Here is a 461,373-nt window from a genome sequence, read left to right as displayed (position 1 = left end):
GAAGTTGTGCGCCAACTGGATGTAACTGGCCACTTCGAAGGTGAAGTTCTCGTTGGCGGTCACTTCGCGGGTGGAGGTGTTGAAGTTGGCGTCAATTTTGGCATCGAGCGTAACCTCGTGGCTCAGTTCCTTCTCGAGACCGAGGGAAACGGTATGGGTGTCCTGCGCGTCGTGGTTCCTGATGGTAGCGCGGTAGACGGCGTAGGGGATGTTGTGGTGCCCCAGGTTGGCGCTCGCCGCGATGAAGGGGCTCACGTCGGTGGTGCCGGACCCTGCGTTGTTGCCGCCGGCGGTGTCGAACTTGACGCCGAGACCGGTCACCACGGTGCACGGCTTCTCTTCGCCACCCAAAAGGCGATATTTGGCTTCAACAGCGAAGTCGCCGAAACCGTCACGTTTTTCGTATTCCGGCTCGAACCCGTCGAACTGTGCCTTAGCCCGCTCGCTGAATACGTAGGGGATCGATGCGGAGACTTCCAGGCCGCTGCCGAGACCGACGCCGAGCGAGTAAACGGACTCGGTTGCGTTCGAGGTTGCCTTACCGGACTCGGCAGGAGTGCTGAGCTTGCCGCTGGTGTGGGAATATTCGAACAGGGCCTGCGCCTCGACCTGCTTCTTGTCGAGGACGTCCGTGATCAGCAACTTGTGTTCCGCGCGCGCTGCGGTCGAGGTCAAAAGTACTCCGCCAACTACTGCCAGAATCATCTTCTTCATGAAACAACTCCTCCTGAAATAAAATTTTCCTCGTCTCTAACACGCGAGGCGGCACTGTCAGTGAAATTCTTCAACAGAGAATAAACACAGAGTCCGCACTCGACGAATTAGGACCAGGAACGCTTCATTAATACAACAAATTGACTTCTGTGACAACCATAAACACGTTTATGCCAAGGAAACTTGCATGAATAGGTAATCGGAATCTGCCCACAGTATCAGGATTCCCGCCTGCCCGGAGCAACAGCAAAAGCCGGGAAGCCGGGAAGCCGGGAAGGCGGGCTTGATGCGAGGCATGTGACGGTAATATTTATGGTATAGTTCGGCTAAAGGTTGAAAAGCAAGCGGTGAGTCCAGTTCAAAATGAGAGAGCCTTTTCTTGTGGTGGAGGTGCCCAGTGGGAAGCCTGACTGCTTTAGAAGAAAGAATCACCGAGAAGCTGGCACAGCACAAAAAACAGCTCGCGGTGAAGCAACAGCAGCTTGACCAGACCATGAAGGAGTTGTTGGAACAGAGGGAGCGATTGTCTGCCGTGGCGGAGTCCCGGGTCGAGGCCATCATCATGCCGCGCCTGGAACGTCTGGCTCGCCAGTTCCAGAATGCCGAGATCGAGGTCGTGCACACCGATGAAGGTTTTATCTCCACCTGCAGGTTTGCGCACACCCCTCAGTTTCCTGCAACGGTGAGGCTCAGTATCGAGCTGTTGCCGGCCTCTTCCGATCAGTTGACCGCGCGATATGACCTCAGCATTCTTCCTGCCTTGATGGAATATTCCCAAAATGCCGAGAAGAACATTCAGTTGGGAGACGAGGAGTCCCTCGCCGCATGGGTGGAAGACAGGGTCCTTGCCTTTCTCGACGATTACCTCAGGCTGGAAACTCACCCGCTTTACCAGAAGGACAACCTGGTTGTCGACGTCGTTTGCGGCATGCATATTTCATTCGTTTCAGCAGCGACGACCCTGGAGCGTAACGGCTACACCTATTATTTTTGTTCCGAGCACTGCAGGGACCTTTTTCTGGAGAAATTTGAAGACCTAATCCCCCACCAAGAGGCAGAGAAGAAGGTGTGATTGTTAACGGCCGAAGACATCTCGAATGGTGTCCCGGTGCTCTTTCTCCCCGTTTTTCCTTCTCGTAAAGCTTCCATATCAATTCGCTTAAAAGATGACCACGGCATTTCGCAATTGCATCGGCGTCTTGACCAATTAACCTAAAAACGGTGTGTGCGCCATAAGTTGTACAGTGCACACACCGTTGCCTTCCCTTCACAACCCGATCATGACATCTTCATCATAACCATTCCTGTATTTCCGACCTGGATCATTACCATGGTGGACTTAGTCGGGTCCGCGATGCTTGTTGCCTTGACCATGAAAATCCCCGCCGAACTTGGGGCCGTGTAAAGCCCTGTGGAAGAGATGCTGCCGCCGTTGGCGGTGATGACCGACCAAGTAACTGGAACACTTGCTGTGAACTGTTGCGCACCACCCACCTGCAGTCTGATCGTTGACGGTGATACAGCTATCGCGCTTGATGTGGGCGCGGTACCAGGCATAACTATATTTCCAGACATCATGGTGCCGGCTGCCATATTACCCATGGGGCCAGTGAATACTGCGGTGCCATTGGCGTACATCATGCTGACGTTTCCATTATTATCTATGGTCATTTTCACGTCATCGAACATCTTGTCTAAACCTTGCCCGATGGTGAAAGATCCCGTCATGGGATCCATGTTCGTCGCACCGTACTGGTTCAGGAGCGGTACCATTTTCTGCTGGAATTGCTGATACGATGCAGGCTCACTAGCCATCATCGAAACCATGGTCGTTGAATTGGGCGATCTGTAGAAGCTGTTTAGGGACGACATATTAGTGAAGCTTCCCATATTGGCGACCATGAGCGTTGTCGCGGGGTTTATGTTGGCAGTCCCAGCCCCTGCACTCATAGAGTACAATGCACCAGCCCGCAGCATGAACGGAGGGGTTTTGCCGCTGACGTTGAACGAAAAGCTGCCGGTTTGCGGATTTATTGTCGTGTTCGTCTCACTGTTGGCGGAATCCTTTAGGAATACAGTCCCGCTCATAGGCATGCCTGTGGCCGCAACTCCCGATACTGTCGGTGTACTGGAGCCACCACCACCGCCACATCCAGCCAGTGTTAGAGTGAGAATAGCGGCAGAGACAAAGGTTGCTTTAATTCTTCTCATGATGTGATCTCCTTTGTGAAATTTTCGGAAGTTTTTAGCAAAGGTTAGTATATCCAGTTGAGTGGGTGGATCAAGGCCCTCCAGGATTAATATGCCGGAATATCGAAACTTTGTATTCAGCACATGATTTGCGGTCTTTAATAAACATTAGGAATCGAAACGGAGGGTGACAATCCAGACTTGGCATTCTTGAATTGGCTGTCTGGAGAAAAGGGGAACCAGTTTCGGAAATGTGGAACTGTTTTCCACAAAACTGTACCAGATTAGAAAAAAGCTGAACCGGTTCTGGAAAAAGTGGACCGGTTTTATTCAAAACTGTACCAGATTAGAAAAAAGCTGAACGGGTTTTGGGAAAAGTGGAACCGTTTTCCTCAAAACTGTTACCAGATTAGAAAAAAGCTGTACCAGATTAGAAAAAAGCTGGACCGGTTTCCGGGAAAGTGGAACTGCTTTTATGGAAACTGTTCCTGTTTGGCGAAAAGCGTAACTGGTCTACTGAAAAGTGGAACTCTTTTCAATTAAACTGATCACGTTTTTAAAAAGTTGTACCACTTGGGAACATCCATCTGTTTGTCAAAGTTGGGAGTGAAGAATTTCGTTACATTTCGTCTACATGACTGGCCTTCGGCGGTGTGGGATGGATGGGAGGGAGGCTTTTGGCCCTTCCCTGGAACTTACTTTTTACGTCCCATAAGATATACTCTAATAAGTTCAATTACTTACAAAGACATAGAGTCCCTGACCCGCAAAGTGTCCCCCTATAAGGTCGGACTTTTTACGCCTTTGTCGCACCATTTGTCAAGCATTCGATTAAAGCTAACTAAGCGTTTTCCTATAGGATAATTCGCACAGAGGCTATCCGTGCTAACCGGCCCCATCCTGGCCAACCCCCAAGGAGCTAGCCGGGCCTCGCTTGGTCTTGGGGAATACCGACTCGACCCGTCTAATCTCACCTCCTTGGGGATTGCTCGGGCAACTGCGCATTCCTTGGACTTCCTCGTCGCTCCGGGCGCAGCCTCCGCTCTTCGTCAGTCCCTTGAACGCCTCAGCTTCCTGAAGCGTCCTGAGCTTCTCAGGATACCCACGATAGTCTCGTAGGTGGCCCAAGGGCAATTTTCGGCCTTAAGGGCCTCGTTCGTTCGGCTGATCGCCTGTTTTGACTCCATCCCCTGACCCCTAAAAGCATCGAACACGGAACAGACCTTTTCCTTAAACGCCTCGTGCCGCTCCTCGGCCTCCATGATCGCGAAGGGATCGGCAGCTTTCCTGACTGCGACAGCGGCTCGGGCCTTGATGTCCATGCAACGGAAAAAGCCGTGCATCGACTCCAGCAGTTGGACAAAGAAGCGGGTCATTTCTTCGGGCAAAGCGATGGACAGGTAAACATAGCCGTTTTTGGCGCCCTGGACGTGAAAGTCTAAGGCAAAGTCTTGGTGCAACGGGTTGAACGCTGTGTTCAACTGCGAAAGCGCCCGATCAATGTCAACGGTCATTGATTGAGGCGCAAGGGGAGGGCGACCAAGTCCAGCTTTCTTGATCGTAGATAGATTAGAAGCCATCCTTCACCCCTTGCTGTATCGTCGGTGCAAATCGCTGTTGACTCTCAAGGAACCGGCAAACCAAATGCCGGAGCAAGGTTGATACAGTGACTCCTTCTTTCCTCGCATATTCCTGCAACGCTTCTAGGCGTTCGCCGTCGATCTTGGCGCTGATTTTCCTGTCGTAAATGACCATCTGAAACCCTCCATTCGATCCCTTCGAAAAGGGGCAAAAGTCTACCGTAGTGGACTAGAGTGCGGTATTACTTACCGCACGCTGCGCGGCTTCGGATGACCTTCGAGGCTTCGATGGTCCCATCGACAGGTCCTTCATGGCGCGGGGTTTCCTTGGTCCGGTCGGAACGTGACGAGAGGGGTAATCAAAGCCGGCATCACGCAGACGCCGCCTGTAATTGCGTATGGTCGGCAGAGAATAAACACGCTTGACGCCCTCAGAACCAAAGAGCGAATGCAGAAGATGGAAAAGCCGTAGCGGCGGTTCAGAGATTCCTTCCAGCTCTTTGTCGAAAGCCGTAGGGGTTCCTGCCGTAAGATTGACGAAGGCATGATGTGCAGCGAACTGCTCAGGTGTCCAGGTGGAAACGTCGAAGGACTCATCGCGGCCGTTGCCGTTGCATCCGGTCCAGTCGACAATTTGCAGCTCAACCCGCTTGTAGTCGCAGGAGGGCAGCTCGCAGGAGCCGCCTCTGGATAGGTGGAAACACTCTTTCTTGGCCATAATACTCTCCTCTTGGACGCATTATTTACGTCCCATAAGATATAGACTGTCTAGTGATATCGGGCAGTTACGTTGCACAGCTTCCCCTTACCCGCGATTGTCCGGACGATTTGTCTGGCATCTTGCGGCGTTTGTCGGACCGGTGTCAAGTTCCGCCTTATGAAACAAGCTTCTGCTTCCGGTATCGGCCTGCTTTTCTCAGTACTCCCTGGATGACCTCATACGTTGCCCAAGGGTGGTTCTTGGCCTTGAGAGCCTTATTCGTGAGCTTTGTGGCCACAACCCAATCATGACCCTGCCTCTTGAAGGAGTCATAGGTTGAGCAGACCTCTGACATGAACTCAGCTTGCAGTTGCTCGGTCCTGCTTTTCAGGTGCCCAGGTGCTTCTTGACGATGGGGGGAGAGGGCGGGTCTCTCTCCAACCTGGGAGCCATCAAGCAGCCTGACAACGAGGTGACGAAGCAGACAGGACACTGGCACTCGTTCCCGATCTGCGCGCATCTGTAAGCGATCAGCGAGGTCCGCATCGAGGCGCAGGCTGATCTTCCTGTGCATCTGCATTAGAGCTGACCCTCCCCAAGAAATTCTGTCGGAGATTGCGAACAGGTAATAAACCCAAAAGGCCTGACGCGCTTCGCTTGTCGCGAGCCCACAGCCACCCGGCAGAGCCGGGCCGCCGAGTGCTCGGTCAGTAGAGACCAGTTACGTCCCATAAGATATATTATGTCAAGTTGAACTTGACAATTTGCCCGAAGTTTACAAGATCGATTCAGTTCAATACAAAGACGGTGTTGCGATACTTACACTTTCTATTCCTGAAGCCCTGTTTCGTCCCTTTCAAGATTTCCTCCGTTCTACACTCCATATTTCTCAATATGCACAGACGCGTGCACGTGTAGCAAAGGCTACAGAAAAAAGCCAATCTGCTATCGAGCAACAAAGGAGACGTGCTGAGTTTGATCGTTTCAGTTCTCTTGTTGTCTCTGTCTTTGATATTTACCTTTGCCCTGATTTGACTGTTTATCACATCATACGTAAGACAAGGGACCATTTGAGAGAGTCAGGACACTGTATTGATTGTTACTCAGTGGAATTAATTGTTCGCAAAGCTGGCCGTTTATCTAGGCCGTATCTTAGATCAAAGGGGGTCAAGGTATGAGTTTACGAGGGGTGGGTGCTACTTCCCATGAAATGGAAATTTATGTCCTCTGGTGGTTGCAGAAGAATCCTTGTGATCGTAAGCGCAAAAAGGCTCTTCGTATTGTGTATGATCGCATGGTTGGGAAATCTCGCCTTTTACACCCGTCCTGTCGCCGTGTCCTTAAAATTCGCTCTTGGTATCTCTGACAGGTTATTCCCTATTGGGGGCGCGTGTGCCCGGCTCTGCCGGGTATTCGTGCCCCCAGGACAAGCGGTAGCGCGTCAGGCAAGCTGGCTATGCTGACGGCTCGTAGGCGTAAGCCGGAGAGAGGATGCTGAGACAGCTGACACCCCCGTTCTGTAACACGGGGGTAATTTTCGTTATTGAAACGCTAGGAAACATTTAGAAACGGTTTGACACAATCCACAGTTAATGCTATGGGTCATAATCACTACTGATTGAAACATTCTGAAACATGGAGGTTGTGTGGCTCAGCGAAAGAAAAAGAACACTGGCAAGAGGGTTAACCGCTCTCCTTATGATCTGCTGCAGTCTGAGTATGAGAAGTCGCAACGTCGAGCCATTGATGATGATGGGTATATGTCTGCGGTTGTCTCTCAAGGTCCCTCTGCTATGCCATGTAGCGTCGACCAGGGCGACAGCCCTAGTCTTAGCGTCTCCCCTTCCCCTGCTCCCTTATCGGCATCTACGCCGCTGGTTCCGTTGCTACTTACCATGGTTCAGGTGTGCGAGCTGCTTAACGTTTCTCGGACCACGTTTTACAGGATGCGTAAATCTGGGGAGATTCCCGGAGAGATTGAAATTGGTGGAAAAATTCTTTACCACCGTGAAACTCTGGAACAGTGGCTCTCTCGGTTGGCGCTTCCTAGTGATGCAAACATGCAACACGGGCTGGAACAAATTCTTTAATTTCGCTAATTCGTAATTTGTTTATTCTCAATTACATAGGAATTACCGCATGTCACATAATCCTTCGCAAGATATATTATGTCAAGTTGAGTGTATGGGTTCGCAGGGTTTGCACGGAGGTGAGCGACTTGCTCGTTTTCGAAGGGATTGGTGGCAGGATTATACCGCTGAAGGTTCTCTGCTCTCTTCGTGTTTCGCCTATCTAGGAGACAGGCTCAATTATATACCCCGCCGTGCACATCGCACGCTTGGCTTTAAAAAACTTTCGCCCCCCTGGCCTAGTCGTCGTGTTCGCGCCTTGCCGCTTAAGACCCGCCGCACGCCCCGACCCTCTGGAATGGCTTCACTTGAAATCCCTTCTCGTACTTTCGACGTTTCAGTTTCGACTCTTACGGTCAAACTCCTTGCGTCGACGCCTCCGACCAGGTAAAACCGCTTCTATCTCTGTTGTACGAAAAATGGGTGCAGGCCTACCCCTGCACCCATGCAAAAAGTCCCTTTAAACGGCAAATTTGGAAGCCTCTTTTTTGGGCACTTTTACCAGCGCCGGCTCTCCAACGCCTTTACCAGTTCGACCACCTTGTCCGCGACCAGGGATTCCAGCATGCGCCCTTTTTTCGCGGTCGCCTTGCCGGGATCGCCCCAGACACCGCCGGGCCAGAAACTCCGTTTGTCCCGAACCAGGATCCCGGTCGGAAACGACGGGTACTCGGCCTCGGCAAGCCCTTTGACCAGATGCGGATGCGAGTGCATGATCCTCGAGGTCTCGATCTCGCCGGCGTGCGCATCGCCACGAGTCTCGATGATACCGGCGCCGGCTTCCTTGGCCAAATCGTATTCGGTGACGACGGCCATGTTTATCTCCGGCAACTCGCGTATCAGTTCCTCGCCGGCGTCCTGCAACGCCATCTTGTGCGAACCGCCCGCATGACCGGTCAATGCTATGAAATTGGTGAGCCCATGCGCGTGCAGGGATCGCACAATATCTTTGAGCAGCGACTTCAGGGTCGCAGTGCTGATCGATACGGTCCCGGGATGGCACGACGTCGATCGGCAGGATCCATAATGGATCGGCGGCGCCACGAATAGCGGAATTCTTTCAGCCGCGCGTTTGCCGACCTCATATGCCTCGATGGTGTCGGTGGATAACGGCAAGTGGCTGCCATGCTCCTCGACCGACCCGAACGGAATGTACACGGTCTTACTGACCGTCAGTCCCCGGGAAAACTCCTCCATGGTCATACCTTCTATCAACATGGCGAATCTCCTTCATAAATAATTGAATTCAAAAGGATTTTACAAGGAATCCCCTCCCCTGCTTTTGCAATTGGAGGAGGGGAGGGTCGTGGCGCGCTAGGGGGATGCGAAGCTTCCCCTCCCCTATTTTGCCATCCTGCAGGAGGAATGGAAACCGCCGCTCTACTGCGCGTCCAGCATCTCGCGGACTTTTCTTGCCAATTCCATCGGCTTCGCGGGCTTGCGGATGAGGTCGATACCATCCATAGCGATACCCTTGTCCTGGATCAGGTCTGCGGTGTAGCCGCTCAAGAAGAGCACCTTTAGCTGCGGCGAGCGCTCCCTGAGCTTTTCGCAGAGCTCTTTTCCGTTCATCTTGGGCATGATAACGTCCAACAGCGCCAGGCTGATGTCGTGAGACCTCGACTGGTAGATCTCGAGCGCCTCTTCACCGCTTCCGGCCAGGATGACGTTGTACCCGTATCTCTTCAATACCGACTCAACGAGTCGACCTACCGAGGCATCGTCTTCGACGACGAATATCGTCTCGCTCCCTCCCTGCGGAACGAAGGTGGCGGCCTGCTCCACCGTCTGCGGCTTTTCGACGTTAAGGGGGAGATAAATGCTGAAGGTGGTCCCGAACCCGCGTTGGCTGAAGATGGTGACGTACCCCCCGTGCTGCTTGATGATGCCATACACGATGGAGAGACCAAGGCCTGTCCCGCGCCCCGGAAGCTTGGTGGTGAAAAACGGCTCGAAGATCTTTTGCTGCGTTTCGGGATCCATTCCGGTTCCGGTATCCGTCACCGTGATCAGGGCGTAGCGGCCAGGCATGCCGTACCCGTGCATCCGGTGGAATTCCTCGTCCAGTTGCACCGCCTCGGTCTTGATGGTCAGCTCGCCGCCGCCGGGCATGGCGTCCCGCGCATTGGTGGCAAGGTTCATCAATACCTGCTCGATCTGTCCGCTGTCGGCCATCACCATCAGCTTTTCTTCGCAGAAATAGGTCTTTAGCGTCACATCTTCGCCGATGATGCGGACCAGGAATTTCGCGTGCTTTCGCGCCAGGTCGCTCAATTCGACCTGGTGCAGCAGCATAACCTGTTTGCGGCTGAAGGCAAGAAGGCTTCTGGTCAGATGGGTGGCGCGGTCGGCGGCGTCGAGGATCTGTTCCATGCTCTCGAGCATCGGGTCACCCGCCGGCAGCGAGTGCTGCAGCAGTTGCCCGAACCCCATGATGACGGTCAGTATGTTGTTGAAGTCGTGGGCGACTCCCCCTGCAAGCTGGCCGATGGCTTCCATCTTCTGAGCTTGGCGCAGCTGCTCCTCGAGCTTCTTGCGCTCCGAGATGCTCTCCATGAACGCCATGAAATGGCTTATGGCGCCGGCGCTGTTTCTGATCGGGGAGATGGTGGCATGCTCCCAGTGGGTTGCTCCACTCTTGTACCGGTTGTTGAGCTCCCCGGTCCAGACCCGCCCCGAGGTAATAGTATTCCAGAGCCCCTGGTACAGTTCGGGCGATGTCTTGCCGCTTTGCAAAAGCCTCGGGTTGCGGCCGATGACTTCATCCGCCTCGTAGCCGGTGACGTGGGTAAAGCGGGGATTCACGAACTCGATGTTGCCGAGAGTGTCGGTTATGATGATCGAAACGGGACTTTGCATAACCGCTTGGGAGAGCTTCAGCAATTGCTCTTCCGCGAGCCTGCGCTCGGTCATGTCCTTATAGATGATGACGGCGCCCACCAGTTCCCCGTCCTCTCTTAGCGGGCTGCAGTTGCACTCCACGTAGAAGCTGGTGCCGTCCTTGCGCCAGAAGAGTTCTTCGCTCTTGTAGGGGCGCCCTTCGTGGCACGCCGCGGCGACCGCGCACTCCTGCACCGGAAAGGGCGAGCCGTCCTCCCTGCTGTGATGCATCAGCGCGTGCTGGTTTTGTCCCAGCAGTTCCTCCTGTGTCCACCCCACCATATCGGCGGCCGCAGGATTTACGAAGGTGATCCTACCCTGCGTGTCTACGCCGTTGATACCTTCGCCCGCGGCATCGAGAATCAGCTGCAGTTGCCGCCTGGTCTTTTCGTGTGCGTCCTGGGCCAGCTTGCGTTCGGTGATGTCCTCCATCACCTGCAAGGCGCCTACCAACACCCCGTTTCTGTCCCTGATGGGAGCGGCGCTGATGGTGATGTAGTGACCCGCCCCCGACGGGTCGCGGTACCACCCCTCGGCCTGAATGCCGCCGCTGATCAAAGGGGAATGCCGGTAGTGGCCGTAATGCTCGGACAAGCCATCGAGCGCCTCGTCGAGGATCAAGTCGGCCAGAAGCGGCCTCTCCGTTTCATAGAATATCTTCCAGAGGTTCTCCAAGCCGAGCACGTCATCGGCCTTTATGCCTGTGAGTGCCTCCAATGCGGAGTTCCAGATGATGACGCGATGCCTGTGGTCCAGCACGAACGTCGGCACCGTCGACTTCATCACCAGGCTCTCTGCGAACTCTTTCTGCGTCTGCAGCGCTTCCTCGGCCTGCTTGTGTTCGGTTATGTCCAGCATGGCGCCAAGGATGCCGCCATGACTTCCGTCGCTGGCCGGGAAGGTGGTCTTGAAGAACGTGATGTCGCGCTGTGCGAGTTGGCCGTTAACTGCCTTGGCCTCGAAGACCTGCACTCCGCCTACACCAAACAGTTCCTTGTCGGAGCGGTAGTACTTGTCGGCCAGATCCGGCGGGACTACGTCGTGGACGGTCTTGCCCATGAGTTCTTCCCTGCCAAGGCCGTTGAAGTCCAAAAAGGCCTGGTTGCAGCCAAGGTAATGCCCCTGAGCATCCTTGTAATACACCGGGATGGGGATGATGTCGATGAGTATCCTGGAGAAGTCCAACTGTCTCTTCAACTCGCTTTTCTGGGCTTCCAATTCGGCCAGGAGCTGGTCGAAGGCGTCGCGAAGCACCTCGATCTCGTCGCCGGTGTTGACGCCGACCGGTTGAGCCGCCTCTTTGTGCTGGGTCATGCCGCGGATCTGTTCGGTAAAGGCAAGTAGCGGCGCCGTCAGGAACTTCATCGAGAGCCAGACGATCAGTATCGAGATGAGCAGCACCACCGCTAAAGCGAAAATAACGTAGGTACGCGCCTTGTAGATCGGGGAGTAGGCTTCCTGCTGCGGGAAATTGGAGGCGAGTATCCAGCCGGTGGATTTCAGCCTCTTGAAGGAGCTGATCACCTGCACCTTGCGGGAGTTCACCGTCTCGCCGGTCCCCTCGAACCCGGCAAGGGCCCGGTCGTAGAGGACGTTGGCGCCGACCGGTACATCTTTGCGGAAGATTCGCCTGTGGTCGGAATGAACGACCATGGTCCGGTCTTTGTTGTACAGGTACAGGTACCCTTCCTTCCCGAGCACCACGCTCCCGATCCTGGTCAGGAAGTTGTTCTTGGTGAGGTCGATGCTCCCGCCCAGGACGGCGGAGACCTTCCCGTCGTTGCCGAAGACTGGCGCGGTGAACATGATGATCGGATGATGATGCGGCTGCGCAGAGATGAAGGGTTCGGATATCTGCGCTTTCCCTGTGGCAAGTGTGTTTTTCAGGTAGTCGCGGTGCAGGAAGTTCTTGTCGAGGAGCGTCGTTTCCGCCGGGTTGGCGGAGATGAGCACCCCCTCGCGCGAAAAAAGGAACAGTCCGTTGTCGAACATGGCGAGCGTATCGGGCCGGTCATCGAAGAACGATTTGAGGGCGACCGGGTCCGTGACGGCCCCCTTGCTCAGGGTTCCGGCGGCAGCAACCAGCTCGGTCTGGGACGAGAATATCTTGTCGTCGATCTGATCCGCGACGGCGGAGACCATGTTGAACTGCTGGGTGTACAGCAACTGCTTGAGCTGGTTCACGAAGTACATCTGGGTGGAAATAGCGAGTACGGACAACAACCCCGCTATCAGCAGGGATATGGTAACCGTCATCTTGGTTTTCAGACTGAAAGGTAGCAAGCAGCCTCCGTGCTATCAACCAAAGTTATGCGATGGTGGCCGCCTGTTTTATACAAAAGCGGCCGTTGCGTGTGGCGACAATACCGTAAACACGTCACCTTAATATGGATTCCTGCTCCCTGTCCAGACCAAAAAGAGACGGCTGCGCCGTCCGGATGAGCCGCTAACTAGCTATTTTTAACGGTAGTGCCCGCTCACTGGGCAGATTAAAATAACTGTCGGGCTTTGATGCAGTATCTGCTATAGTAATCGGAATAACTGCTAAAAAATAAAATAGATTTTGAATGTTACGCTGTGCCGCAACATGAAATGGAGCGCCAACCGATGCTGGAAGTAGGAAAATACAACAGGCTCGAAGTAAAGAAGATCAGCGCCATCGGCGCATTCCTCGTCTCGGAACTAGGTGACATCCTGATGCCGACCAAATACGTCCCCGAGGGGCTGCACCCGGGCGAGCACGTAAAGGTCTTCGTCTACCTCGATTCGGAAGACCGTCTCCTGGCGACCACCTTGACCCCCAAGGCCCAGGTGGGGGACTTCGCCGTACTGGAAGTGAAAGATGTAGGCAACGTGGGCGCTTTTTTGGACTGGGGGCTGGAAAAGGACCTGCTGGTACCTTTCAGCGAACAGCCAAAGCCGATGAACAAGGGAGAAAAGCACCTGGTGCGGGTCTACCTGGACCGTTCGGAGCGCATCGCCGCCTCGGCCAAGCTGGGGAAGTTCCTTGAGAAGTCGCGCATCGAACTGAAGGAGGGAGATGAGGTAAGACTGACCTTCTACCAGTTCGGCGACCTGGGGGCCAAGGTCATCATCAACGACCGTTACGACGGGCTCTTGTTCAAGAGCGAGCTCTTCGGCAGATATGAGGTGGGCACTTCGGCCAAGGGGTTCGTCAAGAAGATCCGCCCCGACGGAAAGATCGACGTGACGCTCAGGAAAGGCGGCGGGAAGGACCTCCACGGCAGCCGCGAGAGCGTGCTTCGGGTGCTGAGCGAGAGGGGGGGCTTTCTTCCGGTAGGCGACAAGTCCTCGCCGGAGCTGATTTCGGAGATGTTCAGCATGAGCAAGAAGAGCTTCAAGACCGTGATCGGGAACCTCTACAAGGAAGGGGTGATCCAGATCACGCCTGAGGGTATCCGGCTGCGCTGACCGCCCCTCCCCTCCCAGCAAATCAAAAGAGCCCGGTCGCTGCTGCGATCCGGGCTCTTTACGTTATGGCAACTGGCTAAGGGGGACAGGCTAAGGGGGACAGGCACCTGCGGAGCCAGTCCCCCTGGGTCTAGCGGCGGTCGCCGAAGAGCCTCAGCATGGAGAGGAACATGTTGATGAAGTCGAGGTAAAGGGTAAGGGCGCCGAGAACGGCTCCCTTGCGGCCGGCGTTCCCCATCTGCTTGATTTTCTGCGTGTCGTAAGCCGTGAGCCCGGTGAAGACGATCACGCCGCAGACGCTCAGTACCCAGGAGAGCATGGAGCTATGCAGGAACATGTTCACCAGGGAGGCGATCACCACCCCGACGAGCCCCATGAACAGGAAGCTTCCCCAGGAGGTGAGGTCGCTGCGGGTCAGGTAGCCGTACAGGCTCATGGCGCAGAACATACCCGAGGTGACCAGGAAGGTCGAGGCGATGGAGGTCGAGGTATAGGCGACGAAGATGCTCGACATGGTGAGTCCGTTCACCGCGGCGTAAAGAAGGAAAAGGGCGCTCGCCGTGGTGGCGCTGATCCTGTTGATGGCGCCGCTGATGGCGATAACGAGCCCCAGTTCGCCGAACACCAGCGCGTAAAAGAGGATGCGGTTGCCGAGGATAGCCTGTAAGAGCGCCGGCGAGGAGGCGGTCATCAGCGAGACCAGGGCGGTGAGAGCCAAGCCGCCCCCCATCCATCCGTAGACTCCCCTCATTACGCCCCCCTGGGCGATGCTGATCGTTCTTGCTTGTGTCTGATATCTTTCCATGCTCTCTCCGTTAGTTATTCGCGTTTTGATACGGGCGCTTATACTTTCGGTCAAGGTTGTCTTCACCTAATACGCTTGAATAAAAGCCCACCGTGTTTGAAATATATTGGCAACGCCGGTGATTATACAGACAAATCTGCCAGAATGTACAGCCTGTTCGACCATGGACAAGCATTTGTCACTCAATGAAGGTGCCAGTGTGACGTCACGCTGGTTGCGGCCAACGACACACAGCTTCATTTAGCCCTTTCGTACTGGCTGGGCCAGGCGGGGTCGACCTGCAGCGCATTGGCCGCGTGCAGCGGCCAGTACGGGTCCCTCAGCATCTCGCGCGCCAGGAACACCGCATCGGCAAGCCCCGTCGCCACGATATGCTCGGCTTGCGCCGGGGCGGTGATGAAACCGACGGCACCGGTGGCGATGCCTGCCTGTTTCCTGATCTCGGTGGCGAAGGGGGTCTGGAAGCCGGGGCCGAAAGGGGGCGCAGCCTCGGGGACCAGTCCGCCGCTGGAGCAGTCGATCAGGTCGACTCCGATCGCCTTGAGCCTCCGTACCAGTTCCACCGTCTGCTCCAGATCCCACCCCCCCTCCATCCAGTCCGATGCCGAGACCCTCACGAACACCGGAAGATGCTCGGGCCAGATCTCGCGCACAGCCTTCGCCACCCGCAACGGGAAGCGGCAACGGTTCTCCAGCGACCCTCCGAAATCATCCGCGCGCAGGTTCGCCAGCGGTGAGAGGAACTCGTGCAGCAGGTAGCCGTGCGCCATGTGAATCTCCACCACCTCGAATCCGGCTTCGGCACTGCGGCGCGCGGCGGAGGCGAACTGCCCCAGGATGATCTCCAGGTCCTGGACGGTTGCCTCCCTGGGAGAGGGGAAGTTTCCGGCAAACGGAACCGGGCTGGGGGCGATGGTCTGCCAGCCGCGGTGGTTCGCATCCACCGGGCCGCTCCCTTTCCAGGGAAGGTCGGTGGAAGCCTTGCGCCCGGCATGGGCCAGCTGGATTCCCGGCACCGCACCCTGTTCCTTGATGAAGCGGGCGATGGGGGCAAAGGCCCGGGCGTGGTCCGCGCTCCAGATGCCGGAGTCGTCCGGCGAGATGCGCCCCTGCTGGGAAACCGCCGTCGCTTCGACCATGACGAGCCCGGCGCCGCCGACCGCCCGGCTTCCCAGATGTACCAGGTGCCAATCCGTCGGCATCCCGTCTTTACTCGAATACTGGCACATGGGGGAGACGAAGATGCGGTTTTTGAAGGTCAGCTCCCGCAGCTGCAGCGGGGTAAAGAGCATGCTCATTGGTTACCCTCCCTATAAAAGAATCGCGGGGCAAGCCCCAACCCCTGCGGCAGCTTATCAACCGGCAGGGGAAGGTCAATGCAAAGGCGCAGTTAAAGCTAGCTCTGGCAGCGGGGGCAGTAGAAGGTGGAGCGGTTGCCGAGCCTTCCCCGCTCTATGGCGCTGCCGCATTGCCGGCAGGCGAGCCCTTCCCTGCCGTAGACGAAGAGCTGTTGCGGGAAATAGACGAGCTTCTCCTCGCGGACGCTGAAATCCATGACGCGGCCGGCCTCGATGGAGGCGGCGAGGGTTTTCTTGATGCAGTCGCAAAGCCTGTCGCAGTCGGCCTCGGAGAGGGAGCCCGCGGGTGTGGGCGGAAGCATGCCGCAGCGGAACAGGGTCTCGGCCGCGTAGATGTTGCCAAGCCCGGCGACCACGGAGCTATCCATCAGGAAGCGCTGCAGGGGCGCCTTCTTGCCGCGGCTTTTGCGGTAGAGGTAGGGCCCGGTGAGCTCATCGGTCAAAGGTTCCGGCCCGATTCCCTGCAAAAGCTTGTGCTTTAGCGGGTCGCCGGAGGTGAAGTGAATCGAGCCGAAGCGGCGCACGTCGTTGAGCCGCAATATAAGGCTGGACTCAAGCTCCAGGTCGAAGTGGTCGTGCACGCCTGCGCCGGCTCCGGCGGGAACCAGGCGCAGGTGCCCGGTCATGCCCAGGTGCAGCAGCAAGGAGCCTTGCCGGCAGGTAATGATCAGGTACTTGCCGCGACGGGTCAGCGAAAGGATGCTCTGGCCGACAAGAAGACGCGGGAGTTCCTGCGGCACCATGGTGCGCAGTTTGGCGCTGCGAATGGCGACAGCGGCGATCCTGGCTCCGACCAGTTGTGCGGCGATCCCAAGCCGCGTCACTTCGACTTCAGGTAATTCGGGCATCGGTGCTCCGTGTGGACCGGCGTGCCGCTTGCTACCCCATGGGCATCGGGTTGCAGACGTTGTCGGCGGAGTTGGCCTCTGCCCCGCAGGTGAAGCAGGTGACTGTCGGATGGTCGCTTATGTGCGCGATTTCCTCGCTGCGCCCGGCGCTCTTCAACATGCAGATGTGGCCCGTATGTTTGGCACCGCACTGGCAGGTCTTGTTGGATTCCATGTCTTAAGCCTCCTCGATGGATATGAATTATCGAACTACAACTACCCCAAACATGTGGTGGCAGTCAATACATCTGTCAGTCGACTATCAGCGTGTGCGCCATGACTCACAGGCGCGGCGGCAAGTGAGTATGAAAAGTTATCTGCCAGTACGACAAATTTGCAAGAAAACATTATCAATATATAATTTGCACTTGCTAGTTTAAAAATTCGCAGATATATTAGAGAACGCTCAAATATCCAAGCACTGCCAGTCTTTCCGGCAGCTATGACAATATCTCGAATGCGTGCGGGCAACATCGGCAACGGGGGAAAAATGAACAATCTGTCGGAAGTTGCGACCCCTGTCAACAGCAGGACGAAAAGAACTCCTATTCCTTTTGCGGACCCCGCATCCGCCCCACTCATGCAGCGGGAGCCTATCCGCATCGATTATGAGCAGGTGCTGCGCACCATCTTCACAACGGCGCCCCTTGGCTTGTACCAGACCGACATCGACGGCCGGAGAATCGCAGGTGTTGCAGAGGATGGCGAGAACGAAGCGCTGATCGGCTTCATCCACCCCCAGGAGCGCAAGGAGCTCACGGCCAGCTGGCAGCAGAGCATGGAGAGCGGAGCCCAATGGTCGCAACGCTTCAAGTACCGTTCAGCCGACGGCAGGGTTTTCTGGCTGCATGCGGTGATCGCCCAGGTGCGAAACAGCCGGGGCGAAGTAACCGGCTACCAGGGTTGCAACCTCGACATCACAGCTGAAGTGCGCGTCAACGAACAACTGGCACTCAGCGAGGAGCGCCACCGTAAGGCGGTGGAGGCGGTGAGTGCGGGAATCTGGGATTTGGACGTCGCCACCAGCACCTGCTTCTTCAGCCCCTTTTGCTACGAGATGCTCGGCTACCGCCCCGGGCAGTCGCCGGTGAAACTGGAGGACTGGAGCTGCATCCTGCACCCGGCACAGTTGGAAGCCGCGCGCGCCCTCAAGGAAAGATGCGTAGAGGGGGCCGTGGAGAATTTCGAATTCGAATTCCGCCTGAAGACCAACGAGGGAAAATGGCGCTGGTTTCGCTGTGAGGGGAAAGCGGCCGGCCGAGACGCATCAGGTAGGGCAATCCGGCTGGCAGGGATATTGTGCGACATCAACCAGGGCAAGATGATGGAACACCTGCTGCGCATGGAGCACGACCTGCTGAACCTGATCACCGCCACGAGCCCCGTCGGTATCATGTTCATCGAACCCGGCGGCAAGGTGGCCTTTGCCAATCCCCGCGCCGAACTTATCCTCGGGCAGTCCAAGCAGGAGATGGCGGCCAGAAACGACGGCTCCCCGGTCTGGGGCATCACCCGCGAACAAAGCCAAGGCAGCGTCGCGCCCGACCTGTCGCTTGGGGAACTGCTGCGCGCAGGCGATACCCTGTCGAACGCCTGCTTCCGGTTCCTGCGCCCGGACGGCGTAGCCGCGCTCCTCTCCATCAGCACCGCCCCTTTCCTGGATCAGGCCAGCAAGGTGAGCGGGACCGTGGTGACGCTCGAGGACGTTTCGGAACAAAAGCAGCGCGAGCAGGTCATGGCCGACAACGACCGGTTGCTGCGCGAAACCCAGAGAATCGCCCAGTTGGGAAGCTACGTCCTCGATCTGGCCGGGGACCGCTGGAACTGCTCCAGCAAACTGGAGGAGATCCTGGGAATGGATCGAACCTTTCCCAGGACCCTGCAGGGGCACTTCGAGATGGTCCACGACGAGTACCGGCAGCTTTTCAAGGAAAGGTACCTGGCCGCCATCGGCGACGGGCGCCCCTTCGAGATGGAATACCCGATTCGCAGGCAAAGCGACGGCGTGGAACGCTGGGTCACCGAGTGCTGCGAGCTTTCCGGGGTGGCCGCAGGGAAGCAGCAGCGGATGATCGGCACCATCAAGGACATCACCGAGAGAAAGGAGGCCGAAGAGGCGATCAGGAAACTGAACGACGAATTGGACCGGCGGGTGATTGAAAGAACCTCACAGCTGGCGGTGGCAAAGCAGGAAATCGAGTCCTTCAGCTATTCCGTTTCCCATGACCTCCGAGCTCCGCTACGACATATCAACAGCTACAGTTCCATCCTGATCGAGGAGCACGGCCACGCGCTCCCTGAGGAGGCTCACTACTACCTGGAGCGGATCAGCACCGCCAGTTCCAGGATGGGAAAGCAGATAGACGACCTCTTGACCCTCACCAGGGTGGGTAGAACTTTGATGAAGCGCCAAACCTTCGACATCAGCCTTCTTGCGGCGGAGGTAGCCGACATGCTGGCCGGGGAGGAGGGCTCGCAACCAGTCGAGTTCCTGATACAGAGAGGGCTGACTGCTTTCGGCGACAGCGTGCTGGTGCGCCTTGTTTTGCAGAACCTGCTGGGCAATTCGATGAAGTACGCCTCCCGGGTCCCCCGTCCGGTGATCGAGTTCGGCCAGATTCAGGGTCGCGGGCGCCAGACCTTCTTCGTAAAGGACAACGGGGTCGGCTTCGACATGGCCTACGTGGACAAGCTCTTCCAACCGTTCCAACGCCTGCACGGTTCCGAATTCGAGGGAACCGGCATCGGGCTTGCCACGGTGCGCCGCATCATCGATCGCCACGGAGGGAGCATCTGGGCCGAGGGGATGGAGAACCGCGGCGCCACCTTCTATTTCACCCTTTCCCAGCCGCGCAAAAATGCTGCGCAACACGAGCCGGATTTAAGCTAAGATAAAACCCTGTTCAATAAATATCAAACCTCGCCCCCCTACCCCGTTTTTCTTTCCTCACGACCTCGACCGCCAGGGCCGCTGCTTGCCGGAGTGCGGCTTCGGCTGACGCAGGGCATCTGCCCCGGCATTGCCGCCAGCGATTAATTGCCCCCAGGCAAAATATTGCTACCATTTTACCAAACCTTGTTCTATGATATCGCAATAGTTGCAGTAAGCCCCGGTCCGCACAATACAGACAACTGCCTTCAGTGATCGATAGAGGGAATTTTATGAGGAAGACCTACCAGATGGTGGAGAAGGCATTGGTGGCGAGGTTGCTCAAGGGGGATCCGAAACCGGGCTGCACCCTGGAGAGCGAGCGGGATCTCGCGCAAAGCTTTTCGGTGAGCCGGGCCACGGTGAGGGAGGCCCTGCAGAAACTGCAGAATTCGGGATGGATCTCGGTGCAGCAGCGACATTGTACGGTGGTGAACGATTTCTGGTCCCAGGGGGACCTGGAGCTCATCTCCTCCATCACCCGTAACAGCGAGGATTTTCCGCCCGACCTGGCGTCCCACCTCCTGGAGTTGCGGGTCCAGTTCGCGCCCGACTACGCGAGAAGGGCCGTCGAGAACAACGCTGCGGGGCTTGCCGAGATCCTGGCGCGGGCCGATAAGGTCCGCAACTGCGCCGGCTCCCTGGTGAAATACGACTGGGAACTGCACATGGCCATGGCGGTGATGTCGGGGAACAGGATCTACCCGCTGATCCTGAACAGCTTTTCCAGCGTCTACTCCAAGCTGCGCACCGCCCTCTTCACCAAGGAGGAATACCGGCTCCAGGCGCGGAAGTACTACCGGGAGATGCTGCAGGCAGCGAGCACCGGCAATGCGATCCTCGCGGAAAGCATCACGAGGGGCGCGATGAAGCTGAGGCTCGACTCCTTCCAGATCCAGTTCGGCGGGATGCAGGGGCTGCCGGCGCCGGCCTGACTCAGGGGCAGAGGGTGAAGCAGATAGTCGCGCCGTTGCCGACCTCGGCCTCGGCCCAGATCCTCCCGCCATGGCGGTGCACGATGCGCTGCGCCGTGGCGAGCCCTATCCCGAGGCCGGGGAACTCTTCCTCGCGGTGCATGCGCTGAAACGGAGCGAAGAGCCGCTGGGCGAAGCGCAGGTCGAACCCCGCCCCGTCGTCGCGGATGTAGTAGACGGTACTGTCCCCTTCCTTCTTTTCTCCGAACTCGACTGTCGCCCTTTCCTTTTTGGCCGTGAATTTCCAGGCGTTCCCCAGCAACTGCTCGATAACCGTCCTCATCAGCTGGGGGTCTGCCTTGACCGGCAGTTCCTCCGCTATCCTGAACTCTACCTGCCTCGCGGGGGCGGCCTGCTGCAAAGACCCCGCGTATTGGCGCGCCAGCGCGGCCAGGTCCACTTCGACGAGAGTCAGATCCTGTTTGGTCACCCGGGAGAGAAAGAGAAGCGCTTCGAGAAGGTCCTCCATCTTGCGCGCAGACCTGGTGATGCAGTCCAGGTAGCTCTGCGCGGTCGGCTCCAGTTGTTCGTTGTAGTCCTCGACGAGGGCGCTGCTGAAACCGACGAGGTGCCTAAGCGGCGCGCGCAGGTCGTGGGAGACGGAATAGCTGAAGCTTTCCAGCTCCTGGGCAAGAAGGGCGACCTCCCGCTCCGCCTTGCAGCGCCCCTGCTGTTCTTGTTTCAAAAGGGCTTCGGTTTCGGCAAGCTTTGCCTGGCAGAGGGCGAGGCGGCTTTCCTGATCGCTCGCCAGGGCCGATTGTTGTCCCTGCACGCACGCCAATTCCTGAATTTCTCCTTCCTGCTTCTTCAAACCGTCCCCCCTTCAGCGACAATGCGTCATTCATGTTGTCAAAACGTTCAACACTTCGGCATTGACCTCTCCGGACTTACTTTAGCCAGAGACATCTAATGCATTAATGGATATTGTGCCATACATTGCAGCCCGGCACCAGCTGAGCAATCATTTTTCTCTTTGGCTATGGCATAAGAACAGACTTGATACAGTGCATCCGCTTTGCTGTGACAGTCATAGGCTTTTCAATGACTGCAAGCCGTCTCTCGCCTGCAAGTTAAGGAGGCGGAACTCGATCTCGTTCCCAAGGTGAGCCTTGGGAACGAGGGTATTGTCGCACGGGGGACTATGAAGGAGAGATTGCGGCAGCAGGGAAATAACGCCTAGAAAAGGTACCGCTCAGCTTCCAGCGCGGCATCGGCAAGCTTGCGCTTTTGCTGCAGCAGACCTGTGGCGTCGTATTTGGTGAAGCGCCGGATGCCGCTCAGCATCAGGGCCAGCGCGTCGCCTTCTTCGATGTAATAGGCAGCCTTGCGGGCCGCAGCGGCGCAGTTCTCGCCGGCGTTGAAGGTGAAGGTCTTAACAGCCGCCTGCACCGCGTCCCTGCGGGCGGGGCTAAGCGACGGGAGCATCTTCTCGCCCCGCAGCACGGCACTTTCGATGGCGAAGATGTTGATCACCACGTCCGCCACGGCTAACAGCACCTCCTGCTCTTCCTTGACGGCGGCCTGGAACTTTTGCGCCGCGCTTCCCGCCAGGACCAGAAACGCCTGTTTCAGCCCGGCCAAGAGCGCCTTCTCGGCGGCGAATGGGACGCTGTCGTCCAACTCCTCGAAGGAGGGGGTCATCAGCGACTCGAAGGCCTTGAGCGCTTCCTGCTGCAGCGGGATCTCGCCCTTCATGGCGCGGGCCAAAAGCGTCCCCGGGACGAGCAGACGGTTGATCTCGTTGGTCCCTTCGAAGATCCGGTTGATGCGCTCGTCGCGGTAGTAGCGCTCGGCGGGGTACTCCTGCACGAAGCCGTAGCCGCCGTGGATCTGCACCACTTCGTCCGCCACGAAAGCGAGCACCTCGCTGCAGAAGACCTTGGCGACGGCGCACTCCATGGCGTACTCCTCGATGGCGCGCTGGTAGACGTCGTAGTAGTTGGGGGTGTCGCGGGGGATGGTGGCAAGACGCTGGTCTATGAGCCCGGCCAGTCGGTAGACCATCGATTCGGCAGCGAAGACCGCGGACGTCATGTCGGCGATCTTCTCCTTGATGGCGCCGAAGGAGCCTATGGTGCGCCCGAACTGCTTTCTCAGGTTCGCGTACTTGATGCCGTCGGCAAGCGCTCCCTTGGCTGCCCCGGTGACCGCGGCCCCGAGCTTGAAGCGCCCTACGTTGAGCACGTTGAAAGCGATCTTGTGCCCCTTGCCGATCTCGCCCAGGACGTTTTGCACCGGCACCTTGGCGTTGTCGAGGATCACCTGGGTCGTGGAGGAGCCCTTGATCCCCATCTTCTTCTCCTCGGGCCCGACGCTCACCCCTTCGAAGCCGCGCTCGACCAGGAAGGCGGTGAAATGCTCCTTGTCCACCTTGGCGAAAATGGTGTAGAGGCTCGCGATGGAGCCGTTGGTGGTGAACTGCTTGGTGCCGTTCAAAAGGTAGTGGCTGCCGTCGGCGGAGAGGGTCGCCGTCGCCTTGGCTCCCAGGGCGTCGCTACCGGAATCGGGCTCGGTAAGGCAGTAGGCCGCGATCCATTCGCCGGTAACCAGTTTTTCGAGGTACTTCTTTTTTTGCTCCTCGGTGCCGTAGTAGACCAGCGGGAGCGTACCGATGCCGGTGTGGGCCGAGTAGGCGACGGAAAAGGAGCCCGAACCGGAGATGTTCTCCGCCGCGAGCATGCTGGTCGCCTTGTCCAGTTCCAGCCCACCGTACTCCTCGGGGACGTCGATCATCAAAAGCCCGAGTTCGCCGCATCTCTTCATCAGGTGCACCACATGCTCGAACTGCTGGTGCTCGATCTCTTCCCGCACCGGAAGCACCTCGTTCGCCACGAACTGCTCGGTGGTCTGCCCTATCTGCTTCTGCTCGTCGGTGAAATCCTCCGGGGTGAACAGCTCGTCCTTTCCGGTTTCAGCGATCAGAAACTCCCCGCCTTTGAATACCCTCGCAGTCATAAAGCACCTCTGTCTTGTAATGTCATTTCAGTCGGAGCGGGAAACCCTCACCCCCGCACACCCCTTCCCTCACCCCCGCCCCCCCCAGAGGGCGAGGGGAGCACAACCCTCACTCCCACTCAACTGGCAGGTAGCACCATCGCACTAGACCATCTCGAAGATCCCTGCCGCGCCCATGCCGCCGCCGATGCACATGGAGACGCAGCCGTAGCGCTCCTTCCGGCGCCGCAATTCGTGCAACAGCGTCGCGGTCAGCTTGGTCCCGGTGCACCCCAGCGGATGCCCCATGGCGATGGCGCCGCCGTTCACGTTCACCCTTTCCGGGTCGAGCTTCAGCTCGTCGATGCAGACCAGGGACTGGACGGCGAAGGCTTCGTTCAGCTCGAAGAGGGAGACCTGATCCAGAGAGAGCCCGGCAAGCTTTAACGCCGCTGGAATCGCCTCGATGGGGCCGGTCCCCATGATCTCGGGCGGGACCCCCTTGACGGCGAAGCAGACAAAGCGCGCCATCGGCTGCAAGCCGGTTCGCTTCAGGAAATCCTCGGAGACGACCAGCGCCGCCGCGGCCCCGTCGGTCATCTGGGAGGAGTTGCCTGCGGTAACGCTGCCGTTGGCCTTGAAGGCGGGCTTGAGCTTCGCGAGTGCCGCAACCGTCGTGTCGGCGCGGACGCCGTCGTCGACGCTCACCTGTTCCACGCTGCACTTCATCTTCAGGCCGTCCAGGCCGCAGATTTGAGCTTTGACCGGGACGATCTCGTCGGCAAACCTCCCCTCCCTTATCGCCTGTGCCGCCTTTTGGTGGCTCGCCGCGGCGAAGGCGTCCTGGTCCTCGCGGGACACCCCGTACTTCTCGACCATGAGCTCCGCGGTGATTCCCATCGAGGCGTAGGTCTCGGGCCAGGCATGGACGAGCCCCGGGTTGGCGCTGAATTTGTTCCCCCCCATGGGAATGAGCGACATGCTCTCGGTCCCCCCCGCGACGATGCAGTCGGCGAAGCCGGCCATGATGCGCTCGGCGGCGGTGGCGATGGTCTGCAGCCCGGAGGAGCAGAAGCGGTTCACCGTCTGGCAGGGAACCTGGTACGGGACGCCCGCCTTGAAAGCGGCGATGCGCGCCACGTTCATCCCCTGTTCGGCCTCGGGGAAGGCGCAGCCGATGATAATGTCGTCGAGTTCTGCCGGGTCGATGCCGGTGGCGTCGATGACCCCTTTGATGGCCGCGGCGGCCAGGTCGTCGGGGCGCACCTGCCTCAGTTTCCCTTTGTAGGCCTTGGTCGCCGGAGTGCGCAGGGCGATAACTATGTATGCGGTTCTCATGGTGTTTCTCCTATGGTAGCGCCCCCCTAGTTCCTGAGAGGCCTCCCTTTTTTCAGCATGTGCTGGATGCGCTCCAGGGTCTTCTTCTGGCCGCAGAACTTGAGGAACATCTCGCGCTCCAGCTCCAACAGGTACTCTTCGGTGATGAGGGTGCCGCCGGGGACGTCGCCGCCGGTGATGACGTCGGCTATGCCTGAGGCGAGGTAGCTGTCGTAGCTGGAAATGAAGCCGCCGCGCTCAAGGTTCCAAAGCTGCACCTTGATGCTGGAGGCGACACTTTTACCGGGCGCCTTGATGCCGGTTGACGGGCGCCCCGGCCGGTAGTTCGCGGCGAGCGCTATCGCCTTCAGCTTGGCGTCGTGGATGCGCCGGTCCAGGTCGAGCGTGATGCCGTCCCCCTGCCGCATAAGCCCCAGCGTCAGCAGTTCGGCAGCGGAACTGCTCACCTTGCCCATGGCGATGTTCTGGTAGTTGCGGAACAAAAAGGGCTGGACGTCGGCCCCGTTCTCCTCGGCAAGCCTGACCGCCCTGATGGCCATCTCCTTGGTGCCGCCGCCGGCCGGGATCAGCCCTACGCCGATCTCCACCAGCCCCATGTAGGTCTCGGCATGGGCGTTGATGGCGTCGGCGTGCAGGCAGGTCTCGCACGCCCCTCCCATGGCTAGGCCGTGGGGAGCGGCGACCACCGGAACCTTCGAGTACTTGATGGACATCATCGCCTTTTGGAAGGCCTTTACGGTGAGGGCTAAGTCGTCCCAGGCCCCTTCCGCTATCGCCATGGCGACGAGCATCAGGTTGGCGCCGGCGGAGAACGCCCCCCCCTCGTTGGCGATGACCATCCCGACCCCGTCGGCCTCGGCGCGCCGGATCCCCTTCTGGATCATGGCGAGCGTCTCCCCCCCCATGGTGTTCAGCTTGGAATGGAATTCGAGGCAGAATACGCCGTCCCCTATGTCGATGAGCGAAGCGGCTGAGTTTCGCTCCACCTCGCCGCCGGCGCTATTCAAAAGGGTGAGCGAGACGCTTCCCTCGGGCCTCGGTATTTCCGCAAAATCGTGCTTTTCCGGGAGGTACTGGAACTTTTTGCCCCCCTCGACCCGGTAGAAGCTCTGCACCTCTTTGAGCCAGTCCGGCAGGGCAACGCCGTCGCGCTCGCAGCGGGAGACGAACTCGGCGACCCCGAGGGCGTCCAGCAATTCGAAGGGGCCGAGCTCCCAGTTGTAACCCCATTTCATGGCGTTATCGACGTTGACCACGTCGTCGGCGATTTCGGCAAGCCTCTTCACTACGTAGATCAAGGTGTCCCGCAGGGTGAGCCAGGCGAATTGAGCCGCGCGATCCCCACCGGATAGAAGAGTCCTCACGCGCTGCGCCGGGTCGTCGATCTGTTTGGCGGCGGCCACCGAGGCGAACTTGGGACGGACGCAGGGGTTGTAGCTGCCGCTATGGTAGTCGTAGCAAACCTTCACGCTTTCCCCTTCTACGGTCTCGCGACGATAGAAGCCCCCCTTTCCTTTCTTGCCGGTAAGGCCGTCGGCGACCATGCGCCGGATCTCTTCCGGCACCCGGAGCAGTTCGCGCTCGTCGTCGCCGGAAAGAAGGGCATAGCTGTTGTCGAGCACCCGGACCACCGTATCGATCCCCACCAGGTCCCAAAGGGCGAAGGTGCCGGTCTTGGGTCGGGCGAGCGCCGGGCCGGTGACGGCGTCGACCTCCTCGACGGTAAGCCCCATGCTCGTCATATGGCGCCAGGCGGCGGAGCCGGCATAGGTGCCGATGCGGTTGGCGATGAAGTTCGGGGTGTCCTTCCCGTAGACCACCCCCTTACCGAGCCTCTTCCCCAGGAATTGCGCCATCGCGGCCAGCACTTTCGGGTCGGTTTCGGCACAGGGGACCATCTCCATCAGGCGCATGTAGCGGGGGGGATTGAAGAAATGGGTGACCATGAAGCGCCGCCTCACCTCTTCCGGCAGCGCCCGGGCCAGTTCGTTCACCGAGAGCCCGGAGGTGTTGGTGGAAAGAACGGCGTCGGGCTTCAGGTTCGGAACCACCAGCTCTGCGAAGAGCTTCAGCTTCACCTCCAGGTTCTCCAGCACCACCTCGATCACCCAGTCGCATTCCTTGAGCCTTGCCGCGTCGTCCTCGAAATTGCCGGGGTGGATGTATTCGGCATAGGCCGGCGCGTACAGCGGCGCGGGCTTCGCGGAGGCTAAGGCGGAAAGCGCGTTCGTGGCAATCCGGCTTCGCTCCCGGTCCGCTCCCTCTCCCCGGGGCGGGGCGTCGGGGGGAACCAGGTCCAGCAGCAGTACCTCGATGCCGGCGTTGGCCAGATGCGCAGCTATGGCCGCTCCCATGACCCCTGCCCCCAGTACCGCGACCTTGTTTATCTGTCTCATCACGTCCTCCGATTGCGCAGGCAGGCCCTTACGATTCGCTGCCGTTGTAGAGATGGTCTATCTGGTCCCGGTACCTCTCCGAGATTACCTGCCGTTTCACCTTGAGGGTCGGGGTCAGCTCGCCGCTGTCCATGGTGAAGTCGCGCGGCAAGAGCGCGAACTTCTTGATGGTCTGGAAGGGGGCAAGCTCGTTGTTGACAGCCTCGACGCGGCTTTTGTACAGCTCGATCACCGGCTGGTGCACGACCAGGTCTTCCAGGTCGTGGTAGGCGATTCTGCGTTCCTGGGCGAATTCCAAAAGCCTTTCCAGGGTCGGGACCAGAAGTGCCGTCAGGTATGGCTTCCTGTCGCCGTATACGTAGGCCTGGGAGATGTACTTGTCCCGCTTCAGGAGGTTCTCGATCGGCTGGGGGGCGATGTTCTTCCCTCCGGCGGTGACGATCAGATCCTTTTTGCGGTCGGTGATATAGAGGAAGCCTTCCTCCAAGCGGCCGATGTCGCCGGTCCTGAACCAGCCGTCGACCAGCGCCTCCTTCGTCGCGGCCTCGTCGTTATAGTAGCCGGCCATGACCTGCGGGCCGCGCGCCAGCACCTCGCCGTCGCCTGCTATGGCGATCTCGGTGAAGGCAAGAGGGGTCCCCACCGACCCGAAGCGCAGGCCGTTATAGCTGTTGCTGCAAAGGACCGGGCTCGTCTCGGTGAGGCCGTACCCCTCGAAGACCGGGACGCCGATGATCCAGAAGAACTCGTTGATTTCCCGGTCCAGGGGGGCTCCGCCGCTGGCGCAGAACTTGAGGCGGTCGCCGAAGCGGCTGCGCAGCTTGCTGAATACCAGCCGGTCCGCGATCGCGTGCTGGAAGGAAAGCCAAAACGGCACGTACTTGTCTATGTAGCGCGCGTAGACGTAGCTGCGCCCGACGGCAAGGGCGCGCCGAAACATCTTCCTCTTGAAAAGGGAGAGCTGATGCACCGCTTCGTAGATGCGGGAATAGATCTTCTCGAAGAACCTCGGCACGCAGACCATGATGGTCGGGTGCAGCTCCATCATGTTCTCCGAGATCTTCTCCATGCTGTCGGCGAAGGCGATGGCGGCGCCGCAGGAAAGGGGGAGATAGTACCCGACGCTGCGCTCGAATACGTGGCTTAGGGGGAGAAAACTCAGGAAGAGGTCCTCCTGCCCCACCCCCCCGACCTTGTCGAGAGTGGCCCAGACGTCGAAAACGAGGTTGCCGTGCGTGAGCACGGCCCCCTTGGGGGTGCCGGTCGTACCCGAGGTGTAGATGATGGTGGCCGGCATTTCCGGGGTAAGAGAGTCGATCACCGAATCGATCTCGGCCCTTTCGGTGTCGAGGATGGGGTCGTCCACCTCGCTCAGCTGGTAGAAGGTCGTAACCGGCAGCGCCGCTTCGCCTAGGAAGCGCTCGAAGGAGATGACGTGTTCCAGATGGGGCAGCGCGTCCCGCACCTGGAGCAGCTTCCGGTATTGCACCTTGCCGGAGACGAAGACGATGCGCGCCTCGCAACTGGAAAGCGCATAGGCTATCTGGTCCGGAGTGCCGGTGGCATAGACCGGGACGGTGACGCCGCCGCCGCAAAGGATGCCCATGTCGGCGATGATCCACCCGGCGCGGTTCTCGGACAAGATGGCGATCCTGTCCCCGGGTTTCATCCGCAGCTTGCGCAGCCCCCGCGACACCATGAGCGCCCGATTGTAGAACTGGGCGTAGCTCAGGGTGACCCACTGTCCGTTCTTTCTGAACTCGACGGCGTTAAGCGTCTGGTATTGAGCGGCGCTATGTCTGAGCATGTCCGGTATCGACCGGTAAGGAACCTTTTCCATGACTGACTCCAACGGAGAAACTGGAAAACAAAAACTCCATTGCTCAAAGCATAGTACATGGAGCAGACATATATCAAGCTACGAAAATGTCTTGTGGAAGTATTCTGCTGCCGCAGCTATGAATAAGGAGCTTGCAATGCGGCAAGGAATGGTTTGACTTCGGCGGCGATGATCAATATTATCCCGCAGTCCGAGTTGTACAACCTGGACAGGATAAAAATATCCCACTGACAGTCAGCCTTGCTCTTTGCCGCTATCCGGCGAGACCGCAGTGCTGACTCAGGAACTGTTACAGCTAAAGTATTTGAATAGGGGACAGAGAGTTATGCATGAAGATCAGAAAGTCGTAGAAGCTATAACCGGGGAGATGGGTACTTTATTCTGTAAAGGGGTTTTCACCGACAGGACGGTCTTCCGCTTTACCTTGGGAGAAGCTTCCATCACCATCGCAATATCGGCCGACAGTTACACGCTGGAAGGCGACGCCGGGAAGGCGGACTGCTCCTGCCGCACCAGCGCGGAGATGTTCAGTAAGATCTGGCACGACGGGTACCGCCCCGGCATCATGGATTTCCTCGGGGGAGCCATCAACTCGGACGCCCCCTTGCTGCTGCCGCAGTTCCTGCGGGCCTTCGGCAAGCTCTAAGCCGTCAGGGGCGCGCCGTGCCGCGCTCGGCCGCCTTCAGCAATTCGGACTCGGCGTACTCGGCCCAGGCCGGGCACTCCGCCCCGCGGCGCTGGCGCGCTTCCCGGATCAGCCGCAGGTCGCGTGCCGTCGTCTCCGGCTCCCACGCCTCGCGCACCATGGCGAGGCTGCGCCCCAGGGCATCCCTCCCCTTCGCTTCGTCGCAGGACAAAGCGGCCAGCTCTAACAGCGTTGCGTAGTCCCAGTAATCGGCGGCGCCAGAGCGGATGCGCTGCTCCACAGCGTAGTGCACCACCGGGAGGATTTCGCGGCGGCGCGGGTCCGCCGGCTCCTTCAGCTCCATGAGTGTTACCGCATTTACTCCGGGATAGGTGCTGCGCCAGTCCGCCTCGAACCCTTTCAGATATGCCGAGGCGGCTTTTTGCAGCAATTCCCTGGCAAGCTCCATCTCGCCCCGCGTAAGCGCCTGTTCCCAGCGGTCCTTCATTATCCGCCCCAGGATGCCGTAGCTGTCGCTGCTAGGCCCGCGCCGTGCGATGAGCTGACGCAGCACCTGTTCCGCATGCTCCCCCTCTCCGGCCCAGTTCAAGGCAAGCCCCAACTGCTGCTGCACCAGGACGCTGTCCGCCAGGGCGGGGGGCATCTGCCTTGCCAGCTCGATGATCTCGCTCCAGCCGTTCAGCGCGCGATAGCTGAGCAGGAGTTCGACCAGGTCCGCCGGGTCGGCCTCGGAGTGAACGGAGAGCTCCGACTGCAATTCGCGCAGCGCGGCAAGCCCCCCGGCCCGCCCCTTTTTAAGCAGGTTGGCAAAGACGGTGGCGTGAAGCTCCCGCCCGGCTATCCTCTCCTTTTTTGCCGCCTGCTCTCCGCTTCCCCCACGCAGGGCGCGGTACACCTCGCTTTCCGCAGCGCCTTCCATCGCCTCCGCCAGACGCTCCGTCAAGAGAGCGCGGTATTTCGCCTCGTGCATCGGCTGGCCGTGCGGCGACACGCGGTAGGGGACCGCCGGGAGCCCCTCTGCCTCCAGCGGGAGCTGGGCGCAACCTGCCGCGTAGACCAGAAGCGTCCGGACCGGATGCACAGCCTGCCTGATCCCCAGCTGGTACAAGACCCTGGGGTCGCCGGTGGAGAGGTCGGCCAGGGCGCAGTCGCAATACCTCAGCCGCTCCAGCGGCTGCCTGAGGTTGAGGCATCCGGTCCTCTGCTCGTCGGCGCGCACAGGCAAGAGCCCGGCTGCCTCCACGGCAGGCACGATCAGCCTGCGGAACACCGTCTCGTAATCGACCACCTTGCCGGCGGCGTCCTTTTTCTTTTCGTAGGGGATGATGACCAGGCAAAGCGGCTCAGAATTCGGCATGAACCCCTCCCTCCACCAACAGGCGTTCGAACTCGTGCGGGGGAAGCGGCCTGCTGATCAGATCTCCCTGCACCTCGTCGCAGCCGAAACTGCCGACCAGGGCGAGTTGCTCGGCAGACTCGACCCCGACCGCGTTGACCCTCATCTTGAGGCTGTGCGACATGCAGATGACGGCGGAGACCACGTCCAGGTCATTGGGCTCGGTGAGGATGTCCCTGATGAAGCTGCGGTCGATCTTGACCTTGGCGATGGGGAGTTCCTTGATCCGGGAAAGGGAGGAGGCGCCGACGCCGAAGTCGTCCACCGAGAAGGCGACGCCGATGTCGGTCAGCCGGCGCATGTTGCGTAGCGAGAACGCGGGGTTGTCCATGATCGCTTTCTCGGTGACGTCCAGCTCCAGGGAGGCGGGGTCGAGGCCGCTTTGGGAAAGGGCGCGCATGGCCAGGTCGATGAAGTTCGGCTGGTGGAACTCGCGGTTGGAGAGGTTCACCGCCACGCTCAAGTCGAACCCCTGGCTCTGCCACAGGCGCATCTGGCGGCAGGCGTTGAAGAGGACCCACTCGCCGATGGGGACGATGGCGCCGGTCTCCTCGGCGACCGGGAGAAACTGCGAAGGGAGCAATTGCCCATGCTCGGGGTGGTGCCAGCGCAAAAGGGCCTCCGCCCCGACGATCTCCCCCGACTTAAGGCTCAACAACGGCTGGTAGACCAGATCCAGCTCGTTTTTGGACACCGCCTCGCGCAGGCGGCGCTCCATGTTCTGCCGGGCCACGGTGCGGGCGTTGATCTCGCCGTTGTAGAACTGGTAGCTGTTGCCGGGGGTCTGTTTCGCGACGTACATGGCGCCGTCGGCCTTTTGCAAAAGCTCCTGGGCCGAGTCGCCGTCGTCCGGGAACATGCTCACGCCGACGCTTGTGGTCACCTTCAACTCGGCCCCCTCCAGGACGAACGGGGTCCGGAATACCCCCATGATCTTGCCGACCACGATGCCGACGTCGTCGGTCTGGGCCAAGTCCGGCATGAGGACGTTGAATTCGTCGCCGCTTATGCGCGCCACTGTGTCCGACTCGCGCACGCAGCGCTTCAACCTTTGCGCCACAGCCTGCAGCAGACGGTCCCCCGCCGCGTGCCCCAAGGTGTCGTTTACCTGCTTGAAACGGTCCAGGTCCATGAAGAGCACGGCGAGGCTCTTTCTGTTGCGCCGCGCCTGGGCCAGCTCCAGGTTGAGGAAATCGCCGAAGAGTTTGCGGTTGGGGAGGTCGGTCAGGGTGTCGTGCTGGGCCTGGTGCTTGATGATCTCTTCCATGCGGGTGCGCTCGGTTACGTCGCGCGCGATGCAGGAGGTCCCGACGACGCCGCCGTCGGCGCTTTTGATGGGGGACATGGTGAGGGAGACGTAGATCTGCCTCCCCCCGCGGGTCACGTGCACCACCTCGCAGTGGGTGACCGCGCCGTCGCTGCGGATACCGTCGTTGAGGCAAGTGACCTGCTCCTTTTTCTCCGGGGAGACCAGGAAGGAAAGGTGCACCCCCTTCATGTCCTGGGCGGGATAGCCGAACATCTTTTCGGCCCCGGCGTTCCAACTGGTGATGGCCCCCTCGCGGTCCACGGCCATGATGGCGTCGTCGGAGGATTCCACGATGGCGGCCAGCCGCGCCCGGTCCTCCTCAAGCCTTTTTCTCTCGCTGATGTCCTTGAAGAGCGTGAGCAGGTAGGGGTTGCCGTTGATCTCAATGAGCTCAGCTGACACCAGCCCTTCAAGCTCCCGGCCGTTTCTCCCCTTAAGCCGCACCTCGATGTCCCTCACCTCGCCCCGCACCTCAAGCTGCTGCAAAAGGGCCGCCGGCTGATCCGAGTCGGCCCAAAGCCCAAGCTCCCCGGCGTAGGTGCCGATCACCTCCTGGCGCTGGTAACCCAGGGCGCGCAGGAAAGCCTCGTTCACCTCCAGTATGGTCCCGTCCGTCAGGCTCGTGATGCTCAGGAGGTCCGGGGTCGCCTGGAATATCTTGGAGAAGCGCCGCTCGGAGGCGCGCAGGGCTGCCTCTGCCCATTTGAGTTCGGTGACGTCGTGGCAGGCGCCGATCACCGTCTGCCGACCGCTGCCGTCTCTGACCGACTCGAGCTGGCCGCGAACGATGCGGGTCTCGCCGTCGGCGCGCAGCAGCCGGTAGTAATGGATTCCCATGGCGCTGCCGGTCTCGCGCAGCTGCTGAACCGCCTTTTCCAGGGCCTCCCGGTCGGCCGGGTGCACCATCTGCAAAAGCGCTTCGAAGGTCGCCGGGGCGCTCTCCGGCACCAGCCCGAGGATCCGATACAGTTCGTCGGACCAGACCGCTTGGCCTGTCTCCAGGTTCCACTCCCAGCTCCCCAGGTGCGTGATTCTCTCCGCCTGGGAGAGCTGCTGCTCCCTGCGCCGGATACGCTCCACCTGCTCGGAAACCAGTCGCTTCAGCATGATCTTGTCGGCGATGCGGTCCAGCACGTGGAACAGTTCCGGGTAGTTCACCGGCTTCAGCACGTAATGGTCCATGCCAATCTCGATGGCGCTCATCAGGTACGAGGTTTCGCTGTGGGCGGTCACGGCGACGATGGTGGCCTCGGGGTCGAGCTCCTTGATCTCGCGCGCCATGGCGATGCCATTCATCTGCGGCATGTTGATGTCGGTGACCACGATCTCGGGCCGGAACTGGCGGAAGGCCTCTAGGCCGCTCATCCCGTTGTCGGCGGTGTATATCCTCACGCCCTGGTAGTTGAGGCCGAGCATCCGTCCCAGCATGTCCCGCGCCTCGATTTCGTCCTCGACCAGCAAGAGCGAGATGTCCTTCAACGGCCGGTTCAAAGGTTCCATGATCAGACCTCGATGCGGAATTGGGCCCCTTCCGGCTGGTTTGTCACCGTAAGCGAGCCCTTCATGTTTTTCTCGATGATGGTCTTGGACATGAACAGGCCGATGCCGGTCCCTTTGTCCGGTCCCTTGGTGGTGAAGTACGGGTCGAAAATCTTGTCCATGATCTCCGTGGGTATCCCCCCTGCGTTGTCCGTGATGGTGACCACCGATTTCCCCCCCTCCCTGAAGAGCCTGACCTCGACCTTTGGATGCTCGACCTTGCGCTCCAGGAGCGCGTCTTTCGCGTTCATCAGGATGTTGAGAAGCACCTGCGAGTACTCGTTCGGTATGCCGTGCACCACCGCCTCGCGGTCCACCCACACCACAAGTTCCAGGTTCAGCTCGGCGAACGCCGCGTCGAGGATGGAGACCGTCTTCTCCAGCACCTCGCTCGCCAGGAAGGTCTGGTATTCCTTGTCCGGGCCGAAGAAGTTGCGGAACCCGTCGATGGTCTGGGACATGTAGTTGATCACCTGCATGGCACGGGAGACGCTCCCCTCCAGGTACTCGACGGTGAGAAGGTTCCGCTCGTGGTAAGTGGGAAGTTCCTGGATGATGAGCCCCAGCGTGTTCAGGGGCTGGCGCCACTGGTGCGCTATGTTGGCGATCATCTCTCCCATGGCCGCAAGCCGCCCCTGCCTGATCAGCAACTGCTCCTGGCGGCGCAGTTCTTCGACCGCACGCAGCCTTTCGCTCATCTCTTCGTTGAGCGTCTCCTGGGCCTGCACCACGTCGGTTACGTTGAGGCAGGCGCCGACCAGGCGCAACGGAGTCCCCTCGTCGTCGTAGAAGACCCGGCCGCGCATGCTGAGCCAGCGGACCTTGCCGTCCATGGCGCCTACGGTACGGTATTCGGCGCTGTAAATGCCGGCGCCTCCGGGGCTCGCGGCGTCCCTGGCGATCCGCTCTACCTTCTCCTTGTCTTCCGGGTGCACCCCTGTAATCACCGTGGAGAGGTCCACTTCCGCATCGGCAGGGAGGCCGTAGTGACTCTTGGCGATAGGGGACCACTCCCCCTTGCCGGTTTTCAGCTCGAGGTCGAAGATGCCGAGCCCGGTGGTCTCGACGGCGAGTTTCAGCGTGGATTCGCTGTGCTTCAGCGCATGCTCCGCGCGCTTCAGCTCGGTCAGGTCCACGGCGAAGCCGATCCCCTCGTCGGAGCCGGCCGAGATGGCGATGGCGGTCAGTACCGGCACCTTCACGCCGGTAGCATGGTTTATAAAGAGCTTCTCGTAGGACCTGCAGATGCCGTGAATCTGGCTCTCCGCCACGGCGGCTACGTCTTTTTCCAGGTACTCGGGTGCCGTCACGTCCAACCAGTTGAGCCCTCCCGACCGGCATTCCTCGGCGGTGTACCCCGCCAGGTCGCAGTAGGCCTGGTTCGCATCGGTGATGGCGCCGTCGCGGTTCCAGTAGAAGATGGCGATCAGGTTCGATTCGTAAAGCCAACGGAACCTGGTCTCGCTGGCCGCGAGCTTTTCCTGCGTCTCCCTCAGCTCGTCGATGTCGGTCGCGGTCCCGTACCACTTGACCGCCCTTCCCTGCTCGTCGAGCTCGGCCCGGGCACGGCTCAGATGCCAGCGATAGACCCCGTCTTTGCGGCGCACCCGGCTTTCGTACTGGAACGGCTCGCAGCTCTCCATGGACCGGAACCAGGCGCTCTCCAGCCCGTCACGGTCATCGGGATGGACCACACCGGAGAGGAGGGTCTCAGCGGTGACGTGCCCCTCCTCCACGCCGCTTCTGTCGATGCCGGCGTACTCCTCGAAGTAGGCGTTGATGTAGTCCACGCTGCCGTCTGGCCTCGCGGTCCAGAATATTTGGGGCATCGTATCCGCCATGCGCCTAAAGCGCCGGACGTTGCGCAAAAGCGCCTCCTCAGCAGCCTTGCGTTCGCTGACGTCGAAGATGACGCCGATGAAGCGGCACCTTCCTTCCGTCTGCTCGCAGATGAAGCGCCCCATCACGTTGACCCAGACGGTTTCGCCGCTGCCGGCCCGGAGGATGCGGTGCTCCGAGCGGAACAGGGTGTCGTCCCTGCGGGCCTGTTCCAGCAGCCTCTTTACCTCTTCCAGGTCGTCCCGATGCACCAGATCGAGCCACATGGAGGTTGCGGCCGGGGCCGATTCGCCTTCGGGCGCGGGGTAGCCCAGGAGCGTGAAGTGATACAGGGACCAGATCCCCGCGCCTGTATTCACGTCAATATCGCAGGATCCCATCTCGGCCGCATCGAGCGCCAGCTTCAGGCGTTCCTCGCTCTCAAAGAGCGCCTGGGCCGCGAGCTTGCTTTCGGTGATGTCGGTGAAGGCCGCCACGGCGGAGACGATCTCCCCAGAGGCATCCCGCAGCGGGGTCGAGTTGACGCAGATGTAACCGTAGGAGCCATCGCCCCGCCTGATCTTGTACTCGTCCCCGGAGATGATCTCCCCTTGCAGCAGAGAGAGGGCGACGGGGCACTGTTCGGCGGGAAGGGGGGCGCCATCCAGGCGAAACATCTCCCATTGCCGGTAATCTTCGATTCCTGAGACGGGGGCGATATCGCGCCCGAATATCTGCCGGGAGCGCTCGTTTTGGTAAAGGGTCTTGCCCGATGGAGCCTCGGCGATGACCACCCCTATCGGCAACTGCCTGACCATGATCTCGAAACGGCTCTGCTGAAAGGCGAGATCCTTGAGCATCTGCTCACGCTCGCGCTCCTGCTGCTTCCGTAGCGTTACGTCGCGGGCGATGACCTGTATGGAAGGAATTCCCTGGTAGTCGATGAGGCTGGAGGATGTTTCCAGGACCAGCTCTTTGCCCTGCGGACAGCACATCCGGTATTCCTGCTGCGCTATCCCCTGGTCCGCCTTTAGTTCGTCGATGCGCTGACGCAGTTTTCCCCGGTCCTCGGGATGCACCAGGTCAAAGAGGGTGCGCCTTTGCAGCTCTTCCCTGCTCCGCACCCCGCAGATGCCTAAGGCCGCGCAGTTGGCATAGACAAAACGCCCGTCCTGGTGCACGAAGACGGCGTCGGGGGCCATCTCTACAAGGACCCGGTAGCGCATCTCGCTCTCCCGCAAAAGCCGCACCATCCTCAGGCGCTCCGTATTGTCGCGGGCTATGATGGAAATCCCTGTGATGGTGCCGGTCTCGCAGTAGATGGGGGAGAGGGTGAGGGAGACGGGGATTTCACCCCCGTTTTTGGGGAGACGGATGGTGTCCAGGTTCTTGACGCGTTCCCCTTGCAGTATCTTCTCGGTAAGCTGCCTCTGCTCGTCGAGGCGCTCCGGAGGCACCAGGAACGAGATATGGCGCCCGATGGCCTCGGCGGCGCTGTAGCCATAGAGTCTTTCGGCACCCTGGTTCCAACTGGTGACGATCCCTTCCCGGGACTTACTGACGATGGCGTCGTCGGAGGAATCGACGATGGCGGCCAAGTGCGCCCTCAGTTCCTCGATCCCTTCTGCAGGCAGCCTGGATGCGGATTGGTCGTAGGCCATGCCCTAGCCCCTTTGTTCCTGGGAGGAAAGCCCCTCCGTCAGATAGCTCCCCGTTTCGGGGTTGGGTTCCAGGGTAAAGCTGAAGGTCGCCCCGTAGCCGACCTCTCCCTCAGCCCAGACCCGGCCGCCGTGGCGCAGGATGATGCTGTGCACCTTGGCGAGACCGATCCCGGTGCCGCTCCAATCGAACTCGCCGGGGGTGTGGATGGTCTGGAAAGGTTTGAAGAGCTTGTCGACGTACTTCATGTTGAAACCGGCCCCGTTGTCCTTTACGTAGTAGATCGATGCCCCTTCCTGCACGCGCCTGCCGAACTCGATGCGGGCGTACTCCGTCGTGGAGGTGAACTTCCAGGCGTTTTTCAAAAGCTCGCTCAAGGCTGTCCGCAGCAGTTCCGCGTCCCCCCTCACCCTGATACCGGGCGCCACCAGAACCTCGACCCGGCGCTGCGGCTCGCCCTGCTGAAGCTCTTGAGCCACCTCCCTTACCATCGAGCTCAGGTCGGTCTCGCCTAGGGCAAGGGCGCAACGCGCGTAGTGGGTCAGGCTGTTGAAAGCGTCGATGATCTGCTTGATCTGCTGCGCCACGTGCTCGGCGCGTTCGGCGTACTGCTGGCAGTTGCCGTGCCCCTCGGCCCCGCAGTCCTCCAAAAGCGCCTTGCAGTAACCTTCCAGCCGGGCCACCGGCGCGCGTAGATCGTGAGAGACGAAGTAGCTGAAACTCTCTAGTTCGCTCACCGTCGCCTGCAAAAGCGAGGTGCGCTGGATCACGCGCCGCTCTAGGTCCTCCGTCAACAGCCGAACCTGTTCCTCCGCTTCCTTCAGCTCGGTCACGTCGTGGCAGGTGCCGATCACCGTCGCCTTCTGGCCGCGGTCCTCCGTCAAGAGGTCCGCTTCCACCCGGACGATTCTTCTGGAATCGTCGGGTCGGAGCACGCGGCAGAAACGGTGATCCTCCTCCGCCTCTCCCTTCAGGGCGTCATGCATGAGCCCCTCGATGACCGGGCGGTCTTCTACGGAGAAAAGCTCCAGGAAACGCTGGTAGTCAGGGGTGAGAGAGCCGGGATCGAGGCCGCAGATGCGGTAGAGCTCGTCCGACCATTTCATGGTGCCGCAGTCAACGTGCCACTCCCAGCTTCCCAGGTGGGCGATACGCTGGGAGCCGGCCAACTGCTTCTCGCTCTCGAGGATGCGCTGGTTTTGCTCCCCCACCAGGCGCTTCAGTGTCACCTGTTCCAGCACCTTGTCGATCACGCCGAACAGTTCCTGGTAGTTGAGCGGCTTCAGCACGTAGTTGTGCACGCCGATTTCGATGGCGTTCAAGAGGTAGGAGGTGTCGCTGTGGGCTGTTACTGCGATGATGTGTACTTCGGGGTTTAGGGATTTGATTTCCCGGGACATCCTGATCCCGTCCATGACGGGCATGTTGATGTCGGTCATCACGATGTCGGGGCGCCGCTGCCGGTAAAGCTCAAGCCCGGAGGCACCGTTGTCGGCGTGGTAGATGGTGAGGTGCGGGTAGTTCATGCTGAGCATCTTCGCCACCATGACTCTCGCGTCCGCCTCGTCCTCTACGTACAAAAGGGCTATGCCGCCGACCTCGCGCGGCAGGGGGATCCCTTCGCTCCCCCGGGCAGGCTCATCTGGCATTCACCCCTCCTCCCTGCGCCGCAGCAGGCCCTGCAGCATGTCGGCAGTCATCGGTTTGTAGAGGTAGTCGAGCACCTCCAGCTCGAAGCAGCGTTCCTGATCCATTTCGTTGTCCGAGGAGGTGAGAATGGCAACGTCGAGTTTTTGGAGCTGGTCGTTCTTGCGGATCCAGAGCAGGAGGTCGAGGCCGTTTATCTTCGGGAGCTTGAGGTCGAGGAGCATGAGCCTGATGCGGTGATAACTCCCGTCTCGGGCCATGCGTTGCAGCAGTTCGGTTGCTTCTTCGCCGTCCCTTGCCACGAGGATCTCGTCGGGGCACACCTTCCTGATGATGCGGGTGGCAAGGAAGGCATCGTCGGGATTGTCTTCAACTAGCAGTATGTACGACTCTGCCATCGGCTTCTCCGTGGGAAAACCAAGTTTGCAGGCAGGCAGCAAAAACATGGCCGAGCATGCCTTCGAATATCCGTGCCGGCCCGGCCAGTGGAAAAGCGTTATTAATAGGTACTAACGCTTAAAATTAATCCGCACTTATTCTAACCGCATGGGAAACCATGTCAATGCTGGCGGGACGCAACTTTGCCCACCTCGATCCTGAATTCCGCCCCCTTTTCCGTGTTGCGCACCGACAGTTTCCCGGGGATGTTTTTCTCGATGATCATCTTGGTCATATAGAGGCCGATCCCGGTCCCCTGCTCCGGTCCGCGGGTGGTGAAATAGGGATCGAATATTTTGTCCATGATCTCCTCGGGGATGCCGCCGGCATTGTCGCCTATGGTAACTACGGCGGTTTCGTCTTCCAGGAAGATGCGGATCTCGATCTGCCGGCAAGAGATGCTACGCTCTTTGAAGGCGTCGCGGGCGTTGAAGAGGATGTTGAGGATCGCCTGGGAGAACTCGTTTGGGTGCCCCATGATAGCCGGGTCGTCGACGGAATGGACCGTCACCTTTATCTCCAGGTGCTTCAGACTCTCCGCGACCAGGGAGAGCGCTTTATCCACCACCTCGGTGACCCGGAAGGGGACCATCTCCCGGTCCGGCTTGAAGAAGGTCCTGAAGTCGTCGATGGTCTTCGAGGTGTGGCTCAAAACCTTCATGAATTTGGCGACGCTTTCGCGCAGGTACTCCTTGTTGAAGTCCCCCCGGTCGTACATGATGGGAAGTTCCTGGACGATCAGCCCCAGTTCGTTCAGGGGCTGGCGCCACTGGTGCGCGATGTTGTTGATCATCTCGCCGAGAGCCGCCAGCCGGTTTTGCTGCAAAAGCATCCGTTCCTTGCGCGCCAGCTCCTCCAGCGCGTTCAACCGCTGCGCGGTCTCCTCCTCCAGGTCGAAATAGGTCCGCACCAGTTCCTCGTGCTGCTCTTGCATCTTCTGGCGGCTTTTCTCCAGGTCCTGCGTTCTCTTGGCCACCCTCAGTTCCAACTCTTCGTTCGCCGTTTCCAGCGCCCCGATCAACTCGCAGTTGCGGATGCTGATCCCTAGCACCGAGGCGGTACCCATGATCAGGCTGATGTCCCTTTCCACCAGCGGCCTTTTCACCTGCACGTTTTCCACGGTCAGAACCCCGAGGGAAGCGCCGTCGGCAACGATGGGGCAGCAGATGAAGGCGCGCGTGCCGCTCATGTGGGCGCAGGCGAGGGTGTTTTCGCCCACGCTGCCGCTGGACAGCTCGTTCACCAGAAACGGCCGCTGCCCCCGGAAGCATTCGAGGTAAACGTCCCCCAGCTCCCGGTTTTCCAGCAGGAACGGGAGCGAGTTGAGGCATGCCAGTTCCTCGTCCTTGTAGCCGTAGCTTGCGCGCAGCTCCAGGCGCTTTCTGCCGCCGTCCGCCAAAAAGATCATGCCGCGGTCGTATTCCAGCCGGTACCTCATGATCTGGGCCACGTCGAAGAGCATCTCCTCGATCCGGGTGTAGTTGCCGAGCCTTTGCCCGATCTCATGGGTGAGCATGGCGTTGTTGTAGTTGAGGTTGATCTGGTCCAGGAGGTTTTCGATGGAGTCACGGGTGCTCCAAAGGCTCTCCTTGATCGCCTTTTTCTCGCTGCTCTCCGTCGCCAGGGCAACGAGGAGCAAAACGCAGAGGCTCGACGGAAAGACCCAGGTCAAAACACCCGTATCCCCCATAGCCAAAAGCGCCAGGTTCAACGCAGCAAGGGGGAGTGCCAGGAGGTTCCTCATCTTTTTCAGGAAGGTGAAAAGGGTCTTCTCCCAGGTGACGATGTAGCGGCAGACCGGATCCCCTCTGAACATGCATTCGGGATGCTCGATGGTGGGGAGGTTGCGTATCTCGGGGAAGTACTGCAGGTCGGTCATCTTGTGGTTGAAGACGAGCACGATCGCCTCGAAGAACCCGATCCTGTTCTCGCACTGGTACGGCTTCTCCAGCCCAGGCTCGTAGGGGGTGACGGTTATCTCGACCTGGTTCGAGGCAATGGAACGCGACTGGTAGCTGGAGGACCTGGTGAACTTGGCGGTGGTCTTGCTGATGATGTCGAAGGTGCTGGAGGCATCCACTAGCCCCAGGATGTACTGCCTCATCGCCCCCAAGACGTCCGGGGATGCGGCGTAGCGCCCGGCCTCCCGCGAGATCCTCGCGTTGCCGGTCATCTGCTGCAGCTTCTCGTGGAACCTGTCGATCTGCTCCTGGCTGAACCAGTGCGCCTGGTCGGCAACCTCGTATTCCTTCATACCTGCGTACAGGAGCAGCTCGGAGATGTCCACGTGGCTGTACTTGTGCTTTATCAGCAGGATGTAGGAGTTGATGATCCTGCTGTTATAAAGCGGCATGTCCCGTAGTCGTGAAGGTTGCATCGAAGCTCCGGCCAGTCGTCAGGCACCCTTTTTCCCGGTCCTGAACAGCCCCTCGCAGTATTCAAGGTAGTCGTCGCTGTACTGCAGGTCCAGCACCCAGAGCAGGTAGACCTTGTCGTAGGGAATCGAGTTCTGCTCAACGTAGGAAAACGGGTAGGTAAGTACCGGCATCTCGTTCCCATCGTAATGCCGGGCGATCTCCTCCAGACAGCTCTCTATAAAGCCGACAGGAACCTTCTCGTCCAGCACCATGACGGTGACGCAGTTGGTCAGTTCCGCCATGTTGAAACCGGCGTCGGTGCAGTTCACCAGGAAAAACGCCTTGAGGCTCCCCTGTTTGCGCAGCGAATACAGGTACAGCTCCTTCCTGAAACCGAGCGCGCGGTACTCCCGGGCCAGATCCTCCGGGTCGGCCCCGCCGGGATAGAGCTCGAAGGCCTGCATCATCACCCCGCCCGAAACGTGACGGTAAAAGCGCGCAAGCTCCGCCACGTCGAAGCGGCTGCTCTCCCCGAACTCCCACGGCACGGGGAGCCCCGCCCGCTCGCCGGTCCCGTGGTGAAAGGCATAGGAGAAGAGGTCGAGCGAGCAGCTTGACTGGTCCTGGTGCTTCTTGGCGAAGCCGCCGAAGACCCGGCTGGGGAACTTGTTGTCGGGGCGGTAGTAGCAGTAGACGTAGCGCAGATGGGCGAAGGCGAAGCTTTCCAGCTCGTTCAGGTAACGGCTCACCTGGTCCAGCACGGCGAGCCCCGCCTTGATGGAGACCGACTTGCGGGCAGCATGATGGTGGATGAGCCAGGAATTCGGGTAAAAGCGGACCACGGCGAGATGGCCTAGGATGACGCCGCGGTCGAGATAGATGAAATGGCGGGCGATCTGGGGGGTGTGCGTGTAGAGCTTCGCGTAGGTCTCCTTGATGCTCTCCTTGTTGGCCTGGAAGTGTGCGTATTTTCCGGGATAGATGAACCCAGTCTCGAAGAAGAAATCCCAAAGCTCGTCCAGGTCAACCTCGGCGGAAACGTACGATTTCCGGTTCGCCACCTGGTGCAGGATCGACAGGAGCTTCACGTGGTCGTGGATCTCCATGTCCAGGATGGCGAGGCCGCAGCGGACACTCCCTTCCTCTTCCCCCCCGGCCGCGTTGCGGGAAACCACCTGGGCCAGGCACTTGAGGCTGAAGCCGTGCGCGAAGCTGATCTTAAGCTCCGGGAGCATCATCCCCGCCATCAGCACGCTGTCACCCTCCCCTTCTTCGACCGCGAAGCCGGTGCCCGAGATATCGGCCATCTTCAGGTTGACCCGCTTGTCGATGAGCGGGTGCTCGAAGACGATGTTGGGGGACGGCACCAGCTGCTGCCTGGCATTCCGGTACTTCTTGGTGCGGTATCTCTGGATGTTGCTGTTTAACTGCCTCAGCACGAAGGAGCAGCTCTTGCCGGACAACTGCCGCGAGTGGATGGCGAAGTTGCCGGAGTAGATAACCTCGCCGTCCCGCACAAGGCGCAGGTGCACCGGGCTCTCCGTGTTGACCCACATGAGCGTCTCGGCGCTCCTAAGGCTCCCCGCGGCCCGCACCGAGACCGGCGTGAAGTCGACGAGCTGGCAGTCGAAGGTGACGCCGTTCTGGATCAACTGCACCGAAATCTCCCGCGCCGGGTGCCTCTTTATCTTCCTCGCTTGGAACTCGCGGCAGGCGGCCGGGAGCAAAAGCGAGAGCCCCTCTTCGTTGATGGTGAGCAGCTCGGAGTTCACCACCAGGTACTTCCGGCCGTCGGCGATGAGCAGGTACTCGAACCGGTAGGTCTTCAGCAGCTGCTTGAGGCTCGGGATCTCGGCCCAGACCAGGTCCAGCCGTTCCCCGGCGCAGGGCTGCGGACGGGCGCGCAGGGATATCGCGTCGTCGTACGCCTCGTGCCGCAGGCTGACCAGCACGGTCTGATCCTGGAAGTTGAGGTAGTTGAGCCGGTTCACCAGGTGGCTTTTGCTGACGCTACGGCCGCGGTCCGCCTGGCTCTCCTGCTCCTCGGCGCTCTCCGTGCCTGGCGCAGGCTCCGGTTCCGGTTTGTTCACCGCATTTGCCATGTAAGCCTCGCTCCCTGGCCGGTCACGCGCCGGGTTCCGCCGTGCCCGCGCCGGCCTCGACTGCTCCCTTTGGCGGAGAAGCGTAGTTGGGCGAGGCCAGTTGCGGGGGGAGGTTCAAGCCCAGCCAGTACTGCACCAGAGTCTGCATCATCACCAAAAGCGTGTTGAAAGAAGGGGGTTTCACCAGGAAGGAGTTGCAACCAAGCTCGTAGGCGCGCTCGATTTCGCCCTCTGGCCCGGGCTGTGTCAGCACGATGACCGGCGCCCTGTTCAGGACCGGTTCCTGCCGCAGCCAGCTCAGGAACTCCAATCCGGACATCTCGGGAAGCTTCAGGTCGAGGAGCAGCAGAACCGGCAGCGGGAAGTCCTCCCGCTCCTGGTATTTGCCGCTCCCCTTCAGGTAGTCGATGGCCTCCTCTGCAGTGCCTAACAGCTGCACCGGCGTGATGACACCGACCCGCTGCAGCGCGAGCATGGCGAAGTGGGCCATATCCTGGTCGCTGTCCACCAACAGTATGGTATGGTGCACGTAGCTCATACAGCCTTCCTGGCGAGTTCGGCCCTCATGACGCGGGCCCGGCTTTTTTAAGCTCGATCCAGAACCTGCTCCCTTCCCCTTCCCGGGACTCCACCCCTATCCTTCCCCCAAGCCTGGTCACCGCCTTGCGCGCGATGGCTAGCCCGATTCCTGTGCCGGCGTAGCTTTCTATGCCGTGCAGCCGCTCGAAGATCTTGAAGATCCGCTCCTGGTGCTCAGGCGCAATGCCGATGCCGTTGTCGGCGATGTTAAGGCGGCACTCCCCGTCTATATCTTCGGCCCACACCTCCAGCGCCGGGACCACCCCTTTGGGAACGAACTTTATGGCGTTCCCCATGATGTTCAAAACCACCTGGACCAGCACCGTATGGTGCCCGACCACATCGGGGAGATGGTCCCGCACGTCCAAGCGGTAGCTCTTGCCCCCGCTGGTAAGCTCCAATTGCTTGGCCGCGTCGGCAAGCACCTCATCGAGGCTTACGCGCTGCAGCACCAATTCCTGGCGGCCGACCCGGCTGTAGGCGAGGAGATCCTGGATCAGGCGCTCCATACCCTCCGCCGCCCCCTGGATCCGTTTCAGGTACGCTATCCGCTCGTCCTCGCTTTGCTCCTCCTCCAGCAGTATTCCGGCGAAGGCCCGCATGGCGCGCAGCGGCGCGCGCAAGTCATGGGAAACCGAGTAGGCGAAGCTGTCGAGTTCCTCGTTGATTTCCTGCAACTGCGCGGTCCTCTCCGCCACGCGCTTTTCCAGCCCCGCCGTCTGCTGCTCGATCCGGGCCGAAAGCGTTGCTATCTCCGCCTCCCCCCTCTTCTGGCGCGTTACGTCGTCGACGACGAGCCCCAAGTGTTCCTCCGACAACCCGAAGATACGGGCGCGGTAACTGGACCCTCCCCAGGAGACCTCGCCCAGTTCCACCATGCCGCCGAACGCCACCAGGCGTTTGCAGGTTTCCTGAAGCCGGTCCTCGTCGAACCAGCCGGGGAAACAGTCGACGACCTTGCAGTTGAACGGGCGGCAACGGCAGAGTTTCACAGCGGCGGGGTTCATCTCGATCACCTCCGGGGATCCATCGCCATCGTCGGGGTCGATGCGCAGGATGGCCAGCCCTTCCCGCATGTTGGTGAACATCAGTCGGTAAAGCCGCTCGGCGAGTTCCATCTCCATGACAGAGGTCCTTTTCCGCGAAATGCAGAAGAGTATAGCGAAGGAATATTAATTTGCACTAATATTAAATCTGGGTTCCAGAGGCATAAAATTGGGAGGTCAGTCAGCCGTTTTTCTATCGAACTGAACCGATGCAGCATGAGGTGCGACAGACTCAGCAAGGTAAGGGAAAGCGGCGACCCTTACATCTTCAGGTAAGAAGGTAATGACATGAACATCTGCGGGGATTGTCTCTGAAAGGAACGCTGACAGTAATTCGAGGAAGGAAATTCAAGGATAGCTTCACGGAAGGTCTGAGATCATCTGGCATAGTCCGTCCAGTTATGGTTTTGAGACAAAGGAATTTCCGGCTATGTAGAAACGGAGCAGCTTTCCGGCCCAGATACCAGAGTAATCGACCCCGATCCTCGGCCTGGAGACTACCTGCATCGTTTCCCGCTCGGAGCTCTCCGCCACGAAGAAATCGTCGCTTAAAAGGTCGCGACCGTTTTGCCGGCGGTCGATCCCCATGGCGCGGCAGAGCAGACCCGGCCCGGAGCTGCGCCCCTCGACGTTTCTCACCGGTTCCAGCGCACGCAAAAGCACCGCGCAAGCGCTTCCTTCACGTTCGGTGACAATGTTCATGCAGCAGTAAATGCCGTAGATCAGGTAGACGTAGGCGAATCCGGGAGGGCCGAAGAGAATGGCGGTGCGGGGAGTACGCCCCTTGGAGGAATGCGCAGCCAGATCCTGCTCGCCAAGGTACGCTTCCACCTCCACGATGCGCCCCACCCGCTCCACCCCGCCCGCCACATGCACGAGCCTTGCGCCGAGAAGCTCGCGCGCCACGGTCACCGTGTCGCGGTCGTAGAAGGAGCGGGGGAGTTTCCTCATGAGGTCCATGGCGCACCGCCTCAGATCAGTCCTTCCTTGGCAAGTTTCTTTACCACCTTGCGGGCCAGGTCCTGCCCAACTGTGGTGACCTTCTGGGGATCGGTGCTCTGCATGGTGGCGGCCCAGATGAGCTTGTCGGTGCCCGCGTCGAAGAGGTTTACCTGCATGGTGGCGACGTCGTAGGTGGTGACATAGGTGGGGCCGTAAAGCGCCATGGAGCGGTAGTATCCGGGGAAGTCCCAAGTAGGGAAGCCCTGCGGGTACCAGTAGCCGGGATAGGCGCTGTCCGGCTGCACGGTGGTCTGCTTCTCGACCTTGGTGGTCTGCACCGTGAGTATCGCCTGGGCCTGGGCCCGCCGCACCGCCCGGTCCAGCACCCCCCAGTCGGCAAAGGCCGCACCGGGGATCACGGTGTACCCAGGGATAGCCTCCACACCCTTGCGCGAGAGTTCGCTCGCCAGCATATCCTCGTAAACGTGGCGGGTCGCATCCTTGTTGTTGATGCTCACCACCAGTATCTTGTGCAGCCGCTGAGGACGAAGCTCCGGATTGCGCCAGGTGTCGACGACAGAGACCGAAGCACATGAGCAAAGAAGCGATGCCAGCCACAACACGATCGAGACCTCTAAGACCTTACGCATGTTACACCTCCCGTAACTGGTTGATGTTTTAAGGTTCCCGAACCGTTTTCCCTGGCCGGGCTAAAGATTAGAATATTTATACCAAGTTGCCTGGACTTAGCAATCGTATATACTGGGGTGGGCCAATCATTAACGCCCTCCTTTCTGGGAATTATTAACGACGTTCAACGGCAAAAGCGACGCGCAGATCGCGAGACGCCGGGCCAGCCGAACCAACAGCCGAGTTACTCAGGAGGCAAGACCATGGAAAATTTCAAGCGCGTTCTCGTGGTCAACAGGATGAGCGAGTATTCCCGTGAAGCGATCGAAGTGGGCATTTCTATCGCGAGAAAATACGGGGCGGACTTGTCGGTGCTGCATATCTTGTCGGGGGTGGCGGGCACGGTAAGCATGGGCGGCGCCTCCATCAACGCCCCGAGCCCCTACCCCGAAGAGAGCAAAAGCTACGCAAGCGAGAAGGACCAGGCCCGGGAAGAGCTGGAGCAGATCATCCGCAAGGAGATCACCGCGGGACTCCCCATCAAGCTCATCATCAAGGAAGGAAAGCCGCTCGACGAGGTGATGCAGGTGGTAAAGGAGGAGCGGATCGATCTCATGGTGCTGCTCTCCCACGAAGAGGGGCGCCTGGAGCATATGGTCTTCGGGCGCGACAACGACGCCATCCTGCGCCGGATGCCCTGCAGCATTCTGTTGATCAAGAGGGAGCCGGAGGCTGTGAACTGGTAAGGAGCCCGTCACATGCAAAAATGGATCTGTACCGTATGCCGCCACATCTACGACCCCAGCGAAGGGGACCCGGTAAACGACGTACCCCCCGATACCTCCTTCGAAGACCTCTTGCTTGAGTGGCATTGCCCGGTCTGCGAAGCGGGAAAAAACCTCTTCGAGCCCTACCCCGACCCGGACCAGCGCCTGGAGGAAGGGTGAAAAGGCACAGACGGCTGCGGATAACGAAAGAGATCCACCTGCAGGAGCAGGTCATACGACCTGCTCCTTTTTTATTTTCTGTCACCAGGGACGCTGCAGAGTACTCGCGGCTTGCTTAAAATAGGGAGGAGTGAGTCAGCATTCTTCCGCCTTGGCAAAGGCGTAGTTGCTTTTGTGTCTGCATAGGTAGTCGTATCCTACTTGCAATGCGTACCTGCAGTCGGCGTAATCGATGCCGCAGTAGAACATCTCAATCCCGCTTCCGGGCATGACAGCACCGACACTGCTGGTCCTGCACCGGGCAAAGTCCGGATCCTTTTTTTCCTGTCGACATCTGGAGTTTTGCATGGCACCATCCTTGATCGCGTGATCGGGAGAGTATAATAAAAAACTTTTAACTGTAAACCGCATACGCTAAAAAGGATCCGGGCCAGATGACAATCCTGCAAACCCAAGAGGTCAGCAAAAGCTACCGTATCGGAAACCGCTTGATCAAGGTGCTCGACTCCGTCTCGCTCTCGGTCGAGACCGGCGAGTTCCTGGTGGTGAAGGGGGAAAGCGGCAGCGGCAAATCGACGCTGCTCACCATCCTTTCCGGGCTGGACCGCCCGGACCGGGGACGGGTCCTCATCGGCGGGGAAGACATCACCGACCTAGGCGAAGACGCCCTGGCCCCCTTGAGAAACAGCGCCTTCGGCTTCGTGTTCCAGTCCTTCCACTTGGTCCCCTCCTTAAACGCCCTGGAGAACGTGATGTTTCCGGCCGAGCTCAAAGGCGATGCCGAAGCCCGCGCCAAGGCCGAAGCCCTTCTGGAAAGAGTCGGACTATCCGGGAGACTCACAAGTTTCCCGCACCAGCTCTCCGGCGGCGAAAAACAGCGCTGCGCCATCTGCCGCGCCCTCATCAACGACCCGCGCATCATCTTCGCCGACGAGCCGACCGGCAACCTCGATTCCATAAATGGCGCCGCCATCATGGAGCTGCTCCTGGAACTGCAGCGCGAACGCGGCACCACCCTGATCCTTGTGACCCACAGCCCCGAGATCGCCCAGCGGGCGCATCGCGTGGTCACGCTCAAAGACGGCAGGATCGTCACGGGGCGGGAGCATGGTTAACGCCAGGTTCCTGCTGCGCCAGGTGACCGGCGCCAAGAGGCAGTGCACGGTCTTCGTCCTCTGCGTCGCCCTCTCCATGATCACCCTGGTCTCCTTGGGTAGCTTCCGCGAAAGCGTGGAAAGCTCGCTTCTGCGCGACGCCCAGTCCCTCCACTCAGCGGACATCATCATCAAGTCCCACTCTCCGGTCCCGCCTAACCTGGAGCGCGAACGGGCGGTTCTTAAGGACCGGCGCGAGATCAGGAGCGCCCGTTACTGGGAGTTCTATTCCGTGGTGCAAAAGCCCAGCGCCGACGCGTCGCTTTTGTGCAACATCAAGGTCGTGGAGCCGGGATATCCCTTTTACGGCACGGTGCGCCTTGCCTCCGGCCGCCCCTTCGAAAAGGTGCTCTCGCCCGGGAGCCTGGTGGTGGAGCAGGCGCTCCTGGACCGCCTTCAACTTAAAATCGGGGACCCGCTGAGGATCGGGAACGCGGTCCTGACCGTTAAGGACGTCGTGGTGCAGGAGCCGGACCGGCCGGTGAATTTCTTTGCCTTAGGCCCACGCGTCTTCGTCGCCGCGGCGGACCGCGACGCACTCGCCCTCATCGGCAAGGGAAGCCGCATCGAGCACGTCACGCTGGTCAAGGTGACGGATCCCCCGAGGTTGGAACAGGTCGCCTCGGAGCTTCGCGCCGCAACCGACAACGACGGCCGGGTCAGGGTCGAGACCTACAAAAACGCCGGCTCGCGCGTGAAGCGCTTCTTCGACAACCTTCTCTTCTTCCTGAACCTAAGCGGCATCTTCACCCTGCTTCTTTCCGGCTTCGGCATCCAGAGCACGCTCTTCGCCCTTTTGAAGGAGCAGGAGCGGACCATAGCGGTGATGAAGGCCTTGGGCGCCAGGAGCCGCTTCATCATCGGGCATTTTCTGGGGCTCACCCTGATCCTCGGCCTCTTCGGCACCGTCGCGGGGCTCGCCGGTAGTTTCGCGCTGCAGCGCTATCTCCCCGCTCTTTTCAGCGGGCTGATACCGGCCCAGGTGACTCTCCAGGTCTCGACCTCGGCGATCTTCCAGGGTATGGCGATAGGCCTTTTGGTGGTGCTACTTTTCACCGCCCTCCCCCTCTACCGACTGAAGGAGGTGAAGCCCAAGGCCATCTTCGGCAAAGAGGAAACGGCCGCCCTTTGGAACCGATCCACCTGGATCATCGCAAGTCTGGGCGCTTTGTTCTTTCTCTCCATGGTGCTCATCCGCCTGCGCGACCTGAAGACTGGGCTTTATTTCATGCTTTCCCTGGTGTCGCTGATCCTCATCTCCTATCTCCTCGCCTGGGTCACCCTCCATTTCCTGAAGCGGAAACAGCCCAAGAACCTCGCCTTGCGCCAGGCACTCAAGGGGCTTTTCCGGCCGCACAACGCCTCGCTTTCCATCATGGTCACCCTTTCGGCGGCCTTCGCCGTGATCTTCGCCATCAACCTCGTGGAGAAGAACCTCGACGCCACCTTCATCGAATCCTTCCCTCCCGGCGCCCCCAACGTCTTTTTCATCGACATCCAGCCCGGCCAGCGCGAAGCCTTTGGCCGCATGATCGGCCCCGGCGCGTCTTTTTACCCCATCATAAAGGGGAACGTGACTGCGGTGAACGAGATCCCCCTAGATCAGGCACAGGAGCGAAAGTCCAGGGGCGACAATCTGGCGCGAGAGATGAACCTCACCTACCGGGAGTACCTGCTCCCAGACGAGCGGATCGAGTCTGGAGAGACCCTGTTCCGGAAGGATTGGACCGAGCCGCAGGTCTCTGTGCTGGACACCGTGGTGAAGATGCACGACATGAAGGTAGGGGACCGGGTGAGCTTCCGCGTCCAGGGGCTCCCCATCACCGCACGCGTCTCCAGCGTGCGGACCCGCACCAGCAGCGGCTTCTCGCCCTTCTTCTACTTCGTCTTTCAGGAATCCGTGCTCTCGCAAGCGCCGCAGACCTTCTTTGCCGCCGTCAGGGTCGACAAAGCCGGCATCAGCGCCCTGCAAAACCGGGTGGTTTCCGCCTTTCCCAACGTGAGCGTCATCGACCTGACCGAGACCGTCACCGTCTTCGGCAGGATCATGCAGCGGCTCTCCAGCATCGTCAGTTTCTTCACCTCGTTCAGCGTCATTGCCGGGGTCCTGATCATAATCAGTTCGGTCTTCGCCACGCGCTACGCGAGGATCCAGGAAGCGGTCTATTTCACCATACTGGGCGCGCGCAGGGCGTTCGTGCTCAAGGTCTTCGCTGCGGAGAACCTGGTCCTCGGGTTGGTGAGCGGCGTCATCGCGCTGCTTATTTCCCAGTTGGGGAGCCTCATCATCTGCCGCAAGGGGCTCGACATGACCTATGTGCCGTATCTCGGCGAGAGCCTTTTGTTGCTTTTGGCCACCACTTTGCTGGTGATGTTCGTAGGGCTCGCCGTGGCGCTCCCGATCCTCTACCAGAAGCCGGTGGCGTTTCTGCGGGAACAGTCGGAGGAATAGAAAATCTGGGGCTGGGGGCTAGGGGCTGGGGGCTGGCAAAACCTCTCGGTCTTCAACTAGCCCCAGTCCCTAGCCCCTAGTCTCTGCCGTTAACCGCAGGCTTGACGGCAAAAAGAAAGCACGGAGGTTTCATGTGCAACTTGAGATTCATTGCCCTAACCATCATATTCGCCGTCCTCCTGGTCTCATGCCATAAGGAAAAGGAGCCTGCCGCCGTGAACGCCACGGAAAAACCAGCATCACGCGGAACCATCGTCGCGGTCGGCGACAGCCTTACCGCCGGGTACGGCGTTCCCGAGACCGACGCCTACCCGGCCCAGTTGGAGCGGAAGCTCAACGAGGCAGGGTATAAGTGGCGCGTGGTGAACGCCGGCATCAGCGGCGAGACCAGCACCGGCACCCTGGCCCGCATCGATTGGATACTGAAGCTTCGGCCGGACATCGTGATCCTCGAAACCGGCGCCAACGACGGGTTGCGCGGGCAGGCCCCGGAACTCACCCGCAAGAACACCGACAGCATAGTTACCGCCTTGCAGGCTAAAAACGTGGTCGTGGTCCTGGCGGGGATGCAGATGCTCACCAACATGGGCTCGCCCTATCGGGACAAGTTCGTGGCGATCTATCCGCGGGTCGCCAAAGAACGAAAGCTTATTCTGGTCCCGTTTTTCCTGGATAAAGTCGCTGGAGAAGAGAACCTCAATCTCTCGGACGGCATCCATCCGAATCCACAGGGTTACGCCATTGTCACCGAGACGATCTTTCCCTACGTGCTTCAGGCCATAAAGCTCAAAACCGGAAGCTGAGGGTTGGTCCGCTCCAATCAGGTTCAGCTAAAAGTTGGCTGAAGCCGCGTCTTGTCTTGCCTTTTTGCTCGATTTAATGTACACATACTCTGCTAAAGTGGGCGACCGGTCCGTTCTGCTAAACCCGCTTGCGACAAGTACAATCGATGATGCGTGGACCTGCCTCCTCCATGCCCAAGCTTGTCCTTCTGCCGAATCACACTCGTTTAGGCCATCGCAATTCCGCTGCTAATTTGCTGGCAGCAGGAGAAGCCCGTTTGGATCCATTTTCACTACAGGGTGACCATACCGCTCGCTCTGCAAACCTGGAAAACCTGGGTTCGTGGCACCCCGCCTCGAACGCCCCCCCTCAAAAGGCCGCCAACCTGAGAGACGCCCTCCGCTACGTACGCCAGCCGCTGTATCTCGTGGAAAAGGAAAGGACCATGGTCCCGAGGCTGGGAGGGATCGGCCGGCTCGGCGCCGTCAACCCGGGCGCGCTGCCTATCGCCGCTTACGCCCCTCCCTGCTTTCCGGAAAACCTGGGGGATCCTTCTTTTTGCCGCGAACTTGGCATCCGCTACCCCTACGTCGGCGGTTCCATGGCCAAGGGGATCAGTTCCGCGGCCATGGCCGAGGAGTTGGGCCGCGCCGGGATGCTCGGCTTCTTCGGCGCCGCCGGCCTTCCGCTTGCCACCGTCTCCGAGACCGCCGACCGCCTCAAGGCCTCCCTCGGCGATATCCCCTACGGTTTCAACCTGATCCACTCCCCGCACGAGCCCGAGTTGGAGCGCGAGCTCGCCGAGCTGTACATAAAGAAGGGGATCCGCACAATCGAGGCCTCGGCCTTCCTGGCCCTGACGCTACCCTTGGTCAGGTACCGGCTGCACGGCATCAAGCGCGCCGCCGACGGGTCCATCGTCACCCCCAACCGCATCATCGCCAAGGTCTCCCGCGAGGAACTGGCGGCGAAGTTCTTCGCACCGGCTCCCGAGAAGCTCCTGCGCGCGCTGGTCGCCAACGGCTCCATCACCGCCGAGCAGGCCGAACTGGCCGCGCTGGTACCGCTGGCGCAGGACGTGACGGCCGAGGCTGATTCCGGCGGCCATACCGACAACCGCCCCGCCCTCGCCCTCTTCCCGACCATCAACGCGCTGGCGGCGAAGCTGCAGCGGCAGTACGGCTACAGCTGCCGCCTGCGGGTGGGGCTTGGCGGCGGAGTCTCGACGCCGGCCTCAGCGGCAGCCGCCTTCTCCATGGGCGCCGCCTACCTCGTGACCGGGTCGGTGAATCAGGCCTGCGTCGAGTCCGGCACCTCCGACACCGTGCGCGGCATGCTCGCCGGCACCCGCCAGGCTGACGTGACCATGGCCCCCGCCGCCGACATGTTCGAGATGGGGGTCACCGTGCAGGTCCTAAAGCGCGGCACCATGTTCCCCATGCGCGCACAGAAGCTCTACGAGATCTACCGCGCCTGCAGCAGCCTCGACGACATCCCCGCCGCCGAGCGCGAGAAGCTGGAGAAGACCATGTTCCAGGCGTCGCTCGCCGACATCTGGCACGACACCCGCGCCTTCTTCGCCAAGCGCGACCCCTCCCAGGTCGAGCGTGCCGAGCGCGACCCGAAGCACCTGATGGCGTTGGTCTTCCGCTGGTATCTCGGCATGGCCGCGCACTGGGCCAAAGACGGAGCGGAAGAGCGGCGCATGGACTACCAGGTCTGGTGCGGCCCCGCCATGGGAGCCTTCAACGAATGGGCCTCAGGTTCCTTCCTCGACGCCCCGGGCAATCGCACGGTCGAAGCCGTGGCCCTAAACATCCTGCACGGAGCGGCCGCACTTAACCGCGCCAACTTCCTGAGCAGCCAGGGCATCGAACTCAGGATGGATGAAATCGCACCGCAACCTCTCGAAATCGCACAAATCAAGGAGTACCTTTGTTGAAAACTGACGATCTGAAGCCGGCCGCCTCTAGTAACGGAACTCAGCTTGCCATCATCGGCATCGGTTGCCTTTTTCCCAAGGCCGAGGACCGTGACGCCTACTGGGCCAACATCGCCGATGGGATCGACGCCATCACTGAGGTCCCCGAGACCCACTGGCCGGTGGACGCCTACTACGATGAGAACCAGAAGAGCCCGGACCGCACCTACGGCCGGCGGGGCGGTTTTCTCTCCCCCGTCGACTTCAATCCGATGGAGTTCAACATCCCTCCCAACGTCCTGGAGGCGATCGACACCTCGCAGCTTTTGGGGCTCGTCGCTGCCGGCCAGGCGCTGAAGGACGCGGGGTACGGCCCCGACCGCAGCTTCGACAAAAGCCGCGCTTCAGTCATCATCGGCGTAACCGGCACGCTGGAGCTGGTGATACCCCTCGGTGCACGGCTCGGCCACCCGATCTGGCGCTCGGCCTTGAAGGACGCAGGCGTAGACGAGGCGACCGCCAACGACGTCGTGGAGCGGATCTCCGACTCCTACGTCCCCTGGCAGGAAAACTCGTTCCCGGGTCTTTTAGGCAACGTGGTTGCCGGCCGCATCAGCAAGCAGTACGACCTGGGCGGGACCAACTGCGTCGTCGACGCGGCCTGCGCCAGCTCCTTCAGCGCGTTGCACCTCGCCTCCATGGAACTTGCCTCCGGCAAGTCCGACATCGTGGTGACCGGCGGCATCGACACCTTCAACGACATCTTCATGTACATGTGCTTCAGCAAGACCCCCGCCCTCTCCCCTAGCGGCAATGCGAAGCCATTCGACGTTTCCGCCGACGGGACCATTCTCGGCGAGGGGCTCGGGCTCGTGGTCATTAAGCGGTTGGCGGATGCCGAGCGCGACGGCGACAGGATCTATGCTGTGGTGCGCGGCGTCGGTTCCTCCAGCGACGGCAAGGGTGACGCGATCTACGCCCCTAGCGCCACCGGACAAAAGAACGCGCTCCTGAACGCCTACAAGAACGCGGACGTCACCCCGCAGAGCATCGGCCTGATCGAGGCCCACGGCACCGGCACCAAGGTAGGGGACGCTGTCGAAGTGAGTGCGCTGCGCGACGTATACGGCGAGTCGAAGCTTCCCTGGTGCTGCCTCGGCTCGGTCAAGTCCCAGATCGGCCACACCAAGGCCGCCGCGGGTTCCGCCGGCCTCATCAAGGCGGCGCTCGCGCTGCACCACAAGGTGATCCCCCCGACCATCAAGGTGCAGACCCCGCAAAAAGAGGTGGTCGGGGAGAAATCGCCCTTCTATCTCGCCAAGGAAAAACGCCCCTGGTTCCCGCGTGCCGACGTGCCGCGCCGCGCCGCCGTCAGCGCCTTCGGTTTCGGCGGCTCCAACTTCCACGTGGTCCTTGAGGAGTACCAGGCCGACAAGAAGGCGGCCGACTGGGACGGCAACACCCAGATCCTCGCCTTCTCCGGCGCCGACGCAGCATCGCTTGCCGCCGGGCTCGACCGGGTGCCGGCGGCTGCAGCCTGGAGCGCCGTCAGGGAGCTGGCATTCCAGACCCGCGCGAGCTTCGACGCCATGGGAACCCTTCGCCTTGCCCTGGTGATCGAGCGCGGAAAAACCAACGTCGCCTCGCTGGTGAAGAACGCCAAGTCCATGCTGGAGAAGAACTCGAAATCCGCCTGGCAGACCCCCGACGGTGCCTTCTTCGGCTGCGGCGCAGCCGGCAAGCTCGGCGTGCTCTTCCCGGGGCAGGGCTCCCAGTACACCGGGATGCTGAACGATCTCGCCTGCCGCTTCCCGCAGCTACTGGACGCGGTCACCGCTGCTAACGACGGTTTCACTTCCGCCGGTGGCAGGAGGCTTTCCGACCTCATCTACCCCCCCTCCGCTTTCGACGATACGACCCGTAACAGCCAGGAAGAGGCCCTGCGGGCGACCCAGGCGGCGCAACCTGCCATCGGTGCCGTGAGCCTCGGCGCGCTGCGCCTTTTGCAGTCATTCGGCCTTGATCCTGAAGGTGTCGCCGGCCACAGCTACGGCGAGCTGACCGCCCTTTGCGCCGCAGGCCGGCTGGACGAGAGCGCACTGCACGCCCTGTCGCGCCTGCGCGGCGAGCTGATGGGCGCCGGCAAAGGGGACAAGGGGAGCATGCTGGCCGTCTCAGCACCGCTGGCGAAGATTGCCGAGGTGGTAGCTGCAGAGAAACTGGACCTGGTGATCGCCAACAAGAACGCCCCCTCACAGGCGGTCCTCTCCGGCGCCAGCGCCGAGATAAAGCGCGCCGTCGAGATCTTCAAGGGGCGCGGACTCACCTGCAAGGAGCTTCCGGTCGCAGCCGCTTTCCATAGCGCGCTTGTGTCCGACGCCGCCACGCCGTTTTTGGCCGCGCTCGCCAAGATCGAGATGCCGAAGGCGAAGATCCCGGTCTACGCCAACACCACGGCCGCGGTCTACCCTGCCGACCCCGCAGCCGCCAAGGCACAACTCGCTTCCCAGCTCGCCATGCCTGTCGATTTCGTGGCGGAGATCGAGGCTATGTACGCGGCTGGCATCACCAGCTTCGTCGAAGTCGGCCCCGGCAACAGGCTGACCGGGCTCGTGCAGGCCATCCTCGCCGACCGGCCGCACGCAGCCGTCGCCCTCGACTCGTCATCGGGCAAGCGCGCGGGCATTGCCGACCTGGGCCGCACCCTGGCGCAACTGGCAGTGCTCGGCTTCGGCGTGAAGCTCGCCACCTGGGACGAGGGATATCGTCCGGCTCCCGCAGGTAAGAAGCCGCTCTTGAGCATTCCCATCTGCGGCGCCAACTACAGCAAGCCGAAGCCGAAGAAGCCGCCGGTACAGCCGAAACCGGCAGCGGTGGCAGCACCAGCTGCTCCGCAGGCGGCACCAGTAGCCATGAACGCGCCGGCTGCACAGCAACCGGCCTACCAGGCAGCACCGGCTTCTCCCCGAGAAGCTTCCTTCCAGGCCGCTCCGGCCGCAGCGGCGCCGCAGGCGGCGCTTGGCGAATCTTTGCGCCTGGCGCGCGAAGGGATGGCGGTCCTCCAGCGGATGCAGGAGGATACCGCGCAGTTGCACCGCCGCTTCCTCGAAGGGCAGGAGACCGCAACCAGAACCTTCCAGACCCTGCTCCAGCAGCAGCAACAGTTGATCCTGGGCACCAACCTTTCCCCCGCCGCAGTGGCTCCGGCGACCGTACCGGTCCAGGCGCAGGCCCCCTCGTACGTCGCTCCGGCAACGATGGCTGCACCCGCCGCCCCGGCTGTCTCTGCACCAGTGGCTAAGGCCGCGCCCGTCGCCGCCGCACCGGCAGTCGCCCCTGCGCCTGTGCCGGCGGCAGCCGCTGCTCCCGCTTCCGCTGCCGCCGACTCGGCGCGCATCACGCAAGTGCTCCTGGCGGTGATCGCCGAGAAGACCGGGTACCCGGTCGAGATGCTGGAACTCGACATGGGGATGGATTCGGATCTCGGGATAGATTCGATCAAGCGCGTCGAGATCCTCTCCACGCTGCAGGAGCGCCTCCCGGGGACTCCGGTCATCGGCCCCGAGCACCTCGGCACGTTGCGCACCCTCGGCGACATCGCAGGCCACCTCTGCGCTTCGACAGGTTCCGCGGCCCCGGCGGCGGCAGCCGTACCCGCAGCAACAGCTGCGCCCGCCGCCGCTACTTCCGAGCTCGCAGCCGAGCAGATCACCAGCACCCTCTTGGCCGTAGTCGCCGAGAAGACAGGCTATCCCGTCGAGATGCTTGAATTCGACATGGGTATGGACTCGGACCTCGGGATCGATTCGATAAAACGGGTCGAGATACTCTCCACCCTTCAGGAGCGCCTCCCCGGCTCCCCCGCGATAGGCCCCGAGCACCTGGGGACCCTGCGCACCCTGGGGGACATCGCCGGGTTCCTCTCCGCCTGTTCGGCTTCGGCCGCACCCGCTAGCGCAGGGGGACAGGCACCTGACGGAGCCAGTCCCCTTGCCGCACCGGCTCAGCTCGCAACACCCCAGACCGCAGCAATCGCCGCCGGCGAGGTCACCAGCACCCTTCTGGCCGTAGTCGCCGAAAAGACCGGCTACCCGGTGGAGATGCTGGAACTCGACATGGGAATGGACAGCGACCTCGGCATCGACTCCATCAAACGGGTCGAGATCCTCTCCACGCTGCAGGAGCGTCTCCCCGGCACCCCGGCCATTGGCCCGGAGCACCTGGGGACCCTGCGCACCCTGGGGGACATCGCAAGCTTCCTCGCTGCCGGATCGGCTTCGGCCGCACTCGCCGGCGAAGGGGGACAGGCACCTGACGGAGCCAGTCCCCTTGCCGCAGCAGTCCCGGCTGAAGAGATCACCGCCACCCTGCTCTCCGTCGTCGCCGAAAAAACCGGCTATCCGGTGGAAATGCTAGAGCTTGAGATGGGGATGGACAGCGACCTCGGCATCGACTCCATCAAGCGCGTCGAGATCCTCTCCACGCTGCAGGAGCGCCTCCCCGGCACCCCGGCCATAGGCCCCGAACACCTGGGAACCCTGCGTACGCTCGGCGACATCGCAAGCTTCCTCGCTGCCGGTTCGGCCTCGGCCGCACCCGCCAGCGAAGGGGGACACGGCGAAGGGGGACAGGCACCTGACGGAGCCAGTCCCCTTGCCGCCGCATCCAGCGACCCCGCTCGTATCATGCAGACCCTGCTTGAGGTAGTCGCCGACAAGACCGGCTACCCCGTGGAGATGCTGGAGCCGGGAATGGGTATGGACAGCGACCTCGGCATCGACTCCATCAAGCGCGTCGAAATCCTCTCCACGCTGCAGGAGCGCCTGCCCGAGACTCCGTCCATTGGCCCCGAGCATCTGGGAACCCTGCGCACCTTGGGCGACATAGCAAGCTTCCTCTCTGCCGGTTCGGCTTCGGCCGCGCCCGCCAGCGAAGGGGGACAGGCACCTGGCGGAGCCAGTCCCCTTGCCGCTCCGGCATCCGCATCGGCTCAGCCCGTCGCAGCCCCTGCCTACGAGGCAAGCCAGGCGGTCGCCGCGGAACCGGTACCTGCACCGGCCCAGGCGATCCAGAGAAGCTCCGTCACTGCTGTAGAGCTTGCCGCTGACGACGAGGGCGAGGCCATCGTCCTTGCCAACGACGGCGAGATCTGGGTCACCGACGACGGCTCGGCGTTTGCCTCCGAGCTTTGCAGCATTCTCCTGGAGCACGGCTGCACGGTGCGCAAGGTCAACGCGGCCCAGGCCCAGCAGACAGCGCCAGCCGGGAAACTCTCAGGCCTGGTGATCTGCGCGCCCACCGCAGGCACCGACGACCTATTCCTGGAAAACGCCTTCCAGCTGGTCAAGAACGCCGCCGGCGCCCTGAACGAGTCGGCTAACGCCGAAGGGGCCGTCTGCGTCACCGTCTCCCGACTGGACGGGGCCTTTGGTTTCGGCTCCGGCAAGAGCATCAAGGATGCGCTCTCCGGCGGACTGGCGGGGCTCGCCAAGACGGCGGCGCTGGAATGGCCGGAAGTCTCCTGCAAAGCGATCGACCTGGGCGAGTTCCCTCACGCGGCTGCCGCCGCCAGCGCCGTCGCCATCGAGATGCTGCGCCGCGGCCCGGTTGAGGTAGGTCTCTCCAGCAAAGGGCGCTTCGCGCTGCAAACCGTTGTGCTTCCCTCCGCACCGGCTCCGGCAGAACCCGCTATCAAGGCCGGCGACGTAGTGGTAATCACCGGGGGCGGGCGCGGCGTGACCGCGGTCTCCGCCCTTGCGCTCGCCAAGGAGTACAAGCCGTTCCTGGTGCTCCTGGGGCGCAGCTCCGAACCCGAGGATGAGCCCGCCTGGCTTGCCGGCGTCTCCGAAGAAGCCGAGATCAAGCGCGCCATCATGCAGAACGCGGTGGGCAAACTCCACCCGCGCGAGATCGAGGAGCGCTACCGGGCCGTCATGGCCGGGCGCGAACTTAGCGACACCCTGCAGAAGATCTCCGCCACCGGCGCCGAGGCGATCTATCGCTCGGTCGACATCCGAGACCGCAGCGCCATGGAACTCCTCCTGGGCGAAATCCGCCGCGCCCATGGCCCGATCCGCGGCGTGGTCCACGGCGCCGGCGTCCTCGCCGACCGCCTTATCGTCGACAAGACGCCCGAGCAGTTCGAGCAGGTCTACAGCACCAAGGTCGAAGGGCTGCGCGCGCTCCTGCACGCGACCCGCAACGACGAGCTTCGCTTCATCGCCCTCTTCTCCTCCTCCACCGGCCGCTTCGGCCGCGTGGGCCAGGTTGATTACGCGGTCGCCAACGAGATCCTCAACAAGGTGGCCCAGGCCGAGGCGCGCCGCCGCGGCGGCTGCCGCAGCGTCAGCATCAACTGGGGTCCCTGGGACGGCGGCATGGTCACCCCGGCACTCAAGAAGGTCTTTGCAGCCGAGGGGATCGGCGTGATCGACCTCACCGAAGGCGGCGACTTCCTCGCCAGAGAAATCTCCGCTGCCGGCGCGCCGGTCGAGATCGTAGCCATCGCCCAGCTCCCCGAGCAGAAGGGAGCAGCCGCCCCGGCCTCCTCCGCGGCGAAGCCCGAGAACCTCTCCGAGGCGTTCGCGCTGACCCTGACCGTCCCGGAATTCCCGTTCCTGCGCTCGCACGTTTTGGACGGGAAAGCGGTGGTCCCCATGGCGGTCATCGTGGAATGGCTCGCCCACGGCGCGCTCCACGGCAACCCCGGTTTCCGTTTCCACGGCTTCAACGATCTTCGCATCTGCAAAGGGGTGGTCTTCGAGGACAACACCTCGTTCCCCTTGAGCGTGCTGGCCGGGCGCGCCGTGAAGAAGGAATCGTTCTGGCTGGTGCCGGTCGAGCTCTCCAGCCCCGGCGTCAACGGCAGGACCATACTCCACGCCCGCGCCCAGATCGTCCTCGCCACCAAACACGTGGAGGGTATCCGCTCCATCACCGAGATACCGGCCACCGCCTACGCGCCGCACGACGGGGTCATCTACAACAACGAGCGCCTCTTCCACGGCCCCGACCTGCACGGCATCGAGCACGTCGACGGCTGCTCCGCCAAGGGAATCGCTGCCTCGGTTAAGGGCGCGCCCGCGCCGGGCAAATGGATCCGCCGCCCCTTGAGGAGCGCCTGGCTCACCGATCCGCTGGTCGTGGACAGCGCCTTCCAGATGATGATCCTCTGGAGCTTCGAGCGCTTCGGCGCCGGATCGCTCCCCTGCTTCGCCGGGCGCTACCGCCAGTTCCAGGAATCCTTCCCGAAGGAAGGGGCCCAGGTGGTGATCCGCGTCACCTCCGAGAACCCGCGCGGCGCCAGCGCCGACATGGAGTTCCTGGACCGCAACACCGGCAAGCTCGTAGCGCGCCTGGAGGGATACGAGTGCGTCATCGACCCGTCCCTCAAGCAGGCCTTCCAGCGTAACAAGCTGCGGACCGTTTCCGTTGCATTGGGGGCGGCATAGGCATGAAGCAGCAGTCGCCTTCCGTGGCAATCGTCGGCATCGGCGGGATCTTTCCCGACGCGCCGGAACTGACAACTTTCTGGAATAACATCCGCAACGCTAAAAGCGCCGCCCGCGAGGTCCCGGCCGGGCGCTGGCAGCTCCCGGCCGATACCGCCTTCCACCCGGAGGCGGGAAAGCCGGACCACGTCTACTCCAAGCGCGGCTGCTTCATCGACTCCATACCTCCCCTGGCGAGCCTTTCGGGGCTCAACATCGACCCGGAGCTTGCCTCGGGGCTCGATCCCCTGTTCCACCTGCTGCTGCACGCCGGCAAAAGGGCCTTCGACTCCGCCGTCACCACCGGGGTCGACCGCTCCCGTATCGGCGTCATCATCGGCAACCTGGCGCTTCCCAGCGAGAAATCCGCCGAGCTCTCCCGCGCCCTTTTGGGACGGAACTTCGAGGAGAAACTCCTCGGGCACGCGGGGGACGCACCGATCCCGCAGGGGCTGAACCGCTACGTGGCCGGTCTCCCTGCGGGCCTTCTTTCCGCGGCTCTCGGCCTGGGTGGCGGCTGCTGCACCCTCGACGCAGCCTGCGCCTCCTCCATCTACGCCATCAAGCTTGCCTGCGACGAGCTTCTCTCCGGTCGCGCCGACGCCATGCTCACCGGCGGGCTCTCCCGTCCCGACCCGCTCTACACCCAGATGGGCTTCTCCCAACTGCGCGCGCTGTCGCGCCGCGGCATATGCTCCCCGTTTGATGCGAGCGGCGACGGCCTGGTCGTGGGCGAAGGCGCGGGTATCTTCGTGCTGAAAAGGCTCGAGGACGCCGTGGCGCAGGGAGACAAGATCTACGGCGTAATCAAGGGAATAGGTCTTTCCAACGACGTGGGTGGGAGCCTCCTGGCCCCCCTTTCCGACGGGCAGCTGCGCGCCATGCGCGCCGCCTACGCCAAAGCGGGATGGGAACCGCAGGACGTCGACCTGATCGAGTGCCACGCAACAGGCACCCCGGTAGGTGACGCCACCGAAGTCGCGAGCCTCAGGGAGCTTTGGGGCGAGACGCCAGAAGCGCGTAAAGGGTGCGTCATCGGGTCGGTCAAGTCGAACATCGGCCACCTTCTGACCGCGGCTGGTTCGGCAGCACTCACCAAAGTGCTCCTGTCCATGGCGGAGGAGACGCTTCCCCCCACCGCCAACTTCAACGCCGCGCCGGCCAACTTCCAGCTGGAACAAAGCCCCTTCCGGGTGCTGCAGAGCGCCGCTCCCTGGAAAAGGCGCGGAGACTCCGTCCCGCGCCGCGCCGCCGTCTCCGCCTTCGGCTTCGGCGGCATCAACGGCCACCTGCTGGTCGAGGAGTGGCTCCCTGAGAGCGAGGCTACCGCCTCCCCCGCCCCGGCAAAAGGTTGCCCCATAGCCGTCGTGGGCCTGGACGCCCGTTTCGGAGAGTGGCAGGACCTCACCTCCTTCCAGGCACGCGTCTTGGGCGGAGGTACACCGGCCCGCCCGACCCAGCCCAAGGACTGGTGGGGAGCCGAGAAGAGCGCCTGGTTCGCCAAGGAGAAACTGAAGGAGACCCCCTTCGCCGGCTTCTATCTGGACCAGTTCGACCAGAGCCCTGGGCAGTTCCGCATTCCGCCCAAGGAGCTGGAAGAGATGCTCCCACAGCAGCTCCTCATGCTGCAGTCGGCCGCCGCGGCCATCGCCGACGCGGGTATGGACAAGAAGGAGAACCTGCGCGCCGGCGTCTTCATCGGCATCGCCCTCGACCTGAACAGCACCAACTTCGCCTTCCGCTGGTCCATAGCCGAAAAGGCGCGGCAGTGGGAGAAGGAGCTGGGCCTCAACCTGAGCGAACAGGAATTCGAGCAGTGGGTCGCGCAGCTGCGTGAAGCGGCCGGCCCGGCACTGAGCGCCAACCGGACCATGGGTGCTTTGGGAAGCGTCGTGGCGAGCCGCGTCGCCCGCGAGTTCCGCTGCGGCGGCCCCAGCTTCACCCTCTCCAGCGAGGAAAGCTCCGGCCTGCGCGCCCTGGAGACCGCGGTGCGCCAACTCCAAAGCGAGGAGATCGACCGCGCTGTAGTAGGCGCCGTCGACCTTGCCGGCGACCTGAGGGCGGCAATCGGCCAGCACCTGGGACGCCCCTACTCCCGCTTCGGCAGCGCAACCCCATTCGACCAGTCCGCAGACGGCGCCATCGTCGGGGAAGGCGCGGCCAGCGTGATCCTCAAACGTCTGGAAGACGCGGAGCGCGACGGGGACAGGATCTACGCCGTGATCGGCGGCCTGGGTACCGCCAGCGGCGATCTGATGCTACCAGGCACAGCCGCTTACCGGCACGCTCTGGAGCGCGCCTATGGCGAGGCCGGCATCACACCGGACAAGGTCGGCTACCTCGAAGCCCATGGCAGCGGGCACGCCGCCGAGGACCGCATGGAAGCGGCAGCCCTTGCCGAGTTCTTCGACGACCCCGCACACGCCGCAGCCTCACAAAGGCGCTTGGCCGTCGCCAGCGTCAAGGCGGACATAGGGCACACCGGCGCCGCCAGCGGCCTAGCCTCGCTGGTCCGCGGCTGCCTTGCGCTTTACCAGGAGATCATCCCCGGGGCCCGCTCCGGCGAGCGGCCGCTCGGAAAGGTCTCCGGAAGCGGTTCGCTCTTCCTGCCGGAGGCCTCGCGCTTCTGGCTCAGGAACCGCTGCGAGGGGCCGCGCCACGCCGGCGTCAGCGTCTTCGGTGTGGACGGCAGTTGCAGCCACGTGGTGCTTCTGGGGTACGACAAGGAGCAGCCGAAAGCTGCGGCCGAGAAGGTCGCGCCGTTGGGCGGGTGGGAGGAGTATCTCTTCTGCGTCGCCGGCGCCGACCGAGAGCAGTTGGCCGAGCGCCTGCAGCAGTTGAAGCAGCAGGCGGAGAAAAAGCCGGCGCCGTCCCTCTCCGCGCTATCGCACGACCTGCTCAGCCAGAGGAGCCTGGCCGGCGAGCCGCTGGCGATAGCCCTGGTAGCGCGCAGCCTCGAAGAGCTTTCATCCCTTTGCCTGCAGGGGGAGCGGATGGTGCAGTCCGACCCGGCCTACGCCGATGCGGTGCTTCACCCGTCGCTTCGCGACCGCATCTTCTTCAGCGCCGAGCCCATAGGGAAATCGGGCAAGATCGGCTTCGTCTATCCAGGTTCCGGCAACCACTTCGCCGGGATGGGGATGGAGTTGTCCGCCCGCTGGCCGCAGGTCTACCGCCGCCAGGACGGCGAGAACCTCTACCTGCGCGACCAGTTCCAGCCGGAGCAGTTCTGGAACGGCGCCCCCATGGAGAGCGTCAACGAGAACCACCTGGCGGTCATCTTCGGCCAGGTCGCTACCGGCTGCGCCGTGACCGACGTGGTGCGGCAATTCGGCATCGACCCCAGCGCCGTGATCGGCTACAGCCTGGGAGAATCCGCGGGCCTCTTCGGCAGCCGCACCTGGATCGAGCGCGACCTCATGCTGTCGCGCATGAAGGCCTCCACCCTCTTCACCCGCGACCTGGCCGGCGAATGCCGCGCCGCCCGGGAGGCTTGGGGGGAAACCGAGGGGAAGGAAATCCACTGGAGCATCGGCGTGGTCGACGCCCCGGCCCGCGAGGTGCGGCGCGCGCTGAAGAAAACCTCGCGCGTCTACCTCCTCATTGTCAACACCCCCGATGAATGCGTCATCGGCGGCGACGTGAAGTGGGTGAAGCATCTGGTCGCCATGCTGGACTGCCGCTTCTTCCCGCTGCAGGGTGTCACCACGGTGCACTGCGAGGTGGCGCGCCAGGTGGCCAACCCTTACCGTGACCTGCACAACTTCAACACCACCCCTCCTGCTGGGGTTACCTTCTACAGCGGCGCCGCCGGCGCGGCGTACCAGGTTCACCGGCGCTCCGCAGCCGACTCGATCCTCTCCCAGGCCATCGAGGGGATCGATTACCCCAAGGTGATCGAGGCGGCCTACGCCGAAGGGGTAAGGTACTTCATCGAGATGGGACCGGGCGGCTCCTGCAGCCGCATGATCGGCCGCATCCTCGCCGGACGCCCCCACATGGCGCGTTCCGTCTGCCTCCCCGGGGTGGACGCCAATTCGGCCCTGCTGCGGCTTTTGGCCCAGCTCACCTCCGAGCGCGTTCCCGTCGACTTCGAACCGTTGTTCGCCCTCGCACCGGCGCGTGTCAGCGCCACGGCCTTAGTCGGCGAGGGGAAATCCCTTCGCTTCACTACCGGCGGCGACCCCTTTGCACCGTCGCGCCCGGGAATGGAAGCTTCCGCACCGGCACAGGCGGCACCGCCTGTCAGGCCGCAGGCGCCCGTTTCCGCCGCACCTGCCGCAACCAAGGTAGCCGTACCGCAGCCCCCCCAGATAAGGCGGTCCACAGATGCGCCGGTAAGTACGTTGTCGATTCCGGCTGCAGATCAAGTGGTTGCACCGACAGCACCATCGACACACAATGCCGCAACTCAGGCGCAGCCTCAGGCGGCTCAGCCCCAGATGGGGCAGCCGCAAGTGAACCCCGCGCCACTACAGGCCGTTTCGCCGCTCCCCATCCAGGGTGCGATCCAGGAACCGCTGCTGCGCGAATTCGCCGCCGCCCAGGAAGCATCCCAGCAGGCCCATGAGGCTTACCTGCGCGTCGCCACCGACCTGAGCCGTTCCATCGCCGAGACGCTGGCGCTGCAGATATCCCTGCAGCAGCAGATGCTGGCCGCGGGGATGCCACTGGATGCGGCATCTGCTTTCCCGGCAACGGGTAATTATCCGGGATGGTCTCCGGAACCGGCTGCGGCAGTACCCGCAGCCCCCCCGGTGACAGTGCGGCCTGCCCCCTACCCCGGCGCCCTTCCCGCGCTCTACGACGAGCAGATGTGCTTCGAGTTCGCCGTGGGCTCCGTCGCCAAGATGCTCGGGCCCGAGTTCGCCGAGGCGGACAGCTTCCCGACCCGCGTCCGGCTCCCCGACACGCCGCTGCAACTGGTGCACCGCATCGTGGCGCTGGAGGGTGAGCCCAAATCCATGACCAGCGGCCGCGTGGTGACCCAGCACGACGTGCATCCGGGCGCCTGGTACCTGGATGGTGGCCGCATCCCGACCTGCATCGCAGTCGAGGCCGGTCAGGCGGACCTCTTTCTTTCCGGCTACCTGGGGATCGACTTCATCACCAAGGGACTGGCGGTATATCGCCTGCTGGACGCCGTGGTCACCTTCCACCGCGAGCTCCCGGGGCCGGGCGAAACCATCAACTACGACATCCGCATCGAGCGCTTCTTCCGCCAGGGCGAGACCTACCTGTTCCGTTTCCACTTCGAGGCGACGGTGAACGGGGAGCCGCTTCTATCCATGCGCAACGGCTGCGCCGGGTTCTTCACCCAGGGCGAACTGGACGCCGGCAAGGGGATCGTGCGGGGCGCCATCGACCTCCGCCCCAAGACAGGCAAGCTCCCGCCGGACTGGAAGTACCTGGTGCCGATGCAGCCAGCAGCCTACAGCGCGGATCAGTTGAACGCGCTACGCAGGGGGGATCTCGCGGCCTGCTTCGGCCCCCTCTTCGCAGGACTTCGCGTAGGCAGACCACTAACCATACCGGGCGGCAGGATGGAACTCGTGCACCGCGTCATGGAACTGGTGCCCGACGGCGGTCGCTGCGGCCTGGGCTTCATCCGCGCCGAGGCCGACATCCACCCGGACGACTGGTTCATCACCTGCCACTTCGTCGACGACCGCGTCATGCCCGGCACCCTCATGTACGAGTGCTGCATGCACACGCTGCGCATCTTCCTGCTGCGCCTGGGATGGGTCGCCGAGTCTGACGGCGCCGCGTGGCAACCCGTTCCCGGCGTCGCCAGCCAGCTTTGCTGCCGCGGTCAGGTGCTGGAGACAACCAAGGTGGTCACCTACGAGGTCACGGTGCGCGAGCTCGGTTACCGCCCCGAGCCCTACGCCATCGTGGACGCTCTGATGTACGCCGACGGCAAGCCGATCGTCGAGATCACCAACATGTCCGCCCAGCTGACCGGAACCAACCATCAAGCGCTGCTTGAACTTTGGGGTGCCAAGGGCCAGGAACTGCTTAGCATAATAGCTGCTGTGCCGGCCCAGTCAGCCGCCGGCTACGACGTGAAACCTGCCGTCTACACCAAGGCGCAGATCCTCGCTTACAGTAACGGCAAGCCGTCCGAAGGGTTCGGCGACAGGTACCGGATCTTCGACAGCGGGAGAAAGATCGCCCGGCTCCCCGGACCTCCCTTCCAGTTCATGGACCGGGTCACCGCGGTGCGTGGCGAGCCCTGGCAGATGGTCCCCGGAGCGATGGCCGAAGCGCAGTACGACATCCCGGTGGACGAGTGGTATTTCGCCGCCGACCGCCAGGCGCGCATGCCCTTCTCCGTGCTGCTTGAAGCGGCACTGCAGCCCTGCGGCTGGCTCGCAGCCTACGTGGGCTCCGCGCTCACCACCCCCAACGACATCTCCTTCAGGAACCTGGGAGGAACGGCGGTGCAGCACCGGGCCGTGACGCCTGAGACCGGCACGCTCACCGCGACCGCCACCCTCACCAAGGCGGCGACCAGCGGCGGGATGATCATCCAGGAGTTCAGCTTCAGCGTAGCCGACCGCCAGGGCGTCCTCTATGAGGGGGACACCATGTTCGGCTTCTTCGCCAAAGAGGCGCTGGCGAACCAAGTCGGCATCAGGGAAGCGGCCCCGCACCAGCCGACGGCGGAAGAGGTCGCGCGAGGAAAGAAGCTCCTCTATCCCGAGAGCCGCCCATACCCAGAGAAGAAGCTGAGGATGATCGACCAGATCGAACTCTACGTCGCCGACGGCGGCCCGGCCGGTCTCGGTTACCTGAAAGGGACCAAACTGGTTGACCCGAACGACTGGTACTTCAAAGCGCACTTCTACGAAGACCCGGTGACGCCGGGGTCGCTGGGGCTTGAGTCGTTCCTGCAACTGGTAAAGTTTGCGGCGGTCGAGCGTTGGGGCTGGCAGGAGGGTGACACTCTTGCGGCTGTGGCGCTGGAGCGGGAGCACCGCTGGCTCTACCGCGGCCAAGTGGTGCCGACCAATAAGGAAGTCACCGTAGTTGCCTGGATCACCGCCGTCGATGACGCCAACAAGGTACTTACTGCCGCCGGGTTCCTGTATGTGGACGGGCGTGCCATTTACCAGATGAACGACTTCACGCTGCAGTTGGAGCGGGGGTAGGCGGTATTTGATGGAGGCGGCCATGTTCGCAGTGGTCGGCGCAAGAACATACTCTTCCCCTCCCTTGACGGGAGGGGATCGAGGGGTGGGTGAAGCTGCCAACGAAGTCGTCAATGGCGCCGTCCCCCCCACCCCAACCCTCCCCCGCAAGGGGGGAGGGAGCTATGAACTGCTCTCCTCTGTGATCCTGTGTAGCGAGGCTTGTAATTGAGGTCTCGGGTGCTGGTTCAACAATAAATAGAATTTGGTTTTCCTCCGTGACCCCCGTGAACCTCCGAGTCCTCTGTGGTCATGCTTTTTTGATTTTAAGCTTCCGTTTTTAAGGTGATGAATGAAGTATTCCAAGGTATTTATCGAATCTTTCGGCTACGAGCTGGCTCCGGTGGTCGTCACTTCCGACGAGCTGGAGGCGCGGCTCGAACCGCTTTACAAAACCCTGCACTTCACCCCCGGACAACTCCAGGCGCTGACCGGCATTCGCGAACGGCGCTGGTGGGAGCCTGGTTTCCAGCTTTCCAAGGGGGCCGTGGCCGCCGGCAAAAAGGCGCTTTCGGCTGCCGGCGTCCCTGCCAGCGAGATCGGGGCGCTCCTTTACACCGGCGTCTGCCGCGAGCGGTTCGAACCTGCCACCGCCTGCCGCGTGGCCGCCGGGCTCGGCATCTCGGGAAACGTCGCGGTGCTGGACCTCTCCAACGCCTGCCTCGGCGTCTTGAACGGCATCCTCGAGGTCGCGAACCGCATCGAGCTGGGGCAGATCCGCGCGGGTCTGGTGGTCTCCTGCGAGAGCGCCAGGGAAATCAACGACATCATGATCGCCCGCATGCTCGAGGACAGGAGCATGGAGAACTTCGCCAGTTCGCTCGCCACCCTCACCGGCGGCTCCGGCGCGGTGGCCGTGCTCTTGACCGACGGCTCCTTCTCCAAATCCGGCAGGCGGCGCCTGCGCGGCGGCCTGACCCAGGCGGCCCCGGAGCACCACGCCCTTTGCCTCTGGGGCATCACCCCCGACGGCAAGGGAGGCTTCGCGCAGTCCATGAGCACCGATGCGGTCAGCGTGATGAACTATGGGGTCGAGCTCGGCCGCCGTACCTGGGAGCAGTTTCTTCCCGAGGTGGGCTGGGGCGAGCACGACGTAGACCGGGTTGTCTGCCACCAGGTGGGCAGCGCGCACCAAAGCGCAATCTTGAAGACGTTGGGAATTCCGCTGCAGAAGGACTTCACCAGCTACGAATTCCTGGGGAACATGGGGACCGTCTCTCTGCCCCTCACGGCGGCGCTTGCCGATGAGAGGGACGTCCTCTCCGAGGGAGACCGGGTGGCGCTTCTTGGGATAGGGAGCGGACTCAACTGCCTGATGCTTGGGGTGGATTGGTAAAAGATTTCCCTCACCCCCCCCGCCCCTCAACCACGCAATCTCGCAGAGATGCAGGGCAGATTGTTTCACCCGCTACTCACAGACTTCCGCAAGCTCCCCCTCGCCCTTTGGGAGAGGGTCGGGGTGAGGGAAGGTTGTCTCAATCGCTACTAACACGACTCCCGCTCGGGCGACTCCCGCTCAGGGGGACAGGCACCTTGCGGAGCCAGTCCCCTTCAGCGTCCGACGAACACACAGACACAGGTGAGTATCTAATGACTCTTGATATAAAAGCGCACTACCCCTTCACCGGACGCACGCTGGACCTGGGCGGCCTCTCCTACCACTACCTCGACGAGGGCGCGGGCGAGCCTGTGGTCATGGTGCACGGGAACCCTTCCTGGTCCTTCTACTACCGAAACCTGGTGCTGGCGCTGCGCGACAATTTCCGCTGCATCGTTCCGGACCACATCGGCTGCGGCTTCTCGGACAAGCCCGGCGACGACCGCTACGACTACACGCTCGCGCGCCGCATCGACGACCTGGAGCGCCTGATCGACCACCTGCACCCGGAAGGGAAGATCACCCTGGTGCTGCACGACTGGGGCGGGATGATCGGCATGGGGTACGCCAACCGGCACCCGGAGCGGATCGGGCGCATCGTGCTCTTGAACACGGCCGCCTTCCATCTCCCCAAGGAGAAGCCCTTCCCGCTCGGGCTGAAGATCTGCCGCGATACGGCCCTGGGGACGCTTCTGGTGCGCGGCTTCAACGCCTTCAGCGTGGGGGCCTCCATCGTCGGCTGCAAGAAAAACCCGATGCCCTGCGAACTGCAGCAGGCGTACCGCTCCCCCTACGACTCCTGGGCGAACCGCATCGCCACGCTGCGCTTCGTGCAGGACATCCCGCTCGCCCCCGGCGACCGCAACTACGACCTGGTGAGCGAGATAGCGGCGGGTCTTGAGCGCTTCGCCGATCTCCCCATCGCCATCTTCTGGGGGGAGCTCGACTTCGTGTTCGACCGGACCTTCCTCGCCGAGTGGAGGCGCCGCTTCCCCAAGGCGAAGGTGAAGAACTACCCCGACGCCGGACACTACATCCTGGAAGACATGAAGCAAGAAGTCGTGCCGATGATTGCCGAATTCCTGCGAGAGACTAAACCCGGGGAGATCCGTTAAGGCCATGCTAGAGAGCGAACTGGTCAACATTGCAGCGCACCTGCCGGAGATGGCGAAGCGCCAGCCCGACACGAGGGCCATCATCTTCCCCAAGCAGAACCGGAGCTTGAGCTTCTCCGAGCTCAACACGCTGAGCGACCGGATCGCACGGGGGCTGATCGCCAACGGCATCTGCCGCGGCGTGCGCACTGTGCTTATGGTGACGCCTAGCCCGGAGTTCTTCGCTCTTACCTTCGCGCTCTTCAAGGTGGGCGCGGTGCCGGTATTGATCGACCCGGGGCTGGGGATCAAGAACCTGAAGCAGTGCTTTGCCGAGGCGCAGCCGCACGCCTTCATCGGCATCCCCAAGGCGCACCTAGCGCGGCTGATCTTCGGCTGGGGCAAGGAGACCATCCGGACCTGGATCACCGTCGGTCCGCGCCTTTTCTGGGAAGGAACCACCCTCAACAGGATCATCGACGAGCACACCGACGCTTCCCCCTTCGTCCCCGCCCCGACCAGCTCCGATGACGTCGCCGCCATCCTCTTCACCAGCGGCAGCACTGGGGTTCCCAAGGGGGCGGTCTACAGCCACGGCAATTTCGCGGCGCAGGTGCAGGCGCTGAAGCAGGTCTACGGCATCGAGCCGGGCGAGATCGACCTCCCTACCTTCCCGCTCTTCGCCCTTTTCGCCCCCGCCCTCGGCATGACCGCCGTTATCCCGGAGATGGACTTTACCCGCCCGGGGTCGGTGGACCCGAAGAAGATCATCGGCGCCATCCATACCTACGGCGTCACCACCATGTTCGGCTCACCCGCACTGATTAACCGGGTCGGGCGCTACGGGGTGCAGCACCAGGTGAAGCTTCCCACCTTGAGACGCGCCATCTCGGCCGGCGCCCCGGTGTCGGCTGCGGTACTGGAGCGCTTCACTTCGCTCCTGAACCCCGGCGTGCAGGTCTTCACCCCTTACGGCGCCACCGAGGCGCTCCCCGTCTGCTCCATCGGCAGCACCGAGATCCTGGAAACCACCCGGAAGATCACCGATGCCGGCGGCGGCGTCTGCGTCGGCAGGCCGGTCGAGGGGATCCGACTGGAGATCGTCCAGATCAGCGACGACCCTATCTGCAGCTGGCACGAATCGCTGCGGGTACCGACCGGGAAGATCGGCGAGATCGTGGTGCAGGGGGAGCAGGTCACCAGGGGGTACTACAACCGCCCGGAATCGGACCATCTCTCCAAGATCGCCGATCCCGAGACAGGTTCCTTCTTCCACCGCATGGGGGATCTGGGCGGGCGCGACGAGGAAGGTAGGATCTGGTTCTGCGGACGCAAGTCGCACCGCGTGGAGACCGAGTCCGGGCCGCTTTACACTATCCCGTGCGAGGCAGTGTTCAACGCCCACCCGGCGGTGTTCCGCACCGCGCTGGTGGGGGTGGGAGCACCCGGCGAGCTGAAGCCCGTGCTCTGCGTGGAGCTGGAAAAGGACGTCAAGGTGGATCCTGAACTGGTCCGGGCCGAGCTTCTCTCATACGCACAGGACCACATCCACACCAAGTCGATTGAAACCATACTATTCCACCCGGCCTTCCCGGTGGACATCCGTCACAACGCCAAGATCTTTCGGGAAAAACTGGCGGTCTGGGCGGCTGCGAGGCTCAAATGAAGGCTCTCGTGACCGGCGGCGGGGGCTTCTTAGGCTCGGCCATTGTGCGCCAGTTGCTGGCCCGGGGGGACCAGGCGGTCAGCTTCTCGCGCGGCGAGTACCCGGAACTGGCCCTGCTGGGCGTGGAACAGCGCCGGGGCGACCTGTCGGATCCGGAAGCGGTGGCGGACGCGGCCCGGGGGTGCGACGTCGTTTTCCATGTCGCCGCGAAGGCGGGGATCTGGGGGGAGTTCGAGGAGTACTACCGCGCCAACGTCACCGGCACCGAAAACGTCATCGAGGCCTGCCGCAGGCTCGGCATCGAAAGGCTCGTCTATACCAGCTCCCCAAGCGTCGTCTTCGACGGATCCGACGTGGAGGGAGGGGACGAGTCGCTCCCCTACCCTGCGCATTTCGAGGCGCATTACCCACACACGAAGGCACTGGCCGAACAGGCGGTGCTCGCGGCCAATGCACCTGAGCTGGCGACCGTGTCGCTGCGCCCCCACCTGATCTGGGGCCCCGGCGACAACCACCTGGTGCCGCGCATCGTGGCGAAGGCGCGATCGGGCGCGTTGAAGCGGATCGGCAACCGCCCCTGCCTGGTGGACACGGTGTACGTCGAGAACGCCGCCGAGGCGCACCTGAACGCGGCTGACCGGCTGAAAGCCGGAAGCGCGCCGGCGGGAAAGGCGTATTTCATCTCCAACGGCGAACCCATCCCGCTCTGGGAGATGGTGAACCGGATCCTCGCGGCGGCAGGGCTTCCCCCGATAACGCGCCAGGTCTCCCCGGGCCTTGCCTACGGCGCCGGCGTGGTCTGCGAGACCCTCTGGAAGATGCTGCGCCTCTCCGGCGAGCCCCCCATGACCCGCTTCGTAGCCAAGGAACTGGCCACGGCGCACTGGTTCGACCTCTCCGCTGCGCGCGCCGATCTCGGTTACCACCCCCGCATATCCATCGACGAAGGGCTTAGGCTGCTGCAAGACGCCCTGAGGCAAGGTCGTTGATACCGGTTCCGGGCGAGGAAGGAGTCTTCTTCGAGCTGGCTTCCCTGGACCGCTCCGAAGCGGAAAGAAAGCGTCTGTTCGCCCACCTCTCGCCGGATGAACTGCTGCGGGGTGATCGTCTTTTGGACCCGGTAAAAAGAGAGCGATTCCTAGTGGGGCGAGGGATACTGCGCGAACTGCTGGGGGGGGTGACCGGGGAAGAAGCGCGGGAAATCGGATTTGCTTCTGGGGAACACGGCAAACCGTCGCTGCAGCGTGATGCCGCAAACGGTCCCATAGGTTTCAACGCGTCACATTCCGGTTCATGCCTTCTGGTCGGCGTCGTCTTCAGCGGCGAGGTGGGGGTGGACCTGGAAGAGCTGCGGCCGGATCTCGACTTCGCGCCCATAGCCCGGCGCTACTTCTCTCCCCGCGAGCAGCAAGAGCTGTTCAGCCTGCCCTGGAAAGAGCAACTGACCGCTTTCTACCGCTGCTGGACCCGCAAGGAAGCCTACCTGAAGGGAATCGGCACCGGCTTTTCGCAACCTTCCACCTGCTTCGACATGTCGCTCTTGCCCGGAGAAAAGCCGGCGCTCCTGGCGCACCGGATCACGCCGGAGGACGTCGGCAGGTGGCGCCTGCACGATCTACCCGTCCAAACCGGCTACTGCGCCGCTATCGCCGTTCTGAACCACTGATCACGAACAGCACCCGCCCCCACTTTCGCCGTTACCCTCGCTCGGTCCATCGTTATGACTCCCCCCTCCCGTCTAGGGAGGGGGAGAGGTCGAAGCGGACCCGTGCCCCTTCACTTCTTAACCCGAAAGGCCCGGTAGGCGTCCATGTGGCTGCGGTACTTGGTGAGGCTGACCTCGCTGTTCATCCAGGCATAGATGATCGCGTTGCTCTCCCGATCCCATTTGAAGAAAAGGCGATGTTGCTCGTCCGGCTTAGCCCGCCTCCACTGCCGGTAGACGTGCCCCGGCGTCTCCCCCTGATAAAAGCTCGGGTGCTGCGGGTCCGCAGGGACCTCGTCCTTGATGGTCTTGTAGACACGCGCCAACAGCTTCGCCTGGGGCGATTTCTTGTAGTTCTGGGGATCCCTTTCCCTCTCCTTCGCCACGGCGGTTACCAGTTCGTCCAGAACCTGCTGGAACGCCGCGTGAAAGCGGATGCGCGATTCGTTGCTCACCATCGATCAGACCTCCACGCCTGCCACCAGCTCCTCGATCAGCTTTATCTGCTCCGGGTCCGGGACCTTGATGGTGTCGGCGCTTTCCCCCAACTCCCGATCCATGTAGTCGTACAGCTCGTACATCGTTTCGTTTTCGACTGAGAAGGAGAAAACGTCGAAGATGCGCGGGTGGCAGGCGGCAGCGTCGAGTTTCGCCGCTATCAGATCCTCGTAATAGGAGGCGACCAGGTTGTCCGGGAGCAGGAAACGGTAGTGGATGAAAAAGGTGCCGTCTTTCAGGGGCACCAGCTCGTAGCGGTGCTTGAGGAGAATGGCGTCGCTCTCGCAGAAAGCGTCCCCCACGGCGGTTATCACCTGCTTCAGGTCCTTTTCCAGGAGCCCGTGCTTGGCGAGGCTGCCGTTGAGCGCGTCGAAATGCCCCTGGTCCGGGTGCCGCACCCCTTCGTGGCTTTCCTGCCACTGCTGCAGCAGCCTTTTTTGAAGCGAAAACCTCCCCGTCAGGGGGGCGATGCGCAGGGCGGCGTTCAGGAGCTTCGGATCCTGGGGGGCGAGGTCGAGGGCGAGCAGCGTGTACTTCGCGCACTCGTTCCAGAGGCAGCTTTTTTCGAGGGAGAGGGCGTAGTACATCAACGGCAGGCAGGATTGGGAGAGTTCGATCGCCTTCAGGTGCTGGGCGTGCATGGAGGAGAGGTCGTGCTCCAGACAGGCGACCAGCCCCATAAGCGCGTGCCCGGAGACGGGGTCGCTTTTCAGCAGGGAACCGGCCGCCTTCTTGTACTTGGCAAGCTTGATTCCCTGGGTCACATCCCTGCGGGTGAAAAGGGAGAGTTCGCTCCAAAGTTGCGTGAAATCTGTTTGCTTCTTCCAGAACATGGCCAACTCAAACGAGCTCGGTCTGGCAGTACTTGCACACAGTTTCACGCCACTTGATGAACTCCTTGCATTTCGGGCACTGCCGGTAATGGCCGGAGACAGGGCGCAAGGGCTTCTGGAACAGGGTCACCATCAAGGTGGGGGGAAACACGAAGTTAAGCAGGAACCAGGTGAAAGGGTTGCGCCCCTTGGACCAGGCGGTCCAGGCGCCGATCAGCCCCGGGAGCAGGAAGAAGACAGCTATAAAAATCCACCCGCGAATGTCGTCCGTCATGCATCCTCCCTTAGTGCCGCTACGTCCTCGGCTCTGTCCTGGTTATAGTGCTGCGCAGGTTCAGCCCGAGTAGGTCGGACGCCTCGCGCGTGGCGTTGCGGTAACGCTCACTGAAATGTGCGATAGCTTCTTCCCTGTTTTCCTCGGCATCGAACGGCAATTGGGTGCGCACCAGCACAATCAGGATTTCTTCCAGTGCGTCGCTTTTCTTTCTCAGCTCCGTAATTTCTCTCAGCGCTTCTGCCAGTAGATCACGGTCGGCGGCACCTGCTTCTATCGATGACTTCAGTCTCTGTGTTATATCGGGCATACCACGCTCCTCCTTGAGGGGGGAATGGTAACAGCGGCAAGTATTTGAGTCAATATCCATTGTCCTGTGACATGGATAATTGAATTGACCTCACTTCTTGTTTGCCAAATAGAAGCAAAGGCACTATGCTCTCTCCCCTGCAGTCATCACTAAAAAGCTAAGAGGACCCATACATGAACAGGTTCGCCGCATTGCTAATCGGTTCCGCCCTCACCTCCCTCATCGCCAGTCACGGTTTTGCCGCGGATGCTCAACCGTCAGCCGCAGCACCAGCGAAACAGGCGCCAGCAGAAACAGCGGCGACTACAGCTCCCGCAACTCCGGCGGCGCCCGCAGCGCAACCCCCTGCGGCTAAAGACGAGAAAATAGCCCAGGCTCCCACTGCTGGAAAAGAGGTGAAGGTCGGCTTCATAACCCTGAACAAAGTTGCCTCCGAAACCGCAGAGGGGAAGGCCGCCACTGGCAAGCTGAGCGTACGGTCTGCCAAGCTGCGCGAAAAAATCGACGCAAAGCAGAAGCAGCTTGAGAAGCAAAAGGCCGCAATAGAGTCGAAGCTTCCCACCATGACCCCGAAAGAGCGCCAGACCAAGGGGACGGAATTCCAGAAAAAGGTCGAGGACTTCCAGAAGATGGTGCGCGCGAGCGAGTCGGAAATGGCGGAAATGCAGGAAAAACTGACCAGCCAGGTCTATGCGCAGATTAAAGAAGCCGCGACCGCTTACGGCAAGGCCAACGGTTTCGCCATTGTGGTTGAAGAAAAGGCGGTGCTCTACCTGGCGGAAGAGCTGAAACCCAAGGACCTGACGGCCGAGATCATCCAGTACATGGACAAGAAACCGGCGAAGTAATATCTCACCACAGCATGCTTTACGCGAACAGGGGCCTTACGGCCCCTGTTCTTGTTTCTCCCCTTGTTTTTTCGCCTTCATTCCGCAGCTGTTTCCCCCATTTCCTGCCGCTCCTCTGGCCCTCTGCCCTGCGCCCCCCGATTTACACAGAGGCAGAGCTTATCTCATCGAGTTCCCGCCCCCGGAGGGGGAGTGAGAAACGCAGATCCAAGAAAGAAGGGGGGACAGGCACCTTGCGGAGCCAGTCCCCCTCCCCCCCGACCGCGCCCTTCCCGAGCGAAAAATAAACAACAACGTAAAGGAAAATTAATCTTGCGTGATACAATGGAAAAGTTTTTTTTTGTGGGAGCCAAATTTCACTCAGGATTCGGGGGCGGACATGGAAGTTAGACGCGGCATCACACCTTTTTGCATGGCTCTGGCGTTGCTTTGGGTAGCCCCACAGGCGCAGGCAACGCTCGGAGAGAGGGGCGATTCCATCGCGAAAGACAGCAAAGCCTTATCCACGGTCACCCGCAGCACAATCCATCGCACAAAATACGCAATGCAGGAGATGACCTCGGAAACGACAGCCGTCCGTGAGTACCAGACGCCATCGGGCATCGTCTTCGCCGTTGCCTGGAACGGGCTGGTCCATCCGGATCTCACTCAACTGCTCGGCTCCTACGACCAGGAGTACCGTACGGCCCTATCCAAGCAGCAACGCAAGCGCGGACACAGGCAGACCCAGGTGAAGTCGAACCGGGTCGTGGTCGAGACATGGGGTCATATGCGAAACCTACAGGGGAGGGCCTACCTGCCTGGACTGGTCCCTCAAGGAGTGAACCTCAATGAGATCCGTTAACCTACTGGCGATCTGGACCTTCCTGCTGTCGTTCATCATCATGCCCGGCTGCGGCGGGGGAGGCGGAGGGGGCAACAACCCCGCTCCGGCTCCGACTCTGAGCTCCCTAACCGTCACGCCGGCCAACTCCTCGCAAGACATCGGCGCGTCGACGCAGTTCGCCGCGACGGCAACCTTTTCCAACGGGAGCACCAAGGACGTGACAGCTCTCGCCACCTGGACCTCCACGGCCCCCGCCGTCGCCACCGTAAGCGACGCCACCGGGGCGAAGGGGACCGTGACCGCCGTCGCCGCGGGGAGCTCGTTGATTAACGCGTCTTTCGGCGGCCTTACCGGCTCCACGACGGTAACCGCCTCGCCGGCTGGGGTCCCGGCGAACGTGATGGCGGTATCGGTGAACGGCGGACTCTGCTCTGCCGGGAGCTACCTGAATAAGCCGTGCGTGAGCGTGACCGTGTGCAATCCCGACCTCTCCGCCTGCCAGACGGTCAACGACGTCCTGCTCGATACCGGGAGCTACGGGCTGCGGGTATTCCGGCAGGCAATCAGCAACCTTTCGCTTACTCCAGTGGCAAGCGGCAGCGGCTCCCTCACCGGTTGCGTCGAGTTTGCCGACGGAAGCTCCTTGTGGGGACCGATCATGACGGCTGCGGTGAAACTCGGCAATGAACCCGCGGTGCAGATCCCCATTCAAGTCATCGATTCAAGTTTCGGCTCCCTTCCCCTCCCCTGCGCCAACGCCGATCCCACGCCGGTCTCCTCTGGATTTTCGGGCATCCTCGGCGTCGGCGTTCTAACGGAGGACTGCGGCCCGGGGTGCGTCGTGACCGCGAACAACGGGGTTTATTACCGCTGCACCGGCACCAGCTGTGTCGGAACCACGGTTCCCCTGGCAGACCAGGTGCAAAACCCGGTGGCCCGCCTGCCGGTGGACAATAACGGGCTGATAGTGCAGCTGCCGGCAGTCCCGGTAGGGGTGGGTGCGCCGTCGGTCAGCGGCTCGGTGATCTTCGGCATCGGCACGCGCACCAACAACACGCCGGCCTCGCCCATCGCCTTCCCGACGGACCAATTCGGCGACATCAGGACCATATTCAACGGCGTCAACACGATCAGTTTCTTCGACACCGGCTCGAACGGTTTGTTCTTCCCGAACGCAGACCCCTCTGTGCTGCCTGTCTGCGCCTCCCCGAACTCCGACTGGTTCTGCCCGCCCGCCACGCGCGCTCTGTTCGCCACCAACGTCGGCATCGGGGGGACCCCCACCAACACTGTAGGGTTCAACATCTCCAATTTCGTCACCCTGGCCAATTCCCCTAACAACGTCTTCAACGACGTCGGCGGTCCCTCGACCTTCGGGTTCGACTGGGGCCTCCCCTTCTTCCTGGGACGAAGTGTTTATTTCGGCCTTGAGCAAAAGAGCTCCACCCTCGGCAACGGTCCCTACGTCGCCTACTGACCGAACCCTCCCACCATCGTCCCAACAGCACCTTGCCGCCTGCAGCGGGGCAAGGTGCTTCTTTTTCTACCCTATGCCGCGCTTTCGTTAGAAGGTTTACTGTGATAGATTCATGGGAGCGAAAAGCTGTAATAATGTCGATGCGATGGCAGCGGACTCTCGTTTCGGGCCCGCTGCGGTTGGGAGGGATACCTTGATCAAACCTTTACTGATGCTCCTCGCTTTATCGATGGGAACCCTGCTACCGGCAACAACGCTTTGCGCCGAAACGGCTGCCTCGAAAACGGCGGAAGGCGCCGCCAAGTCGGAATCCTTACCAGGGTCGGCAACGCCTGGGCGGACGGTCACAACCGCCCACAGCACGCGCATTGCCGGCAAGGAGATCAGATACCTTGCCACCGCCGGAGAGTTCCCCCTGTTAAACGATGCCGGAGAGACCGAAGCGCAGATCTTCTACGTCTCCTACAACGCAGAAAAACGCGATGCCAATCGGCCGTTAATCTTCGTCTTCAACGGCGGACCGGGAGCGGCCGCGGTATGGCTGCACTTGGGGGCCATGGGGCCCAGGCGGGTACAGATGCTCCCGGACGGCAACATGCCTTCGCCCCCCTTCCAACTGGTAGACAACGAACAGGGATGGCTCGATCTTGCCGACCTCGTCTTCGTCGACCCTGTCGGCACCGGCTACAGCCGGGCGGCGAAACCGGAATTGGCCAAGAAGTTCAGCGCCGTTCAAGCCGACATCGACTCCCTGACGCGGTTCATCAGGCTTTACCTCAGCAAGACCCAGCGTTGGAGAAGCCCGCTCTTTCTGGCTGGCGAGAGCTACGGGAGCTTCCGGTCGGCAGCGCTTTCTGAATCCCTTCTGGAGCATGGCATCGCCTTGAACGGGGTGTTGCTGATATCGTCCATCCTCAACCTGCAGACCGTCTCTTTCGACTTCGGCAACGATCTCCCCTACTCCCTCTTCCTTCCCAGCTACACGGCAACCGCCTGGTATCACAAGAAGCTTGCGCCCGAGTTGCAGGGAGACCTGGAACGGACCCTGGCAGACGCGGAAAAATGGGCCGCAAGCGACTACCTGACGGCGCTGAACCAGGGGGACCGCCTCGATCCGGCGGCACGCCGTGCCGTGTCCGAAAAGCTTGCCCACTTCACCGGCCTTAGCGCCAGCTTCGTGGAGAACCGCAACCTGCGCATCGACAGCCGGGATTTCGCAGCCGAACTGTTGCGGGGCGACGGCAGGATCACCGGCATCATGGATACCCGCTTCAGCGCCCCGAACACAGCCCCCAGCAAATCGTTCCCCTTCGATCCCACCGTGAGCACCATACGCTCGCCCTTCACCTCCGCCGTCAACCTCTACTTGCGGGATGAACTCAACTACCACAGCGACCTGGAATACTTCGTCCTTGGGGGTGGCATCGGGCGCTGGGATTGGGAGGCGAAGAACAGCTACGCCGACACAAGCGAGAATCTCCGTGACGCCATGGCGAAGAACCGTTACCTCGGCGTGTTCATCGCCTCCGGGCTCTTCGACCTGGCAACCCCGCATTTCGCGACCGACTACACCGTGGCGCATCTCGGGGTCGCACCGGAGTTGAAGAAGAACATCACCGTGCGACGTTACCGCTCGGGGCACATGATGTATCTGGAAAAAGAGTCACTGGCTCAGTTGAAAAAGGATGCGGCCGAGTTCATCGGCGCCGCGGTGAAGAGAAGATAAAGGGGGACAGGCTACTTTTCCTTTTTTTTATTGCCACAGGGCCTCAGGCTTGGGAACCTCGATCAGGTCCTGCTCCTCCTGGGGAAGTGTGGAGAAGAACTCAAGGCCGGTCAGTTTTTCCACCTCGCGGACCGGAACCAGGTACTTCGGCATGTCGCGGGTGTCGAGCGGACGATTGGGCATGACCACCGCGATTGCTTCGTGCCTTACCGGATCGAGGACCACTTTGAAAAGAGCATCCGGTACTGCCACCTTGTTGCGGCCGATGGTTTTCACTTCACCTTCGCCGTAGATCGGCCCGCTGTAGATGTAAAGTCCCCCCCGCTTCTCCACCCACTGGCGCACCTTCTTTTCCAACTCGGCCCAGATACCACGATTCATCCCCTCCCCCGCCTGGGGAACCATGTTGGATAGATAGAAACTCTCCGACATGGCGGCTGCATCCCATGCCATGTCCGCCGCTGGGGCCATGTGCCCCCGGTCGTATCCCGATCCTTTGTAGTCCGACAGTTCCGCCCGCTGCCCTTTGGGCAGTTCCGCATCAGGCACGAAACGGTCGGAGCGCTTCAGGACCGCCTTTAGCCGCTCCCGTGTCATGCGCTCGACGACCCAGACCGGGGTCTTGCGCTTGGCGTCGTGCGAGAGCAGGTATCCCTTGCGGCAAAGGAGATCGCCAGAGGTGCCAGGGACGCCAAACTGCGTGTACTCGCGGCAGTCGTCGAGGGGGCCGGCAAAGACGGAAACAGCGGTAAACAGTACCAGCAACAAGGAATGAAGACAGAGTCGACGCATGAATACCACTAAGAGGAAAGGATGCCGGTCAGAGCCGGGTGCTGACAGGTGCGCAGTGTAGCAGGAGTACTTTGAGCGGTCCAACATTATCTGGGATCTCTAAAGCAGGTCTGCATCAGCAGGCAAAAAATCCGTGGGGAGGTTTACATAGGAGAAATATGTATTATCATAAGAATCTGAATTAGACAGTTCTAACAAAAATACGAGAGGTGGTACTGACAATGTACCAAGGACTTGAAACGGGTGTCGAAGGGAGGCAGGAGGTAGAGACTGCCGACGAAATAACGGTCAAAGAGCAGGTTGCCGAGGTAATGGCAAAGTTCGCACACACAGTCAGAAGCAACTCCAAAAAGCACGGCTCTTTGACTCCGGGAGAGATGCTGACACTTCTGGCCAAGGACCTGCCTGAGAGTATTCACAAAGCGGTGCGGACCAGGATGCCAAACGATGCGGCCTACCGGGACATCAAGACGATCATGACCTCTTCGCGTCAGACCTTTTTCTACTCCCTGGCGCACATGTCGGCCACCGACGCCGAGGCCAAGGGTCGCATCGAAGAGATGAAGCACATCATCGCCGAGAAAATCCGGCGAGACTCGCGAGTCACCATTTCCCTCACCCCCTTGAACGCAATCTACGCGCTGTGGCCGGAGATGCGGACGGTCAAGATCTGCTCCATCATGAACGAGATGCAAGCCCAGGAATGCTACCGCGACGTGCAAACGGTTTCCGCCTGCAGCGGCGCGCTCTACCTCTACAGCGACCGGCACATCACCGACAAATACGCCGTGCTTCTGGCACGGACCGCCGTCAACGACACCTGCACCACCATCGCGCATACGGTCAGAGAAGAGTCAAGGATCTACCCCAGGCCCATCAATATCACGGCCTTCACAAGCCAGGTTTTCGGCATTCCACACGCTTCACTAGAGCCCTGCATAGTACGGGTCCTGAACCATCCCGAATTCACGGACATAAGGAAATTGATCCACCCCGAAACCCAGGCGGTGTATCTCTACTCCAACCAGTACATGAAAGAGGACCATGCCTTCTCCGTCATGAAGTGGCTGGAGGAAACACCTTCCAAGCGCAACGCTTCTTTATTTTGATGTCTTGGGGAGGGCCTGGGCCACCAACTCGGCCAAGTCTCTTACCTGAACCCCGGTGCCAGGCACCTCCTTCACCCCGTCTTCGAACATAGTCATGCAGAAAGGGCAGCTGACGCAGATGGTATCCGGTTTCAACGCCAGCGCCTCCGCGACGCGCGCCCGGTTGATCGGTGTTCCCTCGTGCTCCTCAAGCCACATCCGCCCACCGCCGGCGCCGCAGCAAAAGGCTTTATCGCGGCTGCGCTCCATTTCGCCTGCTGCCTTACCGGTTACCGCCTGTACCACCGAGCGCGGGGGCTGGTAAACGTCGTTATGGCGCCCCAGGTAGCAGGAGTCGTGCAGGACCAGGTTTCCCAACTCCTCCATCCTTCCCTCCAGTTGCAGCTCACCCGAAGCAAGAAGCCCGGCGATCAACTCGCTGTGATGCAGCACCTCCAGCTCCAGCCCGAACTGCCGGAAATCGTTCTTGAGCGTGTTGTAGCAATGAGGGCACTGAGCGATGACCTTGGTTACCCCCTTCTCCCGGAACTGCGCCACGCTTTCCCGCGCCATCAGGTCGAAGAGGTATTCGTTGCCCAACCTGCGCACGCTCTCGCCGCAACATTTCTCATCCCTGCCCAGGACGCCATAGGAAACGCCCGCAGCGTCCAACACCCGGGTCAGGGCGACGCTCACCTGCTTGTTCCTGGCATCGAAGGCGCCCGAGCAGCCGACGAAGAGGAGGTACTCAGTCTCTCCCGCCACGAAAGGGCGTAGCTCCAGCTGAGAGCTCCACTTGCTCCTTTCCGACGGGGCCATCCCCCAGGGGTTAGAGCGCTGCTCCATATTCTCGAATAAGTTCAAAAGCTCGTCGGGGAACTTCGCCTCCATCTGCACCAAGTGCCGCCGCATCTTCACGATCTTCGGCAGATGCTCGATGAAGACCGGGCACGCCTCCATGCAGGCGCCGCAGGAAGTGCAGCTCCAAAGGGCGGATTCCGGGGTCGCTCCCTTCTTCCCCTCCCCTATCAGCGAGACGGCTCGTTCCGCCTGAGCGTCTCCAGCAAGCTTCTCCAGCACGGTCCCGTTTTGCAGCAGGTTCTCTTTCATGGCATGAATCACCTCCCGCGGGTTGAGCGTCTTTCCTGTGGTTGCTGCCGGACAGGAGTCCTGGCAGCGGCCGCATTCGGTACAGGAGAAGGAATCGAGCAGGTCCTTCCAGGTGAGCTGGTCAACGGTTGCCGCTCCGAAGCTGTTCCCCTCGCAGAATTCCTCGCGGGGCTGCGTGTTGCTCTTGCCCATGTTCCGCAAGAAGACATTAGGTATGGCGGTAAGTATGTGCATGTGCTTGCTGTAGGGAAGATAGTTCATGAACCCCAGCAACACCACGGCATGAATCCACCAGAACACCCTGGCGGCGAGATTCAGCTGGGCGTCGGCTAGGGTCCAGGAGAGCAGGCTGGCGCAGAGGTTTGACACCGGGGTAAGGTAGGTGGACTCGCGCGCACCGGAAGCGATAAGGGCGCCATTCATCCCGAAGTAGGCCAACATAAGGATGGCGATCATGGAGAGGATGAAGTAGGCCTCGAAGGTACGCGCCCCCGGGAACGGCGGGTTTATGCTGCGGCGCACGGCGGCGACAGCCACCGCGACCAGTACCACCAGCGAGCAGATTTCGAACACAAACGCGAGCGTGCCGTGCAAAGGTTCAGGCAAAAGCGCAAAAGAGAGGCCCGGCAGTATGCCTGACACAAGGAATTCAACGTTTGCCACCGCGAGTACCAGGAAGGCCCAGAAGATGACCCCGTGGTTGAGGCCGAAGGGGCGGCTCATCACCCTTTTCTGCCCGAAGGCGTAGACGAGCATCTCCTTGAAACGGGCCTGCGGCTGGTCGAAGCGGTATTCCTCCTTCCCGATGGCCACCAGCGCCAGCCGGCGGTAACAACTGAAGGCAAAAGCAGCCATGGAAAGCGACAGCAGGACAGCGAAAAAAGTATGTTCCATAGGTATGACTCCCGGCAGGATCGAAGGTTTACTTGCGCTTCAGCTTCTCAGCTGTTTCATTTCCCGCACCCGGGCAGTCAGGGCCGGCACCACCTCGAAAAGGTCCCCGACGATGCCGAAGGTCGCCACCTCGAAGATAGGCGCTTCGGGGTCGCGGTTGATGGCGACGATGACGTCGGAATCCTGCATGCCGACCAAGTGCTGAATGGCGCCGGAGATGCCGCAGGCGATGTAGATCTTGGGCCGGACCGTCTTGCCCGTTTGCCCCACCTGCCGGTCCTGCGGCAGCCACCCCGCGTCGACCGCGCTGCGCGAGCCCCCCACCACCCCGCCCAACTCCTCGGCGAGTTCCTCCAGCAGGGCGAAGTTTTCCTTCGCCATCAGTCCACGGCCGCCGGAGACGATGAACTCGGCTCCCGCCACGTCGACCTTGTCCTTCCCCCCCTTGTCCGTGATCACTTCCAATACCCGGGTGAAGATCGAGGATTCCGGGATGGGACAGCTCTCCGGGATGATAGTGCCCTTCGCACCTGCGCGCTGCTGCGGCATGGGCATGACATGCGGGCGTACCGTGGCCATCTGGGGGCGGAAGCGGTCGCACATGATGGTCGCCATGATGTTGCCGCCGAATGCCGGACGCGTCTGCATCAGGTTTCCCTTGGCGTCGATGCCTAGTCCGGTGCAGTCGGCGGTGAGGCCTGTCTTGACGCGGGTTGCCACCGCGCCGGCCAGGTCGCGCCCCATACCGGTCGCCCCCATGAGGACCACCTCGGGCTTGTGCTTTTCGATCAGGTGGCACATCGCCGCGAGGAACGGCTCGGTCCGGTACTGGCGGAACACCGGGTCGTCGATGAGGTAGGCCTGGTCGGCGCCGTAGCTGAAGGCGGTGTCGGCTAGATGATCCACGCCGCTCCCTATGATGACCGCGGAGAGCGGTACCCCCAGCGTATCGGCAAGCTCGCGCCCCACGCCGGTCAACTCCCAGGAGACCTTCGCCGCCTCCCCGTCGTTTTGCTCGACGAAGACCCAGACCCCCTTGTAGGCCGCCACATTCCTGCGACGCTCAAGCTCCTCTTCGTCGACCTCCTCGCCGCCGTGCTTCTCGAAGCTCGCGATGATAGCCAACTCTTCCGGGGTGTAGAACATCTCCAGCGCGCCGGCGGGGCAGGCCTTCACGCACTTGACGCAGCCGATGCATTTTTCCGTTTCGATGACCGGTTCGCCCTGTTCGCTCATCTCCACGCCGTTTATGGGGCAAACGCTCTGGCAGCGCGCGCCGCAGGCGATGCATTTCCCCGCTATCACCCGCGCCTTGCCGCGAGGCTTCTTCACTTTTGCTGGTTCGCTCATTGGGTCACCTTCTGTGATCGCTGATCTTATAATGTGGCCGACGTGGCACGTTGCCTTCCCCCACCCCAACCCTCCCCCGCTGGGGGATGGAGCGCTTTCGCTTCGTAAAGGGGACAGGCTACTTTTATTTTTCGAAAAAGTAGCCTGTCCCCTTTTGTTTTCAGTCAGGGGACCTATACGGAGAGCATGTCCCCCTGGACCAGGCGATCGAGCAGCAGACGGGCCGCGGCTACGGGATCGTTCATGCCGTCGCCGATGATCTCTCCTTCCTGCCGCTCAGGCGAGAAGATGCGGCTTACCCAGGTAGGGGACCCCTTGAGCCCGACGCTGTTCACGTCCAACTGCAACTGCTCGTTGCTCCAAGACTCCACCTCGGCCTTGGCGGATGCCAGCCGCATCGGCACCGTTGGGTAACGCGGGCGGTTCAGTTCCCGGACCACCGTGATCATCGCAGGCAACCGCGCCTCGACGATCTCGTATCGTCCCTCCAGCTTGCGACGCACCGTTATCGTTTTGGCGTCGAGGTCGAGTTTCTCGATACGATCCACCAGGGTCAACTGGGAGAATCCCAACCGGACCGCTATCCCCGGGCCTACCTGCGCCGTGTCGCCGTCGATAGTCTGCTTGCCGCAGAACACGAGGCCTACTTCCTCGCTCTCGCCCAGTTTCCGTATTGCCGCAGCAAGTACGTTGCTGGTCGACAGAGTGTCCGCGCCGCCGTAGGCTCGATCCGAAAGGAGGATGCTCCGATCAACGCCCAGAGCCAGCGCCTTTCTCAGCGTCGCCTCGGCGTTGGGGGGGCCCATGGAAAGCGCCACGCTCTTCAACCCGTGGCTGTACTTGAGACGCAGGGTCTCCTCCAGCGCATGGGTGTCGTAAGGGTTGACGATGAACGGGATCCCGTCCCTCACCAGGGTGTTGGTGACGGGATCGATCTGCACCTGCGTCGTATCCGGGACCTGCTTCAGGCAGGCAATTACCAGCATGTCTGGCCTCCTTGTCTCTTATAAACTCACCGCCGACCTCAGGCGGGCACCGTCTTTTGACTGCCCTTGAGCTACGTTCCCACTCCTCACCCAAGCCTTCCCCCTCCCTGGCTCTTCTCCTTACCCCATGCTACCCATGCTAGCCAGCGCGAAGATCTTCTTGTTGTCATAGCTTGGTTGCGCTCCCAGGTACATGAGCGTGTTGCTGCCGGCTATGGAGAATTTTCTCTTGGTGAGCAACGAGGCAGCGGCGAGATTCCCGGCGGGAACATCGAGAAAGACGGGTCCCAATAATCCTCCAAGGGCCCGGTCCAGCAGAAGCTCCGCCTGAGTTTCCATCAGCGCCCCCCACGCCCCGATCTGCGTCCCTTCTTCCCAAGGCTGGCAGCAAAGGAAGGAGTGCTCTCCGCAATAGCTCCATCCGCGGCCGACGGTGACATCCAAAAGCCCATCCCGCCGGTCACCCCACCCTGCCCGATCCACTTCCCGCATGGTTTGCAGATCCTGATGTGGCAATCTCTCCGCGCGGGGGTCGCTTGTCCCTTTCCCTTTCCAGCGATTGATACTGTCGATGGGCAGAAAACCGAGCTTCCTGTAAAGCCCTACTCCTTTGGCTGAGGCGGTGAGCCACACGGTCGCCTCCTGGCTGGAGAGCAGGGCATCGAGGGCACCTTCCATCAGTTTCGCGCCGATACCGCGCCTGCGCGCCTCGCTCGTTACCAGGAGGTTGCCGATCCAACCGCTGTTCTCGTGCCGCAGCGACGTGATGTAGCCAAGCGTCTTCCCCTCCTCGCGCCAAGCCAGGCAGCCCTGAGGGAAATTCTGCAGCAGGAACTGAAACTCCCAGGCCCCGCAGACCCACCCTTCCTCCCTGGCTAGAGCTATGAAGGAAGGTATGTCGGACTCGACGAACGGTTCGATCATCTGCTACGCCGCCGGGGCGATGGCGAGCTGCAGGTTTTCGCAGATCAGCCCCACCGCGTCGGCACGGCACTGTTTGCAGTGTTTGAACTGTCCAATGGTCTTCTCGTTATCCTGGCGTAGCGCATCCAGCCGGTCTGCTGAAGGAGGCTCGATATGGGCGAAATCGGCCTGCGGAATGAGCGGCATGATGTTCATCACGAAGGCCCCAAGTTCCTTAACCTTCTTCGAGATGAGCGGGATCTGCTCGTCGTTCACACCGGGTATCAGCACCGTGTTTATCTTGATGGTCAGCCCCAGTTCCGCCGCCTGGCGGATCCCTTCCAACTGGTTACGAACCAGGATCTCCGCCCCCTCCTCGCCTGTGTATTTGGTCCCCTTATAGAAGACGTGGGAGTAGATCTTGCCGCCGACCTTCGGGTCCAACGCGTTGAGAGTGACGGTGAGGCTGTGCAGTCCGATCTCCTTAAGCACTGGCATCTTGTCGGGTAGCAGCAGCCCGTTGGTGCTCAGACACTTGATCAACTGCGGAAACTCCCGGTCCACGTAACGAAAGGTGTCGAAGGTCTCTTCGTTGAAGAGCGGATCCCCCGGCCCGGCAATGCCGATGACCTTGATGATGGGGCCGGTGATGGGGCTTGCCATCACCTCCCTCACCCTGACGATCGCCTCGTCCGGCGAGAGCAGGCGGCTCGTGACGCCCGGGCGCGATTCGTTGGCGCAGTCGTGACGCCGGGTGCAATAGCCGCATTTGATGTTGCACTTGGGCGCCACCGCGAGGTGCATCCGCCCGTTTTTATGGTGGTTGCCGCCAAAGCAGGGATGCCCCTGGATCTTCTTCATCTTCTCGCACGATGTCGCCATGTCATCCTCCTTGATCCTTGCTTCAGGCCGTGCCTGAAAACGAAAAATGCCCGGCGGGATATGTTCTATCCGCGCCGGGCATCGTTGCCGTTTATGTTAGATACGTCGTTGTACCTGTTGGAGCCTAATGAGCATTTAGCATGCCAGCTTCCGGTGTGGATGACGTTTACAGGTGGGACCAGGGGGGTTCGGGAGGTGATGAAAGCCGCTTTTATCTCTCCATATTTGCCTTGCAACACTGCACATTAGCAGGGCTTCGCCCATTGACGGCAGGCATTCATCTTTACCGCAGAATGTTCCCGCTCGATTGAGCACCCCGGATGATTTACCACACCGCGCCTAGTGCTTCATTAGCTGCAGAGTTGCCTCGCACTTGCAGCATCAGACTATTTTTTGTGCATTGCCCACAGCGGCGGCGTAAAGCATCAGCGGAAAGTCCCCCTTTGGGAAAAAGGGATTTCATATCGCCACATACCCCCTTCCAAGGTTCAACTGGAAAGTCAGGGAAAGGTCGCTCTTCGTCCCCCCTCCCCTTGCGGGAGGGGGTTAGGGGGTGGGGGAAAGTGCCATAATCTCCAAACATTGCGGCTTTACCCACCCCCCATCCCCCTCCCGTCAAGGGAGGGGGGGCTGTCACCAGGAAGAGCCTTTTCAACAGGGGGTGAGCGAAATATACCCCGCGGTGCCGGATGATGCTTGCTAGAGGGTTTAATCAAAAAACTGGCAGGCAGGATTGCTTATTGCAGCAGTCGGCGCATGTCCAGCCACTCCTACCATAGCGATCTGCTCTCCCGCGCCAGGGGAGCCTTTATCGGCCTTGCGGTCGGTGACGCGCTGGGGGCTCCCGTGGAGTTCATGACGCGGGGGGAAATCAAGGAGAAGTACGGCGTCTTAAAGGAGATGGTGGGAGGGGGATGGCTGAGGCTGAACCCCGGAGAGGTCACCGACGACACCGAGATGTCGCTCTGCCTTGCGCGCGCCATCGTCAAGGCGCGAGGTTGGAACCGTAAACAGGCAGCCGACAACCTGGCGGGATGGCTCAAGTCGAAGCCGATAGACGTGGGCGACACCTGCCGGCGCGGCATCAGGAACTACATGCTGCACGGCACGCTGGAAACCCCGCCCAACGAATGGGACGGCGGCAACGGCGCCGTGATGAGGACCCTCCCCATCGGCCTCTATACCGCTGGCGACGCCGCGCTTTTGGAAGCCTGCAGCCTGGAGCAAGCCCACCTTACCCACAACCATCCCCTGTCCGACGCCGCCACCATCTACCTGGGGCGCCTGCTGCACCTGGCGCTGGCAGGAAGTTCCATGCACCGCCTACGACGCGAGGCCGGGCACCTGATCGAGAAGTACCCGAAGTTCAGCTTCGATCCATACAAGGGGCTCGCCACCGGTTACGTGGTCGACACCATGCAGACCGTCTTGTACTGCTTTTTCAGGTCGCGATCTTTCGAGGGGTGTGTGGTGGACACGGTGAACCAGGGAGGTGACGCCGATACCACCGGCGCCATAGCCGGAGCCTTGGCAGGTGCCTATTACGGCGAGGACGCGATACCAGCCAGGTGGCGCAAAAAACTTTCCAAGGACGTGCTGACCGAGATAATCGAACTTTCGGAGGCGCTGGTGAAGCTCTCGCCTCAGTTCCGGCGAAATTAACCCTGCGGCCCGGTTTTTTTTTGCGTCTTTACGTCTTGGCGCGAGCCGCAGTTTCAGATGGTGCAGAGCAGTCGTTTCACCCGGAATTCTCCCCCGATCACCAGGCACTCCCCCTCCCCTTTGAGAATAGAGTTAGGCAGCAGTTCGCTGAAGAAGAAGATCTTCTCCAGAGGGACCTGCGCCTCCCAGACGATGAAGCCGAATTCCCAGGCGCGTTCCTCGTCGGTGGTGAAGGAATTCAGGTTGTTGAGGCGGACGATCTCCTCGCGCTTCGAGATGGTCTCCAGTTTGTCGTGCTCCGAACGCTCGAAGGTGCCGCGATACAGGGTGAGGTGGCGGCGGTCTGGGTACCTCTTGGCGAGTTCGTACTGGCTGTACTCGTAGAGAAGATCGAACTGGGAGTTGATGGCCGAGGTGCGCGCGCTTCCCTTGGTCCGGTCCACCGCATACTGCAGGTAGTTCTCGTCGTGGATCCCCGCGATGCGCACGTTATGGAAGGTGGGCGGAAGGCCCATCCTGCTTTCCACCCACCCTTTGAGCACCGCCCCCTCCACCGAGTTGGAGTCCATCATCCACCCCCTGAGAAAGCGCAGGTAGCTGTTTTTCAGGCTCTTGCGCGCCGTTGCGCTCTCCTGCTGCCACTGGTGCAGTTGAAACTTCACCGACATGTAGTCGTTGAAGACGGCGGCACGTTCTTCAGGCGTGGCGATGACGTCCAGCTTGTTGAATAGGAAGCGGTTGACGGCCCGCACCCCCTGGATTTCCAACGACTGCGGGTTGTCGTTGAAGTGCCGGGAAGCGATGACCCAGGGGGGAAGGTTGCAGTGGTTGAATGACACCATGTAAAAATCAGATTGAGATTAAGATTGAGATTAAGAAGAGGCAAAACCCGGGGTTTCCTTAATTTTAATCTTTATCTTTATCTGCCTCTCTTGGTTTTCTCAGTCTCAATCTCAATCTTAATCTGTATCTGGTTTTACAAAGCCTTGGCCAGGTCGCGCAGGATCGGCTCGATTTCGCCTTCCACCACGTACGGCTCAACGCCCAGACGCTCCAGTTCTGCCTTCGGGGCCTCCCCTATCATGGAGCAGACCACGGCACGGCACCCCTTGAGGGCGTCGGCGGTGTCCCTCAGCGTGTGGGCACGCAGCGGGTGGTCAGGGTCGAAGCGGCAGTACTTCTCCACAGGCCGCTCCTCCAGCAAGGCGACCGAATCGCCCTCCACATGGTAGATGAGGAACCGCTCGACGTGTCCGAAGTGCTGGTTTATTTCCTTGCCATCCTTTGAGGCAACGGCGAAAAGCATAAAACCCCCTAAAACCAGATAGAGATAGAGATTGAGTAGAACCTATAAACCAGATTGAGATTAAGATTGAGATTAAGTGAAAACCTGGAATGGTCTGAAGAAGTTGGTTTGCTTAATCTCAATCTTTATCTTTATCTGCGCTTCTAAGCTACGACCGGCGCGAAGGTGAAGCACTTCTTGGAGCAGGTCCTGCCGCAGGCCTGGCAGCCGATACAGTTGCCGGGGTTGTCGACTTTCATGAACATCTTGGCCGAATCGTCCTCGTCCACCTCCTCAAAGGTCAGCACGTCATGGGCGCAGACCTTGAAACAGCGACCGCACCCGATGCAGGTTTCTTCGTCGATGGATGTGATGAACTGCGGGGTCCACTCTTTCTTTTCCTTGGTCAAACCGGTGATGTAAGCCATGATACTTCTCCTTTTATCTTGATGGTTTATCCACGTTTTATTGATCATTCACCTGAACGTCCACCCGAACCGGAAAACTAATCCTCGTCCCAAAATGACCCTGCCAGATCCTTGTTCATTGCCTTGCGCAGCCAGGGGGGCGGGTTGCCGCGCAGCACCTCCTGCATCCGTTCGATCGATTCCTTCAGCCCGACCTCCACGTTGGTCTTCATGGGATGGATGCGTTTGGCTACCAGCTTGGCGGCGGCAGGCCCGCCGATCTGCATGGTATAGACGATGGCGCAGTCGGCAAGGAGGCTCGCCCGGGCAGCTATGCGGTCCTCTTCGTCGCTGCCGTGCTCGCCGACGGTGAGGGTCTGGACGTAATGCGCCTCCTCGGGCCCGACCTCCCAGATGTGGAAGGAATCCGCCTGCCCGAAGTGCATGTCGATGGTTTCGCCGGTCTTTGTAGTAAAAGCGATCTTCATACTCTCTCCTTGAAAAGCGAGATAAAGATAAAGATAGAGATAAAGAAGATTCTGTAGCCAAGGTTTTAGCCTTTATCTAAATCTTAATCTCAATCTGCCTCTTCTCTGCCTCTCAGTTGTGCGCCAGTTTCTGCGCTTCCTTGGCATTGGCTTGGAATATATTTGCGACCTCGAAGACCAGGTTCAGCGTCCCCTGGTAGCCGACCCACATCTTTTGGTGCGCCCCGAGCCGGTCGAAAACGGGCATCCCGGTTCTCAGGTGTGCATTGATCCCTAGTTTCTTCGCCGCTTGGCGCCCGTTGGAGTTGGCCACTAACAGGTCGGCTCCCGCCGCGGTCTGTTCCAGGTCCTCCAGGTCCCCGACGAATACGTTCTCCGTCGGCAAGCGGTCCAAGCCCCGCGTCCTCGTTGCAGCAATGGCGACCTGTATTTCGCAGCCGAGGCTGGCAAGGAAATGTGTCATCCCCTTCAGGTGGTCCGCCTCCAGCGCCAGCGCCACTTTTTTCTGTCCGAACTGGTAGTGGCTGTCCACCATGGCGTCCATGAGGCGGCTTCTCCAGCGCCGGAATTTCACAGGTATCGGCCGTCCGGAAAGAGCCGAGAGCGTGGCCATCAATAGGTCCGTCTCCTTGAGCCCGGTGATGGAGGTGAACCCGTAACTCGGGATGCCGAACTTGTCCTGGAGCACCCCGGCTGCTTCGGCCAGCGAATCGCCGAAATATAGCGTCGCTTCGCTCCGCCCCGCCGCCTTGATGCGCTCGATGGTGGCTCCCCCTACGGAGAGCGCCGAGACGGTGGCGTCGATGTGCCCATCCAGCGCGTTGGAGATGTCCGGCACAACCACCGGATCCAGCCCGAACGCCTCGCAGATTCCCGCGATTTCCTCGACCTCGGCAGGAGTTAGCTGGCAACCCGGCAGAATACTTACCTGTCCAGGTATTCCGATGCCCCCTTCCGGCACCGTCGCCACGATGGCCTCGACCGCCGCGGCGTACCCTTCCTGCATCGAGCCGCAGTAATCCGGGGTCGAGGCGTGGATCACGGGAATGGCATCGTGCTCCGGATGCGCCTCCCGGAACTTGACGATGGCGCTCCTGACGTCGTCCCCCATGGTCTCGGTCAAACCGGTGGTCATCACGCCCACCACCTCTGGCTTGAACTTTTCCATGACCCGGTTCAGGCCGACCCTCAGGTTGTCCCAGCCGCCGAAGATGGCCGTCTCCTCGCTCATGCTGGTCGAGTTGAGCGCGATGGATTCCTTGAAATGCCGGGAGAGCTGCAGCCTGATGAAGGTGGAGCATCCCTGGGCGCCGTGCAAAAGCCCCAGCATCCGGTCGATCCCGAGATAGGCGAGCGTCGCCCCCAGCGCGGGGGAGTTCTTCTGCGGGTTTACCGTGGCGTTCTTGGTCGGCACCTTGACCCGCGAGGCCTTGATCTCTTCGGCGGCGAAGCGCGCGGCATGCCCGGCGGCGTAGGCCAGATCCGCTTTCTGCGCCTCGGCGTCCTTCTCCCAGGGGGCCTTGTCGTTCAGGGTCGGCCAGATCGGGTTATTCACCGTGAGATCAAGCTGTTTGGCGAAGGTGACCATTCCGGCGTAACCCGCGTAAGGATGGGAGCGCCCGTGGTTTATGTCCAGAAACGGGGTCTTCGTCTTCAGCGCCAGGAACTTGGTCTTCCCCCCCGCGACGATCAGGTCGGGGAGCTTTTCGTACATGACCGAAAGAAGCCCCGCCGTACTGGTGTCCGCGATGATGGAGGCATCCTCGTGCATCAGCGCCTTCATGCGGTAGAAATCCTCCAGCGTCGAATTCTGCGTTCCCGCTGCGAGAATCTCCACCCCCAGCTCCGCCAGCGCGTTCACCATGGACCAGGTCTTCACCCCCCCGGTGAAGAGCACCGCCTTCTTCCCGGCCAGCCTCTCCCGATAAGGAGCAAGCTCGGCGCGGCAGCTCTCCTCGCACTCGGCGACCAGCTTTTCCACCCGGTCCTGCATCACCCGCTTCTCCAGGCCGTTCACCAGGTCGTCCAGCTCCCGCGCTATGTCCCGCAGCGCCTTCGCCACATCCGTCATGCCGTAGAAGGATTCCTCCAGGTACGGGATGCCGTACACCTTCTGCATCTTCTTGGCGAGGTTGGTGAGGCTCTTGGAGCAGACGATGATGTTCAGCTTGGCGCGGTGCGCGTAGCGCAGCTCCTCGAACTTGGCGTCGCCGCTGATGCAGGAGAGGACGCGGATCCCGAGCCGGTCGAAGAGCGGCAGCATCCCCCAGAGGTCGCCGGCGATGTTGTACTCGCCGATCAGGTTTATGTCGTAATCCGTGGTGAATTCCGGTTCCGCGGTGCCAATTACGTACTTGAAGAGGGTCTCGCCGGCCAGGCGGTTGCCGATGTTCTTGTCGCCGATGAAGCCAGGCGTATTCACCGGGATCACCGGGACGCTCACCTTCTCCTGGGCCGCTTTGCAGACCGCCTCGATGTCGTCGCCGGTCATGGAGGTAACGCAGGTGGCGTAGACGAAGATCGCCTTTGCCTCCGGGTAGCGCGCCGCCAGTTCCTGGATGGCGCGGTAGAGCTTCTTTTCGCCGCCGAAGATCACGTCGTTTTGCAGCATCTCCGTGGTGAAGCCGCGGCGGTAGATCTGGGAATCCGAGGAGCGTGCCCCGCGGTTGTCCCAGGAGTTTCCGGCGCAGGCGATGGGGCCGTGCACCAGGTGGATGACGTCGGTGATGGGCATGAGAACCACGCGGGCGCCGTCGTAGGCGCAGCTTCGTTCCGTCCCCTCGCCCGGTTCCGACTTCTTGCAGAACTTAGGAGCCCCGGCATCGTGAGTGTCGCAATCAGTTGTGTCGTACCAGTCTGGCTTCGCCATTGGAGCCTCCTTTTTAAAACCATTAGCAAGGAGAACATCTGAGGACTTCTGTGAAAAGACAAAGACTTAAGTTTTAAACCTTCTTGTGCTTCTCTCCTTGCCTTTGCTTTCTCAGATTTCCTCCCAATCTCCTTGCTAATGGTTTTGGGTTTTTATCTCATCATCTCGAAGTGCCGGTCCTCGCAGGTCTCGTCACGGATTTCGATGAACTTGTTGCAGATGGCGGTCAGCATGTTGATGGCGCCCTGGTAGCCGATGAGGGGCGAGCGATGCAGGTTGACGCGGTCGAAGACCGGGAAGCCGAACCTGAAGAGCGGGATCCCTGCGTCGCGCGCGGCGAACTTCCCGTGCGTGTCGCCGATCATCGCGTCGACCGGGTCGGTCATCAGCAGACTCCTCATGTGCCAGAGGTCCTTGCCCATGTAGATCTTGCACCCTTTGCCGTCCGGGGACGCGTCCAGAAGCGCCTGGAGCTCTTTCTCGACCTTCTTGTTCCCCTTGCTGCAAAGAATGTGGTACGGCTTGGCACCCATCTCCAACAGGAAGGAGACATACCCGATCAGGTAATCCGGATCCCCGTAGAGGGCGAACTTCTTGCCGTGAATGTACTGGTGCGCGTCGGTCATGGCGTCGACGGCGTAGCCGCGCTCGGCCTTGAGAGACTCGGGCACCGGCTTGCCGAAGAGCTCGGAGAGCTTCAGAAGCAGGGCGTCGGTCTTAGCAACCCCGAACGGGGTCGGCAGCGAGACGTGGGTCCCGGAGTAGTTGTCCTTGATCCAGGTAAAGGTCTTGGCGCTGGAAAAAGGCGCCACGGTCAAAGTTGCCTTGCCGTTGATGGAATCCGCCGCGTCCTCCAGCTTGGTGCCGCCCGGGTAGGGACGGTAGGTGCCGTCCAGGGGCGAATCGAAGGTGTCGGAGATGTCGGCCAAAAGCGTGTAGGGGATGCCGAATTCCTTCAGGATCCTCTTGTACTCCCGGTAGTTCCCGGTGTTGCAGTCAAAGCCGGGGATCAGGTTCAGCTTCCCGGTGCAGCGCCCTTCGACTTTCTTCCCCTCGGTCAGCGTCTGCAGGATGGAGAGGAGCATCGCGTCGTAGCCGTGAACGTGCGAGCCGTTGAAGCTCGGGGTGTTGGCGTAGGGGAGCGGGTAGTCCTGCGGCACGATCCCCTTGTTCCTCGCGTTCTTGATGAACGCAGTCAGGTCGTCGCCGATGACCTCCGGCATGCAGGAGGTGAAGACCGCCATCATCTTGGGCTGATAGATGGTGTAGGCGTTCTCCAGTGCCTCGTGCAGGTTGTTCTGCCCCCCGAACACCGCGCCGTCCTCGGTCATGGAGTCGGACACGGCCGGAGCCGGCTCGCGGAAATGGCGGTTGAAGGTGGAGCGGTAGTACGAGGCGCACCCTTGCGATCCGTGCACGAAGGGGAGCGTCCCCTCGAAGCCGTGCGCGGCAAGCTCCGCGCCCAGCGGCTGGCAGGCGTGCGGCGGGTTGATTACCAGCGCCTGGCGGGCGAAGTTCTTCTCCTTGTACTCCTCGGTATTGATCCACGCAGAGACCCGTTTCACTTCCTCTTCGGGAATCTCAGTGACGTATTTCACGGCAGCTTCTGCAGTCATAGTAGTGCTCCTTTCGTCGGCGACTAATCCGTCGCACGGCTCAAATCAAGATTGAGATTAAGATTGAGATTGAGAAAAAAACAAAAACAGGTACTGCCTACTGCCTTTACTTAATCTTTATCTCAAGCTTTATCTGCTGTTCCTACTGCCTTTACTTAACCTTTATCTGGTTCATCTCTTAATCTGCGCCCTAAAAGGGCGCCTTCACCAGCTTCCAGGTCGGGCTGTTGACGGCCATGTCGACGTCGCGGGCGAAGATCGGGAAGCCGTTGTAGGCGTGGTACGGGCCGGAGTAGTCCCAGCTGTGCATCTGGCGGAACGGGATGCCCATCTTCTGGAACAGGTACTTCTCTTTGATGCCGGAGCCGACCAGGTCGGGACGAAGCTCATCCACGAACTGCTCCAGCTCGTGCTCGGAGGCGTCGTCGTAGATGACGGTCGCTTCCGGCATCTCGGGGGAGGTCCTCTCGTAGTCGTCGCCGTGGGCGAACTCGTAACCGGAACCGACCACGGTCATGCCGAGGTCCGCGTAGGCGTTAACGGTGTGACGGGGGCGAAGGCCGCCGACGTAGAGCATCACCTTCTTCCCTTCCAAGCGCGGACGGTACTCGTCGATCACCGCCTGCATGATGGGGTCGTACTTAGCGATCGCCTTTTCCACCTTCTCCTTGATGTTGTCGTCGAAGTACTCGGCGATCTTCCTCAGGCTCTCGCGGATCTTGGTCGGGCCAAAGAAGTTGAACTCGAGCCAGGGGATGCCGTACTTCTCTTCCATGACGCGGCACATATAGTTCATGGAACGGTAGCAGTGGATCAGGTTCAGCTTCACCTTGTGCGTGGCGGCGATCTTTTCCAATTCGCCGTCGCCGGTCCATACCGCCTTGACGTTCAACCCTATTTCTTCAAGCAGAGGTTTAACGCTCCAGACGTCGCCGCCGATGTTGTAGTCGCCGATGAGGGCGATGTCGTACGGGGTCTCGGGCTCGGCGAATTCCCGGGTGCCGATGATGTGGTCGCGGATGGTGTCGTTGGAGATGTGATGGCCCAGCGACTGGGACACGCCGCGGAACCCCTCGCAGTTGCAGGGGATGACCGGGATGTCCAGTTCCTTCGAGGCGACCTTCGCTACCGAGTTTATGTCGTCGCCGATGAGGCCGACCGGGCACTCGGAGAGGACCGAGATCCCCTTCGCCAGTGGGAACAGGTCGTGCGCCTCGGCCAGAAGTGTCTTCAGCTTCTTGTCGCCGCCGTAGACGATGTCCTTCTCCTGGAAATCGGAGGTGAACTGCATGGCGAACTGGCTGACGCCGTTCACGCCGGTGACCAGGTTGCGGCGGGTACCCCAGGAGTACCAGCCGCAGCCGACCGGGCCGTGGGAGACGTGCACCATGTCACGGATCGGTCCCCAGACCACCCCTTTGGCACCTGCGTAGGCACAGCCGCGGGCGCTCATGATGCCGGGGACGGTCTTGCGGTTACTCTTGACGCAGGCCCCTTCCCCCTCGTTGGGGGCGAGATGCGGCGCCCTCTTCTTCTTGGCCTTCTCCGGATAGATCTCCAGGGCGTGGTCGATCATCGCCTGGGTAGATTCCTTTGTAATTCCTTCTACCTTCTTTATTGGTGCCTCAGACATGTAAGTCTCCTTATTCAGCATGTCCCCCCTCCCTCGAAGGGCCTGCGCGCCGAAGCGCTACGGCTCGCGTAGGCGGGAGGGGGTCAGGGGGTGGGTGATTTAAACCGCTGCAGCCTCGGCCACGCCCACGATCGACTCGTCCTCGGCCTCCATGATGCCGAACTCCATCAAGAGGTCTTCCAGCTCTTCCATCTCAAGCGGGGTCGGGACCACCAGCATCTTGTTGTCGGCGATCTTCTGGGCCAGGGAGCGGTACTCGTTGGCCTGCGGATGGTCGGGGGAGTACTCAATGACGGTCATCCTGCGCAGTTCGGCGCGCTGCACCTGGTTGTCGCGGGGAACGAAGTGGATCATCTGGGTGCCGAGCTTCTTGGCCAGCGCGTCGATCAACTCGTATTCCTTGTCCGTCTTCCTCGCGTTGCAGATGAGGCCGGCCAGCCTGACTTTGCCGGAGGAAGCGTACTTCAGGATCCCCTTGGCGATGTTGTTGGCGGCGTACATGGCCATCATCTCGCCGGAGCAGACGATGTAGATCTCCTCGGCCTTCCCTTCGCGGATCGGCATGGCGAAACCGCCGCAGACGACGTCGCCCAGAACATCGTAGAAGACGAAGTCGAGGTCGGGGGTGTAGGCGCCGTTTTCTTCCAGGAAGTTGATGGCGGTGATGACGCCGCGGCCGGCACAGCCGACGCCCGGCTCCGGTCCGCCGGACTCGACGCATTTCACATCGCCGTAACCTACCTTCATGACGTCCTCAAGCTCCAGGTCCTCTACCGTGCCCAGCTCGCGGACCAGGTCCATAACGGTCGACTGTGCCTTGGCGTGCAGGATGAGACGGGTGGAGTCGGCCTTAGGGTCGCAGCCAACGATCATGACCTTCTTGCCGATGGAGGCGAGGCCTGCCACGGTGTTCTGGGTAGTGGTGGATTTGCCGATGCCGCCCTTGCCGTAAATCGCGATCTGTCTCATTGTTCCTCTCCTTTTTGCCCCACTGACCGCTTCCGCCCTCAGGCAGAACCGCTTGGTCGCCGTTGCCGGCCTGTCCGGCAATCCTGGCACCTGGCATGATCCCTCAGGGGTCGGCTGCGGTGCGGGGCCCGTTTGTTTTGCGGGGCCCAAATAAAAAAGGCGCTCCGTTACTGCTAACGTGGGCGCCTTTGCCATACTGCCGGGTGATGGGGGTACATCGATGTACCCCTGTATTCGGTTTTGTCTTTCTCTTTGCAGCTTACGTGCCAAGTCGTATCACGCTTATTTTACTACGCTTTACCTTTTTAAAATTGTCTTCCCGGCTTGCCGTCCAACCACCTGCCTGATTTTCTGCCTAACTTTTACGCATCGATTCGAAGCTCGGGCTCCGGTGCCTTCAGCGCTAGGCCGCCAGCGAAACCCCTCTCCGCTTGTGCAGCTTGACCAGGTCCATGGGCGCCAGGGGCCCCTTGATGCGCTGCGCGGTGCTCCTCACCTTGTCCATCAGTTCCTGCGCCTCTTCCCTGGAGATGGGAATGCCGATCTGACGGTAGCTTTCCACGATCCCGTTGGTCCCGGAATGCTTTCCCGCCACGATGTGCCTTTTCAGCCCCACTTCCTCAGGCGTGAAGCCCTCGTAGTTCTTCGGGTCCTTCAGCACGCCATCGGCATGCAACCCCGACTCGTGGGAGAAGACCCGCTCGCCCACAACAGCCTTCCAGGGTGGGACCTCGCGGTTGGAGGCGCGCCCCACCAGCCGGGACACCGACTGAAAGCGCCTGGTGTCGATGCCGACGTCAATGCCGCAGGCGACCTTCAGCGCCATGACCACCTCTTCCAATGCGGCGTTGCCTGCCCGCTCGCCGAGGCCGTTGACCGTGGTGCTGATGTAGGACGCCCCTCCCCTCACCCCGGCCAGGGCGTTCGCCGTGGCGAGCCCCAGGTCGTTGTGGGTGTGCACCTCGATGTCGAGTCCGGGGACCGCGGCTCTCAGGCGACCCACTTTTTCGAACATGGCGAAGGGGTCGAGGATGCCGAGCGTGTCGCAGAACCGGAAACGATCGGCGCCGTTTGTTTGGGCGATCTGCATCAACTCGATCAGGAAATCGCTGTCGGCGCGGCTGGCGTCCTCGCCCCCGACGCAGACGTAGAGTCCGTTCTGCTTGGCGAAGCATAGGGCCCGCTTCAGCTGTTCCTTCACAAAATCCCTGCTCTTGTTGATCTTGTGTTCGATCATGATGTCCGAGACGCTGAGCGAGATGTCCACGGCTTCGACGCCGCAGGCGATGCTCGCCTCGATGTCCGGCACCACCGCGCGGTTCCAGGTGATGAGCCGGGCCGAAAGGCCCAACGCCACCAGCGCCCGGATCGAGTCGCGCTCCTCCTCGCCCATGGCGGGTATGCCGCATTCCAGTTCGTGGACGCCCATGGCGTCCAACTGCCTCGCGATGGAGATCTTTTCCTTTACGGTAAAGACCACCCCTGCCGTCTGTTCGCCGTCTCGCAGCGTGGTGTCGCCGATGAAAACCTGGGATTTGGTAACTCCAGCCATCTCGCCCTCCTCCGGAGCTTTCGCCCCGTTAAGCGTGCCGGGCGCCGTTGCCCTGATGCAGTCTGGTTAGCAGAAGCTGTGCCACGAGCGGCCCAAGTTCAGGTATACACACCTGGACCGGGAGCTAACTCTGCGAAGCTGCGCAGGCTTTTTTTCGGGAAAGCTTGAGAGGATGGCAAAGAGGATTGCTGCGCCGACCTGGCTACAGGCTCAGCAGCAGCTTAATTAAACGGCAGAAGATGACAGTAGTGGCAGGCAGGCAGAGCTTGGCCAGGTCGTTTCCCTGAAGTGAAAAGGGGACAGGCTACTTTTTGATTTCAAAAAGTAGCCTGTCCCCCTTTTTTTATGAAGATGGCACTTATTTGGGCGGCGCCCAAGGAGCAGGCCCTGATATGCATTGATTGCCGCGAGAAAGGCAGGATCAACCTGGAAGGAGCTGGCCCACCACAAGGATCTAAGGCTCGGCAGGCACTAACCCAACGGAATTACACAGGTAAACAGGGGACAGAGTGAAAAGGGGACAGGCTACTTTTTGATTTCAAAAAGTAGCCTGTCCCCCTTTTTTATGCACGGTAGCGAACTACGGTTTCACGCTTTCGGGGACCACCTTCGACAGGTAGGCACGGATCCTTTTCGCATTGGTGCCGACGTCGCTTATGCCTTCTCTTGAGACGGAGCGTACGTCCAGCAGGGAACGATTCCCCGCAGGCTGGATCCGGATTACGATGTCATCCTTGAAGCCGAACCACTTGGTGGTGTCGGTCGCCTCTATCTTCCCCTCGGCAGGAAGTTCCGCCACGATGTCCCAACCCATGTCGCGCGCCGCCAGCAGCGCAACCTTGTACGCTTCCACCTGCGGAAAAGGAAGCACCACGGTCTTCAGATCGGGGTACGCCTTTTGCTGCATGGCCGCCACAGCCGCGCCAGGGTAGCGGACCCCAGCGTGGCGCGCCGAACTGATCGCGACGAAGGCGGGAGGATGCTGGAGGTCGGTGGAGATGTCATGAATGCGGGGATAAGCCTGCGCCTGCGTCTTCCAGTAGAGCGGGATGCCGAAGGCAGCCAGCGCCAGCAGCAAGGCGAGCAGTGAAAGGAGTATCCCCTTGGCATGCCGCTTCCGGATCGAGATGAGCCCGGATACCAGCGCCAGTAGTGCGCAGCCAAGACCGATGTAGCCGGCTGTCTTGATCAAGGCGAAGCCGGTTCGGAAGTGCCAGAGATGGACCCGGGAGCCGAGCCCGGAGCTCAAGAGCAGGATAACGGTGACAACGGCGCAAGCTGCGGCGAAAAGCGGCAACACCAGCCAGGTGCTGCGGTCGGAATGATTTGGAGAATGCATCTGGTCCTTCGAGTGCCCCTGGTATTCCATAGAACCTCCCCCGTTGCAAACAGCCCCGGTTTTCTCCCCGCTTTGCCAAGGGGGGGCGGGGGGGATTTGCATCTACCGGCACCAGCTGAAAATCCCCCTAAATCCCCCTTCGCAAAGGGGGACTTGCCCCAGCCCCTAGCCCCTGCTTTTTGTCCCTGCCACAATCCCGGCTCCGTTGGGAAGCTGGATCGGCAGGCGATGCACGTCTTTCGCACCGGCACTCTGCAGCATACGGACGATCTCAGCCTCGCTGTAAGACTGCCCATCGGGGGTGCCAAGCAGCATGTTCAAGGAGAAGAGCGCGGGGAAGACGGGAGCGTCCCTCGTGTCGTCCAAGATGAACTCCTGGACCAGGACCAGCCCGCCCGGCTCCAAAGCGGTCACGGCCTTCTTCAGCAGGCGCTCGCAGGCGGCGGGGCCTATGCCGTGCAGCACGTGCGACAGCCACGCCACGTCGAACCCCTCGGGAAGCTCTTCCTTTTCGAAATCTACGTCGATGAAACCGATCCGGTCCGAAAGATCGAAGTGCGCCACCGTCTTTTCGGCGAAGCTGCGGGTGGTCGGCAGATCGCAGATGACGGCATCGAGATCGGGGTTTTGCTTACAGAAATAGATGGCGTAGGTCCCCGGCCCGCCTCCGATGTCGAGGAGGCGGCGGCGCCCGGAAAGATCGATCTGCGGCACCACCCGCGGCGCGAGCTGCATGGCCAGGTTGAACATCCCCATCAGGAAGCTTTCACGCGACGACTCAACGTCCTCATGCGAAACCCTCTCGCGGACCGGCTCGCCCGTGCGAACGGCCTGGTCCAGGTTGGCCCAGCTCGCCATCAGGTGATGGTGGTGCATGATGATGTGCCCCAGGTACTCGTGGGAATTGCGGGAGAGATAGGAGGCGGCGAAGGGGGTGGCAGCGAAATTCTCCCCCTGCTTTTCCAGCAGCCCCAACGCCACCAGCGCGTGCAACAGCATTGAGATGCCTCGTTCGTCACTCTTTACTCTGGCAGCTACTGTTTCAGCAGGGAGCGGACCTTTGTCGAGCTGGCTGAAGACGTCGAGTTTGACGCCGGCATGCAGAGCGCAGGTGCTCCAGTAACCTCCAGACAACTCTAGAAGCTCGGGAATGGTCCAGTTCTTTTTTTCCACGTAGCCCTCCATGAAGATCGTTGATTTGCCGCTCGCAAGTCTATCGGGCTGCAGCTACTCAGTCAAGGCGGTTGAGTAAGGAACGCTTAAGAATAGCGGTCGAAATAGCAAGATATAGATCAGAGTTACAAGTCACAGCGCATGCTCCATTAAACTCAGTCGAGTATCTGTCGATGCCATTGACAGAGTCGGGCCCCCAACACTTGAAGAATCAACCTGAATGTCTCCCTCCAAGATACTTGCGGTCGGCGACGAATCCTTCTCCCGCTTCCTGTTTCGTCCGTAGCTGGGGGGACATGGCTAGGGGGATAGGCACCTTCGGAGCCAGTCCCCCGCCAATTCCGAGGGGGGGGGACGCCTGAAACGAAAGATGCCTTCGCGGGAGCGTTCCGCGAAGGCATCTTAATGCTTGGGAGCCCCTATTTCACGATGGGCGCCTTGATCTCATGTTCCGGTCGGAACGGCAGATGCTTCGTACCGCGGTTGCCGGTGTACTTGGGAAGCTCAAGATCGACCTGGTCCGGGACCCGCTCGCCCGCCTTTGCCAGCATCTGGCGCAGGTGCATGTCGGCGGTGGCCGCGTGGCGCGCGGCGTCGTCCAAGATCCGCAGCCCCTCTTTGGGGTTGTGGAAACCGGTGGAGTTCTCGGCGCCGACGAAGATGAGGCGGTAGAAGGCCTGCTCGTAATTCTCCCTGGCTATGCCGTAGACCTCGTTGTCGATCTGCTTGCCTGCCGCTTTCGCCTTGTTGGCCATCTCGAAAAGCTTGGCGTCGGCTGCGACAGCATACCCGGTTTTCAGGTAGCTGCCGATAAAGCGGTCCTGCATCGCAATCACCTTGGCGCGCAACTCCGGCGCTTTCTCCTCGTGGCAACCGGCGCACTGCGTCATCTCACCCTTTAGCGGGCTCATGATCCTGTGGTCGGTCAGGCTCTCGTGGCTGACGGTCATCATCGGCATATGGCAGTCGGCGCAGGTAACGCCAGCGGACCAGTGGGGGCTGTTGTTGGAGTAAAACTCGTATTCGGGGTGCCGTAAAAAGGCGAGCTTGAAGCCGGTTACCGCCTGGGTCCACTCAAGGTGCGAAGGGGAACTCTTGATGTCCTTGATGATGTTCTCGATCGGTATCCCCCCTTCCCTGCTACCCGCCCAGGGAAACACCACGTCCGTCGAATGCATATCCTTGTCCTTGGGGATCATGTAGGTAACGTGGCACTGGGCGCAGACAAGCGTCCTCTTCTGCTCCCTAGTGAGTTTGGCCGGGTCCACCCCGATCTTCCTGAGCGCCTTGCCCAGCGTGAACTCGCGTGAAATTCTCAGCTCCATGCCGCGGTTGTCGTGGCAGTCGATGCAGGCCACCCCGAGCGTCTGGTTCTGCTTGGGAAGCCTTGCCAGCACTTCCTTGTAGGGGGTCGCGAAGTAGGCTCTCCCCATCTCCTTTTGCAGCTTCGGCGCGTAAGGGGTTTTGCAGGTGAGGCAGGCGCCCCCGGCCTTGAGCCTGCCCGGATCCACCTCAAGCTGGTCCTGCACCATGTGGTAATGCCCGCGCGGTTCGTTGTATTCCGCGCCGAACCCCCATCCGCTGTACAAAAGCGCGAGGAATGGGTACTCGTCCAGCTTGTCGCGGCGCTCTTCGCCCACGTCGTACCCGCGTTTGTACTTGCTCAAGCCGGCCGGAGTCGGTTCGCTGGTGAGCTTCCACTGCTGATAGTGCACCGGGTAAAGCCTTCCCCAATGAGCCGGGTCGATGGCGGCATCGGCCGGATCCATCGGCTCCTCTGCCATCTCCGCCGGCGGCCTCGATTCCGCTTTGTTATGGGTACATCCGGTCCAAAGTGCCGTTGCTGCCAAAAGGACCAAAACCGCGCTACCACATCGCTTCGCATAGGTGAGACGCATGTCGATACCCCCCTTTTCCGTTGGCGTTTGGTTCCGCAGACCTTGCAGGCCTCCGGCGAGACTTTCCGAGTCTACCATCTGTTTAATCCAAGGGAATTCCCTGCGGCATTTTTGAGGGAAGGACAGCTAACTGAGAGGGCGCTTGCTACTGGCCGTTTTGCGTGCCCTTGGGAGAGCTGGAACCCTTCTTCGACAGCGCCTGACTCATCACTGCTCGCAGCGCGGCGAGCGTATAAGGCTTCTGAACGAATCCCTCAAGCCCTTTGCCCAGGAATTTGCGGGTTACCTCCTGTTCGCTGAAACCGCTGGAGAGGATTACTCGCACCTCCGCGTCCATCTTGCGCAGTTCGTGGAAGGCCTCTTCGCCGCTCAGGTTGGGCATGTTCAGATCCATCAGGACAACGGTTATCCCCTCCCCGTGGCGGCGGTACAGCTCCAGCGCTTGCCTTCCGTCCGCTGCAGAGATGACCTCAAAGCCCAGTTCGTGCAGCATCGCGCTCGCCACGTCGCGCACGCTCTCCTCGTCGTCGACCAGGAGCACGCTGCCCGACCCCCTCCATCCATCCGCCATGTTGACTGCGGCGGTGGGGAGCACTGCGGCCTCGGTGGCGGGAAGCAGGATCTTGAAGCTGCTTCCCGTATCCGGCTCGCTGTAGACCTTGATGACTCCTTTGTGCCCGCGCACGATGCCGAGTATGGCCGCCATGCCGAGCCCGCGCCCGGTGAACTTGGTGGTGAAAAACGGTTCGAAGATCCTGTCCAACGTTTCCTTGGTCATGCCGCAGCCGTTGTCGGTCACCTCCAGATAGACGTAACGCCCCTCGTGGAGGGGCACGTCCAGCCAGTTTTCGGCAAGGTAGTGGCTGTCGCATATCAGGGAACCGGTCGCTATGGTGATTTCCCCGCTCTTCTCCCCTATTGCCTCCGAGGCGTTGATGGCGAGGTTCATGATGATCTGCCGGATCTGGGTCGGGTCCGCGATGATCCCCGGCAACTCCTCGGCCAGGTGGAAACGGAGCACAGCCTTCTTGCTGAGCGACACCTCCAGCATGGAGGTCATCTCGCGAACCAGCCGGTTCAGGTCCAGCGCCTCCAGGACGAAGCGCCCCTTACCGGAGTAGGCCAGCATCTGGCGCGCCAGATCGGCGGCCTTCTCGGAAGCCTTCTCGATCTGCAGCAGGTGCTGCTCCAGGGGCGAGCCCCGATCCACGCGCTGCAGGGCGAGGCTCGTGTTCCCCATGATGGCTAGAAGGATGTTGTTGAAGTCGTGTGCTATGCCGCCGGCCAAAACGCCGAGGCTCTCCAGTTTTTGAACGTGGAGCATCTGCTGCTCGCTTCTGTGGCGCTTCTCTTCGGCGGACTTGAGATCGGTCATGTCGGTGATGGTGGCGACCAGTTCGGCCGGCTTGCCGTCGGAAGCGACCAGCCTGCGCCCGGTCAGATACCCCCAGAACAAGGTGCCGTCCTTGCGCCGGTAATGTCTCTCGTAGTGAGCCGACTCCAGCTCGCCGCTCAAAAGCATGGCAAATGATGACCCGGCCAACTGACGCTGCTCCGGTGAGACGTGACTGCAGTAATCGGAGCCGATCAGTTCCTCCATAGGCATCCCGAACATCTCTGCCATGCGCTGGTTTGCGTAAATCACGCTCCCTGTAGAGTCGGCCTGGATCACGCCTGCCTGGATCACGTCGAAGATGATCTGCAGCTTGCTCTCGTTCTCGCGCAACGCGGCTACCGCCTGCTGCTGGTCGAGCCTCGCATTCAGCACCGGCGCGATCTGCGCCCCTATCCCCTGCAGCATCTGCAGGTCCTCATCGGTGTAATCGCCGGGGCGGTTGGCGACCATCAAAAGCGCGCTCGGCTTGCCTTGGTAGACCAAGGGGGCCATGAGGAGGCGCTCTACATGGAAGTGCCAGGCGGGCGGGTTCTGCGGCTGGTTGGAGTAGCGCGCTTCGCCGCTGCGCAACGTGAGCCCCCAGAGCGTCTCCCCCCAACGAGCCTCCGGAATCACAATGTGGGCGGCCTTCGGGCCGCCCCTGTCCACCGAGACTGCAGCCAAAACCAGGTCTCCGGCGTCGTCCAGATATCCCACCACGCCGTACGGGCTGTCCATAACCTCGAGCAGCGCCACCAGGAGTTCCTGGTACATCTGCTGCTCTTCGCTGCTGGTCAAGAAAGCCTGGGAGATCCGGTTCAGCGACACGTTGAAGCGCTCGGACCGTCGCAATATCTGCACGGTCTCCTTGCGTTCGGTGACGTCGCGCACGCTGCTCAGTACGGCGCTCTCCCCGCGGTACTCGATGATGCGGCTGTCGATCTCCACCGAGATCACCCGGCCGTCCTTCAAACGATGCTCCGATTCCAGGAAACCTTCGCTGTGCTGCGCGACCAGGCGCAGATGCTCCGGGAAGAGCTTGGCATACCGCTGGCTCACCAGGTCGCAGATGTTCATCGCCAGCATTTCCTCCCGGCTGAAACCACGGGTACGCCAGGCGGCGTCGTTGACCTCCAGGATCGTCCCCCCAAGGCTCACCACGAAGACGGAATCGCTGACGCAGTTCAGGAGTTCGGCGCGGATGGCAAGTTCCTGTTCCACGATCTTGCGGTCGGTTACGTCCCGGTTGGAGACGCGGCGCCCCAGGAAATTCCCGTTGGAAAAGACGGGGCGGCAGTCATGGTGGATCCAGCGGACAGCGCCGCTTTTGGTGGCGATGCGGAACTCGATGGAGTCCGGAGGCGACCCCGCCGCGCCCTGTTCAAGGTGATTTGCGAAAGCTTCCCTGTCTTCGGGATAAACCAGGCGCTGCGCCAGTTCCGGGTCCTCCATGAACTCTTGCGGGGCATAACCGGTGATGTCGAAGCAAGAGGGAGAGACGTAGCGCATCCTCCTTTCCTGGTCGATCCAGTACTCCCAATCCTGGGTCCAGTCGCAAACGGTGCGGAATTTTTCCTCCCCGGCGCGCAGTTCCTCCTCGTAATCGTGCCGGCGCCGCGCCGATACCAGGATCCCTCCGCCCCCCACAGCCCAAAGCAAAAAGTAAGCGGCCGAAAAGGCCTTCCTGGTCTGGATGTCGGACTTGAAATATCCCTCCAGAGGTATGGAGATGACGATGCCGCCCAGCAGGTCCCTTTTTTTGTAACCTTGGCCGCTATGGCATTTGAGGCAGGACTCGTCGGCAATGAAGGCGGAGATGAAACGCAGGTAGGGTTTGCCCTTGATGTCGGTGGCCTGGGATCGCTCCAGTGCGCTCCCCTCTTCGAACCGCATCAAGGATTCCCGCTCCCAGGCGTCAGGCGTGTTTTTGGGGTTAAGCGGCTTCAGGCTCACTATCCGGTTGATGACGGGAGTGGGGGTTGCCTTCGCGATGCCGTCGAAGACCAGGCGGGTCATGTAAGCGGGGTTGACCAGGGTGAGGTGGATGCCGTCTGTGGTGGCGACATCGCGCTTCGGCACCTTGAGGTAGGGGTTAGGGAGAACCTTGTCCTTTAATATGTAGACTCCTCCCACCGACGATCCCCAGGCTCGGTAGGCCATGTTGAGGCGGAAGTAATCGCGCGCCTCGTTCTCCGCCTCCTTCAGCGAGTCCTGATGGTGCAAGAAGATGCTGGTGCCGGCAAGGAGTGCGATAAAAACGGTCCAGGCCGCCAGCGGCAGCACCGCCCTCCTAAAATACGCCTGCCAGTGCCCAGCACATTTCATAGCGCAAGCCTCGGATGCTAAGGAAAAGATCGAAGCAGCCGCCCCGGGAGCCGGCTCTTTGTCTGCGACGCTAGCCCGGTCGGGATGTCAGCCGATAGTCAGACGGTTTTTGCCGGCGCTCTTGCTCTGGTACATGAGCAGGTCGGCGCGCTGCAGCAAAGACTGAAGCGTGTCTTCCGGAAGCGCCATGGTAGCGCCGATGGAGATGGTTACCCTGAGCCTCTCCTCCCCTACCAGCAGGAAGGACTTCTCCACCAGCTTGCGCAGGCGCTGTCCCATGTGCTTCAGGTTGGCGGCGGTGACGTTGCGCACGATCCCTACGAATTCCTCCCCTCCCCAGCGACCGTAGAGGTCGAAGGGACGGGAGTTGGCGCTCAATGTTCCAGCCACGAAGCTGAGCACGCGGTCTCCGGTTTCGTGGCCGTAGTCGTCGTTCACTTTCTTGAAATCGTCGAGATCCATGAACAGGACCCCGAAAGGGATGTCGTAGCGGCTCATCTCTTCGAGGCGCGCTTCGAGTTCCCGCTCCAGGTAGCGGCGGTTGGCGAGTTGGGTCAGTTCGTCCAGCAGCGCGAGCTTCTCCAGTTCCTGCAGTCGCAGTTCGTTCGCTGCCTTGTTGCTGCCGTCCGAGAACATCTCCACGGCGCCGATGACCTCTCCCTTGTCGTCGGTCAAGGGGACCACCTGCACCGTAACCGGGACCCGGTGCCCGTTCTTGTGGTGCAGGAAGAGCTCGGCCTCCTGGGCCATGCCGCAATCGATGGTCGCGGCAAGCGGACAGGAACTGTTGCAGAGGTTTTGCCCGATGTCGTCGACATGGCAAAGGATGTTGTCGGCGCAGCGTTTGGAAATCACCTCTTCGGCGCTAAACCCGGAGATGCGCTCAGCTGCGCGGTTCCAAAAGACTACCTTCCGGTCGCGATCCACGATGTAGAGCCCGTCGCGCAGGTCGTCGATGATCTTTTTGTAGGACTGCTTGCTCAGATACACGGACGGAACTCCCTGGCTGATGACATGATGCCTGTCTAGTGAAATTAAAGTAGATACGTCGACTGGCTAATGAGTATAGTGCTACTGCTGTAAGTTGTCAAAATTTTAACCGGATTCCCCCTTTTCTATCGTTTCCAAGCTCCAGCTTGGGAACGCAAGGCAAAGGGAAGCTCCGCTTCCCTCATGAATGCAGCGCGTGAAAGGTGGTACTGCAGAGAGGTTCCCAAGCTGGAGCCTGGGAACAAGGGGAGAGGCGAGGAGAAGGGGGACAGGCTACTTTTTTCCAAAAAAAGTAGCCTGTCCCCTTTGGCGAAGGATCTATTTTTTGCCGACTTTGCTCATGGCGGCTAGGTAATTGGCGGTGAAGATGTAATCGTCGCGGTAATCGAGGCGCCCGTCCCCGTTCAGGTCGCGCCTCTTTATCGCCGCCTCCCCTTTGACCGGTTTCAGGTAGGCCTCGAAGTCGGCCTCGGTGACCTTCCCTGAGCCGTCGAGGTCCACGTCCGCGGCTGGCGCCAACGCGAGAGGGCATTGCCGAATACCGTCAAAGAGCATTACCACCAGTGCGCTCTCGGCACCGACATCAGGTTTCACCTCCAGGACCCAGCCATCCTCCCCGGCCCGGAAAGAGACCGCCTGGCACCCCTGGAAGGCGAAGTTGGGCGCCTTGTCGCCGCTGCGGGGGATGGTCAGGGCAAGGATGGAACCCGGGGTGCTGATCCCGACCGCCGGTTCCTGGCGAAAGCACTGGTTCATCCCCGGGGCGAAGAGCGAGATGAAGCCGGCGGCGCTCCTTTGCCCCGTGTAGGTGCGGAAGCGCTCCAGCACGCTCGCCGCCTCTATGGGCGCAGCGGGAGCAGGATCTGCCGCCGGCGCGTTGTCCGGCTGGGCGGGATCCGCCGTAGCTTTTTCAACCGGGGGCCGGCCGACAGTCGGCGTCTGCTGGATCTCGGCCGGCGCGAGCGGCGCATCCCTATCCTGGATCGCGCCGCTGGGGTTTACTCCTCCTCCCGATAAGGCAGGTGCTTCGGCTGCGGGAAGCGAGACGCTCCCGCCGAGAATCCTTGCGCCGGTTCGCGCCGGAGTCGTGCCGGGATCGGCAACTCCGTCGTTTTCGCCGACCCCGGGCTGATCGTGATTGGAAGCAGGGGACGCCGGAGCGCTCGGGGCGGGTGTAGCGGGTGGCTGCACCGTGTCTGTGCTGCTTCCGGCAAAAATCAGAACCGCCTGTTTCGACCCAAGCGTGTCGATGATGCTCCCCCTGGCGCTGATTTGCCCGGTGCCCCCCCCCTGCTGATCGAAGAGTACCGTGGCGACCGGGCCGTTGCCGTTGATGGCAGGGGCGCCGATGATCGAAACCAACAGGGTGCCGGCGTCGTTGCGGTTGAGCGCTGTGACTGCACCCCTGGCTAGCGGCCCCTGGGTCAGGCGCGGGTTCGAAAGCCTGGAGCTGTCGTAGGTGATGGTGAGGTCGATGCCTGCGACGTTGCTGAAGCCGGTCCCCTGAAGTACGAATGAGCCGCTTCCGGCTGGGATCAACGAGAGTAGCGGCGCGGCCAGAGACTGCTGCGGTTGGAATAGCAAAAGGCAAAGCATGAGGGAGCCGAGGAGAGCTCCCCGTAGCGAAAGACGCTGGCACATGAGGACCTCGCAGGAAAGAAATTGCCGTGCTGCCGCGAGATGAGCCCGGCGGCAGCAGTCCGGGGAGGGGCTTCCCCCTCCCCGGCTGGGGTTGCTTTGTTTTACTGTGCTATGCCCACAAGCTTGACGCTCTGGGTGCTGTTGTTGTTGTTAGCGTTGTCGATGAAGTCCACCGTTGCCTGCTGGCTGCCGGTGCCCCTGTTGGGGGCAAAGGCGACGCTCACCGTGCAGCTTGCCCCGGAGGCTAGGCCGGGGGTGCCAATCGGGCAATCGTTGTTGACCAGCGTGTACGAGCTAGGGGAGTCGCCGCCCAGTGAGATGCTGCTTATCCTGAGAGGCACCCCTCCGGTGGAGGTGAGGGTGATGGTCTGCGCCGCGCTGACCGAGCCGCGGATCACGTTGCCGAAGTTGATCGAGGTCGGAGCCAAGGTAGCCGCAGGTCCCAGGAGCCCGGTGCCGCTGATGGGGATGCTCTGGGGGCTTCCTGCCGCGCTGTCGAAGATCGACAGCAGGGCGGAGCGTGCTCCCGTGGCGGTCGGCCTGAACCTGATGTTGATGGTGCAGGAGCGGCCGCCGCTGAGAGACGGCGGGCAGTTGTTGGTTTGGGTAAAGTCGCCGGGGTTGGTTCCACCGAGCGCGATATTGCTAATCGTCATCGGCAGATCGCTGGTGTTGAGAATGGAGACGACCTGCGAAGAGCTGTTGTTGTTCACCACCTGGGCTCCGAAGTAAAGCGCCTGGGAGCTGAGCGTGATGGTGGTCCCGAGCCCGGTCAAGGGCACGGAGAAGGTGCCGGCAGGCGTCCCGTTGAAGGGGTCGTTGCTGACGACGGTGAGTGCGGCACTCTTCGCCCCCTCGGCAAGCGGGGTGAAGCTGACCGCGACGCTGCAGGATGCACCAGGTGCTACGGAGGCGCCGCAGCTGCTGGTCAGGGAGAAGTGGGTCGGGTCGGTGCCGGTAAGCGTGATGGCGCTTATCTGGAGCGCGGTGGTGGCACTCGCGTTGGAGACGGTCACCGTCTGCGGCAGGCTGACGGTGTTGACCAGCACGTTGCCGTAGGAGAGCGAGACAGGTGCCACGCTTCCTACCGGCGCCACGCCGGTTCCCGCCAATGCCACGTTGAGAAGCGGCGTCACCGGGTCGCTCGTGGCTACAGCCATGGTGGCGGCGCGACTACCCATGGCCTGCGGGGTGAAGACGACGTCGACGGTGCAGGAAGCGCCGACCGCGATGGGAGCGCTGCCGCAGTTGCTGGTCTGGGAGAAGTCCGCTGCGTTGCTCCCGGCGAACCCGATGCCGCTTACGACGAGCGGCGCGGTGCCGGCGTTGGAGACGACTACCTGCTTGGCTGCGCTGGCGCTCTTGGCGAACTGGCTGCCGAAGTTGAGCGACGCCGGGTTGGCGACCGCGATGGGGGCCATGCCGATGACGCTCAGAGGTACGATGGCGGTGGCTGCGGCCGGGCTCGTAGTATCGATGGCGAGGTCGGCCAACACCGTCCCGGCGAGGCTCGGGGTGGCGCTTACGCTGATGGTGCAGCTAGCCGCGGGAGCGAGCGTCATCGGGCAGTCGTGGGTGACGCTGAAATCGGCGACGGTGCCGCCGGTAAGCCGTATCGCCGAGACGCCCAGAGCCTGGTTCCCCGTGTTGGCGAGAACGACCGTTTTGGCCGCGCTCGTCGTTGCCACGAGCTGCGGAGCGAAGGTGAGCTGCAGCGGGTTGAGCGTCGGGAGCGCAGAGGCGATGCCGGTGCCGGTGACGGGGACGGTGAGCGCCGGACGGGCCGGGTCGTTGCTGTTCACGGTGACCGAGGCGCTAGCTGCGGCCGCAACGGTCGGGTTAAAGCTGACGCTGATGCTGCAGTTTGAGGCAGGCGCAAGCGTAGTGACGCAGTTGTTGGCGGTGACGGCGAATTCGCCGGGGTTCGCGCCGGCAAGGGCGACGGAGGTCACGGTCAGATCGGAGCTGCCCCCGTTGTTAAGCGTGACGGTCTTCACCGCGCTCGCCGTTCCGAACGGCTGGTTCCCGAAAGAAAGCGATGCGGGGGAAGTTAAGGCGATCGGAATCGCGGCCGCCGTGGCGATGTTGGACCATGCGGAGCGGCTGGTGGCCGCCTGCCAGTCGGGCCGGTAGCTCGCGGGGGTGGTCGGGGTGTAGTCGTCTAGCGCCTGCACCCGGTAATAGGTCCCGAGCGCCGGGTCGACCGAGAGCTGCACGGTCTCGCCGAACTTGGAGGCGGGGACGCTGGCGGCGACGACCCGGGTGGTGACACCCGCCTGGAAGGTCGGGTCGTTGCTGATCTGCACCTCGAAGCTCGACTCGCTGGCCGAGTTGTCCTTGAAGGAGAGATCGACGTTGGGGCCGTTACTAACCGCGGTAAGCGCCGCGGGCGCCGCCGGCGGCACCAGGTACGACATGGAACGCATCATGTCGTTTTCCTCGTGGCTCAGGATGTGGCAATGCCAGACGTACTCATGTCCGAAGTTGTACATCTGGTTGACCATGGCGCCCGCGAGGTTGCCCCCGTCCTTCGGATTGGACTGCGAGAAGCCCATGTCGGAGCCGATGGGGACGGTCGGGTTCAGCGGGCGGACGCTGTCCGGCAGCGGGAACGGCACCTGCGGAGTGATGGGGCGCAGCGCGACGATGGTGTCCTCGAGCGGACTCAACCTGATGGTGTCCTTCCATCCGAGCTCGTTCGCGTCGGGGAGCCTGATGATGCCGTCCCAGGCCACGCGGTTAAGGATCTGCACGTCGAACAGGTGGAAGTGGATCGGGTGCGTGTCAACCCCGTTATGAGAGATCTTCCAGATCTGGATGCCACCCGGAGTGACCTGTTCGGTGACAGGATCGGCGTAGTTCTGCAGCACGAAGTTGGCGTTGCCCGCGTTGGTGAAGGGGAGCTCCAGGCCGAGCTTCGCCGCCATGCGGCCGAACTCGTCAAAGGAGGCGCCCATCTCGTCGTGGACCGCCTTGGGCTTCATGGGGAAATTTTCCATCAAAGTGCCGTCGGGCTGCTTGAAGCTGATCGAGGTGTCGGTGATCCTCGAAACGCCCCAGATGGGCCAGTTGGCCGGGAAGAGCTTGTTGTAGGTCTGGTTGTAGGCGCTCTGCCCCACGATGACCGGCTCCTGGGAGAGCGAGAAGGCCCCCGCCTCGGTCGGCGTGGTCTTGAACGCGCTCTGCAGCTCGGTCAGCAGCGCCGGGTTGTAGTCGTCGGGAGGGGCGCTTCCGCCCGAGCCGGTGACGGTGATCTGCATCACGGTGCGGATGTTGGGGCCGAAGCCGACCGGGGTGCCGGCGATGCCGCCGATGTCGGTGCGGTCGGGGGCACCGGTGTAGTAGTTGTACTGCGGCACCAGCGCCGGGAAGGCGGTGGGCGCGTCGTTGTAGAGGATCAGGGTCTTGCCTGCGTACTTGGAGAAGTCGACGATGACGTCGGCACGCTCGGCCGGTCCCATGATGAGGGTTCCGCCGTTCACGTTGCCGAAGTTGAAGGTGGTCGGGTCGAGGTTCCAGGAAACAGGCTGGTTCGGGAGCACCGCCGGCGCGGGGAGAAGCCCCCCTTCGCTACCCACCTGGATGAAGGCGGGGCCGCGCAGGGCCGGGTCGGGTACCCCCCCTTCCCTCGCGTCGGCAGGCCAGTTCGGATAGGCCGGCATCTCCAGCGCCGGGACCATCTTCACCTCGGTATTGTCGGCGCAGGTGGGGCATCCCTTCGGGACGCTCGCGTCCGCCTGGTAGAGCTGCAGGTTGAGAAAGCGGTCGTGCGCCGCGTTAAGGATGCGCAACCGGTACGGCTTCGGGTCCACAGTCATCTTGGGATAAGCGGTGCCGTTGACCACCATGGTGTCCATGAACGCCTCGGCGCCCCAGGAGGTATCGGGGGTGCCGGGGATAAGCGGCGGCTGGCAGAAGCCGGCCACGGCAGGGTCGCAGGTCGGATCGTAATAGGGGTTCGCGACCGGCCCTTTAGCCACGCACAAGGGAAGCTGCGCGCCGTTCTCGCCGCAGACTGGCGTCGCGGGGTAGAACCAGGGGCCGTAGAACCAGCGCCCGTAGCTGCTCATGCCGGAGAGGTCCGGGTTGAAGGGGTTCTCGGCCGGCATGTAGACGTGGGGCCACCAGAGGTCGCCGGTGTTCGCCGCGCGCTCGACCACACCCTTGGCGTTGGGGGCGGAGGCCAGGGGGCCGGTCCCCCAATTCCAGAGGGGGTCGGTCTTCTTCACGTAGGTCGGGCTCGCGGGATCGCCGTCCACGAAGGTCTTGTCCTGGATGATGAGCGGGATCTGATCGGCGGGAATGGTTCCCGCCTTGAAGGTGCGGCCGTTAACCGTGCCACCGTTCACCAGCGCCTTTTCGACGTCGTCCTGCAACAGGTACCCCGCCGCCTCGCCGACGTAGACGTTGAGGCGGGTGATCCCCATCGAGTGATCGTGGTAGAACATCAGCCTGGAGCTCTGCTGGTTGGTCCAGTAGTAGGTCTGAGACCCCTCGCCGGGATTGTTGGTCGCTCCCGCCTCGGCGCAGGTGGTAGAACCGGCGCAGGCGGAGCCGGGGAAGCTCGCCTCGGTGATCATGGTGCCGTCGGCCTTGAACCACATATCCGGGACGTTAACCACGCTCACCCCTTTCTTATAGGAGGTTGCCTCACCCGCGGGGGTGATCCACTGGTGCGGCGTGCCGTCGCTGATCCAGGGGGTGCGCCCCCCGTGGAGGTGCAGATCGCCCCGGTTCTGGGTGTACATCTCGCAGTTCTGCGGTCCCATCGGGTTCGCCGGATCCACCGGAGTGCAGGCAGGCCCCTCGCCGGAGCCCATCACCGTGGTGTCGACCGGAACGAATAGGTTGCCTGCGCTGCCGTTGGGGAGCCGGTTGATGAACTTGACCCGGACCGGCCGGTCCTTGGTCGCCATGATCAGCGGCCCAAGGTAATGGAAGGCGCTGACGTTGGGATCGGTGGTATTGACCTGGCGGTAGCCGCGCAGCGTGGTCGGGGGAAGGTCGGAGTGCATCTTCTCCGTGTACTCCCCAAGCTCCAGCTCGTAGTAATCGGACCCGGGATAGCTCGTGGTGTCTGGTATAGCCACCGGCAGGTACTGCCCCAGGTTGTTCTTAGCCCCAGCGTTCAAGCCGGGGAGCGTGTCCACGAACTTGCGCAGGGGGGGCGAATTGGCCCAGTTCGGTGTCTCGTAGTAATCCGGCGTGTACCCTGGCGCCGTGTAGGGCGCAGCCTGCGCGGTGGCGGCCGCTGTGGAGAGGACAGCGACGGCAAACGCGAGGCAGATGTGCTGCAAGAATCGGCTGCTCATAGATTTCTCCTCCTGGATACATTTCATTGCCTGTCCCGGACCTGAGGTGTACCGCTTTCTTCCATGAGCTTCTTCCTCATTTCCGCGCCGCGGGCCTTGATCTCGCTTCTGAGCGCCCTCTCCTTGAGCGGAGCCGCGCTTTTTGCCGCGGCCGGCACCGCAGGCTTCGCCTCCGCCTCTTTCGCGCCTTGTTGCGACGCCGGTTCCGGGGCCGCCTGCGCCGCCGCAAGCGACATGGTCACGGCCAGGGCCGCTATGGCTGACATCATTTTTTTCATTGCATCCTCCTGCGGGTAATTTCAGATGGTCGCTTCCCGCTATCAGTTGACCGCGAGAAGCTCTATTTCAAAGACGATGGTTTCGTTGGGGCCGACCTTGCCGTTTCCCTTGTTGCCGTAGGCTAACTGCGGCGGCAGGAAGAGCTGCCACTTGGACCCGGCCGGCATCAGCTTGAGCGCCTCCGACAACCCCGGTAGCACCCCGTCCCCTACCCGGCGCCTGGCTGGCTCCCCTATGCGATAGGAGCTTTCGTACTCGGTGCCGGTGATCGAAGCGGTGCGGTAATGGAAAGTCACGCTGTCGGCGTCGGCTGGGCGCTTGCCGGTCCCTTCCTTGAGCACCCGGTACTGCAGGCCGCTCGGGAGGGCGACGACCCCCTTTTCCTTCTTGTTGGCGGAAAGGAACTCCACTCCTGCCTTCTTGTTTTCCTGTGCCGCTTCCCCCCTGCTCTTCGCCGTTTTCCGGCGCACGTCGTGCTGGTAGAAGCTTATGTACTTACGCAGTTCCTCGTCGGACATGAGGAGCTTTCCGCCGGCAAGGGCGTCGCGCATCCCCTTCACCACCAGTTCCAGGTCGACATCGACCTCCTGCTGCTTCAGGTTGCCGATGAGGTTCACGCCTATGGCGTAGCTGGTCCGCTCCTTCGGGGTGGAGAGAGCTTCGGCCGCGTGGGCCGTAGCCGACGCGAGCAATACCGCAACTAAAATGAGGAAGCATCGCATCAGTGCACCCTGATCACGGTGTTGTCGTGCGCATCGGCGACGTAGAGCGTGACGCCGTCGGTGGTGATGCCGTTGGGGTTCCTGAGCCCGGTGACGACGGCTCCGGCGACGCCGGTGGCAATGGCGATCCTGCTGACCGAACCGTTGGCCGCGTCGGTGACGAAGAGGCTGATGCCGTCGGTGGTGATGCCGCTGGGAAGGTTGAAGGCAGCGCCGGTAACCGTCAAGGAGGAGAAGGCGGAGCCTGCCAATGTGAACTTGCAGATCCTGTGGTTGCCGCTGTCGGTGATGAATAGGGTGGTGCCGTCGGTGGTGACGCCGTAGGGCGAACTTAAGCCCGCGGAGGATGCCACCGCGGTCGAGACCGCGCCGGTGGCGATAACGATCTTCCTGATGGCGTTGTTCCCGCTGTCGGCAACGTAGAGGTTGGTCCCGTCGGTGGTGAGGCCGTTGGGGGAATGGAACCTCGCCGCGCTCCCGGCACCGTCGGCCGAACCGGTGGCCCCGGCCGTACCGGCCAGCGTGGAAACGGCTCCGGTGGCGATGACGATCTTCCTGACCGTGTTGTTGCCGGTGTCGGAGACGAAGAGGTTGGTGCCGTCGGTGGTGAGGCCGCTTGGGAATCTGAAGGAGGCGGCGGCGCCGGTGCCGTCGCCGGAGCCTGCGCGGTCGGGGGTTCCGGCCAGCGTGGTCACTGCACCCGTGGCGATGGAGATCTGCCTCACCGTGTGGTTGTTGGTATCGGCTACATAGACGTTTCTGCCGTCGGTGGTCAGGTCGTAGGGAGAGGTGAAGGCAGCCGCGACCCCTACGCCGTCGGCGGACCCCACTGTCCCGGCGAGGGTGGAGCTGGCCCCGGTGGCAACGGCTACCTTGCGCAGCAGATCGTTTCCTGTGTCGGCTACGTAGAGTACGCCTGCGTTCAAAACCAAGCCGGCAGGGGCGCTGAAGCGGGCCGCGCCCCCCACCGCGTCGGTGCTTCCCGGGCTCCCACCACCGTCGCCTGCCAGGGTAGATACTGCCTGGGTGGCGATGTCCACCTTGCGCAGGTTGTTCCTCTCGAGGTCGGTGACGAAAACGCTGGTCCCGTCGGTCGCGATGCCGGCCGGCGACTCTATGCCGGAGGCAGGCTGCACCAAGGTAGAGACCACACCGGTCGCGATGATGATCCTCCTGACCGCGGAATTGCCCTGATCCGCGAGATAGAGCGAGACACCGTCGGTGGCGATGCCGCGCGGCGAATTGAAGCTGGCAGCTATGCCGGTGCCGTCGGCGAAATCCTGCAGACCGCTGCCGGCAAGGGTTGTGACCGCAGCCGAGGCGAGGACGATCTTGCGGACGCGATGGTTGAGGCTGTCGGCGACGTAAAGGTTGGCCCCGTCGGTGGCGACGCCTGAGGGGGAGCTGAACCTGGCCGCCCCCCCGGTGCCGTTAGTGGAACCTACGACCCCCGCAGTACCGGCCAGGGTGGTCACGGCGCCGGTAGCGACGTTTATGCTGCGGATGGTGTTGTTGCCGGTGTCGCTGACGTACAGCGTGGAGTTGTCGCTGCTCAAGGCAATGCCGGAGGGGTAGTTGAACCTCGCGACAGCACCGGTGCCGTCGCCCGAGCCGGTGATCCCCGCAAGCCCTGCGACCGTCGACGTGGCCCCGGTGGCAAGGACGACCTTGCGGATGACGCTGTTGCCGGTGTCGACGACGTAGAGACTGGTTCCGTCGCTGGCGACGTCGCCGGGAATGCTGAATCGCGCCTGCGACGCAGCGCCGTCGGTGGAACCGGCGCTACCGGCGAAAGAGGTCACGCTATTGGTCAGGGCCAGGGATCTCCCCTGCAACGCTCCCCCCATGCTGGTCAGCTGCGGCTCGCCCCCCCCGCCGCCTCCGCCGCCACCGCACGAGGCCAATGCCATCGTCATAACAGCCGCGAAAGCTACCTTTAGCAAATGTTTCAAACTCATTCTTACCTCCACTTCCTGTTAATGGTTCATCTGCCGGCAACAAAAGGTTCGTTGCGTAACTATCAGCAACCTGATTTTCGCTCGACAGCCAGTCGCTAAATCAGGCAAAGCAGCCCACTGCCAGTCCTTTTATGGCTGAAAAGTTTTAGAAATTGTGCAGATGTTGTGCCTACATTTGAAAATAAAAAGATATGACAGTAAGTCAGGTAGTTGTGAGGCAGGAATGTGGGGGAAAATGAAACTAAGGTTGCGCTTTACCCTAAAGAGGCAGGGGCTGGCGAAGAAAGCGAGGAAAGTAAATTGTTGATTTACTGAGATTTTGCGAAAGGGTGCAAAAAATCGTACAGCTGTCGCTTTTTTTGCACCCTTTCGCGCGCAGCGCAACGGCAGGAAAGGGGGTCATCAGCGGCAGACGCAACGTGAACCGGGGGCAAAGAAGCATCCGGCCTGACCCGGGCTCAAACCCCTAGTATCAGCCCTTCGAGCAGCCCCGAGTCGCTCACCTTGAAGGTCTCGAAGCCGAAGATGCGCATGGTGGTGAGAACCACCAGTACCCCGGCTATGATGAGGTCCTCGCGCCCTGGTTCCAGCCCTTTCACTTCGAGCCTCTGTTGCGGCGTCAGCGGCAGTAGCTGCCGGTATATCTTTTCCACGGCGGCAAGCGGCATGGTGTGGTTGTTCACCCGCTTGTAATCGTAATCTTCCATCCCCATGTCTATGGCGGCAAGTGTCGTGGCGGTCCCTGCGGTCCCTACCAGCGTCGCCTTCCTGAAGCGCTCCTCGAGCCCCTGCGCCGCCAGTTCCTTTTGCAGCGCGGTCAGCTCGCGACTGATCTTGTCCTCCATCTCTACGACCCCGGCCTTCCCTTCGGTGAGCCTGACCACGCCGATAGGGAGGCTGCGGGAGAATACCGGCTGCAGGTCAGAGGCGAGGGTGTACTCGGTGCTCCCGCCTCCCACGTCGAAGACTGCCAGGTCGCATTCCTTGCGATCCAGGATCGAGCCCACCCCTCTCAGCGTCAGCACCGCCTCCTCCGTGCCGTCGATCACCTCCAAAGCGATGCCGGTCTCGGCAAGCACCCTTTGCACGAACTCTTCACCGTTTTTCGCGTCCCTAACGGCGCTGGTGGTAACCGCCCGCAGCCGGACCACGCCGTGGTGCGACATGTCGAGCGCGAACTCCTTCAAGGCGGCGATGGAACGAAGCTGCGCCTCCTCGGAGAGTCCGCGCTCACGGGTAAAGCCCCCCCCGAGCCTGGTGATGATCCGTTTCAAAAGTATCTGGCGGTAGGGGTCACGGCCGGCGATGAGCAGCCTCGCGGTATTGGTGCCAAGGTCGATGGCGGCTACGGTGTGGTTCATGCGGCGATTCCTTTTTTCTGGGAGATGATGGAGAAGCATAGTTCGGAGATCTTGCAGAAGGCGATGATCATGTCGCCGTAGAGAAGCCCCGCCACGATGCTGCACTTGCCGACTTTAAGCCGGCGCAGATGGCTCGCCTGCAGCTCCTCTTGAAGCAGGGCCACCTCAGCGCGCAGGGGGGCCGGGTCCTCGTCCTCCTCCCCTTTAAGGACTCGCTCGCAAAGGGAAACGACTTCCCCCACCTTGGTGGCGAAGCGCTTCAACTCCTCCATGGCCGAGCTGGAAAAGCGGAGCCGTTCCTCTTTCTTGCGCACCAGGTAGTTCAGCACCGCCTCGGTCTGGTCCCCCACCTGCTCAATCTCGTTCACCATCTGCAGCATGGCAGGTATCTCCACTGCCCGCTCCAGCGAGAGCGTCTCCCTGGAAAGCGCCACCAGGAAATGGGACATGTCGCGGTGCAGCACGTCGAGCACCAGTTCCTTGTCCCTGATCGCGGCGACGACCTTCGGGTTGTAGGAGTCGAACTGCGACACCAGTTCGCGATACATGGCGGCTGAAAGCCCCCCCATGCGGGAGAGTTCGCTCCAGGCCTGCACCAGCGCGATGGTAGGCGTCTTGATCACCCGCGTGTCGATGAACCTCGGGCGCGGCTCGCTCTCGGAGCGCCGGGCGGGGAGAAGCGTTTCGGCGGAACGGGTGAAAAAGCCGAGCAGGGGAAGAAAGATCAAGAGCGACGCGACGGTAAATATGGTGTGGGCGTTGGCCAGGTGCCTGGCGACGTACGGCCGCAGCGCCTGGGCCACCGCATGCGGGGCGGCGCCGGGTTGCTGCAAAAGCGACAGATCGCCTGGGGAGACGGCATTGATCGCGCGCAGGAAAAGCGGGAAGAAGAGGAGCCCGAGCGCGATGGCGCCCCAGCTGATACCGAGGTAGATGACGACCGCCCTTTTGGCGGTTTGGCTCCCCCCGACGGAGGCGATGAGCGGGATCAGCGCCGCTCCAGCCACCTCGCCGATGACCATGGCGATGGCGGCGTCATAGGAGAGGACTCCCGCGGAGGCAAGCGCGATGACGATTCCCAAGGTCGCGCTTCCCGACTGCACCAGGAAGGTCAAGAGCGCCCCCAGGAGCACCGCAGCCAGCCGGATCGAGGGAAGCCCCTCGCGCATCCCGGAGATGATGGCGCTTTCGCTCAAGGGAAGCGATGCCCCCTCGATGATGGAGAGGCCGAAAAAGACGAGCCCCACCCCCAAAAGCAACCCGCCCAGTTGCGACAAGCGCCTGCTTTTGGAGAAGAAGCTCAAAAGGACCCCGACGGTGATGGCGGGAAGCGCCAGCGCCGTGACCCGGAAGGCGATGATTTGAATGGCGAGGGTTGTGCCGATGCCGGTGCCCAGAAGCACACCGAGGGCCTGGTACAGCGAGAGGAGCCCGGCGTTGACGAAGCCGACCACCAGTACCGATGCGGCACTGCCGGACTGCAACAACGAGGCGAGGCAGCTTCCGACCAAAGGCGCGGTGAGCCGGTTGCCGGTTGCCTTCTCCAAAAGCCTGCGGAGACGTTCCCCGCTCACCTTTTGCAGCCCCTCCGACATGGTGCGCATGCCGAGGATGAAAAGCGCCAGCCCGCCCAGCCCCTCGATGATGTAGGACCAATAAGTGGGGACCATATGAAAGTCGTGGCTCCGAGGTTTGGGTCAACTTTGAAGTTGAGCCGTTGACAAGTGAAAGGCGCCTTGCGGGCGTGCGCTACCCGGAAGGCGCCTAATGGGCCAAAAAAGGTGAGACCGATCTGCTCCTAGCTTTAAGCCTAGCTGGAGACTTTCTCTTTCAGTTCTTTACCGACCTTGAAGAAGGGAAGCTTCTTCGCCTTGACGGAAATGGATTCGCCTGTCTTTGGATTTCTACCGGTGTAGGCGTCGTACTCTTTCACCACGAAGCTTCCGACCCCCCTGATCTCGATCCTGTCGCCGGATAAAAGGGCGTCGGTCATCGAGGCGAAGACTGCGTTGACCACCTCCTCGGCCTTCTTGAAGGAGAGGGTTTTCTTTGCGGCGAGAGATTCAATGAGTTCCGATTTGTTCATTGTGCACCTCCGGAGAACCGTATTTACGTTAGCAGCATCCTTTTAAGTACTTTTTGGCTAGGTATTTGACTTCCTCGGTACGTCCCTGGCTTCCCAGGATCGGGACCAGCTTCTCGGCGGCTGCGCGCGCCACGGTCGGCATCTCCAGCGCCTTCGACCACATCTCGATCGCCTTCGCCTCGTCCCCCGTCGTCTCGTAGAGCTCGCCCAGTATGAACTGCGCCTGGTCCGCCATCACGTCTTCTGCCTGCATCCGTTCAACCAGGGCGATCGCCTCGGCATACCTGCCGCCGCCGGCCAAAAGTTGCACCAGCGCCAGGTAAACCATGCCGTTTTGCGAGTTGACCAACAGAGCACGATTCAGAAGTCCCTCGCTCTCATGAATGCGCCCGGCCCTAAACATTATAAGTGCCACTTCGTATAATACAATGTCATTTTCACCAGATAACAGCATTTCTTGCAAAACGGGAAGTGCATTAGCGTCCTTTCCGTCGTGTATCATGAGATAGGCCTGGGCGAATTTGCTCCCCATGGCGCCGTAACGGGCGGGGAGGTCGCCGGGAAGCGGCGCCACCATGAGGTGGAACTGGTCTTCTTCCGCGAGATCGAATCCGGCGGGCTCAGCCTCCAGAGGCTTGTGGTGTGCATGGGTGCCGCAGGAGGTGCAGGAGCCTCCGCCGTGCGGTTTGTAGGGGCCGGCAACTTCCTTCGCGGGAGCGGCGGCAGCCGTGGGAGCAGCGGCTGCGGCAACGGGCGCGGACTGGGGCGCGTCCCCCTGCTGCACCCTGGCAAGCCCCGCCGTTGCCTTGGCCTTGATCCCCTGGTCCGCTGCCAGTTCGCCAGCAAGGGTGAAGTGGTCGAACGCCTTTTGCAGCTCACCCTGGTTCAGGGAATGCTCCCCCTCCTCCAGGTTGAGCTCGCCCAGGCGGTTTCCCGAGTGGTCGAGCCCCTGGCGGATCTCGCCCTGGTCGTTGGCGGCGTCAGCCGGGCAAAGCCTCAGCGCTTCGAGAAAGTCGACCCGGGCGTCGGCATAGCGCTCCGCCGCCAGGAACTTTGCGCCCTGGGTCTGGTAGTAACGATGATCCTTCTTCTTGAAAAGTCCGAATAACATGAGGCCCTCCGCCTTTACTTAAATTTGTATTTATTTTGTATTTCAATCCCGAATCAGTTCGGTCACGCTCTCCAGGTGGTAGGTCTGCGGGAACATGTCCACCGGCTTGGAGCGGGCGACCCGGTACCCGGCCCCGCAAAGCTGGCCCAGGTCGCGCGCCAGGGTGGCGGGGTCGCAGGATACATAGAGGATTCTTTCCGGCGCCAAAATAGCCAGCTCCCCGGCAGCTTCGGCGCCGGCGCGCGGCGGGTCGAGGACGACCAGGTCGAACTTTTCCTTGCGCTTTGCCAGCCGCCGCACCGAAAGCGCCGCGTCACCCACGAGGTATCTTGCGTTGAGGGCGCCGTTTGCCTCGGCGTTGGCCGCGGCGTCGACGATCGAGGGAGCGTACCCTTCCACCCCGACCACTTCGCCGACCAAAGGCGCGATGGGAACCGAGATGTTGCCGTTGCCGCAGTAAAGGTCGAGCACCCGGGCTCCTTCCCGCAGCGCGCCCCACTCCCCCACCGTCTTGATCAGCTCCAGGTTCTGACGATAGTTGACCTGGGAGAACCCACCGCGGCTGAAGCGAAGCCGCACCTCGCGCGACCCGGGGAAGAGCCCGGCGGGAACCCCGTAGCTCAGGGAGTCGACGCCGAAGACGGCGCTCATTTCCCCCTTCTCCCCGGTCTTCACGTAAGCACCAGTTACAGAAGGAAGCTCAGGTCGGGCGGCAAGAAGGCAATCCAAAAGAGAGGCGGCGTCTTTCCCGCGGTAGTGGAAGACCGCGATGGACTCCCCGTCGTCGCCCATGGCGAGATCCACCTGGGTTATCCCCTCAAGCTGCGGCAGCCTCGGCAAAATCCCCCTGACCTCGGCCAGCGCCTGGTTCAAAAGTGGCGCAGCCAGGGCGCACCCCGCGGCGAGATCGACCACGTCGTGCGAGCCGCGCTTGAAAAACCCCAGCGTCGGGATGCCGCCTTTACGGGCGACTTTGAGCTGGATGCGCGAGCGGTAACCGAAGCACTCAGGCGAGGGGGAAACCGGCAAAACCAGCTCGCGCGGCACCTTCCCGATGCGCGCCAGCGTGTCGGCGAAGATCTCCCCTTTTTGCTTCAACTGCTCGGCATAGGGAAGATGCTGCCAATCGCATCCGCCGCAGACCCCGAAATAGGGACAGGCGGGGTCGGTGCGCAGCGGCGAAGGCTCCAAGAGCTCGACCACCTCGGCCTCGGCGAAGGAGCGCTTCTCCTTGACCACCCGGACCCGGGCCTTGTCGCCCGGCGCGGTGAGCGGAACGAAGCAGGCCTTGCCGTCGATGCGGCCAAAGCCCGCGCCGCCGTAGCATAGCCTCTCGATTTCGACAACCGCCTCAGCCACGGTAGCCGCCGACCACAAATGCCTTTCTCTTGCCCAGTATCCGCTTCAATTCGGACTGCACCAGCTTGCGGGGAAACTCCGAGCCGGAGAGGTAGGAAAGCGAATGGTCGACGAAGTGCTGGATCACCTTTTCGACGGTCCCCGGGATGTCGTCGGTGGCAACTCCCTGGTGCTCGATGTCCTTGGAATAGCTGACGCTGCCGCCCAAAAGCTTGGCGGCGTCGTGGTGCGCGGCAGCGTCCTCGAAAAGGTCGGCGTTAAGCGGCACCTCGCAGCAGATGCTGATGCGAACCTGATGATAATCGCCGAAATAGCGGCGCGTGGCATCGAAGAATCGAACGGTGAGCCCGTTGGCAAGCGGGATCTCCCTGATAAGTTTTTTCATGTAAAGCGGGGCTCCTTGGAAAATCTCGCCCTATTTCTAGCATGTTATGAAAATCCTGTAAATAGCGTATGCTGCGGGGGGCGAAATCCTCCAGAGAGTGAAAACCAGCTTGCAATTTGCGATAAATATTTGTAGACTCACAGATTGTTAAAGAAGCCACCCAACGGCCAGGAGAAAAAATGAGCAAGGAAGAAGCAATAGAAGTAGAAGGAACGGTAATCGAGCCGCTTCCGAACGCGATGTTCAAGGTCAAGCTGGAAAACGACCACATGGTGCTGGCACACATCTCTGGCAAAATGCGGAAGTTTTTCATCAAGATTCTGCCCGGCGACAAGGTGACCGTCGAACTCTCGCCTTACGATCTTAGCCGCGGCCGCATCACCTACCGCGCCAAGTAGTCCTCCCACAAGTCTTCGGCGTCTGTCCCAGCCATCTTCCGATCAGCTGCAAGGCATAACGGATATAAAGGACCAACGGGTTTAGCCCGCCGCCTCTCGCTGCGCGCTGGATCTTTATTTAATTTCACCAGATAGAGAAGGAAGAGCACATGTATACTGCAGCCGATCTGAAAAAAGGGCTGAAGATCGCCATCAACGACGAACCGTACATCATCACCCACTTCGATTTCGCGAAACCGGGCAAAGGTCAGGCGCTTTACCGGACCAAGATGAAGAACATGATCACCGGTTCCACCATGGACCGCACCTACCGTTCCGGCGAAACCTTCGAGCCGGCCCGCCTGGAAGACCGTGTGATGCAGTACCTGTACAAGGAAGACGATCACTACTGCTTCATGGACAACGACACCTTCGAGCAGATCCACATCAGCGAAGAGGCCATGGGCGACGCCAAAAACTACCTGATCGACAACCTCCAGGTGGACGTTCTCATCTTCAGGGAGAAGGCCATCGGCGTCGACGTCCCCAACTTCGTCAATCTCAGAGTGGTGCAGACCGACCCCTGGGTCAAGGGTGACACCTCCGGCAGCGACTCCAAGCCCGCTACCGTCGAGACCGGCTACGTGCTCCGCGTTCCCCCCTTCATCGAAGAGGGAGAACTGATCACCATCGACACCCGCACCGGCGAATACTCCACCAGGGTAAAGGGGTAACGCATGGGAAGCTGGCCCCTGGCCAGGCGCCGCCAGGCGCTGGTCGAGCGGGGGGCGATCTTCAGCAGGATAAGAGAGTTTTTTCAAGAAAAGGGGTATCTCGAAGTCGAGACCCCTTTTCGCATACCTGCCCCCGCCCCTGAAGCCCAGATCGACGCTATCCCCGCCTCGGGATGGTTCCTGCAGACCTCCCCGGAACTCTGCATGAAGCGGATGCTTGCGGCAGGCTACCAGCGCATCTTCCAGATCTGCCGCTGCTGGCGTGACGGCGAGCGCGGCGCGAGGCACCTGAGCGAGTTCACCATGCTGGAGTGGTACCGTTCCGAAGCCGACTACCTGGTGCTGATGGAGGAAACGGAAGCGCTCGTCCAGCACGCCGCCGCAACCGGCAGCATAAGCTACCGCGGACAGCAGATAGAACTTAGCGGCAAGTGGGAGAGGATCACCGTCGCCAACGCCTTCCTGCGTTACGCCGGGACCTCCATGTGGCCGGCGCTTGCCGAGGGCACCTTCGACGAAATCATGGTCGAGCTCATCGAGCCCAATCTCGGCCTTGCCCGCCCCACCTTCATCTACGATTATCCGGCCAGTTGTTCCGCCCTCGCCCGACTCAAGCCTTCCGACCCAACAGTTGCCGAACGTTTCGAGCTCTACATCGGCGGACTCGAAATCGCCAACGCATTTTCCGAACTGATCGACCCGGTCGAACAGCGGGCGAGATTCGTTGCCGAAGCCGCCGAACGTGCGGCGCAGGGAAAGACCGGTTACCCCATGCCGGAGAAGTTCCTGTCCGCCCTAGACGAGATGCCGGAAGCCGCAGGAATAGCCTTGGGACTCGACCGTCTGGTCATGGTGCTGCTCGATGCCGAAATTATCGACGAGGTAGTCGCCTTCACGACGGAAGAGCTTTAACCCCCTCTACTAACCCTCATCCCCACCCCCCACTCCCCGGTCATGAGATGGGCGCGTTTCAATTTGTCATGACCGCGTGCCAATTTGTCATGGACGCGTTGCAATTTGTCATGGACGCGTTGCAATTTGTCATGACCGCGTGCTAATTTGTCCTGACCGCGTGCTAATTTGTCCTGACCGCGTGCTAATTTGTCGTGACCGCGTGCAAGTTTGTCATGACCGCGTTGCAATTTGTCATGGGCGCGTTGCAATTTGTCATGGGCGCGTGCTAATTCATCATGAGCTCGTGCTAATTTGTCATGAGCACATGACAAATTGACCTGAGCGCGTGACAAGTTGTCATGGGGGTGTGTCAATTCATCATGAGCGCGTGCCAAGTTGTCATGAGCTCGTGACAAAATTACCTGAGCACATGACAAGTTAACCTGGGCACCTTTCAGATTGTCGGGGCGTGTAAAGGATTTGGTGTAAATGCCCGTTCGGCTATCGGGCTGACTTGAAATTTACACGCCAGCCTTACTATTGCCGGTGGGGGGTGAAGGGCCACCGAATCATACTTCCAACCTGCGCCTCGTCAACCTGCTACGCTGATTTGGTTGACAACCTCGTCACCACATGTTAAATCAGCGCCTGGAGGATTTACATGGAAAAGATGATCAATGACATAGCCCATAGGATCATAGCAGGTGGTTCGATCACCGAAGCAGAGGCCATCCAACTCACGCAAGTGCAGGGAACCGAGGTCTACGACCTCTTCCGCGCCGCCACTCGCGTGAAGGAGCATTTCGTCGGCAACGAGGTGCATCTCTGTTCCATAATCAACGCCAAGTCCGGCCGCTGCGCCGAGAACTGCGCCTTCTGCGCCCAGTCGGCGCACCACAAAACGGACGCACCGGTGTACCCGCTGGTCCAAGAGGAAGAGATGCTGGCTTCGGCACGCATGGCCGAGACCAACGGCTCTGCCTGCTTCGGCATCATCACCAGCGGCACCACCGTCAACGGCCCCGAACTGGAGCAGATCCTCACGGCGCTGCGCCGCATCAGGAAGGAAACCACCATCCTCCCCTCCTGCTCCCTCGGCATCATCGACGAGGAGACTGCGAGAAAGCTCAAGGAAGCCGGGATGGACACCTACCACCACAACCTTGAGACCGCTGCGAGCTTCTTCCCGCAGATCTGCACCACGCACGACTACCAGGACGACGTGAACACGGTGCGCGCGGTAAAGAAGGCCGGGGTCAAGGTCTGCTGCGGCGGCATCTTCGGGCTTGGCGAAAGCGCAGCCCAGCGTGTGGAGATGGCGCTCACCCTCAAGGATCTCGACGTCGACTCCGTGCCGATGAACTTCCTGAACCCAATCGAGGGGACGAGGCTTGAGGGGGCCGCGAACATCACCGCCCAGGAGTGCCTGAAGACCATCGCCATCTACCGGCTGATCCTCCCCGGCAAGCGCATCACCGTCTGCGGTGGCAGGGAAAAGAACCTGCGCGACCTGCAGTCCTGGATCTTCTTCGCCGGCGCGAACGGCACCATGATCGGCAACTACCTGACCACGCTGGGGAGAAACGTCGACACCGACCTCACCATGTTCAGCGACCTGGGGCTTAAGACCGTCATGTGCGCCCACTGAGCCGCCCTCAAATACCGCCACGTAAGGAAAGATAACCATGGCTGCAAAAAGCATTTTCATAACCGGCACCGACACCGGGGTCGGCAAGACCATCGCATCGGCCACCATCGCCATGCTGCTCAGAAGAATGGGTCATAAGGTCGCAGTGATGAAGCCCGTGACCAGCGGCTGTATCGAGCGCGACGGGCGTCTGGTCTCGGAGGACGCAGAGCTTCTGTGCTACGCCGCGGGCGTCCCCGTTACTCCGGACTCCGCCCCCTATCTCTTGAGGGCTCCGGTTGCTCCCTCCATCGCCGCCTCGCAGGACGGGGTCCGGATCAGCTTCGACACCATCAAGGAGGCGTACCAAAGGCTCGCCGAAAGCAACGACTTCGTCATCGTCGAGGGTGCCGGGGGACTGATGGTCCCTCTTGCCGGCGGGCTACTGGTAGCCGACCTGGCCCAGCACCTGGGACTTCCCATCGCCGTGGTGGCAAGGCCGGACCTGGGAACCGTCAACCATACGCTTCTCACCGTCTTCTGCGCCCGCACCATGGGGCTCAAGGTCAAAGGGGTCATCGTCAATCGCTACCCCGATTCCCCGGGGGAAGCCGAGTCCTATGCGCCGCACATGATAGATTCCCTCTCCGGCGCGCAGCTGCTCGGGCTTTTCCCCGATACCGACGGGAAAGACGACCGCGAAGTGACGGAGAGGCTCGTCGAGCGCTTGCTGCAACAACCGGCGACGGGGATCATGCTGCGGGAGCTGTTCGATTAACAGCAATTGACAATTGACGATTGATAATTGACAACGAAAAACCCTGAACACAGCAGGGACTGACGTTGAGGAGATTTGAACGTGGTTGAACTGGATACGGAAACGCTGAGACGCTACGACAGCGAATACCTCTGGCACCCCTTTACCCAGATGAGCGAGTGGGAAGGCGCCGAGAACATCATCATCACCAGGGGCGAAGGCTCGTACATCATAGATACGGACGGCAACCGCTACCTTGACGGGGTGGGCGCGATCTGGACCAACGTGCACGGACACTGCCGCGCCGAGATTAACGAGGCGGTGAAACAGCAGGTGGACCGGCTGGAGCACTCGACGCTCCTCGGGCTCTCTAACGACCGCGCTGCACACCTGGCCAAACGCCTGATCGATATCGCCCCGCCGGGACTGGCCAAGGTCTTCTACTCTGACAACGGCTCGACCGCGGTCGAGATCGGCGTCAAGATGGCGTTCCAGTACCAGCAGCAGACCGGGAACAAGCAAAAAACCAAGTTCATCCGCTTCGACAACGCCTACCACGGCGACACGGTGGGCTCGATGAGCGTGGGCGGCATCGCCATCTACCACGAGGTTTACGCGCCGCTTCTCTTCCCTACCATCATGGCACCCTCCCCTTACTGCTACCGCTGCACTCTTTCCCCGGAAGGCGACTGCAACAGTTGCGGCCTGCTCTGCCTGAAGGAACTGGAGCGGCTCATGGAACAGCACGCCCACGAACTGGCGGGGCTCGTCATCGAGCCGTCGGTGCAGGGCGCGGGCGGGATGATCGTGCAGCCCCCCGGTTTCGTCAAGGGGGTGAGGGAGCTCTGCGACCGCTTCGACGTGCTGATGATCGCGGACGAAGTGGCGGTCGGTTTCGGCAGGACCGGCGCCATGTTCGCCTGCGGCAAGGAAGGGGTCACCCCCGACATCATGGCCCTTTCCAAGGGGATCTCCGCCGGCTACCTCCCCCTTGCCGCGACGCTCACCACGAAGAAGATCTACGACGCCTTCTGGGGTGACTACGCGGAACTGAAGACCTTCTTCCACGGGCACACCTTCACCGGCAACCCCATCGCCTGCGCCGCGGCTCTGGCGAGCCTCGATCTTTTCGAAAAGGAGCGCCTGCTCGAGTCGCTCCCCCCCAAGATCGCCTACCTGAACCAGCGGCTGCATGGGCTTCTCGAACTCCCGCACGTTGGAGACGTGAGGCAGGAGGGGATGATCGGCGGCATCGAGCTCGTGGTCGACAAGGATACGAGAAAGCCCTATCACTGGGAGGAGCGTGTCGGCGTCAGGGTATGCCTGGAGGCGAGAAAGCGCGGCCTGTTCCTGCGGCCGCTGGGAAACATCATCGTTATCTTCCCGCCTCTTTCCATCTCCATGGACGAGCTTGCCCTCCTGATGGACGGCATCGAGGCGTCCATCACCGCAGTCACCGGCTGATAGCAGCTTCATCCGGGCAGTGCCTCTACGGGTCAGAAAGCTCTAGCTTCCTGGCCCGTATTGCATTAGAATGACTGACTTTGCGGCGAGAAGCTCCCCTTTGCCCCCCTTCGCAAAGGATACTACTCCCCCCCTCCCTTGACGGGAGGGGGACGGGGGGTGGGTGAAGCCGCAAGGTACAGAAATGGTGGCATCTTACCCCACCCCCTAACCCCCTCCCGCAAGGGGAGGTGGGACCAATAGCGACTTCCCCGGAAATTTCTTCGAACCTTGCTAAAGGCGGACTTTTAGCACAAAGGAGCAACCGACATGGAACTGATCGACAGCCACGCGCACATATATGGCAAGGAGTACGCGGCCGATTTCGAGGAGATGATGGAGAGGGCCGCGGAGGCTGGAGTCGGCACCATCGTGGCGGTGGGAGCCGACCTGGAATCTAGCCAGGAAGCGCTCGCCCTTGCCGGGGCGCGCGAAAACGTCTACTGCTCGGTCGGCATTCATCCGCACGACGCGGACCGGGTGACCGAGCGCTGCTACGAACTGGTCCGCGAGATGGCGCTCTCAAGCCCCAAGGTGGTCGCCATCGGCGAAATCGGCCTCGACTTCTTCAGGGACCGCTCCTCGCGCGAAAACCAGGAGGAGGTCTTCCGGCGCTTCATCAGGATGGGGCGCGAATTGTCTCTGCCGCTGATCATCCACGACCGTGACGCCCACGACAGGATCATGGCGATCCTCAGGGAGGAGAAAGCCGGCGAGGTAGGAGGCGTGCTGCACTGCTTTTCCGGCGACCTCGCCATGGCGCAGGAGTGCATCGAGCTCGGATTCAAGATCTCCATCCCGGGGACGGTCACCTACCCCTCCAACGAGGCGCTCAGGGAAGTGGTGCGCGGGGTAAAGATCGAGCAGCTCATGGTGGAGACGGACGCCCCCTACCTGACGCCGGTGCCGCACCGCGGCAAGAGGAACGAGCCGGCCTTCGTGCGGCTTACGGCCGAGAGGGTGGCGCAGGTCAAGGGGCTTTCCCCCGAGGACGTCGGCAGGATCACCTCGTTCAACACCAGGAAGCTCTTCGGGATCCCGCAACCGGCCGAGCAGGACACCATTGCCTACATGATCCGCAACTCACTCTACCTGAATATCACCAACCGCTGCTCGAACCGCTGCACCTTCTGCCCCAAGTTCGACGATTTCGCGGTGAAGGGTCATGAGCTGAAGCTCTCCCACGAACCGAACTTCGCCGAGGTGATGGCTGCGGTAGACAGGGCCTCCGGTTTCGAAGAGGTGGTTTTCTGCGGCTACGGCGAACCGCTGGTCCGGCTCGACCTGGTGAAGGAGGTGGCTGCCGAATTAAAGCGTCGCGGCATCAAGGTCCGGATCAACACGGACGGGCAGGCGAACCTCGTGCACGGCAGGAACATCCTCCCCGAACTGGCAGGCCTTGTGGACGTCCTCTCGGTGAGCCTCAACGCCGCCAACGCCGAAGATTACCAGCGGTTGTGCAATACCCCCTTCGGAGCGGCAGGCTTCCAGGGTGTCTGCGATTTCCTCAGGGAAGCGCCCAAGCACGTGCCTCAGGTGACGGCAAGCGCAGTAACGGTGCCGGGACTGGATGTCGGAAAGGTGCGGGAACTGGCGCTGTCGCTGGGAGTGGATTACCGCGAGAGGGAGTACGCGGAGGTAGGTTGAAAGGGGCGGTGAGGCATCAATCGACGGCGAACTCGCCGGCATCGGCGGGAGCCTGCGAAGGTAAAACCATGGCCTTGGCGGCACCAGGGAGGGTGAAGTAGAAGGTCGCGCCTTCGCCGGGCTTCCCCTCCCCCCACACCTGCCCCCCCATGCGCTCGATCATCTTGCGCACGATGGAAAGCCCGAAGCCATGACCGGAGATATCGCTGTCGCCATGCAGCCTCTGGAAGGGCAGGAACAGCCGTTCGGCCTGCGACATGTCGAAGCCTTCCCCGTTGTCCGCAACGTAGCAGACCCCATCCCGCACGCCGAAGGAGATGGCACTTTCAACCTTGCCGGCCGTATATTTCCAGGCGTTCCCCAAAAGGTTCTCCATGACGCGGGTCAAAAGCTTCTCGTCGCCGGTCACCACCACGCCCTCCTGGATCTCCACCGTCAAGTCCCGTTTATAATCGACTATCCTCAGGTCCGCCATGATCCCGTGGGCGATCCGGCTCAGATCCACCGGCTTCAGGTCGAGTTGGGCCTGGCGTATCTCGGAGAGATCCAGCATCCGGTCCAGGGTCGCCTCCATCCGTTCCCCGCCGCTTATTATGCAGTTCAGGTACTCTTTGGCGTTGTCGTCCAACTGCGGACCGTAACTTTCCAGCAGCAGCTCTCCGTAGCCGTAGATCACCCTTATCGGCGTGCGCAGGTCGTGCGACACCGAATCGTAGAGAAACTCCAGTTCCTGGTTCGCGTGGGAGAGCTCCGAGGTTCGCTCGTCAACCCTGCGCTCCAGCAGCTCTGACGCCTTCCTCAGCTGCTCTGAAAGACGCCTTTCGTTGGCCAGGTGCATCGCGTTCCTGATGGCGATGCCGATCACCGGCGCCACCCCCTGGATCAGGTTCAGGTCGCTTTGCAAAAGCTCGCCTCCCCGTTTCATGTCGTCTACCGCGAAGACCCCCAGCGACTCCCCCTCGCAGACAATGGGGGCGCAGATGAAGGATTTCACCCCAAGCCCCACGAAGAAGGCGTAGTTTTCGGCACTTGCCCGCGCCTTCACCTCGGAAAGGTCGTTCACCAACAGCGGCTCCTGCCGGAGGAAGCAGCGGACCAGGACGCCGTGGGGCTCGCTGCTGGCAACCGGGAGCACCATCTGGGCAAGCTTTAGCTGGTGCTCCTCGCTGAACCCGAAACACCCCTTCAGCACCAGGGCTTCCCGGTCCCGGTCGAGTAGGAAGATGATGCCCCGGCCGTAATCGAGCCTTTTCAGCAGCACCTGGTTCACGCTCTTCAGGATGTCGTCGAGATCGGTCCTCGTGGAGAGCACCTCTCCGATCTCGTTGATCATCTGGGCGTTGTCGCAGTTGTCCTGCGTCTGGGTCAGCAGCTTTTCGGTGGAGTTGCGCATGCTGGTCAGCGACGAGAGAAGCGCCTTGCGCTCCTGGCCGTGCAGCAGCAGGGTGAAAAGGAGATAAACGAAGAGCGCCAGGGTAAGCGCAGGGGTGAAGAAGTGGCCGGCACCAAAGAAAAGGGAGAGCGAGCTTAGCGGCAGAAGCAGCAACGAAATACGGCGGGCGACGATCAGGCGCGAGACGAGCGACGGGTTCCACGAGATGTTGTAGCGGCAGACCTCTCCCCCCTTGAAGATGCACTCGGTATGGCGTATGCGGGGAAAATCGTAACCAAAGAGCAGGAAGGCGGCCTCGAAGTAGCCGATGCGGTTGTCGCACTGAGAGGGATTCTCGACCACCCCCGGCTCGAAAGCGACAGTAACCTCGATCTCACGCGGGCCGATCCTGCGGGAGGAACTGCGCGAGGAACGGGTGAACTTGCGCGCCAGCTTATGCATGACGAAGAAGAGGTATTCCGGGCCTACCAGCCCAAGAACGAAGGCGTGCAAAGAGCCCAGCCCCTCAGGCGAGGCGGCATACCTCCCGGCTTCCCGGGCAATGCGGGGGTCGCCGGTCATGAGGATCAGCTTGTCGGTGAAGAGGTCGATCTGCCGCTGACTGAACCAGTGCCCGGGATCCGCCACCTCCCACCTTTTCATGCGGGCATGGTTCAAAAGCTCGCCGATATCTACCTGGGGATACTTTTCCCTCAGCAGCTTCACGAACAAGCCTATGATGCGGCTGTTATACAGTGGCGTGTCGGGCCCAAAAGCCATTTCAATCCCTTCAACCGAAATGGCGAAAGTTTACCCATGAATAAGAGGATAATCAATTTAATAATCCATCGTTGAAACACTCTCATAGAACTTCGCAGTTACAATATCACTCAGATATATCTAGGAGACAAACTATAAAAAACTTTCTTTGTGTGATTCTGAATACAGAAAATTATCTTGATAGTCATAGTATAACTATTACAATGCTGCATCCAGAACTTCTGTGAGAAGCGACAAATATCACAAAGAGATATCTACTATAAAACGCACCAGTACGTTGCGGCACCCTCTCTTGATACAGCGCTGGGCGCTCCAAAAAACAAGGAACCCACCGGTGGCACGCAGCTTGCTGGATGAACTCCGCGCACGAGGCCTGTTGGCCGCTATTTGACGTATCATTTTCAAAGTGGGAGCCATGGCTGTGGGAAAAGGACCGGACAAAAAAATGTTCGAGGATCTGCTGGCGGGGCTTAAGAGCCTTCCCGCGCTGGCGCCCTACAGCCTTACCCTTTATTGCCGCACGCCATCTCGCGGAGAATTCGAGAACTGTTATTCCCTTGTAGAAGACGCGCTTTGCAGGGACGTGGCGCGGCAGTTTTTCGAACCCAACATGGAGGTGTACTTCCAGGAGGGAACCACCTCGGTCTGTCGCTACGGCGGCGGCTTCTTCGGCTTTGCCATCCCATTCCGGATCTGGAGCGACGAATTCTGCCTGGTGGGAGACGGGGTGAGGGACGATTCCATCGACCTCTGGCAGCTTGCCGCCTTGGCCCGCTCCGGCGGCGGCGAAGTCTTTTCGCTGTTTCCTTACGTGGAATCGCTTTGCACCGCTTCTCTTGCCGATGTCGAGCAGGTAGCCCACGAGGTCGCCGAGGAAGTCGCAAAGCTGGTGGAAAAACTCTCCCTGGCGCCGCAGACTCCCGCCCTACCCCCCTCCTCCCCCTCAGCCGCCGGCGAACCGGGCGAGGAACATTGCGACCCAAGGCTTGACGTCGTGGCCCGCTCGCTGGAGGAGCTCGACCTTGCCAAAACGGTAACCGAGACGATCGGGCTTTGCTGCGAAACCCTGGTCACCCATTTCAACTCACCCAAAACCGCCATAGCGCTCAGGGACGCCTCCGGCACCTCCTTCCAGGTCAGCGGAATCTGGGGACTCCCCGAAGATCTCGGCAGCATCCCCGCCGACGCCATGCACCTCTTCATGGCGAAAGACCGCCGGGCGAAGACGGTGCTCTTCGACGCGCAGATGCGCGGAGTGCTCCCCGCTCTGCAGGCGACCGTCTGCACCTGTTTCCCGCTGCGCTGCCAGGACGAGCGGCTGGGGTTTCTGGCCCTGTTCGACGTCGCCCCCGCGAAAAGCGATGCCCTGCTCATCTCCATGCTCGCCGGCGCGACGGCCGCAAAGCTTTCACGCATCATCAAGGATGCGGAGCAATCCAAGGAGAACGCCCTGTCCCAGCGGCTCATGTCGCTGACCAACACGCTGCTGCAGGTGGACAGCAAGGACGAGCTTTACCAAGCCATCCTCGAGATCGCCGCAGAACTGATCGACGCAATGCAAGGGTCCGTCATGCTGATCGACAAGGACGGGCAGAACATGCACATCGTCTTCACGCTCGGCATGACCCTCAACATCGCGCGCTGCCTCCCGGTCAAGGTAGGCAAGGGCATAGCGGGAATGGTGGCGCAGTCGGGCCAGCCCCTGCTGGTCAACGACGTGGAGAAGGACAGCCGGGTCGCCATGGCCAACAGGCTCCGCTTCAAGTCGAAATCGCTCATCTGCATGCCGCTCAAGCTCAAAGACAAGATCATCGGCGTCTTGAACCTCTCCGACAAGAAGAACCTCGCCCCCTTCACCGACGCAGACCTGCAGGTGCTCACCTCCTTCGCCAACCTGGCCTCGCTGATGATCGAGCGGACCGAGGTGCTGGAGGAATCCGAGCGTTTCGAGCAGCTTTCGGTCACCGATGCGCTCACCGGCCTTTACAACCGCCGCTTCCTGAAGAACCGGCTCGAGGAGGAACTGAACCGAAGCATACGCCAGGGACTGAACCTCACCGTCATCTTCATCGACCTCGACTTCTTCAAAAACTACAACGACCTCTGCGGGCACCTGGCCGGAGACGACGCCCTGAGGACCACGGCGGAAATAATCAAGGCCTCGCTACGCGACATGGACATCGTGGCCCGCTACGGCGGCGAGGAGTTCTGCGCGGTGCTCCCGGGAACCTCGAAGGTGGAGGCGATGATCGTCGCCGAGCGGATCAGGTCGGAGATAGAGAGGGAAATTTTTCCCGGCGAAAGCGAGATCCCGCAGGTCCGCCTCACCGCGAGCCTCGGGGTCGCCTCGTTCCCCGAAGACGGCCGCACCTTCACCGCCCTGGTGCACGCCTCCGACGTCGCCTTGTACGAGGCGAAGGCCGGCGGCCGCAACCGCATTGTCGCCGCCCGCACCTCCCCCGGGCAAAAAGAGACGCCGATCCCCGCCACTCCCCCCAAAACGTCTAAGACCCTCGACTTCAACGCCTATCTGGAAGCCTCGGTGGGTGCTAAAGGATAGCGCCCTGCAGCACCTGCATTTCCCTGCTTTTTTCTCAACAAACCCATGCTAAAACAGAAAGATACTGCATGATGCCGGTCTTTTTCTTTTGTAGTGAAAAAAAGTTACGTTCGTGGTATTTATGCGCAAGAACGAATATCTGTACCGTTGAAGCGACTACAGTACGTAAACAGGCATAGATGGCAGGGCAAGTTTTTCGGTCTGTCTCTGTTATGTTATAAGTTGTTAAGGAGCTTGAATGGAGAGCGCACGAAAAATTCTGCAGTTTGCCAGGCCGGGAACTATTATAGAATTCTCACTTGGAAGCCAGAAGGAGATCAGCCTAACAAAACTCATCAACAGACTGAACTTCATCAACTTCAAAGAAGACTCCATACTCGTCAACTTCAGGCACTCTAAGTATCCCCGCACCGTAAGCCTGGAGGCTCGCCCGCAGCCATGCTTGAACAACAAGCTGGAGTGCAGCTGGACCCTCACCAGCGAAGCGCAGCCCAATATCTCCTCCTGCACCTTCGAAAACATCTTCATCATCGACGGCACGAAGCTCGTGGTCGCGACCCCGGAACTGATCTCGGTGAGCGACACCGGCGCGACTTTCCTCCTTCCCGAGAAATGCATCGAGGTAAACTACCGCAAAACCAGGAGACACAGCTGCGAAGGGATCAAGGTCGAGCTGCTGCAGAATTCGGCGCGCTTCCAAGGGACCCTGCTCGACTTCAGCGCAGTCTCCTTCCGGGTCGAAACCGACGGAACGCCCAACCAGGCCTTCCACTGGGTCAACACGGAAGTCCCGGTGCAGGTGGTCTTCAGCAGCGAAGACGCCACAATCTACTCGGGTTCCTGCCGCATCATCTCTCAGACGCTTGGTCCCAGGTCGCGGATCTACGTGCTGGAGCCGTTGCAAAGCCAGATGCAGCGCTTCAAGGCGAAAGAGATACGCAGCGTGCGGCATGAGCTTTTGCCGCTGCCCAACGTCTTCTTCAAGCACCCGCTGAGCGGCAAGAACATCGACCTGAAGGTTGTGGATATTTCCGGGTCCGGTTTTTCGGTCAACGAGCAACAGGAGCGCTCTGTGCTGCTTCCGGGGATGATCATCCCCGAACTGGAACTGCGCATCGCCAACGGTTTCACCACCAAATGCATGGCTCAGGTGATCTACCGCCAGGTGCTCCAGGGCGAGGACGGCAGCGGGAGGGTCAAGTGCGGACTTAGCTTCCTGGACATGGACATCAGGGAGCACGTGAATCTCCTTGGCCTGCTCTACCTCGCCAAGGACAAGAACGCCTACATCAGCAACCGCGCCAACACCGAGGAACTTTGGCAGTTTTTCTTCGAGACCGGCTTCATCTATCCCGAAAAGTACGCCTTCGTCCAGGCCAACAAGGCGCAGCTAAAGGAGATGTACGACAAGCTCTACACCCAAAACCCCAGCATCGCGCGGCACTTCATCTACCACGAGAAGGGCGCCATCCTGGGGCACATGGCGATGCTGCGCTTCTACGAGAACAGCTGGCTCATCCACCACCACGCCGCGAACAAATCGGAATCCTCCACTGCCGGACTCGTGGTGCTGAACCAGTTGGCCCACTCGATCAACGACTGCTATAACCTGCACTCGGCGCACATGAACTTCGTCATCTGCTATTACCGCCCCGAGAACAAGTTCCCCAACCGCGTCTTCGGCACGGCCACGAAGCTGATCTCGGACCAGAAAGGGTGCTCCATAGACGCCTTCGCCTACCTGCACTACAAAAGAAGTTTTTCCGAGAACTGGAACTTCTCCGGCCCATGGGAACTGTCGCGCTCGAGCGCCGAGGACCTCTTCGAGCTGGAAAGCTTCTACGAGCAGGAATCGGGCGGGCTCATGCTGCACGCGCTCAACCTTGAGCCTGAGATGATCCATTACGAGGAGCTTTCCAAGGAGTACCAGCGTCTGGGCTTCAGCTTGAAAAGGCGCTGCTACACGCTGAAGAAACACGGGAACATAAAGGCCGTCTTCACCGTCAACCTCTCCGACGCGGGGCTCAACCTCTCCGATCTCACCAACTGCATCCAGGTGCTGATCATGGACCCGGAGATGCTCCCGAAAGACATCATCTACCTGGCGCTCTCCATCCTCACGCACAAGTACCGGCAAGACGACATTCCGGTCCTGGTCTATCCGGTCAGCTACGTGGAGGCGGCGGGCATTCCCTACGACAAGAAATATGCCCTTTGGTGCCTCAACGTCCAAAGCAGCGGCACCAAGTTCCTGAAGTACCTGACCACGCTCGTCACCAGGAACAAGAGCAAAAAACATACAGCTGAAGCATTGGCCCAGTGAGGCAAGGATCGCGAAAATGATGGATGCGCCGCTGTACAACAGCAGGATCACGGATACGTACATAAAGCTGATCAAGAACAAGTACAGCTTTGTCAACATCACGGAACTGCTCGACTACGCAGGCATGAGCCCGTACGAGGTGGCCGACCAGGGGCACTGGTTCACCCAGGAGCAGGTGAACCGCTTCCACGAACGGCTCCTGAAGCTTACCGGCAACGAGAACCTCGCCCGCGAGGCCGGGCGCTACGCCGCCTCCCCCGATGCGATCGGAATGATGAGGCAGTATTTCCTGGGACTGGTCGGCCCCGCTAAGGCCTACGAGATGATCGGCAAGGCGACCAACAACAACTTCGTCCGCTCCTCCGTCTACACCTCCAGGAAACTAGCCGCCAACAAGGTGGAGATCACCGTCACCCCGCGCCCCGGCACTAAGGAGCAGCCCTTCCAGTGCCAGAACCGGATCGGCTTCTTCGAGGCCGTGGCCGCAGCCTTCGACGTGAAGCTTCCCCGCATCGAACACCCCGAGTGCATATTCCAGGGGGGGCAGGAATGCCGCTATATCGTCTCCTGGGAGAAATCGAGCCATACTTTCTGGGAATCCACGCGGAATTACGCAGTACTCGCCCTCTCCCTGCTGTCGGCCATCTCCATCGCCATCAGTCCGCATCAGGGGTTGGAGAGGGTGCTGCCGGCGTCTGCCATAACGGTGCTGCTTTTGAGCGTCATCGCGCTCAACGGCGAGAAAAAGGCGCTCCTCGCCGGCCAGTTGAACCTGAAGGACCTCTCCGACAACCTGTTCAAGCAGCTCGAGCTCAACTACAACAACGCCCTCGTCACCAACGAGATCGGCCAGGTGATCAGCAAGCAGACCCGCCTCCACGACATCCTCGCCAACGTCGTCCTCGTGCTGGAGAAGCGCCTCGACTACAGCCGCGGCCTGATCCTTCTGACCAACCAGGAGAAGACCAAACTGGTCTTTCACGCCGGCTTCGGCTATTTCGACGAACAGTTGAGCTTCCTCAGCAAGACCACCTTCCAGCTGGACCGCCCGGAGGCTAAGGGCGTGTTCGTGGTCTCCTACCGCGAGCAGCGCCCGTTTCTCGTGGGGGACATCAACGAGATCGGCGGCAACCTGTCGGGGAAGAGCCAGAACTTCGCCAAGCAGCTCCTGTCGCAGACCTTCATCTGCTGCCCCATCATCTGCGAGGGCGAATCGCTCGGCATCATCGCCGTCGACAACCTGAAGTCGAAGCGCCCCCTGGTGCAAAGCGACATGACGCTCCTGATGAGCATCGCCCCGGTCATCGGCATCGCGATTCACAACGCGAACCTGCACGAGGCGAAGTCGACCCAGTTCAGCTCCTTTTTGAAGGTCATGGCAGCCTCCATCGACGCCAGGGATCCTCTCACCGCCGGGCACTCCGAGAAAGTCACCGAGTACTGCGAGGAGATCTGCCATGAACTGGGACTCCCCGAGGACGAGGTGGAGATGATCAGGGTCGCGGCCCTTTTGCACGACTACGGCAAGATCGGCGTTCCCGACGCCATCCTCAAGAAAAACGGCAGGCTCTCCGACCTGGAGTACGAGATCGTCAAGACGCATTGCCACAAGACCAGGGACATTTTGGAGCAGGTCAACTTCGAGGGGATTTACCGGCAGGTTCCCGAGATAGCCGGCGCGCACCACGAAAAGATCGATGGCACCGGCTATCCGAAAGGGTTGAAGGGAAAAGACATACCGTTGGGAGCGAAGATCATCGCCGTCGCCGATTTTTACGAGGCCGTGACCTCGCAGCGTCACTACCGGGACCCCATGCCGATGGAAGAAGCCTTCCGGCTGTTAAGGGAAGGGAGCGGGTCGCACTTCGAAAGGCATATCGTGGAAGCCTTCATCAACTGCCGCAAGCGCGGGGCAGACGAGGAAGGCGAGGTCCGCGCGATTCAACCCTTTCCGGCATGACCCCACCTGCTGGGGGCTGGGGGCTAGAACATGGGGTTAGGGGTTAGGGCTTCCGTCCCCTCACCGCGATGATGGGAGTATAGGTGAACCTGCGCGGATGCGCGAAGAAGGTCCTGAACTCGGCCAGGAACTCCTCGAACCCGTTTTCATATTCGGCAAAGTCGTAGCCGGAAAATCTCGCACCAACCTCCACCTTCTTGGTCCAATTGAAGTCGTCCGCATGCCTTAGCTCACCGAAGATCTGATGGTGGGCGCCAACATCCACGCTGATATCCTTGTAGCCCAAGTCGTAGAGGTAGGAATAAAGCTTCCTCCCCACGTAGGGGTCGAAATTCGCCTTTACCTCCAGGCTCTTCATGATGGCCGCCAGCGCCTTATCCATCCGGTCCGAGTGGCCGAAATGGGTCAGGCAGTTGTAGTCGAGGTCGATCAGAACCAGCGTCCCTCCCGGCTCCACGATATCCGAGATGTTCTTCACCAGGTCGTAGCTGTTCGCCCTATGGTACTCAAGCAGAAAACGAACCCAGACAAAGTCGAAGAGGCCCAGATCCTTCATGGGGGGGCGGGCGTCGCGGTGCAGGAAACTGACGGAATCGTTCTGGTAGTTCTCCCGGCCGAAAGCGACCCTCTGCTCTGCGATGTCGATGCCGAGTGCGCTCCCGCCCGGTTGCACCAACTCCCCCAGCTTGGAAGTGGTCTTTCCCGAACCGCACCCTATATCCGCCACGCGCATGCCCGGGGCTATGCCGGCCCAGGTAGCCTGCCTGGCGGTCACTTCGTTGTCCGTCTTGATATCGAGCCTGAGAGACTCGTCGCCGTGTTCCATGAGGTAGCGTTGTGCCTGCATAATTGAAATTACTCCGTTTTTGCATTTTAGAAAGCCTGACTATTAGCACAAAAGCCGCAGTTAGGCAACCACGGCAGGAGCCATGTTACTAGTTCGCCGCCTCAACCGTCAAGCAACCGAAGTGTCTATTTTAACGGAGGAAGCTTTACAGCCAGCAGAGAATATGGTATTTAATGAGGGCCTTGGCAGCAGGCTACAGCCGTGAAGGCCCGAAAGACAGACATGCGGCCATGAAATCCACGACCGCACATTAAAATCCGAAACACATGCCCCTTCGATGGGCTTGCCTTCCAGTTGATGCTCGATGCTCCAAACAATATTTCAGGAGGAGGGGTTATGAAACAAAAGAAAGGCCTGCTGGTCGCGTTGCTGACACCTATGCTTGCTTTCGGCGGCGCAGCGGCGGTCCATGCTTCCGGTTACGCAGTATTCACGCACGGCGCCTCTGCAATGGGCCAGGGTAACGCAGTAACGGCTCATGCCAGCGATCCCAGCACCGTCTTCTATAACCCCGCCCTTATGAACAAGCTGGAGGGGACCCAGGTCGAGGCGGGAACCACTGCCGTTCTCTCTTCACGCCAATACGAGCCCGCAGGGGCCGGCAACGGAGCCTCCAACGACACAGCCTTCTTTCCGAGCCACTTCTATGCGACCCACAAGCTGAACAACCAGGTGAGCGTCGGCCTGGGCATCTTCAACCCCTTCGGTCTTGGAACCGAGTGGAACCAAAACTGGGACGGCCGCTATATCGCCACTAAATCGGTAATGAAGACCTTCAACATCAACCCTGCAGTTTCCATCCAGGTCACACCCAAGCTGGCCCTGGCAGCCGGCCTCGACGTGATACTGCTCGACGCGAGCCTGGAGAAGAAAGTACCCTCCGCCGCGCTCGGCCTGCCTGCCGGTTTCGATGTGAATCAGAAGTTCAAGGGGGACGGCAAGGGAGTAGGTTTCAACGTAGGGGTTGCCTATGATGTCTGCGATCACTTCTCACTGGGCGCCTCCTACCGCAGCGAGGTAAAGATCGACGTATCTGGCAATGCCACCCTCAGCAATGCAACGCTTACCGCCGGGGGCGCGCCGCTGCCCATTACCATCGGTGGCGACACGGATGTAACCCTGCCGCCGCAGTTCACCGCCGGCGCTGCCTTCAAGGGAATCGACAAGCTCGTGCTCGAAGCGGGAGTACGCTGGGAGGGGTGGTCCAAGTTCAAGGAACTGGCGATCCATCTCGACAACGGCCAGACTACCGCCACTCCGAGAAACTGGAAGGACGCTTGGGGGGGCAACGTAGGCGGCAGGTACCAGATGAACGACACCGTCGCTCTTTTGGCCGGCTACGTCTACGGCGACACCCCCGTCCCCGACAGCACCTTCGATCCCGGCATTCCCGATGCCAAGACCCATGTTTTCTGCGCCGGCACCGATTTGAACTTCAAGCCGGTTACCGTTGCGTTTTCCTACGGCTACCAGTTGCTGGAAAACAGGCACAAGGATAACGGGATACCTGCAGGATTCCCCACTGCAGCGGAAGCAAACGGCAAATACAAGACCGACGCCCACCTGATAGCGCTCTCAGTCGGATACAAGTTCTAAAGACTTTCACCACAGAGGGACACAGAGGGTCACAGAGGAAAAACAGAAACAGAAACAGGAAAAGCCTAAAGCTTTTTGGTTTAACCCAAAGGCTTTAGGCTTTTGCTTTTCCTCTGTGGTTCCTCTGTGTACCTCTGTGGTGAGTGACTTTGCCCTTCCCCGAAAAAACCTCGGTGACCTCCGTGTACCTCCGAGACCTCTGTGTTCCGCCTTTCCGGTTTAAGTTTTCGCCTTAGTTTTCTGTGAAAGCAGATACTGCCCCACCCAATTATTGGCGAACTGGCTGGCTATGCGGCCGCTTCGGTCCCCTTTCTTTTGCGACCAGAGGATCGCCGCCTCCTGGCACGCCTCATCCCACGGGACAGTGGCAGTCAGCTCCTGCGCCAGCCGCTCCACCCACTGCCGCACCACCTCCAGGTACTGGTCCTGGCTAAAGGGATGGAACGCCACCCAGATGCCGAACCTGCCGGAAAGCGAGATCTTCTCCTCCACCGCCTCGCCGTGATGGATCTCCCCTTCCACCATCATGGCCCCCTTGTTGTCGCTCTCGTATTCGGGTATCAGGTGACGGCGGTTGGAGGTTACGTAGATCAGGACGTTTTTAGGCGGGGCATAGACGGAGCCGTCGAGGGCGCTCTTGAGCATCTTGTAGCTCGACTCTCCTATCTCGAAGGAGACGTCGTCGGAGAAGATGATGAAGCGATACGGCTCGCCCTTGAGGCGGTCCACGATATCCGGCAGATGTATCAGGTCGTCCTTGTCCACCTGGATCACCCGGAGCCCCTGCGGCGCGTAGCGCCCTAAAAGAGCCCGAACCAGCGACGACTTCCCCGTCCCCCTAGTCCCCCACAAAAGAGCGTTGTTGGCGGGAAGCCCCGCCAGGAACTGCAGCGTGTTTTCCTCGATCACCTGCTTCTGCTTGTCGATCCCCAGCAGGTCCTCAAGCGTTATCCCCTCGATGCTGTCGATCGGCTCCAGAAATCCAGCAAAAGAATGCCTCTTCCAGTTGGCCGCATGGCAAACGCTCCAGTCGATGCGGGGAAACGGTTTCGGAAGCAGGCACTCCGCCGCTGCCAGCACCCTCTTCAACTGACCGACAAGTTCTGCATCAAGTACCATGCGCCCTCCCTATCGTCACCTCAATTTGGCGAACCTCGGATCCATGGAACGGATCAAGTCGTCGTAGGCAACCAGCGATTTTATCTGCGGCGCAGCCTTCTTAACGGTCGCGTCGAAAAGGATGAACTTTGCGTTGAAAGCCTGCGCCTTGTTACGCAAAGCGGTAGTGCTTTCCGAGAGGAAACTCTTTTCCGCCTTGTCGTCGGATTTCAGCAGCGACTTGGTCTTCGCCCAATACTCGTCGGTTGAGCCGACGTAGTGGTTGAGGCTCTCCAGAAAGGAAAGGGATGAGGTGGTGAGCTGCGAAGTAGTCACCAGACGGTCCTGCACCTCCAGCATCCCCTTCAAGAGGTCCTGGTCGGCGAACCGGGTGAGGTCGGAGACCTCCTGGGTGTGGGTAGGACGCGCAGGGTCGAGGGCATCGACCCGGGTGACGAACTGCTGAGAGGTGGCCAGATACTTGTTGATGGAAACCGAAGAAGCCCCAAGAGAAACGGCGGCGTCGGAAACGAACTTGGTGAACATCGAGGCCTGACCGGCGTAGGGGATGGGAAGCACCTTGGCAAAGCGCGCGGCGACCGAGCCCGCGGCCAGATACTTGGAGTACCCGGCAACGTGCCCCGACATCCACTTTACGTATCCCTCGAAGTCGGCCAGCCCCTGCCGCTGGGCGCGGACGTCGCCGGCCATTTCCTTGAGGCGCTTGCTGTTTCTCGCCGCCAACTCGGCCGAGGTAATGCTGCAGCTCTCCAAGGCCTTCAGCCTTTCCTGCAGGAGCGCGTTCTCCTTGGTGAGCGACGCTATCACCTGCTCCGCCGGGACGGCAGCTGCAGTTCCAGCGGCAGCCGGCAGGGCCGTAGCGGCAGCCGCAATAGGAGCCGCAGCAGGTGCAGCCGTGGTTGCGGCATCCTGAGCATAAGAGAATGGGGATGTGATGGTTAAGGCAAGAAGGGACGCAACGATGATGGTTTTGGCTTGCAAAGACGCTCTCCAAAGACATTAATGGGCGCAAACAGGCCAAAAGATACAACAATCAGAGCCGGCAGACAAGCAAAACGTGCTTGTGAACATTCCCCTCACCCCGACCCTCTCCCAAAGGGAGAGGGAGGATGGACGGTATTTCCTGGTTCCCAAGCTCCAGCTTGGGAACCCAATGCGGCGCAAAGCTCAAGCTTTGCATCCCTCACCCACTCTCCCTCTCCCAGGGGGGAGAGGGAGAGTGGACAGTCGCGAGTGTCGACGGGAGGAGTTCCCCCTACTGCTCCTTATAGGTGATCCGGTAGCTGAAGCTCTTGGGATCGTAGAAGTCAAGCGCAGTACCGCCTACCTCTGCATAAGGGTAGCCGAAGGTGTTGAGCGGAGCGCCTGCCTGCGGCGGGTTCAGGACGATATCGCGGCCGGTAGCGACCTGGAAGCGGTACGGGTCGATCCCGCCCCAGAAGTAGTCCCGATACTCGCGGGTCTTCGCATCCTTCGGATCGAGCTTCTCGACCAGCATCGCCTTTCTCACGTCGGCCGGGTCGACCGGGACCCAGCCGGTGCCGGGGAGGTAGAATTCGACCCAGCAGTGCTGCCAGGAGGTGATGTCCTCCGTCGCTTTTTTGCCCAGCCTCACCCCGAAGACCTCGCGGGAGGGAACGCCGGCAGCGCGCGCCAGGGCGACGTAGACCGACGAGATGTCGGTGCACTTGCCGCCGGGCTTTTTCAGCAGTTCGCAGACATTCCCCTTGCCGCAGCCGACGGTGGCCGGATCGCGGTACATGTTCTCGCAGGTCCAGTCATAGATCGCCTTCGCCTTCTCCAGCACCGTGTGCTTACCCTTGGTGATGGAATCGGAGAGCTTTTTCACCTCGCCGTCGACCGGGCCCATGGAGGTCGACTGCAGGTAGGGGGCGAACTCCTCCTTGCTCCAGGATGTCTCCTTGGCGGAAAGGTCTCGCACCAATAACTCCTCGCGTTCCACGGAGAAGGAGTAGGTGAGCTTGCGGCTGGCCGCATCCTTGCCCCACTGGGCGAAGAGGATGGGGGTGCCGTTGGCCTTGTCGGTGTAGACCGCCGAGGTGGCGAAATCGCCGCTCACCTTGACGTCCGTGACTGCCTGGTGTTTCCCGGAAACCGCGTACGGAATCCAGAGTTTCGTCTCCTTGCCCTGCTCTTGTTTGGAAAGATCCACTTCCACCGTGACGACACCGCTGCGGCTTTTAGCCCAGGCAGCCGGAGTAACGCAGAGTGAGAGTGCAAGCATCGACAGCAACAACCTTTTCATTTCTTCTCCTTTGATACGAAACTAGTCTTGGTACTTCTAAACCTTGGCCTTGGCATTTCCAAGCTTTGCACGGCGCCTGCCGATCATCTCCAGGAACGCCTCTATTCTTACCTTGAGCTGCTGGGTGTCGGACTCGGAGTAATCGGTCTCTATCTGCAGAAACGGGAGCTGGCTTCCCTGCTGCAGATGCCTTTTCACCGCATACGACTCTATGTTGTAGGTGTGGCATCCCTGCCAGGTAAGGTCGATGATCCCGTCAACCTGGAACTCGTCCGCCAGTCGATCCAGAAGCTCCAGCCGCCTATGGTTGGGTGACATGCAGGAGCAGGGAATCCTCAGGTATTTTTCGGCGATGGCACGCAAGGGGTCGTCCGTCGCCTCAACCCGGTCCACCTTCTTGTACCCGCCACAACTCTCGAAGCAGACCACGCAGCCGCCGGACTCTTCGATCAGCCGCACCACCTTGTCCGAACCAAGCCCTACCGGGACGCCGGTCAGAAGTATCCGAGGCGTCCGTTCATCATAAGGAGAAATCCCTTTTCCCGACCTTTCCGCCAGCTCTGCGGTCAAGCGGTCCAGCAGTTCGATGGCCTGCTCTTTGTCGACGCAGAAACCGCGGTTGTGCAAGACGGTAAGGAGGTCGCTCCCGCTGATGGGGGTGGGCTTCAGCTTGCTGACATCCTGCAGCGCCTGAAGGGAGCGGCGCTCCTCGTTCACCAGCTCGATGGCCGAGGCAAGACGCTCGCGCGTGATCTCCACCCCGAACTCCCCTTCCAGGCGAGCGATCAGCCGCTTCAGCTCGACCATCCAGTAGTCGAGCGCAGCCTCGTCCTGGATCTGCGGCAGCTGCATAAGATGGAGCGGCTTCATCTCCCCGAGCAGCTCATACATCTTCTTTTTCCCGTCGCAGGTCGTCTCTGCGACCAGCATGTCCGAGAAATGGAAGAAAGGACAGGTATCGGTGATCGCAAATCCGTAGCTGGACTTGATCAGCGGGCAAAGAGAGCGCGGCAGCACCTTTTCCGCAGCAGCGATCGGGGTCTGGCTGGTGCCGCACAAGGAGACGGGAATGGCTCCTGCAGCGACTATGAGCTCGGTGGGCGAGTAGAGACAGTAGGTCCCCACCACCTTGAGGCCGGACTCCTTCGCTTCCTTGAGGGCAAGCGCATTTCTCTCGCGCAGGGTGGCTATCTCTTCGAATGCCGCAGTCTTCGTGCCGCCGGCAGTTTGCGGTTCTATCATGCAGTTCCTCCTTCAAAGCCCAAAAGTGCAGCTCCCAGTGCGCCGACGAACTGGGGGGCGGCGGGGACGCGCATCTCGACACCTAGCCCCGCGCCGATGGCCCGGCAGATCTGCGGGTTGAGCGCCACACCGCCGCTGAAAGTCACGTTTCCCGAGATGCGGACCTTGCCGGCCAGCCCCTGTATGCGCCGGGAAATGGCGTCGAAGATGCCGGCGGCGATGCTTCCCTTGGCAACTCCTTGAGCGAGAAGCCCGATGATCTCGGACTCGGCGAAGACCGTGCACATGCTGGAGATGGCGGCAGGCTCCGCGCCGACCGCTATCAAACCCATTTCTTCCAGCGTCACTCCAAGCACGCCCGCCATAACCTGCAGAAAACGGCCGGTTCCTGCGGCGCACTTGTCGTTCATGACGAACTCGACTACTCCACCCTGCGCGTCGAGGGAAATCACTTTGCTGTCTTGACCGCCAATGTCGACGACGGTGCCGGTGTCGGGAAACAGATGGTATGCGCCCCTCGCGTGGCAGGTGATTTCCGTCACCTTCCGATCGAAAATCGACAACGAAATGCGACCGTAACCGGTGCCGACGATGGTATCTACCGCGCTCTCCAGGACGCCGGCGGAGAGAAGTGCCTGCCGCAATGCAGCCAGCCCGGCGGTCCCTGGGTCCCATCCGGTGGGCACGGCAGCCGCGCCTCTTACTTCGCCGTCGTAGATTACGGCCTTGGTACCGGTTGAACCTATGTCAATGCCTGCTGCGAGCATGGCCCTACCAACTTGTATGAGATATTGAAAAAAGCATGTAATCAATAATCGATTGACCCTCTAGAGTCAAATTGATAAATTCGATAAAATTAATACCTGAGATCGCATTTCCTAATGGAGGGAAGGATGAACCTGAAACAGCTGGAGGTATTCATCAAGGTAGCCGAGAGCGGCAGCTTCTCGAAGGGGGCCGAGGCAACCTTCATCACCCAATCCACCGTCAGCCAGCACATCTCCGCACTGGAAAGCGAATTCGGCATGAAACTCCTGGACCGTACCGGCAAGGGAGCACTCCCCACCGAGGGCGGGAAGATCCTGCTGGAGCGGGCACGCAAACTGGTAGAGTACGCAAAGGAAATACCGGTGGCGCTGGCGCGCTTCAAGGGAATCGAGGAGGCAGAACTCAATATCGCGGGAAGCAGCATCCCCGGCGAATACATGATTCCTGCCGCGCTGCCGCTTCTGATCAGCCGCTTTCCCGGCGTGACCATCGTGCTCCTGCAGGGAGACAGCCGTGACGTGTTGAGGAAGCTTATGACGGAAGAAGTCGAGTTCGGCGTGGTCGGAGGGCGTTTCGAGGAGGAAAGTCTCGATTTCACCCCTTTGGCCAAGGACGAGTTGGTATTGATCGCGCCTGCCGGGCACCGCTGGGCGAAGAAGAGCCGGATCACCAAGGAGGAACTCCTGGCAGAGCCGTTCGTGCTGCGCGAGACTGGATCGGGCACAGGGAGAGCGACCGCGAAGGCGCTGCGGGAAGCGGGGTTAGACCCGGCGAAGCTCAAGGTCGCAGTGCACCTGGGTAGCAACGAGGCGGTGAAGCGTGCGGTGATGGCGGGAATCGGGGTTTCCTACGTGTCCGCCGTTTCGGTGCAGCGCGAACTGGAACAGGGGGCGCTGGTCCAGGTGCGTGTGACTGAGGTGGAGATCAAGCGGGATTTCTTCCTGGCTACCAGGAAAGGGAGGGAGTTGTCACCTGCGGCGATCGCCTTCAAGGAGATCATGATGCAAATGTACGCCAAAGCCTCAATCGAGGGTGGAGCGTAGCTTCTTTTTATCGGAATGCGCCTTTTTCTGGTTCAGGCGCTTCTCCTTGGCGCGGCGCGGCACCTTGGTCGCGACCCGTTTCTTCGCTTTTTGCTCCCGCCGGCGCAGCAACTCGGCCAAACGCTCCATCGCCTTCTCCCGGTTTTCGAACTGCGACCGGCTCTCGCTCGCCTGCGCCACCACCCCGGTCGGCAGGTGCCGGATCCTCACCGCCGAATCGGTCGTATTGCGGTGCTGCCCGCCCGGTCCCGAAGCACGGTAAAATTCCACTTTTATATCGACGTCCCTTATCTCCACCGAACACCTGCCCCATTTAGAGTCAAGGGGGACAGGCACCTTGCGGAGCCAGTCCCCTGGAAACCGCCGGCGAGTATAGCACAGCTTTTCCGGCAGCCCTCCTGTAATCTTCCCACAAAGTCTTTAGCTTCTCTCTGTGACCTCCGTGAACCTCCGCGACCTCTGTGTTCCGCCTTTCGGTCCGACGGTTGAAGTGCTCGTGATTTTTTGCTAGAGTGGCCCCCCACCCCGCCTTTATCGCATTGACGGTACGCGGGACCACATAAGGAGGAGCAGCATGCCGGTAATCACCGTAGAACTGGGCGCAATGTAAGGAAAAGAGAAGAAGGCCGAACTGACCAAGGCCCTCACCGACGCGGCGGCATCGGTCACACGGATTCCCGCGGAGAAATTCATCGTATTGATACACGAACTGGAGCGGGACAACATCGGGGTCGGCGGCAAGCTTCTCTCCGACATCATGAAATAAGATCGATTCACAGGGGGGAATATGAAGAAGAGTTTAGGTAAAGGGACACACGCCATGCCCACGCCGGTGTGGCTCGTCGGTAGCTACGACAAGGACGGCAAAGCGAACCTCGCCACCGTAGCCTGGGGCGGCGTATGCAGCTCGGATCCGGCAGCGGTCACCGTGTCGCTGAGAAAATCGCGTCACAGCTACGACGCCATCATGCAGCGCAAGGCCTTCACGGTGAACATCCCTTCGCAGGCCTTCGTCGCCGCAGCCGACTACGCAGGCATCGCCTCGGGACGCAACGCCGACAAATTCGCCGCCGCCGGCCTTACGCCGGTGAAAAGCGACCTGGTGGACGCCCCTTACGTCGCCGAGTTCCCGCTGGTGATCGAGTGCCGCCTGCTGCAGGTGGTCGAGATCGGGGTACATACCCAGTTCATCGGCGAGATCGTGGACGTGAAGGCCGACGAGGAGGTGCTGGACGAAAAAGGAAACGTCGATCCCGCCAAGGTGCTTCCCCTGGTCTACAGCCCGACCAACAGGGCCTATTACGGCCTGGGCGCCGTCGTCGGCCAAGGGTTCGAGATCGGCAAGCAGTTCATGAAATAAGAGAGCCGCAGACCGGCCGCCGCTGGATGAGCCGGGGTGATGCGATATACTCGCTTCCGGAAATCTTCGAAGCTTGCAACTAAACGGGGACGAGGACATGGACGACGAGACCTTCAAGAAGGAATTGCTGAACCGGTTGGACCAGATCATCGAACTCCTTACCGCGACCCTGCCGGAGGCGTGCCTGGACGAGAGCGCCGACGGCCTGCCGGAAAGCGGCAGCGAAGCAGCGTCGATCGAGGCCATGCCGACTTATCTGATAGTGGACGAGATGCAGGACGACTACAAGACGGCCATGCAGAAATGGGAGCGGGAAAAAGCCGGAGCGTAGAGCCGTTCGGGACACTGAGAGGAAAAGGGGACAGGCTACTTTTTGAAATCAAAAAGTAGCCTGTCCCCTTTTTTTTGATCGGTCCTGCCGGAAACGAACCGTGCCTCGAACTCCAGGGTCACCTTCCGCAGCGGCTCGTCGAGAAAGCGCAGGGTCTCTGCGGCAATGGCAGCGGGAACCCCGCCGTAATACGCCTGGGCGATGCCGCCGGTGATGGCCGCCAAGGTGTCGGAGTCGCCGCCGAGAGAGATGGCGAGCCGGATCGCGCTCTCGAAATCGGTAGATTCCAGGAAGGCGGTCAGGGCCTGGGGTACCGTCCCCTGGCAGGTGACGTCGAAACTGTACCCGGGGCGGATCTCGTCGCAGCTGCGCGACAGGTCGTAGCCGAAACGCCCGGCGACGAAGGTCTCTATCTCCTTTTTCGCGGCGCCGCTGCGCGCTAAATAAATAGAGGCCGCGGTCGCCTGCGCCCCTTTGACCCCTTCCGGATGGTCGTGGGTGACCGCGCTGTATTCCTTTGCCTTTTGCAGCACCTGGTCCAGGTTGTCGAAGGCCCACCCGGCGGGGCTGATGCGCATGGCGGAGCCGTTGCCGTAGCTTTGGTAGGCCGGGGCGTCGTCGCTTTGCGCCCAGCTAAGGAATTTTCCGCCGTACCCCGCGTCGGGATACCGGCGGCAATAGCGCCTCATCAGGGCCGCGTAAGGCTCGCCGGTTAGAATCGACTCGGCGAGCGCCACCGTCAGCACGGAGTCGTCGGTGAAACGGCACTCCTTCTGGAATAGCGGGAACACAGTGGTCTTGATGTTGTTCCATTCGTAGATGGAGCCGACTATGTCCCCCGTTAGCGCTCCCAGCATCTTTTAGCCCCCTTGCCGCTTTTGTTTCTGTTATCATGCACAGCCATGAACTACCTGTTCCATCTCTACCTTTCCGGGGACGACCCCGGCATCCTCACCGGAAACTTCATGGGCGACTTCGTCAAAGGGCCGCTCGACGGGCGTTTCCCCCCTTCCCTCACCCGCGGCATCCAACTGCACCGGCGCATCGACTCCTTCGCACAGAACGATCCGCATTTCACCCGCAGCAGACAGACGCTCTCACCCCACTTCGGACTCTACCGCGGCATCCTGGTGGACCTTTACTACGACCATTTCCTCGCCACGAACTGGGAGAGCCTGACTGAGGAGCCGCTGCCGCGTTTCCTTAAGCGCGCGCGCCATGCGGTGGAGGGAAACCGCCGCCACCTTCCCGAACGGCTGCAGGACCTTGTACCGGTCATCTTCGAGAACATGATCCCCTCGTATTTGAGCGTCGAAGGGGTGGGGAAAGCTCTTGCCCGCATGTCCAGGAGGATCGCCAGGCAGAACCCGCTGGCGGAAGGCGGAGAGGAGCTTACCCGCCACTACTTTTCATTGCAAGAGGATTTCCGCTCCTTTCTCCCGACGGTGCGCGCCTATGCCGAGGAGATCAGAAGTGCGGTCCCGCCCGCCTAGATGATCCTGGTGAACTTCTCTTTGGGATAGATCGACCTCGCGAAGAAATCGAGGAAGTCGTCGACCACCTGCTCCACCAGTGAGAGCTCCAGGCTCTCGGCGACCACCTCCTGGGCAGGGCCGGCGAACTGCATGGTGAATTTCCTGTTTTTCAGCTCCGCGCTCAAGACCCCTCCACGGAGCCCGTCGGGGGGAGGCTCCCTCTCCCAGAGAACCTTCGCTTCGGGGAGGGCTTCCTTCAGTCTCTTGGTGATCATGGCACCGATCTCATGCATGGGGATTCCTCCTTCGACGCATTATCTTCTATTCCCTTGCCCAAACGACCCAGGTGCCGCGCCCTTAGCACTCACCCGCCCCCCCAACCAATAATTAAATCGCTCAAATACTATCCGGCGCATTTTCTATTTGCAAGCCGGCGCCCGATTCCGTCTGCAGGGATGGTTTTCGTGCTCTCTTATAGCCGGCGGCATCGAGCACGCTCTCCCCAGCGCGCCCGAACGCGTCCCGCAAGCAAAAAAAACCGTGAATATAGGCCAGTGGCGCATTTATCAGCTTGAACAGGGCGCATTGTCGAGGTAAATTAATGGGCGGCGTCACGTTGCGGTTTTAATGGAGGGAGCGATCGTTTCAACTCACCTACTTATCTTTGCCTTAGAAGGGCAACGCTACGCACTGCCAGTGTCCGCTGTGGTCAGGGTAGTACGCGCTGCGGCCCTCACTCCCCTGCCCAAGGCCCCGGAAATCGTACTGGGGATATTGGACCTCCAGGGGGAGATCATTCCCGTCATCAACCTCAGGAAACGCTTTCGCCTGCCGGAGCGCCCCATCGGCTGCGACGATCAGTTCCTTGTCGTCCGCACTTCGAACTTCCCGGTGGCGCTGGCCGTGGACAACACCCAGGAGGTAGTGCAACTCGACCCGGATGCCGTGGTGGAGCCTGAAGACATCGTGCGAGGGACCGACTACCTCTCCGGAGTGACGAGGAACGAGGGTGGGCTGGTGCTGATCCACGACCTCGACACCCTGCTCTTCCCCGACGAGGAGCAGCAGATCGCAAAGGCCCTGACGTGAGCGCGCACAGCAACGAGGCAATGCATAAGTTCGCCCACATGGTGACGACAAAGCTGGGGCTCCACTTTCCGCCCGAGCGTCTGGCTGAGTTGGCCCGGAAGATGGCGCCGCTGGCGAAGGATGCGGGCTGGGAGGAACTGGACGGCTACCTGCACTGGCTCATGTCGCAGCCGCTCTCCCTGGAGCAGACCAAGGCGCTGGCCCTGGCGCTCACCATCGGCGAGACCTATTTTCTGCGCGACCCCAAGAGCTACCGGGCCTTCCAGCAGCATCTGCTCCCTAAGCTCTTGGCGGCCAAAGGTTCGGACAAAAGCCTCAAGATCTGGAGCGCCGGCTGTTCCTCCGGAGAGGAGCCGTACTCGATCGCCATACTGCTTACCCGTGCCCTGGCCGACCTGGCCGACTGGAAGGTGACCCTGCTCGGAACCGACATCAACCCCCAGGCGTTGGAGCGGGCCCGATGCGGAACCTACAGCAAATGGTCCTTCCGGAACGCGCCGGGGTGGCTCATGAATTACTTCACCCAGCTCCCTGACGGGAACTACCAGATCGAGCCGCATATCCGCAAGATGGTGCGCTTCGCGCATCTGAACTTGGTCGATCCCGGGGAAAAGACATGGTCGCAGGCCCAAGGGATGGACTTCATCTTCTGCCGCAACGTGATGCTTTACTTTCATCCGGAGCAGATACGGGAGACGGTCGCGAGACTGCACGCAGCTCTCAACGACGGCGGCTGGCTCTTCCTGGGGCCGACGGAGGTGGACCACCAGGCGCTTGAGGGTTTTACCTGCCTGCACTGCGACGGCACCCTGGTGCTGCAAAAGCGCCCTCTCCCGGCCAAAGCGCAACTCTCGGCGCTGTCCGGACCTGCCGTGGCCGCCCCCTCCCCTTTTTCCGCGCAGCTTTGGTCCGAAGGCGCGGAGCCGGGAAGCGCGCGGAAAGACGAGGCAGCCGCCGAAGCAGAGTCGCCCCTGGAGCGGGCCTTTGCGCTTTACAGCGCCGGGAATTACGAGGAAGCGGCGCGGATGGCGATGAGCACCCCGGCAAGCGCAGACAAGGCCGAAGCGCTGGCGCTCGCGGCGCGCTCCTATGCCAACATCGGCCGTTTCGACCCCGCTCGCGACTGCTGCGAAGCCGCCGTGGCGCTGGACCGGCTCAGCGCACCCAACCATTACCTCCTGTCCATCATCCTGGAGCAGCAGGGGGACGGCGAGGGAGCGGTGAGATCGCTCAGAAACGCGCTCTACGTCGATCACGACTTCCTGCTGGGTTGGTTTGCCCTGGGAAACCTCTGCCGGCAGCGCGGGGAACTAAGGGAAGCGGAACAGAGCTTCGCCAACGCGCTGCGCCTTTTGCAGCGGCGCGACCCCCACGAGGTGCTGCCGGAGGCAGAGGGGATGACTGCGGGAAGGCTGATGCAGCTGATCAGCGACATCGCCTAACGAAGGTGCGGCAAAACAGGGCCGAGAGCTTCAAGTAGTCAAGGAGAAACACCCATGGCAGCGGGCAAGATAGACTGGGACGACCTGATCAAACGCCAGGAGAAAGCCTTCGCCGCGGCGGGGGGAGGCGCCATCACCCCCGAAAAGGAGCAAGCCGTCCTCCGCGAGCGTGCGCGCCTTCTAGCACAAAGACCTGAAAAGGACCGGGAGTCCGCCGAAAGCATTGACGCCCTTGTCTTCGTTCTGTCCGGCGAAAGCTACGCGGTCGAATCGGCCTACGTCCTGGAGACGCTGCCGCTTGGCGACTTCACCCCGCTTTTCAGCACGCCTCCTTTCGTGCTCGGGGTCACCAACCTGCGCGGCCGCATCGTCTCCATCATCGACCTGCGGCGCTTCTTCGACCTGCCCGCCATCGGCCTCTCCGACTTGAACCGGGTCGTCCTGGTGAGTAACGGCAGCATGGAGTTCGGAATCCTGGCCGACGCCATCGTGGGGATGCGCTCGCTCGACAAGGCATCCTTGAAGCCCACCCCGGAGACCTTCACCGGCATCAGGGAGGAGTTCGTGGCGGGTGTCTCGGCGGAACGGCTCGCCCTGCTGGACCTGGGGAAGATCATGACCGATGCGAGGATAGTGGTGCACGAAGAGGTGGCTTAAAGAGCCGGATCGGAATAAGTCCCCCTCCCCTAGCGGGGGTTAGGGGGTGGGGGTAGGTGCAACCTTTGTGCTGCGGGCTAGTTCACCCACCCCCCGGCCCCCTCCCGTCAAGGGAGGGGGGGAGCTAGCCTACTGCCGACAGGAAAATGATCAAAGCAGGAAACTTTATGAAAGCAACCAACGGGGGTTCCATGCTGAACAATCTGAAAATCCGCTCCAGGCTCATCGCCGGCTTTGGCGCGCTCGTCTTCTTCCTGGTGCTGATCGGGGCGCTCTCCCTGAAGAACCTGAAGGCTCAGGGAGATCTGATGACCGAGTTCCACGAACACCCCTTCACCGTCACCAACGCCATACGCTCGGTCGACGCCAACGTGGTGAGGATGCACAGGTCCATGAAGGACGTGGTGCTCTACGCCCGGGACGCCGAGGATCTGGAAGCGTCGCTCGCTGATATCGAAGCCAGCGAAAGGATCGTCTACCGCGACCTCGCCCTGGTCAGGGAGCGCTTCCTCGGCGACAAGGGGAAGATCGACCAGATCAAGGAGTCGATGGACAAGTGGAAACAGGTGCGCGCGCATACCATTGAACTGGTACGCCAGGGGAAGATCGCCGAGTCGGTCGCCTTCCACAAGAACTACGCGAGGCGCATGGTCGCGGGGATCGACGCCCAGGTGAACGAGGTGCTTAAGTTCGCCACCAGCAAGGCAGATAGCTTCGTTGAGGAATCGCAGAAAAACCAGCGCACCATCTTCGCCGTCACCGCGATCCTGGTGCTTTTGGCCGGAGCTCTTGCCGTCTGGACCGCGTTCGCCATCACATCCTCCATCACCGCTCCGCTGGACCAGGCGGTGCAGGCCGCGGAAAGACTCTCCCAGGGGGACGTGTCGGTGGAGATCCACAGCGACGCCGGCGACGAACTCGGGCAGCTGCTGCGCGCCATGGAGAAGATGGTGCTGTCGCTGCGCCGGATGGGAGAGACAGCGAACCAGATCGCTCTGGGAGACCTGGACACCGAGGTTATCCCGGCCTCGGAGCGGGACGTCTTCGGCCTGGCCATGTCGAACATGGTGGCGTCGCTGAAAAGGCTTGCCGCCAGCGCCGACCGCATCGCCTCGGGGGACCTCACCATCGACGTAGTCCCCGCCTCCCCCAAGGACCGGCTCGGCAACTCCTTCAGCCAGATGACCCGGAACCTTCGGGAGTTGAGCCTGGAGATCCGAGCGGTGGTGAACGTCCTGGCCGGGTCGGCCGCCGAGATCATGACCACGGTGAGCCAGCTCGCCTCCAGTTCCGCCCAGACCGCGACCTCCATCTCCGAGACCAACGCCACGGTGCAGGAGATCCGCCAGACCACCGACCTCACCTCGCAAAAGTCGAGGCAGGTCTACGAGAGCGCCAACCGCGCGGTGCAGGTCGCCAAGGAGGGGCGCGAGTCGGTATCCAGCGCCATCGACGGCATGCAGGGGATCGACGAGCGCATGGGCTTCATCGCTGAGCGCATCGTCAATTTGAGCGAGCAGAGCCAGGCCATCGGCGAGATCATCGCCACCGTGGCCGACCTCGCCGAACAATCGAACCTCCTTGCGGTGAACGCCGCCATCGAGGCGGCCAAAGCCGGCGAGCACGGCAAGGGATTCGCCGTCGTGGCCCAGGAGGTGAAGAACCTGGCCACCCAGTCGAAACAGGCGACCTCGCAGGTCAGGAGCATCATCGGACAGATCCAGAAGGCGACCACCGCTGCGGTCCTCGCCACCGAACAGGGGAGCAAGGCCGTCGAGGCAGGCGTGAAGCAGTCCGGCGAAGCGGGCGAGTCGATCCGCGTGCTCGCCTCCAGCATCGAGGAATCCTCCAACGCCACGCTGCAGATCGTCACCTCCACCCAGGAGCAGGCGATCGGCATGGACCAGATCGCCATCGCCATCCACAGCATCAATCAGGCGAGCGACCAGAACGTCGAGGGTTCGCGCCAGATCGAGGCGGCGGCCCGTAACCTCTACGAACTGAACCAGAAGCTCCAAGAGCTGGTAAGCGGGTATAAGGTGGCATAAGCTCCGCCCCCCTTCCCCGCGGTACTACGAAAGATTCCGGGGATCCCCCCCTCCCTTGACGGGAGGGGGACGGGGGGTGGGTGAAGCCGCAGGGAATGCCAGGAAACCAAAGGAAAGAAACGGCATGGGTGACACAGAAGCCCTGATGAGGGAATTGCTGGAGACCTTCGAGCTGGAGGCGCAGGAGCACATAGGCGCCCTCGCCACGCTCCTGGTCGCCCTCGAGCGCGAAAACGACAAGGCTGAGCAGGCGCGCCTGGTCGAGAGCGTCTTGCGGCGCGCGCATACCCTCAAGGGGGCGGCTCACGCGGTGAACCTCGTCACCGTGGCCCATGGGTGCCAGGAGCTGGAAAGCCTCCTGGCGTCGTTGAAGCGCGGGGAGATCTCCCTCGACCTCGACCTTTTCGACCGCCTGCACCGGGACATCGACGCCGTCGCCGGCGAGATCACCAGCGCCAGGGAAAGCTTGACTCCCCCGGACGCCGCCTCCGCTGTTACCGTTGGCGGCTTGGAACCGATCGCGGCGGCGGACCAGGCAGAGCCCCATGACACATCCGCGGGAGCAGAGCCTACCCAGGCGCCCTTCCCCGAGCCGCTAAAGGAGCGTGCGCCGAAGGTTCCTCCCCTGGCGTCCCCCAGCGCCGAGCCTGCCGCGCATGCCCCAGAGGCTGCAACTGCCGCGCCCTCAGCACGCCCCGCGCCGCGCGGCCCCTCCGACGAGACGGTCAAGGTTTCGGCGCGCCTTTTGGAGTCGCTGCTGCTGCAGTCCGAGGAGCTCGTTTCGGCGAAGCTCTCCGCCGCCTTGCTGCACGAGGAAGCGGCAGCCCTTGCCGCCGAGCTTTCCGCGCGCGGCGGCGAGCGTTTGCGGGCCATGGAGTCGGCGAGAAAGGCGCTCAAGCAGGCGCCGATGCCGCAGGAGAAAACGCTGGCCCTGCTGGTCGAGCATGGTTGGCAGAACGAGAAGGCGCTGGAAGGACGGCTGCGCCATCTGGAAAAAGGGGCCGAGAAGAACCTCAGGACGCTGAGCGGCATGGTGGATCCGCTTCTTGGCGAGCTGAAGAAACTGCACCTGCTCCCCTTCTCCTCCCTGGCGGAGCCCTTTTTCAAGATGGTACGCGACCTGGCCCGGCAGCTGGACAAGGAAGCAGAGCTTAACTGCGAAGGGACGGAGCTCGAACTCGACCGCCGCATCCTCGCGGAGCTGAAGGAGCCGCTCTTGCACCTGGTGCGCAACATGCTCGACCACGGCATCGAGACGCCGGCCGAGCGCAGGCTCGCAGGTAAGCCGGAAAAAGGGAAGCTGGGCATAGAGCTGAAGCTCAAAGACGCGAACCGCGCCGAACTCACGGTGAGCGACGACGGCTGCGGCATCGATCTCTCCCAGGTAAGGGAAGCGGCTTCACGGCTGGAGCTCGCCTCGCGGGAGGCCCTGGAACTGACGCCGGACCACGAACTGCTCCAGCTCATCTTCGAATCGGGCGTCTCCACCAGCAAGATCGTCAGCAGCATTTCCGGGCGCGGGGTGGGGCTCGCCATCGTGCGCGAGGCGCTGGAAAGGCTGGGGGGGCACGTAACCGTGGAGAGCGCACGGGGGACGGGAACCCGCTTCCACCTCCACTTCCCCCTCTCCTTCGCCATGATGCGTGCCCTCCAGGTGCAGGTCGCCGGCCGGGACTGCTTCCTGCCGGCCGCCAACGTCGAGACCAGCGGCCGCGTGGCGCCGGACCAGGTGAAAAGGGTGGAGAACCGCGACACGGTCCTTTTGGGTGGCGAGGTGCTGGCCCTGATCCCGCTTTCGCGCCTTTTGGGGTTGTCAGCGCCTGCCGACCCTGAGCGCGTAGTGAGCTTCGTGGTGCTGCGCGCCGCCGACAGACGGATCGCCTTCTCCGTGGACCAGGTGGTCGGGGTGCAGGAGATCCTGTTAAAGCCGCTGGGAAGCCAGCTCTCCCGGGTGAGAAACGTCGCCGGCGGCACCGTGTCCGGCGACGGCCGAGTGGTCCCGGTCTTGAACGTGGCCGACCTGTTCCGTTCCGCCTTCGCCGACCAGGCGCCTTCACAGCCCATGGGTGAGCCGGCTCCCCGGGCGCAGGCGGCGCGGCTTTCGGTGCTGGTAGCCGAGGATTCCATCACCTCGCGCACGCTTTTGAAGAACATCCTGGAGGCATCGGGGTTCCGGGTGCGCACCGCCATCGACGGCTTGGATGCGCTGACCCAGCTTAAAACCGAGCAGTTCGACGTGGTGGTATCCGACGTGGAGATGCCGCGCATGGACGGCTTCCAGCTCACCGCAGCCGTCAGAAGCGACAGCCGGTTCGCCGCCCTGCCGGTGATCCTGGTGACTGGGCTCGAATCCCGCGTCGACCGGGAACGCGGCATCGACGTGGGCGCAAGCGCCTACCTGGTGAAAAGCAGCTTCGACCAAAGCGGCTTGATTGACGTGATACGAAAACTGACCTGACTGAGGACCAGATGATCAGACTACTGGTGGTGGAAGACTCGAAAACGGTGCAGAAGGCTTTGGTGGCGGCCTTTCAGGCGGACCCAGAACTGCAGGTGATAGGCGTCGCGGAAAGCGGCGAGGAGGCGGTAGAGGCCGCCGCGCGCCTGAAGCCCGACCTGATCACCATGGACCTGCACCTCTCCGGAATGAACGGCCTGGACGCGACCCGCGCCATCATGTCCACCTCTCCGGTCCCCATCGTCGTAGTCTCGGGGAAGATCGACACGCGCGATTCGGACCTCCTCTTCCGCTTCATGGAGGCCGGCGTCCTGATGGTGCTCCCAAAGCCCGCCCCGGTGGGAACCCCCGGCTACGCTGAGTCGGTGGCGAGCCTGATCCATCACATAAAGCTCATGTCGGAGATCAAGGTGGTGCGGCGCGTCTTCGCCCCCGGCGCCCTTGGCCAGTGGCCCAAGTCGCCGCTAAAGGAGCCCTTAGCCCCCGTCAAGGTGGTCGCCATCGGGGCCTCGACCGGCGGTCCCCCGCTGCTGCACCGGATCCTCGCCGCGCTTCCTGAAGATTTCGGGGCCGCCGTCCTGGTAGTGCAGCACATGTCAGTAGGCTTCACCGAGAACTTCGTGCACTGGCTGAACCTCCACTCGCGGATGCCGGTGCGGCTTGCCGCCGAAGGGACGGTCATCGCGGCGGGAGAGGTTTACGTGGCGCCGGACGGCTGCCACATGGAAGCTACCCCGGCCGGAAGGATCGCCCTCTCCGGCGCCCCCCCCGAAAACGGGGTCCGCCCCTCCATCGACGTCCTCTTCCGCTCGGTCGCCAAAAGCTACGGCGCCAATGCGGCCGGCATCATCCTCTCCGGGATGGGCAAGGACGGCGCCGTCGAATTGAAGACGCTAAAGGGGCGCGGAGGCCTCTGCATCGCGCAGAACCGCGAAAGCTCCATGGTCTTCGGTATGCCCGGAGAAGCGATAAAGATCGACGCCGTGCAGCACGTGCTCTCCCCCGAGGGGATCATCAACCTGCTTTTGGCGGTTACCAAGAAAGGCGCACAGGGTGCGTCCAAGTAAGGAAGGAGCTTCATGCAGAAGAGCAACAACGGCCAGACGGCACCATACCTGATCCTGATCGTCGACGACAGCCCGACCCAGGCGAAACTCCTTGAACAGCTCCTCGCCGGCGAGGGGTACCGCGTCGCGATCGCCAGAAACGGAAGCGACGCGCTGGAGCAGATCCGCGAGCGGCAACCGGACCTGGTGATCAGCGACATACTGATGCCCGAGATGGACGGCTTCGAACTCTGCCGCCGAGTCAGGGGAATGGAATCCATAAAGGACACCCCCATCGTCCTGCTCACCCACCTGAACGACCCCTCCGACGTCTTGCACAGCCTTGAGGCCGGGGCCAACTACTTCGTGTCCAAGCCCTACAGCGACAAGCTGCTGCTCAACAGGATCCGAGACGTACTGCAGGGAGAGCGGGCCTGTCGCATGGGGGAGAAAGAGGGAGAGGTCGCCATCAGCTACCACGGCAAGAACTACCGGGTACAGGCCGACAGCGCCCACACCATCGAACTTTTGCTCTCGACCTACGAGCTCGCCGCCGAAAAGAACCAGGAGCTTCTGGGGGCCAAGGCGTCCCTGTCCAACCTGAACCGCGAGCTGGAGCAGCGGGTGAAGGAGCGGACCGCGGCGCTCACCCAGGAGACGGCGGAGAGGCTGCAGGCGATGGAAGAGCTGCGCAAAAAGGACGAGGTGCTGATGCAGCAAAGCCGCCAGGCCGCCATGGGGGAGATGATCGGCAACATAGCCCACCAGTGGCGCCAGCCGCTGAACGCCGTTGGGCTGCTGGTGCAGGACCTGACGCTGAGCTACGAGTACGGCAACTTCAACAAGGAGTACCTCGACTCCAGCACCAACAAGATCATGCAGATGGTGCGGCACATGTCGCAGACCATCGACGACTTCAGGAACTTCTTCATGCCCGACAAGGAGAAGACCAGCTTCGACCCCTGCCTGGTCGTGGAAAAAACCCTCAGCCTCATCGAGGGGAGCCTCGCCGACAAGGGGATAAGGTCCGAGGTCCACTGCGGCCACGCGCCGAACATAACCGGGCACCCCAACGAGTTCTCCCAGGTGCTCCTGAACATCCTGACCAACGCCATCGACGCCTTCGGGGAGAGGAAACCGGCCCAGCCTAAGCTGCTGGTGAGCATAGATTACGAAGACGGCAAGATCGTGGTCACCATCGTCGACAACGCCGGAGGCATGCCGGAGCACGTCCTGGGGCGGATCTTCGAGCCCTACTTCACCACCAAGGAGCAGGAGAAAGGAACCGGCATCGGCCTTTTCATGGCCAAGAACATCGTGGAAAAAAGCATGAACGGCTCGCTCACCGCAAGAAACATCGAGGGCGGGGCCGAATTCAGGATCGAGGTGTAGCATGGGCGGATTAGCCATCGAGGACCCGGGCTTCACCCTTTTGTACGTGGAGGACGAGCAGGTCACCAGGGAGACGGTGCTTTCCCTTTTGCAGCGGCGCTTTCCCAAGCTCGCCCTTTTAAGCGCGGCAAACGGCGCCGAAGGCATGGCGCTTTTCCGGGAGCACGCACCCGACCTCGTGGTGACCGACATCAAGATGCCGGCCATGAGTGGCATCGACATGGCGCGGGAAATGATGGAGCAAAAACCTTCCCTCCCGGTGATCGTCACCAGCGCTCATTCCGACATGGAGTACCTGATCGAGTCGATCGAGCTGGGGATCAGCCGCTACGTCCTGAAGCCGATAGACAGCTCGAAGCTCTTCGCGGCGGTGGAAAGCGCGCTTACAACCCTCACCCAGGAAAGGGAGCTATTGGCCCACCAGGTGTTCGTGCGCAGGCTCTCGCGGGCGGTGGAGCAGAGCGCCAGCAGCATCGTCATCGCCAACCCTGAAGGGGTGATCGACTACGTGAACCCCAGGTTCACCACGCTGACCGGCTACGAGCCCGGCGAGGTGCTGGGAAAAAACCTGAAGTCGCTGAAAGGAAAAGCCGAACTATGGGACCGGGTCGCAGCCGGAGAGGAGTGGCACGGCGAGTTCGAGGGGGTGAAGAAGAACGGCGAGGTTTTCTACGAGTCCACCTCCCTCTCCCCCGTCTACGACGAGACCGGCGCTCTCAGCGACCTGGTCGCGGTGCAGGAGGAGATCACCGAAAGGGTGCTGTCCGAGCGACGGATCGAGGCGTTGAACCGGAACCTCGCGGCGCGAGCCGAGGAACTGGAACTCGCGAACCGCGACCTGGAGGGGTTCAGCTACACGGTCTCGCACGATCTGCGCACGCCGCTGACCAACATCAACGGCTACTGCCAGGTGATACTGGAGCTTTACGGCGCGACGCTGGACGAGCAGTGCAAGGATTTCATCAAGATCATCTTCGACGAAACCGTCAACATGAACCAGTTGATCAAGACGCTGCTTGAATTCTCCCGGGTGAGCCGCAGCGAGATGACCCGGTCCGAGGTTGATTTGAGCCAGCTTACCTCCCTGGTCTGCGCCTCCCAGCAATTGAGCGAACCGCAGCGGCGGGTGACCTTCAGCATAGCCCCCGGGATGACGGCCCTTGGGGACCCCGACCTTTTGAAGGTGGTGCTGCAAAACCTGATCTCCAACGCCTGCAAATACTCGGCGAACCGGGAAGACGCCGCGGTCGAAGTAGCCTCCCTGGACGAGAGCGGGGAGCTCGTTTACTTCGTGCGCGACAACGGCGCCGGCTTCGACATGACGCTGGCCGACAAACTGTTCAGCCCCTTCCAGCGGCTCCACTCGGAGCGGGAGTTCAAGGGGTTCGGCATAGGACTCGCCACCGTGCAGCGCATCATCCAGCGCCACGGCGGCAGGATCTGGGCCGAGGGAGAGGTAGGGCTCGGGGCCTGCTTCTACTTCACCCTCCCCGATGAAAACACGAGGCACGGAGCAGACCACTGTTCGGCAAGGCAGGAGGAGCGCAAAAAGTGAACAAAGAAATGAAGTACACGCAACGGATTCTGCTCATCGACGACGAGGCGCAGATACTGGAAACCTGCCGGAGCTGCCTCAACAACGCCGGGCACGCCGATGTAGTCATCGAAAACGACAGCAGCAAGGTGATGTCGCTTCTTTCCAGAGAAGAATTCGCCGTCATCGTCCTGGACCTGCGCATGCCGAACCTCTCCGGGTTCGAACTCCTGCCGCAGATAATCTCGCAACACCCTCAGATCAAGGTGATAGTCGCCACCGCCAACAACGACGTCGAAACCGTGGTGAATTGCATCAAGGAGGGGGCCTTCGACTACCTGGTGAAGCCCATTGACGTAAAGCGGCTGATCACCTCGGTCAGGAAAGCCCTGGAGATGCGCTCCCTCGCCAACGAGCTCACCGCCTTGAAGCAGTACATGTTCACCGACCGGTTGGACCATCCCGAGGCCTTCCGGAGCATCGTCACCGGCAACAAGGCGATGCGGGCCATCTTCCAGTACCTCGAGGTGATTTCCGGCACTAGGCAGGCGGTAACGATTACCGGCGAGACCGGCACCGGCAAGGAGCTGATAGCCCGGGCGATCCACAACCTGAGTGGCTGCAGCGGCGAGTACGTGGCGCTCAACGTGGCAGGGCTCGACGACAACATGTTTTCCGACACCCTTTTCGGTCACAGGAAAGGCGCCTTCACCGGCGCCGACCAGGCCCGGGACGGCCTGATCACCCGCGCCTCCGGAGGGACGCTCTTTTTAGACGAGATAGGCGACCTCAACGAGATGTCGCAGATCAAGCTCTTGAGGCTTTTGCAGGAGCAGGAGTACTACCCCGTCGGCTCCGACTTCATCAAGAAGAGCGACGCGCGTCTGGTGCTCGCCACCAACCGCGACCTTCAGGAGCTGATCAAGCAGGGGAAATTTCGCAACGACCTCTACTACCGGCTCTGCGGGCACCGGGTGCATCTCCCCCCGCTGCGGGACAGGCTGGACGACATTCCGCTCCTTTTGGAACACTTCCTGGGAAGCGCCGCCGACTGCCTGGGCAAGAAGAAGCCGACCCCTCCCCCCGAGCTTGCCGTCATGCTCGCGCTTTACCACTTCCCTGGCAACATCCGGGAGTTGGAGGCGCTCGTGTTCGACGCCGTCTTGCGGCACAACTCCGGCATTCTCTCCATGGAGACCTTCCGCGGCGTCATCGGCCACGAGCGCCCCTTGCCGACTCTCGACTGTTCCACACCGGCCGCCGCAGGCGAGAATCCGCTCTGCGGCATCTTCGGGCACTTCCCGACTTTGGACGAAGTGGAGCAGTACATGATCGCCGAGGCGATGAAGCTGGCCAAAGGGAACCAGGGGTTAGCCGGAAAGATCCTGGGCATGGGGCGCCAGACCCTGAACAAGCGGCTGAAGCTGCAGGCGTCGTAAAAGGGGAAGTAAGGGTAAGTCCCCCCTCCCCTTGCGGGAGGGGGAGAGAAGGCGAACGAGCGGCTTCAGGAAGAGAAATGCTCCGCCACCATCCCCTGCGCCAGATCCATCGACGAGGTGAAAGCGGGGGAAATCGGGTTCAGCACGTGGAGCGAAGAGCCGTCAGCCACCACCAGGAAATCCATCACCAGCTCCTTCTTCTCCCAGTCCACCAGCTGCGGACGTATCCCCACCTTGGAAGCATGCACCACGTCGGAGGGGGCCAGCTCCTTCACCAGCCTTGCGGCGTCGCGGAAGAAGTAAGAGGGGAAATACTTGAGCGGCTCCGAGAGCGCGACGTTACGGAAAGGCCTGTTGAGGAGGAAAAGGACCAGGTCCTGCCAGGCGATGCTGAAGGCCTCGGCGTCGATGCCAGACAGGATGCCGTAGTTCTCACGCCCGAAAGCGGGAATGGCCGTCGGTCCCAGATAGACGTCGCCGTGGACGCTGCGGGTGAAGTGGATCCCCAGAAAGGGGTTCCGGATGTCGGGCACCGGATAGATGTTGGAGTTGACGGTAAAGGGAGCATCCTTTTTCAGCAGCCGGTACACCCCCTTGAAGGGGATCAACCGGTATTTGGAACCCACCCCGAAGAAGCCCGCCACCTTGTTGCAGTAGGCGCCGGCTGCGTTGATGAACCTCTCGAAGCTTATATCCCCCTTGTTGGTCACCACCGTGGAGCTTCCCTTAAGGCCTAGCATTTTGCAGCCGAGGTGAAGCCTCACCCTTCCGGTCCGTTCCAGGTCCTTTTTCAGGCTCTTCAGCACCGCTTTCGGGTCCACCACCGCCGTGTAATGCGAGAAGAGCGCGCGCTCCACCGTCCGGGCGTTCGGCTCGATTGCGGCCAGTTGCTTCTCGTCGATCATCTCCACCTTGGCGCCGTTGGCAGTCGCGCGCCGGTGCAGTTCGTCCAGCACCGGGAGTTCGGCCGCGGTGCGGGTGACGATGACCTTGCCGCTTTCCAGCAGCGGCAGCCCCTTTTCCTTGCAGTATTCCCGCATCAGGAAATTGCCGTTCAAGCAGGATTTGGCCTTGAGGCTGTCCGGTGAATAGTAGATGCCGGCATGGAGCACGCCGCTGTTGCGGCCCGAGGCGTGGACGCCCAGTTCCGGTTCCTTCTCGATGATGACAATGTCGCCGTGGCCCTGCTTCACCAGTTCGCGGGCGATGGTAAGGCCGATAATGCCGCCACCGACGATCAGTATTCCGGCGTTGTCGAAGCTCATGAAGTAACCTCCTAGAAAAACCTTAAGATCTTCGCCACAGAGGACACGGAGGACACAGAGGCAGCACAGAGAAAAAACAGAAGCAGGAAAAACGAAAAGCTTTCACCACCGAGGATCACAGAGGAAAAACAAAAATAGGAAAATGAAAACCTTTTTGGGGGTGAACCAAAGGCTTTAGCTTTTTGCTTTCCTCTGTGCTTCCTCTGTGTACCTCTGTGGTGAGTGCCTTTTGCCTTTTCCAGAAAAACCTCAGTGCCCCCCGTGGACCTCCGAGACCTCTGTGTTCCGCCTTAGGTTTTACTCCCGCGCGGAGAACCTCGCATACGCGTCGCACCTCATTATCTGCACGGCGCTCGTGTTCCCCCTGGGATAGATCTCGTTCGCCAGATAGGCGAGCTCCTCCGGCTCGGCCTCGGCAGGCACATCGCGCCACCATGCCTTGCTCCCCCCCTGTGACCCGTCGCTCCAGCGATAGCCGCGGTCCTTGAGAAGATCCTTCTTGTCGAAGGGTGCGGAGACGGCATAAAGCCGCGAGGTGACCTCGTGCGCTCTCTTCAATAAAGTCTGGAAGATGGGCGCGCCGGTAACCGGAAGCCGCTCCAGCAAAAGCCCCAACACCCCCTCGGCGTCGTCGAGCGCACGGTGTGCGTTGATGGTGAGAGAAGCGGTCTTGAAAAGGAGATATTCCAGCGTACGCGAAGACACCCGCTCCGCCCCCCAGTCGATCTGCGACACGGTGCAGGCCCAGGGGAGCTTGGTGAAGGCCGGGAACCGCGCCTCGACGAACTTCCTGTCGAAGGCGGCGTTATGGGCGATCACCATGTGGGACTTCTCGGCCAGGAGGTTGATGAAGGCGTCGTCGAACGCCTGCCCGCGCACCATGTCGTCCGAGATGCCGGTAATCTCCTTCACCTCTTCCGGGATGGGGAACCCCGGATCTTCAAAGCCGGAGTAGCGCTCGGAGATCCTGAAGATCTCGCCGGTCTCGGGGTCGTACTCGAAAGCGACGATCCCCAGTTCGATGACCTTGTCCCGCTTATAGTCGAGTCCGGTGGTCTCGGTGTCCAGGCAAAGGGCGACCTGGCAGCACTCCGGGGCCTTGCGGGCGAGGCGAGCGTCGCGCGCGAGGTTCAGGCGCCGCAGTACCAGGTAGTCCCCTGTGGAATGAAGCGCGGCGATGGCCACCTCAATCTCCAGCGCGTTCATGCTGAACTCCTTCTTTTTAGCTCCCTTCATTTTCCACCCTGTCTCACTCTCAGAGATATTTCTCCCGCAGTGCCACCTTGTTGATCTTTCCAACGCTAGTCTTGTCGATGGATGGAACGAGCTTCACCTTGACCAGGACGACCTGCTTGCTCACCACACCCTTGTCGGCGTACTCCCTCACGTGGTGGGCGATCTCCTTATCGGTCACCTTCGTCCCCTCGGTCGGCTTGAGAACGACCAGCGCCAGGGGGCGCTCGCCCCACTTCTCGTCAGGCTTCCCTATCACCGCCACCTCGGCTACTGCCGGGTGATGCGCGACAATGTCCTCCAGCTCCAGCGAGGAAACCCATTCGCCGGCGACCTTGATCACGTCCTTGCTCCGGTCGGTGATCTTGAGATAGCCCAGCTCGTCCCGCACCGCCACGTCGCCGGTATGGAGATACCCCCCCTCCCAGAGACGCTCGGAGGCCTTGTGATCCTTCAGGTATCCCTGCGAAAGCCAGGGGGAGCGCACCACCACGTTGCCGGCGCTGACGCCGTCGCGGGGGAGCTCGTTGAAGTTGCTGTCGACCACGCGCAGATCGACTAAGGCCAGGGCAAGACCCGTTTTGCAGCGGATTTCCGCCTGCTCGGCGTGGGATAGTTCCAGCATCTCCGGTGTGAGCTTGGAAATGGTGAGGATCGGGCAGGTCTCGGACATCCCGTACCCGGTGAAGACGTCGATGCCAAGCCTCAGCGACTCGACGCAGAGGTTGCGCGACAAAGCCGCGCCGCCGATGATGAGTTTCCACCCCCGCAGGTCGATCTTTTCCGCAAGGGGGTGCTTCAAGAGCATGTGCAGGATGGTCGGAACGCAATGGGAGAAACTGACCCCTTCCTTCTCCTTGAGCTCCAGCAGGGTTTCCGGCAGGTAGCGCCCGGGATAGACCTGCTTCACCCCCAGCATGGTGGCGATATAGGGGACCCCCCAGGCATGAACGTGGAACATCGGGGTAATCGGCATGTAGACGTCGTCGCGGTGCAGACAGGCGTGCGAGGTGGAGGAACCGAGCGTCGCCAAAAGTCCCAGCGAATGAAGCACCAGTTGCCGGTGGCTGAAATAGACCCCCTTCGGCATCCCCGTGGTTCCGGTGGTGTAGAAAGTCGTGGCCCTGGTGTTCTCGTCCAGGTCGGGGAACTCGAACTCCGGCGAAGCCTGGGCCAGGAGCTGTTCGTACTCGCCGCAGGCGGGGATGGTGCTGCATTCCGTCATGCCGTCATCGGAGATGAGGATATAGGTGCGGACGTTGTCGATCCTGCCGCGGATCTGCTCCATGATGGGGAGAAACTCGCTGTTGACCAGCAGCACGTCGTCCTCGGCATGGTCGATGGTGTAAAGGATCTGCTCCGCGGACAGGCGCACGTTTATGGTGTGGAGCACCGCGCCGATCATCGGCACCGCGAAGAAAAGTTCCAGGTAGCGATGGCTGTCCCAGTCCATCACGGCCACCGTTTGCCCCGGCTTCACGCCGAGCCCGGTGAGCATGTTGGCCAGCCGCTTCACCCGCTCCCTCAGTTGGCGGTAATTGCCCCGGTACAGGTCACGGTATACGATCTCCTGGTCGGGGTTGTCGACCACCGGGTAGAGCAACAGGTTCTTTATCAGCAAAGGGTAATTGTAGGCGGACGCGGTACGGGGGATCAGCAAATCGCTCATCAATGGGTCTCCTGTTTCAAATAAAACCGGCTATGCCGCCGGAAAAGTGCAGGTCTGCTCCCCCCCTCCCGCCTGGGAGGGGGGACCTGTTTCGTCCAATCTCAAATGCTTCCTACCCCACCACCTGGCAGTCGTCCAGAAAGCGCTGCAGAACGGCTTCCTCAACCCCTGCCAGGGCGGCGATGCGGGAGAGGCGCGGGAAGGCCCAGAAGGTGCGTCCTTCGGCGAGACGCTGTCCGGCCGCGTCGAAGATGGCCATGGAGACCTCCGCCTGCGTAGCGGCGAAAGAAACGATCTGCCCCACTACCCGGAGCTCCGTTTCGGTGGGGACCGGCTTCAAGAATCGGGTCTGCATCTCCCGCGTCACGCCGAGCTTGCCGTGGCGGGCGAAGAGCGAATAGGCCGCCGCCTCGTCCATGAGGGCCGAGATGATGCCGCCGTGAACCATGCCGTCGAAGCCACAGTAGCCGGCGGGGATGCGGCAGACGCAGGCGACGCCGACGTCGGTGTGGTGGAAGCGAAGGCGCAGGCCATGGGGATGCCCCTGGGAACAGACGAAACAGGTGCCGGGCCATTGGGCGCGGACCTGCGGCAGGTCAAGGATGGATTCGGGAAGCTGAACAACGGGAAAATCTTGCATCGGTCGCTCCTCAGGAGAAGTAGTAAAGCGCACGGCACCCTAATGAGGGAGCGTCGGCGATAATACCCTTTTTTCCACCGGAGCGCCAGCGGGATGTTAATGGGAGTAAAGCAGGAAGCGACAGTTTTTCAGACGAGACAAAGCGATAGGCGTATCGAGAGGTTGGACCGGTGCCGATGAACCGGGATGAACCGGTGCCTGGTCTTGAAAAATCAGATTTTCATCGAGATTCAGCACTTCATGCAGCTGACGTTACCCTTCTCGCCCCAGCGCTTGAGCGCGTCGTTCAGGGAATTCATGCCGTCGGTCACCGGCTTCTTCATGGCGAAGGTGAAGAGCGGCGCAAGGAGCCCCTGGAACGAAGAGCGCTGGGTTATCCTCAAACGTTCCGGGGACAGGCTTTGCAGCTCGTAACAGAAGGTCCAACTAAGCACCACGCTGGAGATCATGCTGCTTTTCCAGCACAGCCGCAACTTCGGCTCCGCCTCCTGCAGTACCGGCTTGATGGGGAATGGATCCATACCGGGAAGTTTCACCACGAGGTCGAACCGTTCTCCAGGATTGATTGGTCCCGTCGCCTTGATAAAGAGAGGGTTCCATTCGGGATAGAGTCCAAAGTCCGTCAACAGTTGCCAGATTCTCTCTACCGGCGCCTCAAGAGTTATCTCAGTAGTTAGTTCCGCCATGTTGCCACCTCGGAAAGCTGTTGTTGGCACTACCGGCTAGAGCCGACAGTACCGAATACTCCATTTTCCCCCTGATTGAAAGTCCTTTTCCGCAAGGCCGCTGCTTCAGAGAAAGCCGGGCTCAGCCAAGTCCCCGCCCCCGGAGGGGGAGGGTCAGGGAGGGGGCGCGCCCTGTCCCCCACCCTTCCCAGCCGGCGGCATATCGGTGGACGGCTCCCCCCTGAAAGTCCAGTACAGGTAAACCAGCGAAGGAACCAGGATCAAAGCCCCAATCGGCAGAACGGCTAGAAATGCGACCAGGGTCGTATGCGGCGCCGCGGCGGCACGCAGGGTCAATTGCCCGATCAGGATATCGGGATTGAGCGCCGCAATGAAGCCAGCCATGGTGAAGACGATGGTCGCGCCGGCCATAAGCTGCGCCCAGAAGTAGCGCCGCAGCCAGAGCAAAGACTCGGTGATCACGCCGGTAAGTATCGCCAACATCACGAACAGCATGGGCCACGAGTTGAACAGCCTTTCGGCGAAAAGCGGCGCCTGGTAGTGCGCCAGCGGTATCATCAGCGAGGTGAGAATGCCCAGGGCCAACCCGGCAATCAGTGACTCCTTCCTGAAGTCCTCCTGCAGGCTCCCCGTGACGCGCACCGTCATGTAAACCGGCGCCAAGTAGGCGCAGATCGCCATGCCGACCACCCCGCCCAATAGGGTGAAGGGGTTGAGCCAGGCGGAAACGTGTTCGGTCGGCATGTGCCCGGCGATGACGATCCTCCCGGCAGCGGTGGCGGATACCGCGAGCCCCAGCGTGAAGGGCGTGAGCACGCTGGCGATCTCGAAGACGCGGGCGCTGACTGGGGTCTCTTTCTTCGACTCCCTGCCGAAGTGGCGGAAGGCAAAGGCAGCGCCCCTGAAGTTGATCCCAACCAGGGCCAACACCAAAGGGGTCATCAGCACGACGAAGAGGTTGCCGAAACCGGCGGGAAAGGCTGTGAAGAGGGTGACAATCACGAAGATGAGCCATACGTGGTTCGTTTCCCACACCGGGCCGATGGCGTTGAAGAGCGCTTCCCTCTGCTCCCGCGCGCGCGGCCCGAAAGCGAGAGCGGTCCAGATGCCTCCGCCGAAGTCGGCACCGGCGAAGAGCGCGTACATGAGAAGGCCGGCAACGAGGACTATGGCAGCGAGAATTACCGGATCAGCCATGGAGCACCTCCTCTCCTTCTTCCCCCTCCTCCCCCCTACCCTGCGGACGGAGCAAAAGCCTCAGTATCCCCACCGAAAGCGCCAGGTAGACCATGAGGAAAGTGGCGAAGATCAGCAGCAGACCGCCGTTGGGCGTCACGGCCTCTGAGGTACGGAGATAGCCTTGGATGATCCACGGTTGCCTGCCGAACTCGGTAACCATCCAACCGCTCTCCAAAGCGATCATGCCGAACGGGGCCGCGATGAGGACCAGGATCAATGCGCCCCGTTTCAGCGTCACTTCCTTTTCGCGCCAGCGAAGCCACCAGAACCAGGCGGCAGCTGCGGCCATGACGAAGGAAGAGCCCACCATGAGATCGAAGAAGGGGTGCACGATGCGCGGGTCGGGAGTGCTTCCTAGAGGGAAAGCGTCCAGCCCCTGCACCACCGAATTGGCGTCGCCGTTGGCAAGGTAGCTGAGAAGCTTGGGGATCTTTATCGCGTAGCGGACGGTACCGGTCTCTGGGTCCGGCCAGCCGCCAATGACAAGAGGCGCCGCCGCCATTGTCTTGAAATGCGCCTCGGCCGCCGCGAGTTTCGCCTTCTGATGCTCAGCGAGCGCTTCCGCCGCCCAGTCCCCGCTCATAAGCATCAGCGGCAAGGCCAAGGTGCCGACCGCGAGGGATAGGGTCAGCGCCTTCTTCACCTGCGTCGTCTTCCTGCCGCGCAAAAGATCCGCTGCGTAAAACCCCGCCATCGCGAAACCTGTGGCTACGTATGCGGCGAAGGTTCCATGTACTGCCTGGTGCGGCCAGGCCTGATTGGCAAAGGCAACCAGCGGGTGGATGTCGGAAGCAACGCCATTGACCATTCGGAAGCCCGAAGGTGTGTTCATCCAGCCGTTGGCGCTGATGACGAAGACCGCCGAAATAGCGGAGGCTACGACCATGGGAACGGTACAGAAGAACTGGGCGCGGCGGGACAAGCGCTGCTCGCCGTAGCTGTAAAGGGCGAGGAAAATGGCCTCGGTGAAAAAGGCGAATCCTTCCATCGAGAAGGCAAGGCCTATCATAGGCCCGGCAAAGACCATGAACTTAGGCCAAAGGAGTCCGAGCTCGAATGAGAGGATCGTTCCAGAGACGGCGCCGATGGCGAAGAGTACCGCAGCCGGCCTGATCCAGCGCCGTGCGACCTCGTGCCACTCTTCATCTCCGGTTTTGAGCGCCAACCCTTCCGCAAGCATCAACAACAGCGGAAGACCGATGCCTATAGTCGCGTAGACTATGTGAAAGGCAAGCGAAACACCCATAAGGGCACGCGCGGCAAGCAAATCGTCCATGAATAGGCCTCGCTGTGACAGGAACGGACAAGTTAAAAAACTTTAAAAGTTTCCTGATACAGCGCGGTTTGTCAAGGCGAAGCCGATAGTTATTCAGTGAGGATGCTGGTGGTGAATATCTGGCCAGTGGACATGCGAGTGGTTCATAGGGCGATGGACGTGATGATGGTCGTGAGAGAGAGCGCCCTCCCCTTCCGGATGCTCGTGATCGTGGTGCTCGTCGTGGATATGAGGATGAGTATGAGCCATTTCCTCATGCGCGTGGCTGTGACGGTGCACTTCCAGGTAGAGCAGCGCAATGCCAGCCAGCATCAGCACCGTGGCTATCCAGTAAGCAGCAGGTGGGCGCTCTCCCAGAAGCGCCACCGATAGGAGCGTGCCGAAGAAAGGACCGACTGCGAAAAAGGTAGCGGTTCTTGCCGCTCCAATCTTCCGCAGGGCCTCGACGAACAAGACCAGGCTCAACCCGTAGCTGAGAGCGCCGACAGCCAAGGCCCCGTAGATTTGCGAGGGCGTGGCCGATCCGGTGGTAAAGACGAGCGCCAGGAAGATGGAAAAGAGACCCGCGGCGAATCCTTTCACAGAGGCGAGCACCGTGGAGGAAAGTTCCTCCACGTCCCGGGTCAGGTTGTTGTCGATGCCCCAGAAGATGCAGGCGCAGATAACCAGGAGCCCGGAGGTAGAGAAGGACATTCCCCCTTCCGCTTTCAGCACTACCAAGCCGGCGCCTATGAGGATCAGCACCTTGCCGGTCCAGACGTAGGGGCCGATGTACTCCTTGAAGATGAGCCAGGCTATCAGAGTGGTTGCCACCGTCTCCAGGTTGAGGAGCAGCGAAACCTCCGAAGCGGTGCCGTACTTGATGCCGAAGGCGAGGCAGAGAGGGGCTATGATGCCGCCAGAGATAACCGCGCCGATCAGCTTGAGCCGGTGTCGCGGCGAGAGGTGCGACAGTTCATGGAGGGAGTTTTTGCGTTGGAAAAAAAGGACGAGTTGCAGGCCGAGGCCCGAGCCGAGGTAGAGAAGCCCCGCGAGCAGAGCCGGCGACATGTCCCCGATGAGCATCTTGCAGAAGACCGGCGACACGCCAAAAAGCGCGGCGGAAAGAATAGCGAAGATCTGTCCGGAAAAAGCAGGCAGCTTGCGGCCCCTCCTGGTTGGATTAGATGAGTTAGCGGCGACAAAGCTAGCACGCCTGAGAGAAAAAAGCCATATCTAGACCAGAATCTGATTGGCCACTCCTTATTCCCCCTCCCCTGCCATAATTTCCCGAGTTCCCAAAGTCGACCTTGGGAACGTAAGGCGTCCGAAGCTCCAGCTTCCCTATATGCCCCCTTTTGTTCTCTCGACGTTTAACAACTTACGCAACTTACCAATGTCCCCTCTGACTCAAATGACCAAGATACAAGATCTGATCCGCGAGTGAGTAAAAGTCCCGCTAGCGATGCGTCATTTTCCTATTATGCCATCGCGCCATTGGTCCAGTCTTTCGGATCGCCCTGCTGAATAAGCCTTTTGCCCTCTCACTTACTATCGACACAGATTACATCCCTCGCCGGTTTCGTGCCCTCACATCGGCTTACCAAACAGGCTCTTCCCACCTTTCAACCTTGTCAGTTACCCCAACTGCCATGTCTCTGGACGCATTTGAAGTAGGCTCAAAGGGTGGTATACATGCGGGGTCGAATTAAAGCCTACAAATTCGGAGGTTAACATGAACGAGGGGACACTTGCCATCATCGGTGTGGTCATTGTCGTCGTGATTGTCGTGCTCGCGCTCTATCTACTGCTCCGGAAACACAAGACCGAAGAACTGAGGGGTCGGTTCGGTTCCGAATATGACCACACCCTGAAGGAGACCGGGGACCGGACACGCGCGGAGACCGAGCTTAAAGAACGGGAAAAACGTGTGGAGCGCCTGCACATCCGTCCCCTCACTTCGGAGGATGCTGCACGGTTCAAGGAGTCTTGGGGGAACATCCAGAAACGCTTCGTCGACGAGCCAAGAGGTGCGGTGATGGAAGCGGATCAACTTCTAGGGAAGGTGATGGCCAAACGTGGATACCCGATCAGTGATTTCGAACAGCGTGCGGCGGACATCTCCGTTGAGCATCCAAGGGTCGTGGAGCATTACCGGACGGGGCACGACATCGCGCTACGCCATGCAAAGGGGCAGGCGAGCACGGAAGACCTGCGGCAGGCGATGATACATTACCGCACCCTCTTTACCGACCTCGTCGGCGAACCGGAGACGCCAAGTGCGGGAGTGCTGAAAAAGTAGCGTATCGACAAAGGGAGGATTAAATGGACGAAAAACCTATTGGAAAGGACGAGAGAAAAGAGACGTTTTCCACTGCGGATTTAGCTGGACGCTGCGAGCCAACAGCACCGGTAAATGTCCCAGTCACCGAGGGGGGCGAGAGGCAGCCGACAGAAGAGTCGGCGGCCCCGCTTCTTTCGGTCGGGGAAGCGAACGATCTCCGCACCCGCTGGGATGGCATACAGACGGGATTCGTTGACGAGCCGCGAAAAGCCGTTGAACAGGCGGACAGCCTGGTGGCGGAGGCGATGAAGCGCCTGGCTGAAACCTTCGCCGACGAACGAGCAAAGCTCGAGGCCCAGTGGGATGGAGGCAGGGATGTCTCCACTGAAGATCTAAGGCTGGCGCTGCGTCGGTACCGTTCCTTTTTCCACCGTCTACTGTCCATCTGAACCTCAGATGAGCAAAAAACAAGACCTGCCCCCAGGCCTCCATAAAGGGACTAAGACGCTGATCACTTAGACTTCTGCCCACTTTTAAGTTTGTCTCGACCCGCGTGGGATCTTCTCCTGCACCTCATGTGTTTAGAATTCTCGGTATTGTCTCCCCTGAAATTCCCAAGCTCTGACCCCGTCCGCTCCTATGGCATAGGGTCTCTCCTTTTCAGTTATCGTGCGTCTGTGGGGTCGCGTCTGTAAATTTTACTTTTCAATCATCTACCGGCTTGGTGTACCGGCACTTCGGGAATCCTGAGCAACCGTAGAATTGACTACCTGCATTTTCCCCAGATTTTACAGTGCGCAATTTTAGTTCTTTACTGCACTTCGGGCATATTGTTGTGCTATTGAATCGTTCCTTCAGGCCAGCTACATGCTCTTTTCTGGTCGACCATGTTTTTGGCTTCATTCCCGTTTTTATTGAGGAAATGATCTCCTGAACCTGAGCAGGCGTAAAGTGCACATCCGTCTTGCTTTTGATATATGGAATATAGCCATGATTCATGACGTTTGGCGGGAGTTCCGTCTTAAAAGTGCAGTCGGACGTAAAGAACACCAGGGAATGAAATTTCCCTTCGTCAATTCCCAAAAAGTCAGATAGCGTCTTGATATGCTTATAATTCTGATGCAATGGATTCTGAAATTTTGATTTCTTACCGAACAGGTTTTGAGTCCATGACGGACCCTTTGCATCCCCGAAAATCCAGCCTTCCACGTTCTTGGTTTCGACAATGAAAATGCCGTAAAGAGACACTATGATGTGGTCTATCTGAGTGGTACCGTTGGCTGCTGGGATGGTCACGTTATTAAGGTCAAAATAGATTTCTGAGTCTAGGAATAGCTTCTTCGCAAGCGTCACTTGCGCCTCGCCAAACCAGCCCTTTATAGCTGCCTTTATTGTCATTTCAGTCCTTTAATTCAAGTCCAGCCTTAGGTTAGGAAACCTGGGGTGGCAGGGCTTTATTCTTGCTAATGTCCCTTTCGACGTGAGTGTCAAACGGTAGTCCTGGTTCCAGATGGTCAATTTGCGGAAAGGGACAAGCCATAGCAATTGTGGCGACATTAACCGCCGCTTGGGGGTATCACGTCATAAATGAGCAAGAAACAAGACCTGACCCCCAGGCCCCCCCAGGCCCCGTGATTAATTATGTTTCTGTAAATGTACCGCGCATCAACAAAATGAGCCTTCCATAACCCCTTCAGCGGTTCGTGCTTAAATTGTTCAGGTGCTTTCGTGGCTGATCGCCAAGGATTACGCCCCTCTAGCCGCTGAATCACATCTGTAACTGCAAAAGTGTTCAGTGTCCGGAATTTTTTGGCGCACGCAAGCTGAGCGGAAAGGAGCCAACCCACCTGAGCAATAGAAATCCCATTTAGCCCGAAACTATGCTCTCTGAAGTCGATAACGTCTTCTTCAGTAATACAGTACAGCTCGAGAATTTTATCTTTCAGTTTTTTTGGCATAACGGCTCGGCAGACTACCAGCACGGCAAGATCGACCTACCCTTCAGACACGATTAAGGATGCCTCTCACTATTTAGCTTTTAGCTTTTGGGGACCTACAAATTATCGTCTATTGTGTCCTCGGAAATTTCCGCTCACCGGCTTGTTTCAAGTTCATCGAGTAGGTTCAATACCGCTTCCACGAAAAGTTCAATAGACAGATCTAACGTCCAAGACCTCTTATGATGTACACCCTTAAATTGTATGGTGGACTTGCTGCTGCCAACAACCTCTTGAGGGATCACTTCTTTGCTCACCGTGTTGGCATGAATTATTTTGTCGCAAATATCTTTTAGTGAGAACTCTTGGCCAATTAGTTCGTGGTCGCAATAGTAAAAGCCACAATGAGTGAGCTTGCTTGTATCTAGGTTAATGCGTCCATCTTGGTATAGATTGATTCTCATTGATACTGCGAGATTTAGAAGTGCGCCAGATGCTAAATTTTTATATACACGCTCAGTACAATTGGTTTTATTATTGTAGGTTGAGTCAGTGAATAATATATCACCTGTCCGCTCAAGACCGTGACAAATCAAGCACAAACGTCGAACTTCATCAAAATCCTGCACGTGCTTGCCAAATATCTCTTTCATAGTCCCTTTCGCCAAAAACCAGAAGTGAAGTACGCCTTCATCCAGCAACACACCGGCATCTTTAGGATAATCACCATGTGCCGTGTCCTGGATGCTTCACGTGCCGGTTATTATTGCTGGGTGGGAAGCTTGGGGGTCAGGTCGGAAGCTTGGGGGTCAGGTCTGGACTTGGACAAGTCAGGGGTTATCACCTCCATAGGAGGGGTCCTGTTAATGTCCAGACCTGACCCTACCTGACCCTACCTGACCCTACCTGCCCCTACATCCTTATTGATCCACCTGCAAATACCATTTTCCGCCCTTATCCAGTATTTGATATGTGTAATTATATTTGTTGCATTTGAGTGTATATCCCTTTGATAACATGTTATCTGATGCGGCGCTCACGCTATCACACCTGTTTCCATGCGCCTTAACGAATTTGACTAACGTATCGACAATGTCCATACGACCTGCCACGTTCCCATATATTTGAGCATTTGGTTCTACAGTGTAGTTTTTTTTCTTTACTGCACAATTCGCTGTCTGGGCTAAAAATATCGTCATAAACGCTGTGGCTACTGACAAAAGGTTTTTTTTCACTTCACACCTCCTTTATTATTCATTTTTGAAACTGGGCAACGCTGATTTATAGCTGCGTTGGCTGGTCATCGTGGTGACAGGTGCAGGACGGGCTGTAGGAGCCGTCGCAACAGACAACGCTGCCACCGGAACAGCCGCAGACACCGCCGTGCCAGGAGCAACAGCCACGGCGGCCAATCTCGTCCTTTTCTGCTGACGTGGCGTTGCAGATCTCTGTCTTGTCAGGGGTGACGGCGGTGATGACTGCGGATATTTGGGGAGCAGTGAGTACAGGGGGCAATTCGGCGGCGAAGGCGGTTCCGGCGGATAAGACGACTGCGGAGACAAACAAAGCTACTTTACCCATGATTCCCTCCTCAGCAAATGTCTCGCACTGTCATAGGCTACGGGCCGTAATGAATTAGTGTAATATAACCCAATCATTTCCATAAGAGAAGGAATTTGTATACATATTAATTATCGAGGACTATCGACCACCTACAGTCAAACGTAAGGCTCGCCCCAGAAGGAAAGGAAAACTCGGCGTCTTCTGAGAGAGTGGCGAGAGCGCAAGTGACAAAAAAGCCCCGGTTCATCGCCGGGGCTTTTCCTCTCTGCAATTGTTGTGATGCTTCGGCGTAAACCGCGTTAACGGCATCGCACACGGATTTAGCGGATGACGCGGACAACGACGGATTAAACTGGAGTTCAAACCTAGTCCTCAGTCCCTACCACCTGGCAGGTCTTTCACAACTAGGTACAAAGGGCGAATGCCAGCCAGGTAGCCGATAGGGTTAGAGCCACTACCAGCCCGATTTCCGAACCAAACTGCTTTTGGCCAAAACCAAACTGAATTGGGGTCAAATCAAACTGATTTAGGGTCAAATCAAACTGATTCGGGGTCAAATCAAACTGATTCGGGGTCAAATCAAACTGATTCGGGGTCAAATCAAACTGATTCGGGGTCAAATCAAACTGATTCGGGGTCAAATCAAACTGATTCGGGGTCAAATCAAACTGATCCGGGGTCGAATCAAACTGATTTGGGTGAGAAAGGATCTCTGGTGAGGGGAACTGCGAAGATATCCCCTGGAGGCTTGGAACCTGCCAGGGGATCGGTAACATCTTTAAGCTTAAATTGCCATCAATGACGCGTACGGTGACCACGGACCGGGGCCGTTTGCTCCGATCCCTCTTACCCGGAACCAGTAGACCCTCCCAGGTGTCAGGCCCGTCACCTTCATTTTCGATGCGTGGGCCACCACGCTGTGATGCTTCCAACTCTCTTCAAGAGACGGATCCCCTTCGCAATAGTCGATGTCATAGCTCCTCGCGTATTTGATGGGGACACCTTTCAGGAATATCTCACCTGAGATGTCCCCGTGGACAGCTTTCAACTTTTCGGATCTGCTCACGGTCGCGGGGGAAGCTGATTTTTTCGCCTTGGGTTGGCTGAGGCCGAAGGTGGCAAGCAGGCTCGGGTCGTCTGTGGCGGCCAGCTTTACCGCCGAGTGGAATGCACCAAACTTCCGGTTGAGCAACTGCCGCTTCGCTTGGTGTTCCATCACCTTCTCGGGCTCTCCGCTGCTCGGGTCGTTGAGGGTGGCGATGTGGTTCTCGTGCAGATACTTGAGTTCCTCCAAGGTCGGGTAGACCCCCATCACCCTACCATACAAAGAAGGGTTCTTGGTGAGCACAGTCATCAGCTGCGTCGTTAATGGGACAACTTGGGCATCGGATAAATTGGAGATAGAGTCCATGCGCTCCTCCTTTAGAGATTTCCAATGATCTTAGCAGCAACTGTTGCCGGTGCAAGAAGGAATCGAAAAAAACATGAAAGGCAATACAGGCATAGCACACGGATTAAACGGATGACGCGGATAACTACGGATTAAGCTAAAGCTAAACGCGTCTTAATCACTAACCGAGGATATGGAGGGGCAGTGGTAAAAGGGTGCAGGAGATCGATGACCTTCTGGTAAAGAAAGACCCTCATCCGGTGGGGCCGGCGAGAGATTAATCCGTCATATCCTGTCATCCGCAAAATCCGCGTGCGATGCAGTTGCTTTGCCGTCGGAGCCTTCTACCGACCACTTCCGAATGGCGAGTGTCTCTTCTTCTGATATCCCAAGGGACAGCAGAAATTGGTGATGGGCTTCGGGCGCCCGGCGCTCGAATTCGGTGTGCCACCTGTTCATGGCGGCTTCATCCATTCCGGCAGCGCGAAGCATCTCGACCCATGCCTCCTTGTCGATGGTAACGGGAAGTTCTGCCTGCGACTGAACCTGCAGCATCTTCCCCAGTAAATGCTGCTGGACCTGCAGGGTGCGGATCTCCTCGCTGAGTTCACGCATGCGCCGGTTCAGGATGGCGGCGTTGCTATCCTCTTCCTTTGCTAAGACGCGCTGGATGTCTTCTATGCTCAACCCGGCCTGGCGGAAGCTGCAGATGGTCGACAACCGGTCCCGGTTGCTTTGCGAATAAAGACGATAACCGGCCTCGCTGCGTCCGGACGGCGTCAACAGCCCGATCCGGTCATAATAAAGCAAGGTGCTGCGCGAGAGGCCGAAGATGCGTGCCAGCTCAGTAACGCGAAACATTGTCACCTCGATTAGATAAGAAGGAACGCCTCCTGTAAAGCTGGAGGCGTTCCGGTTGGAACCTACTGCTGACGTATCTCCCTTATCCTCTCGGCCGGCAGGCCAAGCCACTCCAGGAAACTTTGGTGCCCTTCCGGGTTCTCGTTCTCGAACAGCTCGTGCCACTTATGCATGACCGCGTCATCCAGGCCGATGGCCCGGAACCTCTTCACCCATTCCTCTACCGTTACCTTGTTTTTCATATCTCACTCCTTTCGCCGTTGATTTTGTCATGGCCGTGACAAAAACAAGACTAAAGTGTGAAGCGGTAGACGGGTCAAGGGAAAAAGGCAAAGAGGCTACAAAGCTTTCAGCATCTTCTGCGCCATTTCCAGGTTGTGGTAGGCGATCACCCTGATCTTTCGCAGCTCATCGCCACCCTTCCGCTTGCCAAGCTCGGCCAGGAACTTGTCAAGCTCTCCCCTCTCCTTCCCTGTCTTCTTCTCGTCGAAGGGGATGGAGAGGTCTATACCTTTCACATCCCAGGCGTCTTTGGGCAGCACGGCAAATGGCGCTATGTCCTCCACTTTGCGATTGGCTGCCATGATCGGGGTCTCCCATACGGTGTCGCTGAACCTGATGCCGTTCTTGTCGGCGGTTACCGTGTAGCTCCCTTTAAACCGTTTGGCTACGTCCTTTGATTCGAAATAGCTCCACTCGGACTTTCCGACCTGCACGTGGGAGTCGTGACAGGTGGCGCATCCTCTCGGCTGGCCCAGGGCGTGGCTTAGCTTGTCCATCTGCACCCAGAGGATCGCCTTGTTGCCGGAGGGGAGATCGTTGCGGGTGCCGACGATGATAAAGGCGTCATTGACATCGGTGGCGGCGCGGGAGACTTCGAATACGGGAGGCTCACCTATCCTGACGTTGCCGGGAACGCTTCTTTTTGGGATGGAGCGGAACAAAAGCCCGGTGGGCCCCAGTTCCATCGTCTGGTTCAGCACCGCCATAGGATACGGCTTGACGGGAATCCAGCGGCCAGATGCGTTCTTGATCAGGGTCGGGAGGTCGCGCGTGCCGTAGTACTCCTTATGTTTTCCGTAGGGCGTTTCCACGCCGGCAAAGTTTCCCTTACCCCAGAAGGTGTACTGGTAGGCGCCGGAGACGGTTATGTGGCAGGCGGCGCAATCGACCTTGCTATGCGACGAAGTCTGCACGGCCTTGACGATGTCGGCATGGCACTTGGCGCAGGCCCCTCTTGCGTCGTCAGAGGCTAAGTGGCCGAATTGATGGTTCACCGGCTTGTGGCAATCCAGGCATTGTACGCCGGCCTTTATGTGGGCCCCTCGCGGCAGGTTGCTCGGAAAGGCGTACTCGCCGCGGACGTATCCGGCGCCGCGCCGACGGTCCATAGGTCCTGCATGACAGATGCTCGCTCTCCCCCCGCCGTAGCAGCTGTCGGTGTCGGGTTTGCCATAGGAATGCCGCCCCTTGCCAGTGAAGGGCTTGTAGTGACAGTCGTTGCAACCGGGATGGCAGGTGTTGCAGCTGCGATCTGTGGCTGCATTCTGTGCGGCTGTGAAAGGTACCGAAGTCTGGCTCTTCATATTCTCGTAGTTCTGCCCGAACCACATGCCGCAGTTCTGCGGCCCGGGAAGGGGCTCGGCCCATTTCCGGAAGGCGCGCTGGTGTTTCAACAGCCCCTTGGCGGAACTGTTGTAATCCTTCACCTCTTTTGCATGACACCTGCCGCAGGTCTGCTCCGCAACCTTGGGAGAATAGGCGAGGGTTTCAGGGTCGCGGTCGTGCCACTCGATTCCCGTCAGCATCTTTACCCCGAGCCCCTCCAGCTTTTTGGGATCGCCTTCCGGCAGCATCCGATCCATGCCGTCTCCGAGAGGAGCTATGGGCTTCAAAACCCCTGCATCGGCGCGGGAAACCGCCTGCCCCTTGACTTTTGGCCCCACCCCGACCACGAAAGGACGCAACATGTCCTTGTGCGATGCTTCCTTCGAGGGCTGCGCAGAATCCCCCAGGTGGCAATCCGCACAAGTGGCGCCGTCCATCCCCACTTCACGATCGACCTGGGCCGGGTCCAGGTACATCGACGCGGCGCCAAGAGACTCCATCTTGCCCTTGTCTCCATGGCAGATTACGCACTGCGATTTAGCATCGAAGGCCCAAGCCTGAGTGGCCAGCAGCAGCATCAACATCGTGAGCAGCGTATTCATCATGCCTCCTTTTCATCACTCTTTCACGACTCTGATTATGTTCGGAAGCATCACGGAACTTCAGGAAGTCAGAAGAGGCTGCAAAGATAGAAGCAATTGTACACGCTAGTCAAGAAATGTGAATAATTGGATATGCCATGACTCATACAGCCATGCCTGCGACTGTCTGAAGGATAGTGGAAAGGTCGAAATACACAGATGCGATCATTATTCAGTGAGATTTGGGAGGAGCCAAACGTAGCGATGCCGCGACCTGGTTCAACTTCGTTTTAGTTGCCGAAAAGCTTCCCATGTTTCCCCTAAAGCCAACGGGAGGGAGGCGAAGGTCGCTCCGCTGGCTACGAGGCACCAGAAGCAGAATGCGCGGTGCCGGGTCCACTGATGCGTGCTAAGTCTCGCAGCTTGAGACGCATCTAACAAAAGCTTTGCGGCAAGCGCCAGCGGTATCCAGGGATGGACGGCGGCGCGGTCTTTTCCCTCCATAGCGGCCAAGGCTGCCGTAGCCCCGAAGCTCGTCAGTCCGAGCAACGCATCCGGCGTATGGAGCATTGCATAGGCCTCCTCCGAGGCAACTACCTTGTCGGCATCGAAGCGGGGAAGCGGCGGCTCCGGGATGTGACGGATGATGCCAGTCTGGTAAAGGGCGATGAGCCCCATGGAGCCTGCGGCGACAAGGGAAAGGCCGACTATGCCGCGGCGGCGGGAGAGAGATCTGGACTTGCAGTTGCGCAGTTCGTTCCTTATTTTTCGGGGTTCCATAGTTTTGCCTCCGCGTGCAAGAAGTTTGCAGGCTAAGAGCGTAACAGCCTTCCCCCCTGCTGCAATCGTCTTGGCATTTCGCGTCCGATATGGATGGCGGATCAGAGTATCAAACGCGAAAAAGCCTCCCGATCGAAATCGGGAGGCTTTTTCTATTAATGGTGGCGGTGCAGGGACTCGAACCCCGGACACTACGGATATGAACCGTATGCTCTAACCAACTGAGCTACACCGCCAAGCTCTAAAATTCTTAATAATGTCAAATAGCTACTGCGCTACAAGCAACTTCTTTTCTGCGCCTCAAGGGTTTTCCTTTATAGTGCAGCCGCCCTCTTTTGTCAACGAAAAATTCTGATAGAAATTTTTAATATTGAAAGAAAGCTTTACCCGAGAAGCGCTACTTGACTACGTCGAGAAGTTCCACTTCGAAGATCAGGGTGGCGTTGGCAGGGATGATCCCGGAACCGCGCTCGCCGTAGGCCAGATCAGGAGGACATACAAGCTGTGCCTTGCCGCCGACCTTCATCTTCTGTACGCCTTCGGTCCAGCACTTGATGACCTGGTCCAGCCTGAATTCGGCAGGCTTGCCTGCTGCAGCGGAACTGTCGAACTCCTTGCCGTCGATCAGCGTCCCGCGGTAGTTGACCTTCACCTTGTCGGTGGCAGCCGGGCCGGCCCCCGTCCCTTCCTTGAGCGACTTGTAAATGAGACCGGAGGGAGTCTTCACAGCACCCTTCTCTTTGGCAGCTTTTTCAACAAACTCCTTGGACTGTGCGGCAAGCTTCTCGCCCTGCGCGTTGCGACGCTCGACGGCGAGCTGCTGGATCTTCGTCTTGTAAGCCTCCATGTCCACTTGCGACTTCCCTTCGATGCCGTCATCGAGCCCCTTCTTCACCTGGGTCAATTCGTCAGGTGCCAGGCTGAAGACGCCTAGCTGGCGAGCCATGACCTGCCCTATGGCATAAAAGGTCTTCAGTTCTTCCGCTTTCTTTTCATCTGCAGCAAAGGACGGTACAGCGGTTAATGCAACAAGAGCAACAATCAACAGTTTCCGCATAGGATAGGCCTCCAGAAAATGGATTTTAAAAGCAGGCAATACTATACCAACATTTTTTACTATGTCATTACAGCTTAACACTGATGTAAATCCCCCCTGCCCCCCTTCGCGGGCTAGAGATTCTTACAGAGCGCCATGACAAAAAAAGGCACCTCTAAAGGAGGGGCCTTTTTTTACCAACTTCTGGTTCTGCTATTTCTTTGCCTTGGCAGCGGCTTTGGGCCTGCCTACCTTGGCCGGAGCCTTTGCAGCCTTGGCAACCTTTGCAGGTTTTGCAGCCTTGGCAGGCATTGCTGCCTTGACGCCGGCGACCCCGCCCTCTTTCTTGGCTTCGATGTTAGCCATGCGGACTTCGCGCGCCTTGGCCAGGTTGTCGGCAAGGCCCCTGTCCTGGGCCATCTTCCTGCGCGCCTCGGAGTAGCTCTTTGCGGAGAGCGCCTGCTTGCTGGAGATGCCGAACTGTTTCTTGTAGGCGCCAGGCTTCATCCCATGGGCGGTGCTGAGATGACGGGCAAGGGTCTTGAAGCCGCCTTTGCCGCATACCAGGCAGACCACTTCGTTCTTCCTGAAGGCTTCCTTCATGCTGACAGAAGGTTTGGTTTCATCGATTCCTTCTATGCTTTCTCCTGCTTCAAGGCTCTTTAGTGCTGCATGTACTTTGCTTATTTCTGCGAGAAGCTCGTCTGAAGTCATCGGAGTGCTGGAAGCGTGCGATGACACGAGTTGCGCTGCGATCTCTACCAAAGTCGCCATCTACTATCCTCCTTTGTAAGTAATATTGTCCGATTAATAGCAGACACAGAAATATTGTCAACGATAAAGTATAAATTAAAAAAAGGAAGATAGATTATTAGAAGAAAAAAGCAGACAGAGCGTTTAATGTAAACAGGGTGGAAAGGTTGTGAGGCGGCTGCACGTTAACAAAGAGGACAACGACAGTTCACAGTGAAAAGATAAGGTCAACTGGATGAGATTGAAGCAGCCCTTCCCGCACCTAGCAGTGCTGTTCTCTCATTTAATATGACGTGCACCGGAATTGTTTGCACCAAAGAGCTAAGTCGCCCTTTTGCGGTAAAGGCAACGATGAAGGAAGCCCCGCGCAGCTTGTCCAGGATCTTGGGCGCAATCCCCCCGCCAAGATAGACTCCGCCGGTGGCGAGAAATCTGAGAGCCGCGTTCCCGGCTTCGGCACCGTACACGGTGATGAAGATATCGAGAGCCTTGCTGCACATTGGGCAACTTCCGTCCATTGCGGCGCGGGTGATGACCGCAGGGGCGTCGCCCGCGTTCATGGCGGCAATGATGGCTTCATCCTCCTGGAAGTAATGCCTGTCCCTGAGAAAGCGGTAGATATCGAGGAGCCCCGGACCGGACAGGACGCGCTCGTAGCTGACCCGGCCATGCTTCGCCTGGAGGTATAGCAAAAGATCGGCCTCGATCTCGTTGCGCGCTGCGAAATCGGCATGCCCCGCCTCGCTGGGAAGCGGCCTGTGGGAGGAGCCGTCCCAGTAGGCAAGCGACTCGCCAAGGCCGGTGCCGGCGGAAACCACGGCTATGGTGCCTGTGGGGTCCGCCACTCCGGGGTTGAGCGTCAGCAGGTCCTGGGCCTTCAGTTCCGCGATGCCGTAGGTGTTGGCCTCTAAATCGTTGATCAGGCGCACCTGGCCAAGGCCCAAGGCTTGGGCAAGTTCGCTGCCGTCGATGTTCCAGGGGAGGTTCGGGGTCCTTACCCGCCCGTCGATGACCGGTCCCGCTATGCCGAAGCAGGCCCTGTCGGCATCCAGGCGGGATTGGGCGGCAAAGCGCCGCACGATGTCGGAGAGGCTGCTGTGTTCCTGGCTTTGGTAGCGCCCCTCGGCCAGCACCACGAGCCCGGTTGCAGCGGATTCGAAGTAGGCTAGCCGGGTGGAGGTCCCGCCGACGTCTCCAGCAAGTATGACCATGACTCCCTCCTGATGGGGCTCAAAGCCCAATTGTACCATCGTTCGGTCCCCCCTCCCCTCGCGGGAGGGGGTTAGGGGGTGGGGGCAGGTGCCACGGGGAGAGTTCCCAATCAAGGAAGTGCCGCGGCATCGGCACGGATGGCCTTGGCTATGTCCGAGCTCACTCCGCCGAGGGCCCGGCTGCAGGCGGAGATCAGTTGATCGTAGCCGGGGGCGGAGACCTTCTCCCTCACCAGCGACTCTCCTTTGATCCTGGCGTTGCCGCGGCGCACGGTCCAAAGCGCCTGGACGGTCGCCGCATCACCCGGAACAGCCTCAAGCCTGACGATGTCGACCAGCACGCGATAGGTCGCGTCGGCACCGGCACTCTGGCCGTAGCTGGAAACGCGGGAGGAGCCGAGCATGCGGCCCAAATCCTGCGCCATCAGGCGCGGTATCTCGCTCTTCAAAGGTTCCGCCCAGCGGTGGCTCTCCAGGACTTCGACCCGGTTCTCGGCGACGCGCACGACGATCTGGGGGCGGTCCACAAGCTCGGGGATAGTCACCGGACCTACGGAAACCGACGGCGCAGCGGGAGAGAGCGCCGGCGGCGGAGCGGCCTGGGGAACCAGGGTATAGAAGCTTGAGCGTGGCGATCTGCTGCAGGCGGTAACGGACATTACCAGGGCGAGCGAAATCAGGCATAGGGCTGGCTTGCGCATGGCTATTTCTCCTGTTTCTTGCCGCGGATCAGGGCCTCGGGGTGCTGTTCCAGGTAGTCGCCCAGAACCCTGAGCGACTGGGCGGCGCGGGACACCTCGCGCATGGTGTCGCGCAGGTCGACCTGCACCGGGGCATCCGGTGCGAGGACGCCGTTGGCGCCACCGAAGGTCTGACGCGCTTCGGCAAGGGTCTTCTTGACCTCGTCGATGGCCTGCCGCGACTCGGCAAGGACGCTCCGCGCCTCCGGGACCAGCGTACGGTCCATGTTCTTCAGCAACTGGTCGGCGCTTTTCAGCGTGGAATCAAGCGAGCGTATGGTGGTGCCGGCGTCGCCGGCGATCTGCTCCAGGGGGAGCTTCTCGATCCTCTGCACGATCTCGGTCAGATTCTTCTGCAGCTTCTCCATCGACCCCGGGACGGTCGGGAAGCGCGGCGGGTCGGCTCCCCAGTTGATCTTCGCGGCACGCGCTCCAGGCACGAAATCGAGCGCCACGTAAAGCTGCCCGGTCAGGAGACTGGCGCTTTTGATCTGCGCACGGAAGCCGTGGGCGACCATGTCGTCCAAAAGCCTTCTCAGCGTCCTGTCGCCTGTTTCGGGCGCTTTTTCCTGGCCGTTACCCTTGGGAAGCAGTTGATCCGGGTAGAACTGGATCTCGACCGGAACGGTGAAATCGGAACCCTTGCGGTCGAGCGCCACGTTTATCTTGGTGACCTCGCCTACCGTCACCCCCCGCAGGTCGACAGGAGCCCCCACGGCGAGCCCGCGCACGGATTCCTTGAAGACGAGCACGAATTTCTCCACGGCAGCCGAGTGCTTCGCCGCGTCGTCTTTCGTTGGGTACAGGGAGAATATAGTATTGGGCGGAGCCGGGGAGGCGTCCTCTTTTCCTTCCGGCGCCTCGAAGGAGATCCCCCCCAAGAGGATCGAGACCATGGACTCGGTGTTGACCTTGACGCCGCTGGCGCTGAGAGTCAGGTCGATGCCGCTGGCATGCCAGAAGTAGGTGTTGACCTTGATGAATTTGTCGTAAGGGGAACGGATGAAGACCTTGACCGTCACCCCCTTGCCGTCGCGGTCCAACTCGGTGCCGACCACCTGCCCCACCTGCATGCGGCGGAAGAAAATGGGGGAGCCGGTATCGAGCGAACCGATGTCGGTGGAGTGCAGGACGAACTGGCGTCCGGGGACGTCGACGGACACAGCTGGAGGCGTTTCGAGACCGATGAACTCCTCATGCGGCTCGTTCGAGCTTCCCGCCTCGACCCCGATGTAGGATCCGCCCAGAAGGGTGTTCAAGCCGGAGACGTTGCCGCCGGAGATCCGCGCGCGCACCACCCAGAAGCGGGTGTCTTTCACCATGAGCCCGCGGGCGTCCTTGGTTACCTCCGCGGTGACAACTACGTGGGAGCGGTCGTTGGAGATGGCGATGGACTTCACCTCGCCTATCATCACGTCCTTGTACTTGAGCTTGGTCTTGCCCGCCTCCAGCCCCTCCCCCGTCTTGAAAGTGATGGTGATGGCCTGGCCGCGGTCGATGTAGGCCTTGACGGCGATGGAGAGGCCGATCAGCGCGGCGACGATGGGAATGATCCAGACCAGCTGGATGCTGAAGCGGCGCTTGGGTTCGCTGACCGCCTCGGGGATGTCGTCCAGGTTCTTTTCAGGTGTTTCAGTCATGAATATCCTCTTTCTGCAGGGGGTCCCAGATAAGGCGCGGATCGAACTGCATGGTGGCGAACATGGTGAATACCACCACGGCGCCGAAGGCGACGGCGGCAGGGCCCGCCTTTACCACCGCCAGCGAGCCTAACTGCACCAGCGCGGCAAGCAGGGTAACCACGTAGATATCCAGCATGGACCAACGCCCCACCGCCTCCAGAAGCCGGAACAGGCGGGTGCGCTGCCTTGGGCGCCAATGAGAGCGCCGCTGCACGCTGATCAGTAAAAAAGTGAGCGAGAACAGTTTCAATAGCGGAATGGCCACGCTGGCTATGAAGACGATGACGGCGATCATCCAGGAGCCGGTCTTCCACAGGTGCACGACGCCGCTTACTATGGTGTCCTTGCGGTAATTTATCAGGGAGCCCGTCTCCATCATGACCAGCAAGTTGGCCGGTATGTACAGGATGTAGGAGGCTATCAACAGGGCCCAGCAGCGCTGCACGCTCCCAGGCTTACGGAAGTGCAGCGTGGCGCCGCAGCGGGGGCAGTGCTCATGGCGCGAGAACCGGCTTCGGCGCGAGACCAGGCGGCAGACATGGCAGGAGCAAAGGCCGTTGCCGACGGCGCTCGGCATGCCGGAATCGACGGGTGTCACGACTCCTCCTGTCCCAGCATTTCGTCCAGCCTGTTCCAGATATCGCGCGCGCTGAACGACGCTGCAGCCGCAGCTATGAGCAGGGTCAGAAGACCGAAGGAGTAAAGCGCGAAACCGGGGATGACCCGGAAGTTGTTGGTCAGCTTCACCAGGGAGACCAGCACCCCCAGCATGAATACCTCCACCATCCCCCACGGCTCGATGAACTGCAGGGTGCGCATGAACAGGGTGTAGCTCGGAGGAACGAACCCAAGTTTCAGGGGGAGCAAAAGAGCGGTCAGCGAAAAGAGCTCCAGACAGGGGACCAGGATCGCCGTGATGAAAACCATCGCCGAGATGGTGCGCACCCCCTGCTCCCAAAGGGCATGAACGGCGCCGAAAAGGGTGATGGCGCTGCGGTCCCCGGAGACTTCGATACTGAAAATGGGGAAAAAGTTGGCGACGAGAAAGAGCATTCCCGCCGCGAGGGTGTAGGCAAGGGTGCGGTTGATGCTGTCGGTCGCGTTGCGGTATAGGACAGCGCCGCAGCGCCGGCAACTGGCGGTGCAGCCGGGGTTGAGCGGGATGTCGCGCTGCAGCAGGTCGCACTCGCGGCAGGCGATAAGTTGTGCGGGTCGGTCGGCCATCAGCTAAGTAGCTCCCATGCTTGCGCCGGTAGATGGATCAGCCCCGGCGCTCGTCCGGCAAGCGATACCGAAAGAAAACATACCATAAGTGCGGCAACATCGCTCATTACGCGTAGTTAGCGGTCTCTAAGCCAGAAACGAAATCAGCCGCCCAGGAAGTCTCCCAAGCGGCTGATTGAAATGGTCGGTGCGACTGGATTCGAACCAGCGACCACTAGACCCCCAGTCTAGTGCGCTACCAGGCTGCGCTACGCACCGATTAAACCTGATAATTACAACTGATCTCGCAAGCTTGTTAACTCCAGTTTCACGTCCTCGATGAGGGCTGCGAGTGCTTCACTGGAAAGCTCAGATTTTCGGTACTTTTTCTTCCCCTCCAACCGCTTCCTAGCCCCTTCTATGGTGAGCTTCTCCGCGTAAAGGAGTTGTTTTATCTCTGCGACCAGCTCCACGTCTTTCCTGGTGTAGAGCCTCTGGCCACTGCTGCTTTTCTTCGGGGACAGTCCGGGAAATTCCGACTCCCAGTACCGCAGTACCGAGGTGGCTAGCCCCGTGATGCCGGAGACTTCGCCTATTCTCAGGTACAGCTTATCCGGGATCCCGGTCGTCATCCCTACTGAGTGTTGATCGCGCTCTTCAGCACCTGGCTCGGCTTGAAGGTGAGGATCTTCCTGGCGACGATGGTGATCTCTTCGCCGGTCTGCGGATTCCTGCCGCGGCGATCAGCCTTCTCTTTAACTACAAAGTTGCCGAAGCCGGCAATCTTGATTTTGTCACCTTCTTCAAGAGTGGTCTTAATAAGGTCGAAGACCGTCTCAACGAGTTCAGCGGACTCTTTTTTGGAGAATCCCACTTTCTCATAAATCTTCTCGACTATGTCAGCTTTAGTCATAACCCCCTCAACAGCTTCAGCATTTCATTTATGTGTGCTTCTCAACAGCGGCTTAATCTAATACCATAGCGTTTTCGATTTCGCAACCGTTTTTATCTAAAGGAAACATTTAATTTCTTAGTGAGGGCATCGGTGACCCGCTGATGCAGTCGGGTGACCTCGTCGTCAGTAAGAGTCCTTTCCTTGGAGCCGTAGCGTACACGGATGGCGACGCTCTTCTCTGCTGCGGAGATGTTCCCCCCTGTGTAAACGTCGAACACCTCAACCCCTTCCAGCTCGGGAGCCTTGACCCCTTTCACGCAGTAAAGGACGTCCGCCACCGGGAGCTCCTTGGGAAGCAGCATGGCGATGTCGCGGAAGGTGGAGGGGAAGCGAGACGGCACCTGTGCCGCGCCTTTCCCCTTCCTGGAGGCAAGAAGTGCCTCGAAATTGAGCTCAAGGTAGTACAAGGGCGTCCCTATGCCGTAGTTCTCCTGCACTGTGGGGTGCAGTTCCCCCAGGGAGCCCAGCACCTTGTTGCCGCAAAGTATGCGGCAGGCCTTGCCCGGGTGGTAGTACGGATCGAGGCTTTCGGCCGAGAAGCTCACGTTGGGGATGGAGAGCTCGCCCAGGATGTTCTCGGCGATTCCCTTCACGTCGAAGAAGTCGATCTCCCCTTTTTGCTGGTTCCATCCTTCCAGGTCGCGGCTTCCGGTGAGAAGGGCCGAGACGTAGAGCGGCTCTTCGGGAAGCTCCTTTCCGGGAGCGGGAAGATAGATGCGGCGCATCTCGAAGATGCGCAGGTTCAGGGTCCGGAAGCTGATGTTCTTGACGGCGGTGTCCAGAAGCCCGGGAAGCATGGTGGTGCGCATCACGGAAAGCTCGTCCGAGATGGGGTTCAAAAGCACCATGCCGTTACTTCTGACGTCGTCGGCGGAAAGCAGGATCTTCTCGCAGGATGCAGGCGCCACGAAGCTGTAGTTGATCACCTCGGAAAGCCCCTGGGACACCAGGAGGTCCTTCACCCGCGCGGCAAGCCGCTGGAAATCGGAGGGGAGGTCGGAGAAGACGGAGGCCTGCGGCAAGGTGGCCGGGACCTTCTCGAAGCCGTTCAGCCGCACCACTTCCTCTACCAGGTCGATCTCGCGTTCCAGGTCGACCCTGAAAAGCGGCACCCGCACCTGGAACACGCCCGGCTCGGGCTGCTTCACCTCGAATTCGAGGCGCTCCAGGATGTCCTGCACCTCGGCGGCATTGAGAGAAAGGCCGGAGACCGCGTTGATGCGGGCAAGCCTCGCTTTTATCACGCGCGGCTCGACGGGGTGCGGGTAGACGTCGATGATACCTTTGGCGATCTTGCCGCCGGAGAGTTCCGCGATCAGCTGAGCGGCGCGGTTGAGCGCCCGGGTCAGGCCGGCGACGTCGGTGCCACGCTCGAAGCGGTGCGAGGATTCGGTGTGGATGCCCAGACGCTTGGAGGTCTTCCTGATGGCGGAGGGGTTGAAGTAGGCGCTCTCAAGAAGCACCTCGGTGGTCCCCTCCCCTATCTCGGAGTTGCCGCCGCCCATGATGCCAGCCAGGGCCACCCCTTTTTCGCCGTCGCGGATGGTGAGGTCGGATGCGGTGAGGATGCGCTCCTGCCCGTCGAGAGTGACGAACTTCTCCCCCTCGCCTGCAGCGGCGACCACGATCTTTCCACCGGCGACAAGCGTGAAGTCGAAGGCGTGCAGCGGGTGGCCGTATTCAAGGAGGACGTAGTTGGTGACGTCGACCACGTTGTTGATGGAGCGGATACCCGCGGCCTGCAGCCGGTTGGCGAGCCAGGCCGGCGACGGGGCCAGGGTGCATCCGGTGATGTGGCGTGCGGTGTAGCGCGGGCAGAGTTCCGGCGCTTCGATGGTTACCTTGGCGATGGTGTCGATGGGGGCGCCGGTCTCGGCGACCTCGAGCCCGGGATAGTGCACCTTTTTGCCCAGCTTGGCTGCGATCTCGCGGGCGATACCTACGACGCTCAGGCAGTCGGCGCGGTTGGGGGTGAGCCCTATCTCGAAGACGGTGTCCTTGGTGCCGAGCGCGTCGAAGAGCGGGGTGCCGAGCTTGAACGCCTCGGGGAGGATCATGATCCCCGCGCTTTCCAGCGAGAGCGCCAGCTCCTTCTCGGAGCAGAGCATGCCGCAGGACTCTTCGCCGCGGATCTTGGAGCGCTTGATCTTGAAGTCGCCGGGAAGAGTCGCGCCGATCTGGGCCAGGGCGACCTTGTCGCCGGCCTTGAAGTTCTGCGCGCCGCAGACGACGTTCAGGATCTCCTTGCCGTTGTCGACCTTGCAAAGGGAGAGCTTGTCGGCGTTGGGGTGCTGGTTTTTCTCCAGTACCTGGGCCACCACCACGTCGTCCATGCCGCCGCCCAGCTCTTCCATGCGCTCGACCTCGAGGCCGAGCATGGTGAGCAAGTGCGAGAGTTCCGCCGCAGGCAGGTCGCAATCGACGAATTCCTTGAGCCAGTTATAGGTAACTATCATGTCTTTTCCATCCGTTTGAGAGTCAAAGGCGTTGCACGCGGATTTTGCGGAAACTTACGGATAACTCCAGATAAACCAGAAGGCTTGGGTTAAAAGCTTGAACCAAGCCTTAAAGCTTGATCTGTTTCTATCCGTCAGCTTTTGCCTTTTCCGCGTGCGTGCTTTTGACTTTGTTTTTAGAACTGTTTAAGGAACCTGAGGTCGTTTTCGAACAGGAGCCGCATGTCGGCGATGCCGTACTTCAGCATGGCGATCCTCTCGATACCCATCCCGAAGGCGAAGCCGGTGTAAAGCTCGGAGTCGTAGCCTACGTGGCGGTACACCTCGGGGTCGACCATGCCGGCGCCCAGGATCTCTAGCCAGCCGGTCTCCTTGCAGACCCGGCACCCTTTGCCGCGGCAGATGACGCAGGCGATGTCGACCTCGGCCGACGGCTCGGTGAACGGGAAGAACGACGGGCGCAGTCTAACGCCGATGTCGGAGCCGAAGAGCTGGCTGATGAAGAGGGTCAGGATCCCTTTGAGATCGCCGAAGGTGATTCCCTTGTCGACCATGAGCCCCTCGACCTGATGGAACATCGGGGAGTGGGTGGCGTCGGAATCGCAGCGGTACACGGTGCCGGGGGCGATGATGCGGACCGGCGGCGGCTGCTTCAGCATGGTGCGGATCTGCACCGGAGAGGTATGGGTCCTCAAAAGAACGCTCTCGCCGAAGTAGAAGGTGTCCTGCATGTCGCGGGCGGGATGATCCTTCGGCAGGTTGAGGGCCTCGAAGTTGTAGAAGTCGAGCTCGATCTCGGGCCCTTCGGCTACGGCGAAGCCGAGCGCGCCGAAGATGGAGGTGATCTCCTCGGTGACGAGCGTGATGGGATGCTTGGAGCCCAGCGGACGGCGGCGGCCGGGAAGGGTCACGTCGATCCTCTCGGCGGAAAGCCGGGCGCTCTTTACGACCTCGCGGATCTCGCCGCCGCGGACCTCGAACGCCTCTTCGAGCTTGCTTTTGACCGTGTTCACCACCTGGCCGATGACGGGGCGTTCCTCCGGGGTGAGCGCGCCCAACCCCTTCATCACGGAGGTCAGCTCACCCTTTTTCCCCAGGTACTTGACCCGCAGCTCCTGCACGCCCTCCTCGGTGGAGGCTTGCGCCAGCTCGGAGAGGGCCTGATCTAATAGTGCTTCCAGTTTATCCTTCATGTGCAATGCCCTATTACGGAAAAAAAAAGAAATGAGACATCGCTATCCCATTTCTTTTTTTATGCCCGCGGTATGTATTAAAATTTTGCTTTGGCTGCCGCCGCGATTGCCGCGAAACCGTTCGGATCGGAAACGGCCAGGTCGGCCATCACTTTCCGGTCGATTTCTACATTGGCAAGCTTGAGACCGTGGATCAGTTTGCTGTAGGAGAGACCGTTGATCCTCGCTGCTGCGTTGATCCTGGTGATCCAGAGAGCCCTGAAGTCCCGCTTTTTCACCCTTCTGTCCCTGAACGCGTAGTTCAGTGCGCGGTCCACCGCTTCGGTGGCGCTCCTGAACAATTTGCTCCTGGCGCCGCGGTAACCCTTGGCAAGTTTCAATACCTTGTTTCTTCTCTGTCTCGCTTTAAAACCGCGCTTTACTCTTGGCATACATACTCCTTCTGGTTTTTAAATTAGCCGGATCCGCAAGGGGAGACGTTTCCTCACGGTTCTCGGACTTGGTAAACCCGGGGCTAGGGACTGGGGGCTAGGGGCTGGAAAAATCACAGCATCCCTGCACAACTCCCTCCCGTTACCTGGGTCATTAACTATTTAGTCTCCGGTTCTAGTCCTCGGTCTAGGTTTTGCTACCCCCTAGTCCCTACCCCCTAGTCCCTGGTCTTGGCTAGTCCCTGGCCCCTGGTTACTTGTAGGGGATGAGGCAGCTGATGTTCTTGTGGTCGGAAGCTGCGACGATGCCGCCCTTACGGAGGTTGCGCTTGTTCTTCCTGGTCTTCGAGGTCAGGATGTGGCTGGTGAAAGCGTGGGCCATCTTGATTTTGCCTGTGCCGGTCTTGCTGAAACGCTTGGCGGCGCCCCTATGGGTCTTCATTTTAGGCATTGTTTTGCTACTCCTTTGTGGTGGTGTTTATTTTGCTTTTACTTTGGGGGCCACGATCATGAACATGCTGCGGCCTTCCATCTTCTGCCTTACCTCGACCAGAGCTATGTCGGCGAGTTCGGATGCAAATTTTTCCAGAGCGGCCATACCCAGTTCCTGGTGCGTGATCTCGCGTCCGCGGAAGACGACGGTGATCTTCGCCTTGTTCCCTTCTTCCAGGAAGCGGCGCACGTGCTTCACCTTGAACTCCAGGTCGTGCGTGTCGGTCTTGGGACGGAGCTTTACTTCTTTGAGCTCGACCTGAACCTGTTTTTTCTTGGCCTCGGCCAGTTTCTTGGCCTGCTGATATTTGAATTTGCCGTAATCCATGATACGGCAGACGGGGGGAACGGCTGTCGGCGAAACCTCTACCAGGTCCAGTTGCTGGCTCTCGGCCAGCGCCAAGGCCTCCCGAAGCGGAAGAATACCAAGCTGCTCACTTTCGGCACCTACTACCCTTACCTCTTTGGCCCTGATGGTCTGATTGATGTTGACTGTAGGTTTAGCTATGACGCCACCTCCTATTGTTATTTATAACTTTTGACTTCGCTTTCGATAAAGGAAACAAACTGCTCCGGGGTCATGGACTCGAGGTTCTTGCCGTCGCGGAAACGCGGCGCCAGCATACCGCTCTCGACTTCCTTGTCCCCCACAACCAGCATGTACGGTATCTTCTGGAGCTGGGCTTCGCGGATCTTGAAGCCGAGCTTCTCGTTTCTGAAATCCTTCTGCACCCTTATCCCGGCCGCGCGCAGCTTGTCGAACGCTGCCTGCGCGTACGGAATCTGGTTGTCGGTGACCGTAACGATGGTCGCCTGAACCGGTGCCAACCAAGTCGGGAAGTTTCCAGCGAAATGTTCGATGAGGACACCGATGAAGCGTTCGATGGCACCCAGAATAACCCTGTGCACCATGACGGGGCGCTTTTTTTCACCGTCTGCGTCGACATAGGTGAGATCGAAACGCTCAGGGAGGGTAAAATCGCACTGGATTGTAGCACATTGCCATCTTCTGTCAAGCGCGTCACGCAGCTTGATGTCGATCTTGGGACCGTAGAATGCGCCGTCCCCCTCGTTGATTTCGTAAGGGCGGCCGGAATCCTTGAGCGCGTTCAACAAAGCGTTGGTGGCGAGCTCCCAGGCGTCGTCGGAACCGATCGACTTTTCGGGACGGGTGGAAAGCTCCATCTCGAACTCGAAGCCGAAGATACCCATCACCTCGGTGACGAACTGGATGACCCCTTTGATCTCGGCATCGAGCTGCTCCGGGGTACAGAGGATATGGGCGTCGTCCTGGGTGAAGCCGCGCACGCGCAGAAGGCCGTGCAGAACGCCGGCGCGCTCATGGCGGTGCACCGTGCCGAGCTCGAAGTAGCGCAGCGGCAGGTCGCGGTAAGAGCGAAGCTGCGAGCGGTAGATCATCATGTGGGCCAGGCAGTTCATCGGCTTCACGCCGTAGCTCTGCTCGTCCACCGTGGTGAAGTACATGTTCTCGCGGTAGTTCTCGTAGTGCCCGGAGCGCTGCCAGAGTTCGGTCTTGAGGATCTGCGGACCCAGGACGATGTCGTAGCCGCGCTTTAAGTGCTCCTTCCTCTCGAAGTCCTCGAGGATAGTGCGCAGCATCGCCCCTTTGGGGTGCCAGATCACGAGTCCTGCGCCGACCTCGTCGTTGAAGGAGAAGAGATCCAGTTCGCGGCCGAGCTTGCGGTGGTCGCGCTTTTTCGCCTCTTCGATCCTGGCGAGGTAGGCTTCCAGTTCCTTCTTATCGCCAAAGGCGGTGCCGTAGACGCGCTGCAGCATGGGGCGCTTCTCGTCGCCGCGCCAGTAGGCGCCTGCTATGGAGGTGAGCTTGAAGGCCTTGATGAAAGAGGTCTTGGGAAGATGCGGCCCGCGGCAGAGGTCGACGAAATCGCCCTGGCTGTAAAGCGAAACCTTGTCGGCCCCCAAGTCCTCGATCAGTTCGACCTTGTAGTTCTCACCCATCCCTTTGAAGAGGGCGATGGCGTCGGCGCTGGTGAGCTCCTTGCGCTCGATCTTGAGATCGGCCTTGGCGAGCTCGCGCATCTTTTCTTCTATCTTCTCGAGGTCTTCCGGGGTGAAGGGGTGGTCGACGTCGAAGTCGTAGTAAAAACCGGTCTCGATGGCGGGACCGATGGTCACCTTCGCCTGCGGAAAGAGCGCCTTTACGGCCTGCGCCATAAGGTGCGAGGTGGAGTGCCTGATGATCTCCAGCGCCTCGGGGCTTTTCTCGGTGATGATCTCCACGCGCGCGCCGTCGGCAAGAGGCGTATTGAGGTCGACCAGGTTGCCGTCGATCTTTCCGGCGATGGCCGCCTTGGCAAGCCCCGCTCCGATGGATGCGGCAAGATCGAAAATGGAGGCACCTGCAGGCAAGGGTCTTTGGGAACCATCCGGTAGCGTGACGTTTATTTCGTTCATGCAAAGCCCCTTTTGAAAAATCATTAAGACAAACAGAAAGAGGCATCGAAACTCGATGCCTCCGTCGAACCTCGTACTGAAGGTCTCTTTTGATTGGTAGGCGCGGGCGGTTTCGAACCGCCGACCCCTAGCGTGTCGAGCTAGTGCTCTACCCCTGAGCTACGCGCCTGTTTGCTGCTGTGGAACTCGGACTTTGTACCAATTCACCAAAACAAAGTCAACACTTTTTGTCTGATATAAACGAATTTTTCTCATTGGAGTAACTATTCCAGCGACACCGGAAAGGTCCCGCGGTGCAAGCGTCCGTTTTAGCGCCACTTACACAACCTCAGCACGGCTGCAGTCACTTCAGTCGGCGCGGCGTCGAGACAGCGCGCGCCGGTGCTGCAGCGGATGGTTCCGTACCTGGAACAGGGAGCACAGGAAAGGGACGAAGAAAATGCCGTGTGCCGCTCGCCCTTGGGAGCCCACTTGGCCGCGTCGCTGGGGCCGAAAAGCGAAACGGTCGCGGTGCCAAGCCCTGCGGCGATGTGCAAAAGCCCTGAGTCGCCGCTTAAAAGGACCCGCGCCTCGGCGAGGACAGCGGCGCTTTCCATGAGCCCCCCCTTACCCGCCAGGTTCAGGGCAAGACCGCCGCGGGCAATGAAGTCGCCCGAGGCGCGGGCGTCGTCGGCGCCGACCACCACCACCGCGATCTCCGCCGCGGTTAAGCTCTCCGCCACCTGCCGGAAGTTCTCCCTCCCCCATTGCTTCTCGGGTACGCTAGCTCCGGGGAAAATGGCGACAAACGCCTTCCCCGCCAGCGGGGCCAAGAGCCGCCGCGCCCCTTCCTTCGCCCCGGCGGGGAGTTGGAGGAAGGGAGCCGCAGATTCCTTGGGGGGCTGCACCTCCAGCGGGGCTAGGAGCTTGAAGAAGGAGATGAGTTCGTAATCCTGCAAGGGATAAGGCACGGGGTCGGTGAAGAGCCTCCCCCGGTCGTTGGTTGAAAACCCGATGGAGCGCAGGGCGCCGACCAGCCTCGCGATCACGGCGGAGAGGCGGTACCACTGCTCGGTGTCGATCACCACGTCGAAAGAGGTGCTGAACAAAGCCGTTATGTCGGAGAGGGAATCGTAGCGGTACACCCGGTTCAGCCCGGGGCACATGAGAAAGGCGGCGGCATTGCGGCTTTCGGCGAGAACGTCGATGCGGCAGCCGGGAAAAGCTTTTTGCAGCGCCGACAACGCCGGGACCAGGAGGACCGCGTCGCCGATGCCGCCGGGACGGATGACCAGGAAACTTCGGGGGGAAAAGTGAGTGTCGGGCAAACGCCTCTTGGGAAGGAGCCGGGTAAAGAGCGGACCCACCGCGGCGTCGAGTCGTTTCAACAGGGTTGCCTTCAATACTGCGCCCTCCAGGACCAGAACCCGGCGCCGTTGGATAAGGCCGGAGCGGGTTCATCTATACAGAAAAAGCCGGCTTTTTGCAACGCCGGCTTTTTTTCCGGAGGCTCATCGAAGAATACCGGGGAAAGCCGCTCTTAGCCCCCCTCCCCTTGCGGGAGGGGGGCTAGTATCACCGCAATCCCGGAAGAGCCCCCCTGGAGCGGCTACCTTCCCGGCAGCCCCAGCTCCTTGATCTTTCTGTAGAGGGTGTTGCGGGCTATCCCCAGCGCCCTCGCGGCCTCGGTGATGTTGCCGTCGTACTGCGCCAGCGCTTCCTTGATGGTCTCGGCTTCGGAATCCTTCAGCGCGTGCAGGGCCGGAACGATCTTCTTTTTGCGCATAACGCCGAGGAGGTTCGACTGCGCCTGGCGCAACGAATCCAAAAGCCGGTTCAGCTCTTCGGCATCCAGCCGCTCCAGCTCTTCAGCGCTGTCACAATGCTCCAGGAGTGTAGCCTGCAGCCTGCTGCGGTCCGGTTGCTGGATTGTTTTCGCCGCACTCCCCCGCTCCGGTGCCGTGGGTCCCGCGAGAAAGGTCCCACCCAGGTGCTCGGGAAGAATGGTGTCGCCGTTGCAGATCACCACGGCCCGCCTCATCACGTTAGCCAGTTCGCGGATGTTCCCAGGCCAGGCGTACCCCTGCAGCATGCGCAAGGTTCCCGCGGCAAGCTTCAGTTCGCGATTTATCTGGTGCACGAAATGCTCGGCCAAAAGCGGGATGTCCTCGGAACGGGCGCTAAGAGACGGTATCTCCAGCCGCACCACGTTCAGGCGGTAAAAGAGGTCCTCGCGGAAGCTCTTCTCGGCAATGGCCTGCTCCAGGTCCACGTTGGTCGCGGCTATCACCCTGACGTCGGTCCTTATGGGGCGCTCCCCCCCTACCCTCATGAACTCGCCGGTTTCCAAGACGCGCAAAAGTTTGACCTGGATCTGCGGTGTCGCGTCCCCGATCTCGTCCAAGAGGAGCGTCCCGTTGTTGGCGAGCTCGAAGATGCCGCGGCGGGTCTGGTTGGCGCCGGTGAAGGCGCCCTTTTCGTGCCCGAAGAGTTCGCCCTCCAGGAGGTTCTCGGGTAGCGCGCCGCAGTTGACCGGGATGAAGGGCTGCCCGGCGCGGCAGGAGGCGGCGTGGATGAAGCGGGCCAGCACCTCTTTCCCGGTGCCGGTCTTCCCCTGGATCAGGACGCTGATGTCCTTGCCGGCGACCTTGTAGGCGAGTGAGACCATCCTCTTCATGGACGGAGAGCTCCCGACCCTGAAACCTACCCCCTGGGCCACTTCGGCCCACTCGTCGTGGGAGTTGTCCCCTCTCAGGAGGCTTGCGCCTGAACCAGCGGCCCTGCCGACCAACTGCTCGATCTGGTCGATGTCGTCGAAGGGCTTTTCCAGGTATTCGTAGGCACCGAGCTGCATGGCGGCGACCGCCGTCTTGACGGTGGAGTACCCGGTCATGATGATGACCTCGCAGGCGGGCTGCCGCGACTTGATGATCTCCAGCAGGGTGATGCCGTCGGTGTCGGGGAGCTTCAGGTCTACGAGCGCCACGCTGAACTGCGCCGCCTCCAACGCGGAGAGCGCCTCGGGCTCGCTGGCGGCGGTGACCACCTGGTACCCCTTGCGCGACAAAAGCCGGCTGAAAAAGGTGCAGACATCCCTCTCGTCGTCGATGATAAGTATTCTAGTAGATGAGTCCGTCATGGTTGCTCCAATATATATGTCTGCTTACTGCTGGTCGACGGGAAGAATCAACCTGAAACAGCTCCCCTGCCCAAGTTCGGTGTCGACCTCGATGCGGCCGTTGTGGGACTCCGCTATGCCGAGGCTCACCGAAAGGCCGAGCCCGGTCCCCTTGGAGGCCTCTTTGCTGGTGTAGAAAGGGGTGAAGATCTTGGAGAGGTTTTCCTTCGCGATGCCGATGCCGTTGTCGGCGACGCTTAAGACGGCAAAGCGCCGCTCCCCCTCGACCCGAAGCACGGTGGAGACCTCGATGACCTTCTCCTTCCCTTCCACCTCCATCAGGGCGTCTCGCGCATTGATGAGGAAGTTAGTCAGCACCTGCTGGATCTGCGGCCCGTTCGCGTTCATCATCGGTATGTCGCGGTCGAAATGCTCGAAGATGGCGATCTGGCTCCGGTTGATCTGGTACTGGATCATGTCGAGCACCCGCTCCACCTCGGCGTTCAGATCGATAGCCATGACCGGGACCTGGTCCTGGCGCGAGAAGGTAAGGAGGTTCTGGATGATCCTCTTGCAGCGCAGGCCGCAGTTGATGATGTCGGACAAGGCCTCGGCCCCTTCGGAATCCCCTTCCTGCTGCATCTCCCTGGCGAGCATCTGGGCGGTCCCGATGATCACGGTCATCGGGCTGTTCAGCTCGTGCGCCACCCCCGCCGCCATGACGCCCAAGGCCACCATCTTGGCCGACTGCACCAGTTGGGCCTCCATCTTCAGCCTCTTGGTGACGTCCTTCATGATGATGGTGACCGCGGAGAGCTGCTTCTCCTCGTTGAAGACCGGGTAATAGGACATATCCAGGCACTCGCCCTGCGGGGTGTTCCACTGCTGGAACACGGGGTTGCCGGTCTCCTTGATCTCCTGGATGGGGCAGTTGCGGCAGGGCCCGTTTTCGCCGCGCATCTTCGCGAAGCACTTCTTGCTGATGGAGCTGTTCCACATCTCGGCCATGCCGGGGGGAAGACGGTCGTTGTGCAAAAGCACGTTGTAATCGGTATCGATCAGGAAGATGGGGTCGGTCACGGCCTTGAAGGTCGCCTCCCACTCCTTCTTGGCGCGGGAAACCTGCTTGTAGAGCCGCGCGTTCTGCATGCTGATGGCGAGCTGGTCGGCCAGGTGCTGCACGAAGTTCAGCTCCGCCCCCTCGTAGGCGGACTCGAGCGCGCTTCCCAAAAGCAACAGCCCGTTGACCGAGGAGCGCTCGAAAAGCGGCGCCGCGGCCAGGGAGCGCAGGGTCAGGGGATGTTCGGCGGCAATCTGGGCAAAGCAAAGGGGGTCGTCGGCCGGTTCGTAGCTGGTCGCCCCCTTGTCCCGGAACGCGTCCCAGAGGACGGACTCCTTGGGTATGAAACCGAGCGTGGAAAATTCCCTGGGGGCGACCGCGATCAGCTTCAACTTGCCGTCGCTCAACTTCGCCAGCCCCAGGAAGTCGCAGGGGAGCGCCTCGGGGAGCTTTTTGAACGTCCTTTCGATGATGTCGCCGATGGACATGTCGATGTTCATGTCGCGCGTGAGCTGCTGCAGGATCTCCAGGCGGCTGTTTTGCTTCAGCACGTCCTGGTTTCTCTTTTTGAGCTCGACGTAGTAGTTGAGCTTGGAGGAATCGACCCCCGTCAACTGCTCCAGCAGTTTGCCCCTGTTCTTCACGTTCTTTCCTTCGCGGCCTCGGCCGCACTTACATGGCGTTGCGGTAGATCTCCTCGATCTGCTCTCTGGTGGCGCTGCGCGGGTTGGTGAGGAGGCAGGCGTCCTTGGTGGCGTTTTCGCTCAGAAGCGGGATGAACTCCTCCCGGAGCCCCAGTTCGGAGAGCCCCTGGTCCAGCCCGATCTCGGCGATGAGGGCCTTAACCGCATCGATGGAACGCTCGGCCGCGGCCATGAGCTCGAGACCGGTCACGTCCTCGCCCATGGCGACGGCGATGTCGCGGAAGCGCTCCGGGCATGCCTGCAAGTTGAAGCGCATCACGTGCGGCAGGATGGAGGCGTTGGTTTCGCCGTGGTGCTGGTCGAGCAGGCCGTCCACCTGGTGGGTCATGGCGTGGGCGGCGCCCAGGATGGCGTTGGAAAAGGCGAGCCCCGCGGTGAGGCTGGCCATGGCCATGTTGGTGTTGGCGTCCATGTCGCTGCGCACGGCCACCGCCCTTCTCAGGTTCTTCGAGATGAGCTGGATCGCCTTCAGTGCATGTATGTCGGTTAAAGGGGTTGCCGCCAGCGATACGTAGGACTCGATGCCGTGGGTGAGCGCATCGACCCCGGTGGCGGCTGCTAGTTTGGCGTCCTTGGTCTTCAGAAGTTCCGGATCGACGATGGCGATATCGGGGATGAGCGACCTGGAGATGATCGACATCTTCAGCTTTCTTTTGGTGTCGACGATGATGGCGAACTGGCTCACCTCCGAGCCCGCGCCGGCGGTGCTGGGGACGATGACCATCGGGGGGAGCGGCAAGCTGATCTTATTCACTCCCTCGTAATCCTGCAGCTTCCCGCCGTTGGAGGCGATGATGGCGATCGCCTTGGCGACGTCGGTCGGGCTTCCACCCCCGACGGAGACAATGCCGTCGCATCCGGAAGAGAGGTACTTCGCCGTCCCCTCGGTCACCTCGCGGTCCTTCGGGTTGGTGGTGAGGCTGGAGAAGATCACCGTCTCAAGCCCTGCGGCGCGCAGGTATTCCACGGCCTGATCCACCCACCCGGCGGCGATGACATGGTCGTCGCTCACCATGAACACCTTGGAGACGCCCAGGCGGACCACGCTCTCGCCGATCTGGCTCAAAGAGCCCCGCCCGAAGATGATTTCAGGCGCTACAAACTTGCTTATTTCCATTTTCGACTCCCTAAAGCGGTGTTGCATCCGTCGTGATTGTGTTTACATCAGGCAAGATCGGTACCAACCTTGGGGTGCCGGCGACGGCGCGGCGATATTTTTAATGAAGACCGAAGGTAACATCTTGAATACAAAATGATGAGACGTTTTTCTACAGATAGGGACGAAATCGGCCTACAGCGCCCTTGCCGCCTCCCCCTGCCCCGGCCGCACCTGCGCCGTTTCGAGACAACTGTCACCAAATGTAACAGATATGCGTATCGAAATGGAACAGTTAAAAATAGGCCAGGGGAAATGGTGGCTGTAAGGTCCCGTTTTTCCTTCCGCCGGCACCGGCCGACGGCACGGGTGGGATCTCAGCGTTGCGGCCGGCCTCCAGGGGTGCGGCATTTTCTATTCAGCTGTAAACACGGCATTAAATTGCAGGAGAGGACGTGCTAGAGGGGGGTGATCAGTTCTGCTTGGGCCGAATCTTTATCTGCGGCTTGAAGTTCCAGGGGGGCTGCGGGTTTTCCTGGGCCCAGAGCCCGTTTTTCCTGTTACGGGCGATGCGCTCGGCGGTCATGTAGCGGGGGTGGTCGACCCTGCTCAAAAACCTGCCGTCCGCCCAGGCCCAACCGTCCCCCAGCATCTCCATGTTGATGTTGCGGCCGTCGAGATACACCACCGCTACGGCGACCTGGGTGGGGTCCGTCTTGGAAAGCAATGTGCTGTGGATCACCACCTTGACCTGCTGGTGCAGGACCTTGATGGAGAGGGCCCGGAAGGCATCCTCGGCATAAGGCTGCCCCGGTTTGTACCAGCCGGTGAACTTGTCCACCTTGGCGGTCTGGGGCGCGGCAATCCCGTAGAGGCGGACCGGGATCTCGGTGCCGAAGGAATTGACCGTGAGCCGGTCGCCCTCGGCGACTCCGACCACGAGCCCTTCAAGGACGCTGACAGGATGAGGTGAAGGGGGCTGCGCGTGTACCGGCAGGGCCAGGAAAATAAGGCAGGACGAGCATAGAGCGATGATGCGGCTGGCGGTTCTCAAAAACCCCCTCCTTTCTCGGCGCGAACTGCGTCTTGGTGCGTTTCCGCGCGCCATATTAACAAAAGTGCCACGGCAAAGCAATCTTCAATACCCTGCGCGCTCGGCGGGAATGGGCGGAAGCAACTTGATGAGCACCTGGTAGATAAGAATCTCGAGCGAGACGATCCCGGCCGAGATGGTCACTTCCGCGAAGGAAGGAAAGTAATGCCAGCCATTGCCGGGGTTGAAGCCGATCAGGTAGACGTTGAAGCGGTAGAGGCCGCCCCCAAGAAGCATCATGCTTGCGGAGATGAAGAGCCGGCGGGGCGACTGCCGCTTGCGGCGGTTGAAAAGCGGCGCGGAACCGATGGTCATCAATAAGCACTCGGCCAGGAAGAAGGCGGAGTAGAAATCCCCGTGGAAAACGGCCTCGATCTGTCCCCGGTTCACCAGATCCCCAAGCCGCACCACGAGCCACGCGCCGGAAAGCCAGGGGATGAGGGCGGCAGCGGCGGCGAGGTCGGCGCTTCTGAAGGGGCGGGCCTGGACGAAGCTGGCGAGAATCGATTCGAAGACCACGATGGCGTAGCCGATGTAGATGCAGTTGATCAGGAAAAGAAGCGGCAAAAAGGGGCCGTGCCAAAGAGGATGCAGCTTGGTCGAGGCGATGAGCATCAGGGAGCCGAGCGCGGATTGGTGCATGGTGGGGAGCACGATACCCGCCAGTGCGATGAGGATCAGGAGCTGGTTGATCCTGCATCGCAAGAGCCCGGTGGGAACGGCACCGCTCTCCGGGGAAACCCGCACCATCCCGCGCGCCTTTAAGAAATTGAACAAAAGCGTGCGGAGCGAGGTCGGGTTGCCGCGCCCAAGCATGGGTACGATGGCGGGAAGATACTCGATCACCTCGGCCACCAGGTATCCGGCGGCGCAAAGGGTGAGTTCGAAAAAGGCGGAGTTCGGCTGCCAGCTGGTCGGCGCGAAGAAGCCGTGGGCGTTCCAGGGGCGCCCTATCTCGACCACGATGGAGGAGGCAGCCAGGAAGGCGCCGAAGAGGCTGGTGAGGATCGCGGACTTCACCAGGGAATGGTAAGCGCCGCGGTGCATGAGGTAGCTCAAAAGGGCGACGGCGAAACCGCCGCAGGTGACCGCGGTGCCGATCGCCACGTCGTAGGCGACCCAGATCCCCCAGGGGTAGCCGTCGCTCAGATTGGAGACCGCCCCGATCCCCTTGACGAAACGGACCCCGATGAAGAAGAGGCCGGCCAGCGACAGGAACAAAAGGACGATAAACGGCTTGGTAAAAAGCGGCCCCCTTGCCGGGTCCGTTCTTTTGCTGTCGGTGCTCATGGATCCCCCGCCTCATGAAACGAAAACAGCGAGCAGTTTAATGGGAGAGCGTGCGGGGTGTCAACATCTTCCGGGAAAACGGACCCCGGACGTAAAAAGGCCCCGGGGAAACCGGGGCCTCTATCGATGCTTTTCAGCCAGGAAAGTATCAGGCTTCTTCGAAGAGTGCGGTGGAGAGATAGCGCTCGGCGAGGTCGGGGAGCACCACCACGATGGTCTTGCCGGCAAATTCCTGCAGGTTGGCCAGCCGCACGGCGGCGGCAACCGCGGCGCCGCTGGAGATGCCGACCAAAAGGCCCTCTTCCTTGGTAAGGCGCTTGGCGAACTCCAAGGCCTCGTTGCTGTCGATCTGCTCGACCCGGTCGATGACGGAGAGGTCGAGGGTATCGGGAATGAAACCGGCGCCGATCCCCTGGATCTTGTGCGGGCCGGGCTTGAGTTCCTGGCCGGCAAGCTTCTGGCTGATTACCGGGCTTTCCTTGGGCTCGACCGCAACCGCGACGACCTGCTTCCCCTTGGTCTGCTTGAGGTAGCGGGCGATCCCGGAGATGGTGCCGCCGGTACCTACGCCGGCTACGACGACGTCTACGGCGCCGTCGGTGTCGGCCCAGATTTCCGGGCCGGTCGTTTTCTCGTGAATGGCGGGGTTAGCAGGGTTCTTGAACTGCTGCGGCAGGAAGTAGCGCGCCGGATCGGAAGCCGCGATCTCCTCGGCCTTGGCCACGGCCCCTTTCATCCCGGCGGAACCCGGGGTAAGGATCAGGTTCGCTCCCAATGCCGCCAGCACCCTGCGGCGCTCGATGCTCATGGTCTCGGGCATGGTGAGGGTCAGCTTGTAACCGCGGGCCGCCGCCACGTAGGCAAGCGCTATGCCGGTGTTGCCGCTGGTCGGCTCGACGATCTCCACCCCAGGCTTCAGTACGCCACGCTCCTCGGCATCCCAGATCATGTTGGCACCGATGCGGCACTTTACCGAGTAGGCGGGGTTGCGCCCCTCGACCTTGGCGAGCACGGTCGCCTTGGCCCCCTTGGTTACATGGTTCAGCCGCACCAGCGGCGTGTTGCCAATGGACTGGGAGTTGTCTAGGTAGATACGGGACATGGCGAATTCTCCTTTCGGTCGTGATTTGCGTAACGCCTCAATATCTGACGGCGGATGGTAACATGGTTCGTATTTTTATATTTATCCTGCAACACTGTCAACTATTTTTTTTGCATTCTTGATCGCTTAACTTTGTTTAGGGCAAATTGCGCCCGTTGCGGAGGAATAACGCACGTCATATTGCACTGTTCCGAGCTTGGACAGGGCTCGAATGCGCTGAATCCGAGACCAAACCTGCACGTATCGGTATTTTTATTTACCACTGCAACGGTGTATAAAAAAGAAATAATTTCTTGACAAGTACGGTATCAAATATTACCCTCCCCGCACTACTGTTCCACTCAACAGTGCTACAGTATTTGCCGACATGTCCGATTTGCCCTGGAATTCCCGTGGCATCGACATCTAAAGATGGCATTTTGGAGGGGTTGTGGGAGAGAAAGAAAAGAAGCTGAGATTCGACACGAAACTGATCCACGGCGGCACCTCGCCCGGGCCCTCCGGCGCCACCAAGACCCCGATAGTACAGGCATCCGCCTTCGCCTACGACACGGCGGAAGAACTGGAAGACATCTTCAGGGGAAGAGCCGTAGGCCAGGTGTACACGAGGATAGGCAACCCCACCGTGGACACCCTGGAAAAGAGGCTGGCCGCGATCGAGGACGGCATCGCCGCCGTCGCCACCTCTTCGGGCATGGCGGCGATCACCACCTCGGTCATGGCCGTAGTCAGAAGCGGCGACGAGGTCCTCTCCTCCTCCTCGCTTTTCGGGGGCACCTACTCGCTGTTCCACGTCACCCTGGCCAACTTCGGGATCGAAACCCGCTTCGTCGACCCCGTCGACCTTGCCGCGGTCGAGGCGGGGATCAACGACAAAACCCGACTGATCTTCGTGGAAACCATCGGCAACCCGAAGATGGACGTTCCCGACATAGCGGCTTTCGCAGCCATCGCCAAAAAGCACGGCATCCCGCTCATGGTCGACGCCACCGTTTCCACGCCGTATCTCGCGCGATCCAAGGAACTCGGGGCCGACATCGTCGTCCATTCCACCAGCAAGTACATCAACGGAACAGCCAACTCCATCGGCGGCGCCATCATAGATGCCGGGAGCTTCAACTGGCAGAGCCCGAAGTTCCCGCACTTCGAGCAGTTTTTCCGCAAGTACCGCAGCTTCGCCTTCACGGCACGGGTCCGCAAGCTGATCCACAAGGATTTCGGCGCCTGCGCCGCGCCGCTCAACTCGTTCCTTTTGGGCGAGGGGCTGGAGACGCTGGCCCTGCGCATGGAGCGGCACTGCTCCAACGCCCTCCAGGTGGCCCGGTTTCTTCAGGCGCACGAAAAGGTCACTTGGGTCAACTACCCCGGCCTCGACGATTCCCCCTTTTACGAGGTGGCGAAGCGCCAGTTCAACGGCCGCTTCGGCGGGCTCTTGACCTTCGGGCTCACGGACAAGGCCGCCGCCTTCCGGGTCATCAACAACCTGCGGCTGGCCAAGAATCTCGCCAACATCGGCGACACCAAGACTCTGGTGATCCACCCGGCGAGCACCATCTGCGCCGATTACACCCCCGAGGTGAAGGCGCTCATGGGAGTGAGCGAGGAGCAGGTCAGGGTCTCGGTGGGGATCGAGGACATCGAGGACATCCTGGAGGATTTCGCGGCCGCGCTGGAAGAGGCCTGAGGGAAAATCTGTTCTTTACCAATCATCTATGTTACTAAACAAGGAGCGATCTTAATGAATCTTACAGTCAACGGCAAACCAGCCAGCATCGCAGAGGAGAACCCGGTCCCGGTAAGCCGACTGCTCGAACTTCTGCAGGTGGAGCAACGCGAATACGTCACCGTCGAACTGAACGGCGACATCCTCGACCGCGGCGATTTCGACGGCGCAACGGTGAAGAACGGCGACAACGTGGAATTTCTCTATTTCATGGGTGGAGGTAGATAGTGAAGCTCAGCGAAGAACAGATCACCCGCTATTCCCGGCACATCCTGTTGAAGGAAGTCGGCGGTAAGGGGCAGAAGAAGCTGCTTGAGGGGCGCGTTCTCATCATCGGGGCTGGCGGCCTCGGTTCCCCGATTGCCCTGTACCTGGCGGCAGCCGGTGTCGGCACCATCGGCATCGCGGACGCCGACGAGGTGGACCTCTCCAACCTGCAGCGCCAGGTCATCCACACCACCCCTGACGTGGGGAAGGCGAAGGTGCTCTCGGCCAAGGAAACGATGCTGGCGATCAACCCCGAGCTCACCGTGAACGCCTACCAGACCTGGGTTTCCGCCGAGAACATCGCCGGCCTCATCGCCGACTACGACTTCGTCATCGACGGCACCGACAACTTCGCGGCCAAGTTCCTCATCAACGACGCCTGCGTCCTCGCCGGCAAGCCCTACTCCCACGGCGGGATACTGCAGTTCGACGGGCAGACCATGACGGTCAAGCCGGGGGAATCCCCCTGCTACCGCTGCATCTTCCCGGAGCCTCCCCCGAAGGACGTGATCCCGACCTGCTCGCGGGCAGGGGTCATCGGCGTCCTCCCCGGCGTGCTCGGCACGCTTCAGGCCACCGAGGCGATCAAGTACCTGCTGGGAGCCGGCGATCTTTTGACCGGGCGCCTGCTTACCTACAACGCTCTCAGGATGCGCTTCAGGGAAATCCCGGTGAAGAAGAGCGCCAAGTGCCCGATCTGCGGCGACCACCCCACCATCACCGAGCTGAAGGACGAGCTTGACGCCATGACCGTCTGCGACCTGGGACACTGATATGGTCGAGATACCGAAAGAGATACTGGCCGCGGTGATAAGCCACGCCCAGAACGGGTTTCCGCTGGAGGTCTGCGGCATACTGGGCGGCAACGGACAGGTAGTGGCGAGCCACCATCCGATGACCAACACCGACGCCAGCAACGACCATTTCATGATGGATCCGAAGGAGCAGTTCGCCGTGGTCAAGGCGCTGCGAGCGAGCGGTGAGGAGATGCTGGTGATCTACCACTCGCACCCCGAGTCCCCCGCCCGCCCCTCGCAGGAAGACATCCGGCTGGCGCTGACCCCCAACGTCCACCACCTGATCGTGTCGCTTGAGGCACGGGACAAGCCGGTCGCCAAGGCGTTCCGCATCGAAGGCGGCGCGGTCGAACCGGTGGAGATTGTGGTAGCGGGATAAACGCCAAGTGCTTTTTTGTGATTTTTAGTCCTTAGGAGAGAAACGTGGCAGACCAGAAAATAGACCTGAAAAACCTGAAGGCCGGCGGCTTCATCAAGGAGCGCGGCAAGGACATGTTCACCGTCCGGCTGCGCGTCCCCGGCGGCAGGATGTCGGTGGACCGCCTGGCGAAGATCGCCGCGGTGGCACAGAAATACGGCAAGGGGTTCGTCCACTTGTCCGTGCGCCAGTCCATCGAACTGATCAACATCAACTTCGCCGATTTCGACGCGGTAGTGGCCGAACTGGGCGAAGAACAGCAGAAGGTCGCCTCCTGCGGCGCGCGCGTCCGGGTCCCCACGGCATGCGGCGGCTGCGAGTATAACCCCAACGGCCTGGTCGATACCCAGAAGTCGGCGCTCGAGGTCGACGAGAAGCTCTTCGGCACCGTCACCGGCCACCATAAGTTCAAGGTCGGCTTCGCCGGCTGCCCCTTCGACTGTCCCAAGTCCGCAACCAACGACGTCGGCCTCCAGGGCGCCGTGTGGCCCGCGCTCGACGCCTCCGGCTGCATCAGCTGCGGCCTCTGCGCCAAGTCCTGCACCGAGGGGGCGCTCACCATGGGCGCCGACAACAAGCCCGTCTTCGACACCGCCAAATGCATCTACTGCGGCGATTGCATCAAGGTCTGCCCGACCGACGCCTGGAAGGCGGAGAAGAAAGGTTACACCGCACGCATCGGCGGCAAGTGGGGACGGCGCCCGCTGGTGGGAACCGTGTACGCCACCTTCCTCCCGGAAGATCGGGTGGTCGACTTCATCGGGTCTGTCCTTGCCTGGTACCAGGAGAAGGCCGAAGGCGCGGGCAGGATCCGGATCGGCGACATCATCCTGCGCGAGGGAAACCAGTCGCTTCTCGACCACCTGCGCAAAGGATTCCCTGAGGTCGTCGTGGCCGGCACCATCGACCCGCAGGTCATCAACACCCAGCTACCGCTGGGCAAGCCATAGGAGCCATAGACTTGCTCCCCCTCCCTTGACGGGAGGGGGTCGGGGGGTGGGTGAAGCCGCCAACGAAGTCGCATCTGGCGCCTTCCCCCCCACCCCGGCCCTCCCCCGCAGGGGGGGAGGGGGAGACTTTTGAGGAGAGAAAATGGAAACCATAGATTTACGCGGCGTCTCCTGCCCCACCAATTTCGTGAAGGCCAAACTGGAGCTGGAAGATATCGAAGCCGGGACCACGGTGGAATTTCTTCTGGACGACGGCGAACCGGTAAAGAACGTTCCCCGCAGCCTCAAGGACGAAGGGCACAAGCTCCTCGGACTCAAAGAGGTGGATGGCTACTACGTACTGACGCTGGAAAAAGGCGAAGACTGAAATTTAGACACGGCAACTGAACCAAATTGAACAGGGATAAAGGGGATGAATGGGATGGCGCTTCGGCGACTATTCCCGCATCCCCTTTATCCGTGTTGCACGCAGTTGGTTTTCCGGCTGCGGCTCGGGAGAAGCTTTAAGAAATGAGCGATAAAGCAGGGAAAAAACAGATATTGGTGGCAATGAGCGGGGGCGTCGATTCATCGGTCACGGCCGCGCTCTTGAAGGAACAGGGACACGACGTCATGGGGGTCTCGCTGCAGCTTTACGAGCGCCCGGAATCAACCCCCAGCGGCGGGAAAACCTGCTGCTCGCTCACCGACGTGATGGACGCGGCCAGGGTCGCCAAGCGACTGGGCATCCCCTTCGAGGTCATCGACCTGAGGGAGCGTTTCAAGGAGCTCGTAATCGACAACTTCACCGCCGAGTATGCCGCCGGCAGGACCCCCAACCCCTGCGCCCGCTGCAACGAAAGGATCAAGTTCGGCCTGCTGCTGGATATGGCCGCCTCCTTTGGCGCGGATCTCCTCGCCACCGGGCACTACGCGCGGATAGAGCAGGATGCCGAAGAGATCTACCAGTTGCTTAAAGGGCTCGACCCCGGCAAGGACCAGAGCTACTTCCTTTTCGGGATGAACCAGGAGCAGCTCTCCCGCATCGTTTTCCCGGTGGGGAACCTGGAGAAGCGCGTGGTGCGCGAGCACGCAGCCCGATTCAACCTGCCGGTGGCCCAAAAGCAGGAAAGCCAGGAGATCTGCTTCATACCCGACAACGACTACGTCAGGTTCCTGGAAGAGGCGGGAGTGCGGCCCGAGGCGGGCGACATCGTGGACAAAAGCGGCAACAAGCTCGGGAGCCACGTCGGCATCCACAAGTACACCATCGGGCAGCGGCGCGGTCTGGGGATCGCCTGGAAAGAGCCGCTCTACGTCACGGCGATAGACGGCGCTACCTCGCGCGTCGTCGTGGGCCCGGAGGAAGATCTGAAGATAGGCGGACTGGTCGCCGGGGAACTCACCTGGACCGACAAACCCATCAGTGGCGGCTTTAACGGCAGCTGCAGCATCCGTTACCGGATGCAGCCGGTCCCCTGCTCCGCGCGGCTTATCGAGGACGGGCGCATGCAGGTGGAGTTCGAAACCCCGCAGCGCGCAGTGACCCCGGGGCAGGCAGTCGTCCTTTACCAGGGGGATAAAGTCGTAGGCGGCGGCTGGATAAAATAGTTACCCAAGCCGCCTGAAGGATGAGGCCTTGATCACCGCGTACACCTCGGTCCGCGCCTGGATGGCGAGGTCGTCCGCCGCCTGCACCACCACCTCCGCGATCAGGGTCTCGTGGCCGCATCTAAGCTCCACCCCGACCTTGTTCCCGGAGGGGAAGGTGTCCACCACGGTGCACTTGAGGAGGTTTCGGGCGCTGACCGCCTCCGGGTGCCTGGTAAAGAGGATGATGTCCCTGGACGACAGCTCGAAGAGCCCCATCTCCCGGTCGTCCCCAGCCGAAACGAACAGCTCCTCCATACCCCAGCGGTAGACGTACAGCCCCCCCAGTCGGCGCAACTTCTCGACCTGCAACAGGTTGATGTAGCCGACCTGGCTCTGCCCCATCCGCTCGCGGGCCAATTCCTCCGGCGTGGTATGCCCCGTCACCCTCCCCCCAGCCATGGCCAGGACCTGGTCCGTCATGAGCCGGATTTCCAGCATGGAGTGCGAGATAAAAAGATAGGGGATACCGAACTTTTCGCTGGCACGCTTCAAGTAATGCATGACCTGCATCTTGAGCGTATCGTCCAGCGCGGAGAGCGGTTCATCCATTAGCAACAGGCGCGGGTTGGCCAGTATCGCCCGTCCCAACGCCACCCTCTGCTTCTCCCCTCCGGAGAGCTTGTTCACCCCCCTTTCCAAGAGACCCTCCAGCTTCAGGACCGAGACCAGGGCGGAGAAGTCGACCTTGCGCCCCCCCTTCGGGGAGCGCTTCTGCCCGTAGCGAAGGTTTGCCTCGACGCTCAGGTGGGGAAAGAGGCAGGCGTCCTGGAAGACGACAGCTACCCGGCGCCGCTGCGGCGGCAGGTTGATCCCCTGGTGGCTACTGTACAGGCAGTCTCCGTCCAGGTAGATCTCACCGTGGTCCGGCGCAGCCAGGCCGGCGACGAGGCTGGCCAAGGTCGACTTGCCGCTCCCTGACGCGCCGAACACACCCACCCTGTCCCCGGATACCACTAGGTCCGTCTCCAGGTTGAAAGCCCCTCCGAACCCCTTGCCGGCTTTTATGCGCAGTTCCATCTCAGTCCCTCCCAGCCAGCTTCCGGGCCAACGCCTCGTGGAACAGCAGCACCAGAACGGATATGGCAATGGCCACCACGCAGAGCGAGAGTGCGGCGCCCTCTGCACCCGGGGAGCCGGCGTAGTCGTAGATGGCCAGCGGGATGGTCTGGGTGGCGCCGGGGATGTTGCCGGCCACGATCACGGTGGCGCCGAACTCGCCCAGGCTGCGAGCGAACATCAGCGAGGAACCGGCCACCACCCCCGCCTTGGAAAGCGGCAGCACCACCGAGAAGAGCGAGTCCAGCCTGGTCGCCCCCAGGGTACGGGAGGCCTGGAGGAGCCGGCTGTCGATCCCTTCCATGGCGATCCTGATCGAGCGTACCAGTAGGGGAAATCCCACCACGGCCGAGGCCAGCACAGCCGCTTTCCAGGTGAAGATCAACCGCACACCAAGCGGTTCGAGCAAAAAGGAGAGCCACCCGTTTTTCCCGAGTGCGAGCAGCAGCAGGTACCCCATCACAACGGGAGGAAGCGTCAGAGGGAGGTTGACCAAGACTTCGAGCAGCACCTTGCCGCGGAACCGGCAAAAGGTCATGAGATAGGCGTAGGCGAAGCCAAAGGGGATGCTCAGCAGCGTGGCCGCCAGGGCAACCCTGATGGAGAGGGCTATGGCATCATGATCGGCGCTGGTCAGAAGTGGCATTCATCCTCCTTGCCGCCGCCGGAAGGGCAGCGGTCGTGAGTGCGACTTCTTCCTAAGCAGGTTCCATTCCAGAGGCGGCCGGAGGCTGCAACTGCGCCTGTCACCGCAGAATCAGGCAGCGGAATTGCCATCCTTGCGCCGGCGCGTGCCGCATTTTGAGGCACCTCTTCTCCACAAAGTGCACTGGCGCAGAAAAAAATACCCGTTCGGCTATCTGCTGCATAACGGCAATGGTGTTGGAAACGACTTCGGCTCAGGACTGGGCCAACGAACTGGTATACCGGGAGTTCTCGGCGGCGTGATGGCAGCTTTGAGATATCTTATGGGAGGTTGCGGTCATTTGTTCGCCTGCCGTGGCTATGGTGACCGACTCGGAGACAGCATTCTCGGCATTGGTAGCGATCTGCTCGGAGGTGACGGAAAGTTCGTTGGACGAATTGACTAGCACGCTGGAAGTGTCGTTCGGCGCGTTTTCTTTAGCAGAAGCTGGTACCCTCCTGACACCGGCTCTTCGGGACAGCACAAGAGGAATTTCATGATTTAGTCAGGAACAGGTGACAGAGGGCGGGTTAAAGGACCGCTTTGAAAAGACCTAGCGCGGCGTCTGTTCCGACTTCCGAGGCGATAGCTTTGAAACCCGCGTCGAGCATGCGCTGAAGGTTTGCGCTGCTGTGGGCATCGCTTCCGATGCAGGCATAGACGCCGTGCCTCAGAAACAGTAGCGCACGTTCGCGGATGTCGCTGCCGTAAAACCCTGCAAAGCTCCCCAGGTTCCCCTGGAAGAGGCAGCCGCTGCGCCGCAAAGCGGCGACTTCACCTTGTTCGAAATCCTCTGCAGCTTGACGTCCCAGCATGACGGAAAGAGCTCCACGCAAACCGTGCTCCGCAACTGCAGGCTCAAAGGCGCGGCACCTTTCAGGATGCGCTAAGAGCGGCGCCAGGCCCAGGCGGGTAAAAGCGTCCACCATCGGGCGCAACAGTTCCGGGCCTGACCGGAACGGGACCTCGACAAGGACCCGCTTCTCGGCTCCGATGGTGAAGGCGCCGGTCAACCGCTCGGGGAGGGACTCGTCCAGGTAATGCTCGCATCCAGCCACCAGCTTCAGCGGAATACCAGCCTCGTGCAGCAGGCATTGCAGAATCTGCGTGGTGCGTGCCACCCGCGGCGGGTCGTTTTCGTAGGAACCACTGATCAGATGAGGTGTGCAGTAAACGGTGGAAAAGCCGAAATCGGAGAGGATGCGGGCCATCTTCAGGGATTCGTCGAGGTCGGTGGCACCGTCGTCCAAGGCGGGAAGCAGGTGGCAATGGTAGTCGATCATCTCTTTCATGTACATCTCTCTAACATTTAAGCAGTTGCAAGTCAAAAATTCTTGTCGAGTCTGCCTTACTCACCAACCTTACGCCTCCCACGCTACTTGCCATCGACAACCTCCCCGGTAGAATTGAGCCTTGTGTGCCCGGAGGGAAAAGTTGCCAAAAACAACGTTAAAACACGCACATTTATCTCCTTTCCTGGAAATCCTTCGCCTCTTCGGCGAACTGCATGGGCCGGTACTCTCGGACCAGGGGGTTCTCTCCTTCGCACCGCTTACCTCAGCCTCCGACCTGCAGCTTGACTACTCAAGAACGCAGATCCCCCCCAAGAAATACCTGCTCCCCTTCCGGGAGGAAATCCTGCATTACCAAAAGGGAGCCTACCGGCAAGCTGTCCCTTACGGCTCCGAGACCGTCCTCTTCGGCGTTCACCCCTGCGACCTCGACGCCATAGCCTACTTGGACCGTGTCTTCCTCGCCGACACCCCGGACTCCTGCTACGCGACCCGGCGCGCGAACCTCACCCTGGTCGGGCTCTCCTGCCGGCCGGACGATTTCTGCTTCTGCTCGGGACCAAGGGAGAGCGCCGCCTGCGATCTCTTCCTGCAGGCCGGCGGCGACGGTTTTAGCCTCACGACCCACAGCGCCAAGGGGGAAGCGATAACCGCCGCGGCAGCGGATCTCTTGGTCGAAACGGAAAAAGAGCTAGAGCCTCCCCCCTGCGGGTCGTGCAATGTGCTTCCCCAGGACCCGCAGCTGCGCTTCTCCGACCATCCGCTTTGGGAGAAGTTCGCCGAGACCTGCGTTTCCTGCGGCGCCTGTTCGGTCTGCTGTCCCACCTGCTACTGCTTCGACTTGAGGGAATATCCTTCGCTTTCCGGCGGCGGAGAGAGGGTGCGCGAGTGGGACAACTGCCTTTTCGTTACCCACGGCGAGGTGGCGGGGGGAAACTTCCGGGCCACCAGGCTGGAGCGGCTTCGTTACCGCTTCCTGCACAAGTACTGCGGTTTCACCCCCTTAACCGGGATAACCTCATGCGTTGGTTGCGGCCGCTGCAAGGAATTCTGCCCGGTCGGCATCGACCTGCGCGAGCTGTTCCAGGATCTTTCCCTCGATTGCGGGAGGACGCCATGACCCTCCTGGCAAACCATCCGGACACCCCCTTCGCGGCCAAGCTTTTGCAGCGGCGCCAGCTCTCTGAGGACACTGCGCTCTTCACCCTGGCGCCCGAAGCCGCAGCGCTTCCCTCCCTTTCCAGATTCATCCCCGGGCAGTTCGTCCAGCTCTCGGTTCCCGGCGCGGGCGAAATTCCCATCTCGCCCGCCGATCTCGCCCACGAAGACGGCACCGTGGATCTCTGCGTGCGCCGGGTGGGGCACGTGACCGATGCGCTGCACCAGGCGCTGGAAGGAAGCACGCTGGGGCTGCGCGGGCCTTTCGGCGCCGGCTTTCCGCTCGCGGAAATGGAGGGGCACCCGGTGCTCCTCTTGGCGGGAGGGCTCGGCATCGCGCCGCTGCGCTCCCTGCTGCTGCACCTGTTGCGCAACGGCGAACGCTTCGGGGAGATCACGCTGATGTACGGCGCGAAAAAGCCCCAGCTGATGCTCTTTCGCGAAGAACTGGCGGAACTCGCCGCGCGCGGTGGGCTGCGGCTCTACCTGACGGTCGATTTCGCGCCCGAGGAGCCTTGGGGCGGCTTCTCCTGCGCCGTGGGGCTCCTCCCCGACCTCTTGAAGGGATTCAGCTTCGACGCCGCCAACAGCTACGCCGCCATATGCGGCCCCCCCGCCCTCTACCGCTGCCTGGGCGCCGACCTGGAAAGGGCCGGCGTCGCGCCGCAGCGGATCCTTTTGAGCCTGGAGCGCAGGATGCGCTGCGGCATCGGGCGCTGCTGCCATTGCGCGCTGGGGCAGAAACTTTGCTGCGTGGACGGCCCCGTCTTCCGGCTCAGCGAGCTGAAAGAGATACCGGAGGCGCTATGAACCGCCCAAGGCTCGCCATAGCAGGGCTCACCGCCTGCTCGGGGTGTCAGCTGACGCTGCTCAACTGCGAGGACGAATTGGCCCAAGTGGCCGCCCGCTTCGATCTGGTCTCCTTTCCCATGGCGGAGAGCGTCGAGGGGGGAGCGCCCTTCGACGCGGCGATAGTGGAGGGTGCGGTATCTACCCCGGGCGACCTGGCCAACCTGTTCCGGCTGAGGAATTCCAGCAGGCTTTTGGTGGCCCTTGGCACCTGCGCCATCTTCGGCGGGGTGGCGGCCATGAACAACGGGGTCTCGACGAGAGAAGAACTGGTCGCAGCCGTCTACGGAGATGGGGAGAAGACAGTGGAGAGCTTCGCCCCCGCCCCGCTTACCAACTTCGTAAGCGTCGACTTCTCAATCACCGGCTGCCCCCCGGAAAAGCAAGAGGTCATGGCCCTACTCTGCGCCCTTCTTAATGGAACGCTCCCCCCGTTGGCGACCTACCCGGTCTGCACCGAGTGCCGCAGCAGGGAAAACCTCTGCCTGCTCTTGGAGCGAAAGGAGCTTTGCCTCGGCCCGATCATCCAGGGGGGATGCAACGCAAGATGCCCGGCGACGGGGATAGTCTGCGAAGGTTGCCGGGGACCGGTGCGCGAGGCGAACGTGGCGCAGGAGTTGGAGCTGTTGTTGGAGCGCGGGTTTGGCAGGAAGGAAATCGAGCGCAGGATGAGCCGATTCAAGCCGGAGTGGGACTATGGGCAGCGTCGTTGAGTTGAACCTGACCCGGGTGGAGGGTCACGGCAGCGTCAAGGTCTACCGCGAGGGGTCGCGCGTGGAGCGGGTGGAGCTATGTCTCACCGATTCTCCGCGGCTCTTCGAGGCGCTTCTGGTCGGCAAGAGCTATCTGGAAGTGCCGGAGATCGTCTGCCGCATCTGCTCCCTCTGCTCGACGGTGCACAAGGTGACCGCGCTCCTGGCGGTGGAGAATGCCTTCGGGGTGGAGGTCTCGGGGGCGACGGCCCTGACCCGCGAGCTCATCATGCAGGGGGGAATGATCCAGGACCACGCGCTGCATCTGTACTGCCTGCTCCTTCCCGACCTTCTCGGCGTGCCGGGAGTGACCGGGCTGGCCCAGAAGGCGCCCGAACTGCTGAAGGCGGGACTTAGCATCAAGAGGGTCGGCAACATGATCCAGGAGACGGTCGGCGGTCGCCTCATCCACTCGGTCAACATCCGGCTGGGAGGGCTGGGGCAGAGGGTGGGCAAAAAGGAACTGCTGCGCCTGCGCCATGAGCTTGAGTCGGTCCTTCCCGCCTGCCGCGACGCCTACCGGCTCTTCCGCACTCCCTTCCCTTTCCCGGAACTCCCGTCCCCAAACGCATTGGCGGTGGACCCATGCGGCGCCGGCCGTTCCGCCGCCATCCGGTGCCGCATGGGCGGAGGGGAATCCTTCGCCGTCTCCGGGTACCGCGAGGCGATCAAAGAAAGCGTCCTTCCACACTCCAACGCCAAATATTCAAAGGTGATGGGGAAAGAAGCTACGGTGGGCGCGCTCGCCAGGCTCTCCCTCGGCGTCCGGCTCAGAGCGCAGGCTCAGGGCGTGTTCGACGAGGTAAAGCACGAGATCCTCGGCAGGGACATACGGGGCAACAGCCTGGCCCAGGCAATCGAGCTTTGCGACGCAGCCGAGCGCGCGATAGAGCTCATCGACCGCCTCGTCGAGGAAGGCCAGGGTCCCCCCGACGACGTCGGACCGGTCCTGCGCGCGGGGAGAGGGAGTGCCGCCTGCGAGGCGCCACGCGGCCTGCTGATCCACAGCTACGGCTTCGACTCGAACGGCATCTGCACCGAGGCCGACGTCGTCACCCCCACCGCCTTGAACCAGGGGGCCATGGCGCGCGACCTGCTGGCGCTGGCGCGGGGAATGGAGGGGGAAGAGACGAAAAAGATGACCACGGCGCTGGAGCGCCTGATCAGGTGCTACGACCCCTGCATCTCGTGTGCGGTGCACGTGCTGAAGCTCTGACAGGGGCCAACGGTGCTACTTGCACAGCGTCTGCGACACTGGCATTGCATGCCGTCGCTGCCGCTTCACGAGATGAGGCTGCAACGTTTATTGCCACCGCAACTGTCATACCACAATTTGCCGATTGCACTGTGACAGAGGACGACCGACCGGCCCACTAGCAGGCAAAACGATTGAAATGATTTATGGTTCGCCCGACTCACTCGGCTTAAAAAATAACTATTTATCGCGCACTTGGATCAGATGAAATTAATCTCATCTTCATCTTGACACATAAAATGGCGTTGATAGACTTGCTCACAAGTTTCGCATGTCAGTGCGAGCCGCTCTGGGTTACTCGTAGCGCATCCCGTTGAGTCCCTGACTACCTTTCTTTGCCAAAATGTTCCCGGTTTCAGACGTGGTGAGCAGGCCCTCCTACAGCAGAGGGAAGCCTGAAGCGTTTCACCGGGCGATATTGCGACTGAGGTCAGTAACTCGACACTTCCCGCAACGGTATCCCGGAGCAACTTCAAGATTGGCGTTATTCGGGCAACGCTAAACGCGATTTGTCTCATCCGCCAGGCGGCCTCACACCCCGTCTTTAAAAGGAAAAAACCGAAACCGAGTCAACCGCACGGTCGGCAACACCGTACGGCGCCACCGGGAAAGTTTCACCGACGGATTGATAGAAAGTGTCCCGTTTTAACGCCAATGCAAACCGAAAAGGTCCTGGTTTCCCGAACCAGGGCCTTTTTTTTCCACCTTCGCCAAGGCTACGGTGGATAAACCTCCCTTTCGCCAAGGCTACGGCCGGTAAATTCTATAGACGCGCCGCCAGCGCCCACAATACCCCCCCGTTCCGGGTCCGCAGCGGCGCCCGCTCCCATCTTCAATTCAACTGGTTATATTCAGTGGGGATTTGACTGAGGAAGTCTTCCACAAAAGCTGTGGATAACTCTGTGGGAAAAGCCGCATCGGGGGAAAAAAATCTCTGAGTAATCGCCACCCGATGGCGTTTTGCCTAAATTATAGGCAGCCAAAAAGGGGATGCGGACAAAAGTAATGGCCGCGGTTTTCGCCGCGGCCATTTCCGTTTCCGACCGGTGGGGAAATCATTCCACGTTCAGTTTCTTGACCCTCTGGGTCGCCGCCTCGCTCTTCAGTATCCGCACCTCCAAGACGCCGTCCTTGAAGCTTGCACGCGCAGTGTCGGTGATGGTTTCCACCGGAAGCCTGCATGTTCTCATGAACGAGCCGTAGGAGCGCTCTACCCGGTAGAAATCCTTCTGTTCGGTCCGCTCGGCCTTGCTCTTCTTCCCCGAGATGGTGATGCTGTCGGGGGAAAGCTGCACGTCAATGTCTTCCTTGCGGATTCCCGGGATCTCTGCCTTGACCACCACGGAGTCCCCTTCCTCAAAGACATCCACCGGCAGGTAGAGCTCCTCCATCTCCCCTCCAGCCATCCTCTGCGACCAGAGAGAGAAGAAAGGCTTCTTGAAAACCTCGTCGAACATCCGCTCCATCTGCGCCATGGGGGAGGTGGAGTGCCGCCCATGCAGTTCGCCCTTCTCACTCTCGCGCTCTAACTGCCGTCTTTCGCTTTGCGGCCGGTCGTCGCGTCTCAAAATATCCCGTTCTTTTTCGAGCATTTCGATGTCCTCCTATTAAGGTTGGTTTAAAGATCGGAAAACCTTAATTCGGCGACCGCGAAAGTCAAGCCGTGCGACCTGCAGGCAAAGCTACCCCTTGAGCCCCGACTCGAGGTCAGGGTAGAGGAGCTCTATCCCCAGCTCCTCAATCATTTTGCGGTTCGACACCACCCTCCCCTCGGAGAAGTAGGAGATCATGAGCGGGCTCATCACCCGGCGCGCCTCCTCCATGGCCACCTGGCGCGGCCTCGGGAGCCCGAGCCGATCGGCGGCGGCGTTGAAATAGCTGGTCATGGTGGTGGACTGGCCGTCGCTCACGTTGAAGATTGCCCCGTCTTTCCCCCGCTCCAGGGCGGCGAGGCAGATCCGCGACAGGTCGTCGGCATGGATTCTATTGCTGGGAAGCGATTCCTCCTCGCGCAGCACCGGCTGCCCGGTGGTGAGCTGGGTGACGGGGAGGCGGTCCGCAGCATAAATGGCAGTTACCCTGAGGATCACAACGGGAACGTGGCGCTCCCTCCCCCAGTCGCTTAGCAGGCGCTCGGCGTGCAGCCGGCGCTTTCCCCTGCTGGTCTGCGGGTTGGCCTCACTCTCCTCGGTGACCGTCGCGGTGCCGCAGTCCCCGTAGACCGCGCTGGTCGATATGTAGACCATTTTTTCGGGCTCTTGCCCGGGGGCGATGGAGGCCAAGAAGTTGCGCATCCTAGTATCCTCGTTGCCTCCACCCGGAGGGGGCGCGAGGTAGATAACCCCAGCACCTTTGACCGGCAGTCCCGCAAGCGTCGCCGGCTGGTCCAGGTTTCCGGTGTATGTGGTCGCGCCTGCAACCTCTTCTTCGTTCCTTCTGAAGCTGGAGACCTTCATCCCCCGCGCAAGCGCCAGCGCTGCGACCCGTCGCCCAATGGCGCCGCAACCGACTATCAGCAGTTGTTCCATGTGTTGCCCCTTTCCCTATACTGATTATCGATGATCTTTTTCGAAGCGGAGAGAATGCTGCGCCACCTCGATTGCCCTTTCCGAAAGGGAATCCGGGTGCAAACCTCTGACGCAACCCACCGCTAATGAACACCCCTGTCGGCCCTCTCTATCTATCAGAAAATACGCCCCGATGACCAGCAAAATTGCCGTCATGCAACCGCCTGGCCTTGCTTTTCAGGTTTCTTTTAAATAAATTTTAATATGTTAAGGTTTACCTTTCCGCGGGGGGGACCCACATGAGACAAGCAACCGGGACATACGTCATGCTGCTCTTGGTGGCCGGACTGGCAACGGGAGATCTAGACCCGAAACCGCAACGGCAGCCGATCGACCAGGAGGAATACCTGGAGGCGGACGACTGGTTCGAAGCGGGGGTACTCATGAACAGCGAGGGGCGCTACGGCGAAGCGGCCGAGGCCTTCAGCAAAAGCATCGCCCTTTCTCCCGGGAACGCCGTCTCCTGGCTCAACTTGGGGACCGCCCAAGCGCTTACCGCGGACTACCCTCGCGCCATCGAATCCCTCAAAAGATCAATAGCACTGGATCCAAAGCTAGCCCTCGCCTTTTCCAATTTAGGGGAAGTCTGTTTCAGGATCTACCGCTATGAGGAAGCCGTCGAAGCTTACACTTACCTGCTGGAGTTATGGCCCGGCAATGCCAATGCCCTCTATAAGCTGGGACTGTCACATCTGTTTCTGAACCAGTGGGGGAAAGCACAGGCCGAGTACCTCACACTGAAACTTGTCGACCCGGAACTGGCAGAAAAGTTGAAAAACGCTATTATCCAGAGTAGTAGTGATTAGAATGGAGGGATTTCATGCGCTATTCACCGCTGCTCACCGACCTTTACGAGTTGACCATGCTGGCAGGTTACCTGGACCAAGGGATGCAAGAGCATCGCGCCGTCTTCGACCTGTTTTTCCGCACCCCCCCTTTCAACGGAAGCTACGCCGTCTTCGCCGGTCTGGAAAACGCGCTTTGCTACCTGGAGGAGCTCCGCTTCAACGAGGAGGAGTTGAGCTACCTGGACGGGCTCAAGATCTTCCGCCCCGCATTTTTGTCGTACCTGGAAACCTTCCGGTTCCGGGGGAGCGTCACCGCCCCGGCCGAGGGGAGCGTAGTCTTCTCACGCGAACCGCTCCTTACGGTGGAGGGGAGCCTCGCCGAGGCGCAGTTCGTCGAGACGGCGCTCCTGAACATCATCAATTTTCAGACGCTAGTCGCCACCAAGGGAGCAAGAATCACCCTCGCCGCGGCAGGCGGCACCGTGCTCGAGTTCGGGCTGCGCCGCGCCCAGGGCCCGGACGGGGGGCTTTCCGAGGCGCGGGCCGCCTACATCGGCGGCGTGCGCTCCACCAGCAACGTCATGGCCGGCAAGTGCTACGGCATCCCGGTCCGGGGAACCCATGCCCACAGCTGGATCATGGCGTTCCCCGACGAGCTTACCGCCTTCCGCCACTACGCCGGCACCTTCCCAGATTCCTGCATCCTCTTGATAGACACTTACGACACCCTTAAAAGCGGCCTTCCCAACGCGCTCACCGTCGCCCGCGAGCTGAAGGCAAAAGGGCACGACCTGGTAGGGGTGAGGATAGATTCAGGCGACCTCGCCTACCTCTCGCGCCAGGTTCGCGCCGCTTTCGACGCGGCCGGTTTTCCCGGGGTGAAGATAGTCGGCTCCAACGAGCTCGACGAGTACGTGATCGAGTCGATCCGCAGCGAAGGGGGAAAGATCGACATCTACGGCGTCGGGACCCGGCTCGCCACCTGCGCGGGCGAAGGGGGGGGGGCTCTCGGCGGAGTCTACAAGCTGGTCCGGATAGGGGAGGAGCCCAAGCTGAAGCTGACCAGCGACCTGTCCAAGGCGACGCTTCCCGACCGGAAAAAAGTGCTGCGAGCCGTGGCGCCGGACGGCTCCTACATACAGGACGTCATTACCCTGAAAGACGAGGAGCTGCAGCCGGGCGCACTGGTGTTCGATCCGGCCAACCCATTGCAGCATATCCGCCTCCCGGCGAACGCGAGGCTCGTGGAGGTGAGAAGCCAGGTAATGCACGAGGGGGTAAGGTGCGCCCCCTCCCCCACCCTGGACGACTGCGCCGACCGCGCAGCGCGCGAACTGACCCTGCTCCCGCAGGGGTGTCACCGGCTGGTCAACCCGCACCTCTACAAGGTATCCATGAGCCAGGGGCTGAACACCCTGCGGCTCAAACTCATGTCCCGGATTCAGAACCGGTATGCGGCGGGTGAAGCAGACGGGGATACGGCATAGGAGGCGATAATGCAACGAAGAGGAGCACTTCTTGTTGTCGACGCGCAGGTGGATTTCTGTCCGGGCGGGGCGCTCCCCGTCCCCCGGGGCGACCAGGTGATCCACGCACTGAACCGGTACCTGGATCTGTTCAAGCGCAGGAGCGCGCCCATCTTCGCCTCGCGCGACTGGCATCCGAAGCAGAGCAAGCACTTCAAGGAAAACGGCGGAGAATGGCCCGCCCACTGCGTCCAGGGAACCCTCGGCGCCGAATTCCACCCGGCACTCGTACTTCCAAGCGACACCATCGTCATCTCCAAGGGGATGGCCTCCTGGGACGACGGATACTCGGCCATGCAGGGGGTAACCGAGAACGGCACCCCCTTCACCATGCTGCTGCGGCACATGGAGCTGGACCGGCTCTACGTCGGGGGGCTCGCCACCGATTTCTGCGTGAGACAGACGGTGCTCGAAGCCTTGAAAGCGGGATTCGACGTCACCCTCCTGACCGATGCCGTAGGGGGGGTCGACCTCAGGCCGGGGGATTCTGAGCGGGCCGTGGCAGAGATGATCCACTCCGGCGCCGACGTCACCACCCTCGCCTCCATCGGCACCGCGGTGGCGTGGGATGGGGCGCCGCAGCGGCAGCAGGGAAGCGGATAGCAAACAAAAATATACCCTCGGCAAAATTCACCACGCCGAGGGTATTTTTTTTTGACACTACATGAGAAACGCGCTAGATTACAGCACATTAAAAACTGCTAGCGCGGGAGTCTCAGATGATCAAGACCAACAATCTCAAGGTAAAAAGCATCACTCCGATCATTGCACCTACCGATCTCAGACAAGTCTTCCCCATTTCCGAGAAATCCGGGACCTGCGTGAGCAACAGCCGCGCGGCCATCACCAGGATCTTGAAGGGAGAGGACAAGCGGCTCATGGTGGTCGTCGGCCCCTGCTCCATTCACGACCCCAAGGGAGCCCTGGAGTACGCCGAGAAGCTCGCGGCGCTCGCCAAGGAGGTCTCCGAGGAAATGCTGCTGATCATGCGCGTGTACTTCGAGAAGCCGCGCACCACCATCGGGTGGAAGGGGCTCATCAACGACCCGGACATGAACGGCACCCACCAGATCTCCAAGGGGCTTGGCATCGCCCGCAGCCTTCTCTGCAAGATCACCGAGATGGGGCTGCCGGTCGCGACCGAGATGCTCGACCCGATCACCCCCGAGTACCTGGCCGATCTCCTCTCCTGGGGCGCCATCGGGGCCCGCACCACCGAATCACAGACCCACCGCGAGATGGCAAGCGGCCTCTCCTTCGCGATAGGGTTTAAAAACGGCACCGACGGGAACCTCCAGATCGCCATCGACGCCATGAAGGCAGCGCTTCATTCACACAGTTTCCTCGGCATCAACCGCGACGGCCTGACCTCCATCATCCAGACCACCGGCAACCCCGACGTGCACATGGTCCTGCGCGGCGGGAGCAAGAAGCCGAACTACTCCCCGGAGGACATCGCCAAATCCGAGGAGATGATCGCCAAGGCGGGCCTGACCCCGACCATGATGGTCGATTGCAGCCACGGCAACTCCGAGAAGAAGTACGAGCGGCAGCCCGAGGTGATGAAGAGCGTGATCGAACAGATCGCCGCCGGCAACCGCAGCATCTCCGGCGTGATGATCGAGAGCTATCTGAAGGAAGGGAACCAGCCGATGCCGAAAGACGGCGATCCCTCCTCCTTGACCTACGGCGTATCGATCACCGACAGCTGCATCAGCTGGGAGACCACCGAGGCCACCCTGCGCGAAGCCCACCGCAGATTGAAAGCATGCGGCGGCAGGAAGATTTCTTAGTTAGTTAAAGGCTACAGGCGGAACACAGAGTTCACGGAGGTTCGCAGAGGACGCTGAGGAAGAACAAGGCATTGAACAGGGATGAAGGGGATACAGGGCCGTTGCAGTTTTAGGGTCTGGTTTCTCCTCTGTGACCGCCTTGGCTTTTCCCCTGTGCCCTCTGTGTTCCGCCTTACGCTTTCAGGTTAAAAAAAAGGCCCCGAGCTTTCGCCGGGGCCTTTTCCTTTTGCCTGTGGTTTCCTTCCTACTTCGCGGTCACCAGGTAGAGCGGTTTGACGAAGGTCGCATCGGTGGCGCCTCGCACCTCTTCCACGACTTCCGGGGTCACGGCGGAATCGAGGGAGAGGATGACCATCGCCTCCCCTTTCTTCTCGCGACGCCCCAGGTTCATCGAGGCGATGTTGATCTCATGGGTGCCCAGGATGGTGCCGATCTTGCCGATGATGCCCGGACGGTCGCCGTAAGCCATGAGCAGCATGTGCTCTTCGGGGCGGAAGTCCATCTGGTAGTCGCGCAGCTTGACGATGCGCGGAATCCCTTCGAACAAGGTACCGCTGATGAGCCTCTTTTCGCCGGGGCCCTCGATGGCGATGGTGATCATGTTGGAGAAGGCCTCGGCCTGGTTGGACTTCACCTCTTCCACGACGATCCCCATGTTGTCCGCGACAAGCTGCGCGTTGACCATGTTCACGTCCTGCTCGACCCTGCGGTTCAGAAGCGACGCGAGACCAAGGACGGTGATCGGCGTGCAGTCGTACTGGGCGAGGTTGCCGGTATAGGTGAAGGTGATCTTGTTCAGGTTGGTGTCCACCAACTGGATGACGAAATCGGACAGGACGTTCATCAGGTTCAGGTAAGGACGCATCTGCCCCATGAGGGCTGCGTCGAACCTCGGGATGTTGATGGCGTTCTCCAGCGGCTGCTCGTCCAGGTAGTGGATGATCTCACGGGAGACGTCCACCGCCACGTTCACCTGCGCTTCGAAGGTGTTGGCGCCCAGGTGCGGCGTGACCACCATCTTCTCGTGCCCGATCAGCTTTTTCAGGGTATCGGTGTCGGGGGGCTCCTGGCTCCAGACGTCGAAGGCTGCGCCGGTTACCTTGCCGGAATCGAGCGCCTCCAGCATCGCCTCCTCGTTGATGATGCCGCCGCGCGCCGCGTTGATGACGATGACCCCTTCCTTCATGGCGGCGAGCTCTTTCTTGCCGATCATGTTGCTGGTCTCCGCGGTGAGCGGGGTGTGGACGGTGATGATGTCGCAGACGCGGACGATTTCATCCAGCGAAACCAGCTTGACGCCGAGGTCGTGCGCCCTTTTCTCTGCGATGTACGGGTCGCAGGCGAGCACTTCGCACTCGAAGGCCTTGAGGCGGGTAGCCACCCTTCCCCCTACCTTGCCCAGACCGATGACGCCGGCGGTGCGCCCTTTAAGTTCGTAGCCGGTGAAGGGGGCACGCTTCCAGGCGCCACCTTTGAGGGACGAGTTAGCCTTGGTGATATTGCGGCAGAAGGAAAGCAGCAGCGCCATGGCGTGTTCCGCCGCGCTGTTGGTGTTGCCGAAAGGTGCATTGACGACGATGACGCCCTTGGCGGAGGCATAGTCGACATCCACGTTGTCGACGCCGACGCCGGCGCGCGCCACCATTTTCAGGTTGGTCGCTGCGTCAAGCAGGGGCTTGTCCACGGTGGTGCCGCTTCTGGTGATGATAACGTCGTAATCACCAATGATCGAGTAAAGCTCTTCCTTCTTCAGTCCCAGCTTGATGTCCATCTGCACGCGCGGGTCGCGCTGCAAAAGTGCCAGTCCTTCCTGAGCCACTTCATCGGTTACGATAATCTTCATTGCCACTCCTTTGGTTTGGGTTAAAACCGCTCATGCTTCAAGGTTCTACGTTATCAGGTACAAACTCCCCCTGCCTTGTGGAAAGGGTCGGGAGAGGATTCGACTTAAATTAAGGCGATCTTCTTGGCTTCGGCAATGAGACGCCTGACTTTCTCGGGGTCCTTGCGGCCGGGGGAAAGCTCCACGCCGCTGGAGACGTCGACCGCATAGGGGGCGACCTTTGCCACCGCCTGGGCGACGTTGTCGGGATCGAGCCCCCCTGCCAGGACTATCCTACCCTGCCCTTTGGCGGCTACGGCGTGATCCCAGTCGAAGCGCTCGCCGGTCCCGCCGTGTGAAGCCGGGGAGTAGGCGTCGAGCAGATAGGCCGAAACCTTGTAGTCGGCAAGTGCGGCAAGGCTCTCGGCGCCGCGCACCCGGAACGCCTTCATCACCCTCCGGCGCACAAGCCCGCAGTATGCCGGGCTCTCCTCGCCGTGCAGCTGGACCAGATCGAGGCCGCAGGTGTCTGCGGTACGGTTGACGAAATCGAGTTCGGCGTTGACGAAGAGCCCCACCACCTGGACGAAGGGGGGAAGCTCCCGGATGATCCGGGCGGCCGCTTCAGGCCCGATATAGCGCGGCGACTTCTCGAAGAAGACGAACCCAAGGGCGTCGGCCCCGGCCTCGACTGCCATGAGAGCATCCTCAAGCGTTGTTATGCCACAGATCTTCACCTTTGTCATCGGCGTATACCCTTAAAATTGTACAATTTCCCACCTACCACCGGGGAATATCGCCCGAGCGGAGCCTTCATTTCGGCCGGAAGAAACATCCTTTCCAGCAGGCAGACCTTCAGCGCCCTTGACATGGGGCAATCGTCGTCCTTAGCAGCAACGGGGACAGGCACCTTGCGGAGCCAGTCCCCTATCGTCCCTAGAAGGAAACCTTCGGCAGCCGCTCCAGCGATTGCCGGATCATCTCCTCGGGGTACTCGAAGTCCTCGAGCGCGCCGGAGAGGTAGGCGTCGTAAGCCATCATGTCGAGCTGCCCGTGGCCGGAAAGCCCGAAGAGGATGGTCTTCTCCTTCCCTTCCTCCTTGGCCAGCACCGCCTCGTCGATGGCGGCGCGCACCGCATGGGAGGATTCCGGCGCCGGAACGATCCCCTCGCTCCTGGCGAAGAGCAGGGCCCCTTCGAAGCAGGCGTTCTGCTTGTACGACTTCGCCTCGATCTCTCCGGCGTGGTAGAGCTGGGAGATGAGCGCGGACTCGCCGTGGTAACGCAGCCCGCCGGCATGGATCCCCGGCGGCATGAAGTCGTGCCCCAGGGTGTACATCTTGGTGATGGGGGCGAGCTTCGCCGTGTCGCCGTAATCGAAGGCGTAAATCCCCTTGGTCAGGGTCGGGCAGGAAGCCGGCTCCACTGCCAGGCAGCGCACCTTTTTCCCGTTGGCGCGGTCGGAGAGGAAGGGGAAGGCGAGCCCGGCGAAGTTGGAGCCGCCGCCGCAGCAGGCGATGACGATGTCCGGGTAATCCCCGGCCAGCTCCATCTGCTCCTTCGCCTCCAGCCCGATCACGGTCTGGTGCAGGCAGACGTGGTTCAAGACGCTCCCCAGCGCGTAGTTCGTGTCGTCGTGGGTCGCCGCGTCCTCTACCGCCTCGGAGATGGCGATGCCGAGGCTTCCCAGGTTGTTCGGGTCATGCGCCAGAATCGAGCGCCCCGCGTTGGTGAACTCGGAGGGGGACGGGATCACCGTCGCGCCCCAAAGCTGCATCATGCTCTTTCGGTACGGCTTCTGGGTGCAGGAGACCTTCACCATATAGATGGTGCACTCCAGCCCGAACATGGAGCAGGCCAGAGCCAGCGAGCTACCCCATTGCCCCGCGCCGGTCTCGGTGGCGAGCCTGCGGATACCCGCCTGCTTGTTGTAGTAGGCCTGCGGGATGGCGGAGTTCGGCTTATGAGAGCCGGCGGGCGAGACCCCTTCGTACTTGTAATAGATCTTCGCCGGGGTCTGCAGCGCCTGCTCCAGCCTTCTGGCCCTGAAAAGCGGGGCCGGCCGCCAGAGCCGGTATTTCTCGCGCACGTCTTCGGGAATATCGATCCAACGCTCGGTCGACATCTCCTGCTCGATCAGCGACATGGGGAAGATGACGCTCATGTCCTCCGGAGTCACCGGCTTCAGGGTCTGCGGGTTTACGACAGGATGCAGCGGCCCAGGCATGTCGGGGATGATGTTGTACCACTGTTTAGGGATGCGGGATTCATCGAGCATAAACTTGGTATTCATAGCCACTCCTTTGGGACGGATTGTCGCAGTTAACCCACCAGTTCGCGCAGCTTCGCGCCGAAGTCGTCCTCGCGCATCAGCGACTCGCCGATGAGAAAGGCGTGCAGCCCCATCGACATGAGGTGCACGATCTCCTCGCGCCTGTTGATGCCGCTTTCCGCTACCACCAGGCGCCCCTGCGGCACCAGCGCGGCCAGACGCTCCGAGGTGCGGATGTCGACCACGAAGCTCCTTAGATCGCGGTTGTTGATGCCGATCATGCTGCAGTCGGTCTGCAGGGCCGTCTCCAGCTCCTTCTCGTCATGCACCTCCAGGAGCACGTCCATGGAGAGCTCCTGGGCCAGCGCGGCGAAGTCCCGCAACTGGGGGAGATCCAGCATGGCGGCGATGAGGAGGATGGCGTCGGCCCCGGCGGCGCGGGCCTGGTAGATCTGATAGGGGTCGAAGATGAAGTCCTTGCGCAGAAGCGGGAGCGAAACCTCTTCGCGGATGGCGGCCAAGTAGCTCAGGTGCCCCATGAAGAAATGCTCGTCGGTGAGGATGGAGAGGCAGGTGGCGCCGTTTTCCTGGTAGGTCCGGGCTATCTGCAGCGGGTCGAAGTCGGGCCTGATCAGCCCCTTGGACGGGGACCCCTTCTTCACCTCCGCGATGATGGGGGTCCATCCCGAGGAGAGCGAGTTGATGAGCGCTGCCTGGAACCCCCGGGGGTGGTCTTCCAGTTCGGCGAGCCGGTCCATGATTTCGTTCAGCGGCACTTCCGCCTTCATGGCCGCGACTTCGCCCTGCTTGTAATCGACTATTTTTTTCAGCACATCGGGGAGCTGCGTCATAAATGTAAATCCTTCCGTATCCTGCGACCCTTGATCTGCTCTTATCACAATGGTCCCGGTCCTGATCTAAACCTCCCTCCCCCCTTGCGGGGGAGGGTCGGGGTGGGGGGGAAGGCGCCAGATACGACTTCGTTGGCAGCTTCACCCACCCCCCGACCCCTCCCGTCAAGGGAGGGGGAGAGAAGTCTATTCCGCCTCGGCGGGGGAGAGAAGTCTACTCCGCCTCGTTGGTAAGCGCGACCAGCCGCTCCAGCTGCTTCATCGCCGCGCCGGAGTCAATGGTCTCGGCGGCGAGACGTATCCCCTCGGCGACATCCTTCGCCTTCCCGGTGGCGACCAGCGCGTACCCCGCGTTCAAAAGCACGATGCGCCTCTTGGCGCCGTCCTTGCCGGAGAGGATGTCCCTCACGATCACCGCGTTTCCCAGCGCATCGCCGCCGTGGAGTTCGGCAAGCGGAGCGCGCTCCAGGCCGAACTGTTCCGGGGTTACCTTGTAGAGCTTCACGCCGTCGGCGGTGATCTCGGCCACGGTGCTCTCGCCGGTCAGGGTGATCTCGTCCATGCCGTCGCAGCCATGCACCACGAAGCCGCTGCGGCAGCCGAGTTTCTTCAAGACCTGCGCGAGCTTCTCCACCAGGTCCTCGCGGTAGACGCCGAGCACCTGGCAGTCGGCGCCGGCGGGGTTGGTCAAGGGGCCCAATATGTTGAAGATGGTACGGATGCCGATCTCGCGCCTGGGGCCGATGGCGTGCTTCATGGCGCCGTGAAGCGCCGGGGCGAAGAGAAAGCCGATGCCGATCTGGGCGATGCTCCGCTCGACCACATCGGGGGTGACGTCGAGGTTCACCCCCAACGCCTCCAGGACGTCGGCCGAGCCGCAGGAAGAGGAGACCGCGCGGTTGCCGTGCTTGGCGACCTTGACGCCGCAGGCGGATACGATGAAGGCTACGGTGGTGGAGATGTTGAAGCTGTTGGTGCCGCTGCCGCCGGTGCCGCAGGTGTCGAGGATGGTCTCGCGGTCGAGGTTGATGTCGTCGCGGTCGATGCCGAGCACGCTCTTGCCGACCCGGATGGGAAGCGCCCGGTCGCGCATGACGCGCGCGGCGCCGGTGATCTCGTCAACCGTCTCCCCCTTCATCCTGAGGGCGGTGATGAAGGAGGCGATCTGCGCCGGGGTGGCGCCGCCGGACATCACCTGGTCCATGACCTCGATCATCTCTGCTTCGGAAAGATCCTGCCGTTCCACAACACGTGCGATTGCCTTGCGAATCATAGCCGCTCCTTATCAACCAAAGATCAAAAGCATCACCACAGAAAAAAGAAAGGCAGCACTGGGGAAAACAGCGAAAGACGGGGTGATCCGGTGCGGGACGTTCTCCTTGCTGGCCATGCATTTTGCGGCGCCGGCCAGGGAACCGGGCCCGGGCGGATGCAATCCGGGTCCCTGGTAGCGCAGAGGTTACTTCGTCATCTGCAGAAAGTTTTGCAAAAGCTCCATCCCACCCTCGGTGAGGATGGACTCCGGGTGAAACTGCACGCCCCAGATCGGGAGGGTGCGGTGCCGCATCCCCATTATCTCCCCCTCGGTAACCCAGGCGGTCACCTCGAGCTCGGCGGGAAGCGACTCGCGCTCGACGATCAGCGAGTGGTAGCGCGTGGCCGCAAACGGGTTGGGGAGGCCGGCGAAGAGTTCCTTGCCGTCGTGCAGGATGGGGGAGGTCTTGCCGTGCATCAAGGTGGCGCTCTTGACGATCTTGCCGCCGAAGGCGTAGCCGATCGACTGGTGCCCGAGGCAGACCCCCAGGATCGGAATGCGCCCGGCGAAGCGGCGCACCACCTCGACCGAGATCCCTGCCTCCTCTGGGGAGCAGGGGCCCGGGGAGATCACGATGCGCTCCGGCGCCAGGGCCTCGATTTCGTCTAGGGTGATCTTGTCGTTGCGGTACACCCGGACGTCCTCGCCCAGCTCGCCCAGGTATTGGACGATGTTGTAGGTGAAGGAGTCGTAGTTGTCTATCATCAGGAGCATATGGATAACCTGTCGGAATACAGAAGTTTTATCGGACACTGCGTGGGAAGGAGACGCGGGAGGCCCCGATCCCCACTCGTTTGGTGTTTAATCGGAATCGCAGAAATATATAGGTTTTGCCGACAAAACTCAAGTTATTCCGACAGGAAGTAGGGAGGAAGGCGCTACCGGAAGGCTGCCCGCAAGGCGAAGCAGCCGTTTTTACGGTCTAGATGGGAGGGAATTTGGAAAACTACCAGGGGCGTTGGTTCCAGGCCAGCCAGTAAAAGCCCATGTCGCGCAAAAGCTCGCTGAAGGAGTCGAAGTCCACCGGTTTGGTCAGGTAGCTGTTGGCGTAATTCTGATAGGCCTGGGCAAGATCGCGCTCCGCCGCCGAGGTGGTCAGTATCACCACGGGAATCGCCTTCAGCTCTTCCGAGGCCTTCACCGCCTTCAGCACCTCGATGCCGTCCACCTTGGGAAGACGCAGGTCCAAAAGGATCAGGTGCGGGCGCGGGAACTGCTGCGGGTCGGCATAGATCCCCCTGTGATTGAGAAAATCGAGCGCAGCCTCGCCGTCCTCCACATGGAAGATCTTGTTGGCAAGCTTGCCGTCGTCGAGGTTACGGATAGCCAGCTCGGCGTGATCTGGGTTGTCCTCGACCAGCAGGATGCAAAGCGGTTCGCCGTTCATGTTGTCCCTCCTTTTGTGGCACTGTCATTGTCAGCGGGGTTCTTGGCCCCGAGCGTAAAGCAGAAGGTGCTCCCAAGGCTTGGGCCTTCCGACTCCACCCACAGCCTTCCGTTGTGGAATTCTATGATGCGGCGCGCCAGAGCGAGTCCGATACCGGTACCTTCGGAGTGCGGGTCGAGCTTGTTGAAGAGCCCGAAGACGGTTTCCCGATACTGCTCCGCGATCCCCATGCCGTTGTCCCGTACCCAGAACACCTGCTCGCCCTGCCCTTCCCGTACGCCGATCTCCACCAGCGGCTGCAGTTGATCCCCCATGTACTTCACCGCGTTCTCCACCAGGTTTTGCAGCACCTCGGCAATGCGCGGCGCGTCTCCCCAGACCGCGGGTAGCCCCGGCTGCAGGACCACCTCCACCCCGCCCTGCGCGATCGGGCCGGAAAGCTGTCCCAGCACCTCCTGCGCCAGCAGGTTCAGATCGATCCGGGTGGGAGGGTTCATGATGCGGCCGATCCTCGATAGCTCCAAGAGATCGCTTAAAAGCGCGGCCATCTTGTCGGCGGCCCCCATGATCCTTTTTACGTCCGAATCGAGCCGCGAGAGCTTCCCGGCCTCGATGTCCTTAAGGACCGCACCGGCGAACCCTTTGATGGTGATGAGCGGGCTCTTCAAGTCGTGGGAGACCGTGTAGGTGAAACGCTCCAACTCCGCGTTCTTCGCCTCCAGTTCCACCTCGCGCACCATCCGCTCGCGCACCTCGTTTTCCAGGAGCGCTGCCTGCTCCTTCACTGCTGCCTCGACCTTCTTGCGGTCGGTGATATCCCGGTTGCTGGCGCGGATGCCGTTCTCGGCCCCTTCGCTTGTGTACACCATCTGGCAGACGTGCGAGATCCACCTAACTTCGCCGTCGCGCCTGACGATACGGAAGTCGATCGGCTCGGCCGCCCCTTGCCTCGCCGCATGCAAGTGGCCATCGAAGGCTGCGAGGTCGTCCGGGTGGACGATCCGCTGTATGAGCCCTGGGTCGCCATGGAACTCGTCGTGACTGTAATCCGAGATCTCCTTGCAGGAGGGGGAGATGTATTTGAAGGAACCGTCGAGCCCCTGCCAGTACTCCCAGTCGGCGGTGTAGTTCGCCACGGTGCGGTAGCGCTCCTCGCTCTCCTCCAGGATGCTCAAATTCCTGGAAAGCACCCTGGCTCCGACCAGAATCAACCCCATCCCGAAGACCCAGAGCACCCCGTAGCTAAGAAGGCCGACTACGACGGCGCTTTCGGCATACCCCTCCTTGTTCTCGAGCGGAACGGAAACGCTGACCCCTCCCCGCACGTCCCCCGCCTTGTATCCCTGCGCCGCGTGGCATTTAAGGCATCCCTCCTCTGTTATGAAGGGCCGCATGAGCCTCAACTGCACGTGGCCGCCGACATTTTGGATCTCGCTCACCTCCTGGACCCCGTTATCGAACTGACGGAGCGCATTCGCCTCCCAAGGGTCGGGGGTGTTTTCGGGGCGCAGCGGCTTCAAGCTGGTGAGGTGGCCGCGAACCAGGTCGCCATGGCCGTCCGCCAGTTCGAAGACCTGCCGCATCATGTATGCCGGGTTGATGAGGGTAAGCCGCCTGCCGGAGGGGGTGGTTAGGTCACGTTCGGGTATGTGGGCCAGGTAAGGGTTCGGGAGGGTGGTATCGGTAACCGCGGCATAGACGCCGCCGTGCCTGTTTCCCCAGCGGCGAAACAGGGCGTCCTTGTTGAAGGAGGCGCGGGCCTCGGCACGCGCCACTTCCACCACGCTGTCCTTTTCGTGATGATAGAGCCAGGCAAACGAGATCCCGATGGCAATGGTCCAGAAACCGGCCAAAAGCAGCGCGAAGCTGCGGATCCGGTTTTTCTGCTTGATCATGCTTTCCCTCCCCTGCCTGATATCCGCGGGGGCCGGTCCAGCATCTCCCGCACCTTCTTGAGCAAGAGGGCAGGCTTGACCGGCTTCATGATCAATTCCGCACTCTCCTCCAACTCGCATCTGCTCTTGATTATCTCCGCCGTGTAGCCGCTGGTGAAAAGAATCCTGGCCTCGGGCCGCAGCCGCCGGATCTTTTCGGCGGCCTCCTTGCCGTTCATGACCGGCATGATGATGTCCATCAGCACCAGCGCTATCTGGTCGTTCTCCTGGAACTTCTGCACGGCTTCCTCCCCGTTGGCAGCATGGATGATGCTGTAGCCGTACTGCACGAGGACGTTCGTCACCAGGTCCAGGACGTACAGATCGTCCTCGGCAACCAAGATGGTCTCGCAGCCGCGCACCTCAGCCTCGACGGTGACGGCCTCGGTGCCGGCGAGCTGCTGCGGCTCCACCACCGGGAGATAGATGCGGAAGGTGCTGCCCACACCGGGCTCGCTGTAGACGTTGACGAACCCCTTGTGCTGGATAACGATGCCGTAGACGATAGCGAGGCCGAGCCCTGTCCCCTTTCCCGACACCTTGGTGGTGAAAAACGGATCGAAGATCCTGTTCCTAGTCTCCTCGTCCATCCCCTGGCCGGTATCGGAAACGGTAAGCAGGGCATAGCTGCCGGGAGTCCCGAAGCCGTGGGCTTGCACGAAACCGGCGTCGATCTCCTGGCGCTCCAACTCCACGAACAGGCTCCCCCCCTTGGGCATGGCGTCCCTCGCGTTGGCCGCGAGATTCATCAGCACCTGGTCGATCTGCCCCGAATCGACCACCGCCCAGATGGCTCTCTCGGGGACCTTGGTGGAAAGGGTGATGTCCTCGCCGATAATGCGCTGCAGGAACTTCTCCACCCCTCGCAACAGCAGGTTCAGGTCGGTCGGAACCGCCTTCACCTCCCCCTTGCGGCTGAAAGCAAGCAGGCTGCGGGTCAGGTTGGAGGCGCGCTCGGAGGCGGCGGATATCTGCAGCACCTTGTCGCGCAGGGGATGGCCGGGCGCGAGATCGAGTTTGAGCATCTCGCAGTACCCGCCGATCACGGTGAGGATATTGTTGAAGTCGTGAGCCACTCCGCCGGCCAAAAGGCCGACCGCTTCCAGCTTCTGGGAGTGGCGCAACTGTTCCTCGAGCTTGTGCCGTTCCGTGACGTCGATGGCGATCCCCAAAAGGCGTTCGCTGCCGTCCACGGTGATGGTCTCTATGTAGAGTTCGGCCTTGATGGTCCGCCCGCCCCTTGGGTGGAGGCTCAATGCCAACCCCGAGACATGCCCTTCCCGATTGAGGGTCTCGAACAGAATTGCCCGGTCGTCGTTGTTGATCCAGCCGACCTCTCTGGTGGTCTTGCCGATGACATCTTCCCGGCACCAGCCGGAAACTTCCAGGAACCTGTTGTTGACGTCGAGGAGGGTGCCGTTTTCCCGCATCGTGATGGTCATGATCATGGGAGCGTTGTCGAAGGCCTTCGAGAATTTTTCCTCCGAAAGCCGCTGAGTCTCCTGGGCCTGCCGGCGCTCCGCGATCTCGTTTTGCAAAAGCACCGCTTGCGCCTGCAGCGCCTCCTGGGCGATCTGCCGCTCGGCCACCTCATGTTCAAGTTGACGGGTCTGCAACAGGAGCGCGTCCACGGCGTGCTTGTGTTCGAGCATCAAGTCCCATTCGCGCAAGGCGCGTTCTATGATGCGCGGCATTGCCTCGAATACCTCAGGCATTTTGACCACGTAATCGAGCGCGCCGGCCTTCATGGCGTCGACTGCGAGTTGTTCGTTGCCGTGCGAGGTCATGATCACTACCGGCGTGGTCTGCCCGCTTTTCAGCACCAGGTCCACGCCTTTGCCATCGGGAAGGAGGTAATCGGTGAGCACTATGTCGAAATTATTGCTCTGCACCCTGGCGAGCGCTTCCTGCATACTGGTGGCGACGGTCAGACGATAGTGGTCCGAGGCCTCGCTGAAACCTCTCCTAATCAGTTCCGCGTGAGACTCGTCATCTTCCACGATAAGAATTCGTTTGAACTGGGGTGAAGAGTCCATGGCGTCAGCTCCTGCTCTGGTACAACCAGGGCACTTTACCGCACCTGTCAGAGCAGACAAAGGGAATGCTCCTCAATTGATACAGGTTGCAAGTCCATAGTCTTTTCGGGTTGTGGAGAGAGAAGTTTAGAATTTTATGAGCTTTCTACAGCGAAAGGGGGGAGGTGAATGAGTATAAAGAGGCAGGAGTGGTCCATCAGGTCCATCAGGTCCATCAGGTCCATCAGGTCCATCAGGTCCATCAGGTCCATCAGGTCCATCAGGTCCATCAAGTCCATCAAGTCCATCCGGTTCCCAAAGTCCACCTTGGGAACCGGAGCCTACGCTTTACCGCACCTGCTGCCGCGTGACGAAGCGATAGGCGTGCCACGAGTACAGGGCCAGGCCGCTCCAGATGAAGAGGAAGCTCACCAGGTGCGTATGGGTAAAGGTCTCGCCGAAGATGGTGATGGCGAGGAGGAAGTGCATGGTGGGGGTGATGTACTGCAAAAACCCGATAGTAGCCAGCCGCAGTTTCTTGGCAGCGGCGGCAAAGAGCAGAAGCGGTATGGCGGTGACGATACCGGACATGGGAATGAGCAGGTCCAGACGGGTGGAATGGGTCAGGAAAACCCCGGCGCCGGTTTGGTTCAGGTGAACCAGGTAGTACAGCGCGAAAGGTGCGAGCAAGAGCGTCTCGACGGTGAGCCCGACCAAAGGCTCCACATGAAGCGCCTTGCGGATCAGGCCGTAAAGCCCGAAAGAAAGCGCCAGCGCCAGGGCGATCCAGGGCATGCTGCCGTACTCGATGGCCAGGTAAAGGACGCCGGCAACGGCGAGCGCCAAGCTGATCCATTGCGGACGCTCCAGCCTCTCGCGCAGGAACAAAAACCCCAGCAGCACGCTCACCAGCGGGTTGATGAAATAGCCAAGGCTCGACTGCAGCACCTCCCCCACGCTGATGGCGTAGATGAAGACCAACCAGTTGGTGGCTATGAGCAAGGTGGTAGCAAAGAGCACCGCCAACGATTTGGGAAGCGTAAGGAGCTCCAGCATGCTCCGCCACGCCTTTTTCCAGGTGATGAGCAAAAGCAGGAAAGCAAGCGACCAGACTATCCGGTGCGACACCATCTCAAGCGGCGGCACGACCTTGACCGATTTGAAGTAGAGCGGGAAAAAGCCCCAGCAAAGGTATGCGGCAAGGCCGTAGATGACGCCTAGGCGCCGCGCCTCGGTCGCAGCCAGTTCGGAAGTGTCGGCAGGTTTGGTCATATCGGGTTCCGGTAAGTTAGCGCCCCCTGCGGGAGGGGGCGCGAAGTAGCTATATGATCTTCAATCCGCGCAGCAGGATGACGCCGATGGTGATGGGCGCCACATACTTCACCAGGAAGAAGAAGATGCTTATTACGGCGCTGTTTTGCAGCCTGCCGTCATTGGACAATGCCCCCCTCACCTTCTGCTCCCCCCACACCCACCCAACGAAGATGCAGATGAAGAGCCCCCCTACCGGCATCAGCAGGTTGGAGGTAAGGAAGTCGTACAGGTCGAACATGGTCATGCCGAACAGCTTGAAGTTTGCGAGGACGCTGTTGGAGAGTGCGGCAGTAGACCCGATCAAAGCCAGCAGGATGCCGGTGGCAGCCGTGGCCTTGAAGCGGCTCACGCCGAAGCGCTGGTGCAGATAGGCGACCGGCACCTCCATGATGGAGAGCATGGCGCCGGTCGCGGCGATGGCCCCGAGGACGAAGAAGAGGACCACGAAGACGTTCCCGAAAGGCATCTGGGAGAACACCGCCGGGATGGTGATGAAGAGAAGCGACGGCCCGGCCTCAGGCTTGAACCCGAAGGTGAACACAGCAGGGAAGATGGCGATCCCAGCCAGGATGGAAACGGTGAGGTCGGCAAGCATCACGCGCAGAGCGGTCATGGGAACGTTCTGGTCGTCCCTGAAGTAGCTCCCGTAGGTGATCATGGTCCCCATCCCGACCGAGAGCTTGAAGAAGGCAAGCCCCATCGCGGTGAGCACCACGGCGCCGGTGACCTTGGAAAAGTCGGGGCGGAAAAGGAAATCGAGCCCTTGGGCCGCGCCCGGGAGCATCAGGCTGCGCACGCCGATCATGACCAGGATCAGGAACAGGACCGGCATCAGCCGTTTGGTGGTCTTCTCGATTCCCTTGGCAACCCCCATGACGATGATGGCGCCGACGAAGACGATGACCGCGCACTGCCAGAAGACCGACTGCACCGGGTCAGCGATCAGTTTTTCGAAGGCGGCCGAAGTGACCTTGGGATCGGCCGAGAGGATGCTCCCCGACGCCGCCTTGAAGATATAGGCGAAGACCCACCCCGCAACCTCCGTGTAAAAGGCAAGGATGAGAAAGGCAGAAAGAACCCCTGCCGCGCCGATCAGCGACCAGGTTTCGCGTTTGGGGTGCAGCACCCGGAACGTGGTCAGTGCGTCGGACTTCGAGCGGCGTCCGAGCATCAGTTCCGCGATCATCACCGGGAGTCCGGCCATAAGCGTCGAGAGGAGGTAGACGATGATGAAAGCCGCCCCGCCGTTAAGCCCGGTCAGCGCCGGGAATTTCCAGATATTGCCCAGCCCCACCGCGGAGCCGAGAGTAGCGGCGATGACGCCCAAACCCGTGGTGAAACTGTCGCGTGCCTTTACTGCCTTGGCTGTTTCCATGCTTTGCATTTTTCCTTTGTTTGCGGCATTAAAAGTCCCCCCTCCACTGGCGGGAGGGGGTTAGGGGGTGGGGTAGGTGCTGCCTACGCCGCCGGTACTTTCTTTATGTTCACCACTTCCCCCGAAGTGATCAGGCAGAGCTGTTCCGGAGTCAGCGAGAAGAGCGCGTGAGGCGTCCCCGCCGCTGCCCATAATTCGTCGTAGCCCAAGAGGTCCTCGTCCACGTAGGTGTGCAAGGGAGCCGGGTGCCCGACCGGCGACACGCCGCCGATGGCGAATCCCGTCTGTTCCCGCACGAAATCGGCGTCAGCCTTCCCTATCTTCTCGCCCACGATGGCCGCCAGGCTCTTTTCGTTCACCTGGTTTGCGCCGCTTGCGACCACGAACACGGCCTTGCCGCTCGACTTGCCCCTGAACACCAGCGACTTAACTATCTGTCCCACGTCGCACCCGACAGCGTTGGCCGCGTCGACCGCAGTGCGCGTGCTTTCCGCGAGTTCCTTCACCTTGCAATCCAGGCCGAAGCCATGGAGCGCGTCCTGCACCCGTTTGGCGCTTGCGCTCAAATTGGAATCCATACCAGCCTCCTGTCGCATAGTTTCAAAAGCCCCCAGCCCCTAGCCCCAGCTTTTAGCCCCTAGCCCCTGCTTTTAGCCCCTAGCCCCTGCCTCTCGCCGTCACCCTGGTGAAAAGGTAGAGCCCGGAGAAGATGATGGCACCCCCCACGGCCTGGCGCGGGGTCGGGTTCTCGCCCAGGAAGACGGCGGCCCAAAGGATCGCCCCCAGCGGTTCGCCAAGAACGCTCACCGAAACCACGGAAGCCTGCACATACCGGAGCACCCAGTTAAATACGGTGTGCCCCAGGATGGTGCAGACCAGAGCCAGCGCCACGAAGATGAGCCAGTCCTGGGCAGGATGGGGATACATGGGAAAGCGTGCGGCCAGAGCGGTCGCGGTCAGCACAGCTGCACTGGACCCGTAGGTGACGAAGGTGTAGCCGGTAAGGGGGACATCCCCCCTGAGTCTTCTCCCGATCAAAAGGTAGCCTGAGACCATCACGGCGGCGAAAAGAGCAAGCATGTCGCCGATGAAGGCGCTACCTCCCAGCTGGAAGTCGGTGGCGCCGATGACGACGCTCCCGGCAAAGGCGAGCGCACCGCCGTAAAGCGCCATGCGCGGCACCCGCTCCTTGAAAAAGATCCAGGAACCGAGCACGACGAAAAGCGGCTGGGTGGTGACCAGCACTACCGAACTGGCGATGGAGGTGTATTTGAGCGAGATGAACCAGGTGACGAAATGAAAGGCGAGGAAGACGCCGCTCGCGGCGGACAGGAGCACCTGCCGCTTCGTCATTCCCCTGAGAGCGGGTGCGCCGCCCCAGAGCGTGAACGGCGCCAGGAAAGTGAAGGTGAAGATGAGCCTGTACGCGGCTATCACCAGCGGCGGCGCGGAGCAGACGCGCACCAGGATCGCGGAGAAGGAGACAGCAAAAACCCCTACCAGGATGGCCAGGTAGGGGTTGATCCAAGGCTTGATGGTGACGGTTTCGGACACCCTACTCTCCCAGGTACGCCTTCCTCACCTCGGGGTTGGAGGCAAGTTCCTTGGCGTCCCCCTGCAGCACGACCTCGCCAGTCTCGAGGACGTAGGCGCGGTGGGCGATGGAGAGCGCCATGTTGGCGTTTTGCTCCACCAGCAGGATGGTGGTGCCGCCGGCGTTGATCTCCTGGATGATCTGGAAGATCTGCTCCACCAGCATCGGGGCGAGGCCCATGGAGGGCTCGTCGAGCAGGAGCAGCTTCGGGCGGGACATGAGCGCCCGCCCCATGGCCAGCATCTGCTGCTCGCCGCCGGAAAGGGTCTTGGCCGCCTGCTTCTTGCGCTCGTTCAGGCGCGGGAAACGCTGGAAGATCTTCTCCATGTCGGAGCCGACCTCGTTGTCGTTGCGGGTATAGGCGCCCATCTCCAGGTTCTCCAGCACGCTCATCTTGGCGAAGACGCGGCGCCCTTCGGGGACCTGCGAGATGCCGAGCTTCACGATCTCGTGCGGCGGGAGCTTGGTGATCTCCCGGTCCATATAGGAGATCTTTCCGGCGACGGAGGGGACGATATTGGAAATGGTGTTGAGTATAGTGGTCTTGCCGGCACCGTTGGCGCCGATGAGTGCCACGATCTCCCCCTGGTTGATCTGGAAGGAAACGTTTTGCAGCGCCTTGATGGCGCCGTAGTTCACGCTGATGTTCTCTACCTTAAGCATGCGCTGCTCCTTTGCCGAGGTACGCCTCGATCACCTTGGGATTGGTCCGGATCTCCTCCGGAGTCCCCTCGGCGATCTTCACCCCGTAGTCGAGGACGGCGATGCGGTCGGAAATCCCCATGACGAATTTCATGTCATGCTCGACCAGGAACACGGTCACGCCGGTCTTGCTGATCGCTTTCACCATCTCCGCCAGGACCTGCTTTTCCTGCGGATTCATCCCCGCGGCAGGCTCGTCCAGGAGGATGATCTGCGGCTTGATGGCGAGTGCGCGGGCGATCTCCAGGCGGCGCTGTTCGCCGTAGGGGAGGTTCCCCGCCAGCTCGTCCGCCTTGTGGCAGAGGTCGACCTGTTTCAGGCAGGCCATGGCCAGCTCCTTGAGCTCGGATTCCTCGCGCCGCACAAAGGGGAGGAACTTCAGCACGGCCCCGGTCAGGTCCCATTTCCCCCTGGTGTGGGCGCCGATCAGGACGTTCTCCAGGACGGTCAACTGGGTGAAGAGCCTGATGTTTTGGAAGGTGCGGCCGATCCCCGCGGCGGCGATGTGGAACGGGGTCTTCCCGGAGATGCTCTCGTCCATGAAGGAGATCCGCCCCTCGGTCGGGGAGTAGATCCCGGTGATGAGGTTGAACATGGTGCTCTTGCCGGCGCCGTTGGGGCCGATGAGGGCCATGATGTTCCCCTTCTCTACCGTGAGGTTTACCTTGTCCACCGCGACCAGGCCGCCGAAGCGGATGGTGACGTCTTCGAGTTTAAGTATCGACATGCTTTGCTCTCGCTCAGTGAAATTATTTACGTTTCTTGCCGATGGCCCGCAGCAGCAGTTCCGTGAAGTTGACGCCGCCCAGAAGCCCGTTGGGGCGGAACACCATCAAGAAGACCAGCAGCGCGCCGTAGACCAGCATGCGGTACTGGGACATGAAGCGCAGGAACTCGGGCGCCGAGGCAAGCAAGGACGAGCCGATGACCGTGCCGGGGACGCTCCCCAGGCCGCCCAATACCACCATGGCGAGAATATCGACCGATTTGAGGAAGCCGAAGTCCGAGGGGTTGATGTAGCTCAGGAAGTGGGCGTAAAGGCCGCCGCCGACCCCGGCCATGAAGGAGCCGAGCGCGAAGGCCTGGATCTTGTAGCGTGCGGTGTTGATTCCCATCGCCTCGGCTGCGATCTCGTCCTCGCGGATCGCCTTCAGCGCCCGCCCGAACCGGGAGGACTGCACGAAGGTGACCAGCACGATGGAAAGGATAGCCACCACCCATACGTAGATCGGCATGGGGATCATGGTCTTCGCCGGGGGGACCGTGAGGCCGAGCGCCTTGTTGGTCGGCTCGAAGTTCAGGAAGAACACCTTCACGATCTCGGCGAAGCCCAGGGTGCAGATGGCGAGATAGTCGCCGGTCAGCCTCAGGATCGGGAAGCCGATGGCGGCAGCCACGATGCCGGTGACCACGCCGGTGACCAGGAGGTTCATGCTGAAGGGGAGTCCGGTCTTGATGGTGACCATGGCGCTGGTGAAGGCTCCAATGCTCATGAAGGCAGCGTGCCCCAGCGACAGCTGCCCGGTGAGACCGACGATCACGTTGAGCCCCAGCGCCAGCACGATAGCGATGCCGATGTTGACCAGGATCTGCATCATGTACGGGTCGACGGCGCCGACCAAGCTATTAAGGAAATCTGCCATCGAATCTACACCTTCTTTGTAATTTTTTGTCCCAAAAGGCCTGTCGGCTTTACAAGGAGAACGAGCACGAGAATGGTAAAGGCGATCGCATCACGGTAGGACGAGTACCCGATGGCGACACCGAAGACCTCGGAGACGCCCAGCAGAAGCCCCCCCAGCATGGCGCCGGGAATCGAGCCGATCCCACCGAGGACTGCGGCGGCGAAGGCCTTGAGGCCGGCCATGAGACCCATGTTGAAGGAGACGGCGTTGAAGAGGACCCCGACCAGCACCCCGCCCGCCGCGGCGAGTGCGGAGCCGAGGGCGAAGGTGAAGGAGATGACCCGGTTCACGTTGATCCCCATCAGGGCCGAGGTGTTGTAGTCCTCGGAGGTGGCGCGCATTGCCTTGCCGATCTTGGTCTTTTGGACGATGAACTCAAGCGCCATCATGAGGGCTGCAGAAACGCCGATGATCAGGAGCTGCAAGGTTGAGATGTCGGCGCTGCCGACCTGGATCTGGTGCACCGGGAAGGCGCCGTCGGGGAACCCTTTGGCGTCGGCCCCGAAGACCATGAGGGCCAGCGAGGAGAGGAAGATGGAGACGCCGATCGCGGAGATGAGAGCGGAAAGCCTGGAGGACTTCCTAAGCGGACGGTAGGCGATCAGCTCGATCAGCACCCCCATGATCATGCAGAAGATCATGGCGCCGATGATGGCGACGAAGACGTTGACCTTGAAAAAGGAGACCAGAAGCAATCCGATGAAGGCCCCCACCATGAAAATCTCGCCGTGGGCGAAGTTGATCAGGGTGATGATGCCGTAGACCATGGTGTAACCCAGTGCGATCAGCGCATATACGCTTCCAAGGGCGACTCCGTTGACTAGCTGTTGTAAGAACATGTCGACTTCCTTCGACTGAGATTGTAATCCGGCGACAGATGCATGTTGCTGTGTGGTATTACCAAAAACAGTGAACCTGCGCGAATGATTGTTACTTCACACGAATAGAACAGCAGATGCCCAAGACGTATACCATAAACTCCTTAAAGCAAGCAAGTCTTTGATAATTATGAGAGTTTTTTACTAAAAGCTGTCAGCGTAAAAATAGAACGCTGAGTGCCAGCGTCAGTTGTCAGTCCAGATTGCCATTAAAGCTGCAGCACCGCATGGTTTAATGAGCGTGGCTGGCGTTGACAGCGCGACACTGTACAACAGCTTCCACTGTTTCGCAATGTTAAACTTTTGATTACCAACTAAAAAAGTTGGGTTCGGCGTCTCTTCGTTGACCTTGACGGAAACGACTGTACTAGCAGCGGAAAACAAATAAAAAGGGGACAGGCTACTTTTTGATCTCAAAAAGTAGCCTGTCCCCCTTGCCCCTGGTTCCCAAGCTCCAGCTTGGGAACCCGATGCGAGGCAAAGCTCCAGCTTTGCATGCTGGCCTATCACCCTCTCACAGCATCGTCCCGTTGAGCGCAACCTGCATCCGCGAGATTCCCTCTTTGAAGGAGGTGGCCCCGGTAAAGCCCGGGCGCGGCTTTCCGGCTACTGCCGCGTACACAGGCTCCAGCACCAACTGGTTCGCGCTGCCGCTCCCAAAGGTGATGTCATGCACCACTCCAACCTGATCCTCCGGCAGTGAAAGCGCGATTCTGTGCGTCCCCGCCTGCAACCGCAGGGTCTTGGTAAAGAGATAACGGACTCCTTTACCTGCTTCAGAATGTGCAAACGGGCTGGCTTCCATTCGCTCCGGCCGGGCCTCCCCAGTCACAATCACCGCCTGCCCGTCGATGGAGAGAAGCAGCGTGTAATCGGCGCTGCCGTGGCGGTCGCGCACCAGGGACGCGCGCTCTTTGTGGGTCTTTATGGAAGCGGTGACGGTGAGATCGGCATACCCTTCCGGAGCCCCCCCTCCCTTGCCCATTTCCCAAAAGACTTCACCGCTTTTTACTATCTCCTGTTTCAGCATCGCTTGCGGACTCCCTGCGCACCCGGCAAAAACCGCGAAGACAGCCCCCAGCGCCAATAACCTTACTTTTTTCATGCTTGCTCCTTTTTCGAAGGGGGACAGGCTACTTTTTGATTTCAAAAAGTAGCCTGTCCCCTTTTTTTGTGCGGCTAGCTTTCCTCTTGAATTTCCCTCTTCTCGAACCAGCTATACACCGAAGGGATGATGAGCAGGGTCAACAAGGTCGAGGTGACGAGCCCCCCCACCACAACCGTCGCCAGCGGTTTCTGGATCTCCGACCCGGTCCCGCCGGCCAGGAGCATCGGTATCAGGCTGAAGATGGCAATGGCCGCGGTCATCAGCACCGGGCGCAGGCGGTCCAGGCTCCCCTTCCGGATCGCCTCCTGCATTTCCATACCCTCCTCGCGGAGCTGCGATATGCGCGACACCAAGACCAGGCCGTTCAACACGGCCACGCCGAACAGCACCACGAACCCGACCGAGGCGGGAACGGAGAGGTACTGGCCGGAAAGAAAGAGCGCGAACACGCCGCCTATCAGGGCGAAGGGAAGGTTGGAGATGACCAGAAAGGCGAGCCTGATCGACCTGAAGGTCACGTACAAAAGCAAGAGGATCAGGGCGATTGCCACCGGCCCGATGATCATCAGCTTGTTCATGGCGCGCTGCTGGTTCTCGAACTGACCGCCCCAGGTCAGGTAGTATCCCGGCGGCAACTTCACCTTTTCCTTTATCTTCTGCTTCGCCTCGGCGACGAAGCCACCTATGTCGCGGCCGGTGACGTTCATCTCGACGCCGATCCGCCTGACCCCGTCCTGGCGGCTGATCTGTGCCGGCCCCTCGACCATCTTCACCTCGGCCAACTGCTCCAGGGGGACATTGACGCCGGTCTTGGTCGTGACCAGCAGGTTCTTGATGGCGTCCAGCGAGTTCCTCTGCTCCTCGGGGAGCCGGACGGTGATGTCGAAGCTGCGGTTTTCCTCGTAGAGCTGCGATGCAGCCTTGCCGGCAACGGCGATCTCGATCACCTTCTGTACGTCGCTTATGTTAAGCCCGAAGCGCGCGATCTTCGCCCGGTCGATGTCCACGGTCAGGTAGGGCTGGCCGGTAACCTTCTCCGCGTTCAGGTCCGTCCCCCCCCTGACGGTGGAAAGCACCTTGGCGATCTCGGCGGACTTCTCGCTCAAAACGTTTATGTCCTCGCCGAAAAGCTTCACGATCAGCTGGGCACGGGTTCCGGCCACCAGTTCGTCGATGCGGCACTGGATCGGCTGGCTGAAGCCGAAGTTGATCCCGGCGATGGACTCCAGCGACTCGCGCATCTCGTTGGTGAGCTCTTCCTTGGTGATGTCGCGCTTCCATTCGCTTTTGGGCTTGTAGATGCCGACATACCCCGTTTTGTCGGAGCCGCGGGTGTCGAGCGCCACGCCGGTCTGCCCGGTCCTGGAAATCACCGTGTCCAGTTCCTGGAACTGCTGCAGCTTCTCCGCGGCCCGCTGGTTCACCTCCATCGCCTTCGCCAGCGAAACTCCCGGAAGAAGCGCCACGTCCATGTCGAAGGACCCCTCGTCCATGACAGGTATGAACTCCGTCCCGAGCTTCGTGACCAGCAGGAGCGAAACCAGCAGGAGGAATCCGCCCCCCGAAAGAACCAGCTTCCGCTTCTGCATGGCCCAGTCGAGAAGCGGCAGATAAAGTTGATTCGCCTGCCGCATCAGGTAGCTCTCCTTCTCCGGCTGCGGCTTCAGGAACATGATGCAGAGCACAGGGATCACGAAGATGGAGAGGAACAGGGAGGCCAGGAGCGCTATGGCGACCGTGATGGCGAGCGGGCTGAACATCTTCCCCTCGATCCCTTCCAGGGAGATGATGGGGATGAAGGTAAGCGCGATGATCAGCTCTCCGAAGATGCTGGGCTTTCGCACCTCCATCACCGCTTTCAAGACGGTGGCAAGCTTCGGATGCTTCCCCCCCTCCTCGCTCAGGTGCCGCTGCACGTTCTCGACCTGGATGATGGTGGTGTCGATGATCATGCCGATGGAAATGGCAAGGCCGCCCAGCGACATCAGGTTTGCGCTGATGCCGGCAAGCTTCATGACGATGAAGGTGGCCAGAAGCGACAGCGGCAGGGCGATCAGGACCACGAGGCTCCCCCGGAAGCTGTTCAGCAGCAGGTAGAGCACGATGAGGACCAGGATGGCCCCCTCGATGAGTGCCTTGTTCACCGTCCCCACGCTCGCCTTGACTATGTCGCTGCGGTCGTAGAAGGGTACGATCTTCATCCCGTCGGGAAGGACGTTGTTCTCGTTCATCTCCTTCACCTTGGCCGCGACCCGCCGCACGACGTCGCGGCTGTTCTCGCCGCGCAGCATCATGACGATGCCCCCCACGCATTCGTCCTTGCCGTTTTTCATGGCGGCGCCCATCCGGACCGCCTCCCCCACCTTTACCTGGGCCACGTCGCGCAGATAAGTAGGCGTGCCACCCGCGGATTTGAGCACTATGTTCTCGATGTCTGCTGTGTCCCGTATCAGCCCCACGCCCCGGACGATGTACTGGTCCGTGCCCCGCTCCAGGAGGTTGCCGCCGACGTTTTCGTTGTTGCTGCCGATGGCCGAGTAGACATCCTCGACTGTGACCGCGTGCTTCAAAAGCTTTTCCGGCGCGACCAGCACCTGGTACTGCTTGAAGTAGCCGCCGAAGGAGTTGATCTCGTTGACGCCGGCCACGTTTTTCAGCTGCGGGGTGACTATCCACTCCTGGACGGTGCGCAGGTTGGTGAGATAAGCGATCTTCTGCTGCGGATCCTCCGGCATCTTCCCTTCCAGGGTGTACTGGTAGATCTCCCCCATGGCGGTGCCGATAGGTCCCATGGCGACCTCGACCCCCTTGGGGACTTTCTCCCGCGCCTCCGCCAGCCGCTCGAAGACGAGCTGCCGGGCGAAGTAGATGTCGACGTTGTCCTTGAAGACGATGGTGACGATGGAAAGGCCGAACTTGGTGACCGAGCGCATCTGCTCGATATCGGGCAGGCCGCGCATGGCCATTTCTATCGGGTAGGTGACGTTTCTCTCGATCTCGATGGCGGAAAGGCCGTCCGCATGGCTCACCACCTCGACCTGGATGTTGGTCACGTCGGGAAAGGCGTCGATGGGCAGGCGGTAATACGAGTAGAGCCCGAACGCGATAATCAAGAGCGACAGGAAGAGGATCATCGCCCTGTGCCGCAGTGTATAAGAAACTATTTTCTCTAGCATGGTCCCTCGCTATAAATCACTGTAAGCGCTGCAGGTCATTTCCCGTGGCCGTGTTCGTCGACCACTTCCCCTTTTTTCACTTCCGACTTGAGGATGAAGGCCCCCTTGGCGGCGTAGTTCTCCCCCTCTTTCAGGCCGGAGGCGATCTCCACGAGCCCCGCGGCGCTCCTTCCCAACTGCACCAGGCGCGCCTCGAACCGGTTCCCCTCTTCGGCGACGAAGACCACCTTCTTGCCGTCCAGATCCTGGACAGCGTCTTCCGGGACCGCGAGTACCGGGGGGGCGTCTGCCGCCAGGGCAAGTTCCGCCGTGGCGAACATCTCGGGTTTCAGCTTCCGGCCGGGGTTCGTCACTTCTACCCGCGCCTTCACCGTGCGGGTCGACTCGTCCACGAGGTCGGCGATGTAGGTGATGCGCCCCTTGAGCTTCAGGTCGGGGAAGGCCCCGACGGTGACCACAGCCCCCTGCCCTTTGTGGACCTTCGCCAGGTCCTTTTCGTTTATATCCACCAGCACCCAGACCGAGGAGAGGTCCGCGACCGTGTAGAGGCTCTTGGATGGGTCGGCAAGCTCGCCGACGATGGCGTGTTTCTCGGTGACGATCCCGCCGATTGGGGAGCGGACCGGCAATAGCGGCTTCCGGGCGCCTCCCCTTACCTCTGCGACGGATACCCCGTACAGGGAGAGGCGCTCCTCGTCGGTGGCGAGCTCGGTCTGCGCCGTCTTATAGTCGGTCTCGGCCTGGAGTATGTCCTTTCTCGCCGCGATCTTCCTATCCACAAGCGCCTTGACCCGGTCCATGTTTCCCTGCGCCAGGGCGAGCCTGGTCTTCGCCTGGCGGTAGCGGCCGATCGCTTCCCCGACCTCGACGCTGTCGAGGGTCGCCAGGGACTGCCCCGCCGACACGCTGTCGCCGAGGGAAGCCCGCACCGAAACCACCTTCCCCGGGATGCGGGGCGCCACGTGAGCGATCCGGTCCGCGTTCACCTCGACCTTGCCGGTCGCCCGTATCACTCCCGCCAGCCGCAGCGGCTTCGCGGCCGCCAGCACCACGCCGTTTTGCTTCTGGATCTCGGGTTTCATGGTCACGCTGCCGGCAGCTCCGTGTTCGTCATGCCCCGCTACTCCGGCATGCTCTTCCTCGTGCCCCTTTTCCTCCTTGGCGTGCCCCTCTTCCTCATGCTTTGCTTCGGTATGCCCGGCCTCGCCGGCATGCTCGCCTGGTTCCGAACCGGCGGCGCCCATCTGGACGAAACGATAGGTAAAGGCTCCCGTCAGGGCGAGGGCCAAAATTAATCCAACGATCTTTGCTTTCTTGCTCAATGCACACCTCCGGTAAGTTCGGTTGCCGCCGCCGCTTCCAGTTTGAAAAGCGCCTGCTGCCGCTGGTTCAGGGCTTCCAGGTACCCCTGGTTCACCTCGAGGTACTTCTTCTGCTCCTCGAAGACCGTCAGCACAGGGACTTCACCCAGTTGGTAAGCCTCGCTGGTCAGCTTCAGGTTCTCCTCGAGCTGGGGCATGACGTTTCTGAGGTACAGGGAAAGGAGCTGCTCGGCGTTGGAGAGGCTGGCATACGCCGTGGCCACCTCGCGCTCTACCCGTTTGACTGCAACGGCTAGCCGGCTGCCGGCGGTGTCGCGTCTGACGCTTGCCTCGCGGACGCCCGACTGGTTCTTGTCGAAAAGCGGTATCGGCATCGAGAGAGTGATCCCGACGGTATAAGAGGTGTCTTTCCCTTCCAGCCCCGCCACCTCGACGGTGGTGGTGTCGCGCTTGAGCCCAAGGCCGGCGGTGAGGTTCGGGACCCCCTCGGCCTGGGCCAGGGAAAGCTCCGCGCTCCCCTTCTCCGCCTCTGCCCTAAGCGCCTTGAGATCCGGGCGCCGTTCCAAGGCGAGTCGGAAAAGATCACCCTGTGCCTCCTTTACCGCCCCCCCAGCTTCCAGGGGCCCGGTCGGGAGCGCCGGGTCGACCTCGCTCCCCCCCAAGAGGAGGGAAAGCTCGGCACGGCTGGACAAAACGGCCTCAAGAGCGGCGGTTTTCGCCCCCTCGCTCCTGGCCAGCTCCACCTGCACCAGGTTCAGTTCCAGTTCGGGGATGTCGCCGGCGGCGAGACGCTCCTTGGCCACCTGGTAAAGGTGGCGGTTCAGTTCGATTCCTCCCTCGGCCAGCTTTAGCTTCCTGACGGCCAGCAGCACCTGATAAAACCGCGCCTTCGCGTCGAGGCGGAGCAGCCTTTCCCGGTCGGCCAGTTGCCAGCGGTATACCTCCAGTTCCTTTTGCGCCAGGGCAAGCCTCTTCTCCCTTTTTCCGGCGAGGAGAAACTCCTGCGATACGCCGACGGAAAAGGCATTCTCCCCGCTGTTGCCGGTCAGGGCGCCGGATTCGAGGCTGAGCTCCAGCGTCGGGTTGGGGAGCAGGCCCGCCTTCGTCTTCGCAGCTTCGCGAAGCCCCTCTTCTTTGCGGAAAGCGTTCAGCTCCACGTTATTTTGGACAGCGATCTCCACTGCCTTTTGCAGCGAAATCTCCTCGCCCCGGGCCGGTCCCGCAGTAGCGCAGAGCAGCACGGACATTGCAGCGGCCAGCAGGCCGTATCTATTCATCAGCGGCACATCAAACACGTACCATCCTCCTAAAGTAGTTTTTCGGAAACAAAGACAGGCGCCGACTGCACGGATCCCTTTGCAGCTGAGCCTCCAGGGTTGAACCATACCAACCCAGCAAAGACGGGAGCTGTGCCTGGATGCGCAAACGCGTGCATAACACGACGCGCAAAGGCGAACGGGGGCGGCGCAGCGGTCGGCAGCCTGACCTGCAAGGTGCTGGCGAAGCCAACCCGCGCCAACAGTCAATGAAAATACAGCTGGGGATTAAGCGAGATTCTGGGGGGGAATGAACTTGGGCAAATAGACTTCGGGAATAAATCTGAAAGCAGTAAAGGAAGAGAGATCGGAAAAGACCGGTAAGTAGTTCAGACTGAAAAGCTGGGGAACGACTGTGACGTGGCACAGGCAATTGACGCAGTCATCGCATGCGGGGCCGTCGGAGTCATGATGATCGTCAGGACAGCAGGGAGTATCGACGCTGTCCGCTGTGCCGGTGACGGCGGAATCCTGCGAGTTGGAGATCTGGGACTCCAGGGCATGGGCCGTACTGCATACACCGTTGCAAAGCACCGCAAAAACGGAGGCAAGTATGAACCAGGAGACGAGTTTGAAAAGTGGTTTCTCTGTCATAGTCTGGCGCGAATATAGCGAAGGTATACGGACCGTGTCAAGAGAAACCACTTAACTGTAACAGTCGCCATTAATCGAAAAGCTCCTCCAGGAAAGACTTTTTACGGTAAGGCTTTTGACCGTAACCATGACCGTGGTCGTCATGCTTATATCCATGATGCTGTTGCTGCCCCTGGTATTGAGGTTGCCCTTGGTACTGGGGCTGACCCTGATACTGCGGTTGTCCCTGGTACTGAGGCTGCGGCGCCTCGGGCGCGCTGGAACGTTCTACGATCTTGTCGAGTTCGCCGCGGTCGAGCCATACGCCGCGACACTCAGGGCAGTAATCGATCTCGACTCCCTGGCGCTCAGCCATCACCAGATTCACCGTGTTGCATACCGGACACTTCATGATGATTCCTCCTTTGTAATTGAGCTTGTTCTTTTCCCACCGATTTGGAAAAAGTCGAACTGCGGCATATTCTCGTTGCTTAGCCGCCGTGCGCCTCGGCAACTGCTACCGCTTGCACTTTTGTCCCCCCTCCCCTTGCGGGAGGGGGGCAGGGGGTGGGGGTAGGTGCCACCTTTGAGCTGCTGGCAAGTCCCCCCCTGCCCTTCCTGCCTTCGCGGGGGCCTGTTGCAAGTTGTAGTTACTTTCCCTTCTCCGCCGAATCGAGGTGCGGCTCGTGGAGTTTGACCGGCGTGCCCCTGCGCATCCTCAGGTTGAGCATCTCGACCAGCACCGAGAAGGCCATGGCGAAGTAGATGTACCCTTTGGGGATGTGCATGTCCAACCCGTCCCCGATCAAGGCGACACCGATCATGAGCAGGAAGCTCAGCGCGAGCATCTTTATGGTGGGGTGTTTTTCCACGAAGGCGCTGATCTTGCCGGAGAAGAGCATCATGAAGCCGACGGCGATCACCACCGCGGCGATCATTATGAAGAGCTGGCTCGCCATGCCGATGGCGGTGATGATGGAGTCGAGCGAAAAAACGATATCCAGCAGCAGGATTTGCACCAGAACCGCCCCGAAGGTCGCTCCCACCTTGGCGGAGGCGACCACCTCCTCTCCCTCCAGTTTCTCGTGAATCTCCATAGTGCTCTTCCAGATGAGGAACAAGCCGCCCGAGATGAGGATGAGGTCGCGGCCGGAGATCTCGTTGTTAAGGACCGAGAAGAGCGGGTCGGTGAGCCCCATGAGCCAGGAAAGCGAAAAAAGAAGCGCCACCCTGATGAACATCGCCAAACCGAGGCCGGTAAGCCTCGCCTTTTCCTGCTGGTGGGCCGGGAGTTTGCTGGCCTGAATCGAGATGAAGATGATGTTGTCTATACCCAGCACTATCTCAAGTGCGCTCAGGGTAACCAGTGCCAGCCAGACCTGCGGGTCGGTAAGCCATTCCATTTAAATCTCTCCTTAATGCTTGAACTTAGGAAGTGCAAGCCGCTGCAGGTGCGCCTCACCCTCGCTCCCAGAGGCCGCCAACTCTCCCCCTCCCCTTGCGGGAGGGGGGTCGGGGGGTGGGGGAACGTGCCCCTTTTTATTGGCGTCACTTCTCTGTGGCAGCTTCACCCACCCCCTAGCCCCCTCCCATCAAGGGAGGGGGCTAGGGGGTGGGATTGACCTGATACCTTGCCGCACCTCAACTTTGATTGGCCCCTCCCCCCAGCGGGGGGAGGTCGGGAGGGGGGAAGGGTTTAACGCCTGAACGAAACTACTATCTCGCCATCTGCTCCAGCCGCGCGATCCGCTCCTCCATGGGGGGATGGGTCGAAAAAAGCGATGCGATGCCGCCGCCTGTAAGCGGGTTGACGATGAACATGTGGGCGGTGGCGGGCCGCGCCTCCTGCATCGGAAGCGCCTGCGACGCCAGGTGTAGTTTCCTGAGTGCAGAGGCCAGCGCCAGGGGGCGGCCGCAGATCTGGGCGCCAGAGGCATCTGCCAGGTACTCGCGCGAGCGGGAAACGGCCATCTGAATCAGCATGGCGGCGATGGGCGCGATGATGGCCATGGCGAGAGACCCGACCAGGCCGCCGATACCGCCACCCTCTTCGTCGTCGCCCCGCCCTGCCCCGAACATGGCGCCCCACTGGAGCATGTTGCCGATCATGGATATGGCGCCGGCGAAGGTGGCCGCGATGGTGCCGACCAGGATGTCGCGGTTTTGCACGTGGGCCAACTCGTGCGCCATCACCCCTTCTAGCTCTTCGGGAGAGAGGATGCGCAGGATCCCTTCAGTTGCCGCGACCGCGGCATGCTCGGGGTTTCGCCCGGTGGCGAAGGCGTTGGGGCTGTCCGAGGGGATGATGTAGACCTTAGGCATAGGAAGCCCGGCGCGGGCGGCCAGGTGGCGCACCATGTTGTAGAACATGGGGTTGTCGTGCTCCTCGATCTCCTGGGCGCCGTACATTTTTAGGACGATCTTGTCGGAGAACCAGTAGGAGAAGAAGTTCATGCCGAGCGCCAGGACGAAGGCGGTCACCATGCCGGTTCTGCCGCCCAGCGCGCTTCCCATGGTGACCATGAGAACGGTGAGTAGAGCCAGTAGGAAGGTTGTCTTGAGTCTTTGCATAGTATTTACCTCGACGATTGTAGTAAGTCCGCTGTTGGGACCGTTTTGTCACCGGGCAAATAAAAAAACCTTTACCCGCGACACGTTAATGCCTGGATAAAGGTCTTGTTGACAGGATATCTGCCCCGGCTCCGGGTCCTAAGACCGTATTGACGGAAACCGGGTCGGCCATTTCTCCGGCCGATAACTACTCCCCTTTAACTTGATGAAATATAATTTTTCTCATTGTTCTTGTCAAGGGGTAAACGGTCAGTCACTGAGAAATCTGTCTGACCTGTCTGAGTAAAAAAAAAACGGCCCCTGTCGAAACAGGGGCCGCTGGTACTGCGGGGTTCAGGCCTTAGTCCATTTTGACGGGGACTTTTGCCTTCAGCACGAACTTGCCGTCCTTCACAAAGAGAAGGGAAAGCGGGCTCTTGATCGGCTCGCGGTTGGCCTGCATGCTGATGGTGCCGGAAACGCCTTCGAAGCCTTTGGTCTTGGCAAGGGCATCCTTGAATACCTTGGCGTCTACGCTGTTGGCGCGCTTCATGGAGTCTGCCAGGAGCATCACTGCGTCGTAGCCCTGGGCGTCGAAGAGGCCCGGGAGTTCGCCGTTATGCTTCGCCTTGAACGCCTCGATGAATTTCGCGGTCGCAGGGGAAGCCTGCTCGGTGGAGAAGCCCAGAGCGGACATGGAGCCCTCGACTGCGGGGCCGCCAAGCTCGATGAATTTAGGCGAGAAGAGTCCGTCGCCGCCGAACATCGGGGACTTGAGACCCTGCTTGCGCGCCTCTTTCATGATCAGAGCGCCCTCGGTGTAGTAACCGGAGAAGAGGATGACGTCCGGTTTCTTAGCCTTGATGTTGGTGATCTGAGCGGAGAAGTCCTTGTCGCCGTCCTTCACCTTCTCGTCGGCTACGATCTTGATCGAGGGAACCTTGGCAGCGGCATCGCGGAAGGTCTGGGAAAGGCCGACCGAGTAGTCGTTGTTGTCGGAAGTGATGATGGCGACCTTCTTGAAGCCGAGGTCCTTCGCGAAGTACTGGATGCAGGCCGGAATAGCGATGGAGTCGAGCAGGGTGTCGCGGAAGATGTAATCGCCCACTTCGACCACGCCCGGGCCGGTGGCGCCGGCGGACAGCAGCACCACGCCTGCCTTCTGCGCGATGGGAGCGGCAACCTTGGTGATGCCGGTGGTCGGGTCGCCGACGATGGCGGTCACGTTGTCGCGGGAGATGAATTTCTGGGTGACCGAAGCGCCTTCCTGCTTGTCGCCGCGGTTGTCGGCCTCGACGATCTCGATCTGCTTGCCGAGAATGCCGCCGGCTGCGTTGATTTCAGCAGCAGCCATCTTCATACCTTCGAGGGTCGGCTTGCCGAACATCGCCACGTCGCCGGTGAGAGCGCCGAGGAAACCGATCTTCACGGTGTTGCCTGCCGGTTTGGCGGCTCCTGCAGCCGGGGCTGCGGCCTCTTCCTTCTTCTTGCAGCCGAATGCGCCGGCTGCCAGCATCGCTACCAAGAGCAATGCGCTGATCTTCTTAAAGCTCATGCAGACTACCTCCTTTGGATGTCGTTCTCATTGTAAAGACAAAATTCACACGTCAACTGATTCTAATTGTCACTACTTGATTGTCAAGACAGACACAGACGTAATTTATCTTCCCCGGTACAGAGAGTACCGGGGAAGATCGTATGCGTCTTAGAAGTTGTACTTGGCAATGAGCTTCACATCGTAGGGGTTGTCTTCGTTGGTGAAGTAGTCGCCGAGGAAGAGGTAGCCCGCGCGTGCGCCGAGAGTAACGTTGGCGGTCAGCTTGTAGTAAGCCTCAGCGTTGATCTCGGTGCCGAGGTAGTCGCTGCTCCCTGCGTGGGCGGTGTTCTTGGCAACGGCGGCGAAGCCGGCATTGGCGCTGGCGGAAACCTTGTCGTTGAAGGTGTAGTCGTAGCCGACGGTGCCTTCGATAACGCCCTGACCGCTGTTGTTGACGTCGTACATGATGGCGTTATCGATGGTGGTCGCGTACTTGTCACGGTTCAACATGATCATCTCGGCGTCGTAGAACTGGCCGCCCTCGGTCGCGCCCGGTTCGCTGTGGGTGATGTAGAACTGATCGTTGCCGCCGCTGACATAGAGGAACTCGGAGCGCAGGGTGCCGCCGGCCAGGGGCATCTTGGCGCCGACGTTGAAGGTGTAGCCCTTGGCATCGGTGGTCTTGGAGAGGTCGCCGAACTGCTTCAGGAAGAAGCCGTTCAGGGCAACAGGGCCGACGTTGCCGGCGGCATTGATACCGAGGTTGTGCACCTTGGCGCTCTGGATGGTGGAGACGAAGTCGTTGCTGTCGTCTTGGATGTAGTAGTAGGCAGCGCCGACGGTCAGGTCCTTAGAGACGGTGTACTTGCCGTCCAGGGTGAACATGTCGTTGGTGTTTCTACCCAGGCGGGTGAAGTCCTGCTGGCGACCGTCTTTAATGATGTTGCTGTCTTTGGTGGAGTCCATCAGGCGGAAGAAACCCGCGGAGATGCTGGCATTGGAGTAATCGTGAGAGAGAAGGATGCCGGCCATGTCGGCGTCGAACACCAGACCTTTGAAGGAATCGTTGTACGGCATCATACCGATCTTGGTGTTGAGCTGCGGATAGGTCAGGTCGAGATAGAGGTGCTTGGTCTCCATGTTCACCGTGTCGGCACCGATAGCGCCGCCGCCGCCGCGAGCGTTGGTGTAGGAGCTGTTGCCCCAGTAGTCGTAGTCGAATTCGAACTTGGTGACCAGTTTGACGTGGTCGTCAGCCTTGGCGGTGTAGCCCAAACGAACGCGCTGTACGAAGTAGTTCTCGCTGGGCGCGTTCTTCTGGGTGACGCCGCTGCCGCTGAAGTTCGACATGTCGTAGAAAGCGGTGAAGGCGCCGTTGAACTGGTTCTCCAGTGCTAGGGCGGGTACTGCGGACGCTGCGGACAGAGCTGCTGCAATTGCTGCCACCAAAAGCTTTTTGTTCTGTTTCTTCATTTAACATCCTCCTCTTTTAAGTTAATTGCATGTCCTGCTGGTACAACTGGCCTGCTAGTTAACCCGGGGGAAAACGACCACCACCTTTCCATTCAACTGAAATATAAACAAAGCATGTACCGCCGGCGCCCAGGTTTCCCTCTCAGAGCGCCGCGGCAGCGGCTACAGTATCTGGCTTAAAAACAGCTTTGCGCGTTCGTGGGAAGGTGCGGTGAAGAAATGCTCCGGCGTCCCCTCCTCCACGATCCTCCCGGCGTCCATGAAGATCACCCGGTCCGCCACCTCGCGGGCAAAACCCATCTCGTGCGTTACCACCGCCATGGTCATCCCATCCCTGGCGAGATCCTTCATTACGTCCAAAACCTCGCCGATCATCTCGGGGTCGAGCGCCGAGGTCGGCTCGTCGAAAAGGAGCATCTTCGGATCCATGGCAAGCGAGCGGGCGATAGCTACGCGTTGCTGCTGACCGCCGGAGAGATTCCCCGGGTAGGCCTTGGCTTTTGCCACCAGCCCGACCTTCTCCAGGAGCATCATCGCCTTTTCTTCCGCCTCGAACTTGGAGCGCTTCCTGACCACAATCTGCGCCAGGGTGAGGTTCTCCAGCACAGTCTTGTGCGGGAAAAGGTTGAAGGACTGGAACACCATCCCCACCTCCTCGCGCACCTTGGTGATGTCGGTCTTGGGGTCCATGATATCCATGCCGTCCACTATCATCTTGCCCCGGTCGATCTCCTCGAGCCTGTTGATGGATCGAAGCAGCGTCGATTTGCCGGACCCGGAGGGGCCGATGATGACCACCTTCTCGCCGTCGAAAACGTCCAGTGAAACCCGGTCCAAAGCCCGGAAAGAACCGTAGATCTTCACGATCTCGGTCGCCTCGACCATCTTTCTGCGCTTACTTGTTGACACTGACACGCTCCTCCATGACGCCGATGATCTTCGAGAAGAACAAGGTGATGATCAGGTAAATCAGCGCTATGACCGTGTAGGTCTCGAAATAGGTGAAAGACTCGGAGGCGAATTCGCGGCCGCGGCGCAAAAGATCCGCGACGGCGATGATGGAAACAAGCGAGGAATCCTTCAAAAGGGCTATGAACTCGTTGCCCACCGGGGGCAGGATCACCTTCACCGCCTGCGGCAGGATGACGTGGATCATGGTCTGGCGCCCGTTCATGCCGAGCGAAAGCGCTGCTTCCCTCTGCCCCTTGTGGATCGACTCGATCCCCGCCCGTACCACCTCGCCCATGTAAGCGCCGTAGCAGACAGCCATGGCGATTATGGCGGAAAGGATCGGGGGGACCTGCACGAAGCGCCCAAGGGCGTAGTAGATGTAGAAGATCTGCACCAGGAGGGGGATGCCGCGGATGATCTCGACGTAAAGCGAGGCTGCGCCGTTTAGGAACCGGTTCTTGGAGATCCTCCCCAAGCCGGTGAAGAGGCCGAAGACGATGGCTAAAAGTATCGCCCCGAGGGTCACCTGGAAAGTAACCAGTATGCCGTCGGGAACGAACTTGAGAATGTTGAGATAAGGGTCAGGTTTTGTCTTTACCAGATAGATCAGGGTGCCGATGGCCCCAAAGAAGGCTATGCGCCACGCGGTAAAGAGTCCGCGGTCGCTTTTGCGGGGGATGGCTGCACCGTCCCCGACGTCGATGATCTGCTTTTTTGCATCAATACTCATCAGTTTTTCATACCGTCCTGGCCGGGCTAACATCCCGGCTCAACTTTGATTTTTTAACTTTTCCCGTATACGCGCTTGGGCCAAAAAACAGCTCCTGCAGGGGGCTTCGGCGGGGTCAGCGCCATTGCGTGCCGCTCCTGCAGGAGCCAATCGTGCACTACTTAAGGTGCCACTTCTTCTTGATCTGCTGGTCGATCTTTTTCTTCTGCACTGCCGCGATTCCCTTGTTCAGCTGGTCGACCAGCTCCTTGTTACCCTTCTTGACCACGATGCCGTAAGCCTCTTTGGTGAAGGGCTGGCCCACGATCTTGAACTTGTTGCTGTACTCCTTCTTGTCCAGCGCGTAGGTGACGGCGGTCGGCTGGTCGCAGACGACACCGGAGATGCGCCCGGCTGCCATGTCCTCGAAAGCGAGACCTACTTCGTCATAGGTCTTCAGCTCCACGCCGGCGACCTTCTTGATCTCCATGGCACCGGTAGTGCCGATCTGGGCGCCGATTTTCTTGCCCTTCAGATCGCCGATCTTCGTCCCCTTCTCGGCTTTGGGCACCACCAGGATCTGGCCGATGCTGATGTAAGGAACAGTGAAGTCGAACTTCGCCTTGCGCTCGTCGGTGATGGTGACCGAGGAGATGATGGCGTCGTACTGGCCGGCGGCGATGCCGGCGAAGATGCCGTCCCAGGCAGTGTTCTTGAAGGAGGCCTGGAAACCCGCCTCCTTGGCGACTGCGTTCATGAAGTCGATATCGAAACCGACGATCTTCTTGTTGGCATCCACAAACTCCATCGGGGGCCAGGTCGCGTCGGTAGCGACGGTTACCGTTTTCGGTGCGGCCAGGGCTGCAGAGGCAAAACAAAGACCTGCGAATGCCACAACGACTGCCATGATACGAATAGCTTTCATACTTCCTCCTTGGTTCCCTTTAATATTAAACAGAACACACCTTTAACATTTTCGGGCATACTTTTAAAGATAAAATCGTCTCTTGTCAACCACTTAATAAATAAGCAGTTGCACCGTCTGAAAGCTCATGTTAAGTTGTCATACCACAATTAAGTGAAATCAAGGTTTTATGAGGTCAAACAACGTTGAGATCTGTGAAAAAAATTCAGGCGGGTATACTGCTTCTGATAACGACGTTCTTCTGGGGAGTAACTTTTACCATAGTAAAAGATGCAATCAGTCAGGTTGATGTCTTTGTTTTTCTTTCACAAAGATTTTTAATTGCTTCTGCAGTCATGCTTCCTCTTGCCTTGGCACGCGCTAATAGATTAAACGCCCGCCTTCTCTTGAGCGGTTGCGTGCTGGGCATTCTGCTTTTTGCCTCCTACGCCTTTCAGACCATGGCGCTGCAGTACACCAGCGCATCTAACACCGGCTTCCTTACCGGTCTGAACGTGGTGCTGGTCCCCCTGTTCGGCGCGCTCCTCTTCCGGTTGCCTGCAGGCCCTGGCATCCGCTGGGGCGTAGCTCTTGCGACGCCCGGGCTTTTTCTCCTCTGCGGCAACGGCACTCTCAGTTTTAACTACGGCGACATCCTTGCCGCCATCTGCGGTGCCTGCGTCGCGCTGCATCTTCTTTACACCAGCCACTTTTCCCGACAGGCCTCAAGCGACGTCTACCTTCTGACCACATTGCAGCTCACCGTGGTCGGGCTCTTGAGCCTCGCGACAGCTACGGCGCGCGGCAAGGAGGTTTTCGTCTGGCATCCGGAACTTTTATGGACCCTGGTGGTCTGCGTGCTGATCGCCACCGTCTTCGCTTTCCTGGTGCAGACCACGATGCAGAAGTTCATCAGCCCGGCCCACACCGCCCTCATCTTCTGCACCGAACCGGTATTCGCTGCCGGCTACGCCTATTACGCCGCAGGCGAGCGGCTGGGCTTTTTCGGGATGACGGGGGCGGCGCTGATTTTCGCAGGGATGATCGTCTCCGAGCTGCTGCCGGACGAGGGGAAAGAAGAAGCTGAATCGGCCGCCGTTGTCGCTGAAGGATAGGGACTTAATCATTGACATAATTTTGCTCATATAATACAAAAATTCGATACAACCAATTCCATGGTGGCCGTGAATGTTAGTAAAGTGGCAAAGGTAGCCTGAGTCGAAGCACAAACTGTGATAGGTCCAAGACAAAACAGCACACAAAGAAGTGAAAGGCGAGGAAGAGAGGAAGAGATGAAGAAAAAGGAAAGCGGACACAGCGAGCTGAAGCACCATTTTGCCAGCGACAACTATGCAGGGATATGCAACGAAGCCTGGGCGGCGATGGCGGAGGCCAATCGCGGCATGGCCAGCTCCTATGGCGACGATTATTGGACCGCCGAAGCCTGCGAAAAGATCCGCGAACTGTTCGAGACCGACTGCGAAGTCTTCTTCGTCTTCAACGGCACCGCAGCCAACTCGCTCGCCCTCGCCTCCTTGTGCCAGTCCTACCACTCCATCGTCTGCCACGAGATGGCGCACATAGAGACCGACGAGTGCGGCGCCTCCGAGTTCTTCTCCAACGGCACCAAGGTGCTGCTGGTTCCCGGAGAAAACGGCAAGATCGACCTCGATGCGGTGGAGCACACCATCCACAAGCGCACCGACATCCACTACCCCAAGCCGAAAGCGCTCAGCATCACCCAGGCCACCGAGCTGGGGACGCTTTACAGCGTGCAGGAACTGCAGGCGATTGGGGAACTGGCCAAGAAGCACTCGTTGCGGGTGCATATGGACGGCGCACGCTTTGCGAACGCAGTAGCGTCTTTGAACGTCGCCCCGAAAGAGATCAGCTGGCAGGCCGGGGTCGACGTCCTCACCTTTGGGGGGACCAAGAACGGTTTTGCCATAGGCGAGGCGGTAGTCTTCTTCAACAAGGAGCTCGCCTTCGAGTTCGACTACCGCTGCAAGCAGGCGGGACAGCTCGCCTCCAAGATGCGCTTTCTCACCGCCCCCTGGATCGGCATGCTGGAAAGCGGCGCGTGGCTAAAGAACGCGGCGCACGCCAATAACTGCGCGAGGCTCTTGGAAAGCGAGATCAGGAAGATACCGCAAGTGCGGGTCATGTTCCCGAGCCAGGCGAACTCCGTCTTCCTGGAAATGGCGCCCGAGGCGCTGGAGGCGCTGCGCGGTCGCGGCTGGCACTTCTACACCTTCATAGGGTCCGGCGGCGCCAGGTTCATGTGCTCCTGGGACACCGATACCGCCGAAGTAGCCAACCTGGTAGCCGACATCAAAGCCTCGGTGGCATAAATCCAAAGGCACACACCACAGAGGGGCACAGAGGAAAAGCAGAAGCAGGAAAGTCCACACCTTTCCCAGTCGAACCACAGGTTCATAGCAACACGAAGAAGAACCTTAAGAAACACCGGATAAAGCTTTAAAAACAAAGGGGACAGGCAGATGCATCATGCATTGCCTGTCCCCTTTTTTGGTTTTTCCTCTGTGGTTCCTCTGTGCCCCTCTGTAGTGAGTGCCTAAGCTTTGGTTATTGCCTGCAAATACCTCAGTGACCTCCGTGGACCTCCGCGACCTCTGTGTTCCGCCTTTCGGTTATTCAATTGTCAATCCTCAATTAGTATTGTACGATTACTTGTACAACTATCGCAGGAGTTAGATCATGAATTCGATAACCTACAGTTCCGTGCGCAGCAAACTGGCAGAAACGATGGAGAAGGTATGTGACGACCATGCCCCCGTCATCATCACCCGCAAAGCGGCAAAGCCGGTGGTCATGATGTCACTTGACGACTACGAAGCGCTGGAGGAAACGGCGTACCTGCTGCGAAGCCCTAAAAACGTGCGGCGGCTGGTTGAATCTATAGCCGAGCTAGAGACCGGAAAGGCAACCGAACGGGAGCTGATCGATTGAAGCTCATATTCTCGGAAAGCGCTTGGGAAGATTACCTGTTCTGGCAGAGCACAGACAAGAAGGTCGCCAAGCGCATCAACACCCTGATCAGGGAGATCCAGAGAAAGCCCCACGAAGGGATAGGGAAACCGGAACCACTGAGGCATGCTCTATCCGGGTACTGGTCCCGCAGAATCAACGACGAGCATCGCATCGTGTACAAGGTCGAAGATGACTCAGTAATGATCGCGCAGCTTCGTTACCACTACTAGCAGGCAGATCGCTTCATACGGTGCCTGTCCCACCTCTTGGTTTTTCCTCTGTGTCTCCTCTGCGGTGAGCGTCTTTCCCCTGTGGTTCCAGTTGTCAATTGTCAATTGTCAATTGTCAATTGTCAATTGTCAATCGTCAATTGTCAATTGCTGTTAAGCGCCGCCTCGATTGCAGCGACGTCTATCTTCGTCATCTGCATCATCGCATCGAACGCGCGCTTGGCGGCAGCGGTATCGGGATCCGTTATCGCCTTGGTCAGGACAATCGGCGTAATCTGCCAGGACACCCCCCACTTATCCTGGCACCAGCCGCACACATTCTCTGCCCCGCCGTTGCCTACGATGGCGTTCCAGTAACGATCCGTTTCTTCCTGGTCAACGGTCGCGACCTGAAACGAGAATGCCCAGTTGTGTTTGACCTCCGGTCCGCCATTGAGCCCAAGGCAGGGAATTCCCATCACGGTAAACTCCACCGTCAACACATCCCCCTTCTTGCCGGACGGGTAGTCACCCGGTGCGAGATGCACCGCGTCGACCGATGAATCGGGAAAGGTCTTGGCGTAAAAGCGCGCCGCCTCCTCCGCATCGCCGTCGTACCAAAGGCAAACCGTATTCTTTGCTGGCTTGGTCATGTCATTTCTCCTTTCTGCGCTCCCCCAATTCCCGCCTTGGCATGCATCATATAGGTTGTATAGAATCCGGTCAATTCCCTCAGGCCACAGGTTGAAGTAGCGCGCCAGCTCAAGATTTCCTATCAGGTTTATCAACGTCTCGAAAACCCGCGTAAAGCCAATCCGACGGTCAAAACCCTGGAAAAGATCGCCCAGGTTTTTGGAAAGCGGGTTGAGTTGGGGTTTGTCTAAGGCATCACCGCTTACCTTTTCGCAGTGTGACGGGCGGACGGGGGTCGCCTCGCCCCGTCCTGGCAGCCTCATCGCACCGACAGTGTCTACGATGTCGGCTGAAAATCGCGCTTTGCGATGACCCTTCTCTGCTATTTGAAAAAATAAGACACGCGTTATTCAAGTTTTATGTTGTCAAGAAGGTAACAAACATCGGTGTTTTTCCTGTGCCGATTTCGAAGCCTAATCCTTGGTAGAATCCTACTTCTTTATCATAGGCAATAAGTACTTTACGAGCGTAGTCGTTATACTTATCCAGAGCGAGAGAGGCAAGTTGCTTTCCTACGCCTTTGGCCTGGTACTCTGGATGCACGAGTAAATAGTGAAAGTAGGCTGTCATCACACCGTCGGAAAGTGCGTTTATGAGTCCGACCAACGTATCGCCATGCCATGCCGAAATAACACAGTCAGAATTTTTCATGGCGACTTGCAATTTGTCAGGGTATTGCCCAGAAGACCATTGGACGGAAAGAAAAAGGTCTTGCAGTTGTCTCTGTTCAAAATCCTGCGTGTATCTGTACTCAATATCCATAGCCCCTCCTCGAGTTTGCATTGTCAGTCTCAACTAATCCATTTTCCGACGGATCGAATACATCCCCCTCTCCCTCTGGGCCGTTTTGCGGCAGCAGTAAAAACTTGTTCCTGGTCAACCAGCCTACCCTACGCTACAGGTTTCAGGGGTGACCGGCATTTAACTTCTTTTCGGGAAGTGAACCGAGCTAACGCTGAGGTTGCTAAGGAACCGCAATATCATCAATCCACGCCACATCTGACCCGGAAGAAACTGAAGAGTCTTTGGTATATGACCATCTGAAGGTATGGTTGCCGGCGGTTACAGGAAACGATGCCTGGTTCCAGGCGACTGTACCAGACCATTTATTCTGCTCGACTCCATCGATGTAGAAGTGGAGAAAGTCAAAATTCGCCTCGGAACTGACCGAATACCAGAAGGTAATGTTGCCGGCGGCACAAGCAACAGGGACTTCAAGCGTGGCGCTTTGATTGTCAACGATGGACACCGGCGCTTCTGCAGCATAAAGTCCGCCGCGCTTCGTTGTGGTTTTCGCGGACCATGTACCATTGCCGCTCGTAACCCAGGGCAGTCTGGTAATGGTTCCGGACTCGAAGTCCTCGGTCAGGTTGGTCAGCGGGGCATTGACGGTAAAAGTCACCTCTGCAAACCCTATATTCCCCGCAGCATCCCGCGATTCAACCCGGACGGTGTGCGCTCCGTTCGCCAGGGTACTCAACCGACTGCCGGACACCTTGGCGACGCTAACGCCGTCGACTTTAACGGTCACCGTTCCGTCGCTCACCGTATAGGTCAACAGCGGCGGGTTGTCGGTGGTGGTACCCGTGGTCGGCGAAGAAATAGTTACTGTCGCAGCCACGGTATCGATCGCAAAAGTCCTTTCCGCATATCCCGTTCCGCCGGCATCCGTTGCCTCGACACGAACGATGTGCGTGCCGTTGGCGAGGGCGTCCAGGCTGTTGCCCGAGACCTTGTTGACAATCACACCATCAACCTTCACGACAACGGTACCGTTGCTGGCAGTGTATGTCAGGAGCGGTGTCGTGTTGTTGGTGGATCCCGATGCCGGCGAGGTGATCGATACCGCTGGTGGGAGATCTACCGTAAAAGTTACTTCGTCAAATCCGGTATTCCAAACTGCATCTCTTGATTCAACCCGAACCGTATGTGTCCCGTCAGTAAGTGCAGCAAGCCTTTGGCCGGAAACGGTAGTAACAGGGGCATTGTCCACAAGTACAGTCACATTGCCGTCTGAAACCGCATAGATAAGAAGTGGCATGTTATCATTGGTAACTACGGCAATTGGCGAGGCAACGGAAACTGTCGGTGCCGTGGTATCAACTATGATCGTGCTGCTAAAGGCACCTGACCAGTTGCCGACGTTGTCCTTCAACTTCGCGAATACCGTCTTGGTCCCATCACCAGGCTCAAGCGTCCAGGTTCTCGTCGTAGCGTAGGGCTCGGGGTTCGTCCATGTGCTGCCATCATTGCTGAACTGCGTTGCTGCAATACCGTTGGCATCGGCGGCCAGTACCCTGAGGGAAACCGAGCTGTTCTTGGTATAGATGCCCCCGTTGTTTATGCTAAGAATCCTGTTTATATGTGTTGGCACGTATTTAGTGGCCGTTGTCGCCCCATCTCTTTCAGAGGCGGTACCATCTCCCAATCCTCCATACCAGTTATTCCCCCATGCCCAAAGGGTACCGTCTGATTTGGAAGCGACCGTATAGGAATCGCCAGTTTCCATGGTTGTCCATGTGGCGTTCGTACCTATTCGTACAGGATAAACTTTATCGACACTGGTTGCATCGCCCAATTCCCCTGATGAATTCCGCCCCCAAGCCCACAAAGCTCCATTCAAATCAAGAGCCACGGTATGACCATAGGCAGCGGAAACGGAAGACCAATTGCTTACACTTCCTATTTTTACCGGAAAGCTTAGTTGACCATAACTGCTTGTAGTGCCATTCCCTAATTGGCCATATTGATTGCTACCCCAACCCCAGAGAGTATTGTCGGTTTGGAGCGCCATGCTGTGATAGGTTCCAGCCGATATAAGTTTCCAATTTCCAGCAGTACCTATTCTGGTCGGTGAGGTGTACTGTGCCAACGAACCGTATCCCAATCCCACTTGACCTGAACTGTTGCTACCCCAGCCCCACAAGGTACCGTTTGCCTTGAGTGCCAGGGTATGGGCACCTCCTGCTGAAATAGCAGTCCAGCTCCTGTCTGTTCCGATTTGCAGCGGGAAAAGCTGGTTCAGTGTTGAACCATTTCCCACCTGACCGTTATAATTGCCCCCCCCATGCCCACAATGTACCGTCAGATTTGAGCGCTGCGGCGTGGTAGCCTCCTGCATGGATCGAAATCCAGTCGGTACTATTTCCTATCTGGACGGGTGAATAACGAAACGTGGTAGTGCCATCTCCCAATTGTCCTAAATCATTCCTGCCCCAGCCCCACAATGTACCATCGGATTTCAGAGCCAATGTGAAATCCACTCCTGCTGAAATGGAAATCCATTTATTGTCATCCCCTATTTGAACAGGGACATATCTATTTACCGTCGTGCCATCTCCCAACTGTCCGAAAGCGTTGTAACCCCATGACCATAAAGTGCCATCTGACTTCAAAGCTATTGTGTGCCTCGTTCCTGCTGAAACTTTTGAAAATACCGTTTGTTGAGGTGGAGTAGTATCTACAACAAATGTCACCACGGCGAAGCCCACATTTCCTGCAGTGTCACGTGACTCCACCCGTACGGTATGAATCCCGTCGGCAAGCGTATCGAGATAGTCGCCAGAGACCTTGTTGGCGACAACGCCATCCATGCTTATTGCGACGTTCCCGTCGCTTGCGGTGTAGGCGAGGAGAGGAGTGTGGCTGCTGGTCGGTCCGGCAGTCGGCGAGGCGATGGCAACAATCGGTACAACTGTGTCCCGGGTGATGGCGATTGCAGTGGTGGCGCTGTTGGAAGCAGCATCGCTGGCAGTAAGCGTGACGGTGTGGTCCCCCTCCGCCAGGCTGTTTACGAGACAGTTCCAGGTAGTGGCAGTCGGGTAGGTAACCGCGCCGACAGTGGCAGGCGCGGTTACCGATATGCTGACTGCCGCGTTGGTCTCACGGGTGCCGGTAACGATCTGGCTGTTGGTTTTGGTGGGAGCAACCGGATCGATGAAGACGACCGGGGGGATGGTATCAACCGTGAAAATCACCTCGGCAAAATTACTCTTGTCGCCTGCCGTGGACTCTACTCTTACCGTGTGTGCTCCATCGGCCAGCGGCCCAAGAGTGTCGCCGGGAGCTTTTGCAACCACGATACCGTCAACGGTGACGACTACGGACCCATTGTTTACGGAGTACTGTAACACTGGCGTGCGATTGTTGGTCGGGCCTGCTGCGGGGGAAGTAATAGCTACGGCAGGCACACCACTTTTGAGCTCAAACGTTGCGGTAACGGAATGTGGTGCATTAATGGCGACGCTGCAGTCACCTGCGCCAGCGCAGTCACCTCCCCAGCCAACGAAAAACGAGTTGGAGTTCGGCATTGCGGTAAGAATGGCCGTTGTGCCAACCAGATATTTCTGCCCGCAGCTGCCGGCGGCACAGGCAAGATCGGGTGCAGGTGAAGAATGTACTACCCCGCCGCCCGTGCCGGAAAGGCTGACGGTCATCGGAAACCCGATTTCTACGAAGGTCGCTGACAAGGTGTGGTCGCCCGAGACGGCGGGGATCAGATAACTCCCGGCGGTAACGGCGCCAAGCACGTCGGTGCTGTTGTCAGTCAACCCGGAAAGGGCATACCCGGCGTCGGGAGACATGCCGCAGGTCGCGTCCTGCCCGGGCGCCGGGCTACCCGGGGTGCAGTTGATCGAGCCGCCGGCTCCGCCGGAAACGGACGAGGTTATGCGATAGGAGTCGGCAACGCTGAAGCTCCAATTATAGGGAGCAATCCTTTCGCCTGAAACGTTTTCAATCGCACCGCTCAGGGCGGCATTTACCGTTGCTCCCAGCGGAAACGGCTGTTCAGGTAATAATGTCACCGTAAGTGTTGCCGGATCCCAGCTGACAGAAGCGTTGAGAGGTGTCCCGTATGGAGATTTAGGCAGGGTTGCCTGACCAAACCTGTTATCTCCCCATCCGACTACCGTGCCGCCTGATTTCAGGGCCAGGGTGTATCCGTTCCCCGCTGCCACAGCCACGACATCAGTCAACCCGGCAGGGACCGCTGTCTGGCCGTAGGTACTGTCACCCCAAGCGATGACGGTCCCGTCTGTCTTGAGCGCAACCGAATGCAGGTCCCCGGCCGCCACTTGCCGCACTCCTGAGAGCCCTGCGGGTACGGTTGCTTGTCCACTGCTGTTAGAGCCCCATGCTGCCACCGTGCCATCAGACCTTACGGCCACGTTGTGATCCATCCCTGCAGCTATTGAGGTCACATTGTTGAGTCCGGCGGGTATCGATACCTGGCCATAGCCATTATTCCCCCAGGCAACCAATGAGCCATCTGCCTTCAATGCCAATGAATGATAGAAGCCGGCTGCGATCGCGCTCACTCCGTTTAGGCCTGCAGGCACCATGGTCTCGCCGTAGTAATCTGTACCCCACGACACAACAGTGGCGTCTGGCTTGAGCGCTAAGGCATGAAACCCACCGACGGCTATTGCAGTTACTCCGGAAACCGCAGGAGGTGTTTTGCTGTTGTGGCCCCATGTGACCACCGTCCCATCGGATTTTAGCGCTACGGTAACCCCTTCACCGATTCCAACGGCAGAAACATTATTAAGCCCTGTTGGCACGTTTGCTTGGCCATAAAGATTACTCCCCCATGCCGTTATGGTCCCGTCCGGATTTATTGCTGTAGAATGATACCCGCCGACGGAGACTGCTGAAAAGCATCCGGGTTTTTGGGGGATATTATCTTGAGAATGGCTGTTATAACCCCAAGCCACTATTGTGCCGTCAGACTTCAATACAATAGTATCCGTCCCTCCAGCGGACACGGCAATTACGTCGGACAGGCCGGCAGGAACCCTTGCCTGACCATAGTTGTTGTTTCCCCAGGCCACCACGCTGCCATCTGACTTTAAGGCAACGACATGCCCCCCTACCGCAATTGCCGCAACTCCCGTGAGGCCGGCCGGCACGTTATTGTTGTTGGTGTAGTTCATGCCCCAAACTACAACCGTACCGTCAGTTTTTACCGCGGCGGAATTGTTCGCTCCCGCGGCTATGGCCGTCACACCGGCAAGACCGGTCGGCACAGTAACTTGCCCATCATAGTTGTATCCCCAAGCCACCACCGTGCCGTCGGACTTCAAAGCAAGGGTATGAAGGTCGCCGGCAGCTATTGCAACGACACCGGATAGTCCTGCGGGCACTGAAGACTGCCCGTAACTGTTGTCACCCCACTCGATAACCGTGCCGTCAGATTTCAAGGCAGCACTGTGTCTCTCTCCCGCGGCAATAGCCACTACGTTGGAAAGTCCTGACGGGACCGAACTCTGGCCATAGGCATTACTTCCCCAAGCCGCTACCGTGCCGTCGGATTTCAAAGCAAGGGAGTGGCTCCCACCAATAGAAACGGACGCCACCGCGGACAGGCCGACGGGCGCAATTGTCTCGCCGTAGGTACTACCGCCCCATCCCCAAATGGCACCATCCGAGGTGATTGACAGAATATGGTCTCCAAAAGTGGAAATATTGGTAACTTTTGAGGCGCGGGTCAAAGATGCGTTGCACTTGTTAACCGTCTGCGGATTCAAGGATTCGGTAAACGTTGCATGTACCTTAGATGAGCTTGGTATACCAGATGAGCCTGCCGCAGGATCAACAATTGTTACCACAGGGCCTGCAAAGGCTTCGTGATGACTGCCAGCCAATAAGAGGAAGATTGCGGCGAAAAAGACATTTAATAATAGAACACAGTGAAGCAGCCTGGGTTTAGATGTTTCCATAGATAATCTCCGACGAACCGATAAAAATTTACCCTATTAACGTCAATCTTTCCGCCCATGTGGCAGGTGCGACATTTTCCTGTCTGAAACAAACACGAGCTTCCCTGTATAGGTCGCATGTGCTCATCCGGGCGGCATACTGGCCGGCGCAGCCGGACAACTTGCCCCCTTCCGTTCCACTTGATTATCTGCTCCCTCATTCGAATCTTAGTTTGCATCAATACAAACATTACCATTATGTAACTTTTCATTTGAAAAAACTTAATGTGGTCGCAATATATAGATATCTTTCATTGGTGTCAAACTCGAAGTTGATTGTTATCCTTGACCATTTTGGCAGATGTCCTTCAGAACCAGCAGACACATCGAAAAAAAAAGGCAGAACACCACGCCTCATGTGGTGCCTGCCCTGTTTTGTTTGTTCCCTCTGGACGTGACTCAGCTGCCGGTTTGGTCCAGGGGGCGTCTGCCCTCTCCGTCACTTCGTGTTGATAAGAAGCTTGATTCTGGAGACCTCGTCAAGGCCGATCTTGTGGTCGCCATTGAGATCAACCCAGGCGTAGGCATACAAAGTACCTGCGTACCTTGATACACTGATTTCTTTGGATGTTTTCAAGAAATATAAATTTCGGACTTCATAGGAATTTTCTGACTTCGTAGTCTTTTTTAGTCCGCTGTAAGAGTCAATGGAATTGTTGGACGACAAAGGGTCGGTATGATCCGCTACAAACAAGGTGTCGGAGTCGCTTTCTGACGCGCCGCTCAACACCGAAGAAAGGACATTCAGCTTGGTGTCTTTGCTTTGCCTGAATTCTCCAGCATCCTTCTCTGCAAGATATATCCGCAAGCTTTTGTATCTCGTTCTGATGGTGAAGTCGCCGTTAGTCAACCGGTAGGTGAGGTAGCCGTTTTCCCAAGGGGCATTTACCAGCCGCCCCTTTTGATAGATAGAGAAACCGGCTTTATTGCCGTCTGTAATGTACAGCGCGTCGGCGTTGGCGCCCTGCGGGGGCGAAGGGGCGACGGACTGTGTTGCACAGGCGGCAAGTAAAACAGATACCAGTAAAGCGGCGTAGATTTTCACGTGCATATGTAGTTCCTTCCATCCTCCGACCGGGTGCAGTTCCGCGCCGCGTATTGGCAGACCTTTACCACCCTCTGTCGAGGGAAGGACAGGCGCATTTGTCGCCGGCGGCCCATTGTTTCAGCGGGTCGGCGATCTTGCCGCGCCTCGCATGGTATATGTCGAGTTCGGTTTTGGTTTTGCCTGCCGCGCGAATTTCCGCCACCAGCGTATATAGCCCGTCCTGTGGCGCTCCGGACATAGGCCGGTCATTGTACTCTTCCTGCAGCGAAAGGGTCGTCTGATTGTTACCGACTTTCTCAATTTTTGTACGGAAGGTCGTCGAGCCTCCTGCCTCCTTTAGAGCGTAGTTCGGTGGATTTACGACGCGTATGTTGAGGCAGTTCTGGGAAAATGCCTTAATATCGGCTGCGACCGCTTTAGCCGGGCGGTTGATCGTGACATGCTCCGCCTTGCCGAACACGTGGGCATCTTTATACATGTCCACAAATTCGCCCCGGTTTTGCGGAACACCGATGGCGCAACCGGTGACGATGGTGAGGATAAACGTCAAAGTAACGCTGCAGAAAAAATTTGGCATTAAGAAGCCTCCTGTTTTTGATGCGAACTGTGTCGGAGATAACCTGACGTTTCTTGCTGAGGTGCAGCCCCCGGAGCGGCTCGGCTTATTCCCGGCTGCTATCAGCTATTGCCAGCCCGCGGAGTCTGTTTTCACGGTCAGCCACACGCTCCCGTCGGGACCATGATGGTTGCCAGAACGCCTCCTGCCACCTTGTCCTCGATGGAAAACCTGCCGCCCAGATGCTCAATTCTTTGTTGCACGTTGAAGAGACCGAATCCGCCCTTCATGGTGTTGGTGCCTTGTGAGGACCTGGCCTGTAAACCGATGCCATCGTCTTCGACGCAAAGCGTGAGGAAATCGTCGTCAAAATTCAAGGTAACTCGGCAGGCATTGGTTCCAGCATGTTTGGCGACATTCAACATCAGTTCGCGCGCAGCCTGAAAAACAGTCTGATTAACATCATGTCTGAGCGGTTTGTGGCTGTAGTCGGCCTTAAGTTCCACTTTCAGCCCAGACGTTGCGTGCAACTCCTCACTCAGCCAGTGCAAGGCGGGGCCCAGGCCTCCGGTGACAAGTATCGACGGCCTCATCTGGAAGGTGAGCGACCGGATGTCCTGGATCGCTTGGTCTATAATCGTCTCAAGCCCCGCAGCCACATCGAAAGGCTCGCCGCACTGTAGCAGTTCCATCAGCGCGTCGAGCTTCATTTTGCACAGGATGAGATTCTGACCGACCTGATCGTGCAACTCCCCTGCGATGCGGCACCGCTCCCGCTCCTCGGCCATAGACAGTTCGATCACCATTGATTGAAGTTTTTGCTGATACTCGGAAATTTTGCGTTCAGCCAGTTTTTGCTCGGTGAGGTCAATGACGGTCCCAAGGAGCGAGACGGGGTTGCCGAATGAATCAAATTCGACGTCAAAGCCGCTCGCCAGAACGATCCGCTCCTCTCCCCCCGGGGGGCAGAGGCGGCACTCGAACGGCCCAACCGACACGCCGGTCAGCGCCATGGCAACAAAATTGTTGTGCATGTCCCGATCATCCGGATGAATCAATTCGTTGGCCCTGGTATTTGTCGGAATGAAGGTCTGCGGATCCACGCCGAAAATCCGGTACAACTCCTTGGACCAAGTCACCTTATCGTTCACAATATCCCACTTCCAGCTGCCAAGATGGGTTGCCATCTGGGTCTGCGACAGGTCTCTCTCGCGGCTTGCCAGATATTCCTCCGTCTGCCTGCGCAGGCTTATCTCCCGCACGAGTTGTTCGTTTGCAGATTGGTAGGCATCGACCTTTTGCCGCACGATCTCTGAAAGTAGACACAAGCAGGCACCAGACAAGACAAACAGCGCAAGACCGACGCCATCAGAGGAATTTGCGACGTTATTACTGCCCGTCGGGGAGAGATGCCAGTAAGCGGAATATGCCGCCGCCGCAGCTGCGACAAGGATTGCCGGTGTCCGGCCAATCGCAAGGAGCACTATCAACACGATGGGGAAGAAGGCGATATAGAGAGGAAGATCTGCTCCCGTCAGGTATTGAACCAACTGGCGCAGCGAAAAGGCGGCTCCGGTTGCCAGGAGAGCCAGAGCGTAGTTTGCATGTCTCAGTCTGCTAAAAATCATAGTATTCCTGGCACACCATCTCCTCCTCTACAAGGAACAATTGATGGGACCTTCTTCCCGAGTTACCATTTATCAATGCCTGGCCCCGTCGCCCCCCGTCGCCCCTAACGCTAGCCTGACTGGTTCACCCAGTCTAGACGGGAGTTGGCGTCAGTTTCCTTCAGCCAAATCGATTGCATAAGCCGTCGACATGCGCTACAGTCTTACTGATTTCTTACAAGGAGCATTCTATGGAAACGGTAAAGCTGTCGAGCAAAGGGCAATTCATACTACCTAAAGCCATTCGGGATCGGCATCATTGGGATGCAGGTACCGAGTTCGTCATCATTGATCGAGGGGCAGAACTGGTTATCAAACCAACCAAAGTCTTTCCGCCGACTCAGCTGGAGGCCCCCGACACCCCTTCAGTGTATCGTGGCAAGCGGCTTTCTTTGGAGGATATGGAACAGGCTATCCTCTCCGAAGCTGGTAAGCATCTATGATCGCCCTCGATACCAATATCCTGGTGCGGTACCTGATCAAGGACGATCCCGACCAAGCTGTACTGGCGACCAATTTTTTAGCAAACAACCGATGCTTTCTTCACAAGTCGGTCCTTCTCGAACTTGTCTGGGTGTTGGCGTCGCCAGCCGGTTATAAGCTCTCCCGGGAAACGGTACACGAAAGACTGCTCCACGTTCTCGGTCTTTCCTGTATTGAAAGTGAAGACCCCACCATTGTATCCCAAGCGCTTACGTGGTATGCGGAAGGCATGGACTTCGGTGACGCCCTCCATCTAGCCAGTAGCAGTGAACTTGCTGGCCTTGCGACTTTTGATAAGAAATTTGCATCAACTGCTGAAAAGCTAGATGCGAAGCCCCCGATTACTCTAATCAGTTAATCCCATCATAACGTCGCGGCGTGACCTGCGGAGCGCTCGGCTCCCTCCAGCTTTTTCCAACTTTTATCAACTGCAGAGACCTGGTCCACGCACATTGTTGGGGCCTTCTTCTTCCCGAGTTATTAATTGATCAATGCCTGGCCTATCGCCCACTCTCAAGCGAATCTTGTAATGCTTTGTGTTTGGCGCTTCGCTAGGCGCCATGTACTCTTGCCAGGTTTTCCCCCTTATGCTACTGTTTCCAGGCCGAAGGAGGTCACATCATGCCCGCCAACCCCAAACAACTCGATCTTACAGCCCTTTCTCCTTCCGCACGCCGGGAGATGAGGGACTTTTACCAGTTTTTGCTGTCCCGCCAGACAAAACAGCCCCGACGGAATTCACTACCGGGGAAGAGCAATGGTTTTACCAAGCTCTGTGGCAAGTTGTCCTGGAAAGGGGACGCAGTAGCAGTTCAGCGGAGCATGCGTGATGAGTGGTAACCGCCGGTTTCTGCTAGATACGAATGCTGTTGTCTCCCTTCTAGCCGGAAATCGTGACCTTGCCGATAAACTTGAAACTGCCGAGTACGTTGGCATCTCCGTCATCACCTATCTCGAATTTCTCGCCTTCGACAGCTTGTCTGAAAGTGACCGTGACTGTTTTGTGAGGTTTGTGGAGCTTGTAGAGGTAGTACCGCTTGCGCACGACGACAGCGGACTTATTTCCAAGGCTCTTGTTCCTTCGCCTGCTTCGCCTGGGGTCGGACCAAGCTAATGTGCGGAAATTGTTCAGCTAATATCCCAAAAATAAGTGTTTTGGAGGCTTAAAGCGCCCTTTTTGACGCCATAATCAGCATTGTAAGCAGCGGATTCCTCGCGCAGAGTAAGCAGGGTCCCACCTTGCTCCCGAATCTTTTTCCCAATGGCTTGAATTCCAAGGCGTGCCTTGACCTCTTCTATAAATTTTCGATTGCCCACCGCCACGCTTTCTGTCCAACTGCTTTCTCGCTCCACGCTACCGCCAGTAAGGGCAACCTCTACCCACTGCTTGTACTGTTCCTTAAATTTTTGCGGGTCAGAAATTCCACACAGTCGCTGCAGTTCCTGGTGATCAATCACACCATAGCGGATGGGAGGCTTCTGGATCTCGTTGTACCCATTCATATCCCACTCCGAAGGGTGGCTCACAACACCGGCTCGGATCATGTTCAGGTCTATGTAAACCAGGCAGCGGAGTAGGTGCTCGTCGTGATCGATTGCCGTCGCATGGTAGCGATCCTCCCAGAAAGCACCGTTACGCTCCTTTCGCTGGTTATATTCTTGAGCGGTCCTGCCAGCGATCAACTGCAGACTCTTCGGTATGGTATCCATGTGATTATCAACGACCAGAAGATGAATATGATTTGACGTGGCCGTATAATTCAGCACTTGAAGACCAAAGCGCTTTCTGGCCTCGAAAAGCCAGTAGCGCCAACGTTGTCGATCCTTGGCGAACTTCAGCAGGAATTCCTTTTTATGGCACCGATGGGTAATGTGCCATACCTGCCCTGGTATGTGGTGCCTGTTAGCTCTTGCCATGCCTTATTGGCCCCATTTTGCCGGTAAAAAGGTGCTTCTAAGGGTGAAATACAGGGAGTTTTTCCGGTATTGTCGTGTCATTACAGCATCCTACCTTGGTCCGACCCCGCCACACCCGTTCCCTTGGTCCGACCCCGCCACACCCGTTTGGTTTTTATCGTGTAATCATAACACGTTACCTTGGTCCGACCCCGCCCCGACCCCGCCCCGACCCGCCATGCCTTATTGGCCCCATTTTGCCGGTAAAAAGGTGCTTCAAAGGGTGAAATACAGGGAGTTTTTCGGGTATTGTCGTGTCATTACAGCATCCTACCTTGGTCCGACCCCGCCACACCCGCTTCGATTCATCTGTCACCAAGATCTCTATCTGTATAGCCAACGGGGCTGAGGCACCACCGGCTTGACCGGTGTTGCCGATGGTTAGTCTTTTTTTCCAATTCTTGTGCCAGCTGGGAGCTGCGAAACTCCTTTGATTATTGTGTCCATACCAGATACGATGCACTCATCCAGACCTTCGCACGACACAATCTTGTAGCCCCGAATTTCTTTGTCGATGTCAATCAACACACTCGGGGAGCCAATTAAAAACAATTGTTCCGAACAAGGTTTGGCCCATCCACTGTTGATCTGATTGATCTCATCTTCCCCCAAATTAATATTTTTGAAATGGGTGGGAAGATCAGGTTCAATTCCAGCGTCAATTCTGGCAATTTGAGCATTCAGTGCTTCCTGAAGGCTATCGCTGGACGAAATTGGTGCTGACTCGTAATAATAGATGCACGAAGCAAAGACCAAATACGAGTGAATCGTGTTTTCCACCATCGCAATCACTAATTGCTTTGAAAAATCAGTGACGTTCATGCCCGCCCCAATCGCTGCAGGCATTTTACAATCTGTCGGATACATATTAACTGATTGCTGTGCCGTGATCTTTTTGAAAAAATCAGTAGAGAGAGAAGGGGCATCGAGAGAGTTGCAAAAGAATATATGTGGGGGAGGCCATCGCTTGCATTTTTTTTGGACTTCTGTAATTACGCTGTTAACCAATACGTCATACTGCTGTGATGCAAAGTTAGCGTCTTGCAACTGAAATGGTGCCGGTTTGTCAAAAGGAGTTCCGCAAAGGAAGATCTTATAATCTGAAGTCAAGTAAATACCAAGCCAGTCTGACCGAAAAATATTTCGTAATTTATTGTTGAAGCCTTCAAGGAATCCAAAACTCAAAATTTACCCCCGCTAGTTTCTTCTTCTATGGTGTTTCTTCCTTTATGCATAACGGGCGGGAGTTGACCGGGCGGCTTTTCGGGCCGGTCCAACTGCCTGGTTGGGACTTTGTTCGCCGTGACAATCTTGAAAGTCCCCTTTTCGCCATCAAAAAGCAGCTTTTAATGCTTAAATTTAGGTCGAATATGGGTTGTTTGATAATAGTCCCAGAGAGTTAGCTTGGTCCGACCCCAATTCAACACTTTTTGCCAACGTCTTCGAGCCTGACTAGCGGCTTTAGCTGAATGGTATTGGCGAGTGTTGGAATCCAAGGCAGCCTTATCACCTAAAAAGATTTATTCTGAGGTCATTGCAAATGTGACGTAAGCTTTGATTATGAGTATCGACTGTGATTTTTTTGTTCTTGTACTTATTGATCAATAGATTAAGCAATTGTGTCATATACCCGCTATTCCGGATTTTTTCTTCCGTATAGCAGACCCAAATTGTTATTTCCTTCCCGGTCACCTCGTACATCAGGTAAGCCTTGTTGTGTATTGCTATGACTTCATATTTCGTAAATTTATTGAACGATTGATCTAGATAAATTTCCTCAAACTTATAGGTTTTGACCATTCCGTCGTTTTCGAATCGGGCACGTTCATTTACAAACTTCATGGCTCCGCATTCGTACGTAATTCTCGCAAAATCGATATCCGATTTTTCACAGATACATACGAAGTCAGTCAAATTGTTAGTGGTAACCATTTCTTTCATTCTTATTTCCAACGGGGCCGGCCTTGACCTGCCAGGCTTTATCGGGCTGGTCCAAGGCCGTGGTTATGCTTCAAAGCTCGTTAACAGCTCCACCTTTAGCCATTACGAAACCGGGTAATAGGATGTACCCAATTCTGTAGATTTTTTCATCAATCTTGCCAGAAGAGTAAAGTCCGAGCAAGGCTCCTATCACCAGCAAATTGAACTTCTTTTCCTGCGCAGAGTCTCCCAGGCCAGCGCACTCATCTAGGTAATTCTTGGCGATCTTATAATGGTCATGATTCCAGTTTTCTGTCCGATCATGGTAAGAGAAACCCACAATGGCCATTCGGATGAATTCATCATCTTCCGCGTTGGGTGTTTTGAGAGTTACAGCTACTTCACAGCAAACTCTGTAGCAACGCCAGAGTCGCTCAAACTCATCAAAAAGATCAGACTCTGTCATGTTCATTTCCCTGCATAACGGGGTGCCCCCATGACCCGCCCGCCCTAGTTTTTCGGGCGGTCGGCGTCCATGGGGCTTGTTGGAACATTTGCTTTTTCAGCTTCCATCCAAACCAGAGGGGGTACCATTTAAAGACTCGGTAAAAGTTAAATGGCTGAAATTGTTTTTGACCAGTTGCTGTATTGAAGCTATCACCACTCGTCCTGCCAATGCCACACAGTCAACATCATCTGATTCATCCCAATCCCATAGTGACTGATCTAATACCTCGTTATGCATTGGGTGTGGAATTTTCATTCTACCGTGGAAAAACGAACTGCGAATGTCATAGAACCGTGAGAGTTTTTTCTTTACTGCGGCTGTTGGCATTCCATGCAATAATGCAATTCTCTTCGTGATAGCGCTTTTGATATTGAAGGCTGGAGTATCATACAGGCCTTCTAGAGCATAAGATATCCACAGAACACCATCAAGGAGCCATTCATTTGTGGTAGATAAATACAAAAAGGAAAAGAGTGTTTTGTCCGTTCTGGTAGTTGCAATTTGTTTGATACCATAACCGACTTTTTCAAGCCAAACCTTAACATCATTGATATCTAGATTACAGATTTCGGGCCAATTTGAATTTTTTGTAGCTATCATAAGACCATAGGTATCGCCTGAAAGCATAAATTTATTGTTGATTTCAGCAAGTGACGAATGCTTGAGTTCTGAGCTATAAAAGCTGATGCATCCTGGTGATGCAATATTAGCAGCCAGAAAAACATAATGAATGTATGCATCTATTAAATGGGAGTAGTGTCGAGTCCTTATTGTATCGTCTTTAATCGATTTTTTGGTACAACCACTAGCAATTATGGTAATGGTGGTCGGGTTACCTGGTAGTAACTCCGCCCATTCAACTTCAATAATTGCTTTACAATTACCAGAGGCAAGAGTCACACAACCAAAGCTTTCAGTTATCTTTTTAAGATACTGTGGGCATACATGGTGCAGATTGAAGTCACCATTAAGGCATACGCCAGACAGGGTGAATTTTTCGGGATTAATACGCCTCTTCATTTTAGGACACATATCGGGACAGGATTGCAAAACTGGAAAGTGAATCGAAAGCAGTTATAAGTTTGCAACTTTGCAGTCCTGACCACACGTGTTTCCATAATAGTTCGCATCTCGACGGTTCCTTATTTCGTTTCGCCAACGGGCCGGGCCTTGACCCGCGCCGGGGCGCTTCTCAGCCCCGGTCGGAGTCCAAGGCCCTGGTTGTGTACGGACTTACTTTCGGAACATGTTTACGAAGTGGATTCCCATGCCTACAAAACCCGTTCCAATACCAGTGGCAGCAAGTATGAAACCGGCAGATTGGGAAGTATAAACTGCGACAATACAACCGCTTGCTGCCACACAAAAGCCAATAACTCCGATTCGTAACCCTAGTAATTTTTTCGGTGGTGTAGTGTTTTCTAATTCCTTCGTTTTGGTATTTAATAATGCACCGATGCCGACGGCTATAGCAGCGATAATCCCTCCGAAGGCGGCTGAATATCTTTGATCAAAATCTGCGACTTTGCCGATTGATGCACCGAAAAGAGCCGCGACAGAGATGATGAGTATCCGTGGGATAATTGAGTTTTTCATGGTTCGTTTGTTTTCAATCATTGCACAACGGGCATGGCTTTGACCTGCCGGTTTTTCCGGGCAGGTCGTAAGCCTTGTTGGCGTCCCCCGCCGTGTTACTTCTCTTTGAGTCCAGACTCAGATTTTTCAAGAGGTTGAGTTCCAAATCCGGGGCCTTTGTTATATCCGCCCCGCTCCGAATCATAAACTCTGCCACCTCGGATTACAGATTCAGAGTGTTCAGAATTTGTTCCCGTCTGGTTTGAACCAGTGTTCCCAGTTTTATTCTCGTTGTCCTTTGCCATAAAGTTGCTCCTTTCCTTGTTGATGATGTTATAAGAAATGTGACCGAAAGCTATAACTAAGAAAATAATGGATATTATCATCAAAACACTGCCAAACTTAATGAGCCTTACCTTTGATCCGGCAGCCTCAGCGTTGTATTTAATGCATTCATAATAGTCATGGGACAGGTTATACATAACTTCTTGTTTGTCCATCTGAAATGCTTTGTCAGATAATAGTGCATTATGCGCTATTTGCTTAAAGGTTTTGATTCTGAAGGCCAAAAGAAAGCTAATAATAGCTGCTATCAAGAATAGGAATGAGTGGGATAGAATAATTAGGATTGTCGCTTTTGGACCCGCTGAATCGACAATGGCCTTAAGCAACAGCATTAGAGCAGAGGCAAGGACACCAGAAACAGCAAGTAGCACTTGAACTTTTGTTTCAAGGTGCTTGTTCCGATTCTCTTCCCCTTCGTACTCCTTTTGAAGTGTGGGGAAAATAGTCTCTATCCCATCGTTATATGGCTTTTTTTCATTTGGCTCCATTTGCTCCCTCTATTTTACGTCGACCAGCGCATGGCTGGCCTTCTGCAAACCTATATCAGCCTATTCATTGCTCACAGACCCTCACATACCTCCATCAAACCAGGCAGCTGGCATAGCCGAAAAACTAGAACCACTCAGAAATACTTTAAAAACTGACTGTCTCATTTTCCAATATGCGCCCAAGCCTAACTAACATATACCCATTTTTTGCTACTTCTTTTTTTGCGATTTCATAGATTTGTCCTTCATCGTCCGTCTGAATTAAGAGTTTTACCGTGCCTGTTGCTTTCCTATCAGTTGGTTTTCTGACAAAACACTCAACAATGTAGTTCACACTATCCTCCTAGGTTTGCTTGTAGTCTTTAAGTATATTTTGCTTGGGGCGCATATTACTGAACAAGAACGTCGGAAACTGTGGTACCAAAGTAAAAGTCATAAGCCTGAGCCAGCACAACTACGGCTGGCTTTAGGGTTGGCAATGTTTGGAGTGCCGCCACAAGCATCATTATGTAGCCTTGAAGTTTAAATACATTTACGCTTTCCTGATCGAGTTCTTTGATGCCTTCATCAATAGTGTCAATTATATCTAGTTTGTTAGCTATGTCTTCACCAGTGAGTACTGACTTTAAATTTTCGAGCGCTTTTAACAGGTCTTCTTTGCTCCCAACTCCATTTTGTGATATTTGAGCAGTCATATTACTACCTGATTGAATTGCACCTATTGTTCCATAGTTATAAAGCGTCAACGTTTGACTGGTGGAATTGGAGGGAACTTTTTTTGTCAGCGTGAGGATGCCTATCTGAGCATCAATTTGGTCTAGGCCATCCGATATAGCGACCTCGAGCATTGATGTTGGGTCGAATTTACCAATCATCGGCCTATCAGTCACTGTTTTTAACCTTTGCAAGTCAGACTTCATGTGATCCCTTGCGATACCAAAAAATTCATCTCTTGTTTCAGGGATAAATGAAAGTACCCCGCGTTCTGCAAGATCTGAGAACAAGTCACAAATTTTCTGACCTCTGTTTTTTATATGTTTGCAGCACATTTCTGCCACCATGCGAAGAGCCATAGGGCTTACAATGTTTCGTCTAGCAAAATCATTGTATATTTGGGCTGCTTCAACTTCAATTTCGCTTCTACTTGACTGGATTAGGTCGCCGAGTCTTACACTCAAGATCTTTAATACCTCGCGGTCAAGTCTCATAACATGTCTCCTAATGGCCAACTATGTAATTAGAGGGAAGTTGCCGTCATCCCCCCTTGTCGCCGCTCAACATTAAATTTTTTTACCAAACCAATTGACGTAACCCACTGATATGGCAGACTGTAGCGACCGGATTTTGCGCCAATTGGGGGGATGGACAGAAAACCGTCCATCCCCCCTCCTCCCCCTGAATCGACTCTGCAAACGATATCAATATGTATATTTCATTTGACGCAACTTAAACAATCGCAATATATAGACATCTATCATCCATGTCAAAGGTCAAGTGATGAATGGTATCCCTGAACCGATCTTGTCGGCGTTTATGGCCCTTCTGAAGCAGTCGAGGGTCCCGCCGTCAAGTCATGCGGAGTACTTGCAGTGGCTCAGGTATTATCTTGCCTTTTACGACAGATATTCACCTCCCGAGGCTAAGTCCGACCGCCTCCCCCCGTGCTTTCCTCAGTTCAGAATTGACACCCATAAACAATTTGTTTACAGTTGACGCAATGATTGTATCGTTTGGCAACAAAGAAACCGAAAGGCTCTATACTACGGGTAAGTCTAAAAAGCTTCCTCCGGACATCCTCGCTCGTGCGGCCATGCGTCTGACGCAGTTGGACAGCGCACGCGAAGTCACGGATTTGCTGATGCCGCCTTCGAATCGGCTCGAAGCTCTTTCCGGAAACAGGGCCAGACAGTGGAGTATAAGAATCAACGACCAGTGGCGAATTTGTTTTTCCTTCGCAGATGGTGACGCCACCCTAGTCGAGATAACCGACTATCACTGAGGAGACCCTTATGTCCTATACAAATAATCTGCCTCCCATTCATCCTGGAGTATTCTTAAAAGAAATACTTGATGACCTTACCGTCACGCAGACTGCTTTTGCCAAAGCTATCGGCGTTTCTCCTATGCGAGTTTCGCACGTCATCAAGGGTACACGCCCTGTGACTGCGGAGTTGGCCTTACTCTTCGGCAAAGCCTTTAGTCAGACGCCGACGTATTGGATGAATCTGCAAACCAGCTTCGATCTGAAAACAGCAGAAAAGGAACTCGCACAAAAGGTGCGCCAAGTACATCCGCTCTCGCAGGCAGCGTAGCCGACTATCTTCTTCAAAAAGGCAAAAGGCGGAACACAGAGGGCACTGAGGTCCACGGAGGTCACCGAGGTTTTCAGGTAAAGACAACAGAAAAACAGATTTGAAATTAAGGGGACAGGCGCCTCGCTTCATGCGACAACGCCTGTCCCCTTTTTGCGTTTTCAGCCGTGGTGCTCTTGGTGCCACCCGGTGCCACCCGAAGCCTTTTTGATTAATCTGATGTTATCCGCGACGTTTCCGTCCAATCCGTGTGCAATGCCTTTGACTTTTCGCTGTTGAGGAACACTGGGGCAGGTGATATTGGAAAGGCTTCGAGTTAAATTTTGGGGTGCGACTTGCTTTGCCGGAAGGCAGGGTTAAGATGTTGGAGATTTTTAACCCAACAACGGAGGTACCTCTATGAAAAACCTATTTGGTGGGGGAAGCGACGAAGAGGTGATTCGCTTGGCAGGAGAGTTTTTGACTAAGGACGCTGTCGTGGAAAGTATCTTCACGGTGCTGCCGAACCTTCAGAAGCTCAAGTTCTCCCATGATCGTCACCTGGGCCTGTTCAACGAGGTCCTGGGGGGCAACCGCGAAAAGGAGGGAGAACTGCAAGCAGTCAGGCAAGAAGTCAGCGCCCAGTTGGGACTCTTCCGCGGAATGGCGCTGTTGGCTGGGACCCAGGACCCTACCATTCCCCAAAAGCTCGGGCTGCAGCAACAACAGCCGATAACAAAGCGTACAGCAGGCATTTTGACCGCGCCGGAAAACAGCAGAATGGTCTATGACGGACATACTATCGTGGCCAGAGCGAATGCTGTCAAAGGCGCCAAAAGCTACGAGGTGTGGGGCTGCGATGGCGATCCTATGACGGAGAGCAACTGGAGACACCTCACTACCTCCTGTCGGGTGAACCGGATCGAAATAGCAGGCCTTACTCCCGGAAAGATGTTCTACTTCAGAATCAGGGCGATCGCGCCCTCCGGCCCGGGTTCCTGGACGAATTTTATGAGCATGATGGCCATCTAACTATCGTCGCCTATAGAGCTGTCCACCATCGCCTGGTCTCATATCCGACTCGAGCAGGCGATGGTGACTTTCATTCCAAACATCCTGCATTAAGAAGGACTCGCCCCAAAACCTGCCCATCAAAACCGACAAAAACCTTCCAGTTTTTTTTCAAACCACCACCGTTTTTGAAAAAAGATGACCAAGTTGTTCGACGACTTGACCAAGTTGTTCGAGGACTTGCCTAAGTTGTTCGAGGACTTGCCTAAGTTGTTCGAGGACTTGCCTAAGTTGTTCGAGGACTTGATCAGGTTGTTCGAGGACTTGACCGAGTTGTTCGGAAAATCGACCTAGTGTTACAGGACTCGACCGAATTCAGCGAGTCACCCGATGCTGGCGAGCTCCAACCTCCCGCCCCAGCGGAGCATCATTTCCCCGCGCAGACGTTCGTGTCCGGGCGCGGACAGCTCCGGGTCGCGCTCGACCAGGGCGAAGGCGTCTTTGCGCGCCTGCTCCAGCACGCCGCCGTCCCGCAGGATGTCCGCCACCCGCAATTCGGGAAGCCCCGCCTGCCTGGTGCCCAGGAAGTCGCCGGGTCCCCTGATCTGAAGGTCGGCCTCGGCGATGACGAAGCCGTCGGAGCTCTGCACCATTACCTCAAGACGTTTCTGGCCGTCCTCGGAGAGCTTGTCCCCGGCGAGCAGGATGCAGCGGGAGCGCTCGCTGCCGCGCCCCACCCTCCCCCGCAACTGGTGCAGTTGGGAAAGACCGAACCGCTCGGCGTGTTCGATGACCATTACGGTGGCGTTGGGGACGTCGATGCCGACCTCGATGACCGTGGTGGCGACCAGGATGTCGGTAGTCCCCGCCTTGAACTCCTTCATCACCGCTTCCTTCTCGGCGGCGGGCATGCGCCCGTGGAGGACGGCGACGCGCAGGTCCGGAAAAACATCCTGCGCCAGGTGCTCGGCCATTTGCACTGCAGCCTTCAGGTCGCTCTTCTCGGTCTCCTCGACCAGGGGATAGATGACGTAGGCCTGCCTCCCCTTCGCCGCCTCCTCCCTCACCAGCGCGTACACCTCCTTGCGGCGCGACTCGCGCACCATCCGCGTCTCGATGGGGGTCCTCCCCGGCGGCAACTCGTCGATCACCGAAAGCGAGAGGTCTCCGAAGACGGTCATGGAAAGAGTGCGCGGAATGGGAGTCGCCGTCATCACCAGGATGTCGGGGTTCGCCCCCTTCTTCTTCAACTGGGCGCGCTGCACGACGCCGAAGCGGTGCTGCTCGTCGATGATTCCCAGCCCCAATCGGTGGAATTCCACCTTCTCCTGGATGACGGCGTGAGTCCCGACCACGATCTGGGTGGCGCCGGAGGCAATTTTTTCCAGCGTGTCACCCTTCCCCTTCACGCTCGCAGTCAGGAGCGTCACGCCTATGCCCAGTTTCTCGCAGTAGCCATGGATGTTCAGGTAGTGCTGTTCGGCTAGAAGCTCGGTGGGGGCCATGATGGCGACCTGGTAATCGTTTTCCACGCAGACGAGCGCGGCCATGAGGGCGACGAGCGTCTTGCCGCAGCCCACATCCCCCTGCACCAGCCTGTGCATCGGGTGGGGCGACATCATGTCTTCCTTTATCTCGGAGAGTACCCGTTTCTGAGCAGCGGTCAGGCTGAAGGGGAGGAGCTTTAGGAGTTCCTTGGTGTAGCGGTGGGTCACCTTGAAGCTGATGCCGTCCTCTACCGCGATGCCGCGCCTTTTAAGGGCGAGCCCCAACTGCAGGAAGAAGAGCTCGTCGAAAGCGAGTGAGCGGTGTGCCGAGCTGCGGCCGCTGTTGAGCGCGGAAAGGTCGCTGTCCTGGGCAGGAAGGTGCGCCTCGCGTAGCGCCACGGGAAGCGTGAGGAGCTTGTGGCGCTGCAGAAGCTCGTCGGGAAGCGCCCCCTTCACGTAGCGGCTGTAACGCTGCACGGCGTCGCGCATGATGCGGCGCATCACCTTCTGGCTCACCCCCTCGGTGAGCGGATAGACCGGAAGTATGCTGCCGAAGTTGTCGGGGTCGCGCGCCATCACCTGGGAGAGGTCCTCACCCTCCGCGGCCCACTCGACCTCGGGATGGTGCATCTCGCGCTGGAAGCCGAACTGGGCGACGTCGCCGATGAAGATCCCCTGCCTACCGGGAACCAGCTGTTTCTTCAGGAAGTTCGGGTGGAAATGGAACCACTTGAGCGGCAGGCTACCCGTTTCGTCCTTGACGATGGCCTCGAAGTAGCGCCGTCCCCCCTTGGTGGTTTGCGCCGCGGCCGAAACGACGGTGGCGAAGAAGGCCTCGCTGTTGCCGGGGCGCAGTTGCGCTATCTTCTTTAGTTCGCGGCGATCCTCGTAGCGGTTGGGGAGAAGATAAAGCGCATCCTCGACCGTGTCCAGCCCCTTTTTGGAAAGGGTGGCGGCAAGCTTCGGCCCTACCCCCTTGATGCTCTGCATCGGGGTCTTCAGTTCTTCGGGGACGGTTACCTGCGCGACGGCGGCTGCGGGCTTTGCTGCGGGGGGGGTAGAGCGTGTTTCTTTGGCTGATTTTTGCTTGGAGATACGTAGGGTCCCATCGACGACCTCTACGCTCACCAGGTCCCCCGGGCGAAGCTTCAGATCATTCCTGAGCTGTTCCGGAAGCGGGATGGACCCGTCTGGCGCGAGGGTTATCGTCGGCATGGGGAGAGAGGGTAAGAGCGCCTGGCGCGGGAAAACCGCGCCAGGCAGCGGAAACTGCTAGAAAAGCTTGTTGATGTCGGCGACGATCTCGTCCACGCTGATGCCGTGAGCGGCGCAACCCTGCTCCAGGGACTCGTTCTGTGCACCCATGCAGCCGATGCAGCCGAGGTTGTATTTGGCAAGCACCTTGACGACGTCCGGGTGCATCCTCATTACTGCGGCAAAAGTCATATCCTTGGTTACCTGAGACATTTAATCCTCCTGTTACGCGCTTGGCGTATTGATCCTTCTCTGCTGCCGGACGGGGCGCACCCTGTCCAGTCCTTGATCCGGCCTCCTCCGCGCCTCGCAACTAGCGAAACGCGAAACTGCCGGCGCTATTCGTAGCGGATCTCGATGATCTCGTACTCTTTGACCCCCGCGGGGACGCTCACCCTGACGCTGTCGTCCAGCTTGTGCCCGATGAGGGCCTTGCCGACCGGGGAGGTACAGGAAATCTTACACTGCTTGATGTCGGCCTCGTCCTCTCCCACGATCTTGTAGGTGAGTTCTTCCTCGGTCGCCGTGTCGTAGACCGTCACCGTGGCGCCGAAAACCACCTTGTCCGGCTTCAGGTTGGAGAGATCGACCACGTAGGCCCGTGCCAGCTTATCCCCCAGCTCGAGGATACGGCCTTCGATGAAACCCTGACGGTTCTTGGCGGCATCGTACTCCGCGTTTTCGGAAAGATCACCATGGGCCCTCGCCTCGGCGATATCCTGGATCACCTTGGGGCGCTCTTCCTTTATCAGGCGTTTCAGGTCTTCCTGAAGGGCCTCGTAACTCTCCTTGGTCAGTGGAACTGTCTGAGACATCGGTATTCTGCTCCTGTTGATGAACTTGTAGGGGGGCCGTTTGGCCCCCCGTTGGTCAGCGTTTTCGATTTTTAAGGGAGCGCAGGCATCACGCTGCCGGGTCCATCGGTTATTTCAAGTAGTGCTGGATCGAGTTGACTTCCAGCTTCGACTTGGACATCGCTATGATACCGTCTACGGCAGCTCTCGCGCCGGAGGCTGTGGTGTAGTAAGCGACGTTGTTGATCAGAGTGTTCCTGCGAATCGAGTAGGAATCGGCAACGGCCTGCGCACCGTGGGTGGTGTTGATGACCATGCAGATCTCGTTGTTCTTGATCGCATCGACTATGTGGGGGCGTCCTTCGATTACCTTGTTTACTACCTGAACGGGGATCCCTTTTTCCTGCAGATAACTCGCCGTGCCGCGCGTAGCAACCAATTCGAAGCCCTGATCATACAGTCTTTTTGCAGCGCTGACAATATGTTTTTTGTCCGTGTCCTTCACTGAAATGAACACTTTACCGGAAGTCGGGAGCTTCACGTTGGCCCCCATCTGCGCCTTGGCGTACGCCTTGGCGAAGGTGTCGCCGATCCCCATGACCTCGCCGGTCGACTTCATCTCCGGTCCCAGGATGGTATCGACGCCGGGGAACTTGGCGAAGGGGAAGACGGATTCCTTGACCGAGATATGGACCGGCACGATCTCGTCGGTAACCCCCAGCTCGGCCAGGGTCTTGCCCGCCATGACGCGCGCGGCGATCTTCGCCAAAGGCCTGCCGGTCGCCTTGGAGACGAAGGGCGAGGTGCGCGAGGCGCGGGGGTTGACCTCGATGATGTAGATGTCGTTCCCCTTGACGGCGAACTGCACGTTCATGAGCCCCTTTACGTTCAGCTCCAGCGCCATCATCTTGGTCTGGCGCCTGATCTCCTCGACGATCTCCTTGGAGATGGAGTAAGGCGGCAGCGAGCAGGCCGAGTCGCCGGAGTGGATACCCGCCTCCTCGATGTGCTCCATGATGCCGCCGATGACGGCGACTTGGCCGTCGCAAAGGGCGTCGACGTCGATCTCGATCGCCTCGTCCAGGAACTTGTCGATCAGGATCGGGTGCTCGGGCGAAGCCTGTACCGCGGTGTGCATGTAGCGGCGCAGGTTGTCCACGTCGTACACGATCTCCATGGCGCGTCCGCCGAGAACGTAGGAGGGGCGCACCACGACAGGGTAGCCGATACGCTCGGCGACCACCTCGGACTCCTCGAAGGAGCGGGCGGTGCCGTTTTCGGGCTGCCTGAGCTTGAGCTTTTGCAGCATCTCCTGGAAGCGCTCGCGGTCTTCGGCGCGGTCGATGGCGTCGGGCGAGGTGCCGATGATGGGAACCCCCGCCTTCTCAAGAGCCACGGCGAGTTTCAACGGAGTCTGGCCGCCGAACTGCACGATAACGCCGGTCGGCTTCTCGACGTCCACGATGTTCAGCACATCCTCGAAGGTGAGCGGCTCGAAGTAGAGGCGGTCCGAGGTGTCGTAGTCGGTGGAAACGGTCTCCGGGTTGCAGTTGACCATGATGGTCTCGTAGCCGTCCTCGGAGAGGGCGAATACGCCGTGCACGCAGCAGTAGTCGAACTCGATACCCTGGCCGATTCGGTTGGGTCCGCCGCCGAGGATGATGATCTTCTTCTTGTCGGTGGGCTCGGCCTCGCACTCCTCCTCGTAGGTGGAGTAGAGGTATGGGGTGTGTGCCACGAACTCGGCTGCGCAGGTGTCGACCCTTTTAAAGACCGGCTTGACCCCGACCGACAGGCGCAGTTGGCGCACCTCGGCTTCGGTTATCTTCCAGAGCTGGGAGAGGAACTTGTCGGAGAACCCGTAGCGTTTCGCGTCCCAGAGGATGTCGTGCAGCTTTTCGCCGGATTCATTCTTGATGTTGATCTGCTTGAGCTCCTCCTCCATCTCGATGATCTGGCGGATGTTGTTCAGGAACCAGGGGTCGATGGCGGTAAGGGCATAGATCTCCTCCACGCTCATGCCGCAGCGGAAGGCGTCGCCTACGTACCAGAGGCGGTCGCAGTTAGGGGTCCTCAACTTGTCGTTCAGGAGGTTGCGCTCTTTTTCGGTGAGCGCGCGGCGGGTGTCGCCGCCTACCCCGAAGAACTTCGACTCGAAGCCGCAGGAGCCGATCTCCAGCGAGCGGAGCGCCTTCTGGAAGGACTCCTTGAAGGTGCGGCCGATGGACATGACCTCGCCCACCGACTTCATCTGGGTGGTGAGGGTGGCGTCGGCAGCGGGGAATTTCTCGAAGGTGAAGCGCGGGATCTTGGTGACCACGTAGTCGATGGTCGGCTCGAAGCAGGCCGGCGTCTCCTTGGTGATGTCGTTGGTGATCTCGTCCAGGGTGTAGCCGACGGCGAGTTTGGCGGCGATCTTCGCGATCGGGAAGCCGGTCGCTTTCGAGGCGAGCGCCGAGGAGCGGGAGACGCGCGGGTTCATCTCGATGACGATCAGTCGGCCGTTTTTCGGATTGGTGCCGAACTGGATGTTGGAGCCGCCGGTGTCGACGCCGATCTCGCGGATGATCTTCAGCGAGGCGTCGCGCAGGATCTGGTATTCCTTGTCGGTGAGGGTCTGTGCAGGCGCCACCGTGATGGAGTCGCCGGTGTGCACGCCCATAGCGTCGAAGTTCTCGATGGAGCAGATGATGACCACGTTGTCGGCGGTATCCCTCATCACCTCCAGTTCGTACTCCTTCCAGCCGATCAGCGACTCCTCAACCAGGATCTCGTCGGTAGGCGACGCCTCGATGCCGGCCATGGACATACGCTCGTACTCTTCCATGTTGTAGGCGATGCCGCCGCCGGTGCCCCCCAGGGTGAAGGAAGGACGGATGATGGCCGGGAAGCCGACGAACTTGATGACCTCCATCGCCTCCTGGTAGTTGTGGGCGAGACCCGATCTCGGCACGTCGAGGCCGATTCTCACCATGGCCTCCTTGAACAGGGTGCGGTCCTCAGCCTTCTTGATGGCCGGCAGTTTCGCGCCGATCAGCTCAACCCCGAACTTCTCCAGGGTGCCGTTTTCCGCTACCGCCACGGCCGTGTTCAGCGCCGTCTGCCCCCCCAGGGTCGGGAGCAGCGCGTCGGGGCGCTCCTTCTCGATGATCGCCGCGAGGATCTCCGGGGTGACCGGTTCGATATAGGTGAAGTCGGCGAAGTCCGGATCCGTCATGATGGTAGCCGGGTTGGAGTTCAGGAGCACCACCTCGAACCCTTCTTCCTTGAGCGCCTTGCAGGCCTGGGTACCGGAGTAGTCGAACTCGCACGCCTGGCCGATGACGATCGGGCCTGCGCCGATAATGAGGATCTTCTTGATGTCTGTGCGTTTAGGCATTGAAATCTCCCTGGAAAAACCGTTCAACGTTCAACGTTCAACGTTCTGTTTAAATCATAAAAACTGTTCTACGTTCTATGTTCTACGTTCTGCGTCTAATCTAAAAACGTTCAACGTTCAACGTTAAAGTCACTTTGTTGCCAAACAAGCCGCACGGATCCTGCGCCAGGAAATCCAACTTTTGCTCCAACGTTGAACGTTGAACGTTGAACGGAAGTTCTCACTCCGGTTCTTCCTGGACCCAGCCATTTTCCAGATCCAGCTCTTCCAGCGCCTCTACCGCCTCGGCGTACTCCTCTGCGGTTATCCTGCGCTCTATGCCGGGCGTCTCTGCCGCCGCATGCGCCGGGAAGAACTGGCTCATAAGCGCTATGTGCGTTTCGGCGCCGAGGTTCTCGGCGATCCACTCAAGCGTCTCCGCGCTCCCCGCCTGCCCCTGCGGCAACACCAGGTGCCGGACTATGAGTCCCCTCTCACCGATGCCGTCCTCGTCGCAGCGAAGCTGCCCCACCTGCCTCAGCATCTCGGCAAGCGCCTGGCGGTTCGCTTCGGTGTATCCCGGCGCCCCGGAAAGCCTCACCGCCACCTCGTCGGAGCAGTACTTCATGTCCGGGAGGTAAATGTCAACCACCCCGTCCAGAAGCGCCAGCGTCTCAAGGCTCTCGTACCCGCTCGTGTTCCAGACGATGGGAAGCGTGAACCCCTTGCGGATGGCCAGGTAGAGGGCGGCCAGGATCTGCGGCGTGAAGTGCGTCGGGGTGACGAAGTTTATGTTGTGGGCACCCTTTTGCTGCAGCCCGAGCATCTTCCCCGCCAACTCCCCCGGCGTCAGGTCCTTGCCGTTACGCAACTGGCTGATGGGGAAGTTCTGGCAGAACTTGCAGTTCAACGTGCACCCGGAGAGGAAGATGGTCCCGGAGCCGCGCGTCCCTGAGATGGGTGGCTCCTCTCCCCGGTGGACGGCGGCAGAGGCTATGCGCACCGTCTTCGCGCTTTTGCAAAGGCCGCTCACGCCTGCCAGCCGGTTCACCCCGCAGGCATGCGGGCAGATGTCGCAGGCGACCAGGCGGGCATATGCCGCCTTGATGCGCCGCGCCAGCTCGCCGCTGCGGTAAAGCTCGAAATACCGCCGATTCGTCTTTGAAGCCAACCCGTCACCTTCATCCCCTAGCTAAGGGGGTCTCTCTATCCCCCCTCCCCTTGCGGGAGGGGGTTAGGGGGTGGGGGCAGTCGCCATCGATGACCAAGCCGCCGGCTCCTCCCCTCTGTCCTTTCCTACGCCTTATGCTTCTCCATCATCTCGACGAACCTGTCGAACAGGTAGTGCGAGTCGTGCGGCCCGGGGGACGCCTCGGGGTGGTGCTGCACCGAGAAGATGGGGAGGGTCTTGTGCGCCATACCTTCGACGGTCTGGTCGTTCAGGTTCTCGTGCGCCAAGCCGGCGACGTTGCTAAGCGACAGGATATCGACGGAGAAGCCGTGGTTCTGGGCGGTGATCTCGACCTTTCTCGTGGCCATATCCATGACCGGAAGGTTGGAGCCGTGGTTGCCGAACTTGAGCTTGATGGTGCGGCCGCCCAGGGCAAGGCCCATGAGCTGGTGTCCAAGGCAGATGCCGAAGATCGGCTTCTTGCCGACGAATTTCTTGATGTTCTCGATGACTTCCTTCATCGGCTCAGGGTCGCCCGGGCCGTTGGAAAGGAAGATGCCGTCCGGATTCATGGCGAGCGCGGACTCCGCAGGGAAGGTCGCCGGAACCACGGTGACGTCGCAACCGGCGGAAACCAGGCAGCGCAGGATGTTCAGCTTGATGCCGAAGTCGTAGGCCACGACCTTGTACTTCAAATCCTTGCGGTCGACCTGCGGGTAGCCGCTCTTCAGGTCCCACAGACCTTCGGTCCAGTGGTACGGGGCGCTGCAGGTGACGCCGGTGGCAAGGTCCAGACCGCTCATGGAGGGGATGGCGCGCGCCTTCCTGGCCAGGCTCTCCGGATCGAAGTCGATGGTGGAGATGATGCCGTTTTGGGCCCCCTTGTCGCGCAGGTGGCGGGTCAGGGCGCGGGTGTCGATCCCCTGGATGCCGACGATGCCGTTCTCCTTGAGGTAAGCGTCCAGGCTCATGGTGGCGCGGTAGTTGGAATAGCAGTCCAGGTACTCCCTGACGATGAAGCCGGACAGGTAGAGCTGCCCGCTTTCCACATCTTCCGGGTTGATGCCGGTGTTGCCGATCTGGGTGTAGGTCATGGTGACCATCTGCCCCTTGTAGGAAGGGTCGGTGAGGACTTCCTGATAGCCGGACATGGCGGTATTGAACACCACCTCGCCGCTTGTTTCGCCCGTCGCACCGAAGGCCTTACCCTTGAAAATCCGGCCGTCCGCCAGAGCAAGTACTGCTTTCATGTTTCTTCTCCCAAGTCCGTTATATTTCTGCCGCGCAAAAAAGCGCAAATTTCGTTTTAACTTCCCCCTCCCGTCAAGGGAGGGGGAGCATGTGGCGCGAGTCAATCTTACGCCTGGTACACCACCTGCCCCTTCACGACGGTGTAGACCGCCCTCCCCTTCATCTTCCAGCCAAGGAAGGGGGAGTTCTTGGACTTCGACTCCAGCTTCGCCGCCTCTACCTGCCACTCCTTGGCCGGGTCGATGATGGTGACGTCGCCCACGGCCCCGACCTTCAAGGTGCCGCGGTCGAGACCGAGGATCTTCGCCGGGGTGCAGGACATGAGCGACACCAGCTGGTTCAGGTCCAGGCGCCCCTCTTCGACGAGCTTGAGCGAGAGGGAAAGCGAGGTCTCAAGGCCTACGATGCCGTTCAGGGCGACGTTGAATTCCACGTCCTTCTCGTCCGGGTGGTGCGGCGCATGATCCGTGGCGATGGCGTCGATGGTGCCGTCGGCAAGGCCGGCCTTCATGGCCTCGACGTCTGCGGCGCTTCTCAAAGGCGGGTTCATCTTGGCGTTGGTTTCATAGCCGCGCACCGCCTCGTCGGTCAGGGTGAAGTAGTGCGGCGCGGTCTCGCAGGTGACCTTGACGCCGCGCGCCTTAGCGTTGCGGATGATGCGGGCCGATCCCACGGTGGAGATGTGCGCTATGTGCACCGGTGCTCCTGCGAACTCGGCCAGGTACACCTCGCGGGCCACTGCGATGTCTTCGGCAGCCCAGGGGATTCCCTTCAGTCCCAGCTCGGTGGAGACGAACCCTTCGTTCATGACCCCTTCGCCCACGAGAGCCAGATCCTCGGAGTGCGAGATAACGGCGATGCCGATCCCTTTGGCGTACTCGAGGGCGCGGCGCATCAGCTCGGAGTTGCAGACCGGCTTGCCGTCGTCGGAAACCGCGACGCAACCAGCTTCCTTGAGCTCGCCCATTTCGGCGAGGCTCTCACCCTTGCCCCCCTTGGTGATGCAGCCGATCGGGAAGACGTTGACCAGCGCCTCGCTTTTGGCCTTGTTGATGATGTAGGAAGCGATGGCCTTGCTGTCGATGACCGGCGAGGTGTTCGGCATGCAGGCAACCGAGGTGAAGCCCCCCGCCGCAGCGGAGCGGCTACCGGTGGCGATGTCTTCCTTGTACTCCAGGCCCGGGTCGCGCAGGTGCACGTGCATGTCGATGAGCCCAGGCGTCACGATCAGCCCGCTGGCGTCGATGGCCGGAGTTCCCTCCGGCGCGGCAAGCCCCTGCCCCAGTTCGAGCACGACGCCGTCGGCGATCAGGACATCGAGGTTCGCATCTATCCCCTGAGAGGGATCAATCACACGCCCGCCTTTTATCAAAAGATTCATCTCTTACCCCCCTAAAAAAGGTTCAACGTTCAACGTTCAAGGTTCAACTGACGGTTCTGTCTGTGGCACCCGAACCGGGACGGCTCCTCCATCCAGTAAAGGCGCCGGTTCAACATCCGGTTTTGCCTAACGTCGAACGTTGAACGTTGAACGTCAGTTTGGTAGGTTCAACGTTCGGCGTTCAATGTTCAAGTTGCGGCACTGCCTATGGCGTCAAACGTGGTACGGCTACTTCACTCGTGAGGCGCCAATTCAACATCCGGTTCTGCCAAACGTTGAACGTTGAACGTCAGCTTGGTTTACTCCACCGGCTCGCCGCCGCAGACGTGGTACAGCATCGCCATGCGCACCGCCACGCCGTTTTCCACCTGGGTCAGGATGGCGGACTGGTCGCAGTCGGCAACCGAGGAGGCGAGCTCGACGCCGCGGTTGATGGGACCCGGATGCATGACGATGGCGTTCTTCTTGGCCAGGCCGAGCACCTCGGGGTTGAGCCCGAAGTAGCGCGAGTACTCGCGCATGCTGGGGAGCAGGGTCTTGCCCTGGCGCTCCAACTGGATCCTCAGCATCATCACCACATCGGCCTTGTCCACGGCCTCCCGCATGTCCTTGCAGACCGTGACGTTGCCAAGCCGCTCGATGCCGACCGGCATCATGGTCGGCGGACCGGCGAGGAATACGTGGGAGCCCATGGTGGTGAGGCCGTAGATGTCGGAGCGGGCCACGCGGCTGTGGGTGATGTCGCCGATGATGGCTACCTTCAGCCCGTCCAGCTTGCCGAACTTCTGGCGCATGGTGAGCATGTCCAAAAGACCCTGGGAAGGGTGCTCGTGGGCGCCGTCGCCGGCGTTGATGACCGAGCAGGAGACCCGCTTGGCTAGGTATTCATGGGCGCCGGAAACGGCGTGGCGCATCACGATGATGTCGGGCTTCATGGCGAGGAGGTTGTTGGCGGTGTCGGACAGTGTCTCGCCCTTGACCACGGAACTGGTGGACGCGGTGATGTTCACCGCATCGGCGGAAAGCCTTTTGGCGGCAATCTCGAACGAAGTGCGGGTCCTGGTGGATGCCTCGTAAAAGAGGTTGATCACCGTTTTGCCGCGCAGCGTCGGCACCTTTTTGATGTCCCGCTGGTTGATCTCGCTGAGACTGTCAGCCGTGTCCAGAAGGAGCGTGATCTCCTCCTTGGTCAGATCCTTCAGGGCGATGATGTCTTTATGCCTGAAACCCATGGTCCCCCCCTCGGTTTGCGGAGCGCACCGGCGCGCTCCAGCGTTAAAGCAAAACGATATCAATTTATGGCTTTCCCCCCGTAGAGGAGGAAGTTTTTATTTCTGCAGGATCACTTCCGTCGGCTTGTTGCCGGCATCGAAAGCGACGACGATGTTCTCGCTCCTGCTGGTCGGGACGTTTCGTCCCACGAAGTCGGCGCGGATCGGGAGGTCGCGGTGCCCGCGGTCCACCAGGACGGCGAGCTGGATGCAGGAGGCACGCCCTTGGTCCATCAGCGCGTCCATGGCGGCGCGGATGGTGCGCCCGGTGAAGAGCACGTCGTCGACCAGCACCACCTTCTTCCCCTCGATGGAGAAAGGAAGCTCGGTTTTGCCGACCGGCAGGTGCTCGGCGTGCCCCTTGATGTCGTCGCGGTACATGGTGATGTCCACCGCTCCGCAGGGGACCTCGACCCCCTCGATCTCGACCAGGCGCTCGGCGAGTTCCTGTGCCAGGAAGACGCCGCCGGTCCGGATCCCGACCAGGACGAGCCCTTCGACCCCCTTGTTCTTCTCAAGCACCTCGTGGGCTATCCTGGTGAGCGCCCTTTTGACGCCGCTGCCGTCCAGAATTACCGTGTTGTCAGCCATAATAACCCCCTGTTATCGGCATAAGAGCCTGTTCTGAAGCAGTTTCGGGTCCGACCTAGTTTCAACTAAAAAGAGCCTTTCCGCGCGTAGGGGCGAAAAGGCTCTTCCTTTAAATAGTAAAAGAGTGCTTTATGCTCACCTTTGCTAACCTCACGGGGCTAAATTAAAAGGCAGGGAATAAATTTGAACCAAACTAACACCGAGGCCGGTGAGAGTCAAGGCGAAAGTTATAAGAAACAGATTGAGATTAAGGTTAAGATAAAGTAATGATCCCCAAATCTTAGAACCTTCGCCACAGAGGACACGGAGGACACAGGGGCAGCACAGAGTAAGACCCAAAACCCACAGGAAGGGTAAAACCTTAAGGCGTAAAAGCACTCACCACAGAGGACACAGAGGAACACGGAGTAAAAACAGAAGCAGGAAAACCACAAGCTTCTGGGTTTACCCCGAAGGCCTTGGGTTTATCCGAAGTTATCCGTCATTTCCGTTTAATCCGTGTGCAAGGTCTTTCTGGTTTGCCTTACCCTGGGCAAAGTGCTATAAAGCTCGCACCGTTTCGGAATATGGATAAAAGGAAGAACTAGATGTTGACAGGTAAACAGAAGAGATTTCTCCGGGCGCTCGGACATGGCCTGAAACCGGTGATCCAGGTTGGAAAGAGCGACGTGAGCGAGGCGCTGATCCGCGAGACCGGCGAGGCGCTGGCTAGCCACGAGTTGATCAAGGTGAAAGTGCTGGAGAGCTGCATGATGGACCGCCACAGCGTGGCTGAAGAACTCTGCAACGCGTGCCAGGCCGACCTGGCGCAGGTGCTGGGGCGAACCCTGCTCCTCTACAAGCCGGCCAAGGAACCTAAGCTGGAACTCCCCAAGACGGAGAAGAAGTAGGCAAAGGCACTCACCACAGAGGTACACAGAGGAACCACAGAGGAAAGACAAAAGGCTAAAGCCTTTGATTTTCCCTAAAAACGCTTTGTGATTTTCCTGCTTCTGTTTTTCCTCTGTGTTCCTCTGTGTCCTCTGTGGTGAATGATTTAATGATTTTAAGGTTTTAAACCCTCTCGTACGGCTCGAACAGCCTCTTGAACTCGTCCAGCGCAAACCTGTCGGTCATCCCGGCTATGTAGTCGCAAATCACCCTCTCCCTTCCGTCACGTTCCATCTTCACCTGGTGCTTCATGGGCAATAGCGTCGGGTGCTTGATGTACATCTCGAAAAGCTCGGCAAGATAACGCTCGGCCTTGACCCTCATCCGCTCTACCTTGTAATGCCGGTACAGGTTCTGGAACAAAAAGCGCTTCAACTGGGCGTTCCTGTCTGCCATGCCGGGACTAAAGGCGACGACGGGAAGGTTCACCCGCTTCAAATCCTCCTGGGTCTCTATCTTGAGCGTCCGCAGATTCTCGGCCGTGGTGTTGACCAAGTCTGTGATCAACACACCGATCAGGGCGCTGACGGTCTGGCAGACGCCGCGGTCGATGTCGATACCGGGATACTTGGCAAGTATCTTCTCGTGTACCTCGCTCCAGAGCTCGACATTCTTCAGCTGGCTCAGGTTTATGTAGCCGGACTTTAGCCCGTCATCGATGTCGTGGTTGTTGTAGGCAATCTCGTCGGCGAAGTTGATCAGTTGCGCCTCGATGCTGGAAACTGTGCCAGGGAGGAACTCCTGGTAGATGGAGGCGGCAGGGGTGTCGTACTGCGAGGAGTGTTTGACTATCCCTTCGCGCACCTCCCAGGAAAGGTTCAGCCCGTTGAAGTGCGGGTGGCGCTCCTCGAGTTCGTCGACCACCCGAAGCGACTGCAGGTTGTGCTCGAAACCGCCCGCCCCTTCCATGAGCCGGTTCAGCACCTCTTCGCCGGTGTGGCCGAAGGGGGTGTGCCCGAGGTCGTGGGCAAGCGCCAGGGTCTCGGTCAGCTCCTCGTTGAGCCCGAGTCTCCTGGCTATCCCCTTCCCTATCTGCGCCACTTCGAGGGAATGGGTGAGCCGGGTGCGGTAGTAGTCCCCTTCGTGGTTGACGAAGACCTGGGTCTTGTACTCCAGGCGCCTGAAGGCGGCACAGTGGATGATGCGGTCACGGTCCCGCTCGAAGGCGGGCCTGTTGTCCCGGAATTCCTCCTGGTACCTGCGCCCCTTGGAACCGGCGCTGGTCGCAGCGTACCCCGCCAGGTCGGCCCGTTCCATGGCATGCCCCTCTCTCATTCGCACCCCCTGCTCAAGTGAGCTAAAAGTCTGTAATTTATATACACGCTGGCAACAGTGTCAACAGCAAAGTTGATTGACGTGATGGAAGCATCGTGCTAATAGAGCTTCTGCGTTTTGTATTACTTTTAACTATATGACTGCCCCATCCCGAAAACAGAGACATAAGCTGCATCGATGAGGAAGGAGCATGTTCATTCATATGAAATACAGTAACCGGAAGTTCTTTGCATGCGGGTGATCGCGGGTGAGGCCCGAGGGCGCCAGCTCTTCGCCCCCAAGACCATGCGGGTACGCCCTACCTCGGACCGGGTCAAGGAGGCGCTCTTCAGCATACTCTTGAGCCGGCTGGGCGACCTGGGCGGCATGAGGGTTTTGGACGTCTTCGCAGGGACCGGGAACCTCGGCATCGAAGCCTTGAGCCGCGGCGCCGATTGCGCCGTTTTTATCGACGCGCACCGGGAATCGGCAGAGGCGATCCGGAAAAACCTGGAGACGACCAGGTTCACGGAGAAGGGAAAGGTCGTGACGCAGGAAGCGGCGGCGGCGCTCAAGTGGCTCGCGCGCGGCGAGAAGCCTTTCCATCTGGTCTTTCTCGATCCACCCTACGGCGAGGGGCACACGGAGCGGGTGCTGGAGCTTCTCTCCTCCTCCCCCCTCATCGATGCAGGCTCGACCGTGGTCGCCGAGTTTGCGGCCAAAGAAGAGATCCCCCGCAGTTTCGGCAGGCTAACGGAGATCGAGCGACGCGTCTACGGCGACACCGCCCTCTCCTTTTTAACTATTTCGGACAGAGGTGAAACGTGCCCCTGAAGCTGGCTGTATATCCAGGCTCCTTCGATCCCGTAACCTACGGGCATCTCGACATCATCGACCGCGGCCTTAAGATCTTCGACGGCGTCATCGTGGCGGTGGCCCGCAACTCCGAGAAGAACGCGCTCTTCACCGTGCAGGAGAGAATCGAGCTTTTGACCGAGATCCTGAAGGACCGCCCGGAGGCCAGGGTGGAGACTTTCGACGGGCTTTTGGTGGACTACGTGCGGCGCGTCGGCGCCTCCGTCGTCATACGCGGCCTGCGCGCCGTCTCCGACTTCGAGTTCGAGTTCCAGCTGGCCCAGATGAACCGCAACATCACCCGCGACGTGGAAACGTTGTTCATGATGACTTCCGTCCCTTACAGCTACCTCTCCTCTTCCATAGTTAAGGAGGTAAGCTGCCTGAACGGCCCGGTGGACAAGCTGGTCCCGCCGCTGGTGAAAAGCGCGCTGGACGCGAAATTCAGGGGCTGATCGGCATCGACCAGACGCTGCACCTTCTCGGAGGCCCAAGTGATCAGGAAAGAAATGACCATCAGCGAAATCCTCAGGCGTTACCCCGAAACCCTCCCGGTCTTCGAACGCCACCACCTTGATTGCTACGACTGCCAACTGGCGGATTTCGAGCAACTGGAGCACGGGGCGACGGTGCACAAGATCGACGTCGAATCCCTCTTGTGCGAACTCAACTGCAACATCAAGAAATAGCACCCCCACTTCCCTTTGATCCCGTCCGCTCGTGACGGGCAAGGCCGCCCCACGCACCGGACGACCGCCGTTTCCCTGCGCCCCTCATAATTTCCGGACCGAGGCAGTTTCACTTAGCCGCCGCTCGCCGAACTTCTCTTCGGCGAGACAGAACGCGGTCCGCTTTGCCGGCGCCAGGCGACGTAAACTTCGAAATAAACCACGGTCACAAAACGACGCCCCCGACCGGCGGCGCGCCCCGCGCAATGCGCCGATCCGCTCTTCATCGGCACTTTCACGACCTTGCCGTGGGCAATTAATTCTTGCCATCAAACAACAATTAAATTGACTTTTTATCAAAACTGAATAATTTTAGCATTAGTAAAACGGTGGATTACACCTAAACAGGAGTGAACTCAATGTCGTCAGAGTACAATATCGGGCCGAGGATCAAGAAGCTTCGTTTGGCAAGGAAGCTGACGCTTCAGGCTGTCGCCAACGAGACCGGTTTCTCCCCGGCGCTTATTTCTCAGATCGAAAACGACAACGTCTCCCCCCCCATCGCAACGCTGTCGAAGATCGCCAAGTTCTTCGACGTGAAGCTGGCGCAGTTTTTCAGCGAGGACGAGGACAACCGCAGGTTCGAGGTGGTGCGCGCCGATCAGCGTACCATCGTGCCGCGGGTCATCTCTAAGGAAGGCACGCGCCAGGGGTACTTCTACGAATCCCTCTCCTTCTACAAGCAGAACAAGAAGATGGACGCCTTCATGGTCACCCTCACCGAGAAGGCTCCGGAGGCCAACACCTACAGCCATGACGGCGAGGAGTTCATCTACGTGATGAACGGCACCGCCGACTTCATACTGGAAGACCAGAAGATCACCCTTAACGAGGGGGATTCCCTCTATTTCGAATCGACCCTGGGTCACCGGCTCCTAAGCCACGACGGCAAGGAGGTCCGGGTGCTGGTAGTCGTGACCAAGTAGTTGCACCGGCAGCAGAGACTTTAATGGCGCATAGCCGCGAATCTGATGAGTCAAAGGAGAAATGCATGAGCAAAAAATTGGGTGCCCTTGATTACCACTCAAGCGGCAGAAAAGGTAAGATCGAAGTCATCGCCACCAAGCCGTGCCAGACCGCAGCCGACCTGTCCCTCGCCTACTCTCCGGGGGTCGCGGAACCCTGCCTGGCCATCCAGGAGAACCCGGACGACGCCTACAAGTACACGGCGAAGGGGAACCTCGTGGCGGTCGTATCCAACGGCACCGCGGTCCTGGGCCTTGGGAACCTGGGCGCCCTCGCCGGCAAGCCGGTCATGGAAGGGAAAGGTGTCCTCTTCAAGCGTTTCGCCGACATCGACGTCTTCGACATCGAGCTGAACACCGAGAACCCCGACGAGATCATCAAGGCCTGCCAGCTCCTGGAGCCGACCTTCGGCGGCATCAACCTTGAGGACATCAAGGCGCCCGAGTGCTTCTATATCGAGGAGCAGCTCAAGAAGACCATGAACATCCCGGTCTTCCACGACGACCAGCACGGCACCGCCATCATCTGCTCGGCGGCCCTTCTGAATGCCCTGATGCTGGTGCAAAAGAAGATCGAGGACATAAGGATCGTCGTCAACGGCGCCGGCGCCTCGGCCAACTCCTGCGCCAAGCTCGCCATCGCGCTCGGTGTGAAACCCAACAACATGATCATGTGCGACACCAAGGGGGTCATCTACAAGGGGCGCGTCGAGGGGATGAATCCCTACAAGGAACTCTTCGCAGCCGAAACCCACTTCCGCACCCTGGAAGAGGCGGCGGTGGGAGCCGACGTCCTTTTCGGCCTCTCGGCCAAGGGGGCCTTCACACCGGAGATGGTCCGCTCCATGGCGCCGAACCCGATCATCTTCGCCATGGCGAACCCCGACCCGGAAATCACCCCGGAAGAGGCGCACGGGGTGCGCGGCGACGTGATCATCGCGACCGGCAGGAGCGACTACGCGAACCAGGTCAACAACGTCCTCGGCTTCCCCTTCATCTTCCGCGGCGCGCTCGACGTGCGCGCCACTGCCATCAACGAGGAGATGAAGCTCGCCGCGGTGCACGCCCTGGCGAAACTTGCCCGCGAGGAGGTGCCCGACTCCGTCAGCAAGGCCTACGGCAACGAGAAGTTCAGCTTCGGCCCGACCTACATCATCCCCAAACCCTTCGACCCGCGCGTGCTTTTGCACGTGGCCCCGGCGATCGCCCAGGCCGCCATGGACACGGGGGTCGCGCGCCTGCCGATCGCCGACATGGGCAAGTACATCGAGCAGCTCGAGTCCTCGCAGGGCAAATCCAAAGAGATCATGCGCATGATCATCAACAAGGCGAAGAGCGACCCGAAGAAGGTGGTCTTCTCCGAGGGTGAGGACGACAAGATCCTGCGCGCGGCCCAGGTGCTGGTCGAGGAGGGGATCGCCAAGCCGATCCTGATCGGAGACCAGAAGAAGATCAAGCAGAAGATGGACGATCTCAACCTGGACCTCGACGTGCCGATCATGGACCCGTCCGACTCCGAGTTCACCGAGGAGTACGCCGCGGAGCTCTACCGCTTAAGGCAAAGGAAAGGGCTCACCATTTCCGAGTGCCGCCGCATCATGCGCCGCAAGTCGCGGGCACACTTCGGCAACATGATGGTGCACATGGGGCACGCCGACGCTCTTCTGGGCGGGATCGACACCCACTACCCGGAAACCATCCGCCCCGCACTGCAGGTCTTAGGCAAGCAGGGGGGGCTCTCCAGCGTGCACGGCCTCTACATGATGGTGTCCAAACAGAACGTCTACTTCCTGGCCGACACCACGGTGACCATCGATCCGACCGCGGAGGAGCTGGCCGAGACGGCCATTCTCGCCGCCGAGATGGTCACCAAGCTCGACATCGAGCCCCGCGTCGCCATGCTCTCCTTCTCCAACTTCGGCTCGGTGGACCACCCGCAGACGCGCAAGGTCAAGCGCGCCGTCGAGATCGTCAAGGAGCGCGCCCCCAACCTGATAGTAGAGGGTGAGATGCAGGCCGACACCGCCGTGGTCCCCGATCTTCTGGACGGCTTCACCTTCTCGAAACTGAAGACCCCGGCCAACATCCTGATCTTCCCCGACCTCAACTCCGGGAACATCTGCTACAAGCTCTTGCACCACCTGGGCGGCGCCGAGGCGATAGGCCCGATCCTCATGGGGATGAACAAGCCGGTGCACGTACTGCAGCGCGGCGACGACGTCAACGACATCGTCAACATGGCCGCCATCGCCGTGGTGGACGTACAGAACCTGTAGACGGAGCCCCCCTCCCCCGAAAAGGCTCTTCCGAGAGTTGCGGGGATAATAGCCCCCCTCCCTTGACGGGAGGGGGGACCAAAATCACGTAAACACAAGTGGTGCGCACTTTTGCTTGACTAATGTGCGGCTTCAGCTTAAAAGACTGCATCCTACAGTGAGTCAAATTAACTTTTGCCAACAAACGGTGCTAAATGACCCTGCTTGACAAAGTACTAACCAACAACGAGAAATTCGTGAAGCCGGGGGCCTTCCCCCCCCTGCCCAAGGACCCTAAGCGGCAACTTGCCATCTTCACCTGCATGGACACCCGTCTGGTCGACTTCCTGGAACCCGCGATGGGGATCAAGCGCGGCGACGCCAAAGTGATCAAGAATGCAGGCAATACGCTGGTCGACCCAAACGGCGGGGTGATCAGGAGCCTCGTGGCGGCGATATTCCTTCTGGGAGTCGAGGAGATCTTCGTCATAGGCCACAAGGACTGCGGCATGTCATCGGTCGACGCAGAAAAACTGAAGGAGAAGATGATAGCCCGCGGCGTCGACCCGTCGGCCATCGACAGCCTCGTCCCCGACCTGGGCCAATGGATGGGAGCGTTCGCCTGCCCCGAGGAAAACGTGGAGCGGGTCACCCAGATCATCCGCAACAGCCCGCTCATCCCGAAAGACGTACCGGTCCACGGCCTCATCTTCTGCCCCAACGACGGGCACCTGGAGGTCATCGTCAGGGGGTACTGAGTGCCCCCCGAAAAGCAAAATTGAAGGGCCCGTGTCTTGATTCAGACACGGGCCCTTTTTATTGTGATTTTCTCGAACGCGGCTACGGACTCGAAGGGCCCGCAAAGCGCACGTAAAGAACACGCAACGCTTTGGTTTCATTTTGGCAACAATGCTATTAGATGCATTGACTTAGCTCGTTGCAAAGCATAAAGATTGACGGTGCCCGGCGCTCTGATAGGCCACGCGGCGCACTCCCATATCCAGGGCGTTAAAATTCCGCGGTCCCGGCCTTGTCCCTACCCAAGACGAGGTGTCACCGTGGACAGTAGCAACCCGCAGTAAAGCAGCCTTCTTTTCCTGTTATGGCCTGTGTTCTCGTACGGTGAACGAGAGCGCGGGCCGCTTTTTTTCCGCAGGAAGCACATCCCGCCGTTGCTCTGTCCAATTCCTCCATTGATCCACCCGTAACCGCAGCTAAATAGATTGCCTTTACATGATCGCCTCCCCGAAAGCGGAGGCGGCCAGTTCCACGGCGATTTTTGCGGTGCGGTTGCCGTGGTCCAGGATCGGGTTTATCTCCACGATGTCCATGGAGCAAAGAAGCTTCGTATCGGCGATGATCTCCATCAGGAGCTGGGCCTCGCGGTAGGTGATCCCTCCCGGCGAGGTGGTGCCGACGCCGGGAACCTCCAGCGGGTCCAGGCCGTCGAGATCGAGGCTCAGGTGCAGGCGGGTCCTGTGGGCGAGCTTTCCCAGCGCCTCCCGCGCGATGGCGCCGATGCCCCGCTCGTCTATGTCCCTCATGGTGTAGACGTTGACTGAACTCTCCCGCAGCCTGACCTTCTCCTGCGGATCCAGCTCCCGCAGCCCGATCAGGACCACGTCGCTGCCGCTAAGCTTCGGCCCCGGCCTCCCCAGGTGCACCAGTTCCGAATGCCCTTCCCCCAAAAGCGCCGCCAAAACCATCCCGTGAATGTTCCCGCTGGGGGAGGTCTCAGGCGTGTTGAAGTCGCCGTGGGCGTCGACCCAGATCACCGCCGTCGGCTGTTCATGGGTCACGCCGCCTATGGAGCCAAGCGCCAGCGAATGGTCCCCCCCCATGAAGACGGGGATGCAACCTTGCGCCACCGCCGTGCGCCCTGCCTGATAAACCGTCTCGCAGACCTTCCCTATCGAGGGAAGGTAATGCTGCTGCCGCTCAGCGGTCACCACGTCACGTACCGGCACCTCCAGGTTCCCTATATCCTCCACTTGGTACCCCAGACCGGTGAGGCGAGCCGACAGCCCCGCATAGCGCAGCGCCCCCGGCCCCAGGTCGACGCCGCGCTGCTCCTGCCCCAGGTCCAGCGGCACGCCTATCATCCTGATACGGTTTTCCATCTTCCCCCCAGCCTTTCCCATTCAGCTCATCCCTTTTGCTTCAGGTGGTTCCAGAGGTTCACTACGAAATCCTGCGCGTTGGTCAAAAGCCCCACCGCCTGCGCCGAGCCGCGGTTGGCCAGTTTGTCCACGCAGAACTCGGTCATGTCCACCACGTAAAAGTAGACCGGCCGCACCCTTCCGTCCTCCATTACCTTGTAGCTGGGAACCATGTTGCCGAAGGCTATGGAGTGCAGTTGCGTGGCAACGGCCAGCACCGTGGTGGCGCGCCGCGCGTGCACTCTCATGGCGTCCTGCGCCTGATAGGCGTCGGCGATCACCTCGGGGAGCGGGCCGTCGTCACGGATGGAGCCGGCGAGAACCAGGGGAACGCCCTTTTTGGCGCAGGCATACATGATGCCGTCCGAAAGCCCCAGCCCTTCGATGGTCTGGGGGATCCCCCCACGCAGGCGCACCTCGTTGATGATGTCCAGGTGGTTGTAATGCCCCATCGGCATCACCATCTGGGTATAGATGTTCTGCCCGAGGCCGGTGCGAAAGCGCGCCGCCTCCAGGTCGTGGGTGGCGAGCGCGTTCCCCGCTAAAAGTGCATGGCAGTAACCCGCCTCGACGAGCCCCTGCATCGCGTTGCGGCAGTCCATGTCGAAGGCTACCGCGGGCCCCAGGACCCAGACGATGTAGCCGTGGTCCCGGTCGTGGCGCAGCACCTGGTACAACTCGTCGTAGGAGCGGGAAAAGGGGGTCTCGCGGGTGCCGCGGCTGCGAAAGGAGAACTTGTCGGCGAAGGGCTCGGCCAGGTTCAGGAAGCCCCCGATGTGGAGGTAGATCCCCTCTTCGCCGTTTTCCGTCCTACCCACCACGACCGGGTCGCCGCGCCGCACGCGACGCGGCTCGACCACCTCCGGAACCCTTCCCTTGAGTACGATCACGCAGTCCATGCGGCTTTGAGGCGCGAGGAGCCACTCACCTCCACCCAGGTGCACGTATTCGGGATGGTTCGAGGTGGCGTGGTAGTTTTGCGGCAGCACCCCATCCCCGGGAGCCGGGATCGTGCGCGCCGCCGGGGCGTCGGCCAGCTTGGGCCGGCGGAAATCCGGCGCGGTATAGCTTGGTATCACATCTGAATGAGCCGCCATTGAAACCTCCTAGCCCCATGACAAAAGGGGCGGCAGGAGAAACTTTAACATGAGGGAGAAAGCTTACAACTGTTACAGGAAAGCCTCCCGCACAAGATGAGACAATATTCATCTAAAGTTTCACAGCGGCCATCCGATACGTCTCTCTATCAGGTCCCGAAATCCCTTCCGGGCCGGCAGCATGATGATCGATCTATAAAAAGGAGCCTGCGATGAACTTGTGGATGAACTTGAAGGTCAAGACGAAATGCCTTTGCCTGGTAGCTATAGCGGTGGTCACTCTGACAGTATTCGCAGCGACCAGCTTGCATAAAATGAGCGTCATGGCTGGCGACGAAAAGAACTTGAGCATAGCGGTCACCCATGTGAGCCTCTTGAACGACATGAAGAACGATTTTCTGGCCATCAGGCTGGACCTGGTCTACATGCTGTCCCTCGAGGACACGGCAAAGCTCAAGGAAAAGGTCGATGACCTGAACCAGCGCAAGAAGGCGATAGATGCCGGGCTGGCCAAATTCCTGAGCTATGAGTTGGAGCCCAACGAGAAAGAGTTGATCGGGCGGTTCAAGGAGGGGTACCAGGCCTACCTGGTGCAGGGCGCGAAACTGCAGGAACTGGCGCTGGCGGCCGTGGGTAACCCGCAGGCGCGTAGCGAGACCGTCGTATTCGCCACCGGGTCGGTGGCCCCGCTTTACAAGAAACCTGCCGACGCCGTCACGGAACTGGTCGCCTTGAACGAAAAGGATGCCGACAAGACCTACCGGCAGGACGTCGCCGGCTACCGTTCCGCCGTGGTGGTGATGCTGGTCCTGGCAGGTTTTGCCACCCTGTTCATGGCGCTGATAGGTCTTTTGATCGCCAACTCCATCAGCAAGCCGCTCCAGATGGTGTTCGACACCCTGGCCGAAGTCGCCGGGGGCGACCTGACCGCGCGTTCGGGAATCGATACCAAGGACGAAATGGGGATGCTGGCCACCGAGGTCAACGTGATGGCGGACAAGTTGAACGAGACCATGAACCGGGTCGCCCAGAACAGCGTGGAAGTAGCCGCTGCCGCCAGCCAGTTGCACAGCACCTCCGACCAGATAGCTACCGGGGCCGAGGAGGTCGCGGCCCAGACCGGCACCGTCGCAACAGCCAGCGAAGAGATGGCCGCCACCTCGTCGGAAATTGCCCAAAGCTGCCATATGGCAGCCGAGGGGGGCAAGCAGGCGACGGACCGGGCCAAAACCGGGACCGCGGTGGTCGAGCAGACGGTTTTGGTGATGAACCGTATCGCGCAGCAGGTGAAGTCGTCGGCTGCGACCGTAGCCGGCCTTGGCGAGCGGAGCGACCAGATCGGCGCCATCATCGGCACCATCGAGGACATCGCCGACCAGACGAACCTGTTGGCCTTGAACGCCGCCATCGAGGCCGCCCGCGCCGGCGAGCAGGGGCGCGGCTTCGCGGTAGTGGCCGACGAAGTGCGGGCCCTGGCCGAGCGCACCACCCGCGCCACCAGGGAGATCGGCGAGATGATCAAGTCGATCCAGAGCGAGACCAGGGAGGCGGTCGGCGCCATGGAGGAAGGTGTCCGCGAGGTGGAGAACGGCACCAGGGAAGCGGCGAAGTCGGGGGATTCGCTCCAGGAAATCCTGGAGCAGATCAGCGAGGTGACCATGCAGGTAAACCAGATCGCGACCGCAGCCGAGGAACAGACTGCCACCACCGGGGAGATCACCAACAACATCATGCAGATAACCGACGTGGTGCAGGATACCTCCAGGGGCGCCCACACCTGTGCCACCGCGGCGAGCCATCTTGCCGGCCTGGCCGACGACCTGCAGCGCCTGGTCGGACAGTTCACGCTCAGGTAGGAAAGTAAAACGCATCGTAAATCCGCCCCCTCCTCCCACGAACACCCGGGAGGAGGGGGTTTATTTTTCCCCAAAAAGTTCCCCCTCCCGTCAAAGGAGGGGGAGAACTTCCCTCTTCAGCGCCCTTTCCCTTAGGTTAAAGCCCCAGAAATCACTTTACAATTAACAACCCCTTCTATATATTTCATGAGTTAACCTCCGCGAGCTAAAGGACAATATGGTAATCGAGCATATCCGCAACTTTTCCATCATCGCCCACATCGACCATGGCAAATCCACTCTGGCAGACCGCCTACTCGAATTCACCGGAACCGTTTCGGCCCGGGAAAAGCAGGACCAGTTCCTGGACAAAATGGACCTGGAACGCGAACGCGGCATCACCATCAAAGCACAGACCGTGCGACTCAACTACCGCGCCGACGACGGCAAAGACTATATCCTCAACCTGATCGACACCCCGGGCCACGTCGACTTCACTTACGAGGTCTCCCGCTCGCTCACCGCCTGCGAAGGGGGCCTGCTGGTGGTCGACGCCTCGCAGGGGGTGGAAGCCCAGACTTTAGCCAACGTCTACTTAGCCCTCGACGCCAACCTCGAGGTGTTCGTGGTGCTGAACAAGATCGATCTCCCCGCGGCCGAGCCGGAACGGGTCAAGGCCGAGATCGAGGAGATCATCGGCCTCGACACCCACGACGCGGTGCTGGCCAGCGCCAAGGAAGGGATCGGGACCAAGGACATCCTGGAAGAGATCGTCAAGAAGATCCCCCCACCCAAGGGCGACGCGACCAAGCCCATGAAGGCGCTCCTTTTCGACTCGTGGTACGACCAGTACCAGGGGGTCATCATCCTGGTCCGCCTGGTGGACGGGACGGTGAAGAAGGGTGACAAGATCCAGCTCATGTCGAACCGCAAGAGCTACGAGGTGCTTAAGGCCGGCGTCTTCTCCCCGGAAATGCGGGAGACCCCGATGCTTTCCGCCGGCGAGGTCGGGTTTATCATCGCCGGGATCCGCGAGGTGGCCGACGCAAAGGTAGGCGACACGGTGACGCTGTTGCACAACCCCTGCGACGCCGCCCTGCCGGGTTACAAGGAGGTGAAGCCGATGGTCTTCTCCGGCCTTTACCCCATCGACACCTCGCAGTACGAGCAGTTGCGCGACGCGCTGGCCAAGCTGAAACTTAACGACTCCTCGTTCTCCTACGACCCCGAGACCTCGCTCGCGCTGGGCTTCGGCTTCCGCTGCGGCTTTCTCGGGCTTTTGCACATGGAGATCATCCAGGAACGCCTGGAGCGCGAGTTCAACCTCGAACTGATCACCACGGCGCCCACCGTCGTCTACCGCGTACACGGCACCGACGGCAGCCTCACCTCGATCCAGAGCGCGAACCAGCTCCCGCCGACCCAGGAGATCGCCTACGTTGAAGAGCCGTTCATCCTCGCCTCGATCCACGTCCCCAACGACTTCGTGGGGGGGATCCTGGCCCTTTGCGAGGAGAAGCGCGGCGTGCAGCGGGAAATCAAGTACCTGACCCCTACCCGCGTCATGGTGGTCTACGAGCTCCCCTTGAACGAGGTGGTGCTCGACTTCTACGACCGGCTGAAATCGATCACCAAGGGGTACGCCTCGCTGGACTACGAGCTTCTGGACTACCGCCAGAGCGAACTGGTGCGCCTCAACATCATGATCAACGGCGAGGTGGTGGACGCGCTGTCGCTTATCATCCACAAGGACAAGGCGTACTACCGCGGTAGGGAACTGGTCTCCAAGATGAAGGAACTGATACCGCGCCAGATGTTCGAGATCGCCATCCAGGCCGCGGTAGGGACCAAGGTCATCGCGCGCGAAACGGTCAAGGCGATGAGAAAGGACGTCCTCGCCAAGTGCTACGGCGGCGACATCACCAGGAAGCGGAAACTCCTGGAGAAACAGAAAGAAGGCAAAAAGCGCATGAAGAACGTCGGCAATGTGGAGCTCCCGCAGGAGGCGTTCCTGGCTATCCTCAAGGTAGAGGGGTAGCCCCAACTCGGACGGCTTACGCCTTTCCATCAAGACAAGGGGATCAAAGGGAATGGAAGATTACAAAAACGTCTGCGAAGACAACAAGCCTGCGCAGTCTCCGGTCCAGCCGGACCAGCCGGTCAAGGCGAAGCATGTGGTTCGCGAATACGCAGAGTCGATCATCATAGCGATCCTTTTGGCGCTCGTGATCCGTACCTTCATAGTGCAGGCCTTCAAGATCCCGTCCGGGTCCATGGAGGATACGCTTGCCATCGGCGACCACCTGCTGGTCAACAAGTTCATCTATGGCTCGAAGATCCCCTTCACCGGCAACCGCGTCCTCACCATCAGGGACCCGCGCCAGGGCGACGTGGTCGTCTTCGAGTACCCGGAAGACCCGTCCAAGGACTTCATCAAGCGCGTGGTAGGCGTCCCCGGCGACGTGGTCGAGGTAAAGAACAAGCGGGTGTACGTGAACGGGAAACTCTACGCGAACCCGCACGAGGTGCACAAGGAGTCCGACACCATCCCGAAGGAGATGAACCCCAGGGACAACAAGGATCCCATCACCGTCCCGGCCAACTCCTACTTCGTCATGGGCGACAACAGGGACCGCTCCTACGACAGCCGCTTCTGGGGGTTCGTGACCCGCGACAAGCTCAAAGGGCTCGCCTTCATCAAGTACTGGTCCTGGGACAAAGACAAGCTCAGGGTCCGCTTCGGGAGCATCGGCAAGCTGATCGACTAGCCCCCTCCCCGTTTTCTGTCATTGTCTTAAAAAAACCCCCTGCACGGCCACGCCGTTCAGGGGGTTTTTTTGTTCAAAGTTCCCCCTCCCCCGGCGGGAGGGGGTTAGGGGGTGGGGGAAGATGTCAACTTTTGCACTGCGGGCAACTTCACCCACCCCCCTGCCCCCTCCCGTCAAGGGAGGGGGGGGGAGCTGGAAACAGCGTCAGGTAGGTTTGTAGTTTTTATTGCGACTGCGATTCCATTTTCCGCTGTTTCTTGCTGTCACCGGAAAAAAATTTTCACGCATTCAAGCTCTTAGCTGGTACGGCAAAAGTCATAGTGATTTCGCTATGACAGAGACTTTTCCTCTAATGAGGAATGCGAGCATTGGATCAGCTTCGGCTGACAGTGAAAATATTTTTTGTTGACTAGATTTGTAAGAGTCTGATAGCCTCGGCACATCTAAAAAGCAATATATTGGTAGACGACAATACTAAACCATCCGCGAGGGTGGGACGGAAAGCCTACAGGGTCTCCACGAGACAGCCGGGTCGCCGAAATATCAACTACGATATTCCTGCCCCGGCTTTTTTGCGTCCAGGGGCAGGCAAAGGGGAAGGAAACAGGCAGGAACAACTGCCGCAAAAGCGCGCGGCCACATCGACTGGTAGACGACAAATGCTAAACCATCCGCGAGGATGGGGCGGAAAGCCCAAGGGTCTCACCGAGACAGCCGGGTTGCCGAAATATCACGTGAGTTAGATATGACGCAGCGCGGTTTTTTTGTCCCTGAAGTCCACGGCGCCAAGCAGCACAACCCCCAAAAGGAGATCGAATGAAGCAACTGATAAGGACCAAACTTGCAGTCTTGTACCTGTTCCTCATGGCAGTCATCGCAGGCTGCGGCGGCGGGGGGGGCTCCTCCTCCGCCAACGTAGTCAACGGCGTCGCCGCCGTCGGAGCACCCCTCGCAGGCCAGGTAACCCTGAAGGACTCCTCGGCGCAGCCGCGCGAGAAGAGCACCGCCATCGACCAGAACGGCAACTTCGCCTTCGACGTCACCGGCATGACCGCACCCTTCATCATGCAGGCCAAAGGAAGCGCCGGCGGGACCAACCACACGCTGCACTCCCTGGCCAAAGGAAGCGGAAGGGCCAACATCAACCCCCTTAGCGACCTGATCGTGGCAAGCGCCGCGGGCGTCTCCGATCCGGCGACGGCCTACGCCGACCCCGATCCCGCCCACACGAGGCTTATCGGGGACAACCTGGCCGCTGCCAGCACGACGGTACTGGCCAAGCTGCAGCCGCTATTGGCGCAGTTCGGTGTCGCGGGGACCGACCCGATCACCGCCCCCTTCGTCGCGAACCATCAGAGCATGGACCTGATGTTCGACCAGGTGACGGTGACCTTGTCGGCGGGCGCGGTCAGCATCGTCAACAAACAGAGCGGGAGCGTCATCTGTAACGGGAGCGTGATGAATCTTGCCGCAGCCACCTTCAATGCGGCAGCTATCCCGGTACCCGCAACCGGCGCTCTCGACGGGATGGCACTTTACAACCAGTACTGCGATGGCTGCCACGGCACGGCAAAGCTGGGGAGATCGGCGCTGGCGATACATAGCGCTATCATCACCAACACCGGCGGCATGGGAAGCCTGAGCACCCTCACCGACGCGCAGATCACCGCGATAGCGGCCGCGGCAGCGCCCGTGGTGACGCCTCCGCCGGCGTCGACGCCGCTGGACGGGCAGGCGCTCTACACCCAGTACTGCAACGGCTGCCACGGCAGCGCCAAACTTGGTAAAACCGCGGTGGCGATCCAGGGGGCCATCAATGCCAACACCGGGGGGATGGGAAGCCTGAGCACCCTTACCGCGGCCCAGGTCGCGGCGATAGCGACTACCACAGCACCCGTGGTGACGCCACCGCCGGCGACCACGCCGCTGGACGGGCAGGCGCTTTATACCCAGTACTGCAACGGCTGCCACGGCAGCGCCAAACAGGGTAAAACCGCGCTGGCAATCCAGGGGGCCATCAATGCCAACACCGGGGGGATGGGAAGCCTGAGCACCCTTACCGCGGCCCAGGTCGCGGCGATAGCGACCACCACAGCACCCGTGGTAACGGCTCCGACTCCCCCTGCCTGCGGCAGCTGCCATGCCATACCTCCGGCTACCGGCAAGCACGCCTACCATAGCACCCGCGCCACGTGCGCCAACTGCCACGGCACCGGCTACAGCACGACCACCGTCAATGCCGCCACCCATGCCAACGGCGTGAAGAACCTGACAACTAGCATCGGCTGGAATTCGACCAACCGGACCTGCTCCAACTCCTGCCACGGCACCAAGGCTTGGGGGATTTAGAGTAAGAGGCTGAGTCCACCCCCCCCAGTCTCCCCTTCGCAAAGGTTCATCCTGGGATTCCGTGGAGAAGAGTCCCCCCCTCCCTTGACGGGAGGGGGACGGGGGGTGGGTGAAGCTGCAAAGTACGGAAATAATGGCACATTTCCCCACCCCCTACCCCCCTCCCGCAAGGGGAGGGGGAACTAAGAGCGGCTTTCACCGGTATTTTCCGATGCCCATTCGCAAAGGGGGGGACGCAATAGCCTTGTCTTTGCCAAAGGGTGAGAGTGCAACATCCAACGTTGGCGAAGATGCAATCCGCATAAAAAAAGCCCCTGCCGCATACGCGACAGGGGCTTTCATGTTTATAGCGATTTCTCCCGTTTAAGGATAATCGCCTGCGGGACCCGAACCGGCTTTAGGCCAGGTCGAGCGCCGCCTTGTAGATGATGTCGAAGAGCTCGGGGATGTCCTTCTCAGCGATGCAGGAGAAGGCGATACGGAGGTCGGTCTTGGTGGTGGAGATGGCGCCGACGCCGTATTTTTCCAACAGGTGCACGCGGAGTTTCTCGGCGTCAACGTGCTTCAGCTTCAGGCACATGAAGTAGCCGGAGTTGAACGGATAGTAGTCCCACGCCTTCTCGTACTTGCCGCTATTGAGCACTTCCTTGGTCTTCAGCGCGCGACCCTTCATGATCTGGAACTTCTCCTCCTTCTGCTTGAGGAAGTCCGGGGAGCGCAGCGCCTCGACGACGAAGGTCTGGGAGGGGTGCGGGCAGTTGGAGATGCGGGCGCGGATGATGCCCATCGCCTTCTTCTCCAGGGCGTTCATGACCGGTGCGTTCTCGTAGTCGTTGCCGTCGGCGAAGGTGATGAATCCGGTGCGGAAGCCCCAGACGAACTCCTCCTTTGTGGCGCCGTCGAGCTTGACGGCGAGGATGCGCGGATGGAGGTTGGCGAGCTTGCCGAACAAGGACTCCTTCATGCTGTCTTCGTAGAAGAGGCCGAAGTAGGCGTCGTCGGTGATGGCGACCACGTTGCAGCCCCCGTCGGCGACTTCCTTGATGGCGGCCACGAGGGCATCACCCTCGGCCTGGGTCGGGGTATAACCGCTCGGGTTGTTCGGGAAGTTGAGGAGCACGACGACCTTCCCTTTCTCCTCGGCGGAGTTCTGCAGCACGGCCTTGAAGGCGTCGATGTCGTAGCCGCCGCTAGCGGTGAAGGTCGGATGCTTCTTGACGATGGCGCCGGAGCAGGTGCCGAAGGTCAGGTTGTAGTTGCCCCAGAGCATGTCGGGGAGGATCAGGTGGTCGCCTTTGTCCACGAACATGTCGGCGACGATGGAGAGGCCGTGGGTGAGCGCGTTGGTGACGATGGGGTTGCTGAAATGCTTGCCTACCTGGCTCGGGTTCTCGCGCAGCATCTTCTCACGCCACAGGGAGCGGAGCTCAGGCTTGCCTGCCGGCGGGGCGTACGGGTAGATGTCCTTGGGATCGAAAGCGGTGAGCTTGTCCTGGATGCAGGAGAGGAACATCGGGCCGCCGTTCTCGGTGGCGATGCCGATGGTGGCGTTGAATTTGTTGGCTTTCTCTTTGGCTTCAGCCGACTGGGTAAGGATACCTTTGGGGAAGAAGAGATTCTTGCCGAGATCCGACAGCATCTCCAGGACATAGGGGCTGTGCTGGGCTAGAGACTCGTTAAGTTCCGCGGCCAATGGATTCATTAATTCCTCCTGAAGCTTAATATGGTAGTGCCCGGGGGCAGTTCCGCTCTCTGGTGCGGCAAAGACACGCCATTAAATCTCTATAGCGTCTTCTTGTCAACGGTTAATGTGAGGGTTGAAGGGGTACGACTAATATTTGTGGTATACAGGTACGACTTTAGGCGCTCCCCTCTCCGGATGGAGGGGGAGCGCCCTGAAGGAAGCGATGCAAGGCGGGGATTAGCGCCCCAGGAGGAGTTCCATCAGCTTGTAGCCGGGGTCGACCTTGAGCTTGGTGGCGGCGGCGGAGGATTCGTCGTACCCTGCCACTTCCGGCTTCTCGTCCTTTTCGCCGGCATAGATGACGAAGGGGACCGGGTCGGAGGTATGGGTCATGAGCGCGATCGGCGTAGGGTGGTCCGGCGCACAGAGGATGCGGTACTCGCCGTACTTTTTCACCCCTTCCAGCACGGGGCCGACCACCTTCTCGTCGAAGAGTTCGATGGCCTTGATCTTGTCGGCCAGCTTCCCCGAGTGGGAGGCCTCGTCGGGTGCCTCCACGTGCACGAAGACGAAGTCGCGCTCTTTGAGCGCCTCTATGGCGGCCTGGGCCTTGCCGTCGAAGTTGGTATCGAGGTAGCCGGTGGCCCCGGGGACGTTGATGATGTCGAGCCCGGCGTAGACGCCGATCCCCTTGATCAGGTCGACGGCGGAGATGACGGCGCCGGTGAGGCCGAACTTGGGACCGAACTCCTCCATCGCCGGCGCCTTCCCCTGCCCCCAGAGCCAGATCGAGTTGGCTGCGATCTCGCCCTTGGCGGAGCGCCGCTTCATCTGAGGGTGGTTGTGAAAGATCATCTGCGCGGAGTTCATGATGTAGATGAGGCGGTCGCTCCCCTCCCCGGACGGCATGTGGGAGATGATGTCCTGACCGGTGATGTCGTGCGGCGGGGTCGCCTTGATCTGGCTCTTGCCGTTGTGCCAGACCATCAGGTGCCGGTAGCTGACCCCGGGGTGGAAGGAGAATTCCTCGTCCCCCAGCTGGCGCTGCAGCTCCTCGATCAGCTCGCGGCCGTCTTCGGTGGTGATGTGGCCGGCTGAGTAGTCTTCCATGATGAGCTTGCCGCCGCGTGCTTCCAGGTGCACCAGGTTGACGCGGAAGGCGACGTCGTCGGGGCCGAGCTCGACTCCCATGCTGGCGGCTTCCAGCGGCGAACGGCCGGTGTAGCACTGAACCGGGTCGTAGCCGAACATGGAGAGGTTGGCGACGTCGCTTCCGGGGGGGTACCCCTCGGGAACCGTGTGGGCGAGCCCCAGCTTCCCGCGTCTGGCCATGAAGTCCATGTTGGGGGTCTTGGCCGCCTGCAGCGGCGTCTTGCCGTCGAGAGCGGCGACAGCCTGGTCCGACATCCCGTCGCCCAGAAGAACTACGTACTTCATATTGGCTTTCCTTTTTGCTGCTTTGGTTTGGTGGTTTGCTTTTGGTCTTACCCTACCCTTTTGTGGACCCAATGGACTCTATGGACCCCATGGACCTCATGGACACTATCCCCTGGGGTGAAAATCGGCGTGCAGCTTTTTCATCCTCTCTCGCGTCACGTGGGTGTAGATCTGGGTGGAGGAAAGGTCGGCGTGACCCAACATGATCTGCACGCTCCTTAAATCGGCGCCGTTCTCCAAAAGATGCGTGGCAAAGGAGTGACGCAGGGTGTGCGGCGATATGCTCGTCCTCACCCCGGCCTGCAACGCCCTTTTCTTGATGATGTTCCAAAAGGCCTGGCGACTCATCCCCCCGCCCAGCCGGCTCAGAAAAAGAAGCGTACTCGCCTTCTCCTTCAACAGCTCGCCGCGCGCCTGCTGCAGATAGACCCCGGTGGCGTGGCAGGCGCTCTCGCCCATCGGCACCAGCCTCTCTTTGTCCCCCTTGCCGATGGTCATCAGATAGCCGGCGGAAAGGTTCACCTCGCTAAGCTTCAACCCCACCAGTTCGGAGACGCGCAGCCCGGTGGCGTATAAAAGCTCCAGCATCGCCTTGTCCCGCAGCTCCTGGGCGCCGGTGTCGAGCGGTGAGCTCAAAAGCGCCTCGACCTCGCGTCCGGAAAGGACCGCCGGCAGCTTCCGCACCCCTTTGGGGGCCTCTATGATGGCGGTCGGGTTCAGCTCGCTATACCCCTCCCGCAGCAGGAAACGATGCAGCATCCTCAGGGCGGAAAGAGCCCGGGCACGGCTCCTGGGGGCTATCCCCTCCCCCTTCAGCTTGGCCAGGAATCCGGTGACGTCGCTCGGGCGGATGCCGTCCGGCTCCCGCTCGCCCAGAAAGAGGAGATAACGGTTCAGGTCGCGGCTGTACGCGGAGACCGTGTTCGCCGCCGCCCCCTTCTCCACCAGGAGGTAGTTCAGAAAAAGATCGAGGTAGCGGTCCACTAGCCGTCGACTGCGTCGAGGAGCTCCTTGCGGATCTCCTCAAGCTTGCCGGGGTTCATGATCTTCTGCCCGAAGATGTCCTTCACGTAGAAGACGTCGGCGACCTGATCCACCTTGGTGGAGATCTTGGAGACGCCGATGTAGAGCCCGAGCCGGGTCAGGGTGCTGGTGATGCCGTACAAAAGCCCGATCTTGTCGTGGGCGTAGATGTCGATGACCGTGTAGTCGGAGGAAACCTCGTTGTCGATCTCCACCCGCGCCGGCACGGTCGGCTTGGCCTTCTCGGACAGGATGCTCGGGCGGTGCCTCTTCGCCACCAGGGCGCTCACCTTCACCTTCCCTTCCAGCACCTGCCTGAGATCGTTCTGGAAACGGGTCCAGCGGCTCTCCTCGGTGATGACGAACCCCTGGGGGGAGCCGACCTGGAGGATGTCCAGCACCTTCTCGTTGGTGTTGGTGTGGATCTGGGCGCCGAGGATGTTCATGCCGTTGGCGGCAACGACACCGGTGATCATGGAGAAAAGACCGGGAATGTCGTAGGTGCAGACGGTGCAGTTGGTGTACCCCTTGTCCACCTCGTGAGCGAGCTGGACCACCATCTGTTCCTTCGGGAGCCTCAAAAGCGTCCGGACGTGCGCCGCGATGATCTCGGGGGAATAGGAAAGGAGATGTCTGGTGGAGAGCGCCTGCAGCTCGTCCTTGACCAATTGGCCCGGGTAGTCGTCGGCCAGAAGTTCGAAGACGGTCTTTTTCACCCGGCGCACCCGGTCTCCGGAGGCCTCCAGCTTGAAGTCGCCGCGCTCCAGCACCCGGAACGCCTTATCGTAGAGCTCCTGCAAGAGAAGCGCCTTCCACTCGGTCCAAACCTCGGGCCCCACCGCCTTGATGTCCGCGTAGGTGAGGAGATAAAGCATCTTCAGGTTCTCGCTCTTCTCCATCTGGCGGGCAAACTGGATGATCATCCTCTCGTCGTGCAGGTCGCGCCGCTGGGCTATGTGGGCCAATAGCAGATGGTGCCGTACCAGGAACTGCAGCCTCTCGGTGTCCTCGCGGGTAAGCCCCAGCCGCCTGGCGATGGTCTTGGAGAGCTCGGCCCCGATCTCGGCGTGGCCGCCCCCGCCACCTTTCCCGATGTCGTGGAGCATCACCGCCAGTATCAGCAGCCAGCGCTTGTCCACTTCCCGGGCGAGCTGGGTCAAAAGCGGCAGGGTATCCGCGTGGTCGCCGCGACACAGCTTGACGATCTCCTCGACGGCGAAGAGCGTGTGGGTATCGACCGTATAGATGTGGTAGGCGTCGTGCTGCACCTTGCAGTAGATCCGCTCGAACTCCGGGATGAAACGGTTCAAAAATCCCAGGTGGTGCATCTGCTGCAGGGTCTCGGCAAGCCCCTTCTCGGACTGCAGGATATTGACGAAGGAGGTGCCGGCCTCCTTGGAACGGCGGAACTTGTCGTTCACCAGGTCCAGATTGTCCCGCACCAGCCGCTTGGTCCCAAGGGCCAGCGTAACCCCCTGCTTCTGGGCATGCTCGAAGATCCGCATCAGGCGGACCGGCTCCTTGGCGATCACCGACTCGTCGGGGACCACCAGCTCGCCCTTCACCACGTAGCAGCCGTCGCCTACCGGCCTGCGGGTGAAGTATCCCAGGATCTTGCGCTTGCCTTCGTCGCGCTGGGTGCACTTGGTAATCAATAAAGACGAGAAATGCTCGACGCGGTTGGCGTGCAGGTAGAAGTCCTGCATGAACTGCTCGACCGCCAGGGTCTTGCCGCTGTCTTCATAGCCGAAGAAACGGGCGATGGAGGTCTGCGCATCGAAGGTAAGCTGGTCGTTCTTCCTGCCGGCCAAGTAGTGGAGCTCGTTTCTGATGCGCCAGAGGTAGTTGAGCGAGCTGTAGTAAAGCCCCAGCTCCTCCTCGGAAAGCACCCCCTTGATCACCAGCTCGCGCGGCTCGTCCACCTTGTATTTGATCTTCGCCACCCACATCGCAGTATGCAGGTCGCGCAGGCACCCCTCCCCTTCCTTGATGTTGGGTTCCAGGATATAGACGCTGGAGCCGTACTTCTCGCGCCGCTTCTTGAGCTCGTCGAGCTTCGCCGAGATGAAGGAGTCGCTTCTCTTGGAGAGCACCTGGGTCACCATCAGCTTCTTCAGGTCGTTGTAGAGCTGCTCGCTCCCGGTCAGAAGGCGCGCGTCCAGAAGCGCCGTCTTGACGGTCAGGTCCCCCCCCGCCATCTCGACGCAGTCAGAAAGGGTGCGCACCGAGTAGCCGACGTCCAGGCGCAGGTCCCACAGGAAATAGAGCAGACGGTTGGCCGCCTCCTCCACCACCTTGGACTCCTTGCCGCTGTAGAGAAACATCAGGTCGAGGTCTGAGTAAGGGTTCAGCTCGCGCCGGCCGTACCCCCCGACCGCCACCAGCGCAAGCTGCCCGGTCTTATGCATCTGCAGGTCGTCGGAGAGCGCCGTGAAAAGCCGGACCACCAGGGCGTCGGTCATCGCCGTGATCGACTGCACCACTGAGATGCCGTCCTCCCCCTCGCGATGCCCGCGCTTGGACTCCTCCCTGAAGTGTTCCAGGAACTCGCGCGCAGCCGCGAAGTAGGCGCCGCGCTTCTCCTCGAAGCTCTTGCCGTCGCCTTTGAGCGACTCGGAGAGGTATGCGTTGATGTTCAGGCGCATCACTCTTCCTTGGCGATACGGACCACCTGCAGCACGCCAGGGAACGCCGCTATCTCCGCCTCCGGTATGCTCTCCGTGTCGCCGATCACGCCGATGATGACGCGGTTGGCGCCGGTGGATTGATGTATGTCGAAACCGCGGTCGATGAGGTACGCCTTTATGGTGTCCTGCGCCCCTTCGTCGGCCGTCTTGCGCATTACTATAAGCACTTGAACCTCCTGTTGCCTCAGTGATCCCCTGCGGTGTTGATCCGCTCCAGGCGGCGGGATTCGTCGACCACCCTCTCGAAGAGCCGCACGATGGCCTGGTCGTCCAGGGGACCGCTGTTTTCAGCACTCATCCTGGTGAAGATCCGCTTTTCCCGCGCGGGGTCGTAGACCGGCAGATCGAGACCCTTCTTGATTTCACCGATCTTCAGGGCAAGAGAGGCCCGCTCGTTGAAAATACGCAGCAGTTCACTGTCCAGCCGGTCTATCTCTTGCCTGATCTCGTCTATGGTCATGTCTTCCTCAGAACTGCTTCTTGACGAAGGTGTCGCGCTTCCAGTTGGCGTCGTCCACGTTCGGGTAATCGATGTTGTAGTTGAGCCCGCGCGACTCCTTCCTCATCTGGGCGCAGGTGACGATGAGCTGGGCGACGGTGGCGATGTTTCTGAGCTCGATCAGGTCCGAGGTGACGATGAAGTTCCAGTAGTACTCCTCGATCTCGTCCTGGATCAGCTCGATGCGGTGCATGGCGCGCGCGAGCCTCTTGTCGCTTCTCACGATCCCCACGTAGTTGGACATGAAGCGCCTGATCTCGTCCCAGTTCTGCGAGACGACGACCATTTCGTCGGAGTTCGTAGCGGTGCCGCTGTCCCACTCGGGGATGGCGTAGGAAGGAAAGCCCCCCCCCTTTAGGATTTCGACGGCGTGGTGGAAGGCGCGCCCGGCGTAGACGGCCGCTTCCAGAAGGGAGTTGCTGGCGAGCCGGTTGGCGCCGTGCAGGCCGGTGAAGGCAACCTCGCCGATGGCGTAGAGGTGCTTCACGTCGGTCTCGGCGTTCTTGTCCACCGCCACCCCGCCGCACAGATAATGCGCAGCGGGCACGACCGGGATCATCTCCTTGGTCATGTCGATGCCGTAGTCGAGGCAGGTCTGGTAGATGTTGGGGAAGCGGGAAGTGATATATTCGGCGCCGCGGTGCCTGATGTCCAGGTAGACGCAGTCGTCACCGTGGGTCTTCATCTCGTTGTCGATGGCGCGGGCCACGATGTCGCGGGGGGCCAGGTCTTTGAGGTGATGGTAGCGCTCCATGAAGGCGGTGCCGTCGCGCCGCTTGAGGATCGCCCCCTCGCCGCGTACCGCCTCCGAGATCAGGAAAGAGCGCGCGTTGGGGTGGAAGAGCGTGGTCGGGTGGAACTGCATGAACTCCATGTTGGCAATGGTGGCGCCGGCGCGGTAGGCCATGGCGACCCCGTCGCCGGAGGCTATGTCCGGGTTGCAGGTATATAGATAGACCTTCCCGGCCCCTCCCGAGGCTAAAAGCGTGATGCGGGAGCTGAAGGTCTTCACCACGCCCGCCTTCACGTCGAGGACGTGGGCGCCCAGGCATCGGTTTTGGTCCGTTTTCTTCTTGAGCACCTTGGACTCGGTGATCAGGTCGATGGCCGCATGGTTTTCGTAGATGGTGATGTTGTCGTGGGCGTGGGCCGCCTCGACCAGCGCGCGCTGGATCTCCCGGCCGGTGATGTCGGCTGCGTGCAGGATGCGCCGCTGGCTGTGCCCCCCTTCCCGGGTGAGGTCGTAGGCCTCGCCGCTGGTGTTCCTGGTGAATTTCACCCCCCACTCGATGAGGTTGGCGATCACCTGCGGTCCTTCCTCGACCACCAGGCGCACCACGTCTTCGTGGCAGATGCCGGCGCCCGCAACCAGGGTGTCCTGCACGTGGGCGTCGAAGGAGTCCTCGTTGGAGGAAACCGACGCGATCCCCCCTTGGGCGTAGTTAGTAGCGGTCTCCGCTATATCACGTTTGGCAAGCAGGGCGACAGTACCGTGAGCCGCCGCTTGCAGCGCGAAGGAAAGCCCCGCGATGCCGCTGCCAATGACAAGAAAATCACTCTGCACCTTCATATCTCCCCCGCTAGCCTATAATCGGCCGTTTGATTGAAAAACCGGCAAATTATTGATCTCCGCGGGATTTTTGTCAAGACTTTTGACAGGTTATCGCCCCTTCGGTTCACATTAGACCTTGAATTATCATGCTTATTGGTCTATATTTCCGGTGGCTGATTTCTCTCACCCATTAAAAAAGGAAGCTCATGCCCTGTAGGTCTCAACGACTGCTTTTTGCGGGGTTGGCGACGCTGCTGGCGCTCTCCAGCGCCCCCCTCGCCCCGGCCCGTGCCGACATATACCGTTACGAGGATCCCGACGGGACCCTGCACTTCACCGATGCACCTACCGACAAGCGGTTCAAGGTGTTCATGAGGGACATAAAGAAGGACAAGAAACTAAGGACCGCCTTCAAGCTCCCCGGCTACGCCAGGAACCCCGCAGAATTCGAGCCCATAATCAACTCCTGCTCACGCGAGTTCGGCGTCGACAGCTCGCTGGTCAAAGCCGTAATCCATGCCGAGTCCGGCTACAACCCCTCCGCCGTCTCGTCCAAGGGGGCCCAAGGGCTCATGCAGCTGATGCCCAAGACCGCCCAGGGGCTCAAGGTCTCGGATTGCTTCAACCCCTCCGACAACATCCGCGGCGGGGTACGCTACCTGAGGTTCCTTCTGGACACCTTCAAGGGAGACGAGTCGCTGGCTTTGGCCGCCTACAACTCGGGCATGGGGTCCGTCGCCAAGTACGGCGGCATCCCCCCCTTCAAGGAAACGCAGAGTTACGTGGCCAAAGTATTGAGTTACCGGAACAACTACAGATAGCGCAAAGGCATACAGCATGTCCTCCCCCCCCCCAGCGAAGATAATGAACATCCCCAACATCCTCACCATGGTGCGGATCGCGGCGATACCGATTCTGTGCGTCCTGCTCCTGTCGCCTGAGCGCGAGCCCTGCTTCTGGGCCGCGGCGCTCTTTGCCGCGGCGTCGGTGACCGACTGGCTGGACGGCTACCTGGCCCGCCGCATGGGGATCGTCACCGTGTTCGGGAAGTTCCTGGACCCGATCGCCGACAAGCTGATCGTCATGGCCGCCCTGATCATGATCCTTCCCTTCGACCGGGTTCCGGCCTGGATGGTGCTGGTGATCCTCGGGCGGGAGATGATCATCACCGGGCTGCGCGGCATCGCCTCCACCGAGGGGATCGTGATACCCGCGAGCAATCTGGGGAAGTTCAAGACCATCTTCCAACTGGTCGCCATCATCGGCCTGTTGCTGCACTACGACTACCGCTGGTTCTTTTCCATCGACCATCCATTGCTGGTAGTGAACATGCACAACGTCGGGATGTTCTATCTTTGGATCGCCACTGTGATAACTATCTGGTCCGGTGTCGACTATCTCAATAAGTTCGTCAGGGTCATAGCCAAGTAGAAATTTCCCGTTGACACAGAGAATGTTTCAGGTTATAAACGGGTTCCTTCGATGCACAAGGCGGCATGGCCAAGTGGTAAGGCAAAGGACTGCAAATCCTTCACTCATCGGTTCAAATCCGATTGCCGCCTCCAATAAAGACAAAGGGGTTAGCTTTTATAAGCTAACCCCTTTTGTTTTGTCCGCGCCCCCTGCCGTGGCCTCTATTTATCTCATCAGACCTGTGCTTCCCGTCCCGCTCACAATTCCATACTCCTGAAGGTACTATCAGTTCGTATGCCGAGTACACGCCACCCCTGCGCCAACTCCTGCAAACCCCATCTCAGCCTCCTTTCAGCTACCGGCTCAAATACACCGTATGCTCCTTTTCAGAATGATGTCATTGCATATAGGAAACAAATGCTTCCTGCATGCAACAGTTAAGTTACAACTAGGTGAACTTGTCTTGCAGAAAGCAGAACAGGGACAGAATATTCTGTCCCTGTTTCTGTTAATAGGCTTGCTGGTTCCTGTATAAAGGTCAGGTGTTGAATGTTTGCACTACAGCCGCACAAGGAGAATTAACTTATTCACACAACTATGATCGATTGTTCACGGCACTTTAACGAGCATGGGATACAACTTCTCACCATGGCACAAAAGTGCCGAGTCCCTTTCCAAGAGGAGCGTCCATGTTCAGCGCAGTGATTTTTGATTTCGATGGGATCATAGTGGACACCGAGCCGGCGCACTACGAGGCATTTCAGAAGGTGCTCGCCCCCCTCGGCCTGGGCTTTCCGTGGCAGGATTATCTCGACGGCTTTCTCGGCCTCGACGACCGCGACGCCTTCCGTAAAGTGTTCCGGATCGAAGGGCGCCCGCTTTACGACGCCGAGCTCGACGATCTGATACGCCTCAAGGGGCTCGCCTTCACGGACATGGTCTCAGCCGGGGTGACTCCGTACCCGGGGGTGGTGGAGCTGATTCGTGCCCTCTCAGTCCGCCTCCCTGTTGCCCTTTGCAGCGGCGCCCGGAGGAGCGACGTAGTGCCGGTGCTGGCCCTGCTCGGGCTGGCCGGCAGTTTCGACGCCATGGTGACCGCCGACGAGGTGGCGGCGAGCAAGCCCGATCCCGAGAGCTATCGGACGGCCGTGGCGCGACTGCGGAAGATCTTCCCCGCCGTAGACGCCTCAACCACACTCGCCATCGAGGACACCCCTGCGGGTATCGCGTCGGCGACGGGCGCCGGCGTCAAGGTCTTGGCCGTCACCAACAGTTATCCGCGAGAGCGTCTGGTAGAGGCGACTTGGATCGTGGATTCGCTCTGCAGCGTCGACCTGTCCAGCTCTTCCGACGCCCCGCCTGCGTGTGCATAACTCCGCCTGATCGGCGGTTTATCAACCTCTTCTGCCCGTGTTACGGCATGGAGAGGCCGAACGGTTTCTTACCGAAACGGGGCCATAAGAGTCGGCGGTAATTCCAGCAGGTTAAGTTCTCTGTCGAATCCATGTGCAAAACGCTAAAGCAGTTAAAAACACGTTACATTCACGTTAACAATCCACAGCAATAAGGGCTCTATCCACAACCGCAGTGGAAACGAACACAAACCACGGATTCGTGCGGCAACAGCCCGAGTCGGCGGGGCGAAGCCGGATCTCTTTTCCCACGACTAGGACAGGAGGTGGGCATGAAGCCCTATTTCGCCTACGGCTCCAACCTGTGGCTCAAACAGATGAGGAGCCGCTGCCCCGGCTGCCGGACCATAGGCGCTGGGGTGCTGATCGGCTATCGCTGGATCATAACGACCCGCGGCTATGCGAGTGTCGTCCGCTCGGTTGCCGACGTCGTCTTCGGGACCGTGTACGCCCTCTCCGAGGAAGACGAGGGTCGCCTGGACCATTCGAGGGGGTGCCGCAGGGGCACTACAGGAAGGAGCTTCTCGTGGTGGAAACGGAAAAGGGCAACCGCCAACGATGAGCCGGCGATGCAGCTCATCGAGAGCTACTGCAAGGTGCACCCGCAGGAGAGCTTCCGCACCTCCGCCACCGAGATGGCGCGCACGCTCTTCTACAGCGCAGCGAAGTAAAGGGGGGCGCCCCCGCCGCAGGCGCGGCAGAAGGGTTCCGACCCGCTACGTCGGCACCCGTTAGCTCCAGCAGTGCCTCAGTCTCAGAGGATCTGGTAGTAGTGCGGCACGCCCTTCCCCTTCGCCTGCCGCAGGTTCTCCATCACCGGGTACTTCTTCTGACAGGCCGCGCAGCAGACCTCGTCTCTCTCCACCCTGACCCAGTGGGTCAGGTTCCTCGTGTCGCACCAATCGCAGTACCAGACGTAGTGATCACCCCGCGGCATAAGCTGCATAAAACCCTCCTTTTCATGTTAGAGCTCGCCTTCTTTAAGGCAAGGTTACCTTCTCAACGTTAAGGAAAGGTTGCCGCCAGGTAAATTTTTCACGACTTTTGGCCGCGGCGGGCAGGGGTAACGTAGGTTTCACCGTTTGTTCACACCATTTCCACATTGCTGCGCTAAATAAGGGCTGCCAGACGGCAACATCCTCTGGAGACGAGTTGCCCGTAAAGGAGGCCTGCAATGTCACGACAGCTGGACGCTACCCCCACTTCCCTCTCCTCGCCTGCCACCATCACCGAACTCCATCCCCATTTCCTCAGAAACGTCATGACGAGGCTCGTCGGACAGGAGCCGACAGCGGCGGGTTCTCTGGAACGCCTACCCTTCGCCGCCGGCGACACCACCGGGGGGACCGAGACCGAGCTGCAAGCCGTGGTGGCTGGGGATCGGACCAGGGTCGACCTGCCGCTGGTGATCGAGCAATCCGACTACTTCGCCAACATCGCCAAACGCGCCGCTGCAGGCGAGACCCCAAAGCGACTGATCACGGAGCTCGAGCGCTACCTGGCGGGGAACAGGGAAAACGTCTGGGAAAACAGCTGGGTGAGGTTTCCGGCAAGAAGCCTCTCCCCCTTCGCGCTGCGGGTATTCGATAACGACCTCTCGGCCGACAAGAAGAGCCCGCAGGCTGGACGGCGCAGCGACGCCGGGCGCTTCTTCGTCACCGCGCCGGACGGGACGCAGCAACTCAGGGTCCCCGTCAGCTATCTCCTGAAACTCTCCCTCGCCGACCTGATCGGCTCTCAAAAACTTCCTGCTCCGCTTGTGGAAACCGGCAAGAGACTTCTGGGGCACTACCTGAATGACAACACCTCCCCCGAAACCTTTTCCTTCCACGTGGTGCCGCTCACCCGGCAGGGGGGAATGGGGCGGGCGCTCGCCAGGGAAACCTCCAAGCGCTTCCTCTTCACCCAGATGCTCGCCATGCACACCAACTATAGCTTCGGGCTTAAAGAGAGCGGCCAGCGCGCCATGGTCTACTTCGCGCCGCACCCGCCGCTCAGGCAAAAGGAGCTGAACGACCACGTTCCCGACGCCTTCTACCGCGACCTCTTCATGAGTCCCTGCCTCTCCGGCTGGGACCGGGGCGAGGAGAAGTACCGCTACATGCAGCTTTGCCACCAGGTCCTCTCCAGAAGCCAGCTGAACGCGGTCGCCAAGCTGCGCGAGGCGGGGATCATCACCAACAACCTGGTGGTGCTCCCGAACGTCTCCAACGTGAGCCTGGCCAACAACGGCACCCACGTGAGCCTGGGGAGCCGCAGGCTGGGGAACCTCCTCTCCGACCCGGCCTCAGGCTTCTCCCAGGCGCACGAGAAGTACCTGGGGGATCTCGCCATCAAGATGGCGGAGCACTTCCTGCCGCTCTTCGTCGGGACCTACTCGGCGGCCCCCTACCGGCTGGGGTACACCGCCTTCCATCCCGAGAAGGCGCTCGGCTTCCTGCCGCACGAACTCGACTACACCCACCTGCGCATGCTCTGGAGGCGCTGGCAGAAAAAGGCCAAGATCTCCGTGTTCGGCCAGCCCGTCACCCCGTTCGGACCGCCGTGGATCGACCGGATGGTGAGCGGGCTCTTCGGGCTCAAGGGGGACTTCGTCCCGGACTTCCGCCTGGTCGACTACCTGATCTGCCTGATGAGCACGCCGCAAAGCCCGGCCCTGAACGGCCGCGTGGGAAGCAGCGACAAGCTGAAACGCGACCTTGCCGAGATGGGGGTGTTCGATTCCCAGATGTCGCTCTACCTCCTCTACAAGCTGCGCGAGCACGCCGTGATGGGATTTTCCGGCTTCGAAGGACGCCACTACAGCCAGTTCGACTCGATTCGGGACGACCTGGCCGGCGCCACCGACCTGCAGATGCTGGTCAACGCGCTCGCCTTCAAGTACATGGCGCAGGGGACCCTCACCCACCCATCCATCCCCGACGACCCCACCCTGGAGAGCGAACGGCGCCAGATCTTTTTCGCCTGCGCGATCGGCAACCCGACCTTTTACGTCAGGCGCAACAGCACAAACCGGTTCCTGCTGCGCATCCTGGAAAAAACCAGGGGGGTCCGCAACAGCCGGCGCTACCCCGGCTACGCCAGGGTCAAGGTCGGGGAGTATCGCCTCGCCCTGCTGCGGCTCTTGCGCCAGGACGCAGGGGACCTGATCGAGATGATGGGGCTAGAGCGGACCATGGCCGACCTGGAAGCCCGGCTGGTCGATCCGGAGCGCTCTTCGGTGGCGGGTAAACTGACCAGCGGCATCCTGGCCGAAGTGGGGGGGAAACAGCCGCTCAAGGTCAACGCCGACGACTTCAACCGCGGCGCCGAGCGCTACTACCGCGAGGGACTCAGAAGGAAGCACATGGAGGAGGCGCTCGACGCGCTGGAGGAGGATTTCCACGCGCTCGACCGCGCCGCTTGCGAGGGAAGCGGAGCCGAACGGCTCCTCCTGCAGGGAGCGGGCGAGGAGCGCGGTGCGGCTGCCCTTTTGGCCAAGGTGCGCGGCGACTTCCTCGCCGAGCGGCTGGACCTTGGAACCCTCAGGCGCCTCATGAACCTGACCCTGATGACGGTGCAGCGCGATCAGGCCGAGGCGGACGCCGCGCTCAAGGGCAAAACCGGCGCCGCATCAAAGGCGCCGCCGCTCTACCGGGCCAGGTAGATGCGGGGGTGGCGCCCCTCTTCGTTGCCGTCCTTTAGCGCGGTAACAGGTCCCAAAGCAGCACAAACAGTTCAGCAAAGGAGAACGCGTCATGGAATGTCCAAAATGCAGGGCGAAGGTCGGTATCATGAGCCAGACACAGACGGTGAGTACCGGGGCCGTCCACTCCATCAAATGCTTCATCTGCGGCTACTGGATGCAGACCTGGCCCACCTCCCGCCCCCTGGGCGCCCCGCTGCCATCGGGACGCTTCGGGGCGGGGGCGGCACCTTCCGGTGCAACCGCCACTTCTAATGAAACCTTGACCGCCCTGTAACACAACCACAAGAAAAGCGGTCTATGCTGACACCCACATGCAACGGCGCACGGCGCCGGCCAAGGATTCGATCCGCGTTGACAAGGGAGAAACACGATGCAAGCTCGCCGACCGGCCCGGCAAGTGGGAAATGAAACAGCTGACGCGTCCAGGAATGCGCCCCCCGGCGGCTCAGCGCGCTGCCTCGCAGACCTCTGCAAACGCCTGAACGGCACGCCGGACCCGCTTGAGGCGCTGGGGGTGCTTTTGCAGGCGGCGATGGAGGCGGTCGACGCCGCCGAGGCAAGGGGAGGGATCGTCTCCGACGACGACGTCGTGACGGAGCGCCTGTCCTGCGGGAGCCCGGGCCAGCTGCGCCGCAGCAGTGCCGCAACCCACGCGACCTACCAGCGCCTGCTGCGGCAACCGGAGGTCTGGATCGGCAATGACGGTGCAACCGCGGTCCCCCTGGTGGACAGCACGAAGGGCCTGGTTGCCTGGATAGAGCTGAAGCACACGCCCCCCCTCCCCTTCTCCGAAACGGAGGTCGAGCTGCTCGAAGCGATGGCCGCGGTGACGACACTGGCGCTGGAGACAGCCAGGATGAGATGCGAACACCGCCATTCCAGCCGGGCCAGCGACGAGGCCAGCTCCCTGCTGTCGGCGACTATCGAGTCCACTCTGGACGGTATCATGGCAGTCGATGCCAACGGCGACATCGTGGCGTACAACCGCCGCTTCATCCAAATGTGGGGCCTTGAGGAAGAGGACCTGACCGGCGGGGACTGCAACCACCTGCTACTGTCGCTTCTGGGAGAGCTCAAGGACCCGGTCCTCTTCTTCGAGAAAGTGAGCGAGCTTTACTGGCAGCCCGAATCCGAAAGCTACGACGTGGTCGAGCTGCGTAGCGGCAGGTGCTTCGAGCGTTTCTCCCGCCCGCGCCTGACCGAGGACGGCAGGCCCGCCGGACGGGTCTGGACCTTCCACGACGTAACCGAACTGAAGAAGCTGGAAAACCAGCTGCTGCACGCGCAGAAGATGGAGGCGATAGGAACCCTCGCCGGCGGGATCGCCCACGACTTCAACAACATCATGACCGCGGTGATCGGCTACACCGACCTCCTCATGCTGGAGCTCGTCCCCCCCGCGCCGTACCGCGGCTTCCTAGAGAACATCCAGAACGCGTCGCACCGCGCCATTGCCCTGGTGAAGAACCTCCTCGCCTTCAGCAGGGAGGAAGCGCTCCCAACCGCCAAGCTCGAGTGCAACGCCCTGCTCCAGAACGTGGCCGGGCTTATGAAAAGGTTGATCGGCCACGAAGTGGATTTCGTACTGAACCTGTCGAGCGCGCCGCAAGGTATCCTGGTGGACCAGGGCCAGATCGAGCAGGTGCTGGTGAACCTCGCCACCAACGCACGGGACGCCATGCCCCACGGCGGCACCCTCACCATCGAGGTAGCCGCCATCGAACTCTCGGCGCTGGAGCTCGCCGGACACCACACCGCGAAAGCGGGACCGTACGTGCAGATCTCCTTTTCCGACACCGGCCTCGGCATAGACGAGAGCGTGAAAAGCAGGATCTTCGACCCCTTTTACACCACGAAGGAAGTCGGCAAAGGGTCAGGGCTCGGCCTCTCCATTAGCTACGGCATCGTGAAGCGGCACGGCGGGTTGATCGACGTGGCGAGCGGCCAGGGTCGGGGCACCACCTTCTCCGTGTTGCTCCCGAAGGTGGAGCTGGCCCCCGCGCTGCGCCCGCATCCCTTGGTCTCCCCGCTCAAGGAGGCGGGATCGGTCCTGCCGGTTGACTACGATGAGCCGGTGCGCAACCCGCAAAATTCAGCCCCGTCGCCGAGCCGCCATGGTGGCCCCATGCCCATCCCCCCGCTTGACCGTAACTCGCGGGCTGCAAGCCCCCTTTACCACCCCGTGGAGCCTTCCCATCTGCGTCCCATCTGCGTCCCATCTGCGTCCCATCTGCGTCCCATTTGCGTCCCATCTGCGTCCCATCTCCTTCCCTCTCGATCACCGCGGCCGGCTTTCGAGCCGCTCGCGCGCTCCTTTTAAGAGCTACGCCGAACGTTCCGTCCGTGAAAAGGACGAATTTACGACACATTGACAGAGCTGTAACGGTTTCTAAACAAAGAAGTTATATGAAGTATACGAGCCATGACTTCACTGCCTGACAAGCATGACGAACCTTAGAGAGGGATGCGATGCAAACTGTATTGATCATTGAAGATGAGAAAGACCTCGCGGAGTTGCTTTCTTTCAACCTTGAACGGGAAGGATACAAGACAGTGATAGCTCTCGACGGCGCCGAGGGGTTGGAGGCCGTGGAGCGGGTTCAGCCTGACCTTATCCTTTTGGACCTGATGTTGCCCGGGATGTTCGGCACCGACGTGTGCAAGACGGTCAAGAAATCCGAAAAGTCGGCGCACATCCCGGTGGTCATGCTGACTGCGAAGGGGGAGGAGATAGACAAAGTGGTCGGCTTCGAGGTCGGCGCCGACGACTACGTGATCAAGCCGTTTTCCACCAGAGAACTCATGCTCCGCGTCAAGGCGGTGCTGCGCCGAAAGGCACCAGAACCGGCGGCGACCAACATCATCAACGTTGGCGGGATCAGAATCGACACCGAGCGCCACGAAGTCACCGTGAACGGAGACGAGATCAATTTCACCACAACCGAGTTCAAGCTCCTGTACACCCTGGTGATGCGCTTTGGCAGGGTCCAAAGCCGCGACGTACTGCTGCGCGACGTATGGGGCTACAACTTCGTCGAGGACACCCGCACCGTCGACACCCACATCACCCGCCTGCGGACCAAGATGGGCAACGCGGGAGATATGATCAAGACGGTGCGCGGCTTCGGCTACAAATTGGAGGTGCAATGAGGTTAAAAGTCATCGGCATCCAGTTCGCAGTCGTCATGGCGTTTGCTGCGGTACTTTGCAGCTACGAGCAGCGCCTGCTCGGAGTTGGCTGGGCTTTGCTCTTGACCGCCACCATCGTCGTCTGCTCCACCTACCTTCTGGCCGATCTCGGCACCAGGCCGCTTAGGGCCGTTGCCGCCATGGCGTCCAGGATCGGCAAGGGAGAGATCAACACCAAGCTTCCCGCGGTAACCGACCCTCAGGTCACCGAGCTTGCCAGGGTGATCAACGAAATGGCGGCAAAGGCCAACGCGCAACTGGACCGCTTGGAGGCGGAGAAGAATCGGCTGGACGCCATCCTGCGCGGCATGGGCGAAGGAATCATGGTGGCCGACCCTCAGGGATGCATCACGCTGGTCAACCCCGCCTTCAAGGGACTCTTCGGGCTGCATGACGAGGTGGAAGGACGGCTGCTCATCGACATATCGCGCCATCCCGCGCTGCACGAGTCGTTCAGGGACATCTTGTCTTCGCGCCAGGAGCGCGTCGAGGAGCTGCAGTTGCACTCCCCTAAAGAGCGCTCGCTGCTGGTCCACTGGGTGCCGCTCGTGGAGTGCGGGGTGGTGACCGGCGTGGTGGCGGTATTCCACGACATCTCCGACCTCCGGCAGATGGAGAAGATGCGGCGCGACTTCGTCGCCAACGTCTCCCACGAATTGCGCACTCCCATCACCATCATCAAAGGGTACGCAGAAACGCTTCTGGCCGGGGCACTGGAACACCCGACCCAGGCAACGAAGTTCGTCAGCATCGTGCACTCGCACGCGGACCGGCTCGCCTCCCTGGTCAGCGACCTGCTCACCCTGTCCCAGCTGGAGTCGGGTGCGGTCCCCCTGGAGGCCAGGAGCGTGAAGGTGCAGGAGATAGCGGAACGCGTGGTCGTCCTGCTGGAGCGCAAGATCCGGGAGCGCGGCATCATAGTCGACCTCGCCGGACTTAAGGATGCTCCCAGCGTGATGGCAGACCCGGGGCGCCTCGAACAGGTGATCGTCAACCTGCTCGACAACGCGGTGAAATACACCCCCGCCGGGGGCTCGGTGACGCTCAGCGCGGCTGATCGTGAAGAAAGCGTCACCATCGCGGTCCAGGATACCGGCATCGGCATCCCCTCCAAGGACCTCTCGCGCATCTTCGAGCGTTTTTACCGGGTCGACTCGGCGCGCAGCCGCGACGAAGGGGGAACCGGCCTCGGGCTTTCCATCGTGAAACACATAGTCCAGTTGCAGGGTGGAACGGTGTCGGCGCAAAGCTCCGGACAGGGCTCCACCTTCTTCGTCACCCTCAACCGGGCCGACCCGACTTACGGCTCCGGCATAGCGCCGGCCGCGGCCCAAGCCTGACCCACACACGAGGTGGCACGATGAACAAGGAACATGTAAGTAGCCAGTTCGACAGCAACTTGGCCTCGATCCGCCTGAAGCTCCTGGAGATGGGTGGCAAGGTGGAGCTTATGATCTCGAAATCGATGAAGTCGATCGTGGAACGGGATTCCGAGCTCGCCGAACAGATCGTCGCCATGGACGCAGAGGTGAACCGGCTGGAAGTGGAGATCGACGAGAAGTGCCTCCACCTTCTGGCGCTGCGTCAACCCGCGGCTCGGGACCTGCGCTTCGTCACCCTGGCGCTCAAGACGGTGGTCGACCTGGAGCGGATCGGCGACGAGTGCGTCAATATCGCCAGACGGGCCATGGAACTCAACCGCGAGCCGCAGTTGAAGCCGTACATCGACCTTCCGAGAATGGCCGAAGCCGCCGCGAACGCCGTGCAGGCCGCCCTCGACGCTTTTGTGCGTCAGGACGTGCAGGCCGCACTGGCGGTGTGCCGGGCTGACACCCCCATCGATGAACTGCACGGCCAGTTGCAGAGGGAACTCATCACCTTCATGATGGAAGACCCGACAGTCATACAGCGCGCCCTGAGCATAACCTGCATCTCGAAGTTTCTGGAGCGCATCGCGGATCACGCCACGAACATCGCGGAGATGGTGGTATTCATGGTGGACGGAGTCAACGTCCGGCATGCGAGGCCGACTTCTCAACCGTGACGACGCCCGGCATAACCGCAAGCGCCCCCCCACCCTGCCCGTCCGTGCTGCATCGCGCTGGGGAGTTCGCGGTGGCAAGGGTTGAGGGTTAAGGACAATCGCCGTTTCACGGGGCTCCCGCATCGGGGGCCCCTCTTCGTTTTTCCGGCGAAGGTAACCGATGTTTCACCTGTTGGTCACAAGATCTCAATGTAGTTGAGGTACACAGGTGGTGTCGGTTGCGAAACGGACGCGATCACAACTGCAAAGGAGAACCTCAAGATGCAGACGACACGGCACCAGTACATCGCGCGGGAGAGCGGCGCTGTCTGCGACGAAGCGCTCTTCGGCGACCGCTTCGTCCGGCTCATGTACCACGGCGTGCGGGAGAACGCGCCCGGGCTGTTCCGGCTTTTGACCAGCCCGCGCATGACCGGCATCCTCGGTTACGTCAACTACGACCTCCCCTTCGCCTCGGGGGGCTCGGCCTGCGCCCGTTTCCTGCACCAGCTGAAGGTCGACCTATCCGAATGCCTGCTGCGGCCCGAAGAACTCGACACCCCGCGCAAGGTCTTCGAGCGCCGGATACGCTACTGGGAGTGCCGCCCCATGCCGGAAAGGGCGGAGGAGGTGGTTTCTCCCGCCGACGCCCGGGTGCTGGTCGGCTCCTGCCGCGACACCTCCAGCCTCTTCATCAAGGACAAGTTCTTCAGCTTCGACGAGCTTTTGGGGGGCGAGCGCCTTCCCTGGCTCAACGCGCTGCGCGACGGGGACTTCGCCCTGTTCCGGCTCACCCCCGACAAGTACCACTACAACCACACCCCCGTATCCGGCGAAGTGGCGGACATCTACACGATCGACGGCGAGTTCAACTCCTGCAACCCGGAGGCGATCGTCGCCATGGCGACCCCTTACTCCAAGAACCGGCGGGTGGTGACCATCATCAACACGGACGTCAAGGGGGGAAGCAACGTCGGCCTGGTCGCCATGATCGAGGTGGTGGCGCTCATGATCGGCGACATCGTGCAGTGCTACAGCGCCGAGCGCTACCTCGACCCGCAACCCATAACGCGCGGCATGTTCGTCAAGAAAGGGCAGCCCAAATCGCTCTACCGCCCCGGGAGCAGTACCGACATCGTCATCTTCCAGAAAGGGAGGGTGAGCTTCGCCGCGGACCTCCTGGAAAACCAGGCGCGCATCGACGCGACCAGCAGGTTCTCGCAGGGGTTCAGCATTCCCCTGGTGGAAACCGACATCAGGGTCCGCGCGCTGCTGGCCTCGGCCCGCTGAGAGCCGGACAAGGAGACGCAACTATGACAGAGACCATTTTCTTGCTGGGGCTGGCGGCATGCTCGGCCCTCTACCTCATCTGGGGCTGGACTACGCTTCCGGCGGAGCGCTGGCAGATAGCGGCCTCGGTCCCCGTCAGGAAAAGCGACGACGGCTCCTGGGCGGGGGCCAACCTCACCTGGTACGGCATCTTGACCGCCAACGCCTACGTCGCGGCCGGCGCGCTCGCGCTGCTCCTTATGGGAGCGGCCGGAATCCCCTTCAGGAGCGTGGCGGCCATCGTCTTTCTCCTGCTGGCGGCCTGCATCCCCGCCTCGCGCCTGGTGGCGCAGCTCGTGGAGGGGAAAGCGAACACCTTCACCGTGGGAGGAGCGGTCTTCGTCGGCATCCTGTTCGCCCCCTGGATCGTGATGCTGGTGAACCGCTTGCTCGCGGAAGGCGCCCCGTTTCCCCCATCGGCCGCCCTCGCCGCTATCGGCATCGCCTACGCCTTCGGCGAAGGGTACGGCAGGCTCGCGTGCCTGAGTTTCGGCTGCTGTTACGGCAAGCCCCTTTGCGCCTGCCACCCCAAGGTCGCCACTTTGTTCTCCCCTATCGCCCTCACCTTCACCGGCAAGACCAAGAAGATCGCTTACGCCTCCGGGCTGGACGGGGTGAAAGTGCTCCCGGTGCAGGGTATCACCTACTTCCTGTACTGCGGCGCGGGGCTCGCCGGAAGCTACCTGTTCCTGAAGGCGCAGTACAGCGCGGCCTTTCTGCTCACCCTTTCGGTTACCCAGGCCTGGCGCGTCGTCTCCGAGTTCTTCCGCGACGACTATCGCGGCGCGGGGAGGCTTTCGGCGTACCAGTGGATGGGGATGTTCGGCGTCTGCTACGGCGCCTGGGCCGCTTGGCGCTTCGGCCGCAAGCTCGAACCGCTCCCGGACCTCGGCACCGGCCTGAAAGCTCTTTGGAACCCGATGCCGATCCTACTGCTGCAGGGGCTTTGGGGTGGCATCTTCCTCTACACCGGTCTGAGCCGGGTGACGGCGGCAAGGCTCAATTTCCACGTGCAGACGGACAAGGTGTAATCGCCTCATTAAACATTGACCCCCTTGTAACACGGTCGCCAAAAAAGGGGTCTATGCTACGGCGGTGAAAGGAAGGTTTCGCTATGTGCCATGAAGTATTGCTAAGACTCGGAGAGATCAGCAGGAGCGCGGTCAGCGTAGAAAGCGATTTTAGCGTGCAGCACGTCCTGCGCCTTTTCCAGGAAGATCCGGAACTGCCGCTGATCGCGGTTGCGGAGCAAGGGAGCTTCAAGGGGTCGGTGAGCCGCCGCGAACTGCTGAACCTGCTCAGCCGTCCCTTCGCCATGGAGCTGTATGCGAAAAAGCCCGCCGACTGCCTGCTCGAAGACCTGAAGGGGAAACGGGTGGTGTTCCCCCCCGACCTCGAAGTGAACGAGGCGGCGGTGCGGCTTCTTGCCGTGGACCCCGCCCTGCAGACCGACTCCTTCCCCCTGGTGACAGGCGGCGACTGTCTCGGCGTGGTGGCCGTCTCCGACCTGATGATGGCGGTAGCGGAGCAGCAGAAGGAACTTCTGCGGGCGCTCGACCTGCTCAGTTCCAGGATCCGCGAAGAAGTCGCGCTAGGGGTGAAGATACAGCAGGACCTTCTTCCCCCTCCCGAGTTCCGCTTCGGGCCGCTCGCCATCGGAGCCGGCGTCACCACCAGTTCCGAGATCGGCGGCGACTTTTTCGATTACTTCCCGGTGGGAGAAAACCGCCTCGGCGTCGTGATCGCAGACGTGAGCGGACACGGCGTGCAGTCCGGCATGGTGACCACGGCCGCAAAGGCAAGCCTGCACACGCTGGTTTCCCTCGGAGTCACCACCCCGTCGGGCCTTCTGGCCGGGATGAACAACGCCATCCTCGCTACAGCGCACCAGACCCTACTGATGACCTGCCTGATCGCGACCCTGGACCTGTCGGCGGGCTCGCTCTCCGTGGCCAACGCAGGGCACAACTTCCCCTTCCTCATGCGCGCCTCAGGCGCCGCTCCCGAGATGCTGGATACCCTTTCCGGGTTTCCCCTGGGATTCGAGCGGGACGCGCAGTATCCGGAAACGGTGACCGCTTTCGCCCCCGGGGACTGCCTCTTTCTCTACACGGACGGGGTGGTGGAGAGCGTCGACGCCTCGGGAGAGGAGTTCGGCTACCGGCGGCTGCAGGAGCTGTTGCTGAGGGAGAAATGCCTCCCCCACTTGCTCCATGAGCGCCTTTTGGAGAGCATCTTCACCTTCACCGGCCAAAGGACCCTGGAAGACGACGTAACGACGCTGATCGCCTGCTATGGCAGCTAACGACAACTCAAGGAGACACAAAGCGTGAAGAAGATTGCCGCCTTATTCCTGGATGCAACTGACCGAGCCGACTGGCGAGAAGCGCTGTCGGAGGTGGCGGAACTGGTTTGCCTCACCGTCGATGGAGACCTTGCCTCTGCGCTCGGCGCCTTCCGGGACTCCGGCGCCGACGCCGGCTTCGGCGTCATCATGCTCTCCGCGCAACTCTACCCGGAGGCGTACCCCGAGCTGGTGGTAAGGCTGCGCGCGCTCTGCCCGGCGGCGGAGTTCCTGGTCATCTCGCGCGAGGCGGGCGCGCCGCCGCTCAGGTCCCTGCTGGCAGACCGGATCCGGCACCTCACCATCAGTGCCAAACACGAGCTCCCCGGAGGGGAGCGACTCCCTGCCGTGATCGCCATGCTGGCGCAGCGGCGCCCCTGGGATACGGCCTCCTGCCTGAAGACCGGGACGCCGGTACACAGCTTCGAACTTGGCTCCAGCGAGGACAAGGAAGAGGTGATCGGCGCACTGGAGCGGGTACTGGCCGGCCAGGGGGACGATATGGAGCTGTTGAGGCAAAAAGCATCTCTTTTGGCCGACGAGCTCATGGAAAACGCCATGTACGGCGCCCCCCGCGCCAGCCACGGGGCCCCCATGTTCAACAAGGGAGAAAAACGGCAGATGCTGCCGCAGGAGGTGATCGTCTTTAGTTTCGGTTTCGACGGCGAGACGCTGGCGCTCAACCTCACGGACAACTGGGGGAGCCTTGAGCCGGACCAGGTACTGGAATGCCTGACGCGCAACGCCGACGGATACCAGGACGCCGACGAGTGCGGCGGGCGGGGGCTCTTCATCGTCTGGCGTTTCCTGGACCAGTTCCACGTAAGCGTACAACCCGGCAGGCGCACCGCGGTCGGGGGGCAGTTGCACCTTGCCTCCATGCTCGACCCGACGGCGCCGCGCGGCTTTCACATCATCGAAGAGGAGATAGCGGCATGATCACAGCAAAGACTTCAAAAGACGGCTCTGCAGCGTGCGATTACTTCGTACTGGAAGGCACCATCGACGCCTACTCGGAGGGGCTGCTCATGGCGATCCCTGCAAAAGTGAAACACCCGTTGGTCCGGTTCGACTTCAGCAACGCGGGAAGGGTCAACTCCATGGGGGTGGCGTTATTGCTACGATGCTTCAAGGAGATCAGCGGCAAGGCGGAGATCAGGCTGGAAGGGTTGAGTCAGATGCACACCATGCTCTTCAAGATGACCGGCGTCTTTTTGCTGGCGACGCCGGCAGAACAGAAAAAGGAGGGGGCGGCATGAAATGGATCGATTTCTTCGCCGGCAGGACCTTCAGCAGCCTCGACCGCTCCCTTGAGCAACTTCAGCAGATACGGGATTCGTACCGCCGGCTCAACGTAATAATCTACGGAGAAGAGCTGGCCAGGCAGCTCAACGACTGCTAGAAGCGGCGCCTTCGCTTAAGCGGCCCTTGAAACGGCCGCTCAGCAGGGGGTGCAGTACAAGGGCCAGCGGCAACGCCGTGAGCGCCCACGCGCCGATGCCTTTCGCCGTGGCCCATGCCACCAGTCGGAACGACGAAACGATGCCGCCATGTAAGGCGTCGAGGAGGAGCTCCGCGTTTACGGCCGCCCCCCACGGAAAAATCGCCTCACCCAGCCGGCAAAACGGCAGCAACAGCGCCAGCTGCAACGGGTAGCAAAGGTAGTTCACCGCAAGCATCGCGGCCTGGTTCAGCCTGAGCCTTGCCGCCAGCGCCACGCAGATGACGGTCGTCCCCCAGAGAAGGGGCATGACCCCCACCGCGCTCCCCAGGCAGATGGTCAACGACAGCTTGCCGGGGGACATCCCGGAACCGACCACGGCAGCCGCCGCCCCCCTTAGCGCTCCCCATCCAAACCTGGCCGCCATTACCGTGCGCCGCCAGCCCCGCAGTAGCGCGCCAGGCTCGCGACCAGATCCCCCTCCAGGGTCGGATCCACATGGGGGATCTTGCTCTGCCCCCCAAGTTTCCCCCGCACCTCCTTGGACCAGCGGTAGATCTCCCCCTCGGGCACCGTCAGAACCAGGGGAGGCTTGATCCGTCCCTGTTCGCGGAAGGTGCGGTAATCGGCGTTCATGCCGTTCAGCGAAGCGTCCAGGTGCCCGGCCAGCATCTCGGCGGACAAGGTCGAGCCGGCGGCCAAGGCGAGGACCCAGAGGTGGCGGCGGCTCCCGATCTGGGGACCGACCATGAACTCCCGGATCTCCACCCCCGGCATCAGGTTGAGCCGGGCGACCGCCTCCTCGACTTCCCCCTGGGTCACCTTCTCCTCGAACCGGTCCAGGAAACGGTCCCTCCCGGTGAACTCGATGAAGAGGTGTTCCCGATCGGTGCAGCGCAGGGTGTCGCCGATATGGTAGCGCCAAAGCCCGGCGCAGGTGGTCAGGATCACGGCATAGCGGCGCCCGACCTCCACCTCCTCCAGCGGCACGCAGCGGGCGTCCGGCGCCGGCCGCCCCCCCTCCAACTCGTCGCACGGCGCGAATTCGAAGAAGGCGCCGTAGTAGGGGGTCAGCCGCATCCGGTTCTCGCCCGGCCGCTGGAAAGCCATGAAGGCCTCCGAGGAGGGAAGCACTTCCAGGAATTTGGGAGCGCTGGCCGGGAAGAGCTGCTCGAACTCCTGCAGGTACGGCTTCATGCTGGTGCCGCCGTGCACGATCAGTTCCAGGTTCGGCAGCAGCGTGGCCAGCGGCGCTCCACCGAGCTCCCGGCAGCGGTTCAGCAGCAGCAGTATCCAGGGGGGAACGCCGGAGATGCCGCGTATCGACGTATCCCGCAGCAAAAGCTCCGCCAGCCGCTCCACTTTTTCCTCCCAGGGGAGCCTCGCGGTCGCCGCATCGGGCGCTATGAAAGGTTTCAGGTAGGAAGGGCGGTAGCGCAGAGTTATCGCGCTCATGTCGCCGCTTAAGACCCCTTCGCCCCGGTCGGTAAGCTCGGTGTTGCCGGCCAGATACAGGAATTTACCTTCCATGAGCCTGCTGCGGCGGTTCGCGCCCAGATAGCAGGAGGTCAGGTCCAGGGCGGCGCGCCGGTTGGCAGCGAACATCTCCGTGGTGAAGGGTATGAACTTGCTGGGGGCCGTGGTACCGGAGGTCTCGCAGAAAAAGGGGACCCTCCCCGGCCAGGTGACGTTTTCAAGCGCCAGAGTCACCCTGCCGCCCGACTCGCGGGCGCCGTAACGGAAGTAGTCGTTCCAGAACTCCTCGTAGCTGCGCACCGGCACGCGGGAGCGGAACAGGTCATAGGCTTGCGCGAAGGGCAAAGAGGCGAGTTCGGACAGCCCGTAATCCGCGCCGAACCTGGTCGAGGCCCCGCGCGCCAGCAGGCGGCTGAAGATGCGCCGCTGCGCGGCGACGGAGTCGCTGCCGGCCAGACGCGAAGCGTGCAATGCGGCGCCCGCCTTGACCAGGCGGTCGAAAACCGGAACTGCGGCGGCCTTCAGGGTATCGCTGAACATCATCAGACAGCCTCGCTAAGCTTGGCGGGAAGCAGGTTTTCGTACCACTCCCGGATCAGCGGGTTGTAGCAGCGGTGGTGAAAAATCAGGGAGGCGTGGGCGACTGCGTCCCCTGCGACGTCGGAAATCACCCGTCTGACCACGCCGTTGGGAAAGAGGGTCTTCCTCTGCTGCGGGTGGCCTAAAAGCCCCAGGGTGGGGGAGGTCGGGACCAGTAGGTTTTCCTCCTCCTCGGCAAGAAGGGTCAGGGCGGCTCCCCAGAATATCGGGCGCTCCCCCGCCGGCCGCACGAACTGCTTCAGAGCCAGGACGCGCTGGTACCCCCCCACGGCAGGGGTCTCTTCGATGACCTGCATGATCTTCTTTTTGATCGAGAGGTGCCTGCTGGAAAGGGAACGGTTCTGGGCACCGATTTCGAACAGCGACTGGAAACATTTCCTGGCGCGCTCGATCTGGCGTCCGATCCCTTCGCCGTCGTTATCGGCACGCCCAAGAATCCGCCGCAGGTTACTTTCCAGCATCCTGACCCCCTCCCCTTTTTCACGAACCGGGCGGATCAGGTCTTCGGCGCAAAGAACCGGGCTTGCCATGACCACCCCACGGATCCGGAGGAGCTTAGAGTCCCGATTCTCCTGCAGGAAACGCGCGATCAGGCCGCACCCGAAGCTTACGCCGAAGAGGACCGGTTTCTGGTCCCGGTTGTTGATGGCCTCGATCAGGTCCGCTAACTGCGCGAAGAACAGCTCGGTGCTGAAGCCGTGGCGCGGGTAGTTGATGTAGTAGATGCTGCCGTATTCCCTGAGCAGCGAGCGCTGGAACTCAACCTGCTCGGTGGCATCGGGCACGAAGCCGCCGACCACGATGGTCGGCACGTTCCCCGCCCCCTTCTCTTTGAACACCAAGGCGCGACAGGCGTGGAGACTCACCAGGTCCCTCAGTTCCAGCTCCCTCTTCCTCACCGAGGGGTGGAAAGGTTTAATCGACATCTGGCGCAACAGCCCGGCGGCTGCGCAGGCTACCTCAACGAGCGCAGGATGCCCGGCTACCGTCCTCAATACCCTTGGCAAAACCAGTCCAGCCATATCGTTCCTCCTTGTTCGTTTTTTTTCATTATGAACAAGGAGCGTTACGGGGTTGTGGCAATCGGGACAATGTTATGTAGCTTTTCGGCAGTAATAGGGAGATTCCGGTGGCGGGATGGGCCCACAAGGGTTTTCACCGGAGAAAGCAGCCGCGGATCGAGGTCTTATCTGGGGCCGAGGTGGTTCTGCGGACCACGTGCCGGACCGCGTCCACTACCCGCAGGGCATACTCCCGACGCGTCACCAGCGTCACGTGGTCCGCCCTTTTGACGATGACATGGACGCTATCGGAGGAGAGCGCCGCAAGTTCGTTTTGCAGTTCCGGCTGACCAGGCAGCACGTCACTACCGGCCGTGACCACCGCCAGCGGCAGGTCCCCCAGCTCACCGACGCAGCGGACCTCGGCACAGATCTCCTTCCAGGCAAGAGATTCCTCGAGCGTGCTCCTCAGGTGGCGGCAGTCCGCGAGCATCGCCTCAGCCTCGGCCGCCTGGCGGGCCGGGAGCCCGTCCCCCCAGTCGCGAAAAAACCGCGAGAGGCGGATGTAACCCAGCCGAGCCAGAAAAGGAACCGCCCTCAGAAAACGAAACCCAGAGTTCATGTGGGTCCGGATCGCGGAACTGCGCAGGTGCTGGTCGGGATGGACCGCATCGACCAGCACCATTCCCGCTGTCTCGTAACGGAACAGATCGGCGAAAACCCGAACGAAAAGCCCTCCCATGGAGTGACCGACGAGCACGAAAGGCGGGTGTATCCCTGCCTGCCTCAATGCGGCGCGCAGCCGACACGCCGCAACTACGGCCGATTTGCGGCCGGGATCCGGACCGCTCCAGCCAAGTCCCGCCCTGTCGTAAGAAACGACACGGGAAAACCTGGCCACCTCCGAGTGGACCCAGGTCCACCCCGAGCACATCCCACCCAGGCCCGACTCGAGGATCACCGAGGGTGCCCCCTCGCCTGCGGAGAACAAATGGAGATGACAGTCGCCCCCGCTCACCAGCGTCCCGGGCGGAGCGTACTCGCGCCGGTCCCGCAGACTGGCCAGCGCCTGGTACAGACAGCCGACACCTGCAAGGCAGGGAACAATGGGGGTAAAGAGCCGGGACCGCTGCTTTACCACGGGATGAAACCGATGGCACTTCCGGAAGCGGTAGACAGCGGTTTCGTCGGACAAGGAAAGCAGGTCATCAGCATTCATAGGCAAACCTCCTGCAGGAAGCAAGCTGCCGCGCCATCGCCTCTGGGAAACAATCTATTTACCGAGCACCATTCTGTGTAAACGTTTAATGGGTTTTTTTCAACAATTGAAACAAACCTGTAACAGAGTTTTTACATAGGTGCGCAATCGGCAAGAAGGCGTGCCCGTGAGATCAGTATGAAGTTGCTGAGTGAGTTACGAATAGGAGGAGAGAATTTGCGACTTCTTGAATAGGGGAAAACCAGAAGGATCAGCCGGGTGATACGAGGGGACGGCGGGGAAGGCAAATCCCGCGGGGCGGCATTTGCCGCCCCGCGGGGCACTGTTCTTCGTGGGGACCTATTTGATGGTCTTGATGGTTTTCTGCACCATTTTCACGACGCTCTCCGGCAGCGGCGCGTAGAGCATCGGGGCGGCCATCTTCTGCCCCTTGGTCATGGCCCAGTTCAAGAACTCGACCATCTGCTTCCCTTTGGCTGCATCCTTCTGGTGCTCGTACACCAAGAGCCAGGTAAATCCGACCACGGGATAGGCGTCCTTGCCCGGCTGATTCACCAGGGAGATGCGATAATCAGCCGGCATGTCCTTGACGGCTGCGGCGGCTGCCGCACTGGTGGACTTGATGGAGGGTTCGACGAAGACGCCGGCCTTGTTCTTGAGCGAAGCGTAGGGGAGTTTGTTCTCAAAGGCGTAGGCGAGTTCGACGTAGCCGATGGAATACGGGGTGGTCTTCACCTGCCCCGCGACACCCTCGTTACCCTTGCCGCCAAGGCCAACCGGCCACTTCACCGAAGCGCCCTTGCCGACCTTCTGCGCCCATTCGCGGTTCATCCCGTTCAGGTAGTCGGTGAAGATGCTGGTGGTGCCGGACCCATCGGAGCGGTGCACGACGATGATCGGCTTGGCCGGGAGGTTCACCCCCTTGTTGTCGTCGGCGATCCTCGGGTCGTTCCACATGGTGATCTTACCGAGGTAGATGTTGGCGACGTCCTCGGAGTTGAGTTTCAGCCCGCTAACCACGCCCGGGACGTTGTAGGTCACTACCACGGCGCCCATGACGGTCGGGATGTGGATCAGCTTGCCCGGAGCTGCATTGAGCTCCTGGTCGGAGAGGAACTTGTCGCTCGCGCCGAAGTCGACGGTCTGCGCGCTGATCTGCTTGATGCCGCCGCCGCTGCCGATGGACTGATAGTTGAACTTCACCGCTTTATCCACCTTGGCGTACTCGGTGAACCACTTGGAGTAAAGCGGGTACGGGAAGGTGGCGCCGGCGCCGTTGATGAGGGTCTCGGCGGATGCCTGCGCTGCGGTACCAAATGCTGCCATCAGGGCCAAGGTCAGGAATGCTTTTTTAATGCTCTTGATCATTTTGAATGTCTCCTTTCTGGATTTGCCGAGGACTATAATCGAGCAATGTCGCGATCTCGTTACAGTCATGGCAAGAGTCTGTGAATAGTTGCCGCGGGCGCCACTTATCCTGCAGCTAAAGAAGTAAGGCAACAGGTGCAGTATCTGTGATTGTTCCGACGCAGCCATTCTCATCCCCCCGTTTACCTCTGTCTGCTGACATGAACACCAACTGGGAAATGTACCTCAGTCGACTGTCTGCTCGAACCGGCGTAAAGGATTCATAAACATTTTGCTCATTCGTAACAGCAATGTAACATTACTGCGGCATCCTACTGCGTCATGGTAAAGGATGAGCAAGTGGGACAAGCGTCGTCAGTGCTTGCGCCACGGCGGCCACATCCAATTGCGACAGAAGACGCACCGGAGGCAACGGCTTGGATACAGACGCGTGCAGTTCCTACGGCAACAATGAAACGGAGACCGACTTGGCATCAGCGACAACACAACCGAAAACCTCGAGGAAGGTGAATGGAGATTGCCTCTTCCGCTATCTCACCACCTTCTTTGCCTTCAGCATCATCCTGATCCTGGCGCTCATGCTTTACGAAATGACCGGCGAGAGCATGCCGGCCATCAAGGCCTTCGGCTGGAAGTTCGTGAAGTCGACGGAGTGGGACGCGGTCCAGGGAATCTTCGGCGCCCTCCCCTACCTCTACGGGTCGGTGGTCTCCTCGGTCCTGGCGCTCGCGCTCGCCACCCCCTTGAGCATCGGCGCGGCCCTCTTCATCACCGAAGTAGCGCCGGCGCGCGTCGGTGCCCTGGTTGCCCCCCTGGTGGAATTATTGGCGGCGATACCGTCGGTCATCTACGGCCTTTGGGGTGTGCTGGTGATGGCGCCTTGGCTCCAGTCCACGGTCCAGCCCTTCCTCATCGAGCACTTCGGCTTCATCCCGCTCTTCCAGGGCGCCCCCTACGGCGTCAGCATGCTGGCCGCGATCTTCATCCTGATGATCATGGTGGTGCCGATCATCACCTCCATCACCCGCGAGGTGCTGCTGGCCGTGCCGCAGAGCCAGAAGGAAGCGGCGATAGCGCTCGGCGCGACCCGCTGGGAGACCATCAAGATCGCCATCCTCCCCTACGGCAAATCAGGCATCCTGGGAGCCTCGATCCTCGGTCTAGGCCGGGCCATCGGCGAGACCATGGCGGTCACCATGGTGATCGGCAACGCGCCCAACATCTCGCTGTCGCTCCTCTCCCCGGCCTATACCATGCCGAGCGTCATCGCCAACGAATTCGCCGAGACCACCTCGAAGCTGCATGCCTCGGCGCTGATGGAGATCGGCCTGATCCTCATGCTGGTCACCTTGATCGTGAACGCCCTGGCCAGGCTCTTGATCTGGAGCGTTTCTAGAAGCGCCAAGGGAGGTGCGGCATGACACAGGGCATGACCTTCCGCAAAACGAAGAACCACCTGATGAGCTTCGTGATGCTCGCCTGCACGCTGGCGGTGCTCATCCCGCTCGGGCTCATCTTTTTCCACATTGTGAAGATGGGGGTCAGCTCGCTCTCGCTCGACTTCTTCACCCACATACCGGCGCCGACCGGCGAGGCGGGGGGGGGCATGGCCAACGGCATGTTCGGCTCGGCTATCATGATCGCGGGCGCCTCCCTGATCGGCCTTCCCATCGGCATCCTGGGGGCGATATACCTCTCAGAGTTCGGGGGCTCCAAGGTCTCCACGGGGATCAGGTTTGCAGCCGACGTCCTCTCCGGCACCCCGTCCATCATCACCGGGATGGTCGCCTACACGCTTTTGGTAGTGCCAATGAAAGGCTTCTCCGGCCTGGCCGGCTCGGTGGCCCTGGCTATGATCATGATCCCGATCGTGCTGCGCACCACCGAGGAGCAACTGAAGATGGTCCCGGGGTCCTTGCGGGAAGCGTCACTGGCGCTGGGGGTCCCCTTCTGGCGCACGAGCCTCAAGGTGACCTTAAGAAGCGCCATGTCAGGCGTCCTGACCGGGATACTGCTGGCGGTCGCCAGGATAGCCGGCGAGACCGCGCCGCTTCTCTTCACCGCGCTGGGTAACCAGTTCTGGAGCAAGAACGTCATGCAGCCGATGGCCGCCCTACCCTTGCAGATCTTCAGCTTCGCCATCGCGCCCTACGAGGACTGGCATAAACTCGCCTGGGCCGGCGCCCTGGTTCTCGTCACCGTCATGTTCGCATTGAGCCTCACCGCCCGCTATTTCGGCCGGAGCAGGCACGCTAGATAAACAGGATCACTGATAAGAGTGTTTTTAGAAAAAGAGGGAACGATGAACAACAAGGTACAACTGGAACAGGTCAACATACATTTCGGCAAGAATCACGCGGTGAAAGACATCAGCATGACCTTCCCCGAGAACAGCGTCACCGCCATCATCGGACCATCAGGCTGCGGCAAGTCGACGCTGTTGCGCTCCATGAACAGGATGCACGACCTGGTCCCCTCGGCGCGGGTCACCGGAAAGATCCTGGTGGACGACGGCGACATCTACGACAGGGGCGTCGACCCGGTCGCCATACGCCGCCGCGTCGGCATGGTGTTCCAGAAGCCGAACCCGTTCCCGGCCATGTCCATCTACGACAACGTCATCGCCGGCTACAAGCTGAACGGCCGACTGCCGCGCGAAGAGGCCGACGAGATCGTGGAAAGCTGCCTTAAGCGCGTGGCCCTGTGGGACGAGGTGAAAGACCGGCTGAAGAGTAACGCCATGATGCTCTCCGGCGGCCAGCAGCAGCGCCTCTGCATCGCCCGCACCGTCGCGGTGAAGCCCGAGGTGATCCTGATGGACGAGCCCGCCTCCGCCCTCGACCCTATCTCGACGCTGAAGATCGAGGAACTGATCGAGGAACTGAAAGAGCGCTACACCATCATCATCGTCACCCACAACATGCAGCAGGCCGCGCGCGTCTCGGACTACACCGCGTTTTTGTACATGGGGGACCTGGTCGAGTGCGGCGAGACCAAGAAGATATTCACCACCCCCGAAGTGAAGCGCACCGAGGACTACATCACCGGCCGTTTCGGCTAACATCGAGGGACAGCGGCGAAGGTGACTTTTCCTTGCCCCTTGCAGCCAGTTGATGCTATTTAGTACCCGCTCCCATTCTGATACCTCCGGAGAGACACCTATGGAAAGAGAACATTTCAGCAAGCAGTTCGACAATGAACTGAACCAGATAAGGGAAAGGCTTCTTGAGATGGGAGGCAAGGTCGAGGTGATGATCACCAACGCCATGAAGTCCCTCGTGGAAAGGGACACGGAACTGGCGGAGCGGACCATCGCCTTCGATCACGAGATAAACACGCTGGAGATGGTGATCGACGAGAAGTGCCTGGAGGTTCTGGCGCGCCGGCAGCCGGCGGCACGCGACCTGCGCTTCATCACCCTGGCGCTTAAGATCGTCACCGACTTGGAGCGGATCGGCGACCAGTGCGCGAACATCTGCAAACGGGCGCGGGAGCTGAACCAGGAGCCATCGCTCAAGCCCTACATCGACCTGCCCCGCATGTCCCAGGCCGCCTCGGACATGGTGAAGGAAGCGCTCGACGCTTTCGTGCACGGCGACGACGCCTTGGCCATCAAGGTCTGCGAGGACGACCAGTGCGTCGATGAATTGAACGAGCAGATCCAGCGTGAGCTTTTGACCTTCATGATGGCCGATCCCAAGACCATCAGCCGTGCCATGAAGATCATCCAGGTCTCCAAATGCCTGGAGCGCATCGCCGACCACGCGACCAACATCGCCGAGATGGTGATTTTTATGATCAAGGGGAAGGACATACGCCACACCATAGCGTAACGCCCCCCCCGCTTCACAACCTCGCCGGCATCACCTGCAAGAAGGACCGCAACCGCGGTCCTTTTTTGTTACTGAAAAACATCTTGTCACGTGCACATTTTCACACAATACGATCAATGTGGTAACAAAACCGTCACACTGAGCTGCTATGTTTCCTCCGTCAGAATGAAGGGAAAAAGGAGACAGCACATCATGTGGAACAGACTTGTCAAAAACATCCTCGCATTAGCCCTAGCCATCTCGGCCGCATCCGGTTCGGCCTACGCTGAAACTGCGCTCACCGGGGCCGGCGCCACTTTCCCCCATCCCCTCTACAGCAAGTGGTTCAGGGACTATCAGGCAGAAGATCCCGGCGTGACCTTCCGCTACGACGCGCAGGGGAGCGGCGAGGGTATCAGGAGGATCCTGGCCCGCGAGGTCGACTTCGGCGCATCCGACAAGTTTCTCTCCGACGAAGAACTGAATAAAGCGCCCGGCAAGCTGCTGCACATCCCTACCGTGATGGGCGCCGTCGCCGTCACCTACAATATCCCCGGAATCGGTTCCGACCTGAAACTCACGCCGCAGGCGCTTGCCGGGATCTACCTCGGGAAGGTCACCAAATGGAACGACCCGCTCATCGCCAGGGAGAACGCCAAGCTCAAGCTCCCCGCTGAGGATATCGTCGCCGTGCACCGCTCAGACGCCAGCGGCACCACTAGCATCTTTACCGACTACCTGAGCTCGGTGGACCCATCCTGGTCAAGCGGGATCGGCAAGGGAACGACCGTGGCCTGGCCTGCGGGAATCGGGGCGAAGGGGAGCAGTGCGGTGGTGAAGAAGATAAAGGAGGTTCCCTACAGCATCGGCTACGTGGAGATCGCCTACGCGCTGGAGAACGAGCTGAATGCGGCGGCGCTGAAGAACCGGGCCGGTAAGTTCGTCAGGCCGACCATGCTCTCCACGAGAGCCGCGGCCGTTCAGGGAATGAAAAATCACAAGATGAAAAAGGATGTGGAATTGGACTACCGCCTGTCCCTGGTGAACCAGCCGGGCAAGGACGCCTACCCTATCGTCGGGCTCACCTGGCTGCTGGTGTACCGTGACCAGCAGGACCCGGTCAAGGGGAGGAAGCTGGTCGAGTTCCTTACCTGGCAGCTGAAAAAGGCCGAGAAGATGACTTCCACGCTGCACTACACCCCGCTCCCCGACACCTGGTCCGCCCAGGTGGAAAAAACCATCAGGAGCATCGCTGTACCGCAGTAATCGAAAGATGAAAATGCCACGGCAATCGCCGTGGCATTTTCGTTACCGCTCCTATTTAGTTTCCAGCAGGGGACGAGCAGTTTTGAGCCGCGCAGAGATTTAACCATTCTGTAACAGGTTCTACACAAAAGATGTGTATGAAAGGTACAAACGGTACCAGAGGGAGTGGCATGGAGACCATATTGATCATCGAAGACGAGAGGGACCTAGCGGAGCTTCTTGCCTTTAACCTGGAGAGAGAGGGGTACAAGACAATAATAGCGGCCGACGGCATTGAAGGATTGGCAAACGCCGGTCACTGCCATCCAGACCTCATCATCCTCGACCTCATGCTCCCCGGCATGCTGGGCACGGAAGTTTGCAAGAACCTCAAGAAATCGGAAAGAACCGCTGGCATCCCGGTGATCATGCTCACTGCCAAAGGGGAGGAGATCGATAAGGTGGTGGGATTCGAGGTCGGAGCGGACGACTACGTTGTCAAGCCGTTCTCGAGCAGGGAATTGAACCTGCGCGTGAAAGCCGTACTCAGACGCAGCAATACCGAGACCGTCTCCAGCACGATGATCGAGTTGGGCCCCATCACCATTGATACCGACCGTCATCAAGTCATGGTGAACGGAGAGGAGATCTTCTTCACCAGCACCGAATTCAAGCTGCTGCATGTTCTGGCGCAGAGACTGGGAAGGGTGCAAAGCCGTGACGTTTTGTTGCGGGATGTGTGGGGCTACAACTTCGTGGACGACAGCCGAACCGTCGATACCCATATAACACGCTTGCGCACCAAGATGGGGGCGGCTGGCGATCTGATCAAGACCGTGCGCGGTTTCGGCTATAAGCTCGAAGTGCAATGACACCTGAAGCCTAGACACAACGCGGACCGGCTGACCAGCGTAGAAAAATGTATTGAACACATCCGGCCCAACTAATATAGTCCCGTCCCCCCATGAAAGACATCCTGCAGCTCTACAAATCGCTGTCCGACGAGACCCGTCTGCGCATCCTGGCGCTGCTTCTTGCCGAGGGGGAACTCTGCGTCTGCGACATCATCGCCACGCTGAAGCTTCCGCAATCCACCATCTCGCGCCAACTCGCCATTCTGAGGAAAACGGGCTGGGTGAATGACCGTCGCAGCGGTCTCTGGATCTACTACTCGATCAGAGAAAACCAGGGGCGCCAGCAGGAGCTTATCTCGACTCTGAAGCAGCAGCTCCTTGGAACCAAGGCATCGGTCGCGGACCGTGAAGTCTTGGCCCGCTTTGGCCGCGGCGAAGGAAGCGAGGAGGAGGTGCTACCGCATTACCGCCGCGTACGCGATGAAATAAAGGCCTGGATCATGGAAACGTTCGGAGGCAACAAGTGAGCGAGCATCTCTCCCGCAATCTCTCTTTTCTGGACCGCTGGCTGACCCTATGGATCTTCGCCGCGATGCTGGCCGTGCTCCTGCTCCCCGACAAGCCCGAGTACATGGTCGGACTCATCATGATCGGTCTCGCTTCATCTATCTCGGCATCCCTTGCATCGCAGGAGCCCTCACCCGGTTTGCCGGAGTGAAATACATGGGGAAAGAGCGCTACCATCGGGAGTTCGTGCCCAAGGTAGGTTCCATCACCCTGATCGCCCTTCTCTTCACCATCGTGGTGATGTTCAGCTTGAAAGGACAGTTGATCGTGCAGCTTCCCCTGGACGTGGTGACTCCAGCACAAATGGTTTCGTTTTCTTCTTGAAACGATTAAAGGAATTGATTTAGTAAAGGCAAAATGGTAGGTGATGACACATTAGGTTAGTCTCAGGGAGGCTACCCCTCAGGCATCACTAAAATAGTTCCAACGCGCAACTGCACCAGAAAAGAGAGCGGCCGCGGTCGGAGCAAGGGATGGAATCATGAAAAGAGTGCTGCTGCTAGTTGTCGGAATTGCCATGTTCATGGGAACAGGATGTAGTCGCAGCGCTGATAAAGAAGCTGACAACTTCAAACAGGTGCAGACGGAAGATCAAGCCATGAGTGCGGCAATTACCAAGGCCAAGGAATCCTCCGCAGATTTCGTCCGCGCGTTCCATGAGCAGCAACCGGGCACGAAAGACTTTTATGTCAAGAAACCTTATCCGACCCCTTCCAAGAACAACGAACACATGTGGATTGAAGTAGCAGCGGAGAGAAATGGCGTTATCTCAGGTGTGATTGCCAATATTGCAGAGGAAACCAGTGAGGTAAAACTAGGCGATGCGGTGACAGTAAAGGTCGATGAGATTAGCGACTGGAGATACCTGAATGGAAACAAGCTCGTCGGGGGTTACACGATCCGCTATTTCGTGGATAAGATGTCGCCGCAGGAAAAGGCGGAGTTCCTGAAAAAAGCTGGGTTCAAAATCTGAATCAACCATTTCGTAAACCTGAAAATGACCCACCTCCATTATCTGCGCCGCAGGGCCGCTTGCGCCATATTCAACTCCTGGACAGCCTGGCTTGTGTCACCCCCTCCTTCCCACGAAGAGCTTCGCCATGACAGTCCCCCTTCGTGCCATAGGTTTTGATAGCTTTTCGGACCATCCACTGGACCGGGTTCAACCAGAATGATAAATCCCCTTCCCTTCCATCGCACTTTTTTCCCCTTCTAATGCTCCCCTCTCTTACCAGATAAGCCCTGAGACGCCAGTTAAGCATTCGGCGCATTCAGGAATCATCTATTATCTTATAGCGATAATAGAATCCCCTTGTAGCTCGCCGCCAGAATATAAATTTTCGGCTTGCTTTCCCCACAACTTTGCACAGTTACCGATACGGCTGCGCTCAAAGGACATCCGCATCGGGAACACAGTCAAGGTTGCGAAAAAAAGAATGTCGGATAAATTCACACTCAGTCAAAAAAAATTAATAATCTCTCACCAACACGAGCAAGCTCTTAGCAAAGCTTCACCGTAATACCTGTTGTTATTGAATGCCTATTTTTTGAGGGGGGATGAGAAATGGAATATCTAAAGCCTGTTTTTATTACACTGTGGGCTGCCATCTGTTTAGTTTTAGGCGGTTGTGGCAGTTCCAGCAATGGCAGCTTCAATCCTGCTCCGACGCCCAGTCAAGTTTCAACATCGACACCTCCCTCCTTCAGTAATACATCTAGTGCTACCGGCAAGTTTGCCATCGCGCTCGCGGTCGACCGGCCATCCTTGGATGCGAATATCGGGCAACTCCTGGCTACAGCAAACATTCAAGGTTCAGACGGAGCAACTGTTGAGAACCTTCCGGTCACCTTCAGCGTTGCCGCAGGGCCGGCCACCGTAGATCCCGCTCTTACTACGGTTCCTACCGATTCCAACGGGAAAGCGATGAGCATCGTAACGCCGGGCAACGTGCTCAGCACGACCAATGTTATCCTGATGGCGGCAACCACAATTGACGGGAAACTCATCCGTGCCTATGCGACTTTCCAAATCGTACGAGGCACAGGCACTATTGAGTTTGTCACTTCCAAGGCTCCCACCGATCCAGACGGCACGCTCGTCACCCTGGACAAAACCGTAGATGCCAACTTTGCAGGGAAGACCTTCGAATTCATGCAGCAGCTTCCCATCAAACTGACCGACGCAAACGGTAATCCGCGTGTGGGGGTTCCGGTAACCATCACTGTTGACAACCAGTTGACCGGGAAGGCCTCCACCATCTTTAAAAACCCTACAGTGATAACCGATTCGGCCGGTAAAGGTATTTTCAACGTGGGCGTGGTTATGACCGCCCCTCCCCAAGGTGTCACCCACACTGATTCGATCATCTACAAAGCGGTCACTACAGAGGCCTCCGGCGTACCGTCACTGTTGACCTACACCGGGTTTGTAGTTTCCATGACCACTAAATATACTCCGCTCGCCATCACCCCAGGCTCGGCCAGCTTCGGATCGGCCACCGACCTCAGCTTCACCATAACCGGCGGCATCAAGCCGTACTCAGTTTCCAGCAGCAACCCTCCATTAGTAAGCACCCTGCTACAGCCCGACGGCTCGATCGTCACCGCTCATCTGGTGGACAGCTCTGCCTGGACGGCACCTGTATCAATTTCAGTCACGGATGCTGCAGGCAATACTGCATCGGCATCTGTAGCCAGATAAGCCGCGGATCTATAACCCATCCCATATTCGAATGTCTTGAGAATTCAAAGGGGCCACCTATGAAAAAGTGGAGCGTACTGTTTGCGATCACGCTTTTAGCGGTTACTTCCGCCATAGCCGATGCTGAAAGCATCGCGGGACGTGTTGGCATCACTGGGCAGCTAGGATTCGCCACTGTCGCAACTAGCAACTACTCACGGGACTTCGTCGCGTCAAACTCGCTCTCTGATGACAAGCTCAGCTCAGGCTCGACATTCGCCGGCGGCGGCGGGTTGATCCTGGGCCTGACCAGGAACGTGGCAGTCGAAGCGGGTGCGCTCTACCTCGCACCACGGGACTACAAAAATGCTGGAGTAAAGGCGTTGGAGATTGAAAACGTAGACGTCTCGCTGGGGCTGCAACTGCGTAACAACGTGTCGGAAGATATCGCGGCGTATTTTGGGGGAGGGGTGGACGTCCTTCTCTCCTCGGTGAAGGATTTTAACGGTAACAAGGGGAAGGCGGACACCGTGGTCGGAGGACATGTGAATGTGGGCGGCGATTACTTTGTATCCAGACATATCGCTTTGAACTTTGACTTGCGAGGCCTGATATTTCCAGAGGTTGATCTGAAATCCGGGGGGAGGACCGTTGCAGAATACGATCCGATCAGTTTTGTAGGGCTGATAGGGGTGAGGTTTTTTCTGAACTGAGTTAGGGGTTGTTCTTTGAGTTAGTGAATTGTGATGGAGTTAAGGGGGGCATTACTTCCTGGAACGGCATGGGGCCGTTTTAGAAGCCTACCGTCAACGCAACTAACTGGAAAAGGAGAATGGCACATGGAAAAACTTACCAAGATGTTCGTCCAGATGCGGTCGAAGTTGCAGGACCAAAAAGGCGCAACCATGGTTGAGTACGGCCTCATGCTGGCGCTTATCGCAGCCGTGTGCGTGACAGTAGTAGGAAGTATCGGCACTCAAGCCGAGTCGACTTTCCAGACAATCGTGGATGCTCTTACTCCTGCTGTTTAACAGGTAAGAGTCTACAGCTAAAAAGGGAGGAAAGGCGGCTACCGCTCTTTCCTCCCCAATTCACAGATTCATAGAGGCGAACTATGAAGCAGAGCGACCAAAAAGGAACAGCGATGGTGGAACTGGCACTCCTACTCCCACTCTTGCTTCTTATAGTGTTCGGCATAACGGAATTCGGTAGGGCCTTCTATATAAAGAACGCTCTTACCAACGCTGCACGCGAGGGTGCCCGGAGAGCCTCTGTCACAACTACTGACCCTACTGTCGATCCCGCGCTGGCTACCTTGAAAGAGTACGTGAAGGGTGCGTGCGCCTTTCCTGTCAAGCCGGAAGCAATCCTCATCGAGTCTACATCTACGCCACCGCAGCATGGAGCGAGCAGCATAACGGTAACAGTGCCTTACGATTTCCAATTTATGTATCCACTTACCTCGAAATTGAACATCACCTTAACCGGTCAAGCATCTATGTTCTATGAGTAAGGGATAACAGCAATAAATTCGGAGGGACCATGACCAGACCGAGTGCCATGACCACGGTAACCATAATTGCACTTCTGCTTGGTGGACTCGCAACCATTATGGCGAACAACTACCTCAAGAAGCAGGCGGACAAGCCATACGAGGGTGTGCCGATAGCATCCGCTGCCGTGGATCTTCCCCTGGGCTCGAAGCTGAATGCCACCCAGGTCAAGCTGGCAACCTGGCCTAAGGACGCTTTGCCTGCAGGCGGCTACCAGGACTACAAACCCTTGGTAGGGCGGATCGTGGTGCGTCCCTTGAGCGCGGGAGAAGTCATAACAGAGAACAAGCTCATGCCGCTCAATTCTTCCGGCGGCATCATGACGTACATGGTGCCTGACGGACACCGTGCGGTGACAGTCTCTGTCAACGAGGTCGCCGGGGTGGCGGGTTTCATCACCCCCAACAGCAGGGTCGATGTTCTGCTCACCATACCGCGACCAGGAAGCACCAACGAACGGGACAACATCAGCAAGATAATCCTGCAGAATGTTCCGGTGCTGGCAACAGGGCAGGTCACCGAGCAAAAGGAAGGCGGCAAGCCGGGGGTCGTGCCGACGGTGACGCTGGACGTGACTCCCATAGAAGCGGAGAAGCTCATCGTCGGCACCAAAAAGGGATCCCTGCAATTACTCCTTAGGAACGTGATCGATGTTGCTTCCGTCGACACGAAGGGCGCCACGGTATCCAGGGCACTGGGGGGGACCGAGACACTGCAGCGCGCGTTGGTAGTTCGTCATGCTCCGGCCCGCACCAAGGTGGCGGCTGCCAAGCCGGCTGCTACCCCTGCGCCGGCTAAATTTACGATGGAGGTCATCAAAGGGGGAACTAAGTCTGTCCGCGAGTTTGTACAGGACTAGAGGCCGCTTGCGATAAGCAACTCCATCGACCGCTGGGATGTTATTTTCCATTTCTTATGACGAGGTGACAGGATGGAACCGTTCGCAACCGGAAGGAAAGTCTGCCTGCTCTTGGTGCTTTTGTTAGCTCTCTGCTATCCCGTAGCCGCGCACGCGGCAGTGACCACAGAGGTCGTGGTCAACAGGAGCGTGCTGGTTGATCTGCATACGAAATCGGAGCGGGTCTCTATCGCTTCTCCCGACGTTGCGGAGCTTGTGGTCATTTCCCCTACTCAATTGCAGATCAACGGGAAAAAGGTAGGCTCCACGACCTTGATTGTCTGGGACACCGCTGGAAAAACCAGCTTCTTCGACGTTCGCGTCAAGCGAAATGAGAGCGTTTTAGAGAGCCAGATCGAGGCATTGCAGGACCAAATCCAGCAAATGGCTCCAAAAGACAATATCAAGGTCGATTACGCCAACGACACGATAGTTCTCTCAGGGACGGCCGCCAATGAACAGACGGTGGCAAAGGCGCTACAACTGGCGCAGGCCTATACCGCCGGCAACGGCTCGAAAGCGGGCGCTCCAGCAACCGACCCACCCCTCGACACGTCCAGGTCTTCCTATCAGTTGTCCGAAACCCAAACAGGTCGGCAGGGAGGAGACGCTGACACAGTTATCACCGTCCTGAACCACGTTGAGATAGTCGAGCCCCAGCAGGTTCTCCTGGAAGTGAAGGTGGCCCAGGTGGACAAGACCGCACTGAAGTCACTGGGGATCAGCGCATTCATAAGGGGAGCCAGCGCCGAGGGGTTTTCTAACCTGGTGGGAGCGCCCGTCGGCGAACTCGCGATTAAAAACCCTGACGGATCCGTCAGATCGCAGGCCACCGGCATAGCCGGGCCCATCCCCGGTTTGGCCAATTTCACGCCTATCGATTCGTACCAGTTGGGCGTCTCGTCGTTCAAGGCCGGCATAGGCGCAGTATTGAGGGCCCTGGTTACGAAAAACCTGGCCAAGGTGCTGGCGGAGCCGAACCTGATGGTGCAAAGCGGACAGGTCGGGAAATTCCTCGCGGGCAGCAAGATCCCCTATTCAATCGTTTCCGGCGTCGGCGCTTTATCCGCCACATCAATCCAGTTCATCGACGTAGGGGTAAAGCTGAACTTCAAGCCGGAGGTGCTCGAAAACGGTCTGATCTCGCTGAAGATAGACCCTGCCGAGGTTAGCAGCATAACCGGAGTCCTTGCCGTAAACGGCTACCCCATCATCGACACACGTGAGGTTCGCACCCGCGTCAAGCTTAAGGATGGCGAAAGCCTGATCCTTGCCGGACTGCTGCAGGAGGAGGCGATAAAGGCGATGTCCAAGATACCCATTCTGGGGGACATCCCCATTCTTGGCGCCCTGTTCCGGTCCACCCAGGACGACATAAAGGAAAAGGAACTGGTCTTTTTCATCACGCCCAAGCTAGTTACAGCCAGCGCTCCGGGAAGCCGGATTCTGCTTCCCACGGACAAGCCCCTGACTCCAGAGCAGGAAAAGGAGCTCCAATGGGTACCGATTCCAAATTGATCCGCAGTGAAAAGGGAATGGTGATCGTCTACGTGGCGATCCTATTGATGATGATGTTCGGGTTCCTGGGCCTGGCCGTGGACGGTGGCCATCTTTTCAAGGTGCGCGGCGAGCTCCAGAACGCCGCAGACGCCGCGGCGCTGAAGGGTGCCTGGCACCTCTACACAAGGCCGACCGACCCTACCCAGCTCCCGACGCTGCAGTGGGAGGTGGCTCGTTTTCAGGCGCAGCAGATGATCACCGAGAACAGCTCGGACAACACGGCCCTGAAAGACGCCATGGTCGATGTTGGGTACTGGAATACGAACAGCAATATCCTGCAGCCGACTACATTGCCGACTCCCGTACCCGGTGTGGACATCCCGGCAGTGAGAGTCATCGCCTCGCGCTCTGACGGAAACAACGGCGGCCCAGTGAAAAACTTTTTCATGCAAATCTTCGGAAAGGATTATTCGCAGGTAAGCTCGAGGGCGGCAGTCGCCATGTTGGGATTTCCGTACACCGTCCCCCCTGCCGTCCCTGCCGAACTTTTCCCTTTAGCCCTTTCCAAATGCATGACCGACCAATATTTTTCGCAGGTTCCCATGCCCGATCCTCCTCCAGAAATAAGGATCAGTTCCCCCTACATACCCGGAGGCGACACCTGTTATTCGGGCCAGTGGACCTCGTTCAAGGCCGACACAAACGATGTGCGGACCATCAAAGACCTGATGTACAAAGGCAACCCTGAACCGCTTGCCATAGGAGATGAAATTTGGATCGAGCCGGGCGTTGAAGGGTCGCTCTATAACCATATAGTTCCCGACTGGCTTCCGGAGGGAGGCAAAGATGTGATCATGGCGATCGTCGATGCCGGGACCAGCGATCTCTCGGTGAAAGGTGACCTCCCGATAACCGGGTTTGCCTCCTTCCATATCGACGGAGCCGTCCTCAAAGGCCTCGACAAGTATGTGTACGGCCATTTCATCGAGTACTTTACCTCTCCCCCAGGAACTATGCCGGGCGGGCCACCCACAAATACATTGACTCGGCCGCGCCTGATTCAATGACGCGCATGCCATCTCGGAAGGTAAAGAAAAGAAGGGACTCCTTCATATGAAACAACAGATAACTGCGTTTCTCATAGACAGCGATACTGCTTCCGCCAGCAAGATCAACAGCACGCTGATGAGCATGGAGGGCGAGGCACGCCTGCTCGGTGCAGCTAGGAACCTGCAGGAGGGGATGCAGGCAATTCAAGCCTCCAATCCGAACATCGTGATCTTGGAGGTCAACGACCTGGAGAGGGGAACAAAGGAGACGGAACTCCTGCTTTCGCGCTGCCCGCAGAGCGCGGCGTTCATCAGCAGTGCGGCGATGAGCCCCGAGTGGATACTCAAGCTGATCCGCGCCGGAGCCAGCGAGTATCTGAGTCGTCCTATCCTGGCCGCCGAACTGATCGACGCGGTCAACAAAGTGGCGAGGCGGCGGACGGTCAAACATGCGCCAAACACCGGGACTGTCTTCTCCGTCTACCATCCGTCGGGCGGGGTGGGCACCACCACCATAGCAGTCAACCTGGCGGCGATGCTCTCAGCCCAGGGACACAGCACCGCACTGGTCGACCTAAACCTTTACAGCGGCGACGTCAGCGCATTTCTCGATCTGACGCCCCGCTACACTCTGGCCGACGTCATGCCCAAGGCGGGCCAGATCGATGCCAGTTTTCTCAAGAGCGTCATCGCTCCGCATCCAAGCGGTGTGCATGTCCTGGACTGTCCTGGCCACGTGGCCGAAACGAACCGGATCACTACTGAACTTCTTCAGGAAGTTATCGACGTACTGCGCACCATCTTCGAATACACCGTGATCGACACCGGCGGAGAACTGTTCGGTTGCAACCTGGCCACCTTCAACCTCTCTAACCGGATCCTCTTCGCAACGGTACTCACCGTTCCCTGTTTAAGAACCGCCAAACGGTACCTAACTGCCATGGCTGACGTAGGTCTTGGTCCGGACCGGGTAAAGCTGGTGGTCAACCGTTACCTTCCCAGGGACGACATCAGGATTTCCGATGCCGAGAAGGTGCTCCGCACCAAGGCATATCACATGCTCCCCAACAACTACACGGACCACAAAACCTCCGTCAACAAGGGAGTGCCGCTGGCGCTATATCTAACCAGATCGTCTTTTAGCAAATCTATGGACCAACTGGCCCGGCAGTTGTGCCAGGACAGCACCCGCTGAAGAACCAGCGCTCTAGGGGGAATGACATGAGTTTTTCAAACTACCATTCGGGTCAGGAACCTGCGGCAGACCTCGTCTCGCCTTCCTTTCAGGAATTGAAGAGCCGTATCCATCGCCTGCTTATCGACAGAATAGATCTATCCAAGCTCGAACTGCTCCGTGCCGGCGAATTGGAGCGGGAGATCGGCGCGGTCATCGAGAGGCTCATCGTGGAGGAAGGAGTTCCATTGAGTCGACAGGAAAAGGAGAGCCTGGTGCTGGAGGTGCAGCACGAGACGTTCGGTTTGGGTCCCATCGAACCTTTGCTGAGTTCTCCCGACATCTCCGACATTCTGGTCAACAACTGTTCCAATACATATGTCGAGCGAAACGGCAAACTGGAAAAGACGAATATAGTGTTTCGCGACAACAACCACCTGCGGCAGATCATCGAGCGCATCGTAACCAGGGTCGGGAGAAGAATCGACGAGTCATCCCCTTTCGTCGACGCCCGGCTACCCGACGGCTCCCGTGTCAACGCCATCATCCCCCCGCTGGCCCTGGACGGCCCGGCCCTCTCCATCCGCCGCTTCGGGCTGGTGCCGCTCAAAATGAACGACCTCCTGGCGCTGGGCACTTTGGACCTGCGCCTGGCAACGCTGATCGAGGGAGCGGTCAAGACGCGGATGAACATCCTGATCTGCGGGGGAACCGGCACGGGCAAAACGACTTTGCTCAACGTGATCTCCGAGTTCATACCGGAAAACGAGCGAATTCTAACCATCGAGGACTCGGCCGAGTTGCAGTTGAAGCAGGACCATGTGGTGCGGCTGGAAACTCGCCCGCCAAACATCGAAGGAGCCGGCCAAGTCACCCAGCGAGACCTGGTGCGAAACGCCCTGCGCATGCGCCCCAACAGGATCATACTGGGCGAGGTCCGCGGCGCTGAAGCGCTGGACATGCTGCAGGCGATGAATACAGGGCACGACGGCTCGATATCTACTATCCACTCCAACACGGTGCGCGATGCCTTGTCCCGGCTTTCCACTATGGTCATGATGGCAGGAATGGAGCTGCCTGACCGTGCCATCAAGGAGCAGATCGCCTCCGCGATCAACATCATCATACACCTCGTGCGGTTCCCCGACGGGACCCGCAGGATCGTCAAGTTCTCGGAGATAACCGGCATGGAGGGCGAAACCATAGTCATGCAGGATATCGTCTGCTTCGAGCAGATGGGGGTAGACCGGGACGGGCGGGTGCAAGGCAGGTTCAGGGGAACCGGTGTTCGGCCAAGGCTTGCGGAACGCCTGAAGATCCACGGACTCTCCCTGGCGCCGGAAACATTTGAAGGGGACTAAAGATGACTGCGACTTTGCTGCTGATCTTCGTTGCGGTTTTTCTGGGCACTTTCCCGCTCTTTTCCCTTTTCACGAGGGCGAGACACTCCTATCTGCTCAGGCACAGACTGAGAAAGATGGAGGGTGGTGCGACCAGAGGCACTGCAGAATCCGAGCATGTACTGTTGCCTGAACCGACAACTGCCGAGCGGGTTCTCGCGCGGCTTCCTCTAGCGGCGTTCTTCAAAAGACAGGTGGCGCTCTCTGGGGTGAATATCTCCACCCTCGGTTTTTTGCTTTTCACGGGCTCCATCTCGGCCTTGGGCTTCATCGTTCTCTTTGCCTGGAAAGAAAACGTCTTCCTTGCACTGCTGGCTGCTATGGCACTAGGGGCATTCCCCTTTGCCTATCTCAATTACCACAGGAAGAAGCGCCGTAGACTCTTCGCCGAACAACTGCCGGATGCAATGGTGATGATGGCGCGCTCACTGAGGGCGGGGCACTCGCTGGCCGCGGCGGTGGAACTGATCGGTCTTGAATTGCCGGAACCGATAGGCGGGTTGTTCAAGTTGGCCTACGAACAGCAGAAACTCGGCGTGCGAATAGCCGATTCCCTGATCTCGCTCCGCGAGAGAGTCGAAAGTCAGGACTTCAACTTTTTTTTGACCGTCACCAGGATAAACAGCGAGTCGGGAGGGAACCTTTCCGAGATTCTGGATAAGCTGGCCGAGACGCTAAGATCCCGGTTACAGATCCGCAGGCAGGTCGAGGTCATCACGGCCGAAGGGCGCATATCCGGATACGTGCTGGTCGCCCTGCCGGTGGTTATGTTTGCGGGCTTATATCTGCTTCGTCCGGGTTACCTGGACGTGTTTTTCACCCAACGGCTCTGCCAGCTTATTCTCGGTGCGGCGGTCCTGGGCCAGGTTGTCGGCTTTTTTATCATCAGGAAGATCGTGAACATATCCATCTAGGGGGGTACCTCATGCTAGCCCTGATCACCGCATCCATCTTCGCCAGTGTGACGGTACTGATCGGTGTGTTGCTATACCCTTTGCTGAGCAGGCAAGAGTCGGTGAGGCAACGGCTGACAAAACTAATGCCGCAGCAAGAGGAAGAAGCCCCCCCCCTGGTGCCCACGCCAACGAAATGGCAGAGGACCCTTTCGGAACTGGGTATCAAACAGCAGATTAGACCTGCCGATCTCCGTACCTACCGCGAGGCGGTCACAGCCGCTGGTTTCAAAAAAGAGGCCGTTTACGTCTTCCTGGGTGCCAAGCTGTTCTTGGCTTTTCTCCTGCCGGCCGGCTACCTTATGCTTTTCGCGCTGCCACGGGGGACCATGGCCAGCAGTATCTCCATTCTCGTGGCGACCGCTTGCGCCGTCGCAGGGTATCTTCTGCCTACCATTTGGCTTGATCGACGCGCTGGCGTCCGCAAAACCGCCATCTTCCATGCCCTTCCGGACGTACTAGATCTGCTCACCGTTTGCGTCGAGGCAGGGCTCGGTCTCGATGCCGCTATTATCAAGACGGCTGAAAATTTCCAGGAAAAGAACTGTCCTTTGATCGCGGAGTTCAACGCAGTCATCCTTGAAATACGTGCGGGACGACCCAGGTCCGAAGCTCTCAAAGGGCTCGCGGAGAGGACGACCCTGGACGACATCAAGGCGCTGGTCTCCATGCTGATCCAGACGGAAAAGCTCGGCACGAGTCTTGGAAAGACCCTGCGCATCTACTCCGACTCCCTGCGTACGAAGAGGAAGCAACTGGCAGAGGAGCGAGCAGCAAAGACGGCAGTAAAAATGTTGTTCCCGCTTACCTTTTGCGTGTTCCCCGCCTTCATGGTGGTCCTGCTGGTACCGGCTTTTTTCAGAATATTCCAAATGTTTAAACATTGATGAAGATTGGTCTCGGTAAGACGGAAAGGATTTGCCCTACACGTGCTGCAGGTAAGGACGGTCGTCGCGCCTCGGCGTTAAATGGCCGTCATTCTACACGGCAGATATTCGGGCCTTTGGCGTTTTCGGTCTGCCTCCATCTGATGATAATCGCAGCAGTGGCGGCGGAATGGCAGGCCAGGACCGAGGTGGTATGGGTTTGCACGCTTTTTGCCCCAGAGCCGGCGCCGGTCGATCCTGCGCCGCCGGAGCCTGCCGACCTGAAGGGTTCCACCAATTCTGGCAACGGGGAGGTAACGAAAAAGGTGGCGCCAAAGAAAGACCAACCCGACCAACTGGAGCAACCGGAACCGATGCCAATGGAGCCTGCTGCAACCCAGCTGGTCCAGCTAGGAGCAGCCAAGCCTGCAAACATTTCGTCCTCTCCGGTTATCCTACAGGAGCCTGCTGCCATTTCCGGTGCCGTACTCGCCCTCCCGATGATGCAATTTTCCTCTGCGCGGGTGCCTGAGCAGAGCCGACTGCCGAGAAGAGTAGCCGAAGCGCCGGTGCCGCCCGGCTCGACGCCTGTCCTGCCATTGCAACAGTTCCGCCGCGATGGTGAACCGTCTTCGATGAGGGGGGATCGTCCTCACCTTTCATCGGTGCAAACGGTGGCAAAATCACTCGAGACCGAGGCGGTCGTACCGAGCCAGGGAGCGGCCCGGGACTTTGATGATGCGGGCTATCCTCATCCTGAGCCCTTTTTACCTATGCCGAGCGGAGCCGCTACCAGCGGTGCTTCAGTCATCAAGGGCGACTCGAACCGTCCTCCCGGTAATCTGCAGTCGTCTTCAGCGGGTTTGCTGTCCACGGTGTCGCCAGATGGGCAGAAGCGGCGCCAAGTTACCGCAGCCGCAGTAACGCAGCCCCTTACTGCTCGGCAGACAGTTGCTGGTCCCCCCTCAACTGCATCAGAACCGATAAAACCGGAGATCGAAAAAACGGAAAACCCAACCGCGGAGATGCTACGACAAGCGCCTCCGATCTTCGAGGCGCGCTTAAAGGGTGATTTGGAATTATACGTAACCGGCAGTGACGTAGCTGCCAACCGGACCAAGGTCATGGTGCACTTCCGACCATACCCGAAGCGTCGCCACCACATCCCCATCAGCATGAGGGAAAGCAGAAAAATTAAGTCCATCATCCCGAAAATATCATTTACAGGCAAGGACACAATCCAGGCAGTCATAGAAGTTGCGTCTGACGGTATATATGAATTTCGCGGCTCAGAGGATACCGGTCCACAGGAAGCCAGATGCACCCTGACAATTCACGGCACGAGCAGCAGGCCGATTATCAAAGAAGTAGGGACCAGAAAAGTGGGCAAAGACAGTTATATTCTCAAAGTAATGATGCCGGAAGGAGTGCTCTGGGATGATGACACCAGTTTCAGCGGCACTATTAAGGATTCAGACGGGATCACAAAGTTCAATTCAGAAACGGGGTTGGTTTGGAAAGAATATTGAAATATACGCAGACACCGGTGGCGCTCGCCATGGCGGGCGGTACTGCACGCCTGGAACCCGCTTCCGGTGCTGGAGATCGCGGCGGGCATGCAGTGAGGGGGCAAATAATCATGTGCCGTGCAAACAAACGATCTATATCATCAGTGCTGCGGCACCAGCTTTATCTCAAGTTTACAATTAACAGCCGCAGCATATTTGCGAAGCATTTCCAGAGATGGAGAATGCCGGTGAGAACAAAGCGACGCTTCAACCCTTGCCAACGATGGCTGTGACACACCCATCTTGGCGGCAACCTGTTCCTGGGTAAGCCCCGCTGCTTTACGTGCTTTAAGCAGGACATCCAACGCGGCAAATTCATCTTCCAAGGCTTCCCATTCCTGCTTAAAAGTCGGATCTTGAAGCTCTTGCTCCAGCTTTTTCTTGGGATGATACGAAATCGGTTTATAGCTCATTACCAAATACCTCCTTCTGACGGGCAAGCGCTATGTCTAGTTCCCGTTTTGGTGTCTTGTCCGTCTTTTTGATGAAGCTATGGAGAATTATGATCTTTCTCCCCACCATGGTGCAGAAAAAGGCTCTACCGATTCCTTCTTCTGCTTTGGCGCGTATTTCAAAGAGGCCGTTTCCTAATGCCCGAGTATGCGGCATGCCCAAATTTGGCCCATATTCTTCCATACGTATGGTCAACGCCCGGAAAGGTGCGCGTAGCCCCACTGGCCAAGCATCAAGTTCAACCTCGACAGCTTCATCATAATATGAAAGTCGGAAAACCATGACCATTATAGCACCCATGTTATAAGATTTATAGATTTTATGTGCTCACTCCCCACCAGCAGCAAGACCCGCCTAGGACGCCACGGACGCTGCTAAGCCTGACCGCTCTCCCATTTGTAAAGAAAGCAGCTTGAGCTTGGGAGATCGAAACTGCCGAAGCGCCCGTCGGAACTCTTGAGCGCGGCGGCGTCACTTACCGAGTTACTCCCTTCAGGCGCAATATCGTTGGCGTTGTCGGCATCGGCTAGCTTGAGCCAGGTACCCCGCGCTCCCAACTCCAGATCCACGCTCACCGTGCGGTTCTCGAAGTTGAGCAGCACCACCATGGCGTCGTGTGCAAATTGGGTCGGCCATAGGCGCCACCCGAGAACCAAGCTCCCCCCGCCGTGGCGCCCATCCATCCAAGGTCCCAGTATCCAGGCGAACTGCCCCGTCTCGGCTGGGCTGTACCCCTCGATCTGCAGCGCGGGATAGCGCCGGCGCAGCCGGATCAGCCTGCTTGCCCACCGGAAGAACCCGTTGCTGCCAGGCCCATCGCTGGGCCAGTCGAAGCTCACGATGTTCCTGTCCCGCTCGACATTGAATTCGCCCCCCATGTAGAGCATCGGTATCCCCAGCGCCGTCATGGTGCAAAACAATCCCAGCCTCGCCTTGCGCTCTTTGGTTGCGGGCTGGTCCAGGGCGGGGTTGGTTTTGACCTCGTAACTCACGCTGCTTTCGTCATGGCTTTCGACGTAGTTGACCGCGTTGTTGGTGTGCGCGGCGTAGAGGGACTTGCTGAAGTAAAAGATGTCGGCGAGTTTGTCGGCGTTGTAGAAGTTGCTGTTGTCGAAAACCCCCTCGCGCAAAAGCGCCTTCATCTTGTCGTGGAACGGGTCGGACCACTGGGAGAAGCCGTCGTACCCCGAGCGGTTCAGGTCCTGCTGGTTCGGGAGGTTCTCGGCGATGAGAACGACGGACGGGCGGAAGGAGGTAAGCTCCCGTGCCAGGCGCAGCACGAAGCCATGGTCCATCCAGTCGGTATGGGTCGCATCGAAGCGGAATCCGTCCACGTGGTATTCGACCAGCATCAGCTTGCAGGCGTCGATCAGGAGGTTCTGCACGTCCTCTTTTTCGGTCGCGACCCTGTTGCCCCACCGCGTCTTGCCGCTGAAGTAAAGCCCTCCCTCCTCCGGGTTGAACTCCTCGTCCGGGTGCTCCAGGATCATTTTGTACAGGGGGTTGAAGTCGTTGCTGGTGTGGTTGAACACCTCGTCGAGGATGACGGCAATCCCCTTGCCGTGGGCGTTATCGACCAGCTGCCGCAGGTCGTCGCAGCTGCCGAAATCGCGCTCAACTGCGCAGAAAAGGGACGTGCTGTAGCCGAGAACCCGGGAGCCCTGCGGACCGGGGTACTCGGCAAGCGGCATCAGGGCCAATGCGGTGACGCCGAGATCGTTGAAGTAGCCTGCGTCGATCCGCTCGGTAATCCCCGCGAACTTCCCGGGATTAACGATCCCGTTGTCCCCCTCGGTGAAGCCGTACACGCTCATCTCGTACAGGATGAGCTTTGAGCGGTTGGGCGTGTGCCAGTTCTGATCGGTCCAGGCAAAGGTCCCGGCGTCGACTATCTTGCTGTTGTTCATGCCGTAGTCGGGGCCAAGCTCTCTGGCATAGGGGTCGGTGAAGTACTGCTGGAAGCGCCCCTTGTCGTCGCTTGACACGCCCCCCTGCACGCAGAACTTGTACTCGTCGCCGGGTTTTGCCTGCGGCAGTACCAAGAGCCAGGTGTTGGGGATGCCGAAGTACCCCCGGTACAGTTTTAGCTCGCAGAACTTTTCGGGAAGAGGCGTGTCGTGGCCGGGTCTTTGCCAGTCGTTGAAGCTGCCGAACACGAAGACGCGGCCGGCGTTCGGGTGGTAGAGACCGAAGAGCACGCCGCCGCCGGCAAGGGTAGTGGCGCCCAATCCCGACAGGGAGCCTGAATCGGGCAGGTAGATTCCTTTGGCGGGGGTCAGGGTTTTGAGGAAATTTGCTGCCGAGTCGGCTTCCGGAACCGCCGGCAAGGTGGGATAGACAAACGCTTTGTCCCCCCGGCACCAGATCTCCGTCATCACCTGGGCCTCGGGCAACCCCTTGAGTGGCCTGAAGCGCCGGTCCAGGCCAGGGCCTTCCCATGCGCCGGTGGTGCCGGGGCCGTTTTTGAATTTGAAGGAAAAGTCTGATCGCTTGACGTCGACATCGAACACAGAGCCAAAGCTGTCCGTTCCGGTGGCCTTGAAGTCATCCGCGGCAGCCGCCCCAGCATACCAGACCCACAGGTAAGGATCAGAGAAGCCACCCGAATTGTCATAGTGGATGCTGACGTGTATTCCCATACATCCTCCTTTCGCGTTTGAACTCTCCTTTGCTCATCCTCCCACGTAAGATACTGAAGTTTCGTTAGAACTATATGTCAGCAGGTCGGCAAGTCAACTCTGCGGACAGGCAAGACAGCTTAAGGTATTTTTTTGTTTTCTCTATGGCTGTAACGTAGCGATCTGATCAGAACCATCGCTCGAAAAGAGCCAACAACGCTGCCAATCGACTAGTTCCACACCGTTCGTTGCAACACCTCGTCCTGCTTTCCATCCTTCCTGCTAAAGACTGACTACCCCTCTCATCAAAATCTACGATATCTCCCCTCACCCGCCCTCCCCCACAGGGAGGAAGTTTATTTGCCTGGCTCCCAAGCTTCAGCTTGGTAACGAGAGAATGAGAACAATAGCTGCAAAAATGTATTACAAATATTTTCAGCGATTTGTATACCTTACGATGTGCACCAAACAGTCTTCTTACTGTATTTCAGTTTTTGTATTACATTTTGTAGTCTCACATCTAATACATTTTGTAGTCTACAAGCATGAATATTTATGAATTGCAATTTTATAAGCATTTTTTTCTTCACTTTATTAGTTGAAAACCGAAGAAGCGTCTACAACAACGAAACACATACTTCGAAATGTCATAAAATGTAATACAAAACTGGATCAGCCGGTGCTCAAGACAGAAGCATAATAAATTCGATTTCCTCGGGTCATCCGATCTTCAATTAACAATCAAAGGATAGGGAGTGCATGAAAAATCTAAACGTAGCTAAGAGAATCATGTTCGGCTTCGCTGCCGCAGGGATGCTGTGCTGCTTGGGTTGCTATGCGGCACTGCACAGTTCGGCAGCCGTAGCGGCGGGCGCCTGCGCGGCGGCGCTTTTGGCCATCGTCGCGCTGGGTACATACCTGGCGCGCAGCGTCGCAGGGGAGATGGTGTCGTTGCAGCGGCAGGGCGCAGAGACGCAGGCGGAGATGGAGCGGCAGGCCTTGGAGACGCGGGCCGAGATGCAGCGGCAGGTCTCGGAAACGCAGGCGGAGGTGGAGCGGCTCACGGAAAGAAACGACTGGTTCCGCGCCATCATCGATGCGGTCCCCTTTCCGGTGCACGTGACCGACAACGACTTGAACTGGACCTTCATGAACAAGCCGTTCGAGAAGCTCCTGGTCCGCGAGGGGCGCATCAGGGACCGCGACTCCGCAGTGGGCCTTGCCTGCAGCAACGCCGCCGCCAATATCTGCAACTCGGAAGGGTGCGGCATCAAGCAGCTGCACAAGGGGGTGGCGGAGAGCTACTTCGACTGGTGCGGCTCTGGGTGCAAGCAGGACACTTCCTACCTCATGAACAGCAAGGGGGAGAAGATCGGCTACGTCGAGGTGGTCACCGACCTGACCGCCATGATCAGGAACCGCGACTACAGCAAGGCCGAGGTGGAGCGGATGGCGGGGAACCTCACCAAGCTGGCCCTGGGGAACCTCGACCTCGACCTCAAGGTGGCGGAGGCCGATGAGCACACGGCGCAGGCGCGTGAGGACTTCCAGAAGATCAACGACAGCCTGACCAGCGTGAAGGACGCGGTGGGCGCCATGATCGAGGACACGGAGAAGCTGGTGAGCGCCGCCCTCGCCGGGGAGTTCCAGACCCGTGCCGACGCCTCCAGGCATCGCGGGGAGTACCGCGCCATCGTCGACGGCGTGAACAAAACACTCGACATGGTAGTGGACAAAAACGACTGGTACGAAGCGATCATCGATGCGGTCCCCTTCCCCATCCACGTCACGGACAACGACATGAACTGGACCTTCCTCAATAAACCGTTCGAGGCGCTGCTGGTTAAAGAAGGGCGCATCAGAGACAGGGTGACCGCGCTGGGGCTTCCCTGCAGCAACGCCGCCGCCAACATCTGCAACTCGGAAGGGTGCGGCATCAAGCAACTGCACCGCGGGGTAAGCGAGAGCTATTTCGACTGGTGCGGCTCCGGATGCAAGCAGGACACCTCCTACCTCTTGAACCGCAAGGGGGAAAAGCTCGGCTACGTCGAGGTGGTCCAGGACCTGACCGCCATCATCAGGAACCGCGACTACACGAAGAGCGAGATCGAGCGCATGGCCGTCAACCTGCAGCTCCTGGCCCAGGGGGATCTGGACCTGAACTTCGCCATCGGGCAGCCGGACCAGCACACGAAAGAGTCGCACGCCGACTTCCTGCGTATCGACGACAGCCTGAAGAGCGTGAAGCAGGCGATGGACCGCATCATCTCCATAACCAAGGAGATCGCGGACGGGAACCTCACCGTCGAGGTGACGCCGCGCTCCGAGAAGGACGAACTGCTGAAGGATCTGGCGGGTATGGTGGGGAAACTTTCCGAGGTGGTGCTGGACGTAAAGGTGGCGGCAGACAACGTAACCCTGGGGAGCAAGGAGTTGGCGCAAAACGCGGAGAATACCTCGCAGGGCGCAACTGAGCAGGCGGCTTCGGCCGAAGAGGCCTCAAGCTCCATGGAGCAGATGAGCGCCAACATCAGACAGACCTCCGACAACGCTTCGCAGACGGAGAAGATCGCTGTGAAATCGGCAGCGGACGCCCAGGAGGGGGGCAAAGCGGTGGCCGAGACGCTTGCCGCGATGAAGGAAATCGCAGGGAAGATCTCCATCGTCGAGGAGATCGCGCGGCAGACCAACATGCTGGCTCTCAACGCGGCCATAGAGGCGGCGCGCGCCGGCGAGCACGGCAAGGGGTTCGCGGTGGTCGCGGCCGAGGTGAGAAAGCTTGCCGAGCGGAGCCAGAAGGCGGCGGGCGAGATCTCGACCCTGTCCACCTCAAGTGTGGAGATAGCGGAAAAAGCCGGTCACCTTTTGGGCGAGATCCTTCCCAACATCCAGCGGACGGCGGAACTGGTCCAGGAGATCAGCGCCGCGAGCAGGGAGCAGGACGGCGGCGCGCAGCAGATCAACCAGGCGATCCAGCAGCTGGACCAGGTGATTCAGAAAAACGCCGCGGTGGCCGAGGAGATGGCCTCTACCGCGGAACAACTCTCCTCGCAGGCTGGGCAGTTGCAGGGGACCATCTCCTTTTTCCGGGTGAACGGCGCGGCTCACGAAGGGGAGTACAGCGGCAAACGGAGCGCAGCCCACTCATCTTTGACCTACTCCGGATCCGCGGCCAAGGCGGCCGCCAGCAGGGGGCAGAAACGCGCGGCGGCGATAGAGACCGGCATAGCGATCAAGCTCGACCAAGACGCCTTCGAGCGGTTCTAATCCTCAACAAAAAGGGCCGCCTCTCCCGTAATGGGTGGAGGCGGCCTTCTTCGTTTCTCCATCTCGTCAGCTCTCGTCCCCAAGGCCCATCTTTTGAATTAACCCTGGCGCCGGAGCCTCCTCCGCGAGTTTCACGTACGTCGCGAAAGCCGGGTCCAGCTCGTCATGCAACTGCATCGACAGCGTCAAAACAGGCTCAGCATCATCTTGGTTCCCATCACGAGCAGGAGCAGCGCGAAGAACTTCTTCAGCAGGTCGATGGGAAGGGAGTGGGCAAGCTTGGCGCCCAGGGGCGCAGTTATGATGCTGGCCGCGGAAATACCCGCCAAGGCGGGGAGATACACGAAGCCGAGGCTGTATTGAGGGAGGTCCGCGGACCAGCCGTTGACCAGGTACCCGGCCGCCCCGGCCAGGGCAATGGGAAAGCCGACCGCCGAAGAGGTGCCGATGGCACGGGGGATGGCTACGTTGCACCAGACCAGGAAAGGAACGGTCATGGTACCGCCGCCGATGCCGACCAGGCTGGAAACGCCGCCGATGATGCCGCCGACGCCGGACATGGCCGCCAGTCCAGGGAGCTGGCGCTGCGCTTTGGGCTTGATGTTGAGCAGCATCTGCGCGGCGACGTAGTACAGGAAGACGACGAAGAAGCCCTTGAGGAAACGGGTGGAAAGTTGGGAGGCGACCCAGGAACCGGCGAAGGTGCCGACCAGGATGCCGGCGCTGATGCGCCGCACCACCGTCCACTCGACGGCGCCCCGGCGGTGATGGGCCCTAAGGCTGGAGACCGAGGTGAACATGATGCTGGCAAGCGAGGTGCCCAGGGCCAGGTGCAGGATGTGCGCCTCAGGCAGGTGCTGCGCGGTGAAGATGAAGGTAAGGACCGGTACGATCACCAGGCCGCCGCCCACTCCGAGGAGGCCGGCCAAAACCCCGGCAAAAGCCCCCAGGGCGACATACGAAAGCCAGATAGTCATTAGCATTCTCACGGTACCAGTTTTGGCAAGGCATCATACGCGGGACCGTGCGGTTTTTCAAACAGCAAATAAAAAGGCGGAGTGAAAAAGACAGAAATAATGACTTAGGAAGGGACGTAATGGATCAGTCCGCTTTGGAGAGGACATGATCTCGTTCCCAAGGTCCACCTTGGGAACGCAAGGCCTGCCGAAGCTCAAGGTTCCATTAGATGCAAAGCTGGAGCTTTGCACGCATTGGGTTCCCAAGCTGGAGCTTGGGAACCAGACTAAAGCCAAGACCTTGGCTGGGGCACCGCCCTCACCCCCGCCCCTCCCAAAGGGCGAGGGGAGACAGGCGCCACAAACCTCGGAATTCCATACCAGTTCAATCCCCCCGCACAAACCGCTGCCCGGCGAGGGTGAGGAAGAAGCCGCTCAATCCGGCCAAAAGCCACACCGGTTCGACTAAAAGCATTAGCATCACTCCGTCTAGAAGCGAAATCCCGGCTAGAAGCAGGGGCATGGCGGGGAAAGGCAACGGCGTCTCCCTGTTGTTGTCGTAGCGCGCGAAAACGCTCAGGGCGACGACGTAGAAGAACTGCGCGCCCCCGGCAAGCAGCACCGCCTCGGCCACTTTCCCGGCGAGGGCGAAGCCAACAACGACGAAGACCAGGAAACGGCAGCCGGCCATGAGCAGCACGCTGAAGGGGTTCTCTTTGTGATGGTGGTCGTAGGCGATAATCACCGCGAGCAGGCAGAGTGCGGCAAGGCCTCCGCGCAGGTCGGGGGCGAAGACGAGGGCGCCTAAACCGGCACAGGACAAAGCCACCGTCAGTATGAGCGCCGCGCGCTCGGAAACGTCGCCCCGGGGAATGGGGCGGCTGGGGCGGAACATCCGGTCGTATTCGCAGTCGCACAGATCGTTCAGCACCATCCCGGCGAGGTAGAAACAGGATAAGGAAAAGGCCAGCAGGAGCAACAGGCGGCAGGAGAGCGGCGCGCCGCTTAAAAGGCTTGCAACAAGAACATTGGTCCATACGGTGGGGAGGTTGCTCACTCGGCAAAGGTTAAGGTACGCCCTGAACCTGGAGCGACGCGGCAGCACTGCGGCGCCGGCTGCAGAGGGGTCTTCGGCCATGTTAGTCCGCCTCCAGATGGCGCAGCAGCAGATTGTAGACTTCGGTCGCGTCCACGCTCCCCGCATCGAGGAGCTTCGGTTCCGTGGTCATGAAGATGGGGCCGGCGGCGGGATCGTCGGTGACCCGGCCGTGGGAGCCTCGCACCAGTGAGGCATCAAGCGGTATCACGTCCATCAGGTAGCGGAAACCTAGAAGCTTCTTTGCCAGCGTCGCCGCGATCTTCACTTTGGGAAGCCTGATGGTGGGATCGAGGAAGAGCTCGCACGGGTCATAGCCGGGCTTCGCGTGAATGTTGACGGTGCGGGCGTAGTCGGGAGCTCTCGCGTCGTCGAGCCACCAGTAGTAGGTGAACCAGCTCTTCGCATCGGAGACGAGCACCAGTTCCCCCGAGCGCTCGTGATCAAGGCCCGCCCTCTTCTTCCCCTCCCCGTCCAGCACCTCTTCTACGCCGGGGACTCCCTGAAAGAGGGCGCGCACCGCCGGGAGGTCGTTCGGGTCGCGGACGTAGACGTGTGCCACCTGGTGGTCGGCAACGGCGAAGGCGCGGCTGGTACCGGGATCCAGGTATTCCCGCCCCCGGTCGACCTTGAGCGACAAGAGCCCCGCTTCGCGCAGCACCCGGTTCGGGTGCACCGGGCGCTCCACATCCGTGATGCCGTATTCGGAGAGCACCACCACCCGGCAACCGCGCCCGCGAAAGAAGTCGAGCAACTGCCCGCAGAGAAGGTCGACCTTTGCCAGCTCGGCGGAGATATCCCCCCCGGGCCCCAGCTTCTGCAGGCAGTAGTCGAGGTGCGGCAGGTAGACGAGCTGCAGGGTCGGGCGATAGGTTTCCTCGATGGACATGGCGGCCTTGCCGATCCAGTCGCTGGAGACGATGGAGGTGGCAGGCCCCCAGAACTGGAACAGTGGGAACTGGCCGAACTCGGAGTTGAAGCGGTGGCGAAGGTCAGCGGGGATGCTGTAGCAATCGGGGAGTTTCCTGCCGTCGGCGAGGTATAAGGGGCGCGGGGTGATCGCGTAATCGACGTCGGTCACCATGTTGTACCACCAGAAGGTGTTGGCGCAGCTAAAGGAGGGATCGCGTCTTTTCGCCTCGTGCCAGATCTTCTCCCCCTGGACCAGACGGTTCGACTGGCGCCAGAAGAAGACCTCCCCCAGATCGCGGAAGTACCAGCCGTTGCCGACGATGCCGTGCCCGGCAGGGAGCTTTCCGGTCAGGTAGGTGGATTGCACCGAGCAGGTGACGGCAGGCGTTATGCTTTTTATATCGGCGCTTGCAGCGAGAAGCTCCCGCAGGCGCGGCGTGCCGTCGCCAATGAGCGCCCGGGTAAGCCCTACTACGTTAAGGACGACAGTCCGTTGCATTGACGCTCCCCTGCAACCATTGGATCTCCCGGATGATGGACGAGGAGAGATCCTCCGACCGCAGCTGCGGCGGCAGCACCCCCCAGCTGTAGGTCTCGACTTCCAGCAGCACATCCCGGTCCAGAAGCGGCAATAGCTTCTCCGCAAAGCCGCGGGTGGTGCCGAGGGCCCCTGCTTCCTGCAGGAATACCGGCACATGGAAATGACAGCGCCACTCGTCCCCACCCTCCCCTCGGTGCTGCTCTAAGGCGGCGGGGAGGTCGTTGTAGCGGATAAGCGTGCCGTCCTTGCCGCGGATCACCACCTGGTGCAGATAGCACGGCTCGGCGAAGGAAGAAAGCGCAGCGCGGTCGCCATGCCCAGCGGAAAGCGCCGAGGAAACCTGCACCTTCCCCAGACGGATGCCGCTGTCCGCCAGAAGCGACAGGGCAGATTCCGGCTCCTCGAACTGCTGCGCCAGATGACAGCAGTCAAGGCAGATCCCGACCCGCTCCCTAAGCCGTGCGGGAAGATCCATCTCCTCCACGAAACGCACCAGATCGGCCGTCGTCTCCAGAACGCAAGCGGGCTCCGGTTCCAGGGCGAGGACGATGTCGACCCCCATCTCCTCCTTCAGGCAGTCCAGGTGCGTGAGGACCTGCAGCACCCGGGTCCGGTACTCGGCGGGGGAGAGGCTCGCCTTGAATCCGATGGGGACTGTGGAGATGGAGCCGGTCATCCCCGCGGGGAGCCACTCGGCCAGGAGGTCGGCGAGAAGGTTCGTGTACTCGGCCCGCTCCCGGCTGTGCCAGTCGGGGAGATAGACCTTGTGTTTCACCGCCTCCCCGTGGAAGGCGCCGTATACGAAGCCGTTGATGGTGGGGACGTAACACCCCTCCTGGCGCAGCCAGCTCGCGAAGGAGGCGCGCCCCGCGGCGAGGAGTTCCCTGGCGGCGCGGGCCGACAGGCGCAGCCCGATGGGAAAGCGTGCATCTGGGGAGACGGCCTGTTTAACCTTTGGAACATGCTCCTGCAAGGCCCTGAAGGTCTCCTCCCAGGATTCGCCCGGATGGATGTTGCTGCAGTAGGTGATGATACGGGAGTTCATGTCGAGCCCTCCTGGTTACGGGGAGAGGTGGATGAGCACGGTCACCGGCGTCCCAACGGGGGGGACGGCGCTCTCCCTCGCGTACCATATCTCGTCGTTCGCCCCTTCCGGGGAGCTGTTGTCTATCATGGCCACCGGGTCGTGGTACAAAGCGGCGATGGAACCGTCGCTTTGGGCGGCGAAGACACCCTCCCTCACCATGGACCCGGTGAAGATCCACTTCAGCTTCGGGACGTCCCTGTGCTCCCCGGCCAAAAGGAGCATCATCCACTGTTCGGTCTGCACCCTCTTCCCGTCGGAAAGCTCAAGCGACAGCTCCACCGTCTCGCCGTCCGGGGTCTCGGCCGCCCCCTGGGCCGACAGCGGCCTGCGCCCCCCTTCGAGGCCTAGCAGCAGACAGGCCAGCTGCAGGTGGTAGGGCTGGACCCTGGTGCGCAACAGGCTCTCGTGGGTCTTGCCGCCGCTTTTCACTAGCAGGTACTCCAAAAGCCCCTGCTTCATGTTCACTTCGGCAGGAAAGGAGATGCTCCTGGCGGCCTTGTCGATCAGGATCTCCCCCAGCCGGTACTTCCCCGGCGCCACCTTTTGCATGGCAGGAACGGCGTAATCGCGGGAAATTTCGCCCGGGGGAGCCAGCAGCGGCGCCTGGTTTTCGGGAACGGGGGGCGCCGGGATGGGCTGAGGCGCCTGCGCCCCGGGCGCGGCAGCGGGCAATAAAGTCGACATGGCAAAAGCGAGGGTGGCTGCGGCTAACAGTCTTCTTGCAGAGCGCATGGTTTCGTCCCTATCTGGCAATAATTTTTGGGTTAAATCAATCTTTCATAAAAGCTAGCTATCTGTCAATACAGTTAAAAAAAAGGCGGGAAGATGAATCCCGCCTTTTCTAGGTACACGATAGTAACAGGTTATGAGTAATCAACAACTGCCGGTACTATATCTTTTTGCGTTTCCTGGCATAGATTGCGAAAATAGAAAATGCCGATCCGAAAAGGATGAATGTCGACGGTTCGGGAACAGGATTTGTGCCTGCATCTTCTATCCGCAATGAGCTCACGTAGTAGATGATGCTGTCAGGCAACAACTCGAGCTGCTGAAAGTCGGGCTCGAGCAGCACGGCGTCGTGGTGCCAGATGTAGCCGGGGCCCAGGGGAAGGATGTCGCTCGCGCCGAAGCTCACCTGCGCCGTCTGCCCCGCCAGCAGGTCGAACCTCCATCCCATGGCGACCGCCACGTCCCCCCCGCTGGTTACGGAGTTGTCCAGCGAGCCGGCCAGGAAATTCCCGGCGATGTCGAACGGGTCGCCTACCTGGTAGGAGAACCTGTCGTCGAAGCTTCCCTGCGTCCCGGCCATTTCGGGGTAGAAGCCGGTCAGCTGTACGTCGAGGTCGTTGTCGATGAAGGCCAGGATGTTGTAGCTCCCGGCAGCCGAATAGCTGCGGCTGAAGGTTCCTAACCCGGCGAAAACTTCGGGACCTAACGCGTCACCCGAAGGGGTGATTTCGTTCAGATAGGTGGAGCTGTTGCTGACGACGAGCGCCTGGGCGCTGGTTGCCGCTAAGAGCAGCAAGGTGCAGATCATCAAAGTAATCATCTTCTTCATGGCATATCTCCTTTTCCTGTGCCGGCAGAAAGCGGCGTCGGTTGGTCAACTAGAACAGTGAAACCGGTTTAGCGAATACCACCGGCGAACTGCAGAAGCCTCCCGTCGGCTGCAGCTTTTCGATGCGGTAGTAGTAGGTCCTGCCGTTAACGAGGCCGGTATCGGTGAAGACAGGGTAGAGGTTCCCGTAGCCGCTTCTCACCTTGACGAAGCCTGAGCTCGCCCCCTCGGTGCTGCGGTAGATGTCGTATTTCGTGCTCGGCGTGTGCTCCGTTGCCGACCAGTTGAGCTGGACCGCGCCCGATTTCGCCTTGGCGATGAGCGAAGTGAGGCATCTCGTCGTGCTGACGGCGACCCAGGCGCTGTCGGAGCCGCTCGCTAGCCCGTCGTTTACGGTGACGACCACCGTGTAGGATCCGGCCACCGCATAGACGTGGCTCAAGTTGAAGGTCTTGTCCGGGTTGAGGGGGAGCGGCTGGTCGCCGCTTCCGTCGCCGTAGTTGACGGTTGCGCTCCAGGAGTCGGCACCCGGGTCGGTGAAGTAGCCCGAACTGGTGAAGGTGACCCCATCGGCAATGGAGCCGTCAGGCCCGGCGTTGACGATCGGGGCGACGTTGCCGACGGTCACCTTGACGGTGGCCGACCCCACTCCGCCGTCGTCGTCGGAAACAACGACCTTGACGTCGTAGACCCCGTCCCGCGGATAGACGTGGCTTAAGGAGAACGCCTTGCCGCTAAGCGGGAGCGGCTGCACTCCGCCGCCGTCGCCGTAATCGACCGTGGCGCTCCAGCTGTCGGCGCCCGGGTCGGTGAAGGAGCCGGCAGCGGCGTAGAGTTCCCCTTCCTTGATGGCGGCGGCCGGAAGCGGGTTCACCGCCGGGGCCACGTTGAGCACGGTAACGACGGTATCGCGGAGAGCTTCGAGGCTGCCGTCGGAAACCTTGAGGGTGACCGTGAAGATCCCGTTGTCGGGACGGCTGAAGAGCGGCCGCATCCCTGCCGTCTCGAAGCTTCCGTCGTGATCCAGATCCCAGGAGTAGCTAAGGGCGTTGCCGTCTGGATCGGTGGAACCGCTGCCGTCAAGTTGCAGCGTGCTCCCCTCGTCGACCGTGTAGGGGCCGCCGGGGTTGGCGCTGGGGGCGCTGTTCTGGAGCACGGTGGCCGTGGTGAATCCGAAGGCGTCCAGCCTCCCGGTGGGACTCATCACGCCGTTGTCGGTTACCCTGAGCCCTATGTTCTTGATGCCGGTCGTGGTGAAGGTCACCATCGGTTTAGCACCGGTGTAGTCGCCGTAGACCCGGTCGCCGTTGACGTCCCACTCGTAGAGGGTGATGAGGTCGGTGGGATCGATGTCGAACGACTTGCTACCGTCGAGGGCGCACGGGACGTTGACGAAGCAGGTGTACGGCCCGCCGGGGACAGCCACAGGCGGATGGGGCGGCACCGCTATGGTGATCTTCGCCGTGTCGGTAGACGACTTGGGAGGATCGTTGTCGTCGGTCACCCGGAGCGTAACGGTGATCACGCGCGGCAGCGTGTTTTCCGGGTAGAGCTGCCGCGTGTAGGTATGGGCCGCCTTGGGATCGGGGCTCGCCACGTCGAACACCCCGTCGCCGTCGAAGTCCCACTCGTAGAGCACAATCTTGCGGAACGGGTCGAGGTGATAGGAGCGCGAACCGTCCAGGGTGAGCTCGACGTCCACCCCCCAGACCCGGTCTTCGCCCGCGTCGGCGACCGGCGGCTGCACGAACAGGGTCGGGGTGAGGATGAGCACCGACCACGCGTTGGTCAGGTCGTAACCCACGTACCAGCCCGGTTCCTGGTCCTGCGGCCAGCCGCCGTTGGACTGCTGGCGGTTCACCAGCCGGCGCGCCATGCCGTTGACGTTGTCCTTGTACCAGTCGAGCCCGGTCGCGGCCAGGTTCACCACCGGCTTAGGTTTGGCAGAGCGCATCGCCTTGGCGAAGGCGTAATGGCCGTAGTAGCTGAAACGGTTGTTGAGGCTGCTGTTGGGGAACCACCAGGACTTGGTCCAGTTGTTGGCGATGTAGGCCTCGGCCGTCTTCCACCTGGGGTCGCGCTCGTCAATGGCGGTGTCCGGGTCGTCGTAACCGACCATGTCGTCGAAGGCGAGCTGCACCATACCGGAGGGGGTCGTGTTCACGCCGTTGCCCCTGCCGGTGTAACCGAAGCCGGTCCCGTCGTAGGAGGAGTCGAGCCAGATGCTGTTTCTCTCCTTCACCCACTTGGGCACCTGGATCTTCCAGACTTCCTCCGCGGCCAGGAGTCCGACAGCCCCCCACTGCGCCGCGGAGTTGTCGATGCCGCCGTTCCAGGAGTACTGCCAGCCGCCGCCATTAGTGCCGTCGGTCTGCCCCCAGGAGTAGACGTCCACCATGTCGGTCAACAGGTCGAAGTAGCTTCTCCCCATGACCCCGCTCGGGCCGGTGATGGCGTAGGTGTTGCGGCTGCCGCTGGCCAGGATGCTGTCCATGACCTGCCCCACCTCGTAGATGGGGCGCGCCTCTACCGTCTCGACGGCGAGGCCGTTGCCGTTACTGTCCGGATCGCCGTAGGTCTGCGACCCGATCGCCATCTGGCGCAGGCGCGAAGCGGTGAAGCGCAGCCCCCGCGCCACCGTCTCCACGTAGGGGTCTTTGCGGACGTCGCCCAGTTCCAGGTGCCCGTTCACCTCGAAGGCCTGTACGGCCGAAGCGGTCGGGGACGAGGTGTAGAGGCCGCCGATGCCGCCGCCGGCGTCGCCGTTCCACCCCCCGGCGTTATCCCAGTAGCCGGCGTCTATGACTGCGTCGCCGTAGGTCCCCTTGGTGAAGTAGGAACGGGTCTGGTTCGTGTGCAGCCACCAAAGCCCATCGTCGATGGCCAGGTTGATCTCGATGTCGAGCGATTTGGGACGGATCCTGACCTGGTACTGGTCCGAGGCGCTGTTGCCGAGCGCATCGGTCACGGTGAGGGTCGCGACGAAGGGCTGCCCGTCGACGCCGTTGTAGGTGTGCTTCGCCTGGATGGCGCGCGGATCGGTCGCCGTGCCGGTGGCGTCGGGGGTCGTGTCGCCGAATTCCCACCGGTAGGTGAGCGGGGGGTGCAGCGACCAGGCTACGCCTTTCAGGGTGATCTCCTTGCCGCTCCAGGTGTCGTGCGGCATCTCGTTCACGCCGGAAAATTGCCACGGCACGCAGGAGACGACCGGGTTCGCGCTCACCGTGGCGGTGGTGCTGTCGACGGAGGTGTGCCCCGCGTAGTCGGTAACGGTGAGGGTGACGCTGTAGACCCCGGTCTGGGTATAGCGGTGGTCGCCCCAGGGGTTGCGGGTGGTGAGTCCTTCACCGTCGCCGAAATCCCACCGGTAGCTCTTGATGCCGAAGTCGTCGGTGGAGGCACGGGCGTTGAAGCGGGTCGGTATGTCCTCGTTGGTGAGATACGGCCCGCCGGTATGCGCGACCGGGGCCTCGCCCGGCACGACCGTCACCGTCGCCGTGTCGGTCACCGACTGCTGGGCGTGGTCCGTGACCGTCACGGCCGCGGTGTAGCTCCCAGGAGCGCCGTAGGTTGCCTGCAGCAGCGGCTTGGTGAGCTGCGGCGATGCGGGAAGCTGCAGAGCGCCTGCCGGGGTGGTGAAGTCCGAGAGGAGGAAGAGCCCGCTGTGCAGCGTCGCCCCCACGCGCAGAGGGGTCGCGTTGGATGAGGAGGATTCGTAGAGCTTGATCCAGTCCGCTGCGCCGGTGACGCGGTAGTAGTAGACGGCGCCGCTGGATTTAAGGTCGATGCGGACGTCGTAGCTTACGTTGTTGGCAAAGGAGCCGAAGCTGCCGTGGTTGATGTTGCTCTCGTAGACCTGGATCGCGCCGTTGTTGAAGTGGAGGGCGTGGTAGTACTGGTCGATCCCGAAGCTAGCGCCGGCGCTTTTCAACCCCCACATCAGGTATCTGCTGCCGTTGTTGGTCGCCTGCAGCGAGACGCGGCCGGTGTAGCTGTCACCGGCGTTTCTGGGGGCGCTGCCGTTACTGATCAGGTACCGGTTCCAGTTGTTGTAGTCGCCGGTGATGAGGACCCCATCGGGGGTCCGCTCGAAGGGGGTAAAGGACCACGAGGGGCTGCCGGGATCCCACTTGTAGCTGTAGATGCCGAAGTCGTCGGTCGAGGCGCTCGCGTCCAGCGTGACAGGGAAGCCAACCTCGGTGATCTTGTCTGCGCCTGCCGAAGGCACGGGGGGCTGGTTCCCGGCCACCACTACATCGACCGTCGCCGACTGGGCCTGCTTGCCGTTGTCGGTCACGGTGAGGGTCGCCTTGTAGGTCCCGGCCGCGGCGTAGATGTGGGTCGGCTTGGCGCCTGTGCCGGTGCTCCCGTCCCCGAAGTTCCAATCGTATTTCCAGATGCCGTAGTCGTCGCTGGAGGCGCTGCCGTCGAGCGCTACGGTCCAGTTCCCGCCGCTCGCGGCACTCTCGTCCACGCTGTAGGGGCCGCCCGGACGCGGCACGGGGAGGGCGTTCGTGCTCACCGTGGCGTTCGTGGAGGCGCTGTGGCTTAAAAAGGCGTGGTCGCGGACCGTTAAAGTCACGGTGTAGACCCCTGCGGCCGAGTACTGGTAGGTCGGCGTGGGGCCGCTGCCGGTGCCGCCGTCGCCGAACCTCCACTGGTAATCGTAGATGCCGTGGTCGTCGGTAGAGCTGCGGCCGTCGAAGTTGACGGTCCACTTGCCGGCCAAGGCGGCCCGCTCGTCTACGGCGTAGGGAAGCCCTGGGTTCGCAACCGGCGCGAGGTCGCCCTTGGTGGTGACCGTCGTGGCGGCGCTGTTGGAGAGTCCGGCGCGGTCGGTCACCGTGAGGGTGACGTTGTAGGTGCCGGCGCCGGTGTAGACGTGGGTCGGTTTCACGCCGGTACCGGTGCCGCCGTCGCCGAAGTTCCAGGCGTAGGTCTCGATGCCGGTGTCGTCGCTGGAGCCGGAGCCGTCGAGGGTGACGGTCCACTTGTTGGCGTTGGCGAAGCTTTCGCTGAAGGTGTAGGGGCCGCCCGCTGCGGCTACCGGCGCGCTCCCCTTGGCAGCGGTGATCTGGGTGGCGGCGGTGGCGCTTTGTCCCACCTTGTCGGTGACCTTGAGGGTCACCGGGTAGCTACCCTCAAGCACGGTGAATTCGGGCGCCACACCCGTCCTCAGCGAATACTGGGTGAAGTTGTCGAATTTAACGTCGGTAAGGTAGGTGGTGAGGCCGACCTTGCCGTTTAAGAAGGTGCTGTCGGTGGCGTCGATATAAAGGACGCCGTCCACGTAGCACTTGATGCTGTTCTTGTACGCCTCCACCTTGAGCCGGTAGGTCGTGTTCAGCTGCGGCGTGAAGGGGATATTGGCCTGGGCCAGCTGGGTGGAGCCCCCTGCAACCCATTTGTAGAGCAGAACGTCGTTGATCCCTCTGCCCCTGAAGATGAACTCGTAGTGGTTGTCCGGGTCCTGGGCGCGGAAGATGAGGATTCCTTCCTGTCCGCTGCCGGAGACGAGCCTAAGGTCGGTTTCCACCGTGTAGTCGGCCGCATTCTTGTCACCGGTCAGGGTGTCGGTCCGGCCCAGCGAGGCGTTGGTCTGTTCGTAGGCGCCGCCGTTGACGGTCCAGGTGCCGGCGGCGGGGATCCAGCCGTTGGCGTTGCCGTCCTCGAAGTCGTCCGAGAACGTGCTGCCGAGGAGCCACTGGTAGCTCGCTATCCCGAAGTCGTCGTTGGAAGCCGAGCCGTCGAGCTTGGCCGTGTAGCGCCCGAAGCTGGCGTTAGCCTCACCTACGGAGTACGGGCCGCCGGCGTTCGCCACAGGGGGAGCCCCCATGACGGTGACCTGGGCGAAATCGCGGTCCGTCCTCGACTGCAGGTCGGCGACGGTGAGCATCGACGTAAAGCGACCCTCGCTCAGGTAGGCGTGGTCGACGACCGCGCCGGTGCCGGTTCCCGCGTCGCCGAAGTTCCAGCGGTAGGAGGCGATCGTCGCGGGGTTCTTGGAGAAGGAGCCGTTGAAGCTGGCGCTCTGCCCCACCTGGATCGTCTGCCCCTTGGGCTGCGCGTCCGCTATCGGGAAGGAAGCGGGGGGCGGTGAAGGCGGCGCCGAGATGGCCAGGAGCGCGGCGCTTGAGTTGGCGGTGCTGATGGCGGTGCGGGGGCCGAAGGTGCCGTCGCCGTTGCCGGGATAGAAGTACATCCTGTACCCGGTGTACTCGGAGAGAACGATGTCGGCCTTGCCGTCGCCGTTATAGTCGTAGGCGGCCATGGAGTTGTGGTACCCCATATCGAGGGACGGAACCGGCACCGCGGCGAGGAAGGTGCCGTCCCCTTTCCCCTTGAGGAGGTAGGCGTCGCCGTTGGAGCTTCCCGAAACGATGATGTCGGTGTTGCCGTCGTTGTCGAAATCGGCGGCCGCGAGCGCGTAGTTGTCGCTGGCCGAGGTGGTGGCGGTCCCTACCTTTGAGCCGGTGAACTTCCCGGTGCCGTCGCCCAGGTAGACCCAGACGTCGTTGGTGCCGTAGAAGGAGACGGCGAGATCGAGGTTGCCGTCATGGTTGAAGTCGGCCGCATCCAGGCCGCGCCCGGTCCAGTTGTAGTTGAAGCTCGAACGGGTGAAACCGCCGGCGCCATCGTTCAGGAAAACCGAGCAGGTGCTGGTGTTGCCGTTGCCGGCGAAGTCCAGGAGGCCGTCGTTATTGAAATCGCCGACGGTCATGTCCATGGCGTAGCCGCCGGGGTTGCTGTGGGTCCCGACGATGCCTTTGTAAGTGAAGTTGTCGCTGCCGTCGTTGTTGTAGAGGTAGTAGGAGCCGTTGCCGCGGCCGGCGATGAAGTCGAGGGTGCCGTCGCCGTCGAAGTCGCCTATGGCGATGCCGCGCGAGGTTCCCCCTCCCAGGTAGAAGCCGGTCTTCTGGTAGTTGCTGAAAGTGCCGTCGCCGTTGCTCTTCGCGTAGTAGACCCAGGAGGAGTCGTCTATGGCGAGGACGAAGCTCTTGGAATAGTTGTCCGGGGTGGCGGCGGAGCAGTCGTCGTCTTTTCCGTTATGCACGATCTCCTTCTGCGCCGGGTTCACGTATGGGTTCGTGTCGTCGCAGTCAAGCGAGTTGGGGACGTATCCCGCCGGCTGCAGGCAGGCCTGCTGGGACTGGGCCGGGGTGCCATAGCCGTCGCCGTCGGCGTCGCGGTAGTAGGTGGTCAGGGTGTTCCCGACGGCGGGGTCGGCGTCGTTGCAGTCAAGGCTGTTGGCGACGTAGCCGGCAGGCGCCGAACAGGCGACCTGCGCGTTCATCGGGTCGCCGAAGCCGTCATGGTCGAAGTCACGGTAGAAGGTGATGCTGGGGGCGCCGACCGTAGCGTCGGCGTCGTTGCAGTCGAGGCTGTTGGCGACGAAACCGGCGGGCGCCGAGCAGGCAATCACGGAGCTGTTGGCGTTGCCGAGCCCGTCACCGTCGCTGTCGCGGTAGAACCTGAGGGTCGCCTGGCCGATGGCAGCGGTGCTGTCGTCGCAGTCGAGCTTGTTGGTGACGAAACCTGCCGGCGCCGCGCAGGCCTGGGTCACCACCAGGGGATCCCCGAAACCGTCCCCGTCCAGATCGCGGTAATAGTTGGTCATGGTGGACGGGTCCGAGGGATCGCAGTCGAGGAAGGCTGTGACCGCGCGCGCCTCGACGGCGGGCGGGTTGTCGGCCTGGTCGTCGTGCACCGCTACCATGACCTTGACAGTCCCCTTGAAACCGGCCGGCGGCGTATAGAGATAGCCGGTCCCGGTGCCGACCGGGGTGCCGTCGACGCTCCACTGGTAACTAAGCGCCCGCTGTTCGGGGTCGCTCGCGGCCACGGTGAAGGAAAGCGGGACCTTCACGCTCGCCCTCGGCGCCTTGTCGCTCGGAGTGAACGAGGTGATGACCGGCGGGAGGTTCGAGGCAGTGATGGCGACCTTGGCGTAGGCGATCGAGCTGTTGCCGGCGGGGTCGGTGACCTTGAGCCCGATCAGCCCGCTGAAGGGCTTGCTCCAGGTATGGACCACAGTCTTGCCGGAGGCGTCGTCGAAAACGCCGTCCCCGTTGAAGTCCCAGCCGTAGGTGAGGGTGTCGCCTACGTCGGGATCGCTGGAGCCCCCGCCATCGAAGGTGACTTGGCTACCGGTAGCGCCGTTGTAGGGGCCGCCGGCGACGGCTTTCGGGTGGTGCGGGGTGAATTCGGTGGAGAGGTTGTTCATGGTGGTCTGGATGCCGAGGTCGAAGCTCTGGATGCCAGTGTAGGCGGCATCCGCCTTGGCCGCGAGATCAGCGATGGAGGAAGCCATGGTGAAGTCGGCCGCCGGGACCGAGATGGAGACGATGTACTGGGTGAGGAGCGCGATCCGCTGGTCGCTGAAGCCGGCGGCCTTAAGCGAGGCCGCCTCTTCGGCGGTGAGACCCAGGCTCGCGACCCGGTCTTTCAGCCCCTGCATGTCGCTCACCTTGATGACCGTGTTCGCTACCCCCTGCGCGGTCAGTACGTCCTTCAGGTACTGCAGGTCCGAACTGAACCCGGCGAGGTTGGCAAGGAGCAGCAGGGAGTAGGTCCTGGTCTGCTCCAGTTGGCGGTAGGCGTATTCGTAGTTGGAGACGACGACCGCCCCCTGGTACTTCTCGTAGGACTGCCGCAGCGCCTTGACCAGCGCCCCCTGCTCCACGGCGCGGTTGGCGATCTTGATGAGGGCGTATTCCCTGGGATCGGTCCCCTTGACGTAGAAGGGATAGGACTCGGGCACCGAAGTCGCGGCGAGTTCGGCATTGATGGCGGCGTAATTCAACCCGACCATCTCGGTGTAGAGCGGATCGGCCGGGTCCTCGTACAGGTCGTACCAGTGCTTGGCGATGTTCCCGTAGATCCCCGAGGCCTTCTGCGGGGTGCTCTTGGGATCGAAGCCTCCGATCAGGTCTGTCGCCTTGGCGATGACCGCGCCGTTGTAGTCGGTGGCGATCCCGGTGATGTTCCCCAAGACCCCGATGGCGGCGCCGACGACATCGCCGGACATGAGGCTCAAGGCGGCCCCCATCGCGTCGAGCAGATCGCAACCTGCCTTCCACTTGGCGATGGCGTCCGAGGCTCCCTGGGAAATGGCCAAGGCTCCCGCCTTCATCGGGCCTGGGTCGACTGGGGGATGTCCCTGGTCGATGATCCTGAAGGCGAAGCCGCTGCCGGCCGCATTCACCAGGTCGGGGCCATTGAACTTCTGGTCCAGGTTGTTGTCGAGGACGATGTCGAACTCGCCCACGAACATCTTGGCAGGCGTCGCGATCACCACCTGATTGGCCACCCCGAAGACGCCGCCCATCATCTCCGTCTCGACCCTGTTCTCCGAGCCCATCACGTCGGCCAGCGCCTCGCCGCCGCTCCAGGTGCGGTTGGTCATCACGTAAAGGTCGGCGCAGGGATAAAAGCCGCAGCCGTTTAACATACTGCCGCTGAGCCCGGTCCCTGCCGCGCAGACGAACTCGCTTTTATCGAAGACGCTTTTTTGGTCCGCGAACGGATCTCCGCCGCAGGCGTAGGTCCAAACCTCGCCCCGCGCCGGGAGGGCTGAGCATAGTAAGAACAAAAAGAACAGCAAGGTCCCCTGGGTCCCGTGTTTGCTCAAGGATTGTCTCATGAGATGCCTCCCGCTGAAGCGATATAAATGTTAATTAAAGTTCTGGACTGGGCGGAGATATATTTCGAGGCGGCTTCCGGTTGAACCTGCTGGAGTTACCGCATTTTCTGGCAAGACGGCGAGTATCGCGCCTTTGAGTAAACCGCTTTGGCGCCTGCTGAAGTGGTGGTCGATTATCATTATCCCGGACGAAGAAATACGTTAATTAGCGGCAAGAAACACGCCAACAGGTAACTAGTTGATATCGCAGAGGGGGAAAGGGGGCTAAACCGGTGTACTGTAAGGGATTCCGACGGGGAATTGGAGAGTTGCTGGGTGCAGCTTCATGAGCGAAAGTACTGCGATTAAAGGGGGTTTTACCAAAGGGGGAGTCTGTGGCGCAGTGTAAAGAAAAACGACAGCCTCGCCGCTTAAGTATGTCGAAGAATTCCGGGGAAAGCCGCTCTTGGTCCCCCTCCCGTCAAGGGAGGGGGGACTCTTTCCCCGGATCACCCTTGCGGTGGGAAATCAGGGAGGTGGCGCCGAAATCAGGGGAGGACGAACTTCGGGGACTGCCCCAGGAAATCCCGGGGATTCTCAAAGAAGACCCGCTCGGCCAGCGCTTCAGGGTGGCCGCGCCGCCGCATCTCGTTGGCGCATTTCAAGGTGGCGATGGGGTCCGAGACGCTCCAGTCCGCCGAGGAATTGATGCAGATCCGGTCCGGCCCGAAGATCTCCACGGCATCGATGGCGCGGGCGGGGCTCCCCTTGGAGTCGGGGTAGAGGGTGAGGCCGTACCAGAAGCCGTTGTCCTTGATCTCGCCGATGGTGTGCTCCTCGGCGTGGTCGATCAGCACCCGCTCCGGTTTGACGCGCGGCTCGTTCTTGAGGATGTCCATGATGATGCGGGTCCCCTTGAGCTTGTCCTCCAGGTGCGGGGTGTGGATCAGCAGGAGTTCGTTGCGGCGGGCGGCAAGTTCCACCTGCTCCTCGAAGATGGCGATCTCGTTGCGGCTGTTTTTGTTGAGCCCCACCTCGCCGATGCCGAGCGCGTTCGGGCGGTCCAGGTACTGCGGAAGCATGGCAATCACCTCGCGGGCAAGCTCCAAGTGCTCAGCTTCCTTCGCGTTCATCCCGATCCAGCAGTAGTGAGCGATCTTAAAGCGGGCGGCGCGGGCGGGCTCGGTCACGGTCAACTGGTTGAAGTAATCGTGGAAGCTCGCCGCGGAGGCGCGGTCGTAACCGGGCCAGAAGGCTGGTTCGGCGACGGTGTGGATCCCGCCGTAGGCAAGGGCCAGGTAGTCGTCGGTGGTCCGGGAGACCAGATGCATGTGGGGATCAATTACCCGCATTTTCGCCTCCCCAGGCGCCGGTCGCCTTGAGCCCCAACGCGCTCTCGATGGGCTCGCTGCTCGGGTCGCTGAACAGGAGCTGGATCGCCTTGGTGCGCCCCCCCCCCCGGTTCCAAGAGAAGCGCCAACGCTTTCTCGAAGGCGCGCCGGCGATACTCCCCCCTCGCCTCTCCGGCATCGGCGGCGCGGTCCAGGCGGTCCAGAAACGACGCTATCTCCAGCAGGCGGGCCCGGTTTTCAAGGAAGTAGGTGTCCAGGATCTCCTGGGAGGTCAGGCTGCAGCTTTTTCCGGTCATCGCTTTTCTCCGTCTGATTCCTGCGCGAGGCGAGTGTCTTGATGCATTTGCGGTAGAGAGCCGCATCTATGTCGTGCCGGTCCGATCTGGCGCCGATGCCGTCCAGAAGCGGGATGGAAAGCTCCCCTCCCAGGTGCTCCTGGAACTGCCGCAGCGACTTTTCCACGTCGACCCATTCCAGGGCAAGGTGGTAAAGCTGGAAGCCGATCCCTTCCAGGGTGGCGAGGATGCGGCGCAGGTCGAGCTCCCCTATCATACCGAGCTCGAAGGAGTAGAGGGAATCGAGCGCGATGCCGATGGCGACCGCCTCGCCGTGCCTGATCTCGCCCTGGGTCAGCTCCTCCAGTTTGTGCGCGGACCAGTGCCCGAAGTCCAAAGGGCGCGACGAGCCGAACTCGAAGGGGTCGCCGCTAGTGGCGATGTGCTCCAGGTGCAGTTCGGCGCAACGGACGATCATGCGCTGCATGACCTCGGACTCGAAGGCGGCGAGCAGTGCGCGCGAGGCGTAGAGGAAATCGAAAAAGGCGCGGTCCCTGATGAGAGCCACCTTCACCGCCTCGGCGATGCCCGCCCGAAGCTCCCTGGCCGGCAGGAGCCTGAGAAAGTCGAAGTCGTTCACGACGGCGAATGGGGGGGCGAAGCAGCCGGTGAAGTTCTTGCGCCCGAAGGCGTTGACGCCGTTTTTCACCCCCACCCCGGCGTCGTTCATGGAAAGGGTGGTGGTGGGCATCCGCACCAGGCGGACGCCGCGGTGCGCGGTGGCGGCGGCGAACCCGGCCGCGTCCAAGACGGCGCCGCCGCCGATGGCAAGGATGAAGGAGTGCCGGCAAAGGCCGTGGCGCTCCACCAGGGCGTGGATCTTCTCCACCTCCCCAGGCTCGTTCTTGCACGCCTCGCCTCCCCGCATAACCAGCGGGGGAACGAGGATTTCCACTTCGGCGGAGTGGTCCGCCGCAAAACGGTTCAGCTTCTCCAGCAGATCCGGGTTGATCCGGAGCACCTTCGAGTCGATCACGGTCAGCACCCGGGGTCTTTCCCCTTCGCCTGCCAGGACCCGCAAAAGCGCGGCGCTGCCGGCTCCGAAGGCGTCGCTGGTGAAGATCACCGGAAAGGAATAGGCGACGGTGAAATGCTGCTGGATGGTCTTCATGCCCCCTCCCTCAATCACAGTCCCCGGTACAGGATCTCCAGGGTGAGCACGGAATAGGAGGTGACCAGGACCGGATCCCTCTCCCACCAGCGGCCGGTGGGGTTCACCCAGGAGCCGTCCTCCTTCTGTAGGTCGAGGAAGCGCTTGGCCAGGTCGGTGCGCCAGTTGACGGTCTTGCCGTTTTTGAGCTTGATGCTGTCCACGCCGTAGGTGCTCAGGGCCTTGGCCATGGTGTGGTAGTAGTAGTAAAGCCCTTCCTGCCCCATCCCCGGATTTTCCTCAAGCGTATAGTTCGCGCTGAGCCAGTTGTAGACCTCTTTCACGCGGGGGTCGTTCTTGTCCATCTGCGCGTAGATGTAACTCAAAAGCCCGGCATAGGAGCCGCTGCCGTAGGAGCGGAGCGCCACCCGGCCGTCGGGGAGGAGTTTGTCGCCTGCCTTCGAGTCGCCGGGGAAATAGACGAACCCGCCGCGGTTTTCGGCGTCGCCGGTGACCCACTTCTGGTCGTTATAGCCGGGGAGGTTCTGGGTGCGGGAGATGAACTTCACCACCGCCTTCCAGTCCAGGTCCTCGGCCTCCCCCGCCACGTCGCTCTTCAGGTAGCGGGTGTAGTGCAGCGCCTCCAGGGCGAAAGAGGTGTTGACGATGTCCGAGTTCTTGTAGCTGCCGCCATAGCCGATGCCGCCGTCGAACTGGTCACCCCTCTTGTCCTGGAGCCCGACCAGGAAGCCGCGGGCCCTTTTGAGAACCGGCTCGTACTCGGGGTTGTTGGACATAAGGAGCGCCATCATGGAGATGGAGGTGTTGTAGTTGGCGAGATCCTTGCCGTAGATGCCGCCGTCGGGCCTGACGTTGGAGAGGAGGTAGCGGTACCCCTTGCCGATCTGCGGCTCGTACTTCCGTTTGTAAAACCCAGACGGGTCCCCCTGGAAGGAAGTGAGCACCAGGGCCGAGAGCGCCGGGTATTCCGGCTGGGACCAATGCCCCGCCGAATTCTGGCGCAAGGCGAGCCAGGAGAGCCCCTTGCCGATGGCGTTCTCAACCTCCAGCTTCAGCGAGAGGTCCTGCTTGGAGACGGCTACACTCTTTTGTTTTTCGGCGGCGAAAGCGGGGGGAATGAGGACCGTGGCGGCGATGACGACAGACAACATGAGCAAGGAGAGTTTCTTCATGACGGTCCTCCTGACGAGACGGCTAGATACGCCGAAAAAAGAAAGGGCGCCGCGTTGGCACAATTAAAAAGGGAAGGCTGCGTTACACATTAAACGGTAAGCATTATTCAATGTCAAATATTTTCCCATGCCGTTGAAGGACCCTCCGCTTGCTCCAGGAGAAGCAGATCCGCGGCCATCTGCTCGGGCTGCGGGATCTCTCCGCCGTAACGGACCCGGTCGCAGCGCGCAAGGAGCGCGGCAAGGCTCTCCTGCTGCTCCCGGCCGAACGCACCCTCCGGCAGCGGGCCGGTCCAGCCCGCCGCGGGGAGCCCCTGGCGCTCCCCCCCCACCCGCTGCAGCAGCCTGAAGGCGGCGCTATAAAAGGCGCTCGCGTCGCCGGAGGCGTGTGCCGAGCGGGCCGCGGCAAGCCAGCCCTGCCTGCCGTCGCCGGACGGCGGCGTCTGTCGGCGCAGCCTCCTGCAGAGTAAGACGGCAGCTGCGAGCGCCGCGAGAGCGGAAAGCGCCAGCCAGAAGGCGCCTGTTCGGTCGGACTTGTCGGACTTGTCGGACTTGTCGGACCTGTCGGACCTGTCGGACCTGTCGGACCTGTCGGACCTGTCAGACCCGTCAGACAGGGCAGCAGCAGCGGCTGCGGCAGGGCGCACCTTAAGCGCTAGCGCCTCGCTTTGGGCCGTGCCGAAACGCCCCGCGGAGGGGTTGAAGAAGCTGATCCGGACCGGGGGAATCTCCACCGCGCCCCCGGTCTCCGGCACCATAAGCTGTTCGCAGACAAGCTCCCCCGCCCCTTTTTCCTGAACAGGGGGATACCCCCTGAAGCCGCGGGCCTCGATGGGGCGGCAGGAGAATTCGCGCTCGGCCCCTTCCCCCCTTATCACGGTGCGCACGGTGATCGGGTCGCCGGCGCTCACTTCGCGGGGGCGGGCTGATACGCTCACCGTGAAGCGCCCGACTGCGCCGGTAAAGCCGTCCGGGCGCCCCTGCATCGGGACGGGGAGCACGGTGAGGGCAAGCGGCTGCGACTTGAGCGCGACCGGCTTCGATTCGGTGGCGCCGAAAAAGGCCGCCGCGCCGGACGCCGGGGAGAGTAGTTCGGCTTCCAGCTCGGCCGGGCCCAAACGGTAGCTCCCGCTTTGCCTGGCGCTGACTACGGTGGTGAAGTCGTAGGCGGTGTAAGTGGCCCCCTCCAAAACCAGCTCGCGCTTCGCGGGAAGCGAGAACTCCCCCACCTGCAAAGTGCGGTGGGAAAGCCGGGGGTAGCCTATCCCGCGCAACTGCGCATCCCGCACCATGAGCCTTACCGTCACCGGGACCGGCATGCGCGGGTAGACCCGCGCCCTTGCCAGCTTCAGTTCGAGACGGAGCGGTTCTGCGGCGGGGCCGGCCTCCTCGGCGCCTGCCGCCGCCGGGCTCATGAGCGCCATGAGGCAGAGCGAAAGAAGCGGGAATCTCATCTTCACCACTCCTTCCCGGCGGGGGCATGGCGCCCCTTGCCGCCGGCACCCAAAACCTGCGGCACCAGCGTCTCACGCCCGCGCTCCTCGGCTAAGAGGCGCTCGGCATCCTCCCGGGACATCTCCGCCGCGCGCCGCCCGTGCCGCGCCGCCTGGTCCGACTCCTCCCCGGCCCTGTTGCCGCGGCTCTTTGCTCCCTGTTCTTTCCCCTGCTCTCCCCCCTGCCAATCTCGGCTTGCGGCCTGCGGCTCTGCCGAACTGCCGCGCGATTTCATCCCGGGGGCGCCGACTTTCGCGGCGTCGAGCGCTTGAAGCCGCACGCGGACCAGTTCCAGGTTGCGCTTCGCGTCCACGGCGCGCGGGTTCAACTCCATCGCCTGACGGTAGCTCGTCTCCGCCTGCCGCAGCAGCGCCGCGGCGCCAGAGGCATCGCCCCCTTTTCTTTCCGCTTCCTTGACCGCGGCGTTCCCTCTGTTGTAGAGCGCGGCTTCTTTCAAGCCGGGATCGCCGGCGGCGCTAGCGGCGGAAAAACGCTCTAAGGCTTGGGCGTACTCCCCAGCCCGGTAGAAGGCGACGCCGGCGTCGTAGGCAAGAAGAGGCTCGCCCCCGCGCATCCTTTCGGCCCAGGCAAAGGCGGCTAGGCCCCGCTCGTTGTCGCCGCGGGACAGCGCCTCCCTCCCTTGCCGCCAGGCGAAGTGGAAGAGGTCATGGCGCAGCACGGGATAGAGCCCGGTCAGGAAGATAAGAACAAGGAGAACGGCTGAAAGTTTGTGTCTCATGGCCTACCCCGGAAGAGAAGAAGCGGCTCTGCGCACAAGAGCGCGAGCGCGAGCGCGAGCGCGAGCGGGACCTGGAAACGTTCCCGCTGGGTCTGCCGGCTCGACGCCGGTTTGGCTGCGCTCTTTTGCAGCGGCAGGGTGGCGAGCCGGGCGGGAAGCGCTGCGATGTCGACCATCTCCCCTCCCCCCGCTTGAGCCGCCTCCCGCAGCGTTTCGGGGCGCAGCCGGCTGAGCACGAAGCTGCCGTCCCGATCCTTCTGGACCCCGCCCCCCGGAAGCGGGATCGGTCCCCCCGGCAAGGTTCCGGCGGCGACGGCGTAAAGCTTCACCCCCGCTGCGTTCAGGGCGCGAGCGGCGGCAACGTATTCACCTTCATGGTCTTCGCCGTCGCTTAAAAGCACCACGACCTTCGGCTCATCACCCTCACCTTGCAATGCACGGCGCGCCTCTTTGAGCGCTGCGGCAAGCGAGGTCCCGGGAAGAGGCAGGGTCTCCTCCCCCGCCTCCTTGAGCACTTGATCGAAAAGCGCATAGTCGGTGGTGAGCGGGCAGACCAGGAAGGCGCTCCCGGCGAAGACGACAAGTCCCACCCGCTCCCCCTTTAGCCCTGCCATAGCCTGCCGCACCGCCTCCTTGGCGGCGGCAAGCCGGCTTTGGCCGAGATCCCGGGTGAGCATGCTCTTGGAGGTGTCCAGGAGAAACAGGATGTCTCCTCCCTGCGCCAGCCGCTCGCGCGGTTCCTCGCCGAAACGGGGACCGGCCAGGGCCGCGACCAGGAGCATCATGGCGGCGGCAGCGACGCCCCAGGGGAGAAAATCAACCACCTTCTCCTGACGGCCGCCGGTCAGCTCCTGCCGCAAAAGGCGCGCCCGCCGCGCGGAGCCAAGCGCGAGCAAGGAAAGCGGCGCTCCGGCGAGCAGCAGCCAGAGGTATCCCGGTGCGCCCCATTCCATCAGCAGCTCCTCCTGAGCCACCCGCCGCGAAGGAGCATCTCGGCCAGAAACAGGAGGAGCGCTGCGGCGAGAAGCGGCCGGAACAGTTCGGCGTAGCTGAAGAAAACCTTCTCCTTGACGGGGGTCCGCTCCAGTCGGTCGATTTCGGCGAAGACCCTGGAGAGGACCGTCGCGTCACCGGCCTCGAAGTAGCGGCCGCCGGTGATCTCGGCCACCCCCTTTAGGGTCGCGGCGTCGAGGTCCGCGTCGAGCCGCCGGTAGATGGTTCCGCCCAAGGGGGACGGGACGGGGATCACGGCGCTGCCGCGCGAACCGATGCCGATGGCGTGGACCCTTATCCCCAGGGCCTTCGCCGCCTGCGCCGCCAGTTGTGGCTCCGCTCCTGCGTTATTGCGGCCGTCGGTGATGAGGATGAGGGCGCGGCCTTCGGCAGGGCGCTGGCGCAGCCGGTTGACCCCGGCGAGGATGGCGTCGCCCAGAGCGGTCCCGTCCTCGACCGAGTTGGTATCGAGCCGCTCCACTATCCCCTGCAGCCACTGGTGGTCCGAGGTGAGCGGGGCCGCCGGATAGGGGCGCCCGGCGAAGGCAACGAGGCCGATCCGGTCCTGCTTGCGTGCGCCGATGAACTCCGACAGCACCCGTTTGGCCGCAGCCAGGCGATTCTCCCCCCTCCCCTCGCGCCCCTGTTCCTCGGCAAGCATGCTGGTGGAGAGATCGAGCGCCAGCACCAGGTCCATCCCTCGGCTTTGCACCTGGCTCTCCCGAGCGACCGCCTGGGGGCGGGCAAGGGCGACTATCCCCAGCGCCAGAACCGCCAGGCGGAGATAAGGAAGGAGGCGTGCCAGGCGCGAGCGGAGCGTTTCGGGAAGCGGTTCCCCCGCAAACGCGGCGCTCAGTGGAAGAGCGGGTCGGCGGCCTTCGCTGCGGCGGATCCAGACGAACAAGGGGACCAGGAGGGCCAAGAGAAACAGCAGCTGCGGGTCGTGGAACCTCATGGCTTGCTCCCGGAGGGGGTAAAGAGCAGGCGTGCGAGTTCCAGCGAGCGCCGCGCCCGTTCATCATCGGGCAGTTCGGCGGCGAACTTCACCCGGTCGCAGAGCTGGAAGAGCTCGGCCGCCTGTCCCAGTTCGATAGGGGTGAGGAGCCCCGAGGCTTCAGCCTGTTCCAGCAGTTCCGCGCTGGTCAGGCGACTGGCGGGAAGGCCGGTGCGCTGCGAAAGGCTGACCCGGGCCAGGGAAGCGAGAATGATACAGAGTTCCTCGGGGGAGAACTGCCCCGCTTCGAAGCGCGTTGCGACCTCCTCCAGTAGCGGCAGCGTCTCGGGGGCATCGGCAGGGAGAGCCGCGCCGGCGGGGGGGAGCCTTTTGCGGCGGCGCCAGGCGATGACAATGAACGCACTGAGGGCGAGGTAAAGAAGGGTAAGCGTGAAAGGGGGCGCCTCAGGCGCCGGGAGCGGCCCCCTCAGCGAGGCAAGCGTCGCCGAAAGGGGCGCTGCGGCAAGCGCTGCATAGAGGCCGGCGCTCACTTCAGCGCCTCCCCTGGCGGCGGTTCCCCTGGAAGAAACGGACCAGGGCGTGCAGCGGCGGCTCAGTGGTGGAAAGCTCCAGGTGCTTCACGCCGAGGGAGGCGAACGACTCCAGGAGCCTTGCGCGCCTCTCCAGCGCGGCTTCCCGAAAGAAGCGCCGCACCTTGGGGCTCGCGCTGTCGATCAGGCTGCACCTCCCGCTCTCCTCGTCGCTGAGGTCCAGGAGCCCTCCGTTCGGAAGCTCGAAGTCGGAGGGGTCGGTGACGACCAGCGCCACCACCTCGTGGCGGCGAGCGACGGCGGCGAGTTCGCGGCTGAAATCGGGGGAGAGAAAGTCGGAAACGATGCAGAGGGTGCCGGCGCGGCGGGCGACCCGCGCCAGGTAATCGAGCGCGGCTGCCAGGTCGGTGCCGCCGCCGGAAGAAGCGTTGCAGCTAAGGGAGGCGACGATGCGCTGCGCCTGGCGCGCCCCCTTGGCTGGGGGAATGAAGCTCTCCACCCGGTCGCTGCAGGTGATTAGGCCGACCCGGTCGTTGCTCTTCGCGGCGGCCAGGGCCAAAAGCGCGGCTGCCTCGGCGGCGAGGCGGCTCTTGGCGCCGCGGGGTGTGGGACAGGCAAGCGAGGCGGAACGATCCACCAGGAGCATCAGGTTCAGCTCGCGCTCCTCGACGAACTGCTTCAGAAAGGGACGACCGGCGCGCGCCGTCACGTTCCAGTCGATGTTGCGGACGTCGTCCCCGGGCTGGTACTCCCGCACGCCTTCGAACTCCATCCCCCTCCCCTTAAAGACGCTCCGGTACTCCCCGGCGAAGAGCCCGGTAACCAGGCGGGAGGAAAGTACCCGCAGGCGGCGCAGCTGGTCTGGGGAGGGAGCCTGGGCGGTCATGGCACCTCGGTCCGGGAAAAGAGCTCTTCCACGATCCCCTCCACCCCCACCCCCTGGGCGTCCGCCTCGTAGCTCACAATGATGCGGTGGCGCAAGAGATCCGGCCCTATCTCCTTCACGTCCTGCGGCACCACGTAGCCTCGGCCGCGCAAAAGGGCCAGGGCGCGGGAGGCGATGCAGAGGTAGATGCTCGCTCTGGGCGAGGCACCGTAGGCGATGAGGCCGGCGAGATCGGCGAAGCCGTAGCTTTCCGGGTCGCGGGTGGCGAGCACCAGGTCGAGGATGTACTTCTCGATCTTCGGGTCCAGGTAGATGTCGTCCACCAGCGCCCGGGCGCGCAGGATGTCGTCGGGGTGGATGAGAGGTGCGGCGGAAAAGCTGCGGGAGGTGCGGGCGGTGCGGCGCATGATCTCCAGCTCGTCGGCGCGGCTGGGGTATCCCACCTTCGCCTTGAGCATGAAGCGGTCCATCTGCGCCTCGGGGAGCGGGTAGGTCCCCTCCTGCTCGATGGGGTTCTGGGTAGCCATGACCAGGAACGGCTCGGAAAGCGGGTAGGAGCTGTCGCTGATGGTCACCTGGCGCTCCTCCATCGCTTCCAGGAGCGCGCTGTGCACCTTGGCGGGGGCGCGGTTGATCTCGTCAGCGAGGAGGATGTTGGTGAAGATCGGCCCCTTGCGGGTAGTGAAATCGCCCTCGCGCGGGTTGTACACCAGGGTCCCCAAAAGGTCGGCGGGAAGGAGGTCGGGAGTGAACTGGATGCGCTGGAACCGGGCGTCGATCAGGGAGGCGAGGGTCTTGACCAGGGTGGTCTTGGCGAGCCCCGGAACCCCCTCGATCAGGAGGTGGCCGTTGGACAAAAGCGCGACCAGGATCCGTTCGATGAGCGGGCGCTGCCCCACGACCACGTTTTCCACCGCGGAGACGACGCCTGCCAGAAAAGCGGATTCCTGCTGCACGCGCTCGGCCAGGTTCCCATTGACGCTCATGCGTTACCTTTCTTCGTCTGCCTACGGGTGGATGGAGAGCTTCTTCATCAGGTCGTACAGCGTCGGGCGGCTCACCCCGAGTTCCTCGGCCGCCTTCATGATATTCCCCTGCTGGCGCTCGATCGCCTGCTGTATCATCTCGCGCTCCATCCGCTCGCGGGCGGCCTTCAGCGAGACCCCGTCACCGGAGGGAACCGGCATCGCCGCAGGCTCCACGTCGCAGCCAAGGTCGAGCGGTCCTATGCTCGCGCCGTCGCACATGATCACCGCGCGCTGTACCCGGTTCTTCAGCTCGCGCACGTTGCCGGGCCAGTTGTGGCGCTTGAGGAAAGCGACGGCGGCGGTGGAGAAGCGGACCGTCTTCTTCTTGTTCTCTTTGCAGTAGAGCCGCAGGAAGTTCTCCGCGATCAGGAGGATGTCGTCGCCGCGTTCGCGCAAGGGAGGCAGCTTGATGTTGATCACCCCGATGCGGTAGTAGAGGTCCTCCCTAAAGCGCCCTTCCTCGATCGCCTTGGCGATGTCCACGTTGGTGGCGCAGGTGGTGCGGGCGTCGATGGCGATTTCCTCCCGCCCCCCGACCCGCTGGATGGTCCCCTCCTGCAAGAAGCGCAAAAGCTTCACCTGGAGGTTCACCGGGAGCTCGCCTATTTCATCGAGAAAGAGCGTCCCTTTGTGGGCGAACTGGAGCTTCCCCCTGACCGCTGCGTGGGCGCCGGTGAAGGCCCCCTTCTCGTGGCCGAAGAGCTCGCTCTCCAGGAGGTTCTCGGGAATAGCGCCGCAGTTGATGGCCACCAGCGGCCCCTTGTTGCGAGAGCTCGCCTCGTGGATGGCGCCCGCCACCAGTTCCTTTCCGGTGCCGCTTTCGCCGGTGATGAGGATCGGGGCGTTGGAGCCGGCAACCTTGCGGATGGTGTGAAAGACGGCCTGCATCTCGGGGCAGGAGCCGACCATGCCCCACTGCTCGCCGTCCTCGCTCTGGGACGATACCTGCCTCAGGTTCTGCTCGTCGATGTTGGCCAGGTGAAAGGCGCGGGTGATGATCACCTTCAGCTCGCTCAAAACCGGGGGCTTGGCGTAAAAGTCGAAGGCCCCCATGCGCATCGCCTTCAAGGCGTTTTCCCGTTCGTTGTTCCCGGTCAGCATGATCACCTTCGCCGCCGGGTTCAGCCCGAGCATCTCGTCCAGGCAGCGGAACCCCTCCACCGAACTGTCGGCGTAGGGGGGAAGGCCCAGGTCGAGCACCACCACGTCGGGCTTCTCGCTTTTGAACTGCTGCAGCGCCTCTCTGCCATCGGCCGCCAAAAGCACCTGGAATTCCTGGTTCAGGCCCCACTTCAACTGCTGCCTGATATCGTCGTTGTCGTCGACAATCAATAGTTTTTTCACTACCACCCCCTCATGCCGGCTGTGTGATGACCCGTTCCGCGCCTAGCGCAGGGGACGGGAACCATACCGTGAACACGGTCCCCTCCCCCTCTACGCTGCATACCTCGATCCTGCCGCCGTGCGCCGCCACGATCTGCCGGCACTGGTAGAGCCCGATGCCGAGCCCCGCCTGCTTCGTGGTCTTGAACGGTGCAAAAAGTTCGTTCCGTATGAAAAGCGGCGACATGCCGCAGCCGCTGTCCGACACCTTGAGGTAGGGGGAGTCCGCGCATCCCACCTCCGCCACGATCTGGGTCCCCGGCTCGGAAGCCTCCACCGCGTTCAGGAAGAGGTTCAAAAGCACCTTCTCCAATTCTTCCTCGTCGCCTATGACCTTCTCCGGCGTCCCCTGCACCGTGACCGCCCTCCCCTGCACCTGGCGCGCCGAGTGCCGGGCCAACGCCAGCAGGTCTACGGGGCGCATGTGCAAGAGTTCGCTCTCGCCGAGGTTTCGCAGGCGGCCTATGAGCGTGTGCATCTTCCTCGTGGTGTTGCCGAGGCTTGAGAGCATGTCCTTTTGGAACTCGGGGTTGTCCAGGTGCTCCCGGGCGTTTTCCACCACGAGCGATACGGTGGCCGCCAGGTTTTTCAGGTCGTGCACCACGAAAGTGGCCAGATTCCCCACCGCCTCCATCGCTTTCGCCTGGGTGAGTTGCTCGGAGAGGCGCTGGTGCTGTATCGCCACCGAGGCCTGGCGCGCGATCGCCTTCATCAGGTCGTAATCCTCGTAGCGGTACTCTTCGTCCGGAACCACCTGCTCGCCCAAAACGATGAAACCGGTTAGCGCCTCCCCCTCGAAAAGAGGGATGGCGAAGCTCACCTTCAGTTCCCTAAGCCAGCGGCAGTTGGCCTCCAGGATCTCCGGGTTGTCGTCCCGGCTGCAAAAGACCCAGCGGCGGTCGCGCAGATAGGCGATGAGCGGGTTGTCGGCGGCGATGGTTACCCTGACCTCTTCCAGCTCCTGGATCCCAGTGGCGCAGAACCAGCCGCACCCGTCCTGGTGCAGGAACAGCGCCCCCCCCCTCACTCCGAAGATGTCGCAGTAGGCGGAGAGGACCAGCCTCAAAAGCCCGTCGCCGCTCTCGAAATTGGCCAGGCGTTCGGTGAGCCCCAGCCACTGGGCCCGGTAGTCGTACTTGCTCTGGTAGAAGTGCTTATGGAGGAAGACCTTCAGCTCCCTTTGGGCGCGCTCGGAGAGGAGCAAAAGGAGCAGGAGCATCCCCGCGATGAACCCAAGCGACAGGGCGAGCACGCGGGGAAAGAGCGCGCCGAAGTACTTCATCCCCTCACCGATGGACCCCAGGAGCAACAGATACCCGGCGATTACGGTGAGGACAACGGACTTCAAAAGGACCGCCTGCGAGACCTTCACCTGCGCCGTTCCCCTCCAGTGGGTGCGCGAGTAGACGATCATCAGCGCGGCGATGATGGAAACAAGCGAGCGCAGGGGAACCAGCTCCATGTTGAGCGAGCGGTACAAGAGCGCGTTGGTGTAGTAGAAGACGCAGACGGCGAGCACGGAGCCCAGCGCCACGATGTCGAGCTTAACGCGCCAAAGCGCCTCGGAGGAGGCGTTCACCAGGGTGGACTCGAGGTTCATGAGCGCCACCACCAAAAGGACCAGCATCGCGACGTAGAAGTAGTACCCGACGTCGGTGAGAAAAAGCATCCGCTCCAGAGGGAAGTCGGGAGCGTAGTAAAGAGCCTCCCCCGGCATCAAGACGGGGACCAGGACCAAAGCGAAGGCGCCGGCGAGCATCAGGCGGGTCGAGCGCGAAAGCCCGCGTTCGGGCAGGTCCCGGGCATAGGTGAGGCTCACCAGCAGCCAAAGCGCCGGGAGCAGCGCCTCGACCCCAAGCGACAACCGCTTCCAGTCCACCTCGGGGAAGAACTGGTACAGCGCCGCAAAGTCGAAGAACTCCAGGAAGGCGACGGCGCAAAAGGGGATGGCCAATAAGGTGCGGCAGGCGCTTTTGCGCTCCAGCCGGATTATCCTCAGCATGGCAAACAAAAGCAAGATGATCGCAACAAGCGAAAGCGCCATGTTCCCCTCTGGGATTCAACCCTTTATAACGCCCAGACCTTGACACCGGCCTCTTCAACCCGCTCCCGGTCGAACATGCTCTTCACGTCGATCAAGACCGGGTTGGGACCCATGAGCGCCAAGAGTTCAGGTGCCGCGAGGGAGGCGAATTCAGCGTGGGCCACGGCGGCCACCACCGCCACTGCGGGCTTTAACTGCTCCCTCGGGGTGAGCCGCACCCCGTACTCGTGCAGCGTCTCCTCCGGGTCGGCCATAGGATCGCAGACCTGGACCTGCATCCCGTAATCCTTGAGCTCCTTGACGATGTCGATGACCTTGGAGTTCCTGATGTCGGGGCAGTTTTCCTTGAAGGTGATCCCCAGCACCGTGACCACCGCGTTCAGCACCGGGTGCCCGGCCCTGATGATCTCCTTCACGGCGCGCTGCGCCACGAATTTCCCCATGCCGTCGTTGATGCGCCGCCCCGCCAGGATCACCTGCGGGATGTAGCCTAACTTCTCCGCCTTGTGGGTGAGGTAGTAAGGGTCGACGCCGATGCAGTGCCCGCCGACCAGACCGGGGGAGAACTTGAGGAAGTTCCACTTGCTCCCGGCTGCCGCCAGCACCTCGGAGGTGTCGATCCCCAGGCGGTCGAAGATGAGCGCCAGTTCGTTCATGAGGGCGATGTTCAGGTCGCGCTGGGTGTTCTCGATCACCTTGGCCGCTTCCGCCACCTTGATGGAGGAGGCGCGGAACACCCCCGCCGTCACCACCGAGCTGTAGACCTCCGCCACCACCTCCAGGGTCTCACTGTCCTGGCCGGAGACCACCTTCTTGATCTTGGTGAAGGTGTGCTCCTTGTCGCCGGGGTTGATCCGCTCCGGGCTGTATCCCACCTTGAAGTCGATACCGCCTTTGAGGCCGGAGACCCGCTCCAGGACCGGGACGCATTCGTCCTCGGTTACCCCCGGGTAGACGGTGGATTCGTAGACCACGATGTCGCCCTTTTTAAGCGCCTTCCCCACGGTCTCGCTGGCCCGGCAGACGAGGCTCAGGTCCGGCTGGTTCGCCTCGTCGATGGGGGTCGGGACCGCCACGATGTGGAAATTGGCCTGAGCCAGGTCCTCGACCCGGTCGGTGAACAGGATGTCCGCTTGAGCCAGATCCCCCGCCTCCACCTCGGCGGTCCGGTCGTACCCCTCGCACAGCTCCTTGATCCTGGTGCCATTGATGTCGAAGCCTATGGCGCGGCGCACCTTGCCGAAGGCAACCGCTACCGGAAGCCCCACGTACCCTAGCCCTACCACTGAGACAATGCGCTCTACCGTCAAGTCGTCCTCCTGAAATTGCGGCACCAAGGCCGCCAAAATGAATTTATCGCGCTGCAGTTCCATTGCCGCCCTACCCGCGCCGCCATCGCCATGAGGCAGATGGAGAGCCGCGCCGGGAGGCTCAGCTCGGCAGGAAGGTCCGTATCGCCGGGAGGAACTCCTTTACGAAGCGCTCCCCTACGGCCTTGGCCTGCCGCTCATCCCCCTGGAAGGGGATGGAAACCCTGATGAAGGAGGCGTCGCGGCGCCGGTGCAATACCGAGTTCAGAATCTGCTGCCCCTTGAGCGAGAATTCCTCGGAGAGGCTCTTGCCGCGCACCTGGTACCAGTAGAGGAAGAATTCGCTGCTTTCCCCCTTCTGGTACACCGCCTGGACCAGGTTCAGGTCGTCTTTTCCGGCCTTTATGGTGTAGCGGTTACTGGAGTGCTCCAGCCAGCCGCTGCCGGGAAGGCAGTGCTTGGGCGAGTGGATCTCCCCTCCCCCCTTGCCGCCGCCGTGATAGCCGATGTATAGCTGCACCTTCTCCCCCTGCGGACCCTGGTACTGCCGGATCAGGACGTCGGAGGCCTTGAGCACGTTCTGGACCTCCCCGGAGAGCTGCCCTTCGTCGGTCATGCGCCAGCTGTTCACCGCGGCCGGAAACTGCTGCAAGGGGCGGTTGATGGGGACGCTCAGGTCGCTGTGCAGGTGCAGGTAAAGACCGGCCGCAACGAGAAGCAGGTAGATCGCCAGGAAATGCGCCTTCATGCCGCACCCCCTTTACCGCGCGACAGCAAAGAGCCGAGCCCGATCATGAGCGCGATGGCGACCACGAAGACCGCGAGCCCCGCGAACTCGTGGAAGAACCCTTCCGCGGCCCTGGCGCCCCAGTACTGGGCCAGGACCCCCGTACCGATCACCCTGAGCGCGTTGGCCGATATGGCGATAGGTATGGCAGCGAGGATCAGCAGGCCCCGGCGCAACTGCCCCATCTCCAGGAAGAAGGCGTAGGCGACCGCAAGCGCGAGGAGCGAGATGAGCGACCTGATGCCGCTGCAGGCGTCGGCTACCTCCAGCGTGGTGAAGGGGAGCATGATGATGTTCCCCTCCCTCATCACCACCACCCCCATGAGCTTCAGCGTCGCTATGGAGACGCGGGTCACGAATAGTTTCAGGGGGAAGGCAACCATGTCGTAGATGATGTAGGGGAGCGGCACCATGAAAAGGAGGTAGGCAAGCGGCAGCAGCATGAGCCGGAACAGCCTCTTTCCCAATAAAAAAAGGGTCATCCCGCAAAGGGTGACCACAAGGGAACTGCGCATGGTGAAAAATTCGGTGCCAAGCCAACCCACCACCAGTTGCATAAGGCCGGCGACCACCAGCAAAAGCCCGGGCCACCAAGGCTCGGCCAGCACGGAGGCCAGATCCTTGCGGCGCTCGTAGGCGAAATACCCGGCGATCAGGGGGACGACGAAACCGTGGGAATAGTTCTCGTCCTCGTACCACTGCTGAACCATCTCAGGCACAACGCTCCAGTAAACGGCGGCCAGTATCAACAGCACCAAAAGAAACTGCACCCTGTGATGTTTCAAACACTCGGCGACTGTCATTGGAGATAACCTCGAATCCGCAACAGGTGGGCTAATAACAGGGTCGATTTTGGATGCTACACTTTACAGTGTGAAGGACAAATTGACAAGTATTAATTCATTGTGTTAAACCGGACTCTGACAATACACAATGAAGCAATTTCGCAAACAGTCAATTACGCGTCGGCAAGTGCCAACACCGCCCTTACGCTTTCCGGCAATGTGTGGAACAAAGCCAATGAAGTGCCGTTGCAACCCCGGGTTCACTCTGCTCGCCGGCACCAAGATTCAGATGTAAACGAGGAGGCACCGGATGACTCGGCAGGCAGGGCAAAAACAAAAAGCAGAGGCGCGCATCATCAGCAGCATCCCCTTTTTTTCCACCCTCGAGCCCGGCGAAATCGAACTGGTGGAAAGGCTCTTCCGGAAGCAGGACTACGATAAGGAACAGATAGTCCTTTACGAGGAAGACACCAGCAACTACATGTACCTGATCTATTCGGGGAAGGTGCGGGTGGTCAAACTGAACGAAGACGGCAAGGAGCAGATCATCACCATCCACAAGAAGAACGACTTCTTCGGAGAGATGTCGCTTCTGGACGGCAAGACCTCGCCCGCCACCATCATCGCCCACGAGGAGTCGGTGATAGGCCTTCTGCACAAGGACGACTTCGAAAAGCACCTGATGAGCAACGAGGGGATCCGCCGCAAGATCATCGAACTGCTCTGCGGCAGGCTCAGGGACTCCTGGGAGATGATCAGGATACTCTCCTTCAACGCCGAGAACGCGCAGGACCGCGTTATCTCGCTTCTGGACCGCCTGGGGGAACTCTACGGCGTGCGGGACGACCGCGGCATCATCATCGACGTGAAGATGACCCACCAGCAGATGGCGAGCTACGCGTCCGTCACCCGCGAGACCATGAGCCGGGTCTTGAGGACCCTGGAGAGGTCCGGGGTTATCTCCGTGCTGCAGAACAAGGCCATTTTACTGAACCACCCCTTCCACCAGCAGCGGGCCAGGCACTAGGGACGGGCGCCGACACAAAGGGGGAGCATTTGAACCGAAAAGCGCTGCTTCCGGCCTTGGCCTGCGTCCTCTTGATCGCCTACGCCTCCCTCTTCCCCTTCAGCGGCTGGCGCCTCCCCGGCGCCGGCCTTTTCGTCTGGTGCACCTTCGAGCTTCCCGACCACGTCTCCAAGAGCGACCTCCTGGTCAACGTCATCGCCTACGTCCCTTTGGGCTATCTTCTCTTCCGCCTGTTCCGCCGGGATGACGGGCGTCTGGCCCTTCCCTTTCTCTGCGCGGTATTCGGCGGGAGCGCGCTCAGCTTCGCCATGGAATTTACCCAGGCCTTCCTCCCCGACCGCACCCCCTCCGTCGTAGACCTCTGCACCAACACCGCGGGAACCTCCGCCGGCGCGCTCCTTGCGCTTTGCTGGCAGCAAGCGGCCGTGCCCGAAGGGGCCTGGTCGCGCTGGCGGGCGAGCTTTCTCGCCGCGGGAATCCGGGGGGAGCTTGGCCTTTGCGTCCTTTTGCTCTGGCTTTCCTCCCAATGGGCACCCTTCGTCCCCTCGCTCGACTTTGGAGGGATCAAGAACGGGCTCAAGCCGCTTTGGTACACGGCCAACGACCTGTCGCGCTTCGACCTGGCGCAGGCAGGCACCTATTTTTTCTATCTCGCCGGGCTCGGGGTGGTGGCGCAGGAGACCTTCCGGCGGCGCGCCCTTCCCCTCCCGCTTTTCACGTTCTTTGCGGCGGGCGTTCTCTGCGCCAAGATCTTCATCCAGGGGCACCAGCTCTCCCTGGAGGCTTTGGCGGGGTTGTTCGCTGGGGTTCCGCTACTTTTAGCGGCGGGTTTTTTGGGGGAGAAATCGAGGCGTCTAATGGGGTGTCTGCTGCTTGTCGCCGGCTTCGCCTGCTACGAGTTGAAACCGGGTGTGGGGAGTGTGGCGGCAGGTATCAGCTGGATACCGTTTAAGGGGCAGTTGGCTCACGAGCTGAGCGGTTTCGGGAGCATACTGGAAGGAGTGTGGCCTTTCGCGGCGATGTCGCTCCTCTTCCCGCTGGGGCGGGGAGAAGCGCGGGGGGCGGTCTGGCCGGGAGCGGCAGCCGTCTTTAGCTTCGTCTTCCTGCTGGAGTGGCAGCAGCTAGCGATCCCCGGTCGCATCCCCGACCTGACCCAGGCGCTCTTGGCGCTCGCCGGCTGGCTCGCGCCGGCGTTCTACCTGCGCAGTGCCGCAAAAGGTGCCCGGGCGGGGGCAGTTCCCTGAAAGACGCCTGGTGCCTCTTTTAATGTCGGGTTACCTTACATCCCGCCTTAAATGGCTTTCCCGCCACAAGTGAAGGTTTTTAAATGGATAACGTCTCGCCCGGCAGCAAGTACCGGGTCACGGCTGTCGGCAATCTTTACAAACCACGCGGAAGCCATAAGAGCAAAAGTGCAGAAAAAACGGTTACTTACAGTTACGGCACAATTTATGCTGCAATAGCCCGTTTTTATCACCCCGAAAAAGGAGAGCCGCCATGAATACTTTGAGAAAGGCCGTCACCTTAGCAATCACGTCTATCGTGTTTTTGGCTAGTATTGGCATAGCCCAGGCCAACTTGATAGCGAACGGCAGCTTCGAGGACGGTTTCTATCCCGGATCGACACCATTTGTCACAGTTGGTGCCGGCACGAACATCATCGACGGCTGGAGTGTCGTCGATGGCTCCATCGACTGGATCAACACCTACTGGCAAGCGAGCGAAGGGACCAAAAGTATCGATCTGGCCGGCAACTACCAGCACGGATTGATAGTAGGGACCGCGTTCGACACCGTAGCTGGGCAGACATACCGCGTGCAGTTCGACATGGCCGGCAACCCCGACAGACCCTATAACAAATCGTTGGTCAGCGTGTCGACGGGCGAGATATTCACCACCCATTCCTTCACCTTCGAGCAAGCAGGCAACACCCATCAGAACATGGGATGGGTTACCCAATATTTCGATTTCGTAGCGAGCAGCGACAGCGCGGAACTCTTCTTCGGCGACATCACCAACTCGTTGAACCCTGACGAGGCATGGGGAGCCGCCCTGGACAATGTCAGGGTGGATGCCGTACCGGAGCCTTCCACCATCTTTCTTCTTGGGGCTGGACTCGCTGGCATGTGCTTATGGCGCCGCAGAGCGTAATGAGTCATATCGCTTCTTTTGATCGGTTCGTCATGAAACCCGCTTTTTCGGAAGCGGGTTTTTTTTATGCATTCATTTCGGGACGGACTGCCTCGACAGAAGACGTGTACGCGGATTACGCGGAGTGATAGACAAAAAAAATCCCCGCGAGGGTGCGGGGATTTTTTTGTAGGGAGCCTGTAAGCTCCCCTTTGACCTTGCGTTTCCGGCTCGGTGCTTAGAAGAACCTGTTGACCGTCTTGCTGAACACTGCGACGTTGTTGGAGGCGTCGTAGGCCTTGATGGTGACGGTGTGGACCCCCTTCGCAATGTTGGTGCTGACGCTGAAAGAGGAGTTGTTGGTGGATATCACCAGGGCGTTGTCCACGTAAGCTTCCATCTTGACGACTGCCACGTTGTCCGTCGCGGAGGCGGAGATGGGGAGCTTGCTGGAGGTTAGGTAGTCCTTGGTCGGGGCGCTCACGCTGATCACCGGGGCCACCGAGTCGTTCACGACGTTGACGCTTACGCTGGCGGACTGGCCGACGTTCCCGGACGCGTCGTAGGCCTTGGCGCTCAGGGTGTGGGTCCCGCTGGCTGCGGTCGTCGTGTTCCAGCTGAAACCATAGGGAGCCGCGGTGGAGGTCGCCTGCAGCGCGCCGTCCAGGTAGAACTCGACCTTGGTCACCCCAACGTTGTCGCTGGCATTGGCGTACAGGTTGACGGTACCGTTCACCGTGGAACCTGCCACCGGTGAGGAGATGGCGACCGAGGGGGCGGTGGTGTCGTTGAATACGCTGACCGTTGCCGAGGCCTGGCCGACATTGCCGGCTGCGTCATAAGCCTTGGCGCTCACCGTGTAGGAGCCGTTTGCTGCATTCGCGGTGTTCCAGCTGAAGCCGTAGGGAGCCGCGGTGGAGGTCGCCTGCAGGGCGCCGTCCAGGTAGAACTCGACCTTGGTCACCCCAACGTTGTCGCTGGCATTGGCGTACAGGCTGACGGTACCGTTCACCGTGGAACCTGCCACCGGGGAGGAGATGGCGACCGAGGGGGCGGTGGTGTCGTTGAATACGCTGACCGTTGCCGAGGCCTGGCCGACATTGCCGGCTGCGTCATAAGCCTTGGCGCTCACCGTGTAGGAGCCGTTTGCTGCATTCGCGGTGTTCCAGCTGAAGCCGTAGGGAGCCGCGGTGGAGGTCGCCACCAGCGCGCCGTTCAGGTAGAGCTCTACCCTCTCAACCGCCAGGTTGTCGCTGGCGTTTGCCGATACCGATACCGTGCCGCCGATAGTGGAGCCTGCCACCGGGGAGACGATGGAGACCGACGGCGCGATCGCGTCGTTGGCGACGATGACCGTGACGCTGGACTGACCGACGTTGCCGGCTGCGTCATAGGCCTTGATCATGATGGTGTTGGAGCCGTCGGGGTAGTTGGTGGTGCCCCAGGGAACCGAGTAGGGCGCGGAGGTGGAAGTCAGCTTGAGCAGGCCGTTCACGTAGTACTCGACCTTGCTCACGGCGACGTTGTCGGTGATGTTGGCGGACACGGTTACCGTCCCCTTGACCTTGGAACCGTCCACCGGAGAGGTGAAGGCGACCACCGGGGCGGCCGTGTCGGCAGTGGCGATGGTGATGCTGACCAGGGCGGTCTTGGCTGCCGATACCTTGCCGGAGGCGTCCTTGCACCAGGCGTAGGCGGTGCGGGAACCTGCTGCGGAGAAGGTGAAGCTGGTCGGTGCGCTTGTTTTCCAGGTGGTGGCGTCTGCCGCCGGGGCCGTCGCGTTCTCGGTGATCTGGTAGCCGGTGACGCCGATGTCGTCGCTGGCGGCAAAGGCACTAACCGGAACGGTCAGCGAGGTGGCGGAAGCGGGCATGGTGAAGGAGCCGATCACCGGGGCCGAAGCATCGAGGACTGCGACTGCGTTTTTCACGACCACGGAGCTCGTTGTCTGCCCCACGTTACCGGCTGCGTCATACGCTTTCGCGGTCAGGGTGTAGGTAGCATTGGGGTTGTTGGCCGTATTCCAGCTCAGGGTGTAGGGAGCCGAACCCACCACGCCGAAGATGGAACCGTTCAGGTACAGCTCTACCTTGCTGACCGCCACGTTGTCGCTGGCTGCCACGTTCACCGTCACGTTGCCGCTCACGGTGGAGCCGTTAGCCGGCGAGGAGATGGAATCCACCGGTGCAACCGCATCGGCAACCGCGATGGCAGCACCGGAAGCGGTGGTCGCGCTTGCCGTCACCGAGCGCATACCTTCGTTGTCGTTGCTGTCGTAGCTCCCCTTGCTGTAGGCGGAGACCGCGAAGTAGTACTTGGTGGAGGGGTCGAGGGAAGAGATGTCGTATTGCTGCACGTTCCCCGCGTCCAGTTTCATGTCCAAGTTGGAGGCGTCCTTGCCGTAGTAGATGCGGTAGCCGTCTACGTTATACGCGACCCCGTTGCTACCGGCGCTCCAGCTCAGGCTCACGGTGTTTGCCGCGACGGCTGCGGCGCTCAGGCTCAACGGCTGCGCCGGAGGACCGCTGTAGGTGGTGCTCACCACCACGTCGTCTATGGCGTACCACTGCTCGTTGGCCGGAAGGTAGAGGTTGGCGTTGTTGCCGCCCAGCCAGGCGTGATTCCACTTCCACTGCGCCGGGTCGTCACCTAAGGGAACCCACACCACGTTCGTGGTCGATTCGACCAGGGCGCCGTCGTACCAGACCTTGGAGATACCGTCGGCGACCCCGCCTGCGCTGTTCAGCTTGACGTAGAACTCGAAGCTGTGCCACCCGCCGTCGCGCGGAGCTGCCGGCAAACCGGCGGGGCCCGGTACGTTCATGTCGAGAGGGGCAGCGCCGAGGTATACATTAGTAGTGAAAGAGGCGGAACTATCACGTGCAGCAGTCAAAGGGGAATGCGGGAGGTTGAACTGAAGCCGATAGCTGCCGCCGCCGAATTTGGCGAGCTGCGGGGTGAAGCGAGGCTTGTTTTGGGTGCCGCTGAAGAAATCCCAGAGGTTTGGGTTCGTCGGGTCCAGGTGGGAGATGTGCATGAACTTTTGCATCGGGCTCGGGTTTGCCGTACCCAAGGCCAGCCCATCGATGGAGCCGTCGCCATTCCACCTCCAGTCCGGCTGGAACTGGACCCAATACCTGACGTACACCTCGTTTTGCGGGGCGAAATCGATGCCCAGGAGGCCGTCGGATCCCCAGCTGCCGCTCCTGCTGTAGCAGGGCTCGTTCCACATCATGAAGCTCTTGCCGGCTCCCCCCCTGGGGTGCTGACCATTGATGTTCAGGGTATTGTGGTTGCCGTCGGTGTTGCTGCAGGCCTCGGTTCCCGCCACGCGGTAATCGTAGTAGCCATCCGGGATCGGCGTGGCGCAGTTCTGCCCTGGGATGCAGGTAGCACCGGAAGCCCCCTGTGCCGGGCTCCAATCGCTGCGGGAATCGAAATCGTCGGAGAACAACACTGCGGCAGAGGCGACGTTCGTGTACAAGAGGATTCCTAAGGTTGCGGTGAGTATTGCGTTACGCTTCTTCATTTCTATCTCCTTTATTCCCTGACACAAAAAAACCGGGTCGCTTCTCTATGATGTAAAAAAACCATCTGTTAGATTCGGCGACCCGGCTGTCTCAGGGAGACCCGTGGGCTTTCCGTCCCATCCTCACGGATGGTTTAGTATTGTCGTTGTTGCTATTTAGTTTTAACTGATCTCTACTAACCGCTTCCGTGCTTGTTGCTCATCGCAACCTCCATCCTGTACACAGTCATTACCTTTAGCCTGTGCCATCGCAACTGCAGTGCCAAAGGTCTGCAGCACACATAAGTCACTGTAATTAGCGTTTTTTTCACGGAAGCAGTTGAAAAACAAGAGCTTCACATCTGCATGAAACCTGCACAGCGCCAGGCGCCGGTTACCTCAAGTGCCCGTATTTACTGAGTCTGCCGTTTGTTTGGAAGCAGTTGAACAACTGTCCAAGTCCTGAGCAGCGGGCTGGCTATTTGGCGTTTCCTGGATCGCAGGAAGAAAATAAAATCGTCAAACCCCTATTTTTTCGACGGAAAGAGCCGGCAAAGCGGCGGGAGATGTTGACGCGAGGCGCAACCTCAAACTAAAAAAAGGAAGGGAGCGCTAAGGCTCCCTTCCTTTTTTGCTGCTGCTTCCACATACAAGGCGGTATCAGCTAGCTCAATACAGCCTGGTCACGGACTTGCTTGCCACGGAGCCCTTTATGGCCGGGGCTGTCTTCTCAATTCGCCACGGTTACAGTCGTTGTGGCCTGGCCGACGTTGCCGGCCGCGTCATACCCCTTGATGGTCACGCTGTTGGAGCCGTTCGGGTAATTCGTGGTGCCCCAGGTGACGGTGTAGGGAGCCGCGGTGGAGGTCAGCTTGAGCACGCCGTTCACGTAGAACTCGACCTTTTTTACGCCGACGTTGTCGGTGACGTTAGCGGATACTGTCACTACCCCCTTGGCGGTGGACCCGGAGGTCGGGGAGGTTATGGAAACCTTCGGGGCAGTAGTGTCGCCGTTCATGATGGTGACGGTCGAAGTTGCCTGGCCGACGTTGCCGGCTGCGTCGTACGCCTTTACGGTGACGCTGTTGGAGCCGTTAGGGTAGTTGGTGGTCCCCCAGGTGACGCTGTAGGGCGCGGTAGTGGAGGTCAGCTTGAGCACCCCGTTCACGTAGAACTCGGCCTTCTTCACACCGACGTTGTCGGTGGCGTTGGCGGATACAGTCACTGCCCCCTTGACCGTGGAACCGGTCACCGGCGAGGCGATGCTGACCACCGGGGCGGTCGTGTCCCCGGTCGTGGTGGTAGCGGTGGTGATGTTGACCTGGGCGGTTTTTGCTGCCGATACCTTGCCGGAGGCGTCCTTGCACCAGGCGTAAGCGGTGCGGATACCTGCTGCCGAGAAGGTGCAGGAGGTCGGCGCGGTTGCTTTCCAGGTGGTGGCGCCCGCCGCGGGAGCGGTCGCGCTCTCGGTGATCTGGTAGCCGGTGACGCCGACGTCGTCGGTGGCGGCGAACGCGGTAACCGGAACGGTAAGCGATGTGGCGGACGCGGGCATGGTGAAGGAGCTGATCACAGGGGCCGAAGCGTCGGTTACTGCGACTGCGTTTTTCACGGTCACCGAGCTCGAAGCCTGCCCCACGTTGCCGGCTGCGTCGTAGGCCTTCGCGGTCAGGGTGTAGGTGGCGTTGGGGTTATTGGCCGTATTCCAGCTCAGGGTGTAGGGGGCCGACCCCACCACGCCGAAGATGGAGCCGTTCAGGTACAGCTCTACCTTGCTGACCGCCACGTTGTCGCTGGCTGCCACGTTGATAGTGACGTTGCCGCTCACGGTGGAGCCGGTAGCCGGCGAGGAGATGGAAGCTACCGGCGCGACGGCATCTGCAGTGGTCGTGGTAGTGGTACTGCTAGAAACGGTGGTCGCGCTTGCCGTTACCGAGGGCATCCCTTCGTTGTCATTACTGTCGTAGCTCCCCTTGTTGTAGGCGGAGACCGCGAAGTAGTACTTGGTCGAGGGGTCGAGGGAGGAGATGCTGTACTGCTGCACGTTCCCCACGTCCACTTTCATGTTCAGGTTGGTTGCGTCCTTGCCGTAGTAAATCCGGTAGCCGTTCAGGGAGAACGGGACCCCGTTGCTGCCGGGGCTCCAGCGCAGGCTCACGGTGTTCGCCGCGCTGGCGGTGGCGGTGACGCTCCCCGGCTGCGCCGGCGGGCCGCTGTAGGTGGTGCTCACCACAACGTCGTCTATGGCGTACCACTGCTCGTTGGCGGGCAGGTAGAGGTTGGCGTTGTTGCCGCCGAGCCAGGCGTGGTTCCACTTCCACTGGGCCGGATCATCGCCTAAAGGAATCCATACGGCGTTAGTGGTCGAGCCGACCAGGGCGCCATCGTACCAGACCTTCGAGACGCCGTCGGCCACCCCCCCTGCGCTGTTCAGCTTGACGTAGAACTCGAAGCAGTGCCACTTGCCGTCCCGGGGAGCTGCCGGCAAACCACCGGGGCCCGGTACGTTCATGTCGAGGGGGGCAGCGCCAAGGAATACATTAGTAGTGAACGAGGCAGAACTATCACGTGCCGCAGTCAGAGGGGAATGAGGGAGGTTGAACTGGAGCCGATAGCTGCCGCCGCCGAACTTGGCGAGCTGCGGGGTGAAGCGGGGTTTGTTCTGGGTGCCGCTGAAGAAGTCCCAGAAGTTCGTGTTCCCGGTGTTCAGGTGGGAGATGTGCATGAACTTTTCCATCGGGCTCGTGGTCGCCGTACCCACGGCGCGCCCGCCGACCGAACCGTCGCCATCCCACCTCCAGTCGGGCTGGAACTGGATCCAGTACCTAACGTACACCTCGTTTTGAGGGGCGAAATCGATCCCGAGGAGGCCATCGGAGCCCCAGCTGCCGCTTCTGCTATAGCAGGGCTCGTTCCACATCATGAAGCTCTTCCCCGTCCCTCTCGGGTGCAGGCCGTTTATGTTCAGGGTGTTGTGCTTGCCGTCGAGGTTGCTGCAAGCTTCCGTGCCGGCCAGGCGGTAGTCGTAAAAACCGGTCGGGATGGGAGTGGCGCAGTTTTGCCCGGGAATGCAGGTAGCACCGGAGGTCCCCTGTGAAGGGCTCCAGTCTGGTTGCGCGTTGAAATCCTCTGAGAACAGTACTGCCGCGGAGGCGACACTCGTGTACATCAGGACTCCTAACGCTGTTGCCGTTATTGCCTTCAACTTCTTCATTTAACTCTCCTTTGATCCCCGATACAAAAAAAAGCCGGGTCGCCGGTCTACGATGGGGGTTCCATCGCGTAGAATCGGCGACCCGGCTGTCTCAGGGAGACCCGTGGGCTTTCCGTCCCACCTTCGCAGGTGGTTTAGTATTGTCGTTGTTGCTTTATTCGGCTGTGAGGGATCCGTTGTCCCGGCCACTCGGTCTGCGTCCGTTGGGTGAGTGGCTTCGACAGGGGGAGTATTGCCCATCCTCCGGATAAATTGTGTGACGTAGATTACATTTTTTGCAGTTTTTCGGCATTTTCCGCGCACGTGGCACGGGGCGGCCCGGCCAAAGGAGGAGCACCTCTCTTACCCGGCGTGCTTTACGGCGCGGCGATCGCCCCCGTGATCTGCGGGGCCTCATGATAAGTGGTGAGGTCATCCCAGGCCTTGAAACTGGAGAGGGTGAAGTCGCCCGCAGCCAGCGTCATCCCCTGAGGCAGCACTGGAATTATGGTCATGAAGGGCCCAACAGGAAAGCCTGCAGGAAAGGCTGGTGGCGCTTTTATCAGTGAGACCGTGACGGTCCGCGGCGCAAGGACAGGGTCGTAGTTGGTTGTCACAGTGGCACCGGCAGCGCCTCCCGAAGGTGCGATCACCCCGGCGGCAAGTGCTCCTCCCTGGGTGGCCAGGGTGACACCGGGGGGAAGTTGCAGCGTGAACTGCACCCCATATAGGGCGGCAGCGGTGCCTGAGGTCGAGATGACGAGACTGTTGGTTGGAGTCGCAATCTGGGGAGGGGCGCTTTCTCCACCGCCGCCGCCACAACCGGCGAGCAGCGAGACAAAAGACAGCAGCGAGGTTGCTGAGACAGCAAGTTTCATAATTCGCTTTTTGTTCATGTTGTTAAAACCTCACCATTCCGGTAACGATGCCCAGTATCAACAAGGCATCTCCTGTGTCAATCACCCCGTCCGGCTGCGGTATTCCCCCGACCATCGGTGCCAGGTCACCGCGCTGCAGTTGGCCGGCATCGGGCTTTTTCATCCCTACCCCCATCTGCATGGCAAGCTGGGCGTCATCCACCCCCACCGAGTTATCTCCGGATAGATCCCCCGCTTTGAGGACCCCTATCGAGGACATCAGCGCGGAGTTCTGGCTGCTCTCGTTTCCTGCGGTGTCGCGGGCCGACACGGTGATCGCGGTGGCGACACCGGGCTGAAGGTTTTTCACCAGAAAGCTCCAGACGTAGCCGTTCACCTGGGCGGCCTGGCTCTGGCCGTTCCCCACCTGCACCGAAACCGAATCGACCATCCCGCCCACGTCGGTCACGGTCCCCGATATGGTCTGCGAGGTGAATATGGTCGGCGTAATGAAGGCAGACACGGTGACCACGGGAGGATGGGTATCCAGCATGATGGTGCCGCTTGCCGTGGACTCGTTGCCGGAGAGGTCCTGTGCGGTCGCCACGATGCTGTTTGCCCCTTCGGTCAAATTGTGAACGGTGCAGCTCCAGCGGTTCCCTGTGACTGTCGCGGCGACAGGCGCCGCGGCGCCGACCTTGACCAGCACCGAGGCGATGCCGCCGGCGTCCGCGACGGTCCCGGAGAGGGTTTGACTGGCCACCCGCGTGGGGGAGGTGACGGGGGCCAGTGTGATGTCCGGCCGGACCAGGTCGACCGTGACGGCGTTGGCCGAGGCGCTGCGCAGGCTTTCATTCTCGTTGGCGTCGCTTGCTTCCTGCTTGAACGCGGTGGCAGCGAAATAGTACCTGGTGCCGGCGGCAAGGGAAGTCACCACGGCCTCCCTTTGCGAGGCTGCGACGGTGACCGAGCCGTTGAGATTGGCGGGGTCGGTCCCGTAGTAGATGCGGTAGCCGTCCACCAAGTAGGTGGCACCGTTGCTGCCGCTTTGCCAGGTGAGGCGTATCGACGAGGTGCTTATCCCTTCGGCCCTGAGCGTATCGGGAGGCGGAGGCGGCCCGCTGTAATGGGTACTGACCACGAAGTCGTCGACGGCGTACCACTGCTCGTTGGCGGGAAGGTAGGTGTTGGAGTTGTTGCCGCCGATCCAGGCATGGTTCCAGCGCCAGAGGGCGGGGTCGTCGCCTGTCGGGATCCATACCACGTTGGAGGCAGTGCTCACCAGGGCGCCGTCGTACCACACCTTGGAGATCCCGTTGGCGATCCCCCCTGCGCTGTTCATCTTCGCGTAGAATTCGAAGCTGTGCCACTGCCCGTCGCCGGGAGGCGTCGGAAGTCCGCCAGTCCCCGGCACACTCCAGTCCAGCGGTGCCGCTCCTAAGTAAACGTTGAGGGTGAATGAGGCCGAACTATCCCTTGTGGGCGTCAGTGGCGAATGGGGCAGGTTGAACTGGATGCGCATCGCGCCGCCGGAGAACTTAGCGAGCTGAGGGGTAAAGCGCGGCTTGTTCTGCACCCCGCTGAAGAAGTCCCAGATCGGGGAGATGCTCGGGTTCATGTGCGACAGGTGCATGAATTTCTGCATCGGGCTGGTGTTGGCAGCGCCCAGCGCGCGCCCGCCGGCGGAGCCGTCGCCGTCCCACCTCCAGTCAGGCTGGAACTTGATCCAGTAGCGCACGTATACCTCGTCCTGGGGCGCGAAGTCGACCCCGAGCAGCCCGTCGGACCCCCAGCTGCCGCTTCTGCTGTAGCACGGCTCGTTCCATACCGTGACCGCCTTGCCGGACCCTCCCCTGGCGTTGAGCTCGTTTATGTTCAACGTGTTGTGGTTGCCGTCCAGGTTGCTGCAGGCTTCCGTCCCGGCGACGCGGTAATCGTAAAAGCCGTTGGGGATAGCGGTCGTGCAGATCTGCCCCCTGACGCAGGCTTCGCCCGAGGCTCCCTGGGGCGGGCTCCAGTTGGCCAGGGTGTCGAACCCCTCGCTGAACAGGATGGCGGCCCCTGCCCCCTGCACCCCGAACAGGACGAGAGCTGCCGCAATGATGACGTTCTTTAGTCTCCGTAACATGATCTTCTCCATTCCCATAACATGAATCGTTGCTTCTGCCTCACATTGTCTGCTGCACCCTGCTGACGAGTAGGTTGTAGGCCTTGAACTGCTCCAGCACCTCCCGGTTTTTCAGGACGGGACCGTAGACCATCTCGGTTCCGCCCAGGTCCTGCTCCTCGTTGATCTCTATCAAGAGCGGCCCTTCCTCCGTGATGCAAAAGTCGAGGCCCAGTAACTTGTGGTAGTGGAAGTGCTGCTGCACCCTTTTGGCCAAGTCGACCACCTCCGGCCAGTAAGGTACCTGGAAGTCCTTGAACGGCATCCCGGAGTCGGGGTGCCGCGCGTGCAGCGTCGCGGCAAAACCGACGGCGAATTCGCCGAGCCTGCCGGTGACGAGGTCGACCCCAACGGCAAGCCCGCCGGAACAAAGGTTATCGACCACGGAGCCGCCGACACCGAACCTCATGATGGCGCAGACCAGCACCACGCCTGAATAGTCCGACTTCAACATCGTGGACAACCTGATGGTGTTGGTGGTGATGGAAAACTGCTGCACCAGATGGTGCTGCCTGACGTATTGCTGCACCACGGCGGGGTGGTTGAGCTCGAACTCGGAGAGGTCGCAGACCTCCTCGTTGCGTCTGACCTTGATCCGGTCGCCGTCGCGGAAGGCGACGACGATCCCCTTCCCTCCCATCCCGTCCACGGCCTTTACGATGAGCCGCTCCCCGGGGGGCATTTGCGCGACACAAGCGGCGAGCCCGGAGCGGTAGTCCTCGTGGGGGTAGAGCGTAGCGAACTGCGCGGGAAGCGGGAAACCGGCGTCGTGGCACAACTGGTAGCAGATCTGCTTGTTGGCGAAGAGCACGAAGTTTTCCCTGCTGTAGATGAACTTCTTGAACTGCCGCCGCTGGTACGCGTCGTATATCGAGCCGAAGTAATACTTCCATTCCTCCCTCTTCTTTTCCCACAGGCGGCAGTAGAAGTAGTGGTCGGGGTAGTGCTTCAGGACGAAGAAGATGTACAGGAGGTCGAGGCACACGGCGAGCTTGTTCTTGCGGCAGATCCTCCAATCGATGCCGCAAAAGAAGTAGTAGGGGAGCGCGAGGAAACGGATGAACCTCCTGAGATGCGGGGTAAGGGTCCCGCCGAGTTGCGAGGCGGAAGCTATCGCCTTGGTGTAGATCGCATCGACCTTGCCGCTTGCGCTTTTTTCTATCAGATTCATAAAAACGACCTCGGGCTACGGAAAGATCCGTAGCAGGCAAAAGATCCGGGAGGGCGCCCGGTTTGAGGTGCATGCTTCACGTGGTTCTCGAGCTCTTCAGCACCGAGCTCACCACGGCGCAGGAACGGGAGCAAAAGTAAAGGAAGTACAAAACGACCAGGTGAAAGTAATACCGGTATTTCCTCGACCGCCGGACCCGGTATCCCGAGCAGACGGCGCTTACGGCGAGCATGGCCAGTGGGGAGTACAAAAGCGGCGACTGCCTCCCCGTCGCCAGGGTCAGCAGCAGCGCCGCGGTGAAAGACGCGAAGCCGAGCAGAAAAACGGCAGTCATGAAAAAGGTGCCGTCGAACGAGGTGACCCGCAGGTCCTTCACCATGTCGATGCCGTACCAGAACTCCTTCCTGGCGAACTGCCTGAGCGTCTTCGAGTTGCCCAGGTGCACGCAGCGTATGGAACCCGAGCCGATCACCTTGTATCCCGCCTCGATCACGCGCCTGCAGATGTCGGAGTCCTCGCCGGTGGTGAGCCCCTCGTCGAAGCCGCCGATCGCTTGGAACAACTCCGCCTTGAACGCGCAGTTCCCGCCGGGGACCAGCCCGGTCTGGTAGGTTCCCCCCCCCCGCTCGTAGAGCCAGGCCTTCTCGACCCAGGTGTAGCGCTCCGGGACCAGGTAACCCGAACCCGCCGCCCCGGCGCCTTGAAGCTGCAGGACCTTGACCACCTCCGAAAGCCAGTCGGAAGCGACGATGCAGTCGCTGTCGACAAAACCCAGGACCGAGCCCCGCGCGAGGCTTACGCCGTGGTTTCTGACCGAACTGATGGTCCCCCCGATTTTCGTGGTCAGCGTCACCGGGTAGCGCCGGGCTATCTCGGCGGAGTCGTCGGTTGAGCAGTTGTCGACGACGATCACCTCGAAACTGTCGCGAAGGTAGTCGCAGGCGAGGATGCTCTGCAGGCAGGAGTCGAGGGTTCTGTGCGCATTGAAGACCGGTATTATCACTGATACGAAAAGAACTTCCATGGCTATCCCATTGCGCAGCTCGCAAGCCTCGGCGAGCGCTAGTTGATTTTCCTTTCGAAATATCTCAGTTTGCCGGACTTGCTGCGCTCGATCCGATCTACCCTGCTGATGGCGATCTGCATGCAGGGCGAGATACGGTTACTCAGTTCCTGCAGGTAGCGTCTCTCCAGTTCCTCGGAATACTCCGCGTTGGCGACCAGGGTTATCTCGACACGGTCTGCCGCCGTCTGCACCGCCTTGAACTGGTCCACCCCTTTTTTCAGCACGTAGGCGAAGATGGCGTCGTAGATCTTCCCCCCCTCGGGGGTGATCACGTAATCGTCCTTCCTGCCGGAGATGACCTCGAACACCGGGAGGTTGCGGCCGCAGCTGCAGGGCTTGCCGACGATTTTGCCGCGGTCGCCCAGCCCGTACCTGATAAAGGGGAAGTGGCTCGCGTGCAGTTCGGTCACGTAGACATCCCCCTCCTCATCTATGACGCTTTTACCGTCCTTGATGATCTCGAGGACGATGTTCGACGCCATGAGATGCATGCTGCCGTGCCGGCATTCGAACCCGATCAGCCCCACCTCGGTGCAGCCGTATTCGCTCACGAAGGGGGCGCCGGTCGCGGCCGAGATCAACTCCCTTTCCCTGGGATACACGTACTCGCCGGTACCTACCACCGCCTTGAGCGGCAGCGCCGACAGGTCCACCCCCTGCTGCGCCGCGTACCTGCAGAATTCGGCGATAAGGCTCGGGTAGCCGTAAAAGTAGCTGGGGGCGAAGCCGCGCAGCCGGGCGTAGAATGCCTCCTTCGCCTCCAGGCTCAGATCGAAGGCCGAGAACCTGATGCGGTTTCGCAGCAGGTCCTTTACCCTGGCGACCAGGGCCCCCTTGGCGCCCAGCGGCATGCCCCAGAATCGGGCCTGCGGGTCCCCCATGTCGATGCCGTACCAAGCATTGGCCGCATACTGGACCGAGTCCATGTACCCGGTCGCCAGGCGGTCCTTGTAGAACTGAAAGGGCATCCCGGTCGAGCCACTGGTGGAGCGGTAATCGAGCCCCCTTCCCTTTTTCCTGCGGTCCTCTTTCACCGCGGCCCGCATAGCCTCCTTGGAAACCAGCGGCATCTCCTGCAGCAGCTGCAGCACCTCGGCGGGACGGACCTGCTTTCGATGCCGGCGCAGGTCACGATAAAGGGAGAGCTCCAGAGAAAGCGCACGATCGATGACCCGGCATAGGGCCTCTTCTTGATGCAACGCTATCCGCTCCGAAGAAGCGGCGTTGATCTCCTGGACTTCACGGACCAAAGGGGCCACGTACTCCCCTCTCAGGTAGTGCACCGGGTAAAACAGCAGGTTTTTCGCGATCTCGTTCCTCATATGACCTCTCGGCGGCCCACCCTATCCGCCTACGGTGCAGCGGCTTAGTCCCCCGGTCGCTGGATCAGATCAGTTCACGGTAGAGCGACCCGATCTTCCGGTTGAAGATCGAGTGTGAAAAGTTGTCCCGCGCGCGCTCGAAGGCAGCTGCCGCCATGCGCCTTCTCCGGTCGGCGTCGACCAGGAGCCCCGCGATAACTTCCGGATAACGCGGGGATTCCGAGTCCAAGAGGATGCCGAACTCCTCCGCAGGTATGATCTCGGGGATCCCCCCGACGTTGCTGGCCACGACGGGGACCCCCGCCGCCATGGCCTCCACAAAGACCATGCCGAACGGCTCCGCACGGGTGGGGAGAAAGAAGAGGTCCAGGCTGGCCATGAAGTCCTCGATGTCGTCGCGCGGGCCGACGAGGCGGATTTTTTCCGAGAGTCCATTGCCGGCAATCTCCGCGCGGAGCTCCTGCGCGAAGCGCTCCTCCCCGAGCCCGTCCGGTCCGGCGATGACGAATACCGCCTCGGGTACCGAGGAGAGCACCTTCTGCGCGCAGTTGACGATGATGTCGATCCCCTTCCGGTGGCAGATCTGGGCCACGGTCCCCACCACCGGTGCATTTTGAGGGAGGTTCAGCTCCTGCCGGATTGGGCGCCCGGCGCGGAACCTGTCGATGTCGATGGGGTTGTAGAGCACCTGCGTCTTCACCGGGTGGAAACGGTAGGCGTCGCACTGCTCGGCGAGCGCCCGGGAAACGAACAGGTAGCGCGATCCCAGCCGGCAGTCGAGGTTGCGCAGGTTGATCTGCTCGTGGTTGTGGATGTGGAACACGACCGGGATGGAGAGGAGCCTCGCTGCGACGGCGAGATCGAGGTTCCACCCCAGCTGGTTTATGTGCACCAGAGAGATCTTGTTGCGCTTTAAAAGCCTCGTCAGCCGGAAAAGGTTCGCCGTGTTGTTCAAGAGGGTAGTGGCGGAAACCTGCCCCACCTCCCCTTCAAGGATCACGGTTCCGTTTGCAGCGAGCCTGCGCGACAGGTCGCCGGGACGCCCGGCGATGAAATAAGGCACGTAAAGGGTACGGTCCAGCCCCTCGATGAGGCGCGCCAGCACCTTGGGCGAGCCGGTGTGCACCTGCTGGGACGAGTAATAAAACAAGACGTTTTGCACTGCTTACTCCGTGTACGCCCCGGTGGGGCGTTTGATCGGGCCTCCGGGTCAGCTCCCCGAAACGGCCGCCCTGCCGAAAAGCTTCTTGAGCAAAAGATCCCTGTGCTCCCTTTCCAAGGACGCCGGGAAAGCGACCGCCAGGAAAACGGCGGCAACCACGGCACAGGTGGCGAAAAGCGAAAAAAAGCCGGTAATCCGGTACGGGTTCCAGGCGATGAAGAGGAGCGCGGCCAGGGTCCCGGCGAGCGCCGCGCTATAGGCCCTGGCGAGGTAGCGCCAGATGCCGATGTTGAGCAGGCGGCAGCTGTAGCAGACGATGCAGGCCGACGCCAGCACCAAGGGGACCAACGTCCCCACGGCGACTCCCTCGATGCCGTAGGGCTTGGCGAGCGCGACGCTCATCCCGAAATTGGCTAGTGCCTCGAAGGCCAGAATGTAAGCCAGCACCCGATGCCTGCTGATCCCCTTCAGGATCCCGTGGGCTATCAGCTGCGAGAAGGAGAAGCCGAAACCGATCAGCAGGAGCCTCAATACCCAAAGGGAGCGCTCGCCGAACTCCGGGCCCATCCAGAGGGTGATGAAATCCCCCCCGTAGCAGTAGAGCGAGATCACCACCGGCATGCTGAGAAGAAGCGTATAGCGGGTGCCGGTGACGTAGAGCCTCTCGTTGGCGCCCCCCGCCCCGGTAGCCTCGTTGGCGCTGATCATCGGTATCAGCACCGAGATTATGGCCCAGACGAACTTCTCTAGGTAGTCCAGCAAGGACGAAGGAATGGCGTAGAAGGCGACCTGGGAGACCCCGATCAGGGCGCCTATCACCACCGAGTCGGTGTAGAAAAGGAGCTTTAGGGCGACGGCGATGACGAAGCTGTACACGCTGTAGTTGTAGATGAGCTTCACCGTGTCCCGGTTCACCGCCTGCCGGTCGAAGCGGAGATGCCCGTACTTCCGGCGCAGGAGGGCGTACTGGCATAGCGCCCGCGCGACACTCGCCACCAGTTGCAGCAAGGCAAGGGCAAGGAGGGTGTAGCCGCTTTTGAGCATCAGCACCAGGACCACGCTCTTGACGATGTTGATCGAGAGGGAGGTGCCGTTTATGAACTTGAATTCCTGCAGCCCTGCCAGCGCACCGAGGAACACGGAGCAGACGAGCCCCCCCGCAAGATCCAGGGCTGAGATCAGGAATACGGCGTAAAGGTAGGACCTGGGGATGTGATAGAGCTGGAACAGATCCTGGAAGAAGTAGCCGAAAACCAGCGAGAAGGCGAGCACCACGGAGGAGGTTATCCCGAAGATCGCCATCGAGGTGGAGTAGACGGAGCGCGCACGGTCGTCATCGTTCCGGGCGGCGCTGCTGGAGATATAGCGCACGATCGCCGTGTTGACCCCGAAATCGAGCACGGTGAAATACCCGGTGACCGACACCACGAGGGTCCATACGCCGTACAGTTCCTTGCCCAGTGTCTGCACCACTACCGGGCTCACGACGAAGGCTATGGCGATGGTCACCACCAGGTTGACCCAGTTGGAGAGGATGTTTTCTATTACTTTGCGCAAGTGCATCAGCCCAGCGCCTCACGGTAGATTTGCTGCATGGCGCGGTTCCTCGCGGCAAAGGAGAATTTGCTCCTGGCGACGGCCATCGCCTCCCTGCCGAACTCGGTCCGTAGCTCCGGAGATTCGATCAGCTGGCAGAGGTAGGTAAAAAGGTTCTGCGTCACGTGCCGGCTGAAATCTTCGGGGATCTCGTTCACCAGGTACCCCCTGAACAGCTTGTCGCAATCGAAGGCCCTGGTGTCGATCAGGAAGCCGGTGGCGCCGTGGCTTATCATCTCGGGGATGGCGAAGTAGTTGGTCGATATCACCGGAATGCCGTAGGCCATCGCCTCCAGGATGGCGAAGCCGAAAGCCTCGGTGTAGGTCGGCAAAAGGTAGATGTCCGTTTCGGGGAGGATCTCCTCGATCAGTTTCTCGCGCGGCACGCGGCCGCAGATGATGGCAGAGTTGCTCCTCACCTTGTCAAGGTACTCCTGGCGCAACGCGTCGTTCATCGTGCAGAAGTCCTGCTCGTCGCAGCAAAGCCTCAGCCTGATGCCGGGATAAATCTTCTGCGCCTGTACGAAGGCGTCGACGACGTTGGCCCCGCCTTTCCTGAAGAAATCGCCGCTGAAAAGGATGTTGACGTGCAGCGAACTGAAGCGGATCAGCTCGTTGGGTACCTCGCGGATCGCCGGGTAGACCACGGCTACCTTTTCCTGCATCCACCCCTCACCCAGTCCGCCGTAGCTTTGCAGGGTCTCCCTTCCGGAGTTGCTCCAGAAAATCAGCTTCTTGAAGTTCTTCTTGGACATGAGGTAGCGCAGGTAGGCCACCCTCGCGGAGCGGGGGAGCGGGCACCCCAGCAGGTTAAAGGTGGTCGCTTCCTGAAAGTTGGCGATGGAGTAGATCCACCGGTTCCGGGTGATGATCGGGCTCAAGATCGCCTCTATCAGGTCATGATCCGCGCTGTCGTAGTGCCCCAGGTACCCCTTGATGCCGCTTCTCACCAGGAGGTTCTTCTTGGGCAAGGGGTTGAGAAAGGAGTAGCTGACCCCGGAAGGGGGGAACTCGGCCAGCTCTTTGGCCATGCCGTGCCTCTCGGTGAAGGCCACGCGGACGGGGGTGGCTGCGCCGCCGACCGCTTTTTTCGCTTCATTACTTACCAAGTTCATCCTCCTGCTCTGGCTCGTCTGCACCCTGCCTGATATAACGGGTGCCGTCAGCGGCTTCCCGGTCTGTGAACTTCAGCAGCTGACTGAAGATCTCGGCGTCCATCTCGGTCTGTCTTCCCAAGGACTGGAATCCCTGCACCGAGCCTTCCATCAAAAACAGGAAAAGCAACGCCTGAAAGTGCTGATCCGGTACACCGAGGCGTTTGAGAAAAAGCCGGAGCAGGCGGTGCCCTTCAAGGGCCACCTCATCTTCAGCCTCCAAGAAAATGTCCATCTTGTTGGAGTAGCGTCGTAAGCTTTTGGCACCGGCGAGATATTCGAGCACTGCGGAGATGATCATCCAGAAATAGTCGAAGAATGGTGCCCTTTCAGGGGTCGCCCGTTCCCAATCTAGCACTACCAGCCCTTGGCGGGTGCTTAGGAAGTTTCCTGGCCACAGGTCGTTGTGGCTCACCACGGGGACCAGCCCCGGAAGGCAGCAGTCGAGATCGGCCAGGTGCCGGCGCGCCACCTCTACCAGTTCCGGGCTGCCGCTGGGATAGCACGCGGAAAACAGCGGGAGAAGGTGAGTGGTCAACGTGGAAAAGGGCCTGGGACTGCCGGTGAAGACATCCAGGTACGAGGCGTACCATTGGTCGAGCAGGTGCAGAACGTAGCAGGCCTTTGCCGGCTCACGATGAGTCCCGTAGCGTTGCAACACATGGCGCAGGCTCTCCCCGAAGATGTATTTTTCGGTAAAGAAGTGCCTCCCGTTCAGCACGAAATGCCTCCCCAGCTGCGGCAGCGAGCGGCAATCCGTCATTTTCGCTGAAATATCCGACAATGTGGCGAATTCCTTCTCCATAACCGGGAGATATCCACAATGAGCCGTGGTCTTCATGATCTCCCCGTGTTCGCTCGTTATATTGCGGGCGTCCAGCAGCAGTAGTTTGCCCAGCCGGTTGGAGAAAAGCATGAGCTCGGTTGCCTCGACAAGGGCTTGGTCAGCGTCGCCGGAGTAGCTGGAGCCCTTGTTGCACAAAAGGACCAAAAATGTCGACTCACAACGTAGCAATAGCGGCAGCCTGTACACCATCCGCAGGCGCAGTGACATCGTTTTTGGGAGGTAGCGTCTCAGGTACAGGCGATATGCTTTTTTGCTCCTTGCGTGGAGGAAACAGGAAAGAAGCCCGTCGTTGATAAAGAGCACCCTCGAAGCCGCGACCCCCTTTAGCCAGAGTGCCGCCGCGACTTTAAACTGGTGCAGCAGCCGCCTGCGCGGGAAATGGCAAATGACATTGCTGCCCTCCATCAGTAGTTGCAGAATATCCTTCGGACATCCCTCGAAGAAGAGCCATTTCTCCTCGCTGCGGACCGCCGCAGGATCGATGAAAAGAAGGAGATTGGGGTCGATCTCGCACCGGTTCATAGTGGCTGCTCCGCGACCGCAAGCTCCGGTTCCACGGCCAGCGGAAGTCCTGCGGGAGAACCGCTCAAGGTCCTGGAAAGGATGCCGATCACCACCAACTGCACGTAGATGAAGGGCATGGTGACGGAGTCGATGGTGATGATGCAGACGGAGAACCCGGTGAGGCCGGCGCTGCATCCCGCAAGCCACAGGCTCGGTGCCTCGCGCTGCTCCTGTTTCAGCCTGCTGCGGGCCCTGAAACCGCTCCGTATCCCTCCTGCCATAAGGAGAAAGAAGGGGAGCGCCCCGAACACCCCGCAGTCGGAAAGCATCTGAATGTAGGTGTTGTGCGTCACCTTCTTGGATTCCTTCCTGAAGACCCACTCGCGGAAGTGATCCTCAAGATGATAGAAGTTCTCCTCGAACTCCATCTTCGCTTCCGGATAGGTGAGAAAGCCGGTGCCCACCACCGGGTTCCTGGTGAAGACCATGAGTCCCGCCTGCCACAGGATGAAGCGCGAGCGGGCGGAACCCTCGAAGTTCTCGGTGTCGCTTACCCCCTGCAAGGTCTTCATCCTCTCCAAGTAGGCATCGGTGGCAAAGGGGGTCACCAGCAGGGCGAGCAGGAGCGCGATCTTGAAGGTCGCGGCGGTTTTCCTGGCATAGATGGCGAAACAGAAGAGGCAGGCGACCATCCCCAAGAGCCCCCCGCGCGATTTGGTGCAGACGATGAGGGCGACCATCACGGCGGCGACCCCCATGAAGATCCAGAACCTCCGGCGTTTGCCGGCGGCGTAGGCGAAGGCCAGGGCGACCGGCAGGAAGAGGACGTACACCGAAGCTACGCCGTTGGAATCCCCCCAGGCCGCCCCTCCGAGCCCTTCCAGACGCTCGTTTCCCAGCATCTGCTGTTCGATGCCCCAGATGCCGAGGAAGGTCAGGCAGCCGAGCAGGGTCGACTCCAGAAGTTCGATATCCGCGAGCTTCTTGACCAGCAGGTACAGCAGCCCGCACAACCCCAGGGTTTTTGCGATGTCAGTGGCGAAGTAGCCGGCCAACGGCACCTGGAACTGGGCCAGCATGATGGAGAGGTAGATCGCCGCCAGCATCCAGAGCATGAGGAGGTACTCCCGCTGGAAAACCTGGCCCAGACCGGACAATTCGCCCCGCAGCAGGCACCCCGCCAGTATCAGGATGTAGTAGGTGACGAAGACGAAACTCCCCCCCTCGCCGCCCCAGAAAAGCATCTCGGGCCGCACGATGTTGGCGCCGAGGTAGATCACCACGCCCAAGAAGGGACGACGCAGGACAGCCGGAGCCGACATTGCGATCAGGATGTAAAGGACTATCTCACGCATGTTCCACCTATTCCCTTACCTGATCATCGGGGTTAGCCTCGGCTCCCCGGTAGAGCCGCAGATAGTCCTGGACCATCTTTTCGAAGGAAAAATGATTCCCGACCCAGCCGTGGGCGGCCTCCCCCATGCGCCTGGCGCGCTCAGGAACCGCCATGAGCTCCAGGATCTTCTCGCCGAGCTCGATGTAATCGTCATCCCCCACCAGGAGGCCGGTCTCGCCCTCGAGGACCACCTCCGGGTTGCCCCCCACCCGGGTGGCGATGGGCGCCACGCCGTGAGACATCGCCTCCAGCAGGGTGACGGAGATCCCTTCCGAAAAGGAGGTGAGCAGGAAGAGCTCGAAAAGCGGGTAGATCTCGGGGAGATCGTCCCGCAGCCCGAGGAAACGCACCTTATCCGCTATGCCGAGTTCCTGGGCGTACTGCTTCAGGGCCCTTTCGCGCGACCCCCTCCCCGCGATCAGGAGCGAGGTATCGGGCATCTTTTCCAGCACGCGCTGGAAACCGCGCAGCATCATGGGGAGGTTCTTGATCCGCTCCAGCCGCGCCGCGGTCCCGATGATCCGGTGCGAGGGGGGGATGCCGAGCGAGCGCCTCTTTTCTGCGGGGTCGAAATCGGAGCCGGGCTTGGCGAAGAGGACGCCGTTGTGCACCACGGCGATGCGATCCCCGGCGAAGTTGTCGACCGCCACCATCGCCTCCTTGGTGCCGTCCGAGATGGAGACGATCTGGTCGATCCCCCACGATAAAAGCGGGTTGCAAAGGCGCCGTTTCCACTTGGGAAGGTCCGGGTAGAGCCTGCCGTGTTCGGTGTAGATGACCCGCTTGCGGCCCGCCGCGAGCGCCGCCGGGACGCTGTAGAACATGGGGGTGTACTGGTGGGCGTGCACCACATCGACACCTTCCTTTCGGATGATCCGGGCGAGCCAGGGGACGAGGGACCACTGGAGCCCACCCGGTTTGGTGGCTGGCGAGTACACCCGAAAACCCTCCTGTTGCAGCAGGACTCCCAGTTTGCCGGGATGGTAGAGACAGCAGACGACCGGGGGGGCGGGGGAAAAAACGGCGTCACGCACGAGGTCATAGACCAGCCTCTCGGCGCCTCCGCCTGCATCGAGCGAGAGGATGACGTGCATTACCTTGGGGATGATCAGATCCATAGCTGCGGCCTTCTCCTAGAGGGCATGGTACAGCCCCGTACGCTCCAGGGCCCGCTTGGCGTAGTAGCCGAGCGTCTCGGTAAGGGAGGTATAGTAGGCCCTCGTGTTGCAGTTGCGGCAGATGGCCAGCCGCCCCTGGCGCTGCGCCGCCAGGAATTCTCGGTGGTGCGGATTGCCCCAGATGGCGCCGAGGCTCTCGCGCGTCAGGTTGCCTAAGACGTAGCTGCGGAAAAAGGGGCAGGGAACCACGTCGCCGTTGGGGTTGATGGTGAGCACGGTGCTCGCGACCCGGCAATGGCAAAGGGGATATTCGCCGCAGAGAAAGGTGCGATCGGTGGTGCTGTAGTAGGTGCGCCAGTTTACGTAGAAGGGGTAGCTGCGGCTTCTCACCTCCCGGATCATCTCCCGCATCTCGACCAGATCCTCGGGCGACATGAGGTGGGAGCTGCCGTCGGAGGAGGCGAAGTAGGGCTCGGGGAGCTTGCCGTCCAGCCTAGAAGCGGCCACGTTGGCAGCCGAGAACTCCCCCAGCGGCCGCGGGTAGACCGCCTGCACCGGGTAGCCGGACAGGAAATCGAGCAGCTTCGGGAAGTTCCTGAAGTTGAGGCTGGACAGGGTGGTGCAGATCACGATGTAGGGGCGCTCCCCACAGCCGCGCACCGCAGAGAAATGCTCCAATGCCTGCGCCACCTTGGAAAAACCACCCGGCACCCCGCGGACCCGGTCGTGCATCTCGTCGACGTCGTCGATGGAGAGGTAGACCGTGCCCAACCCAGCGCCGACCAGACGCTCCACGGCATCGCGGTCGCAGAGGTTCGCGTTGGTCGGAAAATAGGAGGCGATCCCTCTTTCGGTGAGGCGTTCGGTAAGGTCGAAGATGACCTCTTTGCGCAACAGCGCGTCGCCGCCGAAGATCTCGAAGGAGCGGATGCCGTACTGCGCTAGCCCCGGCACCAGCTCCAGCCACTGCTCGCGGGTAAGCTCCGCCATGCCGCTTCCCTCCCGCTGCCAGATGGTGCAGGTCCTGCAGCAGCTGGTGCAGCGATAGGTAAGAAAGGCGATGCAATCCAGCGCCTGAACCCGCCTGTGGTGGCGCTCCCGCAACAGCTCCGCGGAGAGCTCGCGATAGGCTCCGACGAGAAGCTTCACCGTCCCCTCCCCCCGGATCCCTTGCCGGTCTCAAGCTGAAGCAGTTCGATCTGCGACGGATCGGCAACCCCAAGCCCAAGGGCCGCCGCCTTCGCTATGTACTGGGGCCTCGGCGCCACCGGAGGGAGGTCGTGCTCCTTTCTCAGCGCGTCGATCATGCGCCAGCCGGTGGCGTCGATCGCCACGGTGTCGCAAGCCACCAGGACCTTGTTCACCCGTACCACATGGCTTTGGTCGCGGCCGTTCACCCACTGGTACTCTCCGAAGATAGCGTCCATCACGATGAGCCTCGTCTTGTCCTTGATCTCCGGCTGCGAGTTGATGAGCGGTATGTGATCCATGATGTCCTTGTGGTGGTCACCGGGGTTGCCGATGGAGCCGTAATGGTTCTTCATGCTGAGGGTCACCCCGCAGTAGCCGTCCAGCGCCTTCAGCACGGGAACGTTGATCAGGTAGTCGCAGTCCCAGCGCCCCGCGGGCGCGTGCAGGGTGTTGGTGACGAGGTTCGCGACGGAATACGGGTGCCCCCCGGTGAGGAGGTTCGCCAGCCGGTGGTACAGGATCCTGGAATAGCCGCCGAAATCCGCCACCTTCCCCACCTTGACCCCGGCTCCCAGGTTGCGCTTGAAGCCCGCCAGTTCGAAGGCGTTGTCGGTCATGTCGTAGACCAGGATGTTGTCTGCGGAGACGCCGGCGAGCATCAGCCCCTCCAACACCGGTTGCACCACCTTCGCCTTGGTGTAGATCCCGCGTATCTGGCAGTTGACCTTGACGGCGACCCGCTTGGAGGGGTCGGGGATGACCTTTCTCCAGGCGCTTTTGAGATCGGCGGCGCCGGTAAGGGCAACGACCCCCTGGTTCACCATCCGCTTTACCGTCTCCGGGTCCAGGTCCGCATTGTCGAGCCCCGGCCCCGGGGCGGCCCCGGCATCGTGCACCACCACCACCCTGCTCCTTTTACCGGCCTGGGCGGCGTGGGAGACGCCCTTCCTTCCCCACGCCACGAGGACGAGCATGGCCGCCAAAACCTTCAGGAAAGTGCGACGCCTTACGGAGATCCGGAACATGCTACCTCCCCTGCGGAGGGAACACCCCCCGCATCAAGGGGAGCACCGCTGCGTCCCGCCTTTCGCGGTCGGAGAGGTACTCCTGCATCACCCCCTCCTCGGTAACCCGCCATGCCTTTGTCAGCACTTCCGGGGTGACCATGGACGAGAGGTAGAGCTGGCCGCGCTGCTCCAGGGGATAACGCTGCACCTGCCCGGCAGCGATCCCTGCCACGGCGCTAGCCATCATTTCTACCCCGAGGCGGACCACCTTGACGTAAAGCGACTCGGGGTTGTCGTCCGGGCCCAGTTCGGGGCGCCCCTGGAGCACGATGTCGCCGTCGTCGATGTCCGGGGTGACGAAATGCACCGTGGCCCCCACGTACTCCGGCTCCCGGTTCACCACCGCCCAGAGGGTGGTCCACACCCCGCGGTAGCGCTGCGCCAGCCCACCGTGCAGGTTGAGGGTGCCCAGGCGCGGCACCGAAAGGAGCTCCTTCTTGATGATGGAGCAGCCGCAGAGCACCAGGAGGTCAGGCTCGAGCTGCCGCACCCGCTCGACAGTCTCCAGGCGGTTCAGCACCCCTTTTCCGGAGAGCTCGACCAGTTGGCACTCCTCCGGAAGTTGCAGCTGGTACCCCTCGTCGCCGAAACCATCCCGGTCGATGAGGGCGGTCCTGCGTACATGCTCCGCGATGATCCGCTGTCCCCGCAAGTGCTCCGGGAGCTTCCAAGGGCTAAGCAGCCGGCGCACCGTCCTGCGCAGGCGGGGGCCAAGCGGCGCAGCCGCCTGGTCCTCCACCACTACCGCAACGGCGCAAAGGCGCCTGGCCAGCTGGTTTGCGAAGAAGAGGTCGGAGGGATCCGTCGACACCACCAGTACCACCCGCAAATCTTTCATCCCTTTCTCCTTAACAGGTCGCGCACCTGGCGCAGAAGCGGTATCAGCAACGTGGCGTAAAGCGAGCAAAGCCTGGAATAAGGCTCCGCGTTGAACAACTGTAACAGGACCAGTTCCCGGGCCTGATCGCTCCAGCGCTTCTTGTAGGGGTCGGTGCTCCCACCGAAATCGAAGTGCGCAACCCCCTGCGGTTCATCGTAAATCTCCCTGAGCAGCTCCATCTCCAGGAACGCGCCGGGAGAAAGGGAGGCAAACTCCTCGTCGAACGAGGCTCTCAGCGCATGCTGCTTGCCGAAGCCGCGCAGGTGGAACTCGAAGGCGGCGGGGCGACCGTCCAGAAGGAGGAGCCAAACCCGCAGCCCTCCTTCCCGGGCCGCCTCCCGGGCCAGGTCCTCGAAGAAGGCGCGGTTGACCGGGGTGGCCAGGGAGTCCCCCTCCTCCTCGGTCCAGCTGTGGCTGGCGATCCGGCAGATGGCTTCCCGTTGCTCCAGAAATTCCTCCCAGGTCGCCACCCGCACGAGGTCTGGGCATGCAGCGCGCTCCAGGCTGTTCCTTACGTTGCGCAGGGTCTTGCGAACCCTTACGCTCCGCCCCGCATGGAACGCCTGCCACCCCCCCGCCACTTTGAGGTAGGGCGAGGCGTAGACGCTGCGCAGGTGGTGCTTCACCCCCGTCTCCCGGAGCAGGTTCAGGGCGACCGCCAGATTGGGAGAGTCCCCCGGCATCCGGTGCAGGTGGACCAGGTCCCACTCCCGCCGGTTCCGGTCCAGATAGGATAGAAGCTCCGTCAGAGACTCTCCGCGCTCGGCCTCGCCGACCAGGAGGTCGCTGTGCAGGGTGTTGCCGTTTTCCGGAAAACAGAGGCAGCGAACCGGAAGGCCGTACAGGGAAAGGCGCCGCCGCATCAGCGGGGCGATGGCGATCATCCTCCCCTCGCGGCGCAGCACCAGCAGGTGCAGCTTGGCGTCGCCGCCGAAGTGCCGCCACCAGCAGTCAAGCCAGTAGTGACTCAGGAACACGGAGGCCTGGTCGCCTAGCTGCGCCAGGAGCAGGTCCCACTCAGGCTTTAGCTCCAGGAAACGGCCGTGGTCGGAAACCACCTCTATGTCGATCGCAGATGCAGCCAAATCGCTTCCTCCGCGTCAGGGGCCTTGTTACTGCTGGCGGTCCATGCAGCGCCATTTCCGGAACGGGCTCAGCACGCCCGCCGTGTTGAGCCTGAAGTAGTCGGGATGGGAGCTCCCGTCGTTTCCAGCCGGAATCCTCGCTATCGCCATCCGGTTTCCCACGCTGCGGTCGAAAAGCTCGTCGCCGGTGCTAAAGGCACAGACGTAGCCGCGCAAGCGGAGGTACTCCTCGTGGCTTGGGTAGAAGTCGACTCCCGGGCGCCCGTTGGGGAAGCAGAAACTCTCCGCCTCCACCCCCAGTTGCTCGGTGAACCTCTTACGGGGGGCCAGAACCTCCTCCTCCAGTTCGTGCTCCTTCAATTCCGAGAGGATCCGGTGCGTCGCGGTGTGCACGCCGAAGCCGACCAGCCCTGAGCGCTCCATCTCACGCACCTGATCCCAATCGAGTAGGCCGAAATCGTCTAGGTGCCGCTCGCGCTCCAAGGGGACCCTCTGGCGCAGATCCTCCAGGAGCCTGTGGCGCCGTTCGCTGCCGCAGCGCTTGGCAGCCTCGACACAGGCGAAGTAGGACTTCCAGACGTCCCCCTCCCGGTAGTGCCGCTGGGCCTCGGGGCAGGGCAGCTCCAGCGCCACGCCAAGCGCCACCCCCTCGCGGATCAGCAGGTAGAGCTCGTCGAACCAGAACATCTCGCCCCCCCCCGATCATGTTGACGGTGAGGAAGATGGCGGCGGGAATCCCCAGCTCCTTGAGTACCGGGTAGGCGACCGAGTAGTTGTTCTTCAACCCGTCGTCGAAGGTGATCAGCGCGGCGCGCTCCGGCAGGGGCTCCCCCCTGTCCAGCGCCCGTATCACCTGCTGCAGGGTGACGAACCGGTAGTGCTTGCTCAAAAACTCGAGTTGGCTGCGGAACATCGGCAGGGGGAGCTGGGTCCAGACCGCTGGCGTATAGCTTTCCGTGGTCACGCCGTGGTACATGACCACCAGGAGCCGCTCTCGGTTCAAATGGCGAAAAAGTACGTCGGCACAGGAAAGGACTAGCGCCTTGGCCAATATTTTCTTAACCATTTCCCGGACAGCATCCATGTCTCACCCTGAGCCGGCTAAAGCCGCGACCTTAGCCAGGCCAGCTCCCTTTTGAGCGTCGTTTCCCTAATTGCGTCCCACAACTCCCGGACTATCCTGGCGACGACAGTCGCTCCCGATAGCTTTGGTGTGCCTGCGCCAGCGGTGAAAACGGGCTCCCCGCCGAAACAGTGCGCGGGAAGCTCGTTTTCGAGCGCGGCGGCAATCCAGCCGTTTTGCAGCATGAGCGCTACCGGCCGCGTGCAGTTGCTGGTGGGGAAGCGCTCTAGGTCGACACGGGCTTCCTTAAGCAGTTGCCGCGCCTTCTCCAGTAAGGCCAGGCGCCGGTCCTGCGGAGCGTAGCGGGCGGCGCGGTACAAGACGACGCACTTGCGCAGCTCCTGCGCCGCCCAGGTCTCGTTCGGGTACTCAAGAAGCTCCGTCTTCCTCAGGTAGGGGAACTCGTGCCGCTCCATCCAGTCCGCGTAGGCCAAAAGCCCGGCCCGGGCTAGGGCGAAGGCTTCGTCCCACTCCTTGAGCTCGCTCTTTTTGTCCAAGAACTTTGCCACCGCCCCCAGGAGCACCGTGTAGGACCATGCGAGCTCCGGGTTTCCCAGCCCACGCGCCTCGATGTCGTCCATCGGGTGCAGCGCGCCCCGTATCAGCTCCTCGGCCCGCGCTAGATAAGTCCGGTCTCCAGAAAGCTGGAAGGCGTCCAGGCAGGCGGTAAGCGCGTTTCCCGTCCCCCTGTCGAAGGGATAGCGCGGGAAGAGGCTCCCCTTGCCGTAGCGTAGCAGCGACATGTAACGAAGCGACTTCTTAGCGGTGGCCAGCAGCAGCCTGGATCCGTCGAGAGCGCCGTAGCACCAGTCGGCAAGGGTCAAGACTGCATCCCGGAAGTCGGGGTTCCCGGTGAGGAAGTAGTGCAGCAGGAGCCCCGTGGTATAGCAGTGCTCCGCGTCCGGCCCCCCACCCCAGTAGCGGGGATCCTTCACCCCCAGGTGCAGCTTGGAATAGGTGCGGTGGGTCGCGTTTCCGGCGCTGATGTAGTGGTCCGTGTGCCAGAAGAGCCCACCGTTGTACTCCTCCCGGTCCTCACGGGTATGGTAGATGTCGATGTCGAGCACGTGACGGGCCAAGTCCGAGGCGAGCTCCCCCCAGCACGGGTCGCCCGTGGCGAGGAACTTGCGGTAAAGCCCGGCGCAGACGTCGTACTGGTTGTTGTAATGGGAGACGAAGGGGTCGGATCCGTGGTGATAAACAGCCTCATGGTCGGCGTAGATGTCGCCGAAATTGCGCCAGCCGTATTCGTCGATAGCCTCGCGCCGCTCGAAGAGCGCCTGCGGGCCGGGGAGGAAACGGTCCACGAAGTCGCCGGCGACTGGCGGCAGGTCCCCCAGCACGCCGGAGGCGCGCACCGCCTCGGGTGCGGGAGAGAGCGACAGCGGCGCTGCGAGCGGCGCCATATCCTCGGGGCGGCAGCAGAAGTCGAGCCATAAGGAGCTGGTGCTGCGCTCCCCCCCCTGCAACTCGTGCGGCTCAAGGCCCTCGGGGAAGAGCGAGAGGCAAAGCGCCGCGGGCCCTGCCGCGACTTCCTTGGGGAATTCCTGCCAGAAGCGTGGAAGGAGCGCCCCCACCCCCCGGGCGCCGACGCCGCACCAGATGAGCGGGGTGGCCCTTTTCCCTTCCAGCAACAGCTCGCCCCCCTCCAGCAGTCGATACCCCGCGCCCTGGGCGGAACTTCCTCCGCTTGATTGCTGCAAAAGCGACAGCGACCCGCCGCGTATCGGCATTACCCGCTCCGCCCCCGGCTCAGGGATAACCAGTTGCTCCCCCGGCTGCTCCAGGGGAAGCTCGAAGCGCAGGCCACGGAAAAGGAGCGAGCCCGGGTCCCCCAAATCCCACAGCCCGCCGGCGTGGCGGGCCCTGCGCGGGTTGTGCAGGGTGAGCTCGATGCGGCAGCGGCTTTTGCCGGCGAAGAAATGGAGCCGGCAGCAAAAGCGTGCCGCCGCGGCGAAAGCCCCTTCCAGTCGTAGCGTAGCACGCAGCGCCCCGAAGTTCTCCAGCGCGATCTGCTCGACCGTCCCCTGAAGCTCCTTCCCGGCGCAGTTTTTCAGGCGGCAAAGCCCGGCGCCTGATGCCGGTTCCTCTCCCCCTTGCACCTGGAGAAATGGGCGGAGTATCCTCGCGTCGAGCTGGAAACGAGCGGCGCCGGTATCTACCTGCCAGCTATCCTTTCCCGGGGTCACGCGCAGCTCGCCGGCTGCCTCGGGAGCCGCAAAGTCGCCCGGGGCCAGGCGGTAGCGGAGCTCGGCAGACGCCGGTGCGTCGGCCGCGAAGTCGCAGTGCAGCCACTGCACGGAGCCGTCTTTCCAGCGGCTGAGCACCTGCAATTGCGAAAGGACCGGCTCCCCTGCCCCATCTTGCAGGCACAGAGCGTCAAGGTCGGGCAGCTCCCCTTTGGCAAAGGGGACAGAGACCCGCACCGGCTCGGCCTTTCGGGCCACTCCAGCTCTCTCCCTGACGAGAATCTCCTTAGCCTGCATGTCCTGGCTCCCCCATCGCGGCGGCCGGATCGGGGAGTCCCCCGTTGCCGGCAAACCAGTGGTAGTAATCCTCCATGAAGCGGACCCGGCGCCCGAAGGAGAAATGCCGCTCGATCCGCTGACGGCACTCCCGCGAGAAGCGCTCACGCAGCTCAACCGAGGCCAAAAGCTCGAGCACCCGCAGCGCCAGTCGCTCCGCGTCGCCGGCCGGTGCCAGGTACCCTCCCTCCCCGTCGTAGAGCAGCTCCGGTATCCCGCCCACGTCGGTGGAAACGGAGGGAACCCCGAGGGCCATCGCCTCCAGGAGCGTGTTGGGGAGTCCTTCGGTGACGGAGGTCATCAGGAAGACGTCGAAGGAGACGTAGACGTCGCGCAGGTCATTCCTGTGACCGGTGAAATGCACCACCTCTTCGAGCCCCAGGCGCGCCACTTCGCGCCGCGCCCGCTCCAGTTCGTCGCCGTAGCCGTCCCCCACGATGGCGAAGCGCACACCGGGAAGCTCCAAGGCCACGCGCCGCGCCACTTGATAGAAGGTGCCGAGATCTTTTTCCGGGGTGATGCGCGCCACGGTCCCCACCAGCATCCCCCCCTCGCCTATCCCTAGCTCCCGGCGCAGGACGGGAGTGCTCCCGGCGCGCTGCCAGACCGCTGTGTCGATGCCGTTATGCAGCACGGCTACGCCTGCCTCGTCCAGCCCGTTTCGCACCAGCCGGTCGCGGGTGTCGTTGGAGACGGCGATGACCGGCTTCAGGTATTGACCCATCAGCCAGATCTGCAGCCTCTGGCGCGCCCGGAACTTGAGGTAGGCGGCAGGAGAGGCGAAATCCTCGCGCTTGAGGATGGCGTGGGAGTGGCAGGTATAGAGGATGCGCAGCCCCGGGCGCATCAACCTCAGGATGTAGGCATAGAGGAGCGTCTTGTCGTCGTGGGCGTGCACGACCTCCAGCCGATGCCGGTCCAAAAGCGCCGCGAGCCCGCGCAGGCAGGCGAGGTCGAGCGTGCTCCCGTCGCAGAGGTCGACGTAGTCGATGCCGAGCTTTTTGGCCATCTCCGGGATCTGGAACTCGTGGTCGTTGGGCTGGTGCAAGTAGGTCACCAGCACGTAGACCCGCACCGGGTCGTGCTGCGCCGCCGAGTTCAGGACCGTCTTGTCCGGCCCCCCCCCTCCCTTGTAGGTTCCCCGCAGGTCCATCACCCGCGGCACCCCTTGTGTCGGTCTCGGCTCCATCATTCGATCCTTCCGTCCGGGTGCTTGAGGCGGCAGGGGGCGCCCAGGGCCGTGGTCCCCGCCGGCATGCTCCTGGTGACCACGGCGTTCGCGCCCACCACGCAGTTGTCACCTATCTCTATGGCGCCGATGATCTTGGCCCCCGCGCCGATCAGGACGTTGTCCCCGATCTTCGCGGCGCCACCTGTCCCCCCGCGGTCGCCGATGGTCACACCCTGGTACAGGGTGCAGTTGTGCCCTATCTGTACCGTGGGGTGGAAGATGATCCCGCCGAAGTGGTGGATCCGGAACCCCTCCCCGATGCGGCAGCTGGCCGGTATCGAGATCCCCCCGGTGATCTCGATGAAGCGCTCGCAGAAAAAGCGCAGCGGCTGCCCGGACCACCCTTTTTGCTGCAGCCAGTGGAAAAAGCGGTAGACGAGGATGGCCTGGAACCCCTGGGAGAGAAGCCCCGCTACGAGCGTCCTCGGCGAGGCGCTGCCCTCAGGGTCGAGCCGGGACAGGTCCTTTCTGATCACTTCGAACATGGTGCGCCTCCCTGGTACTCCTGGTGCCAGAGCGCCAGCATCAACAGGCTCCAAAGGAGCGTGCCGTGCCGGGCCCTGTCCTGCTGGTGCTCCTCCCAGACCCGCCTCACCACGTTCAGGGAGAGGTACTGCGACAGCGTCGGGTCGTCCAAAAGCCGGCTGCCGGCGAATTCCCTGAGCTCCTTTTTGAACCAGGTGTCCAGCGGCACGGTGAACCCCTGCTTGGGGCGGTTCAGCACGCTGTCCGGGAGCAGGCGCCCGAAGGCCTTCCTGAGGATGATCTTCTTCTCGCCGCCGGAGATCTTCCAGCTGGAGGGAAGCCTCGCGGCGAACTCGACGATCCGGTAGTCCAGAAAGGGGGCCCTCACCTCGAGCGAGTGCGCCATGCTCATCCGGTCCACCTTGACCAGGATGTCCCCCGGGAGGTAGCTCTTCAGGTCGGTGTAGAGCATGGCGGTCACGTGATCCGCCCCCTGCATCCGGCTGAAGTAGCGCGTGGTCTGCTCGGCGGGGTCGTAACCGGCGCAGGCCCGCCGGAAAGGCTCCGACAAAAGTTCCGCCAGAAGGTCGTCCTCCACGAAGGTGTTGGTCCGGTAGTAGGCTGCGGCCGGCTCCATAAGGGCGCTCGTGGTGAGGGAGCGCACCTTTCTCAAAAGCGGGTGCGACGCGGCGCCTGCCGCCTTGCCGATCAGGGAAAGAAGCGCCCTGGGGACCGCGCGCCGCGCCAGATCCTCCTTCAGCTCGATGGCGTACTTCTGGTACCCAGCGAAGCTCTCGTCGCCGCCGTCTCCAGCGAGCGCCACCGTCACCGACTGCCGCGCCAGGCGCGAGACGTGGTAGGTGGGAAGCGCCGAAGAGTCGGCGAACGGCTCATCGAAGAAGCGAGGCAAGAGGGCCACCGTCCCGGCCAGGTCGGCGCTGACCCGGTACTCCTTGTGCTCGGTTGCAAAAAGCCGTGCCACCTCGCGGGCGTAGGGGGTCTCGTCGTGGCGCTTGTCGTCGAAGCCTATGGAGCAGGTTTTCACCGGCTCCTGCGCCGCGCGCGCCATGAGCGCCACCACGGCGCTGGAGTCGACCCCGCCGGAAAGAAAGGCCCCCAGCGGCACGTCGGCGATCATGCGGCAGGCGGTCGCCTTTTGCAGCAGGTCCAAAAGCTCTTCTTCCGCCGCCTCGGGGGTCAGCCCGTAGTCGGCCTTGAACTCCACATCCCAATACTCGCGGATCCGTGGCTCTTCTCCCGCCTTGAGTTCCAGGCAGTGGGCGGGGGGGAGCTTGTAGAGACGCCGGTAGATGGTCTTCGGAGCCGGGATGTAGAGGTACTTCAGGTAGTCCGCCACCGCCGTCGGCTCAACCTGCCGCTCCACCCCCGGGACCTCGAGGAGCGACTTTATCTCCGAGGCGAAGGCGATCCGATCCCCGCCGGCATGGTAGTAGTACAAAGGCTTCTTGCCGATCCGGTCCCGAGCCAAAAGGAGCGTCTTTGTGTCCCGGTCCCAAAGGGCGAAAGCGAACATGCCGTTCAGGCGCTTCAAGCACGCCACCCCTTCCCTGGCGTAGAGGGCAAGTATCACCTCGGTATCGGTCCTGCTCCTGAACGAGACCCCTTCGCGCTCCAGTTCCCCGCGCAATTCCAGGAAGTTGTAGATCTCGCCGTTGAAGACGATGACGTACCTTCCGTCCAGGGAGTGCATCGGCTGGTTCCCCAGGGGGGAAAGGTCCAGGATGCTTAGCCTTCTGTGGGAAAGCCCCACCTCTTCATCGAGGAATTCGCCGGAGGCGTCGGGACCGCGGTGGCTGATCACCTCCCCCATCCGCCGCAAAAGGCGCGTGTCCCCCTCCGGACAGAGGGTTCTGAAGAAGCCGGCTATGCCACACATCAGGCCGTCCCCCCACGCCAGGTCACCTTCTGTCTACCGGTAACACCGCGGTACCCCCCGAGCAGCGAGGCGGCCATCAGCATATAGAAGTAGTGGCAAAGGGATGCGATCTTGAGCGACTTCATCCTCGGAAACAGTTGCACCAGCAAAGCCAGGACGAGGGCGACAAGCAGTGCTGCCAACACCAGCGCATATTTGGATGATGAATGGCGCAGTTGGATCTGCACCAGCACTCCAACCAAAGCAACGAGCAGGTAACCGCTCACCCAGCGCAGCAGTTTATGGGAGGTGAAGCAGAACATGAGCAGCGGCTGGGACAGCCTGGGAATCACGTCCCCGCGCAAGAGGCATTGGTAGCCGCCGGCAATGATCCTCACTTTGCGGCGGAACTCCCCCACTATCTCCAACAGGTTCTCCTCGAATCCAAGCGCCTCTTTTTCGTGCATGACCAAGTGCCCTTGCCGGGCAATGCCCATCGCGATTACCAAATCGTCGAGGATGGTATCGGGGCTTGGGGGGGTGAAGAGCTGCCTGCGGATAGCGTACATGGCGCCGTCCGCGCCGATGAGAGCACCGAGACTTCCCTCCAGTTCCTGTATCAGGTGCTCGATGGAGTAATAGGACTTCTCGGCTGCGCTATAACTCAGGCTGTCATTTATGAGCACCACCCTACCCGAAACCGCGCCGACCTCCGGGTCGGCGAAGTTTCGCACTAGTTTCCTGATGGCGTTGGGCATGTAGTAGACGTTTGCGTCGGATAGAACGACGATGTCAGAGTTGATCTGCCGCATGGCGTCGTTCAGGGCGGAAATCTTCCCGCGGTTTCCCGGAAAGGAGATGAGCTCGACCCCCCTGTCCAGGAATCGGGAGACAATCTCGTCGGTGCCATCCTTGGAGCCGTCCGAGGCGACAAGGATGCGCAGCCGGTCGCTGGGATACTCCAGTTCCAGAGAGTTCAAGAGCTTTTTCTCGATCACCTTCGCCTCGTTATAGGCGACAACCAGCAGAGTGACCATGGGGGTGTAGCTTTCGTCCCGAGCTGGTTTTCTGCGTGAGAGACGCGACAGCGGCAGCAAAAGTAACTGGTAACCGACGAATGTGTGAACCAGCAGGAGCATCAGCAGAATGGCAGCCGCGCCGAGGGCATCCTCATCCAGCGCCACCCCGCTTGCCGTAACCACGAGCAGCACCGCGACGCAGAGAAGGGCCAAGCGCGGCAAAAGCGGCGCTGGCGGGGGAGCAGCCTCCCCCTCCCTTACAGTGCTCCAGGTCACTATGGTCCGGCCCAACAGGCGATAAAACACCCCGAGGGCGGAGGCCGTATTCACCAGTACGAAGTAGTAAGGAAGGAGCAGCGGCAGGGGGACCCGCCAGAAACGGTTCAGGAGCGCGCCGAGCATGGAGATGAACGCACCCATCGCAGTCAAGGTCAGCAAAACCTCTCCAGTGAGGGAGGCAGAATACAGCAGCCGGTTCAGCACCAGGAAGACAAAAAACAGGCCGAGAAAACAGGGGGAAAACCAGCGCAGGAGCTTGTGGGAAACGAGCTGCCAGGCAAAGGCTCCAGTGACCATTGGGTTCGCCGCCCGGGGCACCCGCAAAAACCCGCTGAAACTGCGGTTCACGATACGCACCTTTCGGGAAAACTCCTTATGGAATTCACCGGCGGGACGCTCCACGCACCACGCCTCCTCGTCGAAGACGCCGCGGTACCCCTTGGCGACGATCTGAAGGGGGTTGACGAAGTCGTTGATGTCCTCTTCCTTAAGTGGCTCGTATAGCGAGCGGCGAATCGCATAGATGGCTCCGTCCCCTCCAACCACTGATGAAAGGCGCGATTCCCACCGTTTCAGCATCACCTCGAGGTCCCAGTAAGTACTTTCGCTGCCGCCGGCGGCGCTGACGGTCTCCTCCACGTATCGGGCGCATCCGACGACGTAACCAATGCTTGGATCGACGAAATGCCGCACCAACCGGCGGATGGCCGTTGCGTCGTAGATGGCGTTGGCGTCGGAGAAGACCACCATCTCACTATCGACACAGGCAAGCGCCGTGTTGATGGCCGACGTCTTCCCCCGGCGCTCCTCTGCCCTCATGAGCTTCACCCCTTTGTCCGAGAAAGAGAGCACCTCCGTGTCAGTCCCGTCGCTGGAGCAGTCGGACACGACCAAGATGGAGAGCCTTTCCTGCGGGTAGTCAAGGGCCAGCGAATTTTCCAGTTTCGCCCTGATAACCCCTTTTTCGTTGTAGGCGGAAATGACCAGAGTGACCGTGGGAAGAAAACCGTCATCGGTACGGTGGGTCGTGGGGATGAGGCGCGCCAGCAGGCAAAGAAGTAGCGGGTACCCCAGGTATATGTAGGCCAGGAGCAAAAGCAGCGCAATCATGGTGATTTCGGTCCATACCATTACGGTTGCCTCAACATCGCGATGCCACGGGCCAGGTAGTAGACGTTCAAAAGCACGTATATCTGGTGGACGTGGCGCGGAGCCATGCGGTAATACCTGACAAAAGAGACAAAGAGCAAGAACGCCTGCCAGCCTATGAAAAACACGGCTAGAAAAGCGGGGGTTGCCGCCCCTAGGGAAGCCGGAAGCAAAAGTGCCAGCGGCAGGAAAAAAAGCGCCAGGCAGTGCAGCACCGGCAAAAGGATGCTGGGGAGTTCCCCGGCCTTCACCCCGTGACGAAGAACGCCCTTGAGATTCCCTATACCCCGCCACCTCTCCTTGCGGAAAAAATGGGAGATAGTACGGGCTTCCCCGTAATGGTAGGCCACCACACGTGAATCGGTTATCACCTTCCCCAGCGCCTTTAGCCTCAGCGAGATGTCGTAATCCTCGCAAGTGGCAAGATGCTCGTCGAAGCCTTGGCAGCGGGAAAAGGCCACCCGGCGCACGAACATGTTCATCGACTCAAGCCACGCGGTTTCCCCTACCTCTTCCTTCTTCCTGCGCACCTGGTACCAGGCCTGTTGTACCCAGGTCGCTTCTGGAGGGACCTGCGGGGGGCTGCCGAAGCAGACGATATCCTCGGTGCCTAGATATCTCGAGGCCGCACGCAGCCACGAGGGCTCCACGGTGCAGTCTGCGTCCATGAAGGCAAGGAGTTCACCCTTGGCCATGGAAGCCCCGAAGTTACGCAAGCCGGAAATGGTGAGATCCGGCTGCAGGTAGACCTTGGCACCTTTCTGGGCGGCGAGCAGCGGTGTGTCGTCGCTGGAGCCGTTATCGATCACGATGACCTCGTACTCCTCCGGGTCCCAGTCGACCTGGAAGATGGAGTCGAGGCAGCGCCCGATGTTCTCCCTTTCATTTTTTGCCGGTATGATCACGGAAAAGTGCATGGGTCCTCACGGGATGTTGCGCACGATCGCTGGGCCGATCAGCCTGGTCAGACCCACCGGCAGCCGTTTCCAAATGCTGATAGCGGCCTGGAACTTCGGGTTCTTGGGATTGAGCTCCGGCAGTGCCTTCCCCTTTTCCAGCAGATACTGCCAGTAAAGCTGTACCGGCTCCGCCCCCCACTGCTTCTTAAAGTTGTAGGTCCCCTCGTTGGGGGTGGAGCGCCCGAAGTCGAAGGAGGCGCACCCCTCGGCTATGGCGAAACGGATCGACTCCCAGTAGAGGAGGTTGTTGGGACAAAGCGTCTTGTATTCGGCGATGGAGGAGGCCCAGGGCATCTCCATGCTTTTTTTGTAGCGCGACAGGATCCCGGCGGCGACCGCCTTCCCCTCCAACTGCACCGCCGCGATGCGTGTGGTCCTGGGGAGGGCGCCAAGGACGTTGGCGAAAAATTCCTTGCCGTAGACCGGCGTCCCCAGGTCGCGCATGTTGCGGGCAAAGACGTCGTAGAAGTCATCCAAGAGTTCGACTCCGCCGGTCCGGAAGGAGATGCCGCTTTTTTGAGCCTTGCGGATCTGGTTCCTGAGTTTCGCGTTGAAAAGCGCCCACTGCTCGACGGGGTCCTTGCTTAACTGGAGCATCATGGTGACCTTGTGCTCCCGCGAAGGTAGTCCCTCGATGCCGGCGCCTAGGTGGCGCAGCTCCACATGCTCGGCGCCGCAGCTTTGGCGCAACTCTTCCGCCTCGCGCAAGAGCGCCTGTTCGCAGCCGCGGTCCCGACACAAAAGCCCCCCGTAGTTCACGAAGGGGACGGAGACCAGGAAGCTGCCAAAGAGAGCGCTCTTCATGTGCACCAGGGGGAGCACCCCCGCTACCTCGCCAGCCTGGTCCACTGCCGCCAGGTAATAGGTCCGGTGCCCGAAGCTCTCACCTATGATCTTCCCCCAGGCGCTCAAATGGTAGGAGGTCGCAGCCGGCATGGAGTCGACGTAGGCGTCCCAGCGGGAAGGTTCGAGTTCTTGTATGACACGGTACCCTGGCATGCTCCCTTCCTTTAGAGCCCCAGCGCCTGGCTCATGGTGCCGTAGCGGACCCCCTTGAGCAGGTAGCGAAGCTTGTCCTCGGTCTTTGCGAGGTTGTTGTAGTGCCGAAAGCGCGACTTCCACCCTGCCTGGATGCGAGGCTGGTCCGGGTCGATCTCCCAGGGGTGCAGATAGAGGACGCACGGCTTTCCCTCCACCTGATTGACCCGGTCGATGCCCCACTTGATGAGCGCTACCGGCAAAAGCCTCAGGTACCCCCCACCCGCTATGGGGAGCTGCACGCTTTTTCCCGCCAGCTTCAAGGGGAGCGTGGTGAGCGGGAACTCCTGCAGTGTCCCTGCCGCGCGCCGCACCAGGTACGGGAACCTGGGCGCGTCGGGAATCCCGTAGGTGTCGTGATAGACCGGGAAGACGCTGGAATCGAAGCTGAAACCTTCCTCCAGCAACAGGTCGAAGGCCCATAGCGATTCCCTGGTGATGGAGTAGGTGGGAGCGCGGTACCCACGGACGGCCGTACCGGTGATGTCCTCGAGCACCGCTTTGGCCCTGCGGATGTCGTCGCGGAAAAGCTGCGGGCCGATCCGGAAGATGAGCTGGTGGCCGTAGCCGTGGCAAGCCACCTCGTGGCCGCGAGCCTGGATCTCGCGCACCGTGCCAGGTACGCGCTCCGCAACCCACCCCAGCACGAAGAAGGTCGCCTTCACCTGGTACTCATCCAGAAGGTCGAGCAGGCGCGCGACGTTGCCGGCTACGCGCAGGGGATAGCGGTCCCAGTTCTCACGGGGGATGTAATGCTCAAAGGCGTTTACCTGGAAGTAGTCCTCGACGTCTATGGTGAGGGCGTTTAACACTCTTCACCTCCCGGGCGCCAAAAGGGCGCGGTCTGTTGATCGGATCCGGCAGGAAACTTCGGTCGAATTGTCACGGGCCTCAGAACAGCTTCTTCAGCGCCAGGATCAGCCGGTTGGTCGCCCTGGCATCGGCCGCGCTCTCCCAGTCGCGACGGTAGTCGGTGTAGCTGTAGCTGAGCGAGGCGGAGAAGTCGTCGTTGAAGGCATAACTCACCCCTGCAGTGCCGCTTAGGTGGCAGGCATAATCGGTCGCGGCCCGGCGGCTCACCTTGTCCAGGAGCAGCACAAATGAGCCGCTCAGGCGCGGGGCCAGCTCGTAACGCAAGAAGCCGTTTAGGTATGCCTTCTTCCTGTCCGGGGCGCTGCTCGTCGTGTCGGTGTACTTCGAGTACCCTAGCGTCCCCCCGGCGGCGCCATGCTGAAAGGTCTTCTCCAGCGACCCCTCGTAGGTCTTCTCTTTGGTGGAGACGGCGAGCGGGTCCTCCGTGAAGAGGACCTTGGTCTGCACAGTCGCGACCAGCTGCCCGAAGTCCCGGCTCACCCCGGCGTTCCAGAAAAGGTTACTCACGTCGCGCGAGCCGGAGAAGCGCTGCCAGCGGTTCCCTATGCCGCCGAAGAGAAAGGACTTGTCGGCGTACTCATATTTGAACCCGGTGTTCAGATCATGCTGGTCGTAGTCAACAATGTCGGTGGAGACGGCGGCAAAGACGTACCCGGCTGAGAGCGATAACTTGGGCGAGATCTCCAGGCCTACATCGGCGAATCCTTGGTTCTCCCGTTTGCTGATGGCCGGCGAGCCCCAGTAGGTGGTGTCGCGGAAGCGGTAACCGGTTTTGAGCGTCCCCTTCTCCCCCAGGTGCCACAACAGATAGGGGGAAACGATGGCAGTATTCTGGTCGGACTGGTTGGCGAAGAGGCTCTCTCCGGTTACGTCGCGGGTCACGTCCAGCGAAACCCGGCTCAGGGTGTCGCTTACCTCGAGGAAGAAGAAATTGTCCAGTATTTCCGCTGTGCCGTGGAGGCTTGCGTAGTGGTTCTTTTCCTCGTTCCTGGTCCCGCGCGCATAGTACTGGTAGTCGAAGTTGTAGCTGAGGTCCCCCGTGAGAAACCGGGAGCCGTAGCGAAGAGCGGCACCTGGCTGCACCCTGGTGACGAAGTCCGATTTCTTGTCGTGGGCCGTCTCCAAGACGTTGTCGTTGTACTCCTCGGAGAGGGTCAAAAGCGGAGTGAAGGTAAGGTCGCCGGCAGCGGCAGGGGCGGCACCCGCAAGGAGGGTGGCCGTCAATAGGGCGAGCCGAAAGGGATTCGATTTCTTGGTCGGAAACTTTTTCATTTGTTCGCATTCGCCGCGCCGGAACCGAAGAGCCTGCGCACGAAACCTCCCTCTACGTTGCTTTCCTGGACCGCCTGTTCCCGTATCTGTTCTAGCGCTGCGCCAAGCCCCTCCACCGAGCGCCCCAGTTGCGCCACCTCGCTGTCTACCCTCGACACATGCGTGTTGAAATCCTCGCGCAGCAATGCGAGGGTGGCGCAGACCTCGGAGAGGGCTGTGGAGAGCCGCTCATCCTCAGCCCCGCCGGCCGGTCTCGCCGCGGCCTCGGCGGCAGGCCTGGTGCCGGTCTTGCCGTCCCCCCAAAAATGCTGCTCGAACTCCAGGTCGCCTAAGACATCGCGTGCCATCTCGACCGAGGCTACGGTGCTCTCCTCGGCGAAGGCGGAGAGCATCAGGAAGTCGCAGATGATATTGACCAGGCGGGGAATGCCGCGGCTGAACTGGTAGACGAGGTCGAGGGTCCCCGGCGGGAAGCTGAGGGCCTCTTTGTTTCCCGCCACCGTCATGCGGTGCTCGATGTACTCGGACATCTCGTCCAGGGAGAGCGCTTTTAAATGGCAGTTGATGCTGATGCGCTGCCTAAGCTGCAAAAGCTCGGGCCTTGCCAGCGTTTCGCGCAGCTCCGGCTGCCCCACCAGCACGATCTGCAAAAGCTTGCCGTGGGCGCTCTCCAGGTTGGAGAGCATCCTGATCTCCTCCAAGAGGTCAGCTGCAAGGTTCTGCGCCTCGTCGATGATCAGCATGGGATGGTTCCCCAGGGCGTACTGCTCCAGGAGGAAATCGTTCAGCTCGCGCAGCAGGGAGATCTTGTCCTTGCCGGCGACGGGGAGCCCGAAATCGTCGTTGATCATGGCGAGCAGCTGTTCCGAGTTGACCCGGGTGTTGAAGATCTTCGCCAGCACCACGCGCTCGTAGCGCTTGTTCAGGAGATCCCTGATGATGGTGGTCTTGCCGGATCCTACCTCCCCGGTGAGCAGGATGAAACCCACCCGCTCCCTGATGCCGTAGTCGAGGTAGGTGAGCGCCTTTTTGTGCGACCGGCTCAGGTAGATGAAATCCGGGTCGGGGATGAGCTCGAACGGCTTTTTTTGCAGCTGGAAAAATGTTTCGTACATAGGTACTCCGGGGTGCTGCGGGGGCCGGAGTTTGCCGGCCGTGGCGCCAGACGGCGCCGGTAACCTAGGCGTTGTCGGCGGAGCGATAATAGGAGTAGCGCCCGTCCTTGTCGTCGACCGCAGCGGCGTTATACACCATCCCGAGGATGGGGCAGGCCTTGAGCGACTCCAGCGCGTCTTTCAGGTTGGCCTGGGACACGAGCCGCTCCATGACCACGAAGAGCACCCCGTCCACCAGATGCGCCAGGGAACGCGCCTCGGCGAAAGGGAGCACCGGCGGGGTGTCCAGGATGATGTAGCGGTCCGGGTAGCGTAGCTTCAACTCGGTCAGGAGCGCCTTGCCGCGCTGGGAGGTGAACAGCTCGGCGGGGTTCTCGATGGCGCGCCCGGCCCTGATGATGGAGAGCTTGCCTATGCCGGTCGGGATGATGGTCTCACCCACCTGCGCCTCGCCGGTTAGAAGCTCGGAAAGCCCCACCCCCTGCTCCACGTTGAGATAACGGTGCACGGACGGGCGGCGCAGGTCGGCGTCGACTAGAAGCACGGTGTGGTCCAGTTCCTGGGCAAGGCTTAAGGCCAGGTTCAGCGCGGTCAGGCTCTTCCCCTCGCTGGGAATCGAGCTGGTCACCATGAGGCAGTTGCGAAACACGTCGCCGGTGGTCATCTTCACTAGCGCCGACTTCAGCTTGCGGTACTCCTCGGCCGCAGGGGAGTGCGGGTCGTGCAGGTTGACCAGGAAGGGGTTTTGCGGCGCAAGCCTTCCGTACTGCGGGGAGACTGCCGGAATCTGCGGCGGCTGGGGCGGGAGCGCCGGGCTTCCAACAGGCTGCGGCGTCTGAGGCGGGAGCGCCGAGGCTCCCGCAGGCTCGCGCACAGACTCGGGAGGGGGAGGCTCCATCCCATTCCTCATGCGCGCCGCCTTTTCCATCGCTTCCTCTATTCTGCTCATATCAACCTCGTTTCTGCGGCGGTCACTGCAAAAGCCCCTTGATCCGTAACCGGGCTTCCGGCCCGGACAGTAAGTCCAGCACCTTGTCCATATAGGGTAGCCCCAGGAGTTCCATGCCAGGGAAAACCATAAGCACCAGGAAGTACACCAAAGCGCAGCCCAGGATCAGCCGCGAGCGCCTGCGCCTCTTCGCCTCGACCTCCGGGTCCTGCAGCCTCGGAATAACCGCCAGGACCGGCACCCCCAGCCCCTTTACGAACTCCACCTCTTTGACCGTGATGTTCAGATGGTCCACCAGGAAAAGCAGCGCGAAGCTTCCTGCCACCCCCCCCACCATCCCCAGCAGCATCAGCTTCAGCCGGTCCGGACTGGAAGGCTTGACCGGGAGCAGGGCCGGGTCGACGACGCGGAAGGTGGTGGACTTGTCCTGCACCTCCATCTGCTTGGAGACCTCGGACTGCCCGTGACGGGCAAAGAGCTGGTCGTAGATGTTCTTTTGATTTTTCTTCTCCAGCTCCAGCTTCTCAAGCCCCGCCTTTGCCGAAGGGATGGTCTGCAGCAGGGCGCGGTTGGTGTCTATGTAGCGCCTCAGGCCGCTTTCCGTGATCTTGATGGCGGAGATCTCCGACTCGATCTTGGCAAGCTCCCCCGGGTCCAGCGGCTGGGACGGCTGCCCCCGGCGCTCCGAAATCTGCGCCTTGACCGTCTCGATGTCCCCCTTGACCTTCACCACCTCGGGAAAACTGTCGGTGTACTCCACCAGCAGTTCGTCGAGCCTTTTCTGCAGCCCGGCGAGTCTGCTCTGCAGGGGATCGCCTGTCCTCCTGGTGATCTGGCGCATCCCTTCCAACTGATGGCGCCTTAGCTCGAGGTCGTAGAGCTTTTGCTGGGCGACGTTGATCTCCTGGAAGAGTTTCCCCTCGTCGATGGCAATGACCCCCCCCTTGTCCCGCTTGTAGGCATTGACCTCGCTCTCGACCTTCTGCAACTTAGCGTTGAAGGTGTCTATTTGCTCGGAGAGGAATTTGGTGGCGTCGTAGGACTCACCGCGTTTGGAGGAGATGTTCCCTTCGATGTAAAGGCGCACCAGCGTGTTGACGTAGTCCCTGGCGATGCGGGGGTTGGTGTGGGTGAAGGAGATGGTGAAGAGGTTCTTGTCCTTCACCTTCACCTTGGTGCTAAGCTGCAGCTGCTTGATCAGCTCCTCGGTTTCGCTGTCGCTCTTGCCCAGATTCAGATCGAGGCTGTCCATAACCTTGGTGAGGAGGGTGCGGCTGGTGATCTCGTAGGTGAGGACGTTGATGGTGTCTTCCATGGAGGGGGTAACGGTGATCCCCTTGACCAGCTCGCTGATCACGTTCTTCTCGATGAAGACAGTGCTGCTGGCTTCGTACTTGCGCGGAAGCACGAAACTGACCACGAAGGCGACGGTCATCAGCAGCAGGGCGATGACGACAAAGCGCTCCTTGTTGCTGATCAACAGCTGCAGATACTTCTTGTACTCGGTCTCTGGCGACTGCATAGAACTCCTGTCCTTAAAAGGTGCTGCTTCCATTCGAAAAATGCTGCAGAAATGTTTCCAAGCGCTAGAAGAAACTCTCCTTCACCAGCACGTAATCGCCAGGCTTGAGCTCGATGTTCTGGCTCAGGTCACCGTCTTTAAAGAGCTTCTTGGCCTTAACCTCCAGCGACTGCTCCTGGGCGCCGCTTTTCCTACGTACCAGCACCTCGTTCTGGTTGGCGAACTTGTTGAAACCACCCGACTCCAGGATCGCTTCCATCACCTTCATCCCCTCCCGGTACTCGATCGCCTTCGGGGTGTTGACCGCGCCCAGGACGTAGACGCTGCGGTCGGTCAGAAGCGGGATGAAGAGGGAATCGTTGGATTCAAGGAGCAGGTCCTGCCCGATGTCCCCCAGGGTGAAGAGCCGGTACAGGTCGGTCTTCACCTTCTGCCCTCCCCTCAACAGGTAAGAATTGCGGAGGTCGGCGGTCTTCACGTCCGGCAGGGTGCAAAGGAGCTGCAGCAAAGTGGTACGGCGGGAAAGGTCGTAGACGGCGGCTTTGACGCCCGAGCCGAAGATGTAGACCTTGGAGTTGGTGATCTCACGCACGGTGACGGTGACGATGGGGTTTTTCACCAGTTCCTTGAGTCTTGCCGCGAGATGAGTCTGCAGTGTGCTCGGGGCCATGCCGCTGGCAACCACCTCGCCCAGCCCGGGGACCGTGATCTTGCCGTCAGGACGCACCTTCACCGGGAAATTCAGCTCCTTCACCCCCCAGACGGCAATGTCGAGGCTGTCGCCCTCACCGATCTGGTAGTCAGCCGCCAGGGCAAAAAGGGGCATGCACGTGATGAGAAAGACGGACAATAGCAGGACTTTCAGTTTCATCTGGGCACCTCCTCCCCTCCTACCGCCCCCGGCCAAACAAAACCACCTTCACTGTCTCGAAGATGATCTGCGTGTCAAGAAGGAAGGAGAGGTTCTTGATGTAGTAGAGATCGTAGCGGAGCTTTTCCTTGGCGTCCTCAACCGTGGCGCCGTAGGGGTAGCGGACCTGGGCCCACCCGGTGAGCCCGGGTTTGATGGTGTGCCGTTTCGAGTAGTAGTAAATATCCTTCTTGAGGTTCTCCACGAACTCGGGGCGCTCAGGCCTGGGGCCTATGAAGCTCATCTCCCCCTTGAGCACGTTGTAGAGCTGGGGAATCTCGTCGATACGCGAGTTGCGCAGAAACTTTCCTACGCGGGTGACCCGCGCGTCGTTTTTCGCTGCCCAGACGGCGCCGTTTCGCTCGGCGTCCTGGCACATGGAGCGGAACTTGTACAAAAGAAACGGCTTTTCGCCGGTGCCGACGCGCACCTGTTTAAAGAAGAGCGGCCCCGGGGAATCCAGCTTGATGGCCAGGGCGATTAAGGGGAAAAGGGGGGCGGCCAGCAGGAGCCCGACGACTGAAAGGAGGATGTCGACGCAACGCTTGTAGACGTTGATGAGTGCGTTCCTGCGAAACCCGGAGGAAAAGATGATCCAGCTCGGCGTCATCTCTTCAAGCATGAGCTTTCCCTGTACGATCTCGTAAAAGGTGGGAGCGTCGACGATCTCTATACCGTTCAGCTTGCAGCGCATCATCTCCTGCAACGGCAGGACTCCCCTCCTCTCGGCAAGCGCCACCACGATGATGGAGACCCTGTGGTTGCGCGCGGTCTGCAACAGGTCCCCCTCAACGGGCATCACCTGGGAATTGAAGGTTTCGGACTGGTGCACCGTTGCCGCAGGCATCCCTTCACCGCATTCAAGGTAGCCGGCCAGGGTGAAGGAACCTCCCTGCGAGGTGATCAGTCCTCCCAGCTGGCAGGCAAGGTCGCCAGTGCCAAGGATCAGCACGCGCTGCGCGAAGGGAACGGTGCGGGCTTCAATTCCGGAAATGGCGTACCACGCGAACTGGAAGATGATGAAAAAGCCAAGGGCAAAGAAAAGGACGCCACGCCCCAGCATGAGGCTCGGGTCCAGATAGTAGAGCACGGAGAGCAGGAAAAAGGCGGCGCAGCCGGACTGCAAACAGGCCGCAAAGATCTCGCGTTTGCGGCTCTCCTTGGGGAGACTGTGCACCTCCATGAGGTAGGAGGAAAAAAGGGTGACCCCCACGAAGATCGTGCCGGCAGCAACCCCCTGCTCCGCCTCCCAGTTTTCGGGCAGGTCGAAGCGGCCGAAACGGACGCCGGCCGCAAAAACCAGTGCGGCCAGAGCCATGAGGGCATCGGTGAAAAGGTTGAAGGCTACACGGAGGTTCATACTCTTATTCCCGGTCTGCCGGTTATAGTGGCCTTCTACAAGAACAGGAAACTGTATGACGGCATCGCTGCCGGTCGTAGCCATAAACTCGGCGCAACAGACGATGCAGCAGGAAGTTTACCTCTTCAACTCCGCCAGGAGCGTCTGCGCCGCCTTGGTGTCCGGCGACTGCCCCAGTGAAAGGGATTTTTGCAGCGCCTGCTCGCTCCTCGCCCTGTCCCCGGCCAAATAGTAGGCAAGTCCTAGGTGGTAGCGCACGGTCGGGTCGTTGGGAAGCAGCGCGACGGCCCGTTCCATAACCTTCACCGCGTCAGCACTGCGGCCATTCTTGGCCAGTGCATAGCCGACGGTGTCCATGACGCCGGGATTGCCAGGCTGCTGCTTGAAAGCACTGATCGCCAGCCGAAGCGCTTCTTCCTTGCTCCCGTACCCATCGGCACAGAGGTAGGCAAGGTTGTTGAGGGCCGGGACATATCTGTCATTTTTCTGCAGGACCGCACGGTATGCATCCGCCGCCTGATTCTTTTTACCGGTACTGTCATAAAGAGCGCCGATGGCGAACTGGGCGGCGACGGAATCAGGATTCATCCTCTGCGCATATTGGTAAGAGGCAAGCGCCTTGTCGTACTCCTTCGTGCCTTGGTAGAGGTTCCCCAGGGCGATGCGGGCCTCCACGCTCTTGCCGTCGGCGCGTATTGCCTTGTTCACCTCGTTGATAGCGGCAGGGATATTTCTGAGACTCTGGTGGACCGTGGCGAGGAGCAGGTACCCCTGGCTGGAACCGGGACGTTTCGCGATGAGACGACCTGCCTGCTCGACGGCCTTGGAAGAATCGTTCATCGCCACATAGGCGCCTATCTTGAGTGCAACGCCACGCTCCTCGTTAAGGGCCTCGACCTGGTCGAATACCTTTAGGGCCTTCTGGTACTCCTTCTGCGACGCCAGAATGCGCCCTTTTGCTTCTAGCGCCGAAATGGCGCGAGGATCTATTTTGATCTCCTCGTCCAAAACGCCTATGGCCTTCGCCACATTCCCTTTTTTCTGATGGTAACCAGCCAGGGCCAGGAACGCTTCCGGCGCCTTGGTCTGGGTAGCTTTCTGGTAATAGGCGACTGCGTCCGACTCTTTGCCACTGATTTCGCTCAGGGCGGCCAGGCCGAGCAGAGCGCGCAGGTTGCCGGCATCCCTGGCGAGCAACTGGTTAAGCTCCGCCATCGCGCGGGGATAATCTCCGGTTGCGGCGTAAACGCCGGCAAGGTTCTGGTAGGTCGCCGCAAAGCCTGGGTCAACGCGCTTGGCCTGCTCCAGAGTCTTAATCCCCTCGGCTTTGTTCCCCCCAGAGAACTGCAGCGAAGCGATAGCGTTGTAAAGCGGGGCATCGCCTTTGCCCCCTTTGAGTCCCGATTTAAGCGTCGAGAGCGCCTTCGCCGGCTTTTTTTGGCTCTGGTAGTAGGAGGCAAGCAAAAGCCGGCTGTTTTGGGCGTCGGGAGCGGCTTGAACGGCGGTGGCAAGCTCTGTCTCTCCTTCGGTATACCTCCCCTTACTAAAATAAAAGGCGCCCTTCTTGAGGTGGGCGTTGACCATCTTGGGATCGAGCTTTGTGGCCAGGTTCAGCTCGCGCATCCCCTCCTCGAAGAGTCCCTGTGACATGTAGGCCCCGCCCAAAAGGTTGTGGGCCACAGCGTCGTTGTCGTCGGAGGCCAAAACCTTCTTGATCTCGGCTATGCCGTCCTCAGTCCGCTTTTGCGCCAATAGTGTCTGCGCAGTCATGAGCCTAGACTTGCGAGCTTCAGGCACCCGGTCCAACACCACGCGGAACTGGCTCAGGGCGTTCTCCAACTCGCCTTTGCTGTAGTAGCTAAGTCCCAAGAAATGATATGCCTCAAGGGTCGGTGAGAGCTTCACAGACTGCTGCAGCGAAGTAATGGCGTCGTCGAATCTTTTGCGGTAA

General features: G+C 60.4%; 378 protein-coding genes, 4 tRNA genes, 1 other RNA gene, 4 pseudogenes and 4 riboswitches (2 of these 391 cut by a window edge). Of the genes and pseudogenes, 134 read left to right on the top strand and 253 right to left on the bottom strand.

The window, feature by feature from the left end; translation table 11 throughout:
- Positions 1–714: the 5' portion of a transporter family protein gene (locus GBEM_RS10750; protein ID WP_012530581.1), read on the bottom strand. Its footprint begins 120 nt before the window's first position; the window shows 714 of its 834 coding nt (coding positions 1–714); it begins with the start codon at positions 712–714; the stop codon falls past the left edge of the window.
- A 397-nt stretch (positions 715–1,111) separates the two neighbouring features.
- On the opposite strand from GBEM_RS10750, the gene GBEM_RS10745 reads away from it, so the two are divergent.
- Positions 1,112–1,786, top strand: a complete 675-nt coding sequence (locus tag GBEM_RS10745) for a YHS domain-containing protein (RefSeq protein WP_012530580.1) — start codon at positions 1,112–1,114, stop codon at positions 1,784–1,786.
- Between the two features lie 206 nt (positions 1,787–1,992).
- Here the strand turns inward: GBEM_RS10745 and GBEM_RS10740 are convergent, their stop codons facing one another.
- The 4 genes from GBEM_RS10740 to GBEM_RS10725 all read right to left on the bottom strand — a co-directional run bounded on the left by GBEM_RS10740 (position 1,993) and on the right by GBEM_RS10725 (position 5,202).
- Positions 1,993–2,925, bottom strand: a complete 933-nt coding sequence (locus tag GBEM_RS10740; protein ID WP_012530579.1) for a hypothetical protein — start codon at positions 2,923–2,925, stop codon at positions 1,993–1,995.
- Positions 2,926–3,953: 1,028 nt separating this feature from the next.
- The gene (locus tag GBEM_RS10735; RefSeq protein WP_012530578.1) at positions 3,954–4,484 is read right to left on the bottom strand and encodes a hypothetical protein; all 531 of its coding nucleotides are present in this window, start codon (positions 4,482–4,484) and stop codon (positions 3,954–3,956) included.
- Positions 4,474–4,659, bottom strand: coding sequence for a hypothetical protein (locus GBEM_RS10730; protein WP_012530577.1), 186 nt, complete (start codon positions 4,657–4,659; stop codon positions 4,474–4,476). The genes GBEM_RS10735 and GBEM_RS10730 overlap by 11 nt, the downstream gene beginning before the upstream one ends.
- Before the next feature lie 54 nt (positions 4,660–4,713).
- Positions 4,714–5,202, bottom strand: a complete 489-nt coding sequence (locus GBEM_RS10725; protein ID WP_012530576.1) for a hypothetical protein — start codon at positions 5,200–5,202, stop codon at positions 4,714–4,716.
- A 1,628-nt stretch (positions 5,203–6,830) separates the two neighbouring features.
- On the opposite strand from GBEM_RS10725, the gene GBEM_RS21610 reads away from it, so the two are divergent.
- Positions 6,831–7,274, top strand: coding sequence for a helix-turn-helix domain-containing protein (locus GBEM_RS21610; protein WP_049762654.1), 444 nt, complete (start codon positions 6,831–6,833; stop codon positions 7,272–7,274).
- A gap of 537 nt (positions 7,275–7,811) precedes the next feature.
- Here GBEM_RS21610 and GBEM_RS10710 read toward each other — a convergent pair.
- The gene (locus tag GBEM_RS10710; protein ID WP_012530571.1) at positions 7,812–8,531 is read right to left on the bottom strand and encodes a creatininase family protein; all 720 of its coding nucleotides are present in this window, start codon (positions 8,529–8,531) and stop codon (positions 7,812–7,814) included.
- A gap of 162 nt (positions 8,532–8,693) precedes the next feature.
- Entirely contained in the window at positions 8,694–12,476 is a 3,783-nt protein-coding gene (locus GBEM_RS10705) for a PAS domain S-box protein (RefSeq protein ID WP_012530570.1), read from the bottom strand.
- Between the two features lie 324 nt (positions 12,477–12,800).
- Here GBEM_RS10705 and GBEM_RS10700 point away from each other — a divergent pair, with 324 nt between their 5' ends.
- On the top strand, positions 12,801–13,625 hold the full coding sequence (locus tag GBEM_RS10700) for a CvfB family protein (RefSeq protein WP_012530569.1): 825 nt from the start codon (positions 12,801–12,803) through the stop codon (positions 13,623–13,625).
- A gap of 130 nt (positions 13,626–13,755) precedes the next feature.
- On the opposite strand, the gene GBEM_RS10695 is transcribed toward GBEM_RS10700, so the two are convergent.
- The 4 genes from GBEM_RS10695 to GBEM_RS10680 form a co-directional block, all read right to left on the bottom strand.
- Positions 13,756–14,430: a Bax inhibitor-1/YccA family protein gene (locus GBEM_RS10695; RefSeq protein ID WP_012530568.1), complete on the bottom strand. Its 675-nt coding sequence runs from the start codon at positions 14,428–14,430 to the stop codon at positions 13,756–13,758.
- A gap of 236 nt (positions 14,431–14,666) precedes the next feature.
- Positions 14,667–15,728 (bottom strand): NADH:flavin oxidoreductase/NADH oxidase, encoded by a 1,062-nt coding sequence (locus GBEM_RS10690; protein WP_012530567.1) that lies wholly within the window; start codon positions 15,726–15,728, stop codon positions 14,667–14,669.
- A 98-nt stretch (positions 15,729–15,826) separates the two neighbouring features.
- A complete protein-coding gene (mutM, locus tag GBEM_RS10685; protein WP_012530566.1) occupies positions 15,827–16,636 on the bottom strand; it encodes a bifunctional DNA-formamidopyrimidine glycosylase/DNA-(apurinic or apyrimidinic site) lyase in 810 nt (269 codons plus the stop codon).
- A 31-nt stretch (positions 16,637–16,667) separates the two neighbouring features.
- Complete coding sequence (locus GBEM_RS10680) at positions 16,668–16,850, bottom strand: hypothetical protein (protein ID WP_012530565.1); 183 nt, start codon at positions 16,848–16,850, stop codon at positions 16,668–16,670.
- A 315-nt stretch (positions 16,851–17,165) separates the two neighbouring features.
- Between GBEM_RS10680 and GBEM_RS10675 the strand changes: the two genes are divergently transcribed.
- Both GBEM_RS10675 and GBEM_RS10670 read left to right on the top strand, forming a co-directional pair.
- A complete protein-coding gene (locus GBEM_RS10675) occupies positions 17,166–19,565 on the top strand; it encodes a PAS domain-containing protein (RefSeq protein WP_012530564.1) in 2,400 nt (799 codons plus the stop codon).
- Between the two features lie 272 nt (positions 19,566–19,837).
- Positions 19,838–20,539 carry a GntR family transcriptional regulator gene (locus GBEM_RS10670; protein ID WP_012530563.1) on the top strand — a complete coding sequence of 234 codons (702 nt, stop codon included), beginning with the start codon at positions 19,838–19,840 and terminating at the stop codon, positions 20,537–20,539.
- Between the two features lies 1 nt (position 20,540).
- Here the strand turns inward: GBEM_RS10670 and GBEM_RS10665 are convergent, their stop codons facing one another.
- The 5 genes from GBEM_RS10665 to GBEM_RS10645 form a co-directional block, all read right to left on the bottom strand.
- Positions 20,541–21,389: a sensor histidine kinase gene (locus GBEM_RS10665; protein ID WP_012530562.1), complete on the bottom strand. Its 849-nt coding sequence runs from the start codon at positions 21,387–21,389 to the stop codon at positions 20,541–20,543.
- Between the two features lie 365 nt (positions 21,390–21,754).
- Entirely contained in the window at positions 21,755–23,533 is a 1,779-nt protein-coding gene (locus tag GBEM_RS10660) for an acyl-CoA dehydrogenase family protein (protein ID WP_012530561.1), read from the bottom strand.
- A 144-nt stretch (positions 23,534–23,677) separates the two neighbouring features.
- Positions 23,678–24,850 carry a thiolase family protein gene (locus GBEM_RS10655; protein ID WP_012530560.1) on the bottom strand — a complete coding sequence of 391 codons (1,173 nt, stop codon included), beginning with the start codon at positions 24,848–24,850 and terminating at the stop codon, positions 23,678–23,680.
- A 26-nt stretch (positions 24,851–24,876) separates the two neighbouring features.
- Positions 24,877–27,246 (bottom strand): 3-hydroxyacyl-CoA dehydrogenase/enoyl-CoA hydratase family protein, encoded by a 2,370-nt coding sequence (locus GBEM_RS10650; RefSeq protein WP_012530559.1) that lies wholly within the window; start codon positions 27,244–27,246, stop codon positions 24,877–24,879.
- Between the two features lie 28 nt (positions 27,247–27,274).
- Positions 27,275–29,086 (bottom strand): AMP-dependent synthetase/ligase, encoded by a 1,812-nt coding sequence (locus GBEM_RS10645; RefSeq protein ID WP_012530558.1) that lies wholly within the window; start codon positions 29,084–29,086, stop codon positions 27,275–27,277.
- A 325-nt stretch (positions 29,087–29,411) separates the two neighbouring features.
- Here GBEM_RS10645 and GBEM_RS10640 point away from each other — a divergent pair, with 325 nt between their 5' ends.
- Entirely contained in the window at positions 29,412–29,732 is a 321-nt protein-coding gene (locus tag GBEM_RS10640; protein WP_012530557.1) for a hypothetical protein, read from the top strand.
- A gap of 4 nt (positions 29,733–29,736) precedes the next feature.
- Here GBEM_RS10640 and GBEM_RS10635 read toward each other — a convergent pair whose 3' ends face one another.
- From GBEM_RS10635 to GBEM_RS10585, 11 genes are all read right to left on the bottom strand, one after another.
- A complete protein-coding gene (locus GBEM_RS10635; RefSeq protein ID WP_012530556.1) occupies positions 29,737–31,089 on the bottom strand; it encodes a DUF4071 domain-containing protein in 1,353 nt (450 codons plus the stop codon).
- Positions 31,076–33,937: an EAL domain-containing protein gene (locus GBEM_RS10630; RefSeq protein ID WP_012530555.1), complete on the bottom strand. Its 2,862-nt coding sequence runs from the start codon at positions 33,935–33,937 to the stop codon at positions 31,076–31,078. The genes GBEM_RS10635 and GBEM_RS10630 overlap by 14 nt, the downstream gene beginning before the upstream one ends.
- Before the next feature lie 2 nt (positions 33,938–33,939).
- Positions 33,940–37,455 (bottom strand): PAS domain-containing sensor histidine kinase, encoded by a 3,516-nt coding sequence (locus GBEM_RS10625; protein WP_012530554.1) that lies wholly within the window; start codon positions 37,453–37,455, stop codon positions 33,940–33,942.
- A gap of 3 nt (positions 37,456–37,458) precedes the next feature.
- Positions 37,459–39,102: a sensor histidine kinase gene (locus tag GBEM_RS10620; RefSeq protein ID WP_012530553.1), complete on the bottom strand. Its 1,644-nt coding sequence runs from the start codon at positions 39,100–39,102 to the stop codon at positions 37,459–37,461.
- Positions 39,103–39,498: a response regulator gene (locus tag GBEM_RS10615; protein ID WP_012530552.1), complete on the bottom strand. Its 396-nt coding sequence runs from the start codon at positions 39,496–39,498 to the stop codon at positions 39,103–39,105.
- Positions 39,499–39,659: 161 nt separating this feature from the next.
- On the bottom strand, positions 39,660–41,915 hold the full coding sequence (locus tag GBEM_RS10610) for a GAF domain-containing sensor histidine kinase (RefSeq protein WP_012530551.1): 2,256 nt from the start codon (positions 41,913–41,915) through the stop codon (positions 39,660–39,662).
- An 18-nt stretch (positions 41,916–41,933) separates the two neighbouring features.
- On the bottom strand, positions 41,934–43,997 hold the full coding sequence (locus tag GBEM_RS10605; protein ID WP_012530550.1) for a hypothetical protein: 2,064 nt from the start codon (positions 43,995–43,997) through the stop codon (positions 41,934–41,936).
- A gap of 22 nt (positions 43,998–44,019) precedes the next feature.
- Positions 44,020–44,535 carry a response regulator gene (locus tag GBEM_RS10600; protein ID WP_012530549.1) on the bottom strand — a complete coding sequence of 172 codons (516 nt, stop codon included), beginning with the start codon at positions 44,533–44,535 and terminating at the stop codon, positions 44,020–44,022.
- A gap of 25 nt (positions 44,536–44,560) precedes the next feature.
- Positions 44,561–45,700, bottom strand: a complete 1,140-nt coding sequence (locus tag GBEM_RS10595; protein ID WP_012530548.1) for a sensor histidine kinase — start codon at positions 45,698–45,700, stop codon at positions 44,561–44,563.
- 321 nt (positions 45,701–46,021) lie between these two features.
- On the bottom strand, positions 46,022–46,582 hold the full coding sequence (locus tag GBEM_RS10590; RefSeq protein WP_012530547.1) for a DNA-3-methyladenine glycosylase: 561 nt from the start codon (positions 46,580–46,582) through the stop codon (positions 46,022–46,024).
- Between the two features lie 11 nt (positions 46,583–46,593).
- Positions 46,594–47,214: a DUF4136 domain-containing protein gene (locus GBEM_RS10585; protein ID WP_012530546.1), complete on the bottom strand. Its 621-nt coding sequence runs from the start codon at positions 47,212–47,214 to the stop codon at positions 46,594–46,596.
- Positions 47,215–47,457: 243 nt separating this feature from the next.
- Here GBEM_RS10585 and GBEM_RS10580 point away from each other — a divergent pair, with 243 nt between their 5' ends.
- Together GBEM_RS10580 and GBEM_RS10575 are read left to right on the top strand one after the other, a co-directional pair.
- Positions 47,458–47,940 carry a universal stress protein gene (locus tag GBEM_RS10580; protein ID WP_012530545.1) on the top strand — a complete coding sequence of 161 codons (483 nt, stop codon included), beginning with the start codon at positions 47,458–47,460 and terminating at the stop codon, positions 47,938–47,940.
- Positions 47,941–47,952: 12 nt separating this feature from the next.
- On the top strand, positions 47,953–48,141 hold the full coding sequence (locus tag GBEM_RS10575) for a rubredoxin (protein ID WP_012530544.1): 189 nt from the start codon (positions 47,953–47,955) through the stop codon (positions 48,139–48,141).
- A gap of 135 nt (positions 48,142–48,276) precedes the next feature.
- Here the strand turns inward: GBEM_RS10575 and GBEM_RS21945 are convergent, their stop codons facing one another.
- Positions 48,277–48,411: a hypothetical protein gene (locus GBEM_RS21945; protein WP_264175512.1), complete on the bottom strand. Its 135-nt coding sequence runs from the start codon at positions 48,409–48,411 to the stop codon at positions 48,277–48,279.
- 164 nt (positions 48,412–48,575) lie between these two features.
- Here GBEM_RS21945 and GBEM_RS10565 point away from each other — a divergent pair, with 164 nt between their 5' ends.
- The 11 genes from GBEM_RS10565 to GBEM_RS10515 all read left to right on the top strand — a co-directional run bounded on the left by GBEM_RS10565 (position 48,576) and on the right by GBEM_RS10515 (position 74,938).
- Positions 48,576–49,256 (top strand): ABC transporter ATP-binding protein, encoded by a 681-nt coding sequence (locus tag GBEM_RS10565; RefSeq protein ID WP_012530542.1) that lies wholly within the window; start codon positions 48,576–48,578, stop codon positions 49,254–49,256.
- Positions 49,249–51,747: an ABC transporter permease gene (locus GBEM_RS10560; protein WP_012530541.1), complete on the top strand. Its 2,499-nt coding sequence runs from the start codon at positions 49,249–49,251 to the stop codon at positions 51,745–51,747. Before GBEM_RS10565 ends, GBEM_RS10560 begins: the two co-directional genes overlap by 8 nt.
- A gap of 131 nt (positions 51,748–51,878) precedes the next feature.
- Positions 51,879–52,550, top strand: coding sequence for an arylesterase (locus GBEM_RS10555; RefSeq protein ID WP_012530540.1), 672 nt, complete (start codon positions 51,879–51,881; stop codon positions 52,548–52,550).
- 257 nt (positions 52,551–52,807) lie between these two features.
- Positions 52,808–54,472 (top strand): PfaD family polyunsaturated fatty acid/polyketide biosynthesis protein, encoded by a 1,665-nt coding sequence (locus tag GBEM_RS10550; protein ID WP_012530539.1) that lies wholly within the window; start codon positions 52,808–52,810, stop codon positions 54,470–54,472.
- Positions 54,469–61,902 (top strand): type I polyketide synthase, encoded by a 7,434-nt coding sequence (locus GBEM_RS10545; protein ID WP_012530538.1) that lies wholly within the window; start codon positions 54,469–54,471, stop codon positions 61,900–61,902. Before GBEM_RS10550 ends, GBEM_RS10545 begins: the two co-directional genes overlap by 4 nt.
- Before the next feature lie 2 nt (positions 61,903–61,904).
- On the top strand, positions 61,905–69,095 hold the full coding sequence (locus tag GBEM_RS10540; protein ID WP_012530537.1) for a type I polyketide synthase: 7,191 nt from the start codon (positions 61,905–61,907) through the stop codon (positions 69,093–69,095).
- A gap of 331 nt (positions 69,096–69,426) precedes the next feature.
- Positions 69,427–70,470 carry a 3-oxoacyl-ACP synthase III gene (locus GBEM_RS10535; RefSeq protein ID WP_012530536.1) on the top strand — a complete coding sequence of 348 codons (1,044 nt, stop codon included), beginning with the start codon at positions 69,427–69,429 and terminating at the stop codon, positions 70,468–70,470.
- 254 nt (positions 70,471–70,724) lie between these two features.
- Entirely contained in the window at positions 70,725–71,627 is a 903-nt protein-coding gene (locus GBEM_RS10530) for an alpha/beta fold hydrolase (protein WP_012530535.1), read from the top strand.
- Positions 71,628–71,631: 4 nt separating this feature from the next.
- Entirely contained in the window at positions 71,632–73,272 is a 1,641-nt protein-coding gene (locus GBEM_RS10525) for a fatty acid CoA ligase family protein (protein ID WP_012530534.1), read from the top strand.
- A complete protein-coding gene (locus tag GBEM_RS10520; RefSeq protein ID WP_012530533.1) occupies positions 73,269–74,261 on the top strand; it encodes an NAD-dependent epimerase/dehydratase family protein in 993 nt (330 codons plus the stop codon). Before GBEM_RS10525 ends, GBEM_RS10520 begins: the two co-directional genes overlap by 4 nt.
- Positions 74,258–74,938 carry a 4'-phosphopantetheinyl transferase family protein gene (locus GBEM_RS10515; RefSeq protein ID WP_012530532.1) on the top strand — a complete coding sequence of 227 codons (681 nt, stop codon included), beginning with the start codon at positions 74,258–74,260 and terminating at the stop codon, positions 74,936–74,938. The genes GBEM_RS10520 and GBEM_RS10515 overlap by 4 nt, the downstream gene beginning before the upstream one ends.
- Positions 74,939–75,048: 110 nt before the next feature.
- Here the strand turns inward: GBEM_RS10515 and GBEM_RS10510 are convergent, their stop codons facing one another.
- Genes GBEM_RS10510 through GBEM_RS10495 form a run of 4 tightly spaced genes read right to left on the bottom strand, consistent with a single transcriptional unit; the run spans position 75,049 to position 76,892 of the window.
- The gene (locus GBEM_RS10510; protein ID WP_012530531.1) at positions 75,049–75,435 is read right to left on the bottom strand and encodes a type II toxin-antitoxin system YhaV family toxin; all 387 of its coding nucleotides are present in this window, start codon (positions 75,433–75,435) and stop codon (positions 75,049–75,051) included.
- Between the two features lie 3 nt (positions 75,436–75,438).
- The gene (locus tag GBEM_RS10505; protein WP_012530530.1) at positions 75,439–76,308 is read right to left on the bottom strand and encodes a hypothetical protein; all 870 of its coding nucleotides are present in this window, start codon (positions 76,306–76,308) and stop codon (positions 75,439–75,441) included.
- A 7-nt stretch (positions 76,309–76,315) separates the two neighbouring features.
- Complete coding sequence (locus GBEM_RS10500) at positions 76,316–76,582, bottom strand: zinc ribbon domain-containing protein (RefSeq protein ID WP_012530529.1); 267 nt, start codon at positions 76,580–76,582, stop codon at positions 76,316–76,318.
- Positions 76,583–76,601: 19 nt separating this feature from the next.
- Positions 76,602–76,892: a hypothetical protein gene (locus GBEM_RS10495; RefSeq protein WP_012530528.1), complete on the bottom strand. Its 291-nt coding sequence runs from the start codon at positions 76,890–76,892 to the stop codon at positions 76,602–76,604.
- Positions 76,893–77,065: 173 nt separating this feature from the next.
- Here GBEM_RS10495 and GBEM_RS10490 point away from each other — a divergent pair, with 173 nt between their 5' ends.
- The 4 genes from GBEM_RS10490 (at position 77,066) to GBEM_RS10475 (ending at position 81,769) form a co-directional block, all read left to right on the top strand.
- On the top strand, positions 77,066–77,740 hold the full coding sequence (locus GBEM_RS10490; RefSeq protein ID WP_012530527.1) for an OmpH family outer membrane protein: 675 nt from the start codon (positions 77,066–77,068) through the stop codon (positions 77,738–77,740).
- Positions 77,741–78,119: 379 nt separating this feature from the next.
- Positions 78,120–78,584, top strand: a complete 465-nt coding sequence (locus GBEM_RS10485; RefSeq protein ID WP_012530526.1) for a DUF2844 domain-containing protein — start codon at positions 78,120–78,122, stop codon at positions 78,582–78,584.
- Positions 78,571–80,043 (top strand): DUF3443 family protein, encoded by a 1,473-nt coding sequence (locus tag GBEM_RS10480; RefSeq protein ID WP_012530525.1) that lies wholly within the window; start codon positions 78,571–78,573, stop codon positions 80,041–80,043. Before GBEM_RS10485 ends, GBEM_RS10480 begins: the two co-directional genes overlap by 14 nt.
- Positions 80,044–80,236: 193 nt before the next feature.
- Positions 80,237–81,769 (top strand): S10 family peptidase, encoded by a 1,533-nt coding sequence (locus GBEM_RS10475; RefSeq protein WP_012530524.1) that lies wholly within the window; start codon positions 80,237–80,239, stop codon positions 81,767–81,769.
- Positions 81,770–81,796: 27 nt separating this feature from the next.
- Here GBEM_RS10475 and GBEM_RS10470 read toward each other — a convergent pair whose 3' ends face one another.
- Entirely contained in the window at positions 81,797–82,561 is a 765-nt protein-coding gene (locus GBEM_RS10470; RefSeq protein WP_226373851.1) for a DNA/RNA non-specific endonuclease, read from the bottom strand.
- Between the two features lie 221 nt (positions 82,562–82,782).
- Here GBEM_RS10470 and GBEM_RS10465 point away from each other — a divergent pair, with 221 nt between their 5' ends.
- A complete protein-coding gene (locus GBEM_RS10465) occupies positions 82,783–83,670 on the top strand; it encodes a hypothetical protein (RefSeq protein ID WP_012530522.1) in 888 nt (295 codons plus the stop codon).
- Here the strand turns inward: GBEM_RS10465 and GBEM_RS10460 are convergent.
- The 5 genes from GBEM_RS10460 to GBEM_RS10440 form a co-directional block, all read right to left on the bottom strand.
- Positions 83,662–85,653, bottom strand: coding sequence for a (Fe-S)-binding protein (locus GBEM_RS10460; protein WP_012530521.1), 1,992 nt, complete (start codon positions 85,651–85,653; stop codon positions 83,662–83,664). The two genes, GBEM_RS10465 and GBEM_RS10460, sit on opposite strands and share 9 nt — an antisense overlap.
- 39 nt (positions 85,654–85,692) lie before the next feature.
- On the bottom strand, positions 85,693–87,003 hold the full coding sequence (locus GBEM_RS10455; RefSeq protein ID WP_012530520.1) for an electron transfer flavoprotein subunit alpha: 1,311 nt from the start codon (positions 87,001–87,003) through the stop codon (positions 85,693–85,695).
- A 173-nt stretch (positions 87,004–87,176) separates the two neighbouring features.
- Entirely contained in the window at positions 87,177–87,989 is an 813-nt protein-coding gene (locus tag GBEM_RS10450; RefSeq protein ID WP_012530519.1) for an electron transfer flavoprotein subunit beta/FixA family protein, read from the bottom strand.
- A 120-nt stretch (positions 87,990–88,109) separates the two neighbouring features.
- On the bottom strand, positions 88,110–88,913 hold the full coding sequence (locus tag GBEM_RS10445; RefSeq protein ID WP_012530518.1) for a GNAT family N-acetyltransferase: 804 nt from the start codon (positions 88,911–88,913) through the stop codon (positions 88,110–88,112).
- A 3-nt stretch (positions 88,914–88,916) separates the two neighbouring features.
- Positions 88,917–89,774, bottom strand: a complete 858-nt coding sequence (locus tag GBEM_RS10440) for a radical SAM protein (RefSeq protein ID WP_012530517.1) — start codon at positions 89,772–89,774, stop codon at positions 88,917–88,919.
- A gap of 756 nt (positions 89,775–90,530) precedes the next feature.
- On the opposite strand from GBEM_RS10440, the gene draG reads away from it, so the two are divergent.
- On the top strand, positions 90,531–91,436 hold the full coding sequence (draG, locus tag GBEM_RS10435; RefSeq protein ID WP_012530516.1) for an ADP-ribosyl-[dinitrogen reductase] hydrolase: 906 nt from the start codon (positions 90,531–90,533) through the stop codon (positions 91,434–91,436).
- Between the two features lie 53 nt (positions 91,437–91,489).
- Here the strand turns inward: draG and GBEM_RS10430 are convergent, their stop codons facing one another.
- The 25 genes and pseudogenes from GBEM_RS10430 to GBEM_RS10310 form a co-directional block, all read right to left on the bottom strand.
- Positions 91,490–92,278 carry an NAD(+)--dinitrogen-reductase ADP-D-ribosyltransferase gene (locus GBEM_RS10430; protein WP_012530515.1) on the bottom strand — a complete coding sequence of 263 codons (789 nt, stop codon included), beginning with the start codon at positions 92,276–92,278 and terminating at the stop codon, positions 91,490–91,492.
- A 134-nt stretch (positions 92,279–92,412) separates the two neighbouring features.
- Positions 92,413–92,742: a NifB/NifX family molybdenum-iron cluster-binding protein gene (locus GBEM_RS10425; protein WP_012530514.1), complete on the bottom strand. Its 330-nt coding sequence runs from the start codon at positions 92,740–92,742 to the stop codon at positions 92,413–92,415.
- Between the two features lie 143 nt (positions 92,743–92,885).
- Positions 92,886–93,149 carry a ferredoxin III, nif-specific gene (gene fdxB, locus GBEM_RS10420; RefSeq protein WP_012530513.1) on the bottom strand — a complete coding sequence of 88 codons (264 nt, stop codon included), beginning with the start codon at positions 93,147–93,149 and terminating at the stop codon, positions 92,886–92,888.
- Between the two features lie 77 nt (positions 93,150–93,226).
- On the bottom strand, positions 93,227–93,616 hold the full coding sequence (nifX, locus tag GBEM_RS10415; protein WP_012530512.1) for a nitrogen fixation protein NifX: 390 nt from the start codon (positions 93,614–93,616) through the stop codon (positions 93,227–93,229).
- Positions 93,617–93,728: 112 nt separating this feature from the next.
- The gene (locus GBEM_RS10410) at positions 93,729–96,485 is read right to left on the bottom strand and encodes a bifunctional nitrogenase iron-molybdenum cofactor biosynthesis protein NifEN (protein ID WP_012530511.1); all 2,757 of its coding nucleotides are present in this window, start codon (positions 96,483–96,485) and stop codon (positions 93,729–93,731) included.
- Between the two features lie 152 nt (positions 96,486–96,637).
- Positions 96,638–98,110 (bottom strand): annotated as a pseudogene (nifK, locus tag GBEM_RS10405) (nitrogenase molybdenum-iron protein subunit beta); the annotation flags it as partial.
- A 181-nt stretch (positions 98,111–98,291) separates the two neighbouring features.
- Positions 98,292–99,734: a nitrogenase molybdenum-iron protein alpha chain gene (gene nifD, locus GBEM_RS10400; protein WP_041262729.1), complete on the bottom strand. Its 1,443-nt coding sequence runs from the start codon at positions 99,732–99,734 to the stop codon at positions 98,292–98,294.
- 99 nt (positions 99,735–99,833) lie between these two features.
- Positions 99,834–100,703 carry a nitrogenase iron protein gene (nifH, locus tag GBEM_RS10395; RefSeq protein WP_012530508.1) on the bottom strand — a complete coding sequence of 290 codons (870 nt, stop codon included), beginning with the start codon at positions 100,701–100,703 and terminating at the stop codon, positions 99,834–99,836.
- 403 nt (positions 100,704–101,106) lie between these two features.
- Positions 101,107–102,255: a homocitrate synthase gene (gene nifV, locus GBEM_RS10390; protein ID WP_012530507.1), complete on the bottom strand. Its 1,149-nt coding sequence runs from the start codon at positions 102,253–102,255 to the stop codon at positions 101,107–101,109.
- A 580-nt stretch (positions 102,256–102,835) separates the two neighbouring features.
- On the bottom strand, positions 102,836–103,624 hold the full coding sequence (locus tag GBEM_RS10385) for a DUF1499 domain-containing protein (RefSeq protein WP_012530506.1): 789 nt from the start codon (positions 103,622–103,624) through the stop codon (positions 102,836–102,838).
- Positions 103,625–103,759: 135 nt separating this feature from the next.
- Positions 103,760–104,767, bottom strand: coding sequence for a methyltransferase (locus GBEM_RS10380; protein ID WP_012530505.1), 1,008 nt, complete (start codon positions 104,765–104,767; stop codon positions 103,760–103,762).
- Between the two features lie 419 nt (positions 104,768–105,186).
- Positions 105,187–106,665 carry an ammonia-forming cytochrome c nitrite reductase subunit c552 gene (locus tag GBEM_RS10375; RefSeq protein ID WP_012530504.1) on the bottom strand — a complete coding sequence of 493 codons (1,479 nt, stop codon included), beginning with the start codon at positions 106,663–106,665 and terminating at the stop codon, positions 105,187–105,189.
- A gap of 145 nt (positions 106,666–106,810) precedes the next feature.
- Entirely contained in the window at positions 106,811–110,323 is a 3,513-nt protein-coding gene (locus GBEM_RS10370; protein ID WP_226373850.1) for a PAS domain S-box protein, read from the bottom strand.
- Positions 110,324–110,452: 129 nt separating this feature from the next.
- A complete protein-coding gene (locus GBEM_RS10365) occupies positions 110,453–111,355 on the bottom strand; it encodes a sensor domain-containing diguanylate cyclase (RefSeq protein ID WP_012530502.1) in 903 nt (300 codons plus the stop codon).
- 318 nt (positions 111,356–111,673) lie between these two features.
- Positions 111,674–112,996 (bottom strand): hypothetical protein, encoded by a 1,323-nt coding sequence (locus GBEM_RS10360; protein WP_012530501.1) that lies wholly within the window; start codon positions 112,994–112,996, stop codon positions 111,674–111,676.
- A 101-nt stretch (positions 112,997–113,097) separates the two neighbouring features.
- On the bottom strand, positions 113,098–118,308 hold the full coding sequence (locus GBEM_RS10355) for a choice-of-anchor D domain-containing protein (protein WP_012530500.1): 5,211 nt from the start codon (positions 118,306–118,308) through the stop codon (positions 113,098–113,100).
- Positions 118,309–118,331: 23 nt separating this feature from the next.
- Positions 118,332–118,586 carry a hypothetical protein gene (locus tag GBEM_RS10350; protein ID WP_012530499.1) on the bottom strand — a complete coding sequence of 85 codons (255 nt, stop codon included), beginning with the start codon at positions 118,584–118,586 and terminating at the stop codon, positions 118,332–118,334.
- Between the two features lie 42 nt (positions 118,587–118,628).
- Positions 118,629–119,309: an FKBP-type peptidyl-prolyl cis-trans isomerase gene (locus GBEM_RS10345; protein ID WP_012530498.1), complete on the bottom strand. Its 681-nt coding sequence runs from the start codon at positions 119,307–119,309 to the stop codon at positions 118,629–118,631.
- Positions 119,309–121,267, bottom strand: a complete 1,959-nt coding sequence (locus tag GBEM_RS21240; RefSeq protein ID WP_012530497.1) for an NHL repeat-containing protein — start codon at positions 121,265–121,267, stop codon at positions 119,309–119,311. Before GBEM_RS21240 ends, GBEM_RS10345 begins: the two co-directional genes overlap by 1 nt.
- A 458-nt stretch (positions 121,268–121,725) precedes the next feature.
- Positions 121,726–122,628: a Ppx/GppA phosphatase family protein gene (locus GBEM_RS10335; RefSeq protein WP_012530496.1), complete on the bottom strand. Its 903-nt coding sequence runs from the start codon at positions 122,626–122,628 to the stop codon at positions 121,726–121,728.
- A complete protein-coding gene (locus GBEM_RS10330; RefSeq protein ID WP_012530495.1) occupies positions 122,625–124,298 on the bottom strand; it encodes a Na/Pi cotransporter family protein in 1,674 nt (557 codons plus the stop codon). The genes GBEM_RS10335 and GBEM_RS10330 overlap by 4 nt, the downstream gene beginning before the upstream one ends.
- Positions 124,299–124,438: 140 nt before the next feature.
- A complete protein-coding gene (locus GBEM_RS10325) occupies positions 124,439–124,714 on the bottom strand; it encodes an HU family DNA-binding protein (RefSeq protein ID WP_012530494.1) in 276 nt (91 codons plus the stop codon).
- Positions 124,715–124,742: 28 nt separating this feature from the next.
- Entirely contained in the window at positions 124,743–125,825 is a 1,083-nt protein-coding gene (locus tag GBEM_RS10320) for a tetratricopeptide repeat protein (protein ID WP_012530493.1), read from the bottom strand.
- Positions 125,826–125,867: 42 nt separating this feature from the next.
- The gene (gene rlmD, locus GBEM_RS10315) at positions 125,868–127,184 is read right to left on the bottom strand and encodes a 23S rRNA (uracil(1939)-C(5))-methyltransferase RlmD (RefSeq protein WP_041263194.1); all 1,317 of its coding nucleotides are present in this window, start codon (positions 127,182–127,184) and stop codon (positions 125,868–125,870) included.
- Positions 127,177–127,569: a hypothetical protein gene (locus GBEM_RS10310; RefSeq protein WP_012530491.1), complete on the bottom strand. Its 393-nt coding sequence runs from the start codon at positions 127,567–127,569 to the stop codon at positions 127,177–127,179. The genes rlmD and GBEM_RS10310 overlap by 8 nt, the downstream gene beginning before the upstream one ends.
- Before the next feature lie 179 nt (positions 127,570–127,748).
- Between GBEM_RS10310 and infA the strand changes: the two genes are divergently transcribed.
- From infA to GBEM_RS10275, 7 genes are all read left to right on the top strand, one after another.
- Positions 127,749–127,967 carry a translation initiation factor IF-1 gene (infA, locus tag GBEM_RS10305; protein ID WP_012530490.1) on the top strand — a complete coding sequence of 73 codons (219 nt, stop codon included), beginning with the start codon at positions 127,749–127,751 and terminating at the stop codon, positions 127,965–127,967.
- A gap of 149 nt (positions 127,968–128,116) precedes the next feature.
- Complete coding sequence (gene efp / locus GBEM_RS10300) at positions 128,117–128,680, top strand: elongation factor P (RefSeq protein ID WP_012530489.1); 564 nt, start codon at positions 128,117–128,119, stop codon at positions 128,678–128,680.
- Between the two features lie 3 nt (positions 128,681–128,683).
- Positions 128,684–129,592 (top strand): EF-P lysine aminoacylase EpmA, encoded by a 909-nt coding sequence (epmA, locus tag GBEM_RS10295; RefSeq protein ID WP_012530488.1) that lies wholly within the window; start codon positions 128,684–128,686, stop codon positions 129,590–129,592.
- A 643-nt stretch (positions 129,593–130,235) separates the two neighbouring features.
- Positions 130,236–131,222, top strand: a complete 987-nt coding sequence (gene bioB / locus GBEM_RS10290; protein WP_012530487.1) for a biotin synthase BioB — start codon at positions 130,236–130,238, stop codon at positions 131,220–131,222.
- A gap of 37 nt (positions 131,223–131,259) precedes the next feature.
- Positions 131,260–131,979, top strand: a complete 720-nt coding sequence (gene bioD, locus GBEM_RS10285) for a dethiobiotin synthase (protein WP_012530486.1) — start codon at positions 131,260–131,262, stop codon at positions 131,977–131,979.
- 81 nt (positions 131,980–132,060) lie between these two features.
- Positions 132,061–133,422 carry an adenosylmethionine--8-amino-7-oxononanoate transaminase gene (bioA, locus tag GBEM_RS10280; RefSeq protein WP_012530485.1) on the top strand — a complete coding sequence of 454 codons (1,362 nt, stop codon included), beginning with the start codon at positions 132,061–132,063 and terminating at the stop codon, positions 133,420–133,422.
- A 309-nt stretch (positions 133,423–133,731) separates the two neighbouring features.
- Positions 133,732–135,108 carry a TatD family hydrolase gene (locus tag GBEM_RS10275; RefSeq protein WP_012530484.1) on the top strand — a complete coding sequence of 459 codons (1,377 nt, stop codon included), beginning with the start codon at positions 133,732–133,734 and terminating at the stop codon, positions 135,106–135,108.
- A gap of 16 nt (positions 135,109–135,124) precedes the next feature.
- On the opposite strand, the gene GBEM_RS10270 is transcribed toward GBEM_RS10275, so the two are convergent.
- Entirely contained in the window at positions 135,125–137,260 is a 2,136-nt protein-coding gene (locus tag GBEM_RS10270; RefSeq protein ID WP_012530483.1) for a sensor histidine kinase, read from the bottom strand.
- A gap of 445 nt (positions 137,261–137,705) precedes the next feature.
- On the opposite strand from GBEM_RS10270, the gene GBEM_RS10265 reads away from it, so the two are divergent.
- The 3 genes from GBEM_RS10265 (at position 137,706) to GBEM_RS10255 (ending at position 144,103) form a co-directional block, all read left to right on the top strand.
- Positions 137,706–139,820 (top strand): sensor domain-containing diguanylate cyclase, encoded by a 2,115-nt coding sequence (locus tag GBEM_RS10265; protein WP_012530482.1) that lies wholly within the window; start codon positions 137,706–137,708, stop codon positions 139,818–139,820.
- 442 nt (positions 139,821–140,262) lie between these two features.
- Positions 140,263–142,143, top strand: coding sequence for a PilZ domain-containing protein (locus GBEM_RS10260; RefSeq protein WP_226373849.1), 1,881 nt, complete (start codon positions 140,263–140,265; stop codon positions 142,141–142,143).
- A 16-nt stretch (positions 142,144–142,159) separates the two neighbouring features.
- Entirely contained in the window at positions 142,160–144,103 is a 1,944-nt protein-coding gene (locus GBEM_RS10255; protein WP_012530480.1) for an HD domain-containing phosphohydrolase, read from the top strand.
- A gap of 43 nt (positions 144,104–144,146) precedes the next feature.
- Here GBEM_RS10255 and GBEM_RS10250 read toward each other — a convergent pair whose 3' ends face one another.
- Positions 144,147–144,950, bottom strand: coding sequence for a class I SAM-dependent methyltransferase (locus GBEM_RS10250; RefSeq protein WP_012530479.1), 804 nt, complete (start codon positions 144,948–144,950; stop codon positions 144,147–144,149).
- Between the two features lie 336 nt (positions 144,951–145,286).
- Here GBEM_RS10250 and GBEM_RS10245 point away from each other — a divergent pair, with 336 nt between their 5' ends.
- Positions 145,287–146,546, top strand: a complete 1,260-nt coding sequence (locus tag GBEM_RS10245; protein ID WP_012530478.1) for an OmpP1/FadL family transporter — start codon at positions 145,287–145,289, stop codon at positions 146,544–146,546.
- Positions 146,547–146,765: 219 nt separating this feature from the next.
- On the opposite strand, the gene GBEM_RS10240 is transcribed toward GBEM_RS10245, so the two are convergent.
- The 5 genes from GBEM_RS10240 to GBEM_RS10220 form a co-directional block, all read right to left on the bottom strand.
- Positions 146,766–147,665 carry an ATP-binding protein gene (locus tag GBEM_RS10240; protein ID WP_012530477.1) on the bottom strand — a complete coding sequence of 300 codons (900 nt, stop codon included), beginning with the start codon at positions 147,663–147,665 and terminating at the stop codon, positions 146,766–146,768.
- Between the two features lie 15 nt (positions 147,666–147,680).
- Positions 147,681–148,646, bottom strand: a complete 966-nt coding sequence (locus GBEM_RS10235; RefSeq protein WP_012530476.1) for a hypothetical protein — start codon at positions 148,644–148,646, stop codon at positions 147,681–147,683.
- Between the two features lie 274 nt (positions 148,647–148,920).
- Positions 148,921–149,931: a transglutaminase-like domain-containing protein gene (locus tag GBEM_RS10230; RefSeq protein ID WP_012530475.1), complete on the bottom strand. Its 1,011-nt coding sequence runs from the start codon at positions 149,929–149,931 to the stop codon at positions 148,921–148,923.
- 36 nt (positions 149,932–149,967) lie between these two features.
- On the bottom strand, positions 149,968–151,173 hold the full coding sequence (locus tag GBEM_RS10225; protein WP_012530474.1) for a double-cubane-cluster-containing anaerobic reductase: 1,206 nt from the start codon (positions 151,171–151,173) through the stop codon (positions 149,968–149,970).
- Positions 151,170–151,940, bottom strand: coding sequence for an acyl-CoA dehydratase activase (locus tag GBEM_RS10220; RefSeq protein ID WP_012530473.1), 771 nt, complete (start codon positions 151,938–151,940; stop codon positions 151,170–151,172). Before GBEM_RS10220 ends, GBEM_RS10225 begins: the two co-directional genes overlap by 4 nt.
- A gap of 126 nt (positions 151,941–152,066) precedes the next feature.
- On the opposite strand from GBEM_RS10220, the gene GBEM_RS10215 reads away from it, so the two are divergent.
- Complete coding sequence (locus GBEM_RS10215) at positions 152,067–152,984, top strand: selenium metabolism-associated LysR family transcriptional regulator (RefSeq protein WP_012530472.1); 918 nt, start codon at positions 152,067–152,069, stop codon at positions 152,982–152,984.
- Here GBEM_RS10215 and GBEM_RS10210 read toward each other — a convergent pair.
- Positions 152,964–153,281, bottom strand: coding sequence for a peptide chain release factor family protein (locus GBEM_RS10210; RefSeq protein ID WP_012530471.1), 318 nt, complete (start codon positions 153,279–153,281; stop codon positions 152,964–152,966). The genes GBEM_RS10215 and GBEM_RS10210 overlap by 21 nt on opposite strands.
- Positions 153,282–153,609: 328 nt before the next feature.
- On the opposite strand from GBEM_RS10210, the pseudogene GBEM_RS20735 reads away from it, so the two are divergent.
- The 3 genes and pseudogenes from GBEM_RS20735 to GBEM_RS10200 form a co-directional block, all read left to right on the top strand.
- A pseudogene (locus GBEM_RS20735) lies at positions 153,610–153,750 on the top strand (tautomerase family protein); the annotation flags it as partial.
- Between the two features lie 21 nt (positions 153,751–153,771).
- Positions 153,772–154,344: a flavin reductase family protein gene (locus GBEM_RS10205; RefSeq protein WP_012530470.1), complete on the top strand. Its 573-nt coding sequence runs from the start codon at positions 153,772–153,774 to the stop codon at positions 154,342–154,344.
- A 73-nt stretch (positions 154,345–154,417) separates the two neighbouring features.
- Entirely contained in the window at positions 154,418–154,675 is a 258-nt protein-coding gene (locus tag GBEM_RS10200) for a hypothetical protein (protein ID WP_226373848.1), read from the top strand.
- A gap of 35 nt (positions 154,676–154,710) precedes the next feature.
- Here the strand turns inward: GBEM_RS10200 and GBEM_RS10195 are convergent, their stop codons facing one another.
- Positions 154,711–155,532 carry an ADP-ribosylglycohydrolase family protein gene (locus GBEM_RS10195; RefSeq protein WP_012530468.1) on the bottom strand — a complete coding sequence of 274 codons (822 nt, stop codon included), beginning with the start codon at positions 155,530–155,532 and terminating at the stop codon, positions 154,711–154,713.
- Positions 155,533–155,577: 45 nt separating this feature from the next.
- Between GBEM_RS10195 and GBEM_RS10190 the strand changes: the two genes are divergently transcribed.
- On the top strand, positions 155,578–156,168 hold the full coding sequence (locus GBEM_RS10190) for an acyl carrier protein phosphodiesterase (RefSeq protein ID WP_012530467.1): 591 nt from the start codon (positions 155,578–155,580) through the stop codon (positions 156,166–156,168).
- Here the strand turns inward: GBEM_RS10190 and GBEM_RS10185 are convergent.
- Positions 156,165–156,443: a hypothetical protein gene (locus tag GBEM_RS10185; protein WP_012530466.1), complete on the bottom strand. Its 279-nt coding sequence runs from the start codon at positions 156,441–156,443 to the stop codon at positions 156,165–156,167. The two genes, GBEM_RS10190 and GBEM_RS10185, sit on opposite strands and share 4 nt — an antisense overlap.
- A gap of 334 nt (positions 156,444–156,777) precedes the next feature.
- On the opposite strand from GBEM_RS10185, the gene GBEM_RS10180 reads away from it, so the two are divergent.
- The 9 genes from GBEM_RS10180 (at position 156,778) to GBEM_RS10140 (ending at position 169,255) form a co-directional block, all read left to right on the top strand.
- Positions 156,778–157,239: a chemotaxis protein CheW gene (locus GBEM_RS10180; protein WP_012530465.1), complete on the top strand. Its 462-nt coding sequence runs from the start codon at positions 156,778–156,780 to the stop codon at positions 157,237–157,239.
- 20 nt (positions 157,240–157,259) lie between these two features.
- Entirely contained in the window at positions 157,260–158,681 is a 1,422-nt protein-coding gene (locus GBEM_RS10175) for a CheR family methyltransferase (RefSeq protein ID WP_226373847.1), read from the top strand.
- A gap of 54 nt (positions 158,682–158,735) precedes the next feature.
- A complete protein-coding gene (locus GBEM_RS10170; RefSeq protein WP_012530463.1) occupies positions 158,736–159,338 on the top strand; it encodes a chemotaxis protein CheW in 603 nt (200 codons plus the stop codon).
- A 167-nt stretch (positions 159,339–159,505) separates the two neighbouring features.
- The gene (locus GBEM_RS10165; RefSeq protein WP_012530462.1) at positions 159,506–161,386 is read left to right on the top strand and encodes a HAMP domain-containing methyl-accepting chemotaxis protein; all 1,881 of its coding nucleotides are present in this window, start codon (positions 159,506–159,508) and stop codon (positions 161,384–161,386) included.
- A gap of 124 nt (positions 161,387–161,510) precedes the next feature.
- Complete coding sequence (locus GBEM_RS10160; RefSeq protein ID WP_041262727.1) at positions 161,511–163,844, top strand: hybrid sensor histidine kinase/response regulator; 2,334 nt, start codon at positions 161,511–161,513, stop codon at positions 163,842–163,844.
- A gap of 11 nt (positions 163,845–163,855) precedes the next feature.
- The gene (gene cheB, locus GBEM_RS10155) at positions 163,856–164,911 is read left to right on the top strand and encodes a chemotaxis protein CheB (RefSeq protein ID WP_012530460.1); all 1,056 of its coding nucleotides are present in this window, start codon (positions 163,856–163,858) and stop codon (positions 164,909–164,911) included.
- A gap of 12 nt (positions 164,912–164,923) precedes the next feature.
- Entirely contained in the window at positions 164,924–166,282 is a 1,359-nt protein-coding gene (locus GBEM_RS10150; protein ID WP_012530459.1) for a hybrid sensor histidine kinase/response regulator, read from the top strand.
- Between the two features lies 1 nt (position 166,283).
- Entirely contained in the window at positions 166,284–167,837 is a 1,554-nt protein-coding gene (locus GBEM_RS10145) for a sensor histidine kinase (RefSeq protein ID WP_012530458.1), read from the top strand.
- Positions 167,838–167,845: 8 nt separating this feature from the next.
- Positions 167,846–169,255 carry a sigma-54-dependent transcriptional regulator gene (locus GBEM_RS10140; RefSeq protein WP_041263185.1) on the top strand — a complete coding sequence of 470 codons (1,410 nt, stop codon included), beginning with the start codon at positions 167,846–167,848 and terminating at the stop codon, positions 169,253–169,255.
- Positions 169,256–169,320: 65 nt separating this feature from the next.
- Here GBEM_RS10140 and lhgO read toward each other — a convergent pair whose 3' ends face one another.
- The 8 genes from lhgO to GBEM_RS10100 form a co-directional block, all read right to left on the bottom strand.
- Entirely contained in the window at positions 169,321–170,520 is a 1,200-nt protein-coding gene (gene lhgO / locus GBEM_RS10135) for an L-2-hydroxyglutarate oxidase (RefSeq protein WP_012530456.1), read from the bottom strand.
- A 297-nt stretch (positions 170,521–170,817) separates the two neighbouring features.
- Entirely contained in the window at positions 170,818–171,756 is a 939-nt protein-coding gene (locus GBEM_RS10130; RefSeq protein WP_012530455.1) for a 3'-5' exonuclease, read from the bottom strand.
- A 19-nt stretch (positions 171,757–171,775) separates the two neighbouring features.
- Positions 171,776–173,422: a fatty acid--CoA ligase gene (locus GBEM_RS10125; RefSeq protein WP_012530454.1), complete on the bottom strand. Its 1,647-nt coding sequence runs from the start codon at positions 173,420–173,422 to the stop codon at positions 171,776–171,778.
- Between the two features lie 112 nt (positions 173,423–173,534).
- Positions 173,535–174,062, bottom strand: a complete 528-nt coding sequence (locus GBEM_RS10120; RefSeq protein ID WP_012530453.1) for a PaaI family thioesterase — start codon at positions 174,060–174,062, stop codon at positions 173,535–173,537.
- Positions 174,063–174,292: 230 nt separating this feature from the next.
- Complete coding sequence (locus GBEM_RS10115) at positions 174,293–174,748, bottom strand: SRPBCC domain-containing protein (RefSeq protein ID WP_012530452.1); 456 nt, start codon at positions 174,746–174,748, stop codon at positions 174,293–174,295.
- Between the two features lie 153 nt (positions 174,749–174,901).
- Complete coding sequence (locus GBEM_RS10110; protein ID WP_012530451.1) at positions 174,902–175,945, bottom strand: cytochrome d ubiquinol oxidase subunit II; 1,044 nt, start codon at positions 175,943–175,945, stop codon at positions 174,902–174,904.
- A complete protein-coding gene (locus GBEM_RS10105; protein ID WP_012530450.1) occupies positions 175,938–177,263 on the bottom strand; it encodes a cytochrome ubiquinol oxidase subunit I in 1,326 nt (441 codons plus the stop codon). The genes GBEM_RS10110 and GBEM_RS10105 overlap by 8 nt, the downstream gene beginning before the upstream one ends.
- Before the next feature lie 93 nt (positions 177,264–177,356).
- Complete coding sequence (locus GBEM_RS10100; protein WP_226373969.1) at positions 177,357–178,382, bottom strand: DMT family transporter; 1,026 nt, start codon at positions 178,380–178,382, stop codon at positions 177,357–177,359.
- A gap of 595 nt (positions 178,383–178,977) precedes the next feature.
- Here GBEM_RS10100 and GBEM_RS10095 point away from each other — a divergent pair.
- Positions 178,978–179,544 (top strand): hypothetical protein, encoded by a 567-nt coding sequence (locus GBEM_RS10095; RefSeq protein ID WP_012530448.1) that lies wholly within the window; start codon positions 178,978–178,980, stop codon positions 179,542–179,544.
- 23 nt (positions 179,545–179,567) lie between these two features.
- Positions 179,568–179,975 carry a hypothetical protein gene (locus GBEM_RS10090; protein WP_012530447.1) on the top strand — a complete coding sequence of 136 codons (408 nt, stop codon included), beginning with the start codon at positions 179,568–179,570 and terminating at the stop codon, positions 179,973–179,975.
- 256 nt (positions 179,976–180,231) lie between these two features.
- Here GBEM_RS10090 and GBEM_RS10085 read toward each other — a convergent pair whose 3' ends face one another.
- From GBEM_RS10085 to cysK, 36 genes are all read right to left on the bottom strand, one after another.
- Entirely contained in the window at positions 180,232–180,924 is a 693-nt protein-coding gene (locus tag GBEM_RS10085) for an NERD domain-containing protein (protein ID WP_012530446.1), read from the bottom strand.
- A gap of 158 nt (positions 180,925–181,082) precedes the next feature.
- Complete coding sequence (locus tag GBEM_RS10080) at positions 181,083–181,484, bottom strand: hypothetical protein (RefSeq protein WP_012530445.1); 402 nt, start codon at positions 181,482–181,484, stop codon at positions 181,083–181,085.
- 134 nt (positions 181,485–181,618) lie between these two features.
- Positions 181,619–182,167, bottom strand: a complete 549-nt coding sequence (locus GBEM_RS10075) for a hypothetical protein (protein ID WP_041262725.1) — start codon at positions 182,165–182,167, stop codon at positions 181,619–181,621.
- A 216-nt stretch (positions 182,168–182,383) separates the two neighbouring features.
- Complete coding sequence (locus GBEM_RS10070; RefSeq protein WP_012530443.1) at positions 182,384–182,698, bottom strand: hypothetical protein; 315 nt, start codon at positions 182,696–182,698, stop codon at positions 182,384–182,386.
- Between the two features lie 46 nt (positions 182,699–182,744).
- The gene (locus GBEM_RS20730) at positions 182,745–183,044 is read right to left on the bottom strand and encodes a hypothetical protein (protein WP_012530442.1); all 300 of its coding nucleotides are present in this window, start codon (positions 183,042–183,044) and stop codon (positions 182,745–182,747) included.
- A gap of 386 nt (positions 183,045–183,430) precedes the next feature.
- On the bottom strand, positions 183,431–183,844 hold the full coding sequence (locus tag GBEM_RS10065; protein ID WP_148212906.1) for a hypothetical protein: 414 nt from the start codon (positions 183,842–183,844) through the stop codon (positions 183,431–183,433).
- A complete protein-coding gene (locus GBEM_RS10060; protein WP_012530441.1) occupies positions 183,811–184,437 on the bottom strand; it encodes a fibronectin type III domain-containing protein in 627 nt (208 codons plus the stop codon). The genes GBEM_RS10065 and GBEM_RS10060 overlap by 34 nt, the downstream gene beginning before the upstream one ends.
- Before the next feature lie 264 nt (positions 184,438–184,701).
- The gene (locus tag GBEM_RS10055; protein WP_012530440.1) at positions 184,702–185,277 is read right to left on the bottom strand and encodes a MerR family transcriptional regulator; all 576 of its coding nucleotides are present in this window, start codon (positions 185,275–185,277) and stop codon (positions 184,702–184,704) included.
- A gap of 62 nt (positions 185,278–185,339) precedes the next feature.
- Positions 185,340–185,519, bottom strand: a complete 180-nt coding sequence (locus GBEM_RS10050) for a MerR family transcriptional regulator (protein ID WP_012530439.1) — start codon at positions 185,517–185,519, stop codon at positions 185,340–185,342.
- 96 nt (positions 185,520–185,615) lie between these two features.
- On the bottom strand, positions 185,616–187,487 hold the full coding sequence (locus GBEM_RS10045; RefSeq protein WP_012530438.1) for a cytochrome c3 family protein: 1,872 nt from the start codon (positions 187,485–187,487) through the stop codon (positions 185,616–185,618).
- A 258-nt stretch (positions 187,488–187,745) separates the two neighbouring features.
- Positions 187,746–188,246, bottom strand: coding sequence for a vitamin K epoxide reductase family protein (locus tag GBEM_RS10040; RefSeq protein WP_012530437.1), 501 nt, complete (start codon positions 188,244–188,246; stop codon positions 187,746–187,748).
- A 159-nt stretch (positions 188,247–188,405) separates the two neighbouring features.
- A tRNA-Met gene (locus GBEM_RS10035) sits at positions 188,406–188,482 on the bottom strand.
- 161 nt (positions 188,483–188,643) lie between these two features.
- Complete coding sequence (locus tag GBEM_RS10030) at positions 188,644–189,303, bottom strand: FKBP-type peptidyl-prolyl cis-trans isomerase (RefSeq protein WP_012530436.1); 660 nt, start codon at positions 189,301–189,303, stop codon at positions 188,644–188,646.
- A gap of 192 nt (positions 189,304–189,495) precedes the next feature.
- Entirely contained in the window at positions 189,496–190,056 is a 561-nt protein-coding gene (locus tag GBEM_RS10025; protein WP_012530435.1) for a MucR family transcriptional regulator, read from the bottom strand.
- A gap of 206 nt (positions 190,057–190,262) precedes the next feature.
- Positions 190,263–191,246 carry a glucokinase gene (gene glk, locus GBEM_RS10020; protein WP_012530434.1) on the bottom strand — a complete coding sequence of 328 codons (984 nt, stop codon included), beginning with the start codon at positions 191,244–191,246 and terminating at the stop codon, positions 190,263–190,265.
- A 110-nt stretch (positions 191,247–191,356) separates the two neighbouring features.
- Positions 191,357–191,947 carry a PqiC family protein gene (locus GBEM_RS10015; protein ID WP_012530433.1) on the bottom strand — a complete coding sequence of 197 codons (591 nt, stop codon included), beginning with the start codon at positions 191,945–191,947 and terminating at the stop codon, positions 191,357–191,359.
- Between the two features lie 2 nt (positions 191,948–191,949).
- Positions 191,950–193,626 carry a PqiB family protein gene (locus tag GBEM_RS10010; RefSeq protein WP_012530432.1) on the bottom strand — a complete coding sequence of 559 codons (1,677 nt, stop codon included), beginning with the start codon at positions 193,624–193,626 and terminating at the stop codon, positions 191,950–191,952.
- A complete protein-coding gene (locus GBEM_RS10005) occupies positions 193,619–194,266 on the bottom strand; it encodes a paraquat-inducible protein A (RefSeq protein ID WP_012530431.1) in 648 nt (215 codons plus the stop codon). The genes GBEM_RS10010 and GBEM_RS10005 overlap by 8 nt, the downstream gene beginning before the upstream one ends.
- Positions 194,263–194,892 carry a paraquat-inducible protein A gene (locus GBEM_RS10000; RefSeq protein WP_012530430.1) on the bottom strand — a complete coding sequence of 210 codons (630 nt, stop codon included), beginning with the start codon at positions 194,890–194,892 and terminating at the stop codon, positions 194,263–194,265. The genes GBEM_RS10005 and GBEM_RS10000 overlap by 4 nt, the downstream gene beginning before the upstream one ends.
- 181 nt (positions 194,893–195,073) lie before the next feature.
- A tRNA-Pro gene (locus GBEM_RS09995) sits at positions 195,074–195,150 on the bottom strand.
- 14 nt (positions 195,151–195,164) lie between these two features.
- Complete coding sequence (locus GBEM_RS09990) at positions 195,165–195,503, bottom strand: MerR family transcriptional regulator (protein WP_012530429.1); 339 nt, start codon at positions 195,501–195,503, stop codon at positions 195,165–195,167.
- Positions 195,504–195,505: 2 nt separating this feature from the next.
- Positions 195,506–195,784 (bottom strand): integration host factor subunit alpha, encoded by a 279-nt coding sequence (locus GBEM_RS09985; protein WP_012530428.1) that lies wholly within the window; start codon positions 195,782–195,784, stop codon positions 195,506–195,508.
- Positions 195,785–195,876: 92 nt separating this feature from the next.
- The gene (gene pheT / locus GBEM_RS09980; protein ID WP_012530427.1) at positions 195,877–198,282 is read right to left on the bottom strand and encodes a phenylalanine--tRNA ligase subunit beta; all 2,406 of its coding nucleotides are present in this window, start codon (positions 198,280–198,282) and stop codon (positions 195,877–195,879) included.
- Positions 198,283–198,458: 176 nt separating this feature from the next.
- Entirely contained in the window at positions 198,459–199,475 is a 1,017-nt protein-coding gene (pheS, locus tag GBEM_RS09975; protein ID WP_012530426.1) for a phenylalanine--tRNA ligase subunit alpha, read from the bottom strand.
- A gap of 77 nt (positions 199,476–199,552) precedes the next feature.
- Positions 199,553–199,906: a 50S ribosomal protein L20 gene (gene rplT / locus GBEM_RS09970; protein ID WP_012530425.1), complete on the bottom strand. Its 354-nt coding sequence runs from the start codon at positions 199,904–199,906 to the stop codon at positions 199,553–199,555.
- A gap of 253 nt (positions 199,907–200,159) precedes the next feature.
- Positions 200,160–200,357, bottom strand: a complete 198-nt coding sequence (gene rpmI, locus GBEM_RS09965; RefSeq protein WP_012530424.1) for a 50S ribosomal protein L35 — start codon at positions 200,355–200,357, stop codon at positions 200,160–200,162.
- A 27-nt stretch (positions 200,358–200,384) separates the two neighbouring features.
- Positions 200,385–200,906 (bottom strand): translation initiation factor IF-3, encoded by a 522-nt coding sequence (infC, locus tag GBEM_RS09960; protein ID WP_012530423.1) that lies wholly within the window; start codon positions 200,904–200,906, stop codon positions 200,385–200,387.
- 17 nt (positions 200,907–200,923) lie between these two features.
- Entirely contained in the window at positions 200,924–202,834 is a 1,911-nt protein-coding gene (thrS, locus tag GBEM_RS09955; RefSeq protein ID WP_012530422.1) for a threonine--tRNA ligase, read from the bottom strand.
- Between the two features lie 94 nt (positions 202,835–202,928).
- Positions 202,929–203,003, bottom strand: a tRNA-Val gene (locus tag GBEM_RS09950).
- 139 nt (positions 203,004–203,142) lie between these two features.
- Positions 203,143–204,216: a glycosyltransferase family 9 protein gene (locus GBEM_RS09945; RefSeq protein WP_012530421.1), complete on the bottom strand. Its 1,074-nt coding sequence runs from the start codon at positions 204,214–204,216 to the stop codon at positions 203,143–203,145.
- A 206-nt stretch (positions 204,217–204,422) separates the two neighbouring features.
- On the bottom strand, positions 204,423–205,952 hold the full coding sequence (locus tag GBEM_RS09940) for a sigma-54-dependent transcriptional regulator (RefSeq protein WP_012530420.1): 1,530 nt from the start codon (positions 205,950–205,952) through the stop codon (positions 204,423–204,425).
- A 24-nt stretch (positions 205,953–205,976) separates the two neighbouring features.
- Positions 205,977–207,635 (bottom strand): GAF domain-containing sensor histidine kinase, encoded by a 1,659-nt coding sequence (locus GBEM_RS09935; RefSeq protein ID WP_012530419.1) that lies wholly within the window; start codon positions 207,633–207,635, stop codon positions 205,977–205,979.
- Between the two features lie 28 nt (positions 207,636–207,663).
- Positions 207,664–208,812 carry an iron-containing alcohol dehydrogenase gene (locus tag GBEM_RS09930; protein WP_012530418.1) on the bottom strand — a complete coding sequence of 383 codons (1,149 nt, stop codon included), beginning with the start codon at positions 208,810–208,812 and terminating at the stop codon, positions 207,664–207,666.
- 451 nt (positions 208,813–209,263) lie between these two features.
- A complete protein-coding gene (locus tag GBEM_RS09925) occupies positions 209,264–209,845 on the bottom strand; it encodes a thermonuclease family protein (RefSeq protein WP_012530417.1) in 582 nt (193 codons plus the stop codon).
- 84 nt (positions 209,846–209,929) lie between these two features.
- Positions 209,930–211,174 (bottom strand): Ni/Fe-hydrogenase cytochrome b subunit, encoded by a 1,245-nt coding sequence (gene hybB, locus GBEM_RS09920; RefSeq protein ID WP_012530416.1) that lies wholly within the window; start codon positions 211,172–211,174, stop codon positions 209,930–209,932.
- A 148-nt stretch (positions 211,175–211,322) separates the two neighbouring features.
- Entirely contained in the window at positions 211,323–212,276 is a 954-nt protein-coding gene (cysK, locus tag GBEM_RS09915; protein ID WP_012530415.1) for a cysteine synthase A, read from the bottom strand.
- Positions 212,277–212,706: 430 nt separating this feature from the next.
- On the opposite strand from cysK, the gene GBEM_RS09910 reads away from it, so the two are divergent.
- The 7 genes from GBEM_RS09910 to mnmA all read left to right on the top strand — a co-directional run bounded on the left by GBEM_RS09910 (position 212,707) and on the right by mnmA (position 218,021).
- Positions 212,707–213,960 (top strand): O-acetylhomoserine aminocarboxypropyltransferase/cysteine synthase family protein, encoded by a 1,254-nt coding sequence (locus tag GBEM_RS09910; protein WP_012530414.1) that lies wholly within the window; start codon positions 212,707–212,709, stop codon positions 213,958–213,960.
- Positions 213,961–214,014: 54 nt separating this feature from the next.
- Positions 214,015–214,227, top strand: a complete 213-nt coding sequence (gene thiS / locus GBEM_RS09905) for a sulfur carrier protein ThiS (RefSeq protein WP_012530413.1) — start codon at positions 214,015–214,017, stop codon at positions 214,225–214,227.
- Positions 214,227–215,039, top strand: coding sequence for a HesA/MoeB/ThiF family protein (locus GBEM_RS09900; protein ID WP_012530412.1), 813 nt, complete (start codon positions 214,227–214,229; stop codon positions 215,037–215,039). The genes thiS and GBEM_RS09900 overlap by 1 nt, the downstream gene beginning before the upstream one ends.
- A 1-nt stretch (position 215,040) precedes the next feature.
- Complete coding sequence (locus GBEM_RS09895) at positions 215,041–215,442, top strand: M67 family metallopeptidase (protein ID WP_012530411.1); 402 nt, start codon at positions 215,041–215,043, stop codon at positions 215,440–215,442.
- A gap of 44 nt (positions 215,443–215,486) precedes the next feature.
- On the top strand, positions 215,487–216,431 hold the full coding sequence (locus GBEM_RS09890; RefSeq protein ID WP_012530410.1) for a 4Fe-4S dicluster domain-containing protein: 945 nt from the start codon (positions 215,487–215,489) through the stop codon (positions 216,429–216,431).
- Positions 216,432–216,573: 142 nt separating this feature from the next.
- Positions 216,574–216,798, top strand: coding sequence for a sulfurtransferase TusA family protein (locus tag GBEM_RS09885; protein WP_012530409.1), 225 nt, complete (start codon positions 216,574–216,576; stop codon positions 216,796–216,798).
- Between the two features lie 143 nt (positions 216,799–216,941).
- Positions 216,942–218,021, top strand: coding sequence for a tRNA 2-thiouridine(34) synthase MnmA (gene mnmA, locus GBEM_RS09880; RefSeq protein WP_012530408.1), 1,080 nt, complete (start codon positions 216,942–216,944; stop codon positions 218,019–218,021).
- Here mnmA and modC read toward each other — a convergent pair whose 3' ends face one another.
- The 4 genes from modC to GBEM_RS09865 form a co-directional block, all read right to left on the bottom strand.
- Complete coding sequence (gene modC / locus GBEM_RS09875) at positions 218,022–219,080, bottom strand: molybdenum ABC transporter ATP-binding protein (protein ID WP_012530407.1); 1,059 nt, start codon at positions 219,078–219,080, stop codon at positions 218,022–218,024. It abuts the gene before it with no gap.
- 1 nt (position 219,081) lies between these two features.
- Positions 219,082–219,765 carry a molybdate ABC transporter permease subunit gene (gene modB, locus GBEM_RS09870; protein ID WP_012530406.1) on the bottom strand — a complete coding sequence of 228 codons (684 nt, stop codon included), beginning with the start codon at positions 219,763–219,765 and terminating at the stop codon, positions 219,082–219,084.
- 253 nt (positions 219,766–220,018) lie between these two features.
- Entirely contained in the window at positions 220,019–220,213 is a 195-nt protein-coding gene (locus tag GBEM_RS21235) for a hypothetical protein (RefSeq protein ID WP_148212905.1), read from the bottom strand.
- Between the two features lie 121 nt (positions 220,214–220,334).
- Positions 220,335–221,096 carry a tyrosine-protein phosphatase gene (locus GBEM_RS09865; protein WP_012530405.1) on the bottom strand — a complete coding sequence of 254 codons (762 nt, stop codon included), beginning with the start codon at positions 221,094–221,096 and terminating at the stop codon, positions 220,335–220,337.
- Positions 221,097–221,238: 142 nt separating this feature from the next.
- On the opposite strand from GBEM_RS09865, the gene GBEM_RS09860 reads away from it, so the two are divergent.
- From GBEM_RS09860 to ssrS, 5 genes are all read left to right on the top strand, one after another.
- Positions 221,239–222,216: a 4Fe-4S dicluster domain-containing protein gene (locus GBEM_RS09860; protein WP_012530404.1), complete on the top strand. Its 978-nt coding sequence runs from the start codon at positions 221,239–221,241 to the stop codon at positions 222,214–222,216.
- Positions 222,213–223,064 carry an FAD/NAD(P)-binding protein gene (locus GBEM_RS09855; protein WP_012530403.1) on the top strand — a complete coding sequence of 284 codons (852 nt, stop codon included), beginning with the start codon at positions 222,213–222,215 and terminating at the stop codon, positions 223,062–223,064. Before GBEM_RS09860 ends, GBEM_RS09855 begins: the two co-directional genes overlap by 4 nt.
- Positions 223,061–223,816 (top strand): NADH-quinone oxidoreductase subunit B family protein, encoded by a 756-nt coding sequence (locus tag GBEM_RS09850; RefSeq protein ID WP_012530402.1) that lies wholly within the window; start codon positions 223,061–223,063, stop codon positions 223,814–223,816. The genes GBEM_RS09855 and GBEM_RS09850 overlap by 4 nt, the downstream gene beginning before the upstream one ends.
- A complete protein-coding gene (locus tag GBEM_RS09845) occupies positions 223,800–225,071 on the top strand; it encodes a Ni/Fe hydrogenase subunit alpha (protein ID WP_012530401.1) in 1,272 nt (423 codons plus the stop codon). Before GBEM_RS09850 ends, GBEM_RS09845 begins: the two co-directional genes overlap by 17 nt.
- A 322-nt stretch (positions 225,072–225,393) precedes the next feature.
- Positions 225,394–225,582, top strand: a non-coding RNA gene (gene ssrS, locus GBEM_RS20725) — 6S RNA.
- A 583-nt stretch (positions 225,583–226,165) separates the two neighbouring features.
- On the opposite strand, the gene GBEM_RS09840 is transcribed toward ssrS, so the two are convergent.
- The gene (locus tag GBEM_RS09840) at positions 226,166–226,702 is read right to left on the bottom strand and encodes an Hsp20/alpha crystallin family protein (RefSeq protein ID WP_012530399.1); all 537 of its coding nucleotides are present in this window, start codon (positions 226,700–226,702) and stop codon (positions 226,166–226,168) included.
- A 90-nt stretch (positions 226,703–226,792) separates the two neighbouring features.
- Positions 226,793–227,638 carry an NAD-dependent epimerase/dehydratase family protein gene (locus GBEM_RS09835; RefSeq protein WP_012530398.1) on the bottom strand — a complete coding sequence of 282 codons (846 nt, stop codon included), beginning with the start codon at positions 227,636–227,638 and terminating at the stop codon, positions 226,793–226,795.
- A 278-nt stretch (positions 227,639–227,916) separates the two neighbouring features.
- Between GBEM_RS09835 and GBEM_RS09830 the strand changes: the two genes are divergently transcribed.
- From GBEM_RS09830 to GBEM_RS09815, 4 genes are all read left to right on the top strand, one after another.
- The gene (locus GBEM_RS09830; protein ID WP_012530397.1) at positions 227,917–228,483 is read left to right on the top strand and encodes a tetratricopeptide repeat protein; all 567 of its coding nucleotides are present in this window, start codon (positions 227,917–227,919) and stop codon (positions 228,481–228,483) included.
- Positions 228,484–228,497: 14 nt separating this feature from the next.
- A complete protein-coding gene (locus GBEM_RS09825; protein WP_012530396.1) occupies positions 228,498–229,952 on the top strand; it encodes a nicotinate phosphoribosyltransferase in 1,455 nt (484 codons plus the stop codon).
- Between the two features lie 9 nt (positions 229,953–229,961).
- Positions 229,962–230,594 (top strand): isochorismatase family protein, encoded by a 633-nt coding sequence (locus tag GBEM_RS09820; protein ID WP_012530395.1) that lies wholly within the window; start codon positions 229,962–229,964, stop codon positions 230,592–230,594.
- 116 nt (positions 230,595–230,710) lie between these two features.
- The gene (locus GBEM_RS09815) at positions 230,711–231,784 is read left to right on the top strand and encodes a 3-deoxy-7-phosphoheptulonate synthase (protein WP_012530394.1); all 1,074 of its coding nucleotides are present in this window, start codon (positions 230,711–230,713) and stop codon (positions 231,782–231,784) included.
- Positions 231,785–232,028: 244 nt separating this feature from the next.
- Here the strand turns inward: GBEM_RS09815 and serA are convergent, their stop codons facing one another.
- The 30 genes from serA to GBEM_RS09670 all read right to left on the bottom strand — a co-directional run bounded on the left by serA (position 232,029) and on the right by GBEM_RS09670 (position 266,567).
- A complete protein-coding gene (serA, locus tag GBEM_RS09810) occupies positions 232,029–233,627 on the bottom strand; it encodes a phosphoglycerate dehydrogenase (RefSeq protein ID WP_012530393.1) in 1,599 nt (532 codons plus the stop codon).
- A gap of 104 nt (positions 233,628–233,731) precedes the next feature.
- A complete protein-coding gene (locus GBEM_RS09805; RefSeq protein ID WP_012530392.1) occupies positions 233,732–234,352 on the bottom strand; it encodes a phosphoribosylanthranilate isomerase in 621 nt (206 codons plus the stop codon).
- 190 nt (positions 234,353–234,542) lie between these two features.
- Positions 234,543–235,898, bottom strand: a complete 1,356-nt coding sequence (locus GBEM_RS09800) for a TrpB-like pyridoxal phosphate-dependent enzyme (RefSeq protein WP_012530390.1) — start codon at positions 235,896–235,898, stop codon at positions 234,543–234,545.
- 29 nt (positions 235,899–235,927) lie between these two features.
- The gene (gene trpC / locus GBEM_RS09795) at positions 235,928–236,728 is read right to left on the bottom strand and encodes an indole-3-glycerol phosphate synthase TrpC (protein WP_012530389.1); all 801 of its coding nucleotides are present in this window, start codon (positions 236,726–236,728) and stop codon (positions 235,928–235,930) included.
- 214 nt (positions 236,729–236,942) lie between these two features.
- On the bottom strand, positions 236,943–238,001 hold the full coding sequence (gene trpD / locus GBEM_RS09790) for an anthranilate phosphoribosyltransferase (protein WP_012530388.1): 1,059 nt from the start codon (positions 237,999–238,001) through the stop codon (positions 236,943–236,945).
- 186 nt (positions 238,002–238,187) lie between these two features.
- On the bottom strand, positions 238,188–238,757 hold the full coding sequence (locus GBEM_RS09785) for an anthranilate synthase component II (RefSeq protein WP_012530387.1): 570 nt from the start codon (positions 238,755–238,757) through the stop codon (positions 238,188–238,190).
- Positions 238,758–238,989: 232 nt separating this feature from the next.
- A complete protein-coding gene (locus GBEM_RS09780; protein ID WP_012530386.1) occupies positions 238,990–239,430 on the bottom strand; it encodes a response regulator in 441 nt (146 codons plus the stop codon).
- A complete protein-coding gene (locus tag GBEM_RS09775; protein ID WP_012530385.1) occupies positions 239,427–241,325 on the bottom strand; it encodes an ATP-binding protein in 1,899 nt (632 codons plus the stop codon). Before GBEM_RS09775 ends, GBEM_RS09780 begins: the two co-directional genes overlap by 4 nt.
- A complete protein-coding gene (locus GBEM_RS09770; protein WP_012530384.1) occupies positions 241,322–243,400 on the bottom strand; it encodes a response regulator in 2,079 nt (692 codons plus the stop codon). The genes GBEM_RS09775 and GBEM_RS09770 overlap by 4 nt, the downstream gene beginning before the upstream one ends.
- A gap of 134 nt (positions 243,401–243,534) precedes the next feature.
- Positions 243,535–243,687, bottom strand: a complete 153-nt coding sequence (locus GBEM_RS21460) for a hypothetical protein (protein ID WP_169308687.1) — start codon at positions 243,685–243,687, stop codon at positions 243,535–243,537.
- A 40-nt stretch (positions 243,688–243,727) separates the two neighbouring features.
- A complete protein-coding gene (gene rarD / locus GBEM_RS09765; protein ID WP_012530383.1) occupies positions 243,728–244,651 on the bottom strand; it encodes an EamA family transporter RarD in 924 nt (307 codons plus the stop codon).
- A 49-nt stretch (positions 244,652–244,700) separates the two neighbouring features.
- Positions 244,701–246,068: a sodium-dependent transporter gene (locus tag GBEM_RS09760; RefSeq protein ID WP_012530382.1), complete on the bottom strand. Its 1,368-nt coding sequence runs from the start codon at positions 246,066–246,068 to the stop codon at positions 244,701–244,703.
- 83 nt (positions 246,069–246,151) lie between these two features.
- The gene (locus tag GBEM_RS09755) at positions 246,152–246,646 is read right to left on the bottom strand and encodes a YbaK/EbsC family protein (protein ID WP_012530381.1); all 495 of its coding nucleotides are present in this window, start codon (positions 246,644–246,646) and stop codon (positions 246,152–246,154) included.
- A gap of 79 nt (positions 246,647–246,725) precedes the next feature.
- The gene (locus tag GBEM_RS09750) at positions 246,726–247,622 is read right to left on the bottom strand and encodes a DMT family transporter (protein ID WP_012530380.1); all 897 of its coding nucleotides are present in this window, start codon (positions 247,620–247,622) and stop codon (positions 246,726–246,728) included.
- Position 247,623: 1 nt separating this feature from the next.
- Entirely contained in the window at positions 247,624–248,325 is a 702-nt protein-coding gene (locus GBEM_RS09745) for an ABC transporter ATP-binding protein (RefSeq protein WP_012530379.1), read from the bottom strand.
- Complete coding sequence (locus GBEM_RS09740) at positions 248,318–249,091, bottom strand: ABC transporter ATP-binding protein (RefSeq protein WP_012530378.1); 774 nt, start codon at positions 249,089–249,091, stop codon at positions 248,318–248,320. Before GBEM_RS09740 ends, GBEM_RS09745 begins: the two co-directional genes overlap by 8 nt.
- 22 nt (positions 249,092–249,113) lie before the next feature.
- The gene (locus tag GBEM_RS09735; protein ID WP_012530377.1) at positions 249,114–250,007 is read right to left on the bottom strand and encodes a branched-chain amino acid ABC transporter permease; all 894 of its coding nucleotides are present in this window, start codon (positions 250,005–250,007) and stop codon (positions 249,114–249,116) included.
- 5 nt (positions 250,008–250,012) lie between these two features.
- A complete protein-coding gene (locus GBEM_RS09730; protein WP_012530376.1) occupies positions 250,013–250,888 on the bottom strand; it encodes a branched-chain amino acid ABC transporter permease in 876 nt (291 codons plus the stop codon).
- Positions 250,889–251,441: 553 nt separating this feature from the next.
- A complete protein-coding gene (locus tag GBEM_RS09725) occupies positions 251,442–252,032 on the bottom strand; it encodes a hypothetical protein (RefSeq protein WP_012530375.1) in 591 nt (196 codons plus the stop codon).
- Between the two features lie 74 nt (positions 252,033–252,106).
- Positions 252,107–255,211 (bottom strand): efflux RND transporter permease subunit, encoded by a 3,105-nt coding sequence (locus GBEM_RS09720; protein ID WP_012530374.1) that lies wholly within the window; start codon positions 255,209–255,211, stop codon positions 252,107–252,109.
- Positions 255,212–255,246: 35 nt separating this feature from the next.
- The gene (locus GBEM_RS09715) at positions 255,247–256,533 is read right to left on the bottom strand and encodes an efflux RND transporter periplasmic adaptor subunit (protein ID WP_012530373.1); all 1,287 of its coding nucleotides are present in this window, start codon (positions 256,531–256,533) and stop codon (positions 255,247–255,249) included.
- A complete protein-coding gene (locus GBEM_RS09710; RefSeq protein WP_012530372.1) occupies positions 256,530–257,828 on the bottom strand; it encodes a TolC family protein in 1,299 nt (432 codons plus the stop codon). The genes GBEM_RS09715 and GBEM_RS09710 overlap by 4 nt, the downstream gene beginning before the upstream one ends.
- Positions 257,829–258,513: 685 nt before the next feature.
- Positions 258,514–258,834: a TFIIB-type zinc ribbon-containing protein gene (locus GBEM_RS20715; RefSeq protein WP_012530370.1), complete on the bottom strand. Its 321-nt coding sequence runs from the start codon at positions 258,832–258,834 to the stop codon at positions 258,514–258,516.
- Between the two features lie 238 nt (positions 258,835–259,072).
- A complete protein-coding gene (locus GBEM_RS09700) occupies positions 259,073–259,825 on the bottom strand; it encodes a TerC family protein (protein WP_012530369.1) in 753 nt (250 codons plus the stop codon).
- 313 nt (positions 259,826–260,138) lie between these two features.
- Positions 260,139–260,993 (bottom strand): zinc metalloprotease HtpX, encoded by an 855-nt coding sequence (gene htpX, locus GBEM_RS09695; protein ID WP_012530368.1) that lies wholly within the window; start codon positions 260,991–260,993, stop codon positions 260,139–260,141.
- A gap of 340 nt (positions 260,994–261,333) precedes the next feature.
- The gene (locus GBEM_RS09690; protein WP_012530367.1) at positions 261,334–262,527 is read right to left on the bottom strand and encodes an ABC transporter substrate-binding protein; all 1,194 of its coding nucleotides are present in this window, start codon (positions 262,525–262,527) and stop codon (positions 261,334–261,336) included.
- 150 nt (positions 262,528–262,677) lie between these two features.
- Positions 262,678–263,982: a hypothetical protein gene (locus GBEM_RS09685; protein WP_012530366.1), complete on the bottom strand. Its 1,305-nt coding sequence runs from the start codon at positions 263,980–263,982 to the stop codon at positions 262,678–262,680.
- 162 nt (positions 263,983–264,144) lie between these two features.
- Entirely contained in the window at positions 264,145–264,891 is a 747-nt protein-coding gene (locus tag GBEM_RS09680) for an amino acid ABC transporter ATP-binding protein (protein WP_012530365.1), read from the bottom strand.
- Positions 264,878–265,663 carry an amino acid ABC transporter permease gene (locus tag GBEM_RS09675; RefSeq protein ID WP_041262721.1) on the bottom strand — a complete coding sequence of 262 codons (786 nt, stop codon included), beginning with the start codon at positions 265,661–265,663 and terminating at the stop codon, positions 264,878–264,880. The genes GBEM_RS09680 and GBEM_RS09675 overlap by 14 nt, the downstream gene beginning before the upstream one ends.
- 157 nt (positions 265,664–265,820) lie before the next feature.
- Positions 265,821–266,567: a basic amino acid ABC transporter substrate-binding protein gene (locus GBEM_RS09670; RefSeq protein ID WP_012530363.1), complete on the bottom strand. Its 747-nt coding sequence runs from the start codon at positions 266,565–266,567 to the stop codon at positions 265,821–265,823.
- Positions 266,568–266,761: 194 nt separating this feature from the next.
- Here GBEM_RS09670 and GBEM_RS09665 point away from each other — a divergent pair, with 194 nt between their 5' ends.
- The 4 genes from GBEM_RS09665 to GBEM_RS09650 all read left to right on the top strand — a co-directional run bounded on the left by GBEM_RS09665 (position 266,762) and on the right by GBEM_RS09650 (position 269,767).
- Complete coding sequence (locus GBEM_RS09665) at positions 266,762–267,661, top strand: DMT family transporter (protein WP_226373948.1); 900 nt, start codon at positions 266,762–266,764, stop codon at positions 267,659–267,661.
- A 177-nt stretch (positions 267,662–267,838) separates the two neighbouring features.
- Complete coding sequence (locus tag GBEM_RS09660) at positions 267,839–268,897, top strand: threonine aldolase family protein (RefSeq protein WP_012530361.1); 1,059 nt, start codon at positions 267,839–267,841, stop codon at positions 268,895–268,897.
- Positions 268,898–269,264: 367 nt separating this feature from the next.
- Positions 269,265–269,516 carry a type II toxin-antitoxin system Phd/YefM family antitoxin gene (locus GBEM_RS09655; RefSeq protein ID WP_012530360.1) on the top strand — a complete coding sequence of 84 codons (252 nt, stop codon included), beginning with the start codon at positions 269,265–269,267 and terminating at the stop codon, positions 269,514–269,516.
- Positions 269,513–269,767, top strand: a complete 255-nt coding sequence (locus GBEM_RS09650) for a Txe/YoeB family addiction module toxin (protein ID WP_012530359.1) — start codon at positions 269,513–269,515, stop codon at positions 269,765–269,767. The genes GBEM_RS09655 and GBEM_RS09650 overlap by 4 nt, the downstream gene beginning before the upstream one ends.
- Positions 269,768–269,910: 143 nt before the next feature.
- Here the strand turns inward: GBEM_RS09650 and GBEM_RS09645 are convergent, their stop codons facing one another.
- Complete coding sequence (locus GBEM_RS09645) at positions 269,911–270,399, bottom strand: VOC family protein (RefSeq protein WP_012530358.1); 489 nt, start codon at positions 270,397–270,399, stop codon at positions 269,911–269,913.
- Positions 270,400–270,498: 99 nt separating this feature from the next.
- Between GBEM_RS09645 and GBEM_RS21045 the strand changes: the two are divergent.
- Positions 270,499–270,630, top strand: a pseudogene (locus GBEM_RS21045) (helix-turn-helix domain-containing protein); the annotation flags it as partial.
- Between the two features lie 166 nt (positions 270,631–270,796).
- Here GBEM_RS21045 and GBEM_RS09640 read toward each other — a convergent pair.
- The 6 genes from GBEM_RS09640 to GBEM_RS20380 all read right to left on the bottom strand — a co-directional run bounded on the left by GBEM_RS09640 (position 270,797) and on the right by GBEM_RS20380 (position 280,429).
- A complete protein-coding gene (locus tag GBEM_RS09640) occupies positions 270,797–271,201 on the bottom strand; it encodes a GNAT family N-acetyltransferase (protein ID WP_012530357.1) in 405 nt (134 codons plus the stop codon).
- Between the two features lie 202 nt (positions 271,202–271,403).
- Positions 271,404–273,560 carry an RCC1 domain-containing protein gene (locus tag GBEM_RS09635; protein WP_083770245.1) on the bottom strand — a complete coding sequence of 719 codons (2,157 nt, stop codon included), beginning with the start codon at positions 273,558–273,560 and terminating at the stop codon, positions 271,404–271,406.
- Entirely contained in the window at positions 273,490–277,158 is a 3,669-nt protein-coding gene (locus GBEM_RS20705) for an RCC1 domain-containing protein (protein ID WP_083770243.1), read from the bottom strand. The genes GBEM_RS09635 and GBEM_RS20705 overlap by 71 nt, the downstream gene beginning before the upstream one ends.
- A gap of 478 nt (positions 277,159–277,636) precedes the next feature.
- Positions 277,637–278,248, bottom strand: a complete 612-nt coding sequence (locus GBEM_RS09625) for a hypothetical protein (RefSeq protein WP_012530354.1) — start codon at positions 278,246–278,248, stop codon at positions 277,637–277,639.
- 58 nt (positions 278,249–278,306) lie between these two features.
- Positions 278,307–278,822, bottom strand: coding sequence for a hypothetical protein (locus tag GBEM_RS09620; RefSeq protein ID WP_012530353.1), 516 nt, complete (start codon positions 278,820–278,822; stop codon positions 278,307–278,309).
- Between the two features lie 137 nt (positions 278,823–278,959).
- A complete protein-coding gene (locus tag GBEM_RS20380; RefSeq protein ID WP_012530352.1) occupies positions 278,960–280,429 on the bottom strand; it encodes a sensor histidine kinase in 1,470 nt (489 codons plus the stop codon).
- Positions 280,430–280,659: 230 nt separating this feature from the next.
- Between GBEM_RS20380 and GBEM_RS09610 the strand changes: the two genes are divergently transcribed.
- From GBEM_RS09610 to GBEM_RS21585, 3 genes are all read left to right on the top strand, one after another.
- Positions 280,660–280,911: an AbrB/MazE/SpoVT family DNA-binding domain-containing protein gene (locus GBEM_RS09610; RefSeq protein WP_012530351.1), complete on the top strand. Its 252-nt coding sequence runs from the start codon at positions 280,660–280,662 to the stop codon at positions 280,909–280,911.
- Entirely contained in the window at positions 280,908–281,309 is a 402-nt protein-coding gene (locus GBEM_RS09605) for a type II toxin-antitoxin system VapC family toxin (RefSeq protein WP_012530350.1), read from the top strand. The genes GBEM_RS09610 and GBEM_RS09605 overlap by 4 nt, the downstream gene beginning before the upstream one ends.
- A 471-nt stretch (positions 281,310–281,780) precedes the next feature.
- Complete coding sequence (locus GBEM_RS21585) at positions 281,781–282,065, top strand: PIN domain-containing protein (RefSeq protein ID WP_174263187.1); 285 nt, start codon at positions 281,781–281,783, stop codon at positions 282,063–282,065.
- Between the two features lie 14 nt (positions 282,066–282,079).
- Here the strand turns inward: GBEM_RS21585 and GBEM_RS09595 are convergent, their stop codons facing one another.
- From GBEM_RS09595 to GBEM_RS09565, 8 genes are all read right to left on the bottom strand, one after another.
- Positions 282,080–282,868 carry a transposase gene (locus GBEM_RS09595; protein ID WP_012530347.1) on the bottom strand — a complete coding sequence of 263 codons (789 nt, stop codon included), beginning with the start codon at positions 282,866–282,868 and terminating at the stop codon, positions 282,080–282,082.
- Positions 282,869–283,288: 420 nt separating this feature from the next.
- Positions 283,289–284,092, bottom strand: a complete 804-nt coding sequence (locus GBEM_RS21230) for a hypothetical protein (RefSeq protein WP_012530346.1) — start codon at positions 284,090–284,092, stop codon at positions 283,289–283,291.
- An 826-nt stretch (positions 284,093–284,918) separates the two neighbouring features.
- Positions 284,919–285,293, bottom strand: coding sequence for a hypothetical protein (locus tag GBEM_RS09580; RefSeq protein WP_012530344.1), 375 nt, complete (start codon positions 285,291–285,293; stop codon positions 284,919–284,921).
- Positions 285,294–285,389: 96 nt separating this feature from the next.
- Complete coding sequence (locus GBEM_RS21225; protein WP_012530343.1) at positions 285,390–286,355, bottom strand: hypothetical protein; 966 nt, start codon at positions 286,353–286,355, stop codon at positions 285,390–285,392.
- Positions 286,356–286,568: 213 nt separating this feature from the next.
- Positions 286,569–286,952 (bottom strand): hypothetical protein, encoded by a 384-nt coding sequence (locus GBEM_RS21220; RefSeq protein WP_148212904.1) that lies wholly within the window; start codon positions 286,950–286,952, stop codon positions 286,569–286,571.
- Positions 286,953–287,026: 74 nt separating this feature from the next.
- Positions 287,027–287,743: a hypothetical protein gene (locus GBEM_RS09575; RefSeq protein WP_012530340.1), complete on the bottom strand. Its 717-nt coding sequence runs from the start codon at positions 287,741–287,743 to the stop codon at positions 287,027–287,029.
- A gap of 145 nt (positions 287,744–287,888) precedes the next feature.
- Positions 287,889–288,077 carry a hypothetical protein gene (locus GBEM_RS09570; protein WP_041262716.1) on the bottom strand — a complete coding sequence of 63 codons (189 nt, stop codon included), beginning with the start codon at positions 288,075–288,077 and terminating at the stop codon, positions 287,889–287,891.
- A 55-nt stretch (positions 288,078–288,132) separates the two neighbouring features.
- Entirely contained in the window at positions 288,133–288,951 is an 819-nt protein-coding gene (locus tag GBEM_RS09565) for a hypothetical protein (RefSeq protein WP_012530339.1), read from the bottom strand.
- 365 nt (positions 288,952–289,316) lie between these two features.
- Between GBEM_RS09565 and GBEM_RS09560 the strand changes: the two genes are divergently transcribed.
- The 3 genes from GBEM_RS09560 (at position 289,317) to GBEM_RS09550 (ending at position 291,066) form a co-directional block, all read left to right on the top strand.
- Positions 289,317–289,742 (top strand): type II toxin-antitoxin system RelE/ParE family toxin, encoded by a 426-nt coding sequence (locus tag GBEM_RS09560; RefSeq protein ID WP_318842311.1) that lies wholly within the window; start codon positions 289,317–289,319, stop codon positions 289,740–289,742.
- Between the two features lie 10 nt (positions 289,743–289,752).
- The gene (locus GBEM_RS09555) at positions 289,753–290,055 is read left to right on the top strand and encodes a HigA family addiction module antitoxin (protein WP_012530337.1); all 303 of its coding nucleotides are present in this window, start codon (positions 289,753–289,755) and stop codon (positions 290,053–290,055) included.
- A gap of 399 nt (positions 290,056–290,454) precedes the next feature.
- Entirely contained in the window at positions 290,455–291,066 is a 612-nt protein-coding gene (locus GBEM_RS09550) for a fibronectin type III domain-containing protein (RefSeq protein WP_012530336.1), read from the top strand.
- A gap of 362 nt (positions 291,067–291,428) precedes the next feature.
- Here GBEM_RS09550 and recG read toward each other — a convergent pair whose 3' ends face one another.
- From recG to pyrR, 9 genes are all read right to left on the bottom strand, one after another.
- Positions 291,429–293,747 carry an ATP-dependent DNA helicase RecG gene (recG, locus tag GBEM_RS09545; protein WP_012530335.1) on the bottom strand — a complete coding sequence of 773 codons (2,319 nt, stop codon included), beginning with the start codon at positions 293,745–293,747 and terminating at the stop codon, positions 291,429–291,431.
- A 57-nt stretch (positions 293,748–293,804) separates the two neighbouring features.
- Positions 293,805–293,999: a DUF1858 domain-containing protein gene (locus GBEM_RS09540; protein WP_012530334.1), complete on the bottom strand. Its 195-nt coding sequence runs from the start codon at positions 293,997–293,999 to the stop codon at positions 293,805–293,807.
- Positions 294,000–294,124: 125 nt separating this feature from the next.
- Entirely contained in the window at positions 294,125–294,601 is a 477-nt protein-coding gene (greA, locus tag GBEM_RS09535) for a transcription elongation factor GreA (RefSeq protein ID WP_012530333.1), read from the bottom strand.
- A gap of 109 nt (positions 294,602–294,710) precedes the next feature.
- Entirely contained in the window at positions 294,711–297,959 is a 3,249-nt protein-coding gene (carB, locus tag GBEM_RS09530; RefSeq protein ID WP_012530332.1) for a carbamoyl-phosphate synthase large subunit, read from the bottom strand.
- Between the two features lie 220 nt (positions 297,960–298,179).
- Complete coding sequence (locus GBEM_RS09525; protein ID WP_012530331.1) at positions 298,180–299,109, bottom strand: radical SAM protein; 930 nt, start codon at positions 299,107–299,109, stop codon at positions 298,180–298,182.
- A 125-nt stretch (positions 299,110–299,234) separates the two neighbouring features.
- Positions 299,235–300,359, bottom strand: coding sequence for a glutamine-hydrolyzing carbamoyl-phosphate synthase small subunit (carA, locus tag GBEM_RS09520; RefSeq protein ID WP_012530330.1), 1,125 nt, complete (start codon positions 300,357–300,359; stop codon positions 299,235–299,237).
- A gap of 107 nt (positions 300,360–300,466) precedes the next feature.
- Positions 300,467–301,741 carry a dihydroorotase gene (locus GBEM_RS09515; protein WP_012530329.1) on the bottom strand — a complete coding sequence of 425 codons (1,275 nt, stop codon included), beginning with the start codon at positions 301,739–301,741 and terminating at the stop codon, positions 300,467–300,469.
- A gap of 299 nt (positions 301,742–302,040) precedes the next feature.
- Complete coding sequence (locus tag GBEM_RS09510) at positions 302,041–302,973, bottom strand: aspartate carbamoyltransferase catalytic subunit (protein ID WP_012530328.1); 933 nt, start codon at positions 302,971–302,973, stop codon at positions 302,041–302,043.
- 96 nt (positions 302,974–303,069) lie between these two features.
- On the bottom strand, positions 303,070–303,603 hold the full coding sequence (pyrR, locus tag GBEM_RS09505; RefSeq protein WP_012530327.1) for a bifunctional pyr operon transcriptional regulator/uracil phosphoribosyltransferase PyrR: 534 nt from the start codon (positions 303,601–303,603) through the stop codon (positions 303,070–303,072).
- Positions 303,604–304,190: 587 nt separating this feature from the next.
- Here pyrR and yhbY point away from each other — a divergent pair.
- Complete coding sequence (gene yhbY, locus GBEM_RS09500; protein ID WP_012530326.1) at positions 304,191–304,493, top strand: ribosome assembly RNA-binding protein YhbY; 303 nt, start codon at positions 304,191–304,193, stop codon at positions 304,491–304,493.
- A gap of 163 nt (positions 304,494–304,656) precedes the next feature.
- On the opposite strand, the gene GBEM_RS09495 is transcribed toward yhbY, so the two are convergent.
- Complete coding sequence (locus tag GBEM_RS09495) at positions 304,657–305,808, bottom strand: deoxyguanosinetriphosphate triphosphohydrolase (RefSeq protein ID WP_012530325.1); 1,152 nt, start codon at positions 305,806–305,808, stop codon at positions 304,657–304,659.
- A 231-nt stretch (positions 305,809–306,039) separates the two neighbouring features.
- Here GBEM_RS09495 and rsmD point away from each other — a divergent pair, with 231 nt between their 5' ends.
- The 6 genes from rsmD to GBEM_RS09465 all read left to right on the top strand — a co-directional run bounded on the left by rsmD (position 306,040) and on the right by GBEM_RS09465 (position 311,348).
- Complete coding sequence (gene rsmD / locus GBEM_RS09490) at positions 306,040–306,621, top strand: 16S rRNA (guanine(966)-N(2))-methyltransferase RsmD (RefSeq protein ID WP_012530324.1); 582 nt, start codon at positions 306,040–306,042, stop codon at positions 306,619–306,621.
- The gene (gene coaD / locus GBEM_RS09485) at positions 306,612–307,097 is read left to right on the top strand and encodes a pantetheine-phosphate adenylyltransferase (protein WP_012530323.1); all 486 of its coding nucleotides are present in this window, start codon (positions 306,612–306,614) and stop codon (positions 307,095–307,097) included. Before rsmD ends, coaD begins: the two co-directional genes overlap by 10 nt.
- A gap of 39 nt (positions 307,098–307,136) precedes the next feature.
- On the top strand, positions 307,137–307,331 hold the full coding sequence (locus GBEM_RS09480) for a DUF1858 domain-containing protein (protein WP_041262715.1): 195 nt from the start codon (positions 307,137–307,139) through the stop codon (positions 307,329–307,331).
- A 398-nt stretch (positions 307,332–307,729) separates the two neighbouring features.
- Positions 307,730–308,296, top strand: a complete 567-nt coding sequence (locus GBEM_RS09475) for a helix-turn-helix domain-containing protein (protein WP_012530321.1) — start codon at positions 307,730–307,732, stop codon at positions 308,294–308,296.
- A gap of 65 nt (positions 308,297–308,361) precedes the next feature.
- On the top strand, positions 308,362–310,611 hold the full coding sequence (locus GBEM_RS09470) for an NADP-dependent malic enzyme (protein ID WP_012530320.1): 2,250 nt from the start codon (positions 308,362–308,364) through the stop codon (positions 310,609–310,611).
- A 194-nt stretch (positions 310,612–310,805) separates the two neighbouring features.
- Entirely contained in the window at positions 310,806–311,348 is a 543-nt protein-coding gene (locus GBEM_RS09465) for a beta-class carbonic anhydrase (protein WP_012530319.1), read from the top strand.
- 471 nt (positions 311,349–311,819) lie between these two features.
- Here GBEM_RS09465 and rocF read toward each other — a convergent pair whose 3' ends face one another.
- Entirely contained in the window at positions 311,820–312,710 is an 891-nt protein-coding gene (gene rocF, locus GBEM_RS09460) for an arginase (RefSeq protein ID WP_041263174.1), read from the bottom strand.
- A gap of 26 nt (positions 312,711–312,736) precedes the next feature.
- Entirely contained in the window at positions 312,737–313,846 is a 1,110-nt protein-coding gene (locus GBEM_RS09455) for an ornithine cyclodeaminase family domain (protein ID WP_012530317.1), read from the bottom strand.
- 212 nt (positions 313,847–314,058) lie between these two features.
- Here GBEM_RS09455 and GBEM_RS09450 point away from each other — a divergent pair, with 212 nt between their 5' ends.
- From GBEM_RS09450 to GBEM_RS09435, 4 genes are all read left to right on the top strand, one after another.
- Positions 314,059–315,702: a methyl-accepting chemotaxis protein gene (locus tag GBEM_RS09450; protein WP_012530316.1), complete on the top strand. Its 1,644-nt coding sequence runs from the start codon at positions 314,059–314,061 to the stop codon at positions 315,700–315,702.
- Positions 315,703–315,919: 217 nt separating this feature from the next.
- Positions 315,920–317,719 (top strand): translation elongation factor 4, encoded by a 1,800-nt coding sequence (lepA, locus tag GBEM_RS09445; RefSeq protein ID WP_012530315.1) that lies wholly within the window; start codon positions 315,920–315,922, stop codon positions 317,717–317,719.
- 52 nt (positions 317,720–317,771) lie between these two features.
- On the top strand, positions 317,772–318,449 hold the full coding sequence (lepB, locus tag GBEM_RS09440) for a signal peptidase I (RefSeq protein ID WP_012530314.1): 678 nt from the start codon (positions 317,772–317,774) through the stop codon (positions 318,447–318,449).
- Positions 318,450–318,912: 463 nt separating this feature from the next.
- Positions 318,913–318,989, top strand: a riboswitch (cyclic di-GMP riboswitch).
- Positions 318,990–319,100: 111 nt separating this feature from the next.
- Positions 319,101–319,176, top strand: a riboswitch (cyclic di-GMP riboswitch).
- 89 nt (positions 319,177–319,265) lie between these two features.
- Entirely contained in the window at positions 319,266–320,798 is a 1,533-nt protein-coding gene (locus tag GBEM_RS09435) for a c-type cytochrome (RefSeq protein ID WP_012530313.1), read from the top strand.
- A gap of 397 nt (positions 320,799–321,195) precedes the next feature.
- On the opposite strand, the gene GBEM_RS09430 is transcribed toward GBEM_RS09435, so the two are convergent.
- From GBEM_RS09430 to nadB, 7 genes are all read right to left on the bottom strand, one after another.
- On the bottom strand, positions 321,196–322,500 hold the full coding sequence (locus tag GBEM_RS09430) for an aminotransferase class I/II-fold pyridoxal phosphate-dependent enzyme (protein ID WP_012530312.1): 1,305 nt from the start codon (positions 322,498–322,500) through the stop codon (positions 321,196–321,198).
- A 219-nt stretch (positions 322,501–322,719) separates the two neighbouring features.
- Positions 322,720–323,919, bottom strand: coding sequence for a cofactor-independent phosphoglycerate mutase (locus tag GBEM_RS09425; RefSeq protein WP_012530311.1), 1,200 nt, complete (start codon positions 323,917–323,919; stop codon positions 322,720–322,722).
- Positions 323,920–324,024: 105 nt separating this feature from the next.
- Positions 324,025–324,903, bottom strand: a complete 879-nt coding sequence (xerD, locus tag GBEM_RS09420) for a site-specific tyrosine recombinase XerD (RefSeq protein ID WP_012530310.1) — start codon at positions 324,901–324,903, stop codon at positions 324,025–324,027.
- Complete coding sequence (gene glnD, locus GBEM_RS09415) at positions 324,903–327,587, bottom strand: [protein-PII] uridylyltransferase (protein WP_012530309.1); 2,685 nt, start codon at positions 327,585–327,587, stop codon at positions 324,903–324,905. The genes xerD and glnD overlap by 1 nt, the downstream gene beginning before the upstream one ends.
- On the bottom strand, positions 327,587–327,796 hold the full coding sequence (locus GBEM_RS09410) for a hypothetical protein (RefSeq protein ID WP_012530308.1): 210 nt from the start codon (positions 327,794–327,796) through the stop codon (positions 327,587–327,589). Before GBEM_RS09410 ends, glnD begins: the two co-directional genes overlap by 1 nt.
- Before the next feature lie 17 nt (positions 327,797–327,813).
- On the bottom strand, positions 327,814–328,089 hold the full coding sequence (locus tag GBEM_RS09405) for a chorismate mutase (protein ID WP_012530307.1): 276 nt from the start codon (positions 328,087–328,089) through the stop codon (positions 327,814–327,816).
- 7 nt (positions 328,090–328,096) lie between these two features.
- On the bottom strand, positions 328,097–329,698 hold the full coding sequence (gene nadB, locus GBEM_RS09400; RefSeq protein ID WP_012530306.1) for an L-aspartate oxidase: 1,602 nt from the start codon (positions 329,696–329,698) through the stop codon (positions 328,097–328,099).
- Between the two features lie 188 nt (positions 329,699–329,886).
- Between nadB and GBEM_RS09395 the strand changes: the two genes are divergently transcribed.
- The 5 genes from GBEM_RS09395 (at position 329,887) to GBEM_RS09375 (ending at position 333,176) form a co-directional block, all read left to right on the top strand.
- Positions 329,887–330,501, top strand: coding sequence for a lytic transglycosylase domain-containing protein (locus GBEM_RS09395; RefSeq protein WP_012530305.1), 615 nt, complete (start codon positions 329,887–329,889; stop codon positions 330,499–330,501).
- A 16-nt stretch (positions 330,502–330,517) separates the two neighbouring features.
- The gene (gene pgsA, locus GBEM_RS09390; RefSeq protein ID WP_012530304.1) at positions 330,518–331,111 is read left to right on the top strand and encodes a CDP-diacylglycerol--glycerol-3-phosphate 3-phosphatidyltransferase; all 594 of its coding nucleotides are present in this window, start codon (positions 330,518–330,520) and stop codon (positions 331,109–331,111) included.
- Positions 331,112–331,170: 59 nt separating this feature from the next.
- Positions 331,171–331,245 (top strand) — tRNA-Cys (locus GBEM_RS09385).
- Between the two features lie 537 nt (positions 331,246–331,782).
- Complete coding sequence (locus tag GBEM_RS09380) at positions 331,783–332,466, top strand: HAD family hydrolase (RefSeq protein ID WP_012530303.1); 684 nt, start codon at positions 331,783–331,785, stop codon at positions 332,464–332,466.
- Between the two features lie 311 nt (positions 332,467–332,777).
- Positions 332,778–333,176 (top strand): gamma-glutamylcyclotransferase family protein, encoded by a 399-nt coding sequence (locus tag GBEM_RS09375; protein WP_012530302.1) that lies wholly within the window; start codon positions 332,778–332,780, stop codon positions 333,174–333,176.
- A gap of 83 nt (positions 333,177–333,259) precedes the next feature.
- Here the strand turns inward: GBEM_RS09375 and GBEM_RS09370 are convergent, their stop codons facing one another.
- Positions 333,260–333,451 carry a hypothetical protein gene (locus GBEM_RS09370; RefSeq protein WP_012530301.1) on the bottom strand — a complete coding sequence of 64 codons (192 nt, stop codon included), beginning with the start codon at positions 333,449–333,451 and terminating at the stop codon, positions 333,260–333,262.
- 228 nt (positions 333,452–333,679) lie between these two features.
- Between GBEM_RS09370 and GBEM_RS09365 the strand changes: the two genes are divergently transcribed.
- From GBEM_RS09365 to GBEM_RS21455, 12 genes are all read left to right on the top strand, one after another.
- Positions 333,680–336,151 (top strand): hypothetical protein, encoded by a 2,472-nt coding sequence (locus tag GBEM_RS09365; RefSeq protein ID WP_012530300.1) that lies wholly within the window; start codon positions 333,680–333,682, stop codon positions 336,149–336,151.
- 91 nt (positions 336,152–336,242) lie between these two features.
- Positions 336,243–336,467: a hypothetical protein gene (locus GBEM_RS09360; protein WP_012530299.1), complete on the top strand. Its 225-nt coding sequence runs from the start codon at positions 336,243–336,245 to the stop codon at positions 336,465–336,467.
- Positions 336,468–336,563: 96 nt separating this feature from the next.
- On the top strand, positions 336,564–338,513 hold the full coding sequence (locus tag GBEM_RS20375; protein WP_012530298.1) for a hybrid sensor histidine kinase/response regulator: 1,950 nt from the start codon (positions 336,564–336,566) through the stop codon (positions 338,511–338,513).
- Positions 338,514–338,662: 149 nt separating this feature from the next.
- Entirely contained in the window at positions 338,663–339,343 is a 681-nt protein-coding gene (locus GBEM_RS09350; protein WP_012530297.1) for a response regulator, read from the top strand.
- Positions 339,340–340,722 (top strand): two-component system histidine kinase PnpS, encoded by a 1,383-nt coding sequence (gene pnpS, locus GBEM_RS09345; RefSeq protein WP_012530296.1) that lies wholly within the window; start codon positions 339,340–339,342, stop codon positions 340,720–340,722. The genes GBEM_RS09350 and pnpS overlap by 4 nt, the downstream gene beginning before the upstream one ends.
- A 20-nt stretch (positions 340,723–340,742) precedes the next feature.
- Positions 340,743–341,426 carry a phosphate signaling complex protein PhoU gene (gene phoU / locus GBEM_RS09340; protein WP_012530295.1) on the top strand — a complete coding sequence of 228 codons (684 nt, stop codon included), beginning with the start codon at positions 340,743–340,745 and terminating at the stop codon, positions 341,424–341,426.
- Positions 341,427–341,687: 261 nt separating this feature from the next.
- Positions 341,688–342,695, top strand: coding sequence for a phosphatidylserine decarboxylase (locus GBEM_RS09335; RefSeq protein WP_012530294.1), 1,008 nt, complete (start codon positions 341,688–341,690; stop codon positions 342,693–342,695).
- Positions 342,696–342,718: 23 nt separating this feature from the next.
- Positions 342,719–343,765 (top strand): prolipoprotein diacylglyceryl transferase family protein, encoded by a 1,047-nt coding sequence (locus GBEM_RS09330; RefSeq protein WP_012530293.1) that lies wholly within the window; start codon positions 342,719–342,721, stop codon positions 343,763–343,765.
- A gap of 83 nt (positions 343,766–343,848) precedes the next feature.
- Positions 343,849–345,039 (top strand): PP2C family protein-serine/threonine phosphatase, encoded by a 1,191-nt coding sequence (locus tag GBEM_RS09325; RefSeq protein WP_012530292.1) that lies wholly within the window; start codon positions 343,849–343,851, stop codon positions 345,037–345,039.
- A 24-nt stretch (positions 345,040–345,063) separates the two neighbouring features.
- Complete coding sequence (locus GBEM_RS09320) at positions 345,064–346,017, top strand: hypothetical protein (protein ID WP_012530291.1); 954 nt, start codon at positions 345,064–345,066, stop codon at positions 346,015–346,017.
- Entirely contained in the window at positions 346,014–346,337 is a 324-nt protein-coding gene (locus GBEM_RS09315) for an STAS domain-containing protein (protein WP_012530290.1), read from the top strand. Before GBEM_RS09320 ends, GBEM_RS09315 begins: the two co-directional genes overlap by 4 nt.
- The gene (locus tag GBEM_RS21455; protein WP_012530289.1) at positions 346,334–346,480 is read left to right on the top strand and encodes a hypothetical protein; all 147 of its coding nucleotides are present in this window, start codon (positions 346,334–346,336) and stop codon (positions 346,478–346,480) included. The genes GBEM_RS09315 and GBEM_RS21455 overlap by 4 nt, the downstream gene beginning before the upstream one ends.
- On the opposite strand, the gene GBEM_RS09310 is transcribed toward GBEM_RS21455, so the two are convergent.
- The 5 genes from GBEM_RS09310 to pstS (GBEM_RS09290) form a co-directional block, all read right to left on the bottom strand.
- Entirely contained in the window at positions 346,467–346,946 is a 480-nt protein-coding gene (locus tag GBEM_RS09310) for a DUF2062 domain-containing protein (protein WP_012530288.1), read from the bottom strand. The genes GBEM_RS21455 and GBEM_RS09310 overlap by 14 nt on opposite strands.
- Positions 346,946–348,538: a GH3 family domain-containing protein gene (locus GBEM_RS09305; RefSeq protein WP_012530287.1), complete on the bottom strand. Its 1,593-nt coding sequence runs from the start codon at positions 348,536–348,538 to the stop codon at positions 346,946–346,948. The genes GBEM_RS09310 and GBEM_RS09305 overlap by 1 nt, the downstream gene beginning before the upstream one ends.
- Complete coding sequence (locus GBEM_RS09300; protein WP_012530286.1) at positions 348,538–349,617, bottom strand: alpha/beta fold hydrolase; 1,080 nt, start codon at positions 349,615–349,617, stop codon at positions 348,538–348,540. The genes GBEM_RS09305 and GBEM_RS09300 overlap by 1 nt, the downstream gene beginning before the upstream one ends.
- 133 nt (positions 349,618–349,750) lie before the next feature.
- Positions 349,751–350,815: an alpha/beta fold hydrolase gene (locus GBEM_RS09295; protein WP_012530285.1), complete on the bottom strand. Its 1,065-nt coding sequence runs from the start codon at positions 350,813–350,815 to the stop codon at positions 349,751–349,753.
- Between the two features lie 339 nt (positions 350,816–351,154).
- Positions 351,155–352,183, bottom strand: coding sequence for a phosphate ABC transporter substrate-binding protein PstS (gene pstS / locus GBEM_RS09290; RefSeq protein WP_012530284.1), 1,029 nt, complete (start codon positions 352,181–352,183; stop codon positions 351,155–351,157).
- Positions 352,184–352,650: 467 nt separating this feature from the next.
- Between pstS (GBEM_RS09290) and pstC the strand changes: the two genes are divergently transcribed.
- From pstC to GBEM_RS09185, 22 genes are all read left to right on the top strand, one after another.
- Complete coding sequence (pstC, locus tag GBEM_RS09285) at positions 352,651–353,604, top strand: phosphate ABC transporter permease subunit PstC (RefSeq protein ID WP_404813047.1); 954 nt, start codon at positions 352,651–352,653, stop codon at positions 353,602–353,604.
- The gene (gene pstA / locus GBEM_RS21040) at positions 353,601–354,443 is read left to right on the top strand and encodes a phosphate ABC transporter permease PstA (protein WP_012530282.1); all 843 of its coding nucleotides are present in this window, start codon (positions 353,601–353,603) and stop codon (positions 354,441–354,443) included. The genes pstC and pstA overlap by 4 nt, the downstream gene beginning before the upstream one ends.
- 42 nt (positions 354,444–354,485) lie before the next feature.
- The gene (pstB, locus tag GBEM_RS21035; protein ID WP_012530150.1) at positions 354,486–355,244 is read left to right on the top strand and encodes a phosphate ABC transporter ATP-binding protein PstB; all 759 of its coding nucleotides are present in this window, start codon (positions 354,486–354,488) and stop codon (positions 355,242–355,244) included.
- 100 nt (positions 355,245–355,344) lie between these two features.
- Entirely contained in the window at positions 355,345–356,016 is a 672-nt protein-coding gene (gene phoU / locus GBEM_RS09270) for a phosphate signaling complex protein PhoU (protein ID WP_012530281.1), read from the top strand.
- A 192-nt stretch (positions 356,017–356,208) separates the two neighbouring features.
- Positions 356,209–357,261: a phosphate ABC transporter substrate-binding protein PstS gene (pstS, locus tag GBEM_RS09265; protein ID WP_012530280.1), complete on the top strand. Its 1,053-nt coding sequence runs from the start codon at positions 356,209–356,211 to the stop codon at positions 357,259–357,261.
- 170 nt (positions 357,262–357,431) lie between these two features.
- Positions 357,432–358,112, top strand: a complete 681-nt coding sequence (locus GBEM_RS09260; protein ID WP_012530279.1) for a response regulator — start codon at positions 357,432–357,434, stop codon at positions 358,110–358,112.
- A 92-nt stretch (positions 358,113–358,204) separates the two neighbouring features.
- Positions 358,205–358,621: an ArsR/SmtB family transcription factor gene (locus GBEM_RS09255; protein WP_012530278.1), complete on the top strand. Its 417-nt coding sequence runs from the start codon at positions 358,205–358,207 to the stop codon at positions 358,619–358,621.
- Positions 358,618–358,812: a bile acid:sodium symporter family protein gene (locus GBEM_RS22190; protein ID WP_041262714.1), complete on the top strand. Its 195-nt coding sequence runs from the start codon at positions 358,618–358,620 to the stop codon at positions 358,810–358,812. The genes GBEM_RS09255 and GBEM_RS22190 overlap by 4 nt, the downstream gene beginning before the upstream one ends.
- The gene (locus GBEM_RS22185; protein WP_449727601.1) at positions 358,809–358,985 is read left to right on the top strand and encodes a hypothetical protein; all 177 of its coding nucleotides are present in this window, start codon (positions 358,809–358,811) and stop codon (positions 358,983–358,985) included. The genes GBEM_RS22190 and GBEM_RS22185 overlap by 4 nt, the downstream gene beginning before the upstream one ends.
- A gap of 157 nt (positions 358,986–359,142) precedes the next feature.
- The gene (locus GBEM_RS09245) at positions 359,143–359,634 is read left to right on the top strand and encodes a DUF2314 domain-containing protein (RefSeq protein WP_012530277.1); all 492 of its coding nucleotides are present in this window, start codon (positions 359,143–359,145) and stop codon (positions 359,632–359,634) included.
- Between the two features lie 591 nt (positions 359,635–360,225).
- The gene (locus tag GBEM_RS09240; protein WP_012530275.1) at positions 360,226–361,362 is read left to right on the top strand and encodes a hypothetical protein; all 1,137 of its coding nucleotides are present in this window, start codon (positions 360,226–360,228) and stop codon (positions 361,360–361,362) included.
- A gap of 59 nt (positions 361,363–361,421) precedes the next feature.
- Positions 361,422–362,054, top strand: coding sequence for an outer membrane beta-barrel protein (locus tag GBEM_RS09235; protein ID WP_012530274.1), 633 nt, complete (start codon positions 361,422–361,424; stop codon positions 362,052–362,054).
- A 126-nt stretch (positions 362,055–362,180) separates the two neighbouring features.
- A complete protein-coding gene (locus tag GBEM_RS09230; RefSeq protein ID WP_012530273.1) occupies positions 362,181–362,372 on the top strand; it encodes a Flp family type IVb pilin in 192 nt (63 codons plus the stop codon).
- Positions 362,373–362,455: 83 nt separating this feature from the next.
- The gene (locus GBEM_RS09225) at positions 362,456–362,854 is read left to right on the top strand and encodes a TadE/TadG family type IV pilus assembly protein (RefSeq protein WP_012530272.1); all 399 of its coding nucleotides are present in this window, start codon (positions 362,456–362,458) and stop codon (positions 362,852–362,854) included.
- Positions 362,855–362,883: 29 nt separating this feature from the next.
- Entirely contained in the window at positions 362,884–363,753 is an 870-nt protein-coding gene (gene cpaB / locus GBEM_RS09220; protein WP_012530271.1) for a Flp pilus assembly protein CpaB, read from the top strand.
- Positions 363,754–363,825: 72 nt separating this feature from the next.
- Entirely contained in the window at positions 363,826–365,310 is a 1,485-nt protein-coding gene (locus GBEM_RS09215) for a type II and III secretion system protein family protein (RefSeq protein WP_012530270.1), read from the top strand.
- On the top strand, positions 365,289–366,359 hold the full coding sequence (locus GBEM_RS09210; protein WP_012530269.1) for a pilus assembly protein TadG-related protein: 1,071 nt from the start codon (positions 365,289–365,291) through the stop codon (positions 366,357–366,359). The genes GBEM_RS09215 and GBEM_RS09210 overlap by 22 nt, the downstream gene beginning before the upstream one ends.
- A 46-nt stretch (positions 366,360–366,405) precedes the next feature.
- Positions 366,406–367,536 carry an AAA family ATPase gene (locus tag GBEM_RS09205; protein ID WP_012530268.1) on the top strand — a complete coding sequence of 377 codons (1,131 nt, stop codon included), beginning with the start codon at positions 366,406–366,408 and terminating at the stop codon, positions 367,534–367,536.
- A 26-nt stretch (positions 367,537–367,562) separates the two neighbouring features.
- Positions 367,563–368,876 (top strand): CpaF family protein, encoded by a 1,314-nt coding sequence (locus GBEM_RS09200; RefSeq protein WP_012530267.1) that lies wholly within the window; start codon positions 367,563–367,565, stop codon positions 368,874–368,876.
- 2 nt (positions 368,877–368,878) lie between these two features.
- Positions 368,879–369,829: a type II secretion system F family protein gene (locus GBEM_RS09195; protein WP_012530266.1), complete on the top strand. Its 951-nt coding sequence runs from the start codon at positions 368,879–368,881 to the stop codon at positions 369,827–369,829.
- Between the two features lie 11 nt (positions 369,830–369,840).
- Complete coding sequence (locus GBEM_RS09190; RefSeq protein ID WP_012530265.1) at positions 369,841–370,755, top strand: type II secretion system F family protein; 915 nt, start codon at positions 369,841–369,843, stop codon at positions 370,753–370,755.
- On the top strand, positions 370,755–372,263 hold the full coding sequence (locus GBEM_RS09185) for a hypothetical protein (protein ID WP_012530264.1): 1,509 nt from the start codon (positions 370,755–370,757) through the stop codon (positions 372,261–372,263). Before GBEM_RS09190 ends, GBEM_RS09185 begins: the two co-directional genes overlap by 1 nt.
- A 140-nt stretch (positions 372,264–372,403) precedes the next feature.
- On the opposite strand, the gene GBEM_RS09180 is transcribed toward GBEM_RS09185, so the two are convergent.
- From GBEM_RS09180 to GBEM_RS09170, 3 genes are all read right to left on the bottom strand, one after another.
- Positions 372,404–372,715 (bottom strand): helix-turn-helix domain-containing protein, encoded by a 312-nt coding sequence (locus GBEM_RS09180; RefSeq protein WP_012530263.1) that lies wholly within the window; start codon positions 372,713–372,715, stop codon positions 372,404–372,406.
- Positions 372,705–373,043 carry a type II toxin-antitoxin system RelE/ParE family toxin gene (locus GBEM_RS09175; RefSeq protein ID WP_012530262.1) on the bottom strand — a complete coding sequence of 113 codons (339 nt, stop codon included), beginning with the start codon at positions 373,041–373,043 and terminating at the stop codon, positions 372,705–372,707. The genes GBEM_RS09180 and GBEM_RS09175 overlap by 11 nt, the downstream gene beginning before the upstream one ends.
- Positions 373,044–373,129: 86 nt before the next feature.
- Positions 373,130–375,394 (bottom strand): alpha-amylase family glycosyl hydrolase, encoded by a 2,265-nt coding sequence (locus GBEM_RS09170; protein WP_012530261.1) that lies wholly within the window; start codon positions 375,392–375,394, stop codon positions 373,130–373,132.
- A gap of 996 nt (positions 375,395–376,390) precedes the next feature.
- Between GBEM_RS09170 and GBEM_RS09165 the strand changes: the two genes are divergently transcribed.
- Complete coding sequence (locus tag GBEM_RS09165) at positions 376,391–378,640, top strand: methyl-accepting chemotaxis protein (protein WP_449727602.1); 2,250 nt, start codon at positions 376,391–376,393, stop codon at positions 378,638–378,640.
- 185 nt (positions 378,641–378,825) lie between these two features.
- Here the strand turns inward: GBEM_RS09165 and GBEM_RS09160 are convergent, their stop codons facing one another.
- From GBEM_RS09160 to xrtA, 23 genes are all read right to left on the bottom strand, one after another.
- Positions 378,826–379,617, bottom strand: coding sequence for a sulfite exporter TauE/SafE family protein (locus GBEM_RS09160; RefSeq protein WP_012530259.1), 792 nt, complete (start codon positions 379,615–379,617; stop codon positions 378,826–378,828).
- A 364-nt stretch (positions 379,618–379,981) separates the two neighbouring features.
- On the bottom strand, positions 379,982–380,734 hold the full coding sequence (locus GBEM_RS09155) for a UbiA family prenyltransferase (protein ID WP_012530258.1): 753 nt from the start codon (positions 380,732–380,734) through the stop codon (positions 379,982–379,984).
- 1 nt (position 380,735) lies between these two features.
- Entirely contained in the window at positions 380,736–382,103 is a 1,368-nt protein-coding gene (locus GBEM_RS09150) for an alkaline phosphatase family protein (protein WP_012530257.1), read from the bottom strand.
- The gene (gene eboE / locus GBEM_RS09145; RefSeq protein ID WP_012530256.1) at positions 382,081–383,190 is read right to left on the bottom strand and encodes a metabolite traffic protein EboE; all 1,110 of its coding nucleotides are present in this window, start codon (positions 383,188–383,190) and stop codon (positions 382,081–382,083) included. The genes GBEM_RS09150 and eboE overlap by 23 nt, the downstream gene beginning before the upstream one ends.
- A gap of 15 nt (positions 383,191–383,205) precedes the next feature.
- On the bottom strand, positions 383,206–383,964 hold the full coding sequence (locus GBEM_RS09140; protein WP_012530255.1) for a YdjY domain-containing protein: 759 nt from the start codon (positions 383,962–383,964) through the stop codon (positions 383,206–383,208).
- 157 nt (positions 383,965–384,121) lie between these two features.
- Complete coding sequence (locus GBEM_RS09135) at positions 384,122–384,790, bottom strand: PEP-CTERM sorting domain-containing protein (protein WP_012530254.1); 669 nt, start codon at positions 384,788–384,790, stop codon at positions 384,122–384,124.
- Positions 384,791–384,839: 49 nt separating this feature from the next.
- The gene (locus GBEM_RS22025) at positions 384,840–394,433 is read right to left on the bottom strand and encodes a PKD domain-containing protein (protein ID WP_012530253.1); all 9,594 of its coding nucleotides are present in this window, start codon (positions 394,431–394,433) and stop codon (positions 384,840–384,842) included.
- 527 nt (positions 394,434–394,960) lie between these two features.
- Positions 394,961–395,764, bottom strand: coding sequence for a TatD family hydrolase (locus tag GBEM_RS09125; RefSeq protein WP_012530252.1), 804 nt, complete (start codon positions 395,762–395,764; stop codon positions 394,961–394,963).
- Positions 395,755–396,060 carry a hypothetical protein gene (locus GBEM_RS09120; RefSeq protein ID WP_049762649.1) on the bottom strand — a complete coding sequence of 102 codons (306 nt, stop codon included), beginning with the start codon at positions 396,058–396,060 and terminating at the stop codon, positions 395,755–395,757. Before GBEM_RS09120 ends, GBEM_RS09125 begins: the two co-directional genes overlap by 10 nt.
- Positions 396,002–397,210 carry a 3-dehydroquinate synthase gene (locus GBEM_RS09115; RefSeq protein ID WP_012530251.1) on the bottom strand — a complete coding sequence of 403 codons (1,209 nt, stop codon included), beginning with the start codon at positions 397,208–397,210 and terminating at the stop codon, positions 396,002–396,004. Before GBEM_RS09115 ends, GBEM_RS09120 begins: the two co-directional genes overlap by 59 nt.
- A 14-nt stretch (positions 397,211–397,224) precedes the next feature.
- On the bottom strand, positions 397,225–398,382 hold the full coding sequence (locus tag GBEM_RS09110) for a prenyltransferase/squalene oxidase repeat-containing protein (protein ID WP_012530250.1): 1,158 nt from the start codon (positions 398,380–398,382) through the stop codon (positions 397,225–397,227).
- 113 nt (positions 398,383–398,495) lie between these two features.
- Positions 398,496–399,836 (bottom strand): BatD family protein, encoded by a 1,341-nt coding sequence (locus GBEM_RS09105; RefSeq protein ID WP_012530249.1) that lies wholly within the window; start codon positions 399,834–399,836, stop codon positions 398,496–398,498.
- 2 nt (positions 399,837–399,838) lie between these two features.
- Positions 399,839–400,615 (bottom strand): hypothetical protein, encoded by a 777-nt coding sequence (locus GBEM_RS09100; protein WP_012530248.1) that lies wholly within the window; start codon positions 400,613–400,615, stop codon positions 399,839–399,841.
- Positions 400,612–401,568, bottom strand: a complete 957-nt coding sequence (locus GBEM_RS09095) for a VWA domain-containing protein (protein ID WP_012530247.1) — start codon at positions 401,566–401,568, stop codon at positions 400,612–400,614. Before GBEM_RS09095 ends, GBEM_RS09100 begins: the two co-directional genes overlap by 4 nt.
- Positions 401,568–402,563 (bottom strand): vWA domain-containing protein, encoded by a 996-nt coding sequence (locus tag GBEM_RS09090; protein ID WP_012530246.1) that lies wholly within the window; start codon positions 402,561–402,563, stop codon positions 401,568–401,570. Before GBEM_RS09090 ends, GBEM_RS09095 begins: the two co-directional genes overlap by 1 nt.
- A complete protein-coding gene (locus GBEM_RS09085) occupies positions 402,560–403,093 on the bottom strand; it encodes a hypothetical protein (protein ID WP_012530245.1) in 534 nt (177 codons plus the stop codon). The genes GBEM_RS09090 and GBEM_RS09085 overlap by 4 nt, the downstream gene beginning before the upstream one ends.
- Position 403,094: 1 nt before the next feature.
- Positions 403,095–403,979, bottom strand: coding sequence for a DUF58 domain-containing protein (locus GBEM_RS09080; protein ID WP_012530244.1), 885 nt, complete (start codon positions 403,977–403,979; stop codon positions 403,095–403,097).
- On the bottom strand, positions 403,976–404,965 hold the full coding sequence (locus GBEM_RS09075) for an AAA family ATPase (RefSeq protein WP_012530243.1): 990 nt from the start codon (positions 404,963–404,965) through the stop codon (positions 403,976–403,978). The genes GBEM_RS09080 and GBEM_RS09075 overlap by 4 nt, the downstream gene beginning before the upstream one ends.
- Positions 404,966–404,986: 21 nt before the next feature.
- On the bottom strand, positions 404,987–406,351 hold the full coding sequence (gene prsR, locus GBEM_RS09070; protein WP_012530242.1) for a PEP-CTERM-box response regulator transcription factor: 1,365 nt from the start codon (positions 406,349–406,351) through the stop codon (positions 404,987–404,989).
- 10 nt (positions 406,352–406,361) lie between these two features.
- The gene (prsK, locus tag GBEM_RS09065) at positions 406,362–408,434 is read right to left on the bottom strand and encodes an XrtA/PEP-CTERM system histidine kinase PrsK (RefSeq protein WP_012530241.1); all 2,073 of its coding nucleotides are present in this window, start codon (positions 408,432–408,434) and stop codon (positions 406,362–406,364) included.
- Positions 408,435–408,457: 23 nt separating this feature from the next.
- Positions 408,458–409,744, bottom strand: coding sequence for a nucleotide sugar dehydrogenase (locus tag GBEM_RS09060; RefSeq protein WP_041263156.1), 1,287 nt, complete (start codon positions 409,742–409,744; stop codon positions 408,458–408,460).
- A 121-nt stretch (positions 409,745–409,865) separates the two neighbouring features.
- Positions 409,866–410,492, bottom strand: coding sequence for an exosortase C-terminal domain/associated protein EpsI (locus tag GBEM_RS09055; protein ID WP_012530239.1), 627 nt, complete (start codon positions 410,490–410,492; stop codon positions 409,866–409,868).
- Positions 410,489–411,334 (bottom strand): exosortase A, encoded by an 846-nt coding sequence (gene xrtA / locus GBEM_RS09050; protein WP_012530238.1) that lies wholly within the window; start codon positions 411,332–411,334, stop codon positions 410,489–410,491. The genes GBEM_RS09055 and xrtA overlap by 4 nt, the downstream gene beginning before the upstream one ends.
- Positions 411,335–411,626: 292 nt before the next feature.
- Between xrtA and GBEM_RS09045 the strand changes: the two genes are divergently transcribed.
- The 4 genes from GBEM_RS09045 (at position 411,627) to GBEM_RS09035 (ending at position 414,494) form a co-directional block, all read left to right on the top strand.
- A complete protein-coding gene (locus GBEM_RS09045; protein WP_012530237.1) occupies positions 411,627–412,343 on the top strand; it encodes a Crp/Fnr family transcriptional regulator in 717 nt (238 codons plus the stop codon).
- A 29-nt stretch (positions 412,344–412,372) separates the two neighbouring features.
- Positions 412,373–413,587: a VanZ family protein gene (locus GBEM_RS09040; protein ID WP_012530236.1), complete on the top strand. Its 1,215-nt coding sequence runs from the start codon at positions 412,373–412,375 to the stop codon at positions 413,585–413,587.
- Between the two features lie 83 nt (positions 413,588–413,670).
- Positions 413,671–413,844, top strand: coding sequence for a hypothetical protein (locus tag GBEM_RS21450; protein WP_012530235.1), 174 nt, complete (start codon positions 413,671–413,673; stop codon positions 413,842–413,844).
- Positions 413,841–414,494, top strand: coding sequence for a choice-of-anchor C family PEP-CTERM protein (locus GBEM_RS09035; RefSeq protein WP_012530234.1), 654 nt, complete (start codon positions 413,841–413,843; stop codon positions 414,492–414,494). The genes GBEM_RS21450 and GBEM_RS09035 overlap by 4 nt, the downstream gene beginning before the upstream one ends.
- A 217-nt stretch (positions 414,495–414,711) precedes the next feature.
- Here GBEM_RS09035 and GBEM_RS20370 read toward each other — a convergent pair whose 3' ends face one another.
- From GBEM_RS20370 to prsT, 34 genes and pseudogenes are all read right to left on the bottom strand, one after another.
- Complete coding sequence (locus tag GBEM_RS20370) at positions 414,712–418,002, bottom strand: Ig-like domain-containing protein (protein ID WP_012530233.1); 3,291 nt, start codon at positions 418,000–418,002, stop codon at positions 414,712–414,714.
- Positions 418,003–418,075: 73 nt separating this feature from the next.
- A riboswitch (cyclic di-GMP riboswitch) is annotated at positions 418,076–418,151 on the bottom strand.
- A 560-nt stretch (positions 418,152–418,711) separates the two neighbouring features.
- Positions 418,712–421,195 carry an Ig-like domain-containing protein gene (locus tag GBEM_RS20365; protein ID WP_012530232.1) on the bottom strand — a complete coding sequence of 828 codons (2,484 nt, stop codon included), beginning with the start codon at positions 421,193–421,195 and terminating at the stop codon, positions 418,712–418,714.
- A 73-nt stretch (positions 421,196–421,268) separates the two neighbouring features.
- Positions 421,269–421,344, bottom strand: a riboswitch (cyclic di-GMP riboswitch).
- Between the two features lie 207 nt (positions 421,345–421,551).
- Positions 421,552–422,052 carry a hypothetical protein gene (locus tag GBEM_RS09020; RefSeq protein WP_148212903.1) on the bottom strand — a complete coding sequence of 167 codons (501 nt, stop codon included), beginning with the start codon at positions 422,050–422,052 and terminating at the stop codon, positions 421,552–421,554.
- A gap of 22 nt (positions 422,053–422,074) precedes the next feature.
- Positions 422,075–424,159, bottom strand: coding sequence for a fibronectin type III domain-containing protein (locus GBEM_RS09015; RefSeq protein WP_012530230.1), 2,085 nt, complete (start codon positions 424,157–424,159; stop codon positions 422,075–422,077).
- A gap of 40 nt (positions 424,160–424,199) precedes the next feature.
- Entirely contained in the window at positions 424,200–425,369 is a 1,170-nt protein-coding gene (locus GBEM_RS09010) for a sugar-transfer associated ATP-grasp domain-containing protein (RefSeq protein ID WP_012530229.1), read from the bottom strand.
- Positions 425,370–425,445: 76 nt separating this feature from the next.
- The gene (locus tag GBEM_RS09005; RefSeq protein ID WP_012530228.1) at positions 425,446–426,393 is read right to left on the bottom strand and encodes a glycosyltransferase; all 948 of its coding nucleotides are present in this window, start codon (positions 426,391–426,393) and stop codon (positions 425,446–425,448) included.
- 38 nt (positions 426,394–426,431) lie between these two features.
- The gene (locus tag GBEM_RS09000) at positions 426,432–427,757 is read right to left on the bottom strand and encodes a phenylacetate--CoA ligase family protein (RefSeq protein ID WP_012530227.1); all 1,326 of its coding nucleotides are present in this window, start codon (positions 427,755–427,757) and stop codon (positions 426,432–426,434) included.
- 64 nt (positions 427,758–427,821) lie between these two features.
- Complete coding sequence (locus tag GBEM_RS20360) at positions 427,822–428,919, bottom strand: glycosyltransferase (protein WP_012530226.1); 1,098 nt, start codon at positions 428,917–428,919, stop codon at positions 427,822–427,824.
- A gap of 48 nt (positions 428,920–428,967) precedes the next feature.
- Positions 428,968–430,482: a flippase gene (locus GBEM_RS08990; RefSeq protein ID WP_012530225.1), complete on the bottom strand. Its 1,515-nt coding sequence runs from the start codon at positions 430,480–430,482 to the stop codon at positions 428,968–428,970.
- Positions 430,482–431,624, bottom strand: a complete 1,143-nt coding sequence (locus GBEM_RS08985; protein WP_012530224.1) for a glycosyltransferase family 4 protein — start codon at positions 431,622–431,624, stop codon at positions 430,482–430,484. The genes GBEM_RS08990 and GBEM_RS08985 overlap by 1 nt, the downstream gene beginning before the upstream one ends.
- Positions 431,614–433,038, bottom strand: a complete 1,425-nt coding sequence (locus GBEM_RS08980; RefSeq protein ID WP_012530223.1) for a phosphotransferase family protein — start codon at positions 433,036–433,038, stop codon at positions 431,614–431,616. Before GBEM_RS08980 ends, GBEM_RS08985 begins: the two co-directional genes overlap by 11 nt.
- Positions 433,035–434,375: an O-antigen ligase family protein gene (locus GBEM_RS08975; protein ID WP_012530222.1), complete on the bottom strand. Its 1,341-nt coding sequence runs from the start codon at positions 434,373–434,375 to the stop codon at positions 433,035–433,037. The genes GBEM_RS08980 and GBEM_RS08975 overlap by 4 nt, the downstream gene beginning before the upstream one ends.
- 7 nt (positions 434,376–434,382) lie before the next feature.
- On the bottom strand, positions 434,383–435,534 hold the full coding sequence (locus tag GBEM_RS08970) for a glycosyltransferase (RefSeq protein ID WP_012530221.1): 1,152 nt from the start codon (positions 435,532–435,534) through the stop codon (positions 434,383–434,385).
- Between the two features lie 15 nt (positions 435,535–435,549).
- Entirely contained in the window at positions 435,550–436,683 is a 1,134-nt protein-coding gene (locus GBEM_RS08965) for a radical SAM/SPASM domain-containing protein (protein WP_012530220.1), read from the bottom strand.
- Entirely contained in the window at positions 436,680–437,750 is a 1,071-nt protein-coding gene (locus GBEM_RS08960) for a DUF362 domain-containing protein (RefSeq protein ID WP_012530219.1), read from the bottom strand. Before GBEM_RS08960 ends, GBEM_RS08965 begins: the two co-directional genes overlap by 4 nt.
- A gap of 1 nt (position 437,751) precedes the next feature.
- On the bottom strand, positions 437,752–438,630 hold the full coding sequence (locus GBEM_RS08955; protein WP_012530218.1) for a formyl transferase: 879 nt from the start codon (positions 438,628–438,630) through the stop codon (positions 437,752–437,754).
- Positions 438,627–439,757 carry a GNAT family N-acetyltransferase gene (locus GBEM_RS08950; protein WP_012530217.1) on the bottom strand — a complete coding sequence of 377 codons (1,131 nt, stop codon included), beginning with the start codon at positions 439,755–439,757 and terminating at the stop codon, positions 438,627–438,629. The genes GBEM_RS08955 and GBEM_RS08950 overlap by 4 nt, the downstream gene beginning before the upstream one ends.
- Positions 439,758–439,784: 27 nt before the next feature.
- Positions 439,785–440,444 carry a polysaccharide deacetylase family protein gene (locus tag GBEM_RS20355; protein ID WP_049762645.1) on the bottom strand — a complete coding sequence of 220 codons (660 nt, stop codon included), beginning with the start codon at positions 440,442–440,444 and terminating at the stop codon, positions 439,785–439,787.
- A gap of 58 nt (positions 440,445–440,502) precedes the next feature.
- Positions 440,503–440,670, bottom strand: a pseudogene (locus tag GBEM_RS22090) (polysaccharide deacetylase family protein); the annotation flags it as partial.
- A gap of 188 nt (positions 440,671–440,858) precedes the next feature.
- Positions 440,859–443,366: an RIFT barrel domain-containing protein gene (locus GBEM_RS08940; protein ID WP_012530215.1), complete on the bottom strand. Its 2,508-nt coding sequence runs from the start codon at positions 443,364–443,366 to the stop codon at positions 440,859–440,861.
- Positions 443,356–444,597 (bottom strand): glycosyltransferase family 4 protein, encoded by a 1,242-nt coding sequence (locus GBEM_RS08935; RefSeq protein WP_012530214.1) that lies wholly within the window; start codon positions 444,595–444,597, stop codon positions 443,356–443,358. Before GBEM_RS08935 ends, GBEM_RS08940 begins: the two co-directional genes overlap by 11 nt.
- Complete coding sequence (locus tag GBEM_RS08930) at positions 444,594–445,121, bottom strand: serine O-acetyltransferase (protein ID WP_012530213.1); 528 nt, start codon at positions 445,119–445,121, stop codon at positions 444,594–444,596. Before GBEM_RS08930 ends, GBEM_RS08935 begins: the two co-directional genes overlap by 4 nt.
- Positions 445,109–446,998 (bottom strand): asparagine synthase (glutamine-hydrolyzing), encoded by a 1,890-nt coding sequence (gene asnB / locus GBEM_RS08925; protein ID WP_012530212.1) that lies wholly within the window; start codon positions 446,996–446,998, stop codon positions 445,109–445,111. The genes GBEM_RS08930 and asnB overlap by 13 nt, the downstream gene beginning before the upstream one ends.
- The gene (locus GBEM_RS08920; protein WP_012530211.1) at positions 446,998–449,406 is read right to left on the bottom strand and encodes a glycosyltransferase family 2 protein; all 2,409 of its coding nucleotides are present in this window, start codon (positions 449,404–449,406) and stop codon (positions 446,998–447,000) included. The genes asnB and GBEM_RS08920 overlap by 1 nt, the downstream gene beginning before the upstream one ends.
- Complete coding sequence (locus GBEM_RS08915; RefSeq protein WP_012530210.1) at positions 449,406–450,341, bottom strand: glycosyltransferase; 936 nt, start codon at positions 450,339–450,341, stop codon at positions 449,406–449,408. Before GBEM_RS08915 ends, GBEM_RS08920 begins: the two co-directional genes overlap by 1 nt.
- Positions 450,342–450,347: 6 nt before the next feature.
- Positions 450,348–451,382, bottom strand: a complete 1,035-nt coding sequence (locus tag GBEM_RS08910) for a FemAB family XrtA/PEP-CTERM system-associated protein (RefSeq protein ID WP_012530209.1) — start codon at positions 451,380–451,382, stop codon at positions 450,348–450,350.
- Between the two features lie 11 nt (positions 451,383–451,393).
- Positions 451,394–452,233, bottom strand: a complete 840-nt coding sequence (locus GBEM_RS08905) for an XrtA system polysaccharide deacetylase (protein ID WP_012530208.1) — start codon at positions 452,231–452,233, stop codon at positions 451,394–451,396.
- Between the two features lie 79 nt (positions 452,234–452,312).
- Positions 452,313–453,566, bottom strand: coding sequence for a TIGR03016 family PEP-CTERM system-associated outer membrane protein (locus tag GBEM_RS08900; RefSeq protein ID WP_012530207.1), 1,254 nt, complete (start codon positions 453,564–453,566; stop codon positions 452,313–452,315).
- Entirely contained in the window at positions 453,563–454,681 is a 1,119-nt protein-coding gene (locus GBEM_RS08895) for an XrtA/PEP-CTERM system-associated ATPase (protein ID WP_012530206.1), read from the bottom strand. Before GBEM_RS08895 ends, GBEM_RS08900 begins: the two co-directional genes overlap by 4 nt.
- 64 nt (positions 454,682–454,745) lie before the next feature.
- Positions 454,746–455,630: an XrtA-associated tyrosine autokinase gene (locus tag GBEM_RS08890; RefSeq protein WP_012530205.1), complete on the bottom strand. Its 885-nt coding sequence runs from the start codon at positions 455,628–455,630 to the stop codon at positions 454,746–454,748.
- Between the two features lie 22 nt (positions 455,631–455,652).
- Positions 455,653–457,152, bottom strand: coding sequence for an XrtA system polysaccharide chain length determinant (locus GBEM_RS08885; protein ID WP_012530204.1), 1,500 nt, complete (start codon positions 457,150–457,152; stop codon positions 455,653–455,655).
- A gap of 64 nt (positions 457,153–457,216) precedes the next feature.
- Positions 457,217–458,023, bottom strand: a complete 807-nt coding sequence (locus GBEM_RS08880) for an XrtA/PEP-CTERM system exopolysaccharide export protein (RefSeq protein ID WP_012530203.1) — start codon at positions 458,021–458,023, stop codon at positions 457,217–457,219.
- A gap of 19 nt (positions 458,024–458,042) precedes the next feature.
- Positions 458,043–459,422 carry a TIGR03013 family XrtA/PEP-CTERM system glycosyltransferase gene (locus GBEM_RS08875; protein ID WP_012530202.1) on the bottom strand — a complete coding sequence of 460 codons (1,380 nt, stop codon included), beginning with the start codon at positions 459,420–459,422 and terminating at the stop codon, positions 458,043–458,045.
- A 117-nt stretch (positions 459,423–459,539) separates the two neighbouring features.
- Positions 459,540–461,373, bottom strand: the 3' portion of a protein-coding gene (gene prsT / locus GBEM_RS08870) for an XrtA/PEP-CTERM system TPR-repeat protein PrsT (protein ID WP_012530201.1). Its footprint extends 815 nt past the window's final position; 1,834 of the gene's 2,649 nt are visible here — the last part of the coding sequence; its start codon lies beyond the right edge, outside the window; it ends in the stop codon at positions 459,540–459,542.

The sequence above is a fragment of the Citrifermentans bemidjiense Bem genome, from assembly GCF_000020725.1.
Taxonomy (GTDB): domain Bacteria; phylum Desulfobacterota; class Desulfuromonadia; order Geobacterales; family Geobacteraceae; genus Geomonas; species Geomonas bemidjiensis.
Note: the sequence above shows the minus strand (reverse complement) of the source record. Positions and strands in the feature narration are given on the sequence as shown.

What these genes read in the sequence shown, in the direction of transcription:
- GBEM_RS09635 (WP_083770245.1), bottom strand. Translation starts at nt 273,560, where the DNA reads ATGCAGGAGGCTACCACGCCGCAGCGCTCAAATCTGACGGTACATTGT.
- GBEM_RS09675 (WP_041262721.1), bottom strand. Translation starts at nt 265,663, where the DNA reads ATGAGTATTGATGCAAAAAAGCAGATCATCGACGTCGGGGACGGTGCA.
- GBEM_RS10525 (WP_012530534.1), top strand. Translation starts at nt 71,632, where the DNA reads ATGCTAGAGAGCGAACTGGTCAACATTGCAGCGCACCTGCCGGAGATG.
- GBEM_RS08885 (WP_012530204.1), bottom strand. Translation starts at nt 457,152, where the DNA reads ATGCAGTCGCCAGAGACCGAGTACAAGAAGTATCTGCAGCTGTTGATC.
- pstS (WP_012530284.1), bottom strand. Translation starts at nt 352,183, where the DNA reads ATGATCAAGAGCATTAAAAAAGCATTCCTGACCTTGGCCCTGATGGCA.
- GBEM_RS09815 (WP_012530394.1), top strand. Translation starts at nt 230,711, where the DNA reads ATGATCAAGACCAACAATCTCAAGGTAAAAAGCATCACTCCGATCATT.
- GBEM_RS09090 (WP_012530246.1), bottom strand. Translation starts at nt 402,563, where the DNA reads ATGAGGTTCCACGACCCGCAGCTGCTGTTTCTCTTGGCCCTCCTGGTC.
- GBEM_RS09670 (WP_012530363.1), bottom strand. Translation starts at nt 266,567, where the DNA reads ATGAAAGCTATTCGTATCATGGCAGTCGTTGTGGCATTCGCAGGTCTT.
- GBEM_RS10735 (WP_012530578.1), bottom strand. Translation starts at nt 4,484, where the DNA reads ATGGCTTCTAATCTATCTACGATCAAGAAAGCTGGACTTGGTCGCCCT.
- GBEM_RS09865 (WP_012530405.1), bottom strand. Translation starts at nt 221,096, where the DNA reads ATGAAAGAGATGATCGACTACCATTGCCACCTGCTTCCCGCCTTGGAC.
- phoU (WP_012530295.1), top strand. Translation starts at nt 340,743, where the DNA reads ATGAACAAGGAACATGTAAGTAGCCAGTTCGACAGCAACTTGGCCTCG.
- pnpS (WP_012530296.1), top strand. Translation starts at nt 339,340, where the DNA reads ATGAGGTTAAAAGTCATCGGCATCCAGTTCGCAGTCGTCATGGCGTTT.
- GBEM_RS10095 (WP_012530448.1), top strand. Translation starts at nt 178,978, where the DNA reads ATGAACGAGGGGACACTTGCCATCATCGGTGTGGTCATTGTCGTCGTG.
- trpC (WP_012530389.1), bottom strand. Translation starts at nt 236,728, where the DNA reads ATGACGCAGCTCCCCGATGTGCTGAAAAAAATAGTCGATTACAAGCAG.
- GBEM_RS09120 (WP_049762649.1), bottom strand. Translation starts at nt 396,060, where the DNA reads ATGACCGGAAAAAGCTGCAGCCTGACCTCCCAGGAGATCCTGGACACC.
- GBEM_RS10195 (WP_012530468.1), bottom strand. Translation starts at nt 155,532, where the DNA reads ATGCTGGGAGCGCTAACGGGGGACATAGTCGGCTCCATCTACGAATGG.
- GBEM_RS09055 (WP_012530239.1), bottom strand. Translation starts at nt 410,492, where the DNA reads ATGAAGGCGCATTTCCTGGCGATCTACCTGCTTCTCGTTGCGGCCGGT.
- GBEM_RS09080 (WP_012530244.1), bottom strand. Translation starts at nt 403,979, where the DNA reads ATGACCGCCCAGGCTCCCTCCCCAGACCAGCTGCGCCGCCTGCGGGTA.
- GBEM_RS09985 (WP_012530428.1), bottom strand. Translation starts at nt 195,784, where the DNA reads ATGACTAAAGCTGACATAGTCGAGAAGATTTATGAGAAAGTGGGATTC.
- GBEM_RS09140 (WP_012530255.1), bottom strand. Translation starts at nt 383,964, where the DNA reads ATGCGCTCTGCAAGAAGACTGTTAGCCGCAGCCACCCTCGCTTTTGCC.
- GBEM_RS10640 (WP_012530557.1), top strand. Translation starts at nt 29,412, where the DNA reads ATGCATGAAGATCAGAAAGTCGTAGAAGCTATAACCGGGGAGATGGGT.
- GBEM_RS10695 (WP_012530568.1), bottom strand. Translation starts at nt 14,430, where the DNA reads ATGGAAAGATATCAGACACAAGCAAGAACGATCAGCATCGCCCAGGGG.
- GBEM_RS10530 (WP_012530535.1), top strand. Translation starts at nt 70,725, where the DNA reads ATGACTCTTGATATAAAAGCGCACTACCCCTTCACCGGACGCACGCTG.
- GBEM_RS10465 (WP_012530522.1), top strand. Translation starts at nt 82,783, where the DNA reads ATGTACCAAGGACTTGAAACGGGTGTCGAAGGGAGGCAGGAGGTAGAG.
- GBEM_RS09690 (WP_012530367.1), bottom strand. Translation starts at nt 262,527, where the DNA reads ATGAGCTTTAAGAAGATCAGCGCATTGCTCTTGGTAGCGATGCTGGCA.
- GBEM_RS10130 (WP_012530455.1), bottom strand. Translation starts at nt 171,756, where the DNA reads ATGAAGGGAGCTAAAAAGAAGGAGTTCAGCATGAACGCGCTGGAGATT.
- GBEM_RS10410 (WP_012530511.1), bottom strand. Translation starts at nt 96,485, where the DNA reads ATGGCGAAGCCAGACTGGTACGACACAACTGATTGCGACACTCACGAT.
- GBEM_RS10535 (WP_012530536.1), top strand. Translation starts at nt 69,427, where the DNA reads ATGAAGTATTCCAAGGTATTTATCGAATCTTTCGGCTACGAGCTGGCT.
- GBEM_RS09260 (WP_012530279.1), top strand. Translation starts at nt 357,432, where the DNA reads ATGGAGACCATATTGATCATCGAAGACGAGAGGGACCTAGCGGAGCTT.
- GBEM_RS20365 (WP_012530232.1), bottom strand. Translation starts at nt 421,195, where the DNA reads ATGAAGAAGTTGAAGGCAATAACGGCAACAGCGTTAGGAGTCCTGATG.
- GBEM_RS10625 (WP_012530554.1), bottom strand. Translation starts at nt 37,455, where the DNA reads ATGGCCTACGACCAATCCGCATCCAGGCTGCCTGCAGAAGGGATCGAG.
- GBEM_RS09155 (WP_012530258.1), bottom strand. Translation starts at nt 380,734, where the DNA reads ATGGCCGAAGACCCCTCTGCAGCCGGCGCCGCAGTGCTGCCGCGTCGC.
- xrtA (WP_012530238.1), bottom strand. Translation starts at nt 411,334, where the DNA reads ATGACAGTCGCCGAGTGTTTGAAACATCACAGGGTGCAGTTTCTTTTG.
- GBEM_RS09325 (WP_012530292.1), top strand. Translation starts at nt 343,849, where the DNA reads ATGTGCCATGAAGTATTGCTAAGACTCGGAGAGATCAGCAGGAGCGCG.
- GBEM_RS10495 (WP_012530528.1), bottom strand. Translation starts at nt 76,892, where the DNA reads ATGCCCGATATAACACAGAGACTGAAGTCATCGATAGAAGCAGGTGCC.
- GBEM_RS09425 (WP_012530311.1), bottom strand. Translation starts at nt 323,919, where the DNA reads ATGAAGTACGTAGTTCTTCTGGGCGACGGGATGTCGGACCAGGCTGTC.
- GBEM_RS10670 (WP_012530563.1), top strand. Translation starts at nt 19,838, where the DNA reads ATGAGGAAGACCTACCAGATGGTGGAGAAGGCATTGGTGGCGAGGTTG.
- GBEM_RS09700 (WP_012530369.1), bottom strand. Translation starts at nt 259,825, where the DNA reads ATGGAATGGCTTACCGACCCGCAGGTCTGGCTGGCACTGGTTACCCTG.
- GBEM_RS10050 (WP_012530439.1), bottom strand. Translation starts at nt 185,519, where the DNA reads ATGAAAAACAAGGTAACGGTAGAGGAATGGGTGAAGAGGTTCCGGGCC.
- thrS (WP_012530422.1), bottom strand. Translation starts at nt 202,834, where the DNA reads ATGAACGAAATAAACGTCACGCTACCGGATGGTTCCCAAAGACCCTTG.
- greA (WP_012530333.1), bottom strand. Translation starts at nt 294,601, where the DNA reads ATGTCTCAGACAGTTCCACTGACCAAGGAGAGTTACGAGGCCCTTCAG.
- GBEM_RS10090 (WP_012530447.1), top strand. Translation starts at nt 179,568, where the DNA reads ATGGACGAAAAACCTATTGGAAAGGACGAGAGAAAAGAGACGTTTTCC.
- GBEM_RS10425 (WP_012530514.1), bottom strand. Translation starts at nt 92,742, where the DNA reads ATGCTTTTCGCCGTTGCCTCAAAGGATGGCAAGGAAATAAACCAGCAC.
- GBEM_RS10375 (WP_012530504.1), bottom strand. Translation starts at nt 106,665, where the DNA reads ATGCGTCTCACCTATGCGAAGCGATGTGGTAGCGCGGTTTTGGTCCTT.
- GBEM_RS09465 (WP_012530319.1), top strand. Translation starts at nt 310,806, where the DNA reads ATGACCCTGCTTGACAAAGTACTAACCAACAACGAGAAATTCGTGAAG.
- GBEM_RS10485 (WP_012530526.1), top strand. Translation starts at nt 78,120, where the DNA reads ATGGAAGTTAGACGCGGCATCACACCTTTTTGCATGGCTCTGGCGTTG.
- pheS (WP_012530426.1), bottom strand. Translation starts at nt 199,475, where the DNA reads ATGAAGGATAAACTGGAAGCACTATTAGATCAGGCCCTCTCCGAGCTG.
- GBEM_RS09175 (WP_012530262.1), bottom strand. Translation starts at nt 373,043, where the DNA reads ATGGTCATGGTTTTCCGACTTTCATATTATGATGAAGCTGTCGAGGTT.
- GBEM_RS08920 (WP_012530211.1), bottom strand. Translation starts at nt 449,406, where the DNA reads ATGGTATGGACCGAAATCACCATGATTGCGCTGCTTTTGCTCCTGGCC.
- GBEM_RS10180 (WP_012530465.1), top strand. Translation starts at nt 156,778, where the DNA reads ATGGAGGGAGCGATCGTTTCAACTCACCTACTTATCTTTGCCTTAGAA.
- GBEM_RS10335 (WP_012530496.1), bottom strand. Translation starts at nt 122,628, where the DNA reads ATGAACCACACCGTAGCCGCCATCGACCTTGGCACCAATACCGCGAGG.
- GBEM_RS09610 (WP_012530351.1), top strand. Translation starts at nt 280,660, where the DNA reads ATGGAAACGGTAAAGCTGTCGAGCAAAGGGCAATTCATACTACCTAAA.
- GBEM_RS09360 (WP_012530299.1), top strand. Translation starts at nt 336,243, where the DNA reads ATGGAATGTCCAAAATGCAGGGCGAAGGTCGGTATCATGAGCCAGACA.
- GBEM_RS10700 (WP_012530569.1), top strand. Translation starts at nt 12,801, where the DNA reads ATGCTGGAAGTAGGAAAATACAACAGGCTCGAAGTAAAGAAGATCAGC.
- GBEM_RS10615 (WP_012530552.1), bottom strand. Translation starts at nt 39,498, where the DNA reads ATGGCAGAGTCGTACATACTGCTAGTTGAAGACAATCCCGACGATGCC.
- GBEM_RS10740 (WP_012530579.1), bottom strand. Translation starts at nt 2,925, where the DNA reads ATGAGAAGAATTAAAGCAACCTTTGTCTCTGCCGCTATTCTCACTCTA.
- GBEM_RS09305 (WP_012530287.1), bottom strand. Translation starts at nt 348,538, where the DNA reads ATGATGTTCAGCGATACCCTGAAGGCCGCCGCAGTTCCGGTTTTCGAC.
- GBEM_RS10145 (WP_012530458.1), top strand. Translation starts at nt 166,284, where the DNA reads ATGGGCGGATTAGCCATCGAGGACCCGGGCTTCACCCTTTTGTACGTG.
- GBEM_RS09330 (WP_012530293.1), top strand. Translation starts at nt 342,719, where the DNA reads ATGACAGAGACCATTTTCTTGCTGGGGCTGGCGGCATGCTCGGCCCTC.
- GBEM_RS09095 (WP_012530247.1), bottom strand. Translation starts at nt 401,568, where the DNA reads ATGGAATGGGGCGCACCGGGATACCTCTGGCTGCTGCTCGCCGGAGCG.
- GBEM_RS08990 (WP_012530225.1), bottom strand. Translation starts at nt 430,482, where the DNA reads ATGCACTTGCGCAAAGTAATAGAAAACATCCTCTCCAACTGGGTCAAC.
- GBEM_RS10355 (WP_012530500.1), bottom strand. Translation starts at nt 118,308, where the DNA reads ATGAGCAGCCGATTCTTGCAGCACATCTGCCTCGCGTTTGCCGTCGCT.
- GBEM_RS10215 (WP_012530472.1), top strand. Translation starts at nt 152,067, where the DNA reads ATGAACCTGAAACAGCTGGAGGTATTCATCAAGGTAGCCGAGAGCGGC.
- GBEM_RS08980 (WP_012530223.1), bottom strand. Translation starts at nt 433,038, where the DNA reads ATGAACCGGTGCGAGATCGACCCCAATCTCCTTCTTTTCATCGATCCT.
- GBEM_RS09045 (WP_012530237.1), top strand. Translation starts at nt 411,627, where the DNA reads ATGACTCGGCAGGCAGGGCAAAAACAAAAAGCAGAGGCGCGCATCATC.
- GBEM_RS10690 (WP_012530567.1), bottom strand. Translation starts at nt 15,728, where the DNA reads ATGAGCATGCTCTTTACCCCGCTGCAGCTGCGGGAGCTGACCTTCAAA.
- GBEM_RS10350 (WP_012530499.1), bottom strand. Translation starts at nt 118,586, where the DNA reads ATGAAAAAAATGATGTCAGCCATAGCGGCCCTGGCCGTGACCATGTCG.
- nifX (WP_012530512.1), bottom strand. Translation starts at nt 93,616, where the DNA reads ATGAAGATCGCTTTTACTACAAAGACCGGCGAAACCATCGACATGCAC.
- GBEM_RS08955 (WP_012530218.1), bottom strand. Translation starts at nt 438,630, where the DNA reads ATGAAAGATTTGCGGGTGGTACTGGTGGTGTCGACGGATCCCTCCGAC.
- GBEM_RS09470 (WP_012530320.1), top strand. Translation starts at nt 308,362, where the DNA reads ATGAGCAAAAAATTGGGTGCCCTTGATTACCACTCAAGCGGCAGAAAA.
- GBEM_RS08890 (WP_012530205.1), bottom strand. Translation starts at nt 455,630, where the DNA reads ATGAGCAGAATAGAGGAAGCGATGGAAAAGGCGGCGCGCATGAGGAAT.
- GBEM_RS09645 (WP_012530358.1), bottom strand. Translation starts at nt 270,399, where the DNA reads ATGACCAAGCCAGCAAAGAATACGGTTTGCCTTTGGTACGACGGCGAT.
- GBEM_RS08940 (WP_012530215.1), bottom strand. Translation starts at nt 443,366, where the DNA reads ATGCAGGCTAAGGAGATTCTCGTCAGGGAGAGAGCTGGAGTGGCCCGA.
- GBEM_RS09495 (WP_012530325.1), bottom strand. Translation starts at nt 305,808, where the DNA reads ATGAGAGAGGGGCATGCCATGGAACGGGCCGACCTGGCGGGGTACGCT.
- GBEM_RS10320 (WP_012530493.1), bottom strand. Translation starts at nt 125,825, where the DNA reads ATGTTATTCGGACTTTTCAAGAAGAAGGATCATCGTTACTACCAGACC.
- GBEM_RS09595 (WP_012530347.1), bottom strand. Translation starts at nt 282,868, where the DNA reads ATGGCAAGAGCTAACAGGCACCACATACCAGGGCAGGTATGGCACATT.
- GBEM_RS10555 (WP_012530540.1), top strand. Translation starts at nt 51,879, where the DNA reads ATGTGCAACTTGAGATTCATTGCCCTAACCATCATATTCGCCGTCCTC.
- GBEM_RS10590 (WP_012530547.1), bottom strand. Translation starts at nt 46,582, where the DNA reads ATGGACCTCATGAGGAAACTCCCCCGCTCCTTCTACGACCGCGACACG.
- GBEM_RS09475 (WP_012530321.1), top strand. Translation starts at nt 307,730, where the DNA reads ATGTCGTCAGAGTACAATATCGGGCCGAGGATCAAGAAGCTTCGTTTG.
- mnmA (WP_012530408.1), top strand. Translation starts at nt 216,942, where the DNA reads ATGAGCGATAAAGCAGGGAAAAAACAGATATTGGTGGCAATGAGCGGG.
- GBEM_RS21945 (WP_264175512.1), bottom strand. Translation starts at nt 48,411, where the DNA reads ATGCCCGGAAGCGGGATTGAGATGTTCTACTGCGGCATCGATTACGCC.
- GBEM_RS10060 (WP_012530441.1), bottom strand. Translation starts at nt 184,437, where the DNA reads ATGGACTCTATCTCCAATTTATCCGATGCCCAAGTTGTCCCATTAACG.
- pgsA (WP_012530304.1), top strand. Translation starts at nt 330,518, where the DNA reads ATGTCCTCCCCCCCCCCAGCGAAGATAATGAACATCCCCAACATCCTC.
- glnD (WP_012530309.1), bottom strand. Translation starts at nt 327,587, where the DNA reads ATGCGCCTGAACATCAACGCATACCTCTCCGAGTCGCTCAAAGGCGAC.
- GBEM_RS09015 (WP_012530230.1), bottom strand. Translation starts at nt 424,159, where the DNA reads ATGTTACGGAGACTAAAGAACGTCATCATTGCGGCAGCTCTCGTCCTG.
- GBEM_RS10230 (WP_012530475.1), bottom strand. Translation starts at nt 149,931, where the DNA reads ATGAAAAGGTTGTTGCTGTCGATGCTTGCACTCTCACTCTGCGTTACT.
- GBEM_RS09735 (WP_012530377.1), bottom strand. Translation starts at nt 250,007, where the DNA reads ATGGCAGATTTCCTTAATAGCTTGGTCGGCGCCGTCGACCCGTACATG.
- GBEM_RS09185 (WP_012530264.1), top strand. Translation starts at nt 370,755, where the DNA reads ATGAAGATTGGTCTCGGTAAGACGGAAAGGATTTGCCCTACACGTGCT.
- GBEM_RS09200 (WP_012530267.1), top strand. Translation starts at nt 367,563, where the DNA reads ATGAGTTTTTCAAACTACCATTCGGGTCAGGAACCTGCGGCAGACCTC.
- GBEM_RS10325 (WP_012530494.1), bottom strand. Translation starts at nt 124,714, where the DNA reads ATGAACAAATCGGAACTCATTGAATCTCTCGCCGCAAAGAAAACCCTC.
- GBEM_RS10580 (WP_012530545.1), top strand. Translation starts at nt 47,458, where the DNA reads ATGGAAAATTTCAAGCGCGTTCTCGTGGTCAACAGGATGAGCGAGTAT.
- GBEM_RS10025 (WP_012530435.1), bottom strand. Translation starts at nt 190,056, where the DNA reads ATGGCGACTTTGGTAGAGATCGCAGCGCAACTCGTGTCATCGCACGCT.
- GBEM_RS09770 (WP_012530384.1), bottom strand. Translation starts at nt 243,400, where the DNA reads ATGGACTCTTCACCCCAGTTCAAACGAATTCTTATCGTGGAAGATGAC.
- pstS (WP_012530280.1), top strand. Translation starts at nt 356,209, where the DNA reads ATGTGGAACAGACTTGTCAAAAACATCCTCGCATTAGCCCTAGCCATC.
- GBEM_RS10680 (WP_012530565.1), bottom strand. Translation starts at nt 16,850, where the DNA reads ATGGAATCCAACAAGACCTGCCAGTGCGGTGCCAAACATACGGGCCAC.
- GBEM_RS10610 (WP_012530551.1), bottom strand. Translation starts at nt 41,915, where the DNA reads ATGCAACCTTCACGACTACGGGACATGCCGCTTTATAACAGCAGGATC.
- GBEM_RS21220 (WP_148212904.1), bottom strand. Translation starts at nt 286,952, where the DNA reads ATGATTGAAAACAAACGAACCATGAAAAACTCAATTATCCCACGGATA.
- GBEM_RS09165 (WP_449727602.1), top strand. Translation starts at nt 376,391, where the DNA reads ATGCAGCGGCAGGTCTCGGAAACGCAGGCGGAGGTGGAGCGGCTCACG.
- GBEM_RS20730 (WP_012530442.1), bottom strand. Translation starts at nt 183,044, where the DNA reads ATGGGTAAAGTAGCTTTGTTTGTCTCCGCAGTCGTCTTATCCGCCGGA.
- GBEM_RS09720 (WP_012530374.1), bottom strand. Translation starts at nt 255,211, where the DNA reads ATGCTAGAGAAAATAGTTTCTTATACACTGCGGCACAGGGCGATGATC.
- GBEM_RS10080 (WP_012530445.1), bottom strand. Translation starts at nt 181,484, where the DNA reads ATGCCAAAAAAACTGAAAGATAAAATTCTCGAGCTGTACTGTATTACT.
- rarD (WP_012530383.1), bottom strand. Translation starts at nt 244,651, where the DNA reads ATGACCAAACCTGCCGACACTTCCGAACTGGCTGCGACCGAGGCGCGG.
- GBEM_RS09835 (WP_012530398.1), bottom strand. Translation starts at nt 227,638, where the DNA reads ATGGAACAACTGCTGATAGTCGGTTGCGGCGCCATTGGGCGACGGGTC.
- GBEM_RS20370 (WP_012530233.1), bottom strand. Translation starts at nt 418,002, where the DNA reads ATGAAGAAGCGTAACGCAATACTCACCGCAACCTTAGGAATCCTCTTG.
- GBEM_RS09210 (WP_012530269.1), top strand. Translation starts at nt 365,289, where the DNA reads ATGGGTACCGATTCCAAATTGATCCGCAGTGAAAAGGGAATGGTGATC.
- modC (WP_012530407.1), bottom strand. Translation starts at nt 219,080, where the DNA reads ATGGAACTGCGCATAAAAGCCGGCAAGGGGTTCGGAGGGGCTTTCAAC.
- eboE (WP_012530256.1), bottom strand. Translation starts at nt 383,190, where the DNA reads ATGAACTCCCGTATCATCACCTACTGCAGCAACATCCATCCGGGCGAA.
- prsK (WP_012530241.1), bottom strand. Translation starts at nt 408,434, where the DNA reads ATGGCGCTTTCGCTTGTTGCGATCATCTTGCTTTTGTTTGCCATGCTG.
- GBEM_RS09105 (WP_012530249.1), bottom strand. Translation starts at nt 399,836, where the DNA reads ATGAGATTCCCGCTTCTTTCGCTCTGCCTCATGGCGCTCATGAGCCCG.
- carA (WP_012530330.1), bottom strand. Translation starts at nt 300,359, where the DNA reads ATGAAAGCAGTACTTGCTCTGGCGGACGGCCGGATTTTCAAGGGTAAG.
- GBEM_RS09775 (WP_012530385.1), bottom strand. Translation starts at nt 241,325, where the DNA reads ATGATCAAGCAGAAAAACCGGATCCGCAGCTTCGCGCTGCTTTTGGCC.
- GBEM_RS09380 (WP_012530303.1), top strand. Translation starts at nt 331,783, where the DNA reads ATGTTCAGCGCAGTGATTTTTGATTTCGATGGGATCATAGTGGACACC.
- GBEM_RS10500 (WP_012530529.1), bottom strand. Translation starts at nt 76,582, where the DNA reads ATGACGGACGACATTCGCGGGTGGATTTTTATAGCTGTCTTCTTCCTG.
- GBEM_RS20375 (WP_012530298.1), top strand. Translation starts at nt 336,564, where the DNA reads ATGCAAGCTCGCCGACCGGCCCGGCAAGTGGGAAATGAAACAGCTGAC.
- GBEM_RS09820 (WP_012530395.1), top strand. Translation starts at nt 229,962, where the DNA reads ATGCAACGAAGAGGAGCACTTCTTGTTGTCGACGCGCAGGTGGATTTC.
- GBEM_RS09740 (WP_012530378.1), bottom strand. Translation starts at nt 249,091, where the DNA reads ATGTCGATACTTAAACTCGAAGACGTCACCATCCGCTTCGGCGGCCTG.
- GBEM_RS10085 (WP_012530446.1), bottom strand. Translation starts at nt 180,924, where the DNA reads ATGACAATAAAGGCAGCTATAAAGGGCTGGTTTGGCGAGGCGCAAGTG.
- GBEM_RS10620 (WP_012530553.1), bottom strand. Translation starts at nt 39,102, where the DNA reads ATGCCAGATGAGCCTGCCCGGGGGAGCGAAGGGATCCCCCTGCCGCGC.
- GBEM_RS09240 (WP_012530275.1), top strand. Translation starts at nt 360,226, where the DNA reads ATGGAATATCTAAAGCCTGTTTTTATTACACTGTGGGCTGCCATCTGT.
- GBEM_RS10250 (WP_012530479.1), bottom strand. Translation starts at nt 144,950, where the DNA reads ATGCAGGCACAACGCTACCTCATGGAACACGGCGACGAGTCTCTCAGG.
- GBEM_RS20355 (WP_049762645.1), bottom strand. Translation starts at nt 440,444, where the DNA reads ATGTTCTGGTTCGACGAGCTCTACCTGCTGATCCGCGAGGGGGTGGCG.
- GBEM_RS10510 (WP_012530531.1), bottom strand. Translation starts at nt 75,435, where the DNA reads ATGGTGAGCAACGAATCGCGCATCCGCTTTCACGCGGCGTTCCAGCAG.
- GBEM_RS09555 (WP_012530337.1), top strand. Translation starts at nt 289,753, where the DNA reads ATGTCCTATACAAATAATCTGCCTCCCATTCATCCTGGAGTATTCTTA.
- GBEM_RS08975 (WP_012530222.1), bottom strand. Translation starts at nt 434,375, where the DNA reads ATGCGTGAGATAGTCCTTTACATCCTGATCGCAATGTCGGCTCCGGCT.
- GBEM_RS09805 (WP_012530392.1), bottom strand. Translation starts at nt 234,352, where the DNA reads ATGACAAAGGTGAAGATCTGTGGCATAACAACGCTTGAGGATGCTCTC.
- GBEM_RS10455 (WP_012530520.1), bottom strand. Translation starts at nt 87,003, where the DNA reads ATGAGCGAACCAGCAAAAGTGAAGAAGCCTCGCGGCAAGGCGCGGGTG.
- GBEM_RS10345 (WP_012530498.1), bottom strand. Translation starts at nt 119,309, where the DNA reads ATGCGATGCTTCCTCATTTTAGTTGCGGTATTGCTCGCGTCGGCTACG.
- GBEM_RS09455 (WP_012530317.1), bottom strand. Translation starts at nt 313,846, where the DNA reads ATGGCGGCTCATTCAGATGTGATACCAAGCTATACCGCGCCGGATTTC.
- cpaB (WP_012530271.1), top strand. Translation starts at nt 362,884, where the DNA reads ATGACCAGACCGAGTGCCATGACCACGGTAACCATAATTGCACTTCTG.
- GBEM_RS10190 (WP_012530467.1), top strand. Translation starts at nt 155,578, where the DNA reads ATGAACTACCTGTTCCATCTCTACCTTTCCGGGGACGACCCCGGCATC.
- draG (WP_012530516.1), top strand. Translation starts at nt 90,531, where the DNA reads ATGTCCAGCCACTCCTACCATAGCGATCTGCTCTCCCGCGCCAGGGGA.
- rsmD (WP_012530324.1), top strand. Translation starts at nt 306,040, where the DNA reads ATGCGGGTGATCGCGGGTGAGGCCCGAGGGCGCCAGCTCTTCGCCCCC.
- GBEM_RS09550 (WP_012530336.1), top strand. Translation starts at nt 290,455, where the DNA reads ATGAAAAACCTATTTGGTGGGGGAAGCGACGAAGAGGTGATTCGCTTG.
- GBEM_RS08930 (WP_012530213.1), bottom strand. Translation starts at nt 445,121, where the DNA reads ATGTTCGAAGTGATCAGAAAGGACCTGTCCCGGCTCGACCCTGAGGGC.
- GBEM_RS09745 (WP_012530379.1), bottom strand. Translation starts at nt 248,325, where the DNA reads ATGCTTAAGGTAGAGAACATCAGCGTGAACTACGGCGCCATCAAGGCG.
- GBEM_RS09405 (WP_012530307.1), bottom strand. Translation starts at nt 328,089, where the DNA reads ATGACCATAGACGAGATCAGGCAAGAGATAGACCGGCTGGACAGTGAA.
- nifH (WP_012530508.1), bottom strand. Translation starts at nt 100,703, where the DNA reads ATGAGACAGATCGCGATTTACGGCAAGGGCGGCATCGGCAAATCCACC.
- GBEM_RS09005 (WP_012530228.1), bottom strand. Translation starts at nt 426,393, where the DNA reads ATGGAAGTTCTTTTCGTATCAGTGATAATACCGGTCTTCAATGCGCAC.
- GBEM_RS09780 (WP_012530386.1), bottom strand. Translation starts at nt 239,430, where the DNA reads ATGAACGGCGAACCGCTTTGCATCCTGCTGGTCGAGGACAACCCAGAT.
- recG (WP_012530335.1), bottom strand. Translation starts at nt 293,747, where the DNA reads ATGCCGACGATAACCCTCGCGCCAGACGGGTCCATCCCGCTTCCGGAA.
- nifD (WP_041262729.1), bottom strand. Translation starts at nt 99,734, where the DNA reads ATGTCTGAGGCACCAATAAAGAAGGTAGAAGGAATTACAAAGGAATCT.
- trpD (WP_012530388.1), bottom strand. Translation starts at nt 238,001, where the DNA reads ATGATTCGCAAGGCAATCGCACGTGTTGTGGAACGGCAGGATCTTTCC.
- GBEM_RS10560 (WP_012530541.1), top strand. Translation starts at nt 49,249, where the DNA reads ATGGTTAACGCCAGGTTCCTGCTGCGCCAGGTGACCGGCGCCAAGAGG.
- GBEM_RS10115 (WP_012530452.1), bottom strand. Translation starts at nt 174,748, where the DNA reads ATGGCGGAACTAACTACTGAGATAACTCTTGAGGCGCCGGTAGAGAGA.
- GBEM_RS09575 (WP_012530340.1), bottom strand. Translation starts at nt 287,743, where the DNA reads ATGGAGCCAAATGAAAAAAAGCCATATAACGATGGGATAGAGACTATT.
- modB (WP_012530406.1), bottom strand. Translation starts at nt 219,765, where the DNA reads ATGCCACTTCTGACCAGCGCCGATCATGATGCCATAGCCCTCTCCATC.
- mutM (WP_012530566.1), bottom strand. Translation starts at nt 16,636, where the DNA reads ATGCCCGAATTACCTGAAGTCGAAGTGACGCGGCTTGGGATCGCCGCA.
- GBEM_RS09000 (WP_012530227.1), bottom strand. Translation starts at nt 427,757, where the DNA reads ATGAGGAACGAGATCGCGAAAAACCTGCTGTTTTACCCGGTGCACTAC.
- GBEM_RS10520 (WP_012530533.1), top strand. Translation starts at nt 73,269, where the DNA reads ATGAAGGCTCTCGTGACCGGCGGCGGGGGCTTCTTAGGCTCGGCCATT.
- GBEM_RS10120 (WP_012530453.1), bottom strand. Translation starts at nt 174,062, where the DNA reads ATGCAAGATTTTCCCGTTGTTCAGCTTCCCGAATCCATCCTTGACCTG.
- GBEM_RS10160 (WP_041262727.1), top strand. Translation starts at nt 161,511, where the DNA reads ATGGGTGACACAGAAGCCCTGATGAGGGAATTGCTGGAGACCTTCGAG.
- GBEM_RS20380 (WP_012530352.1), bottom strand. Translation starts at nt 280,429, where the DNA reads ATGATTTTTAGCAGACTGAGACATGCAAACTACGCTCTGGCTCTCCTG.
- GBEM_RS09895 (WP_012530411.1), top strand. Translation starts at nt 215,041, where the DNA reads ATGGTCGAGATACCGAAAGAGATACTGGCCGCGGTGATAAGCCACGCC.
- GBEM_RS10460 (WP_012530521.1), bottom strand. Translation starts at nt 85,653, where the DNA reads ATGGAACATACTTTTTTCGCTGTCCTGCTGTCGCTTTCCATGGCTGCT.
- GBEM_RS10150 (WP_012530459.1), top strand. Translation starts at nt 164,924, where the DNA reads ATGCAGAAGAGCAACAACGGCCAGACGGCACCATACCTGATCCTGATC.
- GBEM_RS09640 (WP_012530357.1), bottom strand. Translation starts at nt 271,201, where the DNA reads ATGGATATTGAGTACAGATACACGCAGGATTTTGAACAGAGACAACTG.
- GBEM_RS09395 (WP_012530305.1), top strand. Translation starts at nt 329,887, where the DNA reads ATGCCCTGTAGGTCTCAACGACTGCTTTTTGCGGGGTTGGCGACGCTG.
- GBEM_RS10600 (WP_012530549.1), bottom strand. Translation starts at nt 44,535, where the DNA reads ATGAGCTACGTGCACCATACCATACTGTTGGTGGACAGCGACCAGGAT.
- GBEM_RS09020 (WP_148212903.1), bottom strand. Translation starts at nt 422,052, where the DNA reads ATGAAACTTGCTGTCTCAGCAACCTCGCTGCTGTCTTTTGTCTCGCTG.
- GBEM_RS09235 (WP_012530274.1), top strand. Translation starts at nt 361,422, where the DNA reads ATGAAAAAGTGGAGCGTACTGTTTGCGATCACGCTTTTAGCGGTTACT.
- rocF (WP_041263174.1), bottom strand. Translation starts at nt 312,710, where the DNA reads ATGGAAAACCGTATCAGGATGATAGGCGTGCCGCTGGACCTGGGGCAG.
- GBEM_RS10605 (WP_012530550.1), bottom strand. Translation starts at nt 43,997, where the DNA reads ATGGCAAATGCGGTGAACAAACCGGAACCGGAGCCTGCGCCAGGCACG.
- GBEM_RS08900 (WP_012530207.1), bottom strand. Translation starts at nt 453,566, where the DNA reads ATGAAAAAGTTTCCGACCAAGAAATCGAATCCCTTTCGGCTCGCCCTA.
- GBEM_RS10240 (WP_012530477.1), bottom strand. Translation starts at nt 147,665, where the DNA reads ATGGTACTTGATGCAGAACTTGTCGGTCAGTTGAAGAGGGTGCTGGCA.
- GBEM_RS09620 (WP_012530353.1), bottom strand. Translation starts at nt 278,822, where the DNA reads ATGCCAAATTTTTTCTGCAGCGTTACTTTGACGTTTATCCTCACCATC.
- GBEM_RS09035 (WP_012530234.1), top strand. Translation starts at nt 413,841, where the DNA reads ATGAATACTTTGAGAAAGGCCGTCACCTTAGCAATCACGTCTATCGTG.
- GBEM_RS09170 (WP_012530261.1), bottom strand. Translation starts at nt 375,394, where the DNA reads ATGGGAATACACGTCAGCATCCACTATGACAATTCGGGTGGCTTCTCT.
- nadB (WP_012530306.1), bottom strand. Translation starts at nt 329,698, where the DNA reads ATGAAGGTGCAGAGTGATTTTCTTGTCATTGGCAGCGGCATCGCGGGG.
- GBEM_RS09840 (WP_012530399.1), bottom strand. Translation starts at nt 226,702, where the DNA reads ATGCTCGAAAAAGAACGGGATATTTTGAGACGCGACGACCGGCCGCAA.
- GBEM_RS10540 (WP_012530537.1), top strand. Translation starts at nt 61,905, where the DNA reads ATGAAGCAGCAGTCGCCTTCCGTGGCAATCGTCGGCATCGGCGGGATC.
- GBEM_RS09845 (WP_012530401.1), top strand. Translation starts at nt 223,800, where the DNA reads ATGGGCAGCGTCGTTGAGTTGAACCTGACCCGGGTGGAGGGTCACGGC.
- GBEM_RS09350 (WP_012530297.1), top strand. Translation starts at nt 338,663, where the DNA reads ATGCAAACTGTATTGATCATTGAAGATGAGAAAGACCTCGCGGAGTTG.
- pyrR (WP_012530327.1), bottom strand. Translation starts at nt 303,603, where the DNA reads ATGGCTGACAACACGGTAATTCTGGACGGCAGCGGCGTCAAAAGGGCG.
- GBEM_RS09655 (WP_012530360.1), top strand. Translation starts at nt 269,265, where the DNA reads ATGAATTCGATAACCTACAGTTCCGTGCGCAGCAAACTGGCAGAAACG.
- cysK (WP_012530415.1), bottom strand. Translation starts at nt 212,276, where the DNA reads ATGTCCCGTATCTACCTAGACAACTCCCAGTCCATTGGCAACACGCCG.
- phoU (WP_012530281.1), top strand. Translation starts at nt 355,345, where the DNA reads ATGGAAAGAGAACATTTCAGCAAGCAGTTCGACAATGAACTGAACCAG.
- GBEM_RS09515 (WP_012530329.1), bottom strand. Translation starts at nt 301,741, where the DNA reads ATGAATCTTTTGATAAAAGGCGGGCGTGTGATTGATCCCTCTCAGGGG.
- GBEM_RS09785 (WP_012530387.1), bottom strand. Translation starts at nt 238,757, where the DNA reads ATGCTCCTGATGATAGACAACTACGACTCCTTCACCTACAACATCGTC.
- pstB (WP_012530150.1), top strand. Translation starts at nt 354,486, where the DNA reads ATGAACAACAAGGTACAACTGGAACAGGTCAACATACATTTCGGCAAG.
- GBEM_RS09580 (WP_012530344.1), bottom strand. Translation starts at nt 285,293, where the DNA reads ATGACAGAGTCTGATCTTTTTGATGAGTTTGAGCGACTCTGGCGTTGC.
- GBEM_RS21240 (WP_012530497.1), bottom strand. Translation starts at nt 121,267, where the DNA reads ATGAGTTTGAAACATTTGCTAAAGGTAGCTTTCGCGGCTGTTATGACG.
- GBEM_RS10055 (WP_012530440.1), bottom strand. Translation starts at nt 185,277, where the DNA reads ATGTTTCGCGTTACTGAGCTGGCACGCATCTTCGGCCTCTCGCGCAGC.
- GBEM_RS09510 (WP_012530328.1), bottom strand. Translation starts at nt 302,973, where the DNA reads ATGGGTTTCAGGCATAAAGACATCATCGCCCTGAAGGATCTGACCAAG.
- GBEM_RS10565 (WP_012530542.1), top strand. Translation starts at nt 48,576, where the DNA reads ATGACAATCCTGCAAACCCAAGAGGTCAGCAAAAGCTACCGTATCGGA.
- efp (WP_012530489.1), top strand. Translation starts at nt 128,117, where the DNA reads ATGTATACTGCAGCCGATCTGAAAAAAGGGCTGAAGATCGCCATCAAC.
- GBEM_RS10470 (WP_226373851.1), bottom strand. Translation starts at nt 82,561, where the DNA reads ATGCGTCGACTCTGTCTTCATTCCTTGTTGCTGGTACTGTTTACCGCT.
- GBEM_RS20705 (WP_083770243.1), bottom strand. Translation starts at nt 277,158, where the DNA reads ATGGAAACATCTAAACCCAGGCTGCTTCACTGTGTTCTATTATTAAAT.
- GBEM_RS09375 (WP_012530302.1), top strand. Translation starts at nt 332,778, where the DNA reads ATGAAGCCCTATTTCGCCTACGGCTCCAACCTGTGGCTCAAACAGATG.
- GBEM_RS10140 (WP_041263185.1), top strand. Translation starts at nt 167,846, where the DNA reads ATGAAGTACACGCAACGGATTCTGCTCATCGACGACGAGGCGCAGATA.
- GBEM_RS09295 (WP_012530285.1), bottom strand. Translation starts at nt 350,815, where the DNA reads ATGAATGCTGATGACCTGCTTTCCTTGTCCGACGAAACCGCTGTCTAC.
- GBEM_RS10000 (WP_012530430.1), bottom strand. Translation starts at nt 194,892, where the DNA reads ATGGCCGACCGACCCGCACAACTTATCGCCTGCCGCGAGTGCGACCTG.
- GBEM_RS21585 (WP_174263187.1), top strand. Translation starts at nt 281,781, where the DNA reads ATGAGTGGTAACCGCCGGTTTCTGCTAGATACGAATGCTGTTGTCTCC.
- GBEM_RS09605 (WP_012530350.1), top strand. Translation starts at nt 280,908, where the DNA reads ATGATCGCCCTCGATACCAATATCCTGGTGCGGTACCTGATCAAGGAC.
- thiS (WP_012530413.1), top strand. Translation starts at nt 214,015, where the DNA reads ATGAATCTTACAGTCAACGGCAAACCAGCCAGCATCGCAGAGGAGAAC.
- GBEM_RS09100 (WP_012530248.1), bottom strand. Translation starts at nt 400,615, where the DNA reads ATGAGACACAAACTTTCAGCCGTTCTCCTTGTTCTTATCTTCCTGACC.
- GBEM_RS10220 (WP_012530473.1), bottom strand. Translation starts at nt 151,940, where the DNA reads ATGCTCGCAGCAGGCATTGACATAGGTTCAACCGGTACCAAGGCCGTA.
- GBEM_RS10110 (WP_012530451.1), bottom strand. Translation starts at nt 175,945, where the DNA reads ATGGCTGATCCGGTAATTCTCGCTGCCATAGTCCTCGTTGCCGGCCTT.
- GBEM_RS08875 (WP_012530202.1), bottom strand. Translation starts at nt 459,422, where the DNA reads ATGAACCTCCGTGTAGCCTTCAACCTTTTCACCGATGCCCTCATGGCT.
- GBEM_RS10440 (WP_012530517.1), bottom strand. Translation starts at nt 89,774, where the DNA reads ATGGCGACATCGTGCGAGAAGATGAAGAAGATCCAGGGGCATCCCTGC.
- GBEM_RS10385 (WP_012530506.1), bottom strand. Translation starts at nt 103,624, where the DNA reads ATGGAATACCAGGGGCACTCGAAGGACCAGATGCATTCTCCAAATCAT.
- GBEM_RS10675 (WP_012530564.1), top strand. Translation starts at nt 17,166, where the DNA reads ATGAACAATCTGTCGGAAGTTGCGACCCCTGTCAACAGCAGGACGAAA.
- GBEM_RS20715 (WP_012530370.1), bottom strand. Translation starts at nt 258,834, where the DNA reads ATGAAGTGTCCGGTATGCAACACGGTGAATCTGGTGATGGCTGAGCGC.
- epmA (WP_012530488.1), top strand. Translation starts at nt 128,684, where the DNA reads ATGGGAAGCTGGCCCCTGGCCAGGCGCCGCCAGGCGCTGGTCGAGCGG.
- GBEM_RS09300 (WP_012530286.1), bottom strand. Translation starts at nt 349,617, where the DNA reads ATGGCTGGACTGGTTTTGCCAAGGGTATTGAGGACGGTAGCCGGGCAT.
- GBEM_RS10630 (WP_012530555.1), bottom strand. Translation starts at nt 33,937, where the DNA reads ATGGAACCTTTGAACCGGCCGTTGAAGGACATCTCGCTCTTGCTGGTC.
- GBEM_RS10105 (WP_012530450.1), bottom strand. Translation starts at nt 177,263, where the DNA reads ATGGACGATTTGCTTGCCGCGCGTGCCCTTATGGGTGTTTCGCTTGCC.
- GBEM_RS10175 (WP_226373847.1), top strand. Translation starts at nt 157,260, where the DNA reads ATGCATAAGTTCGCCCACATGGTGACGACAAAGCTGGGGCTCCACTTT.
- GBEM_RS08915 (WP_012530210.1), bottom strand. Translation starts at nt 450,341, where the DNA reads ATGCACTTTTCCGTGATCATACCGGCAAAAAATGAAAGGGAGAACATC.
- lhgO (WP_012530456.1), bottom strand. Translation starts at nt 170,520, where the DNA reads ATGAGCTTCGACAACGCCGGAATACTGATCGTCGGTGGCGGCATTATC.
- bioD (WP_012530486.1), top strand. Translation starts at nt 131,260, where the DNA reads ATGGCTGCAAAAAGCATTTTCATAACCGGCACCGACACCGGGGTCGGC.
- GBEM_RS10490 (WP_012530527.1), top strand. Translation starts at nt 77,066, where the DNA reads ATGAACAGGTTCGCCGCATTGCTAATCGGTTCCGCCCTCACCTCCCTC.
- GBEM_RS10585 (WP_012530546.1), bottom strand. Translation starts at nt 47,214, where the DNA reads ATGCGTAAGGTCTTAGAGGTCTCGATCGTGTTGTGGCTGGCATCGCTT.
- GBEM_RS09430 (WP_012530312.1), bottom strand. Translation starts at nt 322,500, where the DNA reads ATGAATCCATTGGCCGCGGAACTTAACGAGTCTCTAGCCCAGCACAGC.
- GBEM_RS10310 (WP_012530491.1), bottom strand. Translation starts at nt 127,569, where the DNA reads ATGAAAAAACTTATCAGGGAGATCCCGCTTGCCAACGGGCTCACCGTT.
- GBEM_RS10015 (WP_012530433.1), bottom strand. Translation starts at nt 191,947, where the DNA reads ATGCGCAAGCCAGCCCTATGCCTGATTTCGCTCGCCCTGGTAATGTCC.
- GBEM_RS10430 (WP_012530515.1), bottom strand. Translation starts at nt 92,278, where the DNA reads ATGGTGTCATTCAACCACTGCAACCTTCCCCCCTGGGTCATCGCTTCC.
- hybB (WP_012530416.1), bottom strand. Translation starts at nt 211,174, where the DNA reads ATGAGCACCGACAGCAAAAGAACGGACCCGGCAAGGGGGCCGCTTTTT.
- GBEM_RS21460 (WP_169308687.1), bottom strand. Translation starts at nt 243,687, where the DNA reads ATGGACTTGATGGACTTGATGGACCTGATGGACCTGATGGACCTGATG.
- pstA (WP_012530282.1), top strand. Translation starts at nt 353,601, where the DNA reads ATGACACAGGGCATGACCTTCCGCAAAACGAAGAACCACCTGATGAGC.
- GBEM_RS09195 (WP_012530266.1), top strand. Translation starts at nt 368,879, where the DNA reads ATGACTGCGACTTTGCTGCTGATCTTCGTTGCGGTTTTTCTGGGCACT.
- GBEM_RS21225 (WP_012530343.1), bottom strand. Translation starts at nt 286,355, where the DNA reads ATGAAGAGGCGTATTAATCCCGAAAAATTCACCCTGTCTGGCGTATGC.
- GBEM_RS09930 (WP_012530418.1), bottom strand. Translation starts at nt 208,812, where the DNA reads ATGGAAATAAGCAAGTTTGTAGCGCCTGAAATCATCTTCGGGCGGGGC.
- GBEM_RS10040 (WP_012530437.1), bottom strand. Translation starts at nt 188,246, where the DNA reads ATGGAACCCCGAAAAATAAGGAACGAACTGCGCAACTGCAAGTCCAGA.
- GBEM_RS09885 (WP_012530409.1), top strand. Translation starts at nt 216,574, where the DNA reads ATGGAAACCATAGATTTACGCGGCGTCTCCTGCCCCACCAATTTCGTG.
- GBEM_RS10205 (WP_012530470.1), top strand. Translation starts at nt 153,772, where the DNA reads ATGAAGAAGAGTTTAGGTAAAGGGACACACGCCATGCCCACGCCGGTG.
- fdxB (WP_012530513.1), bottom strand. Translation starts at nt 93,149, where the DNA reads ATGGCTTACATCACCGGTTTGACCAAGGAAAAGAAAGAGTGGACCCCG.
- GBEM_RS09435 (WP_012530313.1), top strand. Translation starts at nt 319,266, where the DNA reads ATGAAGCAACTGATAAGGACCAAACTTGCAGTCTTGTACCTGTTCCTC.
- GBEM_RS10450 (WP_012530519.1), bottom strand. Translation starts at nt 87,989, where the DNA reads ATGCTGGTAATTGCCTGCCTGAAGCAGGTCCCGGATACGACGCAGGTG.
- glk (WP_012530434.1), bottom strand. Translation starts at nt 191,246, where the DNA reads ATGGTCATACTTGCTGGAGACGTCGGCGGGACCTCCACCCGGCTAGCC.
- GBEM_RS08880 (WP_012530203.1), bottom strand. Translation starts at nt 458,023, where the DNA reads ATGAAACTGAAAGTCCTGCTATTGTCCGTCTTTCTCATCACGTGCATG.
- GBEM_RS09230 (WP_012530273.1), top strand. Translation starts at nt 362,181, where the DNA reads ATGGAAAAACTTACCAAGATGTTCGTCCAGATGCGGTCGAAGTTGCAG.
- GBEM_RS09315 (WP_012530290.1), top strand. Translation starts at nt 346,014, where the DNA reads ATGATCACAGCAAAGACTTCAAAAGACGGCTCTGCAGCGTGCGATTAC.
- cheB (WP_012530460.1), top strand. Translation starts at nt 163,856, where the DNA reads ATGATCAGACTACTGGTGGTGGAAGACTCGAAAACGGTGCAGAAGGCT.
- asnB (WP_012530212.1), bottom strand. Translation starts at nt 446,998, where the DNA reads ATGTGTGGCATAGCCGGCTTCTTCAGAACCCTCTGTCCGGAGGGGGAC.
- GBEM_RS10010 (WP_012530432.1), bottom strand. Translation starts at nt 193,626, where the DNA reads ATGACTGAAACACCTGAAAAGAACCTGGACGACATCCCCGAGGCGGTC.
- GBEM_RS09160 (WP_012530259.1), bottom strand. Translation starts at nt 379,617, where the DNA reads ATGACTATCTGGCTTTCGTATGTCGCCCTGGGGGCTTTTGCCGGGGTT.
- GBEM_RS10360 (WP_012530501.1), bottom strand. Translation starts at nt 112,996, where the DNA reads ATGTGCCAGCGTCTTTCGCTACGGGGAGCTCTCCTCGGCTCCCTCATG.
- GBEM_RS09730 (WP_012530376.1), bottom strand. Translation starts at nt 250,888, where the DNA reads ATGTTCTTACAACAGCTAGTCAACGGAGTCGCCCTTGGAAGCGTATAT.
- GBEM_RS09565 (WP_012530339.1), bottom strand. Translation starts at nt 288,951, where the DNA reads ATGAGACTTGACCGCGAGGTATTAAAGATCTTGAGTGTAAGACTCGGC.
- GBEM_RS10265 (WP_012530482.1), top strand. Translation starts at nt 137,706, where the DNA reads ATGTTCGAGGATCTGCTGGCGGGGCTTAAGAGCCTTCCCGCGCTGGCG.
- GBEM_RS10505 (WP_012530530.1), bottom strand. Translation starts at nt 76,308, where the DNA reads ATGTTCTGGAAGAAGCAAACAGATTTCACGCAACTTTGGAGCGAACTC.
- GBEM_RS09450 (WP_012530316.1), top strand. Translation starts at nt 314,059, where the DNA reads ATGAACTTGTGGATGAACTTGAAGGTCAAGACGAAATGCCTTTGCCTG.
- GBEM_RS10635 (WP_012530556.1), bottom strand. Translation starts at nt 31,089, where the DNA reads ATGCCGAATTCTGAGCCGCTTTGCCTGGTCATCATCCCCTACGAAAAG.
- GBEM_RS10170 (WP_012530463.1), top strand. Translation starts at nt 158,736, where the DNA reads ATGGCAGCGGGCAAGATAGACTGGGACGACCTGATCAAACGCCAGGAG.
- nifV (WP_012530507.1), bottom strand. Translation starts at nt 102,255, where the DNA reads ATGGCTGGAGTTACCAAATCCCAGGTTTTCATCGGCGACACCACGCTG.
- GBEM_RS10445 (WP_012530518.1), bottom strand. Translation starts at nt 88,913, where the DNA reads ATGATCGAACCGTTCGTCGAGTCCGACATACCTTCCTTCATAGCTCTA.
- GBEM_RS10270 (WP_012530483.1), bottom strand. Translation starts at nt 137,260, where the DNA reads ATGGCTTTTGGGCCCGACACGCCACTGTATAACAGCCGCATCATAGGC.
- GBEM_RS09825 (WP_012530396.1), top strand. Translation starts at nt 228,498, where the DNA reads ATGCGCTATTCACCGCTGCTCACCGACCTTTACGAGTTGACCATGCTG.
- GBEM_RS09800 (WP_012530390.1), bottom strand. Translation starts at nt 235,898, where the DNA reads ATGAATACCAAGTTTATGCTCGATGAATCCCGCATCCCTAAACAGTGG.
- GBEM_RS09255 (WP_012530278.1), top strand. Translation starts at nt 358,205, where the DNA reads ATGAAAGACATCCTGCAGCTCTACAAATCGCTGTCCGACGAGACCCGT.
- GBEM_RS09540 (WP_012530334.1), bottom strand. Translation starts at nt 293,999, where the DNA reads ATGTCTCAGGTAACCAAGGATATGACTTTTGCCGCAGTAATGAGGATG.
- GBEM_RS08960 (WP_012530219.1), bottom strand. Translation starts at nt 437,750, where the DNA reads ATGTTCCGGATCTCCGTAAGGCGTCGCACTTTCCTGAAGGTTTTGGCG.
- GBEM_RS10575 (WP_012530544.1), top strand. Translation starts at nt 47,953, where the DNA reads ATGCAAAAATGGATCTGTACCGTATGCCGCCACATCTACGACCCCAGC.
- GBEM_RS09245 (WP_012530277.1), top strand. Translation starts at nt 359,143, where the DNA reads ATGAAAAGAGTGCTGCTGCTAGTTGTCGGAATTGCCATGTTCATGGGA.
- GBEM_RS10030 (WP_012530436.1), bottom strand. Translation starts at nt 189,303, where the DNA reads ATGCGGAAACTGTTGATTGTTGCTCTTGTTGCATTAACCGCTGTACCG.
- GBEM_RS10275 (WP_012530484.1), top strand. Translation starts at nt 133,732, where the DNA reads ATGGAACTGATCGACAGCCACGCGCACATATATGGCAAGGAGTACGCG.
- GBEM_RS09075 (WP_012530243.1), bottom strand. Translation starts at nt 404,965, where the DNA reads ATGAGCGTCAATGGGAACCTGGCCGAGCGCGTGCAGCAGGAATCCGCT.
- GBEM_RS09135 (WP_012530254.1), bottom strand. Translation starts at nt 384,790, where the DNA reads ATGAAGAAGATGATTACTTTGATGATCTGCACCTTGCTGCTCTTAGCG.
- GBEM_RS09125 (WP_012530252.1), bottom strand. Translation starts at nt 395,764, where the DNA reads ATGCGGGTAATTGATCCCCACATGCATCTGGTCTCCCGGACCACCGAC.
- pheT (WP_012530427.1), bottom strand. Translation starts at nt 198,282, where the DNA reads ATGATAGTTACCTATAACTGGCTCAAGGAATTCGTCGATTGCGACCTG.
- GBEM_RS09215 (WP_012530270.1), top strand. Translation starts at nt 363,826, where the DNA reads ATGGAACCGTTCGCAACCGGAAGGAAAGTCTGCCTGCTCTTGGTGCTT.
- GBEM_RS10480 (WP_012530525.1), top strand. Translation starts at nt 78,571, where the DNA reads ATGAGATCCGTTAACCTACTGGCGATCTGGACCTTCCTGCTGTCGTTC.
- rplT (WP_012530425.1), bottom strand. Translation starts at nt 199,906, where the DNA reads ATGCCAAGAGTAAAGCGCGGTTTTAAAGCGAGACAGAGAAGAAACAAG.
- GBEM_RS10225 (WP_012530474.1), bottom strand. Translation starts at nt 151,173, where the DNA reads ATGATAGAACCGCAAACTGCCGGCGGCACGAAGACTGCGGCATTCGAA.
- GBEM_RS09115 (WP_012530251.1), bottom strand. Translation starts at nt 397,210, where the DNA reads ATGAAGACCATCCAGCAGCATTTCACCGTCGCCTATTCCTTTCCGGTG.
- GBEM_RS09010 (WP_012530229.1), bottom strand. Translation starts at nt 425,369, where the DNA reads ATGAATCTGATAGAAAAAAGCGCAAGCGGCAAGGTCGATGCGATCTAC.
- GBEM_RS09335 (WP_012530294.1), top strand. Translation starts at nt 341,688, where the DNA reads ATGCAGACGACACGGCACCAGTACATCGCGCGGGAGAGCGGCGCTGTC.
- GBEM_RS10245 (WP_012530478.1), top strand. Translation starts at nt 145,287, where the DNA reads ATGAAACAAAAGAAAGGCCTGCTGGTCGCGTTGCTGACACCTATGCTT.
- GBEM_RS10650 (WP_012530559.1), bottom strand. Translation starts at nt 27,246, where the DNA reads ATGAGACAGATAAACAAGGTCGCGGTACTGGGGGCAGGGGTCATGGGA.
- serA (WP_012530393.1), bottom strand. Translation starts at nt 233,627, where the DNA reads ATGAAGATTATCGTAACCGATGAAGTGGCTCAGGAAGGACTGGCACTT.
- GBEM_RS08910 (WP_012530209.1), bottom strand. Translation starts at nt 451,382, where the DNA reads ATGCCAGGGTACCGTGTCATACAAGAACTCGAACCTTCCCGCTGGGAC.
- GBEM_RS08935 (WP_012530214.1), bottom strand. Translation starts at nt 444,597, where the DNA reads ATGATGGAGCCGAGACCGACACAAGGGGTGCCGCGGGTGATGGACCTG.
- GBEM_RS10725 (WP_012530576.1), bottom strand. Translation starts at nt 5,202, where the DNA reads ATGGCCAAGAAAGAGTGTTTCCACCTATCCAGAGGCGGCTCCTGCGAG.
- GBEM_RS10730 (WP_012530577.1), bottom strand. Translation starts at nt 4,659, where the DNA reads ATGGTCATTTACGACAGGAAAATCAGCGCCAAGATCGACGGCGAACGC.
- GBEM_RS21450 (WP_012530235.1), top strand. Translation starts at nt 413,671, where the DNA reads ATGGATAACGTCTCGCCCGGCAGCAAGTACCGGGTCACGGCTGTCGGC.
- GBEM_RS10655 (WP_012530560.1), bottom strand. Translation starts at nt 24,850, where the DNA reads ATGAGAACCGCATACATAGTTATCGCCCTGCGCACTCCGGCGACCAAG.
- GBEM_RS09850 (WP_012530402.1), top strand. Translation starts at nt 223,061, where the DNA reads ATGAACCGCCCAAGGCTCGCCATAGCAGGGCTCACCGCCTGCTCGGGG.
- yhbY (WP_012530326.1), top strand. Translation starts at nt 304,191, where the DNA reads ATGTTGACAGGTAAACAGAAGAGATTTCTCCGGGCGCTCGGACATGGC.
- GBEM_RS10330 (WP_012530495.1), bottom strand. Translation starts at nt 124,298, where the DNA reads ATGGTCCCCACTTATTGGTCCTACATCATCGAGGGGCTGGGCGGGCTG.
- GBEM_RS08895 (WP_012530206.1), bottom strand. Translation starts at nt 454,681, where the DNA reads ATGTACGAAACATTTTTCCAGCTGCAAAAAAAGCCGTTCGAGCTCATC.
- GBEM_RS08970 (WP_012530221.1), bottom strand. Translation starts at nt 435,534, where the DNA reads ATGGATCTGATCATCCCCAAGGTAATGCACGTCATCCTCTCGCTCGAT.
- lepB (WP_012530314.1), top strand. Translation starts at nt 317,772, where the DNA reads ATGGAAGATTACAAAAACGTCTGCGAAGACAACAAGCCTGCGCAGTCT.
- GBEM_RS09760 (WP_012530382.1), bottom strand. Translation starts at nt 246,068, where the DNA reads ATGGAAACAGCCAAGGCAGTAAAGGCACGCGACAGTTTCACCACGGGT.
- GBEM_RS10595 (WP_012530548.1), bottom strand. Translation starts at nt 45,700, where the DNA reads ATGGAGATGGAACTCGCCGAGCGGCTTTACCGACTGATGTTCACCAAC.
- GBEM_RS09110 (WP_012530250.1), bottom strand. Translation starts at nt 398,382, where the DNA reads ATGAAGAAACTCTCCTTGCTCATGTTGTCTGTCGTCATCGCCGCCACG.
- GBEM_RS09725 (WP_012530375.1), bottom strand. Translation starts at nt 252,032, where the DNA reads ATGAAAAAAGTAAGGTTATTGGCGCTGGGGGCTGTCTTCGCGGTTTTT.
- GBEM_RS09190 (WP_012530265.1), top strand. Translation starts at nt 369,841, where the DNA reads ATGCTAGCCCTGATCACCGCATCCATCTTCGCCAGTGTGACGGTACTG.
- GBEM_RS09855 (WP_012530403.1), top strand. Translation starts at nt 222,213, where the DNA reads ATGACCCTCCTGGCAAACCATCCGGACACCCCCTTCGCGGCCAAGCTT.
- GBEM_RS10185 (WP_012530466.1), bottom strand. Translation starts at nt 156,443, where the DNA reads ATGCATGAGATCGGTGCCATGATCACCAAGAGACTGAAGGAAGCCCTC.
- GBEM_RS21455 (WP_012530289.1), top strand. Translation starts at nt 346,334, where the DNA reads ATGAAATGGATCGATTTCTTCGCCGGCAGGACCTTCAGCAGCCTCGAC.
- GBEM_RS10645 (WP_012530558.1), bottom strand. Translation starts at nt 29,086, where the DNA reads ATGGAAAAGGTTCCTTACCGGTCGATACCGGACATGCTCAGACATAGC.
- GBEM_RS09830 (WP_012530397.1), top strand. Translation starts at nt 227,917, where the DNA reads ATGAGACAAGCAACCGGGACATACGTCATGCTGCTCTTGGTGGCCGGA.
- GBEM_RS09225 (WP_012530272.1), top strand. Translation starts at nt 362,456, where the DNA reads ATGAAGCAGAGCGACCAAAAAGGAACAGCGATGGTGGAACTGGCACTC.
- GBEM_RS09370 (WP_012530301.1), bottom strand. Translation starts at nt 333,451, where the DNA reads ATGCAGCTTATGCCGCGGGGTGATCACTACGTCTGGTACTGCGATTGG.
- GBEM_RS10045 (WP_012530438.1), bottom strand. Translation starts at nt 187,487, where the DNA reads ATGAATACGCTGCTCACGATGTTGATGCTGCTGCTGGCCACTCAGGCT.
- GBEM_RS10255 (WP_012530480.1), top strand. Translation starts at nt 142,160, where the DNA reads ATGATGGATGCGCCGCTGTACAACAGCAGGATCACGGATACGTACATA.
- GBEM_RS09560 (WP_318842311.1), top strand. Translation starts at nt 289,317, where the DNA reads ATGCGGAGTACTTGCAGTGGCTCAGGTATTATCTTGCCTTTTACGACA.
- htpX (WP_012530368.1), bottom strand. Translation starts at nt 260,993, where the DNA reads ATGCAAAGACTCAAGACAACCTTCCTACTGGCTCTACTCACCGTTCTC.
- GBEM_RS10710 (WP_012530571.1), bottom strand. Translation starts at nt 8,531, where the DNA reads ATGTTGATAGAAGGTATGACCATGGAGGAGTTTTCCCGGGGACTGACG.
- bioB (WP_012530487.1), top strand. Translation starts at nt 130,236, where the DNA reads ATGGAAAAGATGATCAATGACATAGCCCATAGGATCATAGCAGGTGGT.
- GBEM_RS10125 (WP_012530454.1), bottom strand. Translation starts at nt 173,422, where the DNA reads ATGAGCGATTTGCTGATCCCCCGTACCGCGTCCGCCTACAATTACCCT.
- lepA (WP_012530315.1), top strand. Translation starts at nt 315,920, where the DNA reads ATGGTAATCGAGCATATCCGCAACTTTTCCATCATCGCCCACATCGAC.
- GBEM_RS09205 (WP_012530268.1), top strand. Translation starts at nt 366,406, where the DNA reads ATGAAACAACAGATAACTGCGTTTCTCATAGACAGCGATACTGCTTCC.
- GBEM_RS09310 (WP_012530288.1), bottom strand. Translation starts at nt 346,946, where the DNA reads ATGGCGGCCAGGTTTGGATGGGGAGCGCTAAGGGGGGCGGCGGCTGCC.
- GBEM_RS22025 (WP_012530253.1), bottom strand. Translation starts at nt 394,433, where the DNA reads ATGAGACAATCCTTGAGCAAACACGGGACCCAGGGGACCTTGCTGTTC.
- GBEM_RS09180 (WP_012530263.1), bottom strand. Translation starts at nt 372,715, where the DNA reads ATGAGCTATAAACCGATTTCGTATCATCCCAAGAAAAAGCTGGAGCAA.
- rpmI (WP_012530424.1), bottom strand. Translation starts at nt 200,357, where the DNA reads ATGCCTAAAATGAAGACCCATAGGGGCGCCGCCAAGCGTTTCAGCAAG.
- GBEM_RS09660 (WP_012530361.1), top strand. Translation starts at nt 267,839, where the DNA reads ATGAAGAAAAAGGAAAGCGGACACAGCGAGCTGAAGCACCATTTTGCC.
- carB (WP_012530332.1), bottom strand. Translation starts at nt 297,959, where the DNA reads ATGCCTAAACGCACAGACATCAAGAAGATCCTCATTATCGGCGCAGGC.
- GBEM_RS09625 (WP_012530354.1), bottom strand. Translation starts at nt 278,248, where the DNA reads ATGCACGTGAAAATCTACGCCGCTTTACTGGTATCTGTTTTACTTGCC.
- GBEM_RS09685 (WP_012530366.1), bottom strand. Translation starts at nt 263,982, where the DNA reads ATGAAGAAACAGAACAAAAAGCTTTTGGTGGCAGCAATTGCAGCAGCT.
- GBEM_RS10165 (WP_012530462.1), top strand. Translation starts at nt 159,506, where the DNA reads ATGAAAGCAACCAACGGGGGTTCCATGCTGAACAATCTGAAAATCCGC.
- GBEM_RS09990 (WP_012530429.1), bottom strand. Translation starts at nt 195,503, where the DNA reads ATGACGACCGGGATCCCGGATAAGCTGTACCTGAGAATAGGCGAAGTC.
- GBEM_RS09150 (WP_012530257.1), bottom strand. Translation starts at nt 382,103, where the DNA reads ATGCAACGGACTGTCGTCCTTAACGTAGTAGGGCTTACCCGGGCGCTC.
- GBEM_RS10660 (WP_012530561.1), bottom strand. Translation starts at nt 23,533, where the DNA reads ATGACTGCGAGGGTATTCAAAGGCGGGGAGTTTCTGATCGCTGAAACC.
- GBEM_RS09940 (WP_012530420.1), bottom strand. Translation starts at nt 205,952, where the DNA reads ATGACGGACTCATCTACTAGAATACTTATCATCGACGACGAGAGGGAT.
- GBEM_RS09755 (WP_012530381.1), bottom strand. Translation starts at nt 246,646, where the DNA reads ATGGATTCCAATTTGAGCGCAAGCGCCAAACGGGTGCAGGACGCGCTC.
- GBEM_RS09365 (WP_012530300.1), top strand. Translation starts at nt 333,680, where the DNA reads ATGTCACGACAGCTGGACGCTACCCCCACTTCCCTCTCCTCGCCTGCC.
- infA (WP_012530490.1), top strand. Translation starts at nt 127,749, where the DNA reads ATGAGCAAGGAAGAAGCAATAGAAGTAGAAGGAACGGTAATCGAGCCG.